This window comes from Caulobacter sp. 602-2 (assembly GCF_011043625.1).
GTDB lineage: Bacteria > Pseudomonadota > Alphaproteobacteria > Caulobacterales > Caulobacteraceae > Caulobacter.
In genome coordinates, this window is the sequence record NZ_JAAKGT010000001.1 from 450,787 (window position 1) to 900,150 (window position 449,364).

Below are 449,364 nucleotides of genomic sequence, written 5' to 3' on the forward strand. Positions count from 1 at the left end.
GAAGCGCGGGGCCGACACGCCCACCACTTGGCGCTTGGCGCCGGCCGGGTTTGTCAGCGGACCCAGCAGATTGAAGATGGTGCGGAAGCCCAGCTGCTGGCGGATCGGCGCCACGTGCTTCATCGCGCCGTGGTGCGACTGGGCGAACAGGAAGCAGATGCCGGCGCTGTCCAGCGCGGCGCGCTGCTGGGCGAGATTGGCGTCGATATTGACCCCAAGGGCCGCCAGCACGTCGGCGGTGCCCGATTTGGAGGTCACCGCGCGGTTGCCGTGCTTGGCCACCTTCAGCCCGCCGCCGGCGGCGACGAAGCCCACGGCGGTCGAGATGTTCAGGGTGTGAAGGCCATCGCCGCCGGTGCCGCAGACGTCGACCACGTCGTACGGATGCTCCAGGTGCACGGCCGCGCGGCGCATGGCGCGGGCGCAGGCGGCGATCTCGCCCACGGTCTCGCCGCGCAGGCGCATGGCGGTGACCGCCGCGGCCACCTGGGCCGGGGTCGGTTCGCCGCGCAGGCAGGCGCTGAAGAAGACTTCGGCGTCGTCTTCGGAAAGGGTCTGGCCGTCGGCCAGCTTGGCCAGCAGCGGCTTGAATGCGTCGGACATGTCTTCAGCCCCGCCCTAGACCCAGATCTGGGCGTCGCGGCGCACGCCGGCCAGGTCGAGGAAGTTGGCCAGGAGCTGGTGGCCGCCCTCGGTGGCGATGGATTCGGGGTGGAACTGCACGCCGTGCACGGGGCGGGTCTTGTGCTGCACGCCCATGATCTCGCCGTCGGCGGTCCAGGCGGTGACTTCCAGCTCGGCCGGCAGGTTCTCGCGGCGCACGGCCAGGCTGTGATAGCGCGTGGCGGTGAACGGGTCGGGCAGGTCCTTGAAGATGCCCTTGTTGGCGTGGCGGATCGGGCTGGTCTTGCCGTGCATGACCTCCTTGGCCCGGATCACCTCGCCGCCGTACGCCTGCCCAATGGCCTGGTGGCCCAGGCACACGCCCAGGATCGCCAGGTCGTCGGGAGCGCCGCGCAGCAGCGGCAGGCAGATGCCGGCCTGGTCGGGGGCCTTGGGGCCCGGCGACAGCAGCACGGCCTGCGGTTTCAGCCCCAGGGCCTCCTGCACCGTCAGGTCGTCGTTGCGATGGACGACCGTCTCGGCCCCCAACTCGTTCAGGTAATGAACGAGGTTGTAGGTGAAGCTGTCGTAGTTATCGATGACCAGGATCATGACGCCGCCTTTCGAGCCTCGCTTCTAGTCCGGTCGGGGGCGGCGCGTCATCCCTTTACGGAAAGAGTTTTTCTGCGAAAGCGACCAGCGGCGAAGCGCCGCGTCGCCGATCCGTTGCCACCGCAGCGGGAAGAGGCGAAATTTCCCGCATGTCCGTCGCTGATTCCGCCATCGACACCGCCGCCATCGCCTACGCCCGTGCGCTGCTGCGCGCGCCGCGCCGGCGCCAGAAGATGCTGCCGGTGCTGCTGGCCGCCGCCTTCGCCGCGGTTGCCGCTGTCAGCTTCGCGACGGTCATGGTGCTGGCCCCGCCGCTGACGACCCAGCACCTGCCCAAGGAGCGCCTGGGCGACTGATCTGCCTCGCCGCCCCAAAATGAGTTCCTAAGGTTGTGAATTCAACTTGAACGACTCTGGCGACACTCTCACCCTCCGGCGTTTTTCAAACGCACGGGGGCATCCATGCGACGACTGCAACTCCTGGGGGGAGCCGCGCTCGCCCTGACCCTGGCCGCGGGGGCGGCCCTGGCGCAGCAGGCGCCGGTTTCCGATCCGCCCATCCTGACCATGGTGGCGCCCGGCGAGACCGCGCCGAGCGCGCCGCTGAAGCTGTTCGGCGCCGTGCCGGCCCCTCCGCCCAAGGGCGACGAAGTGCGGGCCGATCTCGACATCGTCCTGCTGAAGTCGCGGATCTGGAACCCCAACAGCGGCAAGGAACTGGGCAAGGGCAAGTACGAGGGCGCCTACGACACGGTCGAGCTGCGCGCCTACCAGGATCGCCTGCATCCGGCCAAGCCCGACCAGCTCTACGTGGCGCCGGCCCTGGTCTCGCGCCCGGGCCAGACCGTGCGGGTCAAGATCCGCAACCTGCTGCCGCCCGAGGACAAGTGCCCGGGCCACCCGCGGGACATCAACGAGCCGCACTGCTTCAACACCACCAACCTGCACAGTCACGGCCTGTGGGTCAGCCCGGCGGGCATCAGCGACAACGTGCTGCGCCAGTTGCCGCCCAATCGCGACTTCACCTACGAGTACGAATACAACATCCCCGGCGATCATCCGGCCGGCACATTCTGGTACCATCCGCACGTCCACGGCTCGACGGCGATCCAGGTGTCCAGCGGCCTGGCCGGGGCCCTGGTGATCAAGGGCGAGCGCCTGCCGCGCATCGACGACGAAGGCGCGGCCCCGGTGCGCAAGCTGGTGCCGGGCGACGTCGACGTTCTGCTGGCCAAGTCGCCCGACCACATCTTCGTGCTGCAGCAGATCCAGTACGTCTGCCGCGACGGCGAGGGTAAGGTGAAGGCCCGCATGGTCGAGGGAACGGCGCGGAAGAATTGGTACTGCGACGCCGGCGACACCGGCGTGCTCGACAGCTACGACTTCATCGGCGGCTCCAACTGGTCCAATTCGGGCCGGTTCACCACCGTCAACGGCGCCACGGTCGAGGCTCTCGAGCAGAAGGCGGTGGCCGGCGTGCCTGAACGCTGGCGCTTCATCCACGGCGGGGTCTCAGACACCGTGAAGGTCTCGATCCGCAAGCGGATCGGCACGGGGCCGCTGGAGGCCCTGCGCAAGGCCGGCGCCCTGTCGCAGGACGCCCTGATCGCCAAGGAATGCGCGCCCTCCAGCGAGGCCGTCTCGCAGTTCGAGATCGCCGCCGACGGTCTGACCCGGCAGAAGGTGCTGGAGCGCAAGGCCACCTTCCTGCAGCCGGGCTATCGCAGCGACCTGCTGGTCGACTTCAAGGAGCCGGGCGCCTACTGCGTCATCGACGAACTGATCAAGGTGGACCAGTCGGGCGTGGAAGGCAGCGCCGAGCGTCGTCAGCTGCTGTTCCTGGTCGAGGTCGCCCCCGGCGCTAGCACGACCCTGGCGCCGGCTGATGCGGTCAAGCAACTCTTGGTCAGCGCGGCCAAGGGGCTGGAGATCGAGGACGCCGCGCTCAAGCAGTCGATCGTCGAGGGCCTGGATAAGGACCTGTCGCTGGAGGCCTTCTCGCCCCATCGCAGCCTGCTGGCCGACACGATCGACAAGGAGCAGCCGCTGGTGTTCTCGCTGCGGGCGCCGTCGACCACGCCAGGCAACGGTCCAGGTCCCGGCCTCGGCCGCACGGACGCGACCGTCAGGCGGTTCGATCCCAACGACTTCTCGCGCACCCTGGTGCTGGGCGACACCGACCGCTGGACGCTGTCGGTCAAGGAAGGCGATCCCAAGGTCGGCCACCCGTTCCACATCCACGTCAATCCGTTCGAGGTGGAGAAGGTGGTCAGCCGGGCCGGCGTCGACCTGACCAAGGATCCGAACTCGGAGTATTTCGGCCTGACGGGCGTCTTCAAGGACACCCTGTTCGTCGAGCACGACGTGGTGGTGACCACGCGCAGCCACTACGCCCGCTACATCGGCGACTTCGTCCTGCACTGCCACATCCTCAACCACGAGGACAAAGGCATGATGGCGATGGTCCGCATCGCCGACCGCGGCCCCGACGGCAAGCCGATGGCGCTCGGTCACGGCCTGACCGATGTCGCGGGTCCCGAAGGCGCGGCGCGGCCGCACACCGGGCACTGAAACGAAGAAGGGGCGGCCGATGGGCCGCCCCTTCCTTTTCATTCAGCCCTGCCTGCTCAGGCGAAGCGCCAGGCTTCCTCGGCGGCGCGCTTGAGGGCGCGGGACTTGTGCAGGGTCTCGTCGTACTCGGCGTCTGGGTCGCTGTCGGCCACGACGCCGCCGCCGGCCTGGACGTACATCATGCCGTCCTTGACCAGGGCCGTGCGCAGCACGATGCAGGTGTCCACCGAGCCGTCGGCGCCGATATAGCCCACCGCACCGGCGTAGCCGATGCCGCGCTTTTCGACTTCCAGCTCGTCGATGATCTCCATCGCCCGCACCTTGGGCGCGCCCGACAGCGTGCCGGCGGGCAGGGCGGCCATCAGCACGTCGACCGGATCGACGTTCGTGGGCGCGTCGCCCTCGACGTTCGAGACGATGTGCATCACGTGGCTGTAGCGCTCGATCGTGAAGCTGTCGGTGACACGCACGTTGGCGTGCTTGCCCGGCTGGGGCACCTTGTTGGAGCCCGACTGGCCCAGCATGGCCACCCGGCCCACGTCGTTGCGGCCCAGGTCCAGCAGCATCAGGTGCTCGGACCGCTCCTTGGGATCGGCCAGCAGTTCCTTCTCCAGCGCCAGGTCCTCTTCGGGCGTGGCGCCGCGCGGACGAGTGCCGGCGATCGGGCGGATGGTGATCTTGCCGTCACGCAGGCGCACCAGGATCTCGGGGCTGGAGCCCACCAGGTTGAAGCCGTCCATGTCGAGGAAGAACAGGAACGGCGACGGATTGGTCCGGCGCAGCGAGCGATAGAGGGCGAAGGCGTCCAGGCCGAAGGGCGCACGGAAGCGGTGGCTGGGCACCACCTGGAAGATGTCGCCGGCCCGGATGTACTCCTTGGCCTTCTCAACCACCTCCCGATAGTCCTCGCGGCTGACCGGGGTGGTGAACTCCATCGGCCCCTGCGGGCTGCGCGGCGCGTCGTGGGCCAGCGGACGGCGCAGGTCGGCCATCACCGTCTCGATGCGCTCGCGGGCGGCCGCATAGGCGTCCTTGGCCGACACGCCGGGCGTCGGGCGCGCCGTCGTCGTCAGGACGATCTCCTGGGCGATGGCGTCGAACACGGCCACGATCGAGGGCCGCGTCATGATGCCGTCGGGCAGGCCCAGGGCGTCCGGATTGATGTCCGGCAGCTTCTCGACCAGGCGCACGGTGTCGTAGCCGAGCGCGCCGAAGATGCCCGCCGCCATCGGCGGCAGGCCGGCCGGCAGCTCCATCTTCGACTGGGCGATCAGGTCGCGCAGGCTGTCCAGGGCGCCGCCTTCCAGCGGGGCGAACCTGCCGGCGGCGATGTCGTCGCCGCGCGCGATCTCGGCCTTGTCGCCGCGGCAGCGCCAGACGACGTCCGGCTTCATGGCCACGATCGAGTAGCGGCCGCGCCAGGCGCCGCCCTCGACGCTCTCGAACAGGAAGGCGTACGGGCGACCGTGGCCGATCTTCAGATAGGCCGAGACCGGGGTCTCCAGGTCGTCGATCAGGCGCGTCCAGACCAGCTGCGGCAGGCCGGCGTCATAGCCGGCCGCGAAGGCGTCGAAGCCAGGCTCCAGGCTCATTGAGCCGAGGCCTTCTTGGCGGCGCCGCCCTTGGCCGCGCCGTCCTTCTCCGCCTGGGCCAGGGCCGCGGTGTCGACGCCGATGGCCTGGCGAGCCAGGTTCAGGTTCAGCTGCGGCTTCAGCTTGTCGCGGGCGGCCGCGCGGCCGGCCTGACCGATGTCGCGCATGTAGGCCATGCTGGTCTGCGGACGCATGCCCTCGGCGGCGCGGGCGATCTCGTTGGTGTCGCCCGGACGGATGGCGTCGATGCGGCCGACCACGTAGCCGACCTGCGGGGCGCGGGCGGCGAAGACCTGGCCGGGCTTGGCGTCGAACGAGGCGACCAGCAGGTCGCGGCCCAGGGCCTGGTGCTGCTGGGCGTTCTCGCGCGACAGGCCCGCGACCTTGATGACCTTGGCGTTGGCCGAGGCGGCGACGGCTTCCATCGATTCGCCCTTGCGGACGCGGGCGGCCAGTTCATCGGCCTTGGTCTTCAGGCGCTTGACCAGCTCGTTGATCATCCACTGCTGGGTCAGCGGCTGCTTGACCTCGGCCAGCGGGGGCAGGGCGGCCTTGTTCACTTTCTCGACGCGGACGGCGAAGTATTCGCCCTTACCGGCTTCGATCAGGTCGCTCTCGCCGCCGGCCGGCAGCGCGAAGGCGGCCTTCAGCACGTCCGGGGTCAGGCCCGCGGCCGGTTGCCCGCCGAGGTCCGTGCCCTGGGCGGTCAGCGGGGCGGTCGTGACGACCAGGGCGCCGGCTTTGCCGGCGGCGTCGACGACGTTGGCGCCGGCGTCGCGGGCGTCCTGGAAGGTCTGGGTCTGGTCATAGGCCTTGGACTGGGCGGCCTGCACGCGCAGGTCGGCCTCGATCTGCGGGCGGGCGGCTTCCAGCGAAGCGGCCTTGGCGGCGGTGATCTTCAGCACCTTGATGACCGACTGGCCCAGTTCGCCGGCGATCGGCGCGCTGACCTGGCCTTCGCCGAGGCCGAAGGCGGCGTCGGCCACCTTGCGGTCGGGCAGGGCGGTCTTGGGCTTGTCGAGGATCATAACCGGCTGCTTGCCGTAGGCCTTGGCCACGTCGGCGGGGGCCTCGCCCTTGCGCAGGCGCTCGGCGATGGCGGCGGCGGCCTTGGCGTCGGGCGCGACGATCTGCACCAGCGAGCGGGTTTCCGGCTGGGCCAGGGTGTCCTTGCGGAAGTCGAAGGTCTTCTGCACCTCGGCCGGGTCGACGCTGACCGACGGCTCCAGGGCCTTGGCGCTGAAGCGCACGACCGACAGGACGCGGGTCTCGGGCAGGGTCAGGCGGGCGGCGTTCTCGTTCATGAACGCCTGCAGCTGGGCGTCGGTCGGCGCGGCCGGCTGGGCGACGCTGGTCGGGTTGATGGCGAAGGCCGACAGGTCGCGGCTCTCATAGCCGTACACCGCCTGCAGGGCCGAATAGATGCGCGGGGTGCGCAGGCCGTTGGCGACGCTGGCGTAGAACTGCGACTGGGCGATCTCGTCGCGCAGCGAGGCCTCATAGGTGGCCGGGGTCAGGTTATTCTGCGCCAGCAGGGCTTGGTACATCTGCTTGTCGAACTTGCCGGTGACCGGGTCGAACGGGCGGGTGCCGGGCGGCAGTTGGCTCAGTTGCTTGTGCAGCACTTCGCCGACCAGGGCTTCGGATGGGCGCACGCCCATCTTTTTGATCAGCTCGGCCATCGATTCCTGCAGCGCCAGTTCCTGCAGCATGCCGCGGTCGACGCCGCGCTGGACGGCTTCGTCCGGCGTCAGGCTCTGGCCCTGCTGCTGCAGCTGGTTGCGATAGTTGTCGAAGCGCGCCTTGAAGTCGTCGGGCGTGACCGAGCGCGAGCCGACGACGATCACCTTGCTGCTGCTGGGCTGCTTGAAGACGTCGCTGATCCCGAAAACGGCGAAGCTGACGATCAGCAGGCCGAAGAGGACGATCGCGAAGGGCGATTTGGCGAAAGAGCGAAAGCCGGCGAGCATGACGTGTGTGACTACCTTCTTCGATTCCGCCCAATTGCGTGCGCGTGGGCGACCGCCTTGGGGCGACGCATCCGATGCGAGCAAGCGGGTATAGTAGAGGCCAAGGTGCGTGAGCAAGCCGAAGCGGACTTGACTTACCAAGGGAGCGCGTCCCCAAAGCCAACCTCATGACCGTTTCTCTTACGACGCCCCGGCCGTTGATCGCCGGGAACTGGAAGATGTTCGGCCTTGAGGCCTCGCTGGACGAGGCCAGAGCCGTGGCCGCCGCGGTGGCGCAATCCCCGCCCGCGGCGCGTGTCGCCATCTGTCCGCCCGCCACCTTGCTGCACCGCATGTCCGAGGCGCTCTCGGGCGAGTCGGTGATCGTCGGCGGCCAGGACTGCCACGCGGCGCCGCAGGGGGCCTACACCGGCGACATCTCGGCCCCCATGCTGGCCGACGCCGGCGCGACCCTGGTGATTCTCGGCCACTCCGAGCGCCGCGGCAGCTACGACGAGACCTGCGAGGAGGTGTCGGCCAAGGTTCTGGCCGCGCTGGGCGCCGGGCTGGAGCCGGTGATCTGCCTGGGCGAGACGCTGGCCCAGCGCGAAGCCGGCCAGGCCGAGCCCATCGTCACCGGCCAGGCCCGCAACTCCTTGCCCGACGAACTGGCCGGCCAGGCCTTCGCCGTCGCCTATGAGCCCGTCTGGGCCATCGGCACGGGCCTGACCCCCACCATCGCCGACATCGGCGCCATCCACGCGGCCATCCGCGCCGTGCTGGTCGAGCGCTTCGGCGACCATGGCGCGACCGTGCCGATTCTCTACGGCGGCTCGGTGAAGCCCGACAACGCCGCCGAGATCCTGGCCACGCCCGAAGTCGGCGGCGCCCTGGTGGGCGGCGCCTCGCTGAAGGCCAAGGACTTCCTGGCCATCATCGCGGCGGCTTGATCGGGCGGCCAAAAGGCCGGTGGGGAGGTGGCTTCAGCTTTCCGGGCATTCTCCATCACCATCGCTGCGACGGTGCGAGGCCGATAAGCCGTGCGTCCTTCGAGGCTCGGCTTCGCCTCGCACCTCAGGATGAGGGGCCCACTGCACTGAATTCCTCATCCTGAGGCGCCCGCGCAGCGGGCCTCGAAGGACGCAAGGCGCCAACCAAGATCCTCCCCTCTGGGGAGGTGGCCCGAAGGCCTGGAGGGGGAGCGCGCGAGGCGCGTCTCAGAGCTCCAGGTCGAACAGCCTGCCGTCGCGGCGCTCGCCGTCGCGGTCGACCTGGCCCTTGAGATAGGCCGCGCCCTTGAAGCCCAGGCGTTCCAGCAGCTTCTCGGCGCGGGCGTCGCCCACCTGGGTTCGGGCGATGACGTGCTTGAGGTCGCTGGCGGCGGCGTGGGCGAGGAGGGCGGTGACCGCCTCGTGGGCGTAGCCCCGGCCCCAGCTCTCGCGGGCCACGATGAAGCGCAATTCGGCCCGATGGCGGCGCTCGTCGATCTCGACGAACTCGCAGGCCCCGACGAAGTCGCCCGTCGCGGACAGCCGGATGGTCCAGTACAGCGCCGCGCCGGCCTGCATGTCCTCGATCTGGCCGACGACGCAGGCGGCGACCTCGTCAGGATCCTCCAGCGGCGCGCGGTCCCAGTGGGCCATCAGTTCCGGGTCGCTGAGGAACGGATAGATGAGCGGAGCGTCTTCGGCGACCAGGGGCTTGAGCGTCAGGCGTTCGGTCTCGAGAATCATGCGCGCCCTGGAACCTGGAGTTTGCGGAACTGGAGTTGGAGAACTTGAGTTGGCCGGCCGTCGCCCCACCTATGGCGTGCGCGCGCCGGTAGTGGTAGAGGGGCCGCTTCGTTTTTCACAGTCGGTTCGCCGGCTGCCCGGATCGAGAACTGTTTCGTCATGCTCATCGGCATCCTGCTGGCCATCAACATCATCGTCTGTATCGCGCTGATCGGCTTCGTGCTGCTCCAGCGTTCGGAGGGCGGCGCCCTTGGCATGGGCGGCGGCGGCGCCGGCAGTTTCATGACCGCGCGCGGCGCGGGCGACTTCATGACCCGCATGACCTGGATCCTGTTCTCGGTGTTCCTGGTCATCAGCCTGGTCCTCACCGTTCTGACCGGCCGCATTGGCGGCGCCGACTCGGTGGTCGACAAGCTGAAGATCGACAATCTCGACACCAAGACCCTGAACGCGCCCGTCGCGCCCAGCGTCCCGGCTCCGGGCTCGGCCGTTCCGGCTCCCGGCTCGACCGCGCCGAGCGCCGTTCCGGCTCCGCAACTCAGCGTTCCGGCTCCGGCCGCCCCGGCTCCGGCCGCTCCGGCCCAGACCCCCGCCCAGTAAGGGCGGGGGAGCGAAACTTGTTTATGAACGTCGGTCTTTTCGCCGCGATCGCCGAATCGCGGGTAATCTGAGCGCCCATGACGCGGTACATCTTCATCACCGGCGGCGTGGTTTCCTCCCTTGGAAAAGGCCTCGCCTCCGCAGCGCTGGGCGCTCTCCTGCAGGCTCGTGGCTACACGGTTCGCCTGCGTAAGCTCGACCCCTATCTCAACGTCGATCCGGGCACCATGAGCCCGTATCAGCACGGCGAGGTGTTCGTCACCGACGACGGGGCCGAAACCGACCTGGATCTGGGGCACTACGAGCGCTTCACCGGCGTGTCGGCCAAGAAGGCCGACAACATCACGACCGGCCAGATCTACAAGACGATCATCGAGAAGGAACGCCGCGGCGACTATCTGGGCGCGACCGTCCAGGTGATCCCGCACGTCACCAACGAGATCAAGGACTTTGTCCTCTCGCCCGCCATGGACGAGACGGGCCAGAAGCCGGTCGACTTCGTGCTGGTCGAGATCGGCGGCACCGTCGGCGACATCGAGGGCCTGCCGTTCTTCGAGGCCATCCGCCAGCTGCGCCAGGACCTGCCGCGCGGCCAGAGCTGCTACGTGCACCTGACCCTGCTGCCGTTCATCAAGACGGCCGGCGAGATGAAGACCAAGCCGACCCAGCACTCGGTCAAGGAGCTGCGCTCCATCGGCATCCAGCCGGACATCCTGCTCTGCCGTTGCGAGCAGGAGATCCCGGTCGAGGAAAAGCGCAAGATCGCCCAGTTCTGCAACGTGCGCCCGAGCGCCGTGATCCAGGCCCTGGACAGCTCGTCGATCTACGCGGTGCCGATCGACTATCACAAGGAAGGCCTCGACGCCGAAGTGCTCGACGTCTTCGGCCTGCAAGACGCGCCCAAGCCCGACCTGTCGCGCTGGGAAGCCATCGACAACACCGTCCAGCATCCGGACGGCGAGGTCACGATCGCGGTCGTCGGCAAGTACACCGTGCTCAAGGACGCCTATAAGTCCCTGATCGAGGCCCTGCACCACGGCGGCCTGGCCAACAAGGTCAAGGTCAACCTGGATTGGGTCGAGAGCGAGACCTTCGAGGGCGACGAGGGCGCGGCCGCGGCCCGTCTGGAGAACGCCCACGCCATCATGGTGCCCGGCGGCTTCGGCGAGCGCGGCGCCGAAGGCAAGATCCGGGCGGCCCAGTTCGCCCGCGAGCGCAAGGTGCCGTACTTTGGCATCTGCTTCGGCATGCAGATGGCCGTCATCGAGACCCTGCGCAACGTCGCGGGAATCACTGACGCCAGCTCCAGCGAGTTCGGTCCGACCGACCGTCCGGTCGTCGGCCTGATGACCGAATGGATCAAGGGCAACGAGATGGTCTCCCGCAAGGCCGGCGACGACCTGGGCGGCACCATGCGCCTGGGCGCCTACGACGCCGTGCTGCAGCAGGGCTCGAAGGTCGCCGAGATCTATGGCGGGACCGAGATCGTCGAGCGCCACCGTCACCGCTACGAGGTCAACATCGGCTACAGCCACAAGATGGAGGAGGCGGGTCTCAAGCTGACCGGTCGTTCCCCGGACGGCGTGCTGCCCGAGATCGTCGAGCGCGACGACCATCCGTGGTTCATCGGCGTCCAGTTCCACCCGGAACTGAAGAGCCGGCCGTTCGCTCCGCACCCCCTGTTCGCCAGCTTCATCGCGGCGGCCAAGGAGCACGGACGACTGGTCTGAACTGGCGAGTTGCATGTCTGGAGAGATTCAGGCATAAGCGCGCCCTCACGCGGCGGCTAGGGTCGAACCCGAGTCGCCGCTTTCGATTTTCACGCTCAGCGAGCAGAGTCACTCCGATGGCCGTTCCTAAAAGAAAAACTTCGCCTTCTCGCCGGAACATGCGCCGGTCGCACCACGCCCTGGGCGCCAACTCGTTCGTCGAGGACAAGGACTCGGGCGAACTGCGCCGTCCGCACCACGTCGATCTGAAGACCGGCCTGTACAACGGCAAGCAGATCCTGACCCCGAAGGAAGACTAAGGTCTTTCTTCCCGGAGCGGCTTACCGCTCCAGGGATCCTGCCTCGGATTTCGCGTCCGACGATTTCAAAGCGCCGCCCGGCTCGCCTGGGCGGCGCTTTTCGTCGTGTGCGGACCAAAGCGGTGCTACGATGGCGCTCGGGTCGCCATAGGGACGGCCCCAACAAAGCCAGGAGCGCGGTCAGCGCCCATAAGGCGCGATCAGCTTCGGCGGACTGGGAGGTTCGCCATGTTCACGCGTCGCACGCTTGCGTCCGGCCTGGGCGCGTCGCTGGCGCTGGGCGCCGCGCCGTTCTCCGCCCACGCTTTCTCGCCCAGCCAGATCCCGCAGGAAACGCCCGCCGCGCCGCCGCCGGCCGCGCCGCTGCCGCTCTACGTCATCGACGCGGCGATCGACGATTCGGAGCGGATGACCGTCGAGACCATGATCAACGGCCGCGGGCCCTATCGCTTCGTCGTCGATTCGGGCGCCGACCGGTCGGTGGTCTCCGAGACCCTGGCCGCCAGCCTGGCCCTGCCGCGAGGGCGCGACGTCATGGTGCACGGCATCGGCGGCTCGGCAGTGACCCCCACGGCCCACATAGACCAGCTCGCCACCGGCGAGGCCCGCCTGGCCGGGGTGGAGCTTCCCATCCTGCCTCCGGGCCGCGTCGGCGGCGACGGCCTCCTGGGCGTCGACATCCTGCAGGACCGCGCGGTCGTCATGGACTTCAAGAAGAAGCGCCTGGAGGTCCGCCACAGCACGCCGGAATATCGCGGCTTCCGCCGGGCCCAGGAGGTCCAGGTCGTCGCCGACCAGAAGTTCGGCCGCCTGACCATCGTCAACTGCCGGATCAACAACATCCGCACCCTGGCCTTCATCGACTCGGGGGCGGGCTCCTCGATCGGCAACATGGCCCTGTCGCGCGCCATCCAGGCCCGCCAGCGCAAGGACGCCGATCCGGCCGTGGCCGTGCGCCTGCAGGGCGTGGCCGGCGGCGAGACCATCGGCGAGTACCGGATCCTCAAGTCGATGAGCATGGGCGACCTGCGCATGACCAACCTGGCCGTGGTCTTCGCCGACCTGCACATCTTCGATCACTGGAAGATCAGCGACAAACCCGCGATCCTGCTGGGCGTCGACGTGCTTCGGCTGTTCGCCCGGGTCGAGCTGGACTTCGGGGCCGAGCAGCTGCTGTTCCGGCTGGGAGCCCAGCGGCCGACGCTGCAGGCCTGACGCCGCGGAACTTAGAGCTCGTCGAACATTGGTCCCGGTTGCGGCGACGCGGCGGCGCGGCTAAGGGGAAGCGCCTTTTCTTTCGGGAGCTCCCATGACCGAGATCGTCGACATCATCGCCCGCGAAATCCTCGACAGCCGCGGCAATCCGACGGTCGAGGTCGATGTCGTCCTCGAGGACGGCGCCTTTGGTCGCGCCGCGGTGCCGTCGGGCGCCTCGACCGGCGCCCACGAAGCCGTCGAAAAGCGTGACGGCGACAAGTCGCGCTACCTCGGCAAGGGCGTCCGCCAGGCCGTCGACGCCGTCAACACCGAGATCTTCGACGCCCTGTCGGGCGTCGACGCCGAAGACCAGCGCCGCATCGACAGCCTGCTGATCGGCCTGGACGGCACGCCGAACAAGTCGCGCCTGGGCGCCAACGCCATCCTCGGCGTCTCGCTGGCCGTCGCCAAGGCCGCCGCCGAGTCGGCCGGCCTGCCGCTGCACCGCTACATCGGCGGCGTGAACGCCCGCGTCCTGCCGACGCCGATGATGAACATCATCAACGGCGGCGCCCATGCCGACAACCCGATCGACATCCAGGAATTCATGATCCTGCCGACCGGCGCGGCCAGCTTCTCCGAAGCCCTGCGCATGGGCGCCGAGATCTTCCACGGCCTGAAGAAGGCCCTGAAGGACGCCGGCCACAACACCAACGTCGGCGACGAGGGCGGCTTCGCCCCGAACCTGGCCTCGGCCGAGGCCGCGCTCGAGTTCATCGTCAAGGCCGGTGAAGCCGCTGGCTACAAGGCCGGCGACGACTTCCTGCTGGGCCTCGACGTCGCCTCGACCGAGTTCTTCAAGAACGGCAAGTACGAGCTGGAAGGCGAGGGCAAGTCGCTCGACCCGGCCCAGATGGTCGACTACCTGGCCGGCTTGGTCGCCAAGTTCCCGATCGCCTCGATCGAGGACGGCATGGCCGAAGACGACTTCGACGGCTGGAAGCTGCTGACCGACACCCTGGGCAAGAAGGTCCAGCTGGTCGGCGACGACCTGTTCGTCACCAACCCGGCTCGCCTGCAGATGGGCCTCGACAAGGGCCTGGCCAACTCGATCCTCGTGAAGGTCAACCAGATCGGTACGCTGTCGGAAACCATCGACGCCGTCGAACTGGCCCACCGCCACGGCTACACCAGCGTCATGAGCCACCGCTCGGGCGAGACCGAGGACAGCACCATCGCCGACCTCGCCGTCGCCCTGAACTGCGGTCAGATCAAGACCGGCTCGCTGGCCCGTTCGGACCGGCTGGCCAAGTACAACCAGCTGCTGCGCATCGAGCAGCAACTGGAAGACCAGGGCGTCTACGCCGGTCGCGCCGCCCTCAAGGGCCGCTGATCGGTTCGATCCCTCGGATCAAGATCAAGAGCGCGTCGGGTTCGCCCGGCGCGCTTTTTGTTTGGGCTCAGCCGTCCAGCCGGTCGAGCCAGCGCAGGAAGTCGTCGGCCCAGGCCGCTTCCGGCGCGGGCGGTTGCGAACGCAGGGCGAAGCCGTGGCCGCCGGTCGGAAAGATCCGCAGCTCGGCCTGGCCTCCCGCGGCGACGATGGCTTCGGCCGCCTCGCGGCTGTTGCGGACGTCGACCTTCGGGTCGTCCTCGGCGTGGAGCAGGAAGGCCTTGGTCGGCGCGCCGAAGCCGTGAAAGGGCGTCGCGCTCCTGGGCGCTTGCGGGCGATTGAGCCACGCATAGCCCAGGCCGACGAAGTCGGGCAGGGAAGGGCGCGCATCCAGTTCGTCGACGATCGGGTAAAGGGCGCCGCCGCCGCGCGAGGCCAGGGCCGCGGCGATCGTGCCGCCGGCCGAAAAGCCCAGAGCGCCGGTCTTCGCTCCGCCGGCCTTGCTGCGCAGCAGCCGCAAGGCGCGCTGAGCGTCCTGCAGCGGAGCATCGGAGCCCGCCGCCCAGCCGTCGCGCGGCAACCGATAGAGCAGGACGCCCGCCTGGATGTCGTTGGCCGCCAGCCAGCGGGCGATGTCGTAACCCTCCTTGCCGATCACGACCTTGCTGAAGCCGCCGCCGGGCACGACCAGGACGGAAGCCTTGGGGCGCCCGCCCTTCGCCAGCGGATAGAGCGACAGGGTAGGGCGGCGTACGCCCTCGATCGAATAGTCCACCCGCCCGTCGGGCCAGTTATAGGTCACGCGGCGCTCCTCAACGCCGACGCGCTCGCAGCCGGGCGGCCCGCCGGGCCAGAGCTCGAAGGTCTCGGGTGCGGTCTGCGCCCCAGTCGGCGTCGCTCCCGCCAGCACCGCCGCGCCGCCGACGGCCAGCACGCGCCGCCGGTTCCAGTCAGATGTCATAGCCATGTCCCCGTTTGGCGGAAGGCGGCTGCTCAGCCCTTCAACAGCTGCGCCCTGGCCTTCACGTCGGCCAGGGTGATGTCCTTCTTCATGACCATGTAGCCGGTCACGGCGTGCCAGGCGTCTTCGCCGACTCCGCCGGTGTCGCCATCCGTGACCGAGCCGGTGACGCGATCGGTGGTCGGCATCACCGGCTTGCCGGGCAGGGGGATATCGCCCAGCACCAGATCGTTGGCGTCGCTGGTGCGATTGCGCCAGCCGCAGGTCTCGAACCGCACCAGGCGTTCAGGGGCGAAGGCCTGGGTCAGCAGCATCAGCTTCATGGTGCCGGTCGCGGCGACCTCGGCCTGCTGCATCGCCTTGACCTCCAGGCGCGAGACGGCGCGGCCGTAGGTCACCCAGCGGTCTTCGCCCTCCCAGAGCGTGCGGAAGATGGAGGCGTTCATGGGGATCACCAGTCCGCCCCCGAAATCGAGCCGGGGTGGGTCGCCCTTGATCATGTTGGGGCCGCCTCGACGGCCTTTGACGACGCCGTCCTCGCTGCGCTGGCGCGCGGCCGCGGGAAGGGCGAGGGCGGTCCCCGCCAGCGCAAGCATGAGCTCTCGACGAAGCACGTCGTTCATCCCCCTGCATCCCCCCGGGGCGCGTCGACCTGGCGACACTCATGGATGAGCGCCTAGCGGTCAAATCAACCCGTGGGCGTCATTCCGCTGCCCTGACGGTGGCGATTCTGAGACGCGGGCGCCTCAGAAACAGGCTTCACCGGCGCTCGACCAAAAAAGTTCGACCACATTTTTTCTATAAGCGCGGCTGATCCTAGAAAAACAGAGGTTTCCGATGCTCTCGCGGGTGCGAAGGAAATGCCGCGATGCGGTATCTCGATGCCCCTGAAACGGTCTCACTTGAAAGTATTTTCGCGTCGATCGCAGGGGACTTGCAAGCCCTTTGCGGCGTTGGGGATTTAGACCGTGTTAAGCACGTTCTGGCAGCCTATAGCTCCCTGTCCGGGATTCGCCGATGTTCGCTCGACTGCAACCCTACCTGCCGACCGCGGCGCTTCTTCTCCTGATCACGTACTTCGTCTTTCACGCTCTGACGGGCGAGAGAGGCCTGCTTTCCTCGTCTCAACGCAACGCGGACTTGGCCGCCAAGACGATGGAACTTAAGAAGATCCGCGCTGAGAGGATGGACCTGGAGGCCCGGGCTCGTCTATTACGCAGCGGCAGCTTGTCGGCCGATCTTCTGGAGGAACGTGCGCGTTCGCTCCTTGGATACGCCGATCCCAAGGACTACGTGATCCGCACCAAGCGCTGAGCTGGGTCGGTTCTCGCCGGTCCGAAGCTGCCTTGTAGACCACGCTTCGAGTTGCAGCTCGAGGGGCGGTCTAGGCGTCAACACGAGCGCGTTCCTGCGCCAAAAGCCGTTTCGCGGCGGGCAATGGAAGCCTCTGAGATGAAGGCCGTTATGATGATTGGCCAGGGAGAGTTTAATGGCGCGAACGCGCAAGGGTGAAGCCCCGGCGGAGAAGGCTACCGACACCGGTGTCAACGCCTTCGTCGGCAAGGAAGAGCTTCTCAAATTCTATCAGGACATGCTGCTGATCCGCCGCTTCGAGGAGCGTGCTGGCCAGCTTTACGGCATGGGCCTGATCGGCGGGTTCTGCCACCTCTACATCGGTCAGGAAGCCATTGCGGTCGGCATGCAGTCGATCTCGCACAAGGGTGACCAGATCATCACCGGTTACCGTGACCACGGCCACATGCTGGCCGCCGGCATGGACCCGAAGGAAGTCATGGCCGAGCTCACCGGTCGCGCTGGCGGTTCGTCGCGCGGCAAGGGCGGCTCGATGCACATGTTCGACATCGCCACCGGCTTCTACGGCGGCCACGGCATCGTCGGCGCCCAGGTGGCGCTCGGCACCGGCCTGGCGCTGGCCAACCACTACCAGGGCAACGGCAACGTCTCGTACGCCTACTTCGGCGACGGCGCGGCCAACCAGGGCCAGGTCTACGAAAGCTTCAACATGGCCCAGCTGTGGAAGCTGCCGGTCGTGTACGTGATCGAGAACAACCAGTACGCCATGGGCACCAGCGTCGAGCGTTCGGCGTCGGAAACCGCCTTCCACAAGCGCGGCGTCTCGTTCCGGATCCCGGGCGAGGAAGTCGACGGCATGGACGTGGTGGCCGTGCGTGAAGCCGGCGCTCGCGCCAGCGAGCACGCCCGTAGCGGCCAGGGTCCCTACATCCTCGAGATGAAGACCTACCGCTACCGTGGTCACTCGATGTCGGACCCGGCCAAGTACCGCACCAAGGAAGAAGTCGACGAGGTCAAGACGACCCGCGATCCGATCGACCACATCAAGGAACGCCTGGCCGCGGCCGGCGTCACCGAGGACGATCTGAAGACGGTCGACGCCGAAGTGAAGCGTATCGTGGCCGAAGCGGCCGAGTTCGCCCGCACCAGCCCCGAGCCGGATCCCTCCGAACTCTACACCGACGTATACCTGGAGGCCGCCGAGTGACGGACATCCTGATGCCCGCCCTTTCTCCGACCATGGAGGAAGGCACCCTGGCCAAGTGGCTGGTCAAGGAAGGCGACACCATCAAGGCCGGCGACGTGATCGCCGAGATCGAAACCGACAAGGCGACGATGGAAGTCGAAGCCGTCGACGAGGGCGTGGTCGAGGCCATCCTCGTCCCGGCCGGCTCGGAGAACGTCAAGGTCAACACGATCATCGCCAAGCTGGCCGGTGAAGACGGCGCCTCGGCGTCGGCCGCTCCGGCCGCCGCCCCGGTGGTCGCCGAAGCCGCTCCGGCTCCGGTCGCCGCGGCTCCGGCCCCGATCGCCGCCGCCTCGAACTTCGCGGATCCGGAACTGCCGGAAGGCACCCCGACCAAGAAGATCACCGTGCGCGACGCCCTGCGCGACGCCATGGCCGAAGAGATGCGCCGCGACGACCGCGTGTTCCTGATGGGCGAGGAAGTCGCCCAGTACCAGGGCGCCTACAAGGTCAGCCGCGAACTCCTGCAGGAGTTCGGCGACAAGCGCGTCATCGACACCCCGATCACCGAGCACGGCTTCGCCGGCATGGGCGTCGGCGCGGCGATGGCGGGCCTGAAGCCCATCGTCGAGTTCATGACTTGGAACTTCGCCATGCAGGCGATCGACCACATCATCAACTCGGCCGCCAAGACGCTCTACATGTCGGGCGGTCAGATCAAGTCGTCGATCGTGTTCCGCGGTCCGAACGGCGCGGCTTCGCGCGTCGGCGCCCAGCACAGCCAGGACTACGCGGCCTGGTACGGCAACATTCCGGGCCTGAAGGTCATCGCGCCGTACGACGCGGCCGACGCCAAGGGCCTGCTGAAGGCCGCCATCCGCGATCCGAACCCGATCGTCTTCCTCGAACACGAGATGATGTACGGCCACGAGTTCGACATCCCGGACGTCGAGGACTACGTCGTGCCGATCGGCAAGGCCAAGGTTCGCCGTCAGGGCACGGACGTGACCCTGGTCGCCTACAGCCGCATGGTGGGCTTCGCCCTGCAAGCCGCTGAAGCGCTGGCCGCCGAAGGCATCTCGGCCGAGGTCGTCGACCTGCGGACCATCCGTCCGATGGACCACGCGACGATCCTGGAAAGCGTCAAGAAGACCAACCGCCTGGTCACGGTCGAGGAAGGCTGGGGCCCGATGGGCGTCGGTTCCGAGATCGTCGCCCGCATCACGGAGTTCGGCTTCGACTACCTGGACGCCCCGCCGCTGCGGGTCCACCAGGAAGACGTGCCGCTGCCCTATGCGGCCAACCTGGAAGCCCTGTCGCTGCCGTCGGTCGACAAGATCGTCAAGGCGGCCAAGGCGGTCTGCTACCGCTAAGACCGGCGCGGCCCCCGCTCCTGATGGGCGGGGGCCGCATCGTCTTGGCCAACGAATTCATCCCGCCCCAGGGCGGGGTATCGTGGACGCCGGCCAGCTTGGTCGAAGCCGTCCCGAACGCTTGAGGAAAGAGCTCAAATGTCGATCGACATCCTGATGCCCGCCCTGTCGCCCACCATGGAAGAGGGCACCCTCGCCAAGTGGCACGTCAAGGTCGGCGACACCGTCAAGGCCGGCGACGTCATCGCCGAGATCGAGACCGACAAGGCCACGATGGAAGTCGAAGCCGTCGATGAAGGCGTTATCGAAGCCATCCTGGTCGAGGCCGGGACCGAGAACGTCAAGGTCAACGCGCTGATCGCCAAGCTGGCGGGCGAGGGCGAGAGCCCCGCGCCGGCTCCGACCGCTGCGCCCGCCGCCGCCGTGGCCAAGGCCCCGAAGGCCGCCGCTCCGGCTCCCGCTGCTGCTCCGGCCGCGCCGGCCGCTCCGGCTCCGGCCGCCCCCGTCGCCGCCGACGGTTCGCGCGTCTTCGCCTCGCCGCTGGCCCGCCGCCTGGCCGCCGCCGCCAATCTCGACCTGAAGTCCATCAAGGGCTCGGGCCCGCACGGCCGCGTCGTCAAGTCGGACGTCGAAGCCGCCAAGTCGGGCGGCGCGCCGGCCGCCAAGGCCGCGCCGGCTCCCGCCGCTGCTGCTTCGGCCCCGGCCGCCGAGCCGCGGAAGGTGCAATCGCTGGAGCAGATGGGCATCCCCGCCGGCTCCTACGACCTCGTCCCGCTGGACGGCATGCGCAAGACCATCGCGCGCCGCCTGACGGAAAGCTTCCGCGACGTGCCGCACTTCCCGCTGACGATCGACATCGAGCTGGACGGCCTGCTGGCCGCCCGCTCGAAGATCAACAGCCTGCTGGAAGGCCAGGGCGTGAAGGTGTCGGTCAACGACATCGTCATCAAGGCCGCCGCCGTGGCGCTCAAGCGCGTGCCGGAGGCCAACGCCTCCTACACGCCCGAAGGCATCGCCATGCACAAGCATGCCGACATCGCCGTGGCCGTGGCCATCGACGGTGGTTTGATCACTCCGATCATCCGCGCCGCCGAGACCAAGGGTCTGGCCCAGATCTCGGCCGAGATGAAGGACCTGGCCGCCCGCGCCAAGGCCAAGAAGCTGAAGCCCGAGGAATTCCAGGGCGGCACCTTCTCGGTCTCGAACCTCGGTATGTTCGGCATCAAGGCCTTCTCGTCGATCATCAACGAGCCGCAAGGCGCGATCATGAGCGTCGGCGCCGGCGAGCAGCGTCCGGTGGTCAAGAACGGCCAACTGGCCGTGGCCACCGTCATGACCGTCACCCTGACCTGCGATCACCGCGTGGTCGACGGCGCGGTCGGCGCCAAGTTCCTGGCGGCCTTCAAGCCGCTGATCGAGGAACCGCTGACCCTGATCGTCTAAGGGCGGCCTTTCCCTTGAAATCCTCGCCTCGCGGTCAAACGCGGGGCGGGGATTTCGAAAGCGGCCGGGCGAGGCCCCATCCTGGTCTTTTCAGGACGGGGACGGCCCCGGGGAGAACACGCGATGTCGGTCTACGATTTCTCGGCCAAGACGCTTCAAGGCAAGGACGTCAGCCTGGCTGACTATCGCGGCCAGGTGCTGCTGATCGTCAACACCGCCAGCAAGTGCGGCCTGACCCCGCAGTACGAGGGCCTGGAAGCGCTCTACAAGGCGCACAAGGACCGCGGCCTGACGATCCTGGGCTTTCCCTGCAACCAGTTCGGCGCGCAGGAGCCGGGCACGGCGGAAGAGATCGGCGGCTTCTGCTCGCTGACCTACGACGTGACCTTCCCGATGATGGCCAAGATCGACGTCAACGGCCCCTCGGCTCACCCGCTCTACGCCTATCTGAAGAAGCAGCAGAAGGGCGTGCTGGGCACCGAGGGCATCAAGTGGAACTTCACCAAGTTCCTGATCGACCGCGACGGAAACGTCGTCGAGCGTTTCGCCCCGACCACCAAGCCTGAAGACCTCCAGGTCGCCGTCGAGGCGCTGTTATAGATTTCCCAGGCCGGCCCCAAAGACCGGTCGTTCGACGCCGCCGCTCCCCCGCGCGGCGTCCAAGCTAGGGTAAGACAACTATGTCCACGGAATTCGATGTCGTCGTCATCGGCGCCGGTCCGGGCGGCTATGTCGCCGCCATCCGCGCCAGCCAGCTGGGCCTGAAGACGGCGATCGTCGAGCGTGAGAACCTGGGCGGCATCTGCCTGAACTGGGGCTGCATCCCCACCAAGGCGCTGCTGAAGTCCGGCGAGATCTTCGAACAGCTGTCGCACCTCGACAGCTACGGCCTGGCCGTCGAGAAGCCCTCGTTCGATTTCGCCAAGATCATCGAGCGCTCGCGCGGCGTCGCCAAGACCATGTCGGGCGGCATCGCCTTCCTGATGAAGAAGCACAAGATCGAGGTCATCGAGGGCGAGGCCAAGCTCGAGAAGGGCGCTCCCGCTCCGAAGGTCGTGATCGCGCTGAAGGCCGGCGGCAGCCGCACCGTCCAGGCCAAGAACGTCATCCTGGCCAGCGGCGCCCGCGCCCGCAACATCCCCGCCATCGGCGCCGTCTCGGACGGCGACAAGGTCTGGACCTACCGCGACGCCCTGGCGCCGAAGTCGATGCCCAAGTCGCTGGTCGTCATCGGCTCGGGCGCCATCGGCATCGAGTTCGCCAGCTTCTACCGCGCCCTCGGCGCCGAAGTGACCGTCGTCGAAGCCGTCGACCGCATCATGCCGGTCGAGGACGCCGAGGTCTCCAAGGCCGCCCAGAAGGCCTTCGAGAAGCGCGGCATCAAGTTCCGCATCGGCGCCAAGGTCACCAAGATCGACAAGACCGCCACCGGCGTGTCGGTCTCGGTCGAGGTCGGCGGCAAGGCCGAGCAACTGACCGCCGAGAAGTGCATCGTCGCCATCGGCATCGTTCCGAACACGGAAGGCGTGGAATCGGTCGGCCTGACGCTCGACCGCGGTCACGTCGTCACCGACAAGCACTGCAAGACCAACGTGCCCGGCCTCTACGCCATCGGCGACGTCGCCGGCGCGCCCTGGCTCGCCCACAAGGCCAGCCACGAAGGCATCCACGCCGCCGAGCACATCGCCGGCTACAAGACCCCGAACGTCCACTCGCCGATCCCGGGCTGCACCTACGCCAACCCGCAGGTCGCCTCGGTGGGCTACACCGAAGCCGCCGCCAAGGCCGCCGGCATCGAGGTCAAGGCCGGTCGCTTCCCGTTCAAGGTCAACGGCAAGGCCGTGGCCGCGGGCGAGACCGAAGGCTTCGTCAAGACGGTGTTCGACGGCAAGACCGGCGCGCTGATCGGCGCCCACATGATCGGCCACGAAGTGACCGAGATGATCCAGGGCTTCGTCACCGCCATCACGCTGGAAGCGACCGAGGAAGACCTGCACGGCATCGTCTACGCGCACCCGACCATGTCGGAGGCCATGCACGAAGCCTCGCTCGACGCCTACGGCCGCGTCCTGCACATTTAATCCGTCGTCGAACGATTTTCGCGGCGACTGTCGCGAAACTGTCGTTCAACTGTCGCATTAGGAAGGCCCGTTCGGAGCCCCCTCCGGACGGGCCTTTTCATGTCCGGAGCAACGCCGTGCGCCGATCCGTCCTGCCCCTGCTGGCCACCAGCGCCCTTGGCCTCGCGTCGCCCGCCTTCGCTCAGGACGGCGCCATTAGCGCCGATGAGGCCGCCGCCATGCGCGCCCAGATCTCGGCCCTGAAAGCCCAGATCCAACTGATGGAACAGAAGCTGGACGCGGCCACCGGCGCGCCGCAGAGCACGGCGGCTCCGGTTATCGCGACCGCGCCTCAGCCGGCGACGATCGCGGCGCCCGCGCCGTCCAAGGCCCCGCCGCCGACCGAGATCGCCTGGAAGGGCTCGCCCCAGTTCACCGCCAGCGGCGGCCGCAGCTTCAAGGCCAAGGGCCGGATCCAGACCGACGTCGGCTATGTCGGCCGCCCTGACGGCTCGACGGACCGCGGCCTTGGCTACGCCGCCGAGATGCGCCGCATCCGCCTGGGTGGGGAAGGGGGCCTGGGCGCCGGCATCGGCTACAAGCTGGAGCTGGAACTGTCGGACAACAGCGTCGATCTGGTCGACACCTTCGTTACCTACAAGAACGGCGGCCTGCTGCTGTCGATCGGCAACCAGAACCAGTTCCAGTCTCTGGACGAACTGACCGGCGACACCTCCGGCTCGGTCATGGAGCGGGCGGCCTTCACCGACGCCTTCAACTTCGAGCGCCGCCTGGGGATCGCCGCCCAGTACGAGAAGGCCGCGTGGCTGCTGCAGGCGGGCCTTTTCGCCGACGACATCACTGCGCTGTCCAACGACAGCGATGGCGAGACCGGCGGCGACGAGAACAACAGCTACGGCCTCGACGGGCGCCTCGTCTATGCGCCCAAACTGGGCGACGCCCAGCTGCACTTCGGCGGCTCTGCCCACTGGCGCGACCTCAAGCGGGTCGGCGACGCCGGCACGCGCTACCGCCAGCGACCGTTCGTGCACACCAGCAACACCCGCCTGATCGGGACCTCTACCCTCGACGTCAAGGACGAGGCCCACTACGGCCTGGAGGCCGCCTTCGTGCGCGGCCGCCTGCATGGCGCTGCCGAGACCCACTGGCTGCGAAGCGACCTGGCCGCGGGCCCCGATGCGGAGTTCTTCGGCGGCTATGCCGAGCTCGGCTGGTTCCTGACCGACGACACCCGCGGTTACAAGGGCGGCATCTTCGATCGCGCCAAGCCGAGGAAGCCGCTCGGCGGCGGGGGCCTCGGCGCAGTGCAGGTCAACGCCCGCTACGACTATCTCGATCTCAACGACGGCGTGATCGTCGGCGGCCGCCAGGACGCCTGGATCGCCGCGCTGATCTGGCAGCCGGTCGAGTTCCTGCGCTTCAACGTCAACTACGCCTACCTCTCGTACCAGGACGCCACGCCCCTGGCCGGCGGCGATCGGGACTACGGCGTGCACGTGACGGGTGCGCGCATGGAACTGGATTTCTAGGACCCTCTCCCAGAGGGAGAGGGAGGGGCCCAGGCGAAGCCTGGGAGGGTGAGGGGTTACGCCTTCAACCGGCGTGCCGGCACGCCGTCTAGCGTCTAAACCCCTCATCCGACGGCTACGCCGCCACCTTCTCCCTCCGCGAGAAGGAAGCCGCTACGGCCGCTTTCGCACCTGCGCATCCACGCTCCATTCCCCCGGCCCGGCGAACACCAGGTAGAGGAAGACGAAGCAGAACAGGATCGCGGCCTCGCCTTGATTCAATGCAGGCCAGAAGCCCTTACTGGCGTGGGCGAGGAAGTAGGCCACCGCCATCTGGCCCGACAGGATGAAGGCTACCGGCCGGGTGAAGAGGCCCAGCACGAGCAAGGCCCCGCCGACCACTTCGAGCCAGGCCGCGGCCAGTAGCATGGGCGGCAGCGGATCAGGCGCGCCGGGCTGCGGGGCGGGGAAGTGGAACAGCTTCATCAGGCCGTGCTCCATGAAGAGCAGGGCGGCGATGATGCGCAGCAGGCTCAGCACCCGCGGCGTCCACACGTAAAGTCGTTCCAAGCGTTTCTCCCGTTCGCTGTCGTCCCAAGAACCGGTCGCCGCCGCTGACGGCGACCGTAAGCTCTACTGAAACGCGGCGCGCGGGCCCTGGTTCGTCAGGCCGCGGCCTCGGCCATGCGCTGGATGGCGACATAGTCGGTCTTGCCGCTGCCGAGCACGGGCACCTGGGTGACCTTGAGGATCTTGCGCGGCACGGCCAGTTCCGGCGCGCCCACGGACTGTGCGTGAGCCACCAGGGGCGCGGCGTCGGCGCTCTGGCAGTCGGTGACCAGGACGAGGCGTTCGCCCTTCTTCTTGTCGGGCATCGAGATCACGGCGTGGCGGGCGCTGGGCCACACCGCCACGGCCAGGTCCTCGGCCGCGGTCAGCGACACCATCTCGCCGCCGATCTTGGCGAAGCGCTTCACCCGGCCCTTGATGGTGATCCACTGGTCGTCGGTCATGGTGACCACGTCGCCGGTGTCGTGCCAGCCGTCTTCCGGGGCGTCGACGCCGCCGTCCTCGCGCAGGTAGCCGGCCATGATGTTGGGACCGCGCACGAAGAAGCGACCGCCCTCGGCGATGCCCTCGACGGGCTCGATGCGGGTCTCCATGCCGGGCAACAGGCCGCCGACGGTGCCGGGGCGGTTGTCGGTCGGCTTGTTGACCGCGATCACGGGCGAGGCCTCGGTCGCGCCGTAGCCTTCCAGCACGGGCACGTCGCCGAAGCGCTCCTTGATCAGGGCGTGGGTCTCGTCGCGCACCTTCTCGGCACCGCAGACGATGAACTGCAGGCCGCCCAGCTCGTCGGTTTCCGAGGCGCGGGCGTACTGGTTGACGAAGGTGTCGGTGGCCAGCAGCAGCGAGGCCTTGGCGTCCTTGATCAGCGGCGGGATCTGCTTTGTGTGCAGCGGCGAGGGGTACTCGAACGCCTTCATGCCCTGCAGCAGCGGCAGGATGACCCCGCCGGTCAGCCCGAAGCAGTGGAACACCGGCAGCGGATTGAACATCACCCAGTTCGGATCCAGCGGAATGTGCGCGGCGATCTGGGCGGCGTTGGAAACCAGGTTGGCCTGGGACAGCACCACGCCTCGCGGCGCGCCGAAGCTGCCCGAGGTGAACAGCACCACGCCCTTGTCCGACGGCTTAGCCGGGGCGCGGAACTGGCGCGGGAAGGCCCCGGCGGCGGCGGCGAACAGCTTGTCGGCCAGGCCGATCGTCTTCCGCACGTCCTCCAGGTAGACGACCTTGGCCAGGTCGTCGATGGCGTCGACAACGTCGTGCAGCTTGCCCAGTTCGATGAACTTGTGGGCCGTCAGCACGTGCTTGACGTTGGCCAGCTTCACCGCCGCCTTGATGTTCCGCAGGCCCGCCGTGAAGTTCAGCATGGTCGGCACGCGGCCGAAGGCGTGCAGCGCGAAGAACACCACCACGGCGCCCACGCCCGACGGCAGCAGCACGCCGACGTGCTCGCCCGGCTTGGTGATCGCGGCGACCTTGCGGCCCAGCGCGAAGCTCGCCCGGATCAGGTCGGTGTAGCTGAGCGGATTGCGATCCTGATCTTCGAGGATCGGCTTCTTGGCGCCGAACTTGTCCTTGGCGTCGATCAGGGCGTCGAAGAGCGCTTTTTGACCGTCTTCGGCTTTGAAAACTACCGGCATGCCGGCGAAACCTCCCACAAAGGCGCTTGTTCCGCCCTCGTTCGATTGAGACGGGACCCTAGCGATCCTGACGCGGTTTGCAAAGATCGGTCACGTCGCGTGATCGAACCGCGTTCTTCAGATGGTGCGCCGGCCCTTGCGGCTCAAGGCTTGGCGGCCTTCTGGCCGCCTGCCGCCTTGATGGCGGCGGCCACGGCCGCGAGCCAGGGCGCGCGCACCGAATCCCGCTCCAGGTGCAGGGCGTGGCGTCCGCCCAGCAGGCGGGTTTCGCGGCAGTCGGCCATCGCCTTGCAGACGCTGGTCTGGGCCGAGGCGGGGGTGGTCGGATCGGCGTCGCCGGCCAGCAGCACGGTCGGGATCCGGGCGCGGCCCAGGTCGCGAGCCGTCGCATCGAGCACGTCGTAATAGGCCGCGTACTGGCCGAGGCTAGGCGCTCCCATCCGCAGGTCCGGGTTGGCCGTCTGCCAGGCGTGGTTCACGGCGCCGCGTGTCGGGTCGCCCGTCAGGCCCAGCGCACGATCGTCGGGTCCGTCGCGACGCCAGTCCGCAGCTGTCGGCCAGGCCAGGAACGACAGATTCGCGCGCCGCGCCACGCGGGCGATCCTGATCAGCTTGTCCTTGGGCGCGGGAAGTTGGCCCAGGTCGAAGGTCGGCGAGGACAGGACGAGTGCGTCGGCCATCAGGCCCTCCTCGACGGCGCGAAGGGCCACGAGGCCGCCTTGTCCCTGGCCCAGCACCGTCAGCGGCAGGCGCCCGTCCGGCCGGATCACGACCTTGACCATGGCCTTGGCCGCGGTGACGTCCGGCGCATAGCTGACCACATGGCCGCGGTCGCGCTTGCCGGCCAGACGTTCGGAGCCGCCCTGGCCCTGGCGCTCGAGGATCCACACGACCACGCCCTGGGCGTTGAGGTCGCGCGCCGTCTCGAACCAGGTCTCGGCGCCTTCGCCGTAGTCGGTCAGGATCAGGATCTGTCCTGTCGGCGCGCCTCGCGGCGCCGAGACGCCGTAGCGCTGGATCGCGTCCTCGCCGACCTGCACGTAGCCCCAGGCCCACCCCGGCGGCGGCAGGAACCGGCGCTCCAGGCCCGGCGGCGTGCGGGTGTCGGCGAAAGGCGCGCGTCCGCCTTGCTCGCCGCAGGCGAAAAGGGGCAGGGCGAGCAGCAAAACGAGAGCGAAGCGACGCATATACGCCACTCATTTCGCGCCTTTGCGCCGCATGCAAGATCGAGAGCTTGATCCGGAGGCCAAGAAGGCCGATCTAGGCCCACATGGTCACGTTGATCGACACGCTGAAGGCCCGCGGTCCCGAGGATCGCGCCGTCCGCCACCCCGAAAAGCAGAATCGCCCGGACACCCCGGTCCTGCGCAAACCCGAATGGCTGCGCGTCCGCGCCCCGGGCTCGGGCCAGTACAACGAGACCAAGGGCATCGTGCGCGAGCACAAGCTGACCACGGTCTGCGAAGAGGCCGCGTGCCCGAACATCGGCGAGTGCTGGAGTCAGAAGCACGCGACCATGATGATCATGGGCGAGATCTGCACCCGCGCCTGCGCTTTCTGCAACGTCACCACGGGCCTGCCGACCCAGCTTGATCCCGACGAGCCGCGCCGCGTGGCCGAGGCCGTCGCCAAGATGGGCCTCAATCACGTGGTCATCACCTCGGTGGACCGCGACGACCTGATCGACGGCGGCGCCCGTCACTTCGCCGAGGTGGTCACGGCCATCCGGGCGGCGGCGCCCAAGACCACCATCGAGATCCTCACGCCCGACTTCCTGCGCAAGGACCGGGCCGAGAACGTGGTCATCGACGCCCGCCCGGACGTCTTCAACCACAACCTGGAAACCGTGCCGCGGCTCTATCTGAAGATCCGCCCCGGCGCCCGCTACTACAACTCGCTGCGCCTTCTGGAGCGGGTGAAGGAGCGCGATCCTTCCCAGTTCACCAAGTCCGGCCTGATGGTCGGCCTGGGCGAGACCAAGGAAGAGGTCATGCAGGTCATGGACGACATGCGTTCGGCCGGCGTCGACTTCATCACCATCGGCCAGTACCTGCAGCCGACCCGCAAGCACGCGGCCATCGACCGCTTCGTGACGCCTGAAGAGTTCAAGGCGTACGAGGCGATCGCCCGGGCCAAGGGCTTCCTGATGGTGTCGTCCAGCCCGCTGACCCGCTCGTCGCACCACGCCGGCGAAGACTTCGCCAAGCTGCAGGCGGCCCGCCGGGCGCTGGACGCCAAAGCCGGCTGATCCCTTGCACCGTCACGTCGTCACCCGGGTGCTGCCCTATGCGCCCGAGCAACTCTTCACGCTCGTCGGCGACGTCGAGGCCTATCCGTCGTTCGTTCCCTGGATCACGGGGATGCGAACCTGGAACGCCCATGAGAGCGGCGACGTCAGCAGCCTGGACGCCGAAGCCCAGGTCGGCTTCTCGTTCCTGCGCGAGAAGTTCGCCACCCGCGTCCGCCGCGACCGGTCGGACCTGAGCGTGACCGTCAGCCTGCTCTACGGTCCGTTCAAGCGGCTGTCGAACCAGTGGCGGTTCTCGCCCCATCCCGACGGGGCGACCATCGACTTCGTCATCGACTTCGCCTTCAAGTCGAAGCTGCTCGACGCCATGCTGGCGGCCAACATGGATCGGGCGGTCGACAAGCTGATCGCCTGCTTCGAGGCCCGCGCGGCGCAGCTGTACGGGACCAGGACCTAGTCCCGCTTGGCCGCCGTCTCTTCGACGCGGTCGGCGAAATCCCCAAGGTTGGCGAACAGGTTCTCGACCGCGAACATCAGCCCGAAGGTGCGCGCCGCGTCGTCGAAGGCGAGTTCGCGGGTGGCCCCCACGTCGCGCATGCCCTCGATGGCGTCCTGGAAGGCCTTGTGCCCCTCGGCGAAGGCCACGCGGTCGGGCTTCGCGCCGCCCGAAAGGCTTTGCGCCGCCGCCCGCAGATAGGCTGAAGAGGCCGCCAGCATCGTCGCCGACGGCGGAGCCAGGCCCGGGGCGGGCAGGGGCTCGCGCAGCGCCCGGCCGATCATCACGCAGTCGTTGCGCAGTCTCCACAGCGTGCGGGGCAGGGCGTCCGACACCGATCGGTCGGACAGCTTGCTGGCCGTCTCGCGGTCGGCCTCGGTCATGGCTGTCTGCAGCTTGGCCAAGGCCTTGAGCGTGTCGTCGTAGTGAGCGCGGGGGTCCAGTTCGCTGGGCTTGCCTTCCAGCTTGGCGGCGTAGTGCGACAGGAGATCGGCCAGCAGGCCGGCGGCCGCCTGGCTGCTGGAGACCACCGATTCGTGGGCCCGGGCCGGAAAGATCAGCAGCGTGGCGGCCACGCCGACCAGACTGCCCACCGTGATCTCGGCCACCCGCAGGAAGGCCGCCGTCAGCGGATCCATGTGCGTCGTGGTGCCGATCAGCATGATCACGGCCGTCACCGGCGCCACCTTGAACGCGGGCCGCACCGCCGCGAGGAAAGCGAGGGAAGCCGCCGAAGCTGCCAGGATCACGCCGCCCCATTCCGGATGGCGCATGTGCAGCCAGGCCGCGCCCGCGCCGACGGCCGCTCCGACCACCGTGCCCATGAAGCGCTCGATCGAGGCGGTGATGGTCGCGCCCAGGCTCGACTGCACGACGATCACCGCCGTGAACACCGCCCAGTAGCCCTGCGGCAGCCGCAGCAGTGTCGCCAGCGCATAGGCCGCCACGACCGCCGCCGACACCCGCACCGCGTGTCGAAGCTCGCTCTGCCGGCGCGCCGCGGCCGCCAGGGCTGAGCGCGAAAAGCCGGCGCCGACGAACCGCCGCCAGTCGGAGGGCGCGCCGTCGGGCGTCAACCGGCCACCGCCTCGCGCAGCATCTCCAGCGCCGTCTGGATCGCCGCCAGCTGCACGCCTTCGCGGGGAAGGCCCTCGAAATGTTCGTGGCGATGGGTCACCGAGCGATTGGCCCGCGCCACGGCGAAGTGGACCGTGCCCACCGGCTTCATCGGCGTGCCGCCGCCCGGACCGGCGATGCCGGTGATCGCCACCGCCACATGGGCGTTGCTGTTGGCCAGGCCGCCTTCGGCCATCATCCGCGCCACGGGTTCGGAGACCGCCCCGTGGTCGGCGATCAGGTCGCCGGGCACGCCCACCTGTTCGGTCTTGGCGCGGTTGGTGTAGGTGACGAAGCCGCGCTCGAAGACGTCGGACGCCCCCGAGATCGCGCAGATCGACCCGGCCACCAGGCCGCCGGTGCAGCTTTCGACCGTCGCCAGGCGCAGCTTCTTCTCGCGCGCCTCGTCGATGAGCAGCCGGGCGAGGGTTTCGATCTCGATGGGAAACATCGCCTACTTCCAGTTGCGATAGCCGCGATCCTCAAGTGAAGATGCGTCGTTCAGCCGTCGAGGTGATTATGACCGTGAGTCGCGTCCACGCCATGCTGGCGATCGCCGCCATCGCTACTGCCGGCGCCTATGCCGGGACCGCGCTGGTCAATGAGCCGGCGTGCGTCGAGATCGCCGACCGCGATCCGGCCTGGCTTTCCCCGCTTGCAGCGCGCTACGCCACGGACGGTTTCAGGCTTGAGCGCCAGCGCGGCGTCAGCCAGTGCAGCGGTGAAGGCGGCCGGATGTCGTGCCTGCTGACGGACCCAGGCCGTTTCCGGGTGACGACCGGCGGCGAGCGAAAAACCTTCAGCGCGCCGCCGCTGGCAAAGCTGCGCATTTCCTCGGACGGTCGCTCGATCCGCTGCGCGCCGGTCAAGGGCGTCTAGAGCGGCGTCTCCACCGTCGCCACCGCCTGCGCGGCCAAGCCTTCGCCGCGGCCGGTGAAGCCCATCTTCTCCGTCGTGGTCGCCTTCACGCTGACGCGGTCCAGCGGCAGGTCGAGGATCTGCGCCAGGCGGGCGCGCATCGCCTCGCGGTGCGGCTTGATCTTGGGGCGCTCGCAGATCAGCGTCACGTCCACGTTGATCAGGCGTCCGCCGCGCTGGCGAACCAAGTCGACGGCGTGGATCAGGAACTTGTCCGAGGCCGCGCCCTTCCATTGCGGATCGGTCGGCGGGAAGTGGTCGCCGATGTCGCCGTCGCCGATGGCGCCGAGCACGGCGTCGGTCAGGGCGTGCAGGCCCGCGTCGGCGTCCGAATGGCCGATCAGGGTCTCGTCGTGGGCGATTTCCACGCCGCACAGCCAGACCGACTCGCCCGGGCCCCAGCGGTGGGCGTCGAAACCCTGGCCGATGCGGGTGATGCGGGCGCCGCCCGCCAGCCGTTCGGCCATGGCGAAGTCCTCCGGATAGGTCAGTTTGGTCAGCAGCGGGTCGCCGGCGGAAATGGCGACCTTGCCGCCATGGGCCTCGACCACCTGGGCGTCGTCGGTGGGTTCGGCCTGTCCGGCCCAGGCCGCGTAGGCGGCCAGCAGGCGATCGCGGCGGAAGGCCTGCGGGGTCTGGGCGCGCCACAGGCCGTCGCGCGAGGTCGTGCTCGCGCCCGACTCGCCGGCGCGCTTGAGGGTGTCGGCCACGGGCAGGGCGGGGACCACGCCGTCGGCGCCCTTGAGGGCCTCCAGCACGCCCTCGACCACGGCCTTGGTCAGGAAGGGGCGGGCGGCGTCATGCACCAGCACCGGCTCGTCGGCGGGGCGATGGGCCAGGGCGGCCAGGCCGGACTGCACCGACAGGGCCCGCGTGGCGCCGCCGGGGGCGAACCGCCAGCCGTCGAGGCCGGCCAAGGTTTCGCCAAGCATGTCCTGCATGCTCGGGTCGGTCACGATTGCGAGATCAGCTGCGCCGGAGGCCAGCAGGGCCTCGACCGACCAGCGCAGCACGGGTTTGCCCGCCAGATCCCGCCACTGCTTGGCCTGGCCGGGTCCGGCACGGGTACCGCTGCCAGCGGCGACGACGACGGCTGAGAAGGTCATGGCCCGTGTCTAACGTTGTCGTTGAACATGTCCAGCCAACGGAGGGCTTTACTGCGCTGCACAATGTGCCTAAAAACACAGCGGTGGGGATGATCATAAAATGAGCAAGCAGCTCGCAGTCGGCGCCGTCACGGTGCCCGGGCGGGTATGGATTGCGCCGATGACAGGCGTGTCCGACCTCCCGTTCAGAGAAACGGCCACGCGCCTTGGCGCATCATACGTGGCCACCGAAATGGTCGCCTGCGCGGAATTCGCGAAGGGCCGACCCGACGTCGTCCGCCGCGCGGCCGTCGGCGAAGGCCTGCCGCTGATGGTCGTACAGCTGGTCGGTCGCGATCCGGAGTTCATGGCGCAGGGCGCCCGCCTGGCGGCTGAAGCCGGGGCCGAGATCATCGACCTGAACTTCGGCTGCCCTGCGAAGGAAGTCACCGCCGGCGCCGCGTCGGGTTCGGCCCTGATGCGCGAGCCGGATCTGGCCGAGGCCCTGGTCGCCGCCGCCGTCCAGGCCGTCGACGTGCCCGTCACCGTCAAGATGCGCCTGGGCTGGGACGACGCCAGCCGCAATGCGCCCGAGATCGCCGCTCGCGCCCAGGCCGCCGGCGCCCGCGCGATCACGGTGCACGGCCGCACGCGCTGCCAGTTCTACAAGGGCGAGGCCGACTGGGCCGCCGTCGCGCCGGTCAAGCAGGCCGTCTCGGTGCCGGTGCTGGTCAACGGCGACATCGTCGACGCCGACAGCGCTCGCATGGCGCTGGAGCAATCGGGCGCCGATGGCGTGATGATCGGCCGCGGTGTCTACGGCCGCCCGTGGATCGCCCAGGCCATCGAGGCCGCCCTCGACGGCCGCGCGTTCGTCGAGCCGGCCGCCGAGGAGCGCCTGGCGATCGCGATCACCCATTTCCGCCGCAGCCTGTCGTTCTATGGCGAGCGCCAGGGCCTGAAGATGTTCCGCAAGCACCTGGCTTCGTACATCGAGGCCGCGCCCTGGCCGGAAACGCCCGAAGCGCGCCGTCAGGCTCGCGCCGCCCTTTGCCGGATCGAGGATCCGGCCGCCCTGGAAATCGCCCTGGCCGACCTCTGGCTCGCTGGCGGGAGGATCGCTGCATGACCGACCGCGCCCGCGTTCTTTCCGGTACGGCGCTCGACGCCCTGAAGGCCGCCGCCTTCGAGCTCAGCCCCGAACCGGCTCTGGTGGTCGACCGCGAGGGCGGCCTGGTGGCGGTCAACGAAGCCGCCGAAGCCCTGTTCGGGCATGGCCTGTCGCTGCTGGCCCGTGGCCGTTTCCGCGCGGCCCTGCCGCCGGGCTCGGTGCTGGTCTCGCTGATGGATCGCGCCGTGTTCGAAGGCGCGCTGGTTCGCGAGCACGGGGTCGAGGTCAATCTCTTCGGCCAGCCGCCGTTCGAGGCCGACGGCGCCGCCGTGCCCCTGGGCGACGGCTCTGTGCTTCTGACCCTGCACGTCAAGGGCGCGCTGGGCGTCGAGCGCGGCGCCGACCAGGCCGGGCTGCGCTCGGTTGTGGGCCTTGGCCGCATGCTGGCGCACGAGATCAAGAACCCGCTGGCCGGCATCCGCGGCGCGGCGCAGCTGCTCAAGACCGGCGCCAGCGCCGCCGACCAGCCGCTGGCCCAGCTGATCGTCGACGAGACCGATCGCATCCGCCGGCTGGTCGACCGCATGGAGGCCTTCTCCGATCAAGCTCCGACCCCGCGCGAGGCGGTCAACATCCACCAGGTGCTGGACCGCGTGCGCGCGCTGGTGGCCAACGGCGTGGCCGACGGCCTGCGCCTGCGCGACCATTACGACCCCTCGCTGCCGCCCGTCTGGGGCGACGAGGACCATCTGATCCAGATCTTCCTGAACCTGGTGAAGAACGCCTCTGAAGCCGCCCACATGCGCGGCGACGGCCAGGGCGAGCTGACCATCCACACCGCCTGGCGTCCCGGGATCCGGGTGCGCGGCGCCGACGGCAAGTCGGCCTCCAGCGCCCCGATCGAGATCCGGGTGCAGGACAACGGTCCTGGCGTTCCGCAGAGCCTGCGCGAGCACCTGTTCCAACCCTTCGTGACCACCAAGGCCAACGGCACCGGCCTTGGCCTGGCCCTGGTCACCAAGCTCGTGACGGCCCATGGCGGCCTGATCGATTTCGAATCCGAGCCCGGCCGCACCGTGTTCCGCGTGTTGCTGCCTGTGGCGCCTGAGCCTTCCTTGGGAGACGCGTGAGTACATGAACGCCGCAAACAAGAAGATTCTGATTGCCGACGACGACTCGTCCGTCCGTCTGGTGCTCAGTCAGGCCTTCACCCGTCTCGGATACCAGGTCAGGGCCACCGGCAACGCCACGACCCTGCTCAAGTGGGTCAGCGACGGCGAGGGCGATCTGGTCGTCACCGACGTGATGATGCCCGACGAGAACGTATTCGACGTGCTGCCGCGCATCCGCAAGGAGCGCCCCAAGCTGCCGATCATCGTGATGAGCGCGCAGAACACCCTGCTGACGGCGGTCAACGCCGCCGACGCCGGCGCCTTCGAGTACGTCTCCAAGCCCTTCGATCTCGACGATGTCACCGCCGCCGCCCGTCGCGCCCTTTCGCGTCCGGCCGACGCCGAGGCTTCCAAGGCCCAGGCCCGTGCGATGCGTGACGAGCGCCTGCCGCTGATCGGCCGTTCGGCGCCGATGCAGGAGGTCTATCGCACCATCGCCCGCCTGGTGGGCGCCGACCTGACGGTCCTGATCCTGGGCGAAAGCGGCACCGGCAAGGAACTGGTCGCCCGCGCGCTGCACGATCTGGGTCGTCGCCGCGACGGCAAGTTCGTGGTCATCAACCTGGCCGCCGTGCCGCGCGAGCGGGTCGAAGCCGAACTGTTCGGGCGCGGGGAGGGCGACAACGGCCGCCTCGTCGAGGCCGACGGCGGCACCCTGTTCCTGGACGAGATCGGCGACATGCCGCTCGACGCCCAGACCCGCCTGCTGCGGGTGATCGACGGCACCGAGCCGGTGATCAACCCCAAGACCGGTCGTCGTCCGAACGTGCGGATCATCGCCGCCACCAACCGCGACCTGCGCGGCCTGATCCAGCAGGGTCTGTTCCGGGAAGACCTGTTCTTCCGCCTGAACGTCGCCCCCGTGCGCCTGCCGCCGCTGCGCGACCGCGCCGAGGACATTCCGGATCTGGCCCGCACCTTCCTGCTGCGCGCCAACCGCGAAGGCCTGCCGGCCAAGACCATCGACCAGAGCGCGCTCGACCGGATGAAGAGCCACTCCTGGCCGGGCAATGTGCGCGAGCTGGAAAACCTGATCCGGCGGATGTGCGCCCTCTACGCCGAGGAGCTGATCACTGCCCGCATCGTCGATCGCGAGCTGCAGGACCACGCGCCGGCGCCGCGCGCCGACGAGGGGCCGGTCACCCTGGCGGCCCTGGTCGAGCGTCACCTGGCCTCCCACTTCGCCGAGCAGCCCGACGGCGTTCCGGCGGCCGGTCTCTACGACCGTGTGCTGCAGGAGGTGGAGCGTCCGCTGATCCAGCTGACCCTGTCGGCCACCCGTGGCAACCAGGTGCGGGCCGCCGAGATCCTCGGCCTGAACCGCAACACCCTGCGCAAGAAGATCCAGGACCTGGGCGTCGAAATGAGCCGCGGTCGTCGCTAGCCGACCAACGGTCTTCATTGCTGACGCTTTTTCAGCACATCGGTGTTGAGTTTAGGGCACACCCCGCCCTAAACTCGCATCGATGAGTTCGGTCCCGTCAGTTTCGGAATCGGAAGACCGCCCGCGCCGCTTCAGCCGGTCCTGGTGGCGTGAACTCTTGAGGTCACGCTACGTTCTGGGCGGCGGCTACGTGCTGGCGGCCATTCTGACGGCCACGGGCGTCGGCCTGGCTTCGTCGCCGCCGACGACGGGCCCCATCGGACCGGCCAGCACCGCCATTCTCGTGGTGCTGGGCTTCAACCTCGCCCTGATCCTCTGTGTCGCCGCAGTTGTCGGCTGGCGTCTGCTCGACCTGATCGACGCGCGCTCCAGCGACGCCGGCGCTCGCCTTCACCTGCGGTTCGTCGGTCTGTTTTCCGTCGCGGCCGTGGCGCCCGCCGTGATCGTGGCGCTGTTCTTCGGCGTGCTCGTCAACCGGGGCGTCGACGGCTGGTTCAGCAAGCGCGTGACGACCGTGGTCGAGAACTCGGCCACCGTGGCGCGCTCCTACGTGTCCGAACAGACCAGCTACATCAGCCAGCACATGGGGCCGATGGCCGCCACGCTGAACAGCGCGGCTCCGGCCATGGCCGAGTCGCCGGTCGCCTTCGGCCACTTCCTGCGCACCCTGGCCGAGGACAACGGCTTTTCGTCGGCCTACATCCTTGACCGTGACGGGCGGATCCTGGCGCGAGCCGAACTGGCCGACGCGCCGCCCTTCCTGGCGCCCCCGCCGTCGAGCTTCCGCTGGACCGACACCGGCGAGATCACCTCGCAGCGCTTCGTCTCCGAGGATCTGTTCCGCGCGCTCTACAAGCTCAAGGGCTTTCCCGACGGCTATCTCTACATCGCCCGGCCGATCGACAAGGGCATCCTGGCCCATCTGATCGAGTCGGAAGAGTCGCTGATCTCCTATCGCGACGCCGCCGAGAACCGGGCCCGCATCCAGGCGATCTTCGGCCTCAGCTATGTCGAGACGGCGCTGCTGGTGCTGGTTGCGGCCGTCTGGGTCGGCATCGCCGCCGCCAACTCGATCGCGGCCCCGGTCTCGGGACTGGTGCAGGCCGCCGGGCGGGTGTCGGCAGGCGATCTCGACGCCCGCGTCGACGCCGAGGCCGGGCCGGAAGAGATCCGCGCCTTGTCCAACGCTTTCAACATGATGACGGCCGACCTTCAGACCCAGCAGGCCGCGCTCAAGGACGCCAGTCTGGACGCCGAGTCGCGTCGCCAGTTCATCGAGACCGTGCTGTCGGGCGTCAGCGCCGGCGTCATCAGCCTGGACGGCGCCGGCCGGATCTCGGCCCTCAACCGCCGTGCGGGCGAACTTCTGGCCCTGGACGAGGCGGCCGAGGGGCAGGACCTCGTCGAGGCGGCGCCGGAGTTCGGTCAGGTGCTGGAAGAGATCGGCCAGGGACGCCCCAACGCCGAAGTCGAGATCGACGTCGTGCGCGGCGGCGAGACGCTGCGTCTGCGCGTCCGCGCCGCAGGCCACGCGGCCGAGGGCCAGGTGCTGACCTTCGACGACGTCACCCGCCTGATGGCCGCCCAGCGCAACGCCGCCTGGAAGGACGTGGCCCGCCGGATCGCGCACGAGATCAAGAACCCGCTGACGCCGATCCAGCTTTCGGCCGAGCGCATCCGCCGCAAGTATCGCAAGGACATCACCGGCGATCTCGAGACCTTCGACCGCTGCACCGACACGATCATCCGCCAGGTCGGCGACATCGGCCGGATGGTCGACGAGTTCTCGGCCTTCGCGCGGATGCCCGCGCCGCGCTTCGCCCCGGCCGACCTGGCCGAACTGCTGCGCGCCGGGGTCTTCGCCCAGCGCGTGGTCGACGCCGACACCGACGTCGTCATCGACGAGCCCGGCGGCGCGGTGTGGGTCAACTGCGACGCCCGCATGATTGGCCAGGCCCTGACCAACATCCTCAAGAACGCCGGCGAGGCGGTCGGCGCGCGACGTCACGCGACGCCCGATCCGCGCGGCCAGATCGACGCGACCCTGGTCTCCGACGAGGAGGCGCTGTGCATCGTCGTCGAGGATAACGGCGTCGGCCTGCCGGCCAAGGATCGCGACCGGCTGGCCGAACCCTATGTGACCACCCGCGAGAAGGGGACGGGCCTGGGCCTGGCCATCGTCAAGCGGATCATGGAGGACCACGGCGGCGAGCTGGTCCTCACCGACGCGCATGGCCATGCCGGCGCGCGCGTCGTTCTGAAGTTCCCGGTGTCGGCGCGGCTCGCCGCGGCGCCGACGACCCACGGCGTAGAGGAGATGACATGAGCGCCGACGTGCTGGTGGTCGACGACGAGGTCGACATCCGCGATCTGGTGGCCGGCATCCTGGAGGACGAAGGCTACGCCGTGCGTACGGCGGCCGACGCCGACCAGGCCCTGGCGGCGCTGCGCGCCCGCAAGCCCGCCCTGCTGGTCCTCGATATCTGGATGCAGGGCGGCGGCATGGACGGGCTCGAGCTGCTCGACATGGTCAAGACGCTGGACGCCGACCTGCCCGTGATCATGATCTCGGGCCACGGCAACATCGAGACGGCCGTCAGCGCCATCAAGCGCGGCGCCTACGAGTTCCTGGAGAAGCCGTTCAAGTCCGACCGGCTGCTGCTGGTGGTCGAGCGGGCGCTGGAGGCGGCCAATCTCAAGCGCGAGAACCGTCGCCTGCGGGCTCAGAGCTTCGCTTCCGACGGCCTGATGGGCAAGTCGCAGGCCGCCCAGGCCCTGCGCCAGATGATCGCCAAGGTCGCCCCGGCCAACAGCCGCGTGCTGGTCGCCGGTCCGCCTGGCTCGGGCAAGGAGCTTGTCGCCCGCCTGATCCACGGCGCCAGCGCGCGTACGCGCGCCGAGTTCGTGGCGGTCAGCTCGGCGGGCATGGCCCCCGAGCGCCTCGACGTCGAGCTGTTCGGCGAGGAAGGCGAGGGCGGTCGTCCGCGCAAGATCGGCGTGTTTGAGCGCGCCCACGGCGGCACCCTCTATCTCGACGAAGTGGCCGACATGCCGCGCGAGACCCAGAGCCGCATCCTGCGGGTGCTGGTCGAGCAGCGCTTCCGCCGTGTCGGCGGCGACAGCGACGTGCAGGTCGACGTGCGGGTGATCTCGTCCACCTCGCGCGACCTGCGCGAGGAGATCGCCGCCGGGCGCTTCCGCGAGGACCTGTTCCACCGTCTCAACGTCGTGCCGGTGCGTGTTCCCGGCTTGTCTGAGCGTCGCGAGGACATCCCCGAACTGATCAGCTACTTCATCGAGCGGATCAGCGAGGCCACGGGCATGCAGCGCCGTCGCCTGGGCGAGGACGCGCTGGCGACCCTCCAGGTCCAGGCCTGGCCCGGCAACGTCCGCCAACTGCGCAACAACGTCGAGCGGATGCTGATCCTGGCCGCCGGCGAGCCGGGCGACCTGATCACCGCCGAGATGCTGAACGCTTCGGAACAGCCGGCCAGCGGCGGCTCGGGCGCGATCGGCGCCGAGCGGATCATCGCCCTGCCGCTGCGCGAGGCCCGCGAGCTGTTCGAGCGCGAGTATCTCAACGCCCAGATCCTGCGGTTCGGCGGCAACATCTCGCGCACGGCCAACTTCATCGGCATGGAGCGCTCGGCCCTGCACCGCAAGCTGAAGTCCCTGGGCGTGGCCGGCGGCCGCGGCGAGGAAGAAGAGTAAGGACCACGATGTCGCGTTTCGCTTACGTCAACGGCCGCTTCGTGCGTCACGGCCAGGCCGCGGTGCACATCGAGGACCGCGGCTACCAGCTGGCCGACGGGGTCTACGAGGTCTGGGCCGTGTTCGACGGCAAGCTGGCCGACGCCGAGGGCCACTTCGCGCGCCTGTGGCGCAGTCTCGACGAACTGCGCATCGCCCACCCGATGAGCGAGGCGTCCCTGACGATCGTTCTGCGCGAAGCCATCCGCCGCAACCACGTGCGCGAGGGGCTGGTCTATCTGCAGGTCAGTCGCGGCGTGGCCAGGCGCGACCACGCCTTTCCGAACCCGGCCGTGCCGCCGGCGGTCGTCATTACCGCCCGCTCGGTCGATCGCGCGGCCATCGAGGCCAAGGCCGCCAAGGGCTCGGCCGTGATCACCATGCCGGAGAACCGCTGGGGTCGCTGCGACATCAAGACGATCGGCCTTCTGCCCAACGCGCTGGCCAAGCAGGCCGCCCGCGAGCGCGGCGCCATCGAGGCCTGGTTCGTCGACGACCTGGGTCTCGTCACCGAAGGCGCCTCGTCCAACGCCTGGATCGTCGACGCCGACGGCCGCCTGCGCACGCGCGACACCCAGGCGAACATCCTGCGCGGCGTCACCCGCCTGACGCTGCTGGACGTGATCGCCGAAGCCGGCCTGCCGGTCGCCGAGCAGCCGTTCACGGTCGAGGAGGCCAAGGCAGCCAGGGAAGCCTTCATCACCGGCGCGGGCAGCCTCGTGACGCCGATCACCAGCATCGACGGCGTCAAGATCGGGGATGGAACCGTGGGCCCGGTGGCGAGCCGCCTGCGGGCTCTCTATATCGAGCGGGCGCGCGCGGGGGCGATCTAGGATCGCCAGCCGGTCTGCGTGCATTTTCTCGCCGGAAAGTCATATCAAACGGCGAAAAATGCTCTAGCATGAGCTTGTTTGTGTGGAGGGCGTTCTGCCTTCCGATTTCAACGAGAGGGGAATCCCCAATGTCCGCCGACAAGAAACAGAATCTTCAGGACACCTTCCTGAACAGCGTGCGCAAGTCCAAGACGCCGCTCACCATCTTCCTGGTCAACGGCGTCAAGCTGCAGGGCGTGGTCAGCTGGTTCGACAACTTCTGCGTCCTGCTGCGCCGCGACGGCCAGTCGCAACTGGTCTACAAGCACGCCATCTCGACGATCATGCCGGCTCAGCCCGTTCAGCTGTACGAGCCGAGCGCCGATCAAGACGACTAAGTCCAAGGCTCTTTTGTCAAAATCCACTTCTAAGTCCCCCGATGGACTTATCGATCACGCCGACCCGATCCTTCGGGCCTTCGTGATTCATCCGGTGCGGCCTGCTCGCGGGCAGGCCGCTCTGGAGGCGCGCGATCCCAAGGCGCGCCTCGAAGAGGCCGTCGGCCTCGCCGTCGCCCTCGATCTCGACGTCGTCGAAACGGCCATCGCGCCGCTGCGAACCGTCACGCCCGCCACCCTGTTCGGGAGCGGCAAGATCGAGGAGTTCAGGATCGTCTGCGAGGTCGAGAAGATCGACGTCGCCGTGTTCGACGATCAGCTGACCCCGGTCCAGCAACGCAATCTCGAGCGCGGCCTCGGGGTCAAGGTCGTCGACCGCACGGGCCTGATCCTCGAGATCTTCGCCCGCCGCGCCCGCACCCGCGAAGGCAAGCTGCAGGTCGAGCTCGCAAGGCTCGACTACGAGCGCTCGCGCCTCGTCCGCACCTGGACCCACCTGGAGCGCCAGCGTGGCGGCACCGGCAGCACCGGCGGCCCTGGTGAAACCCAGATCGAACTCGACCGGCGCCTGATCGCCGGCACGATCGGCAAGCTCAAGCGCGAGCTGGAGGAAGTGCGGCGCACCCGCACCCTGCACCGCAGCGCCCGCAAGAAGGTCCCGTACCCGACCGTGGCGCTCGTGGGCTACACCAACGCCGGCAAGTCGACGCTGTTCAACCGTCTGACCAACGCCGAGGTCGTGGCCCAGGACATGCTGTTCGCCACGCTCGACCCGACCCTGCGGACGGTGAAGCTGCCCGACGGCCGCCCGGCAATCCTGTCGGACACCGTGGGCTTCATCTCCGACCTGCCGCACGAACTGGTCGAGGCCTTCCGCGCCACCCTTGAGGAGGTGCAGGAGGCCGACGTGGTGCTGCACGTCCGCGACGTGGCCAATCCCGACACCGACGCCCAGGCGCGCGACGTCCAGGCGGTGCTGGCCGAGCTCAAGGTGACCGTCGACGACGGCAAGACCGTCGTCGAGGTCTGGAACAAGATCGACCTGGTCGAGGGCGAGGAACGCGAGATCCTCGAAGGCCGCGCCAAGCGGGCCGACGCCTCGGCGGTCTCGGCCGTCACCGGCGAAGGCTGCGTCGAGTTGCTCAAGCGCGTCGGCGGCCTGATCGACGACACGCCCCCGATGGCCCTGCGCCTTGGTCCCGCCGATGGCGAGGCCCTGGCCTGGATCTATCGGAACGGCCGCGTCGTCGAGCGCGAGGACGCCGAAGACGGCGAGATCCGCCTCGTCGCCCGCATGGATCCGCAAGCCCTGGGCCGCTTCGAGCGGCAGTTCCCGGGCGTCTGGGTCATGCCGATCGGCGAGTGAATCTGAAGGCCGGGGTGACGGAGGCTTGTCCTCCGCCACTCCGGCTCTCGGTCAGCGCAGGCTGAGTTCGGGCAGGGCTCGTCGCGTGTAGATCGCCAGCGTCGCCGCCGACAGCGCCGCGCTGGCCGCCAACGCCCACAGCCCCGCCGCCTGCATCCCGATCGGCGCCAGCAGCAGCCCGACGCCCAGGAAGTTCAGCGCGATCTTCGGGTGCTCGATAAGGGGAAGGTCGAAATCTCTCCCCGGCAGGACCTGCTGTAGTCCGGCGACGACGAAGTTGCGGCCGATGAGGATCAGCGGAACGGCGATCCAGCCGCCCGCGAAGGCTCCGGCCGCCATCAGCGCGCCAAGGCTGGCCAGGGTCAGCAGCCGATCGGCCAGCAGGTCGAACATGGCGCCGAACTTCGAGGTCAGGCCAAAGCGCCGAGCGATCCGGCCGTCGAGGATATCGGTCAGGCCGGCGCCCAGAAACAGCGCCAGGGCCGCCCAGCCGGCTCCCGCCACGACCGCCCAGACGAGGAACGGCAGGATCAGCAGGCGCAGGCCGGTCAGCAGGTTGGGCAGCATGTCCGCGCCTCCTGGCCCGTTCGTCAGGCCGCTGTTTCCGCCGCCTCGGCCGGCCTCTTCTTCGGCGGATCGACGAGAACCGAGGGCTTCACCGGCTGGCCGGTGGCCTGGGCGATCAGTTCGTTGGTGCGGTTCTCGACCGTCGCCTCCAGCAGCTTCATGAACTCCACCTTCTGCAGGCCCTGGGGCAGGGGCGGCAGGAACTCGACGGTGGCGCGGCCGGGGGTCTTCCTGGCTTCCTGTTGCTTCCAGAAACAGCCCAGGTTGGTGGCGACGGGCACCACCGGCAGGCCGAAGTCCTGGCTCATGTGATAGACGCCGGTGCGATAGCGGAAACGCTCGCCCGGGGCGGCCAGATGGCCTTCCGGATAGATCAGGATGCGACGTCCTTCGGCGGCGACCTGGGCGGCGCTCTTGGACAGGGCCGCGCGAGCCTCAGGGCCGCCGCAGCTGTCGACGACGATGGCGCCGAACTTCTTGAGGATGCCGCCCAGCAGCGGGAACTTCTCCAGATGGTCGCCGGTGACGAAGGACAGATTGTCGACATTGGCGAACATCACGAAGCCGTCGCCCCAGCTGTGGTGCTTGGCGGCGATGATGAAGGCGCCCTGGGGCAGGTTTTCCTGGCCCTTCAGGTCGACCTGCACGCCGGCGAACGTGCGCAGGGCCCACAGCATCCGCTTGGAATAGAGCCGCAGGGCGAAGGTCACGGGGCGGCGGCCGGGCAGCAGGGCCGAGAGAGCCGCCGACAGGCCGTAGAAGATCGACAGAACCCAGTAGTAGGCGTTGAACAGCGCGCTGCGCATCGTTCGGTCCTTCGTGTGACGAGGTCTTGGATCAGCGGGCCTTGAGCACGGCCAGGATGGCCGCGGTCATCAGCGGAGCATGGGCCGAAAGCGCGTCGTCGCCCAGCCGGCCATAGGCCTTGTTCTGGGCGGTCTGGGTGATCACGCCGATGGCCATGGCGGCCACGACGCGCGGGTCGCCCGGCGGCAGCTCCATCTTCAGCATCGCGTACTTGATGATGGTCTCGACCAGGGTGACCGGGTCACGGCCGTCGTCCTGATAATAGGGCAGGAAGTGGTGAAGCTGCAGCAGGTGGAACGAGAACAGGGTCCAGTCCTCGTCAGCGGCCGTGCAGTAGGCCTTGACCAGGGCGGCGGCCTTGGCCGCGACGCCGTGGACGGCGCCAGCCTCGCCCTCGATTAGGTCCGAAAGCCGCTTGTGGGCCGCCATGAACAGGCCGATGGCCAGTTCGTCCTTGCTCTTCCAGTGGCGATAGATCGCGCCCTCCGAAACCTCGGCGCGGGCGGCGATCAGCTTGGTCGTGGCGCCGTCGACGCCGTGGGCGGCGAAAACCTCGAGGGCGGCGCGTTCGATGCGGGGCTTGGCGCTCATGCAACCGACGTTACCGGAAATCCTGTCGTTTGCAAGTAAATGCTCACATACCATTCGCCCGATTGACGGTGACGACGGGCGCAGCCATGCACGGCTCATGGTCCAGACGGTTCTGATCTATTCCATGGGCGAGGTGATCGGCGACGGCCTGATCAAGCTGCCCTTCATCGCCGGGCTGCGCGCGGCGTTTCCCCAGGCGCGGATCACCTGGTGCGCCGCCAAGGGGACCACCGTCTATGACGGCCCGCTCAAGCGCGTCGTGGCCGGCTATATCGACGAGATCATCAAGGACGGCGTGACCGGCGCCGGCGCTCTCGACGTGCTGCCCTGGGTCAAGCCGTTCGGCGGCCGCACCTTCGACCTCGTCATCGACACCCAGGAGAACCTTCGGCGCAGCCTGGTCGCCCGGCGCGCGGCCAACGGGATGTTCGTCTCGGCCGCCATGCAGGCCCGTAAGGGAGATTGGCCGCCGGCCGTCGTCGACCGCATGGCCCGCCTGCTGAGTCTGGCCACGAACGGGCAGGGGGGCTTGCGCCCCCTGGCGCTGACCGAGGCCGAGGCGATCTCGGCGGCCGAGGCGTTGCTGCCGAGCGGCCCGGCCTATGTCGGCCTGGCGCCGGGCGCCGGCGGCCAGGAAAAGCGCTGGCCCTTGGAGAACTATCTCGAACTCGCTCGCGCGCAGGCCGCCGCCGGGCGCACGCCCGTGTTCTTCTTCGGGCCGGACGAGGCCGCCGACGCGGCGATTGCCAGGAGCGAAGTTCCCGGCGCGCTGTTTCCCGAGGCCGACCGCACTGACGGCTATGCAAACGTCAAGGGACCGCTTCTCGCCATCGCCCTGGCGGGGCGCCTTCGTGCGGCCGTGGCCAACGACGCCGGTCCCGGCCACATGCTGGCGGCCGGCGGCGCGCCTCTGCTTTCCCTTCAACTGAACCGCCGCAAGGCCGTGAAGTTCAAGCCCGCCGCCCGGCGCCTTGAGATGCTGTGCGCCGAGGACTACGGAGAGGGCATGGCCGCCCTGCCGCCGCAAGCCGTGCAGGACGCGCTCGACGCCTTGATCGCCGGAGATTCCTGATGTCCATCCTCGCTCCCATCTCCGCCGGCGAGCTCGTCGACAAGATCACCATCCTGCGCGTGAAGGCCGAACGGATCGGCGACGCGGCCAAGGAGGCCAATGTCCGCAAGGAGCTGGCTCTGCTGGAAGGCATCGCCGCCGGCGCTCTGACGCCCAGCGCCGAGCTGGACCGACTGACGGTAGAACTCACGCAGATCAACGCCGCCCTTTGGGACATCGAAGACGGCAAGCGCGCCTGCGAGCGTAACCAGACCTTCGGTCCGGAGTTCGTCGCCCTGGCGCGCCGCGTCTACATGGACAACGACAAGCGTGCGGCCGTGAAGCGCCAGATCAACGCCCTGACCGGCTCGGACATCGTTGAGGAAAAGAGTTACAAGCCGTACTGATTTTTGAGTGAAATCAGATTCTTGTCCGGGGAATATGAGGGGAGACGATCAGGCTGACGTCCCGCCCTTCTGGCTTTCGCCGCCTCAGCGCGCCGAAGGCAGGAACGGCGGAACCCGGGCCTGAAGCAGCGCCACCAGCGCTTGGTCCATGTAGTCATACTCGTCGGGGATACCAAGGCATACTACCTTGGCGCGAAGGTGCTGGCGATACCTCTTCGACAGCTTGCTGCGGTGCGTTTTCTCCATGACGAAGATCACGTCGGCCCAGGCGACGTTCTCCGGCGTCACGGGGTTCTCGGCGTCGTTGTTGAGGCCGGCCGAGTCGACCTCGATCCCCGGCCAGCGCGAAAACACCCGCTCGGCGGTCGGGCTGCGAAGCTTGTTCTGGCTGCAGACGAAGAGCACGTTCATCGTCGCAGCCTAGCTTGTGCTCACCGACCCTTGAAGGCCGCGGGGCGCTTCTGCAGAAAAGCGCTGACGCCCTCGATGAAGTCCTCGCTCTTGCCGCAGGCGCGCTGGGCGTGACGTTCGGCGTGCAACTGGCCGATCCAGTCTGCGTCGAGGCTGTCCCATACGAGGCGGCGGATGGCGCCCAGCGAAGCGGGCCCCTCGGCCAGCGTGCGCGCCAGGCCCAGGGCTGTCGGCATCAGGTCGGCGTCGGCCACGCAGCGATTGATCAGGCCCCAGTCCAGCGCCGTGGCGGCCGGGATCTTGTCGCCCAGCAGCATCATCTCCATGGCTCGCGCCTTGCCCACCAGGCGGGGCAGCAGGTAGGTCGAGCCGCCGTCGGGCACCAGGCCGATGCGACGGAAGGCCTGCAGGAAATAGGCGCTGTCGGCGGCCACGACGATGTCGCCGATCAATGCGAGGGAGCAGCCGATGCCGGCGGCTGGGCCGTTGACGGCGGTGACGATCGGCAGCGGAAAATCGCGCAGCAGCGTCATCAGCGGGTTGTAGACGCTCTCCAGCGCCGCGCCGGCGTCCGGCTTGCCGTCGGGATCCATGGGGCGTCCGGCGGTCGCGCCGGCCGAAAGATTGGCGCCCGAACAGAAGCCGCGTCCTTCGCCGGTGAGGATCACCGCCCGGGCCTCGACCTGGCCTGCGGCCACGGCGCCGAACGCCTGGGCCAGCTCACGGGCGACCTCAGGGCTGGCGGCGTTGAGGGTGGCGGGATCGGACAGGGTGATGACGGCCACGCCGTCTTGGGCTTCCAGCCGGATCTTGTCGTAAGTCGCGTTGGCCATGGGGCGTCCTCCGAGCGTCTTCACGCGCCTGGACGCCAGCTAGGCGCGACTGTCCCTGCGGAACGCAAGAGCCGCCGGCGCCAGAAGCGCCGACGGCTCTCTCAAACCCGGTTCTCTGGAGAAGAACGGGTATCCCTTCAGGCCGCGTTGGCCGATTCACTCTGGGTGTCGGCGGCGGTGACGCGGTTGCGGCCGCTGCGCTTGGAGGCGTAGAGCGCCGCATCGGCGCGCTCCATGACCGAATGGCCGGTCTCGCCCTTGCGGCGCTCGGCGAAGCCCGACGACAGGGTGATGGCGCCCAGGTCCTCGTTGGTCGAGCGGCGCTTTAGCATGCGCGAGGAGACCTCGATGCGGATCTCTTCCAGGGTGGCGCCGACGATGGCGGCCGCTTCGCCAGGGAAGATCATCGCGAATTCCTCGCCGCCGTAGCGGGCGGCGAAGCGGGGCAGGGCGGCCACGCGACCGATGACGCTGGCGACGTAGCGGATGACCTGGTCGCCGGTCTGGTGGCCCCAGGTGTCGTTGAAGCCCTTGAAGTGGTCGATGTCGAGCACCGCCAGGCAGATGGCCGAGCCGGCCTCGTCGGCCTCGGCGCAGGCGCGCTCCAGCTCTTCGTCGAAGGCCTTGCGGTTGGCCAGGTTGGTCAGGCCGTCGGTGGTGGCGTCGCGGCGCACCTGCTCCAGGTGCTCGCGCAGGCGATCGACCTCGGCGGTCGATTCGGCCAGGCGGGTTTCGAGCGCCTTGTTCTCCTTGGCGACGCGGCGGGTGGCGTCGGCCAGGCTGGAGACCACGGCCTTGATGCCTTCGACGCCGGTCGGGGCGTCCAGGTCCTTGGAGACGCCCGCCAGGGTCTTGCCGAAGGCGGCGTTGGTCTTCTGGGCGTTCTGGATGGCCTTCGAGACCGACTCCAGCTCCTTGGAGAGCAGGTCGCCGGCGTCGCGGATCTGTTCGTTGAGGCGAGCCTTGGGCAGGTAGGCCGCGGCGAGCTCCTCGCTCAGCATCTCGGTGATGGGTTCGCCCATCGAGATCAGGCGGGTGATTTCGCGCGCCAGGGCGCCGTCGGGATCGGCGACGTAATGGGTCCAGAGTTCGAAGTTCAGCGCGGTCGGCCAGATCTGGTGGCGTTCCATCAGGTCCAGGGCCCGACGGGCGATCTTGTAGGCTTCCGGGCCGCGCAGCGTGGTTTCGACGTCCGACATCATTCATTCCCCCGCCGATCCGGGCTTCTCCCAGACCGATCGCTTACGCGGCGAGCATAGGCACGAGAGTTCAAACGAGCGGTTAAGGCTGCGCGGGGGCGCTTGCGCCCGTCACAACTCCAAAGCATTCTGAACGCTGATAAGATGAGCCGAGAGGCCGTTTTCGGGAGAGACGCCGCATGAACGCCCCCGCCAATCTCGGCCAGGAAGCCGCCAAGGCCGGCCTCGAGATCATCCTTCAGCGACAGAAGGCCGCGCACTTGCGTGACGGCGCGCCGCCCGTCGAGCGGCGGATCGACTGGCTGAACCGCTGCATCGCGCTGCTGGTCGACCACGAGGCCGAGATCGCCCGGGCGGTCGGCGACGACTTCGGCGTGCGATCCAAGGACGCCACGGCGCTGACCGACGTGGCCGGCTCGATCGGGCCGCTCAAGCACGCGCGCGAGCACGTGCGCAAATGGATGAAGACCGAAAAGCGCCGCACGACGCCGGCCCTGCTGGGCCTGTTCGGCGCCAAGGCCGAGGTGCGCTGGCAGCCAAAGGGCGTGGTGGGCGTGATCAGTCCCTGGAACTTCCCGGTCAACCTGACCTTCGCGCCGCTGGCCGGGGTGCTGTCGGCGGGCAACCGCGCCATGATCAAGCCGTCGGAGTACACGCCGGCCACCTCCGAGCTGCTGAAGGCCATGTTCGCCAAGGCCTTCGACGCCGACGAGATCGCCGTCGTCACCGGCGGGCCAGAGATCGGCCAGGCCTTCGCTGGGCTGGCTTTCGACCACCTGCTGTTCACCGGGGCGACCTCGGTGGCCAAGCATGTGATGCGCGCCGCCGCCGAGAACCTGGTGCCCGTCACCCTCGAACTTGGCGGCAAGAGCCCGGTGATCCTGTCGCGCGGCGCCGATCTCGACACCGCCGCGGCGCGGGTGATGGCCGGCAAGACCCTGAACGCGGGCCAGATCTGCCTGGCGCCCGACTACGTCCTGGCCCCCGCCGAGGACGTCGATCGCTTCGTCGAGGCCGCCCGCGCCGCCGTCGCCCGCAGCTTCCCGACGCTGAAGGACAATCCCGACTACACGGCCCTGGTGGCCCAGCGGCACTATGATCGGGTGAAGGACTATGTCGACGACGCCAGGGCCAAGGGCGGCAAGGTGGTCGAGCTGAATCCGGCCGGCGAGGACTTCTCCCAGCAGCAGCATCGCAAGATCCCGCCGACCCTGATCCTCAAGCCCACCGACGACATGGCCGTGATGCAGGACGAGATCTTCGGCCCGCTGCTGCCGGTGAAGGCCTACGACCGCATCGAGGACGCCATCGACTACGTCAACGGCCGCGACCGGCCGCTGGCGCTCTACTGGTTCGGAACCGACGAGGCCGAGCGCGAGCGCGTGCTGGCGGCCACGACCAGCGGCGGTGCGACCGTCAACGACGTGATCTTCCACGTCGCCCAGGAAGACCTGCCGTTCGGCGGCGTCGGCCCGGCCGGCATGGGCGCCTATCACGGCCATGACGGCTTCCGCGAGTTCAGCCACCGCAAGGCCGTCTTCCATCAGCTCAAGAAGGACATCGGCCCCATGCTGGCGCTGAGGCCGCCTTATGGCGAAGGCATCCGCAAGTACCTGGCCGGCCAGATCAAGCGCTAGAAACCGGCCGTGCGCTCGGTGGTCGCCGAACGAGAATCATTGGCCTTAGAGCTGCATGGCTCAGCTCGCCGCCTTCGATATCGTCGCTGAACGTCAGGCTCTGCCCATGGCGGAGATGGGAGCGCTCCGGCACGCCTTCTTCAATGGGGGCGAGGAGGGGTGGTCGCCGCTGGCGGAAGCCGAGGAGCCCGCCGCGCCGCCGCATCTGGTGCGGGACCTGACCGAGAGCTGGCCGTTTCCCGTCGACGCGCCGCCGCCGGCCTCCGAGCCGGCGATCTGCCATGTCCGGCAGGTCGACTGGTTTCCCGCCTATGGCGTGCTGGCCGGCCCCGGCGGGCGCGTCCTGCAGTCGGCCGGGGGCGAGGCGCTGCATCGCTGGCCCGATCTCGCCCCCGTATCCGAACTGATGACGGACGGGCCTAGCCAAGTCCTGGACCGGGGCGTGGTGTTCATGCCCTGGGGCGGCGGCTTCAACTATGGCCACTTCCTGCTCGACGCCATGCCGTCGGTCCTGGCCGCGGTCGAGCAAGGGTTCGCCGCCGGAGCGCCCGTGCTCGCGCCGCGCCTGAAGCCCTGGCAGAAAAGCCTGCTGGCCGCCGCCTTTCCCGAATGCGAGGTGCGCGAGGTTCGGGGCCGCAGGATACGCCTGGAGCAGGCGGCCTACGCCACCAGCATGGACCACTTCCTTCACGCGCCAACGGCGCTTGTCCATCGCGTGGCGCAGCGGGTGGGCGCGGCCGTTCCCGACCGTCCCGGCAAGGGGCGGCGGGTCTATCTGTCGCGTCGCAGTCAGTCGATGCGGGTGATGGTCAACGAGGCCGAACTGGAGGCGGCGCTGCGAAGGCGCGGCTTCCTGATCGCACGTCCCGAGCGGATGGATGCTCTGGCCCAGGTGGCGCTGATGCGCGACGCCGACGTGGTCGTGGGCGCGTCGGGCGCGGCGCTGGCCAACGCCATGTTCCTGAAGCCCGGCGCGCGGGTCATCGAAATCCAGCCGGCCAACTTCACGAGCCGCTGGGTATGGGCGGCCTGTCGTCAGGTCGGGGTCGAGTGGCGCGGCTACGTCTGCCCGTCGCCCGGCGATCCTCGGCAGGCGTCTTGGCTGGCGCGTGCACGCCGCGGCTTCCGCTTCGCCTATCGGCCGCCGCTGGACGATCTTCTGGCCTTCGTCGACGCCGCGCTCTGAGCGCGTCGGCTCAGCGGCCCTCGGTCCAAAGGTCGAGCGGCTGATGCTGCTCGTGGCGGATCACCGCGAAATAGCCGGCCACGGCCAGCACGACCCCGGCGATCAGGCCGCCCAGAAAGCCCGCCGGCGTGGCGAACCACAACGTCAGCACGGTCAGCGCGACGGCGACGCCGACGATCGACCAGCGCACGAAGACGCTGAATGCGTGATAGGTGCGCTCGTGCACCAGCAGGTCTTGATCTGATTGCGAGGGCGTGAAATCGGCCATGGCGGTTCCTCCGAAGTCTTCGGGAAAAACGCGCGGAGCCGCCTGAGCGACGCGACCGTGGGCAAAGAAAAAGCCGGCGGCTCCGTGGGAGCACGCCGGCCAATCTACGCCCTTTCGGGCCGCTCGTCAGTCCTGGTCGATCAATCCTCGACCTTGGCCAGCTTCGGCGGAGCGCGAAGCAGGAAGGCGGGAATGTCGTTGCCGAAGCCGACGACGCGACGGTCGTCGTCGTCCTCGCGGGCGCGAACCGGCTGCACGCCGCGAACCGGCATCGGCGGACGCTCGCGCGAGGGACGGGGAGGCGGAGCCGCTTCCTCGACCGGGCCGGCCTCGGCGGTCTGCACGGCGGCGCGATCACGCGAACGCTCACGGCGCGGCTTGCGCTCGCGCTCGGGACGCTCGGCGCGTTCGACGGGAGCTTCCGGCGCGGCTTCGACGGCGGCGGTTTCGACGACTTCGGCCTCGGGAGCCGCTTCGGCGCGCTCGCGACGGCCGCGGCCGCTGCGCTCGCCGCGTTCGCCACGCTCGCGGCCCGGACGCTCGCCACGACCGCGGCGGCGGTCGCCTTCGCGCGGCACGGTGACGGCGTTGGTGTAGTCGACGTCCAGAACCTCTTCCTCGGGCGTCTGGCCGATCAGCTTGATGACCTTGTCGAAGCCCTTGTCGTCGGCCGGGGTGACCAGCATGTAGGCCTCGCCCGTGCGGCCGGCGCGGCCCGTGCGGCCGATGCGGTGCACGTAGTCGTCGGCATGGTGCGGAACGTCATAGTTGAAGACGTGGCTGACGGCCGGAATGTCGAGGCCGCGGGCGGCCACGTCCGAGGCGACCAGGATCTTCAGCGCGCCCGAGCGGAAGTCGGCCAGGGTCTTCATGCGCTGGCTCTGGTCGAGGTCGCCGTGGATGGCGGCGGCGTCGAAGCCGTGCACCTTCAGCGACTTGGCGACGATGTCGACTTCGGTCTTGCGGTTGCAGAAGACGATGCCGGTTTCCGGCGCGGCCTTTTCGATGACCGTGCGCAGGGCCAGGCGCTTGGCCTTGGGATCCGAGCTCGGAACCTTGATCAGGCGCTGGGTGATGTTGGCGTTGGTGGTGGCCGGCTTGGCCACCTCGATGCGGACCGGATCGCGCAGGAACTGCTTGGTCAGGCGCGTGATTTCCGGCGGCATGGTCGCCGAGAAGAACAGGGTCTGCTTCTTGGGCGGGGTCAGCTTGAAGATGCGCTCGATGTCGGGGATGAAGCCCATGTCGAGCATGCGGTCGGCTTCGTCGACCACCAGGAACTGCACGCCGGTCATCAAGAGCTTGCCGCGCTCGAAGTGGTCGAGCAGGCGGCCCGGCGTGGCGATCAGCACGTCGACGCCGCGGTCGAGCTTCTTTTCCTGGTCGCCGAACGAGACGCCGCCGATCAGCAGCGCCCACGAGAGCTTGGTGCCCTTGGCGTACTTCTCGAAGCTGGAGGCGACCTGGTCGGCCAGCTCGCGGGTCGGCGCGATGACCAGGGCGCGCGGCATGCGGGCCTTGGCGCGGCCCGAGGCCAGCTTGTCGATCAGCGGCAGGGTGAAGGCGGCGGTCTTGCCGGTGCCGGTCTGGGCGATGCCCAGCACGTCCTGCCCGGCGAGGGCGACGGGGATCGCCTGGGCCTGGATCGGGGTGGCGGTCGTATAGCCGGTGTCGGCGACCGCTTGAAGGGTCGTGGGCGAAAGCCCGAGGTCTGAAAATTCGGTCATGTCACGCTGGTCTAGCTCGGAGCCGCCCGTGCTTGGGCGAGCGGGCGGCGCGGATTCGCCAGACCTGCTCCGAAGGTGCGGATAAATAGGCGCAATCGCCGCAAAGTCAATCTTCGCGGGGCCTGCCGGGCTTTGAGATGGGGCGCAGGATCACAAGATCAAGAGCGAGCGCCGCCCCGATCCTTCCCCCGAAGGACCAGACCAGGACACCGGAGCCGTCGGCATCGTCCTGGCGGGGCGGCGCTCGTCTTGGCGCCGCCAAAGGGGAGGAAGACGGCGCTGATGAATTACTACTAGATCGGTATGGATTCGATCGTCCCAGATTTTCTGATGTCGTCGTCAGCTGTCGGGCTTAGTAGGGAGCGTGCTGCTCGGGGACGCGTGCGGGCTGCTTCTCAGCTTTCCTGGCAGGTTGCGTCCGTTCCATCTCGCCGCCGATCCGCTCCGTCGGCGCTGGAGCCGGACGCGACGGCGAGCTCGGCTCGAACTTCAGCATAAGCAGACGGGCCATGCGGATCTCCTCGAAAGCGTGCGGGGCAGGGGTCTCTCAGTTACGCTCGGCGACGGATTTCAGATTGGACAGTCCCGTCTCGAAATCGCGCCCGATCATCCTGTCCATGTTGAACACCAGGCCCATGAGCCGCGAGACATAGGGCGCGGGCCCCGACATCGCCCAGGTCACGCGCGTGGCGTCGCCGACGGGCTCGGCGGTGAAGGCGGCGGTGTTGCTGGCCTTGAACGGCTTGTCGAAATCCAGGGCGATGGCCACCTCGCGGTTCGTCGTCGAGACGACGCGCATGCGGCCGGCTCCGGCCTTCTTGCCGACCCAGGCGTAGGTCGCGCCGACGCCGCGCTCTGCGCCGCCGTAGGTGCGCTGCATGTCGGCGTCGAGCGCCTCGTAGGGCGACCAGGCGCGCCAGGCCTTGAAGTCGGAAATCTGCGCCAGAACCGCCTCTGGCGGAGCGTTGACCAGCACCGAGCGCTCGACCCGGAAGGTCGGCGGGCGCAGGGCCGCGGCGACAAGCAGGCCGGCCACGGCCAGCACCACGACGGCGGCGAGGATCTTCAGCATCGAGAACTCCATGGGCGAGGCCCGTTTCGGGCCGTTCGCGACAAGGACGTTTCGGGGATCAGCCGTCCGACACCGCGGCGCGATTTTTCTCGCCCTCGGCCTGCAGGCGATCGAGGTGCTGGCGGATATGGGCGGCCTCGGCCGCGCCGCCGGCCAGGGCGATGGCCAGCTGGAACGCCTCGCGCGCGTCGGCGTCGCGGCCAAGCTGCAGGTTCAGCGCGCCCCGCAGGCCATGGAAATGAAAGTAGCCGGCCAGGCGCTCCTCCAGCGGCGCGATCATCTCGAGCGCGGCCTGGGGGCCGGCCACCTTCGAGACGGCGACCGCGCGGTTGAGGCTGACGACCGGGGAGGGGGTCATGTGCTCCAGCGCCGCATAGAGATGATCGATCTGCGCCCAGTCGGTGTCCTCGGCGCGTTCGGCCCGGGCGTGCAGCGCGGCGATGGCGGCCTGGACCTGATAGGGGCCCGGCCTGCGATGGCGCATGGCCTTGTCGATCAGCGCCAGGCCTTCGAGGATCATCGACCTTTCCCAGAGGGCGCGGTCCTGGTCTTCCAGCAGCACGATCAGGCCGTCGGCGTCCAGTCGCGCCGGCGTGCGGGCGTGCTGCAGCAGCATCAGCGCCGTCAGGCCCATGACCTCGGGCTCGGCGGGAAAAAGCCCTAGCAGCAGGCGAGAAAGGCGCAGCGCCTCGTGGCAAAGCGGGCGGCGCGCATCGGCTTCGGAGCCGCCGGCCGAATAGCCCTCGTTGAACACCAGATAGACCATCGCCATCACGGTCAGCAGCCGCTCGGCGCGCTCGGTGGGATTGGGCGCCTCGAACGGCGTGTCGCCCTTGGCCACGCGGGCCTTGGCGCGGGTGATCCGCTGTTCCATGGCGCTTTCGCCGACCAGGAAGGCGCGGGCGATCTGGCGCACCGACAGCCCCGAGACGATGCGCAGGGCCAGGGCGATCTGCTGGGTGGCCGGCAGGTCCGGGTGGCAGCAGACGAACAGCAACCGCAGAATGTCGTCGCGATAGTCGGCGCCGTCCAGCCGCTCGGCCAGCGCGGTTTCGGCGTCGTCCAGTCCGGCCGCCAGGTCGGTCAGGACCTCGTCGGACGGCAGGGCGGTCTGGCGACTTCGCCGGCGTCCGGCGTCGACGCCGCTGTTGCGTCCCACCAGGATCAGCCAGGCGGTTGGATCGCGCGGCGGGCCTTTTTCCGGCCAGGACTTCAGCGCCCGCAGGCAGGCGTCCTGATAGGCTTCCTCGGCGGTGTCCAGATCGCGAAAATAGCGCAGCAGGGCCGCCATCGCGCGCGGACGGGCCGAAACCAGCGCGGCGTCGATCCAGTCAGGGTCGTTCACGGGCGCGCTCCGTGAACGCCGTTCGATTTCCAGAAATCGCTGACAGGCCGAATTTCGTAGCAGCCGCCAGGGTTTGCCGCCGCAAGCTCACGCGTCGCGGCCACGGCGTCTTCAAGGTCTGTGCAATCGGCCAGATAGAAGCCCAGCAATTGCTCCTTGGTCTCGGCGAACGGACCGTCGACCAGCAGCGCCGACAGGCTCAGGCGGCCTTGGCCGGCCAGGTCGTCGCGAACCACGCTCAATCGCGCCATCACGGCCTCGTCATGCGCCGGGCTCCATGCGCCGACGACGTCTTCCATGTGATAGCAGAGAATGGCGTACAGCATCGCGCGGCTCCGACGGCCCAAGCGCCGTGAGCCTAGGACGCCGTCGTGAGCCGCAGGCCGACATCGGCCACGAAGAAAATACGCTCTGTGGCGCACAGAGGCCGTCGCCGTTGACCCGGTGGACGTTGTCACGGGTCACAATTAATGTCCCGAAAAGCGCCAGTTGATGTCCGTTTTTCTGTGTAACCACCTTGTCTCATCCAGCCCAATAATTGTGACGGTCAGAGTTTGTGTCCATCACGTTGTGGCTGCGTGTGGACGCCCAAAAACGTCAAAATTTCTGTCCTCCGGCGTGGGACACAGATTTGATGAACTTTGTATCTAGCCAGTCGATCGCAAGCGGCATTTGGTTATCGGCGATCGGAGCCGTCGATTGCCAAAGCTTTCTGCCGCAGATCGTGAGAGCAAATTGCGCACCCGCTTTAGGGTGGCGCTGGCGTTCGCACAGGGCGATTTGAGCAGTTGCGATTATGGCGAAGCTGCCATCGCTCTTGGAATTTCAGCAAAGACTGTGCAGCGCGACATAAAACGGCTGTTGAAGGCGCCCACGTTTGAGGAGTGGCGACCAGAGAAGCGTGGGCCCAGGAAGGGCAAGCGGCGTACCTTGCCGGCAGTCTATGCGGTGATTGAAGAGAAGGTATACGCCGAAGCATCCAAGAAACTAAATGTTGCAAAGCTTGGCCGCGACCTTGATCATATTCTCCATAACCAAGGATTTAACTCAGTCGACATACCGTCTTTATCAACATTGGAACGTATCGTTGAAGATATTGAAGCTGCAGATCACTCACATTTCGCGCTTCGACGACATGGGCGAAAGGGGCGTCGCGAACACAGCCTCCAAGATGGCTCTTTAAAAACAACGCGGCCCTTGGAGGTCGTTTGTATTGATCACACGCCTCTAGATCACCGCACATTCTCGCTAGGCGATGAAGACGTCAGCATCCGGCCTACCGCCACTGCTGTGATTGATGTTCATACATCTGTATGCTTGGCCGCTTTTGTCTCGCTCTTTCCACCAAGTGCGACAACCGTCGCGCTCGCAATGGCGCTGAGCGCGATCCCAAAAACTGAGATTCTGCAGGCCTATGGCCTTCCGGGCGAATGGGAAGCGGGTGGCCTTGCGGAGACGCTTTATGTCGACGGTGCCACAGAACTGAACTCCGAGGCGGTGCAATGGGGGTGCATAGAGCACAACATCGTGCTGCGGCCCGCTTGGCCAGGCCTGCCCGAACGGCGCGGGCTGATGGAGAGATTCTGGGGAACCCTGACCAGTGAAATCCACAACTGGGAAGGCACAACTTTATCAAACACAGAAGAGCTGAAACGACATGGTGGTCAGAAGCCTCCGGCTTGGAACCTTGAGGAGGTGCAACGGAGGTTCCTGATCGCTGCCATGGAATATAATAACGAAAATTATGATGGTCCAAAAATTCCCCCAATCATGCAATGGCGTGAATTGGCGTCACTTGCAGCGGTGAATCGGCGCATCCCTAGAGATCCGGCAAAAGTATTCATCGACTTCTTGCCCTATAAGACCCGCGAAATAACGTTTGAGGGCATAAAGTTTGAGAACTGCTTTTATCGATCGGGAGAGCTAGCGAAACTGCGCTATGAAAACGTCAAGAGCACAACGATCCGATATGATCCGCGTGACGTGAGGCAGATCTGGATAGAGGTTGAGCGTAGCTACGTGGCCATCCCCCGTACCTATCCTAAACAAGCGCCCTCCGAGCTCTTCGCGCTACGTCGTTGGGGTAAGCGACGATCGCAGATCGCCCAGGAAAAAAAGGACTCCGAACTCCTGCGAAAATTGGCGGCAGCCAAGGAACGTAGGTGGAGTGCATATTTCGGTTTGGACACGACGCGCGATGAGGAGCCCATTCCATTTGGAGGTGGCCCACCGGAACGCGATCACGATCCGTCTGCGCCATCAGCGCTGTCGTTCCTGCCGCCGGAAACTCCTCCAATACCCCAGGTGCCTGGCAAACCTCCCAGCGACACGCTGGGACCCGATCTGCCACCGAACTTTTCGATTCCGAGTTTCAAGCCCCGCCTCAAGTAATGGAGGTCGACATGCGCGCGAACATCATCCCGCAGGCCGCGCGCCTTCTCGAGGCTACGAATGCGACGCGCTTCTCGTTCATTGAACGGGACAAGGTCATCGAGACGCCCATCTTCAATCTCATTCAAGCGCGGCTTGGTGAGCTGGTCGCGCACCATCGGGTCATCCGGCCGCCAAATCTTGCGATTGTGGGCGTGTCCGGCATCGGGAAAACCCACGCGATCACTGATTTCGTTGAGCACCGGAAGCCCCGCCGTTCCCCTGACGGACGATTGAAGGTCCCTGTACTGCATGCGCAGTATCCGCCTCTCACGGACAGCCGCTGGCTCGCCAGGGCGCTCGTCAAGAAGCTGGGCTATCAACTGGCGCTGCCGCGCGGCGACATGGCAATATTCGAGCTTTTGGTCGATCTGCTCGAAGAGGCCGACACCCGGCTCATTATCATCGAAGAGCTCAACCAACTCGTCGACTGGCCGCGCGCCCAGGTGCGGGAATTCTACGGCGTAGCTCGCTGGCTATCCAACGAGTCTCAAATTCCAATTGTTCTGTCTGGCACGGACGAGGTGCTCGATCTCATTGATGGCGATGTCCAACTGACCCGCCGATTTGAACGCCTGCAGTTGCCGCCTTGGAAGCTGGACGAGACATTCGCCGGCTTCGTGAGTGCATATCTCCAGACCATACCCCTGCGTAACGAAACGCTGATTGACCGCAGCTTTATCGAGCAAGTTCACGAAGCAGGGCAGGGGATCACCGACACGACGGTGAAGATCCTCCAACGTGCCGCCAAGCGGGCCATTCTCGATGGCACCGAGTTGATCGAGTCGCGTCACATAATCAGCGACGCGACCCTGCCTCCGCCTACGGCTGGGAAGCGCTTGGTGGCGCGGCGCGTCAAGCGTCGGCGCGCCGCTTGAGAGGGGCGTTCGCTTATGCGCCAACGCCGGCACCCGACGAACTGCTAGGGTCCTGGATCCACCGCGCAGCCCTTGGTCATGGCGTTAGCGGAAGCGCTTTTCTGCAATCTGATCCCGGCGATGTCGACTGGTCGATTGACGAAGAACTGCTGCGCTGGCTGTCCCGCGGCTCTGGGATATCGATTTCGACTCTGTTGTCGATGACCATTCCTCAACGGGCGCCCGAGGCAAAGCGCACGGATTTCGCTATGGCTGCAGGACCCGTGTTCCCAGGATGCCATGCCTTTTGCCCGAGATGCGGCGTGCAAGATCGCCTAGTGCACGGCGAAGTCATTCTTGCTCAAGCAAATGCAGGTCGATGGCGAATGTCGTGCGAAATGCACGGTTTGTTGCTGGATGGGGCCGACGACGAAGATGAACTGACGCCCGCATCCAGCCGCAGGTGGAGGAGGCTGTTAAACGGTCGGCTGCCTGCCGGCCGCGAACTTGAGGCGCCTGCCTTTGTTCTCGCTTTTGAGCGAGCTACGCGAGGAGCAGAGCGAGGGCGTTCGCCCAGCGATCTATGGTGCGTGACGACGCCAGGCGCTTTTCTACAGATCGCCCGCCTGGTTTCGAGTTTCGCGCTGCTGCGTCAGAACTACGGCTCGTATGATGGCTCTGCCGCTGGCGCTGTCCTGGGAGGACGTCTGTCATATCGGATCGGCAGCAATTCATTTGATCCGGGCATTATTGATCGGGCGCGTACGCGTTCGCGTGTCAGGGCGCTAATTGCGACGGCCATGCTCATGCTGAGCCCCAGGGGCGCGGCAGTCTTGCGCCTGTCGGAGTGGCCCATGATCAAGGATCAGATTACGTGGCGACGCCCCTCGATCACAGCGTGGCAAGCGGCCTTGACCCCATGGCATTGGGCAACATTGGATATGATCGCGCGTCACGTTTCTGATTGGCCCTCTGAACTGCGCAGGTCTGTGCAGGAGATGACGGCCGAACGGATTATCTCGACGCCATAGCCGCTTGAAGCGGTTGCATGAAGATCGGCGAAGGCTTTCGTAATTTCGCTTGATCAGGAAGGGGCGTGGGATTCAGAGTCCTATCCATGCAACAGCAGGCTAGACGAGCATCGTTCGCTGATGAGGGGCGTATCGCCTTGTCGGTTCGCTTGCCTCGCACTCTCCATCGACGCATGCGGGAAATCGCCCTGCGGCGGGATGTGAGAGTGAACGATCTCTACCAGGAGACGCTGGCGAGCTACATGGATAGCGGTCGCGCCCGTCCGGTGCTTCTTTTCTCGCCTCCCGCTAGCGCCCAACCTGTAACCCTTTGGTTTGCCCCCGACTTCATGGCTAAGTTTCGCGGAGCCATTGAGCAACACGATTGGCTGCCCGGTAGTTTGGTGCTTACGGCGGTTGTCGAACAGTTTGGCGCCGATCAGTTGCTAGAGGCCGGCTAGCCTCAGCGCTATTGCACCTGTGTGGGACGCCTATAGCGTTTGCGCGCGGCCAGCGGCGACTTCCCCAAAGACCGATATAGCGTCGATCGAGCGACACCAAGCGTGCTCGCTACTTCAGCCCCCGTCGTCTCTGGGTCTGCGAGTAGTCGCTTGGCGTGACCGAGTTGCTGAGGAGACAGCTTGGCCGGGCGTCCACCTAGTCGGCCGCGCGCTTTCGCTGCGGTCAGGCCGGCAAGCGTTCTTTCGCGTATGAGGTCGCGCTCCATTTCGGCCATCGCAGCCATGACGTGGAAAAAGAAGCGACCGGCAGACGAGCCGGTGTTGATACCGTCCGTCAGACTCGCGAACTGAATACCGCGCTTCTCAAGCTGCGCCGTGAATTCCACCAACTGGCGGACTGAGCGACCCAGGCGATCCAGTTTCCAGACCATGAGCGTGTCGCCGGCGCGCAGGTGCGACAGCGCTTCAGTCATCCCAACGCGATCGCCTCGGCCACCGCTAGCGTGGTCGCTGAAGATCCGTTCGCAGCCGGCGTTGGTGAGTGCGTCGACCTGGAGATCGAGCCGCTGATCCGCCGTAGAGACGCGTGCGTAGCCTATAAGCATGCTCCATTGTCTCAAATCTCGTGCCGGCCGCCAAATGCCGGCGTTTGATTTCGCGACACTGTTTTAGGACCCCTCACGTTGAGGTGAAGATAGGGGAGGGGGTCTCTTATCGGCTGGGTCCTGATAACCAGCGTTTTTCGGACGCCACGGATAAGCAAAGCTGCGCCCGCGCGCAGATGCCCTTTGGAATGTCCGCTTAACAGGTTGGCCAAGGCGCGGTTCACTTTAAAGAACGCGCTCTTCAATTGCCTGGTAGGTGGTGCGCACCTTGGCAGCGAAGCCGAGCTTGCGCGACAGAGACCCATCGAGGTGGCCGAAGAAGGGGTTGGCCAGCGGTTGGGACGAGGAGGCCATCGGCGCACCGAGCACCTGCATGATCTCGGAGATCGTCATCGGCGCCTCGTCGACTAGGTTGACGACTTGCTTATCCATCACGCCCTTCACTGCCAGCTCGACCGCGGTGTGGATGTCCCGGTGGTGCAGCATGCTGAGCCGGCTGGCAGGGTGCCACCCGAACATCTCCACAAGCTTCGGGATCGACTGGATATGGCCGTCGGCGTCCCCATAGACGAAGCCGAAGCGAAGGATGACCCAGTTCAGGCCACTTTCGCGCAACTCCAGTTCAGCCGCGACCTTGCTGGCCGGATAGGGCATCTGCGGCGAGGTCGCATCGCCCTCACGCGCAGGATGGGGGGTATCCTGATTGTAGACGAGGCCGGTGCTGGCCATAATCAAACGGGCCCCTGGGGCGTACGCCTTGGCGGTGTTGATCAGGTTTCGCGTCCCCTCGACATTGGCCTTCCAGATGTCGTCGGGATTGGGGGTGCGCAGCACGGCGGCCAGGTGGATGATGTCGGAGACGCCGTCCAGCGCTGTCTTGAGCGAAGCAGGATCCAACAGGTCAGCCTCAATGGCGGTCACGCCATCGGGCAGGGACTTGCCGCCCCGAACGATGGCGCGGCACGGCAAGCCCGCCGCGACCATGCGCTTGAGGAGGCGTGAGCCTACGAGGCCGGTGCCGCCAGTGACCAAAATCGTCATTTGGATGGGCCTTCTTCAATATGGTTGTGGAGTCGTTCGGTCGCGGTGCGCAGCACACGCGTGACCGTCTCGAGCGTGGCGTCGTCGACGCCCACGAAGGCGATTTCGAGAATCTGGGCGATGGGATCGGGCAACTCGTCCCACAGTGCGCGACCGGCGGCCGTGAGGGTCAGGACCCGCTGGCGTTGGTCGTCAGGATCGGGCGCCTGATCGATGAAGCCCTTGCGAACCAGCGCCCGGACGACCTCGCTCAGCGTTGGCTTCTCGACCTGAAGCAGGGCGGGAAAGTCGCGCTGGGGCGTGGGCCCGTGGTGGGCGAGCTGAAAGAGGACGTACCACTGCGTGGAGCCGAGGTCGTAAGGCTTCAGGATCCGCTCGATCATGGCGCGTGCGGCCAGATGGTATCGCTTGGCCCAGGCGCCAGCCGATGCGTGGTTCGAGATTTTCATCTGCGCCTCAATCGTTCGGTGCCGAACGATATAAGTTCGGCACCGAACGAAATGCAAGTCCGCGCCTCTAGAAATCGGTAGGGGACCTCACTCCTTTGAAGCGACGGCGCTGAGTTGGTTCGGTCGATCAGACGCGAGCGGCGCCGATCAGCCCATCGAGCCAGGCCTGGTGGGCATTGAGCATCGGGTTGGGCGTGGTGGCGGCCAGGTCGCGGGCCGGTTGGCCGTTCTGGGTCTCTTGGGTCAGGACTCTGACCCGTCCGCCCGGCAGGTCCTCGATCAGCCAGGCGTGATGGACGTCTAAACGCTGCGATGCGTCACCCTCGACCCAGCCTTGCCAGGCGATACGCGCCGGCTGGCCGGCGGCGGGCGGAACGTGCTCGACCACCTTGCCTTCGACCAGGAAGCCGAAGGTGGTGAAGCCAAAGTGCGCGCCGGCGCTTAGCTCGGGGCCGGGAACATCGTGGAACACGATGTCGGCGGCGTTGGCATAGTAGCTCGGCCAAGCCGTGGCGGTGTTCAGATAAGGCCAGATCTCAGCGGCGCTGAGACCGGCGACGATGACCTCGTTGGAGACGAAGTTGTCTGTCGTCCCGGGCAGGTAACCCTCGGGCCAGATGATCGCGTTCATGATGCTCACTTGATGTTGTCCGCTGGCCGGGCGGATGGGGGTGACGTCCCTGGACGGGGTCCTAGATGCAGCGTACGGCCTTATAAGGCCAATCGTGTTTCGAAATTCAGGTCATAAGAATGCGTGATGTCAGGGCCCTTGATCTCAACCTCCTTCGCGCGCTCGACGTCTTGCTCGACGAGCGCAGTGTTACGCGCGCCGCCGATCGACTGGCGCTGACCCAACCGGCGGTCAGCGGCATGCTGGCGCGCTTGCGCGAGAGCTTCGAGGACCCGTTGTTCGTCCGTGGCCGACGCGGCGTCGTGCCGACCCTGCGGGCTTTGGAACTGGCCGAACCCGTCAAGCGCATTCTGGCGGAGGCCGAAGCTCTCCTGCAGCCGGTGCGCTTCGATCCGGCCTCGGCCAGCTTCACCCTGACCCTTGCGGCGACCGACTACGCCCTGGAGGCGATCGTGGCTCCGTTTGTGACCGCGCTGAGGGCGCGTGCGCCAGGCGTGGTGGTTCGGGTCCGGCCGTTGGATGACGATCAGATCCTCGATCAGTTCGAACGCGGCGCCGTCGACCTGGCCTTCATGACGCCCGACAGCACGCCGGGGGAATTGCACGCCCGTCCGCTCTTCGACGAAGCCTATGTTTGCGCCTTGCGGGCCGATCATCCGGACGCAACTTCATCGACCCTGTCCCTCGACCGGTTCTGCGCCTTGGACCATGCGCTGGTGTCTTATTCAGGTGAGCCGTTCCAGGGCGTGACCGATGTCGCCTTGGCTGCGACAGGGCGCCAGCGGCGGGTGGCGCTTTCGGTGACCAGCTTCCTCATCCTGCTGAAGGTGCTGCGGACCACGGACCTGATCGCTGTGGCGCCCAAGCGGCTTTTGGCCGACGCGGAGGGCCTGGTGTTTCGCCAGCCTCCCGTGCCGATCCCTGGCTTCACGAAGGTGGCGGCCTGGCACGAGCGCACCCATCGTGATCAAGGCCATCGCTGGGTTCGCGACCTCCTGTTCGAGGTAAATGCGACGATCCCAAGCCCGCCCTGCGAGGTCTTTGAACCCCGGTAGATCCGAACGCCGAGAGGCAATGTCGGGCAGGCTCCGAAGTCCGCGGCTCCTATGGCCGATGGAGACCGCCGAGATCGGGTGTGGGCTGGCGGGGATCAGCCGCCGAAACCCGCGCTGTTTGGCATGGTCTCGGCGGCCCTTGTAAAGGGGGGCGACTACGACTGACTGTCGAGCTTGAACAGTCCCGTGAACAGCTCGGGCCGATTGTAGTGGCCGGCCGTGTCGTGGGTCATCTTCGGGATGATGACGTCGCTCAGATCGACCTCGGCGTAGATGATCGGATCGTCCTGGCCCGTGCCATCCGCGATCATGCGGCCGACCGGATCGAAGATCATCGCGCCGTGCTTGGCCGCGCGTTGCTCGAGCAGGTACTCCCGGTCTTCGGGGCGGACGGCCACGGCATCGATGTACGCCATGGGAATCCGCAGCACCGAGCTGAGCACGAAGCACTTGAGCCCATAGGCCAGGCCGGCCGAAGCCGTCTTGATGGCGTGCGCCATGGGAATGGGCGGGCCGAAGTAGGAGGGCCAGGAGGCGACGTGGACGAGGGGATAGCTGCGCGCTGCGGCGTAGATGCCGAGCGGATTGGAGTTTTCGCCGCAGATCAGGCTCGAAACCGGGCCGAAGTCCGTCTTGAAGGTGTTGTAGTAGCCCGTGGTGCCAGGCGCCTGGACCTGACGCTCGCCGGTCGTCGGGACATACTTCTGATGCTTGCCGGCGATGACGCCGTCGCGCGTGATGTGGACCTGGGTGTTGAACATCGTGCCTGACGTACCCGGGTTGCGCTCGTTGACCCCGACGACGGCGTTGACGCCGGCCCTGGCGCACGCTTCGGCGACCGCCTGGATGTGATCGCCGGGGATCTCCACCGAGTTGAGGAACAAGCGCTTGTCGAGTTCGCGGGCGATCGCCCCCTCGCTCAGGGTCTCGTACCAGTTGGGATAGGCCGGCAGGAAGTTTTCCGGAAAGGCGATGATGTCGGCGCCCTGGCGGCCGGCGTCTGCGATCAGCTCGCAGGCGCGCGCCGTCGCCGCGTCGAGGTCCAGGAACACGGTCTCGGCCTGCACGGCCGCGACCTTGATACGGCGGAAAGTCTGTCTGCTGGTCATGTCTTCTGTCTTTCGGATCTTGTCGTTGTCTTCGCCCCTACTGCGTCGCGACGGATCTCGGCGAGCAGATCCGCGCTCAACGCGGCCGAGGCCGGATCCGCAAGGCCAAAGGTCAGGCCGATGCGGATCCATGGGTCGGGGGAGGCGGCGGAGAGGGCGCGCGGACGCGCCCGCGCCTTTCGGATCAAATCTCCTCGCCCTTCCAGGCCGCCACGCTCGGATCGTCCGTCCGGGGCTTGCCGGCCTTCCACTCACGCAGGCCGACAATAACACCCAGCAACGCCACGCCGCCGCCGATGTAGTGGAAGCCCTGCAGCTGCTCGCCGAGGAACAGCCAAGCCAGCACGGCGACGACGACCGGGATCAGGTTGATCGTCAGGGCCGTGCGCGCCGCGCCGAGCCGGTTGATCCCGACCATCCACAGCAACGGCGCCAGCAGGGAGGCGGGGATCGCCGCGAAGAGGATCAGCGGGATGTTCTGCGCGGTGACGGGCGAGATCGGTCCGAGGGCCCAGATGGGAACCAGGATGATCGTGGCCGCCAGGATTTGCCAGAAGAGCGATTGCCACAAGGGCAGGGGGATCGACCAGCGCTTGACCAGGACGCCATAGAGGGCGTTGGCCAGCACGGCGATCAGCATGATGCCGTCGCCCAGGTGGAAGCCGCCGTTGACCAGGTTGGCGAAGTTACCGCGCGAGGTGAGATAAAGCAGGCCGCCGATCGAGATGATCCCGCCGACGACCCGCGCCGTGGTCAGCTTTTCCGACGCCAGCACGCTGGCCAGCAGGGTCGAGAACAGCGGCATCAGCGCCAGGATCACGCCCATGTTGACCGCCGTCGTGGTCTGGGCCGCGACGTAGGCCAGGCACTGGTAGATCACCATCCCGAAGAAGCCCAGGATGATCATTTCCTTCCAGTAGGGCTTTACCGCCTGCCGGTTGGCCCAGGCCTTCGGCGCGATGAACGGCGTCAGGACCAAAAGGGCGAGAAGCCAGCGATAGAAGGCGATCGAGCCTGGTGCGATGACGTTCGAGGCAAGCTTTGTGACAACCGCATTGCCAGACCAGATCAGGACCGTGGTCAGCGGGGCGATGATCGCCCAGTTGGCGGCCGACGCGCGGCGGGAGGTGATGGCGACTTTCATTGGACTGCAACCTGTTACAGCCCGCGGTGCGCGACTGCGGGCATGACAAAGAGCGCCGCCAGCCTGATCGTCAGGCGCTGCGGATGGACTCTTTTTGGTCTTCATCCGCTTCTCGCGATATAGTGAGTATCGGACATCTGGTAGCGAGTTTCAGGCCATGCCCGATCAAGGCCGCATCGACGGCGACCGACCCCTGCCGGTCTCGTTTCGAACCGAGCGCTTCCACAGCGGCACGGCCTTCCCGCGCAAGCGCCAGCCCTGGGCCGAACTCAACTACGCCCTCTCAGGGGTCTGCGAGATCGAGGTGGCGGGCACGCGGTATCTCTCGCCGCCGGCCTACGGTATCTGGATCCCGCCGCAGGTTGAACACGAGGCCTGGAACCGGGAGGAGATGACCTACGTCACCGTCTATGTCGACGCAGCGCTCTGCGGAAGCCTGCCGGCGAGCGTGCGCACCATCGCGCTGAGCCCGCTGCTCAAGGCGATCCTGGCCGACTTTGCCGCCCGCGGAGTGACCAGCCCAAAAAGCGCTGAAGATCAGCGGCTGGCGCTGGTCCTGGTCGACCAGATCGGCCTGGCCCCCCGTTACGACACCTACCTGCCGGTGACCGACGATCCGTTGGTCGCGCGCGTTGTCGCCGCGCTCGACGCCAACCCTCAGGATAGACGCTCGCTCGCCGAATGGGCCCGAATGGCCGAAGTCACCGAGCGGACCTTGTCGCGCCGCTGGCGCGAGGCGACGGGCATCACCTTCAACGAGTGGCGGCAACGGCAGAAACTGGTCGTCGGCCTGTCTCTCCTCAAAAGCGGACTGCAGGTGCAGCAGGTCGCAATCCGGCTCGGCTACAACGATGCTTCGGCTTTCATCGCCATGTTCAGGCGCCTCACCGGATACAGTCCCAAATCTATAAGCAATTTTTGAGTGGCTTCGGTGGAGCTTACTAAAGCTGAGTGTCGACCTCTAACCAGCGCGCATAGGCCCTGACATCAATCATCGGGACCGTGGCGATTTCTTGTAGTCGGGCGATCAGTTCAAACAAGAACGCCGTCGCCGGCTTCGCAATCGGCGTAAGGACGCCGCAACCGTCGCCGTCACAGCTGAAGAGCCCATGCGCCGCTACGCAGCCAAGGTCGAGCTTCCCGTCCGTCGGGCCATCTGCTAGCGCTTTCAGCAATGGGGTGCCCAGGCCCGGAGACCAGTCGCTTTCGAAGGTGAGCAGACCGCCGAGAATGTGTTGCAGCGGCTTGGGCGGATAGACGCCGCCGGCATGGGGGATGGGCAGGCTCGTCCGGTGCAGCCGCCGCACGCTGGCGACCTTGTTCTGCGCATAAGTCACCTGGGACGCGTTGATCGCCTGTTTGGCCTCGAAGGCGGCGTAGACGCTTTCGGCCGGGATGATGGTCTGGCCCTGGTACTGGAAGATGAACGGGGAATATTGGCGGTCGAAGACCACGACATCGATCTGTTCGCTGAAGGTGCCCGAACTGTCGACGACATGAGCCGTCGTAGCGCTGTAGCGCTTGGGCAAGTAGGTTTGCAGCAGCTCAAGCCAGACCGCTTCGCTGGCGTCACCCTTGGTTCCGGGGTGACCGAAGGTGCGACGCACCGTGGCCAGCTTCTGCTGGATGTCATCGTGCAGGCCAGACAGCAGATGCGATAGGGACCATTCGCTCATGACGCGTTCCAACTAGGCTGCTGCGGTGTCTTTGAAGGGAGGCGTAGGTGCCATGGCGCGGGCAATCTCCAGCGCGCGGCCGGCCTCAATGGGCTTGCTTGGGTAGGCGTCGAGCACGATCGCCGGAAGGAGTCGCTGGGTAAGGTCGGAGAAGGTGAAGCCGAAATCCCGCATGCCCCGCTGCGGCCCGGTTGCGGCCACCAAGGCCTCAACCTGTGTGGCACCGAGGCCGGAGAGCCGCGTGGTTAGGATGTGACGACGCTGCAGATCGCTCGGACGCCCGAAGCTCAGGATGTCGGCAGCGCGGCGGCGGACGGCGGGGTCGAGGGCGCTGAGCCGGTTAGTGCACATGATGATTGCCGCGGGAAGCTTGGCGTTCGCTAGCCGATCGACACCCCGGATAAAGGCGTTCACCCCGGCGCGGTCCTCATGGTGCATCTGCGCGGACTCCCGCGACTGAGCGAGCGCATCAGCCTCGTCCACTAACAGAATCACCGCTCCACGCGAGCGCCCGGACGCGCCCTTCAGCTTACCCGCTTCCTCGACGGTGAAATCGAAAGCAGCTGACAGAAGTTGCGTCATCTCGCCAACACGGCCCTGGCCACGCGTGGACAGGCTGAGCGGGAACAGGGTGATGTCGATGCCTTCTTGGCGGGCCACCGCATCGCCGATGGTCTCCGCCAGCTCCGTCTTCCCGGAGCCGACGTCGCCGGCCAGGACGACCAGGGGCGGCCGGCGAAGGACGGCGTCCAGGAGTTGGCCGGCGTCCTGATGATAGCGACGCGCCCAGGTCTCCAGTCCCGCCGGGTTGACCAGCAGGCCGAGGATCTTTGTCAACCGGCTCTTCTGGTCGTCGAGCCCGATAAGACGGGCGAGGCGGGCTTGGGGTTCGAAGTCGGGGAAGGATTGGCGACGTTCGAACAGTTCGTCGATGCTGGGCTTGGTGTTCACGAATAGCTCCGAACGCTGGAACGGTTGAGGGCGCGCCCCCCCGACGAATAGGTCCGGTCGTCGATCAGGTAGCCGTTGATGGACGGTTCAGTCGCGTTACTGCGCGAGAAGGGCAGGCAGGCTTCGAACGCGGTCTGCTGCGCCGAAGTCAGAGCGTGGTAGGCGGCGCTGTAAGTCAGGTAGCTATGGAAAGTCGCGCCCTCGATGTTCGCCGACGCCCGCAGTTTCCCAGGGTCGTCGTCACCGGACGACGCCCCCAAGAGATCCTTGGCCGTATAGCGCAACGTCGGCTCGATCCATTGATCGTTGCGCTTGAAGCCGTAGCTGACCGTGCCGAGGTAGCCGGCCTTCAGTAGTTCGACCACTTCGGCTTCGAACTGGCCGATCCGTTCATCGGTGGGCTTACCGTAGAAGCGCTGCATCCGCTTCAGGTCGGTCGCCACCTTCGCCGCCATGTGACGGGCGTGGGTGACGGTGAAGGTGGAGCTTTCGGAGATGCTGTAGCTGCTGGACATGCGTGCCTCAGACTTGGAAGGTCGAGCCGAAGACCTTCTGCCAATAGGCGACGGTCAGGGTCTTATTGGGTGCGGCCAGGGCCGCGTCGATTGCATCCCCGGCGTCCATGGCCGCCTCCACGATCGCGTCGGCGTTGGCCTGGGTGTAGAGGCGGGCGACGTTGTTCTCGGCGTTCACCGGGTCGATGATCTGGACCGTGTCGCTGGAGGCCTTGATTGTCGATAGCGGATAATAGTCGCTAAAGGCGATCCGCTCGCGCAGATCGCTGCGGGCGACGTAGGTGAAGAAGTGCTGGAGCGCTTCTGGATAGTCGGAGAAATCCAGACCGTCGTCGCAGAGCTTGGCTAGGACCATCTCGATCATGAACGACTTGAAGCGGAAACCGTCACGCTCCTGCTTCATCCGACGCGCCCAAAACTTCACCAGCCGGACGACCTGCGAGAAATGCTTCTCCTGCTGCTTCTTGCGCTTACCGGTGAACTGCAGGTGTAGCGGGATGCTGGTCTTCAGAAGGGAGCCGTCATCCTGGCTCACCAGGTTGCCATACCAGTCCGGGTCGCCATCGTAGAGGATCGGCACCACATCCACGTCGAGCCCGCTCCCGCGGAACGACACGGTCACCGAATAGGTCTGGGGCTGAACTTGATCCGGTGAGAAGTTCGGGAAGGCCTTGCGAAGGCGCTCGGCGAGGTAGGTCAGCAGCGCTGCAGTGCTGCGCGGCGCGTCGGCGCCGCTGATGTAGCAGGCGACGTCGATGTCGTTCAGCGTCCGCAGGGCGGTGCCTTTGGCGAGGCTGCCGGAAAGCATCATCTTCTTCAGCGTGAAGTCGGGATGCTCGTCGAGGTAGCCTTCCAGCTTTTCGCGGAGCCGGCGCGCCTGGGCGCGGTACTCGTCGGCCTTATCCTTCGGCAGATTCACGCGCTCGGCGGCGAACCGCGCGATGTCAGCGTGGGAAACATGTTCGCGGCTCATTCGCCCCCTCCAATCCCCCGGCCAGGACTTGCACCTGCGGCAGAATGCGTGGATCGTAGAACACGACCCATCTCGAAACTATGTGGGTATCGTGTTTATACCCGTCAAGAGACGATAGGGGTGTTTTTATGGGCGAAAGTGCGGATCGGCGAAGCTGGACGCTCAACCGGCGGCTGGAGTTCGTGGAGTGGAAGCTGTTCTGGGAAGGACGGCTTAATCGCAATGACCTTGAAGAGATGTTCAACATCTCCACACCGCAGGCTTCGGTGGACCTGCGCCACTATCGCGACGTGGCCGGGGAGAACATCGAGTACAACGCGACGGAAAAATCCTACCTACCGACCAAAGACATGCGGCCTCGCTTCCTTCGCGTCTCGGCCAATCGCATCCTCCTTCAGCTCAGGGCTTTCCTGACGGGCGCGCTCCAGCGTGAAGACCTTTGGTATCGGGACCTCCCCGCCGTCGACATGGCACCTGACATCGTGCGCCACGTCGATGCCGACTTGTTGCGCGCGATCCTAATCGCCATTCGGTCGCGGCAAGCGGTAGATGTTCGCTATCAGTCGCTCACTAGCTCTAGGTGGCGGGCTATCGCCCCGCATGCCCTGGCCTTCGATGGCTACCGCTGGCACCTGCGTGCTTGGTGCTGTGAGCGATCGGACTTCCGCGACTTCGTCCTGACCAGGATCGACGAGCTTGGGGTCATGAGGCCTGTCGACTATGACCCTGAAGATGATGTCGAGTGGACGACGAAGGTCACGCTCAAACTTTGTCCCCACGCCGGACTGAGCGAAGAGCAGAAGCAGGCGATCCAGCGCGACTACAGCATGGTCGACGGCTGTCGCGACATCGAGGTGCGTCTATCGATGGCCTACTACTTCATCATGCGGATGAATCTCGACCTGAAGGATCTGCCGCCCGCGCGAGCGCAGATTGCGCTTCAAAACCTTGAGGAGGTCCAGGCCGCAATTCAGGAGGCCAAAATCGCCTCTAAGGAGCGTGTCGAGGCGCGCCTTTCCCGCGCATAGGAGGGGCTTTCAGGCGGCACGGATCGAAGGTCTGACGGTCTCTTTGGCATCAGGTCCATCCATCTTGATGCGCGGATGTCTGCTCTCCGTAAAGGTTCCATCGGCACCCTAGACTTATCGCGGGCGTTGGGAAGGTCTGCCGCTTGCCGGTCAAATGCTGAGGAGAGGCGATCTTCAAACCTGTCGGCATTGGAGCGCCCCGCTGTTCAGCAAAGGCGCTAAACTGGCACGAGGTGCTGGTTGGCGGAGCAAACGATGAGCTGCTTCGCGCCACGGGTCATCGCGACGTAAAGGTGACGATTATCCATTACCGCCGGGTTTAGGATCACCGCCACATCGGCTTCCAGACCCTTGAGCAGCAGCGTGCTCCCGACCGTCCGCCTGGCCAGAGGTCGGCCGATCAGCCGTGCTCGTTCCCGGACCGCCACGGCCGCCTCGGCCGGCGTCGCGCTTTGGGCGCCGCGACACGCGTTCAGCACCTCGTAAGCGCCACGAAGGATCGCCGGACGGTGGGCGCGGACACCGCCTTGGGCATTGATCGTCTCCAACAGTTCAATGGCGCCAGCGTAGCTCGGGGCCTCGCAGAACCTGAGCGCAACGGCCTCCGCTTCGGTGGGAGGGTTGCGGGCACGACCGGCTCGTAAGGTCTCGATGCGCTGGCACATCGCCGTGGCCCCCACATTGACCATCACGCCGCCCGCGAAATTGATAACGTGGTCAACCAGAGTGGCCGACGTGAGGTCGAACCGTTCGCCGAAGACGACGAGGTCGCGCATGTCCACGTTCTCGACGACAACGCCACCGGGGATTTGACCGGCGAACTCGCGCTGGCCCGTGGGGTTGGTGGAATCCGCCATGATTAGCACCCGACCGTCCGCACCGGGCGCCTGGCGCGATCCGGCTCCGACCCGAATACGGTGATCGTTCACGCCGTCCAGGCGGACCCATTGTACGTTGGCGGGGGCCGCCGCTAGGTCGATGGACCCGTTGCCAATCAGCACATGGCGCATGTCGAGCAGCCAGCGACCGAAGGCCTCTTCGCCGGCATTGATCCAGCGCCAGGGCGTATTCAGCGCACCGGCATCAGGGAACTCCGCCTTGACCTGACGCTCCCAATCCGCCGTGGGTCCGGCGAACGTGAAGATCGCCTGGAGCGGATCGCCAAGGACGCAGGTCCGAAGCGCTGTGCTCGCGTGAACCACGATCTCATGCTGGGGGACAGAGCAGTCCTGGTATTCATCGACGATGAGACGGTCATAGCTGGCCGCCAGGATGTCGTTAATGTGGCGGCCAGCCAGCAGGCCGCGTGCGGCGGCGCGGATCGCCGGGTAGTGATTGCGCGGGTTCGTGACACTCAGGATGTCGGGGTCGTGGCCGCAGCGTTGCGGAAACCAGGTCAGCAGCCGCATCGCCCACCCGTCGATCGTCGCCAGCCGATAGGCCGAAGCCGGCACGCGCGAGCGTTCCAGCCTCCCGCGCAGGGCCGCCACCCCGGCGTTGGTGTGGGTCAGAACGAGGATCGGCTTCGCCCCTGTGTGGCGCGACAGGGCGTCAGCGATCAGATGCGTCTTCCCGCAACCGGCCGGTGCCGTGACCGTCCCGCGTTCCACCGCCAGAAGGTCGATCTCAGTCTCCACGAACCATCCACGCTTCCAGCGCCGCCATGGTCCCGCGAAGGGTCTCATCAGCGTTCGCAAGGTGAGGGAGTAGGATGTCGCGGGTTACGCTCTCCATCTTGGTCACCGACTTGAACCACGACCCGCGCTTGGACCGAGCGGCCGCGCCGAGAGTGATGCGCAGCTCCGTCGAGAGCCCGAAGACGCAGGCGGCATAAGTGTGCTGGCCGTTGGATGCTGACTGGATGTGTTCGCCAACAAGATCGGCATCCAGAAACTCGACCGCGCGACCGAGGAGGTTCTGAACACCCTGATCGCCTAGACCACGGAACAGCTCGTCTTCGAGCGCACATCCGGCTCGCCATTTGAAGAGCGCCCCGCCACTGGCGATGAAAGCGTCTTCATCTGCCGCTTCAGGCTGGGCATCGTCATCGCGCAGGACGGCGACCCGATAGCCGAGGCTGCGGAAGGCATTAGCCCGCCCGTAGATTTTACTGACCCCCTGGGCGTCCACCCAAGCGACACCGGCGGCCGTCAACGATTGCTCACCTTGTGCCGCTCGGTGAAGGTCCATGCCTCTTAGCAGGCCGACTTCGCTGGCGCCTTCACAGACAACAATGGTCGGGGCGAGAAAGGCTTCCGGATAGAGCCGGATCGTCCCCTGCGTCGCGTCGCCCGTGCCGACCACGGTGACCTCATGTCGGCCTGCGGTCTTGCGGACCACAAAAAGCTGATCGCCACGCAGCTCGCGAATGGCCACGGGGGAGTGGGTGGTGATGAACGCCTGGATCGGCGGTGCCGCCTCTTTGGCGCCTATGGAGCCCAGCAGGCGGAGAATCCGATGCGGCTCAAGCCCGTGTTCCAGCTCGTCGATCAGGATCAAGGTCGCTTGGTCGGCCGCCTTGCGCTGGAGTCCTGCCAGCAGCAGGCGTGTCGAGCCGATCCCAAGGGCTCGCAGCGGAACGCCGTCGGATCCGTGGAGCGCGATGGTCCCGCCGCTGAATGACACCGAGTGAGTGTCCAGCATCGCCTTCAGGCCGTCACCAATCGGAATGCCTAGCTCCGTGGCGGTCTTCTCGACGATCCGCAACGTTTCGCCGAGTTGGGTTTCGGCCAAGTCGCCGAATGTGGCCCGCGCCGTCCGCGCCGCGTCCGCCAGAGCCGCCGACATCTCGGGCCGCTCGTCAGAGATCCGATTCAGCACGGACCCGCGTCGCCACGCCAGATTGTTATCCGCCAATGCACCGATGCGCGTTGGCGCAATCCGGGTGCGGTCACCCCAGGTCAGGAAGCGCGCCTGGCCGACGGCTTCGGCCCGGTCGGAGGCTAATGTCCAGATCGGATCTAGATCGCCGCCTATAGTGAGACGGATGCTCAGGACAGTTTCCGAACCGGCCTCGGGCTCATCGGCGATCGTGCTCGTCGCTGCGTTGAAGCTGCGGAGGTAGTTGCCGTAGGTCTCCAGGCTCTTCAGCGCATCGTCGAGTTCCCCGATGGTGACGGTGATGACGATGGGGTGTGCGACGTCGAGCAGGTAGAAGTCGGCGTCGGTCATCTGGACCGTTCGGCGTGCGCCCAGGCAGTAGTCGATGGCGTCGAGGATCGACGATTTCCCCGAATCGCCCGGCCCAATCAGGCAGTTAATTCCCGGCGAGGGTGCCCAAGCGAGTTGCTGGATGCACCGGAAGTTCTGAATCTGAACGTGCCGTATCCGCGCCATACTTCGCCGTGCAGCTCCTCAATCGTGTCTGTGGTCACTACCTCTGCGATTGCGGTGTTTGGCAAGTCTCGATCTGGCGTCGTAGGCGCGACGTAGCATGAGGCGGTGTCTTCACCGAAGAGCGCCACGGCGCGTATCATCAGCGCGCTAGCGTTCAAGATCCTAGATCCATGGGTGTGGGGCCAGGGGTGCTCGATCTTCGGCTTTGCGATGTCGATGGCCTGATGGAGGGCGACCTAGCGGCCGATTTCCAGGAGAAAGGCATCCAGAAGGCCCTCCATCGTGGCGCTAGGCGCGGTGCCGTTGTCCTTGTCCTCCAGCATCTTACAGAGCGTATCCACATTCAGATCCAAGACAAGCTTGCCGACATCACGCAACGCCCCATGGGTAGCCGCTCGCGCATCGAGTGAAAGACCTTGAGGGGAAATGATAATCGCCGTTCCCCTCAACGCCCTGGGATAGAGATACTTCTCTGTGATGTGGATCAGGTTTGGTTTGACCGCGTCGGTGTAGTTCTTGAACTCGAACAGGATGTACCGGCTGGAGAAATCTTCGATCAACGTACGGCTGAAGACATCATCTCCGGTGATTTTACACATGGCGTCGAAGCGGTTGGCGTCGCCGCCAACGGCCTGTTGCTCCTCCCACTGATCTAGCAGGCCCTGGAAGATGTAGCTCAAACCTTCCTGGCAAATCTGCTCGAACAGTCGCCAAGCGACACCCTCGCGCTCGGAGCTGAGTTTGATAAAACCGCTGCCTGACGGAAGTTCCCGCAGCTCCGCCGCCAACTCGTGGCCCTTGCGCGACGGCGGCGGACCGGATGGCCCAACGGGAGCGTCTGCGCTTCGCAAGCTGACCAAGGTCTGTAGGGTATCGGGAGCGTCAGCCCGCCGGGACGCCGATGCGCCGTCATCAACTGGACGATCGAAGTCCCTCAAGGCCGAGTTCAGTTCGCGCCCGATCTCCGTCAGACCAGCCTCCAACTCCACGTCGCTTTTGGCCGCATCCAGCATCTCGTCGAACGGAAACAGCACGACCCCGCCGGGAAGGGCGTCGTCGCTGAACGTGTGGCTTCGGTTAAGGTTAGTCGCAAGGACGGCATGGTCAGCGCCGACCGCGGCTTGAGCCGCGAGCAGGCGCTGACAGGCGTTGGAGAGATCGAGGGGATTGGGCGTGCGCGATCGGTAGAGTTTGACGTCTATGACCGACTTCGCGCCTGCCGGGGACGTTACCAGCAGATCGATCTCGTAGGGACGTCCGTCATCCCGAAGCGAAATCCTCTTGTCGGCCTCGACTTTGAAATCGTGTAGCCAGAACAATGCCTCCACCAACCGCTGGAAGCGATAGTACGGCTCGTTGGTCCTACGGTCCGACGACAACGGCATGCTAAGCCCCAAGGCCACTCACGAACTTCTAGGTTGAGTACCGTTCGAGCGCGGTCACGGTCAAGCTGTGCCAATCGGGAGGATTGCGGATTGCGTGGAGCCGTGACTAGGCTGTTCGAGGATGGCGAAAGCTTCGACGCCAAAGTACTTGGCGAAGTCGTCGCTCAGAGCCTCCAGTCCGTCGGTCCTCCGCGCCGTCAGCGCAGGGTCATAGCCTCGCTTCGCCAAGGCGCGCGCGAAGACCTCGCCGATATGCGTTTGCGCTTAACTAGGCTGAAAGCGATCCTTACACTTCAGTCAGCGTCACGACGCTGGCCGAAGATGCGTGAAATCGCCCGGCGGCTGGCGCGGTTTCGAAGACTTTCGAGTTTACTGAGTTAATGGCCGGCAGGCTCGCCGCCGCGTGCGCGAACGTCACGTATCTAGAGCGGAGCCAAGGTCAGCTATTTGTACACGTCTGGCCGACGTAAAGTGGCTCAGGTCGGAATGCTAAAGGTGAGGGGAAGGGTGATTTCGCCGCCCTCCACGGTTGAGCCGTCTAGGGTCCGCAGGCGCATTTGGAACAACGGCGTCAGCTTGAGCGCCGCGGCGCCGAAGCCGTAGCCGTCCGGCGATTCCGAGACGATCGAGCAGTTGGTGAGGCGGCCGCTGCTGTCGACCGTGCAGCGAAGCGTCGCGCGTCCGCCGAGCCCGACGCGTTGGGCTAGATCTGGATAGACGCGGGCGAAGTCCTCGCCGCTCGGTTTGCTGATCCAGTCCGGTCGCGTGATCACGTGCGCGCGGTTCGACGGCATGGCCAGATCCACCCCGAGCGCCTGGAGGGTGGCCAGGTCCATGGCGCCGGTGGCGCTTAGGCCCTGCGCGCCCTGGAATGCCAAGAGGGCCGACTGGGTCTTGGCGTTAAAGGTGCCGGTGGCGGCGCCGACCTTGTAGCCACGAATGGTCAGGGCGATCTGGACCTTGCGGACCATGTCCGTGATCTCGTCCGCTGTCAGTCGTTGGCGCGGCGGAGGCGATGTTTCCGGCGCGCCGACAAAGCCCATGGAAGGCGTGATCGGGGCAGGAACTGGTGTCGATGGCGTGACGCTGGGCGTCGCGACGGCGGGACGCGCGCTCACGCTTGCCTTGGGTTTCTTCTTCTTAGCCGAGGTGGCCTTCGGCGCCGCCGTGGCAGCCGGCGGCGAATAGAGCGGCGCGGGCGTCACGCCCGCGCCTGAGCTCGAGTAGTGGGAGCTGTGGCTGCTGTGACCGCGGCTGCCGCTGTAGTGCGAGCTGTGGCTACGGTGACTGCTGTGGCTTGAATGCGAGCGGTGGCCGGCGAACAGCAGCAGGCGCTGGCGTTCGGCCGGATCGCGGAACACCAGCAGATCCTTATGAACCTGAGGGGGATCAGCGCTCGCGCCCTCTTCCATCGGCGCGGGCGTGGCCAGCACCGGCTCGCCGATCAGAGCGAAGGGACTTGCCGCGCCGAGCAGTAGCGCCAGGTGATCACGCCATTTCATCGGCGAAGTCCTCATAGGTCAGGGGCGCGAGCGCGCGGCTGCGCCATTCGGAGCCGGCTGAGGCGAAGAAGCCCGCGCAGTGATCCTTGACCACGCAGGGCTCGCACTCGTCGGGATAGCGGTTCTTCCATTCGGAGATCGATTGGCGGGCGAACGGCCAGATGGCGCGGGGCAGGGCGCAGAGCGGCAGGTTGTAGACCGAGACGGTCATGCCGCGATTGGCCAGATGGTACGCAGCGGCCTGCAGCGGGGCGGCGTAGTCGACGGGATCGATCCACAGCCGCTCGCGATTGCCCTTGGCTAGGCCCATGGGCTCAAGCCCCATTAGCGCCACGTGTTCAACGAAGGGCAGGCGGCGGTAGATGAACTCGGCGAGCTTGGGCAGGCGCGGGATGGTCAGGCGATGCAGGACCACTCGGATCTCGACCCGAGCTCCGTGGCGGGCCAGCTCATGTAGGCCGTCGAGCGTCTCGTCGAAGGCGCCAGGCGCGCCGACCACCTCGTCATGAAGGTGGGGGACATCTGCATAGAGCGGCACGGCCCAGGTCGTGCGCTCGCCGCCTGCGGCGATCCAGTCGGCGGCGGCCGCGCCGTCCTGGAAGTTTCGGCCGTTGGTCAGGACGTGGAGCTGGGTGTTTGGCAGCTTCTCGCCGCACCGGCGCAGTAGCGCAGAAAGACCATCGCTCAGGAGGGTCGGCTCTCCACCGGTGACGCCGAGCTGTTGGGCGTCGGGATCGACCAGGTCGATGGTCTCCAGCAGCTCGCGCACCCGCCAGCTGTCGTCCTCGTCGCGCGGCGGCTGCGAGCACATCAGGCACAGGCTGTTGCAGCGTTCGGTGGCGAACAGGCTGTTGGTCTTGGCTCCACGGCGCCACAGCACCGAGACCATTGAGCCGTTCTGGCGTAGTCGCACCACATCGCCAGGTTCCGCGACGCGCTCATGGCGCAGATCAGAGAGGACGATCTCGTCGGCCTCGCCGCCGACCCATGCCGCGCCCGTCCAGCGAGCGCGGCTGGCGCGGGGCAGGGGGCTTTTGTCCCACTCCTGCGCCGACAGGAGCTTGAGGATCCGAACGCCCTCGACCCCGCTCGAGCGACCATGAGTGTGAAGCGCTAGGCCCAGGGTCATTGCGGCACGTAGCCTGCGTCGATGACCTCGTCACGGCCGCGGCCAAAGGCCCAGGCGGTGAAGGTGCGCATGTCCTGCGCGTCGCTGCGGGCGATATGGCCAAAGAGGATCTGGAACAGGCCCATGTGCTTGGTGCAGAAATCGCTGGTCGCCCGATCGCCGACCGGATCGCCGTGGGCGGCAGCGTGATAGACGGGGTCGGCGCCGCAGAACGGCACGAAAGCGCAATCGCCGCAGCCGGGCAGGTCCTCGGCGACGGCGCCGGTCGCCAGCCAGCGCATCGCTGGCGAGGCCATCAGATCCTCGAAGCGGTCGTGGACCGACCCTAGCGCGAACCGACCATCTCCAGTTTGCGCGGCCATTCGCGCCTCGTCCGCCGGATAGACCTGGCCATCGTAGTTGTAGACCAGCACCCCAAGCCCGGCGCCGGCCGGTGAGCGCAGGTCGACATAGCCCGAGCCGAACGGCGTGAAGATGTGGCGCAGCAGGATCGCCGCGTAGGTCTCCACCATCGGCTCGCCGGCCCTGTTCAGGGCCAGCAGATAGTCGAGCGCCTGGGCGTAGAACCTGACGAACGCTTCCATTGGATAGCCAATGGCTCGGCGGGTCTTGAGCGCAAAGCCGTAGGGGCTGATCGGCCGCAGGAAGATCGAACCGAAGCCGAGCTCCCGATAGGTGTCGATCACCGCTCTGGGATCATCAAGGGCTGCGCGGGTCAGGGTGGGCATGGCCACGACACCGTCGTGACCGACGATCGCACGAGCGCGCGCCAGACTCTCTACCGTACGCGTGAAGCTGTCGCGGGTCGGGTTGGGTCGCTGGCGGTCATGCAGCAGGGCCGGCCCGTCGATCGAGGTCGAGATGTGAATCTGGTGGTCGCGGCAGAATTCCAGAGCCGCCTCATCGAGGTGGTGGAGCGTCGAGACTAGGGAAAAGCGGATGCCGCGGCTTTGGTCGGCATTGCGTCGCTCGACCTCCAAGACGATGCATTCGACGAGGTCGAAGCGCAGGGCCGGCTCGCCGCCCTGGAATTCGACCGTGAGCGCCTGGGCCGGCGCTTCGAACACACGGTCGATCGCCGCGAGCGCGTCTTCCCACGACATGTCGAAGCCTGTTGCGCCCTCAGCGGCGCGCGAGACCTGACAATAGCCACAAGCATGGTCGCAGCGCAGGGTGACCACGAAGATATGCAGGGCTGGGCCATCAAGCAGGAAGGCTTGGCGCGTGCGCTCGGCGGCCGCCTCAAGCGCCTGGCCACCGCGGCCGGGCCGCTCGATGAAGCCGAGCGCGAGAAGATCATCATACCGGGGGTGGCTGCCCGGCATGGCGCCATCACGCCAGAGCAGATGATCGTCCTGGTTCAGGATCGCATATTCGCCGCGACGGTTGGTGACCAGATGCGACGCCGCCGGCGCCGTTAGTGCGATGGATCGAAGCACGCTCTCCCCCGAAAGCTTCGATCAACCTAACCGGGATGGGCCGTTGTAGGGAAGCTCAAACGTTGCGTCGATAAATTGGCTATCGGTTTCAGAGGCTTGGTGGCCGTATGCGCTGCGGGTGGAAGGTTTCAGATCCAAGATCAGCGTGTTTTCGCGCGCTGGGTGTTGGCGCATCTTCGCCTCGGGCCTTGTCTTGAAGACCCTCGCTGTAGCGGTTGTATTTTGATGGCGTACGCAGGTCCTTGCGGCCTAAGGAGACTTTGTCGGGAGAGTCTCATGCTGAAGTCCATCGTCGCCCTGGCCATGATCGCCGCCCTTGGTGGGTGCGCGACAAGCCAGGCGCGCGCGCCTGCGCCGCTGCGCATCGCCACTTGGAACATGGAGCACCTGTCGGAGGACGGTGCCAAAGGGTGTCGGCCGCGTACTGACGCCGACTATGTGCTGATGCGCGCCTATGCCGAGCGCCTGGACGCCGACGTCGTCGCTTTCCAGGAAGTGGAGTCGGTGAAGGCGGCCAAGCGAGTCTTCGATCCGGCCAAGTACGACGTTATCGTCGAAGCTCGGCCGGCCGGCGCGTCGTTCGACTGCCGAGGCATGGAGGGGCGCACCTCCACGCGCCAGGCCGTCGGTTTCGCCATCCGCAAGGGCGTCGACTACGACCGCGCCGTCGACCTGACCGAGCTGCAATTGGGCGATCCCAATCTGCGCTCAGGCGTCGACATTACCGTCCGTGCACGCGGCCATGCACCGCTTCGGCTCCTGGCCGTGCACCTAAAGTCGGGCTGCGCGTCCGGTCAGAGCGGGCAGGCCTGCCAGACGCTGAGCCGCCAGGTTCCGGTGCTGGAAGCGTGGATCGACCAGGCAGCGCGCGAGGGCGTTCGCTTCGCCGTGCTGGGCGACTTCAATCGCCGCCTGGCACGGGCCGGCGACACTATCTGGGCCGACCTCGACGACGGCGATCCGGCGAATGCCGACCTCTCCCTGGCGGAGGGCCAGACTACTCCCAAGTGTGACCCGCGCTACGGCGAGTTCATCGATCACGTGGTGCTCGACGCCCGCAGCGCCCGCGACCTCGTCGGGTTCGAGGAGTTGACCTACGGCGGCGGAGAGACCCGCCCTTCCGATCATTGCCCTATCGTCGCCCTGGTCCGGTGACGATCTCGCCCGAAGCGCTTGAAGCCATGGCGCGCACGCTCGAAGAGAGCGGACGCTACAGGGTCCTGCGGCGGCTAGATGGTCCGCGGCACATCGGCGGCAGCGCGACAGGGATCGTGCGCCAGGGAATCGTTCTGGATCTGGAGACCACCGGCCTTGATCCCCGCAACGACGAGATCATCGAGTTTGGCCTAGTGCCGTTCACCTACGACGCGGGTGGACGCATCCTCTCGGTCGGCGAGCCGTTCTCGCGCCTACGCCAGCCCGCGGGGCCAATCTCGCCTGAGATCACCAGGCTGACAGGACTCACCGACGCCATGGTGGCCGGGCAGGTCGTCGATCCGGCCGAGGTCGCCGCCTTCATCGCCTCCGCCGCCTTGATCGTCGCCCACAATGCCGCCTTCGACCGGCGCTTCGCCGAAGCCTTCTGTCCGGATTTCGCCTTCAAGCCCTGGGCCTGTTCCTACGCTCAGATCGACTGGCGGACGGCGGGCTTCGAAAGCGGCAAGCTGGCCTTTCTTGCCGCCGGCTATGGCTTCTACCATGAAGGCCATCGCGCATCGCACGACTGCCTGGCCACGCTTGAGATCCTCTCGGCGCCCTTGCCGGGGACGGGCGGCACGGGCTTTCAGACCCTGCTCGCCACGGCCCGCAAGACCAGCGTGCGGATCTGGGCCGACCAGGCGCCCTTTGAGCTTAAGGATGTGCTGAAGGCTCGCGGCTATCGCTGGAACGGCGAGGCGGGGCCCGCGCCACGCGCTTGGTATATCGATGTCGACGAGGCCGATCGCGACGCGGAGATCGCGTTCCTGAGCAGCGATATCTATCGGGGAGCTGTCGATCCGCTGACCCGGCGCATCACCGCATTCGAGCGCTTCTCCGAGCGCGCCTAGGCCCGTTGCCAGGAGGCTGTTGACAACTAAGGCGTTCGAGAGCCCCTCCTTTAGAGTCTAACGGGAAGGATTCCGACGGATGTCAAATTCGGTCGAATTTGCCAGGATGCTGGAACAAGCTCGCCTGGACTGTCGGGAGGGTCGCTGCCTTAGCGGAGTGGAGGCTACGGAGTTCTTGGATCAGATGATAGAGCGCATGGAACGACACTATGAGCAGGTCAGGTTGAACGGCGAAAAGACGCTTCGAAACGAATAAACGCCTGCTCCCGGCGATAATAGACGGAGGAGGGGGCTTTGCTCTGCTATTTCCCAATCCTCCCGCTATTGATGGTATCCCCAAAGCCCGCAGCTACAGGTCTAGCCTGCTCACGAATTTGCAGTGGTTCGCGCCGGTTCGATTGATGCGACCTCGTATGGGTGGGGGCCTCTTGTGGCGCGAATGCGCGATTATATCGCCGGTCGCAACGCCAGCGTTGTATGTCGACTCAATAAAGCCGGCCCTTAAGGATTGGGGGCTGAAATACTCGAAATCACCGCTCTCCAATCCTGCTGCTTGGCAGCGCTTCTTGACGATCTGCCAAACGCCGCCCGCACTCAGTGGGTGCGCTTGCACATGACCCCCGCGCACCACTTTTCGGAATAGTGGACCCTCAGTAATCACCGCCGCCTTTAGCCAGTTTTCGAGCGCTCGGACAGGGCAGGTGGCGGGGTGGCGGCCGACGTCGATGCGGTTGGTGGCTACCTGATGGCTAGCTGGTACGCCCTTGATGAGGATCGTCAGCCCACCGTCAGTCTTGCTAATATCCGCCACCTGGAGAGTGGCCAAATCCGAACGCCTAAGGGCCCCAGCGAAGCCGATTAGAAGCAGGGCTTTGTCGCGCTTTCCCGCTAACGTTTCTTCGCAGGTCTCGACGAGAAGCCTCATGCGTTCAACGGTTACTGCGCCGGCAGAACGTGCGCTCCGTTTGCGATCATTGCCAGATTTGGCGAGGTTGAACGCGATGGCCGGATGACTGGTGTCGATCATTGACCCTGCCAGGCGTGTAGCTTGGGCTATCGCTGCGATCCAACGACGGAGCGTGGCGGTGGCGTGGCTTCCGCTGTGACCGGCGATGTAGGCGCCAATAATCTCGGGTTCGGCCGGAAGCGCCACCAAGCCGCGATGCGCGCACCAGAGGCTATAGCGTTCGACGTCGGCCGCGTAGGCGCTCACGGTCGCTGCGGCCTGGGCCGTGGTTCGATAGTGATGCGATTGAGCTAGAGCCCGCGCAGTCTCCGGGAGACGTTTTGGATCGCCCATTCTCGCTCGCTCCAGTTGAGGCTGGCGCGAGTGTACGACCGGGGCTGCGCCTTGGCGCGGGATAAGGCCTCGGACAGATACTTTGACGCGTCGAGGACAATAACTCTGCCGATTTTCGGGACAGCAACCAACGGGGTCATTAATTCTGACCCGTGACAGACGTTGCCGCGCGTCAGACAGGTCGAGATATTATTGCTGATAATATTCCTTAGGCGATAAACATTGAGGCGCGGCTCGCTGTTTGTATCGTCAGGAAGATATTCCTATTGCCGCGCCCTCACTGCTCCCGGAACGTCCTGAACAGCCGCTGCTGCAACGGCTCAAGCAGGTACTGCAACGCGGTGCGCTTGCGCAGCGGCGCGACCACCTCGACCGGCAGCCCCGGCTTCAGCGCCGGCGGCTCGCGGCCCGGCTGCTTCAGCGCGGCCAGTTCCTCCGGCGGCACGGCGACCTCGGCGCGGAAATAGCGCGCGCCCGTCTTCTCGTCGGTGAAGCCGTCGGCCGAGAGCTTGGTCACCGTGCCCTGCAGCAGCGGCAGATGGCGGTCATGGAACGCCGTGAACTTGACGTCGGCGTTCTGGCCCACGTGCACATCATCGGCGTCGTTGGGAGAAACGCGGGCCTCGATGACCAGCGGCGCGCGCTGCGGCACGATCTCCATCAGCGTGTCGCCGGGCGCGGCGACCCCGCCGACGGTGAACACCTTCAGACCCACCACCTGGCCCGAGGCCGGCGCCCTGACCATGCCGCGCGAGAGCTGGTCGCGCGCGGCGGCCAGCTTGGGCTTGAGGTCGTTGAGCTCGATCTCGGACTGGCGCAGGTCGGCGATCACCTCGTCCATGTGCTCGCGGTCGCCCTGCAGGGCCTGCATGCGGGTCTCGCCGATGCCTTCGCGGGCGCTGGCGGCCTGGGCGCGGTAGGCGCCGTCGGTTCCAACCAGATCGGCCGCGGCGCGTTCCAGCGCCCTCACCCGGGTCAGCGGCGCATAGCCCTGGGCGGCCAGCTTGCGCATGCCCTCCAGTTCCTCGCCGATCAGCCGCTGCTGCTCGCGATTGGCGGCCAGCTGGCGGTTGTAGCCGTTGATCTGCTCGGCCAGCTGGCTGGCGCGTTCGCCCAGCACGCCGCGTCGCGAGGCCAGCGCCGCGCGCTGGGCGGCCAGTTGCCGGCGCTCCAGGCCCATGGCCTCGTCGGCCAGGACCTGGTCTTCGGGCGCCAGCCCGGCGAAGGCGACCGGGGTGACCGGCGCGGCCAGGCCGTCGCGCTCGGCGATCAGCCGGGCCCGGCGGGCCTCGACGGCGAAGACCCGGGCGGCCAGCGCCCGCTCCTGCGCCCTCACCTCCTGGACGTTGAGCTCCAGCAGAACCTGGCCCTGGCTGACCTTGTCGCCCTCTTGCACGCGCAGGGCCGAGATCACCCCGCCTTCCCGATGCTGGACGGCCTGGCGGCTGCCGGAAACCACCACCACGCCTTGCGCATAGGCCCCGGCGTCCAGGGGAGCGAAGGCGGCCCAGCCCAGGAACCCGACGAAGAACGCGCCGGCCGCGGCCAGGCCGACGCGCAGTTCCCAATGCGGGGCGTCGGCCGGATCTTCGGCCTTGTAGGCCTCGACCGTGACCAGAGCCCCTGGTTTGTAGACAGCTAGCGAACCGGTCATGGCGTTCACCCCGAAACCCGAAGATCAGGCGGCGCATTGGCCGGCCGCGGCAGTCCGGCCACCCGCGCTTCCAGCGCCTGCAGCACCTCGCGGCGGGGGCCGTAGAGGTCCATGGCGCCGTCACGCAGCACCAGCAGCTTGTCGGCCACGCCCAGGATGTTGAGGCGATGGGCGATGACCACCAGCGCCGCCCCCCTCGCCTTCTGGGCCGCGATCGCGTGCTCCAGCGCCGTCTCGCCCTCGAAGTCGAGGTTGGAGTTGGGCTCGTCGAGCACGAACACCTGGGGAGAGCCGTAGAGCGCGCGAGCCAGGGCCAGGCGCTGGGCCTGGCCGGCCGACACCCCTGCCCCGCCCGGTCCGAGCGGCGTGTCGTAGGCCTGGGGCAGCCGCAGGATCATCTCGTGCGCGCCGGCCGCGGTCGCCGCCGCCACCGCGCGCTCGTCGATTTCGCGCGGGTCGCTTTCGGTGATGCTGGCGAAGCGGGCGATGTTCTCCTTCACCGTGCCGGCGAACAGGCCGCAGTTCTGCGGCAGGTAGCCGATGTGGGCCGCCAGGCGCTCGGACTGCCAGTCGGCCAGGTCCGCGCCGTCTATGCGCACGCAGCCGAGGTCGGGCGTCAGGGCCCCGACCAGCACCCTGGCCAGGGTGGTCTTGCCCGCGCCGCTGGGCCCCACGACGCCGATGATCTCGCCCGGATTGAGGTCGAAGGACACGCCGCGCAGGATCATGCCCGCGCCGTCCGGCGTACGGACGCCTGCCTGTTCGGCCCGCAGTCGGCCCTTGGGTTCGGGCAGGCGCGTGCGGACCGGCGCGGCGGGAGAGCGCTCGAAGAGGTCGACCAGGGTGCGCAGGCCGTCGCGGGCCTGGATCACGCTCTTCCAGGCGCCGACGATCTGCTCGACGGGCGCCAGGCTGCGGCTGAGCAGGATCGAGGCGGCGATCACGCCGCCGGCCGAGATCTCGTGCCGCACGGCCAGCCATGCGCCGGTCCCCAGCGCCAGCGACTGCAGGGTCAGGCGCAGGAAGCGGATCAGGCCCGTATAGATCCCGCCCGTGAACTGGGCGTCGGCCTGCAGGCCCACGGCGGCGCGGCGGTCGAGCAGCTGGCGCACGATGAGCGGCTCGCGCATGCCCAGCGCCTTAACCAGGCCGCCCTGGCTGGCGATCGCCTCCTGCGTGGCGTAGGCCTGGGCCGAGGCTTCGTTGAGGGCCTCCAGCTTGGCGCGGGTGGCCTGTTCGTTGAGGATAGCCAGGATCAGCAGCGCGCCCGCGCCGATCACCGAAATCATGCCCAACAAGGGATGCAGCACGAAGCAGAGCGCCAGGTAGATCGGCGTCCAGGGCGCGTCGAGCATCGCCGTGGCGGCGGGGCCGGCGACGACGTTGCGGAAGGAATCGAACTCCCGCATGGCCTGGCGCAGGCGCGGCCCGGCGTCGGGACCGAGCCCGCCGGTCAGCCGGGTCAGCACCTCGGGCGCCAGCAGGCGGTCCAGGCGCAGGCCCAACCGCACCAGGATGCGCTGACGCAGGCTGTCCAGCATGGCCAGGGTGGCCAGGGCGAAGACGACCGCCACCGTCAGAAACGCAAGCGACAGGAGCCCGCCGGTGGGCAGGACCCTGTCGTAGATCTGCAGCATGTAGAGGGTCGGCGCCAGGTAGAGGATGTTGACCAGGGCGCTGAAGCCGGCGGCGATTAGCAGATGCCGCCGGCAGGTTCCCAGAGCGCTGGCCAGCGGCTCGGGGAGCGGTCGCCGCCCCGAGCCTCTCGCCCTGCCCTCGCCGCCCCGCCCGCTCATGCGAGGGTGTCCTCGGCGTGGTAGCGGGTCAGCATGGTGACGAACAGCTTGTCGTCGCCGTCGCCGGCGAAGGTGAAGCCGCTGATCGTGCCATTGTTGTTGTAGTCGTCGAGCGCGGTGTGGAGGGCCGCGCCGGAGCCTTGCCAGGCCGCGCTGTTCTGTTTGACGGCCGGTCCGTTGAAGTCGGCGATGCCGTCATGATTGGCGTCGGCGTACTGCTGCAGCCAGTCGATGGCCTGGTTCATCTTGGCGGCGGGGCTGTTCGGATCGAGCGGATCGCCCGAGGCGTTGCCGGCCTCGAAGTTCAGCCAGGCGGCGATGACGTCGCGGCCCAGAACGTAGCGGGCGTCCTGCGAAGGCTTCTGCGAGGCGTCCAGCACCTTCAGCGCCAGGGCCAGCGACATCTGCAGGGTGTCTTCGCCGGCGTCGGTGATCCCGTTGCCGTTGTCGTCGCCCAGCAGGATGTAGCGCTCTTCCTTGTTGCTGTTGCCCGGGTCGGGACCGTCGACGATGCCGTTGTTGTAGGCCAGCAGTTCGCCGTCGGGGAAATCGGGACCGGACTTGGTCTCGTTGCCCACCGTGCCGTCCCAGAAGGTCAGCCCATTGGGCGACAGCCAGAAGCCGGGGGTGCGCACGCCCACCGTGTCGATCAGACCGTAGTAATAGGCCAGGTCGTGGTCGCTGGTCGTGCCGCCGGAGTAAGTCCCCGACGCGGTGGCGTCGTTGACGTGCTGGCCCGAGGTCCAGGGCGCGGTGATCTGGAACTCGGTGCTGGCGCCGACCGCCAGGTTGCCGAGATCACGCGCCGTGCCCGCCGCCGCGCCGTTCAGGTCGAACACCGAGTCCGTCACCGCGGTGTTGGTCAGGGTGACGTTGCCGGTGTTTGTGACCACGAACTTGAAGGCGATGCTGGCGCTGGAGGTGGCGATCGGCCCCATGGGGTCGTCCGCGTCGCTCCAGGTCGCGCCGCCGTCGATCGAGACGTACTTCTCGATGTCGATGCTCGCGCGCTGCTGCACCGGCACATTGGCGTCGTCGGTGTCGGGGCCGGTCTGGTTGGAGTCTGCGGTGGCCGTGTTCTCCAACTGACCGTCGCCGCCGCCGTTGGAGTCCAGCTCGGCCTGGGTCACCGTGTGCTTGGCGGTGTAGCCCCAGGTTTCACCGACCTCCAGGAAGGCGTCGTTGTCGCCGACCACATCCACGCCGCGCATGATCGAGCCGGCGTCGGCATAGGGGTCGGTCACCGTCACGCCGTCCAGCGTCGTGTTGCCGGTGTTGGCGACGGTGATGACGTAGCTGATCTGCTCGCCGGCCGCGTCGGCCGTGCCCCCGGGGACGCTGGCGTCCTTGGTGATGTTGAGGCTGGGCCGGCGGTCGACGGGCACGCTGGCGTCGTCGGTGTCGGGGCCGGTCTGGTTGGAGTCGGCCGTGGCGACGTTCTCCAGGGCGCCGTCGCCGCCGCCGTTGGAGTCGATCTCGGCCTGTGTGACCGTGTGCTTGGCGGTGTAGCCCCAGGTTTCGCCGACCTCCAGGAAGGCGTCGTTGTCGCCGACCACATCCGCGCCGCGCATGATCGAGCCAGCGTCGGCGTAGGGGTCGGTGACGGTGACGCCGTCCAGCGTGGTGTTGCCCGTGTTGGCCACGGTGATCACGTAGCTGATCTGCTCGCCGGCCGCGTCGGCCGTGCCTCCGGGGACGGTGGCGTCCTTGGTGATGTTCAGGCTGGGCCGGCGGTCGACAGGCACGCTGGCGTCGTCGGTGTCCGGCCCCGTCTGGTTGGAGTCGGCCGTGGCGACATTTTCCAGGGCGCCGTCTCCGCCGCCGTTGGAGTCGATCTCGGCCTGGGTGACCGTGTGCTTGGCCGTGTAGCCCCAGGTTTCGCCGACCTCCAGGAAGGCGTCGTTGTCGCCGACGATATCCGCGCCGCGCATGATCGAGCCGGCGTCGGCGTAGGGATCGGTCACCGTCACGCCGTCCAGCGTGGTGTTGCCGGTGTTGGCGACAGTGATCGTGTAGCTGATCTGCTCGCCCGCCGTGTCGGCCGTGCCGCCAGGGACGGTGGCGTCCTTGGTGATGTTCAGGCTGGGCCGGCGATCGACGGGCACGCTGGCGTCGTCGGTGTCCGGGCCGGTCTGGTTGGAGTCGGCGGTGGCCGTGTTCTCCAGCTGACCGTCGCCGCCGCCATTGGAGTCGAGTTCCGCCTGGGTAACGGTGTGCGTGGCCGTGTAGCCCCAGGTTTCACCGACCTCCAGCAGGGCGTCATTGTCGCCGACCACATCGGCGCCGCGCATGATCGAACCGGCGTCGGCGTAGGGGTCAGTCACGGTGACGCCGTCCAGCGTGGTGTTGCCGGTGTTGGCGACGGTGATCACGTAGCTGATCTGCTCGCCGGCCGCGTCGGCCGTGCCTCCAGGGACGGTGGCGTCCTTGGTGATGTTGAGGCTGGGCCGGCGGTCGACGGGCACGCTGGCGTCGTCGGTGTCGGGGCCGGTCTGGTTGGAGTCGGCCGTGGCGACGTTCTCCAGGGCGCCGTCGCCGCCGCCGTTGGAGTCGATCTCGGCCTGGGTCACCGTGTGCTTGGCGGTGTAGCCCCAGGTTTCGCCGACCTCCAGCAGGGCGTCATTGTCGCCGACCACATCGGCGCCGCGCATGATCGAGCCAGCGTCGGCATAGGGGTCGGTGACGGTGACGCCGTCCAGCGTGGTGTTGCCCGTGTTGGCCACGGTGATCACGTAGCTGATCTGCTCGCCCGCGGTATCCGCCGTGCCGCCTGGGACAGTGGCGTCCTTGGTGATGTTCAGGCTGGGCCTGGGGGCGACCGGGACGCTGGCGTCGTCGGTGTCAGGGCCGGTCTGGTTGGAGTCGGCCGTGGCGACATTTTCCAAGGCGCCGTCTCCGCCGCCGTTGGAGTCGATCTCGGCCTGGGTGACCGTGTGCTTGGCCGTATAGCCCCAGGTTTCGCCGACCTCCAGGAAGGCGTCGTTGTCGCCGACGATATCCGCGCCGCGTATGATCGAGCCGGCGTCGGCATAGGGGTCGGTCACCGTCACGCCATCCAGCGTGGTGTTGCCGGTGTTGGCGACGGTGATCGTGTAGCTGATCTGCTCGCCCGCCGTGTCGGCCGTGCCGCCAGGGACGGTGGCGTCCTTGGTGATGTTCAGGCTGGGCCGGCGATCGACGGGCACGCTGGCGTCGTCGGTGTCCGGGCCGGTCTGGTTGGAGTCGGCCGTGGCGACATTTTCCAAGGCGCCGTCTCCGCCGCCGTTGGAGTCGATCTCGGCCTGGGTGACCGTGTGCTTGGCCGTATAGCCCCAGGTTTCGCCGACCTCCAGGAAGGCGTCGTTGTCGCCGACGATATCCGCGCCGCGTATGATCGAGCCGGCGTCGGCATAGGGGTCGGTCACCGTCACGCCATCCAGCGTGGTGTTGCCGGTGTTGGCGACGGTGATCGTGTAGCTGATCTGCTCGCCCGCTGTGTCGGCCGTGCCGCCAGGGACGGTGGCGTCCTTGGTGATGTTGAGGCTGGGCCGGCGATCAACGGGCACGCTGGCGTCGTCGGTGTCCGGGCCGGTCTGATTGGAGTCAGCCGTGGCGACGTTCTCCAGGGCGCCGTCGCCGCCGCCGTTGGAGTCGATCTCGGCCTGCGTGACCGTGTGCTTGGCGGTGTAGCTCCAGACCTCGCCCACTTCGAGCAGGGCGTCGTTGTCGCCCACCGTGTCGGCGCCGCGCATGATAGAGCCGGCGTCGGCATAGGGGTCGGTGACGGTGACGCCGTCCAGCATCACGTTGCCGGTGTTGGCCACGCTGATCGTGTAGCTGATCTGTTCGCCGGCCGTGTCAGCCGTGCCGCCCGGGACGCTGGCGTCCTTGGTGATGTTCAGCGCCGGATTGCGGGTCAGCGTCACGCTTTCGGGGTCGCTGTCGGAGACCGAAATGCCGCTGGCCGACGAGCCCGTGGCCGTGCCGGTGTTGGTGTAGCCGCCGGCCTCGATCTCGGCCTGGCTGAACACGTGCAGCAGACTGCCGGTCGCCGAGGCGCCGACCGCGAGGTCGTCGGCTTGCCCGTCGCCGTCCTGGTCGGTCAGGCCCGTCAGGGCGATCGGAATGTCGTCGGCGGTGTTTCCGGGCGTGCCGTTGTCATCCATCAGGGTGACGTTCAGCAGCTTGATCGTGCCGGTGTTGGTGACCGTGAAGTTGAACACCTGGGTGTCGCCGGCGTCATCGCCGTTGCCGTCGCCGTCGGTGCGCGTCCCGGCCGTCTTGACCACGTCGACCTGGGGCGGGATCGGCTGGTTGCCGATCTGCACATTGTAGGTCGTGGCCGCGCTGAGGGTGACGGTCTCGAAGGCGCCCGTGGTCTGGGTCCAGCCCTCCTGCAGCACCTCGTCGACCTGCACCGTGCCCAGCGACAGCGGCAGGCCGCCGATCTGGAACGTGCCGTCGGCCTTGGTCACCGTCGAGCGTTCGCCCGCGTCGAGCACGCCGTTCTTGTTCTCGTCGACGAAGATCGTCCAGCCGCCGAGGCCCGCCTCGCCGGCGTCCTGCACCCCGTCGCCGTCGGCGTCGAGGAACTTGATCCCGCTGATGACGGCGGCCTGCTCGGTGTTGAATTCCTCGAAGCCGTCATCGGCGGCGTAGTCCGTGCCGGGGCGGCCGAACTCGGCGTAGAGCGTGATGTAGGCCGAGCTCAGGTCAGCGCCGCCGAACAGCGAGACCGGCACATAGAAGATGTAGTCGTCATTGCCGCTGCCCGACGAGTGCGCGTCCATCAGCAGCGTCTTGTCGCCGCTCGCGTCGAGATCGAAGATCTTGGTGAAGTCGGCGTCCAGTTCCTGGGTGCCGGCGACATAGTCCGCGCCCGTGGCCGGAGCCGACGAGTAGTAGATCTTCAGCGCATTCAGCGCGGTGAACGGATTGGCGTTGGTCTCGTTCAGGTCCAGCCGGAATTCCAGGTACTGCACCCCGTCGATCACCCGGATCGGGATCTGGTTGAAGGTCAGGCTGCTGGTCTTGCTCTGGTCGGTGTTGAGCACATCGGTGGCGTCGGTGTTGAAGCCGTTCTCGTTGCCGTCGTTGTCGCGGATGCCCAGGAACGGGGCGTAGATGCCCGTGCCTGAACCGATCGCGTCGCCGCGCGTGATGACCACGCCGTCGATCGTCGTCGTACTGCCAGGTGAGGTGAGGTCTATGTCGGCCATGACTAGCTCCCGAGCGCTCCGCGCGCAGGCCCTCCGGGCTCGTCCGCGCGATCCAAACGAAGGCCTCGATCACAACGTCGACGGGGGAGACGGATGCCGGGTCCGAGGTCGGCGCCGGAGGCGCACGCAAACGCCTGAAGCTCGTGGCCGTGTCGGGGGATGCGATGACCGCCTTCCCCGCCGCTGGCTCAAAGAAGCTCCTGGAGTGCGCAACGCCTACGCGAAGCGAAACAGCGGCTAGCGATCTGCCTAGTTCAGTTTCGCGTCAATAACTTGAGCTTAGCAATGACAAGTCGTCATGCTGAATGCATTATGCCGTATGCCTCAGTGGTCGCCGCAATTTCACATGACGAAATCAATCATTCGCATGCAATAGACTTTCGCTTGAGTAGCGTGGCGTGAAAACTCGCCAGACCTAGAAGCGCCCGCGCAGGGTGACCCGGGCCACCCGTCCCAGGCTGTCCTGGTCATCGCGCCCGTAACCCGGCGCGGGGCGGCCGTCGCCCAGCCTGGCGCGGGGCCGCGCGTCCAGAAGGTTCTCTATTTCAAGGCCCAGGCGCAGGCCCGATATGCGCATGGGAGGCGCTCCGCCCTCCCCGGCCTGGGCCGGCGCGGCGGGCTTGGCGGCGAACATGTAGCCCAGCTTGAGATCGATCCTGGTGAGGTCGGAGACCACAAGGTCGTTCGGCCCGTCGGCGCCCGTGTCGCGGCGGGTGCGATAGGCCTGCCGCCACCGGGCGCTGGCGTTCAGCGTCCATTTGTCGCGGCGCGCGTCCAGCGTGGCCGACAGCGTATTGCGCGCCGAGCCGCCGCCGTCGCCGGCCAGATGGTCCATCACGGGGTAACCCGCGCGGATGACCGTGACGCTCTTTAGCTGCAGCGTGTGGTTCAGCGAGACCCTCAGGCTTGACGTGCTAAGCCCCGGCGGACCCTTGCCGTCGAAGGGCACGATGAAGTTCAGCCCCGAGGCCAGGGTGTCCGACCGCGACGAGAGCAGGTTGATCGCACGCTGGTCGACGCTGATCAGGCGACCGTCGGGGTCGCGCTGGAACCGCTCGGGAAAGGCCGCCTCGACCGCCGGGGTCAGGGCCGGCAGGCCGCTGATGCCGTCCCGGGAGTCGGAGGTGCGGTAGCTGAAATTGCCCGACAGCCGCCACGGCGTCACCGGCCCCACCGAGAGACCCAGCGAGAACCGCTCGTTGGTCTGGCCCTTCAGGTCGGGATTGCCGCCCAGCAGCGGCAGGATCTCCACCGACTGGCCGGTGGCGAAGTCGAACACCACGATCGGCGTTCCGTAGAAGGGCGCGTCGAACAGCTGCTGGTCGGACGGGGCGTCGTAGGAGCGCGCCCACGAGCCGTTCAGCCGCAGGATCTTGTGCGGAGACCACATCAGCGCGCCGTTGACCCCGCCGCCGCCCCCTGAACCTGACTGGCGCCGCAGGTTGCCGCTGAGGTTCAGGGCGGCGCCGCCCAGATTGATCCGTCCGGCGCTCTCGCCGGGCTGAGGCGCGCGCAGGAGCGGGATCGACAGCCCGCCCCGGATGTCGGCGGTCTCGGCGCTGCGCTCGGTCTTTTCGCCCTCGATGGTGTTGGTCGAGCTGGTTTTCGAAACACGGCCGCTGACGTCCATCGTCAGCCGGCCCGCCGGCAGGGTCAGCAGCGGCCGGTCGGCCGACAGGTTCAGTCCGACCGAGCGGTTGTTCGACTTGCGGTCGGTCAGGCCCTCCTGGCTGCCGCTCGAGAGCTGGCCGTCGATGGCGGCCCTGACCGACCATCTGGCGATGTCGCCGTTGCCGCCCGCGTTGAGGGTCAGGCCCTGCTGGCGCCCCTGGATGCCGGCGAGCGCGTCGCCCCGGCGAGAGACCGTCTCGTCCCGCTGGGCCCGCGCGGTGGCGCTGAACGAGCCCTGCCATTCGCCGAGACGGCGATTGACCGACATATTGCCGGTCACGGACGTGTTCTTCGGCTTCAGGACGACGCCGAGGGACTGGGGGTTGTCGCGCAGGTAGTCGGGCCGCTCGTCGGCCCGCAGCGAGGTGTCGTGCGTCAGGCGCACGCCGAGCTGGCTCATGTTCTCGTCGGCGATGGCCGAGCGGCGCACGTCGCCCATAAAGGAAGAGCGACCGCCGCTGGTGGGCCGCGCCTCGGCCAGCTGGGCGTCGCGGCTCTGGAAGCTGCGCTTGAGAACGATGTTGACGACCCGCCGGCCCGGGTCGGCGCCGTACAGCCCCGCCGCCTGCTCGGGCAGCAGTTCCACGCGGGTCATGGCGTCGGGCGGAAACGACAGGTAGTCGCCGGCGTTCTGCACCCGCCGGCCGTTGATGATCACCACGGGCGGCTCGGTTATGCCGTAGGCCGAACTGATCCGGTCCAGCGCCTCGCCGATGTCGTAGGCGCCCAGGGCTTCGATCTCGCCCGGCCCCAGTTCGGTCTCGGGCGGGGTCTTGGCCGCCCCGCGACGGGCCACGACCTCGACGCCTGAAAGCCGCACCGCCGCGTCATCGGCCTCCTCCGCCTCGGCCCGCGCCGCAGCGCTCGCCTGCGGCGGCGCCGGGACGTCGCCTGGGGCGACAGCGGACATGAGAAGCAGCCAGTACATCGGGGGCATCCAGCCGCATCACAGCCGCGAGTTGCAAGGCCTCTTATGCACTTTCTTGTAAATAAAAGCGGGGCCTTAATGTGGCCTCACGTGATCCGGCGCTTCTCCAGCTTGCGCGCCAGGGTCCGGCGATGCATGCCCAGCCGCCTGGCGGTCTCGGAAATGTTGAAGTCGGTCTCGACCAGGGTCTGGTGGATCCGCTCCCATTCCAGGTTCTTGATCGAGGTCGCGCGCTCGCCGATGGCCGCGCCGGCGTCGCCCTCGCGCTTCTCGAAGGCGGCCTCGATGTCGTCGGTGTTCGAGGGCTTGGCCAGGTAGTGGCAGGCGCCCAGCTTGATGGCCTCCACCGCCGTGGCGATGCTGGCGAAGCCGGTCAGCACCACGATCAGCATCTCCGGATCGCGGGCGATCAGGGCCTGCACGCAGGACAGGCCCGACTCGCCGGCCAGTTTCAGGTCGACCACGGCATAGCGCGGCGCGAAGGTCTCAAGCGCCACCAGGGCCTCGTCCAGCCCATGCACGTGCACGACCTGGTAGCCTCGGCGCTCGAACGACTTCTTCAGCGTGGCGGCGAACTTCTCGTCGTCCTCGACGATGATCAGCTTGCGTTCAGCGGGCATGACGCCTCCCGATCTGCAGCGACGCCAGGGGCAGGCTGAGCACCACACGCGCGCCGCCCTCGGGCCGGTTGGCCGCCAGGACCTCTCCGCCCAGCTTGCGCAGCACGTTGACCACCAGGAAGAGGCCCAGGCCGCCCCCTGCCCTGCCCTTGGTCGAATTGTAGGGCGTGCCAAGGTTCTCCAGCGTCTCGGCGGTGAAGCCGGGGCCCTGGTCCTCGACCGAGACGACGATCCAGCCGTCGGCGACGTGCGCGCTCATCCGCACCGCGTGGGGCGAGGCGTCGCGGGCGTTGTCGAGCACGTTGTGGATCACCTGCTTGAGCGTCGATTCCGCGACGATCGGGGTGACCCCCGACAGGTCCGGCGCATAGGTCAGCACCTCGCCGTCGCGGGTGGTCCGCCACTCGTCGACCACCTCGTCGAGGAAGGCGCGCAGGGTGCTGGCGCGCACCTCGCCGCTGCGGGCCTCGCCGGCCGACAGCAGCACCCCGGTGACGATGTCCTTGCAGCGCTTGACCTCGCCGCGCATGTCCTCGAGCTCCTGGGCCAGCTCCGGATGCTTGGCGAACACCTTCATGCGCCGCCAGTCGCCCAGGATGACGTCCAGCGTCGCCAGCGGCGTGCCCAGTTCGTGCGCGGCGCCCGAGGCCAAGAGGCCCATGCGGACGATGTGGGTCTCCTCGGCCGCCCGCTGGCGCAGCTCGGCCAGGTGGGCGTCGTGGCGGCGCAGGTTGCTGTTGATGCGCGAGACGAAGGTGACCAGCAGCACCGCGTCCAGGACGACGCCCATCATCATGCCCATGATGAACAGGCCGAAGAACGCCTGGTCGCTGAGGCCGCTGGCGATCACCGGCCGGTTGGCGGCCACCAGCAGCAGGAAGCAGAAGCTGGTCAGGAACACGATCGCCCAAGTCGCCCACACCTCCAGCAGCACCACGCCCAGGATCACGTGCAGCAGGTAGAGCGTCGTGAACGGGTTGGTCGCCCCGCCGCTGAAATAGAGCTGGGCGGTCAGCGCCAGGGAGTCGAGCGCCAGGGCCAGGAAGAGGTCGTAGGGGCCGATCGGCTTGGCGCTCTTCAGGCGCAGCAGGCTGAACAGGTTCAGCGCCACCAGCACCAGCAGCACCAGCATCATCGCCGCCAGCGGCAGGTGGAATCCCAGGCTGAAGTGCACCGCCAGGATGGTGACCACCTGGCCGACCACGGCGATCCAACGCAGGTGGATCAGCTGCAGCATGTTCTGGCGGGCGATGGCGTCGGCGGGGCCCGCCGCGTTGTCCGCGGCCCGCGCTCCCGAAAGCCAGCCCGACATGCCGGCGATCAGGATGCGGGCGGTAGGCGTCATGGGGTCTCTTTAACCCGGTTCCGGCGCGCGTCGAACAGAACATAGGCCGCCGCCCCGCCGGTCAGCAGCGCCAGGCCGAACCAGGTGAGCATGTAGACGAGGTGGCTGTTGGGGAACTTCACCACCGTCAGGCCGCCGATCGGCCAGCCGCCCGGATTGGGCGCAGCGTCTGCGTCGACGAAATAGGGCGCGAGGTTCGAAAGCCCCCTCGCCTGCCCGATGGCGGCGACGTCGCGGGAGTACCAGCGGTTCTCGGTCGGGGCGTTCTTGCGCAGGAAGCCGCCGTGCGGCTCGGTCAGGCGCAGCAGCCCGACGACGCTGACGGGACCATCGACCTGGGCGGCCAGGCGCGCGCCCGGCGCGCGGCGTTCGGCCGTGACGAAGCCGCGATTGACGAGAACGTCGAAGCCCTGGTCGGTGGAAAGCGGGGTCAGGACCCAGAAACCGGGGCCCTCGTTGGTCACGGCCTGGACCAGCGTCTCGCGGTCGTGACGGAAGCGCCCCGTCAGGCGCAGGCGGCGATAGCCGTCGCTGGCCTGGGTGACGCCCGCCCAGCGGTCGGGGCCGGGCGGCGGGGAAGGCTCTGAATGGATGCGCTGCTCGACCCGAGCGATCAGGTCGAGCTTCCAGGCCCTGCGCTGGACCTGCCAGCCGCCGAGCGCCAGGAAGATCGCCGTGAAGGCCAGGCAGAGCCCGACCAGGGCGATCGTCCGGGCGGCTCGGCCGCCGGACTTCGTCACGGAACTTCCCGCATGTCGTGCGGCATCGGGGCCATCATGTGGGTGTCGAGGTTGTGCATCACCCACAGCGAACCCGAGAGCGTGATCACCACCACGACCAGGGTGAACACCAGGGCCAGCATGGTCCAGCCGCCTTCCGAACGCGAGTTCATGTGAAGGAAGTAGATCATGTGGACCAGCACCTGGATCACCGCCAGGCCCATGACCACCAGGGCGGTCATCTGGTTGTTGGGCAGCACGTCGCCCATGACCAGCCAGAACGGGATGGCGGTGAGGATCACCGCCAGCACGAAGCCGATCACATAGTCCTTCAGCGTGCCGTGGGCGCCGCCTTCATCGTGCCCGTGCCCGTGGTCGTCATGCGCGTGGTGCGCGTCGTGGCTGGCCGCGCTCATTTCAGGACTCCGAGCAGGTAGACGAACGAGAAGACGCCGATCCAGATGACGTCGAGGAAGTGCCAGAACATCGACAGGCACATCAGGCGACGCTTCATCTCGCCACCGAGGCCGCGCTTGGCGACCTGGACCATGAGCGTAACGAGCCAGATGCAGCCGAAGGTCACGTGCAGGCCGTGGGTGCCGACCAGCACGAAGAACGACGACAGGAACGCGCTGCGTTGCGGACCGGCGCCCTCATGGATGAGGTGGTTGAACTCGTACAGTTCCAGCGACAGGAACCCCAGGCCCAGCAGGCCGGTGACGGCCAGCCAGATCAGGGTCGGCTTCACCTTCTTGGCCTGGGCCGAGATCATGGCGAAGCCGTAGGTGATCGACGAGAACAGCAGCAGCGCGGTGTTGACCGCCACGATGGGCAGATCGAACAGATCCGCCCCCGAGGGGCCGGCCGCGTAGTTGCGGCCGAGCACGGCGTAGCAGGCGAAGAGGACCGCGAAGATCAGGCAGTCGCTCATCAGGTAGATCCAGAACCCCAGCAGGGTCCCGTTCTCCGGATGGTGGTCCTCGGTGAGGTAGAAGCGGTCCTTGTCCGCTTCGGTCAGGGCTTGGGCGTGGGCCATGGTTACGCGAGGCTCCGCAGGGCTTCGGTGCGGGCGTCCTCGACACGGACGACCTCCTCGGCCGGAATGTAGTAGTCACGCTTGAAGTTGAAGGTGTGGATGATCGCCGAGGCCACGAGAGCCACGAACGAGATCACCGCCAGCCACCAGATCTGCCAGATCATCGCGAAGCCGACGACCACCGAGATCCCGGCCAGGACGACGCCCGCGCCGGTGTTCTTCGGCATGTGGATCGGGATGAACCCGGTCGTCGGACGCACGTAGCCGCGCTGCTTCATGTCGTGCCAGGCGTCGATCTCGTGGATCACCGGCGTGAACGCGAAGTTGTAGGCCGGCGGCGGCGACGAGGTCGACCATTCCAGCGTACGGCCACCCCAGGGGTCGCCCGTCTTGTCGGCCAGTTGCTCGCGCTTCATGAAGCCGACGACCATCTGCATCACGAACGAGATGATGCCGAACAGGATCAGCACGGCGCCGAAGGCCGAGATCACGAACCAGATCTGCAGGCTGTGGTCTTCGAAGTGGCTGACGCGGCGCGTCACGCCCATCAGGCCCAGCACGTAGAGCGGCATGAAGGCGAAGAAGAAGCCGATCTGCCAGAACCAGAACGACAGCTTGCCCCAGAACGGGTCCAGCTTGAAGCCGAAGGCTTTCGGGAACCAGTACACGATGCCGGCGAACATGCCGAACACCACGCCGCCGATGATCACGTTGTGGAAGTGGGCGATCAGGAACAGCGAGTTGTGCAGGACGAAGTCGGCGGGCGGAACGGCCAGCAGGACGCCGGTCATGCCGCCGATGACGAAGGTGACCATGAAGCCGACGGTCCACATCATCGGCACTTCGAAGCGGATGCGGCCGCGGTACATCGTGAACAGCCAGTTGAAGATCTTCGCCCCCGTGGGGATCGAGATGATCATCGTCGTGATCCCGAAGAACGAGTTCACGCTGGCGCCCGAGCCCATGGTGAAGAAGTGGTGCAGCCACACGATGTACGACAGGATCGTGATGACGACCGTGGCGTAGACCATCGAGCTGTAGCCGAACAGGCGCTTGCTGCAGAAGGTCGAGACGACTTCCGAGAACACGCCGAAGGCCGGCAGGACCAGGATGTAGACCTCGGGGTGACCCCAGATCCAGATGAGGTTCACGTACATCATCGGGTTGCCGCCGAAGTCGTTCGTGAAGAAGTTGGTGCCGAGGTAGCGGTCAGACGACAGCAGGGCCAGGACGGCGGTCAGGATCGGGAAGCTGGCGACGATCAGGACGTTGCTGCACAGCGAGGTCCAGGTGAACACCGGCATCTTCATCAGGCTCATGCCCGGGGCGCGCATCTTCACGATCGTGACGATCAGGTTGATGCCCGACAGGGTGGTGCCCACGCCCGCGATCTGCAGTGACCAGATGTAGTAGTCGACCCCTACGTCTGGACTGTACGCCAATCCGGACAGCGGCGGATAAGCCAGCCAGCCGGTGCGGGCGAACTCGCCGACGAACAGCGACAGCATCACCGTGATCGCGCCGCCGACCGTCATCCAGAAGCTGAAGTTGTTCAGGAACGGGAAGGCCACGTCGCGGGCGCCGATCTGCAGCGGCACGACGAGGTTCATCAGGCCGGTGATCAGCGGCATCGCCACGAAGAAGATCATGATCACGCCGTGGGCGGTGAAGACCTGGTCGTAGTGGTGCGGCGGCAGGTAGCCGGCCGCGTCGCCGAAGGCGATGGCCTGCTGGGCGCGCATCATCAGGGCGTCGGCGAAGCCGCGCAGCAGCATGATGATGGCCAGGATGATGTACATCACCCCGATCTTCTTGTGGTCGACGCTGGTCAGCCACTCACGCCACAGGTAGCCCCAGACCTTGAAGTAGGTCAGGGCGGCCAGGACGGTGATCCCACCCAGGGCGACGACACCGAAGGTGCCGATCAGGATGGGTTCGTGAAGAGGAATGGCGTCCCATGTGAGACGGCCGAAGATCGTTTTTACGAGGTCCGGGGACATGAATGATCTCTAGGCTTGATCAGCGCGCTTCGGCGGGCGCGGACTTGGGGGCGCAGAGCGCGGCGATGAACGAGCGGATGCCGCCCTCCCCGCGCCGGGTCCGCTTGTCGTATTCGAGCGTGGTGACGTTGTAGACGCCGGCCATGCCCAGGCCGCCCGACTTGTCGATGGCCATCATGTCGTGCTGGCACATCTTGCCCGGCTCGACGCAGCGGTTGACCGCCTTGTCGAACAGGCCGGCCTCGACCGAGGCGAAGCGCTGGGGCGGAACCTTCTCGCTGGGCTTTTCGAGCACCAGGTAGCGGGTTCCATCGAGACGGTCGTTGCTCTTGCGGACCTCGGCGGCCCACTTGTCGAAGTCCGCACGGTTCATGCCGTGGAACTTGAAGCGCATGTGCGAGAAGCCTTCGCCGCTGTAGTTGGCCGAGAAGCCGTCATAGACGCCCGGCTTGTTGATCACGGCGTGCAGCTTCGTGCGCATGCCCGGCATGGCGTAGATCTGGCCGGCCAGGGCGGGCACGTAGAACGAGTTCATCACCGACGAGGCGGTCAGGTCGAAGTCGATCGGGGTGTCGACCGGCGCGGCCAGTTCGTTGACCGTGGCGATGCCCAGTTCCGGGTAGATGAACATCCACTTCCAGTCGAGCGCGACGACCTGCACCTTCAGCGGCTTGACGCCTTCGGCGGTGCGGCCCGGCGCCAGGCGGTCGAGCGGGCGATAGGGGTCTAGCAGGTGGGTGCTGGTCCAGGTCACGGCGCCCAGGATCATGATGATCACCAGCGGGGCGGCCCAGATCACGATCTCGAGCTTGGTCGAGTGGTGCCAGTCGGGATCGTACTTGGCCGTCTTGTTCGACTGCCGGTACTTCCAGGCGAAGAACAGGGTGAGGAAGATCACCGGCACGATGATGATCAGCATCAACACGGTGGACAGGATGATCAGGTCGCGCTGCTGCGCGGCGATATCACCCGACGGATTCATCACCACCCAGTCGCAGCCGCTCAGCAGGAGCAGCACGGGCAACAGGGCGAGCTTCTTCAAGGAACTCGGTGTCATGAGGGACCTGGACTACGGACGTTGGCGGCGCCGTTAAGCCAGTCCGCCAGTGCGTGACATTGGACCATTTGTCCTAGGGGCAGCCTTATCACACGAAGCCGTGTTCTCCGAGCGGAGCCGAAGAGGCCTCAAGACGTTTGCCAGAAAGGGCAAGTTGGTCTCATGCTCGGACTCAAGACCGTCGAAAAGGCGGCTTGAAAAGAGTTTGGGACGAAAACAACAGGAACAAGGCGCGTAGCTGCATGAACCAGGATTTCGCAATTCCGACGTCATCGGGCCTAGAGCGCGACGCACGGCGATTGCATGCCGATCACAAGGGGGTGCGCCCCGGCGAGATCGCCATCGGCGTGATCATCGGCCGGACCTCGGAATTCTTCGACTTTTTCGTCTACGCCATCGCCTCGGTGCTGGTGTTCCCGCAGCTCTTCTTCCCCTTCGTCGACCGGTTGACGGGGGTGCTGTGCTCCTTCGCCATCTTTTCGCTGGCCTTCGTGGCGCGGCCCATCGGCTCGGCGATCTTCGGGGCGATCGACCGCAACTACGGTCGCGGCGTGAAGTTGACCATCGCCCTCTTCCTGCTGGGCGGCTCGACCGCCGCCATCAGCTTCCTGCCGGGCTACGCCACCGCCGGCGCGGCGGCGATCTGGGCCCTGGCGGCCTTCCGCATCGGCCAGGGCCTGGCGCTGGCCGGCGCCTGGGACGGCATGGCCTCGCTGCTGGCGCTGAACGCGCCCGAGAAGAAGCGCGGCTGGTACGCGATGATCCCGCAGCTGGGAGCGCCCTTCGGCTTCATGCTGGCCAGCGGGCTGTTCGCCTATTTCGTCGCCAGCTTGAGCTCGGGGGACTTCCTCGACTGGGGCTGGCGCTATCCGTTCTTCGCGGCCTTCGCCATCAACGTGGTGGCCCTGTTCGCCCGCCTGCGCATCGTCGCCACGGAAGAGTTCGGCAAGCTGTTCGAGAAGGGCCAGCTCAGCCCCGTGCCGATCACCAGCCTGCTGAAGGCCCAGGGCGGCAACGTGCTGATCGGCGCCTTCGCGCCGCTGGCCACCTTCGCCATGTTCCACCTGGTCACCGTCTTCCCGCTGTCCTGGGTCAGCCTGCATGACGACGGCGGCGAGGCGCTGAACTTCCTGCGCATCGAGCTGGCCGGCGCCCTGGTCGGGGTGGTCGGGATCATGGCCTCCGGCTGGATTGCCGACCGCATCAGCCGCCAGAACCAGCTGGCCCTGTCGGCCGTGCTGATCGGCGTGTTCAGCCTGGCCGCACCGTGGCTGCTCGACGCCGGCAGCGTGGGCCAGACGGTCTATGTCGTGGCGGGCTTCGCGATCCTGGGCCTGTCGTTCGGCCAGGCCTCGGGCGCGGTCAGCTCGGGCTTCCTGCGCCACTACCGCTACACCGGCTCGGCCGTGGTCTCCGACCTGTCCTGGCTGGTCGGCGCGGGCTTCGCGCCGCTGGCCGCCCTGGCGCTGGCCAGCTACTGGGGCCTGCCCGCCATCGGCCTCTACCTGGCCTCGGGCGCGGTGGCCACGCTGGTCGCGCTGAGCCTCGACCGCCGTCGCCGCATTCGCGCCAAGGCCAAGGCCGGCGCCTGATCGAAGGGTTCTGCCCGCGTCGCCCTCAGGCGACGCGGGTCCAGACCTGGGTCTTGCAGAGGAAGTTGCCGAGCACGCAGCCCTTGGCCCGCAGCTTGCCGGCGTCCAGCACCAGCACACGGCCTGAGAACGTCATGTTGACGTCCGGCGCGAAGACCTTGCCGCGCCACTCGCCCTTTTCGCTGGGCGTGAAGTCTCTCAAAAGCTGACGTCCTAGAAGCTCGCCGCCCGAGCCCTTGCGCGCGTCCGTCCGCGCCTCGTCGTTGGCCCACACCACATAGCCGCAGACCTCCGGCCCGCAGGGCTTGATCTCGACGTGGACGCTGCCCTTGGGATTGCGCCAGACGCCGTAGATGCCGTCCGTGGCGGGCGGCGGCTGCACCTGGGCCGAGGCGGCCAGAACCGACAGCGCCAGGCCCGCTACGCCCAATCCGGCCCTCGTCGCCCAGGTTCGGCTCTTCGCCCGCGCCATGACGTGTCCCCCTTCGAAAGGGCTCGCTGCCCTCTTCGCCCGCGGACGGTCTGTCGGACGCGCCTCCGCGTCAAGCGCTCAGCCACCGGCCGGGCCGGGGCGATCGCGAGGCAAGCCGAAAAAAGAAACGCCGGGAGCCCGTGGGGAGGCTCCCGGCGAGACGAGGGGGGAAAGGATCAGGATCCCATTCCGCCGTCGACGCCTTACGGCGTGACGGTGAGGTTCGGGCTGCTGACCAGGGTGCCGGTGATGTAGCAGGTGCTCGGCGAGCCCGGGATGCTGTGGTTGGAGAAGCTCACGCTGCTCGGCTGGACCGTCGGGGTGGTGGTGGGGTTGGTCCAGGTGGTGGCGACCACGCCCGAGCAGTTGCCCAGGATCGAGTTGGCGCCGATGCCCGAGATCGAGATCCCGGTGCCGCCGGTCAGGGTGACGGCCCAGGGGAAGCTGCTGGGCGAAACCAGCCAGCCGCACTGCCAGTCGCCCGGAGCGAACGAGCCGCTCGTGATCGAGGCGCCGGTGCCGCCGAGGTTGGTCGTGCCGCTCAGCGAGACCGCGCAGTTGACGGTGGTCGACTGGCTGAGCTGCAGCGTGCCGCTCAGGGTGAAGCCGGTGTTGGCCGGCGAGATGGTCTGGGCCTGGGCCGAGCCCACGCCGGCGAAACCAGCGGCGGCCAGGACGGCGGCGGCGAGAACAGAAGCGCTCTTCAACATGACGTCTCCTCCTACGATTATTTTGTGCAACCCCTCATTGGAGGTCGAGCTACATGCAACTATCAATCGTGTAAGGAGTCAAACCAAAAATACATAAAATTCAATGCGTTATGGTGAAAAGACGACAACGCGCGCCGCGCTCCGGAGGAGGCGGCGAAAAGGTCGCCGCCCCGGTTTTCCGAGGCGGCGAGTCACCGAGATCGCGCTAGAAGCGCTTGGAGACGCTGACCGCGACGAGGCGCGGATCGAGCGTGAAGACGTTGGTGGTCAGGCCCGTGTCGTCGCTGTTGGTGAAGGCGTCGGTGATCGGCGTCTTGTCGAACAGGTTCTTGACGTAGGCCTGGATGACGAGGCCGTCGGCGGGACGCTCGAGCGTGGCCGAGATGTTGACGTTGTCCCACGACTTCAGGCGGTCGTAGGTGGTGTTGTAGACCCGGGCGTAGCTTTCGCCCTGGTAGTAGTAGTCGCCGCGCAGGGTCAGGGCCCAGTCGTCGCGGTGGAAGGTGTACTGGGCGCCGATGTTGGCGGTCCAGTTGGGGGCGTTGGGCAGTTCGTTGCCGCTCAGGTCGGCCTCGAAGCCGCGGCCGCCGTTCGGCGCTTCCGTCAGCGGGTCGTAGGTGAAGCCGTACAGCCTCCAGAACGGCGCGATCGAGCTGAAGTTCGGGTTGAACGTGCCGGTCCGCAGCGAGCCGCCGCACAGCGCCTGCAGGGCGATCGCGGTCTGCTCGGCCGGGAACGGCCGCGACAGGATCGTCTGCACGTGCCGGGTCGGCGCGATGCAGTTCGACGGAACCTGCAGCCAGGGACGCAGCACGGTCCACTCGCTGTTGCCCTGGGTGCGGTTCATCACGTCGATGGACCCCTCCCCGTCGTCGATCTTGGTGTTCAGGTAGCCGAGGTTGGCGTCGACGCGGAAATTGCGGTTCGGTCGGAACACCGCCTCGAGCTCGACGCCCCAGGTGCGGGAGTCGAAGTTCTCGTTCAGCGAGATCCGGTCGACGATCTGCGAGACCTGGTAGTCCTTGTAGTCGTAGTAGAAGGCCGTCGCGTTCAGCCGCAGCTTGCCGCCGGCCAGGGTGTTCTTGGCGCCGATCTCGAAGGCGTTGACGTACTCGGGATCGAAGGTCTCGGGCAGCGGCTGGTACTGGATGACGGTCGGGTTGATGTCGACCCGCGGCGGGTTGGCGCCGCCGCCCTTGTAGCCGCGCGAGAACGAGGCGTAGACCATGGTCTCGTCGGTGAAGCTGACGGTCGGCTTCCAGTCGACCACCAGGCGGCCGGTGAGCGCGTCCCATTGCTGGTCGATGTCCGGCAGGGCCGGATAGCCGCGGCTGACATAGCCGCCCGACAGCGGACCCGGATTGCCGCGGTCGCCGCCCAGCAGCAGCTGGCTCGGATAGGGCGTGCTGACCTTGCGGTCGTCGGTGTAGCGCAGGCCCGCGGTCACGCGCCATTGCGGCGTCAGGTCGTAATAGGCCTCGCCGAACACGCCCCACGAACGGGTGTGGATCTGGTTCTTGCTGCGGAAGTAGTTGTGGCCGTCGCCCTCGAGCTGGTTCAGCGGCGAGTAGTCGACGTACACGCATTCCTTGGTCGTCTGCGGCGTGCAGCGCTCGGTCGGGCGCAGGATGTTGGGCGCCTGCCCGGGGATGTAGTTGTAGTAGTACTCGGCCAGGAACGTGAACACGTTGTTGAAGACGAAATAGTCGTCGTTCGACTTGAAGTCGATGTAGTTGGCGCCGAGGCTGAAGTTGAAGCGGCCGTCATAGCTCGACTGCAGGCGCAGTTCCTGTGTCCACTGACGGTTGTCGGACCGCGACAAGTCGGCCGAGACCATCCGGTTGGAACGGCCAAGCTGCGGATCGGTGTAGTATCCGCCCGGCGTTGGTGTGGTCGCGTTGATGTACGGCTGGTTCAGCAGGTTGAACAGGCCGTCCGAGTTGCTGAAGATCGGGTTCGAGACGAAGCGGTTGTAGTCCTGGGACGAGTAGTAGTCGTCCTTGGCGTAGGCCGTCTGCGAGATGAGCTTCAGGTTGTCGTTCAGGTCGAATTCCATGTTGAACTGCAAGACGTCGTTCTTCACCCGGAAGATCGGGTCATAGCTGGTGGCGATCTCGCGCAGGTCGCGCGACTGGGTCAGGCCGGCATAGGGGTCGGTGCCCAGCGGGATGGCCGAGACGTTCTGGCCCGCCGCGTTGCGGCCGTACGAGAACGAGGCCAGGAAGATGTGGGCGAAGGCGCCGCCGTTGGGCACGCCATAGGCCGCGTCGTCATAGAGCGACCCGGGCAGGCAGCCCTGGCTGAGGCGGTTGCGAAGGATCGAGTTGGTCACGGCCACCGTGCCGATCTGGGTGGGGCCAGGATCGGTGGTGCACAACTGCTTGCCGGTGCGCGAGCGCTGGTCGTCTTCCTCGAAGTGCTCCCAGATGAAGTTGGTGCGGAAGCGGCTGGTCGGCTCCCACGCGGCCGACAGGCGCGTGGACCACAGGTCGCGGTTGTTGACCTTGGTGTCGTTGAAGCTGTTGTAGTCGAAGCCGTCGCGCTGGGTGGCCGAACCGGCCAGGCGCAGGGCGAAGGTCTCGCCCACCGGCACGTTGATCACGCCCTGCATCCGGCGGCTGTCGTAGTTGCCGACCTCGCCCTTGATGAAGCCCTCGAATTCCCGGCCCGGCAGGTTCGGGATCATGTTGACCACGCCGCCCGTGGCGTTGCGGCCGTACAGCGTGCCCTGGGGCCCGCGCAGCACTTCCACGCGCTGCACGTCCAGGTACTCCTGTTCGAACAGGCGGTTGCGGATCAGCGGCGTGGAGTTGAAGCTGACGGCCACGGCGGGGTCGCTGCTGGCCGAAATCGCCTTGGTCCCGACCCCGCGGATCGAGAAGTTGTACATGCTGAAGTTGGCCTTCGAGAACGACACGTTGGGCACGGCCCGCATCAGTTCTGAACCACCCTCGATCTTCAGTTCGTTCAGGCTTTCGGAAGACAGGGCCGAAACCGCGATCGGCACGTCCTGGATCGATTCCGAACGCTTCTGGGCCGTGACGATGATGTCTTCGACTTGCGTCACTTCCTGCGCGAAGGCCTGGCCCGCCCCGGCGGCGAGCGCGAAAATCGACGCGGTGACAGCCAGACGCGCGCGTGCGCGGGCTGATGAAGCCATGCCCTATCCTCCCCTACCTCGGCCCAGCTCTCCGTCCAGGCCGATGAACGTTTCCCCCGCCCCAAATCAATCTCCGACGGCATTGGCGGATCCGCCGACGGTTGGGTTGTACGATCTACCTATTCACTAGCATGTCAATACATTACTTACACCGATGTTCAGTTCCCTGACGTAAGCTCCGTACGGCTACCTAGGGCCCCTGCCTGACGTGGAATTAATATTTACATCGCTGTAAAAACGGACAATGTCTGCGCCGCACGGGAGGGCAAGGAATGGACGCTGACGTCATCGTCGTCGGGGGCGGGCTGGCCGGGCTGGTGGCCGCCAACGAACTGGTCCAGGCGGGCAAGCGCGTGGCGCTGGTCGACCAGGAAAACGCCGCCAACCTGGGCGGCCAGGCCTTCTGGTCGTTCGGCGGCCTGTTCCTGGTGAACTCGCCCGAGCAGCGGCGCCTGGGCATCCGCGACAGCCTCGACCTGGCCTGGCGCGACTGGCTGGGCAGCGCCGACTGGGACCGGCTGGACGGCGCCCTGCCGCAGGACGAATGGGCCATCCGCTGGGGCCGCGCCTATGTCGAGTTCGCCGCCGGCGACAAGCGCGACTGGCTGCGCCGACATGGGATCACGCTGACGCCGATGGTCGGCTGGGCCGAGCGCGGCGCAGGCCAGGCCCTGGGTCACGGCAATTCGGTTCCGCGCTTCCACGTCGCCTGGGGCACCGGCACCGGGGTCTCCGAACCGTTCGCCGATCGCGCCCGCCAGGCCGCCGGCCGGGGCGTGCTGAGCTTCCATCATCGCCATCGCGTGGACGCCCTGGTCGTGGAAGGCGGTCGGGTGACCGGCGTCTCGGGCAGCGTGCTGGCGGCCGACGACGCGCCGCGCGGGGCGCCGTCCAATCGCCAGGTCGTCGGCGACTTCACCCTCAAGGCCGGCGCGGTCGTCCTGGCCACCGGCGGCATCGGCGGCAACCACGACCTGGTCCGCCGCTATTGGCCCGAACGCCTGGGCGCGCCGCCGAAAAGCATGATCACCGGCGTGCCCGAGTATGTCGACGGCCGGATGCTCGACATCGCCGCCGACGCCGGCGCCCGGCTCGTGAACCGCGACCGCATGTGGCACTATGTCGAGGGCGTGCAGAACTGGGCCCCGATCTGGCCCAGGCATGCGATCCGCATCCTGCCGGGACCTTCGTCGATGTGGTTCGACGCCCTGGGACGGCGGCTGCCCTTCCCCGCCCTGCCCGGCTACGACACCATCGCCACGCTGCGCCATCTGCGCACCACGCCCGACCTGGCCGAACACGACCACTCCTGGTTCATCGTCAGCCAGAAGATCCTGGAGAAGGAGTTCGCCCTCTCCGGTTCCGAGCAGAACGGCGACATCACCAACCGCCGCCGGCTGTCGCTGCTGAAGTCGCGCCTGGGCAAGGGCGCGCCGCCCGAGGTCGACGCCTTCAAGCGCAACGGCGTGGACTTCGTGGTCTCGGCGAACCTGGAGGAGCTGGTCGGCAGGATGAACGCTCTGACGGCGGCGCCGCTGCTCGACCCGGCCCTGATCCGCCGGCAGATCGAGGACCGCGACGCCCAGATGGGCAATCCCTTCGCCAAGGACCTGCAGGTCATGGGCATCCACAACAGCCGCCGCTCTCTGGGCGACCGGCTGGCCCGCACGGCCGCGCCGCACCGGATTCTCGATCCCGCCGCCGGACCGCTGATCGGGGTCAAGCTGCACGTCCTGACGCGCAAGTCGCTGGGCGGCCTGCAGACCGACCTTTCGGGCCGCGTGCTGACGCCTGACGGCCAGGTGCTTGAGGGGCTGTATGCGGCCGGCGAGGCCGCGGGCTTCGGCGGCGGCGGGCTGCACGGCTACAACGCCCTGGAAGGCACGTTCCTCGGCGGCTGCATCTTCACGGGCCTGGCCGCCGGCCGCGCCCTGGCCGGAGCGGTCTGAACCATGGGCGCCGACGCTCTGGCCTCGCCGTTGACCACGGTCGCCCTGCCCGCGGCCCTGGGCCTGATCATGTTCGGCCTGGGCCTCAGCCTGACGCCGGCCGACTTCGCCCGCGTCGGCAGGCGGCCGCGCGCCGCCGTCGTCGCCCTGTCGTGCCAGCTGTTGCTGCTGCCGGTGCTGGGCTTTGGCCTTGCCCTGCTGTTTGGCCTGCCGCCCGAGACGGCCGTCGGCCTGATGCTGCTGGCCGCCTCGCCGGGCGGCACGGCGGCCAATCTCTACAGTCACCTGTTCCGCGGCGACGTCGCTCTGAACATCAGCCTCACCGCGATCAACTCGGTTTTGGCCGTCGTCACCCTGCCGATCGTCGTCAAGCTGTCGGTCGCCTTTTTCCAGCCCGGCGAACTGAGCGTCGGCCTGCGCTTTTCCAAGACGGTCGAGGTCTTCCTGGTGGTGCTGGGGCCGGTGGCGCTGGGCATGCTGGTCCGCCGCCTGCGTCCGGCTTTCGCCGACGCCATGGACCGGCCGGTGCGCGTGGTGTCGGTGGCGTTCCTGACCCTGCTGATCGGCGCGGCCGTCGCCGCCAACATCGCCACCCTGAAGGACGAGGTCGTCGGCCTGGCCGGGGTGACCATCGCCTTCTGCATCCTCAGCCTCACGGTCGGCTTCGTCGTCCCGCGGGTGCTGAAGGTGGCTCGCGACCAGGCCATCGCCAGCGCCTTCGAGGTGGGCCTGCACAACGCCGCCCTGGCCATCGTCGTCGCCCAATCGGTGCTGCAGCGACCGGAAATGAGCCTGCCGGCCGCCGTCTATGGCGTCCTGATGTTCCCGCTGGCGGCGGTGTTCGGATTGGTGCTTACGCGCACGGCGCCGCGCGAGGCGGCGCGGGCGATCACCTGAGCTCGCGCCGCAGCACCTTGCCCACCGGCGTCTTGGGCAGCGGCTCGGCCCGGAACTCGACGATGCGGGGCACCTTGTAGGCCGTCAGGCGCTCGCGGCAGTGGGCGACCAGGGCTTCGGAGGTCAGGTCGGCCGAGCGGCGCACGACCACGATCTTGATGCGCTCGCCCTGCACCGGGTCGGGCACGCCGACGGCGGCGACCTCCTCGACCAGCGGATGGGCGGCGACCACGTCCTCGATCTCGCTGGGATAGACGTTGAAGCCCGAGACCAGGATCATCTCCTTCAGCCGGTCCAGCAGCTTCACGCGGCCGTCGGCCTGCATCACCCCGATGTCGCCGGTGGCCAGCCAGCCGTCGGCCGACAGCACCTTGGCCGTCTCGTCGGGATGGCCCCAATAACCCTTCATCACCTGCGGGCCGCGCACGCAAAGCTCGCCCGGCTCGTCGATCCCGCACCAGGACCCGTCGTCTCGGCGCATGCGCACCTCGGTCGACGGCACCGGCAGGCCCACCGTGCCGTCGAAGCCCATGGTCTGCGGATGGTCGATGTCGACATAGCCGATGCAGACCACCGGCGAGCACTCGGTCAGGCCATAGCCCTCGATCACCGGGGCGCCGGTGACGTCCTGCCACTCCTCGGCGACGCTTCGCTGGGTGGCCATGCCGCCGGCGATCGTCAGGCGCAGGTCCGAGAAGTTGCGGCTGCGGAAAGCCTCGTTGTTCAGCAGGCTGGTGAAGAGCGTATTCAGCCCCGTCAGCCCGGTGAAGCGCTCGTTGCGCAGCACCCACTCCACCCTTTTTGCGTCGCGCGGGTTGGCGATCAGGATGTTGCGCCCGCCCACGCCGACAAACATCAGGAGGTTCGCGGTCAGCGAGAACACATGGTAGAGCGGCAGCATCGTCACGTTGCCGACGGCCTGGTCCTGCGGGATCTGGGTCATGATCCAGGCCCGGCCCTGCAGCACGTTGGCGATGATGTTGCGGTGGGTCAGCATGGCCCCCTTGGCCACGCCGGTCGTGCCGCCCGTGTACTGCAGGAAGGCCAGGTCTCCGGACCGGATCTCCACCGGCGCCAGCTTCAGCCGCCGCGCCTTGCGCATCATCGCCGGCCAGCGCAGCGCGCCGGGCAGCCGCCACTTTGGAACCAGCTTCTCGACGTGGCGCATCATGGCGTTGACCGCCGCGCCCTTGGCCGGACCCATCATGTCGCCCATGGCTGTGACCACCACGTGGCGGATCGCCGTGCCCTCGATGGCCTGCTCCAGCGTGCGGGCGAACATCTCCATGGCCACGATGGCCACCGCGCCGCTGTCCTCCAGCTGGTGGCGCAGCTCGCGCGGCGTGTAGAGCGGGTTGACGTTGACCACCACGGCGCCGGCCATCAGCGTGCCGAACAGCGCCACCGGGTATTGCAGGCAGTTGGGCATCATCAGCGCCACCCGCTCGCCCTGGCGCACGCCGACCGCCTGCAGCCAGGCCGCGAAGGCCTTGGCCTCGGCGAGCGCGCGGCCGTAGCTGACGCCCGTGCCCAGGCTGACGAAGCCGGTCCGATCGGCGTAGCGGCTGGCGTCGGCCTCGAACAGCTCGCCGACCGAACGCCACAGCGCCAGCTCGTCGTCGATCGTGGCCGGCACGTCGGCGCGGTAGCTGCGGGTCCAGAAGCGTTCGGCCCATAGGCGGTCGGCGTCGGCGGCGAGGGTCTGGGCGTTCGTCATTTCTCGAGCACCGCCACCACGCCCTGGCCGCCCGCGGCGCAGATCGAGATCAGCCCCCGGCCGCTTCCCTTGCGATCCAGCATGGTCGCCAGATGCGCCAGGATCCGCCCGCCGGTGGCCGCGAACGGATGGCCCGCCGCCAGCGAACTGCCGTGGACGTTCAGCTTCTCGCGGTCGATGGCGCCGGGCGCGCGGTCCAGCCCCAGTCGCGTGCGGGCGTAGGTCTCGTCCTCCCAGGCCTTCAGAGTGCACAGCACCTGGGCGGCGAAGGCCTCGTGGATCTCGTAGTAGTCGAAGTCCTGCAGGGAGAGGTCCAGCTTTGCCAGCATGCGCGGCACGGCGTAGGCCGGGGCCATCAAGAGGCCCTCGTCGCCCTTGACGAAGTCCACCGCCGCCGTCTCGCCCGCCCGCAGGTAGGCCAGCACCGGCAGCCCCCGCGCCTTGGCCCACTCTTCGCTGGCCAGCAGCACCGTCGAGGCGCCGTCGGTCAGGGGCGTGGAGTTGGCCGCCGTCAGCGTGCCGTGCTCGCGGTCGAACACCGGCTTCATCGTGGCGATCTTGGCCGGGTCGATGTCGGGCCGCAGGTTGTTGTCGCGCTTCAGCCCTCGGAACGGAACCACCAGGCTGTCGAACAGCCCGTCGGCATAGGCCTTCGCCATCCGCTGGTGGCTGCGCACGGCCAGGGCGTCCTGCTCGGCGCGCGGAATGCTCCAGTGCTTGGCCATCACCTCGCAGCTCTCGCCCATCGACAGACCCGTGCGGGGCTCGGCGTTGCGCGGCGGCTCGGGCTTGAACGGCGCGGTAAGGCCAGCCCCCAGCAGCGCCTTGACCTTGCCGCCGTTGGTCTTCTCGCGATTGGCCGCCAGCAGCGCCTTGCGGAAGCCCTCGTTCAGCGCGATCGGCGCGTCCGAGGTGGTGTCGACCCCGCCGGCCACGCCGACGTCGATCTGGCCCAGCGCGATCTTGTTGGCCACCAGGATCGCCGCCTCCAGCCCCGTGCCGCAGGCCTGGACGACGTCGTAGGTCGGGGTGTCGTGGCCGATCGTCGTGGAGAGCAGCGCCTCGCGGGTCAAGGCGATGTCGCGCGAGTGCTTGAGCACCGCGCCCGCCGCCACCTCGCCCAGCCTCAGGCCGTGCAGGTTGAAACGGTCGGCCAGGCCTTGCAGGGCCGCGGTCAGCATCTCCTGGTTGGAGGCCTGCGCATAGGCGGTGTTGGAGCGCGCGAACGGTATGCGGCTGCCGCCGAGGATGGCGACGCGCCGCGGCGCGGGCAGGGTCAGCATGAAAGGTCCTGTGTCTTGAGGCTCAGGCGGCCGCGCAGATGGGTGCGCGCGCCCTGGGCGTCCTTGATTTCGAAGAAGCGCTCCGGCCCCTCGGGACCGGCCAGCAGTTGGACCTGCCCAGGCAGGAGCACCGGCGCGCGGAAGGCGACCTCGACCTCGCCGGCCTCGACGGTGCGGCCCGCTGTCAGCGCCGCCACGGCCCGGGCCTTGACCCACATGCCGTGGGCGATGGCCCGCTTGAAACCGAACAGCCGGGCCCCAAGGGCCGAGGTGTGGATCGGGTTGGCGTCGCCTGACACGCGTGCATAGGCCCGGCCCAGATCCGCCGGCAGCGACCATGTCCCGACGCGCGTGTCGGCCGGTCCGCCGTCGACGACGGGAGCGGGATCGCCCTGCCCCGGCGCGCCCAGCCGCAGGTAGACGCTGGAGCCCTCCCACACGACCTGGCCGTCGCGCCGCGCCGTGGTCTCCAGCGAGAAGGCCTGGCCCTTGTCGTGCGCCAGCAGGCGCCCCGTTCGCACGCTGATGGCCAGGCGGTCCCCCGCCTTCAGCGGCGCATGCTGCCGGATGCGGTTGGAGAGGTGCACCAGCCCCATCACCGGATAGGGAAAGTCCGCCGCCAGCATCAGCCGCATCTGCAGCGGAAAGGCCAGGATGTGCGGAAAGGTCGGCGGAACCCCGGCGCGGGGATTAAAGCCGCAGAGCTCGGCATAGGCGGCGATCGCCTCGCCCCGCAGCCACACCCCGCCGGCCTCAAGCGTCGCGTCCGGAAACGCCCCGCCCCGGCGCAGCAGTCCCCGCAGGGCCCCGCCCGCCAGGGCCAGGGTCGAGACCGGTTCGGCCATGTCGGTCATGGTCAGGCCCCGAGCAGGCTCTGTCCGCAGACGCGGATCACCTGGCCGTTGACGCCGCCGCTGGCGGGATGGGCCAGCCAGGCGATGGTCTCGGCCACGTCGACCGGGCTGCCGCCCTGCCCCATGCTGTTCATCCGTCGCCCGGCCTCGCGGATGGCGAAGGGGATGGCGGCGGTCATCCGGGTCTCGATGAAGCCGGGCGCCACGGCGTTGATCGTCACCCCCTCGCCCAGGCCGTCGCGGGCCAGGCGGCGCACGGCGCCGATCCAGCCGGCCTTGGACAGCGCGTAGTTGGTCTGGCCCATGTTGCCGGCCACGCCGCTGAGCGAGGAGACGGCGACGATGCGCCCGTTGCGGCGGATCGCCTGGGCCTCCAGCAGCGCCCGGGTCAGGGCCAGCGGCGCGCCGAGATTGACCGCCATGACGCTGTCCCACTCGCGTTGGTCCATCCGCGCCAGCGTCCGGTCGCGGGTGATGCCGGCGTTGTGCACCACCACGTCGAAACCGCCCGCCGCCCGCGCCGCCGTCACCAGGGCGGACCCCGCCTCGGCCGCGGTGATGTCCAGGCCCAGCGGCCGCACGCCCAGCTCGCCGGCTAGCGCATCGAGGTCCTCGCGCGCGGCCGGCACGTCCAGCGCCGTGACCTGCGCCCCCTCGCCGGCGAACAGCCGCACGATCGCCTCGCCGATGCCGCGCGAGGCGCCGGTGACCAGCACATGGCGGCCGGCATGGCCCAGGCGCGCGTCCTCGGCGACGCCGGGCGCGGCGACCCGCACCACCTGCCCAGAGACATAGGCCGAGCGCGGCGACAGCAGGAAGTCCAGCGTGCTGGCCGCGGCCTGCTCGTCGCCGGGCGCCACATAGAGCAGCTGCACCCCGATCCCGCGCCGCGCCTCCTTGGCCAGCGAGCGGACAAAGCCCTCAAGGCCCCGCTGTAGGGCCTCGGCCTCGGCGCTGGCCGCCTGATCCGGGGGCGTGCCGACGACCACGATCCGGCCGTGCTCGGCCACCGAGCGCACCGCCTGGTGGAAGAAGGCGTACAGCGCTCTCGCCGAAGCCACGTCCACGCAGTCGCTGGCGTCGAACACCAGGCCGCCATAGCGCTCGTCGGCCGACCAGCGCCGGCGCAGCGGCGCGCCCGACGCCAGCGCCACGCGTTCCAGCACCGGTCCCATCCGGCCGCTTCCGGCCGACTCCAGCAGCAGCGGATGCAGGGCGACGGCTCCGGCCTCGGCGCGCCGTTGCAGCGGCGCGGGCTTGGGCAGGCCAAGGGCGCCGACCATCCAGCCGCCAAGGCCGCTGTTGGCGAACTCCAGGTAGCGGTCGGTCATTGGGCCACCTTCTCGCGCTTGGCGGCGCGCTTGCCGCCCCGGCGCGCCAGGCCCTCGGCCAGGCCGAAGTCCTGCGGGAAGTCGTCGACCTGGATGGCCATGTCGGCCAGCACCGCGAAGCGGGCGAAGAGGTCGCGCTCGGCGCTCGAGATCAGGCCCTTGGCCTGCAGCTCGCCGGCCCAGGCGTCCAGCAGGGTCAGGTTCTGCGGCGCGCGGGCGATGCGGCCCGCCGCGATTTCTGGCTTGAGGCGACGCTCGACGGCTTCCACCTGCGGATGGAGGTCGAAGGCGACGGCCGTGGCGGCGATCGGGTCGACCTCGATGCGCGGGGTCCACGAGCCGGCCAGCAGGCGGTCGCGCGCCGGACCGTGGCGCTGGATCAGCCCCGCCACCTCGGCGGCGACGCGGTCGTCCGGTCCCGCGCGACCTGCGCCGGCGCCGACCAGGCCCAGCACGAAGGCGGCGATGCGGCTGGGGTGATTGGCCAGCAGCGCCCGCCAGGCCTCGCTCGTGCGGGCCAGGGCGTCCTGCGCGGCCCAGTGGACCAGCGGCAGGTCCTCGGCCGGGCGCCCCTCGTCCTCGAAGCGCTTCAGGGCGCTCGACAGGATCAGGAGCTGCGAGAGCATGTCGCCCAGGCGTCCTGTCAGGGCGCCCTTGCGCTTCAGCGCGCCGCCGACCGTCGCCATCGACAGGTCCGAGGCCAGGGCCAGCAGGGTCGAATAGCGGGTGGCGGCCCGGTAGTAGCGGCCCAGCTGCGGGGCGGCGCCCGCCGGCTTGCCGATCAGCAGGCCGCCTGTCAGGGCGAAGGCGCTCGAGCGGGCCAGGTTGCGCAGCAGGAAGCCGACATAGCCGAACAGGGCCGCGTCAAAGTCCTTCAGGTTCTGGCTTTGCGCCGTCCGCATCAGCGTCAGCACGTAGGGATGGCAGCGGATCGCGCCCTGGCCGTAGATGATCAGGGTGCGGGTCATGATGTTGGCGCCCTCGACCGTGATGGCGATCGGGATCTGCTGATAGGCGCGGGCCAGGAAGTTGCCCGGTCCCATGCAGACGCCCTTGCCGCCGACCACGTCCATGGCGTCGTTGACGACGATGCGGGCGCGTTCGGTCACGTGATACTTGGCGATCGCCGACACCACCGAGGGCTTCTCGCCCTGGTCCAGGGCCGCGGCCGCCAGGCGGCGCAAGGCGTCGGAGGCGTAGAGGTGGCCGGCCATGCGGGCCAGCGGCTCCTGCACGCCCTCGAAGGCGCCGATCGGCATGTTGAACTGCCGGCGGATCGCGACATAGGCGCCGACCATGCCGACCGCCAGCTTGGACATGCCCACGTTGGACGACGGCAGCGAGATCGCGCGGCCGGCCGCCAGGCACTCCATCAGCATCCGCCAGCCGTTGCCCACCTGGGCCTGGCCGCCGATCACCATCTCCATCGGCACGAAGACGTCGTCGCCGGTGATCGGGCCGTTCTGGAACACCGCGTTCAGCGGCCAGTGGCGGCGGCCGATGTTCACGCCCGGATGGTCGCGCGGCAGCAGCACGCAGGTGATGCCCGGCTCGGCGCCCTGGCCCAGCAGGCCGTCGGGATCGACGGCGCGGAAGGCCAGGCCGATCACCGTCGCGATCGGCGCCAGGGTGATGTAGCGTTTGCGCCAGCTGACCCGGAAGCCCAGCGTCTCGCGTCCGTTCCACAGCCCCCGGCAGACCACGCCGGTGTCGGTGATCGAGGCCGCGTCAGAGCCGGCATAGGGGTTGGTCAGGGCGAAGCACGGAATCTCGTCGCCGCGCGCCAGCCGCGGCAGGTAGTGGTCCTTCTGGGCGTCGGTGCCGTAGTGCAGCAGCAGTTCGGCCGGGCCCAGCGAGTTGGGCACCATCACCGACACGGCGGCGGCCGAGCAGCGGGTCGACAGCTTCTGCACCACCTGGCTGTGGGCGTAGGCCGAGAAGCCCAGGCCGCCGTAGCGCTTGGGGATGATCATGCCCAGGAAGCCCTTGTCGCGGGCGTACTCCCAGGCGGCCGGCGGCAGGTCCTGCCACACCGAGGTGCTCTCCCAGTCGTTCGACAGGTCGCACAGGTGCTCGGCCTCGATGTCGAGGAAGCGCTGCTCCTCGGCCGACAGCGCCGGCGCGGGCGTGGCCAGCAGGCGCTTCCAGTCGGGCTTGCCGGCGAACAGCTCGGCGTCCCACCAGACGTTGCCGGCCTCGACCGCGGCCTGCTCGGTGGGGCTCATGCGCGGCATGATCCTGGCGAAGGCGCCCATGGCCGGCCCCGACAGCAGCGCGGCGCGCAGCGGGCGGAACGTGGTCAGCACCGCGATCGGCGCGGCGATGGCGGCCAGCACCAGCGTGGCGGTCGAGCCGATCACCCCGGCCGCGAAGCCGGCGCCTATCCATAACGCCGTCGCGACGGCCCACAGAGCGGCCCTGGCCTGAACGAAGGTCAGAACGAAGGCGATGAGCGCGGCGGCGCCAATCCAGATCAGCATGGTCGCAATCCCCCGACCGGCGGGGCGGCCCCCGTCGGCTGTGTCAAAAGTCGGATACTCGGAATGCTGGGCGCCCTGGCGGCGGCCCAGTTACTCAAACTGAGCGGTGCTCAGCGCACGCGCTTCCAGGTCTGGGTGCGGCACAGCAGGGGCGCGATGCACCCCCTGACCGCCAGGGTGTCGTCGTCCACCAGGGTCAGCGTGCCGGTCGACGCGCCCTGCCCCGTCTCGGGGTCGTAGAGCGGACCGCCGGACCACGACTTGGGTCCGCCGGAGAAATTGGCCAGGACCGTCAGGTCCTTGAGCTTGCGGGTGCGCAGCTCGGCGTTGCGGTTGCGCACGTCGCGCTGGTCCGGGTCGGCGCGCAGCGGCTTGGCGTCTTTCAGGCGGCCGCAGAAGTTGTCTCCGCAGCGCTCGATCGCGACCACGCCGTTCTCGGCCGAGGTGCGCCATCGCCCGGTCAGCCCCGCCTCCTGCGCCAGGGCCGGCGCGGCGATCGCCGAAACCGCCAGGGCCAGGGTCGCCAGCAGCCGGCTCATGCCTGGCTCCCGGCATAGGCGTTGCGCATCCCGGCCGGCACCCGCTCGTACAGCGTGGGGCGCGGGATGCGCAGACGGGCGCGCGCCGCTTCCAGGGGCTCGGCCATCAGCGCCACATAGTCCTCGCCGGGCAGCCAGGCGGCCCTGCGGCCGTTGCGCCAGGCCTGCAGAACGGCCCGTCCGCAGGGATGGCCGGTTCGCGCCCGCATGAACTGCACCGCCGCCCCGGCGGCGATCAGGCCGAACCCCGTGCTGCGGGTCTGGGGCAGCGAGAAGGCGACCACGCAGGCCTCGCCCAGCGCGTCGGTCTGGTAGCCGGTCAGCACGTGCCAGATGTCGTGCACGTCGCGGATGCGCCGGGCGTACCAGGCCCGCGGATGGGCCGCCTCGATCTCGGTGTCGGCGACCTTGGCGCTTTCCTCGGCCAGGCCGTAGGCCGACAGGTTGCGGCTGTCGATGAAGGTCCGGTAGGCCGCACCCACCGTCCCTTCGGCAAAGCCCGCCAGCCATTGCCGGTCCTGCAGGCGGTCCGACAGTTCGACCTGCTCGTAGGCCTGGATGCCGCCCTGCGGCGTATCCATCAGGCGCTGGTAGCCCCACTCGATCGAGCGCCCCGCCAGAGCGTTCATGATCTCGAAGACCTGGCGGGTGTCCTCCTTGTCGGCCACCAGCTTGCCGAACGCCCGCATTGCGCGGACCGGCTGGATGCGGCGAGGCGCCGCATGGGAAGGCTGGCGATTCTGGCCGTGAACTGGGCGCAGTACGGGCGCTATGGGCGCAGCTTGCACTTGCGGTTCCCCTTGTTGAAGCCTAAGGAAAAAGCCTTATCTACATGAATGTCATTTACATCGATGTCAATTGAGAAAAGCGCAACCCGCCGTCGACGCCGCGTGCCCGAAGAAGCGCGCCGCGAAGCGATCGCCTCCGCGCGCGCCCTGCTGCTGAAGGGCGGACCCGATGCCGTGACATTGTCGGCGGTCGCCGCCGAGATCGGCGTGACCCACGCCAACCTGATCCACCACTTCGGATCGGCGGCCGGCCTGCAGTCGGCGCTGATGGGCTCGATGGTCTCCGACCTGACCCAGGCCCTGGACGAGGCCATCGCCCGGCTGAAGACCGACGAGGGCGCGCCGCTGGAGCTGGTCAACGCCGTTTTCGACGCGTTTGACACCGGTGGCGCGGGTCGGCTGGCCGCTTGGATCACGCTCTCGGGCGATCTCTCGCACCTCGAACCCGTGCGCGCGGCCGTCCAGAACCTGGTCGAGGCCATCGCCGAGAAGATGGGCGCCCAGGACGCCCAGGCCCGCGAGGGCGTCGGCGCGGCCGTGCTGTTCATCGCGCTCAGCGCCTTCGGCGAGGCCCTGATCGGTCCGCCGCTGCGCGATATGCTGAACCTGCCGGACGGCGCGGGCCGCCGCGTGGTCGCCAGCCTGCTGCCCCGCTTCCTCATCCCCAAGGCGCCTTCGACCGGCGCCGCGGCTACGTAAGGCGGCCTCGGCTCTTGCGAACGGTTCGCGCAGCGGCGACACTAAGATCGGTTTCGGCAAGCAAGGGGGCTCGGTGAGCTCGGCCTGGGGCGAATGGACGAGGCGATGGATGACGGCTCTGGCCGGCATGCTCGTCGTCGTGTTCGTCGTCCAGGCGCCGATGACCAGCCTCGATCGCGCCCTGCACGGCCCGCCCAGCGCGGCCGCCGCGCTCGAGGAGGATCACGACCACGTCCACCAGGGCCGCCTGACGTCCATCGACGTGCATTTCGACGCCGCGATCATCGCGGCCGATGGCCTTGGCGATGATCCGATCGCGCCGCACCACCACCATCACCACCACGACACCCCTTCGGTGTTCGGCGCCCTGGAAGACCTGCCCCATCCGGCCGCCCGCCATGTCGACGACCGCCGCTGGGCGCTCGCCGAGCAGCGGCTGACCGGCATCGGCGGCCCGCAGCAGGAACGCCCGCCCAAGCAGGCCCTCGCACACGTCGCCTGAAGCCGCGCGGCCGCCGCGCCGCGCTCTTTCGACCTGTTTCGAGGACCTTTCATGCATTCCGTTATCCAAGGCCGCCGCGCGCGGTCCTGGCTGCTCGCCACGGCGCTCGCCATGGCGACGCCCCTGGCCGCGCAGGCCAGCCCCCTGACCTTGGCCGAGGCGCTGGGACGCACGGCCGCCGCCGATCCGGCCCGCCCTGCCCTCGCCGCCCGGCTGTCCGCCGCCGAAGCCGGCGTGCGCCAGGCCGGCGTCCGTCCCAATCCCGTCGTCGGCGTCGATGTCGAGGACCTGGCCGGCTCGGGACCCTACTCCCTGGTCGATCGCGCCCAGGCCACCGTCTACTACGAGCAGACCCGCGAGCGCGGCGGCAAGCGCGCCGCCCGCGTGGCCCTGGCCCGGGGCGACATCGCCCTGGCCCGGCTGCGAGACGACGTCCGCGTGCTCGACCTGCTGCACGAGGTCGATCTGGCCTGGGTCGAGGCGGTGTTCGGAGAGGCCGAGGCCGCCCTGGCCGCCGACCGCCTGGCGCTGGCCGAGCGCGCCCGGGGCGAGGTCTCGCGCCGGGTGAAGGCCGCGCGCGATCCGCTGTTCGCCGGCGCCCGCGCCGACGCCCAGGTCGCCGAGGCCCGCATGGCCCTGGCCCAGGCCCGCACCCGCGCCGCCGACGCCCGCCGCGCCCTGGCCGCCTACTGGGGCGGCGGTGAGATCGAGATCGACGCTGCGGCGCTGGAGGACCTGTCGGTCGCCGGACGCGTCGCCGGCCCGGCCTCGCCGGTGGATCTGGCTCTGCTCGACGCCCAGCGCGACCTAGCCGGCGCCCGCGTCCGCGTGGAAGAGAGCAAGGCCGTCCAGGATCCGACCTGGCGCGCCGGCCTGCGCTATCTCAACGGCGACGGGGCCGTGGCCGCCGTGGTCGGCGGCTCGATCCCGCTCGGTCGCCACGACACCAACCGCGGCGCCATCGACCAGGCCCGGGCCGAGCGTCTGGCCGCCGATCTGGACGTGGCCGGCGCGCGCAGCGTGCTGGAGCGCCGCATCGCCGTCGCCCAGGCCGCCCTCGCCCAGAAGGCCGCCGAGGCCCGCCGCATCCAGGGCGAGGTCGTGCCCGCCAACGCCCGCACGGTCGACCTCGTCCGCGACGGGTTCAACCGGGGCGGCTTCTCCTATCTCGACGTGCTGGAGGCCCAGAAGGCCCTGATCGAGGCCAGGAGCCGGCGCCTGACCGTGCTGAAGGCCTTCCAGGTCGACCGCGCCCAACTCGACCGCCTGACCGGCGCCCATGCGCGCCTGATCCCCGCCGCCACCGCTTCGGAGCCCGCCCGATGACCCGCCGCTTCATGCGCGTTTCCGCGCCCCTGGCCCTGGCGATCGCCGGCGCCCTGACCCTCGCCGCCTGCGGAAACACCCCGGCCAAGACCGAAAACCACGCCGCCGAGGAGGCCGAGCAGCGCGGCCCCCACGGCGGCCGGATGCTCCGCGACGGCGACGTCTCGATCGAGATCACGATCTTCGAGGACGGAGTCGAGCCGGAGTTCCGGGTCTACGCCTACCGCAAGGACCGCCCGCTGGCGCCCGAGGGCGTCCAGCTGGCCGTCACCCTCACCCGCCTCGACGGCGAGGTGAACCGCTTTGCCTTCAAGCCCGAGGGCGACTACCTGCGCGGCCAGGGCATGGTGACCGAGCCGCACTCGTTCGACGTCGCCGTGGCCGCTACGATCGCCGGCAAGACCAGCAACTGGCGCTACGACTCATACGAGGGCCGCACGACCATTTCCGCCGAAGCCGCCAAGGCCGGGGGCGTCCGCACCGAGATCGCGGGCCCGGCCCCGATCGCGCAGCTGGTCGACATGGCCGGCCGGGTCGAGATCACGCCGGAGGGCAAGGGCGAGGTCCGCGCCTGGTATCCGGGGCGGATCATGAGCCTGTCCGGCCAACTGGGCCAAACCGTCCGCAAGGGCCAGGTCCTGGCCCGCGTGGAATCCAGCGAAAGCCTGCAGACCTACGCGATCCCCGCCCCGATCGGCGGCGTGATCATCGAGAAGAACCTCAATGTCGGCGACGTGGCCATGGAGCGGCCGATCTTCGTGATCGCCGACCCCACCAAGCTGCACGCCGAGTTCTTCGTCTATCCGCGCGACGCCGAGAAGGTGCGCGTCGGCCAGCCGGTCGAGGTGCGCAGCCTGTCGGGCGACACGCGACTGACCGCGGAGGTCGAGACGGTGCTGCCGACCGCCGATCTCGTCAGCCAGACCCTGCTGGCGCACGTGCACCTGCCCGGTGGCGCCGACAGCGCGTTTCGGCCCGGCATGGGCGTGGAGGGCTCGTTCCAGGTCGGCGCCCAGGCCGCGCCGCTGGCCGTGCGCACCAAGGCCATCCAGCGCTTCCGCGACTTCCAGGTCGTCTTCGTCAAGGTGAAGGACACCTACGAGGTCAGGATGCTGCAGATCGGCCGCCAGACGCCTGAGTGGACCGAGGTGCTCTCGGGCCTCAAGCCCGGCGCCGAATACGTCGTCGACGGCGCCTTCCTGATCCGCGCGGACATCGAGAAGTCCGGCGCGAGCCACGATCACTGAGGGAGGCGAAGATCATGCTCGAACGTATCGTCGCCGCCGCGATCCGGCTGCGCTGGGTCGTGCTGGCGCTCGTCGCCGTCGCGATCGCCGTCGGGGTCTGGAGCTTCCAGCGCCTGCCCATCGACGCCACGCCCGACATCACCAACGTCCAGGTGCAGATCAACACCGAGGCCCCCGGCTTCTCGCCGCTGGAGGCCGAGCAAAGGGTCACCTTCCCGGTCGAGACTGCCATCGCCGGCCTTCCGGGCCTGCAGTACACCCGCTCGATCTCGCGCTACGGCCTTTCCCAGGTCACCGTCGTCTTCAAGGACGGGACCGACATCTACTTCGCCCGCCAGCTGGTGGGCGAGCGGCTGCAGAGCGCGCGCGGCCAGCTGCCGCCGGGCCTGACGCCGGAACTGGGGCCCATCTCCACGGGCCTGGGCGAGATCTTCATGTACACCGTGGAGGCCAAGCCCGGCGCCCGCCGCCCCGACGGCAAGGCCTGGGGCCCCGAAGACCTGCGCACCCTGCAGGACTGGGTGATCCGTCCCCAGCTGCGCAACACCCCGGGGGTGACCGAGGTCAACACCATCGGCGGCTTCGAGCGGCAGTATCACGTCACGCCCCTGCCTGAACGTCTGTCGGCCTACGGCCTGACCATGGGCGACGTGGTCGCGGCGCTTGAACGCAACAACGCCAATGTCGGGGCCGGATACCTGGAACGCTACGGCGAGCAGGTGCTGGTGCGCGTGCCCGGCCAGGCCACGGGGATCGCCGATCTGTCGGCCGTCATCGTCGCCAGCCGCAACGGCGCCCCGATCCGCGTGGCAGATGTCGCCGACGTGGGGCTGGGCCAGGAACTGCGCACCGGCGCCGCCACCGAGAACGGCCAGGAGGTGGTGCTGGGCACGGTCTTCATGCTGGTCGGCGAGAACAGCCGCACCGTGGCCCGCGCCGCCGCCGCCCGCCTGGAGGAGGCCGCCAAGGCCCTGCCGCCGGGCGTCACGGCCAAGCCGATCTACGACCGCACCGACCTCGTCGACCGCGCCATCGCCACGGTCGAAAAGAACCTGCTCGAAGGCGCCCTGCTGGTCATCGTCGTGCTGTTCCTGCTGCTGGGCAACATCCGCGCGGCCCTGATCACGGCGGCGGTCATCCCGCTGTCGATGCTGCTGACCATCACCGGCATGGTGCAGGCCGGCGTCTCGGGCAACCTGATGAGCCTGGGCGCGCTGGACTTCGGCCTGATCGTCGACGGCGCTGTGATCATCGTCGAGAACTGCCTGCGACGCCTGGGCGAGGCCCAGCATCGTCAGGGCCGGCTGCTGACCCGCGACGAGCGTTTCTCCCTCGTCGCCTCGGCCGCCGGCGAGGTGATCCGGCCCTCGCTGTTCGGGATCCTGATCATCACCCTGGTCTATGTGCCGATCTTCGCGCTGACCGGTGTGGAGGGGAAGATGTTCCACCCGATGGCCGTCACCGTGGTCATCGCCCTGACGGCGGCCCTGGTGCTGTCGCTGACCTTCGTCCCGGCCGCCGTGGCCATGTTCGTCACCGGCAAGGTCGAGGAGAAGGAAAGCCGCATCATGGCCGGCGCCCGCCGCCTCTACGAGCCGGCCCTGGAGACGGCCCTGCGCCTGCGGGTCCCCTTCGTGGCCGGGGCTGCGGTGCTGGTGGTCGTGGCGGCCCTGGCCGCCTCGCGCATGGGCGCGGAGTTCGCGCCCAGCCTCGACGAGGGCGACATCGCCATGCACGCCATGCGCATTCCAGGCACCAGCCTTTCCCAGGCCGTGGCCATGCAGGCGGCGCTGGAGAAGCGGATCGCCCGCTTCCCCGAAGTCGAGCGGGTCGTGGCCAAGATCGGCACCGCCGAGGTCGCCACCGACCCGATGCCGCCCTCGGTGGCCGACACCTTCATCCTGCTGAAGGACCGCAAGGACTGGCCTGATCCCAGAAAGCCCCGCGCCAAGCTGGTGGCCGAGCTGGAAGCGGCCGTCGCCGAGGTGCCCGGCAGCAACTACGAGTTCACCCAGCCGATCCAGATGCGGTTCAACGAACTGCTGTCGGGCGTGCGCGCCGACGTGGCCATCAAGGTCCACGGCGACGATCTCGAGCAATTGCTGGCGGTCGGCGAGAAGATCGGCGCGGTCGTCGAGGGCGTCTCCGGCGCCCAGGACGTCGGGGTCGAGCAGGTCACCGGCCTGCCCGTCCTGCAGATCACCCCCGACCGCGCGGCCCTGGCTCGCCTCGGCCTCAATGTCGACGACGTGCAGTCGGTGGTGGCCACCGCCATCGGCGGCACGGTCACAGGCCAGGTGTTCGAGGGCGACCGGCGGTTCGACGTGGTCGTGCGCTTGCCCGAAAGCGAGCGCGGCAAGGTCGACGACGTCGGCCGGCTGCGCATTCCGCTGCCGGGGTCCATAGACCAGCCGCGCGGCTTCGTGCCCCTGCAGGACGTCGCGCGGATCGAGACCGTGATCGGCCCCAACCAGATCAGCCGCGAGGACGGCAAGCGCCGCGTCGTGGTCACCGCCAACGTGCGCGGCCGCGACCTCGGCTCGTTCGTCGACGAGGTGCGCGAGAAGGTCGGAACCGAGGTCGAGGTTCCGCCCGGCTACTGGATCACCTATGGCGGCACGTTCGAGCAGCTGATCTCGGCGGCCAGGCGGCTGCAGCTGGTGGTTCCGGCCGCCCTGCTGCTGATCTTTGGCCTGCTCTACGCCCTGTTCCGCTCGGGCAAGGACGCCGCCATCGTCTTCTCCGGCGTGCCTCTGGCGCTGACCGGAGGCGTCGCGGCCCTGCTGCTGCGCGGCCTGCCGATGTCGATCTCGGCCGGGGTGGGCTTCATCGCCCTGTCGGGCGTGGCGGTGCTGAACGGCGTGGTGATGCTGAGCTTCATCCGCTCGCTGCGGCAGGACGGCATGGACCTCGACCCGGCGATCCGTGAGGGCGCTCTGGCGCGCCTTCGCCCAGTCCTGATGACCGCCTTGGTGGCCAGCCTCGGCTTCGTGCCGATGGCCTTCAACGTCGGGGCCGGCGCCGAGGTCCAGCGTCCGCTGGCCACCGTGGTCATCGGCGGCATCGTCTCGTCCACCCTGCTGACCCTGTTGGTGCTGCCGGCGCTCTACCGGCTGGCCCACCAGGTCCGACTGCGGCCTTAAGCCGCTGTTCAGGCGCGATTAATCCTGAAAAGCCGATCGTGGTGTCGTACCCGCGCCGGATCCCGGTTCGTCTCGCAAGACACGAGCCGGGGTCCGGGGCCTTCAGCTTTCGGAACCCGCGCCATGCTTCGCCGCAAACCCAAGAAGACGCCCTTTCCCGTGGCGGACGGCGACACCGTCGAGCTCGTCCTCCGCTGCGGCCACCGCGCCCGCGCCTCGGTGCTGTGCTCGCAAGGCGGCCTGATCGAACTGGCCTACCGCAAGGCCGACGATCGCTGCGGCCACGCCTATGTCGACGCCGCCACCCTGCAGCCCGGCGAGAACGCCCGCTGGGCCTTCACCGCGCGGCCGCCGGCCTAGTCGCCGGCGTCGCAATTTCAATCTGTCATCCCGGCTGTAGCGAAGCGGAACGCCGGGATCTCCCACCGTTCCGAAGCTGCCGACGTGGAAGATCCCGGCTCTACGGATCGCTGACGCGCTCCTTCGGCCGGGATGACACGCATCAATTGATCAGCGTCGTCCGACCGCCGCCTTCGAGGCCCAGACGATCACCGCCGTCGACAGCAGCACCCCGCTCAGCAGCGCGCCGACCGCCAGTATGCCCGCCGGCGTGACGCGGACCTCCGCGCGATAGCGCAGAGGTCCGGCTTCGAACTCGGCGATGGCGGTTTCGGGCCCGTGGTCGGTGACAAGGTCGTAGGGCATGGCGGTCCGGCGGCTCTCGGCGGCAAGGCCTTGCGACCTTAACGCGATCGACCGCCGGCGTCGCGCCCTTCCCTTTAGAACCGCCAGCTTAGCGCCGCGCCCCAGGTCCTTGTCCGGCCAGGGAAGCGCACGACCGTGTTGGCGTTGCTGCTGACTGCGGTCCAATAGTACTCGTCGGTCAGGTTGCGCCCCCACAGCGACAGCTCCCAGCCCTTGTCGGGCGAAGAGATCCCGACGCTGGCGTTGAGCAGGCCGTAGCTGTCGATCACGAACAGCGGATTGCCCTCCAGGTCGGCGCTCGACTTGCTCTGCCAGCGGCCGTTCAGCGCCGCCTGCAGCTTCAGGCCGCTCTGCAGGTCGTGGTCGAACAGGGCCGTCAGGCCGCCCTGGAACTTCGGGCTGTATAAAAAGGGCCGTCCGTCGAAGTCCTGGGGCTGACCGGCGCCGTTGATGCCGGTGTAGCCCTGGACCTCGGTGTGCAGCCAGGTCGCCGAGGCGAGGAAGGTGAGAGACTTGGTCGCGCGCCAGGTGACGTCGCCGTCCAGCCCGCGGGCCATGCCTTCGGGCACGTTGGCCAGCCGCGACAGCGCCGTATAGATCGGATCGGCGAACGACACGCTGAGCTGCTTGTCGGTGTAGTCGTAGTAGAACAGGCCCAGATTGGCCTGCACGCGCCGTTCGAACAGCGCCGCCTTCACGCCCACCTCGTAGGCGGTCAGCAGTTCCTGGCGCGCCGGGGCGTTCTGGGTCGAGATGTTGGCCGCGTTGATCGGCGTCGCCCCGGCCTTGGCCCCGCGCGAGATCGAGCCGTAGATCAGCACGTCGTCGCTGGCCCGCCAGTCCAGCGCCACGCGCCAGGCGAAGTTGTCCTCGTCCAGGGTCGAGCGCACGAAGCCGAAGGCGGCCGTGGCCGGATCGAAGGTGTTGCACGCGCCCTGCGTGATCGGCGCCACCAGGCCGTAGACGCTGAAGAACAGCGCCCGGTTCACGACATTGACGTTGGGCAGCATGTTGCCGTTGAAGTCGCGCGAGCAGCCCACGTAGTCCTGCTTGTCCTGGCTGTAGCGCAGGCCGACGGTCAGCTTCAGACTCTCGGTCAAGGCCCTGTCGGCGTTGGCGAAAAGGCTCCAGGTGTCGGTCTCGATATTGCCCACGTCCTCATAGGTGCGGAACGCCTGGCTCATCTGCAGCGCCGTGTATCCGCCACTGTTGAACGGCGTGGCCAAGAGGGTCGAGCCGTAGAACCGGATCAGGCCGACATTGGCGTTCTGGCCCAGGATCGTGCGGTTCATGTCGAGGATCTCGTCGTGAGCGATATAGCCCCCGACCAGCCACGAGCCCTTTTCGGTGCGCCCCTCCAGCCGCAGCTCCTCGGCCGTGGACTCGATGTCCCCGTGCGCCTTCTGCACCAGGATCTCGTAGGGCGCGCCGCTCCAGTCGAACACCGCGTCGCGACGCAGCTTGTTGTAGCTGGTCAGCGAGATCAGGCTGACGTCGTCGGAAAGATGCCAGGCCAGCCGCAGCTTGGCCGCATCGAAGCGGTCGTCCTCCTCGGCAGGATCGCGGATGCCTAGGCCCGTCCCGACGTCGGCGCCGCGCACCGACAGCGGCGCCCAATCGGCCTGGCTGCCCTTCGTCGGCTTGTTGGCCGCGATGTAGCTGGTGAGGCCCGCGACGTTGAACGGGCTGGCCGCCGTCGCCGGCGTGAAGCCGATGGCCTGGGCCGCCACCGTGTCGGAGGTGTTGCGCCAGCCGGCGTAGGAGAAGTCGATGTCGACCTTGTCGCTGGGCTGGGCCGCCAGCGACAGGCGCCAGCCCTGCCGGTGGATCTCGCCCTGGCGTTCGCCCCGGCTGTTGCTGACCTGCCAGCCCTCGCCGCTGTGCTCGGCGCGGAAGGCCAGGCGCGCCTGCACCTTGTCGCCCAGCGGACCGCTGAAATAGCCCTCGATGTTGCGGGTCTCGTAGTTGCCGGCCTCGGCCGTCAGCCCGGCCTCGAACGCCTCGGTCGGCTTGTTGGTCACGAAGTCGACCAGGCCCGCCGTGGTGTTGCGGCCATAGAGCGTGCCTTGCGGCCCTTTCAGCACCTCGACCCGTTCCAGGTCGAACATCGGGCCGGTGTTCATGAACGGATAGGCGTAGGCGACCTCGTCGACATAGGTGCCCACGGTCGAGGTGGCCGACAGGTTGATGGTGTTGAAGCCGATCCCGCGCAGCGTATAGGTCGGCACGCCCTGATAGCTCTGGCTGACCGTGAAGCTGGGCGCGACCGTCGACAGGTCCTTGGGGTCGGTGACCCGCAGCTGCTGCAGGGCCTGGCCGCTGAAGGCCTGGATCGGCATGCCGATGTCGTTGGCCGCTTCCTCGCGCCGCTGGGCCGTGACCACGACCGTCTCGATGGCCAGGCTGTCCTTCTCCTCCTGCGCGGGCTTGGCGACCTGGGCCCAGGCGGGCGCCGCCATCGACAGCGCCAGGGCCGACGCTCCGAGCGTCAACGCGACACGCAACGGTCCTTGCATGCGAAACCTCCCTCCGGCCGCGCCTTCATTGGACGCTGGCTCTATCGGAGCGTGCGGGTGTCGCCGGGCTCTAACAAGCTATCGGAACTGATAGGGTGAGCATCCGGGGCCATACGTCCTTCGAGGCTCGGCTTCGCCTTGCACCTCAGGATGAGGGCCTCCTTGCACCGATTTCCTCATCCTGAGGCGCCCGCGCAGCGGGCCTCGAAGGACGCACCGCGCTTCACAGCCCAAGCACCAGCCTGGCGATGATGTCGCGCTGGATCTCGTTGGAGCCGCCATAGATCGAGGCGGCGCGATTGTTGAGATAGCGGGCCATGGTGGTGCGGCCGTGCTCGGGACCGATCAGCGCCGCGTTGGAGCCCGCCTCCCGCGCCGCCGGCTGGTGCACGGCCGCCCAGGCGCCAAGGTGGGCCACGGCCAGCTCGTCCTGCCGCTGCAGCGCCTCGGAGCCCTGCGCCTTGAGGATCGACGAGGCCGGGCCGGGGTTGGCGCCGCCGGCCAGGGCGCTCAGCACCCGCCGCTCGGTGACGTCGATGGCCAGGGCGGCGATCTGCGCTTCGGCCAGCTGGCGCCGCTGGTCGGGATCGTCGGCCGCGCCCGCCTCGCGCAGCCGGCAAAGCCCCGCCTCCAGCCCCGCCGCGTAGCCCCCGCCGCGCTCGAACTCCAGCAGGTGCTTGGCCACCGTCCAGCCCTGGTTCTCCTCACCCAGCCGGTCGACCTTGGGCGTGCGGACCTCGTCGAAGAACACCTGGTTGACCTCGTGCTCGCCGGCCAGGGTGAGGATCGGGTCGACCCGGATCCCCGGCCGGTCCATCTCGACCAGCAGGAAGGTGATCCCGGCCTGCGGCTTGCCCTCGGTGCTGGTGCGCACCAGGCAGAACATGTGCGTGGCCCAGTGGGCATGGGTGGTCCAGATCTTCGAGCCGCTCAGCACGTAGTCGTCGCCGTCGGAAGCGGCCTTCATCCGCAGCGAGGCCAGGTCCGAGCCCGCCCCGGGCTCGGAATAGCCCTGGCACCAGTAGTCCTCGCCCGACAGGATCCTGGGCAGGTAGCGGGCCTTCTGCTCGGGGCTGCCGAACCGCATGATCGCCGGGGCCACCATCCTCAGGCCCATCGGCGCCAGGCCCGGCGCGCCGGCCCGCGCGCATTCGGCCTGGAAGACGTGGCGCTGGATCTCGCTCCAGCCCGGCCCGCCGTGCTCCACCGGCCAGCTGGGCGCGACCCAGCCCCTGGCGTGCAGGATTCTCTGCCAGGCCAGGCTATGATCCTTGTCGCAGAAGACGCTGGTCATCCGCCTTCCCGCCTCCCACAGGTCCGGCGTCAGTTCGGCGTCCAGGAACGCGCGCACCTCGTCGCGAAAGGCCAGGTCTTCGGGCGACAGCTCCAGGTCCACGCGCGCGCTCCATGCCAACGTCGGGGAAACTTGCGAAAGCCTGGGCCCGGTGCGCAAGCTATCGGAACCGATAGGGAAAGAGCGCCCGCATGACGGCGACGACGGGGGAGGATCACGAGCGCCTGGCGCGGGTCATGGACCTGGCGCTGGCCGTGCGCGACCTCGGCGCCGAGATCGGCCTGCCCTATGTCGCCGCCAGCGCCGACATCTCCAGTCCCGAACCGATGCTCGGCTCCGACGGCCTGCCGCTGGCCGAGACCACCTTCCAGTGGCTGGACGCGGGCCTGCGCTACTGGCGCGACCGGGCCTTCGCCCTGCGTGCGCCGTTCATCCTGGCCGCCCGCTACGCCGCCGAGCCGTTCTTCTATCACCAGGGCCGCTTCTGCAGCTGGCGGCCGCTGGCCAAGCTGGAGGCCATCCCGGTGGCCGAGGCGGCCCAGGACTTCGGCGTCGCCGCCGCCATCATCGCCCCGACCTACCTGACCGGCGGGGTGATCGGCGCCGTGGTCTGGGCCTCCGACAGCCCCCTGCCCGACCTGCCCGTCCTCTACGCCGCCCGCGCCGACCAGATGCACGGCGCGGCCCTGCGCCTGGTGTCGGCCTATCGCGACGGACTGGCCGACGACGCGCCGCTGGTGCGCTTGACCAAGCGCGAGATCCAGTGCCTCAAATGGGCGGCGGCCGGAAAGACCGACGCCGACATCGGCCAGATCATCGGCATCTCCGGTCCCACGGTCCGTTTTCACGTCCAGAACGCCGCCCTGAAGCTGCGGGTGGCGGGCCGGGCCCAGGCGATCCACCGGGCCACGGGCCTGGGCTATCTCGGATCCGCCGCATTCTGAGGCGCCGGCGCCCTCGATAGCGCGCGGCAATGCTTTGTCACAAACACGATGCAGAGCCGCAAGGCGGCCTCGCCACCCTAACACCTGTCAGAAGCGCCCGCCGAACGAGGGATCGGCCCGCGCTTCACAGGAGAAGACCATGAGCAAGACCCGCAATCGCCTGCTGGCCCTGACCGCCCTGGGCGGTCTGGCCATCGGCGGCGCGGCCGTCGCCGAGACCGTGAAGCTGCCCGCAAGGCAGGTCGCCCTCGGCGCCGATCACTTCCAGGCCAAGACGCAGGTCATCGACGATCAGCTCGACGTCGAGACCGTCGTCAGCACGCAGGCCGGTTTCCAGACCGGCAAGGGCCTGTTCCGCAACCCGTCGAACGACAACTACCTGCGCGCGGTCGTCGACAAGCGTACCGGCGCGACCCGCTACGAGGTCCGCCAGACCCTGATGTACCAGGGCTCGATGCGCGAGTACGACACGGTGGCCTACGAGACCTCGGCCTGGCCGGTCCAGACTCAGGCGATCAAGATCCGCGACAACGCCGGCCGCTGCTTCCTGTTCGAGGCGCCGGAGCTGTGCACGGAAGAAGTCGCCTTCCCGATCGGCGAAGACGAGCTGCGCAAGGTCGCCGCCAAGCCGCAGGCCTGGGGCTTCAAGTTCAAGTCGCCCAAGGGCTACGAGCATCGCACCGCCATCACCCAGGCCGAGATCGTCGGCCTGCTGAAGAGCGTCGAGGCCTATCGCGCCACCCTTCCCGCGGTCCAGGCGCAAGCCGACACCGCCACCGGCGGCTGAGCCGTCGCGTCCCCGTATCCGGAGTAGTTTCCTGTCATGAAGTTCGCTGCTGTTCTCGGCGTGGCCGCTGGCCTCGTCGCTTTCCCCGCCATGGCCGGTCCGGCCGGCCACGGCCTGACCTTCACCGAAGAGGTCGCCAAGAAGAACCTTCACAAGCGCACGGTGAAGATCGCCGCCTCGGCCGCCTGCGCCGCCCCGGCCGCCGTCGAGCTGGCCAAGCGTGACGACGTCGCCACGGCCAAGGCCAAGGAAGGCGTGGTCCGCGTCGTGTTCCACTCGGCCGACGCCGCCGCCACCCAGGAAGGCGCCGTCCGCGCCGCCGTCTCCGACATCTGCCGCGCGGCCTAAGGGCCAGCAAGCACGGCATACAAGACGGCCGTCCCGACGGCCGGCCCTCGCGCGAGTCCTCTTCCCCCGAAGTGCGCGCGAGGGCGCACCTTTTTCAGAGAACGATGCAATCTGGCCTGGTATTGGCTTGAAGTCGGTGGAAAACAGCCGCTTTCTACCTTGCTCGCGGCCTCATCGTTCCTAGATAGCCCAGGCATATGGATAGCTCAGGTAACGGACTGAACGCTCTGCAGCGGGAGCTGGCCACGGCCCCCGTGGCCCCGACCGTGCTCATCGTCGAGGACGATCCGGCGCTGCGCACCCTGCTGATGCGCCTGCTGCGCGAGGAAGGCTTCCAGCCGCTGAGCGCCGCCCACGGCGGCGAGATGGCGCGCGTGCTCGAGACCAACACCGTCGACATCATCCTGCTCGACGTGATGATGCCGGGCAGCAACGGCTTCCAGCTGTGCCGCAGCCTGCGCAAGGAAAGCGACGTGCCGATCGTCATGCTCAGCGCGCGCGACGACGAGAGCGACCGCCTGATCGGCCTGGAGCTCGGCGCCGACGACTATATCGGCAAGCCCTTCAGCAAGAAGGAGCTGATCGCCCGCATCCGCGCCATCCTGCGCCGCACGCAAGGCGGCGCCCAGGCCAGCCAGCCCCGCGGCGCCCAGCAGATGGTGTTCGCCGGCTGGCAGCTGGATCCGGGCCGCCGCGAACTGCTCTCGCCCGACGGCGCCTTCGTTGATCTGTCGGGCGCCGAGTTCGACCTGCTCCTGGCCTTCCTGTCCTCGCCCCAGCGGGTGATCGGCCGCGAGCGCCTGCTGGAGATGTCGCGCGCCCGCATCTCCGACGCTTCGGACCGCAGCATCGACGTGCTGGTCAGCCGCCTGCGCCGCAAGCTGGCCGTCAGCGGCCAGGCCGAGTCCCTGCTGCGCACCGTGCGCGGCATCGGCTACATCTTCACCGCGCAGGTCGAGCGGCGATGAAGCCTCTGCGGCTGTGGCCGCAGCGTCTGGTCGGCCAGGTCACCCTGGTCCTGATGCTGGCCGTGGCTCTGGAATTCATCGGCAGCTCGATCCTGTTCGAGAACAGCCGCATCTACCCCAACCGCAACAACCAGGTTCAGCGCGCCGCCGAACAGCTGGTGACCGCCGAAGCCATCCTGGAGACCCGTCCCGAGCACGAGCGCATCGCGCGCGCCGCGGGTCTGTCCAGCCGCTCCAGCCAGTTGGAATGGACGCCCCTGCCCCATCTGGTCGACCGCGAGCGCTCGGCCGAACGCAAGCTCAAGGACCAGTTCCGCGCCGCCGAGCCCAGCCTGGCCCGGCGCGACCTGCGGATGAACGCCGAGATCGACCGCACCCTGCCGCGCGACACCCACCTGAAGGTGGCGCTGAAGATGCGCGACGGCACCTGGCTGACCATGAAGACCAAGATCCGGGCCGCCCCCTGGGCGGTGCTGCTCAGCAGCGTCGGCTCGGCCTTCATCCTGGGCCTGGGCGTCATCACCGCGGCGGCCCTGGTGCTGCGCAACCTCAGCCGTCCCCTGCGGGCGCTGGCCGAGGCCGCCGACAAGGTCGGCCAGGGCGCGCGCGTGCGGGTGGCCGAGACCGGGGCCGGCGACCTCAAGCTCGTGGCCCAGGCCTTCAACGCCATGCAGGACCGCATCGCCGGCCTGCTGCAGGCCCGCACCGAGGCGCTTGCCGCCGTCGGTCACGACCTGCGCACGCCGCTGGCCCGCCTGCGCCTGCGCGCCGGCTTCGTCACCGACGACCATGCCCGCGACGCGCTGGAGGCCGACGTCGACGAGATGACCGGCATGCTCGACTCGCTGCTGGCCTATCTGGGCGGCCAGGAAGACCCCGAGCCGCCGCGCCGCACCGACATCGCCGCCATCGCAATGACCCTGGTGGACGACGCCACCGACTCCGAGCGCATCGCCACCTATGACGGCCCCGAGCACCTGCCCGTGCGCGCCCGCCCGCTGTCGCTCAAGCGCGCCATCAGCAACATCGTCGAGAACGCCCTGCACTACGGCGGCGAGGCGGCCCTGACGCTCAGCCGCGAAGGCCGGATGGTCGTGCTGGCGGTCGAGGACAAGGGTCCCGGCATCCCCGAGGCCGAACTGGCCCACGTGCTCGAACCCTTCCACCGCCTCGACAGCGCCCGCGCCCGCAACACCGGCGGCCTGGGCCTTGGCCTGACCATCGTCCAGCAGATCCTCAAGCGCGAGGACGGCGAACTCATCCTCCGCAACCGCCCCCAAGGCGGCCTGCGGGCTGAAATCCGGCTGCCGGCGCTTTAGAAGATCCTCCCCCTGAAGGGGGAGGTGGCCCGGAGGGCCGGAGGGGGAAGTGTCCGATGAGGTCGGTGCATTCCCAACGTCAGCAATCCCTTCCCCCTCAGTCGCTTCGCGACAGCTCCCCCTTCAGGGGGAGCGTCCAAAGGCCACCACGAGAAAGCCCCGTCTCGGAAACCCTTTGTCACAAAACCCGCTGCGTCGCAGCAAAGACGCCACCCCAACTTCCATGGTGCGTGGCGGTTCAGGCCGCGCGCGCCGCGGCGTCCGTTACCCCTTTCCCCGGACGCCGCGGCCATCGCATGGAGGTTCCTCTTGGAACAGTTTCTCGAACGCGCCGCCCTTTTCCGCGGCCAAGTCTTCCCGGCTCAAAGCGCGCTGTACGAGCGCCTGGCCAGCCACGGCCAGAGCCCCTCGGCCCTGATGATCTCGTGCGCCGACTCGCGCGTCGTGCCCGAGCTCATCACCCAAGCCAATCCCGGCGACCTGTTCGTCTGCCGCAACGCCGGCAACATCGTCCCGCCGTTCAGCCAGGCCAACGGCGGCGTCTCGTCGGCCGTTGAATACGCCGTCATGGCGCTGGGCGTTCGCGACATCGTCGTCTGCGGCCACTCCGACTGCGGCGCCATGAAGGCGTTCTCGAACCCGGCCGCTCTCGAAAAGATGCCGAACGTGGCCGCCTGGCTGCGCCACGCCCACGCCGCCCACAGCGTCGTCTGCAACGCCTATCACGGCCTGGACGAGCACGGCACGACCCGCGCCCTGTCGCTGGAAAACGTGGTGGTCCAGATCAATCATCTGCGTACCCACCCGTCGGTGGCTTCGGCGATCGCCCAGGGCAAGCTGACCCTGCACGGCTGGTTCTTCGAGATCGAGACCGGCCAGATCCAGGCCTACAACGGCGACACCGGCCAGTTCGAACTGGTCCGTGAAGGCTCGCCCCTGCCCGTCGCGCAGCGTCCGGCCAAGCGCATGGTCGCCGCCGACCATCTGGGCATCGCGGCAGAATGAGCAACTCCGCCGTTTCCTCCCCGAACGGCGCGAAGCAAGGGTTCGGCGCGATCTTCTCGCGTGACCTGACCGCCTCGATCGTCGTCTTCCTCGTGGCGATGCCCCTCTGCATGGGCATCGCCGTCGCCTCGGGCGTTCCGGCCGAGCGCGGCCTGATCACCGGCATCATCGGCGGCATCGTCGTCGGCGCCCTTGCCGGTTCGCCCCTGCAGGTCAGCGGCCCCGCCGCCGGCCTGGCGGTCATCGTGTTCGAGATCGTGGCCAAGCACGGCCTGTCGACCCTCGGGCCGATCCTCGTGCTGGCCGGCCTCGTCCAGCTGGCCGCCGGCGCCCTGCGCATGGGCCAGTGGTTCCGCGCCATCTCGCCGGCCGTCGTGCACGGCATGCTCGCCGGTATCGGCGTGCTGATCGTGGCGGGCCAGTTCCACGTGCTGTTCGGCGACAAGCCGCGCGCCAACGGCCTGGAGAACCTCCTGGCCATCCCCGGCGCGATCACCAGCCTGTCGATCTCGACCTTCGGCGGCGCCGAAGCGGCCCTGCTGGTCGGCGTGGTCACCATCGGTTCGATCCTGCTGTGGGAGAAGATCCGTCCGGCCAAGCTGAAGCTGGTTCCCGGCGCCCTGCTGGGCGTGCTGGCCGGCACCTTCGTGGCCATGGGCTTTGGTCTCGACGTGCAGAAGATCGCCGTTCCGGAATCGATCGCCGGCGCGATCGCGATCCCGGGCGCGGCCGACTTCGCCAAGCTCGCCGATCCGATGATCATCCTCACCGCCGTGGCGGTGGCGTTCATCGCCTCGGCCGAGACCCTGCTGTCGGCGGCCGCCGTCGACCGCATGCACGATGGTCCGCGCACCAAGTACAACAAGGAGCTGGGCGCCCAGGGCGTCGGCAACCTGCTGTGCGGCCTCGTCGGCGCCCTGCCGATGACCGGCGTGATCGTGCGCAGCTCGGCCAACGTCCAGGCCGGCGCCGTCACCCGCGCCTCGGCCATCCTGCACGGCGTCTGGATCCTGGCCTTCGTCGCCCTGCTGCCCTTCGTCCTGCGTCAGGTCCCCAGCGCCGCCCTCGCTGGCGTGCTGGTGGTCACCGGCTGGAAGCTGGTCAGCCTGGACCACGTCCGCCACCTGTTCGCCCGCTACGGCCTGCTGCCGGCGCTGATCTGGGCCGCGACCTTCGTCATGGTCGTCGCCACCGACCTGCTGACCGGCGTGCTGGTGGGCCTGGCCCTGACCGTCGTCGAACTGCTGCCGAACCTGAAGCGCATGCGCCTCAAGATCGCCCAGCAGAACCTCGGCGAGAAGGAACAGGAAATCCGCCTCGAGGGCGCGGCGACCTTCGTGCAGCTGCCGAAGATCACCAAGGCCCTGGACGCGGCTCCCGACGGCGGCGTCGTCCGCCTCGACACCCGCGCCCTGACCGTGCTCGACCACACCACCACCGAGGTGCTGAGCGAGTGGGTCAAGAGCAAGGAGCGCACCGGCTCCAAGGTCGAACTGCCCAACGCCTGCGTGTTCGGCGAACGGCTGCGGGCTGCCGGCGCCCACTGACCTCACCCAGTCGCCCCGGGGCCGAGTCCGCTCGGTCCCGGGGTTCTTTTTTGCCTGAAGATCCCCAGAGACCCGAGATGAACAAGGCCCAGGAACGCGCCGCCGACATGGCGGCCCAGGTGCTTTGCGCCTATCTGCAGAACAACATCGTCTCGGCCGACGAACTGCCCGACCTCGCCGCCCGCACCTATGCGGCGCTGGAAGCCGTGTTCTCCATGCCGACCGGCGATCCGGTCGAACGGCCCAGCCCCGACGAGATCGCCGCCAGCGTCACCCAGGACGCCATCGTCAGCTTCGAGAACGGCCGCCGCTATCGCTCGCTGAAGCGCCACCTCAACAGCCTCGGCCTCACCGAGGAGGAATATCGCTCCAAGTGGGGCCTGCCGGACGACTACCCCACGGTCGCCGCCAGCTTCTCGGACCTGCGGTCCAACGTGGCCCGGGCCAACCGCTTCGGAACGCGTCGCTAGAAAAGCAGAAGGCCCGCCGGTTTCGGCGGGCCTTCTTCATGTTCACCAGGCGCCGGTGTTGGGCATCGAGACCCACGGCTCGGCCGGTTCCAGATGGCCGTTCTGCAGCAGCTCCACCGAGATGCCGTCCGGCGAACGCACGAACGCCATGTGGCCGTCGCGCGGCGGGCGGTTGATGGTCACGCCCAGGTCGGCCAGACGCTGGCAGGCGGCGTAGATGTCGTCGACCTGATAGGCCAGGTGGCCGAAGTTGCGGCCGCCCTGATAGTCTTCCGGGTCCCAGTTGTAGGTCAGCTCGACCAGGGGCGCCTTGCGCTCCTTGGCGTTGTCGGCGTCGCCCGGCGCGGCCAGGAACACCAGCGTGAACCGGCCCTTCTCGTTCTCCATGCGGTACATCTCCTGCAGGCCCAGGCCCTCGCAGTAGAAGCGCAGCGAAGCATCGATGTCCTTCACGCGGACCATGGTGTGCAGATAGCGCAAGGCGGCCTCCAGATGTTGCGAAGCGCCGATATAGCCGATCGTCTATTGCGCCGCGACCTTGCCGCGCGTCTGACGCCGCCAGAGCGCCGCGTACTCGCCGTCGGCCGCCAGCAGCGCCGCGTGCGGGCCGCGCTCGACCACCTTGCCCCGGCGCAGCACCAGGATCTCGTCGGCGTCGGCGATGGTCGACAGCCGGTGGGCCACGACCAGGGTCGTGCGCCCTTCCCTGGCCTTGCGCAGGGTCGCCTGGATCGCCGCCTCGGTGCGGCTGTCCAGCGCGCTGGTGGCCTCGTCCAGGATCAGCACGCGCGGATCGGCCAGCAGGGCGCGGGCAATGCCCACGCGCTGGCGCTCGCCGCCGGACAGCTTCAATCCCCGCTCGCCGACCTTGGTGGCCATGCCTTCCGGCAGGCCGCCGATGAAGTCGCCGAGTTCGGCGGCGCGGGCCGCGCCCCAGACCTCGTCCTCCGTCGCGTCAGGACGGCCAAACGCTATGTTGGCCGCGATCGTGTCGTTGAACAGCGCCACGTCCTGCGGCACCAGCGCCACCGCCCGCCGCAGCGAGGCCTGGGTCAGGTCGCGCAGGTCATGGCCGTCCAGCGTCACCCGGCCGGCCTGCGGATCGATCATCCGCAAGGCCAGGCGCACCAGCGTCGTCTTGCCGGCGCCCGACGGGCCGACGATGGCCACCGTCTGGCCGGGCGCGGCGGCGAAGCTGACCTCGGCCAGGCCGTCGGAGCGCGCGCCGTGGCGGAACGAGACGCTCTCGAAAGCCACGGCTCCGCCTCGGCGATCCCCCGCCGGCGGCAGGTCGACGGCGTCCGGCGCGTCGGCGACGTCCGCGCCCTGCCGGCGCAGGTCCATCATCGCCTCCATGTCGATGAACGACTGGCGGATCTCGCGATAGGCGAAGCCCAGGAAGTTCAACGGCTGGTACAGGTTCACCAGGATCAGCACGACGGCGGTGATGTCGCCCGGTCCGATCCGGCCATGGGCGGCTTCCGAGCCAGCCAGCACGGCCATGACCGCCAGGCCCAGGCTCATGATCGCCGACTGCACGACGTTGAGCAGCGACAGCGAATTGGTCGCCTTGATCTGCGCTTCGCCGTAGGTCGTCAGCGCCCGCTCGTAGGCGCCGACGGCCCGGGCCTCGGCCCCGAAGGTCTTGACGGTCTCGTAGTTCAGAAGGGCGTCCACGGCCCGCCCGGCGGCTTCGGCGTCGGCCTCGTTCAGCTCGCGCCGATGGGCGATGCGCCAGTTGGAGATCGAGAAGGTCAGGACGCCGTAGATCACCACGGTGACGATCGCGGTGGCCGCGAAGCGCCAATCGTAGGCGCGCGCCAGGACGACGGCCGCCAAGGCCAGCTCCACCAGGGTCGGAACGATGTTGAAGACCAGGCCCCGGATCAGGAAGTCCATGGCCCGCGCGCCGCGATCGATGGTGCGCGACAGGGCGCCGGTCCGCTTGGTCTGGTGGAAGTCGATCGACATCGACAGGGCGTGGGCGAAGGTCTCTGTCGCCGCCCGGTTCTGGGCGGCCTGGGCCACCGGGGTGAAGACCGCATCGCGCGCCTGCGGCGCCGCGGCCGAGATGAACCGCACGCCGGCCCAACCCACCGCCAGCGCGGCGAAAGACAGGGTCACCTGGGTCGCCGCCCCCTGCCCGGCCGTCAGCCGGTTGACCGCCGCGCCCAGCAGCAGCGGCGCGGCCACGCCCAGGGCCTTGCCGGCGAAGGTCAGGGCCAGGGCGGCCACCAGCCGCCAGGTCAGGCCCGGCGCCCGTGACCGCAGGACCAGCCGCAGCAGTTCGGCCAGGGCGGCCCAGCCGGACACCGGCTTGGCCGTATCGGGGGCTGTGCGGGCGCTGTCTCGGCCGGCGGAGGCGTAGCCCCTCACCGCGTCGCTCCGGGCGCGTAGAGCACGGTGGTCTGGACGCCGCCGCCGGGGGTCATCCAGTCGGCGCGCCAGGCCCCGTCCAGGCGTTCGGCGTGAAGGGGGCCGGCGGTCAGGGCGGCGGGCGGCGAGACGGCGATGCGCACCAGATCCTCGCCGCCTTCGCCCGCGACCTGCACCGCGTGCTCGCCGTGGCCAAGCGGGCGGGTCAGCGAGAAGCTGAAGCGCCCCTGCGCGTCGACCTTGGCCTCGGCCTGGGTGACCCGGTCCACGCGGACGCCGAAGCCGGCGCCCGGCCGTCCGACGCCCGAGATCACCGCGCCGCCGTCCTGGTCGTAGTCGATGGCCAGGATACGCAGGGAATCGGAGGGGCCCGACAGCGGCTCGGATCCGCCGCCGGCCTTCAGCAACGCCACCATGCCCTCCGGCGTGACCAGGACATAGCCTTCGGCCTGTACGGTCCGCCCCTCGCGGGTCATCGAAAGGCCGAACAGCCGGGGCTCCGGAGCGCCGGCCAGCACCGCTCGCCACAGGCCCGCGGCATCGGCCTCGACGCTGGTGGCCTCTCCTGTCGGCGAGCCAAGACGCACCGAGGCCCCGGCGGTCGCCGATCCGGACAGCGCCACCCCGCCGCCCTGGATCGCCGCGGTGACCACCTTGGGCGGGGCCAGGTAGGCCGCTTCGGGGTCGCGGGTCGGCTGGGCGGCCGGCGCGGCGCGGCCCCAGTCGCGCCGTCCCTCCTCGCCGCACGCCGCGAGGGCGACGACGAGAACCAGGGCCAGCGGCCACGGCTTGAAAGCGGCCTTGCGAATCCCGATCATGCGCCTTCCAAATCCTGGGCCGGCCAAGCTGGCCTGAACCCGAAACGCCATGGCGCGCCCTTCCCGACGGGAGCCGCGCCTTTTCTTTTGTTGGAGTGGACGACGATGCCCGACCTGTCTAGCCGCCTGGGGTCGGTCTGTGTCTACTGCGGCTCTTCGAACACGGCCGACCCGGCCTATCTGGAGGCCGCCCACCAGATCGGCGGCGACTTCGCCCGCGCGGGCCTCAAGCTCGTCTACGGCGGTGGCGGCGTGGGCCTGATGGGCGCGGCGGCCCGCGGCGCGCACGAGGCCGGCGGCGCCGTGCTCGGGATCATCCCGGAGTTCCTTCGCGGCCGCGAGAAGCCGTTCGACGACGTCGAGACGGTGATCGTCACCTCGATGCATGAGCGCAAGATGCTGATGTTCGAGCGCTCGGACGCCTTCGTCGTGCTTCCGGGCGGCATCGGCACCCTGGAAGAGATCATCGAACTGCTGTCGTGGCGTCGCCTCGACCTGCATCGCAAGCCGATCGTCTTCCACAATCCCGACGGCTTCTGGGACCCGCTTTTCACGCTGCTCAAGCACACCATCGATCGCGGCCTGACCCCGCCCGCCCTGACCACGGCGTGGGTATCGGTGGAAGCGGCCGAGGATGTCACTCCGGCCTTGCTGGCATGGGGATTGGACGTTGATCGAGATCGCGAGATCGACGTTCGGCGATTGACTTAGTTTTCAATAACAACGAACAATGTGATCAGCGTCCACTTACAAATAGGACGCGGGGATAGGAGATGTCCATGCGTATGCTTGTGCTCGGCGTTCTCGCCGCAGCTTCCTTCGCGGGCGCGGCCCAGGCCGCGTCTTCGGAAGGCGCCATGCTCGTTCTGAAGGCGCCGCCGGCCAAGGCCGAACTGATCCAGGACGGGGCCATGTGGCGCTGCACCGGAACGGTCTGCAAGGCCCCGGCCGTGAAGGCCATGCCGGCCGTTCGCAGCTGCCGCAAGATCGTGGCGGAACTGGGCGCCGTTTCGGCCTTCACCTGGCGCGGCGAGGCGCTCGACGCCGCCGGGGTCGAAGAGTGCAACACGGCCGCCAAGCCGTAAGCCTCCTCGCAATCGTGGAATTCGACGCCATCCCGGCTCCTCCGGGATGGCGTTTTCTTTGGACGCTACTTCTTGTCCGAAGCCTTGGGCGGCTGCGACTGTTGCGGCGGCTTGGCGCCGCCGGGGCGAGGCCCGACCAGCAACCCGCCCATCAGGGCGAACGAAAGCATGGCGTGGCTCATCTTCGTTACGTTCATGGCGGCGTCTCCTTGACCAGCCAGGAGCGCCCGCAAGCGCTCCACGTGTTACGGGACCGGCTCCGCGACCGATCCAGCCAGAAAGAGACGCGCGCGGCTTACAGGGACTCGCACCCTCCTAGTCGTCAGCGCGTCAGGCAAAGCATGCGCCCAAGCGCAGGCATGACAAGGGAAATATTCCGAACCCGGATGATATCAGCGTACGGACGATTGACTTGGTCGCTCCTGAAAAGCCGGCCGCCGATACTTTCCGCCCACATACGACCTAGTGCAAAGTCGCGCCGTCCCGAGGCGGAAGGTCCATGGTCGCGACCGCGTCGCCCGAACCGGGCTTGCCGGCTGAGGCGATGATGTTTGCGGCCGCCCGCAGCATCACCGGCTCGATGCGCTCGGCTTCGCAGCCCACCAGTTCCGCGGCCAGTTCCGGCAGGTCGGCGCACAGGCGCAGCTGGCCGGCGATCCTTTGCAGGGCATAGCTTTCCTCGAGGCCCGGATCGTTGGCCACCACGCCCACCAGCAGCGAAAGCGCGGTCTCCAGCTTGTCGGCCCGGGCCTTGGCCTCGCGCGCCTGGTCGAGCAGCAGGCGCGCGCTGGAATCCATCGCCTCCAGCGTGTCGGCCAGTTTTTCCGGGGACAGGCCCATCAGCATTTCGGGGCGGAGCATCGCGTTCACCGTGCAGTCCATCGAGTGTTCTGCTGCGTTGAACGGTCGCACCCCGTCGGGCTGGGCGGTGAAAATGAGGCCGGAACGAGAAAGGCCGCCCGCGTCGGCGTGACGCGGGCGGCCCCGGCTCGAAATCTTGGGCGTTCAGTGGGCGGCTTACGCCGCCGCGCCGAACGACAGGCCCTCGTAGCGGCGCAGGTGGTGGTCCACCGAACCGAACAGGCCCTCGATGATCGTGCCCCGCTTGAAGTAGTGGCCGATGGCCAGCTCGTCGGTCATGCCCATGCCGCCGTGGATCTGGATGGCGTTCTGGCCGACGAACTTGAGCGCGCGGCCGATGCGCACCTTGGCGGCCGACACCGCCTTGGCGCGTTCGGCGTCGCTTTCATCGAGCTTGATGGTGGCCATGTAGGTCATCGACACCGACTGCTCCAGCTCGATGAACATGTCGACCATGCGGTGCTGCAGCACCTGGAAATCCGCGATCGCGCGGCCGAACTGCTTGCGTTGCTTGGCGTAGTCCAGCGTCCCTTCGTGCAGCTTGCGCAGCACGCCCACGCCTTCGGCCAGACTGGCGGCGGTGGCCTCGTCGATCACCTTCTCGACCAGCGGCAGGCCGCCGCCTTCCTGGCCGATCAGGGCGTCGGCCGGGATCGAGACGTTCTCGAAATAGACCTCCGAGGCGCGCCCGCCGTCGACCGTCGGATAGTCGCGAGTGACCACGCCCGGCAGGCTCTTGTCGATCAGGAACACCGACACGCCCGAAGCCTCGCGCTGGGAGCCGCCGGTGCGGGCGGTGACCACCAGGTGGCTGGCGAACGGCGCGCCGACCACCACGGCCTTGTGGCCGTTGAGGATCCAGCCCGAACCGTCCTTCTTGGCGGTCGTCTTCAGGTCGCTCCAGGTGTAGCGCCCCTGGGGTTCGGCATAGGCGAAGGCGATGGTGGTGGTTCCGGCCACGACGCCCTCAATCACCGAGGCGGCGTTCGCATAGCCCGAGTGCTTCATGAAGCCGCCGCCGATGACGACCGTGCCCAGATAGGGCTCGATCACCAGCGCTTTGCCGAACTCTTCCATGATGATCATGTTGTCGATCGCGCCGCCGCCCAGGCCGCCCAGCTCCTCGCTGAACGATGCGCCCAGAATGCCGAGCTCCTCGGCGAAGGCCTGCCAGTAGTCGGCGCGCCAGCCGGCGTCCGAGGCGACGATCTTGCGGCGGGTCTCGAAGTCGTACTTGTCCTGCAGGAAGCTCGCGACCGTGTCGCGGACCATCGACTGCTCTTCGGTGAAGTTGAAGTCCATCCCTGAAGTCCCTTGTTCTCAAGGCTCCGAGGCCGCGTTCGCCAGGCCTGCCAGGAGCGTGTCTGATTGATCGTGCGAAGCGCCCTCCCCGTTTCCAGGGAGGGGCGGGAGAGAGCCTAGTTCAGAGCCCCAGCACCATCTTGGCGATGATGTTGCGCTGGATCTCGTTGGAGCCGCCGTAGATCGAGGTCTTGCGGACGTTGAAATAGGTCGGCGCGGCGCGGTGGGCGAAGTCGGGACCGATGGGATGGGCGTTGTCGCCGTCCTTGGGGAAGCCGCGGAAGTAAGGCGCGCCATAGTGGCCCGCCGCTTCCAAGGCCAGTTCGGTGATCCGCTGCTGGATCTCGGTGCCCTTGATCTTCAGGACGCTGGATTCGGGACCGGGGCCCTTGCCGGCCGCTTCACCGGCCAGGGTGCGCAGTTCGGTGTATTCCAGCGCGGCCAGGTCGATCTCCAGCTCGGCGATCTTGCGCTTGAACATCGGGTCGCGGATCAGGGCGTCGCCATCGTCCGACAGCTCGGTCGAGGCGATCTGGCGGATACGCTCGATGCCGCGCTTGGAACGCGCGACGCCAGCGATGCCCGAGCGTTCGTGGGCCAGCAGGAACTTGGCGCAGGTCCAGCCCTTGTTCTCGTCGAAGATGCGGTTCTCGACCGGCACCTTGACGTTCTCGAGCCAGACCTCGTTGACCTCGTGCTCGCCGCCCAGGGTAATGATCGGCCGCACGGTCACGCCGGGCGACTTCATGTCGATCAGCAGGAACGAGATGCCTTCCTGGATCTTGGCGTTCGGATCGGTGCGAACCAGGCAGAAGATCCAGTCGCCATGCTGGGCCAGCGTGGTCCAGGTCTTCTGGCCGTTGACCAGGTAGTATTCCTTGCCGTCGTCGCCGGTGAAGCGTTCGGCCTTGGTCTTCAGGCTGGCCAGGTCCGAGCCGGCGCCCGGCTCGCTATAGCCCTGCGACCACCAGATCTCGCCCGACAGGGTCGGCGGCAGAAAGCGTTCCTTCTGCTCGGGCGTGCCGAAGGTGTAGATCACCGGCCCGACCATGTTGATGCCGAACGGCAGGATCGGCACGCAGTCGGCGCGGGCGGTCTCTTCCGACCAGATGTAGCGCTGCACCGAGGTCCAGCCCGGGCCGCCGTACTTCTGCGGCCAGGCCGGCGCGACCCATCCCTTGTCGGCCAGGGTGCGATGCCAGGAGAGGAAGTCCTCCTTGGACATCTCCTCGCCCTCTTCCTGGCGCTCGCGCAGGCCTTCTGGATAGTTCTGCGCGATGAAGGCGCGAACCTCGTCGCGGAAGGCCAGGTCTTCGGGCGAAAAATCGAGGTTCATAGCGCGCTCCCGAACAGGCCGGCTGAGCCGGCGTCTTGTTGTTTCGGGAGGATGATAGGGGTCGAACGAGCGTTTGGAAAGATGACGCGAAGGTCAACGTAAACGTCGTTCACCCATCACGGTCAGCGAACCTCGCAGGCCAGCCGCACAAGGGCCAGGGCCGACACGCCGCCCACGCCTTCTTCGTCCTCGATATCCAGCGAGACCAGGGGCGTCTTGCCCAGCGCCGCCAGCAGGCGGCCATGGCCGGCTCCGCCGACGTGGGCGGCGACGGCGTGGGCGATCAGGTCGGGATCGATCGCGTGCAGCACGGCGGCGGCGGCGGTCGCGGCGTAACCGTCGAGCAGCACCGGGATCTTCTGCACCCGGGCGGCCAGGATGGCTCCGGCCACGGCGGCGGTCTCGCGGCCGCCCAGTTGGCGCAGAACTTCCAGCGGATCGGAAAGATCGCCCTCGCCGCGCGCACGCTCCACGGCGGCGGCGACATCGGCGACGGCCTCGCCGACGGCCCAGTCCGAAGCCTCGCCGCCCAGCAGCGCCAGCGCGATGGCGGCCGCGTCGCGGTGGGCCTCGGCGGCGATGACGCCGGGGATCAGCAGGTCGGGCTGCTTGGCCAGGGCCTCCATGCCGAAGGCCATGGTGGCGGCGCATTCCTTTTCGCTCATCGAGGCCTTCTGGCGCGCATCCGGCGTCGGGCGATCGATGGCCAGGTCGAAGGCTTCCAGGCCCGCGCCCTGCGAGCCGGCCATGCGGCTGACCGAGGCGCCGCCGGCGGCGATGGTCTCGAGACGGTCACGGGCATAGCCGCGCGGACCAACGCCCTGCCTGGCCCCCGCGTAGAGAGCGACCACGGGGCGGTTGACCGAGGGCGGCGTGCGGCCGGTCCAGGCCGTGAGCCAGGCCGAGATCTCGGCGAGCCGGCCGCCATCGGCCGGCGGTACGAAAACGCCCGGCGCCGGAAGATCGGCGGCCAGGCGGCGGATGTCGGCGAAGGGCGAAGCGGCGGCGGAAGCGGTCATGGCCGCCGACTTAAGCCAGTCCGCGCCCGATGCAAGCGCATAGGACGCGGAACGTGCTCGAAGAGACGGCTCGTAGGCCGCCTCCCCGTATGGATCAGCTGGCGGTCAGGCCCTTGCAGGTCACGTCGCGCTCTTCGATCAGGGCGGCCTTGGCCGTCTCGTCGGCCTTCGAAGCCGCGCGCTTGGCGTCGTTGCGGGCCGCGTCGGCGCGGTCGGAGGTGTAGGTGTGGCGACCGGCGCGCTGGTCCTTGATCACCTGCTTCAGCGCCGCCGGATCGGCCTCGCCCAGGGTCTTGGCCTCGGTCAGGCCCAGGCAGCGGTTGGCCTGGATGAACTGGGCGTCGGTCAGGCGCTCGGCGGCGAGAGCGGGAGCGGCGACGGCGGCGAGCGAGGCGGCGGCGAACAGGACGGTGGCGATACGCATGGTGGTTCCCTCTTGATTGAAAAGTCTGGACACAGAGCCGCATCGCGTCTGGCGACTTGCGCCGGACGCCGCGGATGGCGAAATTCGGTCATGACTTCAGAAAACCGCCCGCCTCGCCCAATCGTCACGCCTTGCGTCAAGGTGTGCGCCGTGGATGGTGCGTCCGGCTTCTGCCTCGGTTGCCGGCGGACCCTGCAGGAGATCGCCGGCTGGTCGCGCTACAGCGACGAAGAGCGCGCGGCGATCATGGCCGCCCTGCCCCTTCGCCCCGATCCGATGGAAAGCCTGATGGCCGCCCAGCCGGGTGCGCGCGGTTGATTGAACTTCAGGTTCTCAAAAGCATTCCCTGGCTTTGCATCTAAGTTCTCCCCGAAGCGTCCATTCGACGAAGAGGAAGATGCCGCCCTCAGCTGCAGCTTTGAAGTTAAATCCAGTCCATGAACTTTATTACACATTGGCCAGCCAATGTTACGGCGAGTTAATTGGAAAGATGGTCAGGGCATTGTTAACCAAGTAAATTCGTCGCCAGATTCACCGCTTGCAAACGCCTTGCCGCCTAAGGTGCGAGGCAAGGGTCGTAGAAACGACCACAAAGCCTGCAAGGCGGGGTGTCTTCGATGTTCAAGTTCACGGCGATCGCGATTGTCGGTGCGCTGTCTGCGGTGGGCGCGGCAAAGGCCGTGACCTCGCTGGACAGCACGCTCCGCCAATCCCCGCACACCGTCCCCGCCACCGCGGCGGCCGCCACGCTCGGCGACGCGGGCGGCGCCGGCGCCGCGCAACTGACCAAGGGTCCCGACGGTCATTTCTGGGCCGAGGCCAAGGTCGACGGCCGCGCCGTTCGCTTTCTCGTCGACACCGGCGCCACCGCCGTATCGCTCAGCAAGGCCGACGCCCAGCGCCTGGGCATCGACGTCAGCAAGCTGAACTACGAATACGACGTCGTCACCGCCGACGGCCGCACGCGCGCGGCCTCGGTAAAGCTGGGCAGCGTGGCGATCGCCGGCGCCAAGGTGGCCAATGTCGACGCCCTGGTCATCGAAAGCGGCCTGGAGACCTCGCTGCTGGGCATGAGCTATCTGGGCCGCCTGTCGCGGTTCGAGGCCACCCCGCGGTCGCTGATCCTCCACCCCTGAGGCCGACCGGGCGCATGATCGCCCGGAATTCTTGCACGATCCTGCAAGAGCGCTTCCGCCCGCATGGGCGCCGGCGCGAGTTTGCGCTAACCTAGGTTCATGCTCATCAACTCAGCGCCAGCTCAGGCTGGCTGCCCTCGCCATCCCGCTCTGGCCGAGGCGATTGAACGATCCGTCACGACCGACGGCGTTCACCCGACCGCGATCGGCGGAATGTGGCTGGCCCGCATGTCGCAGCCGAGCCCGCCGGTCCATGGCATCCACGAGGCCGCCGTCTGCATCATCGCCCAGGGTCGCAAGCAGGTGATGCTGGGCGAGGAAGTCTACATCTACGACCACGCCCGCTTCCTCGTCGTATCGGTCGACGTGCCCGTCGTTGGCCAAGTCATCGAGGCCAGCGCCGACGCGCCCTATCTCTGCGTCCGCCTCGACATCGACCCGCGACGGCTGAACGAGCTGATCCTCGAGATCGACCCGGGCCCCGTCCGCAACGCGCCCGCGCCCAGCCTCGCGCTCGGCGCCACCACGCCCGAACTGTTCGACGCCATGGTGCGTTTGGTGCGGCTGCTGGAGACGCCGGCCGACATTCCGGTGCTGGCGCCGCTGATCCAGCGCGAGATCCTCTATCGCCTGCTGCGCACCGACCAGGGGCCGCGCCTGCGCGAGATCGCCGCCTGTGAAAGCCGCCTGGGGCAGGTCTCGCGGGCCATTCACTGGCTGAAGGCCAACTATCAGCGCCCGTTCCGCATGGAGACGCTGGCGGCCGAGGCGCGGATGAGCCCCTCGGCGCTGCACCAGCACTTTAAGGCGATCACGGCGATGAGCCCGCTGCAGTACCAGAAGCAGCTGCGGCTGCAGGAGGCGCGGCGGCTGATCCTGGCCCAGGGCCTGGACGCCGCCACGGCCGGCCACAATGTCGGCTACGACAGCCCCTCGCAGTTCAGCCGCGAGTACAGCCGCCTGTTCGGTGCGCCGCCGCTGCGTGACGCCACGCGGCTGCGCACCCGCCCCGAGCTCGTCAGGACTGCGTGACCGCGTCGCCTTCCTGGGAAGCGGCGGGCGCGACTCCCGCGGCGGCGTCGTAGGCGGCCTCGTCGAGAATGCCTTCCTGCTTGGCCACCAGGGTCGGCACCAGGGCCTGGCCGGCGACGTTCACCGCGGTGCGGCCCATGTCGAGGATCGGGTCGATGGCCAGCAGCAGGCCCGCACCCTCCAGCGGCAGGCCCAGGGTCGACAGCGTCAGGGTCAGCATGACCGTGGCGCCGGTCAGGCCGGCGGTGGCCGCCGAGCCCAGCACCGAGACCGCGACGATCAGGGCGTAGTCCGTAAGCTCCAGCGGCAGGTGATAGAACTGGGCGATGAAGATCGCCGACAGGGCCGGATAGATCGCCGCGCAGCCGTCCATCTTGGTCGTCGCGCCCAGCGGCACGGCGAAGGCGGCATAGGCCCGCGGCACGCCCAGGCCGCCCTCCGTGACCGTCTCGGTCACCGGCAGGGTGCCGATCGACGAGCGCGACACGAAGGCCAGCTGGATGGCCGGCCAGGCGCTGGCGAAGAACTTCAGCGGATTGAGGCCGTGCGCGGTCAGCAGGATCGGGTAGACCACGAACAGCACGAGCGCGAGGCCCAGATAGATCGCGCCGGTGAAAGCGCCCAACTGGCCCAGCGTGGTCCAGCCGTACTGCGCCACGGCGTTGCCCAGCAGGCCGACCGTGCCGATCGGCGTCAGGCGGATCACCCAGCTCAGCACCTTGCGCACGACCGCCAGAGCCGAGGCGTTGAAGGCCAGGAAGCCCTCGCCGGCCGGACCGACGCGCAGGGCGGCGATGCCGGCCGCCAGCGCGATGACCAGGATCTGCAGCACGTTGAACGACAGCGAGGTGCTGGCGCCGGCCTCGCCGACCTTGGTCGAAGCGTTCAGGCCCAGGATGTTGGACGGCACCAGGCTGGTCAGGAAGTCGAGCCAGGAGCCATTGGTGCGCGGCGCGGCGGCGGTGGCCACGTCGAGGGCCGCATGAGCGCCCGGCTGCAGGGTGACGCCCAGGGTGATGCCGATGGCCACGGCGATCAGAGCGGTGATCCCGAACCACAGCAGCGTCTTCCAGACCAGCCGCGCGGCGTTCTGCAGCTCGCGCAGGTTGGCGATGCTGGCCACGATGGCGGTGAAGACCAGCGGCGGCACCAGCACGCGCAGCAGCTGGATGAAGATCGAGCCGACCTGGTGCAGCGCCTCGGCCAGGGCGTGCCCCGCCTGACCCTCGTCGACGCCGAGCCGACGGGCCAGCAAGCCCAGCGCCAGGCCGACGACCATGCCGACGAGGACCTGCACGCCGAAACCGCTGATGAAGCGGCTGGAAGGGGCTGTCGCCTGGGCCATGGGTCGTTCCTGCTCACATTCGGCGGTGATCAGCCGCCGTTCAACTCAAGAAGCACGCAAAGCCCGGCGACGACACGCACCACCGAGCTTCGAAACTGGAAATTCCTGCTCGCGCATATGAGCGCGGCGGTCGAACCAGTTTTTGTGCGATCCGGCGCCAGTCAAACTTAAAGCTCCACTGCTCCGGTGGGAATTGAGGGCGGCGGCGTGTCACATGGTAAACACGCGTCCGGCTCCCTAGGGTGGCCTCGCCCCTCCCCGTCTCGACTTTCCGGAGCCGCCATGAGCCTCTCCTTCTTGTTCGGCGCGATCATCGGATCCGGCCTGTTCATCCTGCTCGGCCGCGGCCCGGTCGAAAAGCTGCTGGCGGTGATCCAGGAGCGCGTCGGCAAGCGCTGAGAAGTTCCAAGCGACGCCGGCTGATATTCGCCGCCGATACACGCGATCGTGTCGGAACGAAGTCTTGGGAAGCGCCTTTCTTCTGCATCAGACGCGCCAAGGCGCGCCAGGAAATGTTCAGGAGGCGCTCATGTCCATTCTCGCCTGGATCGTTCTGGGTCTCGTGGCCGGCTTCATCGCCAGCAAGCTCGTTAGCCGCAGCGGCGGCAGCCTGCTCGTCGATCTGGTGCTCGGCATCGTCGGCGCTCTGGTCGGCGGTTTCGTGTTCAACCAGTTCGGCGCCTCGGGCGTATCGGGCTTCAACCTCTACAGCCTGCTGGTGGCCACCGTCGGCGCGGTGATCGTGCTGGCCATCTATCACCTGCTGGCGGGCCGTCGCGCCTTGTAGCCAAGGCGACGCACCGAACGAAAAGACGCCTTCGGCCCCGCGGCCGGAGGCGTTTTCTTTTGCACCGACTAGCGCGATGTCCACCGGTGTCATACTCCTGGCGAAAACAGGTCGGGAGGACCACCCTTGGCTCACTACAGTCTGTTCGGGCGACTGGCCCTGGCCGCCACCGCGCTGACCGCCCTGATCGGCGCGGCCCCGCTGCGCCTGACGGTGGCGACGGACGGCAAGGCCGACCACAAGACGCTGCAGGCCGCCATCGACGCCCTGCCCGACACGGGCGGCGAGATCGCCATCACGCCGGGGACCTATCGCGAGAAGCTGTCCATCGTCCGCGGCGGCGTGCGCCTGGTCGGCAAGGGCAAGCGGCCCCAGGACGTGGTGCTCGTCTACGGCGACGCCTCGGCCACCGTCGGCGGCACGCTGAAATCCTCATCTGTGACGGTGTCGGGCGATGATTTCCTGGCCCGCAACCTGACCATCCAGAACGACTATCATCTCCACAACGACAAGCCCTCGCAGGCCGTCGCCCTGGCCCTGATGGGCGACCGGGCCCAGCTCTACAAGGTGCGCCTGCTGGGCGCGCAGGACACGCTCTACGCCGCCAGCCGCAAGGGCAAGCCGCCCAGCCGGCAGTACTTCCGCGATTGCTACGTCGAGGGCCACGTCGACTTCATCTTCGGCGACAGCAAGGCCGTGTTCGACCGCTGCACCATCCACGGCATCGCCAACGGCACGGTGATGATCACCGCCCAGAGCAAGAGCAGCCCCGAGCAGGACAGCGGCTACGTCTTCGACCGCTGCACGATCACCGCCGACCCGAAGGTTGGCGAGCTCTGGTTCGGACGCGCCTGGCGTCCCTACGCCACCGTGGTCTTCCTGCGGACCAGGATCGACGCCGACCTGCAGCCCAAGGGCTGGCGGGAATGGACGCCGGGCAAGACCGACACCTTCAAGACGGCCTACTACGCCGAGTACGCCTCGACCGGCCGCGGAGCGAACCCCGCCGCGCGCGAGCCGACCGCCCATGCCCTGGACGCAAAAACGGCGGAGCGCTGGGCGCCCCGCCGCTTTCTCTCGGGACCGGACGGTTGGACGCCCGGCCGGTTCTAGAAAGGCCTCACTCGGCCGGAGCCGTGGCCAGTTCGTCCTGGGTGAACAGCGCCGGCGCCGGCTTGCGGGCCGACCAGCCGAAGGCGGCGATGACCAGGTAGCAGACCGCCGGCAGCAGGAAGGCCAGGCCGAGCCCGAAGTGGTCGCCCAGCCAACCGGTGGCCGGCGGGATCAGGGCGCCGCCGACGATGGCCATGCACAGCAGGCCCGAGGCCTGGGGCGTACGGTGACCCATGCCCTCGATGCCCAGGGTGAAGATGGTCGGGAACATGATCGAGTTGAAGAAGCCGATGGCGATCAGGGCGTAGCCGGCCTGCGGGCCCACGCTGAAGGCCGAGACCAGGATCAGCACGATCGCGGCCAGCGAGGCGATGGTCAGCACCTTGCCGGGCGAGACCTTGGCCAGGATGAAGCTGCCGAAGAAACGGCCGATGGTGGCGCCGCCCCAGTACCAGGCGACCATGCTGCCGGCCTTGGCCAGCGTCAGACCCATGGTGTTGGACTGGGTCAGGTAGGTGGTCATGTAGGTGCCGATCGCCACCTCGGCGCCGACATAGACGAAGATGCACAGCACGGCGAAGGCCAGGCGCGGATACTTCAGCATGCCCAGCATCTCGCCGACGCCGACGGCCTTTTCGGCTCGCGGGGCGGCGGGGTTCTTGCGCAGCAGCCAGAACAGCACGGCCAGAGCCAGCAGCACGGCGGCGATGATCAGGTAGGGCGTCTGCACGGCCTGGGCCTGGGTGTGGCGCACGACGGCCAGCTGGGCGGCGGTCAGGGTGGCCGGATCCGGGGCCTTCTCGATGTGGCTGAGGATCAGCGTCGCGCCGACGAAGGGCGCCAGGAAGGTGCCGACCGAATTGAGGAACTGGGCGAAGGTCAGGCGGGCCGAGGCGGTCTCGCTCTTGCCCAGGATGGCGACCAGCGGATTGGCGGCCACCTGCAGGATGGTGATGCCCGAGGCCAGAACGAACAGCGCGGCCAGGAAGCCCTCGTAGACGCCGGCGTTGGCGGCAGGAGCGAACATCAGGCAGCCAATCATCATGATCAGCAGGCCGACCACGACGGTGCGCAGATAGCCGACCTTGGCCAGCAGGAAGCTCGCCGGCAGCGAAACGACGGCATAGCCGATGAAGAAGGCGAACTGGGTCAGGCCGGTCTCGAAGTTGCTCAGCGAGAACAGCGACTTCAGCGCCGGAGCCACGAGGTCGACCAGACAGGTCGAGAAGCCCCAGGCGAAGAAAAGAAGAATCACGAAGGGCAGCAGCGCCTGCCCTTTTCCACTCGCAACGCCGCTCGCCGGCGACGTGCCGCCCATGCCTGCCATCTCTGTTTCACTCCCCTGTCCGTCTTTCGCGGGACGGCGTAGTCACCCCGAACGTGACAACGTTGTCAACCTCCAGACCGCTTCGCTCCCCATTGAGACCGGTATCAAGCGGAACCGCGAACCGGTCCCGCCGTTCAGTTTTCGGCTGGGAGAACGGGCATGTCGTCGATCGTCGTGGTGATTGCTTGCGGGGTCGTGGCCATGGTCGCCGCCATCGCCCTGGCCGATGCGTTCGTCCACCTGGCCTGCTGGAGCGCCCGGGGCCTGAAGCGTCGGGATTAGGCTCACGCGTGTCGGACCCCCTAAGAGGGAGAGGATCTAAGCGCCAAGATGCTCCCCCTCTGGGGGAGCTGTCGCGGAGCGACTGAGGGGGGCAGCGCAGGCGCGCGTTCCCAGGCTGGCCCGTCCACAAATCCGTCCGATCCCCGGAAGAGGGGATCCGGAGCACCTAGGCGGCGATGCGGCTGGGGGCGATCACGCGGTTCAGGACCGAGGCGGCGGCCGACAGGCCGGTGCGGATCGACTGGTCCTCGGCGCTGTCGCCATGGACGCCGGCGCGGCCGGCCAGATGCAAGCCAGCGAAGTGCAGGCGCAGGTCCAGGCCGATCATCTTCAGGTGCTCGTCGCAGGCCTCGTCGTGGATCGGGTGGACCTTGCGCTGGCGCACCACCTGGGCGTCGCGGACCGGGCCGGCGGCGATCAGGCCAAGGCGGCGGGCCTCGACCTGCGCCTGGGCGACGAGGGCCTCGTCGTCAGCGGTCCAGAGGGCGTCGCCCTCGAAGCAGTAGTAGTCGAGGGCCAGGGCCTCGCCTTCCAGCGCGCGAGCCCGCGCGGCCTTGATCGACGCACCGTGGATCTCGGCCAGGGCCGGCGCGCGGCGGCGGCCGGGTGCGGCCGCGAAGGCGACCGTCACCTGGTCGCGGTACATCAGCTCGCAGGCGTGGAAGAGGCTGATCGGGGTCGGGGTCAGCGCGCCCATCAGTTCGCGCAACGGCATGGTCGAGATCACCTGGTCGGCGGTGAAGACCTCTTCACGGCCGTCGGGCGTGATCGCCGACACTGTCCAGACGCCGCTGGCTCGGTCGCGGCGCAGGCCGCTGACCTGGCGCTCGAGACGGATCTCGCCGCCCGCCTGGCCGATGGCCTCGGCGCAGGCCTTCCAGAGCTGGCCGGTGCCCAGACGCGGCCGCACCCCGGCCTCGGAGCGGAAGCTCGGGCAGGCCGGCTGGGCGGGCGTTTCCTCGGGGCGCAGCGCCCAAAGCTTTTCGGCATAGGCGCTGAGGCGACGCGCCACGCGGCGGCCGAACCGGCGGGTCAGCCACTCGCCCAGGGTCTTGGAATTGGCGATCGGACGAAGCTTGGCGCTGATCAGGGCGCCCAGCGCCGCGCCCCGCTGGCTGCGGGCGCCGCCCTCGCCTTCCAGGCGCAGGGCGCTGGGGGCGATGTCGAGCTCGTCGGGCAGCAGCGCCGTCCAGAAGGCGCGAATGGCCGGATCGGCCGATGACAGGCGGCGGCCCGAGACGTCCAGCCGGAAGCCGTCGAAGGACAGCGTGCGCGCCGCGCCGCCGACGCAGCCCTGCGCCTCCAGCACCGTGACCGTGCGGCCGGCGCGGGCCAGGGCATGAGCCGCCGAAAGCCCGGCGGGCCCAGCCCCGATCACCAGCGTCTCGACGTGTTCGCCCATGTTCCGCTCCCCGAATTCAGGCATCGAGGATCGGCCGACAAGGTTAAGAACGTGGTTCAGAATTGGCGCTCCCAAGGCCAAAGCGGGGCCTTGGGACGCTATGTCGCGGGGCCTGTTCCGACTAGGCCAGCTGGTCGCCGACCGGCAGGCTGCGGATGCGCTTGCCGGTGGCCGCGAAGATGGCGTTGCAGAGCGCCGCCGGGGCCGGCGGCAGCACCGGCTCGCCCAGCCCCGTCGGGCGATTGTCGCTGAGCAGGTAGTGCACCTCGATCGGCGGGGCCTGGCTCATCCGCAACAGCGGGAAGTCGCCGAAATTGCTCTCGACCGCCGCGCCGTTCTCGAAGGTGATCTTCTGGTGCAGCGTGCTGCCGATGGCGTCGAGGATCGAGCCCTGCACCTGGTGGTCGGCGCCGGTGGGGTTGATGATCTGGCGGCCGACGTCGGCGGCGACCCAGGCCTTCTCGACCTTGACCTGACCCTTGGCGACCGACACCTCCATGACCACGGCCACATAGCCCAGGTGGCTGAAGTGGCAGGCGACGCCAAGGCCCCGGCCCTTGGGCAGCTTGCGGCCCCAGCCGGACTTCTCGGCGACCAGATCGAGCACCCCGCGCATGCGGCCGGTGTGGAAGCTGTCGTTCTGGCCCTCCGGACCGATCAGGCGCGGCTCGCCCAAAAGCTTGCGGCGGAACTCGACCGGGTCGGTCTTGGCCGCCAGGGCCACCTCGTCGGTGAACGACTGGATGACGAAGCCGAAGGCGTTGTTGCCCGGCGCCCGCAGCGGCCCGGTGGGAATGCCCAGCGGCATCACCGAAACCTCGTGCAGGTAGTTGGGCACGGCGCCGGCCGGGAACTGGGTGGAGTTCATGCCGCCCGAACGCACGAAGGTCTCGCCCTCGCCGAAGCTGACGAAATGGTCGCGCCAGGCGACGAGGTCGCCCTTGGCGTCGAGGCCGGCAGTGAAGTTGTGCCAGCCCCCTGGGCGGTAGAAGTCGTGCTGGATGTCGTCCTCACGCGTCCAGATCAGCTGGACCGGCGCGTCGACCTTGCTGGCGATGAAGGCGGCCTCGACCATGTAGTCGTTGATCAGCCGCCGGCCGAACCCGCCACCGCAGCGAACCAGGTGGATGGTCACGTTCTCGGGCGGCACGTTCAGGGTCTTGGCGACCAGGGCGCGGCCGGGTTCGGGGTTCTGGGTCGGGGCCCAGATCTCGACCTTGCCGTCCTTGACCCGGGCCGTGCAGTTCTGCGGCTCCAGCGGCGCGTGGGCGATGAAGGGATAGTCGTAGGCGGCGCTGACGACCTTGGCCGCGCCTTTCAGGGCGGCGGCGACGTCGCCGTCGGCGCGGGCCGCCCGCTGGGCGCCGGTCTTGGCGAATTCGGCGGCCTTGGCGGCCAGCGAGGCAGTGCTCTGGGTGCTTGTCGGGTGATCGGCCCAGGCGACATCCAGGGCGTTGCGGCCCCTGCGGGCCGCCCACCAGCTGTCGGCGACCACGGCGACGCCGGGCAGCAGGCCGTCCAGCGCCGTCCCGCCGTCGACCACGAAGGCGTCGCGCACGCCCTTGACGGCCTTGGCCGCGGCGAGGTCGGCCGAGGCGACCTTGGCCGCGTAGGTCGGGGCCTTGACGAAGGTGGCGTAGACCATCCCCGGCAGACGCACGTCGATCCCGAACAGCGGCTTGCCGGTGACGATGGCGTCGGTGTCGGTCTGGACGTGGCTCTTGCCGATGATGCGGAAGGCCTTGGGATCCTTCAGCGCCAGGGTCTTGGGATCGGGCGGGGCGATGGCGGCGGCGGCCTGGGCGAGGTCGCCATAGGCCAGCTTGCGGCCGCTGGCGACGTGGACGACCCGGCCGGGCTCGGTGGTCAGTTCGGCAGCCGGGACGTTCAGCTTGGCCGCGGCGGCCTGGATCAGCATCCAGCGGCCGGCGGCCCCGACCCGGCGCATGCCGTCCCACTCCAGGGTGGTGGCCATCGAGCCGCCGGCGACCTGGCGGCCATAGACCTTGGTGTCGGCCAGGGCCTGCTCGACGATCACGTCCTCCCAGGCCACGTCCAGCTCTTCGGCGATGATCATCGGCAGGGCCGTGCGCATCCCCTGCCCGACCTCCGGGATCTTCGAAGCGATGGTCGCCTTGCCGTCGGGCGAGACCTTCAGATAGGCGCTGAGCGTGGCCGGTCCGGCGGCCTGGGCCTCGCCCTCGATGTCGAACGACAGCAGGAGACCCCCGCCGACGGCGGTCGACGAGGCCAGGAACAGGCGGCGCGAGAGGACGGGAGCGTTCATGGCCTCAGGCCTCCGCCTGGCCGGAGGCCGACTTGATGGCCTTGCGGATCCGCGGATAGGTCGCGCAGCGGCAGAGGTTTCCGTCCATCGCCTCGTCGATCTGGCTGTCCGTCGGCTTGGGCGTCGCCGTCAGCAGCGCAGTCGCCGACATGATCTGGCCGGCCTGGCAGTAGCCGCACTGGGGCACGTCGAGGCTTTTCCAGGCCTGCTGCACCTTGGCGCCGACCGGATTGGCCGCGACGCCCTCGATGGTGGTCACGGCCTTGCTCCCGACCCGCGAGACCGGCGTCACGCAGGCGCGCACCGGCGCGCCGTCCAGGTGCACCGTGCAAGCGCCGCATTGGGCGACGCCGCAGCCGTACTTGGTTCCCACCAGGTTCAGCAGGTCGCGCAGCACCCACAGCAAGGGCGTGCTGGGCTCGGTGTCGACCGTGTGGGGCGATCCGTTGACCGTCAGGGTGTAGGCCATGCGCGCGACTCCGGGAGGTGGAGCGTCATCTTGCCGCAAGCTGCGCAACCTGCCGAGCGCCATGCGCCTCAGCCCCGGCCAGAGCAGCGATTTGTCACAAAAGTTTCACACGGGGCTTGAAAGCCCGGCGCTTCCGTGGTTCCGGTCCGCCCAATGCGCGGATGCTCCCGGTACGGACGTCCGCGTTTTTCGTTCCGCCGCTTCGAACAGAGGATGAAGCGACATGCTGGGTTTGTTCCGGGCGATCATGCCCAAGGAAGACCGGTTCTTCGACCTTTTCTCCCAGCACGCCGCGACGCTGGTCGCCGGCTCCAAGGCGCTCAGCGACCTGATGAGCGGCGCCGACAGCATCGAGGCCGCCACCGCTCGGGTGAACCAGCACGAGGAAGAGGCCGACGAGGTCACCCGCCAGGTGATGCAGGCCGTCCGCCGCAGCTTCATCACGCCCTTCGACCGTAGCGACATCCAGGACCTGACGACGTCGCTGGACGACGCCATCGACCAGATGCGCAAGACCGCCAAGGTAGTCAGCCTGTTCGAGGTCACGACCTTCGAGCCGCAGATGAAGGCGATGGCGCAGATCATCGTCCAGGCCGCCGACCTGACCGCCGAGGCCGTGTCGCTGCTGCCCAAGATGCGCCACAACGCCCATCGCCTCAGCGACCTGGCCGTCAAGATCACCCAGATCGAGGAACAGGCCGACCAGATGTACGACATCGGTCGCAAGGAGCTGTTCCTGGCCCACCGCGACAAGGATCCGATGGCCTTCATCGTGGGCATCGACATCTACAGCCACCTGGAAAAGGTCGTCGACCGCTTCGAGGACGTGGCCAACCGCATCAGCGGCATCGTGGTCGAGCAGGTCTAAAGAGCCCGCGCCGTGGACCCCACGCTCCTCATCCTGGTGTTCCTGGTGGTCGTCGCCCTGGCGTTCGACTTCCTGAACGGGCTGCACGACGCGGCCAACTCGATCGCCACCATCGTCTCCACCCGCGTGCTTTCGGCCAAGTGGGCGGTGATCTGGGCGGCGTTCTTCAACTTCATCGCCTTCCTGTTCGTGGGACTGGGCGTGGCCAAGACGGTCGGCTCGGGCATCATCGATCCGCACATCATCAGCGACCGCCTGATCTTCGCGGCGCTGATGGGCGCGATCAGCTGGAACCTGATCACCTGGTGGGCGGCGATCCCCTCCTCCAGCTCGCACGCCCTGATCGGCGCGCTGGTCGGCGCCTCCGTCGCCAAGGTCGGCGGCCTGGGCGCGGTGCAGTGGGCGGGCCTGGGCAAGACCGCCGCCGGCATCATCGTCTCGCCCACCATCGGCTTCGCCCTGGCGCTGCTGCTGGTGCTGATCGTGTCGTGGACCTTCCTGAAGAGCTCGCCGTTCTGGGCCGACAAGGTGTTCCGCAAGCTGCAGTTCGTCTCGGCGGCCTTCTACTCGCTGGGCCACGGCGGCAACGACGCCCAGAAGACCATGGGCATCATCGCCGCCCTGCTGTTCGCGCACGGCGCCACGCACCAGCCGGGCCACATCCCGTTCTGGGTGGTGATCACCTGTCAGGCGGCCATGGGTCTTGGCACGCTGTTCGGCGGCTGGCGGATCGTGCACACCATGGGCAGCAAGATTACCCGCCTGACGCCGATGCAGGGCTTCTGCGCGGAGACCGGCGGCGCCATCACCTTGTTCCTTGCGACGCATCTGGGCGTTCCGGTATCGACGACTCACACGATTACCGGCGCTATTGTCGGCGTGGGCGCATCGCGGCGCGTTTCGGCCGTGCGCTGGGGTATCGCAAAGAGCATCGTGACGGCCTGGATCGTCACGCTCCCGGCGGCCGGGCTGATGGCCGTGGCGTTCTACTATCTCGGGTTCTGGATGCAGTGACGGACGGGACGGTCAAGCAGACCGGCGGGGCCAAGGGCGGCGGCAAGCGTCGCCAGGTCGCCGCCCTGCCCTGGCGCGCGCAAGGCGCCGGCCTCGAGGTCCTGCTCGTCTCCTCGCGCGAGACCCGCCGCTGGGTGATCCCCAAGGGCTGGCCGATGAAGGGCAAGCTCGACCACCAGGCCGCCGCCCAGGAAGCCTATGAGGAAGCCGGCCTCGACGGCGTGATCGTCGAGACCCCCTTCGGCGATTACGAGTATCTCAAGCGTCTCAAGAGCGGCGCGGGGCGCCTGGTCAAGGTCGACGTCTTCCCGATGAAGGTCACCGGCGAGCATGCGACCTGGCCCGAGAAGGGCCAGCGCACCCTGCGCTGGATGACGCCGGTCGAGGCCGCGCTGGCGGTGCAGGAACCAGAACTGCGCAGCCTGATCGCCCGTTTCGCGCGCGTTGATCTGCCGCTCGACGAGCGCCCGCCGCTCGATCCGGCGCCGACGCCGGTGCGGGTGGCGCTGCAACGCCTGCGCCGACGGGTCACCGTCCTGTGGGGCCGCGCCCGCCGCCGAGGCTGATCCGCGGCTCGACAATCGCTTCGGTAGAGCATAATGTTCTCATTATGTTCATGCGAGGCGAGCCCATGCAGCTGTCCCTCTGTCTGGCCCGATCGCCGCTGGAAGATGCGCGCGACGTCCTGCTGGCCGCCTTCGGCCCGCAGCGACCCAAGGCGCGGATGGACCCCGTCTCCCAGCTGGTGAAGTCGTCGATCAGCCACCGCACGCTCGACGCGGTGTCCTGGGCCGCGTTCCTTCGGCTGCAGGGCGCGTTCCGGACCTGGGAAGAGCTCGCCGCCGCCGGGCCCGAGCAGGTGCTGGCGCTGATCGCCGACGTCACCCATGCGCAGGACAAGGCCCGCCGCCTGCCGATCGCCCTGCGCATGATCCAGGACCGCATCGGCTGGCTGTCGCTGAGCCACCTGCGCAACCTCACCGTCGAGCAGGCCCGGCACGAACTGCGCGCCCTGCCTGGCGTCGGCCAGAAGGTCGCCGCCAGTGTCCTCAACTTCAGCACCCTGGCCATGCGCGACCTGGTGGTCGACAGCCACGTGCACCGCACGGCCCAGCGCCTGGGCCTGGTCGGCCCCGGCGACCCCACCCACAGCTATCACGCCCTGATGGCCCTGGCGCCCGACGCCTGGAGCGCCGACGACCTGTTCGAGCTTCACTGCCTGATGAAGCACGGCCTGGGACAGCTGGTCTGCACCCACGACGCGCCGCAATGCGGCGCCTGCCCGATGAAGGCGCAATGCCGCCGCGTGGGCGTGGAGGGCGCGACGGTGCTGGCCTGGCGGCCGCGAGGCTGAGGCGGTAAGCACGACCCATGAGCAAGCCCGCCGCGCCCACGTTTCCCGACGCCGCCATGATGGCCGCGCCAGAGGCCTTGGCGCGGTTCCTGGAGACGGCGGACGCCTCGCTGCTGGACGGCGTGTTCTCCGGCGGCGACGTGACGATCCTCGAGAACTTCGCGCCGTACATCTTCCTGGGCCAGCAAGGCCTGGCGCAATGGCGGGCGATCATGAGCCGCCATGTCGGCGCGATCGACGGGCTGAAGCACGCATTCGAAGCGCCGCAGGACTTCGGTCTAGACGGCGACACCGTCCACTTCACCCTGCCCACCCGCTGGAGCGGCGTACGCGGCGGCAAGCCGTTCAAGGAGCTGGGCGGCTGGACCTTCGTGCAGGTGCGCGAGGCCGACGGCTGGCGGATCCGCTCCTACGGCTGGGCCGTCGTCAGCTTCGACTGGCTGGACTGACGGGATCAAGCCCTACCCCGCCAGTTCGGTGAAGGTCCGCGTGCCGATCGGATAGCGGCGCCAGTCGCCATAGTCGAAGTGCCACCACTCTTCCGGATAGACCTCGAAGCCCTGGGCGACCATGGCCTCGCGCAGCACCCTGCGCAGGGCCCGCTGCCTGGCCGTTCCGCCGGCGAAGTCGGCATAGGAGCGCGTCGACATCTCGTCGTAGCGGCTGGGCATCAGGACGACCTCGCCGGTTTTCAGGTCGTGCAGGGTCAGGTCGACGGCGCATCCGCGATTATGGCGCGAGCCCTTGGCCGGATCGGCCACGAAGACGCGGCTGGCCGGCGGCGTGGCCTCCCAGAACATCCAGGTCACGAACCACGGCCGATAGGCGTCGTGGATGGTCAAGCCCCAGCCCTGGGCCGCCAAGGCCTTGGCTGCACGGCCCACGGCCTCGGCGGCGGGGCGCTGCAGCCAGGCGGCCGAGCGCTCGTAGAGCTTCAGCCCCATGAAGTTGTCGCGGCCGGCATAGCGGATGTCGAAAGCGATCGTCGGATCGATCGCGGCCAGGTCGACGAGGTCGGACGGCAGGAAATCGCCCGTCTCGACCGGCGGCGTCGCGGCCAGGGCTCGCTCGCGCAAGGCCTTGGGATCGGCGCGAACGGCGCGGCGGATGCCGGCCTGCACCTCGACGCCGAAGTCGCGGCGCGGCAAGACCGCGCCGTTCAGCCGCACGCCGCGCGCCGTCGCCAGCAGCTCCCCGCCGCCCGCGACGCCATAACGGCCCGGAGCGGTCGGCGACAGCCGCCGGATCGGACCGCCATGGGCGAAGACGGCCAAGGCGCCGTCGTCGGTCTCGAAGATCGTGACGGGCGCCTCGGGCGCACCGTACTGGGCGACCAGCGCCAAGTCGGCAGCCGCCAGGGCCGCGCCAGGCGCAAGGCTCGAGGCCAGGACGCCGGCGGCGACGGTTCTACGGGTCTGCCGCATCGCCGCCGCCCCCCCTTTTTCCTACTTCATCGTCGGGATGACGAAGGCGCTGTCCTCGACATCGCCTTCCGGCCAGCGGGCCGTGACCGTCTTGACCTTGGTGTAGAACTTCACGCCCTCGACGCCGTGCTGGTTGGTGTCGCCGAAGGCGCTGCGCTTCCAGCCGCCGAAGGTGTGATAGGCCACCGGCACCGGGATCGGCACGTTGATGCCGACCATGCCCACGTTGACGCGGGCGGCGAACTCGCGGGCGGCGCGGCCGTTGCGGGTGAAGATCGCCACGCCGTTGCCGTACTGGTGCTCGGACGGCAGGGCGATCGCCTCCTCGAAGCTTTCGGCGCGCACCATCTGCAGCACCGGGCCGAAGATCTCTTCCTGATAGGTCTTCATGCCCTTCTTGACGCCGTCGAACAGCGACGGGCCGATGAAGAAGCCCTTCTCGAAGCCCTGCAGGGAAAAGTCGCGGCCGTCGACCACCAGTTCGGCGCCTTCGTCGACGCCGATCTGGATGTAGTCGGCGATCTTGGCGCGGTGTTGGGCGCTGACCACGGGGCCGTAATGGGCGGCCGTGTCGGTGGAGATGCCGACCTTGAGGGTGTCGATCTCGGCGACCAGGCGCTCGCGCAGTTCGTCGGCGGTCTTCTTGCCGACCGGCACCACGACCGGCAGGGCCATGCAGCGCTCGCCCGCCGAGCCGAAAGCCGCGCCCGACAGGTCCTTGACCACCTGGTCGAGGTCGGCGTCGGGCAAAACAAGGCCGTGGTTCTTGGCGCCGCCCATGGCCTGGACGCGCTTACCGTGCGCCGTGCCGGTCTGGTAGACGTAGTGGGCGATGTCGGAGCTGCCGACAAAGCTGACGGCGCGGATCAGCGGGTGGGTCAGGATGGCGTCGACGGCGCTCTTGTCGCCGTGGATCACGTTGAGCACGCCTTCGGGCGCGCCGGCCTCCATCATCAGCTCGGCCAGCTTCAGCGGAACCGTCGGATCCTTCTCCGAGGGCTTGAGGATGAAGCTGTTGCCGACCGCGATGGCGATGCCGAACATCCACATCGGGATCATGGCCGGGAAGTTGAACGGGGTGATGCCCGCGCAGACGCCCAGGGGCTGGCGCATCGAATAGACGTCGATGCCGGGGCCCGCGCCCTCGGTGTACTCACCCTTCAGGATGTGCGGAATTCCGCAGGCGAATTCAATGACTTCCAGGCCGCGCTGAATGTCGCCCTTGCTGTCGGCGATGACCTTGCCGTGCTCGGACGACAGGATCTCGGCCAGGCTGTTCATGTCGCGCTCGATCAGGCGCTTGAACTCGAACATCACCCGGGCGCGGCGCTGCGGGTTGGTCGCCGCCCAGCCGACCTGGGCCTTGGCCGCGGCCTGGACGGCGGCGTCGATCTCGCCGTCGGTGGCGAACTGGACGCGGGCCTGCACCTCGCCGGTGTTGGGATTGAAGACGTCGCCGAAGCGCCCCGAGGCGCCATCGAAGGCTTGGCCGTTCACGAAATGGGCGATGTCTCGCATGATGCGCTCCCTAACGCTGTTTTTCGGCGTCATTAGCATCCGAAAAACGGCGCGTATCGTGGAAAATCTATCCCCGGCTTCTCAGCCGCCTACTCCGCGTCGACATGCACCCGGCGGAACCGGCCCTGCAGGTAGACCAGCGGCTCGTGGTCGGGGTCGTAACGCAGCTTGACCACCCGCCCGACATAGACCCGGTGATCGCCGGCGTCGAAGACGTGGTGGGTCTCGCATTCGAAATTGGCCATGCAGCCGGGCAGGATCGGCACGCCCGTGCGCCAGGTCTCGGTCTCGACGCCGGCGAAGCGGTCGGTGTCCTTCTGCACGAACTGACGGGCCAGGGCCTGGTGATCGGCGTGCAGCACGTTGACGGCGAAGCGGCCAGCCGCGTCCAGCGCCGGCAGGCTCGACGACTTCAGGTCGACGCAGACCAAGGCCAGCGGCGGGTCCAACGACACCGACGTGAAGGAATTGGCGGTCAGGCCGACGCGGCGGCCGTCCTGCCCCAGCGTCGTGACGACGGTGACCCCCGTGGTGAAGCACCCGAAAGCGTTGCGCAGGGCGCGGGCGTCATGCGCGCCGCCCTCCCCCAGTTCGATCGTGACTGCCTGACTCATCTTGCCCTAGCAGTGCGACAAAGCCGGGCGACGGGCAAGGCGGGATGCCGCGCGACGGGGCTGGAGGAGCGAGGACTGGAGCCGCAATGAAGTTTTTGCTTACTTAGTGATCAGTGGCGGCAGGGCGCTACGCGGTCTTCGGGCCGCCGAGATCGATGGCTAGAGACGCGCCCGCGACGCCGCCGGCCCCATAGGCCTCCGGCGCCACCATGCGGGCTGGCCGGAGCACGGCCCTCAGTTTCAGATCGAGCTTGTCGAGTTCTGCATCAACGACGGCCGACTTGAGAACGACGAGATCACGTCCGGCGTCGCTGTTTACCCGGTCGCGCCCGGCCTTCATCGCGGTCAGCTTGTCCGCGATGGACGTGACCATGCCCAGAGTGAACGAGGCGTTGGCCACATGTCGATCCTTGTGCCGAAATCGCTGATAGTCGGCAGAGGTCTTGTAGCGGCCAAGCTCGAACCGAACAGCGCCGTCGATCAGTTCGGTCAGGTAGTGCGCGACTTCAATATCCGCAGGGAGCCCAAAGAATACGTACCGAGGCTCTCCGGTCGGGCCCTTCTCGCGCCAAACTCGGCAATCACAAAAACTGGCGATGGCGACGATGCAATCGCCCAACGGTATCCGCTTATTGTGGTGCGTTTCGTACTCGCGCCGCTCGCACAGCGTATCGCGGAGTTCAACGTCGGTGAGGGAAAGGTCGTATCGATCGAGCAGTTCGGCGACCTTCGCGGCGGCCGACATGGCTTCGGCTTCCGTGCAGCCATTGTCCGTGGTCTTGGCTCGGAGCCCTGCGATGCGCGCCCTGAGCTTTTCAAGGTCTGCCAGATGTTCGTTCACGGCTGCGCCCCGAAAGTGTCTCAGCGCCAACCCGCCAAGTTCGCCTGCCCCGCCTTCTAGGCGAAGCCTGAGGCTGATCCCAGCACATCGAAGGGCCCAGGATCGAGCACCCTCTTGTATCAGAGGCCAGCTTCCGCTCATTCGGAGCATCGAATGAGCGGAAGGCCTTTCCCGACTAGACCTGAGCCACGCCGCCGTCGATGGCGAAATCCGAACCGGCCATGAAGGCGGAGTCGTCCGAGGCCAGGAAGAGCACGGCCTTGGCGATCTCCTCGGGTGCGCCGACGCGGCCGATCGGGGTCTGGCTGGCCATGTAGTCGAGCAGACCTTGCTGCTGGGCGGGATCCGAGCCGGCAAGCTCGACCAGGCCGGGCGTCCTGATCGGGCCAGGGCTGACCACGTTGACCCGGATGCCGCGATCCTTGAGGTCGAGGGTCCAGCTGCGGGCCAGGTTGCGCACGGCGGCCTTCGAGGCGCTGTAGACGCTGAAGGCGGCGGTGCCGGTGGTGGCCGTGGTCGAGCCCGAGAGGATCACGCTGGCCCCGTCACGCAGCAGCGGCAGCGCCTTCTGCACGGTGAAGATCACGCCCTTCACGTTGCGGCCGAAGATATCCTCGTAGTGTTCCTCGGTGATCGCGCCCAGGGGCAGCATGTCGCCGCCGCCGGCGTTGGCGAACAGGGCGTCGATCTGGGCGTGGCGCTGCTGCACCGCGTCGTAGAGGCGGTCGATATCGGCCAGCTTGGACATGTCGGCCTGGACGCCGACCGTCGCGCCGCCGATCGACTTGACCGCCGCGTCCAGCTCGGCCTGGCGGCGGCCGGTGATGAACACATTGGCTCCCTCGGCCGCGAACGCGCGGGCGGTGGCCAGGCCGATGCCGCTGGTGCCGCCGGTGACCACCACCACCTTGTTTTCGAACTTGCCGCTCATCTGAAGTCTCCTTGGCTTGTGCGGCGAACCGTTCGCCGTTGGTAAGGAGATGCATCTGGAACGATCTGGCCGGTAGTCAGGCAATGTGGCATTCAGTGTCTCGATAATGAGACGATGATATGCCCGACCTGAACGACTACCTGCTCTTTGCCGAAGTGGTGGCCCATGGCGGCTTCGCGCCGGCCGGCCGCGCCCTGCGCCAGCCGAAGTCGACCCTGAGCCGCCGGATCGCCCAGCTGGAAGCCCGCCTCGGCGTGCGGCTGATCGAGCGCACGACGCGCCGGTTTCGGGTCACCGAGGTCGGTCAGGCCTTCTACGAACGCTGCAGAATCGTGGCCCTCGATGTCGAGCAGGCCAACGCCGTCGCCGCCGAGGCCAAGAGCGAGCCGCAAGGCCTGATCCGCTTCAGCTGTCCCACCGGCCTGGTCGAGACCCTGTCAGCGAGCTTGCCGCGGTTTCTGGCGCGGTTTCCCAAGGTGCGGCTGCAGGTGATCGCGGTCGACAGGCCGGTGGATCTCATCGAGGAGCGGATCGACGTCGCCCTGCGGGTGCGCACCGTGCTGACGACCGACGCGGCGCTGACCATGCGCACGCTGGGCCGTTCGCGCCGAATTCTGGTAGCAGGGCCTCAACTCGCCGCCCGTTGCGTCGACCTGGAGATCGACCAACTGGCCGGCCTGCCCACCCTCAGCCCCACCGACCAGTCAGGCGAGCTCACCTGGGACCTGCTGGGGCCGAACGATGCGACCTGCGCGATCCGTCACGAGCCCCGCTTGGCCTGCGGTGACTTCCTGGCGCTGCGCGACGCCGCGGCTGCGAACATCGGCGTCGCTTTCCTGCCGGATCATATCTGCAAGGCCGATCTCATGACCGGCCGTCTGGTTCAGGTCTTTCCGGAGTGGCGATCGGAGGACGGGATCGTCCACATCGTCTTCACCACCCGGCGCGGCCTTCCACCAGCCGTGCGGGCGTTCATCGATCATCTGGCCGCGGTGTTCAGCCAGGATCGGCCGACCCAGTAGGCCGCGCGCCTCTAAGCGCCTTCCACCAGCACCCCAGGCCGCCCAGCGTCCAGGCCGAACGTCACCGGCAGGTGGCGCACGTGCGGGGTCTGCAGGTTCAGGGCCTTGGCGCCGCGGGCGACGGCCAGCTTGCCCAGGGCCGTCGGGCCGAAACCGGCCTGAACCTTGGGATTGGCGCCCAGCCGGCGACGCAGCACGCCGTTGGCGTAGATGACGTTGGCGCGCATCAGGGCCGGCGGCGTCATGAACTCGATCGAGATCGAGACATTCAGCATCGGGCCGTTTTCGATGCGGTGCGGGGCGTTCTGCTTCCAGGTGACCATCGAACCGGGCGTCAGCTCGACGGCCTGGGCGCCGGCGTCCCAGGCGGGGTCGAAGGCGAACTGTTCGGCGGTCTCGCGCAGCACGATCTTCTCCAGCGCCAGGTCGCCCACATAGGGGTCGGCCACCGGATAGACCCACACCTTCTTGACGCCACGGATCTGCCACAGCGACACCAGCGGCACGTCGAGATGATAGAAGACCTGGGCGTTGGCGCTGCTGATCAGCATGCCCAGATCGCGCTTGAAGGTCTTCAGGCCCGGAACCTTGCCTTCCTTCTCGGCGAAGATCTCGTCGCACAGGGCGGCGTACTCAGGCACGTGGTCGTTGGTGTGGCGCAGGTTCAGCCAGATGCGGCCGGCCTTGGCGGCCTCCAGCAGCTGATCGCCCGACAGATTGCCCGCCGAGCCCTTGCGCCAGGTGGTCCAGGCCTTGGGGTCCTCGCCCATGGTGAAGACGCCCAGGAGCTCGCGCGGATAGCGGTCGAGCAGCCGCGCCAGGCCCTCGTCGTCGAACATCGGCCGCTCGTGCAGGCCGTGCTTGAAGACCAGGTTTTCCTTGCCGAAGGCCTTGGCCTTCTCGGGGGTCCAGTCGTGGATGATGGTCATGCCGCCAGCCTCACGCCGTGTGTCCGTAGAAATGGATCTTGAAGGGACCCCACCACAGGGTCTTGCCCAGGCCGCGGGCGGCGCGGTCCAGCCATTCGGCCCGATCGCCCGCGCGCGTCAGCCACTTGAAGCCGGCCACGGCGCCGAACAGCGCCGCCTGGACGACGCCGACGGCCATCCAGCGGGCCACGCCCACGCGGTCGGGGGGCACGGCGGCGGCGCAGTGAGCCGAGGGACCCTGGCCGTAGGCGAAGGCGCGGCGGATCGTGTAGTCCAGCGTCAGGCGGTCGGGCACGGGGTCTTCCCACACCCAGGCCTCGGGCTCCCAGGCGAAGACCGCGCCGGCGGCCCGCATGTGGCCGAACAGCATGTCGTCCTCGCCGCCGATATGATTGCGTTCGGCCGCGAAGGGCGCGACCGGATCGGGCAGGCTCGAGCGCTTCAGCAGGCTGTCGCCGCAGCCGTAGTAGTGGTCGATGACGCCGGCCTGCTCGGGGCCGATGCGCGAGAAGAACCGCTCCAGATAGTCGCGATGCTCGGTGACGGCCTGCGGCGCGCGGGCCCGGACAGGACCGAACACGACGTCGGCGGCGTAACGCTCCTGCGCGGCCAGCAGAGCGGCCAGCCAGCCGGCGGGGGCCTCCTCGTCGTCGTCCAGGAAGGCGACGAACGCGCCCGAGGCCCTGGCCATGCCGGCGTTGCGGGCGTTGGCGACGCCGGCGCGCGGCTCGTGCACGTAGTGGACGGGGAACGGCGCCTCGGCCGCCAGGGTCTGGGCCACGCCCTGGGCGGACGGCGCCTGGTCGTTGTCGACGATCACGAGTTCCAGCTCGGAATGATCCACGCCGGCCTGGGCCAGGACCGAGCGGGCCGCGACGGCCAGGCCGCCGAGCCGACGCTGGGTCGGGATCATGATCGTCACGCGGGCCATCAGACCTCCATCGTCGCGTTTCGGCGCTTGCCCTGGGCGGCGACGGCGTCGACCAGCCCCTTCACCCGGCCGCCCATGGTCAGCTCGGTGCTGGCGATGATGTCCATCCGCCGGCGCAGGCGCGCGACGGGTCCAGCGCCGTTGGCGCCGGCCAGGGCCCAGACGCCCTCGACCGAACCGGCCACCCGGCCGGCCATGCTGGCGGCGGTGGCCGCGCCGTCGGCGATCAGGGTCTGGGTCAGGCCGTAGGAATGCTTGTAGTGGTCCGAGCCCGGCCCCAGGTCGTAACGGGTCAGGCCCAGCTGCGGCATGGCGGCTATGGCGCGCAGGAAGAAGATCTGGCCCGGCGACCAGGCCCCGAAGGCCGGATTGGTCGAGGCGATCCACGGGTGGTAGATCTCGCCCTGGCGCACGCCGAAGTGGCCCGCCACCAGCTGACCGCCGGCATAGAGGTTGATCATCAGGCCGCGGAACTCGCCGTCGCGCTGCTCGAACAGCATCTGGAACAGGTCGCGCGTCCATTGCGGGCGCAGGAAGTCGTGGACGCCGGTGCGCTCGATCTGCTCGCGCTTCCAGGCGATCAGCTGGTCGAAGGCCTCCTGGCTGTCGTCGCCGGCCCGCAGCTCGACCTGCCCCATCTCGCGCTCGAGCTTGTTGTCGAGACGGCGGTAGTTCTTGATCTTCTTGGGGCTGCCGGCGCGCACCGCCTCCAGATAGGCCGCAGCGTCGCCCTGCGTGTCGATGACATAGGCCGGGATGGTCGGCTCGACCTGGAAGGCTCCGGCGGGATCGACCAGGCCCGTATAGCGCATGACCGCCAGGTCTGCGGCGCGCAGCACCTGGGCCGCGTCGATCGTCTCGCCCGGCTTGGCGACCAGGCCGTGATAGTCCGACAGCGGCGCGCCGATAGGGCGGGCCACGCCGCCCGGACGGCGATGATGGGCCAGGAAGCCGATCGTCTCGCCGCCGCGGCGAATCACGGCGACCCGAGCGTCCTCGCGCACCCGGCCGACGGCCTGGGCGAAGTCCGGACCGAGCAGAGGGCCGGCCAGGACTGGATCCGCCATCGCGAACGCTCGCCAGAGGGCGACGTCCGCGGGGGTCAGATCAGCGGGGTGCAGGGTCTCGATGTCCAACATGTCCACCTCTGTCCTAAACCGGCTCGGTTAGGGAATGATGGAAATGTCACTGCAATCCAGGGGCCACGCTCAGGCGCGGAATGTCGCACCCAGGATGCGCTCCAGCCAGGCCTGGTCGACCTCGTCGAAGGCGGCCGGACGGTCGGAATCGACGTCGAACACGGCCAGCAGGCGGCCCTCAGCGTCGAACACCGGCACCACGACCTCGCTGGCCGAGCGGCTGTCGCAGGCGATGTGGCCCGGGAAGGCGTGCACATCTGGCACAAGCTGGGTCTGGCCGGTGGCGGCGGCCGCGCCGCAGACGCCGCGGCCGAACGGGATGCGCAGGCAGCCCAGGGTGCCCTGGTAGGGCCCCACGACCAGCTCGCGCTCCTTGGCGGGATCCACGACGTAGAAGCCGGTCCAGAAATAGTGGTCGAAGCTGTTGGCCAGCATCGAGGCCACGGTCGCCATGCGGGCGGTCAGGTTGCCCTCGCCGTCCAGGACGGAGGCGATCTCCTCGGCGACCTCGGCATAGCGGGCGGCCTTGTCGGCGGAGAGGGTCTTGTCGTTGAAAGCTTCAGCCATGGGCGCGGATATAGCGCGCCCATGGCGTAATGCGAGGGCCTAGAATTCTTCCCAGTCGCCGGGGCGCGACTGCGGGGCGATCTTCAGGGCGTTGGCGCCTTGCACGTAGCGCTCGCGGAACGCTTCGCGACGGGGCGCGGCCGGCTGGCGCGGCGCTTGGCGGGGATGCAGGTCGCGAACCTCGGCGCCCACCTGGAAGCGGCCGATCAGGCGCTCCAGCTCGCCCGCCTCGCTGGACAGGGCGTGGGCGGCGGCGGTCGACTGCTCGACCATGGCCGCGTTCTGCTGGGTCACCTGGTCCATCTGGTTGACGGCGGTGTTGACCTCGGCGAGGCCGACCGACTGTTCCTTGGCCGAGGCGGCGATCTCGCCCACCAGGGCGTTGATCTCGGAGACCTGCTCCATGATCTGCTGCAGGGTCTCGCCGGTCTCGCCGACCAGGCGCACGCCCTTGCCCACCTCGTCGGTGGAGGCGCGGATCAGGCCCTTGATCTCCTTGGCGGCGTCGGCGCTGCGTTGGGCCAGGGCCCGCACTTCCTGGGCGACGACCGCAAAGCCCCTGCCCGCCTCGCCGGCCCGCGCCGCTTCGACCCCGGCGTTCAGGGCCAAAAGGTTGGTCTGGAAGGCGATCTCGTCGATGACGCCGATGATCTGGGTGATCGACTGCGACGACTTCTCGATGCCGCCCATGGCCTGGACGGCTTCGGTGACGACCTTGCCGCTCTTCTCGGCGTTGGCCTTGGCGCTTTCGGTCAGCTGACGGGCGCGCTCGGCGCCCTCCGAGCTCTTCTTGACCGTGGCGGTGATCTGGTCGAGCGCCGCGGCGGTCTGCTCCAGGCCGGCGGCCTGGCGCTCGGTGCGCTGGGCCAGGTCGTCGGAGGCGTGGCTGATCTCGGCGCAGCCGGCGCGGATGCTCTGGGCGGCCGACAGGATGCCGGCCATGGTCTGCTGCAGGCTGTCGACGGCGGCGTTGAAGTCGCGCGGCATCTTGCGGGCTTCGCCCGAGAAGCCGTCCTCGCGCATGCGCCAGATCAGATCACCGTCGGCCAGCTTCTCCATGCCCTGGCCAAGCGTAGCGACGGCGGCGGCCTGGGCCTTGGCGAAGGCCTCGGCCTCTTCGGCGTGGCGCTGGCGCTCGATCTCGGCGGCGGCGCGTTCGGCCTCCTGCTCGGCGCGGCGGCGCTGGCCGTCGGCCAGGTCGTGGCGGAAGCCGTCGAGGGCCCTGGCGATGGCGCCGATCTCGTCGCCGCCGGTCACGCCGGGCACGGGCTGGTCGTAGCGGCCGGCGCTCAGCGCGTCGACCGACTGGGTCAGGCCCGACAGCGGACGGCGCACCAGGCTGGCGCTGGCCAGGAACAGGGCCAAGAGCACCGCGCCGGTGATCACCATGCCGCCGATGAACAGGATCATGGCCAGGCGGTCGGCCGGACCGGTGATGGCCGAGCGCGGCACGTCCATGACCAGCGCCCAGGTGGTGTTGAGTTCGGGCATGGCGATGGGGCGGATCATCCGCTCCATCTCCTCGTCGCCGACCTTGACGCCTTCGAAGATCGCCGGCTCGCCGCCGCTCAGCACGGCCTTGACCTTGTCGGCGCCCGCGTCGGCGTAAGCGGTCGTGCGCAGGTCGGCGTTGGGGTGGGCCACCCACTTGCCGCTCGAGGACAGCAGCATCACGCGGCCGCCGCCCAGGGGCTGCATCTTCTCCAGGCGCTGCGAGACGCCGTCCAGCGACAGGTCGACGCCCTCGGCGCCCAGGAACTGGCCGTTCACCAGCACCGGATAGACGACCGAGGTCATCAGCTGGGTCTTGCCGGCGACGGTGTAGGGATAGGGCTCGAGGATCGCGGCCTTACGCGTGTCGCGCGGCACCGTGTAGTAGGGCTGGCTGTATTCGTTGCCTTCGCTCAGCGGCTCGAAGATCACCTTGCCGTCGTTGTGCACCCAGTACGGGGTGAAGTTGCCCTGGGCCGTCGAGCCCATGGCGGTCTGGCCGGCGAACTCGGCGTCCTTGCCGTCCAGAGCGTCGGGCGCGGCCATGAACCAGGCGCCCATGACGATCGGCGTGGCGTCGGCCTGCGGGCGCAGCATCTCGATATAGGCGCGGCGATCGCGCACGCCGGCCGTATGGGCCGCGGCGATCGAGCCGGCGGTGGCGCGTGAGGTGGCTTCGACCTTGCCGATCTCGGTGCGGATCTGCTCGATGGCGTCGTCGGCCACGGCGTCGGCATAGCGATGCGTCAAGCCCGCGACGATGCTGGAGGTGTGCATCGACACCGCCACGGCGGCGGCGATCAGCAGAAGGCCGATGGCCAGACCCGCCACCGTCACCAGCTTCCACGCGATGGTCAGCCGACCGAACGCCTTCATCGAGAATCTCCGCAACCCGAGCCGTTAACCTCGTTGTGGCTGGCGATTCCTAAGCAGCTGTTAACCGTAGTTAAGCTGCGACAATCTGGCGCCCTTATCCTCCCCCTGAAGGGGGAGGTGGCCCGGAGGGCCGGAGGGGGAAGTCACTACTGACGTCAGTTCAGGCGTCGACACAGCGGTCACTCCCCCCTCAGTCGCTCCGCGACAGCTCCCCCTTCAGGGGGAGCATCTTCCGCCCTACCCCTTCGCCAGCTTCACCAGCTGGACCAGGATCTTCTCGGCCGCATCCAGCCGCTGGGCGGGGGTGTCCCATTCGCCCTTCACGACCACCTTCTGGTCGGGCCGGGCCTTCCAGATCAGGCTGTTCTTGCCGATGAACTGCATCAGCGGCAGCGGGTTGGCGAACTCGTCGTTGCGGAAGCTCAGCACCGCGCCCTTGGGGCCGACGTCGATCTTGGCGACATTGGCCTCGCGGCACATGCCCTTGATGCCGACGACCTTGAGCAAGCTGTCGGTCTCGGGCGGCAGCGGGCCGAAGCGGTCGATCATCTCGGCGGCCAGGGCCTCGCGGTCGGCGGCCTTTTCGGCTTCAGACAGGCGGCGGTAGAGCGACAGGCGCACGTTCAGGTCGGGCACGTAGTCGTCGGGGATCATCACGGCCGCGCCGGTGTTGATCTGCGGCGACCAGGCGCGGTCTTCCAGCAGCGCTTCGGCGCCCTGGCGTTCGCGCAGGGCCGCCACGGCGTCTTCCAGCATCTGCTGGTAGAGCTCGACGCCGATCTCCTTGATGTGGCCGCTTTGCTCGTCGCCGAGCAGGTTGCCGCCGCCGCGGATGTCGAGATCGTGGCTGGCCAGCTGGAAGCCGGCGCCCAGGCTGTCGAGCGACTGGAGCACCTTCAGGCGCTTTTCGGCCGACTGGGTGATCTGCTTTTCGGCCGGCGTCGTCAGATAGGCGTAGGCCCGGGCCTTGGAGCGGCCGACCCGTCCGCGGATCTGATACAGCTGCGCCAGGCCGAACATGTCGGCGCGGTGCACCACCAGGGTGTTGGCCGAGGGGATGTCGAGCCCACTTTCCACGATAGTGGTCGCTAGGAGCACGTCGTACTGGCCCTCGTAGAAGGCGGTCATCACCTCCTCGAGCTGGGTGGCGCTCATCTGGCCGTGGCCGACCACATACTTCACCTCGGGCACCTGGGTGCGGAGGAACTTCTCGATGTCCTCCAGGTCCTTCAGGCGAGGCACGACGTAATAGGCCTGGCCGCCGCGATACTTCTCGCGCAGCAGGGCCTCGCGCACGGTGACGGCGTCGAAGGGCGTGATGTAGGTGCGCACCGCCAGGCGATCGACCGGCGGGGTGGCGATGATCGACATCTCCCGGATGCCCGACAGCGCCATCTGCAGGGTGCGCGGAATGGGCGTCGCGGTCAGGGTCAGCATGTGCACGTCGGCGCGAAGCTCTTTCAGCTTCTCCTTGTGCTTGACCCCGAAGTGCTGCTCCTCGTCGACGATCACGAGGCCCAGGTCCTTGAACGCGACCTGCTTGGACAGCACCGCGTGGGTGCCGACCACGATCTCCAGCTGGCCGTTGGCCAGGCCCTCGCGGGTGTCGGCGGCTTCCTTGCCGGTGACCAGGCGCGACAGGCGGGTGACCTTCACCGGCCAACCCTGGAAGCGTTCCTTGAAGGTCTTGTAGTGCTGGCGGGCCAGCAGCGTGGTCGGGCAGACCACGGCGACCTGCTTGCCGCTCATGGCCACCACGAAGGCCGCGCGCAGGGCCACTTCCGTCTTGCCGAAGCCGACGTCGCCGCAGATCAGGCGGTCCATCGGCTTGCCGGACGACAGGTCTTCCAGCACGTCGTGGATGGCGTTGAGCTGGTCGTCCGTCTCCTCGTAGGGGAAGCGGGCGCAGAACTCGTCGAACACGCCCGACGGGGGATCGGTCTCTTCCACCGACTTCAGCGAGCGGGCGGCGGCGATCTGGATCAGGCCCTCGGCCATGACCCGCAGGCGCTCCTTCGCTTTCGCCTTGCGGCCCTGCCAGGCCGCGCCGCCCAGCTTGTCGAGCTGAACGTTCTCGCCGTCGGCGCCGTAGCGGGTGAGCAGGTCGATGTTCTCGACCGGCAGGTAGAGCTTGGCCTCGCCGCCGTACATCAGGTCGAGGCAGTCGTGCGGCGCGCCCTGCACGTCCAGGGTCTTGAGGCCCTCGTAGCGGCCGATGCCGTGGTCGATGTGAACGACCAGATCGCCGGGCGTCAGGGCCGAGGCTTCCGCCAGGAAGTTGGCCGCGCGGCGCTTCTTGCGCGGGCGCGCCAGGCGGTCGCCCAGGATGTCGGTCTCGGAGATGACGGCCAGGCTGTCGGTCTCGAAACCAGCGTCCAGCGGCAGCACGACGCGCTGGGGAACCTTCGGGTCGTTGGCCTTGGCCGCTTGCCAGTAGCCGGCGAACGGCACCTTCTTCAGGCCATGGTCCGACAGCATCGTGCCCAGGCGCTCGGACGAGCCTTCCGACCATGAGGCGAAGAGGACGCGCTTACCCTCCCCGGCCAGCTTCTTGGCGTGGTCGGCGGTGGCCTCGAACAGGTTGACGCTGTCCTGGGCGCGCTCGGCGGCGAAGGTGCGGCCCTGTTTCGCGCCGAGGTCGACGACGTCCAGGCCCTGGGGCTGGAACGGCGTGAACTGGCGGTGCGGACGGTCGGAAACGGCCTCGTCCCATTCCTGGGCGGTCAGGTAGAGCGCCTTGGGCTCCAGCGGGCGGTAGGCCGACTTGCGGTCGGCGGCGGCGCGGGCGTCGTAGGCGTCGGCGATCATCGACAGCCGCTCGTCGCGGGCCTCGGCGGCCTGGTGGTCGACACCGATCAGCGAGCCGGCCGGCAGATAGTCGAAGATCGTCGCCATCCGCTCGTAAAACAGCGGCAGCCAGTGCTCCATGCCGGCGCGGCGGCCGCCGTCGCTGACCGCGGCGTACAGCGCATCATCGCCCGGCGCGCCGAACAGGCGCACGTACGAACCGCGGAAGCGCGATACGGCGTCGGCGTCCAGCAGCGCCTCGCTGACTGGCAACAGCTCGATCGAGGTCAGCTGCCTGGTCGAGCGCTGGGTTTCCGGATCGAAGGCGCGGATGCTCTCCAGGGTGTCGCCGAACAGGTCCAGGCGCACCGGCTCTTCCGATGCCGGCGGATAGACGTCGATGACGCCGCCGCGGATGGCGAACTCGCCACGCTCGGAGACGGTGGAGGCGCGGACATAGCCGTTGACCGCGAAATAGCGCTCCAGGTCCTTGATATCGACGCTCTGGCCGACCTTGGCGCTGTAGCTGGCGCGCAGCAGCACCTCCTTGGTCGGCACGCGCTGCAGCAGCGCCGGAGCCGCGACCACCAGCATGGCCGGCTTGGCCTGGCCAAGGCCGTTGGCCAGCCGGTGCAGGGTGCACATGCGCGTGGCGGCCACCCCGGCCGACGGGCCGATGCGATCATAGGGCAGGCAGTCCCACGACGGCAGCAGAACCGCCTCGATCTCGGGCGCGAAGAACTTCAGGGCGTCGATGAAGGCGCTGGCCCGGGCGGTGTCGCGGGCCACGAAGGCGGTCAGCCCGCCGCGCGCGCGCGCGACGTCGGCCATCACCAGCGCGTCGAAGCCCTCCGGCGCCCCGGCCAGGGTCAGGCCGCCGGCGGCCTTGGCGATCTGTTTGGCGTCGTAGGCCATGCTGCTCTTCAACTGTTGGCGGGCAACAACCCGCCGGAATGCAAAGGGTTCAGGCGCTGATCGACGTGTGTCAGGCGCCGTCGCCGGGCGGCCGCGAGGCGTGGGCCTCGAAGCGGAACTTGCGGATCATCGCCATGATCTCGGTCTCGAACGCCTCGGGCGTCGGCTCCTGGCCGACGATCCAGGCGTAGATCTCGCGATCGGACTGTTCGAGCAGGGTTTCCAGCACGTCGAGCTGGTCGGGGGTCAGGCTCGGGCCATGCGTTTCCGCGAACGGCCCCAGAATGAGGTCCGCTTCACGAAAGCCGCGGTGCCAGGCCCGAAACTTCAGCCGCCGGAGGCGGGCGTCGTGATCGATGGTCATGCGGCCGCCGATATAGAGCGCGCCGAGGCCTCGCGCCAGCGTCGCGGCGTCGATTGACCGAACCTGCTGACGCCTTTAGGCGCGAGGGCATGGCTTCCTTGATGATCCAGGGCTGCGGCTCCGACGTCGGCAAATCGACCCTGGTGGCGGGGCTGTGCCGGCTGTTCGCCAATCGCGGCCTTACGGTGCGGCCGTTCAAGCCGCAGAACATGTCCAACAACGCCGCCGTCACGGCCGATGGCGGCGAGATCGGCCGGGCCCAGGCGCTGCAAGCCGTGGCGTGCCGGGTTCCCGCCAGCGTCCACATGAACCCGGTGCTGCTGAAACCCCAGAGCGACGTCGGCGCCCAGGTGGTCGTGCAGGGCCGCGTCGTCGGAAACTACAAGGCCCGGGCGTTCCAAGGTCTCAAGCCCGACCTGCTGGCCACCACGCTCGACAGCTATGCCCGCCTCACCGCCGAGGCCGACCTCGTGCTGGTCGAGGGCGCCGGCAGCCCGGCAGAGACCAACCTTCGCGCCGGCGACATCGCCAACATGGGCTTCGCCCACGCCGCCGACCTGCCGGTGGCCCTGGTCGGCGACATCGACCGGGGCCACGTGATCGCCGCACTGGCCGGCGCCCACCTGGTGCTGGACGAGGCCGACCGGGCGCGGATCAAGGGCTTCATCATCAACAAGTTCCGCGGCGACCCGGCGCTGTTCGACGACGGGCGGGCGGAGATCTTCCGGCGGACCGGCTGGCCGGATCTCGGCATGGTCCCGTGGCTGCCGCCGGTGCGGTTCCTGCCCGCCGAGGACGCCGTGGTGCTGGAGCGCCCAGCCGGGCCGTTGGACGGTCGCCGCACCAAGGTGGTCGTGCCGATGCTGTCGCGGATCGCCAATTTCGATGACTTCGATCCCTTGCGGAACGATCCGGCGATCGATCTTCAGTTCCTGCCGCCGGGCGCGGTGCTGCCGGGCGACGCCGATCTGGTGATCCTGCCCGGGACCAAGGCGACGCTGGCGGACCTGGCCTTCCTGCGCGCCCAGGGCTGGGACGTCGACATCCTGGCCCACGCCCGGCGCGGCGGGCGGGTGCTGGGCGTCTGCGGCGGCTACCAGATGCTGGGGCGCAGCGTCAGCGATCCGGACGGCGTCGAAGGACCGCCCGGTTCGGCGCCGGGCCTTGGCCTGCTGGACGTCGAGACCGTGCTGGCCGGCGACAAGACCGTGCGGCCGGTGACGGGGCGTCTCGCCGACGGCGCGGCCTTCGAGGGCTACGAGATCCATGTGGGCCGCACCAGCGGCGCGGGAACCGCCCGGCCGCTGCTGACCATCGACGGCCACGGGCCGGACGGCGCGGTCTGCGCCGACGGCAGGATCGCCGGCGCCTATGTCCATGGCCTGTTCGACAAGGCCTCAGCGCGCGCCGCCCTCCTCGCCCCGCTCGGCGTCACGGCCGACGGCCAGGACCAGTCGGCGCGGGTCGATGCGGCGCTGGACGAGATCGCGCTGATCCTGGAGCGCAGCCTCGACATCGACGCCATCGCCCGGATCGCCGGACTGCCCTGATCCGGTTTTCCTGGCCCCGGCCGCCGCCGGCGGCCAAAATCGCCGCCGACGAATCCGAGTTGGGGGCCCTCATGCCGGCACGCGCCGTATCCGCCTTGCGCGACTTCCTGCGCAGCGAATCCGCCGGCGGCGTGCTGCTGATGATCGCGGCGGCCGCGGCGCTGGTCGTGGCCAACTCGCCGCTGGCGGCCGGCTACTTCCACGCCCTGCACGCCTATCTGGGCCCGCTGTCGATCGAGCACTGGGTCAATGACGGCCTGATGGCGGTGTTCTTCCTGCTGGTGGGTCTGGAGATCAAGCGCGAGGTCGTGGCCGGCGAGTTGTCGACCTGGCCGCGTCGCGCCCTGCCCGGCTTCGCGGCCCTGGGCGGCATGATCGCTCCGGCGCTGGTCTATCTGGTCATCGCCCGCGACGCGCCCGACGTGAGGGCCGGCTGGGCCATCCCGGCCGCCACCGACATCGCCTTCGCGCTGGGGGTGCTGTCGCTGCTGGGCCCGCGCGTGCCCGGCGCGCTGAAGATCTTCCTGGCGGCCCTGGCGATCATCGACGACCTGGGCGCGATCCTGATCATCGCCTTCTTCTACACCGACCACCTCACGCTATGGGCGCTGGGCGCGGCCGCCGGCGTGCTGGCCCTTCTGGTGGCGCTGAACCGCCTGAAGGTCGCCGTCCTCTGGCCCTATCTGCTGCTGGGCGCGGTGCTGTGGTTCCTGTTCCTGAAGTCGGGCGTGCACGCCACCCTGGCCGGGGTGCTGCTGGCCATGACCATCCCGCTGAGCGGCTCGCGCGGCGAGCACTCCCCGCTGCACCGGCTGGAGCACGGCCTCAATCCCTGGGTGGCCTATCTGATCGTGCCGGTGTTCGGCTTCGCCAACGCCGGCGTGGCGCTGGGCGGCATGGACGCCTCGGCCCTCACCGCGCCGGCGACGCTGGGCGCGGCGCTGGGTCTTTTCATCGGCAAGCAGGTCGGGGTCATGGCCTTCAGCCTCGGCGCCATCCGCCTGGGCCTGGCGCGCCGCCCCACCGGCGTGACCTGGGGCCAGCTCTACGGCGTCGCCGTCCTGTGCGGGGTCGGCTTCACCATGAGCCTGTTCATCAACAACCTGGCCTTCCAGGACGCCCTGCTGCGCGAGGAGACCAAGATCGGCGTGCTGGCAGGATCGGTGGCCTCGGCCCTGCTGGCCTGGCTGGTCTTCTGCCTGCCGCGCGACAAGGCTGGCGCGCCGGCCCAAGCGGGTTCAAACTAGAACGGTCAGTTCAACGAGGAGCGTCGGCCATGCTGCGTTTCGTCCTCATCGCCGCCGCGGCGGCCAGCCTCGCCCCAGCCGCGGCCCTGGCCGGCGCGCCATCGGTCGCCCAGGTCGAGGTGACCATCGGTCCCGACCTCGCCGCCAAGGCCGACAAGCTGGGCGAGCGCGAGCTCGACTACCTGGCCCGCGACCTGCAGCGCACGGTCGAACGGCGCCTGCAGCGCGCCGGCGGCCTCACCCCGTCGGGCGGGCGACTGCGTCTGGTGATCGATGACGCCACGCCCAACCGCCCCACGCCGATGCAACTGGGACGCAAGCCTGGCCTGTCGATGGAAAGCTTCGGCGTCGGCGGCGCCGAGATCTCGGGCCAGTACGTCGCCGCCGACGGCGCCAGCACGCCGATCCGCTATCGCTGGTACGAGAACGACATCTGGCAGGCCCAGTACGTCGGCACCTGGACCGACGCCGGCACGGCCTTCGACCTTCTGGCCCGCCGCATCGAGGACGGCCGGTTCGTGAAGGACTGAACGGCGCTCGCTTGCCAGATCCCTCGACGCAGCGTCTGATCGCCGTTCAGTAAAGAGGGGCGCGGACGCCGCGCCCCGGGGGAGGAAGCATGACCGCTGCGCCACGACGATCCAACGCCGTGCTGGCCGCCTACGCCTCGCCGACCCTGCCGCTGGCGGGCCTGGGCCTGCCGCTCGTCGTGTACCTGCCCGAATACTATGTCAGCGAGCTTGGCCTTTCGCTGTCGGTGGTCGGCATGGCCTTCCTGCTGGTGCGCCTGGCCGACATCATCCTGGATCCGATCCTGGGCGGCCTGATGGACCGCACCCGCAGCAAGTGGGGCCGTTTCCGTCCCTGGCTGGCGACCAGCGTGCCACTGCTGATGGCCGCCTCCTACGCGCTGTTCATGGCCAGGCCCGGCATCGGCCCGGTGTTCCTCTGGACATGGCTGATCGTCGTCTACATCGGCTTCTCGATGGCGGTGCTGGCCCAGACGGCCTGGGGCGCGGTGCTGTCGCCCGACTACCAGCAGCGCTCGCGCATCTACGGCTTCTGGAGCGCCGGCAACGTGGTCGGCATGATCCTGGTGCTGCTGCTGCCGCCGCTGGTGGCCTTCGCCTTCAAGGGCGACCATGCCGCGGGCGTGCAGGCCATGGGCTGGTTCATCATCGTGCTGATGCCGCTGACCGCCCTGCTGGCTGGCGTCGTCGTGGGCGAGCCGGCCGCGCCGACCCAGCGTCACGAGGCGGGCCTGAAACAGTACCTGGGCCTGCTCAAGCGCCCCACCGTGCAGAAGCTGCTGGCGGCCGACCTTCTGATGGGCCTGGCGCCCGGCATCGGCGGCGCGCTGTTCTTCTTCTTCTTCGAGCGCATCAAGGGCATCCCCAAGGACCAGGCCGGCATCCTGCTGCTGGTCTATTTCGTCGCCGCCCTGGCCGGTGCGCCGCTGTGGCCCTGGATCGCCAAGACCATGGGCAAGCACACCTCGCTGGCGATCGCCAGCATCATGTACGCCGTGTTCCAGGTCGCCGCCGTGATCACTCCCAACGGCGTCAACGTCTTCGGGATCGCGGTGCTGGTTCTGGCCGGCCTGCCCTACTCGGCAGCCCCGCTGCTGGTGCGCTCGATGATGGCCGACATCGGCGACGAGGAGCGGCTGAACACCGGCGTCGACCGCACCGGCCTGCTCTACGCCATCGTCAACGGCACGGTGAAGCTGGGCTTCGCCCTGGCCATCGGCGTCTTCCTGGTGCTGGAGAAGCTGGGCTTCGACCCTAAGATCCCGAGCGCGCAAGGCGACACCGCCCTGATCGTGCTCTACACCGCCGTGCCGGCGGCGCTGGGCGTGCTGGTCTCGGTCATCATCGTGCGCTATCCGCTGGACGCCAAGCGCCACGCCGAGATCCGCGCCCAACTGGACGCGCGCGACGCGGCGGAAGCCAACGCCCAGACGAGCCCGCATGACCGCCTCTCCGACCCCAGCCCCGCGCCCTCTGCAGCTCAGTGAGGAGCACCCGCTCTTCACCCTCGTGGAGATCATGGCCCGCCTGCGCGACCCGCGGGACGGCTGCCCGTGGGACATCGAGCAGACCTTCGCCACCATCGCCCCCTACACGATCGAGGAGGCCTACGAGGTCGCCGACGCCATCGAGCGGGGCGACCTGTCGGACCTGAAGGAGGAACTGGGCGACCTGTTGCTGCAGGTGGTGTTCCATTCGCGGATGGCTCAGGAACAGGGGGCGTTCAGCCTGGAGGACGTCGCCCAGGCGATTTCCGACAAGATGATCCGCCGCCACCCTCACGTCTTCGGCGACCATGCCTATGACGACCTGGCCGACCAGAAGGCCGGCTGGGAGGAACTGAAGGCCCAGGAACGCAAGGCCAAGAAGAAGGGCGGCGTGCTGGACGACGTGCCCGCCGGCCTGCCGGCCCTGACCCGCGCCGTGAAACTGACCAAGCGCGCCGCGCGCGTCGGCTTCGACTGGCCCTCGACAGACGAGGTCCTGGCCAAGCTGGCCGAGGAAGTGGCCGAACTGCAGGTCGAGATCGACGCGGGCGACCAGGCCAAGGCGCGCGAGGAACTGGGCGACATCCTGTTCGTCTGCGCCAACCTGGCCCGCAAGCTCGACGTCGAGCCCGAGGACGCCCTGCGCGCCACCAACGCCAAGTTCGCTCGCCGCTTCGCCTTCATCGAGGCCGAACTGGCCAAGGACGGGCGCACGCCCGACCAGTCGGACCTGGCCGAGATGGACGCCCTGTGGGACGCGGCCAAGGCGGCTGAAAGGAAGTAGTCAGCAGGCGACGGCTGGAGCGCGAGCTGGCGTGCTCCAGATCCTAGGGCCCTTACTCAATTGAAGGGCCCAAGAGACTTGTCATCCCGGCCGCAGGAGCGCGTCAGCGATCCGTAGAGCCGGGATCTCCCACGTCTGCAGTTTCGAAACGGTGGGAGATCCCGGCGCTCCGCTGCGCTACGGCCGGGATGACAAGATCATAAGTGGCTGAAAATGCTCGACCGTGGGTCAGATCAACCGAGATCCGGGCCCTAGTCCTCCAGCGCCTCGGGCGCGGGCTGGATGGTGACGCTCTCGCCACACCCGCAAGCATCGGTCTCGTTCGGGTTATGGAACACGAACTTCGACGACAGCTTGGTGATCTCGTAATCGATCTCAGTGCCGATCAGGAACAGCACGGCCTTCGGCTCGATCAGGATGGTGACGCCCTTGTCCTCGACGACCTCGTCGATGGGGCCCTTCTCCTTGGCGTATTCGAAGACGTACTCCTGGCCCGCGCAGCCGCCGTTCTTCACCCCCACGCGCAGGCCCGCATAGGCCTGGTCGGGATCCTCGACCGCCTTGCGGTCCATGATCTCCTTCACGCGCGCGGCCGCGGCGTCGGTCAGGGTGACGACCTTGGGACGGGGGCGGCGCGGACGGGGGCTGACGGCGGCTTCCATGGCGTGCCTCAGAACATGTTCAGCTGCAGCTTGGCCTCGTCGCTCATGCGCGAGGGATCCCACGGCGGATCGAAGGTCAGGTCGACGTTGCACGACCGGATGCCGTCGATCTCCATCACCGCATCCTTGACCCAGCCGGGCATGTCGCCGGCCACCGGGCAGCCCGGCGCGGTCAGGGTCATGTCGATGGCCACGTCCTTGTCGTCGCTGACGTCGACCTTGTAGATCAGGCCGAGCTCATAGATGTCGACCGGGATTTCCGGGTCGAACACCGTCTTCAGCTTCTCGATCAGCTGGTCGGTCAGGCGGTTCAGCTCGTCCTGGGACAGGGCCGTCGCGGCGGGGGCTTGGTCGGTCATCGGCTCAACTGAAGAAGCTACGGGCCTTGTCCAGCGCGTCCACGAACGCGTCGGCCTCGGCAGGCGTATTATATAGGGCGAAGGAAGCGCGAGCGCTCGACGTCACCCCGAACCTTTTCATCAACGGCTCGGCGCAATGGGTGCCGGCGCGCACGGCCACGCCGTAGCGGTCCAGCACCTGGGCCACGTCATGGGCGTGGGCGCCCTCGACGACGAAGCTCATCACCGCGCCCTTGCCGGGCGCCGTGCCCAGGATCCGCACACCGTTGACGCCTTCGAGGCGGGCCGCGACCCGCTCGTACAGCGCATGCTCGTGGGCCAGGGCCGCGTCGCGGTCGATGGTGTTCAGCCACTCGATGGCCGCACCCAGGCCAACGGCTTCCAGGATCGCCGGCGTGCCGGCCTCGAAGCGGTGCGGCGGGTCGGCGTAGGTGATCTTGTCGAGGCTGACCGAGCCGATCATCTCGCCGCCGCCCTGGTAAGGCGGCAGGGCGGCCAGGCGCTCGGCCTTGCCGTACAGCACGCCGATGCCCGTGGGGCCGTAGAGCTTGTGGCCGCTGAAGACGTAGAAATCGACGTCCAGGGCCTTCACATCCACCTTGGTGTGGACGATCCCCTGGCAACCGTCGAGCAGCACCGGCGCGCCGGCGTCATGGGCCAGGCGCACGATCGTGGCCACGTCGTTGACCGTGCCCAGCACGTTCGACATGTGGGTGACGGCGACCATCCTGGTCTTTTCCGACAGCAGGCCCTGGAAGGCCTCCATGTCGAGGCGGCCGTCGTCGAGCACCGGAATGAACTTCAGGACGACGCCGTAGCGCTCGCGCAGGAAGTGCCAGGGCACGATGTTGGCGTGGTGCTCCATCTCCGACAGCACGATCTCGTCGCCGGCCTTCAGGCTGCGCCCGAAGGTGTCGGCCACCAGGTTCACCGCCTCGGTGGCGCTCTTGGTGTAGACGATCTCGCCCACGTCGGCGTTGATGAAGCGCGCGATGGTTTCACGAGCCTTTTCATAGGCTTCGGTCGTTTCGTTGGCGAGCGTGTGCAGGCCGCGGTGGACGTTGGCGTACGAGGTGCGGGCCAGGCCCGTCATGGCGTCCAGCACCACGTCGGGCTTCTGGGCGCTGGCGGCGCTGTCCAGATAGATCAGCGGCTTGCCGTGCACCGTGCGCGACAGGATCGGGAACTGGGCGCGGATCGCCTCGAGATCGAAGGTCGCGCTCATTCTTCACGCCCCAGCTGCTTGGCCACCCAGGCGGCGGCGATCTCGCGGGCGCCGTCATGCTCGATGCGCTCGACCACCTCGCCGACGAAGGCCTCCGTCAGCATCGCCCGGGCTTCCAGCTCGGGAATGCCGCGCTGGCGGGCGTAGAACACCGCTTCCTCGTCCAGGGCGCCGATCGTGTTGCCGTGGGCGCACGAGACGTCGTCGGCGAAGATCAGCAGTTCCGGCTTGGCGTCGATCTCGGCCTTGTCCGACAGGATCAGGGCGTGGTGGCCCATGCGCGCGTCGGTCTGGTCGGCGCCTTCGGCGACGATGATCCGGCCCTGGAACACGCCGCGGGCCTGGTCGGCGACCATGCCCTTGGTCAGCTGGCTGGTGACGCCGTCGACGCCGCCGTGGGTGACCACGGTGGTCTGGTCGGCGTGGCGCTGGCCGTTCAGCAGATAGATCCCGTCCAGGCGCACCTGGGCGTGGGCGCCGGGATGGGCCACATGCGTCTCGATCCGCTGGCGGCGCGCGCCGCCGGTCAGGACGGTCTGGTTGAAGGTCGCGCCGGCGGCGATCTTGACGATCGCCGTGGTCACGGCCACCGCCTCCGCCGCGTCGTCGGCCAGGACGATACGCTCCAGCTTGGCGCCCTCTTCGAGGAAGATCTCGATCAGGGTGTTGGCCAGATAACGATCGCCACGGCCCTCATGGCTTTCGAACAGCACGGCCGACACGCCGGCCTTCACCACGACGCCGAGACGAGCATGGTGGGACGTGCCGTCGGTGGCCGACACGAAGCGAACACTCGCCGCATCATCGCCGTTGAACTGGATGATCGAGGCCCGCGGCTCAATCGCATTATCGGCGGCGATCGCCGCCATCGGCAGGCTCGCGCGATCGTAGGGATTGTCCGGCGCGCCGTGTTCGAAGAACTCGACGGTCTCGGTGTCTTCGCCCGGCCACCAGTTCTGGCGTCCGTTGGCGATGATCAGCTCGGCGCCCGCCTGGCCTTCGAACGGGCCGCTGGACTTGATCACGTCGAAGAACACCGGCGAGACCGGCGGCACGGTCCGGATCAGGCCGCGCAGATCGGTCCAGCGCCAGTCTTCGTGACGGCGCGACGGCAGGTCGCTGCCTTCGAGAGCGGTCGAAAGGCTCACGCGGCGGCCCCGACGTACTTGTCGTAGCCCTCGGCTTCCAGCTGCAGGGCCAGTTCCGGGCCGCCCGAGGCGACGATCCGGCCGGCGGCCAGCACGTGCACGCGGTCGGGTTTGATGTAGTCGAGCAGGCGCTGGTAGTGGGTGATCACCAGCATGCCGCGCTCAGGGCTGCGCAGAGCGTTGACGCCTTCCGAGACGATCTTCAGGGCGTCGATGTCGAGGCCCGAGTCCGTTTCGTCGAGGATCAGGAACTTCGGCGACAGCATCGCCATCTGGAAGATTTCCATCCGCTTCTTCTCGCCGCCCGAGAAGCCGACGTTCAGGCCGCGCTTGAGCATCTCGAAGTCGATCTTCAGCGAGGCGGCCTTTTCCTTGGCCAGCTTCAGGAAGGCAGGCGCAGCGATCTCGTCCTCGCCGCGGGCGCGGCGCTGGGCGTTGACGGCGGTGCGGATGAAGGTCAGGGCCGGCACGCCCGGGATTTCCAGCGGATACTGGAACGACAGGAACACGCCCTTGGCGGCCCGCTCGTTGGGCTCCAGCTCCAGCAGGTCCTCGCCGTTCAGGCTGGCCGAACCTTCGGTCACTTCATAGCCGCCGCGACCGCTCAGCACGTAGGAGAGCGTCGACTTGCCGGCGCCGTTCGGGCCCATGATGGCGTGCACCTCGCCGGCCGGCACCTCGAGCGTGACGCCCTTCAGGATCGGCTTGTCTTCGACGCGGGCGTGGAGATTGTTGATCGAAAGCATTTAACCGACGGATCCTTCGAGAGAAATCGCCACGAGCTTCTGGGCCTCGACGGCGAACTCCATGGGCAGTTGTTGCAGCACGTCGCGGACGAAGCCGTTGACCAGCAGGGCCACGGCCTCTTCTTGGCTAAGCCCGCGCTGCTGGCAGTAGAACAGCTGGTCGTCCGACAGGCGGGTGGTGGTGGCCTCGTGCTCGAACACCGACTGGCCGTTGCGGGCCTCGATGTAGGGCACGGTGTGGGCCGCGCAGGTCTTGCCGATCAGCAGGCTGTCGCACTGGGTGAAGTTGCGCGCGCCCTTGGCCTTGGGGTGAGCCGAAACCAGACCGCGATAGGTGCTGGTCGACTTGCCGGCGCTGATGCCCTTGGCGACGATCCGCGACTTGGTATTGGCGCCCAGGTGGATCATCTTGGTGCCGGTGTCGGCCTGCTGATGACCGTTGGTCACGGCGATCGAGTAGAACTCGCCCGACGAGCCCTCGCCGCGCAGCACGCAGGACGGATACTTCCAGGTGATGGCCGAACCGGTCTCGACCTGGGTCCACGACACCTTCGAACGATCGCCGCGGCAGTCGGCGCGCTTGGTGACGAAGTTGTAGATGCCGCCCTTCCCCGTCTCCGGATCTCCCGGGTACCAGTTCTGGACGGTCGAGTACTTGATTTCGGCGTCGTCCAGCAGGACGAGCTCGACCACGGCCGCGTGCAGCTGGTTCTCGTCGCGCATCGGGGCCGTGCAGCCCTCCAGATACGAGACGTAGGCGCCCTTGTCGGCGATGATCAGGGTGCGCTCGAACTGGCCGCTGTCCTTGGCGTTGATCCGGAAATAGGTCGACAGCTCCATCGGGCAGCGCACGCCCGGCGGCACGTAGACGAACGAGCCGTCGGAGAACACCGCGCTGTTGAGGCAGGCGAAATAGTTGTCCGAGGTCGGCACGACGCTGCCCAGGTACTGCTTGACCAGTTCCGGGTGCTCGCGGATCGCCTCGCTCATCGAGCAGAAGATGACGCCGGCCTGGGCCAGCTCCTTCTTGAAGGTCGTGACGACCGACACGCTATCGAACACCGCGTCGACCGCGTAGCGGGGCGCGCCTTCGACGCCGGCCAGCACGGCCTGCTCCTTCAGCGGGATGCCCAGCTTCTCGTAGACGGCCAGCAGCTCGGGATCGACCTCGTCCAGGCTTTTCGGCCCTTCCTTGGTCTTCGGCGCGGCGTAGTAGTAGGTGTCCTGGTAGTCGATCTTGGGATAGCTGACCTTGGCCCAGTCCGGCTCTTCAAGCTCGAGCCAGCGGCGGTAGGCCTCAAGACGCCATTCCAGCATCCACTCCGGCTCGTCCTTCTTGGCCGAGATGAAGCGCACGATGTCCTCGGAGAGCCCCTTGGGGGCGAACTCCTGGTCGATGTCGGTCGTAAAGCCGTGCTCGTACTTTTCGAGCGCTGCGACGGTGTCGATCGTTTCCTTGACCGCGGCCATCAAGCCACCTCCCGGCGTCGTGCGCCGATACGCTTCCAGGCGGCGAGCCAGGCGTCGCCGCACACAATCCAATCCTGTTCCGTGCTCGCCCAGCCGCCGCTGACGCGCAGCGCGAAGGGGGCGAGTTCGGGGCGATGCATGGCTTCCACCACGCGGCTGGCCTTGACCTTGCCCGACGAGCAGGCGCTGCCGGCGCTGACCATGACGCCGGCGAGATCCAGGTTCATGACCTGGACCTGCGAGGCGAAGCCGTCGGCGGCGAGACACAGGGTCTGAGGCAGGCGCCCAAGGCCGCCCTCTGGGCCCTCCCCGAGCACCACGCCGCCAGCGTCCTTGACCCGCTGGGCCAAGGCGTCGCGCCAAATGCCCTGATCGGCCGCCAGGGGCAAGTCCCGCAGGGCAGCTGACGCCGCCGCGCCGAAGCCCGAAATCCCGGCGACGTTCTCGGTGCCCGCACGGCGGCCACGTTCCTGGCCGCCGCCGTGCTGCCGGCGCACCACATTGGCTCGCGTGCCGGCGACCAGCGCGCCGACGCCCTGCGGGCCGCCGATCTTGTGGGCCGACAGCGCCAGGGTGTCGGCGCCGAGAGCGGAGAAGTCGATGGCGATCTTGCCGGCCGCCTGCACGGCGTCGACATGCAGCAGGCCGTCGGCCGCGCGGACGATCGCGCTGGCTTCGGCGACCGGCTGGATGACGCCCGTCTCGTTGTTGGCCAGCATCAGGCAGACCAGCGTCCGCCCCTCGCCCGCCAGCAGGTCGGCCAGCTTGGAAAGGTCGGCCACGCCGTGCGCATCGACCGGCAGCACCGCGACGGAGGCGCCGCTGGCGGCGGCCGTCTCGACCACGGCGTCGTGCTCGATGGCGCTGACCACCAGGCGCTTTACGCCGGAAGCAACCGCGCTTTCGATGGCCAGGGCGTTGGCCTCGGTGCCGCCGCTGACGAAGGTGACCGAGCCGGCCACCACGCCGACCAGTTCGCCCACCTGCTTGCGGGCGGTCTCGACCACGTCGCGGGCGGCGCGGCCAAAAGCGTGCACCGAGCTTGGATTGCCGGCCAGGTCGAAGGCGCGCAGCACCGCCTCACGCGCCTCGGGGCGGATCGGGGCGGTGGCGTTGTAGTCCAGATAGATGGCGGGCTTGCTGGTCACGCCGCGACCTTCGCCTCCGGCCGCAGGCGCCCTTCCAGCACGTCGGCGATGGTCACCGAGGCCAGGTACGAATGGATCTGCCGGCCCATTTCCTCCCAGAGGTCGTGGGTCAGGCACTTGGCGCCGCCGGCCATGCAGCCCTTGTGGCCGCTCTTGCCGACGCCGCAGCGGGTGGCGCGCAGGGGCTCGTCCACGGCCATGACGATGTCGGAGATCCGCGTGGCGCGGGCGTCGGCCGCCAGGCGATAGCCGCCGCCGGGCCCGCGGGCGCTGACCACCAGGCCCTTGCGGCGCAGGCGGGCGAAAAGCTGTTCGAGATACGACAGCGAGATCTGCTGGCGAGCCGCGATCTCGGCCAGGGCCACCGCGCGGCCCTCCGCCTCGTCCTGCTTGCGGGCGAGGTCGGTCATGGCCATCACGGCGTAACGTCCCTTCGTGCTCAGGCGCATCCCGCGCTCTCCCTTGCAGATTCCCCGCGCAACCGCATTTGCGTATGCTACAAGCCGCGACTTCGCGCCGCGCCCGGCAAGGGCGCTTCGCGCGATGCGGATTTAGGAAGACCAAGCGCGGCGGTCAAGTATTCCATGCGCCCTTCGCGGCGAATGGCGTGGCCCCCGACGCCCCAACTCGTGACGGGGATCTGAATGCCTGACGTTATTTTGACTGGCGCCGCGGGCCGTATCGAAGGCCGCTATTCGCCGGGCAAGACCGACAATGCGCCGATCGCGCTGATCCTGCACCCGCACCCCAAGGCCGGCGGCCACATGAATCACCCGGTGTCGGTGCAGCTGTACCACCTGTTCATGAAGCGCGGTTTTGCGACCCTGCGCTTCAACTTCCGCGGCGTCGGCCGCAGCCAGGGCGAGTTCGACAGCGGCATCGGCGAACTGGCCGACGCGGCCACCGCGCTCGACTGGCTGCAGGCCAACAACCCCGCCGCCGCCCAGACCTGGGTCGCCGGCTACAGCTTCGGCGCCTATATCGGCATGCAGCTGCTGATGCGCCGTCCGGAAACGGACGGCTTCATCTCGGTGTCGCCGCCGACCAACATGTACGACTTCAGCTTCCTGGCCCCCTGCCCGGCCTCGGGCCTGATCCTGACCGGCGGCGCCGACACCGTCGTGCCGCCCGTCGAGGTCGAGCGCGTGGTCTCCAAGCTGCGCACCCAGAAGGGCATCGTCATCGACTACGAAGTCATCGACAAGGCCACCCACTTCTGGGCCGAGCACCTGCCGTTCGTCGAACAGACCGTCGGCGGCTACATCGACAAGCGCCTGGAAGCCAACCCGATCCCGTAGGGGTCGCCGGTTTCAGGTTTCGAAGAGCCCGCTCTCGGCGACGAGGGCGGGCTTTTTTGTTTGGTCGCCCTGCGTCCTTCGAGGCCCGCTACGCGGGCGCCTCAGGATGAGGAAATCGGTGCAGGGCGCTCCTCATCCTGAGGTGCGAGCCAGAGGCGAGCCTCGAAGGACGCAACTGCGAGACAGCCCCGCCGCAAAGTTCTAAGACCGGAGGTATCGCTATCAGCGGAGATCGTCGGTTCATGCACTATGACATCGTGATCGTTGGCGGCGGCGCGGGCGGACTGGAGCTCGCCGCGCAGCTGGGCCGGAAGCTGGGTCGCCGCCAGGGCAAGGAGCGGATCCTGCTGATCGACCGCTCCGGCTTCCACATCTGGAAGCCCACCCTGCACGAGGTCGCCGCCGGCACGCTCGACGTCCACCAGGAGGGCCTGTCCTACCCGATCCTGGGCCGCGCCAACCACTTCAGCTTCCACCTGGGCGAACTGTCGGCCCTGGATCCGGCCGCCAAGCGCCTGACGCTGAAGGCCATCACCACCAAGGACGGCGCGGTGCTGGTCCCCGAACGCTCGATCACCTTCACCTGGGGCGTGATCGCCATCGGCAGCGGCTCCAACCTGTTCGGCACGCCCGGGGCCGAGACCGCTCACCTGCTGGAGCGCACCGAGGACGCCGAGGCCTTCCACACCCGCCTGCTGGCCGCCTTCATGAAGGCCTCGTTCGCGCCCCAGCGCACCATGGGCGTGGCCATCGTCGGCGGCGGCGCCACCGGCGTCGAACTGTCGGCCGAACTGCTGGAAGCCCATCGCGCCCTGCTGCAGAGCCTGGGCGCCGAACAGCGCTTCCGCCTCGACATCACCATCGTCGAGGCCGCCCCGCGCATCCTGGGCGGCCTGCCTGACAAGACCTCGGCCCAGGCCACGGTCGCGCTGGAGCGCAAGGGCGTGCACGTGCGCACCGGCGCCAAGGTCATCGCCGTCCATCCCGACCGGCTGGAGACCAGCGTCGGCGATATCCCCGCCGACCTGATCGTCTGGGCCGCCGGCGTGAAAGCGGCCGACAGCAATGTCGAGCTGGGCCTGGAGACCAACCGCCTCAACCAGTTCGTGGTCAACGACCGGCTGGAAACCTCCGCGCCCGGCGTCTGGGCCATGGGCGACTGCGCCGCCTGCCCGTGGAAGAACGGCAAGTTCGTTCCCGCCCGCGCCCAGGCCGCTCACCAGCAGGCCAGCTATCTCGCCAAGGCCCTGCTGGCCCGCCTGCGTCAGGCGCGGCTGGAAGAGCCCTATGTCTACAAGGACTTCGGCTCGCTGGTGTCGCTGGGCGAGAACAAGGGCGTCGGCGCGCTGATGGGCGGCCTGGGCGGGCCCAACTTCTTCATCGAGGGCCTGGTGGCCAAGTGGTTCTACGTCTCGCTGCACCTTGCCCACCACAAGGCCATCCTCGGCGTCAGCAAGACCGCCACCCTGGCGCTGGCGCGACTGCTGCAGCAGCGCGTGGCGGGGCGGCTGAAGCTGCACTAGTTCCCCTCTCCTAGAGGGAGGGGCCCACGCGAAGCGTGGGAGGGTGAGGGGTTACGCCGTGGGCCGGCGTGCCGGCACGCCGTCTTCAGTCCCTAACCCCTCATCCGGCGGTCTCCGCCCGCCACCTTCTCCCTCCAGGGAGAAGGATCACGGATTGACGATCCGCCCGCCCGTCATCGGCGCCTTCACCCCCGTCGTCCCCGGAAAGCTGATCGGCAGCCCCCGCGCCGTGCGCGCCGCCAGATACGCAAACGCCTCGGCCTCGATGGCGTCGCCGCGCCAGCCGTAGTCCTCCGCCGCCTTGACCGGCACGGGAACCCGCTGCGCCAGCGCCGCCATGATCTGCGGATTGTGTCGCCCGCCGCCGCAGACGATCAAGGCGCTGGGCGGGGCGTCGTTCTTGTCGAAGGCCTTGAGCACGGCGGCGGCGGTGAAAGCCACCAGGGTCGCGGCCGCGTCCTGCGCCGACAGGCGCGCCACCGCGTCCAGCGAGAAGTCGTAGCGGTCCAGCGACTTGGGCGCGGGCGCCGCGAAATAGGCGCTGGCCAGCAGGCCGTTCAGCGCCGCCTCGTCCACACTGCCCGCCGCCGCCAGCCTGCCGCCCTCGTCGAAGCGGCCAAGCCCGCGCTCCTGCAGCATCAGGTCGATCATGCCGTTGCCGGGGCCCGTGTCGAAGGCCAGCAGGGTTCCGTCCGCGCCGATCAGGGTGATGTTGGCCACCCCGCCGATGTTCAGCGCCGCCACCGGCGCGGCCAGGCCCGAGGCGCGGGCGCGGGCCTCGTGATAGATCGGCGCCAGCGGCGCGCCCTCCCCGCCGGCCGCGACGTCGGCGGTGCGGAAGTCGAAGGCCACAGGCCGCCCGGTCAACTTGGCCAGATGCTCGGCGTCGAGCAGTTGCACCGTACGCCCCACGCGCTCGGCGTTGGGGCGCTCGTGCAGCACCGTCTGGCCGTGCACGCCCAACAGGTCGAACTCGCTCCACGACAGGCCGTGCTCGGCCAGGAAGCTCTCGGCGGCGGCAAAGTGCTCTTCGGCCACCTCATGGCGGGCGTAGGCGAAGATCGCGGGCTCGGGCTCGCCGCGCTTCCAGGCCAGGGCCTGGCGCGTGGTTTCGAGCAGAAGCGCGCGGGTCTCTTCGCGCAGCTTGCGCTCGCCGCTGGGGCCAAAGCCCTGGATCGTCTCGCCGTCGGTGTCGAGCACCGCCATGTCGACGGCGTCGAGCGAAGTACCGGTCATGAATCCGAGAATGCGCATGGTTGCGTTGACTGCCACGCCCCGCCTCGGGTAGCTAGGCCCCATGACCGCCAAGGCCCTCCAGACCCGCGCCTATTACCGCCCGCTGATCTAGCGGGCGAACGACCGGTCATGTCGACGCACCGCCACCTGGCCGGCGATGCGTCCTTCTCCCTTCAAGACGACGTCTCCGGCGCCCAGCCTTCAAGGAGACTATCGATGAAACCCTCGCCACAGACCGCCCCGCCCGTGCTAGACGCGCGGACCAGCGATACAGAGAGTCGAGCCATGTCCGCGCCGCAGAGCTTCAAGTCCGAATTCCTCAAGACCCTGCAGGCGCGCGGCTACATCCACCAGATCACCCACCCGGACGAGCTGGACGCGGCCGCCGCCGGCGGCGTGGTGACCGCCTACATCGGCTTCGACGCCACCGCGCCGTCGCTGCACGTCGGCAGCTTGATCCAGATCATGATGCTGCGCCGCCTGCAGCAGGCCGGCCACAAGCCGATCGTCCTGATGGGCGGCGGCACCACCAAGGTCGGCGATCCGACCGGCAAGGACGAAAGCCGCAAGCTGCTCTCCGACGCCGACATCCAGGCCAACATCGCCGGCATCAAGCAGGTGTTCGCCAAGTTCCTGACCTTCGGCGACGGGCCCACCGACGCCATCATGGTCGACAACGACGAGTGGCTTTCGAAGTTCGGCTACGTGCAGTTCCTGCGCGACTACGGCGTGCACTTCACGGTCAACCGCATGCTGGCCTTCGACTCGGTGAAGCTGCGGCTCGAACGCGAGCAGCCGATGACCTTCCTCGAGTTCAACTACATGCTGATGCAGGCCACCGACTTCCTGGAACTGAACCGGAAGTACGGCTGCGTGCTGCAGATGGGCGGCTCGGACCAGTGGGGCAACATCCTCAACGGCGTCGAACTGACGCGCCGCGTCGACCAGAAGGCCGCCTTCGGCCTGACGACGCCGCTGTTGGCGACGGCCTCGGGCGCCAAGATGGGCAAGACCATGTCCGGCGCCGTCTGGCTCAACGCCGAGCAGCTGTCGCCGTACGACTACTGGCAGTTCTGGCGCAACACCGAGGACGCCGACGTGGGCCGCTTCCTGAAGCTGTTCACCGACCTGCCGCTGGACAAGATCGCCGAGCTGGAAGCCCTGCCGGGCGCCCAGATCAACGAGGCCAAGAAGGTGCTGGCCGACGAGGCCACCCGCATGGCCCACGGCGAGGAGGCCGCCAAGGCCGCCCGCGACGCCGCCGAAAAGGCCTTCGAGCAGGGCGCGCTGTCGGCCGACCTGCCGACGGTCGAAGTCGCCGCCTCGGTCCTGGCCGAGGGCGTGGCCCTGGCCGTGCTGGCGACCGACATCGGCCTCACCGCCTCGCGCGGCGAGGCTCGACGCCTGGCCCAGGGCGGCGGCCTGCGCCTCAACGACGCCCAGGAAAAGGACGGCGACCGCCTGGTGACCAACGCCGACCTGATCGACGGCGTGGTCAAGCTGAGCCAGGGCAAGAAGAAGATCGTGCTGGTCAAGCCGGTCTAAGCTGATGCTTCATCCCGGGTCGCCCGAGCCGACCCGGGATGCTTGCGTGATGGTTTTGGAGAGAGTGCGATGCTGAGCCCCGGCGACAAGGCCCCCGAGTTCGACCTGCCCACCGATACCGGCCGCGTCAGCCTGGCCGGCCTGAAGGGCAAGAACGTCGTGCTCTACTTCTACCCGAAGGACGACACGACCGGCTGCACTTCCGAGGCCCTGCAGTTCTCGGCCGAGGTCGAGGAGTTCGCCAAGGCCGGCGCGGTGGTGATCGGCGTGTCCAAGGACAGCGCCGCCAGCCACGGCAAGTTCCGCAAGAAGCACGACCTGACGGTCGAGCTCGGTTCCGACACCCTGGGCGAAACCGTCGAGGCCTACGGTTCGTGGGTCGAAAAGAGCATGTACGGCCGCAAGTACATGGGAATCGACCGCTCGACCTTCCTGATCGACGGCGAAGGCGTGGTGCGCGAGATCTGGCGCAAGGTGAAGGTGCCCAACCACGTCAAGGCGGTGCTCAAGGCGACCCAGGCCTTGAAGGGCTAGCAATGAGATTTCGCTGGGCTACCATCGGGGTCCAGCCGGAGTCGCCCGTGCGCACCAAGGTCTTGACCGTCGAAGTGCCCGCCCCGCTGGCCGATCAGATCGGCCGGCTGGCCGTTCGCCAGGATCGATCGCAGGACGCGGTCGTTCGTGAGGCGCTGACCGCCTGGGCCGATCGCGAGGAACGCCTGCGCACGCTGACCCTTGAGGGCATGGCCGACGTCGACGCCGACCGCTTGGTCGAGCAGGCGGCGATGGAGGCTTGGGCCGAAGGCCTCGACAGCGATAGCCCGCGGCGCTGATGCGTCTGGTCTGGACCGGCAAGGCCGCGTCGGACCTCGCCCGCCTTCACGCCTTCCTGGCGGACGTGAACCCACGCGCCGCCGCCCGCACGGCCAGGGAACTGGTGGCCGCTCCCAAGCGCCTCCTCGACGCGCCCAGGCTCGGCGAGCGGCTGGAAGAGTTCTCCCCGCGCGAAGTGCGACGCCTGGTGATCGGCGGCTATGAGCTCCGCTACGAACTGACCACGACGACGATCTTCGTGCTGCGGCTCTGGCACACGCTGGAAGACCGGTAGCGGCGCTCACTGTGGCGCCGGCGCCGCAAAGCCGCGCTTTTCGGCCACTTCTCCCGTGTCGCGTGTAGCCAGCCCGTTCATGTCGGGTTAATCGACGCAGGTTCATGGTCGAAACTTGGCCATCCGCGCCTTCGCAGGTGCGAAGAGTCTTGCGCATTTCCGCTTTCTCGTTGCATATCCCCCAGACCTTGAAAACTGGGGGGTTTCCTGGGCATGGCGATCGCGCATTTTCAACGCCTGCGTAAGACCCTCGAAGGTCTGTTTCCGGAACGTCATCTGTATGTCCGCTCGGGCGGCGAGATGCGCGGCTACGTGCTGTCGACCAACAAGCAGCTGGCCTGCGCGGCCGGCGTCGGCGCCGCGGCGCTGTGGATGGGCGTCTGCACCGCCGCCATGCTGGTCAACGCCCTGGCCGTCAGCAACACCGACCAGGTCGTCCTCAAGCAGAAGGCCTATTACGAGCGCATCAACGCCGATCGCCAGGCCCGCCTGAACAGCGCCGTGGCCCAGCTGTCGGCCACCAGCGGCTCGCTCGACGAACTGGCCACCTCGGTCGAGAAGCGCCACGCCGCGCTGGCGCTGCTGGTCAGCGACTTCAAGGGCGCGCCCGGCGCCGCCCAGGCCCTGGCCGTCAACAAGCCGGCCCTTGCCTCGGCCTCGCCCGTCGAGCGGATCCAGGCCACGCGCATGGATCAGGAACGCCTGATCGACGCCGCCGAGGGCTATTCCAAGAGCCGCGCCGAGCGCCTGCGCCAAGCCATGCGCATGGCCGGCCTCGACGCCGGCAGCTTCACCGGCCGCGGCGGCTCGCTAGGCGGCCCGCTGATCGAGGCCAAGGACCCCCGCGCCCTGGCCGCCGTGCTGGACGTCGACGAGGAGTTCGCCGCCCGCATCCACCGCGCCGCCAGCGACATGTCTGACATGCGCGCCCTGGGGGCCGCGGCCCAGCGCCTGCCGTTCAACCGCCCGACCGCCAACCCGGCTCTGTCGAGCAGCTACGGCGTCCGCTTCGACCCGTTCACGCACCGCCCGGCCTTCCATTCGGGCCTGGACTTCCCCGGCGCCTTCTACACGCCGATCATGGCCACCGCGCCCGGCGTGATCTCGTTCACCGGCGTGCGCTCGGGCTACGGCAACACCGTCGAGATCGACCACGGCGGCGGCTTCAAGACCCGCTACGCGCACCTGCAGGGCATCGCTGTCCGCGTCGGCCAGCGCGTCGTCATCGGCCAGCGCGTCGGCGCCATGGGCTCCACCGGCCGCTCCACCGGCCCGCACCTCCACTACGAGGTCTGGGTCAATGGTCGCGCCCAGAACCCCAACCGCTTCCTCAAGGCAGGCGAGTATGTTCAGCAAGCCGGCTAAGGGGTCCAAGACCCCGGTCCAGATCGAGCCCCTTCCCGCCCTGGCGCCCGCGCCGGTCGAGACCCGCAAGGCCCCGCCCCGCGTGGCCTCGCTGATCTCGTCGGACATCACCATCGAGGGCGGCGTCAACGGCGACGGCGAACTGCAGATCGACGGCGTGGTGCGCGGCGACGTCCGCGTCGGCCGCCTGACCGTCGGCGAGACCGGCCATGTCGAGGGCGGCGTCTACGCCGAGGCCGTCGAGATCCGCGGCCGCGTGGTCGGCGCCATCACCGCCAAGCAGGTGCGCCTCTACGGCACCGCCTATGTCGACGGCGACATCACCCACGAGCAGCTGGCCATGGAAACCGGCGCCTTCTTCCAGGGTCGCAGCCTGAAGTTCCAGCGCCCGGCCCCGCCCCAGGCCGCCCCTGTGGCGCCGGCGCCGGCCGCTCCGGCGGCCGACCTGACCCTGACGGCGCGCCCGGTCGGCTAGGGCTCGCCTTGCCATCTTCGCCCGAGCTCGGTTGGCGCGCCTCGCTGAGAGCGCGAGATCGCCGACGTACGCGCCGTTCCATATTCACGATCCTGGCTTGGATAGGCGCGTTGCTCGCGGCCTGTGCGGTTTCCGTGGGTCTGGCCGGGTGGGCCTGGGTCCTGCTTTTCGACGCTGCGCCACCTTGGGACCTACTCGGCGGCGCATTGGCGCTCCTCGAAACGCCGCTCTTCGTATGTTTGGCAAACCGCCGCGTCGCGCCTCTCCCACCGGTCCCCGGCGAGACCGCCGAGGAAATGGCCGCTAACGCCTTCTTTCGCGAGCGCACCTAGACCCCAAACGAAAAACGCCCCGGATCACTCCGGGGCGTTTATCGTTTCAGCAAGGCCCAAGAGCCTCAGCCCTCGGCGTCCCGCGTCGCGCCGACCCGCTGGGCCAGCGAGGCGCCCATGAAGGCGTCCAGGTCGCCGTCCAGCACGCCGGCCGTGTCGGAGGTCTCGACGTTGGTCCGCAGGTCCTTGACCATCTGGTACGGCTGCAGGACGTACGAGCGGATCTGGTGACCCCAGCCGATATCGGTCTTCTGGTCGTGCAGCGCCTGCTGGGCGGCTTCACGCTTCTGAAGTTCGGCCTCGTACATCCGGGCGCGCAGCATCTTCCAGGCCTCGTCGCGGTTCTGGTGCTGCGAACGTCCGGCCTGGCAGGCCACCACGATCCCGGTCGGGATGTGCGTCAGGCGCACGGCCGAGTCGGTCTTGTTGATGTGCTGCCCGCCGGCCCCGGAGGCCCGGTAAGTGTCGGTGCGCACGTCCGACGGGTTGATCTCGATCTCGATGGTGTCGTCGATGACCGGATAGACCCAGGCCGAGGCGAACGAGGTGTGGCGACGGGCGCTGCTGTCGTACGGGCTGATGCGCACCAGGCGGTGCACGCCGGCCTCGGTCTTCAGCCAGCCATAGGCGTTGGCGCCCTTGACCAGCAGCGTGGCCGACTTGATGCCGGCCTGGTCGCCGTCGGTCTCTTCGATCAGCTCGGTGGTCATGCCGTGGGCGTTGGCCCAGCGGGTGTACATCCGCAGCAGGATGCCGGCCCAGTCGCACGACTCGGTGCCGCCGGCGCCCGAGTTGATTTCGATATAGGCGTCGTTGCCATCGGCCTCGCCCGACAGCAGGGCCTCAAGTTCGGCGCGCGCGGCGCGTTCCTTGATGGCCTTCAGCTGCGCACGGGCGTCGTTCAGGGAATCCTCGTCGGACTCCATGTCGGCCAGTTCGGCATATTCCAGCGCGTCCTTGACGTCGCGCTCGATGCTCTGCACCGCCTCGACCTTGGCGGCCAGGTTGGCGCGCTCGCGCGACACGGCCTGGGCCTCGGACGGACGGTCCCACAGCGTCGGGTCTTCGACCCGAGCGTTCAGTTCATCGAGTTTTCTAAGGGCGACATCCCAGTCAAAGACGCCTCCTGAGCAGTCCAACGGACTGCTCGATGTCGGCCGCGGCGGCCTCGACATCCGGTCTCATCACGTAGCTCCGTGACACAAAGTGAAGGGCGCGGGACATAGCCCGCGCCCGGAGTCGGCGCAACTGCGCCGGCTCCACCTAAAGCAAGAGTGAGTCGGCGCAACTGCGCCGGCTCCACCTAAAGCAAGAATGGGTCGGCGCAACCGCGCCGGCTCCACCTAGGACAAGAATGGTTCAGCGCAACCGCGCCGGGGTCAATAAAGCCCGCTGATGTCGGGCTGCTTAGGCTGTGGCCTGGGCTGCGGCTCCGACGGCGAAGGCTGGCCGGTCGGCACGCCGTTGGGCCAGGCGTCGCCGTACGAGATCGGTCCGCCGGTCGGCGTCGGCGCGGCGACCTTGGGCTCGGTGCCCGGACGGAAGGCCTCGCGGATACCGCGCACCATGGCGAACTTGGCCGTCTTCGGCGGCTTGAAGTCGGTCTTGGGCTTGTCCTTCAGCGCCACCTTCATGAAGTCGATGAACACCGGCACGGCGTCCTGCGAGCCGGTTTCACCAGCCCCCAGCGAGCGGTTGTCGTCGAAGCCGACGAACACGCCGACGATCAGGTCGGGCGAATAGCCAATGAACCAGGCGCTGCGGTACTCGTTGGTGGTGCCGGTCTTGCCGGCCAGCGGATAGCCCAGCTGGCTGACCGAGGCGGCCGTGCCGCGCTGGACCACGCCCTGCAACATCGAGGTGATCTGATAGGCCGTGACCGGGTCCATGACCTGCTCGCCCGGCGCGGTGATGCGCGGGCTCTCGTCGCCGTTGAAGCCGTTGTCGCACCGCGAACAGTCACGCTTGTCGGCGCGGAAGATCACCTTGCCCTCGCGGTCCTGCACCAGCTCGATCAGGTGCGGCTCGATGCGACGGCCGCCGTTGGCGAACGGCGCGTAGGCCGCCGTGATCTTGAACGGCGTGGTCTCGCCGGCCCCGAGCGCCATGGCCAGCACGGGCGCCATGTCGCGCGTCACGCCGGTCTTCTTGGACATCTCGATGATCTTCTTCATGCCCACGCCCTGGGCCAAGCGCACGGTCATGGCGTTGACCGACCGCTCCAGGCCCTTGCGCAGCGGCAGGGCGCCGTAGAACTTCTTCTCGTAGTTCTCGGGGCTCCAATCCTGGCCGTTGGCGCCCTTGAAGGTGATGGCGCTGTCCAGGATCACGCTGGCCGGCGTGTAGCCGTTCTCCAGCGCGGTGGCGTAGACGAACGGCTTGAACGACGAGCCGGGCTGGCGCATCGCCTGGGTCGCCCGGTTGAAGTTCGACAGCGAGAACGAATAGCCGCCCACCAGGGCCACCACGCGGCCGGTATAGGGCTCGATGGCCACCAGGGCGCCATTGACGGCCGGGATCTGCTTGAGGCGGTAGGAAGAGGTTCCGGCCACCTGCTCGACGAACACCAGGTCGCCGACCTTCAGGCCCTTGCCAGCCTTGGCCCAGGCGACGTCTTCGCCGGTGAGGCTCCCCTGCCCTTCGTCCTTGACCAGACGCACGCCGCCGCCGGCCGAGGTGATCACCGCCGCGCGCCAGCCGCGCCGCTCCGAAGGCGGACGCTTGGCCTGGGCGGCCTTCTCCCAGCCCTCGTCCAGGCTCTCGACATGGCCCCAGGCCCCGCGCCAGCCGTGGCGGCGGTCGTACTTCTCCAGCCCGTCCATCAGCGAGGCCCGCGCCGCGGTCTGCAGCGTCGGGTCCAGCGTGGTGCGCATGTAGTAGCCGCCCTCGCTGATCCGCTCGCCCAGGGTGGCCATGCCGCGCTGGCGCACTTCCTCGACGAAGTAGTCGGCGTCGGCATAGGCCGCGCGCTTGGGCGCCGGCTGCACGACCAGGTCCTCGGCCTTGGCCTTCTCGGCCTCGGCGCGGCTGACCCAGCCCAGGTCGGCCATCTGGTCGAGGATCCAGTTGCGGCGGGCGATCGCCTTGGCCTTGTTGCGGATCGGGTGGTAGTTGTCCGGCCCCTTGGGCAGCGCCGCCAGGTAGGCCGCTTCCGACAGCGAAAGCTCGGGCAGCGACTTGCCGAAATAGTTGTAGGCGGCCGAGCCGACGCCGAACGAGCGGTAGCCCAGCCAGATTTCGTTGAGGTACAGCTCGAGGATCTGCTGCTTGTCGAGCGACTGCTCCAGGCGCCGGGCCAGGATCGCTTCCTTGAACTTGCGGCCGACGGTGGCGTCGCTGGTCAGCAGGACGTTCTTGGCCACCTGCTGGGTGATGGTCGAGCCGCCTTCCAGGCGCCGACCGCGCATGGCGTTGCCGACGTTCTTGAGCATCGCGCGCGAGAAGCCGCCCACGTCGACGCCGCCGTGCTTGAAGAAGTTGCGGTCCTCGGCGGCCATGAAGGCTTGAGCCAGCTGCGGCGGGATCTGATCGTAGGGCACGAAGATCCGGCGTTCCTTGGAGTATTCGCCGATCAGGGTGCCGTCCCAGGCATAGACGCGCGTCGCCGTCGGCGGACGATAGTCCTGCAACTCGCCGGCGTCGGGCATGTCGTGGAACAGCCACGCGGCATAGATGGCGATGGCGAAACCCGCCACCGCGATCGTCGACAGCACCGCGACGCCGGCTATGGCGATCCATCTTTCGGCGGGCTTCAAGTCCACACGGCCTCCGTCGAGCGACGCGACGGCCGCGCGCTCAAATCATCCAGAGGATGGCTGTAACCCGCATCGGGCGAGGCGCCAACGCCCCTGCCCTCCCAACGGACGTCATCCCGGCCGAAGCGAAGCGCAGAGCCGGGACCCAGGGGCGGCCGCGTTGAGCTGGCTACCGCCAGACAGAAGGACTGGATGCAGCGCCCAGCCCCCTAGGTCCCGGATAGCCTCTACGAGGCTTCCGGGATGACGAGGATTGTTAGCTGTTACTGCCGGAGAAAACGGCCGCGCCTCAGCGCGCGCTGATCCGGGTCTGGGTCGCGAAGTAGCTCTCGATCGAGCTGGCGACGGCGTTCATCAGCCGCTCGCGGCCGTGCGGGCTCTTCAGCAGCTTCTCGTCCTCGACATTGGTCATGAAGCCCATCTCGAGCAGCACCGCCGGGACGTCCGGCGCCAGAAGCACGATGAAGCCGGCGTCGCGATGGCTGCGGCGCAGCAGCACGGTCTCGTCGCCGACCTTTTCCAGCAGGGTCTCGGCGAACGCGGCCGAACGGTTCTTGGTGGCGCGCTGCGACAGGTCCAGCAGGATCTGGCCGACCGCGCGGTCGCGGCCCGGCAGGCTGGCCTTCATCAGCCAGTCGTCCTTTTCCAGCACCCGGGCGGCGCGCTCGGCGCCCTTTTCCGACAGGGTGTAGACGCTGGCGCCGCGAGTGCCGACGTCGGGCCCCGAGTCGGCGTGCAGCGAGATGAACAGGTCCGCGTCGGAGCGGCGGGCGATCTGCACGCGCGATTCCAGCGGGATGAAGGTGTCGGTGTCGCGGGTCAGCACGACGTTGAAGCGGCCGGACTTCTCCAGCTTGGCCTTCAGCGCCTTGGCCGCGGCCAGGGTGACGTCCTTCTCGTTGGTGTTGGCCCCGGCCGAGCCGGGATCCTTGCCGCCGTGGCCGGCGTCGATGACGATCGTCTTCTTCAGCTTCAGCGTGGCGGGCTTGGCCGGGGTCGAGACGGTGGTCGGACGCATGACGGCGGCGCCGGCCGAGGCCGGATCGGCGGCGGCCAGGTCGATCACGTAGCGAAAAGCGGTCGCGCCGTCGGCGGGCGGCAGCAGGAAGCGGCGCTTGACCACGGCCTTGGACGAAAGATCCAGCGACAGGCGCGCGCCGCCGGCCGCCTCGTCGATGACCCAGCGGTCGACCAGGCCATGGCCTGCGCCCTGCAGGTCGCCGGAAACCGTCACGTTGGGCAGGCCCACGACGACTCGGCTGGCCGCGGTGCCGTCGCCGATCAGCTTGCCGACCGCGGCGCGGTCGAGGTCGATCACGACTCGGGTCTCGGCGCGGTCGCCGCCGAAGCGGACCTTCTGGACGCCGGCGGCGGGCGCGGGACCCTGCACGGTCGCGACGGCCACGCCGGCGAGCGCCAGCGCGCCGACGATCACGGCCGCCTTCGCCCAACCCGTTCGCGCTGCTCCGATGACGACCTTACGCATTACCGCCCAGCCAATGGCGTTACCTGAAAAACCAATGACGGATATCGCCCGGGGCGGGTAGAGAAACCGTTAAGGAAACCGTCGACTTCATCAATTTCGCCGGTTGCTCCACGGCGCTTTTCATTTGTCTTCCGATGTTGCTAAAGTGGCGCCGTGCGCAGAGCGACGTCGTCAGACATGGCGCTTTGCGTGAGTGGTTCCCAAATGACGGACGCGTCCATAGCGCCCTCAAGCCGGAACCGCCGGACTTTTGAGTTTGCGGGCGATGGTCGGCGCGGGGCGGATGTCTCGACGGCCTGAGCCCAAAAGGGCCCGCGTCGGGCCCTGGCCGTTCCCGGCGACGACGCGTCATCCGATCCGCGCCATTCGGCGCGTCAAAGGAAACAAACGAAACCCCATGGGCTGCGCCGCACCCGATCGCCTCTGGCAACCGCCCTTCGAACTTCGCTCCGGCGAAGTCGCGGTCTGCGATGCGCGCGCCCTCCTTTCATATCGGCGCCCGGGCCTCGCGCCCGCCGCGCGCCGTGGAGATTCCCTGTATGTCGAAGAAGATGTTGATCGACGCCGCCCACGCCGAAGAGACGCGTGTGGTGGTCGTGGACGGTTCGCGGGTTGAAGAATTCGATTTCGAGAGCCAGACCCGCAAACAACTTCGTGGAAATATCTATCTCGCCAAGGTGACCCGCGTTGAACCCAGCCTCCAGGCTGCGTTCATCGAATACGGCGGCAACCGCCACGGTTTCCTCGCCTTCAACGAGATCCACCCGGACTACTACCAGATCCCGGTCGCCGACCGCGAAGCGCTGATGCGCGATGATTCGCACGACGACGAGGACGACACCCCGATCTCGCGCCGCGCCACCGGCGGCGATGACGAGGACGACGCCAACGATCACGCCATCGACGACGAGGAAGACGACGTCGAGGAAGAACTGGCGCGCCGCAAGCGCCGCCTGATGCGCAAGTACAAGATCCAGGAAGTGATCCGCCGCCGGCAGATCATGCTGGTTCAGGTCGTCAAGGAAGAGCGCGGCAACAAGGGCGCGGCTCTGACCACCTACCTGTCGCTGGCCGGCCGCTACGGCGTCCTGATGCCCAACACCGCCCGCGGCGGCGGCATCAGCCGCAAGATCACGGCCGTGACCGACCGCAAGCGCCTCAAGAGCGTGGTGCAGAGCCTGGACGTGCCGCAAGGCATGGGCCTGATCGTCCGCACGGCCGGCGCCAAGCGCACCAAGGCCGAGGTCAAGCGCGACTACGAATACCTGCTGCGTCTGTGGGAGAACATCCGCGACAACACGCTGCACTCGGTCGCGCCGGCGCTGATCTACGAGGAGGAAGACCTCGTAAAGCGCGCCATCCGCGACATGTACGACAAGGACCTGGACGGCATCTGGGTCGAGGGCGAGGCCGGCTACCGCGAAGCGCGTGACTTCATGCGCATGCTGATGCCCAGCCAGGCCAAGAAGGTCTTCCCGTACCGCGAAGCCACGCCGCTGTTCGTCAAGAACCGCATCGAGGACCACCTGGCGCAGATCTACTCGCCGGTCGTTCCGCTGCGTTCGGGCGGCTACCTGGTGATCAACCAGACCGAGGCTCTCGTCGCCATCGACGTCAACTCGGGCAAGGCCACGCGCGAGCGCAACATCGAGGCCACGGCCCTCAAGACCAACATCGAGGCGGCTGAAGAAGCCGCCCGCCAGCTGCGCCTGCGCGACCTGGCCGGCCTGATCGTCATCGACTTCATCGACATGGATGAAGCCAAGAACAACCGCACGGTCGAGAAGGTCCTCAAGGACGCCCTCAAGGACGACCGCGCCCGCATCCAGATGGGCAAGATCTCGGGCTTCGGCCTGATGGAGATCAGCCGCCAGCGTCGCCGCACCGGCGTCCTGGAAGGCACCACCCACGTCTGCGAACACTGCGAAGGCACCGGCCGCGTCCGCTCGGTGGAATCGAGCGCCCTGGCCGCCCTGCGCGGCGTCGAGGTCGAGGCCCTGAAGGGCAGCGGCGCCGTGACCCTGAAGGTCAGCCGCGCCGTCGGCATCTACATCCTCAACGAAAAGCGCGCCTACCTGCAGCGCCTGCAGCTGAATCACGGCGTGTTCGTCACCGTGCTGGTCGACGACGGCCTGCGTCAGGCCGAGCACGAGATCGAGCGCACCGAGCTGGGCGATCGCATCGCGCCGCCGGCCATCGCCTACGAGCCCGATCCGGTGTTCGACGACGTCTTCGACGAAGAGGACGAAGACGAGGAAGAAGAAATCATCGCCGACGAAGGCGACGAGGACGAAGACGAGGACGAAGCGCCCCGCAAGTCCCGCTCGGACGACGACCGCAACGGTCGCCGCAACAAGCGCCGCCGTCGTGGCCGCCGTGACGAGGAGGCCTCCGACGAGGTCGCCGAGGACGGCGAAGGCGCCGAGTTCGACGCTGAAGGCGACGCCGACGGCGACGACGAGGATTCGCGCCGCCGCCGCCGCCGCCGTGGCCGTCGCGGCGGTCGCCGCGGGGGTCGCGAGGACGGCGATCGCGCCGCCGACGTCTATGTCTGGAACCGCCCGCGCGTTCCGTTCGGCGACAACCCCTATGTCTGGCACGACCCGGAAGCCCTCGAAGCCCGTGGCGGCGAAGGCCGTCGCGACCGCGGCGAGCGTCCGGAACGCGCCGAGCGCCAGGAACGCCCCGAGGCCGCCGAACGTCCGGAACGCGCCGAGCGTCCCGAGCGCTCGGAGCGCCGCGAACGCCGTCGCGGCGGTCGTGACCGCCAGCCGGCCGCCGAGACCCCGATCGCCCCGGTCGTGGTCGAGGACGTCGCCCCGCTGGTGCTCGAGCCGCCGGTGATCGAAGGCCCGCCGGCCGACGTCTGGGTCGAGCTGCCGACGCCGGAAGAGGCCGCTCCGGCCAAGAAGCCGCGCCGCTCGCGCAGCCGTGGCCGCAAGGCCGCCGCCGAGACCGAGGTCGAGACGACCGAGGCCGTCGAAACGGTGGAAGCTGTGGAAACGGTCGAAGCCGTAGCCGAACAGCCGGCCCAGCCGGTCGTCGACGCCGTCGTCGACGCCACGCCGATCGTCGCCGCCGATGTCGAGATCGCCCCTGAGCCGGCTCCCGAGCCGGTGGCCGAAACCGCTCCGGCGGCCGTCGAGCCCGAACCCGCGCCGGTCGCCGCCGAGCCCGACCCGAACGAGGTCGGCGCTCCGCCCGCCCAGCCCAAGCGCGGCTGGTGGCGTCGCGGCTGATCCGACCGCAAAGGACCGCGGCGGCGCCATGGCGTCGCCGCGGTTCGCGCCTATATCCCCTCCTAGACAAGCCACGCCCTAGCGATTTCCAGCCGTGCCCCGGGCACGCTAGACTGCCGGACGGCGCGGGGGCGCGACCAGGAGACCATCGATGACGTCCCGCAAGAGGACCGTCGGCAAGACGTTCGGCGCCGGCCTTTCCGCCCTCGCCCTGCTGGCCTCCGCAGCCGCCCCGATCGCGGCCAGCGCCCAGGGCCTGTCGCTGATCCGCGACACCGAGATCGAAGAGATCCTGCACCGCGATTCCGATCCCATCTACGCGGCGGCGGGCCTGGACCCCAAGACGGTCCGCATCCTGCTGGTCGGCGACAAGGAACTGAACGCCTTCGCCACCCAGGGCCTGATGATGGGCCTCAACACCGGCCTGATCCTGCAGACCGAGACCCCCAACCAGCTCAAGGGCGTCATCGCCCACGAGACCGGCCACCTCGCCGGCGCCCACCCGCTGCGCTCCGACGAGATGATGAAGGCCGGCCTCAAGCCGATGATCCTGACGATGGGCTTAGGGGTCCTGGCAGCCCTGGCCGGGGCTCCCGACGCGGGCGCGGTGCTGATGGGCAACGCCAGCTATTTCGGCACCCTGGGCGCGCTAGGCTACAGCCGCGAGCAAGAGTCCCGCGCCGACCAGGCCGGCGCCAACTTCCTGGAGGCCACCGGCCAGTCGGGCCGCGGCCTCGTCGAGTTCTTCGATAACTTCCGCTACCAGGAGGTCTTCGACCAGTCGCGGCGCTTCGCCTATTTCCGCAGCCACCCGCTGTCGTCCGACCGCATCGAGGCGCTGCGGGCCAAGGTCGAGCGCCTGCCGCACTACGACGCCGTCGACACCCCCGACGAGCTGGCCGAGCACGAGATCATGAAGGCCAAGCTGGAGGGGTTCATCAATCCCCAGACGGCCCTGATCAAGTACAAGGAAACCGATCGCAGCTTCCCGGCCCGCTACGCCCGCTCGATCGCCTACTACCAGATGAAGGAGCCCGACCGGGCCCTGAAGATCCTCGACGACCTGATCGCCGAGAACGACAAGAACCCCTACCTGTGGGAGCTCAAGGGCCAGATCCTGTTCGAGTTCAACCGCGTGGCCCAGGCCGAGGAGCCCCAGCGCCGTTCGGTGGCGCTCAAGCCCGACGCGGCCCTGCTGCGCATCAACCTCGGCCAGACCCTGATCGGCCTCGATGATCCCAAGAAGATCGAGGAAGGCGTCGCCGAGCTGAAGCGCGCCCTGATCAACGAGGGCGACAACGCCGTCGCCTGGCGCCTGATGGCCCAGGCCTACGACAAGCAGGGCAAGGACGGCGAGGCCCGACTGGCCACCGCCGAGCAGTACTTCAACCTGGGCGCCGTGCAGGAAGCCCGGGTGTTCGCCATGCGCGCCCGCGAGCTCCTGAAGAAGGACACGCCCGACTGGCGGCGCGCCACCGACATCGTGCTGGCCTCCCGCCCCAGCGACCAGGACCTCAAGGCCCTGGCCAAGGAAGGCCTGACGGCGTCCAATCCCTGATCGCCGATTCCCCAAAGACCGAGATCCGAATGCCTCTTCGCCGCTCCCTCGCCCTGGCCGCCGCCGCCCTCGTCCTGACGACCGGCATGGCCGCCTGCAGCCAGCCCAAGAGCGACGAGGAATTCGGCAAGAAGGTCCGGGCCTATCTGCTGGAGAACCCCGAGGTCCTGCTGGAGGTCAGCGCCAAGCTGCAGGAAAAGCAGATGGCCCAGGCCGCCTCGAAGTCGCAGGGCGCGATCGCCAAGCACCGCCAGGCCATCGAGCGTGATCCGCGCGACTTCGTGGCCAATCCGAACGGCACGATCACCGTCACCGAGTTCTTTGACTACAAGTGCGGCTACTGCAAGCTGGCCGCCCCGCAGGTGGTCGAGATCATCGAGAAGAACCCCGACGTCCGCTTCGTCTTCAAGGAGTTCGTGATCTTCGGGCGCGATTCCGAACTGGCCGCCCGCATGGCCATCGGCGCCCAGGCCCAGGGCAAGACCCTGCCCGTCTACAAGGGCATGATGGCCGAGAAGAGCCTCGACGAGGCGGCCATCGCCCGCATCGCCAAGGCCGCCGGCGTCGACGTCGAGAAGGCCCGCGCGGACGGCGCTTCGGCCGCGGTCACTCAACAGCTGCAGGACGTCCAGGGCCTGGCCCAGGCGCTGCACATCGAAGGCACGCCGGCCTTCATCGTCGGCGACAAGATGATCCCGGGCGCCGACATGAAGGCTCTTAGCCTGGCCATCGAGGAAGCCCGCATCGCCGCCAAGAAGAAGGGCTGACGCTCCGGCCGATCGGGCGGCAAGGATCGCCCGGCGGTTGAAACGTCGCGGCAAGCTTTGCCGCTACGGGCCTTGGCTTCCGCGACACGCTGTCGCAACCTTTTGAAATCTTTGGAAACGCCGTGCCAGCCCCCGCTTGCACGGCGTTTGCTTTGCACCTCCCGCCAGTCAGCGGCGGGAGTTCTCATGCTTGTCTCCGGTTCCAATCCCTGGGCGACGATGTCGGCCAACGCGGCCAGCCGCGTCGACAGCGTCACCTCGGCCTTCACGCCCGCCACCAGCGGGATCGGCGGCGCCTCGGCCCGCCAGGAACTCTACGACTACGCCGCCAAGTCTCCGGCCGAGAAGATGCGCGCGGCGATCCTCGGCAAGCTGGGCCTGACCGAGGAAGACGTCGCGGCGATGGATTCCAAGGAGCGCGAAAAGCTGGAAGCCAAGATCAAGCAGATGATCAAGGACGAGGTCACCCAGCAGGCCGAGGAAAAGAAGGGCGTGCTGGTCGACTTCAAGGCCTGACACCAAGATCCTCCCCCTCTGGGGGAGGTGTCCGCGAAGCGGACGGAGGGGGGCCGTTTTCAGCTGTTGCTGAGGGCGGCCGATTTCCCAGCCACTCCCCTCTCCGTCGCCTGCGGCGACACCTCTCCCACGGGGAGAGGGCCTTTGGTCGCTAGATCAGCCCCGCCAGCGGCGAGCTCGGATCCGCATACAAACGCTTCTGCATCCGGCCGGCCAGATACGCCTCGCGACCGGCGATCACGGCGTGCTTCATGGCCTTGGCCATGCGGATCGGGTCCTTGGCCTCGGCGATGGCGGTGTTCATCAGGATCGCGTCGCAGCCCAGCTCCATGCCGATCGCCGCGTCCGAGGCGGTGCCGACGCCGGCGTCGACCAGCACCGGGACCTTGGCGTTCTCGACGATGATCCGCAGGTTGACGCGGTTCTGGATGCCCAGGCCCGAGCCGATCGGCGCGCCCAGCGGCATGATCGCCACCGCGCCGGCCTCTTCCAGCTTCTTGGCGTAAACGGGGTCGTCCGAGCAGTAGACCATCACCTGGAAACCGTCGGCGACCAGCAGCTTCAGCGAGCGCAGGGTCTCTTCCATGTCCGGGAACAGGGTCTTGGGGTCCGACAGGACCTCCAGCTTGACCAGGTCCCAGCCGCCGGCCTCGCGGGCCAGGCGAAGGGTGCGCACGGCGTCCTCGCCGGTGAAGCAACCCGCCGTGTTGGGCAGATACGTGAACTCGGTCGGCTTGATGTAGTCGACCAGCAGCGGCTGGCTCGGGTCGGTCAGGTTCACGCGGCGCACGGCCACGGTGACGATCTCGGCCCCGGCCGCGCGAGCGGCGGCGGCGTTGGTCGCATAGTCCTTGTACTTGCCCGTGCCCACGATCAGGCGCGAGCGGAAGGTGCGACCGGCGACGGTCCAGGTTTCGTCGGCGGAAGCGGCCGGCGCGGCGGATTCGGGGGAGACGTGCGCGTTCATGCGGCCGGTTTACGCCTGGGCAGCCTGGGTTTCAAATCCGTAGAGGCGCGGATCGAGAACCTCCCCCCAAGATCCTCCCCCTCTGGGGGAGGTGGCCCGGAGGGCCGGAGGGGGCAGCGCCGGCGCCAGCCCCCCCCCCCCAGAGGGGGAGCATCTTGAGCGCGAAGGGGATAGAGCCTCGTCCATCCCCGGCGTTCGTCGAAAAGAGTTCCACGAACTCAATCGCTTGCAACTTTCTCGCGGTGCTGGATCAGACGGGCTCAGAACGCCCGCATAATCATCTGGTCCCGTCGCAGGGAGAGGGCGCAAGGATCCGGCCCGAAGCGTGCGACGTGGATGCGATCGAGCGGGGCTGAAGGAGCGGCGTGAGCCGGGCCTGAAGGCTTAAATGAGGATGGGGGACGTAAACCCATCCATCGGGAGCTTGCCTGACTAGGCTTCCGCCCGTCCAAGGGTCCGCGCCGCCATGCACGCCTGGCCGCCAAGAAACGGGGCGCACTGCATGGGGAAGGGGCAAAAGGCGGAAGAGGCCTGCGCGCCCCGGCCTGAGGACAAACGATCGCGCGGGGCGTTCCAGCTTCGTCGAAACGGTACTTGAAACAAACACATCCGGGCGAAGCCCGGACGCCCCGCGCCCTCTCCATCAACTTCCGTGGTTTCCACGAGAGGCCGAGAAGCCGCGCGTGAAGACCCCCTCAGTCGGCTTTGCCGACAGCTCCCCCAGAGGGGGAGCATCTTGCTGACTAGATCCTCCCCCTCTGGGGGAGGTGGTCCGGAGGACCGGAGGGGGTCACCCGCCGCCGATGAACGTCACGATCTCGATCCGATCCCCCTCGGCCAGCGCCGTGTCGGCGTACAGCGAGCGCGGCGCGATCTCGAGGTTGCGTTCGACCGCCACCTTGCGCGCGTCCAGGCCCAGGGCGGCCACCAGGTCCGCGATGCTGGCGACGCCGTCGAATTGGCGGTCTTCGCCGTTCAGTAGAAGTCTCATCTCACCTCCGAAGCGAGCCCTGCTTGTGACGCGGCGGAACCGGCTATACAAGACCTCCGGAATCGACGGCGGAGCCGAATGGTCAAACCGATCCATGTGCTGAGCGGGCCCAATCTCAACCTGTTGGGAACGCGGGAGCCCGAGATCTACGGCAAGGACACCCTGGATGACGTGCGCGTGCGCTGTGAGGCGCGGGCCGCGGCCAGGGGGCTTTCCGTCGTGTTCCGGCAGAGCAATCACGAAGGCGTGCTGATCGACTGGGTGCAGGAAGCCCGCACCGAGGCCAGCGCGCTCGTGATCAATCCGGCGGGTTATGGACATACCTCCATCGCCCTCCTCGACGCCTTGAAGACCTTGAATATCCCGGTCATCGAGTGTCACCTGTCGAACCCTGCGGCGCGGGAGGAGTTCCGCCGCCACACCTTCGTTTCGCTCGCGGCGACCGGCCTGGTCTCCGGCTTCGGCGCTGCGAGCTATGAACTGGCCATCGAGGCCGCCGCCGGACTGATCAGCGTCGACTGACGTCCGCGCCCCGGCCCCAACTGATAAGGTAAGCTTCAATGTCTAATCCGAAGGCCCCCGCCGAGACGGCCGAAACCCCGTCGATCGACGCCCGCCTGGTCCGCAAGCTGGCCGACATCCTGAAGGACACCGGCCTGACCGAGATCGAGGTCGAGCATATCGGCCTGAAGATCCGCGTCGCCCGTGAAGTGACCGTCGCCCCGGCCGCCTACGTCCAGGCCGCCCCGGCCGCCATCGCCGCCCCGGTCGCCGCTCCGGCCCCGGTCGCCGCGCCCGCCGCCGAAGCCGCCGCTGCTCCGGCCCCGGCCGCCGTTCGCGGCGACGCCGTGAAGTCGCCGATGGTCGGCACCGCCTACCTCTCGCCGCAGCCCGGCGCCGACGCCTTCATCAAGGTGGGCGACACCGTCTCGGCCGGCCAGACCCTGCTGATCGTCGAAGCCATGAAGACCATGAACCCGATCGCCGCGCCGAAGGCCGGCAAGGTCGTCGAGATCCTGGTCGCCGACGCCCAGCCCGTCGAGTTCGGCGAGCCGCTCGTCGTCATCGAGTAAGCGCGCCATGTTCGACAAGATCCTCATCGCGAACCGGGGCGAGATCGCGCTCCGGGTTCACCGCGCCTGCAAGGAAATGGGCATCGCCACGGTGGCGGTCCATTCCGAGGCCGACCGCAACTCGATGTGGGTGCGCCTGGCCGACGAGAGCGTGTGCATCGGCCCCGCCCCGGCGGCCAAGAGCTACCTCAACATCCCGTCGATCATCGCCGCGGCCGAGATCACGGGCGCCCAGGGCATCCACCCGGGCTACGGCTTCCTGTCGGAGAACGCCCGCTTCGCCGAGATCGTCGGTGCGCACGGCTTCACCTTCATCGGTCCCAAGCCCGAGCACATCCGGATGATGGGCGACAAGATCACCGCCAAGCAGGCCGTGAAGGACGCCGGCATTCCGGTCGTTCCGGGCTCTGACGGCGGCGTGTCGACCGAGGAAGAGGCCTTCGCGGCCGCCGACCAGATCGGCTTCCCGGTGCTGATCAAGGCCGCCGCCGGCGGCGGCGGTCGCGGCATGAAGGTCGCCCAGACCCGTGAGGACCTGGCCGAAGCGGTTGCGACCGCCCGCGCCGAAGCCCGCGCCGCCTTCGGCGACGACACGGTCTACATGGAGCGCTACCTCCAGAAGCCGCGCCACATCGAGCTGCAGGTCATCGCCGACAGCCACGGCAACGTGGTCCACCTGGGCGAACGCGACTGCTCGCTGCAGCGCCGCCACCAGAAGGTGCTGGAAGAAGCCCCCTCGCCCGCCCTTTCGGCCGAAGGTCGCGCCAAGATCGGCAAGATCGTCGTCGATGCGGTCAAGGCCATCGGCTATCTCGGCGTCGGCACCATCGAGTTCCTGTGGGAGAACGACGAGTTCTTCTTCATCGAGATGAACACCCGCCTGCAGGTGGAGCACCCGGTCACCGAAGCCATCACCGGCATCGACCTGGTGCGCGAGCAGATCCGCATCGCCGCGGGCCTGCCGCTGTCGTTCACCCAGGAAGACGTCGTGTTCGAAGGCCACGCCATCGAATGCCGCATCAACGCCGAGAACGCTCGCACCTTCACGCCCTCGCCGGGCACGGTGACGGACTTCCACGCGCCGGGCGGCCTGGGCGTGCGCCTGGATTCGGCGATCTACACCGGCTATGCGATCCCGCCCTACTACGACAGCCTGATCGGCAAGCTGATCGTGCACGGCCGCGACCGCGCCGAATGCATCGCGCGCCTCAAGCGCTGCCTTGGCGAAATGGTCGTCGGCGGCGTCGAGACCACGATCCCGCTGTTCCAGGACCTCCTGGTTCAGCCCGATATCCTGGCCGGCGATTACGACATCCACTGGCTGGAACGCTGGATCAAGTCGCAGGGCTAAGGCCTTATCTTGGTCGGCCCCGGATCCTTCCGGGGCCGATCGAGACGATCGGAACCCACTGACTCGCATGGACGACGCCTTCGGCCTCGACGATCTCGTCGCCTGCTACGAACGCGGCGTCTTCCCCATGGCCGATGCGCGCCATGACGAACGCCTCTTCCTCATCGATCCGCAATGGCGCGGCGTGCTTCCGCTGGATGCGATGCACATCCCAAGGCGCCTGGCGCGCACCGTGCGCGGCGAGCCCTTCGAGGTGCGTGTCGACACCGCCTTCGACGCCGTGGTCGAGGCCTGCGCCTCGTCCCGCCCGGGTCGTCTCGAGACCTGGATCAACGCCCCGATCCAGAAGATGTACGGCATGCTCTACGCCGCCGGCCGCGCTCACAGCGTCGAGTGCTGGCAAGGCGGCGAACTGGTGGGCGGCCTCTACGGGGTCTCGCTGGGCGCGGCCTTCTTCGGCGAGAGCATGTTCTCGACCGCCCGCGACGCCAGCAAGGTGGCGCTGGTGCATCTGGTCGGGCGACTGAACGTCGGCGGCTACAGGCTGCTCGACACCCAGTTCATCACCGATCACCTGGCGCAGTTCGGCACGGTCGAGATCTCGCGCGCCGACTACAAGCGCCGGCTGGCCAAGGCCCTGACGGCCGAAGCCGACTTCTACTTGCTGGGGCCGGCCGCGACCGGGGCCGACGTCTTGCAGGCGATCAGCCAGGCGTCATAGACCGGGTGCTCCAGCGGGTTCAGGCCCGGCGAGCTGGCGTACATCCATCCCTTGAACACCTGCCGGCCGGCCGGCGCGGCGCGTCCCGGCAGGGCCTTGGGCTGGGTGTCGATGGTCAGATAGGCGATCTGGTCGGGCGCCAGTTCGTCCGCCGCCGTGACCTCGCAGGCGCGGGCGGTGAAGACCAGCGTCTTGTAGCGGATCGGCTGGCCCACCGGGACCTCGAACCGCATCGTCTCGGTGGTGACCTTGTCCAGCGCCTGGATGATGGCCACGCCATAGCGACCGCGCTTGGCGGGCTCGGCCGGCTTGGCGGGCGCGGTGGCGACCGGCTTGGCGGGAACCGGATCGGCCGCCGGCGGCGGGGCCGGCTCGGGCGGCGGGGCGGCGTTGGACGGCGCCGGCTGCTGAACAGGCTTGGGCGTCGGAGCGACCAGCGCCGGCTGGGCCGAAGGCGGCGTCGCGGCGGCCGGAGCCTGCTGCACGGGCCGCGCCTGCTGCGGAGCGGCCTGCAGCGCCCAGGCGGCGCCGACGGCGAACGGAACCGCGGCGACCAGGATCGCCGCGCCCTGCAGGCTGCGCCGCTTGAGGCTCATCTTATTCCGGCGACCAGGACTGGTAGTCGCTGGTGGCGACGGCACGCTCGCCGCCGCGGCCGATGGCGCCCTTCGGACGCCAGGCATGGACCGTGCCGGTCAGGTTCGGCAGGTGGTCCTTTTCCCACGCGCGACGCTTCAGCGGCGCCTGGGTCGGCAGCTCGTCGAAGGTGTAGTGCAGCCAGCCGCTCCAGTCCGGCGGAACCTTCGAGGCTTCGGCGTAACCGTTGTAGATCACCCAGCGACGCTTGCGGTCGTCGTAGCTGTCCTTGTTGTCGCGCGCTTCGAAGTAGCGGTTGCCGAACTCGTCTTGACCAACGAACACGCCCCGGCGGGAGATGTGGAAACGCTGACCGATGGTCACCCCGTTCCACCACGTGAAGATCGCTTTCAGCACTGCGCGGCACCCAATCTAGCAAAGGCCTTCGCGACCGAAAGAGCGCGGCGCGAAGCGGGCGGACTATAGGTCGCCGAGCCCTCATCGTCCAGCCAAGGCGTCGCCGATGGCTCCTTCAAGATGTTGTGGACAGCATTGCATGCAGGCCCAACATCTATTGATGGTTACCGACCCACGGTTTAGGGTTGACACCATGACGAAGCACCCGCCGCGGAATCGGCCCATGCGCTTTGAACGACTCTTCGCCGGCCGCGCGCCGGAAATCGACCTGCGCGAGATCGAACGGCCCGACCGTATCGTCGAGACCCTGGCTCCGCTGGGCTGGCCCGACGCCCGCGTCGAGGCCTGGCTGGACTGGGCCGACACGGCCGCGCCTGGCGTCGCCGATCCGGAATCCGTCCTCGACGGCGCCCTTGAGCGCTACGCCGGGCGCCTGGCCCAGGCGGGTCGCGCTGCAGGCCTTTTCACGTCGGAACAGGACGCGCGATCCTTCGCCGCCGATCTCGTCGACGGCATGATCGCGGGCCTCGCCGCGCCCGCCGCTCCTGCGCCCGCCCTGCCCGCGCCGCTGCACGTTTCCGCCATCGAATTCCGCGCCGCCGCGGCCGAACACGTGGGCCGAGCCCGCGCCGATCGCCTGGCCCGCGAGGCCGCCGCCCGCCTGGAAGCCGCCCTGACGGCCGTGTCCGACGCCGTCCTGCGCTGCGAAGGCGACGCCCGGGCCTGCTCGGATCCCGCCCGCAACGTCGCCCTGGCCAGGGCCGTCCAGAAGGCCCGCGCGGCCGGGGCCAGCGACGCCAGCATCGCCGACGCCGTGGCCAGCGCCGGAGCGCCCGGCTTCTCCACCTTCACGGCCGACGTCGCGACGATCCCGCCTCTCCTCGCCGTGGCCGAACCGGCCGACGTGGCGGCCGGCGACGAGTTCGCCGCCCTCGCCGCCCGCGCCAGCTGGGAGACCGGAGGCGTCACCCTGGCCCTGTCGCCCGTCGACGCCGACCATCTGGCGGCCGGCGCCCAGGCGCGCGCGGCCGTCAACGCCGCCGCCTTCCTCGGCGACGACGGCTTCGACCTGGCCGGCTTCCGGCACGCCGTGCGCCTGTGGGCCGTGGCCCTGGAGCTCGATCGCCCGCAGTCGGGGGCCGCGGCCCTGACCCTGGCCGGCGTCGGCGACTGGCTGCTGGCCCAGAACCTTTCGCCTGCGACCGGCGCTGGGCGAGACGCCGCCGCAGCCCTTTGGGCGCTGGCCGCCGGCGAAGCGCTGACCGCCTCGTCGCACCTGGCCCAAGCGCTCGGAGCCGCCGAAGCCTTCTCCAGCGAGGCCGATCGCATCCTGGCCGGCATCGCCCAGCGCGCCGAGGCCGCAACCGCCCTGAACACGCCGCTCGCCGCCGACGCGGCTGAGGCCCTGCGGACAGCCCTCGCCGGGGCCCAAAGCCACGGCCTGCGTAGCGCCGCCCTCGTCGCGCCGTTCGAGGACACCGAAACCGCCCTGCGCCTCGGCGCGCCCCCCGGCCTCGACAGCGGCTGGCGACTGGTCCTGCCTTCGGAGACCAGCGACGGCGTCGCCGTGCCCCAGCTTTCCGCCAGCGCCCAGGCCGCCCTGCGCGCGGCGGGCGTCGATCTGGACGCCGTGCGCGTTCATGCCCTGGGCGCTGGTTCGCTGGAGGACGCCCCTGGCGTCGATCATCGCGCCCTGGCCGCCGTCGGCTTCACCAGCCACGAGATCGGCCTGGCCGAGGCCGCGCTGCGCACCGTCGGCGACCTGCGCGCCGCCTTCTCCCCGGCGGTCGTCGGGTCCGACTTCATCGGCGACGTGCTGGGCGCCTCGCGCGACGCGCTGGCCGATCCGGCCTTCGACACCCTGGCCTTCGCCGGCTTCGCGCCCGAAGCCGTCCTCGAGGCGCAGCGCCACGCCGTCGGGAGCGGCCGGCTGTTCGACAGCCCCGCGCTGGAAAGCCCGACCCAGGACCTGCTGCGCGCCTTCGAGGCGCCGGGCCAGGCCGATCGCATCGCCTTCACCGCGGCCGTGGAAGCCTTCGCCTGCGCGCCCTGGCCGCTGGCGCTGGTCGCCCCGTTCGACGCCCGCCCGGCCGACCTGCTGCGACTGCAGGCCTCGGCCGCTCGTGCGGGCGTGCGCGCCCTGAAGCTGTCGCGCGCGCCTGCGCCCGCCGATTTCACCCTCGACCTGCCCGAAGCCCCGGCCGAGGCGCCGCGCACCAGGCCGCCCGAACCGATCGTCACCGAACGCGTCGTCGAGAAGGTGGTCGAGCGCCAGCGCGAGCGGCGCAAGCTGCCCGATCGCCGTAAGGGCTACATCCAGAAGGCGGCCGTCGGCGGCCACAAGGTCTATCTGCACACCGGCGAGTACGAAGACGGCGAGGTCGGCGAGATCTTCATCGACATGCACAAGGAAGGCGCCGCCTTTCGGTCGTTGATGAACAACTTCGCCATCGCGATCTCGATCGGCCTGCAGTACGGCGTGCCGCTGGACGAGTTCGTCGACGCCTATGTCTTCACCAAGTTCGAGCCGGCCGGTCCGGTGACGGGCAACGACTCGATCAAGTCGGCGACGTCGATCCTCGACTACATCTTCCGCGAACTCGGGGTCTCGTACCTGGGCCGCGACGACCTGGCCAACGGCGATCCGCAGGAATTCAACGCCGACGGCCTGGGCCGCGGCAAGTCGGCGGACGTCGAGGACGAGGCCGAGGAGCCGACGCCCCTGCCGGCCTCGAAGTTCATCTCCAAGGGCTTCTCGCGCGGCGCCACGCCCGACAACCTGGTGTTCGCCGCCTTCGGCCGGCGCAAGGACGACGCGGCCAAGGCCAACGCGCCCGCCGACCAGGCCGACATCTGCCCGGCCTGCGGCGACGTCGCGCTGAGCCGCAAGGGCGGCCTGGTGGTCTGCGAGAGCTGCAACGGCCAGGCCGAACGGCCCTCGCCGCGCGGCTGAGCCTCTCCGGCGCGGGACTTGCTGTGACGACGGCAAGTCCCGTATCCCGCCCTTTCCACCGTCAAGGACGCGTGCCGAAATGAAACCGCTGGCCCTTCTCGCCGCCGCCGTGCTGTCGACTCTGGCTCTGGCCGGTCCCGCCCTGGCGCAGAACGCCGGCCAGATCGCCAGCGTCCGCCGCGGCGCCGACTGCCCCCGCTGCAACCTCTTCCAGGCCGACCTGTCGGGCCTGACCCTGCGGGCCAAGAACCTTTCCGGCGCCCGCCTGCGGCAGTCGGACCTGTCGCTGGCGGTGATGGGCCGCACGCGGTTCACCGGCGGCGACCTGCGCGACGTCAACGCCTATGGCGGCGTGTTCGGCGGCGCCAGCTTCGCCAGGGCCGACCTGACCAACGCCACCTTCGTCGGCGCCTATCTCGAGGGCGCGAGCTTTGCGCAGGCCAACCTGTCGGGCGTCAACTTCTCGGGCGCCGAACTGGACCGCGCGACCGGCCTGACCCAGGCCCAGCTGAACCGCGCCTGCGGCGATCCGTCGACGACCCTGCCGCGCGGCCTGTCGATCCCGCGCTGCCGCTGATCCGAAGGCTCAGCGCACCGGCAGCATCAGGTGCGCGTAGGGCGTATCGGGGAACATGACGTAGGGCTTGGACGTGTCCGGACGCGCGCCGCCCGGATAGCCGGCCAGCATGCCCGGCGCGCCGACGACCATGACGTGCGGGCCCGTGGTGACCCAGTCATGGCCGTCCATCGGCTTTTGCGCATAGGGATCCATGTTGCCGGGATCCGAGCCGCCCATCAGCATGTAGATGAAGCCCGGCTTGCCTTCCGGCGGGGGCTTGCGAGCGAACATGGCCATCGCCCATTCCATGGCGTTGGCGTCGGCGCACATCGGGTCGACGCCCGGCGTCGTCGGAATGTCGGGCATGCAGGTGTAGCCGTTGGTCCCGTCGCGCAGGTGGCGCATCGAGCCGTCGGCAGCGAAGGTCATGATCGCCGCATCCTTGGCCAGCGCCGGCGGCGCGGCCGACATGGCGCTGTCGATGGCCTTCTGGTCCGCCATGGTCGGCGGGGAAGCGGCATGGACGCCCGTCGCGGCCGACAGGCAGAGGCAAAGGGCAAGCGCGGTCCTGAACATCGGGAACCCTCCCAGGGCGCACCCCCGACAGCGGCACCATAGCACGAAAAAGCCCTCCGAGCCGAACGGCCGGAGGGCTTTGTCTTTCAGGCGCTTGCCGCCGGATCCTTAGACCTTGATAGGCGGAGCCGTGCGGATGTGCAGTTCCTTGAGCTGCTTGTCGAGGACGTTGGCCGGCGCGTTCATCAGCAGGTCCTGGCCCTGCTGGTTCAGCGGGAAGGCGATGACCTCGCGGATGGCGACCTGCTCGGCCAGCAGCATGACGATGCGGTCGATGCCGGGGGCCAGACCACCGTGCGGCGGGGCGCCGAAGCGGAAGGCGTTCAGCATGCCGCCGAACTGCTCCTCGACCACTTCGGGGCCGTAGCCGGCGATCTCGAAGGCCTTCAGCATGATCTCGGGCTTGTGGTTCCGGATCGCGCCCGAGCACAGCTCGTAGCCGTTGCAGACGATGTCGTACTGGAAGGCGCGGATGGTCAGGGGATCCTGGCCTTCCAGGGCCTCCAGGCCGCCCTGCGGCATCGAGAACGGGTTGTGCGAGAAGTCGACGCGCTTCTCGTCCTCGTTCCACTCGAACATCGGGAAGTCGACGATCCAGCAGAACTTGAACTGCTCTTCGGCGACCAGCTTCAGCTCGGTACCGACGCGGGTGCGGGCCAGGCCAGCGAACTTGGCGAACACGGCCGGATCGCCGGCCACGAAGAAGGCCGCGTCGCCGGCGCCCAGGCCCAGGCTCTCCATCAGGGCCTGGGTCGGCTCACCCAGGTTCTTGGCGATCGGGCCGCCCCAGCCGCCCTGGTCTTCCGACCAGAACACGTAGCCGAGACCCGGCTGGCCTTCGCCCTGGGCCCAGCTGTTCATGCGGTCGCAGAAGGCGCGCGAGCCGCCGGTCGGGGCCGGGATGGCCCAGATGGCGTTCTTGGCGTCGGCGCCGAGGATCTTGGCGAACAGGCCAAAGCCGCCGTCGCGGAAGTGCTCGGAGACGTCGGCCATCTTGATCGGGTTGCGCAGGTCGGGCTTGTCGCTGCCGTACCAGGCCATCGACTGGGCGTAGGTCAGGCGCTCGAAGCCCTTGTGCTCGAGCGTCGCGCCAAAATCGTTGGTGAAGGTGTGGGTCTCGCTGATCGGCGAGACGGGCTTGCCCGAGCCGAACTCTTCGAAGATGCCGTGCATCACCGGCTCGATAGCGGCGAACACGTCTTCTTGCGTCACGAAGCTCATCTCGACGTCGAGCTGGTAGAACTCCAGCGAACGGTCGGCACGCAGGTCTTCGTCACGGAAGCACGGAGCGATCTGGAAGTAGCGGTCGAAGCCCGAGACCATCAGCAGCTGCTTGAACTGCTGGGGCGCCTGCGGCAGGGCGTAGAACTTCTCCGGGTGCAGACGCGAGGGCACCAGGAAGTCGCGCGCGCCTTCCGGCGACGACGCCGTCAGGATCGGCGTCTGGAACTCGTTGAAGCCCTGCGCGAACATGCGGTTGCGGATCGACTGGATCACGCGCGAACGCAGCACGATGTTCTTGTGCAGGGTCTCGCGGCGCAGGTCGAGATAGCGGTGCTTGAGGCGGATCTCTTCCGGATAGTCCGGCTCGCCGAAGACCGGCAGCGGCAGCTCGTCGGCGGTCGACAGCACCTCGACGTCGGTGACGCGGATCTCGATCTCGCCGGTCGGCAGGTTGGCGTTCACCACGGCGGCGTCACGGGCGATGACCACGCCGTCGACGCGGATCACGCTCTCGGCGCGCAGGCGCTCGACGATGGCGAAGCCCGGGGTTTCCGGGTGCAAGACGAGCTGGGTCAGGCCGTAGTGGTCGCGCAGGTCGATGAAGACCAGGCCGCCATGGTCGCGCTTGCGGTGGATCCAGCCCGACAGACGCACATTGGCGTTGGTGTCGCTGGCCCGAAGAGCGCCGCAGTTATGGGTGCGATAGGCGTGCATCGTGGTCATGAAAGGCTTCGGAACGCGTTGATTTGTAAGGCGCGGAAAGGCGCATGCGGGGGCGTTTATGTCAAGGATTCTGAGCCGGCCGGCAGGATTGGACCGCCTGGCGGTTCGGAGGAGGTTGCCTTGGAGACGCTCCTCCTGGAGGGGGAGTTGAGTGCGGGGGGAGGACTGTTGGCTTCGGGGCCGTGCTGCCCCTCCGGTGCTGCCCCCCCCCTCCGGCCCCTGGGCCACCTCCCCCCAGAGGAGGAGGATCTGGATCGCAAACAAAAACGGCGGGTCCGTGGGGACCCGCCGTTCTGTTTTCAGCGAAGCGTCGCCGGCTTTAGGCCGAGGCGGCGCCGCCCTTCTTTTCCGCGTAGATCAGCAGCGGCTGGGCCCGGCCTTCCACGACCTCGGCGTTGACCACCACTTCCTCGACGCCCTCGTAGTTGGGCAGTTCGAACATGGTCTCCAGCAGGATGCCTTCCATGATCGAGCGCAGGCCGCGGGCGCCGGTCTTGCGGGCGATGGCCTTCTTGGCGACCTGGTGCAGGGCGTCCTCGGTGAAGGTCAGGCCGATGTTCTCCATCTCGAACAGGCGCTGGTACTGCTTGACGAAGGCGTTCTTCGGCTCGGTCAGGATCTTCACCAGGGCGGCCTCGTCGAGGTCTTCCAGGGTGGCGATCACCGGCAGACGGCCGATGAATTCCGGGATCAGGCCGAAGCGCTGCAGGTCGTCGGGCTCGACGCCGCGCAGGATCTCGCCGGTGCGACGGTCTTCCGGATCGGCGACCTTGGCGCCGAAGCCGATCGACTTGGCCGCGCCGCGGGCCGAGATGATGCGCTCGAGGCCCGCGAAGGCGCCGCCGCAGATGAACAGGATGTTCGTCGTGTCGACCTGCAGGAACTCCTGCTGCGGATGCTTGCGCCCGCCTTGCGGCGGCACGGAGGCGACGGTGCCTTCCATGATCTTCAGCAGAGCCTGCTGCACGCCTTCGCCCGACACGTCGCGGGTGATCGACGGGTTGTCGGACTTGCGGCTGATCTTGTCGATTTCGTCGATGTAGACGATGCCGCGCTGGGCGCGCTCGACGTTGTAGTCGGCGGCTTGCAGCAGCTTGAGCACGATGTTCTCGACGTCTTCGCCCACGTAACCGGCTTCGGTCAGGGTGGTGGCGTCGGCCATCGTGAACGGCACGTCGATGATTCGGGCCAGCGTCTGGGCCAGCAGGGTCTTACCCGTACCGGTCGGACCGACCAGCAGGATGTTCGACTTGGCCAGTTCCACGTCGTTGTTCTTCGAGGCGTGGTTCAGGCGCTTGTAGTGGTTGTGCACCGCGACCGCGAGCACCTTCTTGGCGTGACCTTGACCGATCACGTAGTCGTCCAGGACTTCGCAGATCTCGCGCGGCGTCGGAACGCCGTCCTTGGACTTCACGAAGGCGATCTTGTGCTCTTCACGGATGATATCCATGCAAAGCTCGACGCATTCATCGCAGATGAACACGGTGGGTCCGGCGATGAGCTTGCGCACTTCATGTTGGCTCTTTCCGCAGAAAGAACAGTACAGGGTGCTCTTGGCGTCGCCGCTGGCGGCTTTCGTCATGGTCGCTTCTCACGCTAGGGCGGATACGGCGAAAGCCGCTACCGCCGACTCCCAACGCGTATCCCGCCACCGAAGCAACAGGATACCCAACGGGAGTTGTCTAATCCTTGACATTCCCCGATCCGAACGCGCGGCACAAGCCTTGGAGCCCGTTTCCGGCGCCAAGTTCGTGGATGTTTCGGTTCTGACCATGGGATTCCATCCCTAGATGGGACGACTGTAGGCCAAAGCAAGCGATCGGTGGGCTGCGGAACATCGCCGCAGGCTCTAATCTTTCTGTAAGCGACCGGAATCGTGCTGCAAGCGGCGCCGCAAGAAGGAGTTCGCCCGGTGGGCGGAGACGAGATGGCCGAGATTCACGAAGCGTCGGAAGACGCTCACGCCCCGACGCACACCGAAGCGAGCCCACCCCTGGTGGCCTTCGACTTCGACGGCACCCTGACCGTGCGCGACAGCTTCACCGCCTTCCTGAAGTGGCGCGTCAGCAGCGGCCGCTGGACGATGGGCATGATCCGCCTGGCGCCGGCCGCCCTCTCCTACCTGTTCCACCGCGATCGCGGCCGCATCAAGGCCGCGGCCATCCGCGAGTTTCTCAAGGGCGTGCCCCAGGAGCGCCTCGAGGCCCAGGCTCGCACCTTCGCCGAGACCCACGCCCAGAGCCTGTTCCGCCCCGACGCCCTGGCGGTGTGGCGCCGCTGGCGGGCCCAGGGCGCCAAGATGGTGATCGTCACCGCCTCGCCCGACACGGTGGTGGCCCCGTTCGCCCGCGGCATCGGCGCCGACCTGCTGATCGGCACCAAGCTGGCCTACGACCTGAACGGCAAGGTGACCGGCGGCCTTTCGGGCCCCAACTGCCGCGGCCCCGAAAAGGTGGTGCGCCTGCGCGAGACCTTCGGCGATCGCGTGAAGCTGGCCGCGGCCTATGGCGACACCTCGGGCGACACCGAGATGCTGGCCATCGCCCAGGAGCGCGGCTACCGGATCTTCAAGGGCAAGCCGGGCTGACGGCCCCTCCCCTCCGGAGAGGATCCCGATCCCTATTCCACGCTCGCGCCGGCCACGGCCTGGCCCGGCGCCTGGGTGCTCACCGACAGGCTGCCGATCGCCGAATAGGCCTGGTCGAAGACCGCACGCTGGTCGGCGTCGAGGGTCTTGTAGAAACGCGCCATCGCCTTGACCCGGCGCTGCTCGACGATCAGCTGCTCGCGCTGCAGGGCCAGGCCCGCGCGGGCTTGGGCCAGGGGCGTCTCGTCCTCGGGCGCGGCCACGGCCAGGACGACGCCGGCCGGGCGGGCGCTGGAGGCCAGGATGAAGTCGCGCCAGCGCTCCTGCTGAGCCGGCGTCAGGGCCAGGTTCTGGCGCAGAGTGGCTAGGCCCGCCGTCACGCCGTCCTGCAGCAGCCGGTCGGAGACGATCTGCTGCACCTGTTCGGGGCTGACCCCGACCCGAAGGGTGGCGATCCCGTGGCGCGGGACCGGATCGGCCAGGCCCTGGGCGTTGGCGGCCGCGCCGGCCAGGGACAGGAAGGCCGCGAGGGCCGAGAACAGCGAAAGGCGGCGACGCGGGGTCATGGCCGGGCTCCGGAGCGTGAGGATCGTCATGGGATCCGTTGTCCCCGCCCCGCCCGGCCGATCTGGGGCCGGTTTGTTTCGCCTTTCCCCGCCGCCAGGCCCAACTCGGCCATAAAGGGCGCAGTGTTTTGCGGCTGGGCCGCGAACGCTACAGGAAGCGCTGGAACAGGTTGGCCGGCTTGAGCTTCACCTTGCCGGCCGAGGCCTTGCAGATGTAGCTGCCGCCAGGCGTCTTGCCGAACTTCTTCCAGCCGGCCTTGTGATAGACGCGCTTGTTCTGGGCCCAGACCACCTCGTCGCCCTTGCACCCGGCCTGGGCGCGCTGGACCGTCGAGAATTCGGTGATCAGGGCGTCGCCCGTCTCGGCGCCGTTGGGGCACCACATGGCGCACTGGGCCTGCGCCGAAGCCGAGACCAGAAGCGCACCCGCCAACGCCGCCGACGCCAAGCCAGCCGACAGCACCCTTGCCTGATTTCGCATGAAGCCCCCCCCTCCCCGAGACCACGATCCTAGGTCGAGCGGAAGCGCCATGCAACGCGCACGAAAAAGGCCGCCGGTCAGCTGACCGGCGGCCCGTTCCGTTTTGGCGACGAGGCCGACTTAGGCGCCGGCTTCCGAGGCTTCGCGGCTCTCGTTGATGTGGTCGATCAGACCCCAGGCCTTGGCTTCCTCGGCGCTCATGAAGTTGTCGCGGTCCAGGTCGCGCTCGACTTCGTCATAGGTGCGGCCGCAGTGCTTGACGTAGATCTCGTTCAGGCGACGCTTGGTCTTCGAGATGTCCTCGGCGTGACGCATGATGTCCGAGGCCTGGCCGCGGAAGCCGCCCGACGGCTGGTGGACCATGATGCGGGCGTTCGGCAGCGCGATGCGCTGGCCGGCGGCGCCGGCGCAGAGCAGCAGGCTGCCCATCGAGGCGGCCATGCCCATGCACACCGTCGTCACCGGGCTCTTGATGTATTGCATGGTGTCGTAGATCGCCAGGCCCGAGGTCACCACGCCGCCCGGCGAGTTGATGTACATGGCGATTTCCTTCTTGGGGTTCTCGGACTCCAGGAAGAGCAGCTGGGCGCAGATCAGCGAAGCCATGCCATCCTCGACCGGACCGGTCAGGAAGATGATCCGCTCCTTGAGCAGGCGCGAGAAGATGTCGAAGGCGCGCTCACCGCGGCTGGTCTGCTCGACCACCATCGGCACCAGGTTCATCGCCGTCTCGACCGGATCGTACATCATGTGGGGTTCGCCCTTCTCGAAATGTCTTTGCGGGCGCGAATCACCGCCGCGCCGCCGCTCCTGACGCATATCGCGTGGCGCTTAACAGGTTGCAAGGCGCCCGCCCCAAACGAAAATGCGCAAAAGAAAAGGCGCGGACCTTGCGATCCGCGCCTCTCGTTCGTTTCCCGAAGGAACGACGGCTTAGCCGCCGTAGCCTTCCGGCAGGTCGTCTTCTTCAAGGAGCTCTTCCTTGGAGACTTCCTTTTCCTCGACCTTGGCCTTGGCGAAGATCAGGTCGACGACCTTGTCTTCGTAGATCGGGGCGCGCAGCGAGGCCTGCAGGTCGGCGCGCTGGCGGTACATGTCGAACACCTGCTGGGCCTGGGCGCCGTACTGGCGGGCTTCGCGGACGATCGCTTCGTTCAGTTCCTGGTCGGTGACGACGACGTCGTTCTTGCGGCCGATCTCGGCGAGCACCAGACCCAGGCGCACGCGGCGCTCGGCGATCTTCTTGTACTCGTCCTGCAGCTGCTCTTCGGTCTTGTCGGCGTCTTCCGGCGGCAGGCCGCCTTGCGACTTGTCAGCCTGGACCTGTTGCCAGATGCCGGCGAACTCGGCGTCGACCATGCGCGGCGGCAGGGCGAAGTCGTGCTTGCTGTCCAGCACGTCCAGCAGGGCGCGCTTGAGCTTGAAGCGCGAGCTGTTGGCGTAGCGGCCTTCCAGGTTCGACTTCAGCAGGTCTTTCAGGGCGGCCAGGTCGGCCAGGCCCAGGCGCTTGGCCAGTTCGTCGTCGGCTTCGGCGTCGACCGGAGCGCGGACTTCCTTCACGGTGGTGGCGAACTCGGCGTCCTTACCGGCCAGCTCGGCGGCCTGGTAGTCTTCCGGGAACTTCACCTTCACGGTGACGACGTCTTCCGGCTTGGCGCCGACCAGTTGCTCTTCGAAGCCCGGGATGAACTGGCCCGAACCGAGCACCAGCTCGGCGTCGTTGGCCGTGCCGCCGGCGAAGGCGACGCCGTCGATGGTGCCGACGAAGTCGATCAGCAGCTGGTCGCCGTCCTTGGCCTTCAGGCTCTTGCCCTTGCGCGGCTCGTAGGTGCGGGCCTGCTTGGCCAGCTCGGCCAGGGCCTCGTCGACTTCCGAGTCGGCGATCTTGTAGACCGGCTTGACCAGCTCGATCGAGGCCGGGTCGATCGGATCGAATTCCGGCATGATCTCGACGGCCAGTTCGAAGGCCAGGTCTTCGCCGCCGGCGATGACCTTGTCCATGTCGGACGTCGGCTTCAGGTCGGGCTGGCCGGCCGGACGCAGCTTGTTGTCGTCCAGGATCTTCTGGGTGGTCTCGTTGAGCGCCTGCTCGATGACTTCGCCCATCAGGCCCTTGCCGTACAGGCGGCGCACGTGCGCGGCCGGCACCTTGCCCGGACGGAAGCCCTTGACGTTCATCTGGGGCGCGACTTCGGCGATACGAGCCTCGAGACGCGTAGCCAGCTCACTCGCGGGCACCGTAACGCCGTAAACCCGGCTGAGGCCTTCGCCCGACTTTTCAACGATCTGCATCGACATTCTTAGCTTCTCGGATCCGGGCGCCCGCGCCCGTCGTCCGCCCCAGGGGTCAAAAAATCATAGCCGCCCACGTCACCGGGGGCGGCGAAAGAGCGCCCTTATGTCACGACACTTCGCGTCGATCAAAGGGTATGGCGTCGCCGCGCGCAAAACGCTGCGCGCGGCGACATGGTGCGGATGAGAGGACTCGAACCTCCACGCCTCTCGGCGCTGGAACCTAAATCCAGTGCGTCTACCAGTTCCGCCACATCCGCGTGGGGGCGAGCCTTAGCCGTCGTCGCAAGAGATTTGAAGTCTCCGCGAAGAATTTTCACAACTTGCGGAACTGCATTCGAACGACGTCGTTTTCTCCGTGTCCCGTCGAGCGTAACGCCACGAGACATTGACCGGCCCGGGCCTTGCCCCCCCGACTGACGCCCGGGCCGGTTTTCCCTCTCCTTACGGATCAGGTCAGGCGCGCCATTCGGTCACGCTTGAACTTTCGTGGATTCGCACGCAACCATTCCCCATCAGCGACGGTTAACTGCGCCATGGCGTAGGAGAACAGCGTATGCGGACGATCGAGGTCAACCAGACCGAGGCCGGGTGGGAAGTCACCTGCGACCATCAGGTGGTGTTCACCGATTCCCTGGAGCAGCGATCGTTCCAGGCCGCGCTCGACTACGGCAGCCGGCTGTTCGACGAGGGCGTTCGCGCCGAGATCGTCCTCCACCGCCTGGAAGCCTGATCCCCTCTCCCCTCGCCTGTCCGCTGCGCGAGCGCGACGTCGCGTCCCCTTGCGGTCGCACGACCGGGCCTTTAAAGCCAAGCCTGCATCAAGAGTTGGGCTCGCCCAACGCCAACCTGCTTCCCGAGCAAGGTGGCGCCCCGTCGGGGGGATGCGGCCGCGACGGCAACGAAACGGGTGACCCCTAGAGCCGTCACGAGTCTTGGTTTTTCGACGGACGGACGCTGCCCATGCCCATCAAGATTCCCGACAACCTGCCGGCCCGCGCCTCGCTGGAAGCCGAGGGCCTGTCGCTGATGGCCGACACCGACGCCGCCCGCCAGGACATCCGCCCCCTTCGCATCGGCCTGCTGAACCTGATGCCCGACAAGCCCAGCACCGAGCGCCAGTTCGCGCGCCTGCTGGGCGCCAGCCCGCTGCAGATCGAGCTGTCGCTGATCCAGCTGTCCAGCCACTCGCCCAAGACCACCTCGGCCGAGCACATGCTGGCCTTCTACCGCACCTGGGAAGAGGTGCGGCGCGAGCGCTTCGACGGCCTGATCGTCACCGGCGCGCCGGTCGAGACCCTGCCGTTCGAGGAGGTCGGCTACTGGGACGAGTTGACCAGCATCTTCGACTGGGCGCAAACCCACGTGCACGCTGGCCTGGCCGTCTGCTGGGGCGCGCAGGCCGGGGTGAGGCACTTCCACGGCGTGCCCAAGCACGTGCTGTCGGCCAAGCGCTCGGGCGTGTTCCCGCACGCCAACCTGGCGCCGGCCTCGCCCTACCTGCGGGGCCTGGCCGACGAGATCGACATTCCGGTGTCGCGCTGGACCGAGGTGCGGCCCGAGGACCTGCCCGCCGACGGCTCGCTGCGGGTGCTGCTCGATTCGGAGGAATCGGGCCTGTGCCTGCTGGAGGACGCCCGCCGCCGCTGGCTCTACATGTTCAACCATCCGGAATACGAGACCGGCACCCTGGCGGCCGAGTACGCCCGCGACCGCCTGATCGATCCCACCACGCCGCCGCCGGCCCACTATTTCCCGGCGAACGACCCGGCCCGCGCGCCGCGCAACCGCTGGCGCAGCCACGCCCACCTGCTGTTCGGCAACTGGCTGAACGAGGTCTACCAGACCACGCCGTTCGAACTGGAAGCGATCGGGGCGTAGTCGGTCCGCCTCTTCCTATGGGAGAGGCTTTCCGGACGAATCCCACAGCCGCTTGAGCACCATCGGCGCCAGGCCCGGCAGGTCCTCGGCGATCAGGCCCGGGCCGTGCGCGGCCGCGCATTCGGCGTGGATCCAGGCCCCGGCGCAGGCGGCGTCGAAGCTTTCCATGCCCTGGGCGGCGAGGCCCGCGATGAAGCCCGCCAGCACGTCGCCCGAGCCGGCCGTGGCCAGCCAGGGCGAGCCATTGAGATTGACGGCGGTGCGGCCGTCAGGCGCGGCGATCACCGTATCGGGCCCCTTCAGCAGCACGATCGCGCCGGCCAGCCGCGCGGCCTCCCGGGCGGCGGCGATGCGCTCGGGCGAGCGCTTCAGCAGGCCGGGGAAAAGGCGCTCGAACTCGCCCGCATGCGGGGTCATCACGTCGTCGCGGTCCAGACGGGCGAAAAGCTCGTCGGGCGCGTGGGCGAAGCTGGTCAGGGCGTCGGCGTCGACCACCAGCGCCGCGCCGGTGCCGGCCAGGGCGGTGAGGTTGCGCATGGTCGCCTCGCCCACCCCGGCGGCCGGGCCGATCACGGCGGCGGCGGCGCGATCGGCCAGGACGGCGAGATCGGCGTCGGTCTCGAACGGCGCCAGCATGACGGCCTCGAGATGGGCGGCGTTGACCGCCAGCGCGCCCGGCGGCGACAGCAGGGTCACCACGCCCGCCCCGATCCGCAGTCCCGCTCGCGCCGACAGGCGGGCCGCACCCGTGTTCCAGGCCTCGCCGCTGACCACCACCAGCCGCCCTCGGGCGTGCTTGTGCGCCGTCTCGGAGGGCCAGGGAAAACGCGCGCGCCAGAGGCTGGGGTCGTTCTGCACGAGGTCGCCTGCGCCGGTCTCGGAAAGGCCGATGTCGACCACCTCGACCTCGCCGCAGGCCGCGCGCCCCCGGGCCAGCACGTGCGCGGGCTTGCGGCGATGGAAGGTCATGGTGAGCGCCGCGGCGAAGGCCTCGCCGCCCAGCGGCTCGCCGGTGTCGCCGTGGACGCCGCTGGGGGTGTCGATGGCGACGATGCGGGACGACAACCCTCGCGCGGCGTGCGCCAGTTCTTCGGCCGGCCCTTCCAGCGGCCGCGACAGCCCCGCGCCGAACAGGGCGTCGACATAGAGTTCGCCCGGCGAGACGGCCGGGTTCAGGGGATGGACCTCGCCGCGCCAGCGTTCGGCCGCCCAGCGGCAGGAGGCCGAGGCCGGCGGTGCCAGGGCTTCGACCCGCACCGGCCAGCCGCGCCGCTTCAGATGGCGGGCGATGACGTAGCCGTCGCCGCCATTGTCGCCGGGCCCGCACCAGATCACCACGGGGCGGCGCGACCAGCGCGCGCGGATCGCCTCGGCCGCGCCCTTGCCGGCCCGCTCCATCAGGGTGGTCGCCGGCGCGCCCGCCGCCACCGCCGCCGCATCGGCCGACCTCATTTCGCTGACGGTCATGACCTGGCGGGGGCCGGAGGGCGACATGTACGGCTCCATCAAAGAACGCCGGTGGAGGCTTCCTCGCCTTTCTCGACCAGCCGCAGGCGGTTGTCGACGACTTCGAAGACCGTGACGCTGACATGGTCCGGCCGGAAGGCCATCACCGCCGCTGTTCCCTCGGCCGCCGCGACCGCGGCGTTGAGCGCGACGAAGTGGCTGAAGACGGCGCATCCCTCGTATCGCGCCAGCGCGCCGGCGACCTGCGCCGTCCAGGCCAAATAGTCGCGGTCTCCCTTGATATCGGCCCAGTCGCCGGCGAAGGCCTGCCTCAGCCACGCCGGGCGCTCCTGCGGCGTCAGCGCGATGGGGGTCGGAATCTCGCCGACGGCCGGCTCGATCTCGACCGGCACGCCCAGGATCGCGGCCAGCGGCGCGGCGGTCTCGCGGCAACGCCGCAGCGGCGAGGAGATCACCCGCCGGGGACGCTCTTCTTCCGGCAGGGCCGCCAGCACGGCGGCGACCGCCCTCGCCTGCTCCTGGCCGGCGGCGTCCAGGCCAGGATCCTCGTCATCGCCGCCCCAGGTCGAGGCCGGCTTGCCGTGTCGGATGACATGAACCCTGCCCATCAGGCGGCGTCCGGCGTGAACAGGTTGCGGACCCCGTCGGGGTCGGGGCCGACCACGCCCGTCCGCCCGACGCCTTCGCGGCCTTCGAGATCGGCAAGGGTCGCCGCATCGTCCGGCGTGTTGGCCACGAACCGCGCGCCGTCCGGCGTGCGGCCGATGACGACGCCCATCCGCGGCCCCTGCCGGGCGTGGACGACGGTGTAGGTCTCGATGACGGCGCGACCTTGCGGCGCCTCGGCGATCGGCGGATGCGGCAGGGCGTCGATCTCTTTCTGGATCACGGCCGGATCCTCGCGCCGCCACTCCCCTTCGACCGGACGCGTGGAGTAGACGCCGACCGACTGCTTGGTCAGGAACCAGCCGTTGGCGGTCGACAGGCCCCAGGCGCCCGGCCGCGCGCGCAGCCGCTCCATCAAGCGCGCCACGGCATGGAGGCTGTAGTTGTTTCCCGGTCCGCCGAAGTAAGGCAGGCCGCCGGTGACGGTGAGGCCGCGCGGATCGTCGAGGGCCAGGCCCAGTTCCTCGGCCGCCACCTGCACCGCCGACGGGAAGCAGGAATAGAGGTCGATCACGTCGAGATCGGCCAGGTCGATCCCGGCCATGTCCAGCGCCCGCTTGCCGGTGAGGCGGATGGCTGGGCTGGAGTGGAAATCCTGGCGCTGCAGCGGGTACCAGAGGTCGGCGGCGTCGGCGCAGCCGTGCAGGAACACCCAGCGGTCCTGCGGCACGCCCAGTTCACGCGCCATGCCGACGCTGGCCACCAGCACCGCGGCCGACTGGTCCACCTCCATGATGGCGTTGAGGTACTTGGGATAAGGATAGCCGACCATGCGGTTGCGCTCGGTCACCGTGACCAGCTCCTCAGGGGAACGCTCGACCGGGAACCAGGCCTCGGGATCGGCGGCGGCGACCTTCGTGAACGGCGAGAACAGCGCGCCTAGCCTGGCCTGATGGTCGGCGAGGCCGCGGCCGTCGCGGGCCCGCAGCGCGTTCTCGAACAAGGGATAGGTGTTGACCGGATAGCCCAGGCCGTGGGCGGCCTCCTGCCGGGTGACGCCCGGGCGCGGATCGCCGATGCGCATCGGCGCGCTGTCTATGTCGTCGGCCCAGCCCTCGAAGCCTAGGCCGTTCTTCATGCGCTTCATCAGCGAGCCGAGGAATTCGGCGCCCGTGACCAGACCCAGCCGCGACTCGCCGCGGGCTATGCGCTCGGCCAGGACGTTGATCGCCTGCTGGGGGCTGTTGCCGCCGGTCTCGGTGTAGACAGACCAGGCCGGATGCGCCCCGATCGCCCGCGCCAGGCTGGCCGGCGGATCCGACAGGCGGGGAAGCGGCAGTTTCGAAAGACCGCCCGGGGCGTCGATGCTGAACGCTACGACCGCCAGAGCGTCCAATTGCGCAAGAACCGTCCCCTGCAGCCCGGCGTCGGCGACAGCGCGTTTCGCCGCAATCTTCAGCAATTCCAGCGGCGAAGGCGAACTTTCAGCAGGACCGCGAAATGTGAACTGGCCCGCGCCGATCAAAACCGGCGTCTCGTCGCGCATGTTCACCCCCGTTCAAACGATCGTTTTCGTGATCCTAGGCGGCTATCGGGGCGCGACAAGGCCGTTTCCGGCCACAATTCCGAAATGCATATTTTTCGATCAAACGAAGCTCAAGATTCACTCATATGCCTGAATGCACGTCCGAACCGCGACAATCGCTGGAACCCCGGCTTGTAGCGCTCCGGGCGGCGTGATCCTTGCCGCTCAAAGTCAGAGGCCATGCGCCGTCGGGCGCGGAAGAGACCGATGAAAAAGATCGAAGCCGTCATCAAGCCGTTCAAGCTGGATGAGGTCAAAGAGGCGCTCCAGGACATGGGCGTCCAAGGGATGACCGTTCTGGAAGCCAAGGGCTACGGGCGCCAAAAGGGCCACACCGAGCTCTATCGCGGCGCCGAGTACGTCGTGGACTTCCTGCCCAAGATCAAGGTCGAGGTCGTCGTCGAGGACGGCCAGCTCGACGCCGCCCTCGAGGCGATCACCAACGCCGCCCGCACGGGCCGCATCGGCGACGGCAAGATCTTCGTCTCGGAGATCACCGAAGTCGTCCGCATCCGGACCGGTGAAACCGGTCCGTCCGCCGTCTGAACCACGGCCGCCTCCTCTCAGACTTTCTCGCTCAAAGGGGATATCAATGAGCACCGCCAAGGAAATCCTGGACCTGATCAAGGAAAAGGACGTGAAGTACGTCGACGTCCGCTTCACGGACGTTCGCGGCAAGCTGCAGCACGTCACCTTCGACATCGACCTGGTCGACGACGAGTTCCTGAACGACGGCACCATGTTCGACGGCTCGTCGATCGCCGGCTGGAAGGCCATCAACGAGTCGGACATGAAGCTGCGTCCGGACCTGACCTCGGCCATCATCGACCCGTTCTACCAGCAGACCACCCTGGCGCTGTTCTGCGACGTCGTGAACCCGGACGACGGCACCCCCTACAACCGTGACCCGCGCTCGATCGCCAAGGCCGCGCTGAACTACGTCAAGTCGGCCGGCGTGGGCGACACCGTCTACTTCGGCCCGGAAGCCGAGTTCTTCATCTTCGACGACGTGCGCTGGTCGACCGCCCCGCACGACACCGGCTACTCGTACGACTCCACCGAACTGCCGGTGAACTCGGGCAAGGCCTATCCGGAAGGCAACATGGGCCACCGCCCGGGCCCCAAGGGCGGCTACTTCCCGGTGAACCCGGTCGACTCGGCCCAGGACCTGCGCGGCGAAATGCTGGCCGTCATGGGCGAGCTCGGCATGAAGCCGGAAAAGCACCACCACGAAGTGGCGCCGGCCCAGCACGAACTCGGCCTGAAGTTCGACACCATGGTCACCATGGCCGACCGCATGCAGCTGTATAAGTACGTGATCCACAACGTGGCCCACGCCTACGGCAAGACCGCCACCTTCATGGCCAAGCCGATGTTCGGCGACAACGGCTCGGGCATGCACGTGCACCAGTCGATCTGGCAGGACGGCAAGCCGCTGTTCGCCGGCGACAAGTACGCCGGTCTGAGCCAGGAATGCCTGTGGTACATCGGCGGCATCATCAAGCACGCCAAGGCCATCAACGCCTTCTCGAACTCGACCACCAACAGCTACAAGCGCCTGGTGCCGGGCTACGAAGCCCCGGTGAAGCTGGCCTACAGCTCGCGCAACCGCTCGGCCTCGATCCGCATCCCGCACGTCGACTCGCCGAAGGCCAAGCGCATCGAAGCCCGCTTCCCGGACCCGATGGGCAACCCCTACCTGACCTTCGTCGCCCTTCTGATGGCCGGCCTGGACGGCATCATCAACAAGATCGATCCGGGCGCGGCCGCCGACAAGAACCTCTACGACCTGCCGCCCCGCGAGCAGAAGAAGATCCCGGAAGTCTGCGGCTCGCTGCGTGAAGCCCTGGAAAACCTCGACAAGGACCGCGCCTTCCTGAAGGCCGGCGGCGTCATGGACGACGACTTCATCGACAGCTACATCGAGCTGAAGATGGAAGAAGTGATGCGTCTGCAACTGCACCCGCACCCGGTCGAATTCGAGATGTACTACAAGTGCTAAGCCGAAAGGCCTGAGGCACTTTGGGATCGGCCCGGGGCGCAAGCTCCGGGCCTTTTCTTTTGGAGAACAGCCAGATGATCCGCACCAGCTGCCACTGCGGGGCCGTGGGCTTTGCGATCGAGACCGCGCCGACCGAGGTGACGCAGTGCAACTGCTCGATCTGCCGACGCTACGGGGTGCTGTGGGCCTATTATTCGCTGGGCGCCGTGCGCCTGGTCGAGGGCTGAGCGACCGACACCTACGAGTGGGACGACCGCTCGATCGCCTTCCACCGCTGCCGGGCCTGCGGCTGCGTCACCCACTGGAGCTCCAACGACCCGGGACGCGACAAGATCGGGATCAACGCGCGGCTGATGGAGCCGCAGGTGCTGGCCGCGGCGCGGGTGCGGCGGCTGGATGGCGCGGTCAGCGAGCAGTACGTGGACTGAGGAGCGCCCGGCTCCCCAGTCCTGTCGTTCAGATCAGGCTTGGCCCAGATCAGGCCTCGACTTGGGCGATCCCGTCGCGGAACTCGTCGGCGGGTACGAACGCGGCGCCCTCCTCGTCCAGCACCCAGGCGCCCTTGAAGGCGGCGTGGGCAGGGTCGAGATCCTCGTCGAGCAGGTCGCCCTCGTAGAGGCCGACATTGGTGTAGTCGAAGTCCAGCGACAGCTGGCTGGCGAGATCAAGCATCTCGTCGGCCATGCGGCGGGCGTAACCCAGGGCTTCGCTCTCGTTGGAGAACTCGTCCGTCAGGGTGTTCACCTCCGCTGAATCGCTGCCTTGGGTCGCGCTGGTGGTGACGATGGTGAAGGCCGGCATGGGTCATCTCTCGAAGGTGTTGAACCCCTCTCCTAATCCCATTCGCCAGGAAGAGCGGCCATATTTTGAAAGTCCATCCGTCGAGGGCGGCCGCTAGCGAAGGCCGGGTCCAGCCTCAAGCGCCCCCGCGGGCGTCCTTTCTGGCGGTGCGATAGGTCTTCTGGGCCTTGCCCAGGCGACGGCGCTCGGCGTCCTTGAAGGCCCGGGCCGCCTTGTCCTCGACCGCGGCCAGCTCCTGGGCGAGCTTGCGGAAATGCTCCCAGCGCTTGGGGTCGAGCTCGCCGCTCTGGATGGCGCCCTGCACCGCGCAGCCGGGCTCGCCGGTGTGGCTGCAGTCGCCGAACTTGCAGGTCTCGGCCAGCCGCTCGATGTCGTCGAACACCTGGTTCACGCCCTCGTCGGCTTCGACCAGCCCCACCTCGCGCACGCCGGGCGTGTCGATGATCAGGCCGCCGCCGGGCAGCAGCGCCAGCTCCCGGTGGCTGGTGGTGTGGCGGCCGCGGTCATCGGCCTCGCGGATGTCCTGGGTGGCCATGCGCTGCTCGCCCAGGAGCGTATTGACCAGGGTGGACTTGCCCACCCCGGACGAGCCGAGCAGGACGCAGGTCTCGCCGGGCGCCAGGTGGGCCAGCAGGGCGTCCAGGCCCTGCCTCTCGCGCGCCGACACGATGACGACCGGGCAGCCGGCGGCCAGGGCCTCGACCTCGGCGGCGAGCGACGCCGCCTCGGCGCAGATGTCCGACTTGGTCAGCACGACCACGGGGCGCGCGCCGCTCTGCCAGGCGGCGGCCAGGTAGCGTTCGATGCGGCGCGGATTGAGGTCGCCGTTCATCGAGGTGACGATGAAGGCCAGATCGACATTGGCGGCGACCACCTGCGGGGTCTGCACGCTGTCGGCGGCCCGGCGGACCAGGGCGGTGCGGCGCGGCAGGACGGCCTGGATGGTCGCGGTGCGTTCGGCCTGATTCACCGACAGCGCCACCCAGTCGCCGACCGCCGGATGGCCGGCCTCCTTGGCCTCATGGCGCAGTCGGCCGGAAAGCTTGGCGCGCACCTCGCCCTCGGGCGTGATCGCCAGATAGCCGTTCCGCTGCTGGACGACGACGCGGCCAACCGCATGACCTGCGCGCTCATGAGGCTTGAAAGCCTCGGCCAGCAGATCAGACCATCCGTATTGCTCGATCAAGTTTGGCTTCCATGCGCGGACCTAGGCATCATCGCCCCGCCTAGCAGCAAAACGACACGCGCCGGAAGGCCGATCGCGACAGGCAGGAGAATACGACTGTTCCCGCCGGAGACCTACAGCCCCACCCCGCCCACCGGCGTCGTCTCGAACCGATGGCCGAAGCCGGCGATGATCGGGCGAGCCTTGGCGATGGCCGCCTGCACCGAAGGCAGTTTCAGCGAGGCGGCGTGGCTTTCCTTGTCGGTCCAGACCTCGGTGATCCAGATCGCGTCGGCGTCGGTGGGGTCGAGCGCCAGGATGTAGGAGAGACAGCCGGGCATGGCGCCCGTGCCCTCCTTCAGGATCGCCACGAGGTCGTCGCGCTTGCCCGGGGCGGCCTTCATCTGGCCGATCAGTCCGTACATGGTCTTGTCTCCAGCAGCAGCGAGCGACGGGGCCAGAGCCGCCGCCGCGCCGCCGATCATGGCCTGCCTGCGGTCCATTTGCGTCAGGAGGCCTTGCACTCGCCCTCGTGGGCGACGCTGACGCCCTGGCCGGCCGCGCTGCAGGCGTTGCCGTAGGTCTTGCCGTCGCAGCCGCAGACGGGGCGGTAGTCCATGGTGCAGACCTGCGGACGCTTGCGGCAGATCCCCGAGGCGTCGGCGACGGTCTTGCAGGCCCCGACCGGCATGACGCAGGACAGGCCCTCGCCGCACTGGAAGCCGGCGATGCCGCCGCACATGCCGCCTTCGGCGACCGGGGCGCGCGACATGGGGGGCGGAGCCCCCGTGGAGGGGCCGGCGGGCTGGCCCGCGCAGGCGCTGATCAGGAGAGCGGCCGCCAGGCCGAGCCAGGGACGCAGGCGCATCGTGTTCCTCCCAAGCGGATTCGACCGCAGGTCGCGATCCTCGCACGAAGCACGCGCGACAGACAAACGCCACGATCCGGGAAAAATGGGGCGCCGCGCTGCTTGATCAGGGGTCTGAATTGGTCTGTCCTCGCGGCCTCTTCGAGAGTCGGGGAAAATTGATGACACGATGGGGTACGACGGCCGCGGCCGTCAGTCTGCTCGCGCTGGGGCTTTCGGCCTGCGCCACGACCGGAACGACGGCCAAGCCTGAGACGTCGGCCAAGCCGGCCGAAAAGGCCGAGGCCAAGCCGCTGCCCAAGGGGCTGGACGGGCAGGCCTCGTCGGGCTTCCCGTCGACCTATGTCGCCCTGCCCTCGCGCCCGACGGCCTTCGTCGGCGCGACGGTGCTGACGGCGGCCGGCCAGCAGATCGAGAACGGCGTGGTCGTCGTGCGGGACGGCAAGATCATCGCCGTCGGCGGCCCCGAGACCGCCATCCCGGCCGGCGTCACGACCATCGACGCCAAGGGCAAGTGGATCACGCCCGGCATCATCGACTCCCACAGCCACCTGGGCGTCTATCCCTCGCCCGGCGTTTCGGCCAAGTCGGACGGCAACGAAGCCACCGATCCCAACACCGCCCAGGTCTGGGCCGAACACTCGGTGTGGCCGCAGGATCCGGGCTTCAACCGCGCCCGCGCCGGCGGGGTGACCACCCTGCAGATCCTCCCCGGCAGCGCCAACCTGTTCGGCGGCCGCTCGGTGACGCTGAAGAACGTGCCCTCGACCACCATGCAGGGCATGAAGTTCCCCGGCGCGCCCTACGGCCTGAAGATGGCCTGCGGCGAGAACCCCAAGCGCGTCTACGGCGGCAAGGGTCGCACGCCCTCGACGGCGATGGGCAACGTCTTCGGCTATCGCAAGGCCTGGATCGACGCGGCCGACTACGCCCGCAAGTGGGACGACTACCGCGCCAAGAAGGAAAAGGGCGAGAAGGCCGACGCCCCCAAGCGCGACCTGCAGTTGGAAACCCTGGCCGGCGTGCTCAAGGGCGAGATCCTGGTCCAGAACCACTGCTACCGCGGCGACGAGATGGCCGTGATGATCGATGTGGCCAAGGAGTTCGGCTACAAGATCACCATGTTCCACCACGCGGTGGAGAGCTACAAGGTCGCCCCGTTGCTGGCCAAGGAAGGCATCTGCTCGGCCACCTGGGCCTCGTGGACCGGCTTCAAGATGGAAAGCCTGGACGGCGTAGATTCCAACGCCGCCATGGTCTGGAAGGCCGGCGCCTGCGTCGTCATCCACTCCGACGACCCGATCATGACCCAGCGCCTCAACCAGGAGGCCGCCATCGCCATGACCGCGGGCAACAAGATCGGCTACGGCATCACCCGCGCCGAGGCCATCAAGTGGATCACGGCCAATCCGGCGAAAGCCATGGGCATCGCCGACAAGACCGGCAGCCTGGAAGTGGGCAAGGCCGGCGACATCGTGGTCTGGAACCGCGACCCGTTCAGCGTCTACGCCCAGGCCGAGCAGGTCTATATCGACGGCGCCCTGACCTACGACCGCAACGACAAGCGCTATCAGCCCAAGTCCGACTTCGAGCTCGGCCAGCCCGGCCAGGGAGCGTTCAACTGATGATCCGGTCCATCCTCTTCGCCGGCGCCGCCCTGTGCGCCGTCACGGCCGGCTCGGCCAGCGCCCAGACCTTCGCCATCGTCAACGCCCGCATCGAGCCGGTGTCGAGCGCGGCGATCCCGTCGGGAACCATCCTGGTGCAGAACGGCAAGATCGCCGCCGTCGGCGCCAATGTCGCCGTGCCGGCCGGCGTGACCACCATCGACGCCAAGGGCGGGGTCGTGACCCCGGGCCTGGTCGCCCCGTCGTCGAACATCAGCGCCTCTGAGATCGGCGGCGTGCGCGAGACGCGTGACGACGGCACCGGCAGCTCGCTGTCGGCCGGCTTCGATATCGCCTACAGCGTCAATCCCGCCTCGCCGATGATCGGCCTGGCCCGCGACGGCGGCGTCACCAGCTCGGCCGTCACCCCGGTGCTGTCGGGCGTCGGCGGCGGATCCCACGAGCACGCCGACGACGGCGTGGTCGAGGAGATGACCGCCGGCAAGGACGGCGGCGGCGATCCCCCGCTGTTCGGCGGCCAGGCGGCGTTCGTGCGCCTCAAGGCCGGCGAAGCCGACATCGTCTCCAAGTCGAAGACCGCCGTGACCCTGTCGCTGGGCGAAGCCGGGGCCCGCGCGGCCGGCGGCTCGCGCGGCGCGGCGATCGTGCTGGTCAAGTCGGCCCTGCAGGACGCCCGCGCGTTCGCCAGGAACCGCGCCGCCTTCGAACAGGGCGCCACGCGCGACTACGGCCTCTCGCGCCTCGATCTTGAGGCCCTGGTCCCGGTCGTGCAGGGCAAGACCCCGCTGCTGATCCGCGCCCACCGCGCCTCCGACATCCGCCTGGCCCTCAAGCTGGCGGCCGAGGAGAAGATCAAGATCGTGCTGGAAGGCGCCGAGGAAGGCTGGCTGGTGGCCGGCGAGATCGCCAAGGCCGGCGTGCCGGTGATCGTCGACACCCAGGCCGACCTGCCCGACAGCTTCGAGACCCTGGGCTCGCGCCTCGACAATGCCGCCCGCCTGAACGCGGCCGGCGTCACCGTGGCGATCAACGGCGCGCGGGACTTCAACAACCTTCGCCAGGAGCGCCTGAACGCGGGCCTGGCCGTCGCCAACGGCCTGCCCTATCCGGCGGCCCTGGCGGCGATCACCCTGACGCCGGCGAAGATCTGGGGCATGGCCGACCAGATCGGCTCGCTCGACGTCGGCAAGACCGCCGACCTGGTGCTTTGGACCGGCGATCCGCTGGAAACCACGACCTGGGCCGATAAGGTCTTCGTCGGCGGCGTCGAGCAGCCGGCCGACAGCCGCCAGAGCCAGCTGCGCGACCGCTACGCGGCAGGCGACAACGGCCTGCCTCCGGCCTACCGCTAGGACGACCAGACGGCCCGCTTCCCACCGGAGGCGGGCCGTCGCTTTTCGAGGGAACAGATGCAAGCCGCCACCATCGTCATCCGCCCCTACCGGGCCGACGATGCGCCCAGCATGGCCCGGCTCTACTATGACGCCGTCCGCGCGCTGGGCCCGCGCGGCTACTCGCCGGCCCAGGTGGCCGCCTGGGCGCCGCGGCCGCTCGACCCGATCGACGTCCTGAACCGCGCCGCCGACGGCCGCACGACCCTGGTCGCGGCCGATGCGGACGACCAGGCCGTCGCCTATGTCGACCTCGAGGCCGACGGCCACATCGACCACCTCTATTGCCATCCCAACTTCGCCGGCTGGGGCGTTGCCTCGCGCCTTCTGGAGGCGGTGATCGAGCGGGCTGTCGAGACCGGGATCACGGCCCTCTACGTCGAAGCCAGCGAACTGGCCCGGCCGGTGTTCGAGCGCCATGGCTTCACCGTGACCAGGCGGCGCGACTTCGAGGTTCGGGGCGTTCCGATCCACAACTACGCCATGCGGCGCGAACTGGCCTGAACCGTGCCGGTTTTTGTTCACCTGACCCGCCACGACAACGTCGCCGCCATTCGGCGCGGCGGCATAGCGCCCGGAAAGCTGACCAGGCAGGTCTACGCCATGCCGGTGACCCGCAACTTCCAGATCTCGCACCAATGGCTGCGCGAACTGCGTGGCGGGGCGGGCGGCACGATGGTCGCCGTCTATTTCCGGGTCCCCGACGACGAAGCCGTCGAGATCGGCCACTATGGCAGCCCCCGGCAGCGGATGACGGCCGCCCAGGCCGTGGCGATCATGCTGGCGGCGGAAACCGTCGATCCGACCGCGGCCCGCGCGGCCGACGACCGGTCGAGGGCCGTGAGGGCCGGCAAGCGCCTGCCCAGCTCTCCCGAGGGCTTCGAAGTGCTGCTCTCGCGCCGCATCCAGCCCTCGGAAATCCTGCGGGTGAAGGTTCCGCCGCAAGTCGTGGGCTGGCGCCGCCGCCCCGGGTCCAATGGCGCGCCGCCTTGCTTCTGCATCTGCTGCGAGCGCGGCCGACCAGGCGTCGGCAAGCTGCTGCGTACGGTCGAGGAGGCCGAGGCCAAGGGGCGCCCCGTCAAGGCGACGGTCTTCGGCCGCGACGAGCGCTCTTTCGCGCGGGTGGAACGCCTGAAAGCCGAGCGGACAAAGGACTGAGCGCCTCGCCCTTTCTAGACCAAGGTCTAGCCGCCCCCTCCCCATGCCTTCGCGCGGCAAACCCATGGATGGATACCGCCGCGACGTCTCCGCGCCGACAGTCATCGCGTCGCCCGGCGGGCTCATTCAGAGCCTCGGGCAAGCTTTCCACGACTGGAGACGGCAATGTCGGACATCATCATCACGGACAAGCAACTGTCGGCCTCGGCCTATACGGCGGTCATCAACGCGCCGATCGAGACGATCGACATCGCCGAGTGGCTGTTCAGCCTGCCCGAGGCCGAATACCAGCGCTGCTGCGCGCCCGACCACATCTCGGCCGGGGCCACCTTCACCGACGACGGCCGGCGCATGTCGATCAATGTCGAGATGATCGGCCAGACCCTGATGGTGCAGCACTACGTGGCCGAGATCGCCACCCCGACCCTGTGCAAGATGGTGTCGACCTCTGACGCCTTCACCCCGAACGGCCGTACGCGCGTGCAGGTGATCTGGACCCTCAGCGCCAAGAAGATCGACGAGGCGACCTGCGAGTACACCAACAGCGTGGTCGCCCACCCGACGCGGGCCTTCCTCGACTTCATCGACAAGCACGGCATGCCGTTCGCGGACGCCGCCGACGCCCGCCAGCGGGACGGCGGCGACCACAACAGCCGCGAGACGCCGCTGTTCGCCGCCAGCATCGAGCGCCGCGCCCTGGCCCGCATCGCGGCCAAGGCCGCTTGAGGCGGACATTCAAACCCGGTGCGTGATCCTCGTCCTTCGACAAGCTCAGGATGAGGATCATTGACAGGCTCGGGAAGTAGAGAAGCCTCATCCTGAGCCTGTCGAAGGACGCGGGAAACCGCGGCGCCTATGGCCAGACGTTGTTGGACGTCACGCTGTCGCCGCCCGTCGGGACCTGGCAGTCGTTGAAGCTGATGGCCACCGACTGGCCCCAGTTGGCGGAATCCGCCTGCACCTGGAAGTGAAGGTGCGGTCCGGAGGTGCGCCCGGTATTGCCCGAGGTGGCGATCGGCTGGCCGCGCTGGACGACGTCCCCGACATTCACCAGCACGCCGTTCTGCTGGATGTGGAAGTACCAGCTGGTGAAGCCGCCCGGATGGCGGATGCGCACGGCGTTGCCCCAGTTCTGCAGGCTGCCGCCCGGGAACGGCGTGTTGCTGGGCGTGGTCGGGGCGTTGGGGTTGTAGGTCGTGCTCTGGCTTTCCTGCAGCCACTCGACCGTGCCGCCGCGCACCGCGCGGATCTGGGTTCCGACCGGCATCGAGAAGTCGAAGGCGAAGGCCTGGCTGCCGTTGTGCGACCCGCCGGCGTTGTTGTTGCCCTGGCCGACATTGCGGGTGTCGCCCGCCTTCCAGGGATAGCGGTAGGCGCCGACGGCGTCGGCCTGCTGCTCGATGAACTCCATGCGCAGGCCGCGGCTGAAATAGGCCGCGTCCTCGGTCTTGAAGTCGACCGTGCAGCGGCGGTGGCTCCACCACTGGGTTCCCGCGCCGGGCCGCCAGACGGCGGCGTAGGCGTCGCCGTCGACCGACAGCGCCGCCAGCCGCAGGCCCTGGTTGAAATAGGTCTGGTCCTGCGCCTCGGCCTGGGCGCCGGTCATTCCCGAACGCCACCATTGGGCCCCGGACCCCGGCCGCCAGACGGCGGTGTAGCGCCCGCCGTCGACCTCCAGCAGCGTGATGCGCAGGCCGTTGTCGAAGTGCGTCTGGTCCTGGGCCTTCATCTGGTCGACCGTCATGCCGGTGCGCCACCACTGGGCGCCCGTGCCCGGCCGCCAGACCGCGGTGAACCGGCCGCCGTCCAGCTCCAGGGCGGCAAGGCGAAGGCCCTGGTTGAAGTAGGTGGTGTCCTGGGCCTTCAGCTCGTCCAGCGTCATTCCCGAACGCCACCACTGGGTTCCCGTCCCCGGCCGCCAGACCGCCGCGAACCGTCCGTCCCTGACCGACAGCGAATGGATGCGCAGGCCGTTGTCGAAGTGGGTTTTGTCCTGGGCCTTGAACTGGTCGAGGCTCATGCCCGAGCGCCACCACTGGGCTCCGCTGCCGGGCCGCCAGGCGGCCGCATAGCCGGTGTCGGCCAACGCCAGACCGGGCGCGGCCATGGCAACCAGGCCGGCGCAGATCGCCGGCGCGAGGATCGCACGCATCACATCCTCCCTTTCGGACGGCCTCGCGGGCGCGTCTGTCGAAATCCGGAAAAACGCTGGAAACATGCGCCGATCGTCAGCCAGCCGCCGAGCGTAGCGCCGCTGGAGCCTAGCCTTGTCGACCTCGCCCCGGAAGGGCGAACGGCCCCGCGCGGCGGATCCGCCGGCGGGGCCTGTCGGAGGACCGCCTGTCGCGGTCAGGTCGCCCAGGTGATCTTCACGATCGAGGGCCGGTCGCTGTTGTAGGAAACCGTGTGCTGCTCGCGACGGCTGGCGGTGATGGCCAGCTTGTAGGTGTCGCCGGTCTGGTCGGTGAAGGCCAGGTTGATGCTGCCCGAGAACATGCCCGACGGGCCCTGGGCGTCGACCTGCACCTGGTAGCTGTAGATGCCGGCGTTGGGCACCAGCTGGATGCCGTAGACCTTGCCTTCGCTGTTGCCGATGATGCACGAGCTGAGGTCGGTGCTGCCGTTGATCGCGACGGACGAGCCGACCGGCAGCAGGCCGTTGGCCGTTCCGCTGGTGTCGCCGCAGTCGGTGGTGGTGAACACGGCCGTCGTCGCCTGCACGGTCGTCGTCGTCATGACGCTTCTCCCTCTTCCGATGGACCGGCCGCCGCTCGGGCCGGTGGAGAGGAGCATCCGCTCAACCCCGAGCGATATCAACGAAAATACACGTGTAGATTGTCACATTCGTGCATACACACTGAAGCTGCAACCCGATCCACAAGCAGCGCTTTCCTTGGGGGCGAGCTCGGGTCATACGGGGCGAGACACCCGAATCGCCGCAAAATCATCCGATGTCTTCCAAAGACCCCAACTCGCTGTTCTCGCTGTTCGACGACGACGCCCTGGCGCCGCCGAGCGCCCCGCCCCTGCCCGCCCGCGAACCGCATCCCGAGCCCAAGCCGCAGCCGCCGCCTCCCCCGCCGCCAGGCAAGGTCGAAGCCGCGCCCGCCCCGTCGTCGGGCGGCTACGACGCCAGCTCGATCGAGGTTCTGGAAGGCCTTGAGCCCGTGCGCATGCGTCCGGGCATGTACATCGGCGGCACCGACGAGCGGGCCCTGCACCACCTGTTCGCCGAAGTGCTCGACAACTCGATGGACGAAGCCGTCGCCGGCTTCGCCAAGTCGATCGAGGTCAAGCTCGACGCCGACGGCTACCTGTCGGTCAAGGACGACGGCCGCGGCATGCCCGTGGACCCTCACCCCAAGCATCCGGGCAAGAGCGCGCTGGAAGTGATCATGACCGTCCTGCACGCGGGCGGTAAGTTCAGCGGCAAGGCCTACGAGACCTCGGGCGGCCTGCACGGCGTGGGCGCCAGCGTCGTCAACGCCCTGTCGGAACTGGTCGAGGTGACGGTCTGGCGCGACGGCTTCGAGCACCGCCAGAGCTTCGCCCGCGGCAAGCCGCTGGGCCCGGTCGAGAAGATCCAGCCCAGCCGCAAGCGCGGCACCATGGTGCGCTTCAAGCCCGACGACCAGATCTTCGGCGAAGGCTGCGCCTTCAAGCCGGCGCGCCTGTACCGCATGGCCCGCTCGAAGGCCTATCTGTTCCGCGGCGTGCAGATCAAATGGTCCTGCGCCCAGGAGCGCATCCACGACCAGACGCCCGCCGAGGCGGTGTTCCACTTCCCCAACGGCCTGGCCGACTTCCTGGCCGAGCGCACCAAGGGCCTGGAGACCGTCACCCCGACCAGCTTCGCCGGCCGCATCGAGCGCGAGGGCGAGGCCGGCGCGGTCGAATGGGCCGTCACCTGGACCCCGCGAGGCTTCGGCGAGCATGACGGCTTCATGCAGTCGTACTGCAACACCGTGCCGACCCCGGAAGGCGGCACGCACGAAAGCGGCTTCCGCGCCGCCCTGACCCGCGGCCTGAAGGCCTATGCCGACCTCAAGGGCGAGAAGCGCGGCACGATCATCACCGCCGACGACGTGGTGGCCCAGGCCGGCGCGCTGATCTCGGTGTTCATCAAGAACCCCGAGTTCCAGGGCCAGACCAAGGAAAAGCTGTCGACGACCGAGGCTCAGCGCTTCGTCGAGAACGCCCTGCGCGACCCGTTCGACCACTGGCTGACCGGCAGCCCCAAGGCCGCCCAGGCGCTGCTGGAGTTCGTCATCGAGCGCGCCGAAGAGCGCCTCAAGCGCCGCAAGGACAAGGAAGTCAGCCGCGCCAGCGCGACCCGCAAGCTGCGCCTGCCGGGCAAGCTGGCCGACTGCGCCGGCGGCGCGGTCGACGGCGCGGAACTGTTTATCGTCGAAGGCGACTCGGCCGGCGGATCGGCCAAGCAGGCCCGCAACCGCAAGAACCAGGCGATCCTGCCCCTGCGCGGCAAGATCCTGAACGTGGCCTCGGCCTCGGGCGAGAAGTTCACGGCCAACAAGGAACTGTCGGACCTGATGCTGGCCCTGGGGGCCCAGGGCGGCAACAAGTACCGTGAAGAGGATCTGCGCTACGAGCGGATCATCATCATGACCGACGCCGACGTCGACGGCGCCCACATCGCCTCGCTGCTGATCACCTTCTTCTACCGGACCATGCCGGACCTGATCCGCGCGGGCCGCCTCTATCTGGCCCTGCCGCCGCTCTATCGCCTGAGCCACGGCGGCAAGACCGAGTACGCGCGCGACGACGCCCACAAGGACGAGCTCCTGGCCACGATGTTCAAGGGCAAGAAGCCCGAGATCGGCCGCTTCAAGGGCCTGGGCGAGATGATGGCCTCGCAACTGAAGGAAACCACCATGGACCCGGCGGTCCGCACCCTGGCGCGCGTGACCCTGCCGCGCCACGAGGAGAGCGTCGAGGATCTGGTCGAGACCCTGATGGGCCGCAAGCCCGAACTGCGCTTCAAGTTCATCCAGGACAACGCGGCCTTCGCGGCGGACGACCTGGATCTGTGATCACAGGAACCTCCCCCTATGGGGGAGGTGATCGCGAAGCGATCGGTGGGGGGCGTGGCTGCGAGACAAGCCCGTTCGGCGGAAGCTGAAAACCTCCCCCCACCGGCCTTCGGCCGCCTCCCCCACAGGGGGAGGTTCCCCCTCAGTCGCTTTGCGACAGCTCCCCCAGAGGGGGAGCATCTTGATCTGCTGACTTGCTAGATCCTCCCATTCTGGGGGAGGAGGGCCGGAGGGGGTCGGCGTCAGCCGATCAACGCCCGCGCGGCCGCGCGCGCGGCCTCGGTGACTTCGGCGCCCGACAGCATGCGCGCGATCTCTTCCTCGCGCTCGGCCGGCGACAGGGGTTCGACCCTTGTGCGGGTCGAGGTGTCGTCGCCGGACTTGGCGATGCGCCAGTGGGCGTCGCCGCGCGCGGCGACCTGGGCCGAGTGGGTCACGACCAGCACCTGGGCGTTGGACGCCAGGCGTTTCAGGCGCAGGCCGACGGCGTCGGCCACGGCCCCGCCGACGCCCTGGTCGACCTCGTCGAAGATCATCAGCGGCTGGGGACCGCCGCCCTTCCCCGCCAGCGCCGCCTTCAGCGCCAGGGCGAAGCGGGCCAGTTCGCCGCCCGAAGCGATGGCCTCCATCGGACCGAACGGCGCGCCGGGATTGGTCGAGATCTCGAAGGCGATCCGGTCGAGCCCGGACGGGCCGGCCTTGTCTTCGTCCAGCGGCTCCAGCGCGACGCGGAAGCGGGCCTTTTCCAGCTTCAGCGGGCCAAGCTCGGCCTCGACGGCCTTGGCCAGGCGGTCACCGGCGGCGCGGCGCTCGGCCGACAGGGCCTGGGCGGCATACAGATAGGCCTCGCGGGCCTCGGCGGCGTCGGCCTCCGCGGCGACCAGGGCCTCGGCCGAGGTCTCGACGGCTTGAAGGCGCGCGGCGAAATCGGCGCGGACGGCCGGCAGGTCCTCGACCAGCACGTTCAGCTTGCGGGCCATGCCGCGCAGGGCGAACAGGCGCTCCTCGGCCTTTTCCAGGCGATCGGGCTCGAACTCGAAGCTTTCGGCGGCCATGTCGATGGCGGCGCTGGCCTCCTGGGCCTCGACGAGGGCGCGATCGACGGCCTCGCAGGCGGCGGCCAGGCGGGTCATGGCCGGACCGTCGGCGGGCGCGCCGGCGTTGGCGGCGCGGTCGCGGGCGCGTTCCAGCGCGCGGAAGGCCTGGGCCAGCTTGCCCGACAGGTTGTCGCCGCCCAGGGCGTCCTGGGCCGAGGCGATGTCGGCCAGGGCCTTCTCGGCCGAGCCGAGCAGCGCCCGTTCCTCGGCCAGGGCCGCCTCCTCGCCCTCGCGCGGGTCGAGCCGGTCGAGCTCGGACAGGCGCAGGGTCAGTTCCTCGGTCTCGGCCGCGGCGCGATCGGACAGCGCCTTCAGCTCGGCCGCCTTCTCGCGGGCGGCGCGCCAGCCGCTCCAGCCCTGAGCGACAGCGCCGACGCTGACCTGGCCGTAGGCGTCCAGCAGCGTGCGGTGGGTGCGCGGATCAAGCAGGCCGACCGTCTCGTGCTGGCCATGCACCTCGAGCAGCAGGCCGCCCAGGTCCTTGAGCACGCCGACGCTGGTGGCCTGGTCGTTGACGAAGGCCCGGCTGCGGCCGTCGGGCGACAGCTGGCGACGCAGGACGAGGTCCTCGTCACGGGCGTAGTCCAGGCCCTTGTCGTCGAGATAGGCGAAGGCCGGATGGTCGGGCGCCAGGGCGAAGATGGCCGTGGCGCTGGCGTGGCCGGCGGCCCCGCGACGCACCAAGCCCGCATCAGCGCGGGCGCCGGTGGCTAGGCCCAGGGCGTCGAGAATGATCGACTTGCCCGCCCCGGTCTCGCCGGTGAGCGCGGTCAGGCCCGGCCCGATGGCCAGGTCGAGGCTCTCGATGAGCACCACGTCGCGGATGGAGAGACCGATCAGCATGGCCGGAAGGATCACCGGGAATCGGGCTTTTTCAAAGGGGAAGCCGCAGCCGATTGAGAACAAAAGAAAAACGGGCCGTTTTGCAACGGCCCGTCTTTGCTTGGATCTCCGGGACCTACATCCCCAGGACGCCCATCAGGCCGCCCTTTTTCTTCTTCTCGCCGGGAGGCGCCAGCGCGCCGCCCTTGTCCTTGTTGAAGGTGCGATCGAGCAGGTTGCGCTTGTTGCCCGCCTTCAGCGGCTCGACGGCCGGCTTCAGACCCGCGTCGTTCAGCAGCTTGTAGGCGTCGGCGTACCAGCGATCGCCCGGGAAGTTGTAGCCCAGCACCGCGCCGTTGCGCTTGGCTTCCTCGGTCAGGCCCAGCGTCAGATAGGCCTCGACCAGGCGATACAGCGCCTCGGGCGTGTGCGAAGTGGTCTGGTGGCGGTCGACGACGGTCTTGAAGCGGCCGATGGCCGACAGGGTCTTGCCGTCGCGCAGGTACCAGCGACCGATGGCCAGCTCCTTGCCGGCCAGCTGGTCGTTGACCATGTCGATCTTCAGGCGGGCGTCCTGGGCGTATTCGCTGTTGGGATAGCGCTGGACGACGTCGCGCAGCGCGGCGAGCGCCTGTTCGGTGGCGGCCTGGTCGCGATACACGTCGACGATCTGCTCGAAGTAGCAAATGGCCTTCAGGTAATAGGCGTACGAGGCCGACGGGTTGCCCGGATAGAGCGAGATGAACCGGTCGGCGTCGCCGATGGCGTCGGCGTACTGGTTGCCCTGGTAGTGGGCGTAGCCGGTCATCAGGATCGAGCGGCGCGACCATTCCGAATACGGGTGCTGGCGCTCGACTTCGCGGAAGTAGTCGACGGCCTCGTTCCAGTTGCCGCGGTCCAGACGATTGGCGCCGGTGGAATACAGCAGCTCGACCGGACGCTCTTCATAGACAAGCGTCGGCTTCTTGGGCTTGCCCGCGCAGGCGGTCACCGACAGAGCGGCGAGCACGGCCACGATGGAAACGGCCGAACGTCCCGAGATTTTGCGAAGCACGGACTCTCTCACCCTCGAAGCAACCTTGCGCGCCCCCGCGCCGAACCAAGGCTTCTACACCACGTCGATGCGGGCGCAAACGAAAGCCGAGCGGCGGGAGCGATCCCCCGTTTTGATCAGACCGCTTCGGCCAGCTCCGGCGCATAGGCGCGCCAGCGCCAAGCGCGCGGTTGCTCCATCAACGCACGAACAGCGGCGTTATTGAGGCCGTGTCCGGCGAGAATTCCTTCGAACCTGCCAAGGATCGGAGCGCCAACGACATAAAGGTCGCCGACGGCGTCCAGGGCCTTGTGGCGCACGAACTCGTCCGAGCGGCGCAGGCCCTCGGGATTGAGCACGCGGTCGCCGTCGATGACCACGGCGTTCTCCATCGAGCCGCCGCGGGCCAGGCCGATATCACGCAGGGCCTCGACCTCGCGCAGGAAGCCGAAGGTGCGGCAGTTCGACAGCTCCTTGCGGAAGCTGGCTTCGTCGATGACCAGGTCGACTCGCTGGCGGCCGATGGCCTTGCTGGCGAAGGCGATCTCGAAGGCCACCTCGAAGGATTCGGCCGGAGTCAGGGTCGCGCGCTTGTCGCCCTCGATCACCTCGATCGGCGACAGGATCTCGATGTAGCGGCGCGCGGCTTCCTGGCGACGGCGGCCGGCGCGGTCGAGGATCTGCACGAAGGGCTCGGACGAGCCGTCCATGATCGGCACTTCGGGACCGTCCAGCTCGACGACGCAGTTGTCGACCGACAGGGCGGCCAGGGCCGCCATCAGGTGCTCGATGGTCGAGACGCGCACGTCGGCGGCGTTGGCGATGACGGTGCCCAGCTGGGTCTGCACCACGGCGTCGCCGCGAACCGGCACGCGGTTGTCGCGGTCATGGACGTCGGTGCGCACGAAGACGATCCCGCTGTCGGGAGCGGCGGGGCGCACGGCGACGCGCACGTGCGCGCCCGTGTGCAGGCCGATCCCTGCGAAGATCACCGGTCCAGCGACCGTGTGCTGATGATAAGGCGAAACCGACACGAGAAACCTTTGTAAACTTGGGAGCGGCTCTGCGGCCGCCTATTCGTCCCCACTTACCGTCTACGAGCTTCGCCGCGACGCAGCAACGCAAGTCCTGTTTCGGATTGTTACCTTCATAAGTCGTTGTCGGATATGGCATTTTCGTCACGCGAAAGGCCAATTTCCGCCACCTTCGCTAACGGCGCCGCAGCATGGAGCAAAGCTTGCCCTTCGGGCTGGCCTACCCGGCAAGGCCCCGCTAGGCTCGCGCCGCTTTTTGGCAACCTTGCCGCCTGGACCACGACTTCCATGACCAAGACCTTGCGCCTCGCCGCCTCCGCCCTCGCCCTGTCGCTGGCCGCCTTCGCGGTCGTTCCGGCGACCGCCCACGCACAGGGGCGCGGCTTCACCGCCAAGGACATGGTCACGCTGGACCGCGTCAGCGAGCCGAAGGTGTCGCCGGACGGCCGCCAGGTGATCTACCTGGTGCGGACGATGGATCTTCCGGCCAACAAGGCCTCGTTCTCGCTGTGGGTCGCCGACCTCAAGGCCAAGATCGCCCCGCGCCGCCTGGCGGTGTCGGACGGCGGCGTCTCCAGCGCCCGCTGGTCGGCCGACGGCAAGAGCATCTATTTCCTGTCGGGCCGCGCCGGCTCCGACCAGGTGTTCCGCACGGATGCTTCGGGCGAGACCGCCGTCCAGGTGACCAAGGCTCCGTTCGACGTCGGCGCCTTCAAGGTGTCGGCCGACGGCAAGACGGTGGTGATCAGCCAGGCCGTCTTCCCCGACTGCCCCACCCTCGCCTGCACCCAGGAGCGCCTGGACCAGAAGAAGGCCCAGAAGACGACCGGCGTCGTCTACGACAAGCTGTTCATCCGCCACTGGGACACCTGGAACGACGGCACGAAGAATCACCTCTACGCCTACGGACTGGATGCTTCCGGCGTCGCGACGGGCGAGCCTGCGGCCCTGATGGCCGGCTTCGACGGCGACTCGCCGACCAAGCCGTTCGGCGGCGACGAGGACTTCACCATCAGCCCCGACGGCAAGACCGTGGTGTTCTCGGCGAAGATCGCCGGCCGCGACGAGCCCTGGCAGACCAATTACGACCTGTGGTCGGTTCCGGTCGACGGCTCGGCCAAGCCGGCCAACTTGACCGAGGAGAACAAGGCCTGGGACGCCCAGCCGACCTTCTCGCCGGACGGCAAGACCCAGGCGTGGCTGGCCATGAAGCGCCCGGGCTTCGAGGCCGACCGCTTCGGCGTCATGCTGCGCGAGAACGGCAAGGTGCGTGAAGTAGCCCCGACCTGGGACCACTCGGCCCAGTCGATCACCTTCAGCGCCGACGGCAAGACGATCTACACGACCGCCGAGGACGTGGGTCAGACCAAGCTGTTCGCCATCGACGTCAAGACCGGCAAGGTCGCCGCCCTGACCGGCGAAGGCCACGTGGGCGCGTTCAGCGCCGCCGGCGGCTCGACCGTGATCGCCCAGGACAACCTGAAGGCCCCGGCCCAGCTCTACGCCCTGGCCCCGAAGGGCGCGCCGATCCAGCTGACCGGCCTGAACGCCGACAAGCTGCAGGGCGTGGCCATGGGCGAGGCCGAGCAGTTCAGCTTCAAGGGCTGGAACGACGAAACCGTGCACGGCTATCTCGTCAAGCCGGCCAACTTCGATCCCTCGAAGAAGTATCCGGTGGCCTTCCTGATCCACGGCGGCCCGCAAGGCTCGTTCGGCAACCTCTTCCACTACCGCTGGAACGCCCAGACCTACGCCGGCGCCGGTTACGCCGTGGTGATGATCGATTTCCACGGCTCGACCGGCTACGGCCAGGCGTTCACCGACGCCATCAGCCAGCACTGGGGCGATCGCCCGCTGGAAGACCTGCAGAAGGGCTGGGCGTTCGCGACCCAGAAGTACGGCTTCCTCGACCAGGACCGCGCCTGCGCCCTGGGCGGCTCGTACGGCGGCTTCATGATCAACTGGATCGCCAGCCAGTGGAAGGAGCCGTGGAAGTGCCTGGTGAACCACGACGGCATCTTCGACAGTCGCTTCATGGGCTACTCGACCGAAGAGCTGTGGTTCAGCGAGTGGGAGAACGGCGGAACGCCCTGGCAGCCGAACACCACCTACTCGAAGTTCAACCCCGCCGACCACGTGGGCGAATGGAGCGTGCCGACCCTGGTGGTGCAGGGCCAGAACGACTTCCGCGTGCCGCTCGAGGAAGGCATCGCCACCTTCACCGCCCTGCAGCGCAAGGGCGTGCCGAGCAAGTTCCTGTACTTCCCCAACGAAAACCACTGGGTGCTGAAGGCCCAGAACTCGGTCCAGTGGCACGACGAGGTGCTGGGCTGGCTGAACCAGTGGACGGCGAAATAGGCCTTCCAGGCCGGCTTCCTCCCTCGCCTGGCGGGGGAGGAACGCCAGATCAGATGCGGCCCGTCGCGACCGACCAGGTCAGGCGGGCCTTTTTTTCGAGCTCGCCCATCTCGCGGCCCTTGGCCTGGCGCGCCGCCAGGGCTGCGGGGGCCACGGCCGGGAAAGCCGCGATCGGCAGGGCCTTAAGCTCCGAGCCAGCGATCTTGCGCTGCTCAGCGACGCGAGCCTCGACGTCGGCGGCGGTCCAGGCGAGCGGCAAGCGCGAGCGGCCGGCCAGCTTCAGCCGCCACAGGCCTGCGAGACCATAGGCGCGCGCGGCGGCGCGGACGGCGGCGGGTTCGGCCGAGGCGTCCAGGCGACGCGCCGTCAGCCCCGCCAGGGCGCCGGCGGTGGCGTCCAGATAGGACAGCACCGCGGCCTCGTCGGCGAACGGCGCCTCCTCCAGGTCGGCCAGGCGGGCCTCGGCCATCGCCGCCAGGGCCGTGGGATCGACGCCGCAGGCGGCCAGGGCCTCGACGGCCGGGTGCTTGCGCGGCGCCTTGCCGGCGGCCAGCTCCTCCATCGCCTCGCGCCACCAGGTCAGGCGGATCTCGCCCATAAGCGCGCTGGTCACCCCGCCGGCCACCCGGGCCAGCTCGTAGTTGAAGGCGACGAGCGCCACCACATCGGTCCGCGCGGCGATGTCGGAGACGAAGCGGCTGGCCAGCCAGCGATCGTTGTCCATGCGGCGGACCAGATCGTCGAGGCCGGAATCGTAGGGGTTCTCGGGGGCGGCGGACATGGCGCGGCTTATGCCCCCGCCTCGCCCGAAGAGAAAGGCCCGCCTTGCCGCCGGACCAGCGGCCTAAAGAAAAAGGCCCGCCGGATGGGCGGGCCTTCGTCGCGATCCGGCGGGCGGATCAGTTGAACAGCGTCTGGTACATCGTCATCGTCACCAGCATCGGAATGCTGAGCAGCATGTTGATGCGCGAGAACAGCATGGCGGTCGTGGCCGCCTTGGCCTTGGTCGCGTCGTCGGCCGGCACGAGGCCCAGAGCGCGCTTCTGGTTCGGCCAGATCAGGCCCCAGACGTTGAAGAACATCACGGTGGCCAGCCACATGCCCATGCCGATGAAGGTGAAGCCCATGTCGACGCCGCGCTGGTAGCCCTGCCAGGCGCCGAGCGTGATGGCCTCCATCAGGTAGCCGCGGCTGAAGGCCACGATCATGCCCATGATCCAGGTCGCCAGGGCCGACCAGCGGAACCAGAACAGCGCCTCGGGGGCGATGTACTTGCTGACCGCCGGCTTCAGCTCGGCCGGGATCGTCGGCATCACCCGCATCTGCACGAAGTTGAAGTAGTAGAGCAGCCCGATCCACAGGATGCCGAACAGTACGTGCAGCCAGCGGAACACCGCCTGCCAGTAGGCGCCGTGGAAGCCGTTGGGGCTGTGCCCGAAGCCGAACACCATCACCAGGGCCAGCACGAAGCTGACGATGATGGTGCTGCGGAAGTTGGTGAGAATCCCAGTCAATTCAGCCCCCTGAGCCGTGTCTTGCCGCGCAGGATAGTGAGAGTCGGGCAAATGATCCTCCCCCTGAAGGGGGAGGTGTCGGCGAAGCCGACGGAGGGGGGATGTATCTGATGAGGTCGAAGCGGCCGTCGAGGGTAGCAAACTCTGCCCCCTCCGGCCCTTCGGGCCACCTCCCCCTTCAGGGGGAGGATCGTGAGATCAGACCGCGATCAGCGCCGCGGCCAGGCGCCGGCCTTCGCTGGCCAGCACGTTGTAGGTGCGGGCGGCGGCTTCGGTGCTCATGAACTCCAGCCCAAGGCCCGCGGCCTTCAGCGCGTCGCGCACGGGGCGCGGCGGCAGGGCGTTGGCCAGGCCCATGCCCAGCAGCACGAACTCGACCGCGCCGCCGGCGGCGAAGACCGGGGCGAAGGCCTCCGGCGTCAGCTCGGCCAGGCCGGCGACGGCCCAGTCCTGCGGCTGGTCGTCGATGACCAGCAGCGAACCGGGCCGCCAGACGCCGGAGACCCGGAAGCCGCCGCCGCCCCAGGCGTCGATCGACGGGGGCTGGCGGGGATTAAGCCCCTGGCTCACGGCTGGCTGGCCGCGCCGAGCTTGACCGGCTTGGCTTCCTCGTCGCCGCGCTTGACGCCCCAGACCAGGATCAGGGGCAGAGCGATGTAGATCGACGAGTAGGTGCCGATGGCGATGCCGAACACCATGGTGAAGACCAGCGGGAACAGCACCGGGCCGCCGAAGATCATCGTGCCGCCCAGCGCCAGCAGCGCGGTCGAGCCGGTGATGATCGTCCGCGACAGACGCTCGTTCTCCGACAGGTCGATGATGTCGCGCAGCGGCGTGGTCTTGTACTTGCGCAGGTTTTCCTTGAGGCGGTCGAAGGTGATGACCTTTTCGTTCATCGAATAGCCGATGACCGTCAGCAGGGCCGCAACCGAGGTCATCGAGAACTCGATCTGCATCACCGACAGGATGCCCAGGGTCAGGATGATGTCGTGGAACACGGCCACGACGGCGCCGACGGCGAACTGCCACTGGAAGCGGAACCAGATGTAGCCGAGCATCAGCAGCAGGGCGATGCCCAGCGCCTTGAAGCCGCCCATCAAAAGCTCGCCCGAGACCTTGGCGCCGATGACGGTCGGCGCCGGCATGGTCATGCCGGGGAACTTGGCGATGATCTCGCTCTTGATCCGGTTGGCCTCGACGTTGGCGTTGGCGCCTTCGGTCGGCAGGAAGCGGATCATCGCCGAGTTGGGCGAGCCGAAGCCCTGCACCTGCACGTCATGCGCGCCGGTGGCCTTGGCGACCTTGCGCAGGTCGTCCAGATCGATGGCCGTGGGCATGCGGGCCTCCAGGGCGACGCCGCCCTTGAAGTCGATGCCCAGGTTCAGGCCCTGGGTGAAGAACGAAGCGCCCGAACCGATGATCAGGATGAGCGAGAAGACCGCCGCGACGGGAGCCCAGCGCACGAAGCGGTAGTGGGTCGAGCGCGGGATCAGGCGAATGAGGGGCCAAGCAGCCATGAGCTTTGATCCTTACGCGATCGGCAGCTTCTTCGGCTTGGTGGCCTTGAACCACCAGCCGATGAGCACTTGAGTGATGATGATGGCGGTGAACAGCGAGGTGAACACGCCGATCGCCAGGGTCCAGGCGAAGCCCTTCACGGGGCCCGAGCCGAAGCTGAACATGATGCCGGCCGAGATCAGGCTGGTGATGTTGGCGTCGAGAATCGACACCAGGGCCAGCTTGTAGCCGGTATCGGCCGCCGACATGGGCGACCTGCCGGCCGCCGCTTCGTCGCGCATCCGCTCGTAGATCAGCACGTTGGCGTCGACGGCGACGGCCAGGGTGAGGATCAGGCCGGCGATGCCGGGGAAGGTCAGGGTCGCCTGGCTGAACGACATGATGCCGACGATCAGCAGCACGTTGGCCACCAGGGCCATGGCCGCGAACACGCCGAACAGGCCGTAGGCCAGGATGATGAACACGAACATCGCCGCCGCGCCGATGGCCAGCGAGATGGCGCCGGCCTTGACCGCGTCCGCGCCCAGTTCGGCGCCGACGGTGCGTTGCTCTTCAATGTTCAGTTGGGCCGGCAGCGCGCCCGAACGCAGCAGCAGCGACAGTTCGCTGGCGCTTTCGACGGTGAAGTTGCCGGTGATCTGGCCCGAACCGCCGAGGATCGGCGTCTGGATGGTCGGGGCCGAGATGACCTTGTTGTCGAGGACGATGGCGAAGCGCTTGCCGATGTTGCGAGCCGTGGCGTCGCCGAACTTCTTGGCGCCCGAACCGTTGAAGCGGAACGAGACGACCGGACGGCCGCTCTGGCCGTCGAAGGCCTGCTGAGCGTCGACCAGTTCCTCGCCCGAGACGACGGCGCGCTTCTTGAGGGCGTAGAACGGCTGATAGGAATCGCCGGGTACCAGCACCGTGCCAGGCGGCATGCGGCCCGAAGCCATTTCTTCCTGGGTGACCGTCTCGTCGACCATCTGGAAGGTCAGCTTGGCGGTCTTGCCGATGACGGCCTTCAGGCGCTCGGGATCGCTTTCGCCGGCGGCCTGGATGACGATGCGGTCCGCGCCCTGGCGGGTGATCGTCGGTTCCTTGGTGCCCAGGCTGTCGATACGGCGACGGATGGTCTCGATCGACTGGTCGACGGCCTTGGAGGCGTCGGCGCGGGCGGCTTCGGCCGACAGGGTCAGCTCGATGCGCTGGTCGGCACGCGTGGCGACGTTGACGTCGGTGCCCACGCCGGTGGCCAGCGGGTTGCCCAGCTTGCGCAGTTCGGCGACGGCGGCGTTGACCTTGGCGGCGTCATCGATGCGAACGCCGACCACGCCGTTGGTCTGGGCCAGGCCGTTGAAGTCGATTCCCGCGGTGCGCAGGGTGTTGCGCGCGTCTTCGACCAGGTTGTCGAGGCGCTCCTTGCGCAGTTGGGCGGTGTCGACCTCGTACAGGAGGTACGACCCGCCCTGGAGGTCGAGACCCAGGTTCAGCTTCTGCTTGGGAACCCATCCCGGCAGAGCGTCTAGCGTCTTCTGCGGCAGAAGATTCGGCAGGGTGAAGACGATGCCGAAGATCACCGACAGGGTGACGAGGACAATCTTCCAGCGGGATAGGCTCAGCATGGACTACGAGGCTCTCGACGACGCCAGGGGCGCCAGGGCGGGCTTGATACGAACTAGACTTAAGCTCAGTTCTTGGGGTCGTTGGCCGGGGCCGGTTCGCCCTTGGCCGAGACTTCGGTGATCATGGCCTTGCGGACCTTCACCGTGACGCCCTGAGCGATCTCGACGCCGACTTCCTTGTCTTCCACGCGCACGACCTTGCCGATCACGCCGCTGGACAGAACGACATTGTCGCCGCGCTTGATGTTGTTCAGGGTCGCGAGGTGTTCCTTTTGGCGCTTCTGCTGAGGACGGATCAGCATGAAGTAGAACAGCACGACCATGAGGATGATCGGCGCGATGCCGATGAGCTGCTGCTCCAGGCCACCAGAGGGGTTCATAACGTCTCCACGAATTTCTGCGGGCGGAGCGCCTGAAATAGGGTCCCCGCCAAGTCGGCGGAAGCTATGCGTTCACCTCCTCTTTTGCAATGAGGGCGCGAGAGCGTTAGGAGCGTGGCCATGACCGAAGCCGCCCTGCCCTTGCTCGCCCGCATCGCCGACGCCCTGGATCGCCTGGCGCCGCCCGCTCCCGTCGCGCCCAGCTTCGAAGATGCGCGCCTCTTCCGGCACGAGCCGGTCTCGGGCGCCTTCCTGCCCGCGCCCGACTACGCGATGGACATCGAACTGCTGGTCGGCATCGAGCGCCAGAAGGACCGCTTCCTGCAGAACCTGCGCCGGTTCGCCACCGGCCTGCCCTGCAACCACGTGCTGCTGTGGGGCGTGCGCGGCACCGGCAAGAGCTCGCTGACCAAGTCGGCCTTCATGGCCCTGGCGGCCGAGTATCCCGATCTGAAGCTGGTCGAGGTCGACCGCGACGAGGTCGCCGCCCTGCCCCCGCTGTTCGACGCCCTGCGGGTGCGCGCCGAGCGCTTCGTGGTGCTGTGCGACGACCTTTCGTTCGAGGACGGCGCGGCGGCCGCCAAGGCCCTGAAGTCGGCGCTGGAAGGCGGCGTGGCCGGCCCGCCGGAGAACGTGCTGTTCGTGGCCACCTCCAATCGCCGCCACCTGATGCCGCGCGACCACGCCGAAAGCCAGGGCGCCATCGCCTCGGCCGAGAACGCCGAAGAGGAGATGAGCGTCTCCGACCGCTTCGGCCTGTGGATCGGCTTCCCGCCCATGGATCAGCCGACTTACCTGGCGGCCATCAACACCTATGCCGAGCGCTTCGGGCTGCAGGTCGAGAACCTGGAGCGCCGGGCCCTGCAATGGTCGCAGCTGCGCGGGGCCCGCTCGGGCCGCGTGGCGTGGCAATTTGTCCGCGACCTCGCCGGCGAACTGGGCGTACGCTTGCCCGGATAACACTATCCGGGGGGAAACGTGGCCGACGGCAAGCCGTGGTTCAGGGTCAAGCGTCATGGCTATGGCGCGGGGCCGCCATGCAGTTGGGAAGGCTGGGCCGTCGTCGCCCTCTATATCGGCCTGCTGCTGTCCTCGGCCGTCCTCTACGGCAAGGCCCACCCACGTCTGGTCGGCGTGTTCGTCGTGATCATGACCCTGGTCGTCATGCTAGTCGCCCGTTGGAAGAGCGACGCCCCCTGGCAGTGGCGTGACGGCGAGGAAGACTAGGCCGGATCGCCCGTCGTCGCCGGAGGCGTCTTCTTCTCGGTCAGGGCCACCAGGGCGACGCCGACCATGGTCGCGCCGCCGCCGATCACCAGTTGCGGCGACAGGGCGTCGCCCATGAACAGCACGCCGATCGTGCACGAGACCAGCGGCGTCAGCAGGAAATAGGGCGTCACGCGACCCGGCTCGCGCCGCTGCACCAACCAGAACAGCAGGGCGCTGGCCCCGATCGTCGAGACGACGCCGGCGAACACGACGCAGGCCCAGGCCAGGGGCGGCGCGCTCGAGACCTTGGCCACGACGTCGTCCTCGAAGGCGAAGGACATGGCGATCAGCACCGGCGCGGCGACGAAGGCGGTCAGGCCCTGCACCTTCAGCGGCTTGACGCCCGGGGTCTTGCGCACCAGCACCGTGGCCACCGCCCAGATCGCCGCGGCCACGACGCCCAGCACGATGGCCGGCAGCTCGGCCGCGCCGTGCGGATCAAGGCTCATCCACGCCACGCCCGCGAAGGCGACGGCCAGGCCGATGACAGCGGGGACCCGCATCGTCTCGCCCAGCATGCGCCAGGCGAACAGGGCCGTGAACGGGATCCACAGCTGGGTGGCCACCACCAGCGGGCTCAGCGACCTGGCCATGCCGAAGGCGATGTAGATCAAGGCGAAGTGGATCGGCCCCGACAGCAGCACGATGACCAGCAGCCGTTTCCAGTCGGGGAACGGCGGTCGCACGAACGGGAACAGGAAGGCCAGGGCCAAGGCGAAGCGCAGGCCGCCCACCATCATCGGCGGCAGGGCGGCGGTGGCGAACTTGGCCGCGGCGTTGTTCAGCCCCCAGGTCAGGATGATCGCCAGGATGGCGAGACGCTCGATCGTCGTCAGGGGGCCGGTGGACGCGGACATGGGCCCGCTTGGATCAGACCCCGCCGCTTCCTTCAACCCCGCCGGCCCCGATGACCTCGCGAATAGCCGACAGAAGGATGTCGAGGTCCGCGTCGGGCGTCGTGAAGGCCGGCGTCAGGTAGACCACCTTGCCCATCGGCCGGATCCACGCGCCCTTGGCCGCGAAGGCCTGGCAGAGGGCGCCGACGGCCACCGGCGAGGCGAACTCGACGACGCCGATGGCGCCCAGCACCCGCACGTCGACGACGCCGGGCGCCGATCGGCACGGCTCCAGCCCGTTCTTCAGGGCCGCCGAGACCCGGGCCACGTCGGCCTTCCAGGTTCCGGCCTCGAACAGATCCAGCGACGCGTTGGCGGCGGCGCAGGCCAGGGCGTTGCCCATATAGGTGGGCCCATGCATCAGGGCCGCGCCGGCGTCGTCGGACCAGAAGGCCTCGAACACCGTCTTCGAGGCCACGGCGGCCGACAGCGGCAGCGTGCCGCCGGTCAGGGCCTTGGACAGGGTGACGATGTCGGGCTCGACCCCGGCGGCCTGCATGGCGAAAAGCTCGCCGGTGCGGCCAAAGCCGGTGAAGATCTCGTCGAAGATCAGTAGAACGCCGTGCTTGTCGGACAGTCGCCGCAGGCGGCGCAGGACCTCGGGATCGTGGAACAGCATGCCGCCCGCGCCCTGCACCAGAGGCTCGGTCAGCATGGCGGCGATCTCCGCGCCGCGTTCGGCGAGCAAGGCGTCGAGCGCGGCCTCGCCCGCGTCGTCCAGCGGCAGGTCGGCGATCACCTGGGCGGGCATGACGCCCGAGAACAGGCTGTGCATCCCCTCCTCCGGGTCGCAGACCGTCATCGTCGCCAGGGTGTCGCCGTGATAGCCGCCGCGGAACGACAGGAACCGCGTACGGCCCGCCTCACCGCGATTGATGTGGAACTGCAGCGCCATCTTCATGGCGATCTCGACCGAGACCGAGCCGGACTCGGCGAAGAACACGTGATCCAGCTCGCCCGGCAGGATCGCCGCCAAGCGCGCGGCCAGCCGATAGGCCGGCGCATGGGCCAGGCCTCCGAACATCACGTGAGGCATGGCTTCCAGTTGCTCGCGGACCGCGGCGGCGATGTGGGGGTGGTTGTAGCCGTGCACCGCCGTCCACCAGCTGGCGATGCCGTCGACCAGTTCGCGGCCGTCCTCCAGCACGATCCGCGAACCGTGGGTGCGCACGATCGGAAGCGGCGCCGGGGCCGTCTTCATCTGGCAGTAGGGCCGCCACACGTGCTTGGCGCCCTGGGCGAGCCAGTCGGGAGTGGTCATGGCGATCCTTTCGTTGCGCCGGAGGGGCGCCCCGCCTAGACGGGCTCGGCCCCGAGGGCAAACAGGAATCGGAATGCACAGTCTGGACGCCTTCGCGAGCGGCAAGCTCGCGGCCCTGGAGGCCATGAGCCTGCGCCGCCGCCTAAAGCCCACCCGCCGCCTGCCCGGCGCGGTCGTCGAGCGCGACGGCAAGCGCCTGCTGTCCTTCTCGTGCAACGACTATCTGGGCCTGTCGCAACACCCGACCGTCATCGCCGCCGCCCGAGAGGCCGTCGCGGCCCATGGCGCCGGCTCGGGCGCATCACGCCTGGTCACCGGCGACAATCCACTGATCTCGGAGCTCGAGGCGCGCCTGGCCCGCCTGAAGGGAACCGAGGCCTGCGTGGTGTTCGGTTCCGGATACCTGGCCAACACCGGCGTGATCCCCACCTTCGCCGGCAAGCAGGACGTGGTGTTCGTCGACGAGCTGGCCCACGCCTGCATCTGGGCCGGCGCTCAGCTCTCCGGCGCCAAGGTCGTCAGCTTCCCCCACAACGACAGCGACGCCCTGGCCGAGCTGCTGGCGCAGCATCGCGCGAGCTTCCGCCACGCCCTCGTCGCCACCGACGGGGTGTTCTCTATGGACGGCGACGTCGCGCCCCTGGACTGGCTGTCGGCCGTCTGCGAGGCCAACGACACCTGGCTGCTGGTCGACGACGCGCACGGCGTGGGCGTGCTGGGCGAGGGCAAGGGAACCGCCGCCCTGTTCCCCGAAGCGGTGATCCCGCTGCAGATGGGCACGCTGTCCAAGGCGCTTGGCTCGTACGGCGGCTATCTGTGCGCCTCGCAGGCTGTGGTCGACTTCCTGAAGACCCGGGCGCGCACCGTCGTCTACACCACCGGCCTGCCGCCGGCCTCGGCCGCGGCGGCCATCGCCGCGCTGGACCTGATCGAGGCGGACCCCGCCTTCGCCGCGCAGCCGCTGCGCAAGGCGCGTCTGTTCACCCAGGCCGCGGGCCTGCCGCGCGCCGAGAGCCCGATCGTGCCGGTGGTGATCGGCGAGGCCGACGCGGCCCTGGGCGCCTCGACCGCCCTGGAGGCCGAGGGCTTCCTGGTGGTGGCCATCCGGCCGCCGACCGTTCCGGCCGGCACCGCCCGCCTGCGCCTGGCCTTCAGCGCCGAGCACTCGGACGAGGAGGTCCTGCGCCTGGCCGCCCTGGTCCGCCCCTACGTCGAGGCCGGCCAGTGAGCGCCCTGTTCGTCGCCGGAACCGGCACCGACATCGGCAAGACCCACGTCGCCTGCGCCCTGATCCGGGCCCTCAAGAACAGAGACTTCGCCGTCGACGCCTTCAAGCCGGTGGTCAGCGGCTTCGACCCGGCCGATCCTGCTTCCAGCGATCCGGCGCGACTGGCCGCCGCCCTGGGCGACCCGGCCGCCCTGCCCCGCATCTCGCCGCGCCGCTATCTCGCGCCGCTGGCCCCCAACCTCGCCGCGCGCCTTGAGGGCGACGTCCTGCGGATCGAGGACCTGGCCGCCGACTGCCGCGCGGCTCTCGCCGGCGGTCATGACCTGATGCTGGTGGAAGGCGCGGGCGGGGTCATGTCGCCCCTGACCGACGAGGCCACCAATCTCGACCTGATCGCCGCGCTCGACCTGCCGGTGCTGCTGATCGCCGGCTCGTACCTCGGCACCATCAGCCACGTGCTGACGGCCCTGGTCGCCCTGCGGGCCCGCGGCGTGACCGTGGCCGCCATCGTGATGAGCGAGAGCCTGGACGCGCCCGACCTCGTCCAGACCGCCGACGCCCTGGCCGCCTTCGAGCGCGAGACGCCGATCTTCCTTGCACCGCGCGACGAAGCCTGGGACGCAAGCGAACTGGCCGACCATCTGGCGAAGGGGCTCTGACGCATGCGCGTGGCGATGATCGGCCTGGGCGACATCGCCCGCAAAGCCTACCTGCCGGTGCTGGGAACCCGCGCCGACGTGCAGCTGGCCTTCGTCACCCGCAGCACCGCCACGCTCGACGAACTGGGCGCGGCCTGGCGCGTGGACCGCCTGCACACCGATCTCGACGAAGCGCTGGCCCAGGGCCTCGACGTGGCCTTCGTGCACGCCGCCACCGAGGTCCATCCGGCTATCGTCCGCCGGCTGATCGAAGCCGGCGTGCCCACGCTGGTCGACAAGCCGATCGCCGACACGCTGGACGAGGCTGAGGCCGTCGTGGACCTGGCCGAAACGCGCGGCGTGTCGCTGGCTGTCGGCTTCAACCGCCGTCACGCGCCCGCCCAGGTCGAGGCGGCGGCGCTGAAGGCGCCCTTCGTGCTGATGCAGAAGAACCGCACGGGCCATGCCGACGGCGTGCGCCGCACGGTCTTCGACGACTTCATCCACGTGATCGACAGCCTGCGCTTCCTGGCGCCCGGCGCGACCGAGGCCAGGATCAGCGGCCGCCGTGACGGCGACCTGCTGGAGCACGTGATGCTGCACCTGACCGGCCCTGGCCTCGACGCCGTCGGGATCATGAACCGGACCAGCGGCGCCAACGAGGAGGTGCTGGAGGTGATGGGCGGCGGGATCAAGCGCCGGGTGGTCAACCTGTCCGACGTCACCGATTTCGCCGGCGGCGAGCATCTGGTCCGTCGCGGCGACTGGACCAGCGTCGGCCGCCAGCGCGGCTTCGAGGCGATGATCGACGCCTTCCTTTCCGCCGTGCGCGAGGACCGGCGACTGTCGACCCTCGACGCCCTGGAGACCCATCGCCTGTGCGAACAGGTGGTGGCCGAGCTCACGCCCTGAGCGCCATCGCCGTCTCGGCCCGCGCCCGCGGCGTCGCCGCGATCCAGGCCGACAGGCGCCCCGCGTAGCGCATGGCCAGATCGGCGATCTCGCCGTCCGACAGCTTGTTGGCGCTGTAGGCCAGGAACGGCTCGGTCCACGGCAGGCCGCAGCGGTTGGCCGTGGCGCGAAGAGGCTTGAGCAGGTCTTCCAGCGGATAGAGGTTCATGCCGCCCGGCCCGTAGGCCTGCGGCGTGTTCCCGGCCGTGGCGGCCACCAGCAGCGGCGCGCCCTCCAGCCTGCGCCCCTCAGCGTCGTACGCCAGGTAGAACATCCGCGTCAGGATCAGGTCCTGCCAGGCCTTGAGCAGGGCCGGCGTGGCGTACCACTGGACGGGAAACTGCAGCACGATGCGGTCGGCGCTCAGCAGGCGGGCGACCTCGCGGTCGGCGTCGATCCGGCCGTCGGGATAAAGGCCATGGAGATCGGCGATCTCGACGCCCGGCAGGCGCGCGGCGGCGCCCAGCATGGCGGCGTTGGCGCGCGAGCGGGCCAGGTCGGGATGGAAGGCGAGGATCAGGGTCTTGGTCATCGGAAAAGCTCCTTGGCCGGTTGGCGAGAAGCAGGATCGGCCGACGACCAAGATCATTCCAATGGATAGACCATATGATATAAAATCGATCTCATGAATTTACGTGGGATCGACCTCAACCTTCTCGTCGTGCTCGACGCCCTGCTGGACGAGGCGCACGTGACGCGGGCGGCCACGCGCCTGGCCCTGTCGCAGCCGGCGACCTCCAGCGCCCTGGACCGCTGCCGCCACCTGTTCGGCGATCCGCTGCTGGAGCGCGCCGGCGGGGCCATGAAGCTGACGCCCAAGGCCGAGGCCCTGCGCGGCCCGCTGCGGGCCCTGCTGGCCGACGTCGAAGCCGTGATCAGCCCGCCGGTACAGGATCTCGCCACCCTGCGCCGCGCCGTGCGCCTGGTCATGGCCGACCATCCGGCCGCCATGCTGGCTCCCGCCCTGCTGGCGGACCTGGCCGTCAGCGCGCCCGGGATCGACCTCGTCATCCAGCCCTGGCACGGCGCGACGGCGGCCCTGGATAGCCTGGCGCGGGGCGACAGCGATCTTGCGGTGTCGGTGTTCCCCGCCGTCGACAGCGCCTTCCGCCGCGAGCAACTGCTGTTCGAGACCTATGTCGTGGCCATGCGCGCGGGCCATCCGGCCGCCGAAGGCTTCGACCTGGAGCGCTGGCTGGCCTGGCCGCACGTGCTGGTCTCGGGACGCGGCGAGACCCGCGGCGCGCTCGACCAGGCCCTGGCCGCCCACGGCCGCGAGCGGCGCGTGGGCGTGGTGGTTCCAAGCTTCGGCATGGCGCCGCCGCTGCTGCTGGCCACCGATCTGGTGGCCATGCTGCCCCGCCGCTGCCTGCCGGCGCAGGGACGCGAGGCCTTCGCGGTGTTCGAGCCGCCGATCGCCGTCGAGGGTTTTCCGCTGCACATGGCCTGGCACGCCCGCCGCGACGACGACCTGGCCGTGCGCCACGTCGCCGCCCTGGTGCGGGCTCACCTGGCCGAGGCGGCCTAGAAGTCGGCCGACAGCGTCACCTGGAAGGTCCGGTGCGAGCCCGGCCGGAAGCTGGCGGCCGTGCTCACCGTGGTGCTGATCGTGCCCAGGTAGTCCTCGTCGAAGATGTTGTCGACGTTGATGCGGGCCTTGACCTGCTTCAACGGGCCCACGCCGAAGCCGTCGCCCAGGTCCACATAGGCGTTCCAGACCGTGTAGCCGTCGGTCTGCTCGGTGTTGGTGAAGTTGGTGTAGCGGTCGCTGAGGTGGCGGGCCGAGATGTTGACCAGCGCCCAGTCGGTCGGCTCCCAGGTCACCCCGCCCTGGAACAGCCATGTCGGGAAGTCGGGCAGCGTGTTGCCGGCGATGACGTTGGTCCCGAAGTTGTTCTCGAACTCGGCCCGATTGTACGACAGGTTGGCGTTGAAATAGACCTTGCCGCCCAGCAGTTGCGGCTTCCACTGGCCGCTGAACTCGGCCCCGTGGGCCTCAACGCCGCCGACGTTCTGGAAGAAGGTCTCGGTGGTCGTGCTGCCCGGCACCACCGAGGCGTAGGACTGCAGGCGGTTCTCGAAGGCGGTGTAGTAGGCCACGACCGAGGCGTTGAAGGTCGGCCGGTTGGCGCGATAGCCGATCTCGAGGTTCTGCGAGGTCTCGGCGTCGGGCCCGGGCACGGTCGGGCTGGCGGCCGAGAAGATGTCGTCGGCGCCGCGCGGCAGGGCCAGGTTCTCAGAGTACGACGCGAACACCTGGTCGCGGCTATTGATCGAATAGACCAGGCCCACCTGCGGCAGGAAGCTGTCCTTCCAGTTGTCGGTGATCCGGGGCTGACGCCGGGCGATGTAGTCGGCCGGATTGCGATAGCCGGCGATCTCGTAGTCGATGTCGGTGGCCTTGAAGCCCAGCTCGACCTTCAGCTTGTCGTCGAGCAGGCCGACCGTGTCCTTGAGGAAGAACTGGGTCGTCTCGCGGGTCGAGGTGTAGTTGCGCTGCAGGTGCACCGGCTCGTTCAGCAGCGGCGTGCCGTCCGGATCGCCGTTCTGGGTGTTATAGCGCGCCTGGGTGCGGTGGTAGTCGTCCTTCTCCAGCCAGACGCCGGCCTGCAGGGTATGGATCCCCGCCCGCCAGGTTCCGCCGACGGTGATCCCCTTGCGCGTGCCGTCGACGCCCGACAGGCCGTACTGCAGGCCCTTGGGCGCGGTCAGGCCGGGCACGAACGCGCTCTCGGCGTTGTAGCTGCCCAGCGAGACCGAATAGGCCTCGGGCGAGACGCCGTAGCCGCCCTTGTCTTCGTAGTAGGCGGTCGAGCGGATCTCGAAGGCTTCGCCGATCGGCTTGTTCAGCGACAGGCCGTAGAGGTGGTCCTGCCGGGCGTTGACCGCGAACTTGTAGTACTGGTTGTAGGCCGCGTTTGAGTACGCCACGCCCGGGGCCGTCACCGGCAGGTTGGGCACATAGCCGAGATAGGCGAAGTCCCTGCCCTTGCGCCCGAAGAGGTCGCCCGCCGTTCCGGCATACTGGGCCTTGGTGATAGACGGGGAGTCGTAGTCGAAATAGTCGTTGTGCACGGTCTGGAACGTCAGGTTCCCGCCGCTCTCGAAGGCGTAGTCGATCTTGCCCTCGTAGTGCTCGCGCTTGATGAAGCCGGGACCGCGCCACAGGTCGCCCTTGATCCACGATCCAGCGACATAGCCCGACAGCCGGCCGATCTTGCCGCTCTCCAGGCGCAGGAAGCTGCGGCGCAGGTTGTCCTCGCCCAGGGTCTGGCTGATCGAGCCGCCGGCCTCGGTGTCGGGCGTCTTGCTGAAATAGTCGACGACCGGCCCCAGCGAGGCGTAGCTGGGCAGCGACACATCGCCGGCCCCGGCAGAGGCCTGCACCCGCGCCAGGTTCTCGTTGTCGACATAGCGATAGATCGGGCTGCCGCCGAACTGGTCGCTGCGGCCCATCGGGATCCCGTCGAGCAGGAAGCCGATCTGCTGGAAGTTGAAGGCCCGCACCGACACCGAGTTGCCGAACTCGTACATGCCCAGCGCGTCGTTGGCCTGGACGTTGAAGCCCGGCAGGCTCTCCAGCATCTTCAGGCCCGTCACGCCGGCCGGCGCCGAAAGCAGCGCCTCGCGCGTGATCGAGACGGTGGCGGTGGCCTGGTCGGTGCCGATGGCCACACTGGCCTCCGACACCCGCTTGCCGGTGACCACCACGGCGTCGACCTCGTCGGCCCGCCCCTTGGGATCTTCCTCGGCGAAGGCCGGCGCGCCGGCCCCCATGACGCTGGCCGCCAGCAAGGCGGCCTTCAGACGACGAAACGCACGCTGGTTCGACTTGGCTTGGATCACGGCTATCCCCTGCTTTCTGACCCCCACGGCGAGACTGGCTCCCGACCGCAGGTCAAAAAACAGAAATCGCCGTTACAGGAGCCCACTTTTCTTCGTGGTTCCGTCAGCGACAAACGAGATCATTTAATATGCACCAGCACCGTTACTCGACAGGACGGAGAAACACCGTTCCCGCCCGCCCCGCATACTGATGTCGAGGCAGCTCGATACGGATCTGGATTTGACGCCGAACGGCGCCGGGCGACACCCCGCCTGACGACACCCCATGGCGCCGCGCCCTTCTCGTCAAACCCGCAACCTTCCCGATCGCGCCTGCGGCCTCCGGCGCCGCGCTCTCCGGCGCCGAACGCGCAAAGAAAAGGCGGCCGCCCCTTCCGGAACCGGCCGCCTCTTCGTTTTCATCCGATGACGGATGCTTAGAACGGGATTTCGTCGTCCAGGTCGGCCGAGAAGCTCTCGCGCGGGCCGCTGGGCTGGCTGCGCGGAGCGCCGCCGCCGAAGTTGCCGCCGCCCTGACCGCCGCCGTAGCCGCCGCCACCGCCCTGGCCGTAGCCGTCGTCATAACCGCCGCCGCCCGACGAGGCGCCGGCGCCGTCGCCGCGGCCGCCCAGCATGGTCAACTCGCCGCGGAACTTCTGCAGCACGATCTCGGTCGAGTACTTTTCCTGGCCCTGCTGGTCGGTCCACTTGCGGGTCTGGATGGCGCCCTCGATATAGACGGTCGAGCCCTTGCGCAGGTAGCTCTCGGCGACCTTGACCAGGTTGTCGTTGAAGATCACCACCCGGTGCCACTCGGTCTTTTCCTTGCGCTCGCCGCTGGAGCGGTCGCGCCAGGTCTCGGACGTGGCGATGCGCAGGTTGGCGACGCGGTCGCCCGAGTTGAGGGTGCGGATTTCCGGGTCGGCCCCGAGGTTGCCGACGAGGATGACCTTGTTGACGCTGCCAGCCATTGGCGATGCCCTGTTCTCTCGCCCGGCGACCCAACGCGCCGGAATCTCGAAGCCAGGACGTTAACGACTCGGCAAACAGAAAAGCAAGATTTGTTCTACAAACGTTCCTGTGAACGGAGGCGGTTATCCACCGCCCTCTCCTGCTCAATTCAAGCGATCAGCGCGCCGGCAGCGCGCCCGGAACCGCCAGGCGGCCGTCGCCCGTGCGGACCAGCGACATGAACCGGGCGCCTTCATAGCTGTCGCCCAGATAGATGCCTTCCTTCTCCACGAAGATGAACTTGCCCTGGTAGGAGCCGGTCAGTCGCTCGCGGCGCAGGCCCATGCGCATGAAGCGGATGCGCATGCCTTCCAGGGTGGCCGCGCAGGTCTCCATGTTGGGCACGTTGCGCTCGACCGGGTTGAACTGCAGCGTGCCGTCCTTCTTCTCGATCACGTGGTTGCAGATGCCCTGGTCGAACGGAGCCTTGGTCTGCTTCACGCAGCCGGAAAGGGCGATGGCGCCGACGCCGAGCGCCAGGACGGCGGCGATGGAGGAAACACGCATCAGAGAACTCCTTCGGCTCAGCCGACGCTGGGAATGGCGCAGTTGGCGGCCTGTTCGACCACCAGATGGAACGAGCGGTTGTCGGACGAAGCCTCGATGCGGCCCGGCAGCAGGCGCAGCGTCTCGTCGCCCCAACGGCCGTAGGTGGCGCCGCCCGGACGCTCGCACTTGCCGGCGAACAACTGCTGGATGCAGGCGTTCTGGGTGATCTCGCCCGGCAGCTTGTTCCATTGGCCGCCGGAATAGCGCTGGCAGACGGCCAGGGGCGCGCTGCTGGCCGCGGTCGGCCCTGTGGGCGCGGGCGTCGGGGCGGTCGCGACCGGCGCGCTGACGGCCGGCGGCGGCAGCGGGGTCAGGACCGTGCCGGCCTGGTCGGCCGCGGCAAGGGCCCCGGTCTCGTCGACGCCGACGTCGAGGGCGCCGGTGGCCACGCCGTTCTTCTTGGCGCATTCGGCCAGGGTGGTCTCGCCGACGAACTGGCCGCCGACGAAGCAGCGCAGCGGACGGGCCGGATCGTTCAGCTTGGTGTCGTCCGGACGGCCGGTCTCGACGATCAGGCCGGCGCGCGAGGCCGGCGGCTCTTCGGCCGGCTTGCGGTCCTTGCCGCCCATCAGCGCGAAGGCCACGCCCAGGCCAGCGATCACAGCCAGGGCCGCTCCGCCGCCCAGCAGCACGCGTCGGTCTTTGAGAAGTTCCATGCCCCCTGGCTACGACGCGTCGATGACGGTTTCAAGCGTCGCCGCGCCGTGGAGCGCTTACAATTGTCAACCGCCGGTCAGACGATCGAGCGCGGCCTGGTAGTTGGCGATCTGGTTGGTCAGGTAGGCAGGCGCCGTGCCGGTGGTGGCGCTGTTGGTCGAGGACGTGTCGACCTTCACCCCGTTGGCGATGTCGGCCATCTCGCGATAGGCGTTGCGGATCGCCGCCGTGGCCGACTTCAGGAGGTCGGCGGTCGTGGCCCGCGACTCGGCGTCGGCCAGGCTCATGTCGAGATTGAGCTTGAGGCCGTAAACCGGCCCCTTGCCGTCGGCCGAGACGGTGCGGCCGCTCTCGGTCTTGGTGTTTCGCACCACGCCCGCGGCCAGGCCCAGCGCGTCCAGCACGTCGCTGTCGCCCTTGCCCGGCAGGATCTCGACGGTCGAGGTCTTGAAGGCCGGCGTGATGCTGAGCTTGCGCATGTTGCCGTCGCTGCTGATCGACACCTTGGCCGCGCTGCCCGAGGCGCGACGGATCTTGTCGGCCAGGGTCTCGAGCGTGTCGCTGGCGCTGATGGTGATGGTGGTCAGCGGACCGCGCTCGCGCGTGCGGATCTGGAAGGTGTCGCCCGGACGGGCCGAGGTGGCCGAGACAATCTTGTCCGACTGGGTGAAGTTCATCGCCCCGCGCGGCAGGCCGAAGACGTCCAGCGCGCTGGAGCCGGAGGCGTCGACGGCGATCGAGGTCGGGGTCGCGTAGCCGTCCTTGCCGGTCAGGCGCTGCTCCCAGGACGCCGCGCCGGTGTCCATGTCGATCTGGGCGACATAGCCGTCCTTGGTGCCGACGGTGGGCAGGCCCGCCAGGTCCTTGCCGGCCGCCCCGACCAGCCAGACCTGGCCGTTCGAGACGGCCATGCCGGTGACGGTGTCGTCGCCCGTGCCGCCGTAATAGGCCATCGTGTCGTCGGCGGTGTCGGTCAGGTCGAGCGAGATCCGGGCGACGAAGCCGTCCGAACCGCCCGAAGCGGCCGAGGCGACGTTGCCCACCGACAGCTCGCCGTTGGTGGTGTAGCCGCCGATGTAGAGCTGGCCGTCGTCGATGGCGATGCCCGCGATGTCGCCGCCCTTCAGGGTGCCCAGGTCGCGCACCGCGCCCACGGTCATGGTGGCGGCCTTGGTGTAGGTGACGGCCTTGGTCTCGTAGATCCCGGCCGAGTTCAGCGAGGTGCGGTTCTCGGTGACCACGGTCGTGCCCACGTCGAAGCTGCGCAGCTTGGCCTGGCTGCCTTCCTTGCTGGCCACGATCACCTTGCCGCCGTCGACGACCATGCCCGACACGGTGTCGTTCTCGGCGCTGCCGAAATGGGTGGTGAACAGCGCCTTGGGCGTGCCGGCGATATCGGTCGCGAAACCGGTCAGGTAGTTGTCGTAGCCGCCCTGCGAGGCCGAACCGGTCGCGCCCGGCAGGTCCGACTTGGTGCGGCCGGCCACGTAGACGACGCCGTCCTGGCCGAAGGCGACGGCGGTGGCCTCGTCCTCCAGCAGGCCGCCGCGACGGACGGTCCAGGCCTCGTCGCCATTGGCGTCGTACAGCGACACGAAGCTGTCGGTGACCGTGCCGTTGCTGTCGGAGTTGATCGGGCCGGTCGTGGCGCCGTTCAGCGTGCCGGCCACCGAACCGGCGATGGCGACCTTGCCGTCGTCGGAGACCGCGATCGAGTAGCCGGTGGCGGTGTCGGCCGCGCCCAGGCTGCGGGCGTACAGAAGCTTGCCGGCCGAGTCGTACTTCAGCAGGGCGACGTCCTGGTCGCCCTTGATGGTCTGGCTCTCGACGCTCTTTTCGACGTCGGCCAGCACGTAGATCGAGCCGTCGGGGCCGGTGACGGTCTTGTGGACCTTGGCGACCGTGCCTTCCAGCGTGTCGGAGAACACCTTGGCCCCGGCCACGCCGGCGCTGGAGCCCGTGCCGTACTTGGTCAGGGTGTTCTCGATGACCGCATCGTCGGTCTTGGTGTCCTTGTCGGGGTCGGGATTGCCGGCCTCGGTGGTGATGTAGACCGCCGGCTTGGGGGCCGGGGCGGTGAAGCTCAGCTTCTCGATGGAATCGCCGCGGATGCGCAGGGCGAAGTCGTCGCCGGTGGCCGGCAGCTTCACGGTCTGGCCGTTGACGGTCGTCGTGCGCTCCACGCCGGGCGTGCGCTCGACGGCGAAGGTGGTGTTGTAGCCGGCGGCCTGGAGCTTGCTGTTGAAGAAGCTGACCACGTTGGACATCGTCCGCGGCGTCGAGCCCATCTCGGCCAGGTCCATGGTCAGGTTCTGCGTCTCGCCGAACTTGGTGACCGACATCGTGAACTTCTGGTCGCCCTTGAACGCGGGGACCTCGTCATCGAACTGGCCGCTGTAGAGCGTGTTGGTGACGTAGCCGTAGACGTTCTTGGGCACGCCGACCTTGGACTTGTCCTGCGTCATGGCCGCGCCGGTGGTCAGGCGCATGCCCTCGGTATTGGCGCTCTGGACGTAGTTGGTGAGCTCGGTCAGCCCCTTGGTCAGCGCCGTCTGCAGGCGCTTGATCTCGCTGTCGGAAACGTTCTTCTCGCTGGCGCGGTTGGCGATCGCCGTCAGGGTGTTCAGCGCCTGATAGGCCGAGAACAGCTTCTTGTAGTCGCCCTTGATGCCCGGCGCGGCGGCCTCGGCGGCGCCTTCGTCGACGAACTTGCGGCCGTTCAGCGCCGCCTTCACCAGGTCGCTGGGCTCGGTGGTCACCGTGGTCCACGGCGCGGCCGGGATTCCCTGCTTGGCCGTGGAGGTGGAGCTGGTCGTGCCCGACGACAGCGCGGACGCGGCCGTGCCCACACCAAGCTTGGCCTGGTAGTAGCTCAGCAGCGAACTGGTGTCGAAAGTGATCACGACGGCTTCCACAAAGGGCGCACTACGCCACGCGTGGCAATGATCGGATACGAACGCTGACGTTTCGTTAAGACGTGTGAATAGTCTCGATCACGCCGCGATCAGGTGCGCGTCGCTCAACGACCGGCGGGCCTCTTCGCGCAGTTCGGCCCATTCCTCGGCCAGGATGCCCAGCAGCACGACGTCGCGCGGCTCGCCGTTTTTGAGCACATGGCCGCGCAGATAGCCCTCGCGACGGAAGCCCGAGGCCGACTGGGCCTTAAGCGCCGCGTCGTTGTCGGCCATCACCTCGGCGAACACCTTGTGCAGGCCAAGCTCGCCGAAGGCGCGGTCGAGACCCAGAACCTGCGCCGCCCGCCCTACCCCGCGCCGACGCGCGTCGGCGGCGCCGACGAACCAGTTCCAGCCCGCGCGGCGGTGATGCGACTGAAGGCCCGTCAGGGTCAGCAGGCCGGCCGGAGCGCCGGCGCGCACGATCATCCAGCCGCGCATGTCGGGATCGTTGCGCAGGCTTTCGAACCACTCGGCGTGCGCCTCGTGGCTGGGGAACGCCGCGTCGGACATCCAGCGGTCGACCTCGGGCTCGGCGCGCCACTGGAACAGCACCGCCTCGTCCTCGTCCTTCAAGTCCCGCAGTTCGATCATGCCAAGCGAATCCCCTTGCGCTGCAGGAAGCACAGTAACCACGCAAGAAACGCCGGCCTAGCGAAAGACCGGCGTTTCGTATGACAATTACGTAGCGGCAGGCGCTTGCGTCAGCCGTTGCCGAACAGCGACAGGATGATCTGCGGGGCGCCGTTGGCGATCGACAGCGCCTGGGCGCCCAGCTGCTGCTTCACCTGCAGGGCCTGCAGGCGCGCGCTTTCCTTGGCCATGTCGGCGTCGACCAGGTTGCCGACACCGGTCTCCAGCACGTCCGACAGCTTCGAGACGAAGGTGTTGTGAGCGTCGATCTGCTTGGCTTGCGAACCGATCGAGCCGACCGCCTGGTTGACCGTGGCGATCGTGGTGTCCAGGCGGGCCAGCACCGCGGTGGCCTGGGTCAGGGTGGCGATGCTGTCGCCGGCCAGCAGGCTGTTCTTGGGGCTGCCCAGCGACAGGGTCTGCAGGTTCAGCGAGATCACCGTCTGGGCGTCGGCGTCGGCCAGGAAGGTGATGGCGTTGGTCTGGCTGCCGTCGAGGATGTTGGCCCCGTCGAAGGTGGCGCTGTCGACCACCTGGGTGAGGTTGCTGAGCAGCCCCTGGAAGTCGGCGTTGAGGGCGGTGCGGGCCTGGGTCGACAGCGAGCTGTCCTTGGCGGCGACCACCTTCTCACGCATCAGGTTGAGCAGGTCGGAGACCGACTCCCCGGCCGTCAGGGCGACGTCGGCGATCGAGGTGGCGCGGTCCAGGCTCATCTTGACCGAGGCCAGGGCGGAGCGGTCGGCCTGCTGGTCCTGGGCGATCGACCAGACGGCGGCGTTGTCCTTGGCGCTGGAGATCGCAAGACCGGTGTTGATGCGGGTCTGGACGCCCTGCATCTCGTCGTTGGTCTTGTTCAGGTTCTGCAGGGCGATCAGCGCAGGCTGATTGGTGTTCACGCTCAGCGTCATCACGATCTCCGAACGGCGTTCTCGCCGATTTACGAGGAGCTCGGTGCGCGATTCGACGCCCGAGCGGATCGGCCGTGAACTTGCCGCCCGGGGAGTAAGAATATGGTTAACGCGCGTAAACCATGATGCGCCTGCGACGTCGCGCCGCAAGCGTGCATCCGAACCGTGGCGCGCGAAGGCCTGCTAGGTCAGGCCGTCGTAGATGGCGCCGGGGCCGTAGGAGGCCGATTCCTTGAACCGCAGCACGTCCTCGCGGGGATACTGCTTGAGGGTTTCACCCGTCCGCCGATCCACCGTCTTGTAGACGTATACGCCGCTGTCGGTGTCCTGCTCGATCACGAGACGCAGGTCGCCAGGCTGGGGGCCGTCATCGACGACCTTCTGCTCGGCGGGCTTGCGGGCCTCGGCCTTGCCGGTTCCGGAAACGACTTCGCCGTCCGAGGCCTTGCCCGGGACGGTCATGGGAATGATCTGGTTTTGCGCGGGCGGCTCTTGAACCTGAGCCGGCAGCGCGGCCTTGTTTTCCATCTCTCCTGCCACCGCCGTTCAGCGGCGCCTTCTTTGCTCCCCTCCCCGGCCGAAGGCCGAGAGAAAGGCGGGGGCGACCCGAAAGGATCGCCCCCTGCTCGTCCCTTATCGGAACAGGCTCAGAACCGTGCCGGTCGACTGGTTGGCGATCGACAGCGCCTGGATGCCCAGCTGCTGCTTGGTTTGCAGGGCTTGGAGCTTGGCGCTTTCCTTGGCCAGGTCGGCGTCGACCAGGTTGCCCACGCCGGCGTCGAGGCTGTCTTGCAGCTTGCCGACGAAGTTCAGGTGGGTGTCCAGGCCGGTCGAGCTGGTGCCCAGCGAAGCCAGCTTGTTGGTCGTCGTCTGCAGAGCCGTGTCGATGGTGGTGATCATCGTCTTGGCCGCAGCGGCGGTCGTGAAGGTGGTCGTGGTGCTCAGGCCGATGCCGGTCAGCGACAGGGTCTTGGCGTTCACGGTGATGGCCGTGCCGTCCGAGTTGGCCAGGAAGCTGAGCTTCGTGGTCTTACCGTCGATGATGCTGGCGCCGTTGAACTTGGCGTTGGTCACAGCCTTGGTGATCTGGTCGCGCAGCGAGGTGAAGTCCGCTTGCAGCGCCTTGAACGAAGCCGTGTTCAGCGAGGTGTCGGAAGCGGCCAGGGCCTTTTCCTTCATCTTGCCGAGCAGGTCGGTCACCGTGTCGCCGGCCGCCAGCGCGACGTCGATCGTGGACTGACCGCGTTGCAGCGAGTCCTTCACGGCGTTGAGCGAGGAAGCGGTGGCCGACTGGTTCTTGGCGGTGGCCCAGATCGCGCCGTTGTCCTTGGACGAGCCGATCTTCTTGCCGGTGTTGATGCGTTGTTGCGTAACGCTGAGCTCGCTGTTGGTCGAGTTCAGGTTTTGCAGGGCGATCATCGCGCCCGAGTTCGTGTTGATGCTGTTCAGCGCCATAACGAATATGTTCCTATTTCAGGTTGTCCGACGTCATTTTGACTGCCGGGAGCGTTTTGCTCGCTGAACTAGGAAGCAACTACCGGGCCAATCCTGCCCACTCGCCGAAAAATTCTAAGTCATTGAAATTACGACGTTATAGGTTCGTTTAGAACGTTCGATCCCGGCAATTTCTGCCGAGGCGGGCACGCTGTCGGCAAATATTGCCGGGCAGGTTTCGGCAGATGCGACCGAATTGCCCACCCGCAAACCGACCGTCGATCGCCGAAAATCAGCCCTCGGAACAAAAGAAAACGCCGGGCGATCTTTCGATCGCCCGGCGCTTGGTCGCCAGGTTCGGCGCTTCTTCGATCAGCCGCGGAAGAGCGACATGATCGATTGGGGCGCCTGGTTGGCGATGGACAGTGCCTGCACGCCCAGTTGCTGCTTGGTTTGCAGCGACTGCAGCTTGGCGCTTTCCTTGGCCATGTCCGCATCGACCAGGTTGCCGACACCGGCGTCGAGGCTGTCCTGCAGCTTGCCCATGAAGGTCAAGTGCATGTCCAGGCCCACCGAGTTGGTGCCGAGCGAGGCCAGCTTGTTGGTCGCGGTCTGCAGAGCCGTATCGATCGTGGCGATCATCGTCTTCGCAGAAGCGGCCGTCGTGAAGGTCGTCGTCGTCGTCAGACCGATGCCCGTGAGGGACAGGGTCCGCGAGGTGACGGTGAACGCCGCGCCGGTTTCGTTCGCCAGGAACGCGAGCTTGGTGGTCGAACCGTCCACCACGCTGGCGCCGTTGAACTTGGCGTTGGTCACGGCCTTGGTGATCTGGTCGCGCAGCGACGTGAAGTCGGCCTGCAGCGCCTTGAAGGAAGCGGTGTTGAGCGAGGTGTCGGAAGCGGCCAGGGCCTTTTCCTTCATCTTGCCGAGCAGGTCGGTGACCGTGTCGCCGGCCGCCAACGCAACGTCGATGGTCGACTGACCGCGCTGGAGCGAGTCCTTCACGGCATTCAACGAGCTCGAGGTCGCGCTCTGCATCTCCGCCATCGACCAGATCGCGCCGTTATCCTTGGCGTTCGAGATCTTCTTGCCGGTGTTGATGCGTTGCTGGGTGGTGGTCAGCTCCGAGTTGGTGGCGTTCAGGTTTTGCAGCGCGATCATCGCGCCGGCATTGGTGTTGATGGAGTTGGCGATCATAGGAACCTACCGTTTTGGTGGAGAGCCCCGGCGTTTTGCCGGTCGGGCGTTTTGCCCGCGGGAACCATCGCAAGCGGCGGGCCAGTTCAGGCCAAATCGCAATCCACTGAAATAAAACGGAAATTTCGAAACGTAGGCCGGAAACGAAACCGCCCGACGAATGCAACATTCGCCGGGCGGCAGGTTTTTCCGAAGAGGGGCGGCAATCGGCGCCGAGCTGGACCTTAGGGGATCAGGCCGCTTCGGCGCGGGCGGCCAGGCCCTGCATGATCATGCGGTTGATCTCGATCAGCGGCTCGAAGTCCTCTTCCTTGCGCATGACCAGGCTCGAGTGACGACCGACCCAGATGCTCAGCGAGATGATGCTCGCGCGCAGTTCCTTGGTCATGGTGTTCTCGGGCAGGGCGCAATCGGTCGCCAGCGCCGACCAGACGCGACGATTCCAGTCCAGCGCATGGATGCGCGTCTGGATGTCGTTCACGTCGGCCTGCGAAGCTTCCATGAGGGCGCGAGTCACCTGTCCGAACAGGCGATACTCGACCTCGCGCGGATTCTCAGTCCTGGTCGCCGCCTGCTGGTAGGCCCGAAGAGACATTCCCCAACCTCTCGTCTTCGTAATCGATCAACTTACGGCTCAGCATGAGCGCCTTGTAGTACTCGCGGGCCATGACGTGCTTGGAGATCGCGATGCAATCGGCCAGGACGCCAGGGTTACGCACCACGCCCATGAACTCGGTCAGGCGCGTGGCGAACTCGTCGTAGTATTTCTCCGCGCCGCTCTCTTCCAGGTACATCATCATGACCGGGAAGTAGATGTGACGCGATGGCGTGGTCACCTGGTCGGGCTGCATGATGTCCTTTTCACGCAGCACCGAGGCCTTGTTCTGCAGGACCAGCACCCCGCGACGATCGCCGTTCTGGACGACCGCCCCGTTGAGCACGAATTTCTCGCCGGGCTTCAGCGACAGCTTCAAAGGCACTTCTAGCCGTTCCTTTCCATCGCTGCGCCCGTCCGCCTCGATGGCGGTTCGCCGGTATGGCGTTCGACCGGAACCTAGAGGGCAGCGGGTTAACGCCCTATTGCCGGCCACGCGACCGTAAGTCGCAGCTTAGGACACAATTAAGCATACTCGCCCAGAGGATGAAGCCACCCAATCGCCAAGGTGTACGCATGTCCCGCAATCTCGGCTCCGGAATCTCGGCCGCCGCCCTCGCAACCGCCCAGGAGGCGGCCGGTCAAGGGGTCCTTCCGGGCCTGCGCGCGTCGCAACTGGGCGATTCCGCCTCGGCCGATTCGATCGCCCGCCTCAATCGCGAGGCCACCACGGTCCAGGATCCGGCCACCATCAAGCTGCTGAACAAGGCGATCATCGCCGTGCAGCGCGGCGAGTACGCCCTGGCCGAGAAGACCGCTCTGAAGGCGCTCAAGAAGAACGAGCGCGCTGGTCCGGCCTGGCACGTCCTGGCCGTGGCCCGCGAGAAGCTGGGCGACTTCGCCTCGTCGATGCACTGCTACGACGCGGCGCTGAAGCTGCTGCCCGACGAGGCCGCCGTGGCCGGCGACCTGGGCCGCCTGGCCTTCCGCATGGAAATGCCGGACATCGCCGCCAAGCTGTTCATGCACTTCCTGAACGCCAACCCCGCCAGCCTGGAAGCGACCAACAACCTGGCCTGCGCCCTGCGCGACCTGAACCAGGAATCGGCGGCGATCGACATTCTCAAGCCCGCCATCCAGGCCAATCCCACCCAGCCGGTGCTGTGGAACACCCTTGGCACGGTGATGTGCAGCCTCGGCGAGGGCCGCACGGCCGTCACCTTCTTCGACGAGGCGCTGCGCCTGGCCCCCCTGTTCGGCAAGGGCCTGCACAACCGCGCCTTCGCCCGCCTCGACCTGGGCGACGTCGAAGGCGCGCTGGCCGACTGCGACGCCGGCATCCTGGTCGCCGATTCTTCCGAAGACCTGGCGGCCATGAGCTTCGCCCGCTCGACCATCCTGCTGGCGCTCGGTCGCGTGACCGAGGGCTGGGCCGCCTACAGCGCGCGCCTGTCGACCGAACTGGGCGGGGTCCCCAACTACCAGTTCCCGGTCAAGACCTGGAAGCCGGGCGAGGAGCTGGCCGGCAAGCGCCTGCTGGTCGTGGCCGAACAGGGCCTGGGCGACGAGGTGATGTTCGCCAACACCCTGCCCGACGTGGTCGAGGCCCTGGGCCCTGACGGCGAGCTGTCGATCCTGGTCGAGCGCCGCCTGGTGCCGCTGTTCGAGCGCAGCTACCCGCAGGCCAAGGTCGCCGTGCACCGCACCGTCTCCTATCAGGGGCACATCTATCGCGACGCCCCGTTCATCGAGGACTGGTCCAAGATCGACAACTGGGTCCCGATGGGCTCGCTGCTGGAGACCCTGCGTCCGTCGGTCGAGGCCTTCCCCAAGCGCGAACGTTTCCTCACCCCCGATCCCGAGCGCGTCGCCCACTGGAAGAAGGTGCTGGGGGACGCCCCGCCCGGACCCAAGGTCGGCCTCCTCTGGAAGAGCCTGAAGCTGAACGCCGAGCGCGCCCGCCTGTTCTCGCCGTTCGAGCTGTGGGAGCCGGTGCTGAAGACCCCGGGCGTCTCGTTCATCAACCTGCAGTACGGCGACTGCGACGAGGAGATCGCCTATGCCCGCGACCAGCTGGGCGTCGAGATCTGGACCCCGCCGGGCATCGACCTGAAGCAGGATCTCGACGACGTGGCCGCCCTCTCCTGCGCGCTGGACCTGGTGATCGGCTTCTCCAACGCCACCATCAACCTGGCCGGCGCCTGCGGCGCGCCGATCTGGATGCTGACCGGCGCGGCCTCTTGGACGCGCCTGGGTTCCGACCATTCGCCCTGGTATCCGCAGTGCCGCTGCTTCATCGCCCCGGACTACGACGACTGGCGTCCGATCATGGCCGATGTCGCCGGCGCCCTGGCCGACTTCGCGAAGTAATCGGACAGGAACATCGGGCGCGGGGGCGGGTTTGATTCCCTGAACGGGCGGCGATCGTCGCCCCATCAGGGAGCCCGCCATGCCGCCGGAAGCCGACTACGACCCGCAGGATGTCGCCGAGGTCCTGGACGAGACCAACCTGACCGAGGACGGCCAGGACATCGCCAACTTCGACGATATCGACGACGTCTACGACGCCACCCAGGCCGAGGACGACGCCGCCGAGGACGAAGACGACGACTACGACATCATCGACGATTCCGAGCTCGACGATGTCGACGACGAGCTGGAGGGCGGCCGCGACGACGAAGGCCTGGACGTCGAACGCGAGCCCCTGGACCCGGTCGGCGGCGGCCTGTCCGACGAGGACCTGGTCTCGACCGACGACGAGGAGCCGTCCGACTACGAGTCGACCCGGCTGGCCGACGACGACATCGAGGCGCTCGGCTACGAGCGCCGCCGCTAGGCCTGATCCGTCAAAGCCGCGCCAGATCCGTTCTAGCCGCCCCTCGTCTGCGTCCATAGTTGCGCAGTACGCCCCCTCGCGTCAGGCTGCCAGGCGGCCCGACAAGGAGATCACGCATGTCCGACCCGAAGCCCGAAACGCCCCCCGAAACCGACGCCGACCAGCCGGAATATCTGGAAGACCAGTTGGAAGAAGGCCTGGAAGAAAGCTTCCCGGCCAGCGATCCGCCGTCCGTCGCGCGCCGCCATCGCCAGCCGCCGCAGAACCCGTCTTGATCGCGCGGCGCGGCTCTGTAGGTTAGCCCTGAAGATTTGAACACTTGTTCGAGGCGCGCTCCATCCGGGGCCGCCGTCAGGGACACCGCATGAGCTCGCGCTTCGAAGGCACCGCCGACTACGTCGCCACCGAGGATCTGAAGGTCGCCGTCAACGCGGCCGTGGCCCTGGAACGTCCCCTGCTGATCAAGGGCGAGCCGGGCACCGGCAAGACGGTGCTGGCCTACGAGGTCGCCAAGGCGATGAACGCGCCGCTGCTGACCTGGCACATCAAGTCGACGACCAAGGCCCAGCAGGGTCTCTACGAATACGACGCCGTCACCCGCCTGCGTGACAGCCAGCTGGGCGACGAACGCGTCAAGGACGTGAAGAACTACATCAAGAAGGGCAAGCTCTGGGAGGCGTTCGAGTCGCCCGTCCGGCCCGTGCTGCTGATCGACGAGATCGACAAGGCCGACATCGAGTTCCCCAACGACCTCCTGCAGGAGCTCGATCGGATGGAATTCTTCGTCTACGAGACCGGCGAGACCATCAAGGCCAAGGTGCGGCCGGTGATGATCATCACCTCCAACAACGAGAAGGAACTGCCGGACGCCTTCCTGCGCCGCTGCTTCTTCCACTACATCCGCTTCCCGGAAGAGCAGACGATGCAGGCCATCGTCGACGTCCACTTCCCGGGCATCAAGCAGAAGCTGGTCGCCGAGGCGCTGCGCATCTTCTACGACATGCGCAAGGTTCCCGGCCTGAAGAAGAAGCCGTCGACCTCGGAGCTTCTCGACTGGCTCAAGCTGCTGCTGGTCGAGGACATCGACGAGACCGTGCTGCGCGAGAAGGATCCGACCAAGCTGATCCCGCCGCTGCACGGCGCCCTGCTGAAGAACGAGCAGGACGTCCACCTGTTCGAGCGCCTGGCCTTCCTGGCCCGCCGCGAAGGCAGCGCCCGCCCGGGCCAGTAGGCCCGGCGTCCGGCTCGTCGGGGGGATTGAGCCTGGACGCGCGCTCTCCCGTCGGCCAAAGCTTGGCCTCTGTCGGGAGGCCTGCATGAAGTCCCTGGTCTGGACCGTTCTTGGTCTCAGCGTGCTGGCGTCGCCGGCCCTGGCGAGAGAGGCGTGCGAGGCGCGCCCCGCGGCCGCGCGCGTCGCCCTGCCCTCGACCAGCATGTCGCGCGACATGATCACCCTGACCTCGGCGGGGCCGACGCTCTCGGAAAAGGGCCTTCAGTACAAGGCGCTGCTGAAGGCTCAGGCCAAGTGCGATCTGGAGGGCCTGGACGCCGGCGGCATGTCCTACGCCGTCTTCGAAACCGGTGAAGAATCGCCCGTCGTGGTCGTGCGCAGCGCCGCCCCCGACACGCCGATCTTCTTCGTCGCGTCCTTCATGGACCTGACCGCCCTGGTGATGCCCGCTCTCGACGGCAAGGGCGACGCGATCCCGCCCGCCACGCACCTGCTGGGCGTGGCCACCAAGACCGGCGGGACGGTCCTGCGCCTCTACGCCGGCCAGCCGGACGCGGCGATGGTGCGCGAAGACACGCAGGCGGCCCTTCAGGGACGCCTGCCTCCGCTGGCCAGCCGCAGCGGTCGCGGAAAGAACCTCAGCATCAACATCCAGCCCGACGCCTACAAGGATCAGTGATCTTCGCCGCGCCGGGCGCCGTTACCGCGATTTCATTGGACGCCGATCGCCGAGCCGCACACCTTCGCGCCGAACGTGAAGGATATTCCTCGATGCGCCTGATCCTTGTCCTGGCCGCCGGCGCCGCCGCCCTCGCCGCCTGCTCGCCGCCGGCCTCGGTGAAGACCGAGCGGCACGAGCGCGTGACCTACAAGCGCCAGCCGCTGCGCGCCATCGAACGCCTGGACTGCCCCGAGCACCAGGGCAAGCTGACCCGCGTCAGCATCGCCCCCGACGGCAAGTCGTGCGGCTATGCGGGCGACCAGGCCGAGGTCACGCTGCGCCTGGTGGCGCTCACGGGCGACGACGCCGAGGCCGCCCTCGCCCCGATCGAGACCGACCTGAAGGCGCTGATGCCCCACCTCAAGGCCCCGACCGCCCCCGGCGCGCCGAAGGGCAAGGAGACGGCCCATATCAAGCTGCCCGGCGTCAGCATCGACGCCCGCGACCAGGGCGCCGACATCCGCATCGGCGACATGACCATCAACGCCGACGACGGCGAGGCCCAGGTGCGCATCACCAAGAACGTCACCAGCAAGGACGGCGAGCGCACCACCTCGATCGAAGAGCGCAAGGATGGGGGCCGCGAGAGCCGCACGGTGCGGGTCAGCAGCTCCGACGACAAGGACGGCGAGGTCGACATCCGGGCCGACGATCACGGCGCGGTCGTGCGCCACCGCCAGAAGGAAGGCGACGGCGTGCGCGCCACGCTGGTGCTCGCCAGCGACAAGGCCCCGACCGGCTATCACCTGGCCGGCTACGAGGCGCGCGGTCCCAAGGGCGGCCCCTTGGCCGTGGCCATCGTCAAGGCCAAGGACCGCAATTCCGAGGACGGCGACCTGTTCAAGGACATGAAAGCCCTGATCCGCCGCAACGTGGGTGGGTGAAGCGCCAAAGAACCTCCCCCTGTGGGGGAGGCGGCCGAAGGCCGGTGGGGGGAAGTTTTCAGCTTTCCAGGCGTTGGCCGATCTCGCGATCACGCCCCCCCACCGATCGCTTCGCGATCACCTCCCCCACAGGGGGAGGTTCTCAGTTGGCTCCCCTCAGATCGGCGTGACTTCCATCACTTTGTAGGTCAGCGGGCGACCGTCCTCGTCGGTGACGGTGACGTATTCGCCGATGGCGAAGCGGTGCTGGCCCAGGCGGTGGACCGGCTCGTCGTCGATCTGGTCGTCTTCGTCATAGTCGAAGAACCAGCGCTCGCCGCGGCGGGCCAGGCGGCCGTCGGCGGGATCCTCGTCGGGGGCGAAACGGCGCACCGCGCAGTCCTTCTTCGCCTTGGCGTACTCGGCCTCGTCCAGATGACCGTCGTCCGTCAGCGGCGCGGTCAGGGCGTAGCCGCGATGATCGTCGCCGCCGGCGAATTCGGTGCCCGGATTGCGGGCCAGACGCATGACGATGCGCGATAGGGACATGGACTGCCTCCTTCTTCTTGGTTGAACGGTTCAGTGCGACAGGAAGAGCGACGGGCCGTCGGCGTTCAGCAGGCTGCGCGTCGTGCCGCCGAAGATGAACTCCTGCAGGCGCGGGTGACCGAAGGCGCCGGCGACCAGGAAATCGGCGCCTTCGGCCTTCGCCGCCTCCAGCAGCAGCTTGGCCGCGTCGTGCGAGCCTTCCAGCACCCGCACCTGGGCGGAGACGCCCCGGGCGGCCAGGAAATCGACCATCCGGGCCAGTTCGAAGCTGCGCGACGAGGCCGCCGGCGCGCCGGCCACCACCACCCGCGAAGCCTTCTGCAGCAGAGGCAGGGCCGTGCGCAGGGCCCGGCTGGCCTCCTTGCCGCCGTCCCAGGCGACCAGCGCCGTACCGCCGACCTTCAAGCCCTCGCGCGCCACGACCACGGGCCGCTGCTCGTCGGCGATCATCTGCTGGAAGGCCTCCGCCAACGGGCCCTTGCCGCGCGCGGCGGCGCTGTCGAACACGATGACGTCCGACAGGCGGCACTCCATGGCCAGGCCCGCCCACACCGGCGATTCCAGCGTCGTCACGCGCGATTTCGGATAGCCCACGGCCGCGACCATCGCCTCGACGGCGTGCGCGCCCTCGACGGCGGCTTCCTTCAGGCTCTCCAGCGCCGTGACCTGCACGCCGCCCATGAAGCCCTCGCCCATCCACGGCATCAGGTCGGCGACGTCCGCCGGGGCGTGGACGGCGGCCAGTTCGGCGTCGAAGGCGCCCGCCAGTTCGGCCGCCGCGCGCAGCACGCCTTCGTCAGGCCTGGCTCCCGCCAGCGGCGCCATGATCCTTGCCCAGCTCATGATCGGTCCTCCATTTCCTTGACGCGTGACGGTCGTCGAAACCGGTATCCACTTTCGACTGTCACGCTCCTCGGTACGCATTTCCAACAAACGCATTTCCACAGGCGTCGGGCCGGGCCATCATTGATCTTCATCAAGCGATGCGGCACTCAAACCACCTTCACCGTAAGGAACGATCTCGTGGCCAAAGGGCTGCATAAGGGCCCTCCGAGGGCATGGCAGCGGATGCTGTCGGGACGCAGGCTGGACCTGCTGGACCCCTCGCCCATGGACATCGAGATCGAGGACATCGCCCACGGTCTGGCCCGCGTGGCCCGCTGGAACGGCCAGACGATCGGCGAGCACGGCTTCTCGGTGGCCCAGCACAGCCTGGTGGTCGAGGAGATCGCGGCCCACATCAAGCCCGACCTCGAGCCCCGCTGGCGGCTGGCGGCGCTGCTGCACGACGCCTCCGAATACGTGATCGGCGACATGATCAGCCCGTTCAAGGCGGCGCTGGGCGTGTCGTACAAGGACTTCGAGGCGCGGCTGGAAGACGCCATCCACATCCGCTTCGGCCTGCCGGTGAAGACCCCGGCCCCGGTCAAGAAGCTGATCAAGCAGGCCGACCGCGCCTGCGCCTTCTTCGAGGCCACCCAGTTGGCGGGCTTCGAGCACGGCGAATCCCTGTCGATCTTCGGCGCCCCGCCGGCCGGATACGACCTGAAGATCACGCCCCTGCCCCCGTTCGAGGCTCAAGCCCGCTACGTCCAGCGCTTCCACGTGCTGTCGAAGGCGGCCGGCTACGAGTCGGCCCCGGGCGAAGCGTTCGAGACCGAATGACGGCTCCGTCGGCAGCCTCTTCCGGGATCGTCATCGGCCTGTCGGCCGTGGTCGTCGCCGTGCGCGACGGCGAGGTGGTGGTGCTGACCGTGCGTCCGCACGACGCCGTCACCGACATCGCCTCGCCCCTGCCCGGTCTGCCCTTCGGTCCGTTCGACCCCGAGGGCCACCGCACGTTCGAGCTGGCGCTGCGCGCCTTCGTGACCGAGCAGACGCGGTTCCAGCTGGGTTATGTCGAACAGCTCTACACCTTCGGCGACAAGGGCCGCGACGCGCCGCGAGCCGAGGTCGGGGCCGGCGCGGCGCGCGTCGTGTCGATCGGCTATCTGGGCCTGACCCCCAAGGCCACCGACACGCAAGCCCCCGACACCGCCTGGGCGCCCTGGACCCGGTTCTTTCCCTGGGAGGACTGGCGCGCCGGTCGCCCGGCGCTGCTGGACGAGGCCATCGCGCCGGCACTGCGCCGCTGGGCCGGCGACGACGCCGACCGCCTGTCGCGCGCGCGCCTGGCCTTCGCCCTCGACGGCGCGCCCTGGAACGAGGAACGGGTGCTGGAGCGCTACGAGCTGCTCTACGAGGCGGGCCTGGCGCCCGAGGCCGCCCGCGACCGCGCCCGCGCCGACGGCCACGACCCGGCCGAACCCGTCGCCCTGTCGGCCGCGCTGGGCGAGCCGATGATCTCCGACCACCGGCGGATCCTGGCCACGGGCCTTTCGCGCCTGCGCGGCAAGATCAAGTATCGCCCCGTCGCCTTCGAGCTGATGCCGGCCGAGTTCACCCTCTCGGCCCTGCAGCGCACGGTCGAGGCCATCGCCGGCGTGCCGCTGCACAAGCAGAACTTCCGCCGCGTGGTCGAGCGCGAGGACCTGGTCGAGGGCCTGGGCCGCCTCGACAGCGAAACCGGCGGCCGCCCGGCCGAACTGTTCCGCTTCCGCCGCGAGATCCTAGGCGCCAGGCAGGCCGGCGGGCTGTCGCTGCCGTTGCTGCGGGACTGAGAGTCCTCCCCACGTCCCGTCATTCCCGCCCTTGTGGCGGGAAACCCTGGCTCCGCCCGCACATGAAGTGCAAGCGGATCGCTGGCGATCCGCCCCATATCCGCACCTGCGGCTGACAGAGGGGTTCCCGCCACAAGGGCGGGAATGACGGGAAAAGAGGAGCGACAGTTGACCCCGCCCGCAACCTGCGGCCGACTGGCGCCATGAAACTCGACAAGCCCGTCGTCATCGGCGCGATCGCCGCCGTCGTCCTGCTCGGCGTGGGCGGCGGCCTCATGGCCTACGTGCTGCGCGACACCCAGGCCGAAGCGACCCAGGACAGCGCCGACGATCAGCTGGCGATCGCCGGCGCCAAGATCGCCGTGCAGAACCGCTTTCCTGAGGCGACGGCCGTCAATTTCGGCAAGGTCTTCACCCACCAGGACGGCGAGGTCGTCTCGGTCTGCGGCGACGTCGACGTGCAGCAGCCGCAGGACAGCTTCGACGGCCCCGAACGCTTCGTCTGGTCGGACGGCGCGCTGGTGGTCGAGGAGGCCGACGGCACGGATGTGGTCAACGCCAAGTGGGCGGATGTTTGCCAATGACCCCTCTCCCCTTGCGGGAGAGGGTGGCCCTGCGGAGCGGGGTCGGGTGAGGGGTCGCACCAACAAAAACGCCGCGACAGCCGATCAGCTGTCGCGGCGTTTCATGTCTGAGGGACCCCTCATCCGTCGGCTGTCGCCGACACCTTCTCCCGCAAGGGGGAGAAGGACGATGGATCAGCCCGCCACCAGCCCGAAGTCCGCCACCTGGCCCATCGCCGCACGGACGGCGGCGAGGGTCTTGAGGCGGTTGTCGCGGTGCTCGGGGTCGTTGACGAAGACGCCGTCGAGATAGGCGTCCACCGGGCCGCGCAGTTCAGCCAGCTGGGCCATGGCGCCGGTGAAGTCTTCCTTGGCCAGGGCGTCCTTCAGCGGACGATCCAGCAGGCGCAGGGCCTGGTAGAGACCCACTTCCGCGGCGCTGTCGGCGGCCGGCTCCTCGGCCTGGCCTTCCGGCAGCGGGCCCTTCTTCTCCTCGGCCTTGAGGATGTTGGAGGCGCGCTTGTAGCCGGCCAGCAGGTTCTTGCCGTCGTCGGTCTTCAGGAAACCGTCCAGGGCCTCGACCCGAGCGACGATGCGCACGAGATCGTCGTCGCCCAGGGCGAACACGGCGTCCACCAGATCGTGGCGCTTGCCTTGATCCTTCAGCGTCACCTTGAGGCGGTCGGCGAAGAAGGCCAGCAGGTCAGCACTTTGATCTGTGCGGCCGATGCCACCGACCTGCGGTGCATAGAATTCGTCCGCTTGCTTGATAATGCTACGCAGCGAGAGACGCGCTTTGGCTTCAAGTACCTGACGGATGACGCCCAAAGCGGAACGGCGCAGCGCGAGAGGGTCGCGAGATCCTGTAGGTTTCTCATTGTGATTGAAGAACCCGACCAGCGTATCGAGCTTGTCGGCCAGGGCCACGGCCACGCTGACCGGCGCGGTCGGAACCGCGTCGGACGGGCCTTGCGGCTTGTAGTGGTCCTGGATGGCGGCGGCGATCTCGCCGTCGACGCCGGCCTCGCGGGCGTAGTAGCCGCCCATCAGGCCTTGCAGTTCGGGGAACTCGCCGACCATGCCCGAGGCCAGGTCAGCCTTGGCCAGGCGCGCGGCTTCCTTGGCCTTGGCCACATCGGCGCCGACCAGCGGCGCGATCTCGCCGGCCAGGGCGACGATGCGCTCGACGCGCTGGGCCATGGTGCCGAGCTTGGCGTGGAAGGTCACGCCGTCCAGCTTGCCCAGCCAGGCGTCGAAGTTGCCGGCCTTGCGGTCTTCGTCCCAGAAGAAGCGGGCGTCAGCCAGACGCGCCGACAGCACCTTGGCGTTGCCGGCGGCGATCACCTTGCCGCCGTCCTTGGCCTCGATGTTGGCCACGGTGATGAAGTGCGGCGCCAGGCCGGCTTCACCCGGCTTGCGCACGGCGAAGTACTTCTGATGGGTGCGCATCGAGGTGCGGATCACCTCGGGCGGCAGATCAAGGAACGACGGGTCCATGTCGCCCAGCACCGGCGTCGGCCATTCGGCCAGGCCCGCGACCTCCTCGAGCAGGCCGATATCCTCGACCAGCTCCAGGTGACGGGCGAAGCACAGGGTCTTGCAGCCCTCGAGGATGCGCGCCTTGCGCTCCTCGACGTCGAGCACGACGTAGTGCGCCTCCAGGCCCGCGACGTACTCGTCGAAGTCCTTGGCCGTGAAAGGCTTGGCCGCGCCCATGAAGCGGTGGCCCTCGGTGACGTCGCCGCTGGCGATGCCGTCGATCGAGAACGGCACGACCTCGCGATCAAGCACGCAGAGGATGCGCTTGAGCGGACGCACCCAGCGCAGCTTGCCCGTGCCCCAGGTCATCGACTTGGGCCAGGGGAAGCCGCGGACGATGGCTTCCACCATCTCGGCGACGATTTCGGCGGTCGGGCGGCCCTTCTTCTCGACGAAGGCCATCCACACGCCGTTCTGCTCGACCAGCTGGTCCTGGGTCAGGCCGGCCTTGCGCAGGAAGCCGTCCATGGCCTGCTGCGGAGCGCCGACGCGGGGACCCTTGAGCTCTTCCTTGCGGTCGGCCTGGGCCAGCGGCAGGCCTTCGGCCACCAGGGTCAGGCGACGCGGGCCGGCGAAGGTCTTCAGCGCCTCGGGCAGGAAGCCGGCGGCGGCCAGATGGTCGCGCGCCATGCGTTCCAGGTCCTTGGCGGCCTGGCCCTGCATGCGGGCGGGAATCTCTTCGGAGAACAGTTCGAGAAGCAGTTGGGGCATCGGAGTTACGCGGCTTCCTGCAGCTCGACCCACTTCTGGGCGCACATCTTACAGAGGTCGCGGATGCGGCCGATGTAGGAGGCGCGCTCGGCGACGGCGATCGCGCCGCGGGCGTTCATCAGGTTGAAGAGGTGGCTGGCCTTGAGGACCATGTCGTAGGCGGGCAGGACGAGGGTCTCGTTCTTGTAGGAGCGGGCCAGCATCAGCGGCACCTGCTCTTCCATCTGCTCGAACTGCTGCTTGAGCACGGCCACGTCGTAGCCGTGGAAGTTGGCTTCCGACTGCTGGCGCTCGTTGGCCAGGAAGACGTCGCCATAGGTCAGCGCGCCCAGCGGCGAGTCGGGATCGTTGAACGGCAGGTCGTAGACGTTGTCGACGCCGAACACGTACATGGCCAGACGTTCCAGGCCGTAGGTCAGCTCGCCCGCGACCGGGTTCACGTCCAGGCCGCCGACCTGCTGGAAGTAGGTGTACTGCGACACTTCCATGCCGTCGCACCAGACTTCCCAGCCCAGGCCCCAGGCGCCGACGGTGGGGTTTTCCCAGTCGTCTTCGACGAAGCGGATGTCATGGGTGCGCAGATCCAGGCCGATGGCCTCCAGCGAGCCCAGGTACAGGTCCTGCATGTCGGCCGGGTTCGGCTTCAGGATCACCTGGTACTGGTAATAGTGCTGCAGGCGGTTGGGGTTCTCGCCATAGCGGCCGTCGCCCGGACGGCGCGAGGGCTGGACGTAGGCCGCGTTCCACGGCTTGGGGCCGAGCGCGCGCAGCACGGTGGCCGGGTGCAGCGTCCCCGCCCCCACTTCGACGTCGTGCGGCTGCAGGATCACGCAGCCCTTTTCGCTCCAGTAGTTGTGGAGCGTCAGGATGAGGCTTTGAAACGATTTGGGGGCGGCGGGCATGACGTCCGAACAGGGGCCTGAAAAAGTCGGCGGACCATAGGGCCCGCCGACTGTCGCTTCAAGCGAAGTGGACGTCGTTTATTGACCGCGGCGGTCGAAAACGGCCGTCGCCGCGACGCTTAGTTGCCCTTGGCGCTCGAACGCTTGCCGGCGTTCGACATCGGCGCGCCGTAGGCCTTGCGGTTCTCGGGCGTGTCGGCGACCGGCGGGTTGGAGACGACATTGGCGTCGCCGGCCTTCAGCGTGGCCTGCTGGTCCGGGCCCATCGACGAAGCCGGCAGCGTGGCCGAGGTCGGCGCGGCCGTGCCGGTGTCGGCCGCCGGAGCGGTCGTGGCGGCGGTCGGATCGGCCGGCGCAGTCGAGGTCGTCGGGTTCATGGCCTGGTCGGCGGGAGCATCGGTCGCCGAGGGCGTGGTCGCCTGGTCGGGAGCCGGTGCGGCGGCCGGCGCGGCCTGGGCGGCGACGTCGGCGCCGGCGTCGGTGGCGGCCATGGCGTCGCTGTTGGTCGTGGCCGAGGCCATGCTGGTCGCCGCGTCATCGGTGGCGGCCGCGGCGGCCTGGATCGGCACGTCCTTGGGGATCAGCACCTTGTCGACCACGTGCAGCACGCCGTTGGTGGCCATCACGTCGGCCTGAACGATGTTGGCGCCGTCGACCATGGGGCTGGCGCCGCTGCCGTCGAGCGTCACCGACGAGCCTTCGACGGTCTTAACCTCGCCCTTGGCGCCGCTGATCTTGGTCGAGTCCACCTTGGTGTTGATCACGTGATAGGTCAGCACCTTCTGCAGCTGGGCCGCATTGGCCGGCTGCATCAGGCGATCCAGCTCGCCGGCCGGCAGGGCCGCGAAGGCCGCGTCGGTGGGCGCGAACACCGTCAGGTTCGGATTGCTTTTCAGCACGCTGGTCAGATTGGTGGCGTCCAGGGCCTTGAGGAAGGTCGTGAACTGGCCCGAGGCCTGGGCCGTGGCGATGAGGTCGCCGTTCGGGGTCACCTTGGCGGCCGGGGTCGCGGGCGCCGTGGTCGCGGCAGGCGGCGCGGCCGCCGGCGGCTGGGCCGGCGCCGCCGGGTCGGCGGTCTGGGCGATGGCGACGCCCGACAGCAGCGCCATGGCCGCCGCGGCGGAGAGGAAGCGCGTCACATACATGGCCTGGTCCTTTCGCTTGAAACTCAGGCCGGCTTTACGCTCCAGATTGCGACTCCGTTGCAGCCGATCACGGGCTCGTGATCCAGACTTCGCCGTTACTTGAAAAAGAACACCAGCGCCGCGCCCGCGAAGATCAGTACGAAGCCCAGCATCGTGGTCCAGCGAATGGCCTCGCCGAGGTAGAAATACGAGAACAACGTGAAGACGATCAGGGTGATCGCTTCTTGGCCGGTCTTAAGCTGAGCCGTGGAATAGACGCCGTGCCCGATACGGTTGGCGGGGACCGCCAGCATGTACTCGGGAAGCGCGATCAGCCAACTGCTGAGGATGGCCACGGGCAGCGCCAGCGGCTTGCCCTTCAGATGGCCGTACCAGGCGTAGGTCATGAACACGTTCGAGCAGATCAGCAGCCCCCACGGGGCGATCTTGGCCCACAGGGGCGTCATCTGAGAATCCTTCGGAACGGCGGAAGAGCGGTCATTGTAGACGTTGCGCGACGCCGGGCGCCACGGCGCCGCTGGACGACGGATTTGCCGTAGAAGCGCGCAAACTGAGCGACCAATGATACTTTTTCAGGCGCCTTGCCTCTTTCGTTTCCAATTGCCTACCGCGCGCCCCCGCTCAAGGAACCGTGGCCGATAGCGTGCGAGCGCCGGGGAAACGACGCGGCCGCATCCGGCGGCGTCGCGGTGATCGAGTGAGCAAATCCGCTCTAGCCATCAACAAAGGGGGGTCCGCCCAAGGCGGACCGGAGCAAGCCGGATGAAACTGATCATAGCGGTCGTCAAACCCTTCAAGCTGGACGAGGTCCGCGAGGCGCTGGTCGCCGCCGGCGTCGAAGGCCTGACGGTGTCGGAAGTGAAGGGTTACGGCCGCCAGAAGGGCCAGACCGAGATTTATCGCGGCGCGGAGTACCAAGTGAACTTCGTGCCCAAGGTGAAGCTGGAAGCCGTGGTGGACGATGCGTCCGCGGCCAAGGCGGTCGAAGCGGTCAAGGCCGCCGCGGCCACGGGCAAGATCGGCGACGGCAAGATCTTCGTCCTCAATGTCGAAGAAGCCGTTCGCATCCGGACGGGCGAAACCGGCCCGGCCGCTCTGTAACGATCGTCGGGGAAAGGGGATACCAACGATGAAATTGACCTTTAAGCCGCTGGCCGGGCTGATGCTCGCCGCGACGCTCGCGGGGGCGCCGCTCGGCGCTACCGCCTTCGCCCAGGAGGCCGCTCCGGCCGCCGCCGCCGCGCCCGCCGAGGCCGCGCCGGCGCCCGCCGCAGCCGCTCCCGCCGCTGCTCCGGCCCCGGCCGCCGCTCCGACCATCGTCGACAAGCAGGACAAGGGCGACAACGCCTGGATGCTGACCTCGGCGCTGCTCGTGCTCCTGATGATCCTGCCGGGCCTGGCCCTGTTCTACGGCGGCCTGGTCCGCTCCAAGAACATGCTGTCGGTCATGATGCAGGTCTCGACCGTCGCCCTGATCGGCTTCGTCGCCTGGTTCCTGTGGGGCTACAGCTTCGCCTTCACCGACGGCGGCGCCTGGGACAGCTATGTCGGGGGCCTTGGTCGTCTGTTCCTGAAGGACGTGACGCCCGCCACCACCGTGGCCACCTTCTCGACCGGCATCGTGATCCCGGAACTGACCTTCATCGCCTTCCAGTCGACCTTCGCCGCCATCACCGCGGCCCTGGTGGTCGGCTCGCTGGTCGAGCGCATGAAGTTCTCGGCCATCGTCGCCTTCGCCGTGCTGTGGCCGCTGCTCTCGTACTACCCGATGGCCCACATGGTCTGGTGGTGGCCGGGCCCGAACGCCATCGCCCTCGATCCTGAAGGCGTGGTCAAGGCCGGCAAGATCTGGAGCTTCGGCGCCCTCGACTTCGCCGGCGGCACCGTGGTCCACATCAACGCCGGTATCGCCGCCCTGGTCGGCGCCCTGATCCTCGGCAAGCGCCAAGGCTACGGCAAGGAGCCGATGCCCCCGCACTCGCTGACCCTGACCCTGGTGGGCGCTGGCCTGCTGTGGGTGGGCTGGTTCGGCTTCAACGCCGGCTCGAACCTCGAGTCGAACGCCTACGCCTCGCTGGCCATGGTCAACACCTTCGCCGCCACCGCCGCCGCTGGTCTGTCGTGGATCATCGTCGAGTGGATCACGCGCAAGAAGCCGTCGGCCCTGGGCCTGGCTTCGGGCATCGTGGCCGGCCTGGTGGCCATCACCCCGGCCGCCGGCTTCGCCGGCCCGATGGGCGCGATCATCCTGGGCCTCGTCGTCTCGCCGATCTGCATCATCTTCTGCTCGGCCGTGAAGAACGCCCTGAAGTACGACGACAGCCTGGACGCCTTCGGCATCCACGGCATCGGCGGCATCGTCGGCGCCATCGGCACCGGCCTGGTCGTCAACCCCGCCTGGGGCGGCGCCGGCGTCGTCGACTACATGTCCTGCGCCAAGGACGGCGACATCTCGACCTGCGACACGGCCGCCTACGACCTGGTCACCCAGGTGGTCGCCCAACTGAAGGGCGTCGGCCTGACCGTCGTGTGGTCGGCCATCGCCTCGGCCATCGTCTTCTTCGTCATCAAGCTGGTGATCGGCCTGCGCGCCTCGCCGGACGCCGAAGAAGAAGGCCTGGACATCTCCGAACACGGGGAACGCGCCTACCACAGCTGAGCCTTCGGGCTCCGCTGAAGGCGGTCCAAAAGAAGGGCGCGGAAGCTTCGGCCTCCGCGCCCTTTTTCTTTGCCGGGTCCGTGAGTGATCCTCGTCCTTCGACAGGCTCAGGATGAGGATCAATTCAACGCCGCGCCTGACCTGGAAACCTCTTCCTGAGCTTGTCGAAGGATGAGGTTTTCACTCCCCGCTACGGAACCCGCCTGGCCGAGATGATCTTCAGCGGCGGGTCGATGATCTGGCCCTTCATCACCGGATTGATCGCCTTGCCCGGCGTGGGCAGGGCCAGGATCTTCTGGGCCACGTCCATGCCCTCCACGACCGTGCCGAAGGCTGCGAAGCCCTGGTTGTCGCCCGAGGCGGCGGGATCGGCGTCCAGGCCCGGCGCGTCGCCGATCAGGATGAAGAAGTCCGAGGTGGCCGTGCCCGGCGCGTTGCGGGCGATCGAGACCGTGCCGGAGACGTGCTTGAGCCCGGTCTTGGTGGTCGGCTCGTGGGCGATGGGCGGCAGCACGCGCTTGGGGTCGCCCTGCACCCCGCCCTGGATCAGGCCGTACTCCGGCGCGCCCGGCGCCCGCGAGGCCCGGAAGAAGGTCGCCCCGTCATAGCGCTTCTGGTCGACATAGCGCAGGAAGTTGGCCGTGGTGATCGGCGCTTGCTTGGTGTGCAGCTCGATGACGATCCTGCCCAGCGGCGTCTCGACGGCGACGCGGGTCGGCGGCTTGGCGGCGGGCTGCGGCGGCGCGACGGGCTGAGCCGCGGGGGCCGCTTCCTGGGCGTGCGCCGAAGTGGCGGCGGCCGCAGCCGCGGCGGCGAGGAACAGGCGACGGTCCATATGAGGGCTCCTAAAACTCGAATGATCTTGGCCCGAAAACCTGGCGCTGCGACAAGCCTGGTTTTCCAGTCGGCCGCTTACCTGCGTCCTTCGAGGCTCGGCTTCGCCTCGCACCTCAGGATGAGGACGCTCTTGCACTGACTTCCTCATCCTGAGGCGCCCGCGCAGCGGGCCTCGAAGGACGCAGGGTCGTTAAAACGGACCGCCCAACCGGCACCGCTTCACCCACCAGTCGGGCCGCATCGTCTCGACGCGCTCGGCCAGGCCCTCGGCCTCGATGTCGCTCGCACAGAGCGCGAAGCACGTCGCGCCCGAGCCCGACATCCGCGCCAGCAGCGTCTCGGGCTCGCCGGCCAGCAGGGCCAGAACCTCGCCGATGCGCGGTTCCAGAGCCACGGCCGGCGCCTCCAGGTCATTGCGGGTGACCGCCGACAGCCACGCGCAGACCTCCTCGACGCTCTCGAAGGCGTCGGGCGTGGGCGGCGGCGCCTCGCCGCGCGGATCGACGGCGGCGTCGTAGGCGCGATAGACCGCGCCGGTCGGCGACGGGACCAGCGGATTGACCAGCACCGCGTGCAGGTCGGGCAGCACGGGCGCCGGCGACAGCCGCTCTCCCCTGCCCTGCGCCAGCACCGGCGCGCCCCACAGGCACGGCACGCCGTCGGCGCCCAGCGCGCCCGCCACGGCCTCCAGTTCGACGTCCGACAGGTCGTAGCCCAGCGCCTCGCGCAGCAGGCGCAGGGCCGCGCCGGCGTCGCTGGAGCCGCCGCCCAGGCCGGCCGCGATCGGCAGCGCCTTGTCGAGCAGCAGCCGCACCGGCGGCGCCGGCCCGCCGACGGCCGCGTGCAGGCCCTTGGCCGCGCGCACGACCAGGTTGCCATCGTCGACGGGAATGTCGCGACCGAAGCGGCCGGTGGCCTCGAAGCTCGGCGCGTCGGCCGGCTGGATCGAGACGGTGTCGCCGACATCGGCGAACACCATCAGGCTCGACAGCGGATGATAGCCCTCGGCGTCCGGACCGCCGACGTGCAGGAACAGGTTGACCTTGGCCGGGGCGAAGGCGGAACGGCGCATCGACGAAATCCGAGAAGCTTGGGCTTGCGCCGTAAGACCTACAGCGCGTTGGCGCCGTTGGCCACGGCCGGAGCCTTGGCCGGCCCCTTCGAGCCCAGGCCGTCCTTCAGCTTGGCCTCGGCCGCCGCCTTCTGCTCGTCGGTGGGTTCCAGGCTCAGCACCCGCCGCCACTGGAACTGGGCCTCGGTCTTGCGGCCCAGGCGCCAGTAGACGTCGCCCAGGTGGTCGTTGATGTCCGGATCGCCCGGCTCGATCTCGATCGCCTGCTCCAGCAGCTCGACCGCGGCCTTGTCGTCGCCAAGGCGGTGATAGGCCCAGCCCAGCGAGTCGAGCATGGCGCCCGACTGCGGATTGGCCTTCACGGCCCTCTGCACCATCGAAAGCGCTTCGGGCAGGCGCTCGTTGCGGTCGATCCACGAATAGCCGAGGTAGTTCAGCAGTTCGGGCTCGTTGGGATTGAGCTCCAGGGCCTTTTCCAGGTCGCGCTCGGCGTCTGGCCAGCGGCCGGCGCGCTCCAGCGACACGCCGCGCATGTAGAGCAGGCGCCAGTCGGGCTGGTCCTTCTCGGCTTCGACCAGCGGGTCGATCACGGCCACGGCCTCGGCCCAGCGGTCGTTGGCCCGCAGCAGGTCGGCATAGACCAGCTGGGCCGAGCGGCCGGCGTCGGGCGCCTTGGCGGCGGCTTCGGCCACAGCGATGGCCTTGTCCTTGTCTCCCGCGTTCTGCAGCGTCCAGGCGATCTTGCCCTGGGCCGAGGCGTAGCGGGCCGAGCCGGTCGGGATCTTGGCGTAGGCCGCTCGGGCGCCGTCGACGTCGCCGCCCTGGTCGAGCAGGTCGCCGACCATCAGCAGGGCGTCCTCGCGCTTGGGATCCAGGTGCAGGGCCAGGCGCAGATAGGCCAGGGCGAACTGGCTCTGGCGCTCGCTGGTGAACACCGCGGCGCAGGCGACAAGGGCGTTGGCCGCGCCCTGGCGGCCGGTGACCAGCGCCGGCGGCGTCTTGCGGGCCACGGCGCGAGCGCGCGCGTCCAGCAGCGCGATGTCGTTGGGGGCCTGGGCCAGGATGGAATCGTAGAGCGCCACGGCCTCGTCGCGGCGCTTGCGGCGTTCGAGGAACGCGCCGTAGTCGATGGCGAACATCGGCCGGACGGTCGCCACCTCCATCAGCGCCTTGTAGTCGGCCTCGGCCTCGGCGTGCTTGCCGGCCCGCTCCAGGATCTCGGCGCGGCCGAGCTGGCCGAAATACTGCACCAGACGATCGTTGCGCAGTTCGGGCAGGGTCTGCGCGGCCGTCGCATCGCCGGCGGCCTGGGCCACCCACGGCGTCAGCAGGGCCACGGCCGGGCGGTGGGGGAAGCCCAGGGCCGGATCGGCCAGCAGGCCTTGCGCGTCCTTGGCCTTGCCGCGCGCCAGGGCGTCGACGGCCATGGTCAGCATGCCCAGACGCCGCACGCCTTCGGTTCCGCCCTCGCCTCGCGGCGCAAGCTCGGCCGCGCGCGACACCTCGCCGGCCAGCAGAGAGGCGGTGAAGGCCCGCTCGCCCAGCAGGCCCGGGTCCTCGCCCAGATTGCGGGCGGCCTGGAAATAGGCGGCGGCCTGGTCGCTGCGGCCGTCCTCCAGCGCCGCCTGGCCGGCCAGGAACTGGCCATAGGCCGAGCGGCCGTTCCAGGCCGCGCTGCTCCACCCCTCCTGCGACCCGCGCAGCGCAGGCTCGGACGTGGCGCAGGCGGCCAGCACGGCGGTGGACGCCAGGGACAGGAGGACTCGAAGACGCATCATCCCGCCACCCTCTTAGGTTTCAGGGTTTCGGGCAAGTTCAGATCCTCCCCCTGAAGGGGGAGGTGTCGGCGAAGCCGACGAAGGGGGACGTAACTGCTCAAGACGCAGCCGTCAGAAAGGCCGAAGGGACTTCCCCCTCCGGCCCTTCGGGCCACCTACCCCTTCAGGGGGAGGATAGGCTCATCACATGTTCGGATAGTTCGGGCCGCCGCCGCCTTCGGGCGTCGTCCAGACGATGTTCTGCGACGGATCCTTGATGTCGCAGGTTTTGCAGTGGACGCAGTTCTGGGCGTTGATCTGGAACTTCGGGTTGGCGCCCTGCTCGTCGTACAGCACCTCGTAGACGCCGGCCGGGCAGTAGAGCCGCGCCGGTTCGCCGTACTTGGGCAGGTTGACGTCGATCGGAACGCTCGGGTCCTTCAGCTTCAGGTGCGCCGGCTGGTCTTCCTCGTGGTTAGTGGCCGACAGGAACACGCTCGACAGCTTGTCGAAGCTGATCACGCCGTCGGGCTTGGGGTAGACGATCGGCTTGTAGTCCTTGGCCAGGCCCGTCGAGGCCGCGTCGGTCTTTTCGTGCTTCATCGTGCCGAAGAACGAGAAGCCTCCGAACAGGTGCGTGCACCACATGTCGAACATGCCGGCCGCGCCGCCCAGCGCCGTGCCCAGCTTGCCCAGCAGGGGCTTGGCGTTGCGAACGACCTTGAGCTCCTTGGCGACCCACGACTTCTCGAAGGCGGCTTCGTACTCGACCAGGGCGTCGCCCTCGCGGCCGGCGGCGATGGCCTTGAAGGCCTCCTCGGCGGCCAGCATGCCGGTCTTCATGGCGTTGTGGCTGCCCTTGATGCGCGGCACGTTCACGAAGCCGGCCGAGCAGCCGATCAGCACGCCGCCCGGGAACGACAGCTTCGGAATCGACTGGTAGCCGCCCTCGGTGATGGCCCGCGCGCCGTAGGCGATGCGCTTGCCGCCTTCCAGGTGGGGGCGCACCGAGGGGTGCTGCTTGAAGCGCTGGAACTCGTCGAACGGCGACAGCCAGGGGTTCTTGTAGTTCAGGTGCACCACGTAGCCGATGGACACGTAGTTGTCCCCGAAGTGGTACATGAAGCTGCCGCCGCCCGTCTGATTGTCCAGCGGCCAGCCAGTGCTGTGCTGGGCAAGGCCCGGCTGATGCTTGTCGGCCGGAATCTGCCACAGCTCCTTGATGCCGATGCCGTACTTCTGCGGCGACTTGCCGGCGTCCAGCTCGAACTTGGCGATCAGTTGCTTGGCCAGCGAGCCGCGCACGCCCTCGGCGATGAACACGTACTTGCCGTGCAGCTCCATGCCGGGCTGGTAGTCGGGCTTTTCATGGCCGTCCTTGGCGATGCCGACGACGCCGACGACGACGCCCTTCAGCGAGCCGTCCTCGCGCCACACCATGTCGGAGGCGGCGAAGCCCGGATAGATCTCGACGCCCAGCTCCTCGGCCTGGGCGGCCAGCCAGCGGGTGACGTTGCCCAGCGAGGCGATGTAGCAGCCGTGGTTGTGCATGAACGGCGGCATGGCGAACATGGGCAAGCTGGCTTCGCCCTGCGGGCCCAGCAGCAGGAACTTGTCCTTGGTGACCGGGGTCTCGAGCGGCGCGCCCTTTTCCTTCCAGTCGGGGATCAGCTCGTTCAGCGCCTTGGGATCGATGACCGCGCCCGACAGGATGTGCGCGCCGACCTCCGAGCCCTTTTCCACCAGGGCCACGCTGACTTCGGTTCCGGCCTTCTCGGCCATCTGCTTGAGACGGATGGCCGCCGACAGACCCGCCGGGCCGCCCCCGACGATGACGACGTCGTATTCCATCGACTCGCGTTCGAGGACTTCGCTCATGGCTTCTCCCGCCCCAGGCCCTGCGCGGAGCCTGCCTTCTTCCTGTTTGAGTCGGACTTTATCCGAACGTGACGCCACGGCGGTCAAGGAAAACTGGATAGTTTTTGTTGCACCGCAGCGCGGACATATCGGTGACGCAGCCCATTATACTCGCTAGAGAAACTTCATGAGCCTCGCCGTCGATCCGCGCGCCGTCGAAAGCCTGCTGGCCTTCTGGGCCGATGCGGGCGTCGAGGCCTGCTACGCCGACGAGCCGATCGACCGCCTGGCCGAGGGCGCGGCCCTGCTGCGGGCCCGCAGCCAGCCGCAGCCGGTGGTGGTCGCCGCTCCCCCGCCCCGCCCCGGCGCCTTCGGCGGGATCGACATCGGCGCGGCCGCCGCCCACGCCCGGGAACTGGCCGCCGCCTGCAACGACCTCGAAAGCCTGGCCGCCGCCATCGCCGCCTTCGACGGCTGCCCGCTGAAGACGCAGGGCGCCAAGCAGGCCGTGTTCTCACGCGGCCCGGGCGATGCGCCGGTCATGGTCATCGGCGAAGGCCCCGGCGCGGATGAGGACGCCCGCGGCGAGCCCTTCGTCGGCCGCGCCGGCCAGCTTCTGGACCGCATGCTCAAGGCCGCCGGCCTGCAGGAGCGGGCCTTCATCACCAACACCGTCTTCTGGCGTCCGCCGGGCAACCGCACGCCCACGCCCCAGGAGCAGGCCGTCTGCGCGCCGTTCGTCGAGCGAGCGATCGCGCTGGTTAAACCCAAGCTGATCCTTCTGGTCGGCGGCGCCTCCGCAAAGAGCATGTTGAAGCGCGAAGAAGGCATTCTTTCGCTTCGCGGCCGCTGGTTCGAATGGCGCTCCGAGGACGGCGCGATCGAGGTTCCGGCCTTGCCCAGCCTGCATCCGGCGTTCCTGCTGCGCCAGCCGGCGGCCAAGAAGAAGGCCTGGCAGGACCTCTTGATGCTGGCCGAAAGGCTTGATCGACCCGAACGGCCCCATTAAACAAGCCGCTGACCAGTCGGAACGGGGACGCGCGCCGCCTTTTCAAAGGCTTGCGCGGATACGATTTGCAGCTTTTCGCTCGCCCTCTGGCCGTTGTCTCGGCCCTCGCGCTTTGCCTTAACCTCGCCGCGCCCGCGGCAAGGGCCGCGGGGCTGGAACCGCTGTCGGACAGCGACCTGCGCTTCTACCAGGCCGCCTTCGGCGCCGCCGAGCGCGGCGACTTCGACGCCGCCGAGGCCGCCTTCGCCAACACCCGCAACCGCAGCCTGATCGGCAAGCTGTCACTGGTGCGGCTGATGCACCCGACGGCCTACACCGCCAGCTATGACGACCTGACCGGCTGGCTGAAGCTCTACGGCGACGAGGCCGGCGCCGACCGCGTCTACGCCCTGGCCATGAAGCGCAAGCCGGCCCGCACGTCCGCGCCCAAGGCTCCCGAACTGTTCGTCGACGTCGCCCAGGGCGGCCGCGCCGCGGGCCCCGCCGACAAGGGCCGCGCCGCCCGCGAAGCCTACTATTCCGGCGACGTGAAGGGCGCGCTGAAGCTGGCCAAGGCCTCCGGCGAGCGCTGGATCGCGGGCCTGGCCTCGTTCCGCCTGGAATCCTACGCCGACGCCCGCGCCTACTTCGAGCAGGTCGCCCACGACCAGAGCCAGGACGACTGGCTACGCGCCGCCGGCGCCTTCTGGGCCGCCCGTTCGGCCGGCATGGCCGGCGACAACGACGGCGTGCGCGTGCTGCTGAACCAGGCCGCCCAGGCGCCGCAGACCTTCTACGGCATGATCGCCGCCCGCCAGCTGTCGATGGCCGGCCTGGCCGTCGCCAACGATCCGGACGATCCGATCGCCGCCCTGATCACCCGTGTGTCCTACAGCGGCCCCGATCCCGCCTCGCTGAACAAGCTGCTGGCCGGCGACATCCGCGCCCGCCGCGCCGCCTCGCTGGCGCAGCTGGGCCGCTGGAACGAGGCCGGCGCCGAGCTGCGGGCGGGCCTGTCCCTGGCCGCCGACGACAAGGCCCGCGCCGACTGGAGCGCCCTGACCCTGGCGCTCAACGCCCGCGCCCCGTTCAACGCCGGCCGTCCGGTCAAGAAGATCGGCGGCGAGGACTATCCCCTGCCCGAGCTCGAGCCCAAGGGCGGGTTCACGATCAACAAGGCGCTGGTCTACGCCCTGGTGCGCCAGGAAAGCCGCTTCGACCCGATGGCCGTCTCCGGCGCCGGCGCCGTGGGCCTGATGCAGCTGATGCCCGTCGCGGCCGCCCGCGCCGCCGGCGACGACAAGCTGCTGGCCGACAACACCCCGCTGTTCGACCCGGCCTTCAACCTGCGTGTCGGCCAGGACTACTTCACCTGGCTGATGGACCGCGGGCTGCAGAGCCCTGATCTGCTGCGCGCCGTGGCCGCCTACAACGGCGGCCCTGGCACCCTCTTGAAGGTGCAGCAGCAGCTGGGCGCCGACTGCGACAGCCTGCTGCTGATCGAGAGCCTGCCGGCGCTCGAGACCCGCAACTACGTCGAAAAGGTCATGGCCTCGTACTGGACCTACCGCCGCCTGCTGGGCGCGGAGACCCGCACGCTGGACGCCGTGGCCAGCGGCGCGAAGGTGATCGACTTCAGGCTGGATATGTAAAAGCTCCCTTCTCCCCTTGCGGGAGAAGGTGTCAGCGAAGCTGACGGATGAGGGGTCGAAAGGCCTCTCCGCATAGTTCTGAGAGACCCCTCACCCGACCTCGCTCCGCGAGGCCACCCTCTCCCGCAAGGGGGAGAGGGAATCTCACCCCGCCTCGCCCGTCAGCTCCCGCCGCGCCTTCTCCAGCTCTTCGGCGTAGCGCCGCGTGGCGTAGGCTTCCGACAGCACGCCCAGTACGTTGCGCTTGTCGTCGATCACCGCCAGTTCGTCGGTCTCGCTGCGATCGAAGGCGCGCATGACGTCCTTGATCGACTGTTCGGGCTTCAGCGCCGCCTCGGCGTTGATGGCCAGACCCGCGACCGGCTTCTCTCCATCGCCGCCCTCGGCATAGGCCTTCGCCGTCGGGATCACCCCGGCATAGAGCCCCGCCGCGTCGAGCATGATCACCCGCTTGGTCGAGCCCAGCGGGAAGCGGCGGCGAAACTCGGCCAGGGTCGTCTCGGCCGGCACGGTCTGCACGTCCTTGCGCATCATCCGGCCGGCGCTCAGCGGCCGCATCCACGACACGTCGTGGGCGCTGCGGATGGTCTCGCCGCGCAGGTGCAGCCGCCAGGTCGAGAACGAATAGCCGAAGGTCTCGCGCACCATGGCGCTGGCGATCATCGAGGCCACCAGGGCCGCGGCCGCCACCGTGAAGTCGCCCGTGGCCTCCAGAACCAGGAACGACATGGTGAAGGGCCCGCCGACCACGGCCACGCCCAGCGCGGCCATGCCGACCAGCGCCGCCACCGTCGGATCCAGGGTCGGCGACCAGGGGATCAGCAGCGAGATCGCCGAGAACACCTGGCCCAGCAGCGCGCCCAGGAACAGCGAGGCGAAGAACAGGCCGCCCCGGAAACCGAAGCTCAGCGAGATCACCGAGGCCAGGGCCTTCATGGCCAGCAGCATCAAAAGCAGCTTCAGCGGCAGCTCGGCGGTCAGGTTCAGGTGCAGCGCCCCATGGCCGGCCGACAGGGTCTGGGGCGTGATCAGCGCCAGCGCCGCCAGCCCCACGCCGCCGATCGCCGGCCGCAGCCAGCGCGGGATCGGCGAGCGGGTCACCAGCCGCTCGGCGTTGGCCACCAGGCGCATCAGGGCGATGCCCAGCGCCGCGCAGGCCAGGCCCACCAGGGCGTAGAGGCCGTAGTCGGTCCACGACTGCACCGCCTGGGTGTCGGTCTTCAGCAGGTACGGGATCGCGCCCAGCTTGCCGGCCACCAGCACGGCGGCCAGGGCGGCGGCGGCCACGGGGGCGAGGTTGGCGACCGTGTAGGCCCCGATGACGATCTCGAAGGCGTAGAAGGCGCCCGTCAACGGCGCGCCGAAGGCCGCGGCGATGGCCGCGCCGGCGCCGGCGCCCACCAGAGTGCGCATGTCGGCCCGGCGCAGGTTCAGCCGTTGGCCGGCGAACGAGGCGGCGGCCGCCCCGGCCTGGGCGTAGGCCGCCTCCAGCCCGACCGAGGCCCCCACCCCGTTCGACAGCATGGTCTGGCCGCAGATGAAGGCGCTGTCCTTCATCGACAGCCGCCCGCCGTGCAGGGCGTTGGCCTCGACGGGGTCGACGGCCGGGCGCGGGCGATACTTCATCCAGGCCCAGGTGATCCCGCCCAGCAGCAGCCCGCCGGCCGGAATGGCCAGCAGCCGCCAGGGCGCGACGCGGGTCTGGGCGCTGAGCCGCTCGTTGATGTCGATCTCGAACAGCAGCATCTGCAGGCCGTGCGCCACCTGGGCCTGCACGACCGCGAAGGTTCCGGCTGCCACGCCGATCAGGGTCGCCACCGCGATCAGCCAAAGCTCGCTGGAGCGGATCCGGCGCCGCAGCCAGCCGACCCACTTCACGGATGCGGCGGCGGAGGCGTGGGCGAGCGACATGGCTTTCGATAACGCGGGTTACAGGGACGCCGCAACGTCCCTTCTCCCCTTGCGGGAGAAGGTGTCGGCAATAGCCGACGGATGAGGGGTCGAAAGACCTCTCCGCAAGCTTCTGAGTGACCCCTCACCCGACCTCCTCCGGAGGCCACCCTCTCCCGCAAGGAGAGAGGGATTAGAGAGAAACCCGCCGCGCCTTCAGCCGCCCCGCCAGCGCCTTCTCCGGCGTGCTCCCGGCAAAAGCCGCGCCCGCCGCATAGTCCAGCCGGCGCACGAGCAGCCCCACCGGCGCCGCCGTCAGTCGCGCCAGAAGGCCGCCCGCCGGAACCAGCAGCGCCGCCGCACCGGCCCCGCCGGCCAGATGCGCCTCGACCGGGCCACGCCAGGCCTCCGGCAGGCCGCGCGCCGGATCCAGCGCCAGGATCCAGTCGCCCCGCGCCACCGACGCGCCCGCCGCCAGCAAGGCGCCCCGCTCGCCCGAAGCCGCCACGAACCGCGCGCCGCTGTCCTCGATCAGCGCCTCCAGGCCCGGCTCGGAAGCGCCCGCGATCACCACCTCCTTGACCAGGCCGTCGACGGCCGCCGGCACCAGCTGGGCCAGGAGCTGGGCGAGCGCATGCACGGGCGCGACGGCGGGAAGGATCACCGAGATCATGAGTTGGCCTTTGAAGCCTCGCCGGACCGATCGTCAAGCATCGTTCTTGTTATGTTCTGCATGCAAGCGTAGGATGCCCACATGCAGACCCGCCGCTCGTTCACCGACACCGCCTACAAGCAAGGGACCGCCGCCCTGCGCGGACGCGGCGCGCGCAGCAACGAGACCGGCCGCTACGAGAGCCTAACCTCCCAGCCCTTCGACGACGGCTGGACCGAAGACGACAACGCCGCCCGCGTGCTGACCACCAGCGTGCTGGCCATGAAGTCCAAGACCGTCATCGCCCGCAACAAGAGCCCCGACGTCGGCTTCGACCGCTCGATCAATCCCTATCGCGGCTGCGAGCACGGTTGCATCTACTGCTACGCCCGCCCGGCCCACGCCTATCTCGGCCTCTCGCCCGGGCTCGATTTCGAGAGCAAGCTGTTCTTCAAGCCCGAGGCCGGCAAGCTGCTCGACCGCGAGCTTTCCAAGCCGACCTACAAGGTCGGCAGCGTGCACATCGGCGGCGACACCGATCCCTACCAGCCGCAGGAGCGCTCCCTGCGCGTCACGCGTGGGGTGCTGGAGACGCTCAGCCGTTTTCGCCACCCGTTCTCGATCATCACCAAGTCGGCCCTGATCACCCGCGATCTCGACATCCTGGGCGAGATGGGCCGCGCGGGCCTGGCCAGAGCCGCGGTGTCGATCACCACGCTGGACCGCAAGCTGGCCCGCAGCATGGAGCCAAGGGCGGCCACGCCCGAACGCCGGCTGGACGCGGTGCGGCAGCTTGCCGAAGCGGGCGTTCCGACCATCGTCATGTTCGCCCCGGCCATCCCGTCGCTGAACGACCACGAAATGGAGGCGGTGCTGGAGCGGGCCAAGGAGGCCGGGGCGGTGGCGGCCGGCTACGTCGCCATCCGCCTGCCGATGGAGATCCACGGCCTGTTCGAGCAATGGCTGGCCTCGGACCATCCCGATCGCGCCAAGCGGGTGATGTCGCTGGTGCGCCAGATGCGCGGCGGCGCGGCCTATGACAGCGAGTTCGGCAAGCGCATGACCGGCGAGGGCCCGGTGGCCGAGGTGCTGAACCAGCGCTTCCACGCGGCGCTCCGGCGCTTCGAACTCGACAGCCCCCTGCCCCGCCTCGACACCTCCCAGTTCCGCGTCCCGCCCAAGGCGGGGGATCAGTTGAGTTTGTTCTAGCTTCTCACCGACCGTCATCCCGGAAAGCGCGCAGCGCTTATCCGGGACCCAGGAGCCGCCGTACTGCGCCGGCCGTCGCTTTGGCGGTTCGTGCAAGCGCTGCGCCCAGTCCCCTGGGTCCCGGCTCTCCGCTTCGCTTCGGCCGGGATGACGGGCTTGGAGAGGCGGAAGGATGTTCGAAGGCATCCACGCTTGCGCCTGTCACAGGAAGGTCCATCAATGCCGCCCATGACGAGCGAACAGCGTTATTCCGGTGGATGCCTTTGCGGCGCGGTGCGCTGGAGCGCGACGGGCCGCCCCCTGTATCAGGGCTATTGCTGCTGCGCCGACTGCCGCAGGGCGTCCGGCTCGGGCTTCGTTCCGTTCATGGGTTTTCCCGCCTCGGCGGTGGCGATCACCGGCGAGACGCTGAAGGTGCGCTCGCCGGCCTTCCGCGGCGGAGAGGCCCTGCGCAACGCCTGCCCCGTCTGCGGCGGTCTCGTCTTCGGCGGCGAGGTCGGGGTCGACGACAGCCACACGATCTATGCCGGCTCGCTGGACGACGCCTCGCTGTTCGCGCCGACCATGGCCCTGTTCCTGCGCGACAAGCCGGCCTGGGTGGTGCTGCCGGAAGGCCTGGAGGCCTTCGAGACCATGCCGGGCTAGAAATCACGCGCCGCCTGTCGGGACGGGCCGGCGCCGTTCGTCCTTGCGTCGAAAGCGGCCCGAGCCGGGCCGGAAATAAAGGGAGAGAGCGATGTCCGACACCAACGGGCGGTTTGGCTGGTACGAACTGATGACCACCGACGTGGACGCCGCGTCCGCCTTCTACGCCAAGGTCGTGGGCTGGACCCCGACGGATTCCGGCATGCCCGGCCCGACCAGGTACATGATCCTCAACGTCGGCGCGGCCGGGGTCGGCGGCGTCTTCACGCCCGAGGGCGGCTGCCCCGAAGGCGCCCGTCCCGGCTGGATCGGCTACATCTTCGTCGACGACGTCGACGCCTATGTCGGCAAGGTGGTCGAGGCCGGCGGTTCGGTGTTCATGCCCGCCGACGACATCCCCGGCGTCGGGCGGTTCTCGGTCGTCGCCGACCCGTACGGCGCGGTCTTCACCCTGTTCAAGCCGTTTCCCCAGGACGAGATCCCGCCGCAACCGGCCGACGGCGCGCCCGGCACGTTCGGCTGGCGCGAGCTGATGGCCGGCGACCTGGAGGGCGCGTTTTCCTTCTATTCCAAGCTGTTCGGCTGGGTGAAGACCCAAGCCATCGACATGGGGCCGATGGGAACCTACCAGCTGTTCGCCTACGAGGCCGGCGGCCCCGACATCGGCGGCATGATGACCCGGCTACCCGACATGCCGGTGTCGTTCTGGAACTATTACGCCCAGGTCGACAGCGCCTCGGCCGCCCGCGACCGCGCCGTGGCCGCCGGCGCCACGACTATGATGGATGTCCACCAGGTGCCCGGCGGCAGCTGGATCTACATGGCGACCGACCCGCAGGGGGCGGGTTTCGCGGTGGTGAGCACCGCGCAGTAGCACGGTCCGGGCGGCCCCCTCAGTCGCTCCGCGACAGCTCCCCCAAAGGGGGAGCATCGTTGGCGGATAGATCCTCCCCCTCTGGGGGAGGTGGCCCGGAGGGCCGGAGGGGGTCAGCGCGGCGCCTTCTCCAGCAGCAGCGCCTTGGTCAGGAAGGCCTTGTCGCGCCCGATCACCCGCAGCCCCGCCGTCTGGAACAGCGCCTCCAGGTCGGTCTGCGCGTAGCTGCCGTAGAACGGCTCGTGGAAATAGGCCGGAAAGGCCTCCAACATCCGGGCCAGCTGCGGCTCGTCGCTGGGCTGCACGGAATCGGCGAAGGCCAGCACGCCGCCGGGCCTCAGCACCCGAGCGATCTCGGCGGCGACGATCGGGCGCACGCGCGGCGGCAGTTCGTGGAACAGGTAGACGCAGGTCGCCGCGTCCAGGCTGTCGTCGGCCAGCGGCAGGCGTTCGGCGTTGGCCTGCACCACGCCCCGCCCCGATCGCGATCGGGCCTCGTTCAGATAGGCCGGCGACAGGTCGACGCCCGCCAGGGCCGCGCGTGGAAAGGCCTGCGCCAGATCGCGCAGGAACGCGCCCGAGCCGCAGGCCACGTCCACCGCCCGCAGGTCGCGCTGATCGCGCCCCCGCCAGTGCCGGGCCAGGAGCGAGAGGGCGCGCCGGCGCATCGCTCCGGCCGCGCCGGAGAACAGCGCCTCGACCTGGGCGTCGTAGCGGCGGGCGCTGGCGGCGGTGAACCAGCCGCCCGACTGATAGTGGAAGTTCTGCCGGTAATAGGCTGGATAGCCCTGACTTTTCGGATCGTCGCGCACCTCGACGCCATCGCCCCGGCGGCGGCGCAGATCGACCTCGCGGGCGTCGGCCAGGAAGTCCCAGGCCTTGAGGATCGAGGCGGCCGGATGGATGGGCGCGTCCTCCATCGGCGGATAAAGGCCGGCGGCGACGTCGGCGGCGTCCTTCTCGAAAGCCGCCAGATAGGCCCGGCGCAGGCGCCGCTGCGAGACCGGCGGCGCGTCGGACGCAAAGCGCGGCGCGGCCTTGCCCTCGGTCGGGCGGGTGATGAACTTGGCCAGCCCTCCGGCGGCCGTCCACCAGGCCGCCTTGGCGGCGGCCTTGCCCCGCTGGGCGGCGGCGTCGAGGGCGAAGGCCCCGCGCCGCTGCGCCCCTACCCCATCGTCCCGACCACTGGCTTGGCCCATCCTCGCCTCATCGCGAAAAGACCCCGACCAGCTCAATATGCGGCGACCAGAGGAACTGGTCCACCGGCAGCACCTTCTCCAGCTTGAAGCCGGCGTCGATCAGCAGGCCTGCGTCACGGGCGAAGGTCGTCGGATTGCACGACACGCCGACCACCCGCGAGACCTTGGACTTGGCGATCTCGACCGTCTGCTCCAGCGCGCCCGCGCGCGGCGGGTCGAAGACCACGGCGTCCATCTTGTCGAGCTCGGTCGACAGCACCGGCCGGCGGGTCAGGTCGCGGGCCTCGGCGACGATCGCCTTCAGGCCGGGCGCCGAGCCGACGGCCGCCTTCAGGGCCGCGATGGCCGGCTCGGCGAAATCGGCGGCGTAGACCGAGGCCTCCTGCGCCAGGCGGAAGGTGAAGGTGCCGACGCCGCTGAAGAGGTCGGCCACCCTGGCCGCCCCCGCCACGTGCGCCAGGGTGAAGTCGGCCATAGCCTGCTCGGCGGCGGGCACGGCCTGCAGGAACGAGCCGGCCGGCAACGGCACGATCGCCGGGCCCAGCTTCACCAGCGGCTGGCGGGCCATGTACAGCGTCTCGCCGGCCAGGGTGACGCGGGCGAAGTCGAACTCGCCGGCGGTCATGGCCGCCTGCACGCGGGCGTCGGCCGACAGCCCGCCGCTCTTGCGCTCAACGCCGGTGACGTCGATGTCCAGGCCCGTGCCGGTAAGGGTCACGTGCAGCGTCGGGGCCGATTTCGGGTGCTCCAGGAACGGCTGCGCCAGGCGCGCCAGGCCCGGCAGGGCCGCGACGATCCTGGGGTGGGCGACCGGGCATTCCTCGATCTTCACCAGGTTCCACGAGCGGCGCTCCTTGAAGCCCAGGCGCACGCCGCCCTTGCCGCCGCGGGCGTGCAGGGCCACCCGGCGGCGCGAGGCCGGCGGCGAGGCGAAGGTCGGCAGGATCTCGACCTCGATGCGCTCGCGCTTCAGCTGAAGGCGCACCTGCTCGCGCTTCCAGTCCAGATAGGGCGCGATGTCCCAGTGCTGCAGGGCGCAGCCGCCGCAGTGGCCGAAGTGCTTGCAGGCCGGATCGACGCGCTCGGGGCTGGCCTCGAGAATCTCGGCCAGTTCGCCGCGCGGGCCCTCCATGCGGGCGGTGATCCGCTCGCCCGGCAGGGTCAGGGGCACGAAGGCCGGACCGGCGGCGACGCCGTCGCCCTGGCCGCCGACGGCGTCGATTTTCAGTTCACGCATTCGATAGTCGCCTTCGGGAACCTTCACCGGTTCCGATCCGTTCAAGCCTCGCCGCAGGCGTGGCCCCAATTTCGCCTCTTCCGCGCCAAGTTCGACGCCGAAGAAGCCAGTTCGAGCGCGTCCATACCTCATTCGCCGCCCTCATGCGTGAACGAACTGGTGCGTGAACGAAGATGAACGGTCCGGTCAACGACCGTTCAGGTACGGCTTGGCATGGTGCGGACAACGGACGGTCCCCCGATCGTCACGCCCGCTTTCAGGGAGAGTTTCTCGATGATGATCCGGACCGCCATCAGCGCCCTCGTCGCCGGCGCGGCCCTCGTCGGCGCCGCGGCTCCGACCGTCGCCTCGGCCCAGGCCTATGGCTCGGGCGCCTATCAGGGCGGAGCCTACGACCGTAACGGCTACTACTACGACCCCTGCCGCCGCAGCACGACCAACCGCACCACCGGCGGCGGCCTGGCCGGCGCCGGCATCGGCGCGGCCATCGGCAGCAGCGTCGCGGGTCGCGGCGCCAAGACCGAAGGCGCTGTGCTGGGCGGCCTGCTCGGCGCCGTCGTCGGCGGCAATATCGGCCGCAGCTCGGCCGCCTGCGCGCCCGGCGCGGTTCCCCCGCCGCCGCCTCCCCCGCCCCGCGCCTACAACGACTACGACCGCGGCTACGACAACGGCGGGTATGACGACGCCTACTACGATCGCCGCGGCGGCGCCGGCTACACCTACGAGTCGGAGCGCTCCTACCGCGTGACCGAAGGCCGCGCCGACGCCAACGGCTGCACCCTGGCCGAAAGCCCGATCTACCTGCCCGACGGCCGCACCCAGAAGCGCTTCGTCCGCGTCTGCCCCGACGCCTCGGGCCGCTACCAGGTCGTCGACTAAGTTTCTCTAGGCGGATTTCCTCTCCGGAACTCCACATGACTTCAGGTCGCCGGCTCCCCGAGCCGGCGACCTTTTTGTTTGGGCGTGGCGATCGAAACTAGGCTCCGATCGAGCGAACCAAGGTCTCGACCCAATCGATGAAGGCGCGCACCTGGGGCGGCACGTGCCGCCGGTGGGGGTAGAGAACCGAGACTGGCTTGAGCGGCGGCGCCAGGTTCGGCAACACCTCGACCAGGCGCCCAGCCTCCATGAAACCGCTGACCCCCACCCAGGGCGGCTGGATGATCCCCAGGCCCAGCAGTCCGCATTCGACATAGGCGTCGCCGCTGTTCACCGTCACAGTCGAGCGCAAGGTGAAACTCCGACGCCCGTCATCGGTCTCGAATTCGAAAGGTATCGCTCTGCGGGTTCGGCCGGAATGGAAATTCACCGCCCGATGCGTGGCTAGGTCGTCCAGCGACATCGGCACGCCCTGGCGTTCGAGATAGCTCGGCGCCGCGCAGGTCACCATCCGCAACCTGCCGATCGACCGGCCGACCAGGCTGCTGGCCGGGAACTCGCCCAGCCTGACTACGCAATCGACGCCCTCTGACACCAGATCCATGTCGAGGTCGCCCACACCGAGCACCAGTTCCACCTCGGGATGGCGCGCCGTGAACTCGCCTAGGCGCGGGATGATCAGGGGCCTGGCCAGCGCCGTGGGGATGTCGACCCGCAGCCGCCCGCGCAGAACGCTATCCGGCGGTGCGAACATCGCCTTGGCTTCGGCCACGTCGGCCAGCAGCGTCACGGCGCGATCGATGAAGGCCTCTCCCTCGCCGGTTAGCCTGGTCCGTCGCGTCGTCCGCTGCAGCAGGCGCACGCCCAGTTCGGTCTCCAGGCCAGCGACGGCGTTCGTCACGCCGGGGCGCGACATGCCCAGGGCCGTGGCCGCCCGGGCGAAGCTGCCTGCCTCGGCCACCGCGACGAAGATCCTGAGCTTCTGGGCGAAATCCAATGCGTTTCCCCGTCCAACCGCCACCAACCGGGCGAACAATCGATCCATTGTTATCAATTTCAATAACAGTGAGATAGGCACGGGCGTGCTTCCGGACCGCCTGTCGCCGCCTTAGCTGCTGCATCGTCCGCCCGGCCCTCTTTCCGGGTTTATCGAAACAGGAGCCCAGCATGGCCCGCATCGTTCGCATCCACGACTACGGCGACGCCGACGTCCTGCGGATCGAAGACCTGCCCCAGCCGCCGCCGGCTGCCGACGAGGTGCAGTTCGCCGTCCGCAGCATCGGTCTGAACCGCGCCGAGGTGATGTTCCGCAATCACGCCTACCTGCAGGAAGCACAGTTCCCCAGCCGCCTGGGCTACGAGGCTGCTGGCGTCGTCACGCAGGTCGGAGCCGACGTGACCGACTTCATGCCCGGCGATGCGGTCAGCCTGATCCCGCCGCACGACATCGCCCGCTGGGGAACCTATGGCGAGGTCGCCAATGCGCCGGCCCGCTATCTCGTGCGCCATCCGGAGACGATCTCGTTCGAGGAGGCCGCCGCCAGCTGGATGCAGTACGTCACCGCCTGGGGCGCGCTGATCGAGCAGGCCGCCCTGTCGGCGGGCGATTACGTGATCGTCACCGCCGCCTCCAGCAGCGTCGGCCTCGCGGCCTTCCAGATCGCTCGCATGGTCGGCGCCACCGTGATCGCCACCACCCGCACCGGCGCCAAGCGCGACGCCCTGCTGGCGGCCGGCGCCCACCATGTCGTCGCCACCGAAGAAGAGGATCTCGTCGCCCGCGTCGCCGAGGTCACCGACGGCCGCGGCGCACGCGTGGTCTTCGATCCGGTCGGCGGGCCGTCGTTCGAGCCGCTGACCGCCAGTATGGCGCCCGGCGGCGTGCTGCTGCTGTACGGCGCCCTCAGCCCCGCTCCGACGCCCTTCCCGCTGTTTACGGTGCTGGGCAAGTCACTGACCCTGCGGGGCTATCTCTATAACGAGATCGTCTCCAGCGATGACAAGCTGGCCCGCGCCAAGGCCTTCATTCTCGAAGGGCTGGCAACCGGCGCGCTGAAGCCGGTGATCGCTCGCACCTTCCCCCTGGACCAGATCCAGGACGCCCATCGCTACCTCGAATCCAACGAGCAGATCGGCAAGGTCGTCGTGAACGTCTGAGCGCGTGGTCGGAGGGACAAGCCCGTCTCTCCGACCATCCCCTCACCCCTTCAACCACGCCGCCGCCTCTTCCACGTCCACCACGTCGGCGTACTTCAGCTGCAGGTCGGTCAGGTTGGCGTAGTGGTAGCTCTCGTGCTTGTCGGCCACGCATTGCTCGGGAACGATGGTGCGATAGCCGCGCGAGAGGCTTTCGACCGCGCTGGCGCGCACGCAGCCGCTGGTCGAGCCGCCGGTGAGGATCACCGTGTCGACCTTGTGCCAGACCAGATAGCTCTGCAGCGGGCTCTCGAAGAACGCGCTGGGCATGCGCTTGTCGAAGACGAGATCCACGGCCTGGTCGATCTCGACGCGCGGGTCGAAGGCGTGGCGTTCGCTGTTCTGCTTGATGTTCTGCAGGCTGTCGGGGGTGTCGGTGCGCGTGCCCCAGACGCCGGCGTCGCCGCCGTCGGGCTTGTACATCACCCGCGTCCAGATCACCGGCATGCCGCGCGCCCGGGCCAGGGCCGAGAGGCGGTTCACGTGGGCGATCTGGTCGGGATCGGTGACGTAGGCGCTCTTGGGAAACAGGTCGGGCCGGGTGTAGGCCTGCTGGAAGTCGATATTGACCACCGCCGCCTTGCTCCCGAAGCCGAAGCGGGCGCGGGCCGGATTGGCCTTCACCGCTTCATAGAGCTGGCGGGCGGTCTTGTCCTCGCGGACCATGGTGGGTTCGAAGCGCAGGGTCATGGCGGGGCTCCTTCAGGCGGGGGTCCAGAGGCCGAGCAGCGCGGCGAGGATCAGCAGAATCCAGAGGCTGACGACCACGGGCCGGGTCTTCTCCAGCACCGCGGCGATGGTCGCATCGCCCTCGGGCGTTGGGCCGGTGGTCATCATGGCGACGACCGGCGGGCCCAGCGGGGCCAGAAGCTTGCGGATGAACAGGCCGCAGCCGATGGCGATCGCCAGGATCAGCATCTTCAGGGCCAGGAACAGCGGCGCGGTCGTCAGGCCCACGAGGCTGGCGGCGCCGAAGCCGGCCAGCGCGACCAGCACGCCCCAGCGGATGGCGATGTCGATGCGGCGCACCCCGGCCTTGGGCGGGCTGTGATGAATGTGGATGGCCCAGGCCATGGTCAGCCAGAACAGGCACAGCGCCCAGACCGCGGCCACGCCCTCGGGCGGGACGTCCCACCAGACCTTCAGCTTGGCCAGGGTCAGGCCCGTGGGCAGGGCCAGGATCAGGCAGGTGCGCGGAGCCATGTCGATGTCGGCCAGCACCTTCAGCGCCAAGCCCCGCTCCTTGACCGTGCGGGTCGGGTCGGCGGCGTAGCGCGAGGTGTAGAAGGCCCCCAGGTCCCCGCCCAGCCAGTAGACGAAGACCAGCACGTGCAGCAGCGTGATCAGGGCGAGAAGCATCGTGGAATCCGGCGGTTGTCAGGCCGTCTTGATGCCGCCTGGAAAGGCGCCCCGGCGCGCCGTCGCCGGTTTTCTCGCCTCGCGGATAGGAACCCCGGGGTGCGACGCCGCGGACAGGTGCGAATCCGATGAAGCGTGCTACAGCACGCACCGAGGGGCTTTTCCGTATCGTAGGTTCGTATGCGTTCTTACCGTCGCCCAGGCCTGGCGTTCGCCGGACTGTTGCTGCTCGCCCCCTTCTCACTTTGCATGCCGCAAGTGGCCGCCGCCCAGAGCCAGGAGCAGGCGGTCCTCGACGAGATCAACTACGTCCGCGCCAATCCCCGGGCCTATGCCGACGAACTGCGTCGCGCCGAGCCGCTGTATGGCGAGGACCCCGACGCCCTCGATGAAGCGATCGCCGAGCTGCAGCGCCAGCGCCCCCTGCCGCCGCTGACCGCCGACGGCCGCATCGACGCCGCCGCCCGCGACCACGCCAGCGCGCAAGCCTCCCGCGGCTCGGTCGGCCACGGCGCGAGCGGCGGCCTGGGCCAGCGGCTGCGCAAGTATGGCGTCTTCGCCGGCATGTCGGCCGAGAACATCTCCTACGGCTACGAACACCCTCGCGACGTGGTGCGCCAGCTGGTGGTCGACAGCCGCGTGCCGGGCCGATGCCATCGCCGCAACATCCTGTCGACCGGCTACAGCAGCGCCGGCGTCGCCTGCGGCGGCCACCGCTCGTACGGCGCCATGTGCGTCATCGACTTCGCCGGCGCCATGCCCGAAGGCGTCGCGCGGGCGGCGCGGTAGGGGGGGGGTCCCTCCCAGACCTCCAAGCTCGTCATCCCGGAAAGCCCGAAGGGCTTATCCGGGACCCAGGAGACCGGGCTCGGCGGCGATATCTGGCGCTTCAGCGCATTGCCAGCGCTATGCGGCGGCCCCTGGGTCCCGGGTCTCCGCTTCGCTCCGCCCGGGATGACGAGCTTTGTTGGAGGGGGATTCTAGATCACCCCCGCCGCCTTCAGCGCCGCGACCTCCGCCTGGCTCTTGCCCAACCCTGCCAGCACCGCCGCCGTGTCCGCCCCCAGGGCCGGCGGCGGGCGCTCCACGACCACCGGCGTGCGCGAGGCCCGGATCGGGGAGGCGACGGTGCGGATCGGCGCGGCCAGATCCTCGCGCGCCTGCTCCACCACCAACTGGCGATGCACCGCCTGCGGTTCCTCGAACACCTGGTCGATGCCGTTGATCGGCCCGCAGGGCACGCCGGCGGCCTCCAGCAGGGCGATCCAATCGCGCGTCGTACGCGTGACCAGAACCGGGGCCATGGCCGCCGCCAGCTGCGCCCGCGCGGCCACCCGCTGGGCGTTGGTCGCGAAACGCGGATCCTCGGCGAGCTGCGGCGCATCGGCCGCCTTGGCGAAGGCCCGGAACTGGCCGTCGTTGCCGACCGCCAGCACCATGGCTCCGTCGGCCGTGGCGAACACCTGGTAGGGCGCGAGGTTGGGGTGGGCGTTGCCCAGGCGCCCGGGCGCCTGGCCCGTGGCGAAGTAGTTGCTGGCCTGGTTGGCCAGCACGGCGGCCTGCACGTCGAACAGGGCGATGTCCATGTGCTGGCCATCCCCGGTCGCGCGGGCGTGCAGCAGGCCGCAGAGAATGGCGTTGGCCGCATAGAGGCCGGTGAACAGGTCGACGACCGCGACGCCCACCTTCATCGGCTCGGCGCCGTCGGTCCCGTCCGGCTGGCCGGTGATCGACATCAGCCCGCCCATGGCCTGGATCATGTAGTCGTAGCCGGCCCGCGCCGCGTAGGGCCCGGTCTGTCCAAAGCCGGTGATCGAGCAGTAGACGAGGCGCGGATTGATCGCCGCCAGGCTGTCGTAGTCCAAGCCGTACTTGGCCAGCCCCCCGACCTTGAAGTTCTCGACCACCACGTCGGCCTCGGCGGCCATCTGGCGGATCAGTTCGGCGCCGCGCGGGTCGGCCATGTCGATGGTCACCGAGCGCTTGTTGCGGTTCGCGCAGGTGAAGTAGGCGGCGTCGCCCCGGCTTCCGTCCGTCGTCTCGAAGAACGGGGGCCCCCAGGCGCGGGTGTCGTCGCCGACGCCCGGCCGCTCGACCTTCACCACCTCGGCGCCCATGTCGGCCAGGGCCTGGGTCGCCCAGGGACCAGCCAGCACGCGGGAAAGATCGAGCACCTTGACCCCCGAGAGGGCGGTGCCGGGCCTGACGTCTGATCGCAAGGCGACTGCTCCGGATATTCCTGTTGCGGGCGCCGTTCAGCGCACCAGGCTGCCTCGCCTACCGATGTGATCGCGGCGGGGCAAACGGCGATGGCGAAACTATCCGAAAACCAGGCTGGCGAGTTCCGCCGCGGCTGGCCCTTGCTGCTCAGCGTGGTTCTGGGCGTGGGCCTGGGGCTTTCGCCCCTGCCCTTCTACAGCATCGGCATGCTGGCCCCGCAGTTGGCCAAGGAGTTCGGCTGGAGCTTCGCCTCGATCATGCTGGGCCTGCCGGTCGCCACCGTCGCGGTGATGATCGTCGGCCCGATCATCGGCTGGGTGGGCGACAGGATCGGCGTGCGCCCCGTGGCCATCGCCTCGCTGGTGCTGTTCGCCTTCGCCTTCATGGGCTTTGCGCTGACGAGCGGCTCGCTGCCGCTGTTCTACCTGAACTGGGCGCTGATGGGCGCAGTCGGCGCCGGCACCCTGCCCACCACCTGGACCCGGGCCATCAACAACGGCTTCGAGGCCAACAAGGGCCTGGCTTTGGGGATCGCCCTGATGGGAACCGGCGTCTTCGGCTTCCTCATCAAGCCGTTCCTGATGTGGATGATCGAGGCCCACGGCTGGCGCGCGGCCTATCTGGTCACCGGCGCGCTGCCCCTGGTCATCGCCCTGCCCGTCGCGCTGCTGGCCTTCAAGGACCCCGGCGCCCGGCGCGTCCACACGGAGACCGCGCCGCTGCCCGGCCTGACGCTGCCGCAAGCGCTGCGCGATACGAAATTCTGGCTGATCGCCGGCGGCTTTCTGCTGTTCTCTTTCGCCATCGCCGGCCCTCTGCCCAACCTGGAGAACCTGCTGAAGCTGAAAGGCTTCACCAAGGCCGAGATCGTCAGCCTGGCCCCCGTCGTGGGCCTGTCGGTAATCGTCGGGCGCGTGGCCGGCGGCTGGCTGGTCGACCGCTTCTGGGCGCCGGGCGTGGCGCTGGTGCTGCTGTGCCTGCCGGCGCTGGGCTGCCTGATCCTGCACGGCCAGGACCCGGGCTTCGCCGGCGCCCTGCTGGCCATCGCCCTGGTCGGCATGGCCGCGGGCATGGAGTTCGACCTGCTGGCCTTCCTGATCGCCCGCTATTTCGGGGCGCGATCCTATTCGACGCTCTATGGCTGCCTCTACTGCGCTTACGCGGCGGGCTCTGGCCTGGGCCCCGTGGCCTTCGGGGCCGATTTCGACGCCACCGGCGGCTACCAGCTCTCGCTGATCATGGCCACGGGCCTGCTGGTGCTGGGCGGTATCGTCCTGCTGCCGCTGGGCCGCTACCGCTTCGCCGCCGAGCACGCCGTCGAGGAGCAGCGCATCGAAGCCGCCGCCGGCGAGCGCGCGGCCGTTCCCGGCGCCTGACCCCTGGATTCCTGACAGGCGGATTTTCGCATCGTCACCTCTCCGCCAGGCGCCGGACGAGCGCAAGCTCGCGTCAATTCAGTAGGAGTGCGCCCATGACCGGTCGCGTCAACGAGGGGCCGATCCAGGCCTATGACGGCCCGCCCGACTATCGCAAGGTCGGCCGCCACGGGGTGTTCCCCGACATGTCGCACGACGAGATCGAGCGGCTGAACGTCCTGGCCCAGCTGAACCGCCACCTGTCGACCCGCGTCATCCCCGGCGTGAAGCAGGCCTGGGAGACCCGCGCCCTGCCGGCCTTCGAGAAGGCCAACGGTCGCCCGCCCGAGGATCGCCACGAGGTCCGCAAGGCGCTGCTGAAGGATCCTGCCTTCCAGACCTGGTCGGCCCTGCGCCGCCTGACCATGGAGCAGCGCCAGCAGGCCGGCCGCTGGACCACCCTGCGCCAGGCCGAGGAACTGGCCGCCAAGGCCGCCGCCCTGAACGCCGGCCACGACCGGCTGCAGTTGGATCCGGCCCTGCCGATCCCGCGCTACGTCTCGGCCGTCGACCACCACTGCATGCCCGGCAGCTATCACGTCGAGCGCTTCGAGGGCGACGTCTCGGGCGGCGCCAACTACGACCACGGCGGCTTCGCCACCACCGGCGGCCTGCTGGGCCGCTTCTCCGACGGCGGCGGCCAGGCCGTGGTGCGCTGGGTCCAGCGCCGCCTGCCCGACTTCAAGCCGCGCCGCATCCTCGACATCGGCGCCACCGTGGGCCACAGCGCCCTGCCGATCGCCCAGGCCTTCCCCGACGCCGAGGTGGTGGCCATCGACGTCGGCGGGCCGATGCTGCGCTACGCCGCCGCCCGCGCCGCCTCGCTGGGGGTCGAAAACATCCGCTTCGTCCAGGCCGACGGCGCCGACCTGTCGCGCTTCGAGGCCGGCAGCTTCGACTGGGTGCAGACCACCATGTTCCTGCACGAACTGTCGCTGGCCTCCATGAAGGCCATCTTCGCCGAGAGCCGCCGCGTCCTGGCCCCGGGCGGCGTGGTGCTGCACGTCGAGCAGCCGCAGTACGCCCCGACCATGCCGCTGTTCGAGCAGGCGATGCGCGACTGGGACGCCTTCTACAACAACGAGCCCTTCTGGAGCACGCTGCACGAGATCGACCTGGACGCCCGCATGGTCGAGGCCGGCTTCGCCGCCGAAGAGCTGATCCATGACGGCGTCACCGCCGTGGTCGACCGCGAAGTCTTCCCCGACGCCGCCGACGACGACAGCGAAGACTACGGGCGAAAAGCCGCCTGGCGCGTGATCGGAGCCCGGAAAACGCAATGAGCATCGCAGACGCCCTGGCCGACGCCGGCGCCAAGCCCGCCGGCAAGCGCCCCTATTTCTTCGCCGACCGCGAGGTCGAGCGCGTGCTGGCCATCACCATGGCCGTCGTGCAGGAACTGGCCGTCACCCGCGCCCGGCTCGACACGCTGGAGCGGGTGATCGAGGCCCGCGGCGGCCTGGACCGCGCCGAGATCGAACGCTTCGAACCCTCCGCCGAAGCCGCCGCCGAGCGCGGCCTGTGGCTGCAGGAATATCTCTCCCGCGTGCTGCGCATCGTCCAGCAGGAGGCCGAAGCCGCCACCGCCACGGGCGACGTCGCCTCCGAGGACGTCGCCGTCGAACTGCGCGACTGAAGCCCGCACGATTTCAAGGACATACCGATGAACCTTCTCAGGGCCGCCACCCTGGTGACGCCGGACCTCGCCCAGGCCTCGCAGCGCTACGCCCAGTGGCTGGACTACGCGGTGGTCGAGCAGGGCGAGGTCCCCGCCGACCTCGCCGCCAGCTGGGGCTCCCCGGCCAGCGCCGGCCGCCCCTACGCCGTGCTGCAGCCGGCCAGCGGCGCCGACGTCTTCCTGCGCTTCGTCGAGGGCGACCCGGTTCCGGAATATCGCCCCCTGCGCACCTACGGCTGGGCGGCGATCGAGATCTGCTGCCAGGACGTCATGGCCGTGAACGCCCGCATGCAGGACGCGCCGTTCGAGATCATCGGCCCGCCCAAGCGGATCGACGGCCTGCCCACCATCCACCCGATGCAGGTGAAGGGCCCCGACGGCGAGATCGTCTACCTCACCGAGATCGTCTCGCCCGGCAACGGTCTGCCCTATCCCGGCAGCCTGATCGACAAGCTGTTCATCCTGGTTCTGGCGAGCGACGACATGGAGGCCAGCGGCGCCTGGTTCGGCCAGACCCTGGGCCTGGACGTCGGCGCGCCGATGACCATCGTCTACAACATGATCAACGACGCCTTCGAACTGCCCAAGGACAGCCGCCATGCCCTGGCGACGGCGACTTATGAGAAGGACGTCTTCCTCGAGTTCGACCAGTATCCCGAGGCGGCCACCGTGCGCCCGGGCCATCCCGGCGCCCTGCCGCCGGGCGTCGCCATCTGCACGCTCAAGCACCCCGACTTCGACAGCGTCCAGGGCGACTGGATCGCGCCCCCCACAGTGCGCAACGGCCCCGTCTACGGCGGCAAGCGCGCCGGCGTCCTGCGCGCCCCCGGCGGGGCCCTGGTCGAGGTGGTGGAAGCCTAAGAAACCCCTCTCTCATGGAGAGAGGGAGGGCCCCGCGCCGTAAGGCGTGGGAGGGTGAGAGGTTTCACCGCCAGCAGGCAAATCCCTCACCTCTCCGCCTACGGCAACGGCAGGAACCACCAGACCCAAAACAAGAAAGGCGCGGCCGAACCGACCGCGCCTTTTTCTGTGAGTTTGTTACCTCTCACCCTCCCACCGCCTTCGGCGGCGGGCTCCTCCCTCTCTCAATGAGAGAGGGAGACAACGGCTACAGCTTCACCACGACCTTGCCGAACGCGCCCTGATCGGCCCGCGTATAGGCGCCTTCGATGGCGTCGAGCCCGAACACCGCGTCGACCTGCGGGACGATGCCCTTGGCGGTCACGAAGTCCGACAGCGCCTGGTGATCGGCGCGCGAGCCGACCGAGATCGCCGTGGCCCGCTGGGCCATCATCACCATGGCCGAGGCGTCCAGCGTTCCGCCGAAGCCGTCCAGGGCGCCGATCACGGCCACATGCCCGCCCACGCCCAGGCTGGCCTGCGACCTGGCCAGCGTGCCTGCGCCGCCGAGCTCCAGGGCATGCTGCACGCCGCCGCCCGAAGCCTCCTTCACCACGGCCTCCCAGTCCGGCGTCGTGTGGTAGTTGACGGTCAGATCCGCGCCCAGAGCCGCGGCGCGGGCCAGCTTGGCGTCGTCGCCGCCGACCACGGCCACCTTGGCCCCGAAGGCCTTGGCGATCTGCAGCCCCCACAGCGACACCCCGCCGGTGCCCAGGGTCACCACCCAGTCGCCGGCCTGGATGCCGCCGTGCGTGACCAGCGAGGCCCAGGCCGTGACGCCCGAGCAGGTCAGGGTCGCGCCCTGCACGAAGTCGAGACCGTCGGGCAGCTTCACCACGCCGCCGGCCGACAGCACCACGTGCTCGGCCAGCACGCCCGGTCCGCCCGCGCCCAGAGACGAGATCACCGCCGGGAAGCTGACGCGGCCGCCGGCCCAGTTCTGGAAGAAGGTCGAGGCCACGCGGTCGCCGAAGGCCAGCCCCTCGACGCCCTCGCCCACCGCCACCACCTCGCCGGCGGCGTCCGACAGCGGCGTGAAGCCGTCGGCCTCGCCCACCGGATACCAGCCCTTGCGGATCATCACGTCGCGGCGGTTCAGCGCCACGGCGCGCACGCGCACCAGCACCTCGCCCGGACCCGGCGTGGGGATCGGCACGATGGACTCGGCCAACTCGAAGCCCTGGCCGGCGCGGACGAGGGAGAAACGGCGATTGGTCATGGGCGGGGTCCACTGAAGGGGGCTGTTCGGAGGCGTGGTTTCGACGCCGGCCGCGAAGGCCAGCAAGGTTTCGGCGAAGATCTCGGGTTCCAGTTCGGGCGCGGCCACGCCGGTCTTGCCCTGGGTGGTCACCACCACGCCCGGGCGGGCCTTGCGGATGCGGCCGACGAAGCCGGCCAGCGGGTCGTCCGCGGCCTGCAGCACCGTCACCGGGCAGGTCACGCCCGAAAAGACGCTGGCGAAGTCCTGGTCGAAGATCGCGCCGAAGGCCTGGTTGCGGCCGTCCGGCGCGCCGATGGCGCCCAGGAATTCGGTCTGCACCAGCTGGGCGTCGAACCGGGGCAGCAGCCCCTTCATCACGCCCCAGGACTGGATCAGATAGGCGCCGTGCGCGTCGATCGGCGCGGACTGGCCGACCTGGGCGCGGAACATCTCGCGCTCTTCGGCGCTGGCGAACAGCACGCCGTTCAGCAGCAGCGAACGCACGCGATCAGGCGCGGCCACGGCGATCTCGGCGCCGATGTGGGTGCCGGTATGGTGGCCGGCCAGGTGGAAGCGATCGACGCCCAGGGCGTCCAGCGCCGCCAGCAGCCAGGCGCCGTAATCCACGGTTGAGGGCATGCCTTGCGGCTTGAACGACTGGCCAAAGCCGGGCGTGTCCAGAGCGATCGCCGCGCGGCGGCCGGCGAGAAGCGCCAGTACGCCGTCAAAACAGGCCGAACTGACCGGCGTGCGGTGCAGAAGGACGATCGGATCGCCGGGGCCGTCCACCCGGCGCAGGTGCACCTGGCCGGCGGGCGTATCGGCGTAAGCCTTCACAATCGGGGCTTGGCGAATGAGCGTCACGAACGCGGCTCCAGCGGAATCTTCGAGCCTCGGTCCTAGCGCCACCCCCGCGCGCGCTCCCGGCGGCCGGGGCCGTTATCCGCACAGCGGCGAAGATCGCCGCCGCCCCGCCCTCACCCTTCCGACCGGTTCAAGTCGCCCCAGCAACGAACGAGAGAGCACGCCATGACCACGGTCCTGATCACCGGCGCCAATCGCGGCATCGGCCTTGAACACGTCCGCCAGTACGCCGCCTCGGGCGCGCAGGTCATCGCGACCTGCCGCGATCCGGCCTCGGCCGCCGAACTCGCGGCCATCGCAGACGCCCATCCGGGCAAGGTGCGCATCGAGGCGCTGTCGGTGAACGACGCAGGCTCCGTCGCCGCCTTCGCCCAGCGCCTCGAAGGCGTGGCGATCGACGTGCTGATCAACAACGCCGGCACCTACGGACCCATTCCGCTGCCCGAGGGCATGGCCCACCAGACGCTCGCCGGCATGGACTACGACATCTGGGCCGACATCCTGGCCACCAACGTCGTCTCGCCGTTCCGCATCACCGCGGCGCTGATCGACAACATCAAGGCCGGCGAGACGAAGACCATCGTCATGATGTCCAGCGGCTTGGCCTCGATCGGAACCAACGTCTACGGCGGCTCGCACGCCTATCGCTCGTCCAAGGCGGCGCTGAACATGCTGGCCAAGGGCCTGGCGGTGGAGCTGAAGGCCGACGGCGTCACGGTCATCGCCATGGCCCCGGGCTGGACCCGCACCGCCCTGGGCGGCCCCGACGCGCCCTACTCGGTCGAGGAAAGCGTCGAAGGCCAGCAGAAGGTCATCGCCGGGCTGAGCCTCGCGGATACGGGCAAGTTCCTCGACCTGGCCGGCGCCGAGGTGGCCTGGTGAAGCAGAGGCTCACTCTCCCTGTCATCCCCGCCGTAGCGTAGCGAAGCGCCGGGATCTCCCACGACGGCCGCACCTGGAGTGCGGGAGATCCCGGCTCTGCGGACCGCTGCCGCGGTCCTCCGGCCGGGATGACAAGGAGTTAGAGCTATCTCAAGTTCAGCGCCGCATAGACCTTCTCGACCACCTGCTGCGGCGAGAACGGCTTGAGCAGGTAGGTGGTGGCCCCCGCCCCCATGGCGCTGGCGATGCGGTCCAGGCGCCCGTCGCCGGTCAGCATGACCACCGGGGTCTCGCGATGCTCCTGCCCGCCGCGCAGCAGCTTGAGCAGCTCCATGCCGTCCATGTCGGGCATGCGGATGTCGATCAGCCAGATCGCCGGCCGGTCGATCGACGCGGCGTGCAGCGCGCTGCGGGCGGATTCGAAGGCCTGGACCAGATAGCCGGACTTGGCCAAGGCGCCTTCCAGGAAGGCCAGGAGCACCGGGTCGTCGTCGACCACGAACACACGCCCCTTGATCCAGCTGCGCTCCATCCAGGCCCGCCTCGCGTTAACCTTGCGAACGACTGTCTCACAAGGCTTTGGCAAGGAAAACGGCGCGGAGGTTGCAGGCGCGGCAGATACGCCTGGCGACGGCCGGCGGCTCGGCTAGAGTGGGCGCATGGTCAAGCTTTCCCGCTCCGTGTTCTCCCTCGTCGCCGCCGCGCTGTTGCTGGGCGCCTGCGCCAGCCTGCCCGCGCGGGACGACTACAGCTGGAGCCATACGCCGGCCGAGAACGGCGTCGACGCCAAGCTCTATTACGGCGAGCCCGAAAGCGACGTCGTCTGGCTGGGCTTCACCTGCGCGCCCAAGGGCCGGGCGGAGCTGCTGGTGTTTGTCGACGAAGACCCGGCCGCCTGGCCCAAGACCCTGGCCCTGCGCAGCGGCGGCGCCGCCTTGCCGATCAAGGCCGAACCCGACCCCAGCGCCGAGATCGCCATCCTGAGGGCCCCGATCGACCCCGCCGCGCCCGCGATCGCCGCCTTCGCCCGCACCGGCCGGCTGCAATGGGTGTGGAACGGCGACGCCAGCCCCGTGGGCGCCGAAGCCCCCGACGAGCGCCGGCAGATCGCCGCCTTCTGGCGCGGTTGCGCCAGCCGGCCCTAGCCGGCCGCCATCCCGCGCTTCACCCCCGGCCGTTCGCCGATGAAGGCCTCGTACCGCGCGAGGTTCGGATACGGGTCGAGCCCCCCCGCCAGCCGCTTGGCCGAGCTGGCCACCATCGGGAAGAACAGGGCGTCCAGGATCGTGAACCGCTCGCCCAGCATGTAGACGCGGTCCGCCAGGCGGGCCTCGAACGCGGCCAGCTGCTCGTGGCAGTCGGCCAGCGAGCGCTCGATCGCCCACGGCGTCTTCTCCGGGGCCATGACGGTGGCCACGAACTGGTTGGTGAAGGCCCCGGCCAGCTGCGACGACACCGCCGAGGCCCACATCAGGAACTCGGCCCGCTCGCCCGGCCCTCTGGGCAGCAGGTCGCTGGCGGCCTTCTCGGCCAGATACCAGACGATCGCCAGGGTCTCCGATAGCACGATGGGCGCGCCGCCCGGCCCGTCGGGATCGACGATGGCCGGGGCCTTGCCGAACGGGCTCAGCGCGGCCTTGTAGGCAGGCTTCTTGTGCTCGCCGGCATAGAGGTCGACCGGGGCCAGCGCATAGGCCAGCCCCGTCTCCTCCAGCACGATCCGCACCTTCTGGCCGTTGGCGGTCGGAACGGTGTGAAACTGGATCATCGCGCCCGCCTCACGCCGTCGCCGCTTCGAGCTCGAGGCTCTTGTACATCGACTGCAGCAGCAGGTACTCGCGGCGCTGCTCAGGGTCGGCCAGGATCTGGCGCATCTTGGCCTCGCGCTCGGCATAGGCCTCGGCGGTGCCCGCCTCCATCGCCGCCTTGTTGGCGATGGTCTGGGTCTGGATGAACTTGTGCATCACCGCCCGACGCTGACGGTCGTAGAGCGGCAGCAGCGCCTGCGCATCGCCGTTCTCCTGCAGGATCTCGGCCAGCTTCTCCGTCAGGTTCCACACGTCGTGGATGCCCGAGTTCATGCCGAACCCGCCCAGCGGGTTGTTCAGGTGGGCCGCGTCGCCCGCCAGCAGCACCCGGCCCACATGGTAGGTCTTGGCCACCCGCTGGTGCACCTTGTAGAGCGTGCGGTGCGCGGTCTTGATCGACGCGCCCTCGCCCAGCAGGCCGCCGAACACGGCTTCCTTCTTGGCGTCCGACAGCAGGGCCTCGTCGCTCTCGTCGCCATTGGCCGGCACCAGGATCCGCCACAGCGACGGCACCCGCAGCAGCACGCACCACTCCTTGGGATCGGCCACGTAGTTGACGTGCGCCAGCCCCGGGAAATGGTCCTCCAGCGGCCAGTCGGTCGACAGGGTCAGGAACTTCTCCGGATAGGTGAAGCCCTCGAACTCGACGTCCAGCCACTTGCGGACGATCGAGTTGGCCCCGTCCGCCCCGATCAGGTAGTCGCAACGCACCTGCTCGATGCCGAACGGCGCCTCGATGAAGGCGGTGACGCCCTGGTCGTCCTGGGTGAAGTGGGCCAGCCGGTGCGAGAACCGCACCTCGCCCTTGGGATGCTGCGCCAGCTTGGCGGTCAGAAGGCGCGCCAGCTTGAACTGCTCGCACTGCAGCCGGTACGGGTGCTCTGAGATGTCGCCCAGCTCGCCCATGTCGAAGGCCATCACCTCGCCCGTCACGCGGTTGCGATAGTGATAGACCGGCGCGCGCAGGCCCTGAGCCTCCAGCTCGTCCAGCACGCCCAGCGTCTTCATCATGTCGAGCGTCGGCGGATGCATGGTCGAGGCGCGCAGGTCCTCGGGGCAGCGGGGCGCGGCCTCCAGAAGCAGCACCTCGACACCCAGTTGGGCCAGCCGATAGGCCGCGACCGAGCCTACGGGCCCAGCGCCGGCGACGACGACTTGGAATCGTTCCACGGAACCTCGCTAGTTTTGGATCGGCGTTGCGGGCGCGGTTTCCCCCTCGCGCCCCGGCTCACGCGTCTTGATCAGTCGACGACGATCATGCGGACCACGACGTCGCCTGCGTTCTTCCGCAGGAGCTTGGCGGCCTGGTACTCGTCCGAGTGCAGGTAGGCCTTGGCGGCGGCGGCGTCGGGATAGCGGGTGACGATCACGCGCTCGCCTTCCGGCACCTCGCCCTCAAGCACCTCGGTCACCGGACCGCGGACATAGGTTTCGCCGCCGAAGCGCTCGGCCAGGCCCGAAATGGCCTTCACGTATTCCATGAAGCGCGGCGGGTCGGTGATGACGGTGGTGGCGATGATGAAGGCGGGCATGGTCTCGTCCCCCGAAGGAATTTCCGTTGTGGTTCAACGACGACCCTAGCGACGCCCGCCCTTCCCGCTCTGGCGGCGCCTTTTCCTATCCGCCGGGCGGATATCGGCTCCTGGGGTGCGGCGCGGCCGCTTCGGCTTTGCCATTCCTCGACCATCGAAACGTCGAGGAAGCGTCATGCCGGATTCATTGGGACACCGCCTGAAGTACGCGGTGATCGCGCCGTCGACCAACACCAGCGTGCAGCCGGAATACGACGACATGCGCCCGCGGGGCGTGACCAACCACTTCCAGCGCATCGCCATTCCGGACACCAAGGTCACCGACGACGAGTCGTTCATGGTGATGCTGCAGAACATCCGCGACGCGACCATGGACAGCGTCGACGTCGCCATGACCATGGACCCGGCCTGCGTGGTCATGGGCATGTCGGCTGAAACCTTCTGGGACGGCGCCGACGGCGCCGAGCGCCTGACCCAGCGTATGCTGGAGCGTACCAACGGCGTGCCGGTCGTCATGGGCTCCACCGCCGTCGACGCGGCGCTGAAGGCCCACGGCGGCATCAAGAAGATCGGGGTGATCACCCCCTACATGCCGGTTGGCGACAACCAGGTGCGCAAGTTCTTCGAGGACCTGGGCTACGAGGTCACGCAGGTGAAGGGCCTGAAGTCGCCCTCGCCGATGCTGATCGCCCACGAGACGCCGCAGACGCTCAAGCGCGCGGCCGAAGAGGTCTCCGAAGGCGCCGACGCCGTCGTCCAGTGCGGCACGAACCTGGCCTTCGCCAAGGTCGCGGCCATGGCCGAGTTCTGGCTGGAAAAGCCGGTCGTGGCCATCAACACCGCCACCTACTGGCATGCTCTCCGGAGCATGGGGATCCAGGACAAGATCGACGGCTTCGGCTCGCTGCTGCTCGAGCACTAGGGGTTATCAGTATGGAATACGATTACGTTCCGCTTCCGCACCGCAAGCCGCTGATCTGGCCGAACGGCGCGCGCGTGGCCCTGGTCATGACCTTCAACCTGGAGACCTGGGACCTCACCAAGCCGACCAAGGAGAAGTACTACGCCGGCGGTCCGGCCGTGCTGCCCGACGTACTGGCCGGCGACACCCCCGACTTCCCCAACTACACCTGGCGCGAATACGGCCAGCGGGTGGGCATCTGGCGGCTGTTCGACCTGTTCGACGAGCAGGGCGTCAAGGCCAGCTGCACCACCAACGCGGTGACCTTCGAGCGTCGCAAGGCCATGACCGACGCCTGCCTGGAGCGCGGCTGGGAGCTTCTGGCCCACAACTGGGAACAGGGCGAACTGCTGACCGACTTCGCCCATGAACCGGCCAAGGAGCGCGACATCGTCCTGCGCTCGCTGGAGCAGTACGAGAAGTTCGTGGGCAAGAAGGCCAAGGGCTGGCTGTCGTCGTCCCTGCGCGGCACGCTGCAGACCGCCGACATCCTGGCCGAGCACGGCTGCACCTTCTATTGCGACCTGCTCAACGACGACCAGCCTTACCTGCTGCGCACGCCGAACGGCCCGATCGTCTCGACGCCCTATTCGAACGAGATCAACGACTTCACCCTGCTTACCCGTCGCGGCCACACCACCGACGAGTATCGCGACGTGATGATCGAGGAGCTGAACGTCCTCTACAAGGAGGGCGCGACCTCGGGCCGGATCATGAACGTGGGCATCCACCCGCACGTCTCGGGCCGGGCCTATCGGATCCGGGCGCTGCGCGAGTTCATCCAGCACGCCAAGAGCCTGCCGGGCGTGTGGTTCGCCACCCGCGAAGAGATCGCCGACTGGTATCTGCAGAACCACGAGAGCCACATCCCGACGGGCGCGGCCTCCAAGGCGGCCGAGTGACCAGCGCCGCCACGCGCCTGCGTCAGCGGCTGGCGGCCGGCCCCGACGGCCGCCGCCGGCTGCTGGCCGCGCCGGGCTGCTACGACGGTTTCTCGGCGCTGCTGCTCGAACAGGCCGGCTTCGAGGCCGCGTTCCTGTCGGGCGCGGCCCTGTCGCTGGCGCGGCTGGGCCGTCCCGACGTCGGCCTGGTCGGGGTCGGCGAACTGGCTGACGCGGTGCGGGCGATCTGCGACCGCGTCGACATCCCGCTGATCGTCGACATAGACACGGGCTTCGGCAACGCGCTGAACACCCAGCGGACGGTCAAGGTGCTCGAACGCGCCGGCGCCGCCGCCGTGCAGTTGGAAGACCAGACCTTTCCCAAGCGCTGCGGCCACATGCGCGGCAAGGGCGTGATCCCGCTGCCCGAGATGGTCGGCAAGGTCCGCGCCGCTCTGGACGCCCGCAACGAGACCCTGCTGGTGGCCCGCACCGACGCCCTGGGCGTCGAGGGCCCGCAAGCCGCCATGGATCGCGCCGAAGCCTATCTGGAGGCCGGCGCCGACATCGTCTTCGTCGAGGGGCCTCGCACCCTAGAGGAGACTAGGGCCGTCGCCGACCGCTTCGCCGCCCGCGTTCCCCTGGTCCACAACCTGGTCGAGGGCGGGATCACCGCCGTGCGCACGGGCGCGGAACTGCAGGACCTTGGCTTCGCCATCGCCCTGCACCCGATGCTGCTGCTGCACGGCCTGGCCCGCCACGCGCCCGACTGGCTGGCCAAGCTGGCCGCCGACGGAACCACCGACGGCCTCGACATTTTCGACCTTCCCCGCCTCAACGCCGTCGCCGGGCTCGACGCCCTGCTGGCCGACGCGGCGACCTATGCCTGAGTACGGAGACTACCCATGCGTCCCCAGCACCTGATCGTCGCCGGCGCCGGCATCGGCGGCCTGACCGCGGCCATCGCGCTCGCCCGGGCCGGCCACACCGTCGAGGTTCTGGAGCAGGCCCCGGCGCTAGGCGAAATCGGCGCCGGCGTCACGCTCGCGCCCAACGCCATGCGCGTCTATCACCACCTGGGCTTGGCGCAGGCCATCACCACGGCCGGGGTCGAGCCCCAGCGCCAGCGGGTGCAGCACTGGGCCGACGGCCGCGACCTGGTGGCCTTCGAGCGCGGCCAGAAGGTGCGCGATCTCTACGGCGCGCCCTACGTCTACATCCACCGCGCCGACCTGCACGCCATCCTGGTCGAGGCCCTGGAGGCCACCGGCCGCGCCACCGTGCGCCTGTCGTCCCCGTGCGTCGCCGCCGAGCCGACCGAAGACGGCGCTATCGCCGTCCTGGCTGATGGGACTGAAATCAAGGGCGACGCGGTGATCGGCGCCGATGGCGTGAAATCGGGCGTCCGCAAGGGCTTCGACCCGGGCGAGCCGCACTTCACCGGCCACGTCGTCTGGCGCGCCATCGTGCCGGTCGAGGGCGCCCTGCTCGAAGACATGGCCCACTTCCCCGGCATCCACATCGGCCCCGGCCGCATGGCCGTGCGCTATCCGCTGCGCAATTCCACCCTGCTGAACCTCGTCTTCTTCGCCCGCCAGGAGGGCTGGGCCGAAGAAGGCTGGACGATCCGCGCGGACCTCGCCGACCTGCGCAAGACCTTCGAGGGCTGGAGCAGCGACGTCCAGGCCCTGCTCGACGCGGTGGATCCGTCGGCCCTCTACAAGTGGGCCGTCTTCGCCCGCCAGCCGCTGAAGACCTGGGTGCGTGGCGGCCGCGTGGCCCTGCTGGGCGACGCCGCCCACGCCATGACCCCGTTCCTCGGCCAAGGCGCCGCCGCCGCCATCGAGGACGCCCTCGTCCTGGCCCGCGCCTTCGAGGCCGCGTCGGACGTCCCCGAGGCCCTGGCCCGCTATGAGACCGCCCGCAAGGAGCGCTGCGGCTTCATCCAGGTCGAATCCAACCTCAACGCCGACCGCCTGGAAGGCGACGAAGCCCACCTCTACGGCATGACCGAGATCAAGAACGAAGAGACCCTGGGGCTGTTCGCTTATGACGCGGGGACGGTGGAGGTCTGACACCTGATCCCTCTCTCCGAGAGAGAGGGAGGGGCCCGCCGCCGCAGGCGGTGGGAGGGTGAGAGGTTTCACCCTCTCCGAACCGGGCGCCGCCCATCCTCTCATACTCCCGTCATTCCCGCCCTTGTGGCGGGAACCCCTGGTTCCGCCCGCACGTGAGACGCTAGCGGCGTGCTGAGCACGTCGCCCCTCCCGCCCTTGCGGCTGAAAGAGGGTTTCCCGCCACAAGGGCGGGAATGACGGGGGGGAAGTCGAACACTCCCCTTCCCCTGCGTCCGCCCACGCCCTGCCCGCCGACAGCCCTCGCCTGCCTACCGCCCGGGCTGTCCGCCTAGCGGAGCATCCGCTGAACGCAATATTTTGACTGATCGGTCCCCTTCAGATTAGCCTCAGTTCGCGCCGCCCTTCCGGGCCGGCTGTTTGGAGGCCGCCATGTCCGCCGAGATGCTCAACACCTTCCAGCAGGTCGACCACCCGATCCTGCCCAAGCCGACCCACGACGAGGGCTCGCGCCAGGAATTCACCAAGAGCTTCAAGCAGTTCATCCAGCAGGGTCTGCTGCCGGGCCTGGGTCCCGTGTTCGGCGTCCGCGCCGCCAAGGCCTTCGAGCGCGAGCATGGCCGCGCCCCCGCCGACCGCCGCGACATTCGCTCGGCCATGGTCAAGGACCTCTATTTCCAGCACTACGCGGCCGCCAACCGCATCGCCCAGGAGCTGCTCTGGGAATCGACCAACGTCACGATCGACCGTGAGCTGCCCGAGCTGATCGAGAAGGCCCGCGGCCTTTCGGCTTCGGCCAAGGGCAAGCTCGACGTGCCGGAAACCTTCGACACCCCGCGCTACGTCACCTCGATCGACATCCACTGCATGCCCGGCGGCTATGCCGGCGAAGTGGCCCCGAACGACATCTCGACCGGCGCCCTCTACGACCGCGGCGTCTATCTCTACGCCATGGGTTATATGGGCCCGTTCAACGACGACATGGGCCGCTCGGTCTGCAACTACGTCAATCGCCGCCTCGACGGCTTCAAGCCCAAGCGGATCCTCGACCTGGGCTGCACGGTGGGCCACTCGACCCTGCCCTACAAGGAGCTGTTCCCCGAGGCCGAAGTCTGGGGCGTCGACGTCGCCGCCCCGCAGGTGCGCTATGCGCACGCCCGCGCCGCGGGCCTCGGCCTCGAAGTCAACTTCGCCCAGATGAACGCCGAGGAGACCCGCTTCGAGGACGGCTCCTTCGATCTCATCGTCAGCCACATCCTGCTGCACGAGACGTCGGGCAAGGCCATGCCGCGCATCTTCAAGGAGTGCCACCGCCTGCTGGCGCCCGGCGGCTACATGATCCACGCCGACCTGCCGCCGTTCGACAACATGGACCCGTTCACCCAGTTCATCCTCGACAACGAGACCTGGTACAACAACGAGCCGTTCTGGGGCGCCATGCGCGAGACCGACCAGGTCGCCCTGGCCAAGGACGCCGGCTTCCCGCCCGAAACCATCAAGTTCGACACCGCGCCGATGGCGATCATGGAGTTCGTCGCCCAGCAGGCCGCCGGCTACAGCCAGGACGCCAGCGCGGCGGTCTCCGACCGCGAGTTCGCCGCCGGCGAATACGCTCCCGGCGGCGGCTGGGAAGTCCTGATCGCCCGCAAGGCCTGAGCAGAGTTCAAGGAAACAGTACGATGAACGCCCACGCTCCGCAGGCCGAGCGCCCGCACGTCATCCGCGACGCCAAGGGCAAGCGCCCGCAGTTCTACGAGGCCCCGGGCCTCGACCAGGCCATGTCGATGATCATGGTCCTGGCCAACGAACTGGCCGTGCTGCACGACCGGCTCGACAGCGCCGAACGCGTCCACGCCGCCAAGGGCCTGGACCTGGCCGCCGAGATCGAGGCCCTGCAGCTGGACCAGGCCGCCCTGGAGGCCCGCGAGGCCTGGCGCCAGGACTTCCTGGGCCGCCTGTTCTACCTGGCCCGCAAGGACGCCTCGGAAGCCGCCGCGGCCGACACGGCCGAGCGCTTCCGCGCCACCATCGAAGACATCGCCCAAACCTGAGTAGAGCCTATGCCCGTCAAGACGCGTACCGCCCCGGCTGACGCCGGCCTCCTTGCACGCCTGGAGGCGATCGTCGGCGCCGGCGGCGTCCTGACGGGCGAGGCCGCCCTGCCCTTCGCCACCGACGTCTATCGCACGCTGGAAACGCCCCTGGCCGTGGTCCGTCCGGCCGATGTCGAGCAGCTTCAAGCGGTCGTGCGCGAAGCGGCTGCGGCCGGCGTCGCCATCGTCCCGCGCGGCGGCGGCGCCTCCTATACCGACGGCTACCTGGCCGTTCGCACCGACACGGTGCTGATCGACACCGGGGCGCTTTCCCGCATCGTCGAGATCAACCAGACCGACGCCTATGTCACGGTCGAGGCCGGGGTCACCTGGGCTCAGCTGAAGGACGCGCTCGACCCACTGGGCCTTCGCACCCCGTTCTTCGGCCCGTTCTCGGGCCTGGCCGCCACGATCGGCGGGTCGATGTCGCAGCACGCCATCAGCCACGGATCGGGCCTCTACGGCAGCTCGGCGGAGTCGGCCGTTTCGGTCGACGTCGTGATCGCCGACGGCTCGTTGCTGCGCACCGGCTCGGCCGCGCGCGGCGCCTCGCCGTTCGCCCGCTGGTACGGCCCCGATCTGTGCGGCCTGTTCCTGGGCGACTGCGGCGCGCTGGGGATCAAGGCGCGCATCACCCTGCCGCTGATCGCCAGGAAGCCGGCCTTCCAATGCGCGTCCTTCGCCTTCGCCGACCTGTCAAGCCTGGCCCGCGCCATGCGCGCGGCGTCGATCGAGGCGCTCGACGACGAGCACTTCGCCATCGACGCGCCCCTGGCCCAGGGCCAGATCGCCCGCCAGGACAGCGCCGCCGTCGTGCAGATGGCCCTGACCGTGCTGAAGAGCTCGCCGTCGCTGGTCGCGGGCCTCAAGCAGCTCAGCAAGATGGCCCTGGCCGGCGACCGCGCCCTGCGCAAGGCCGACTACATGGTCCACTACATCCTCGAAGGGGTGGACGACCGCGAGGCCAAGGCGCGGCTGGACCGCCTGCGCACCCTGATGACGGCCGAGGGGATCGAGATCCCCAACACCATGCCGACCATCGTGCGCGGCATGCCGTTCGCGCCGCTCTACAACGTGCTCGGCCCCAAGGGCGAGCGCTGGGCCCCGCTCAACGGCATCCTGCCCCACAGCCAGGTCGCCGCCTTCCACGACGCGCTCGAGGCCCTCTACGCCAGCCACGCGCAGGAGATGACCGCCCGCGGCGTCTGGCGCGGCGGCATGTTCGAAGTGCTGCGCCCGTCGGGCTTCCTCTACGAGGTGGCCCTCTACTGGCCAGGCGAACAGACCGCCTACCACGCCGGCGTCCTGCCGGCCGAGCACCTGGCCAGCCTGCCGCAATACGCCGAGGATCCCGAAACCACGGCCTTCGTGGGCAAGCTCAAGGCCCAGATCATCGACCTCTACGCCCGGCATGGCGCCGTGCATTTCCAGCTGGGCAAGCTCTATCCCTACGCGGATGTGCTGGAGGCCCCGGCGCTGGACCTGGTGAAGGCCGTCAAGGCCGCGGTCGATCCGAAGGGTTTGATGAACCCTGGGGCGCTGGGGCTGTAAGGCCCTCTCATACTCCCACCCCAATTCCACCTCTCCCCATGGGAGAGGTTTCAAGAAGGGCCGCCCTCGCCCAAGCCCATAAAAAAGGCGCGGTCCTTTCGAACCGCGCCAGGCTACACACTGCGCAGTTGCAGCGGGGACTTCGTCAGCTCCGCGCCTCGGGAGCCGCGCGCAGGGCGCGCATCAGGTTCTGAACGATGGCGTCGCGCTTGGCGTTCAGTTGGGCCTGCAGTTCCGGGCTCGGCTGGAAGGCGTCGACTTCCGCATTGGCCAGCACGCCGTGGCTTTCCAGCACCGCTTCCAGCACGTGGACGCGGTCGGTCAGCACCCAGATCTCGCGGGTCAGCGACAGGATCGCCTCGCCCAGGTCGTCGATCTGGTCGACAGTCAGCATCCGGCGGTTCACCGGCTCGGAGATCGGGCGCTCGAAGGTCTTCTGGTTCATCGCGTTCATGTCGCTCGCTCGTTGTCGGAAGGATCAGGCGGGCTTGTGAGCGCGCAGCACGTAGTAGGAATGGGTCGGAGCCTGGGTCGCGCCCTCGACGTCGACGAAGCCGATGTCCTTGCAGGTCTGGATCAGGTCCATGCTGGCCGAGGCGCGCCAGTAGGGCTCCCCGCCCCACTTGGCCAGGTAGTCGTAGCGCCACGAGGCCATCTTATCGATCTCGGCGTAGCGCGGCACGTCGGCCATGATGATGTCGCCGCCCGGCTTCAGCATCCGGAACGCCTCTTCCAGCACCGCCTTGATGATCCGCGGCGGCGCCTCGTGGAACAGGATGAAGGTGGTGACCAGGTCGAAGCTCTCGTCGGCGAAACCGGAGTTCTCGCCGCCCTTGACCATCAGCTTCCAGTTCCAGCCCTTCTCGTTGGCCACGCGGCGGGCCTGTTCGAGCATGCGGGCCGACCAGTCGATCCCGGTGATCTGGGCCTCGGGGAAGGTCTCCTGCAGGGCCTGGGTGAAGTGGCCCGAGCCGCAGCCGATATCGAGGATTTCCTTGTAGTCGCGGCGCGGGGCCTGCTGAGCGGCCGCCCGGCGCTGGCCGAAGATGTCGCCGCCGTAGCCGCGGGCGACCAGCTGCTTGTGCACCAGCTCGCCGTGGACATAGCCGGTGTGGTCGATGTGGTCCCAGCCGCCGGTGGTGCGGTGGAACCAGACCTTGCTCCAGTAGCTGGGCGGGGTCTCGCCGTCGCCGTAGTCCAGGCTGGCCGGACCTTCGTCGAGGGCCTTGAGGTACGGCTCGATGACCGCGCGACGCTCCTCGAAGGCTTCGTCGCAGTGGGCGCCGTGGGTGCGCGAGGCCCATTCGCCGAACAGCTCGCGGATCTTGAAGATCTTGGAGTCGGCCAGGGTCTCGACGACCAGGGCGTGACGTTCATCCATGTCGTCGGGCATGGTCTGGGCCGTGACGCCCTTCATGGCCAGTTCCGCCTCGGAGGCGAAGTGCAGGCCGAAGGTCGCCTTCGATATGCCCGCCTGGAAATCGAGCGAAGCGCGCCCGCGTTGGGCCAGGGCCGGAGCGTCCATGAGGCACCTCTAAAACCTTGTTTCGATGAAGGACTTTAACCCCGGCCCGAGCCCCCGAAAGGCGCCTCGGACCCGCTATCCGCACAACGGTCAGCGGGTGGTGAAGCTCTCATCGCTCGACCGGGCGGCGATGCGGGCGGCCGCTTCGGCGTCGCCGGCGGCATGGGCCAGCACCAGATCCGCCGACGCCGCGAGCGCTTGCGCCAGACCCTCGGCCTGCGCGGGCCCCGGCAGTTCGGGCCGACAGATCAGCCCGCCGAAATAGTGGTCGACGCCGGGCAGCACCAGCGCGTGGCGGTTCCCCGGCGCCGGCGCCTCGTAGGCGATCAACCGCATCCGCCAGTCGTCGACGAAGCCTGGCAGCACGTCGGCGTCGCCGGTCTGCACCAAGAGCGGCGCGGACGTGCTCGCAAAGCCCTCCGCCCCGATCAGCGGCGGCGTGGCGGGCGGCGGCGACAGGGCGACCACGGCCTTCACCCGCGGATCCAGGGTCGGGGCGCCGGGCGGCGCCAGCACGCCCGCCCCTCCGGCCGCCAGGGCCAGCAGCGCGCCGAACGAATGGCCGGCGGCGGCGAGGGGCAAACCTCCCTGCCCTTCCAGCCAGTCCAGGGTCGCGGCCTGGTCCTCCAGTCGCGTGCGCCAGACCGCGCCCTGGTCGTAGGCCTCCCGGAACGGGTGGTCGGTGCTGTCCACATGCATCGGCGCGGCGACCAGCAGGCCCGCCGCCGCCCAGCCCTCCAGCAGGGCCGCGTACTTGCCCGGCGCCGAAAAGGCCCCGTGCGAGAAGGAAACGGCGGCCAGCGGCGCGCCCTTGGGCCGCGCCACGGCCAACCCGATGGAGCGATCGCCGACGGCGATCTCGACGATGTCCAGGCTCATCAGACGACCGCGCAGACCGTCTTCCATTCCAGGTAGCCGTCCAGCGCCACCTGGCCGCTGTCGCGTCCCCAGCCCGAGGCCTTCACCCCGCCGATCGGCAGGCTGTTGTCGTACATCGAGTGGCAGTTGATCCAGACGGTGCCGGCCTTGATGCGGCGCGACAGGCGGTGGGCGTGCGACAGGCTCTCGGTCCAGATGCTGGCGGCCAGGCCGTACTCGCTGTCGTTGGCGGCGGCGACCACCTCGTCGATCTCGTCATAGGCCTGCACGACCACCACGGGACCGAACACCTCCTCGCGGACGATGGCCATGTCGGGGGTCACCCGCGCCACCACGGCCGGCGTCACGAACGTCCCTTCGTCGCCGCCCTGCACGCCGCCGGTCAGCACCTCGGCGCCCGCCGCCGCCGCGCCGGCCACGAAGCCGGCCACACGGTCGGCCTGCTTGCGCGAGACCAGCGGGCCCATGTGGGTGGCCGGATCCAGGCCGTGGCCCAGCTGCAGCCCCCTGGCCTGGGCCGCCACGCCCTCGACCACCCGGTCGTAGATCGAGCGGTGGGCGTAGAGCCGCGATCCGGCCACGCAAACCTGGCCGGCGTTGAAGAAGATGGCGTTGGCCGCGCCGGGGATGGCCAGATCGAGGTCGGCGTCCGGCAGGATCACCACCGGCGACTTGCCGCCCAGCTCCAGGCTGACCTTCTTGAGGTTGCCCTTGGCCGCGTCGAGGATCGCCCGCCCCGTCGGGGTCGAGCCGGTGAAGGCCACCTTGTCGACGTCCGGGTGCGCGGCCAGGGCCGCGCCCGCCTCGCCGCCCAGGCCGGTGATCAGGTTCAGCACGCCCGCCGGGAAGCCGGCCTGCTGCACCAGCTCGGCCAGGCGTACGGCGGTCAGCGAGGTGTCTTCGGCGGGCTTCAGCACCACAGTGCAACCGGCGGCCAGGGCCGGCGCCAGCTTCATGGCGGTCAGCACCAGCGGCGAGTTCCACGGCACGATGGCGGCGACCACGCCCACCGGCTCGCGCAGGGTCCAGCTGGCCACCTGCTTGCTGGCCGGCTGGTAGTTGATCGAGCTGTCGATCGTGCGCCCCTCGATGGCCGTCGCCAGGCCCGCATAGTAGCGGAACTGGTTCACCGCCCCGGGGATCTCGGCCCAGCGGCCGACATACAGCGGCTTGCCCTGGTCGAGGGTCTCCAGTTCGGCCAGCTCGTCGATATTGGCCTCGATCAGGTCGGCAAGGGTCCACAGCAGGCGCGAGCGCTGCATCGGCGTCAGCGACGGCCACTCGCCGCCGTCGAAGGCCTTGCGCGCGGCGGCCACGGCCGCATCCACGTCGGCGGCCCCGCCCTTGGCGATGTCGGCCAGCACGACGCCGGTGGCCGGGTCCTTGGTCGGGAAGGTGTCGCCCCCGGCCGCGTCCACCCAGGCGCCACCGATGAACAGCTGCTTGCGACGCTTGGCGAGGAAGGCCTTGGCGCCCTCCGTCTGAGGTTCGACCGAACGGACGACGAAGGTCATGGCGCACTCCCCGGGACGCTGGAATTCCAGCCTCGACGCTAGCCCCCGCATCCTCGATTCACAGGGGTCGCGGACGGCCTATCCGCTGTGCGGGCGCCTTTGCGCGCAAGCGTTTGCGAACCGCGCTAGAGCCTAGGTTCACGGCTCGTAACGGATGCTTTTCAGGGGCTTGGGATGACGACGATGAACGGACGCGGCGTGGACGAGATCCACGGCTACGCCCCCCTGCGCCCGGTGCCCGGCGCGGCCGCACCCGACGCCTCGCCGGTGGTCCCCGGCGGCGTCTCCCAAGCCGCCCTCGACGCCGCCCAGGCCTTTTCCGACGCCCATGACGGCCTGGCTTTGCTGGTCTTCGCGGGCGGCGCTCTGCGGCACGAGGCCTATGCCCCGCACCTGACCGCCGACAGCCTGTTCGAGACCTTCTCGATGCACAAGTCGGCGCTTGGCCTGCTCTACGGCGCGGCGATCCGCGACGGCGCCATCGCCTCGATCGACGATCCGGTCGGCCTCTACCTCGCCGAATGGCGCGACGATCCGCGCGGCGCGATCCCGCTGCGCCACCTCTTGGGCATGAGCTCGGGCCTGACCGTGCACAGCCTCGACAAGGGCGACCCGGTCGCGCTGGCCCTGATGCTGGGCGACCGCATCAGCGAAACGGCCCTCGCCGTCCAGGCCGAGCGCCCGTCCGGCGAGGTCTTCGACTACTACAACGTCGCCGCCCAGGCGGCGGGGCTGGCCCTGTCGCGCGCCGTCGCGGCCAAGGGCCTGGGCGACGCGGCGAGCTACCTCTCCAAGGCGCTGTGGACGCCGATGGGCGGCGCCGACGCTCAGCTGTGGGTCGAGCGCGAGGACGGCGAGCCGCGCTTCTTCGCCGGCCTGCAGGCCCGGGCCCGCGATTGGCTGCAGCTGGGCCGCCTGGTCGCCGGCGCCGGAGCGATCGACGGCCGCCAGGTGCTGCCGGCCGACTGGATTTCGACGATCACCGCGCAGAACCCGCTCAATCCCGCCTACGGCCTGCTGGTCTGGCGCGCCGCGCCCGCCCCGGACGGCAAGCGCGCCTACGGCCCCTCTACCGCCTACGCCGCCCCCCAGGGCGCGGCGTTCCTGGCCGACGACCTCGTCTATTTCGACGGCTTCGGGGGTCAGCGCGTCTACGTCTCGCCCTCCCGCGACCTGGTCATCGTCCGCATCGGCCGCCCGCGCCTCGACTTCGACGACGCCGTGCTGCCCAACCTGATCGTCGAAGGGCTGAGCTGAGATCCTCTCCCTTTGGGGGAGGCAGCCCGAAGGGCCGGAGGGGGCCAGCGCCGGCGCCAAGTGGTCCCCCTCAGTCGCTCCGCGACAGCTCCCCCAGAGGGGGAGCATCTGACGGTCGGACGGGGATAGAGCCTCGTCCATCCCCGGCGATTGTCGAAAACTCCTGAACCAATCCAATTACTTCCGATTTTCTCACGGTGTTGGATCAGACGCGCTCGAACCCGCTGCATAATCATTGGGTCCCGTCGCAGGGAGAGGGCGCAAGGATCCGGCCCGAAGCGTGCGACGTGGATGCGATCGAGCGGGGCTGAAGGCGCGGCGTGAGCCGGGCCTGAAGGCTTGAATGAGGATGGGGGACGTAAACCCATCCATCGGGAGCTTGCCTAAATAGGCTCCCGCCCGTCCAAGGGTCCGCGCCGCCATGCACGCCTGGCCGTCAAGAAACGGGGCGCCCTGCATGGGGAAGGGGTAAAAGGCGGAAGAGGCCTGCGCGCCCCGGCCTGAGGGATAACGATCGCGCGGGGCGTTCAGCTTCGTCGAAACGGTACTTGAAACTCACACATCCGGGCGAAGCCCGGACGCCCCGCGCCCTCTCCATCAACTTCCGTGGTTTCCACGAGAGGCCGAGAAGCCGCGCGTCCTTCGAGGCTCGGCTTCGCCTCGCGCCTCAGGATGAGGACGTCGGGTGCGCTGATCTCCTCATCCTGAGGCGCCCGCGCAGCGGGCCTCGAAGGACGCAAGGCGCCAGCCAAGATCCTCCCCCTCTGGGGGAGGTGGCCCGGAGGGCCGGAGGGGGCCGGCCGTCAGGCCGGGATCAGCCCCAGGTTCACGCTCACCGCCTTGGTCTTCAGGTACGAGTCGATCCCCTCGCGCCCGAACTCACGGCCCCAGCCCGACTGGCGGTTGCCGCCGAAGGGGGTCTCGGGGCTCAGGGCGGCGTGGATGTTGACGCCCACCTGGCCGCTGTCGATGGCGCGGGCCATGCGGTGGGCGCGCGACAGGTCCTTGGTCCAGACCGAGCCCGACAGGCCGTAGGTCGTCGCGTTGATCGCCTTGAGGAGCGCCTCGTCATCGTCGCCGAAGCTCTGCACGCCCAGCACCGGCCCGAACACCTCCTCGCGCGCCAGGCGCATGTCCGGCGTCACGTCGGCATAGATGGTCGGAGCCACGTAATGGCCGTGGCCGGTCGGAACGCCGCCGGCATAGGCCAGGCGCGCGCCCTCGGCGGCCGCGGCCTCGACATGCTCCAGCACCCTGCCCTTCTGCCGGGCCGAGACCAGCGGACCGACCATCGTGGTCGGATCCAGGCCCGGCCCGACCTTCAGGTAGGCCGCCGTCTGGGCCAGCCCCTCCAGCACCGGCTCCAGCACCTTCTCGTGCACGAACAGGCGCGTGCCGGCCATGCAGTTCTGGCCCGACAGGAAGAAGCAGGCCATGGCCGCCGAAGGGATGGCGTCGGCCAGATCCGCGTCGGGGAAGATCACGAACGGCGACTTGCCGCCCAGCTCCAGGGTCACCCGCTTGAGGTCGTGGCTGACGGCGCGGACGATCTCCTTGCCCACGGCGGTCGAGCCGGTGAAGGTGATCTTGTCGACGCCCGGATGGGAGACCAGCGCCGCGCCGATCTCGTGGCCCAGCCCGTGGATCAGGTTGAACACCCCGGGCGGACCGCCGGCCTCCAGCCACAGCCGCGCCACCAGGATCGAGGTCAGCGGCGTCAGTTCGGCGCTCTTGAGCACCAGGGTGCAGCCCGAGGCCAGGGCCGGCGCCAGCTTCAGGATGATCATCGAGATCGGCACGTTCCACGGCACGATCGCCCCGACCACGCCCACCGGCTCGCGCACGGTGTAGACCAGCAGGTCCAGCGCCTCGCGGCCGTTGGCCCGGGCCGGGATGGTCGAGCCCTCCAGCTTGGTGGCCAGGCCCGCGTAGTAGCGCACGTAGTCGGCGCAGAAGCCCTTGATGGTGGCGCCCGACAGCGCGATCGGCATGCCGTTCTCAAGCACCTCGACCTCGGCCAGCTTGTCGGCGTCACGCTCCAGGAGGTCGGCGAAGCGCAGCATGATACGCGCACGGTCGGCGCCCGAGGTGCGGCTCCAGCCCTTGAACGCCTTGCGGGCGGCGGCGACGGCCAGGTCCAGGTCCTCGGCCGAGGTCGCGCGCACCGTGGCGATCACCTGCTCGGTCGCCGGGTTCTCGACCTCGATCAGGGTCTGCCCGCGGCCCTCGACGAAGGCCTCGCCGATCAGCTGGCCGTGGGCTTCGGCCAGGAAGGCCACAGCCTCTCGCGAGGGGCCGAAGATCGCTGCGTCGCTGGCGTCCGCCATGGGAAACTCCGTCGAAGGAAACTGAAAGCTGTTGTGAAGCCCGGGCCACCCGGCCGCCGCCTTCCCGCGCGCCCTCCCCGCCTGTCGATCAGCCCGCGCGAAGCGATGGCGCGCCGCGCGCGGGCCGTCGGATGCTCGACTGGGGACATTGGGGCCAGTCGGCCCGGGGGATGTGAAGCGTGAGCGAAGTTCGGGACGAATTCCGCAGGGGCTGGCGCGTGGTGCTCGCGGCCGGGGTCGGGGTCGGCTGCGGCATCAGCCTGCAGCAATATGTCGGCTCGCTGTTCGTGAAGGCCCTGCAGGCCGATCTGGGCTGGACCCGCGGCCAGATCGCCCAGGCCCAGGGCGCGGCCCTGGCGGCCCTGTTCGTGGCCCCCGTGCTGGGCTGGCTGATCGACAAGGTCGGGGTTCGCCCCGTGGCGATGGTCTCCATCGGCCTGCTGGCGGCGGTCTATGCGATGCTGGCGGCCATGCCGCCGTCGCTGGGGGCCTTCTACGGCCTCTTCGCCCTGCTGGTGATCCTGGGCAGCGGCACCGGACCGATCGGCTACACCCGGGCGGTCAACACCTGGTTCGAGAAGGGTCGCGGCCTGTCGCTGGGCCTGACCCTGACGGGTGTGTCGCTGGTCGCCGCGCTCAGCGCTCCGCTGCTGAACTTCGTCATCACCCATCACGGCTGGCGCGGCGGCTATGCGACGCTGGCGGGCCTGTCGCTGCTGGTCGCCTTGCCCACCGTGTTCCTGGCCCTGTGGGAGCGCCCCCGCTGGCTGGCCAGGAAGGGCGCGGCCGAGGGCGAGATCGCCGCCGCCCGGCAGGTTTCCCAGGTCGGCCTGACCGCCGGCCAGGCCTTGAAGACCGGCCGCTTCTGGATCCTGGCCCTGGCCATCCTGCTGGCCACGGCGGGCCTGACCGGCGTGATCAGCCAGTTGCAGCCGATCCTCACCGACCAGGGGCTGGACGCCCAGGCCGCCGGCTGGCTGGTGGCCCTGCTGGCCGTCTCGGTGGCCCTGGGCCGCATCGTCGTCGGCTGGGCGGTCGACCGCTTCTGGGCCCCGATCCCCGCCGCCATCGCCCTGGTGCTGCCGGCGCTGGGCGTGGGCCTGCTGGCGATCGGCCACGGCCAGTGGCCGCTGGCGGTGCTCGCGGTGCTGCTGATCGGCGCGGCGCAGGGCGGCGAGGTCGACGTCGCCGCCTTCTTCGTCGCCCGCTATTTCGGCATGCGCTCGTACGGCGCGGTCTACGCCCTGATCGGCGTGGCGATCTCGCTGGGCGTCCCGATCGGCGCGATCGGCATCGGCGCGCTCTACGACCACGACGGCGGCTACGGCCGCGCCCTGGCGATCGCGGCCGCCGGCTTTATCGCCAGCGGCGCGCTGATCCTCCTGATGGGACGCTATCCGCAATGGGAGACGCCCAAGCAAAAGCCCTGACCGCACCGCCCTCAGGCGGCGCGGGACAGAGGTTCGGACAGGTCGCGGCTGATGGCCGCCGCGGCGATCTTCAGCTTGTCGCCGTACTGCTTCACGGCGTCGGGCATCTTCATCGACGAGGAGAAGAACACCAGCACCAACGCCCCGCAGACGCCCTCGCTGTTGAAGATCGGCGCGCCGATCGACGAGGTCTTGCCGGGCGTCGCCGTGTAGGGGTTGCGCCCCTTGGTCGCCACGCCCGCCTCGATGATGTCGGAGAACATGCCGCCGGACTCCGCGTACTGCAGGGTCAGCGGATCCACCTGGCCCTCGCCGCGGCGATAGGCCTCCAGCACCGCCGCCTGCTCGTCGGGCGAGGCGAAGGCGAGATACGCCTTGCCCGCCGCGCTCTCCAGGATCGGCAGGGTGTAGCCCGGATAGTAGTTGTTCAGCGTCAGCGACGTCATCGTGTGGGTCGAGTCGCGGATCATCATCTGCTGGCCCACCCGGGTGGCGATCGACACGGGCCAGGTCACCTTGGCCGTCAGGTCGACGATGTGCGGCCGGGCGCAGGCCACCAGGCGATCGCTCTCCTGGAACCCGTGCGAAAGCGACTGCACCAGCATCGTCGGTCGATAGCGCTTCCGCGCCGGCTCCCGCTCGATCAGCTTCTCGTGCAGCAGCGTCTGCACGATGCGGCAGGCCGTCGGATAGGGAACGCCCGAGGTCTGGGCGATCTCCATCATCGACAGCGAACCACGCCGGTTGATCGCCTGCAGCACCGAGATGCAGCGGCTGATGGCCCTGATCGGCACACCTTTTTCCATCGAAACGCCTCCTCCAGATTCACGCGAACTCCAGACCGCGGCGGCGGGGGTCTGGCGGAAACCACGTCCCGACTATCCGTTCGCCGGATAGCGCAACGAAGCCCCGCAACGGTCGGAGTCGTCTTTTGTGCGTCGCCTGCTCTTTCGCAGGGCGGATATTTGACCACGCGGTCAACGAAGTGGCAATTCGTGGATTTACGGTCAGGCTCACATAACGTCGGAGCCCGAAATGAGCGCTGAAACTTCCGCAACGTCAGCCGACGAGTCCTTGTATCTTCAGCGCTTTCAGGCTGCCGCCAATGCGCCGCAGGAGACCTACGACACGCTCGAACCCGTGCCCGGCGCCGCCGGCCGCACGCTGATTCCCGCCGCCTCGCCGGCCACGATCGACGCCGCCGCCCTCGACGCCGCCGAGGCCTACGCCCAACAAAGCAACGCCAAGGCCTTCATGGTCTGGCGCGACGGCGTGCTGGAGCGCGAGACCTACTTCGCCGGCGCGACCCGTCCCTCGCTGCTGGCGTCGAAATCGCTGGCCAAGCCGCTGACCGCCGTCGCCATCGGCCGGGCTCTCGACCTGGGCGTCATCAAGTCGCTGGACCAGTCGCTGGCCGACTTCATCACCGAGTGGAAGGGCACGCCCAAGGCCGACATCCTGGTGCGCCACACGCTGGACATGCGCACCGGCTTCCTGCCGCAGGGCTTCAGCACCGATCCGGCCGACGTGCTGAACCGGGCCTATCTGCACCCGCGCCACGACGACATCCTGATCAACGACTACCCGCTCGTGAACCCGCCGGGCAGCCGCTACGACTACGCCAACGCCACCTCCGAACTGGTGGCCCTGGTGATCGAGCGCGCCACCGGCCGCCGCTACGCCGAGTTCATCTCCGAAGAGGTGCTGAAGCCCATCGACGCGCCCGGGGGACAGATCTGGGTCGACCGTCCGGGCGGCCTGGCGCATTCGGGCTGCTGCATCCTGCTGCCGGCAGAAAGCTGGCTGCGCCTGGCCATCCTGCTGATCGACGACGGCGTGCACGATGGAAAGCGCCTGCTGCCCGAGGGCTATGTCGGAGAGATGCGCACCCCGACCGAGCAGAACCCGCACTACGGTCTGGGCGTCTATATCGGGGCTCCGTACGTCGAGCGCCGCGGCTGGGCCGCGCCCGACACGCCCTGGCCCAAGATCCTGCACAGCCAGCCCTACGCCGCCGACGATCTCTATCTCTTCTGCGGCAACTCCAACCAGGTGGTCTACATCGTGCCGTCCCAGCGCCTGATCGTTCTTCGGGTGGGCGACGCCCCGCCCAAGACGCCCGAATGGGACAACAGCGTCCTGCCCAACCTGGTCCTGCGGGGGCTCTAGCGGCGGCGCACGAGGGCGACCCGGGCGATCAGCTTGCGCACGTCGCCCTCCTCCACCCCGTCGCGGCGCATCAGAAGGCGCACGATGGGCTCGGAGAGCAGTTCGTCGAGTGAAGGCGGCGGGTCGTCCAGACCCCGGTCGTCGCGCATGGGGCGCTCCTTTTCGGGCGGGGCGTCCCTCTCGCATTATTGAGATTGAATCGCAACTACTATCCAGGAGCGACGAACGCGACGTGGCCGGCAGGCCTGTCGGCTGCTATCAGCCAGGCATCCGACCCAGAGGCCGCCATGACCGATTTCCCCGTCACCATCTTCCACAATCCCAAGTGCGGCACCTCGCGCAACACGCTGGCGATCATCGAGGCGGCCGGCTACGCGCCGACCGTGGTCGAGTACCTGAAGGCCGGCTGGACGCTGGAACAGCTGAAGGACCTGGCCGCCCGCACGGGCCTGGGCGCCCGCGGCCTGCTGCGCGTCAAGGGCACGCCGGCCGAGGAGCTGGGCCTGACCGGTCCGGCCGCCGCGGAGGATGCGATCCTGGCGGCGATGGTCGAGCATCCGATCCTGGTCGAGCGCCCGATCGTCGTCACGCCCAAGGGCGCCGTGCTCGCCAGGCCGAAGGAAAAGGTGCTGGAAATCCTCGACCGTCACCCTCCGGCGGACGCATCCTGATCCGTGGTCGGACGTTTACCCGCCGCCTGTCGCAAATCTGTCGTCGAACTGTGACAAATAGCCGACCTCGCCGCCGCTAATCTGCGGTCGACGAGGTCGGAGACCATTCCCCCCGAAAGGTCCGCCCGGCACGTCCAAGATTCCAATGGCCCCAAGCCGACCCATCAGGATGTCGTCCATGAAAGCCTTCCTCGGAGCCGCCGCCGCGCTCGGCCTGCTGGCCCTGGCTCCCAGCGCCCACGCCGCCCGCGACTACGTCTGGGCCGCCGGCTCGTCGACCGTCTTCCCGTTCAGCACCCGCGTCGCCGAGAACTTCGCCAAGAAGACCGGCAAGAAGTCGCCCAAGGTCGAGAGCCTCGGCACCGGCGGCGGGATCAAGATGTTCTGCGGCGGCATGGGCGAGGGCTTCCCCGACATCGCCAACGCCTCGCGTCCGATGAAGAAGTCCGAGTACGAGGCCTGCAAGGCCAAGGGCGTCAAGGACATCATCGAGATCAAGATCGGCTTCGACGGCATCGTCATCGCGATGGACAAGAAGTCGCCCGACTACAACTTCAAGCTCGAACACCTCTATCTGGGCTTGGCCCAGAACGCCCTGCGCGGCGGCCAGTTCGTGAGCAACCCCTACAAGACCTGGAAGGACGTCGGCGCCGGCCTGCCGGCCAACCGCATCCTGGTCTACGGTCCCCCGCCCACCTCGGGCACCCGTGACGCCTGGGTCGAGCTGGCCATCGAAGGCGGCGCCAAGAAGTTCCCGACCGCCAAGGCGCTGCACGACAGCGACGAAAAGGGCTTCAAGGCCAAGGTCGACCCGATGCGCAAGGACGGCGCCTGGATCGACGCCGGCGAGAACGACAACGCCATCGTCGGCACCCTGACCAAGACCCCCGGCGCGCTGGGCGTGTTCGGCTTCTCGTTCCTCGAAGAGAACGCCAACGTCATCAAGGGCGCCAGCGTCAACGGCGTGAAGCCCACCCCGCAGACGATCGCCAACGGCACCTACCCCGTGTCGCGCTCGCTCTTCATCTACGTGAAGAAGGGCCAGGTCGGCGTGACGCCGGGTCTGAAGGAATTCCTCAGCGAGTTCGTCTCCGACGCCGCCACCGGCCGCGGCGGCTACCTGCAGGGCCGCGGCCTGATCCCGCTGCCGCCCGCGCAGCACGAAGCCGCCAAGGCCACGGCCAGCAAGCTGACCCTGATGGCTCCGCCCAAGGGCTGATCGGCAGGTCGAACCTTCCAGAAGCGCCCCGTCCGGACCTCCGGACGGGGCGTTTTTCTTTGCGCTCCCCTGCGGCCAAAGCGCCGCAGTCGGCGCTAATCGTCGGCCGCCCCTTGCGTTTCTTGGCGGTTTGGCGTCTTAACGCGCCCTTGCAAATGTCCTCGCTGGCTCAAACGCCTCGTTTTGGCGGCCGGAGAGGTTTATTTTCATGACAAGTGACCAATCAGACGGGTCCGGGACAACGGGGTCGTAATTTGGTCGTGGCGCAGGCCGCGGGCGTTTTTTGTGTGCGCGCCGCCTGCAGGATCGAACTGGACCAAGATGCCCTTCCCCGCCTCCCACCCCGCTCTTGAGCGGGCCCTCGCTGCTCAGGGTTACGCCGAGCCCACCCCCGTTCAGGCCGCCGTGCTGGACGCCGAAGCCGAAGGCCGCGACCTGCTGGTCAGCGCCCAGACCGGCTCGGGCAAGACCGTCGCCTTCGGCCTGGCCGCCGCCACCACCCTGCTGGGCGAAGCCGAGACCTTCGACCGCGCCGCCCTGCCCCAGGCGCTGGTCATCGCCCCGACTCGCGAACTGGCCATGCAGGTGAACCGCGAGCTGACCTGGCTCTACGCCCAAGCCAAGGCCGTGGTCGTCAACTGCGTCGGCGGCATGGACGCCCGTCGCGAGCAGCGCGCGCTGAACTACGGCGCCCACATCGTCGTCGGCACCCCGGGCCGCCTGCGCGATCACATCGAACGCGGCCACCTGGACCTGTCGGAACTTAAGGTCGCCGTCCTCGACGAGGCCGACGAGATGCTCGACATGGGCTTCCGCGAGGACCTCGAGTTCATCCTCGACGCCGCCTCGGCCGAACGCCGCACCCTGCTGTTCTCGGCGACCCTGGCTCGCGACATCATCGCCCTGGCCAAGAACTACCAGAACGACGCCTATCGGATCGACACGATCGACCGCAACGAGCCGCACCGCGACATCGAATATCGCGCCGTGCGCGTGGCGCCGAACGAGACCGAGCACGCGGTCGTCAACCTGCTGCGCTACTTCGAAAGCCCCGGCGCGATGGTGTTCGCCAACACCCGCGAAAGCGTCCGTTCGCTGCACGCCAAGCTGCGCGAGCGCGGCTTCGACGTCGTCGGCCTTTCGGGCGAGCTGTCGCAACGCGAACGCGCCGACGCCCTGCAGGCCCTGCGCGACGGCCACGCCCGCGTCTGCGTGGCCACCGACGTCGCCGCCCGCGGCCTCGACCTGCCCGACCTCGGCCTGGTGATCCACGCCGAACTGCCGATCAACAAGGCCACCCTGCTGCACCGTTCGGGCCGCACCGGCCGCGCCGGCAAGAAGGGCGTTTCCGCCCTCGTCGTGCCCTACACCCGTCGTCGCAAGGCCGAGCAGCTGCTGTTCGCCGCCGGCGTCGAGGGCGTCTGGGGCGGCGCGCCGAGCGCCGACGAGATCCGCGCCAAGGACACCGAGCGCCTTCTCGACGACCCGATCTTCGCCGAGACCTCCAACGAGGAAGATCTGGCCCTGGCCGAGGCCATGCTGGCCAAGCGCACGCCGACCGAGATCGCCGCGGCCCTGATCCGCACCCGCCGCGCCAAGCTGCCGGCGCCGGAAGAAATCTACGACGATCCGCGCCACGGCGCCGATCCGGGCCCGCGTTCGCGCGAACCGCGTGAGCCCCGCGACTTCGGCGACCGTCCCGAGCGCGAGCCGCGCACGAGCATGGAAGGCTCGGAGTGGTTCCGCATCAGCGTCGGCCGTCGCGGCAACGCTGATCCCAAGTGGCTGATCCCGCTGATCTGCCGCCAGGGCCACATCACCAAGAAGGACATCGGTTCGATCCGGATCTTCGACTACGACAGCAAGTTCGAGATCTCGGCCGAAGCCGCCGTGAAGTTCGGCGCGGCGGTGCAGACCACCGTGCGCGAGGACGTCCAGATCACCCCGACCACGGCGCCGGCCCCGCGCGGCCCGCGTCGCGAGTTCGACGGCGACGCCCCGCGTCCGCCGCGTGGTCCCCGTCCGCCCCGCGAGGATGGTGAAGATCGTCCGCGCCGCGAGTTCAAGCCGCGTCCGCCCCGCGACGAAGCCTCACGTCCGTACGACCCGCAAGGGTCTGACGAGCGTCCGAAGCGCGCCTTCAAGCCGCGCCACGACGGCGCCGAGGGCGGCCCGCCCAAGCGGGACTTCAAGTCGCGCGACGAGGCTCCGCGCCCGTACAAGAGCCGCGACAACGCCGACGGTCCGCGCGAATACAAGCCCCGCGCTCCGAAGGCGTTCGGCGACGCGCCGGCCAAGCCGTTCAAGGGCAAGCCCACCTTCGGCGACAAGCCGGCCTTCAAGGGCCCCAAGCCCTTCAAGGCCAAGGGCGAGTTCGGCGGCAAGCCGTTCAAGAAGAAGTAAAAGCGTGGGCCGCCTCTCCTTCGAGAGGCGGCCCAACGTCTTTATGGGGGCGAGCGCTGAGACGCGGAAGTTTCAGCGCAGGCGGAGGGCCTCTAGACCGCTTGCCCCGCGCACCAGCCCGACGCCCAGGCCCACTGGAAATTGTAGCCGCCCAGCCAGCCGGTGACGTCGACGACCTCGCCGATGAAATAGAGGCCCGGCGCGGCCTTGGCCTCCATCGAGCGTGAATCCAGGCCGTCGGTGTCGACGCCGCCCAGCGTCACCTCGGCCGTGCGATAGCCTTCCGAGCCCACGGGCTTGAAGGTCCAGCTGTTCACCACGCCGGCGACCCGGGCCAGCACCTTGTCGGAGCAGTCGGCGATGTTGCCGCCGATCCCCTCGTCCTCGACGATCTTCTGGGCCAGACGCTTGGGCACGATCTCGCCGAGCACGGTGTGCAGCGCCCGACGCCCGTTGGCCGAACGCTCGGCCTTCAGGGTGGCGAAGACGTCGACGCCCGGCGCCATGTCGACGGTGATCTCGCCGCCCTCGCGCCAGTAGGACGAGATCTGCAGGATCGAGGGCCCCGAAAGCCCCCGATGCGTGAACAGCATGCCTTCCCGGAACCTGGTCTTGCCGCTGGCGACCACGGCGTCGACCGAGACGCCCGACAACGGCGACAGGCGCTCCAGCGTGCGGGCCTCGAAGGTCAGCGGCACCAGGGCCGGGCGCGGCTCGATGATGGCCAGGCCAAACTGGCGGGCGATGTCGTAGCCGACGCCCGTCGCGCCCATCTTCGGGATCGACTTGCCGCCGGTCGCCACCACGAGCGAGGCGCAGGCGACGCGGCCGCTGGACAGTTCGACGACGAAGCCTTCGCCCTGCCGGTCGACGCCCTGGATCGCGGTCTCCAGGCGCAGCACGACGCCGGCCTCATCCATTTCCGACAGCAGCATGGCGATGATCTCCTTGGAGGAGCCGTCGCAGAACAGCTGGCCCAGTGTCTTCTCGTGGAAGGCGATGCCGTGCTTCCTGACCAGTTCGATGAAGTTGGCCGGGCGATAGCGGCGCAGGGCCGAGACGCAGAACTTCGGGTTGGCCGACAGGAAGTTGGCCGGCGCGGCGCCGACATTGGTGAAGTTGCAGCGACCGCCGCCGCTGATGCGGATCTTCTCGCCGGCCGCCTTGGCGTGATCGACGATCAGCACCCTGCGCCCGCGCTTGCCGGCCTCGATGGCGCACATCATGCCGGCCGCGCCCGCTCCGAGCACCACGACGTCGAACTGTTCCAAGACCCGGCCCTTTCGATTGAGCGCGCCAAGGACGGGTGCGCGGGGGAAAAGTCAATGCGAACCGAACGTTGACGCCTCAATCCGCCGGAGCGATCCTTGATCCATGGCCGACGGCGCTGACATCCACCTTGATCCCGAACGCGCCGAGCGCCTGCGCGCCGCCGCGGAGGCGGCCGGCGTGACCCCCGAGGCCTTCGCCCTCCACGCCATCGACCAGGCGATCGACGACGATTGGGCGACCTCCATCGAAGCACTGGAGGATTACGAGCGCACCGGCGTCTCGTACTCCGTCGATGAGGTGATGGCCGAACTTCGTGCGAACGTGAAGGCCAAGCAGGCCGGGCGGAAATGACACGGACGGTCCGGCTGGCCAATCGGGCGCGTCGAGACCTTCTCAGACTTGACGATTTTCTGGCGGCGAAAAGTCCCGGCGCGGCTGAGCGGGCCATGGACGCCTTGCACGTTACGCTCCTCTCTCTTGGGGACCATGCGGAACGCGGCCGCATCGGACCGCATCCAGACTTTCGACAAATCAACGTGCGCTTCGGAGATTCCGGCTACGTGATTGAATATCGCATCACCGCGTCTGCCGTGATCGTCACCCACATCAAGCACGCCCGCGAGCGCTGAGCCCTACCCCGCCATCCGATAGCCCCGCGCCTCACTCGCGGTCGACACCCGGAAGCGGCTCGTCATTTCCGCCAGGCCGACGATCTCGCTCTTGAGGGCGTGGGCGACGGCGTTGGCTTCCTCGACCATGGCCGCGTTCTGCTGCACGCCCTGGTCCATCTGGTTGACGGCGGCGTTGACCTCGTTGAGGCCCGTGGCCTGTTCGCCGGCCGAGGCGGCCAGCTCGCGCACCAGGGCGTCGATCTCGCCCACCTTGAAGACGATGCCCTCCAGCGCCTCGCCGGTCTGGCCGACCAGCTTGACGCCCTCGTCGACCTGGCGGGCCGAGGTCGAGATCAGGGTCTTGATCTCCTTGGCGGCGTCGGCCGAGCGTTGGGCCAGGGCGCGGACCTCCTGGGCGACGACCGCGAAACCACGTCCAGCCTCGCCCGCCCGCGCGGCCTCGACACCGGCGTTCAGGGCCAGCAGGTTGGTCTGGAAGGCGATCTCGTCGATGACGCCGATGATCTGGCCGATCTGGCGCGAGGAGCTTTCGATGCCGGTCATGGCCTCGACCGCGCCGCGCACCACCTGGCCCGAGCGCTCGGCGTCGCCGCGGGCCGAGCCGACCACGCGGGCCGCTTCGCCGGCCCCCTGCGAGGCGCGGCGGACGGTGGCGGTGATCTCGTCCAGGGCCGCAGCGGTCTCTTCCAGGCCAGCGGCCTGCTGCTCGCTGCGGCGGGCGGTCTGGTCGGCGGCCGCGGCGATCTCGTCGGAGCCCCGGCCGATGCCGTCGACGGCCGCCAGGATCTGGCCCATGGCCTCGTCGAGATCGCCCATGGCGGCGTTGAAGTCGTCGCGCAGCTGGCGATAGCCGTCCGGGAAAGCCTCGGTGACCCGCACCGTCAGGTCGCCGCGCGACAGGCGCGACAGGCCCTGGGCGATGGCCTGCATGACGAAGGCCTGCTCGCGCGCGGCGACCTCGCGGGCGGCTTCGCTGCGGCCGCGCTCCTCGTCGCCGGCGGCCCGGGAACGGGCCTGCTCGGCCTGGGCGTCGCGCAGGGCCACGGCGTTGTCCTTGAACACCTGGACGGCCCTGGCCATCAGGCCCACCTCGTCGCGGCGACCGGCGCCGGCCACCGCGGCCTCGAGCCTTCCCTCCGCCAGGTCGCTCATGGCCCGCGACAGCCCCGCCACCGGCCGCGAGATCTTCACCGCGCCGATCCACAGCGCGAAGGCCACGCCCCCCAGGGCCGCAGCGACGCCGAACAGCAGGGTCAGCAGCACGCCGCGCTCGGCCTTGGTCCGGGCGGCCGTGACCATGGCGTCGGTTTCCTCGTGATAGCCGTCGCCCCAGGCCTTCACGTCCTTGGCCAGGCCGTCGATGGCCGGATCCATGACGGCCAGATGCGACATGGCACCGGTGTCATCATTGGCCAAACCTTTGTCGGCCGCGCCGCGCGCCTCGGCGTAGAGGGCGTCGATACGCGCCCGGAAGCCCTCGGCCTTCTCGGTGATCGCGGGGTCGAAGCCCGTCATCTTGTCGAGGCTGTCCTTGCCCTCGGCATAGACCTTGTCGAGCTCCTTGGAGGCCGCCGCGGCCTGCGCCGAGGCGCCGTCGTAGGTCACCGTGCGGTGGGCGGCATGGCCCATCATGGCCAGGCGACGGCTGAAGCGGGCCGACTGCACCTCGGCGGGGGCGCGGTGCTCGACCAGGCGGCTGGTGGCCGCATCCAGGCTCTTCTGCTGCCAGACGCCCAGGCCGGTGCAGCCGAGCACCGCCGCGCCCAGCACGACGGCCGGCAAGGCGACCTTCGACGCGATCTTGAGATCGTCGAGCTTCATGTGCGTTTCCCCCCGGATGTTTGTCTGGTCCGCCCCGGATTCGCGGTAGTCGAACGCAGTTTTTCGGCTGCGACGTAAAAACCCGGTTAAGTCGCTTGACCCCCGCGCTCACGGCTGTAGGACGCACGGCCCCTCCCCGGCCCGAGCTTTTCCCATGACGTCCGCCGTCCAGCCGACGATCGGCATCGATTTTGGCACCACCAACACCGTCGTCGCGATCGCCGACGGAACCGGTCCCGCGCGCCTGGTGCGCTTTCCCGTCGGCGAGAAGGACGTCTTCGCGTTCCGATCGGCCCTGAGCTTCCATTCGCTGGCCGGACCGGACGGCGCTCCCAGCGAGCGCATCATCGAGGCCGGTCCCTGGGCCATCGAGGCCTATGTCGAGGATCCGCTGGAGACGCGCTTCGTCCAGTCGTTCAAGACCTTCGCGGCCAGCGCGGCCTTCACCGAGACCCGCATCCTCGACAAGCGCTACCTGTTCGAGGACCTCTTGGCCGCCTTCTTGTTCAAGCTGCGCGACCATGCCGGCGGCCAGATGAGCGACCTGCCGCCGCGGGTGATCGTCGGCCGGCCCGTGACCTTCGCCGGCGGCAATCCCGACGAGGCCCTGGCCCTGCGCCGCTATGAGGCCGCGTTCGAGCGGCTCGGCTTCTCCGACATCCGCTACGCCCACGAACCGGTCGGCGCGGCGTTCTTCTTCGCCCGCCAGCTGAAGGACGACGCCACGGTGCTGGTGGCCGACTTCGGCGGCGGCACCAGCGACTTCTCGATCGTGCGGTTCGAGCGCCACGGGGGCCAGTTGCGCTCGGTGCCCCTGGCCCGTTCCGGCGTCGGCGTGGCCGGCGACGCCTTCGACTACCGGATCATCGACAACGTCGTCTCGCCGGAGCTGGGCAAGGGCAGCCTGTACAAGGCCATGTCCAGCCGCCTGCCGATCCCGCAGCGCTACTACACCGCCTTCGCCCGCTGGGACCAGCTGGCCCTGCTGCGGGCGTCCAAGGACATGCGCGACATCCGCGCCCTGGAGCGCACCGCGGTCGAGCCGGAGAAGATCGCCCGGCTGATCGAGGTGCTCGACGACAACCACGGCTACGCCCTCTACCGCTCGGTCTCAGGCCTTAAGGAGGCGCTGTCGAGCCAGGAGAGCGCGCGGTTCTCGTTCAAGGCCGGCTCGGTGGAGATCGAGCGCGAGGTGGCCCGCGAGGAGTTCGAGGGCTGGATCGCCCCGGAACTGAAGGCCATCGAGACGGCCGTGGACCAGGCCCTGGAGCGTTCGGGCCTGGCCGCGCAGGGCGTCGACCGCGTGTTCCTGACCGGCGGCTCGTCGTTCGTGCCGGCCGTGCGGGACATCTTCCTGCGCCGCTTCGGGGCCGAACGGATCGAGAGCGGCGGCGAGTTCGAGTCGATCGCCTCGGGCCTGGCCCTGATCGGGCATGAGACGGATCTCGACCTGTGGAGCGAACGCGCGCCGGGGTGAGGCCCTCCGGCCCTTCGTCCAAGATGCTCCCCCTGAAGGGGGAACTGTCGCGGAGCGACTGAGGGGGAAGGGACTTCCCACGTCGGGGCCCGACTCAGGCTCATCAGGAACTTCCCCCTCCGGCCCTCCGGGCTGCCTCCCCCAGAGGGGGAGGATCTGTTGGCGTGTGGCTCAGCGTTGCGCCTGCACCGTCTTCACGGGCGGCGCGGTTTCCCAGCCGCCGCCGAGGGCGAGGAACAGGCCGACCTGGTCGGCGGCGACGGCGGCGTCCGAGGCGGCCAGGGAGGCTTCCGCGCCGGCCAGGGTGCGCTGGGCGTCCAGGCCCTGAAGGTAGGGCGCGCGGCCGGCCTTGTAGAGGGCGGCGGCCTGGCGTTCGGCCTTCACGGCCTCGTCGCGGGCGGCGCGCAGGGCGGCGTTGCGGTCGAGTTCGTGGGCGTAGGCGGTCAGGCTGGTCTCGGTCTCGCGCAGGGCGTTGAGCACCACGCCGTCGAACCGCGCCAGCGCCCCGTCGGCCCCGGCCTCGGCGCCGCGGATGCGGGCGCGCTCGCCCTCGCCCGGCAGGGTCCAGGAGATCAGGCCCGACAGGCTCCAGCGGTTGGCGGCCGGCTGGCCGATGTCGGCGAGCAGGCCCGTCGAGCCCGCGCCCATGCCGAAGCTGATGTTCGGATAGAGCGCGCCGCGGGCCACGCCGATGCGGGCGGTGGCGCCGGCCAGAGCGCGCTCGGCCTGGCGCACGTCGGGACGGCGCGCAAGCAGGGCCGCGCCGTCGCCCACCGGCAGGGGCTGGGACAGCTTCGGCGGCGAGGCGCAGGCCTCGACGGCCTTGGGGAACTCCGCGGGCGGTTTGCCGGTGAGCACGGCCAGCTTGTAGAGCGCGGCCTTGCGATGGGCCTCGAAGCTGGGGATCGCCGCGCGCTGCAGGTCGACCTGGGCGCGGGCGCGGGTGGCGTCCAGCGCCGTGCCGCGGCCGGCGGCGATCAGGCGATTGGTGACCTCCAGGCCCTTCTGCTGGAGCTCCAGGCTGTGCTCGGCGACATGGATTTCGTGCCCCGCCGAGCAGGCCTCGACATAGGCCCGGGCGACATCGGCGGCGACGCTGACCCGGGCCAGGTCGAGGGCGGCCTGGCTGGCGTCGGCGTCGGCGTGGGCGGCCTCGGCGGCGCGCTTGAGGCGGCCCACCAGGTCGACCTGGTAGGAGACCTTCACGCCGGCGTCGGCCAGGTTCTCGACCGGCAGGGGCTGGGTCATCAGGTACTGCTCGCCGGACTCGCGGGCGCGCATCGCGGCCCCCGAGGCGCCGACCGAGAAGCCGCCGGCGTCGTCGGCCTCGCCGGCCACGGCGCGGGCGCGGGCTAGGTTGGCGGCGGCGACCCGCAGGTCGGTGTTGGCGCTCAGGGCTTCCTGGACCAGACCGTTGAGGGTCTCGTCGTCATAGAGCTTCCACCAGCCGTCGGGGACCGGATCCTGGCTGACGGCGGCGCTGGAGGCGCCCATGAATGGGGCTTGGGCGGCGGGCTCGTTGATCTTGGCGACGTCGGGACGCTTGTAGTCAGGACCGACGGTGGTGCAGGCGGCGAGCGCCAGCAGCGAGGCCGCGGCCGCCAGGGTGCGGATCGTGCTCACGAGACAGCCCCCTTGCCGGCGACCTTCCCAGCCCCCTGCCCCAGCACGGCCACGGTGGCCGTGCGGCCGGCGATCAGGCGCAGGTCCTTGGGCGTCTCGTCCAGGGCGACGCGGACGGGCACGCGCTGGGCCAGGCGCACCCAGCTGAAGGTGGGGTTGACGTTGGGCAGCAGGCTGGCCCCGGCGGCGCGGTCACGGTCCTCGATGCCGGCGGCGATCGACTGGATATGGCCGTGCAGCGGCCTGTCCTCGCCCATCACCGTGACGCTGACCTTCTGGCCGACGTGCAGGCCCTTGAGCTTGGTCTCCTCGAAATAACCCTCGACCCGGTAGGAGCGGCTGTCGATCAGGGCCAGAACCGGCTTGCCGGCGGTGACGTAGTCGCCGGTGCGCAGGGTGAGGTCCGACAGGAAGCCGTCGGTGGGCGCGACCACCAGGGTGCGCGACAGGTTCAGCGCCGCCAGATCGCGAGCGGCGAGCGCCTGGGCCAGGGCGGCCTGGCCCTGCTCGACCTTGGCCAGGCTCTGCTCGGTGATCTCGCCGGCCACCAGGTCGCCCAGCACGCGGTTGCGGGCCAGTTCGCGACGGGCCTGGGCCAGCTGGGCCTTCTGGGACGCGACGACGGCGTCGGCCTGCCGCAGCGCCAGGGCGTAGCGGTCGCGGTCGACATAGAACAACGGCTGGCCGGCCTTGACCGTCTGGTCGTTGACCACCTGGACGGCGGTCACCAGGCCCGAGACGTCGGGGGCGACCTGGACGATGTCGGCGCGGACGCGGCCGTCACGGGTCCAGGGATCGACCTGGTAGTGGTCCCAGAGGCGCTTGCCCCCGACCACGGCGACGGCGACGACGGCCAGGGTGACCGCGACGCGGCCGGCTTGCGGGAGGAGAGTTTTCAGCTGGGGCATGTTTTTCTTAGGTGCGGAAAGGCCAGGGCGTCGCGACCGCGGCGGCCCAGAGGATGACGAAGAGCGCGGTGTCGAAGAGCGCCGGGTGCCAGACGAAGCGGTAGGCGCCGACCCAGGACAGCACGCGTCGGAGCACGAAGGCGGCGACGAGGGCCACGACGGCCGAGACGAGGACGGACGACAGGAAGACGCCGTCGATGTTGTATTCGCCGGTCATGCGGCGGGCTCCGGATTGAAGGCGGGGGCGTCGGGGAAGAGATTGCGGCGTAGGCCTACGAGGCCGGTGACGCCGCCGGGTACGAACGGGGCTTCGCCCAGGCGGCTCAGCGCCAGGTCGACCCTCTTCAGCAGATCGGCGTGCGGCGGGGCGCGACGACCGGCCGACAGGGCCGCGTAGTGGTCGCCCACCCCGTCGAGGACGGCGTCGAGGCTGGCGCGGGCCGGGCCCGACAGGTCGCCGCGGGCGGTCTGGACGGTGACGAGGTTCATGCCCACCCGCAGGTCGCGCAGCACGTCGACGCCGACCAGATCGTGGCGCGGACCGACCGCGGCCAGCTTGGGGGTCAGAAGGCCCAGGCGGTCGACCAGGGCGGCGGCGAAGGCGGCCGGCTCGGGCGCGCGGCTGGACCGGGCCAGGCGGGCCAGGTTCTTCCAGGTGCGCGACAGCAGGCGCCGGGCGCCGGCGTCGATGCTCATCGAGCGCATGGCGGCGGTGACGAAGATCGCAGCCCCCAGGCCGACGAACTGGCCAAGATTGACGTTCAGGAAGCTGGCGAAGTCGGCGCTGAAGGTCTCCTGCAGGGCCAGCGCGTTGCAGAACCCCATCAGCGTGGCCAGCGCCGCGCCCATGGTCTTGGGGTTGGGAATGAACAGGCCGATGAACAGCAGAGGCGGCGCCAGGGTCAGGACCAGCAGCGGATAGCCGTCGATAGCCGGCAGCACGGCGAACATGTAAAGCGCCGACAGCGGCAACGAGACCAGGGTGAAGACCCCGAAGCTGCGGATGGCCGGCACGGGGTCGTCCATGGCCGCGAAGAAGCAGCAGAACACCGCCGCCATGACCGGCGCCGAAGCGCCGTCGCCCCAGCCCGAAACGATCCAGAGGGCGCAGGACAGCAGCACGGCGATGGCCGCCGCCGCCCCGGACAGCAACGCCAGCGGCAGGTCGCTGTGCATGCGCCGGCGGGCGGCGCTGGCCGTGGCGGCCGCCAGGTTGGGCGACAGCGGGGCGTCGGGGTTCTCCAGCCGGCTCATCAGGGCATGGCCCTCGCCCAGGGCCTGGACGGTCTCGGCCAGCCGCGCCAGCAGGCTCTCGACCAGCAGGGCGTTCCAGTCGCCGCCGCGCCGCTCGGCCGCCTCGGCCTTGAGGCGATCGATCAGGTCAAGGCCCGCGCCGCGGCCGGCCCCGGCCTTGATCCAGGCGACGACGGCGTCCAGCGCCCGGCGGGCGGCGGGATCAGCGACGTCCTTCAGCGCCTGCATGCGGTCGGACAGGCCCGACAGCAGCGGGATCAGGATCAGCAGGCGCTCGTGCAGCGCCCGCACGACGCCGGTGGTCTCGCGCAGGCGGGTGGTGTCGAACGGCAGGTGGGTGGCCAGCATCTGGATCTCGCTGGCGGCGGCGGCCAGGTGGCGGCGATCGCGGGCGAAAGCCTCTTCGTCGGCGCCCTTCAGCACGTCCAGCGCCCAGCGGTCGGCCTCGCCCAGCCAGGCGCCCAGGCGAGCGCGCAGGATGGTCCCGACGGGACGCGGGAAGACGAGACTGTGGACCAGGGTGGCGCAGACGATGCCCAGGCCGATCTCGACCACGCGCCAGACGGCCAGGTCGAAGATCGCGCCAGGCTGGCTGACGGCCGGAAAGCCGATGATGGCGGCGGTGTAGCCAGCCAGCATCAGAACATAGCTGCGCGGCGTGCGGTCGAGCAGCGAGATGGTCAGGCAGGCGCCGACCCACAAAGCCAGGGCCAGGCACAGCAGCACGGGCGCGTTGACCAGGTTGGGCACCAGGGCGACGGCGGCCGCGCCGCCCAGCATGGTGCCGAGCACGCGGTACAGCGCCTTGGAGCGCACGGCCCCGGCCAGCGGCTGGCTGACGATGTAGGCCGTGGTCATGGCCCAGTACGGACGCGGCAGGCCGACGGCGAAACCGATCCACAGGGCGAGCATGGCGGCGACGAAGCTGTTCAGCGAGAACAGCAGCGTCCACCGGTCGAACTTGGGCATGAGAGCCTTACGCCCCCTGCCCGTTGGCCGCTTCCAGGGCCGCCTCGAAGGCGGCGAAGGTGCGCAGGGTGGCGGCCAGATCCTCGTCGCTGACGCCCACCAGCAGACGCGAGCGGACGGACTGGACGGTGTCTTCGGCGATCACGGCCAGGGCCGCGCCGTCGCTGGTCAGGTGCAGGGTCTTGGCGCGGCCGTCGGCGGGGTCGTCGCGACGCTCCACCAGGCCGGCGGCGCACAGCTGGTCGAGCACGCGGACCAGCGACGGGCCTTCGACGCCCAGCTCCTCGGCCAGAACGCCTTGTCGCATGCCGCCGCCGGCGCGGGCGATGTGTAGCACCGGCAGGGCGCGAGCGTCGGAAAGGCCATGCTCGGCCAGGGCGCGATTGACCTCGCGGCGGTAGATGCGCGCCAAGCGCAGCACCGCGCCCGTGAAGGTGCGTTCGCTGGGAATGCGGGACGTCATGTAACGATGCTCAAAGAACGATAGGTAGCTTGCTATCTATTTAGATAGCTTCCTATCGATATCGATGCAAGCCGGCGCGAAAAGAAAAACGGCCCCGCTCGTGGGAGCGGGGCCGTTCATGGTGTCGCAGCTCAGAGGTAGGAGGAACTTCCCCCTCCGGCCCTCTGGGCCACCTCCCCCTTCAGGGGGAGGGTCGTTACTTGCCTGCCAGCGCCGCCTGAGCGGCCGCGAGGCGGGCGATCGGCACGCGGTAGGGCGAGCAGGACACGTAGTCGAGACCGACCTTCTCGCAGAAGGCGATCGAGGCGGGGTCGCCGCCGTGTTCGCCGCAGATGCCCAGCTTGACGTCGGGACGAGCCGCCCTGCCCCGCTCGGCGGCGATGCGGATCAGGTCGCCCACGCCGTCCTGGTCGAGGCTGACGAAGGGGTCCTTCTCGAAGATGCCCTTGTCGATATAGGCGCCCAGGAACTTGCCGGCGTCGTCGCGGCTGATGCCGAACGTCGTCTGGGTCAGGTCGTTGGTGCCGAAGCTGAAGAACTCGGCGTTGGCGGCCAGGTCGCCGGCCCGCAGGGCGGCGCGGGGCAGCTCCACCATCGTGCCGACGGTGTACTTCAGATCGACGCCCTGCTCGGCCAGCACCGCCTTGGCGACGCGGTCGGTCAGGTCGCGCAGGTACTTCATCTCTTCGCCCTTGGCGACGAGCGGGTGCATGATTTCCGGCACCGGAGCGGCCTTGCCCGACTTGGCGATCTCGCACGCCGCCTCGAGGATGGCCCGGACCTGCATCTCGTAGATCTCGGGATAGGAGACGCCCAGGCGGCAGCCGCGGTGGCCGAGCATGGGGTTGGTCTCGTGCAGCTCCTTGGCGCGACGCAGCAGCTTGCCGGCGTCGAGACCGGTGGCCTCGGCGACGGCCCGCACGTCTTCTTCCGTGTGCGGAAGGAACTCGTGCAGCGGCGGGTCGAGCAGGCGGATGGTGACCGGCAGGCCTTCCATGATCGTGAAGAGCTCGACGAAGTCGGCCTTCTGGAAGGGGGCGATCTTGGCCAGCGCCGTGCGGCGGCCAGCCTCGTCGTCGGCCAGGATCATCTCGCGCACCGCGGCGATGCGGGTGTCGTCGAAGAACATGTGCTCGGTGCGGCACAAGCCGATGCCCTCGGCGCCGAACTGGCGGGCGGTCTTGGCGTCGAGCGGGGTCTCGGCGTTGGCGCGCACCTTCAGGCGACGGACCTGATCGGCCCAGCCCATCAGGGTGGCGAAATCGCCGGTCAGCTCGGGCTCGATCATCTTGGGCGCGCCGGCCAGGATTTCGCCGGTGGAGCCGTCGATGGTGATGATCTCGCCGGCCTTGAACTCGCGACCCTTGGCCCGGAACAGACCTTCCTTGGCGAAGATCGACACGTCGCCGGCGCCGGAGACGCAAGGACGGCCCATGCCGCGCGCCACGACGGCGGCGTGGCTGGTCATGCCGCCGCGGGCGGTGATGATGCCGCGGGCGGCGTGCATGCCGTGGATGTCTTCCGGCGAGGTCTCTTCACGCACCAGGATCACGGCTTCGCCGTTGGCGGCGGCCTTCTCGGCCTCGTCGCTGTCGAAGACGATCTTGCCGGTGGCCGCGCCGGGCGAAGCCGGCAGGCCGACGGTGACGACGTCGCGGTGCGCGGCCGGATCGATGGTCGGGTGCAGCAGTTGGTCCAGCGAGGCCGGCTCGACGCGGCTGACGCCCTCTTCCTTGCTGATCACGCCCTCGGCGGCCATGTCGACGGCGATCTTCAACGCGGCCTTGGCGGTGCGCTTGCCGTTGCGAGTCTGCAGCATGTAGAGCGTGCCCTGCTCCACCGTGAACTCGATGTCCTGCATGTCGCGGTAGTGGCGCTCCAGCGTCTCGACCACGGTCTTGAACTGGCCGAACACCTCCGGCATCGCCTCTTCCATCGAGGGGGCCGTGTCGCCCATCTCCTCGCGGGCGGCCTTGGTCAGCGACTGCGGCGTGCGGATGCCGGCGACGACGTCCTCGCCCTGGGCGTTGATCAGGAACTCGCCATAGAGGCGGTTGTCGCCGTTCGACGGGTTGCGCGTGAAGGCCACGCCGGTGGCCGAGGTGTCGCCCATGTTGCCGAACACCATCGACTGGATGTTGACGGCGGTGCCCCAGCTTTCGGGGATGTCGTGCATGCGGCGATAGAACTTGGCGCGGTCGTTCATCCAGCTGGCGAACACGGCGCCGACGGCGCCCCACAGCTGCTCCTGGGCGTCCTGCGGGAACGGCTTGCCCAGCTCGTTGAGGACGGCGGCCTTGTAGTCCTTGATCACGCCGGCCCAGTCGTCGGCGGTGAGGCCGGTGTCGACGTGGACGTCGAGGCGATCCTTATGGTCGTCGAGGATTTCCTCGAACATGTGGTGCTCCAGGTCGAGCACGACGTTCGAGTACATCTGGATGAAGCGGCGGTAGCTGTCGTAGGCGAAGCGGCGGTCGCCCGACAGCTTGGCCAGGCCCTCGACGGTCTCGTCGTTGAGGCCCAGGTTCAGGACGGTGTCCATCATGCCCGGCATCGAGGCGCGAGCGCCCGAGCGCACCGACACCAGCAGCGGATTGGCCACATCGCCGAAACGCTTGCCGGTGATGGCCTCGATCTTGGCGAGCCCGGCGGCGACCTGACCGGCCAGCTCGGCCGGATACTGCTTGCCGTTGGCGTAGTAGTGGACGCAGGCCTCGGTGGTGATCGTAAAGCCGGGCGGAACCGGCAGACCCAGCGACGACATCTCGGCGAGATTGGCGCCCTTGCCTCCGAGGAGGTTCTTCATCGAGGCGTCGCCGTCAGCGCCGCCTCCCCCGAACGAATAGACCCAAAGGGACTTCGTCAGCGTCTCTACCGGCATTTTGAGTTCACCCTGCGATAAAGTGAAAAAAGGCCGCGCCCTCTATCGGGGTCGTCTCGCCCTGGAACAGCCCTGCGAACTTGAATCTCGCAGTGCAATATCCGTGGCCTCCCTAGCATTTTGGCCAAGAACGCGTCCACATGTGCGTTGCGTTCCCGCAGATTTGCCAAGAATTCAGCAAATCATTGCTATGACAACGTTGTCTTGATCGCAGTTTGACAGCACACGCCACTTCAAAGGCACGAAACGTCGCCATACGGAGAATAGCTACGCTTGCGCGGGACTGGTCGGCGACCACCGCGAGCAGCCCGAAACGACAATGATCGCACAGCGAGCGCGCGGCCGCTCAGCGCTTCTTGCCGAGCTCGGCGGCGATGTCCTTGGTCATCCGGCCCACCTTGCGGTGGGCGGTCGTGATCTGCTCGCGCGTCACGCCCCAGCGCTTCATCCAGTATTCGACGGCCTGGCGCTCGGAGAGATCGAGGCGGTCCTTGTCGATGAAGCCGCGCTTGTCCTTGAGACCGGCCATCAGCTGTTCCACGGCTTGGTGGAGCCGGCCGCCTTGCGGGCCGCCTGCTCGCGTTGAAAGCGACCGCCGCGCGGCGGCTTGGGCTTGGCGGCCAGCGCCGCCTGCTTGATGCGCAGGGCCCGCTGGATCGGAGTTTCGCCGGGCGGGCCGTCGTCGGTGGGATCGCTCATGGGAGAGAGGTTAGCACGTAGCCCGTGCGTCCTTCGAGGCCCGCTTGCGCGGGCGCCTCAGGATGAGGAATTCAGTGCAATGGCGTCCTCATCCTGAGGTGCGAGGCGCAAGCCGAGCCTCGAAGGACGCACTGCCCCTCACCCCTCGATGATGTGCGGCACGAACCGGGCCAGGTTCTTGGTGACCTGGCTGTCGTCCTCGCGGATGCCCATGCCGACGGGCTCGGCCCCGACGATCCAGGCGCCGACCACCGGATGCTTGCCGTCGAAGCTGGGCGGCGGGTGGAAGGCCTGGACGATCGCGCCTTCAGCGCCATAGCCCTGGTCGAGCACCGGCTCGGCGCCCTCGCCGACGATCTCGACATTGGCGCCCTCGCGCGAGAACAGCGGCTTGCGCACGTAGTTCGCGCCCAGCGCAGAAGCGGCCGGATCGCCTACGAAATAGGCCTCCAGCAGGTTGGGATGGCCCTTGTGGCGTTCCCACAGCAGCGGAAGGATCGCCTTGTTGGACAGGATCGCCTTCCACGGCGGCTCCAGCCAGCGGACCTTGGCCGTGGTCAGGTTGGCCGCGTAGGGCTCGCGCAGCATGTCTTCCCACGGATAGAGCTTGAACGCCGCCTGCAGCAGGTAGCCGTCGGTGTCGACGAACTGGCCCTCTTCGTTGAGGCCGATGGCGTTCATGGCCACGAACTTGGGGTCCAGGCCCGCCTGGGCGGCCAGATCCTCCAGGAACCGCACCGTCTGGCGATCCTCGACAGCCTCGTCGTCGCTGGCGAAGTGCACGAAGCCGCCATTGGGGAACAGCACCTTGAAGCGGTCGCGCATCGCTTCGAACAGGCTGTTGAACTGGTCGGTCCCGGCCGGTAGGGCGCCCTGCCCCAACAGGTCTTCCAGCCACAGCCACTGGAAGGTGGCGGCCTCGAACAGGCTGGTGGGGGTGTCGGCGTTGTATTCGTAGAGCTTGGGCGGGCCAGAGCCGTCATAGCCGAAATCGAATCGGCCGTAGAGCGAGGGCTCCTTGGCGCGCCAGGAGGCGGCGACGAAATCCCAGTGCTCGCGCGGGATCGCCAGCTTTTCGAGGATCTCCTCGCTGGCGACCGCCTCGTCGACGAGATCAAGGCACAGGTCATGAAGCTCGGCCGCGGCCGGCTCCAGGTGCTCCTCGATCTCGCGCAGGGTGAAGGCGTACGCCGTCCCCTCGTCCCAATAGGCCTGTCCGCCGGTGTGATGGTAGACGAAGCCGACGGCCTCGGCCTTCTCGCGCCAGTCGGCGCGAGGGGTCAGGGTAAGACGACGCACGCTGAGCTCTTATTCGGACTTCGAACCGTCGGCGGCCTTGTCCTCGATCTGCAGCGGGGCGGGCTGCGGCGCGAGGCGGGCCAGGATGTCGTCGGCAGACGACTGGCCCGGCAGGATGCCGGCCACGCGCAGCTTCTCGTCGAGATCGGCGCCGGTGCGGCGGTCTTCCAGTTCGCCGGCGGCCTTGATCTTTTCGCCGCGGATCATCTGGCGCTCCTTGATCCGCGCCAGGCTGTCGGCGGCCGAGCCCAGCGAGGCGCCGGCGCCGGCGCCGCGGGCGGTGACGGCGGCCTGGGCCTTCTGGACCGACTCATTGACCTTCACGACCTCGACCTCGCGCTTGAGCGTGTCGATGCGGCGGTCGGTGGCGGCGATGGCCTGGTGCAGCTGGTCCTCGGCCTCGCGCATGCCGCCGATCTGCGGCTCCTTCAGCGAGATCTCGCTCTCGATGTCGGCGATGCGCTGGGCGACCTGGCGGGCGAGATCCATGTCGCCCTTGGTGACGGCGGCGCGGGCGGAGTTCTCGTACTTGGCCACCTGCTCGCGCAGGCTCTTGACGTCGTTCTCCTGGATGCGGCGACGGGCCACCAGGGTGGCGAGGTTGTCGCGCGCCTTGGCCTGGGCCGTGTCGGCGTCGCGGATTTCCTGGTCGAGGATGCGGATGGCGTTGGCGTCGACGACGGCGGACGTGGCTTCGTGGGCGCCGGCGCGACCCAGGGTGAACAGCTTGCGCCAGATGGACATCGGAAGGCTCCGGGAAATTCTAGGTTTGGGTCAGGCGGCGGACGAGAACGAGGTGCGCAGGTCGGAAGCCACTTCGATGGCGTTCTCGGCCAGGGTGCGCAACTCGATCAGGATGTCCTCGATCGAGGTGGTGGTCGAGAGTTCGCCGAACAGTTCGTAGTAGTCGCGGCCGCCGACGGCGCAGATGCCGAAGTTCGACAGCGGCACCAGCTTCTGGGCCTTGAGCAGGAACTCGTTGAAGGCGTGACGGTCTTCCTGTTCGTCGACCGGCCACAGCAGGGCCGAGGCGGCGACCTGCTGGTCGCTGACGCTGATGTAGATCTCCAGATCGCCATGCCAGTGCATGGTCGCCAGCAGGATTTCGTCGGCGCCGTCCAGGACGCTGACGGTGATCTCGTCGGCGCCGCGTCCGGGCGCTTCGTCCAGGGCCGCCTTCAGCGAGCGGACAGTCCAGGGCGTCTGACTCATCGGGTCGTGATCCTCTTCAGCGGGCCATCTTGGCCGTGTTCATACAAGATGGGAACCCGAACGCCAGCCGTCGAGAGCGAGCGGCGCCCCTTTTACAGCGCAGGCTGGCGCCGTACATGAGGGGCCAGTGTTGCAGGGACCCGCCATGTTCAGTCGCTTATTCGGCCGCAAGGAACCCGCCCCGGAGTCGGCGCTGCCGGCCATCCGCAACGTGACCCTGGGCCGGACGGTCTGGCTGGACCCGCTGGCCTGGAAGCGGTTCGGAAGCGACACCAAGTTCCCGCTCGACCGCGACACGCTGGAAATCACCGCCCAGGGCCTGGTGGACCTGAAGGACGGCGGCTTCGTGCACCGGTTCTACACCGACGACCACGTGATGTTTCAGGCCGTGTCGGACGATCGCGCCGGCCAGCGCCTGACCGACGTCACCATCTTCGTGCCCTGGGACAGCGCCTATCCGGGCGGCCGCGCCGACCGCGACGCCTGGGGCAAGCGCCTGCGCGCCCGCAGCTTCGCCGCCGCCGGCCTGCCGGAGTACTATCGCTTCTGGTTCGGCGACGAGGCCGAGAGCCAGGAGCCGGTGACCTTCTGGGAAGAGCTGCACGACGACCGCGACGGCGTGCCCGACCGCAAGATCTTCCAGACCTGCATGCTGTTCGCCCGCGACCTGCCCGGCGAGGGCCGCGAACTGCTGCTGGCCATCGAGATGGAGACCGAGGACCGCGAGGTCTCGTTCGAAACCATGATCGGCGTGCCGCTCGAAGTGGGCGAATTCCGCGCCTAAGCCTACCTGACAGGGGGAAAGACCATGTTCGACGTCAATGCCTTCGGCGAAAGCGCCCTGGCCTTCCTGGTGGCCTTCGTCGCCGCCGGCGTGTTCACCGTCGCGTTCAAGATCGTCTACCAGGCGGTGACGCCCTATGACGAAGCCAAGCTGATCCGCGAGGGCAACGTCGCCGCGGCCGTCGCCCTGGGCGGCGCCGTGGTCGGCTACGTGCTGCCGCTGGCCTCGGCACTCAGCCACACCGTCAGCCTGATGGAGTTCGCCGCCTGGGCCCTGCTGGCCGGCGTGATCCAGATCGCCGCCTTCACCCTGGTGCGCTTCACCGTGCTCAAGGACCTGATCGACCGCATCGAGAAGGCCGAACTGGCCGCCGGCGTGTACCTGGCCTCGATCTCGCTGGCCGTCGGCCTGCTAAACGCCGCCTGCATGACCTCGTGAGGCCGGACATGAACGCGCTTTCTCCCCTGCCCGCACCAGTCTCGGCTTCGACGCGGCGCCGCAAGCGCTCCAGCGCCGTGGCGCTGACCAGCCTGATGGCCGGCTCGGCCTTCACCCTGGTCGCGTGCGACGATCCCGGCTCGGCCACGCAATGGGGCGATCCGCCCGCCGCCGTCTCGGGCCAGAAGGTCGACGCCTCCAGCTTCGCCAGCCTGGACGAGTGCAAGGCCTCGGGCGACTTCACCGCCGACCAGTGCCAGACGGCCTATGACGAGGCCCAGAAGGCCAGCGCCGAGAACGCCCCAAAGTTCTCCGACCAGAAGAGCTGCGAGGAGCGCTACGGCGTCGACCAGTGCGTGCCGCGCAGCCAGGCCAATGGCGGCGGCAGCTTCTTCACCCCACTGCTGACCGGCTTCATCATCGGCCAGGCCCTGGAAGGCATGAACAACCGCGGCTATCGCGGCGCGCCGATGTATCGCGACCGCGACGGCACCTACTACAGCGGCTCGGGCTACCCGATCTCGCGCGACTACCTCTCGGGCCGCAGCCGGGTGCGCCAGGACAGCTTCGACGCGCCCTCGCGCTACGAGGCCCCGGCCCGGGTGCAGAGCCGCAGCAGCGTCATCTCGCGCGGCGGCTTCGGCGGCGGATCGCGCGGCTTCGGCGGCTGATTGGAACTGATGACCGGTCGTCTCGCGTTGGATCCTCAAGGACCACGCGAGGCGACCGCATGACCGACAAGACCATCACCGGCGTTCCCCACCCGCGTTGGTGGCAACGCCATCCCACCCTGGCGTTCTGCGCCGCCTGGGCCGTGGGCCTGGGATTTTTCGCGACCCTCGTCGCTCTCGGGCTTCAGGCCGCGGCCTGAACCGTCCCGCGCTGCAGCGTACGCACGGCGGTCAGCAGCCGCGCCGGCGTGATCGGCTTTTCCAGCCACATGTCGGGCTCGACCTGCAGCACCCGCGGATCGCTGGCCGACACCATCAGCACCGGCACGTCGCGATCCTCGACCGCGCGCATCAGTTCGGCCCCCGTCATCCGCGGCATCGAGTTGTCGGTGATCAGGAGATCGGGGGCGAAGGCGTCGAACGCGTCCAGCGCCTCGCGGCCGTCACGGCTCCACAGGACCTCGAATCCAGCGTCCTGCAGCAGCATCTCGTAGACGCCGCCGAGGAGAATGTCGTCTTCCGCAATGAGGATCCGTCGCATGGCCAGCCCCAGCCCTGTCGAATGTGTGAACAGGTCTTAACCATGCCGCGACACCCGGTGTCAGCGTGCGCAATCGTCGCATTTCCCGAAGTTGAGCAACCAGAGACCGAGTCGCGCGACTCACTTCATCCGAAGGCTTAGTCCGGCCGCGACCAGATGGACGGCGTCGGCGGCCCGGGCCAGGGCCTGGTGCAGGCGGCCGGCCTCGTCGCGGAACCTGCGGGCCAAGGCGTTGTCGGGCACGACGCCCCAGCCGACCTCGTTTGAGACCAGCCAAAGCTCGCCGTCGAAGTCGGCGACCGCCGCGACAAGTTCGGCGCCGGCGGACGAAACGTCGCACTCGGCCAGCATCAGGTTGGTCAGCCAGAGGGTGAGGCAATCGACGACCGCCACAGCGCCCGGCGGCAGACCGCGCAGGGCTCCGGCAAGGTCGATGGGCGCTTCCAGCGTGGTCCAGGCGTCTCTACGGTCTCGCTGATGGCGGGCGATGCGCTCCTCCATCTCGGCGTCGAAGGCCTGGGCGGTGACGACCATCACCGGCGTGACGCCGCGCGAGCGGGCCGCGATCTCGGCCGCGCCCTGGGCGAAGGCGCTCTTGCCGGAACGGGCCCCGCCCAGGACCAGGGTGACTGACAACGCTTAGGCCTCCAGATTGACGGTGTGCGGCGCACCATATAGTGCAGCCAGCGCGACAGGTTCCTCCCAAAGAGGATGAAAAGGGAACTCGGGTGTGAAACCCGGGCTGCCCCCGCAACTGTAAGCGGCGAGTTCGCGCGTCACATGCCACTGGGACTGTTCTTCGGAAGAGGCCTGGGAAGGCGACGCGCAGCAACGATGACCCGCGAGCCAGGAGACCTGCCTGTCGCGGTCGTTTTTCGTCCGGCCGGGGTGCGCCGTACGATCGGGTTCTTCCCCGCATGACGACGCTGGTCCGGGCGTGTTCCTCGTGGAGCACGCTCCTTCTTGTCGCGCACGGAGGAACGACATGCGCCTTGTTTCCCTGCTGGCCCTGGCGGCCGCAGTTCCCGCCCTCGCCCTGCCCGCCTACGCCATGGCCGATGACGCCGCCGCGGTCGACCAGGTGGTCGTCACCGCCGGCCGCGAACCGGAAAAGCTGTCGGAAGTTTCGACCAGCATGACGGTGATCGACGCCGAGACCCTGAAGAAGTCGCAGGCCGTGGTGGTCTCCGACCTGCTGTCACGCACCGCGGGCGTGACCGTCACCCGCAACGGCGGCGTCGGCGGCTCGACCCAGCTGCGCATCCGCGGCGCCGAGACCGACCAGACGGTGGTTCTGATCGACGGCGTCAAGCTGAACGATCCGTCCTCGACCGGCGGCGGCTACAACTTCGCCACCCTGCTGGCCGGCAACATCAACCGCATCGAAGTGCTGCGCGGTTCGCAGTCGACCCTGTGGGGCAGCCAGGCCATCGGCGGCGTGGTCAACATGATCACCGCCGTGCCGACCGGCCCGCTGGGCGCCACGGTCTCGGCCGAAGCCGGCTCGCGCGACACCGCCTACGGCAACGCCGCCGTCAGCACCGGCGGCGACTGGGGCGGCTTCCGCCTGGCCGGCGCCTACTACACCACCGACGGCGTCTCGGCCTTCGGCAAGTCGTATGGCGGCAAGGAGAAGGACGGCTACCGCAACGCCGCGATCAGCAGCCGCCTGGACCTGAACGTCACCGACTGGGCCGCCGTTGACCTGCGCGCCTCGTACGCCGCGACCAAGAACGAGTTCGACGGCTTCCCCGCGCCGCTGTTCGCCTTCGCCGACAGCCCCGAGTACGGCAAGACCAAGGAACTGGTCTCCTACGCCGGCGTGCGCCTGAGCGCCTTCGACGGCGCGCTGAAGAACCGCCTCGGCTATGGCTACACCCAGACCGACCGCGACAACTTCGATCCCAGCTCGTCGGTCCCCAAGACCTTCGACGCCCGCGGCACCAACAACCGCTTCGAGTACCAGGGCACCTGGACGATCAACGAGGCCTTGCGCGCCACCTTCGGGGCCGAGACCGAGCGTTCGTGGTTCCGCACCGCCTCGCCGTCGACCTTCGATCCGGCGCCCAAGCCCGACCGTCACGCGGCCAGCACCGACAGCCTTTACCTGCAGCTGCAGGCCAAGCCGCTGGCGGGCCTGGTGCTGACCGGCGGCGTTCGCCAGGAAGACCACTCGGCCTTCGGCGACGCGACCGTCTACCAGGCCGGCGCCACCTACTCGCCCAATGACGGGGTGACGGTGTTCCGCGCCAACTACGGCGAAGGCTTCAAGGCCCCGTCGCTGTACCAGCTGTACAGCATCTACGGCGACGACGGCCTGAAGCCCGAAGAGTCCGAGAGCGTCGACCTGGGCGTCGAGCACAGCGTGCTGAACGGCCGGGTGCGCGCGGGCGTGACCTGGTTCCACCGCGACATCACCAACCAGATCGACTTCGTCTCGAACAACAACCCGCCGAACTATGGCGGCTACGCCAACTTCGCCAAGACCGAGACCAGCGGCGTCGAGCTGGAAGCGACGATCGAGGTGACCTCGGCCCTGCAGGTGACCGCCAACTACACCAACATGGACGCCATCAACCGCTCGGCGACCAACAACGGCAAGCGCCTGCCGCGCCGCCCGAGCGAGACGGCCAACCTGAACGCCGACTATGACTGGTCGAACGGCCTGACCACGGGCGTTTCGGTGCAGTACGTGGGCGAGAGCTATGACAACGCCACCAACGCCCGCCGGCTGAAGAGCTACGCCCTGTTCGACCTGCGCGCGGCCTATCCGGTCAATGAGCAGTTCGAGGTGTTCGGCCGCGTCGAGAACCTCTTCGACAAGGAATACCAGACGATCTACCGCTACGGCTCGGTGGGTCGCGGCTTCTTCGCCGGCGTGCGGGCGAAGTTCTGATGAGCGGCTCGCCGGCGTCCCTTTCCGGACACGGCGGCCGCCTGGCGGCGGCGCGGGCGCGTTTCCCGGACGCGCCCGCGCCGTGGCTCGATCTGTCGACGGGGATCAATCCCCGTCCCTATCCGGTTCCGCCCCAGGCCTTCGAGAACTGGGGCCGCCTGCCCGATCCGGCCGACCTTCTGAAGCTCGAAGCCGTCGCCGCGCAAGCTTTCGGCGTCGAGGATCCGGGCCGGGTCGTGGCCATCCCCGGCAGCGAGACGGCCATCCGGCTGCTGCCCAAGATCCTGCCTCGCGGCCGCGTCAGCCTGCCGCTGCCCACCTATTCCAGCCACGCCCACGCCTGGCGGCGAGTGGGGTCGGAGGTCGTGGCCGATCCGGCCGAAGCCGACGTCTGCGTGGTCGTGAACCCCAACAATCCCGACGGCCGCAGCCTGGCGCCCGAGGCGGTGCTGGCGCTGGGCCAGCGCGGCGCGATCGTCGACGAGGCCTTCGTCGAGTGCGAGCCGGCGCTGTCGGTCGCAAGGTTCGCCGGCGCGCCAGGCCACGAGCGGCTGGTCGTACTGCGCTCGTTCGGCAAGTTCTACGGCCTGGCCGGCCTGCGGCTGGGCTTCGTCATCGCCCGCCAGGCCCTGGCGCGCCGCCTGCGCGACACGCTCGGCGAATGGCCGCTCTCGGCCCCTGCCCTGGCCGCAGGCCTGGCGGCCTATCCCGACGCCGCCTGGGCCGACGCCGCGCGCGCCAGCCTGGCCGACGACGCCGCCCGCCTGGAAGCCCTGCTGGCGGGCGCCGGGTTCGAGATCGTCGGCGGAACCAGCCTGTTCCGCCTGGCGCGCGCGACCGACGCCGCGGCCCGCTTCGAGACCCTGGCCCGGTCGGGGATCCTCACCCGCCCCTTCGACCACGACGCCGGCCTGCTACGCTTCGGCCTGCCCGGATTCGACGCTGACTGGGCGCGCCTGGCCGCCGCCCTGGAGACTTCGCGATGACCGACGAGAACACCCAGCACGCCGAGGCCATGCGCGCGCTGAAGGCCGAGCGCGAAGAGCTGATGAAGAGCAAGACGCTCGAGAAGGGCCTGCTGCTGGTCCACACGGGCGACGGCAAGGGCAAGTCCTCGGCCGGCTTCGGCATGGTCGCCCGCTCGCTGGGCTGGGGCATGCAGGTGGGCGTGGTGCAGTTCATCAAGGGCAAGTGGAAGACCGGCGAGCGCCTGTTCTTCAGCCGCTTTCCCGACCAGGTGCGCTATCGCGTGATGGGCGAAGGCTTCACCTGGGACACCCAGGACCGCGAGCGCGACATCGCCGCCGCCAGGGCCGCCTGGGAAGAGTCCAAGGCGATGATCGCCGACCCGGCGCTGGATTTCGTGCTGCTGGACGAGATCAACATCGCCCTGCGCTACGACTATCTCGACATCGACGAGGTCGTCGCGGTGCTGAAGGCCCGCCCCAACGACAAGCACGTCTGCCTGACCGGCCGCAACGCCAAGCCCCAGCTGCTCGAGATCGCCGACCTGGTCACCGAGATGTCCCTGGTCAAGCATCCCTTCGAGCAGGGCTTCAAGGCCCAGCGCGGGGTCGAGTTTTGAGCGGCCTGAACCGCCGCACGGCCCTGGCCGCGGGCCTGGCGGTCGGGCTCGGCGCGGGCGCGGGCTCGGCCTGGGCAGCGACGCGCAAGCCGCGCCTCGTCTCGCTCAATCCATGCCTCGACGGCGTGCTGGTCGAGGTGGCCGACCGCGACCAGATCGCGGCGCTGAGCCACTACGCCCGCGACCCGCAGCAATCGAGCATAGCCGAGCGCGCCAAGAGCTATCCAATCACCTACGAGAGCGCCGAAGAGGTGATCGCGCTGCGGCCCGACGTGGTGCTGAGCGCGGCCCATTCCTCGCCGGCCACCCGGGCGGCGCTGAAGCGACTGGGCGTGCGGGCCGAGCTCTTCAAGGTGCCCAACAGCTGGGCCGAGAACCAGGCCGACATCCGCCGCATCGCGCAGGCCGCCGGCCATCCGGACCGCGGCGAGGCCCTGATCGCCCGCATCGACCGGGCGCTGGCCGCCTCGGCCCCGCCGCCGGGCTCGCGCCCGCTGGAGGCATTGGTGTTCCAGCCCAACGGCTTCGCGGCCGGCGAAGGCACGCTGGTCGACGAGATGATGAAGCGCGCCGGCTTCACCAATGTCGCCAGCCGCTATGGCCTGAAGAAGTGGGGCAACGTCTCGCTCGAAAGGCTCCTGGCCGATCCGCCGCAGGTGCTGCTGGCCGGCCAGGCGCGACCCGATGCGCCGACCTGGGCCGAGCGGATGCTCAGCCACCCCGCCCTCGCCAAGGTGAGCCACCGCATGACCCGAGCCACCTTCCCCGAACGGCTGCTCTATTGCGGCGGCCCGACCCTGATCGACACCGCCGCCACCCTGGCGGCCGCTCGCCGCCAAGTGCTGAAAGCCCGCGCATGAGCCATTCCCGCCGTTCCTGGCTGCTGATCGGCGGCCTGCTCGTGGCCATAGCCGTCCTTTTCGGCCTGTCGCTGATGAGCGGCCGGGTCTGGGCGCCGTGGAGCGCCTGGATCGACCGCGCCGATCCGCGCTGGGCGATCATTTTCGAACTGCGCCTGCCGCGCACCGTGCTGGCCGTGGCCATCGGCGCGGCGCTGGGCATGTCGGGCGCGGCCATGCAGGGCTACACCCGCAATCCGCTGGCCGATCCTGGCGTGCTGGGCGTGTCGTCCATGGCCGCCCTGGGCGCGGTGATGAGCCTCTATCTGGGCCTGGCCTTCACCGCGACCTGGCTGCTGCCGGCCTGCGCCATCCTGGGCGCGGGCTTCGGCGTCGTCCTGATGCTGGCCCTGGCCGGGACCACAGGCGGCACGGTGACCTTCCTGCTGGCCGGCGTGATCCTCAACACCGTGGCCAGCGCCGGCGTGGCCCTGGCCCTGTCGCTGGCCCCGAACCCATGGGCGGCGCAGGAGATCATCAGCTGGCTGCTGGGTTCGCTGGCCGACCGCAGCGTCGACGAGGTGCGGCTGGCCGTGCCGCTGATCATCGTGGGCCTGGCCATCCTGCTGACCCTGCGCAAGTCGATGGACGCCCTGACCCTGGGCGAGACCGGCGCTACGGCCCTAGGCGTCAACCTGTCGGCCGTGCGGGTGATCCTGGCCGTCGGCGTGGGGATCGCCTCAGGCGCCAGCGTGGCCGTGACGGGCCTGATCGGCTTTGTCGGCCTGATCGCCCCGCACCTGGTTCGCCCTCTCGTCGGGCACCGCCCGGGCGCCCTGCTCATTCCCTCGGCCCTGGCCGGCTCGGCCCTGGTGCTGGCGGCCGACATCGTGGTGCGCCTCACGCCCTCGGCCGCCGAGATGCGACTGGGCGTGGCCACCGCCGCCGTCGGCGGGCCGTTCTTCCTGGCCCTCCTGATCTCCATGCGCCGGAGGCTCGCATGAACGCCCCCCTTCTCTCCGGCTCCACGCTTTCCGCCGAGAACCTGACCGTCTCGCTGGGCGGCCGCGCCGTGCTGCATGGCGTATCCGCCGAGTTCAGGGCCGGCGAGGTCACGGCTGTCGTCGGTCCCAACGGCGCGGGCAAGTCGACCCTGCTGGCGTGCCTGGCCGGCCTGCGCAAGCCGGACGCCGGAAGCGTCAGCCTGGCCGGCGCGCCGCTGGGCGCCCTGTCGCACCGCGATCGCGCCCGCAAGATCGGCTTCCTGCCGCAGACGCCGGAAGTGGCCTGGGCCGTCGATGTCGAGACCCTGGTGGGCCTTGGCCGTACGCCCCACAGCGGCATGCGCGGGCTGTCGGAAGCCGATCGCGCGGCCGTGGCCCGGGCGCTCGAGCGCACCGACCTGCAGGACCTGGCCCGCCGCGAGGTCAAGAGCCTGTCGGGCGGCGAGCGCGGCCGGGCCCTGTTCGCTCGGGTGCTCGCCGGCGAGCCGAGCTGGCTGCTGGCCGACGAGCCGCTGGCCGGGCTTGATCCCGGCCACCAGCTGGACGCCGTGGACCTGATGCGCGGCTTCGCCGCCCAGGCCGGCCAGGGCGTGGTCATGACCCTGCACGACCTGGCCATCGCCGCGCGGTTGGCCGACCGGGTGCTGGTGCTGGTCGACGGCCGACTGATCGCCGACGGTCCGCCGCGCGAGGCCTTGACGCCCGACGTGCTGGCCCGCGCCTATGGAGTCACGGCAAGAGTGGTCGAGGGCCAGTCCGGGCCCCTGATCGAACTTGTGGGACGCCATGGCTGAACCCCTGCTGCTCGCGCCTCCGCTGGCCCTGCTGATCGAGGCTCTGGTCGGCTATCCGCAAGGGCTGCACAAGGCCCTGCCGCATCCGGTGACCTGGATCGGCAAGGCGATCGAGGCGATGGAGCGGCGGTGGAACCGGCCTGAAAGTTCCGAGATCCGCCGCAAGGAGCTGGGCGTCATCACCGTGGCGATCCTGATCGGCGCCGCGATCCTGATCGGCAGCCTCCTGGAGGCGGCGTTCGACAGCGGCCTGCTGGCCACCCTGGCCGTGGCGCTGCTGGCGACGCTGGGGCTCGCGCAGCGCAGCCTGCATCAGCACGTGATGGCCGTCCTGGATCCGCTGGAGGCCGGCGACCTGCCCGCCGCGCGCCAGGCGGTGAGCCTGATCGTCGGGCGCGACGTCGACGACCTGGATCTGCACGGCGTAACCGCCGCGGCGCTGGAGAGCCTGGCCGAAAGCTTCAACGACGGCGTCGTGGCCCCGGCCTCGTGGCTGACCCTGTTCGGCCTGCCGGGCCTGTTTGCCTACAAGGCGGTGAACACCGCAGACAGCCAGATCGGCCACATGGAGCCGCGCTGGCGGTCGTTCGGCTGGGCGGCGGCCAAGACCGACGACGTGATGAACTGGGTTCCCGCGCGACTGGCCGCCGGCCTGATCTGCGTGGCGGCCGGCTGGAAGGGCTGGGCGACCATGCGGCGCGACGCCAGGAAGCACGCCTCGCCCAACGCCGGCTGGCCCGAGGCGGCCATGGCCGGCGCGCTGGGCGTCAAGCTGGGCGGCCCGGCCCGCTACGACGGCGAGACCACCCAGCGCCCGAGCTTCGGCGACGGCCGGGCGCCAGACCTGACCGACCTGCGCAGAGGCTTGCGGATCTATCGCCGGGCCTGCGCCCTCTTGTGGCTGCTGGTGACGCTGCTGTGCCTGGGCGGCTGGAGACTGACCCAATGACCTTCGTTCCGCCCCCCATCGCCGCCGTCGACCGGGCGCTGGAGGCCAGACTGCGCGCGAAACTGGACGGCAAGGCCAAGCCGCCGGGGTCCCTTGGCCGCATCGAGGACCTGGCCGTGCGCCTGGGCCTGATCGCGGACGGCCTGGCGCCCCGCGCCGACCGCACGACCCTGCTGGTGTTCGCCGGCGACCACGGCCTGACGCAGGAAGGCGTCTCCAGCTATCCGTCGAGCGTGACGGTGGCGATGGTCGGCCTGTTCCTGTCGGGCCGGTCCAGCGTCAACGCCTTCGCCAAGGCGACGGGCGTGTCGGTCAAGGTGGTCGACGCCGGCGTCGCCGCCGACCTGCCGAGCCACCCCGACCTGATCGACGCCAAGGTGCGCCTGGGCGCCCGCAACGCCGCCCGCGAGCCGGCCTTGACCCGACAGGAGACCCACCTGGCCCTGACGCGGGGGATCGAGATCGCCGGCCAGGCCCTCGACACCGCCGACGTGCTGGCCATCGGCGAGATGGGCATCGGCAACAGCTCGGCCGCCGCCCTCGTCATGCATCGCCTGGCGCCGGCGCGGCTGGAAGCATGCGTGGGCCAGGGCACAGGCCACGACGCCGAGGGCCTGGCCCGCAAGGCCGCCGCCATCGCCCGCGCCGCCGCCCGCAGCGACGCCGAGGATCCTTTCTCGGTGCTGGCCGAGTTCGGCGGCTGCGAGATCGCCATGATGGCCGGCGCGGTGCTGGGCGCGGCCGCGCGGCGACGCCCGGTGCTGGTCGACGGCTTCATCGCCACCGCCGCCGCGCTGGCGGCAGTGCGCCTGGCGCCCGAGGCGCTGGACTACTGCGTCTTCGCCCACGGTTCGGCCGAGAAGGGCCACGGCGCGATGCTGGCCGCTCTGGGCGTCGAGCCCCTGCTGGACCTTGGCCTGCGGCTAGGCGAAGGCACCGGCGCGGTGCTGGCCGCCCCGCTGCTGGCGGCGGCCGCGAACCTGCTCACCGAGGTGGCCGACCTGGCCGACGTGCTGGGATGATCGGCCGGCAGGTCCAGTTGCTGCTCTGCGCGGTGCAGTTCCTGACGCGCCTGCCGACCCCGCCGCTGCGCGGGTTCGAACCCGACTGGATCACCCGCTCGGCGCGCTACTTCCCGCTGGTCGGGCTGCTGGTCGGCGGGATCAGCGCCCTGGCGCTGCTGGCGGCCAGCGCCGGCTGGAGCGGCTGGCTGCCGGCGATCCTGGCCCTGGGCGTCGGCTTCCTGGTCACCGGCGGCTTTCACGAGGACGGCTTGGCCGACAGCGCCGACGGCCTGGGCGGCGGCCAGACCCGCGAACGCCGCCTGGAGATCATGAAGGACAGCCGGGTCGGCACCTACGGCGTGCTGGCGCTGGTGACGATCCTGGGCGCCAAGGCCGCGGCCCTGGCCAGCCTGACGCCGCTGAACGCGGCCCTGGCTCTTGTGACCGCCCACGGGGTCGGCCGCGTCGCCGCCGTGGCGGCCATGGCCGCCCTGCCCCATGTGAGCGACCGCGACCACGCCAAGTACAAGCCCGCGCCCGACGGCGTGAAGCCGGCCGAGGTGCTGATCGCCGCGATCCTGGGCCTGTGGCCGCTGCTGCTGGCGCCGGCACTGGGCGCGCTGGCGGCGATCGCCTTCGCCGCTCTCCTGGCCACGGCCATGGCCCTGCTGGCCCGCCGCCTGATCGGCGGCTATGTCGGCGACGTGCTGGGCGCGATCGAACAGGTCGCCGAGTTGGGCGTCCTGCTGGGCCTGGCGGCGTTTCTGGCATGAGGCTGGCGGTCTGCCCGCTGAGCCGGCTGGACGCGCATCTGGCCGCGCACCAGCCCTCGCACGTGGTGAGCCTGCTGTCGCCAAGCGCGCAGCCCCCCGAGATCGGCGCGGTGGAGCGGCTGCATCTGGCCTTTCACGACGTCGCCGAGCCGCGCGAAGGCCTGGTTACCCCCAGCGCGGCCATGATCGCCGAACTTCTCGCCTTCGCCGACGGCTGGGACGGCGCCCGGCCGCTGCTGCTGCACTGCTACGCCGGGGTCAGCCGCTCGACGGCGGCGGCGTTCATCCTGGCCTGCCGCCTGGCGCCGGACCGCGATGAGGCCGACCTGGCGCAGGCGCTGCGCAGCCTGTCGCCCTCGGCCACGCCCAACCCGCTGATGGTCGCCCTGGCCGACGCCGCGCTGGAACGCCAGGGGCGCATGATCGCCGCGATCCGTTCCATCGGTCGGGGCGCCGAGGCCTTCGAAGGCGAGGCCTTCACTTGGGATCCCGCTCAGTAGGTGACCGTGGCGATCACCTGGTCTCCGTAGGTGGCGGGCGACGGCGTGGTCTGGGCCGGGACGCGGCCGTACAGGGTCAGCGGCTGGGTTGCGCCCGTGCCGCTGCCGCCGACCGTCAGGCCCGCGCCGGTCCCCCAGGGCGATCCCCGGGCCTCGTCCTTGTAGATGCCGTAGGTGACATACTGGCTGGCGGCCTTCATTCGCCGGGCCGTGGCCGAGGTTCCCTGCTGGCCGTTGTCGAGGCCGATGGCGTAGGGGGTGTCCTTGGTGCAGGTCACCGACATGCCGGTCTGGGCGTCCTTGTTGGCGCTCAGCACGCCGACATTGCCGAAGTTGAGATTGCCGGTCGTGATCGTGCAGTCGGCGATCAGCGTGGCGCTGAAGGTGAAGGTGGCCGGGGTCAGGGTCGAGCCGACGGTGACCCCCGCGCACGACAGAAGGTTCAGCCCCCAGAAGAAGGTCTGGCCCGTGAAGCTGGTGGAATAGGTGCCCGGCAAGGTGGTCGTACTGGTCGACAGCCGCAGATAGACGGTCTGGTTGACGTTGATCGAACTGCCCGTGCCGGGATTGGCGGTGATCGTCGGCACCGTGCCGAACACCAGCAGCACCGACGAGCCCCAGGGCTGGGTGCGGCCGCTGTCCTGATAGATCTGGAACGGCACGGTGGCGCCGCCCGGTCCGGCCATATAGCGCTGGCCCGCGCCGTTGCTGCCGCCGGATCCCGCGTCGAGGTTGGGGCACAGAGAGACCGGCAGCAGCGGGGTCAGTCCCGTACAACTGAAGTTGAGGTTGGCGGTGGCGTCGACATTGCCGGCCGTCAGCGGGCTGAGGGTCGAGCCGAGATTGACGCTGGAGATCGAGGCGCTGCAGCTGGCCGCGGCCCGGGCTTGCGACGGCGCGCCGAACCAGGCCAGGGCCAGCACCAGCAGGCCGGCCAGCGTCGCCAGGCGCAGAGGCCAGCGCCTAGCGGCAGACGGCGTCGACGACATGCCGGCCTCCCTCGCTGGCGGCAGCCCCCAGGACCAGCCGCGCCACGCATTCGTTCCCGTCCTCGACGACCACGCGCAGGTCGCCGTCCGCGATCACGCCGGTCAGGAAGGTCTGGCCATCGTAGCCGACGATGGCGCGCTCGGCGACGCCGGGGCGGATCACCTCGGCGCCCGGCGGCACGAATCCGCCGTCGGGGCGATAGAGGGTCAGCAGCACCGCAGGCGGGCTCCTGCCCACGCCGAAGCGGACGATGGCCCCGCCCCCCGCCGTCGGCGTGACGGTGCGCTCGGTCTGGGCCGCCTCCAGCTCCAGCGGCAGGTCCTGGCTGTCGATCGACAGCCGGTTGATCTCGAAGGCCTCCAGATTGCGCACCAGCAGCCGGCCGTTGCGGTCGCTACGGCCGACCTTCTGGTTCTGATAGAGCACCGGCACGTCGGGAGCGCCGACCTCGACCAGGGCGAAGGCGCCTTCCAGGCGGTTGGTCGCCGCACTCACCCCGCCCAGCCAGGCCAGAGCGCCCTCGACCTGAACCTGACCCCGGGCCGCGCCGTCGGCGTACTGCACCGCGCCCGAGACGCGGGCGTTGCGGCCTCGATAGGCGGCCTGCACCTCGCCCGCCTGCCGGGCGCCCTGCTCGATCCTGGCGCGCCAGCCGTAGCTGCCGTCGGCCTGGGTCTCGGCGCGGCTGGCCTCGACGAAGCCGAAGGTGTCGCCGCCCTGGGCCTGGACGCCGGCGGTGGCCGAGCCGGTCGAGCCCAGGGGGATTGAGATCCCGAAGAAGGCGCCGGTGTCGCGACGCTCGCCGCGGCTGACATAGCCTGTGACGTAGGCCGTCACCCGGTCGGCCAGGGTGTGGCGCAGCGATCCGCTCCACACCTGGCGACGCGGCCCGGTGGCCGGCGTCTGGGCGCTGTAGGAGGCGCTGGCGACGGGCGCCTCTCCGCCGCGCATCAGCAGAGCCAGGCGCAGCGGACTGGAGACCGTGACCTGGTCGATGGCGCGCGGCGGCTCGTCGCCGGCCATCTGCCAGTTGCGATAGAACGACGGACGCGAGGTCACCGAGGCCAGGTCGCGATAGCCCGCCGAGGCCCGCATGCTCATCCCCGAGACGTAGAGACCGGCGAACCGGCTGTCGAAGATCACCGCGGCCAGCGCGCCGGCGCGGTCGTCGACATGGCTGGCGGCCGCCGAGGCCGAAACCACGCCCAGCCCGCCGACCTGCGCCGTGACCCCGCCGCCGCCCTGCACCAGGCCCGCGCCGGCCTCGACGTGGCCCTCGACCGTCAGGGCGTCGAACACGCCGTAGCGCAGGCTGGCCGAGCCGATCGGCGAGCCGGCGTAATCGGCCGACTCCACGCCGAAGCCGCGACGGGCGAACCCCGCCTCCGCCGAGAAGTCGGCCAGTCCCTTGCGCAGCAGCAACGGCGTGGCGAAGAACGGCGCGTCCACCGCCACCTGGCGGCCGGCGGCGTCGGCGAGCACCAGCCGCACGTTGCTGTAGCCCTGGGCCGACGGCAGGCCATCGATCCGAATGGGCCCGGCCCCCACCGGCCTGCTGAGGATGCGGTTGTCGTTGACGTACAGCTCCAGCGTCGACGGCGCGGCCGCGGTGGCCGCCAGCCGCGGCGAGGGCATGGTGACAATGTCGGGCCGGGTGGCGAAATCGCGGCGGATCTGGAAGCCGGCCATGCGGATCGGCCGGGTCCAGGCGAAGCCGCCATTGATGTAGTCGCCGCCGCGCAGGCCCAGCATCCGCTTGGGATCGTACCAGGACCAGGTGGTGTCGAGACGCACGATGCGGGTCTCTTCGCCAACGTGGCTGGCCGAGACCCCGCTGGCCAAGGCGCCGAAACGGCCGAAGACGCGGCCGTCGAGCGCCAGCCCCATGGCGTCGACGCCCAGTGCGTCGTCGGCGTCGACCTGACCGGCGTCGGCCGAGAAGATGTAGTTGAGCACCGCGCCCAGGTCCTGGCGCGGCGCGCCGGCCGCTTCGCGGCGGACGGCCAGGTTGAAGCGCTGGATCGCCAGCCGGTCGAGATCGGCCGTGACCATCAGGCGCTGGCCGGGATCGTCATAGACCGCCGTCAGGCCCGGAACGCCGGTCAGGTCGACCAGGCCGACGGCCGGGGCGGCCAGACCGACGGCGCGCATCTCGTCGGCCTGCATCCGCAGGCGTCCGTCGCCCTCGCGCTCGACGGCCGCGACCAGGCCGGTGTTGCGGCCGTTGATCCAGACTTCGAGCTGCAGGTCCTCGCGCATGGTCGCGACGGTCTTGAGATCGGGGAGCGGCAGGTCCTGGGCCAGGGCGCTGGCCCCGCAGACGGCGAAGACGGCGCTCAGAAGGGCCGCCTCAGTCGCTCTTGAGCGGCGCATCGATCGGCCCGGTGTCGGTATCGGCGATCAGCCGAGTCCCGGCGGCGGGCTGGAAGGCCCCCGCGGGCCAGGAGACTTCCGCTCCAGGCAGAACATAGCCCACCAGGCCCTTGCGTTCGGCAAGGACCGCTCCGGAGGCGTCGCCGATCTTCAGATTGGCCAGACGCAGGCGGCGGGCGCCGGTGTTGCGGCCGACCAGGGCCGCGCCGCCGTCCTCGGACGGCTGCAGCCGCCACTCGATCCGGGGCCGCTCGCGGCCGGAGCCGAAGAACAGCGGAATGGAGTGGCGCATCAGGAGGGTGACCTGCCGGCCGGACTCGCTGAGCGGCGGCGGCAGTTCGTCGACGATGAGACGGTAGGATTCCTCGGCCTCGGGCGGGCGGCCGTCGAGGCGCACGACGCGCACCGTGCGGCTGGCGCCGGGATCGACCTTGGCGATCGGCGGGCTGGCCACCACCCCGGTCGCCGGGGTCAGCACGTCGCGCCCCCCGGACTGCGTCCAGCGGAACACGCGGATCTGGACGTTCAGCGGGGCGACGTCGTCGTTCTGCAGCGTCAGGGTCGTCGCGTTCTGGCCGGCCGGCAGGTCCAGGCTCACGGGGCTGACGCGCAGCGACGCGGCGGTCGCTTGCGCGCCGCCGAGCGCGGCCAGGGCCAGACCGGCCAGGAGGACGACCGGGCGCATCTCAGTAGGTGATCGTCACCGCGACCAGGTCGCTATAGGCGCCCTGGGCCGGCGTGGTCTGGGCCGAGACACGGCCATAGGCGGTATAGGACTGCACGGCGCCGTTGCCGGTGCCGGCCTGGGTGTCGACGTTCTGGGTGACGCCCCACACCTGCGTGCGGCTCGCGTCTCGATAGAGCGCGTAGCCGACCGTGTCGTTGGCGGCGCTGGTCATCTTGCGCGCGCCGACGGTCGCCCCGGTGCCCGCCCCGGCGCTCAGGGCGACCGTGTAGGGCGTGGAATTGGTGCACTGGACGCCGATGGTGCTGGTGGTGTCGATATTGGCGTCGATGACCCCGTGCGAGCCGAAGTCAACATTCGAGGCCGACTGCACCTTGCATTCGCCTTGAATGGTCAAGTTGACCTGAAAAGAACTCGACGCCGTCGCAGCAGTCGCCGAACCAGATATCGCCATGAACGCCATCGTTCCAATGACGAAAACTGAAGTCGCTATTTTCCTCATGTCCGGCCGCCCCTTCTGGAAATTCGAACAGGATCTCACTCGCGTAAGACTTGCGGCGCTCGCTGTTGCCGAGTGATTAACGAGCATTAGGGGTAGCTGCGACAGCCGGTCGCGGAAGTTGCGCTCTCCCAGGTGGAGAGTTGACGAATCCACTTCCCCCGGAAGTGGAGAAACGTCAATTTTCGGGACGTGCTTTGGTTGAGCACAAAGGGAAACGCTGATTTTTGAACGTCGTTATGTCGCGAGCGACTGACATGCATGAAAGTAGCAGGCCGCCGGCCGCCGCAGGGACGTTATGTCGCAGCCGCCGCCGGGCCAGGAAGACGCCTGAGGGCGGCCCTGAAGGCGGCAATGGCGCGCCTCAGCGCCGGGTTTCGACAAAACCGGCCGCCATCCTCCAAGCTGGAGCCGGTGGCGTCGGGCAATCTGTCGACGTTCGATCAGCGCTCCACCGCATCGCACGATCGAATGGCGCGGCCCTCCTCCCCCGCCCTCGAGGCCGCCCGGCCGTCGTCTCGCCGCCACCCCGACCAGGCGAGACGGCGGCCGCAGGGCCGCGATGGAACACAGCGAGGCTTCGCGGCTTCCCTTCCCTACAGAGGAGGCCGCCATGCCCCACGTCCGATCCATCCCAGCCCCCCTGCCCGCCGCCGCCGACGACAAGTCCATCGACCTGCAGGAACCCCGCTCGGTCCGCTACTGGACCGAGACCCTGGGCGTCAGCGAGGAGCAGCTCCACACCGCCTGCGAACACGCCGGCGCGTCGGTCGAGGAAGTGCGCAGGTATCTGGGCAGCAACAGCTGAGGGGGCTGGTAGGCCTGGAGGGACTCGAACCCCCAACCAGACCGTTATGAGCGGTCGGCTCTAACCATTGAGCTACAGGCCCCCATGCCGCGCGGGACGAGAGTCGGCGCGGGCGAGGACCGGTCGATTAGCATGGGCTGCACGCGGCTTAAAGGTGCGGTTCAGGTTGAGTTTGCGACAGGGAAACCAATCGCGGGTCGACGCACTGTCGTGTCCCCGTGCGCAGGAGAACAAGAACATGATCCGCAACCGCTCGACCGTTCCGGCCCTGGTCGCCGCCGGCGCCGCCATCCTGGCCCTGTCGGCCGTCCCCGCGGCCGCCCAGAACAACGACGCGGCCTTCCGCGCCACGACCTTCAACCTGTCGGCCGCCGGCGAGACCGCGATCGCGCCGGACATGGCCACCATCACCCTGGGCGTGCAGAGCGAAGGCGCCAGCGCGGCGGCGGCCCTGTCGGCCAACGGCGCGGCGATGAACAAGGTGATCGCGGCGCTGAAGAAGGCCGGCGTCGCCGAGCGCGACATCCAGACCTCGAACCTGAACGTCAATCCGCAGTACGCCTACGAGCAGAACCAGCCGCCGCGCCTGACCGGCTACCAGGCCAGCAACCAGGTGACGATCCTGGCGCGCGACCTGTCCAAGCTGGGCCAGACCGTGGACGCGGCCGCCTCGGCCGGCGCCAACACCGTCGGCGGCATCAGCTTTGGCCTGCAGAACCCGCAGAAGGCCGAGGACGAGGCGCGCATCAAGGCCGTGGCGGCCCTGAAGGCCAAGTCCGACCTCTACGCCCGGGCCACGGGCTACAAGGTGGTGCGCCTGGTCAGCCTGAATGAGGCCGGCGGCTACACGCCCTCGCCCCAGCCCGCGCCAATGTTCGCCATGGCCAAGCGCGAGATGGCCGATTCGACGGCGATCTCGGGCGGTGAACTGAAGGTGCGGGTCGAGGTCAGCGCCACCTACGAGGCGCAGCAGTAACGACCAGGATCAGTCCTGAAACCGGAAACCTCGCTCCCAGACCGGGAGCGAGGTTTTCCTTTGTCAGAAGCCGGCGCGGACGAAGGCGCGTTCGACGCGGTCCTGGATCTCGATGCCCGGCAGGGCGCGATCGCCCTCCATGACCGCGACATAGCGCAGGCCCGAGGCCTGGCGACCCTCGCCGGCGGGCACCGGCCCCATGGCCCAGCCCACGCGGTTGGTCGGGCTGCTGTCGCAGCTGATGAATTTCGCCTCGCCGGCCAGGTTGGCCTTGAGCACGTCCTGGGCCGTCGAGGTCTTGCCTTCGCAAGTGGGCAGGTTGCGGGCGCAGGAGATGTAGCCCCCGCCCGTCCACAGCACCTTGCCGTCGGCTTGCGCGATCAGCACGCAGGTCGAGGGCGAGCCGATGGCCCGGCCGACGGCCTGGGTCAGGGCGTCCTCGTCGACGCCCTTGGGCAGCTTGGGGCCGCCGCAACCGGCCAGCGCCAGGGCGCCGACCAGGACGAAAGCCGGGACGGCGCCGGACCGCATCAGGCGGCCTTCTTGATGACGTTGCCTTCGTCGAGCAGCACGACGGTCGGGGCGTAGTTGCGGGCCTCTTCGGCCGGCATCTGGCAGTAGGTGACGACGATGACGGTGTCGTTCTTCTGCACCAGGCGGGCGGCGGCGCCGTTGACGCCGATCACCTTGGAACCGCGCGGGGCCTCGATGGCGTAGGTGGTGAAGCGCGCGCCGGTGGTGATGTTGAGCACGTCGACCTGCTCGTTGGGCAGGATGCCCGAAGCGTCGAGCAGATCACGGTCGATGGCGATCGAACCTTCGTAGTCGAGGTCGGCCTGGGTCACCGTGGCGCGGTGCAGCTTGGCCTTCATCATGGTCAGAAGCATGGCGACGCCCCTTCTTATCTCGTTGAAACACTGGGATTTCGCGAGGTCGCCACACACATGACCCGCGTTCAGTCACGGCCATATAGACAGGATGGGCCCCAGGTTCAATCGCAGCGCAGCAAGGCGCGGTGGATCGTCGCGCGGGATCAGCCGGCCCTGGCCTTCAGGAAGGCCGTCATCTGGGCCAGCACCGGCGCCTTGCGGCGGAACGGCCGCGACAGCGCCAGCAGGGGCGCGGCGTGGTCCAGGCCCGGATAGACCTGCTCCTCGACGATCGCGCCGGCTTCACGCAAGGCCTTGGCCAGCTTGCGGGTGTTGCGCGGGCGAACGGTTTGATCGCCCCCTCCCGTCGCCAGGAACGCGGCCGGAGCGCCGGCGCGGACGAAGCTGATCGGCTGGGTGGCCGGAAGATCGTGCGCATGGCCGAAGGTGCGGGTGGTGATGGGGCCGTCGAGCGGCAGGAAGGCGTAGGGTCCCGACAGGCCGGCGAAGGCCCGTACCCTCTCGCCCTCGACCCCGGCGGCCGCCAGATAGGCGCGATCCAGCGCCAGCATCGCGGCGATGTAGGCGCCGGCCGAGTGTCCGGCCAGCGACATCCGCCCCGGATCCCCGCCCAGGCGCGGCGCATGCTCGACCGCCCAGCGGACAGCGAGCGCAGCATCCTCGAGGAAAACCGGATAGCGGACCTCGGGATGGAGGCGGTAGTCCGGTACGACGACCAGGAACCCCCGGGCCGCCAGGGCGCGCGCGGCCCAGCCGTAGTCGCCCCGCCGGCCTGAGTTCCACGCCCCGCCGTAGAAGAACACCAGCACCGGCCAGCCGCCCGCGCCGTCGGCGGGCGCATAGACGTCGAGCCGTTGACGGGGGTGCTCGCCATAGGAAACCCCGCGCACCGGGCGGCGCGCGGGGTCCTTGGGCGTCAGGGCGGCGAAGATCGCCAGCGGCGACCAGGCCTCGGCCAGGCTCAGAGCTTGAACCCGCCGGCCAGGATCTTGGCGTGGGCCGCCTTGGTGATCTTCACATAGCCCTTGCCGGGCTCGCGGAAGTACAGCGGGTCCTTGATGACGGCCGGGTCGAAGCCCTCCTTCACCAGGTCGATCTTGCGGTACTTGAAGGTGCCGGTCGTCTCGATCTCGGGCTGCAGGCGCACGAACACGGGACGGGCGTAGGCCGGCATCTCGCGGTCGACATATTCGGCCAGGTTCTCGATCTCGAACTCGGGACCGACGACCAGCGAGGCCATGCCGGCCTTGCCGTCGAGGTCGCCCACCGGCACGCCGTAGACGTTGATCTCCTTGACGCCCGGGAAGCCCGCCAGGCGCTCGGACACCTCGCTGGTGGCGACGTTCTCGCCCTTCCAGCGGAAGGTGTCGCCGATGCGGTCGACGAAGTAGATGTAGCCGTCGCTGTCCTGGCGCATCAGGTCGCCGGTGCGGAACCAGGCGTCGCCCTTGTCGAAGACGTCGTGCAGCACCTTCTTCTCGGTGGCGGCCTTGTCGGCGTAGCCGGTGAAGTTGGAGCGGGCGTCGCTGGCGATGTGGCCGATGCACTCGCCGATCTCGCCGGGCTTGACCTCGACGCAGCAACCGTTGGGGCCGCGCACGGGGGTCTCGGTCTCGACGTCGAACTTGACGATGCGGATGTTGAACTTCTTCTTCAGGTAGCCCGGCACCCGGCCGATGGCCCCGCGGCGGCCGTCGAAGTTGAACAGCGACACGTTGCCTTCGGTGGCGCCGTAGAACTCCAGCACCCCGCCGACCTTGAAGCGGTCGAGCATGTCGTCCCAGACGTCGGGACGCAGACCGTTGCCGAAGATCAGGCGCAGCTTGTGAGCGCGCTCGAACTCGTTCTCGGGCTGGTTGGCCAGATAGCGGCACAGTTCGCCGATATAGACGAACATGGTGCAGTTCTCGGTGACCACGTCGCTCCAGAAGTGGGTGGCCGAGAACTTCTTGCGCAGCACGATGCTGCCGCCGTTCAGCAGGCCCGCTCCCATGGCGCAGAGGCCGCCGGTGGCGTGGTAAAGCGGCAGGGTCACGTAGATGCGGTCGGTGGAGCGCGAGTCCGTCGAGCCGGCGAAGCCGCGCATGTAGAGCTGGGCGCGCATGTGGGTGATGCGCGCGGCCTTTGGCAGACCCGTGGTGCCGCTGGTGAAGATGTAGAGGGCCGTGTCCTTGGCCACCAGGCCGTCGCGAGCCGTCAGGCGGTCGGGACGCAGCTGGCTGCAGCTTTTCAGCGCGTTGACCAGGTCGCGCTGGTCGCCGTGCACGGGACCCAGAACCCATTGCTGGATGTGGCGGCCAAGCTGCTCCTTGACGTCCTCGAAGCAGGGCGAGGTCTCCGGGTCGACGATGCAGTGCAGCGCCTGGGAGATGTTGAGGCAATGCGCCAGGGCGGCGCCCGTCAGTTGGTTATTTATCAGAGCCGTGGCGACGCCGACCTTCGAAAGGCCGTACCAGATGGCCAGGTACTCGATGCGGTTGGGCATGAAGAGCGCCACGGTCTGACCGCGGGTGATCCCCTGCCCCTTGGCCCAATGCGCATAGCGGTTCGCGATCGCGTCCAGCTCCGCATAGGTGATCGTCTTGCCCTCGAACGTGATGGCGGGATTGTTCCGCCACGTGTCGACCGCCGCTTCCAGATCGTCGCAGATCAGGTTGTCGCTGTCGGGCGCAATGGACTTCACACGCTTGAGGGTGCGGGTCAGCCCCTTCAGGAACCGCCACTCGCGCTTCAACTTGGCCTGCAGACGCATAAATTCACTCCCTTCAAACAACCATTGGAGAGCGCCGGGCTAGCGGTCAAGTCGTTGGAAGGTCTTGAGTGTGCATCTGCGAAAAGCAACCTCGCAATTGCGACAAATCTTTTCGCATGCCGTAGGGGCACTATTGAAAGGGCCGCGTGGAACTGATCCACGCGGCCCCTTTGGTCTCGGATTCGAGGTTGACCTTAAGGTCAGCCTGAATTTCAGCCGTTGGCGACCTTGCGCTGGTTGTCGCGCGCGGCCTTCAGCTTCTCGGCGACCAGGAACGCCAGCTCCAGGGCCTGCTCGCCGTTCAGGCGCGGGTCGCAGTGGGTGTGGTAGCGATCGGCGAGATCGGTCTCCGACACCGCGCGGGCGCCGCCCAGGCACTCGGTGACGTTCTGGCCGGTCATTTCCAGGTGCACGCCGCCCGGATGGACGCCTTCCGAATGGGCCACTTCCACGAAGGTCTTCACTTCGGAGAGAATGCGGTCGAACGGACGGGTCTTGTAGCCGGTCGAGGCCTTCAGCGTGTTGCCGTGCATCGGGTCGGTGGCCCAGACTACCGAGCGGCCGTCGGCCTTGGTGGCCTTCATCAGGCGCGGCAGACGATCGGCGATCTTGTCCGAACCGAAGCGGCCGTACAGCGTCAGGCGGCCCGGCTCGTTGTTGGGGTTCAGGACGTCGATCAGGCGCAGGAGGTCGTCGCCCTCCATGGTCGGACCGCACTTCAGGCCGATCGGGTTCTTCACGCCGCGCATGAACTCGATGTGGGCGCCGTCCAGCTGGCGGGTGCGCTCGCCGATCCACAGCAGGTGGGCGCTGGTGTCGTACCAGTCGCCAGAGGTGCTATCGACGCGGGTCATGGCTTCCTCGAAGCCCAGCAGCAGCGCCTCGTGGCTGGTGAAGAACTCCACGCGCTTGAGGTCTGGCTGGGTGTCGGGGGTGACGCCGACGGCCGACATGAAGGTCAGGGCCTCGGAGATCTTCTCCGACAGTTCGCGGTAGCGCGCGCCCTGCGGGCTGTCGCCGACGAAGCCCAGGGTCCAGCGGTGGATGTTGTAGAGGTCGGCATAACCGCCGCTGGCGAAGGCGCGCAGCAGGTTCAGCGTCGCGGCCGACTGGCCGTAGGCCTTGAGCAGGCGGTCCGGGTCGGGCACGCGCTCTTCGGGGTTGAAGTCCATGCCGTTGATGATGTCGCCGCGATAGGACGGCAGCGTCGTCTCGCCGATCGTCTCGATCGGTTCCGAGCGCGGCTTGGCGAACTGGCCGGCGATCCGCCCGACCTTCACCACCGGCTTGCCGCCGGCGAAGGTCAGCACGACCGCCATCTGCAGGATCAGGCGGAACGTGTCGCGGATGTTGTCAGCGTGGAACTCCTTGAAGCTCTCGGCGCAGTCGCCGCCCTGCAGCAGGAAGGCCCGGCCTTCCGCGACATCGCCCAGCAGCGACTTCAGGCGCCGCGCCTCGCCGGCGAAGACCAGCGGCGGCATCTGGCGGAGGGTCTGTTCAACACGCTCGACGGCGGCCGCGTCCGGGTAATCGGTCGGCACGTGCTTGGCGGGTTTGGCTCTCCAGGTCGCGGGGGTCCACCGGGCGGTCATGATGATCTCGAAGTTCTAAAGGGTAGCGCTCATAGCGCACCCTAGGGGTAAAAGCAAAAATCGTGCGACGAACCGGCTGTAGCCTAGCTGACCGGGGAAATTTCGACCCACTCGTCGCTGTATCCGCCGCTCGAACGACGCACGGCGATGCAGGCGATGACGGCCAGGGCGCCGACGGCGATCCACCACTCCTGCCAGACGCCGAAGCTCAGCGCGCCGACGACCAGATAGCTGGTCAGCGCCGCGCCGCTCATGGCCGCTGCGCCCCGATCGGTCTCGGCCGCGCGAGTGACCCCATGGGCCAGCCAGCAGAAGAAGGCCCCGACCAGCGCCGCCCCCACCGCGCCCAGTTCGAGCCACAGCTGAAGCTGGGCGTTGTGGGTGTGCAGCGGAATGGCGTCGCCGAAGGTGCGGCTGGCGTCCAGGCCCCAGCCGCGGAACGGGTGGTCCTGGATGTGGTCGGCGGCGAAGGCCCAGATGTTCAGGCGCGCGTCCCACGACGGGGGCACGAAGTCATGCAGCCAGCCCCAGAAGCCGGTCTGGATGGCCCACAGCACGGCGATCGGCGCGACGACGAACGGAACGGCCACGATCAGGGTCAGCACGCGCCCGCCGATCTTGCCGGTCGCCTTGATCAGGAACCAGACGGCAGCGCCCGCCGCCAGGGCGACAAGGCAGGAGTCGGCGCTCGACAGCACCGAGGTGGTGATGACGCCGGCCAGCAGCAGCACGACGCCCGCCTGCTTGCCCCGACGCGCCAGCGCCGCGGCCGCCGGCCAGAACAGCACCGCCATCACGTAGCAGCCGATGGAGATCTTGACCTTGGCCAGGTCCGGCCGGATCGGATCGCCGGTCAGCACGCGCAGCTTCTGGAAGATCGACGCGCCGCTCAGGGCGTCGACCCCGACGACCACGGCCAGGGCCAGCACGCCAAAGCCCATGACGGTGGCCGTCCGATCGGCCGCCTGGCCCGAAAGGCGCAAGGCCGCCGCCACGGCGGCCCCATAGAGCGCCAGCTGAAGGAACAGCTTCACCGCGGTGATCTTCTCGATGTCGCCGTAATCCTTGAGTGATCCGGGCGGCGGCGCCGCCGGGCTCCAGGTCATGCTGACGGCGGCCCACACCGCCAGAAGCAGCAGCATCAGGGCCGGCGCCGCCGGCGCGCGAGGCTTGCCCATGATCGGCAGCACCAGCAGGCCCGCGAGCGCCATCAGCGGCGCGAAGCCCAGTTGCGCGGCGTAGCCGAGCAACGGGGTGAGCGCGAAGATGAAGATCATCACGCCCCCGAGCCAGGGCGTGCCCTTCTCGGGAATCGCCGCGGCCTGGCTCATACGCCGCCCACCTCGGCCGGAACGTACTTCTCGCGCATAGTGACGAGTTCCTCGGCCAGGGTCGGGTGCACCGCGCAGGTCGAATCCCACTGCGGCTTGGTCACGCCCATCTTCACGGCGATGGCGGCCATCTGGATGATCTCGGGGGCGTCGGGACCGACGACATGGACGCCGACGACCTGCTCGTTGTCCTGGCGGACGACCAGCTTCATCAGGCAGCGCTCCTGGCCGCCGTAGAAGGTGAGCTTCATCGGCCGGAAGACGGCGCGATAGATGTCGACCTTGCCGAAGGCGTGGCGGGCTTCAGCCTCGCTCATGCCCACCGCGCCGATCGGCGGCTGCGAGAACACGGCCGAAGCGACCAGGTCGTGATCGAAGGAGGTCGGATTGCCGTAGAATTCGGTCTGGGCGAAGGCCGCGCCCTCGCGGATCGCCACCGGCGTCAGGTTGATGCGGTCGGTGACGTCGCCGACGGCCCAGATGCTGTCGACATTGGTCTTGGAGTGGGCGTCGACGGCGATCGCGCCCTTGTCGTTCAGCTTCACCCCGGCGTTCTCAAGCCCCAGCCCTTCGACATAGGGGTCACGGCCGGTAGCGAACAGGACGACGTCGCTCTCGAAGGTGAGGTTGTTGTTGAAGGTGCTGACAAGGCCGCCTTCGGTCTTTTCGATCGACTTGTGCGAGCAGCCCAGCACCACCTTGACGCCGCGCTTCTCCATCTCGTCGGCGAGATGCGAGCGCACGTCGTCGTCGAAGCCGCGCAAGATGTTCGAGCCGCGGTAGCAGAGCGTGGTCTCGACGCCGAGACCGGCATAGATGCCGGCGAACTCGACGGCGATGTAGCCGCCGCCGACCACCAGCACGCGCTTGGGCAGGGTGGGCAGGTGGAAGGCCTCGTCCGAGGTGATCCCGTGCTCGGCGCCCTCGAACTCCGGACGCACCGGGCGGCCGCCGGTGGCTACCAGGATCCGCTTGGCGGTGTAGCGGCCGGCGTCGCCTTCCGAGCCCTCCTTGGGCAGCACTTCGACGGTGTGGGCGTCGACGATCCGCGCCTTGCCGTGCAGCAGGTGGGCGCCGGCCTTGCGCAGGTTGGTGACGTAGATGCCCGACAGGCGCGCGATCTCGACGTCCTTGTCGTGCAGGAAAGTCTTCCAGTCGAACGAGGCCTCGCCGATCGTCCAGCCGTAGCCCTTGGCGGTCTTCAGCTGGCTGGAGACCTCGCTGGCGTAGACCATGAACTTCTTGGGCACGCAGCCGCGCACCACGCAGGTGCCGCCGACCCGGTACTCCTCGGCCACGGCGACCTTGGCGCCCGACAGGGCCGCCAGGCGCGCGGCGCGCACGCCGCCCGAGCCGGCGCCGATGACGAAGAGGTCGAAGTCGTACTCAGCCATCATCGGCTCCGGATCAAAGCGAACTTGAAGTAGCGGGATATGGGATCAAGGCAGAAGCTTGACCACCCCATCGTCGGTTCCCACGAGGGCCTCGTCGGCCAGGTCGAGGAACAGGCCGTGATCGACCACGCCGGTGACGGCCTTCAGCGCCGCGGCCAGGGCCGCCGGCTCGGCGATCGCGCCCGAGGCCATGTCGTAGATCACGTTGCCGCCGTCGGTGACGACGATGCCCCGGTCGGCCATGCGCAGGCGCGGCGGCGGCAGGTCGAACTCGGCGGCGATGTCGGCCAGGCGGCGTCCGGTATGGGGGTGGCCGAAGCGCACCACCTCGATCGGCAGCGGGAACTTGCCCAGCACCTTCACGTGCTTGGCGGCGTCGGCGATGACGACGCAACGCTTGGAGGCCTCCCAGACCAGCTTCTCGCGCAGCAGGGCCGCACCGCCGCCCTTGATCAGGGAAAGGCCCGGGCCGATCTCGTCGGCGCCGTCGACGGTCAGATCGATCGACATGACGTCGTCCAGGGTCGCCAGCGGAATGCCGAGCTCGCGGGCGAGGCTGGCGGTGGCTTCCGAGGTGGGCACGCCGCGGACGTCGAGCTTGCGGGCCGCCAGCGCCTTGACGAACCAGGCGGCGGTCGAGCCGGTGCCCAGGCCCACGACCATGCCCGGCTCCACCAGCAGGGCGGCGGCTTCGCCCGAAGCCTTCTTCTGCGCGTCGGCGCTCATGCCTTCTTGTCCTTCTTGGCCTGCTTGAGGGCGCGGAACTTGGCCGCCCACCCGGTCTTGTTGGATTGCGGGGCGCGGCTCAGCGCCAGGTCCCCGGCCGGCACGTCGGCGGTGATCACCGAGCCCGAGCCGGTCATCGCCCCGTCGCCGATCCGCACGGGCGCGACCAGGGCCGAGTTCGAGCCGATGAAGGCGCCCGCGCCGACATGGGTCTCGAACTTCTCGAAGCCGTCGTAGTTGCAGAAGATCGTGCCGGCGCCGATGTTGGCCTTCGGTCCGACCGTGCCGTCGCCCAGATAGGTCAGGTGGTTGGCCTTGGCGCCCGCGCCGACCTTGACCTTCTTGACCTCGACGAAGTTGCCGATGTGGGCCTCAGCACCGATCTCGGCCCCCGGACGCAGGCGGGCGTAGGGGCCGATCAGGGCCCCCTCCCCGACGCTGGCGCCTTCCAGGTGGCTGAAGGCCTTGATCACCGCGCCCGAGGCGACGCTGACGCCCGCGCCGAACACCACGAACGGCTCGACGGTCACGCCCGCGGCGATCGTCGTGTCCCACGACAGGTGCACGGTCTCGGGCGCGGGCATGGTCACGCCCTCGGTCATCAGGGCGGCGCGGCGGCCGGCCTGCCAGACGGCCTCGGCCGCGGCCAGTTCGGCCTGGGAGTTGACGCCCTGCACCGCGGCCTCCGGCGCGAAGGTGGCGCGGGTGGCCAGCTTACGGTCATGGGCGATGCCGACGATCTCGGTCAGGTAGTACTCGCCCTTGGCGTTGTCGTTGCCGACGGCGGCCAGCAGGTCGAACAGCTGGGCGCGATCGGCGGCCAGGACCCCGGAATTGCAGTGCTTGAGCGCCAGGACGGCCGGCTCGGCGTCCTTGGCCTCGACGATGCGCAGCAGCACATGGCCGGGCGCCAGCACCAGGCGGCCATAGGCGCCCGGATCGGCGGCCTCGAAGCCCAGCACGGCGACATCGGCGCTGGCGGCGCGCAGATCGAACAGCGGGGCGATCACCGGCGCGGTCAGCAGCGGGCAGTCGGCATAGGTGACGACCACGTCGCCGTCGAAGTCGGCCAGGGCGTCCTTGGCGGCCAGCACGGCGTGGCCGGTGCCCAGCGGCGGATCCTGCACGACGGTCGCATCGGGGCCCAGGCGCTTGCGCGCGTGCTCGCCGACCTGCGGGCTGTGGGCGCCGACCACCACGACGATACGCGAGCAGCCCAGCGCCTGGGCCGCATCGATGGCGTGGTCGAGCATGGCGCGGCCGCCGACCCTGTGCAGCACCTTGGGCGTCGGCGACTTCATGCGCGTGCCCTGGCCGGCGGCCAGAATCACGGCGGCGCGGGGGCGACCCGTGTGATGATTGGGGGCGATCTGCGTCATGCTCGGCGCGACTCCGAAGCGAACCAAAGTTGCATTAGCCGCGCCTTTAGCCGAAAGGCCAGAGCATGTCTCTTCCGCACGCCCTCAAAGACACGACGATCGCCTTCGACCTCGACGGCACCCTGGTCGACACCGCGCCGGACCTCGTGGGCGCGCTGAACACCATCCTCGCCGAGGAGGGCCTGCCCGCCCTGCCCTTCGACGACGTGCGCAAGATGGTCGGGCGCGGCGCCAAGGCCCTGCTGGAGCGAGGCTTCGCCGCCGCCGGGGCGCCGCTGGACGCCGAACGCGCCCCAAGGCTGGTCGAGCGCTTCATCGCCATCTATCTGGGCCGCATCGCCCACGAGAGCGCGCCGTTCGAGGGCGTGGTCGAGACGCTGGAAACCCTGAAGGCTGCCGGCGCGCGCCTCGTCGTCTGCACCAACAAGCTGACCCACCTGTCGGTGGCCCTGCTGGACGCCGTGGACCTCACCCGATTCTTCGACGCCGTGGTCGGCGCCGACGACGCCCCCGCTCCCAAGCCGGATCCGCGCCACGTGCTGGCGGCCATCGCCGCGGTCGACGGCGACCCGGCTCGCGCCGTCATGGTGGGCGACAGCATCAACGACGTGCTCAGCGCCAAGGCCGCCAAGGTGCCCGCCCTGCTGGTCTCGTTCGGCTACACCGAGGCTCCGGTGGAGACGTTGGGCGGAGATCTGTTGATAGATCGCTTTTCCGAGGTGCCTAAGGCCGCAATCTCGCTTTTGGCCTCTTGCGGCGCGGAAAAGAGCGGTCTATAGCCCCCTTCCTCTCGCGGCGGGGACTTCTTCGGAAGGCCTAGCCCACACGGCGGATGCGTAGCTCAGCGGGAGAGCACCTCGTTCACACCGAGGGGGTCACAGGTTCAATCCCTGTCGCATCCACCACTTCCTTCCCAAGCATAATCTGGATCGACGCCACGGGCGCACAGGTCCCGTCAGCGCGCGCGAACGCCTGTCGCGCTCCACGCCTCGAAGCGTCAGCGATGTTCATGGATGACGAGCCCGGTGGAGCGGAGAACCGCTCCACCGGTCACGGCCGACTCGATCGCCGGCCGACGGAGTTCCTCAGGCTGCGGCGACGGGTCCGCCGAAGGTGACGCGCTTGCGCTCGCCGGTCTGGGGGTCGGTTCGGTGCAGGTTGACCTGGCGGTTGGCGAACGGGCCGTTCATCAGGTCCAGCAGCATGATCTCGGTCAGCTTGTTCTCGGCCGTGGCGAACGGCGAGATCATCTCGACCAGCCAGAGCCGATCGCCGGAGGTCCAGTCGGCGGCCTCCAGGGGCTCGCCGGCCTCAAGCTTGGCCTCGCCGGCCGCCGACAGGTTGGCCCAGATCGCCACGCCCAGGGGCAGGCTCTCCAGGCCCTCGCGGGTGAGGCCGAGCTTGGCGAACTCGGCCGGGTCGGCGTCGCTCAGCCCCGGGGTGGGACCGAAGCGGAAGATGCGGAACTGCTCGCTGACGACGGCCGGCATGAACGACCACTCCAGCGCCTTGATCTTCAGTTCACGGTGCAGCGGCGACTGGCTGAGCAGCCAGACGATCTGACCGAGGGCCTCGGCCACGGTGCGGGGCGCACCGTGGCTCTGATCGGAAGAAATGGAAGCTGAAATGGTCATCAGGACGCTCGAACATCAGGCAGCGCCGTAAGCAGCGCCAGGGATTGGGCGTGGCCGGCGCGCAGGGCGTCCGGACCGAATGCGCCCTCGTCGACGGTGAAGCCGGCCATGGCCTGCACCATCTTCAGACGGTTCTTCTGGGCCAGCGACAGGCCGCCGTCCAGCGCCGAGGGAGCCTGCGCCCCGATCAGGGAGTCGTAGTCGGCGGTCGACAGGCCCGCCCCCGACAGATCGCCCGCCTGCAGCAGCGCCGACAGGTCGGCGCTGCTCGGACGGCCCGGCGCCAGGGCGGCCAGCAGCGCAGGATCGGCCCCCGCGCCGGCGGTCGCCGGCTCGTCGACCTGCGGCTGCGCGACGTTCTCGCCCGATGCCGCCCGCGACTGCTGGGCGGCGGCCGGGGAAGACGACGAGCGGTCGATCTCGTCGAGCGGCTTTTCCTCCTGGGCCGCCTTCGACGCGGCGGAGGCGTCGACGGCGGTCTCGAGGACCTGCTCGGCGGAGACCTGCTGGTTGGAGGCCCCCTTAGCGGTGACCGAGGTCTCGGCGCCGTTCCACGCGGCCAGCTCTTCCTCGACGAGCGCTTCACGCCAGGCGTGAGGCGAAGCCAGGGCGTCGCCGAAGAGCGCGCTGGAAGGAAGAACCGGCGTCAGCAGGGCGTCGGGTTCGGAGGACTCGACGGCGGCCTCCGCGCCCAGCGGCCTGACGGCCGGCTCGGCGCTGAGGTCGTAGGACAGCATGACGTCGCCCACGGCCAGGTACGAGCCGTCCTCCAGCAGGGCGTTGGCATGCGCCAGGACGAGGTTGTCCTGGGCGCCCGCCTGGCTGGCGCCGGTCCTGGCGCCCGTCAGGTCGAGCCCGACGATCCCGACCTGGCTCAGCCGCCGCAGTTCGTCGGCCTGGCTGACGCCGTCCTGGTTGGCGTCGCGCCAGACCAGGAAGTCGCCAAAGCGCGCGTCGGCGGCGTCCAGCACGCCGTTGCCGTCGGTGTCATAGGCCGCCAGCCCCTCCAGGTCGCTGGTCGCGCCGGCCAGATCCTGGACGAACGAGATCTCCGACCCCGATCCGATGACGCCGTCGCCGTTGCGGTCGAGGGCCAGGAACGCATCGTCCTTGCCGACCCAGCCGGTGCGAACCGCCTGGCCATCGCCCAGCACGTCGAAACGAACCGTCGAGGTCGAGCGCGAGACGAGCTCCACGCCGTCGCCGTCCAGATCGATGACGACGGGCGGCAGCAGGCCGGAGCTGGCCTCCTGGCCTTCAGCCGGCGCCGAAGCGGGCGGCTCGCCGTCAGCCGGCGGCTCGGTGCTGACCAGCGTCAGCTCGACCTGCGGCGCGACGGCCAGCATCACGTCGCCGGCGGTCCCCCACGTGCCGTCGGCCCGCTGGAAGCTGGTCGTGCCGTGGATGTAGCTGTCGTCGTCGGACGCAGCGCTGTTGACCGTCTCCAGAGTGAGATTGATGGCCGTGACGCCCGCCTGGGTGAGCGTCATCAGCTCGCCCTCGTCGCTGACCGCGTCGCCGTCGAGATCGCGCCAGACGAGGAACTCGCCGAAGCGCTCGTCGCCGGCGTCGAGGAAGCCGTTGCCGTTGCTGTCGTAGGCGCGCAGGCCTTCCAGGTCGGAGATGGCTTCGAGCGCGTCGTTCACGAACGAGATCTCGGTGACGTCGCCGATCCGGCCGTCGCCGTTGCGGTCGAGGGCCAGGAAGCCGTCGCCCGACGAGATCCAGCCCATGGCGGCGTCGTCGCCCTGGCCGGTCTGGTCGAAGACGACCGTGCTGCTCAGCCTGCCAGGCAGGTTGACGCCGTCGCCGTCGAGGTCGAGCACCACCGGCGCGATGCGGGTCACCTCACCCCAACCGGCCTGGTAGTTGTAGTAGCCATACTCACCACGCTCATCGACGACATATAGGGATATCAGCCCCTCGAAGGTCCAAACATCCGGCTCGTACGGATCGATGCGCTGGTGGAGAAGCTTGATCTTCAAAGGATCGCTGCTCGTACCGACCGTCCCCGCCGAGAGCGTTTGGCCAAACCACGAAATGCCGTTCATCAGCGTGAAGGTCAGAGAACCGCCACCGCTCGAGGACACCCCCTGGAAGGTGACGAACTCGTAGTAGGAACCCTTCGTGCGATTACCGACGGTCTGGCTGGTGTGGTAGGTCGTGACCACCGGCGCTTCGTTGGCGTTGGCGACATTGATCGTCAGCAACGCGCTCCGCGGCTCGCCCGCCCCATCCTGATCGGCCACCGTGACGGTGAGATTGTAGGGACCGGGGTGGGCCTCGTAGTTGATCGCGCCGTGGACGACCACCTGCCCGGCCTCGTTGATCGCGAAGTTCTCGGCGCCATAGCCCGACAGGGTGACCTTGAGCTTTCCGTTGAGACCAACGTCAGGGTCGCCGAGAGAAACGGTTCCAACCGGCGTGCCGGGAGCCGAGTTCTCGACAACGGTCATGGTCGCTTCATTGACGAACGGCGCGTCGTTGATGTCGACCACGTTGACGGTGAACGTCTTTTCGTACTGCAGGCCGCCGGCGTCGGTGGCGCGCACCGTGATCGGCCGGCTCGCACCATCGTTGTAGCTGATCGGCGCCGACCCGACCCTCAGTTCGCCATTGGCGCCCAGGGTGAAGCGCCCGCCGACATCGCCGACCAATTCGTACTTGACGATGTTGCCTTCGGGATCGGTTCCGCCGAACGAGGCCAGCAGCGTGCCTTCCGCGGTTCGTTCGGCGACGCTGAGCCCGCCGCCCCCGATGACCCAGATGTCGGTCGGCGCCTCGTTGACGTTGGCGACGTTGACGGTGACCTGTTCCTGGCGTGTAGCCCCCGAAGGATCGCTTGCCTCGATGGTCAGGGTGTAGGACGTCACCGCCTCGTAGTTCAGAGGCCCGTTGAGGATCAGGTTCGGTCCACTGAAGGCGAACGGACCGCCGCCGACCACGCGGTAGGTCAGATTGTCGCCATCCGGGTCGCTGTGATCGAAGGGCGTCACGACCGCGCCGACGCTCGCATTCTCCGCGATCGTCAGTCCGCCCGTCGGCCAGAAGTCGGTCGGCGTCTCGTTGACGTCCTCGAAGCGATACCAGAGCCAGCTGGCGTCGTTGGACTGCAGCGAACCGTCCGTCGATCGGACGACGATGGCCACCGCCGCCTCCAGGCGGCCGTCGCCATCGCTGTCGCTGATGACGAGTTGATCGTTGGCCTGGCCCTTCAAGGTCTCGAAGTCGACGTTGATCCCGGCCCTCAGGCGCAGCTGATTGCCGCTGACATAGAACCAGTCGAACCGATCGAACACCTCGACATAGCCCGGCGTCGTGCCGTCGGGATCCGAAGCCGAAAGCGTCGCCACCAGCGTATCGCTGCTGACCCCCTCCCCGCTCATGCTGGCGACCTGATGCACCGAAGGCGCGGTCGGAGCCTCGTTGACGTTGGTCACGCCGACCGTGAACACCTCGTCGTAATAGGCGCCGTAGCTGTCGGTGACGCGGATCGTCAGGTTGTAGGACGCCGCCGCCTCGTAGTTCAGCCCGCCGTTCACTATGAGGTTCGCCCCACTGAACGCGAACGGACTGGCGCCGCTGACGATGCTGTAGGTCGCGCCGTCCGTCGTGTCGGGATCGGTGCGGGAGAACACGCCCACCACCGTGCCGACGCCGGCGTTCTCGGCCACCGACAGGCTGCCGCCGACGGTGATGTCGGTCGGCGCGTCATTGACGTCCTCGAAACGATACCAGATCTGAGCCGCCGCATTCGACTGCAATGCACCGTCCGTCGAGCGCACGCTGATCGCCAGCGCCGCCTCGTAACGGCCGTCGCCATCGCTGTCGCTGATCGTGAGCTGGCTGTCGGCCAGACCCTTCAAAGCTTCAAAGTCGACGTTGACGCCAGCCTTCAGGCGCAGCTGGTTGCCGGAGATGTAGAACCAGTCGAACCGGTCGAAGACGTCGACATAGCCCGGCGTCGTGCCGTCCGGGTCGGTGGCCGAGAACGTCGCGATCAGGGTGTCGGTCGAGACGCCCTCATTCTGCATGCTCGCGACCTGACTGACCTCCGGGTTTGTCGGACGTTCGTTGACATTGGTGACGTTGACCGTGAAGTCCTTGACGTAGGTCATGCCCGAGGCGTCGGAGACCTCGACCCAGATCCTCACCGTAGAACCGGACTCGTAGTTGACGCCGGTGCGGTCGTTGACCCGCAGCACGCCGTCGCTCGTGCCGATGACGAAGCGGCCATTGCCCCCCACGCCCCAGCCGTCGCCACGGTCGATCAGTCGATAGGTCAGCGCATCGCCATCCGGGTCGACGCCGAGAAGCGTCGCCACCGACTGGTTGGCCGCCAGCGGCGCTTCGGCCGTGTGCTCGGCGATGGTGAGCGCGCCGCTGCTGACCGAAACGCCCGTGGGCCGCGCGTTGATGGGCACTTCCAGCGTACGCGTGACGCTTGTGGCCGAACCGTTGGACGTCTCCTTGGAGATCGCCGTCACGGTCAGCGCCGCGGCGCCGACCAGATCGGCCGCCCAGTTGGCCGGACCGACCAGGGCCAGGCCCGCCAGCTGCGCGGGGCTCAGCGACCAGACGCCGCCGCCCAGGTTGGTTCCCTTGTTGAGGCCCAGGCTGGCCGGGATGTTGGAGATGCGGATCTCCAGCGTCTCGGAACCGTCGAGGTCGGTCAGGCCCGCCTGAATGTCGAGCGCCAGCGAGCCCGCGTCGAGGGTGTTGCCCAGCGGGCGCGCCTGGCCGATCGAGGGCGCGTCGGCGACGGCGTTGACCATCACCTGGAACACCCGCTCGCTCTTCACGCCGCCCGGATCCTCGGCGATCAGCTTCACCGCCGCCAGGCCCGACGCATTGGGCTTGGCCACGATGGTGATCGTGCGGTTGCCCTGGTTGTCGGGCGCGCTGATCGTCGGGGTTCCGATGATGCGCGTGTCTTCGGTGTTGGCGTTGTTGGGGTCGACCGCCTTGGCGGTGAGCGTCACCCCCTGCGGCGGGGCCAGATCGTCGGTGACGACGATGCTGATGATGACCGAACCGTCCTCGGCGATGCTCTGGTTGGCGATCGTGCTGATCGTCGGCGCACTGTTGCCGTCCCAGTAGCCGATCCAGCGCGCGTTGAAGATCGCGTCCTGGCGCAGGGCGTCATAGGCCGCCTGCGTCGTCGGCTTGGCGTGGCCGCTCATCAGGTCGACCAGGCCTTCGGCGTTGATCTGCTTGGCGTAGTGCTCGCCGCTGATGATGAAGTCGATCTTGTAGTTGGCGCGCTCGCTGGCCGTGGCCACGAGGTACCAGTCCTTGATCGTCGTCACGACCGTGGTTCCGATCACCGACACGACCAGGTCGTTGCCGCTGCGCTGGAACCACAGACGCTCGCGGTTGATGTCCTTGTAGCCAAGGACGTCGATGTCGTCGCCGTTGGGGTCGTAGTTGTAGATCGTGTCGGCGCCGGAGTTGATGTCCAGCAGGTAGGTGTCGCTGTCGTCGCCGCCGATCAGGGTGTCGTTGCCCGCGCCGCCGTCGAGGACGTCGTTGCCCGCTTCGGCCGACAGGTAGTCGTCGCCGTCGCCGCCATAGAGGCGATCGTCGCCCGTGCCGCCGTACAGCGTGTCGTTGCCGGCTCCCCCTTCGAGCACGTCGTTGCCGGCGCGCCCCGTAAGGGTGTCATTGCCGCCACCACCGGTCAGCACGTTGGCGTTGGCGTCGCCGCCGATGTTGTCGTCGAAGCCTGAGCCGATGACGTGCTGGACGTTCAGGAAGTGGTCGCCATAGCCGACGGCGACGTTCGCGTCTGAGGCCAGGCGGTTGCTGAGATCAAGGCTGAAGCCGGCGGTGAAGGTCGAGTACGAAACCGTGTTGGAGCCGGCGCCGCCATCGAAGGTGTCGATGGTCGCGCCGCCGTCCTGGTGGACGACGTAGATGTCGTCGCCGCCCTCGCCCCAGGACGCATCCTGACCGGCCCCGTCGATGATGACGTCGTTGCCCTCCCCGGCCCGGACGAAGCCGTTGACGGGCTTGCTCCAGATGTCGCCGGTCCAGTCGGTGATACGGTCGTCGCCGTCGCCGGCCTCGAGCACGTCGTCACCGTCGCCGCCCCAGAGCTGGTCGCGACCGGCTCCGCCGTAGAGCTTGTCGACACCTACGCCGCCGTCCAGCAGGTCGTCGCCGTCTTCGCCGCGCAGGGTGTCGTCGCCGAGTTCGCCGTAAAGCTTGTCGGCGCCCACCCCACCACGGATGTCGTCGGCGCCGTCGCCGCCGTACAGGTCGTCGTTGCCCGCCAGCCCCTGCAGCACGTCGGCGCCGCCAAGGCCGTAGATGATGTCGCGACCGGACTGACCGTTCAGCGTCTCACCCGCGACGGTGCCGATCAGCACGTCATCGCGATCGAGAACGTTGATGGTGACATACTTGCCAAGGCCGTAGCCGCCGGCGGCGCCAGCCTTGTCAAACACCTGAACGAAGACCTGGACCGTAGCGGCCGTCTCATAGTCGAGAGACGCCATCGCGCCGGCCTTAAGCCACAACTCGTTGCCGTTGCGGATTTCGAAGCGGGAGTCCGTGGTCTTGTAGACCAGATCGCCGAACGTGCTGCCGTAGGGCATATCGACATCGGTTCCGACAAGAACCCCGACCTTGACCGCTTCCTGGATCTCGGCGCCGACGCGGTCTCGCTCGACGATGCCCGCGAGGCTGAGGTTCAGCACCACGTCGGTGGGCGGATCGTTGAAGTCCTCGACCCGCAGCGTGACCGTCGTGGGCGCCGACGTCAGGCTTCCGTCGCTGGCGGCGACGGAGATGTCCAACGTGGCTTCCAGCGCGCCGTCGCCATCACTGTCGGCCACGGCCCAACCGGCCGCGACCAGGGACTCGAACTTGAGGGTCAGTCCCGGCTTCAGAATGATCATGTTGCCGGAGATGGCGAAGCGGTTGGCCGCCTCGCCCACGCTGGCCATCACAAGGGTCGGCGTCGTTCCGTCCGGATCGCTGAGCGTGAACGTCGCGATGGTCGAACCGGCCGCCAGGATACCCGTCGGCGTGAGCTGGTTGAGCGTCGGCGACAACACGGGCGCGTTCGGCGCCTCGTTGACGTTGTCGATGGTCACCGTGAAGGTCTTGACCATCGACAGCCCGGTCGCGTCGGTGACGCGCACCTTGATGTCGCGCGTCTTCACCGCCTCATAGTCGAGAACGGCCGAGGTCGAGGTCTTCAGCACGCCGTTCGACGTCATTTCGAAGTACGGCGTGGCCTCATCGAGCGTATAGGTCAGCACGCCGCCGTCGGGATCGGTGGCCGCGAACTGACCGACTGTCGCCCCCAGAGCGTTTTCGACGACACGCAGCGGGGCAAGCGACTGCAGGCCCACCGGCGCCTCGGCGACGTCGTGCACGTCGATGTGCAACGTCAGCACCGAGCTCAGACCGTCGGGATCCGTGGCCAGGATCTTGACGTCGTAGCCCGCGCCGTCGGCGGACTCGTAGTCAAAGCCGCGCGTAATCACCAGTTCACCGCTGCTGAACAGCACGAAGCGACCACCCGCGTCGTCGATGAGCGACAGCGTTACTTGCTGGATGTCGGGATCCGCCCCGCTCAGCACCGCCGCAGTGACCCCGCCAAATTGATTTTCTGCGATGCCCGACGAATGAACGACGACGTAGGGCGCTTCCTTGACGTTCTCGACCTCGATCGTCCAGGGAACATCGATGCTTGCACCCTGATTGTCGGTGACCCGAACGACGATCTGGTGCTGCCACTGCGCTTCCCGGTCGAGCACCACGCCCTCGCGGACGCTGAGCACGCCGCTCGGCGACAGCTCGAACCGGCCGCCGGCGCTGTCGAGCAGGCTGTAGACCAGCTCCGAGGCGGCATTGTCGGGATCGGCGGCGCTGAACGCCCCGACCGTTCGATCGGTCAACGCCCCCTCGGCCACCGTCGCCTTGGACAGGAACATCTGCCTGGGCGCGTCGTTGACCGGATTGACGGTCACCGAAACGGTCTGCTGAACCGTGAAGCCATCGGCGTCGGTCACTGCGATGACGAAAGAATCCTGGCCGTTGGCGTCGGCGTTCGGAACGTAGGTCCAGGAGCCGTTCGTCGCGAGCGTCACGCTGCCGAACGCCGGACCGGTCGCCAGCGAATAGCCGGTGATGTTGTTGTTGGGGTCGAGGGCTCCGACGCTTCCGGAAATGGTGTTGTCTTCGTTGATCGTCGCCGTGAAGGGGCTGACGACGGGCGCAGCCTTTCCGCCCAGGTGCCAGTAGGACGCGATCAGGTCCTTCACCGACTGGGGCATGGCCTCCGGCACGGTGGCGGACGCCGTCTGCATGGCGTTGAAGTACGGCGTGTAGCCGGAGATGTAGAGCGTGCGGTCATCCAGCGCGATCGATTTGACCTTGGAGCTGGATCGGCCGATTTCGCCGCCCAGCACGGTGATCTGCGTGTCCGTGCCCAGGATGCTGATGATCAGGTCGGAACCCGAGCGGCTGAACCAGACCTGATCGGCCGTCACCCCCGTCAGCACGATCTGCGCGCTGACGCCGGTGCGACCTTCAACCGTATCCGCGCCCGAGTTGGCGTCGAAGACGTAGACGTTGTCGCCCGAGCCGCCGTCGAGCACATCGCTGCCCGCGCCGCCGACCAGCGTGTCGTTGCCGGCGCCGCCGGTGAGCGAGTCGTCGCCGTCGCCGCCGACCAGTTCGTCGTCGCCGTCATCGCCGTACATCTCGTCGTCGCCGGCCCCGCCGGAAAGGCGGTCCTTGCCCGCCCCGCCCCAGAGCTCGTCGACGCCGTCGTCGCCGGTCAGCTGATCGTCGCCGTCGCCGCCCTTCAGGGTGTCGTCGCCCGCGCCGCCGGCCAGGATGTCGTTGCCCGCCCCGCCTTCCAGCAGGTCGATGCCGGCCTCGCCCGACAGGGCGTCATCGCCGGCCCCGCCCAGCAGGACGTCGTTGCCCTCGCCGCCGACCAGGACGTCGTCGCCGTCGCGGCCGTCCAGCGTGTCGTTGCCGCCGAGACCGAACAGCCGGTTGCCGCGCGCATCGCCCTGCAGGGTGTCGCCGAAGCCGTCCGAGCCGACCACGTGCTCGATCGTGCTGACGCCATTGGCCATGACGATGATGTCGCCCTGGGCATGACCGCCAGAGGCCGCGCCGGTCGCCAGGTCGATCGCCACCGCCGCGTCGCTGAGGACGTAGCGGATGGTGTCGCCCCAGCCCGAGCCGGCCGTGGCCGCCTGGCCGTCGGTCTGGCTGTCGGTACCGCCGTCGAGCGTGTCGGCCCCCAGCCCGCCTTCGAGGACGTCGTCGCCCTCGTCGCCATAGAGCTTGTCGCTGTTGGCGCCGCCCGCGATCACGTCGTTGCCGGCCAGGCCGTGCAGCACGTCGGCCGTGCCCTGGCCGATGACGAAGTCGTCGTCGGCCGTCGCCGTCTCCCCGACCAGCCGGACCTTGGTCAGGTCGGCCGACTGGCCGTCGGCCAGCAGCAGGGTCTCCACCGCGCCGCCGGCGGCGGCGTAGGTGTTGATGGTGACGTAGTTGTTGCTGTCGACCGCGACCTTCAGGCCCGCGCTGCCGCGCGTGATGGTCAGGTTCGAGAAGCTGATCCCCACGCCCATGGCCAGGGTGTCGGAGCCGCCGTCGCCGGCGTCGATCCGCTCGTTGACGACCTGCGCCCCGTTGCCCGACCGCGAGGCCGTGCCCTTCCACTGCTGGTTGCTGTAGGGCCAGGCCGTGCCGGCCGGCGCGGCCGCCTGCGGCGCGGTGTAGAGGAAGTCGACCCCGGCGCGGCTCTCATAGACCACGGCGCTGTCGGACACCCGGCGCACCACCAGCTGATACTGGTAGAAGTCGCCGGTGACGCCCGTGGCCGGACCGTACTGCAGCAGGGTCCACTCGGCGACGAAGGCGCTGTCCAGCACCCCGGCCGTGTTGACCACCTCCTCGACGACCAACACGCCCTCGTAGACCACCTCGGCGCCGTCGCCGAGATTGAACTCGTAGGTGTCGTCGCCGGCGCCGCCCCACATCCGGTCCGAACCCTTGCCGGCGATCAGGCGATCATCGCCCGCCGAGCCGGCCAGGCGGTCGGCGTTGACCGTGCCTTCCAGGCCCTCGATGTCGGTGTAGACGTCGCCCTTGGCCGCGCTGCTGTTGGCCCAGCTGGCGTCGAGATAGGCCCGCACCGCGTTGACCGCCGAGGCGTAGGAGGCCACGTCGACCCCCGCCCCGCCGAACAGGTAGTCCGCGCCGTCGCCGCCTTCGAGCACGTCGTCGCCGGCCCCGCCGTAGAGGAAGTCGCCGCCGAGGCCGCCCTTGAGCACGTCGAAGCCGTCACCGCCGGTGATCAGGTCGTTGCCCGCCCCGCCGTCGATGACGTCGTCGCCGCCGCCGCCCGTGATCCAGTCGCCGGCCGCCGTGCCCGTCAGGGTGTCGGCAAGATCGGTGCCGCCGCCCACCACGGTGTAGGAGATCATGTTGCTGACGCCGGTGGCGGCGAAGCTGAACTTCTCGATCGGGCGCTGCTCGACGCCCGTGGCCGACCACCAGCCCTTGATCGTCACGCTGTCGGCCGCGCCGGTGAAGCCGACGCTGGAATCGACCGACGAGACGACGATCCGCAGGTCCGAGCCCACCTGCTGCAGCAGCAGGTCCTGGACGTCGACGCCGATGGCGAACTCCAAGGTGTCGACGCCGCTGTTGGCGGCCTCGACGCCGTTCAGGGCGCCCAGATGGCGGCGCAGGGTCTTGGTCGTGTCGTCGTAGTCGTAGTTGTAGCCGTCCACCCACTGGGTGCTGTCGAAATAGACGTCGCCGTTCTTGGTCACCGTGCCGTCGGCGTTGAGGACGTAGCCGTTGACGTAGGCGCCGTTCTGCCAGACGACCTCCCAGTTGTTGACCAGCTCGTCCGACACCGTGTCTCGGCCGTCGCCGCGGGCATAGCGGATGACGTCGTCGCCGGCCCCGGTGATGACGATGTCGTCGCCCTTGCCGCCGGCCAGGATGTCGGAGCCGGAACCGCCGTAGAGGCGGTCGGCGCCGCCGTCGCCCAGCACCGTGTCGTTGCCCGCGCCGCCGATGACGACGTCGTCGCCGCCACCGCCGGCCACCAGGTCGTTGTCGGCGTCGCCGGACACCAGGTCGTTGCCCAGACCGCCGAAACCGAAGTCGTCGCCGGCCAGGCCGAACATCTTGTCGGCCCCGTCGGTGCCGACGATCCAGTCGGCGCCGGCCGTGCCGATGATCACCGAATTGCCGGCCACCCCGACGATGTAGGAGGTGATGTCGGCGATGCGCACCTCGTCGCCGTTGGCGAAGCGCAGCCACTCCACCTTGCGGGTGCTTTCGAACCAATCCTTGATGGTCAGCACGTCGCCGGTCGGAACGATCTGGCCGGCGTCGTTCTTGACCACCAGCTCGATGATCAGGTCCATGCCCGTCACGCCGTCCTCGCTGGAGCGGCGCATGATCAGATTGTCCATGCCCACGCCCAGGCCGAAGACGATCGCGTCCTCGCCGCCCTTGACCGAGCCGTCGACCTCGTAGTCGCCGCCGCCGGCCCAGTTGCGGGCCAAGAGGCCGGCGTTCATCTGGCTGATGCGGCTGTAGATCGAGTCCGCTGTCGCCCCGGCCACGCCGGCCGGATCGGACTCGTCGAAGATCACGTCCCGGCCGTCGCCGAAGCCGAACACGTACTGGTCCGAGCCCGCGCCGCCGAGGATGGCGGCCGCGCCTTCGGCGCCCTGGTCGTCGCCGGCCCCGCCCTCGAGAATGTCGCCGCCGGCACCGCCGACCAGCAGGTCGACGCCCTCGCCGCCCTTCAGCCAGTCCGAGCCCTTGCCGCCGTAGAGACGGTCGTTGCCCGCCCCGCCGTCCAGCAGGTCGCCGTTGCCGCCATTGACCGCGACCGCGGCCTCCTGGTCGAACGCCCCGCCGGCCAGCAGCGTCGCCTGCGACACCACCCCGGCCGACACCACGTCGCCCGCGAACAGCACGTCGTCGCCGTCCTCGCCGAACAGCCAGTCGTCCAGCTTGCCGCCGACCAGGACGTCGTCGCCTTCACCGCCGAGGACGTCGTTGCCGAGATCACCGGCCTGGACATAGTCGTCGCCCGCGCCGGCATTGATGACGGCGGCGACGGGGATGAGGTTGCCGCTAGTATCGAGCTGCACTGCATCCAAAGTGACGCCAGGAGCGAACAAGACTTTGTCGCCCGTGATCATGATCACATCCGCAGCGGAAGATCCGTCTATCTTGGACTTACTGCCTTCGTCGATCTGATCGCCAAGCGTGGCGATAACCTCTCCAAGTTCGTCTACGAACTCGTACCGACGCATTCCATCTTGAAGGACATGATTGAGGATACCTGTGAAGACCGAGTTGCCGTCGATCATCCCGTCGGCGACCTCGTCCAAGAAGACCGTCCACCCCCCGATCCAGTCCGTGAAGCTGCGCTTGTCGAGACCAAGTTCCTGCACGCGCGCGAACGTAAGGGCCCAACCAGCCGCGAAGGCGCTCCCAGGCTCTGCAGCTATGAGCGCGTTAATCGTCGCAGGTTCAAGCAGATACTTCGCGTAGTCTGCTGCAATCGAAAAATCACCGACCAAAGACTGCACATCGAAGTCGGTATAATCTGACATTCTAAGCTGAGCAGCCAGGGTGCGTTTTAGGTAAATGTCGCCCCCCGCCAAACGCGTCACCATATCTGTCAGACCATCGTAGAGGCCGGCAGATATGATTTCCCCCATATCTTTCGATCGGTACTGACCGCCAGGATTGCGATTCCAATAGACATATTGGTTGTTACGCATTCCGAACTGCGGCTTTAGACCGCTTTCACCGAGAAGCGTCCCTCCAGTCGTCTGCAGAACGCCATTAAGGCCATCGGCAACGCTGCCCGCAAGCGCTGCAGCGGCGTCGCGGGACCCGCCGCGCTTGGCGTGAATGTCGTAAACTTTATAGCTTTCGCTACCATCGTCCCAAGAGACAGTCGCATAAGACTTCGAGGCGCCGAACATAGAACCGATCAGTCCGCCCGTTATCTTGTCGATAGCGACGATCAGCACTGCGGCAGCAAACGTATAGATGTTGAAGCCCATCGTCTTCAGGAACATCGCGGCCCGAATGGCGCCGATCCCCTGACCAATGGACGCACCGATCTGACCGTAGGCGCTCGACGGCTTCCAGACGGCGTCAGCAAGCTTCCCACCCGCATAGCTGGCGAGGATGTTGCCAACCTTTATCGAGCCAAGGCCGGCAAAAAGCCCGGTTCCAGTTTGCGCGAAGGTGGGGAGATTGGTGATGATCTGCCCGATGGCTTGCCCACCTATCGAGGTGGCCAAATCGCCAACGACAGTCCCCTCCAATCCAAGCGCGTCGATCAACTCGGCCGCCAAGTAGGAAGAAACCGCGCCGAGTCCAGCACCCGCCAGATTGTTGAGCAATTCTTGCGGCAAGTCAGAGAGGATATTAAACGCTCCTCCCGTCTTAAGCGGCATTAAGATACCACCGGCATCTATGCCCTCCAACACATTCTCGCCTATGGTGCTGAAAACGCCATCAACCAAAACTCTGGCCAACGGATCACTGGTCTGAATAAGTTGAGAAAATACGGAACCCAGCTGCCGGCCTATATCCCCCATTTCCGCGTTATTCTTGAGATCCTCGAAGTCCGTTTGGATCAAGGCCATGCCTCTGAGGGCATCCTCCAACTGGTCGACTTGATTCTGCTCTTTAAAATTCAGACGGCGGAATTTGGCCACATCCTGCGCAGCCAACCCCTTGCCATTGTTGACTATTTCTCCGCCGTCAAAATTCGGCAACGGATCGGAATATTCATAAATGGGTCGATCGGAAAATCCACTCGTATCCCAACCGACGAACGTCTTGCTTGCGTCACTAATCTTTCTAACTTTGTCGGCGATCCGCCAGAAAACCAGGGCCGGAAGCACAAATCCGCCGCCAGCAGCCCTCATAGAATCCGCGAAATTCTCCAAAACCTTCATGTCGCCATCACGGATCATATTCACCATTGTCAATGCAGTGGTGTCCACGAACCTTTGAAGCCGTTCAGGATTGGAGAATATATAATTTCCAATTGTCCCAGAACCACCTCCACTTGGATAGGTTACAACCTGGTGCCAATAGTAAAATGACCCACCCCAACCAGCAAAATCGACAACTCCACCGCCGGTAATGGCGCCATAAACATCGTATTCAATAATATCTCTGAACGACGGAACCTCGCCGCGATCGATAACGCTGTTAATAAACTCAATAGCGATATCATTTGAGGTTTTCTGCAGAAGCTGATTTGACACGGGTCGCCCCGCCATCGCCAAGCCAATTGCAGTATGCGATCGAATGAATATGCTAGCTAGACTGCTACCCTTATTTATGCCAATAGCCTGCTGAAGCCAGAATTTACGACTCGAGTCGAGCTGGCCGCCAACTTCGTCATATATTTTTTGATATGCGGAATTCCATTTCGCAGGATTTGTCGACTTGTAATTTATAAGCCACGACTTCAGCTCTGGGCTAATCCGAATTGCAGCTTCATTAGACATGACTCTTCACCCTTCCCCACAACCCGCATTGAATTTCAGAAGACGACGACCAGATTTCAATATATCCGGGATCTTTTCAGAGGCCGCCCCGGGAACGACCAGATACAATCCCTCACTCGCGCTTCGATCGATTACCCAAATTCGACAAATCGAACTTTCTCGATCCGAGCGACCAAATACCTCTGCGCCATAGCAGGCACCAAATATGTTACCGTCATCATTTCGTATGAAATGACCGTCAGATAGAATACCGCCCCTCCGAATATATTCTCGACCAGTCAATTTTGATCTGGAAGCCACAACCTCACAGGGAGTATTCCGCATAACATCACGAGATACACCTACACACGGCATTATGCGCGCAAAGACTATGCCAGAACTTCCCGTATATCCCCCCTCAAAATCAGACGTTCTTGCTTCAAAATGAGGCCCATCACGAACAAGATCGGGGTACTTTTCAATCGGAACATAGACCCAAGGAGATATCGATCGACTACTTCCGAGGCATCTGGCCTCAACCCTGCCCCTCAAAGCAGAAGGCGAAAAATCGCACCCGGAAAGCACGAAAGAACACGTCAGAGCGATCGTAATCGCTGAAGTACGCGCCCACCCCAACACTCGCCCCTTACTTCCCGTGCTGGGAGAGGCCCTCATCGCTCCCGCCCCCCTTCGAGCACCCGGCGCGCCAGGGGCGACAGCAGGTAACTGATGATCCGCCGGCGGCCGGTCTTGATTTCGGCGGTGGCGGCCATGCCGGGGGTGACGGCGATGCGGCGGCCGTCGACGGAGATCCAGGGGTCCTTGAGGCGGACAATGGCCGCGTAGACTAGGCCCTGTTTCTCGTCCTTTATGGCGTCGCGGCTGACGTGTTCGACCACGCCGTGGATCACGCCGTAGCGGGTGAAGGGGAAGGCCTCGAGCTTGACCTCGACGGGCTGGCCCTCGCGGACGAAGCCGGCGTCGCGGTTGAGCAGCTGGACCTCGACGATCAGTTCGCCGCCGCGCGGCACCAGCACCATCAGCGGGTCGGCCGGCTTGACCACACCGCCCAGGGTGTGGACCTGCAGCTGCTGGATCACCCCGTCCTGCGGGGCCTTGAGCACGGTCAGGCGGGCCTTCTCGCTGGCCTTGGAGAGCTCCTCACCGCGCAGGCGGCGGTTGGCCTCGGCCTCGGTGAGGGCGTCGAGCACCTCGCGCGAGAAGCCGCCGCGGGCCTTGGCCAGCTGTTCGCGGGCCGAGGCGAGCGCGGCCGCGGCCTTGTAGCGCTCGGCGTGGCGGATCGCGAGATCCTGGCGCATGCCGACCAGCTGCTGCTCCATCTCCGAGACCCGCATGCGCGGGGCGTAGCCCTGGCGGGCCAGCGACTTGAAGCCGTCGAGGCGATCGGTCAGCAGCGGGATCTGGGCGCGCAGCTTCTCGATCTCGTTGTCGATCATCCGCAGCTCGCCCTCGCGCTGGCCAAGGTCGGCCTGCAGGCCCGAGACGATGGCCGACTGCTCGGCCTTCTTGGCGGCGACGAAGGCGCGCTGGGTGGCGACCGTCTCGCCGTCGGCCCCGCCAGGCGCAATGAAGCCGGTCCCGCCGCCGCCGGCGTAGCGCACCAGGGCCTTGGCGCGCTCGGCGTCGATCTCGGCGCTGAGCAGGCTCTGGCGGGCCTGGGCGACGTCGGCGCTGGTGGTGGTGGGGTCGAGCTCGATCAGCGGCTGGCCGGCGCGCACGCTCTGACCCTCGACCACGTGCAGGGCCCGCACCACGCCGTAGTCGGCCGGCTGGATGACCTTGACCTGGCCGCGCGGCACGGTCTTGCCCTGGGCAGCGGCGACGACGTCGACCTTGCCCAGGATCGACCAGGCCAGGGCCAGCGCCAGAAAGACCATGATGAACCAGAGGATCGCCCGCCCCATCGGGTTGGGCGGGGTCTCCAGCACCTCGAGCGCGGCCGGCAGGAAGGCGGTCTCGTCGCGCGGGGTCTTTTCCCGCTCGGCCTTGCGGGCGTCGCGCAGGCTGTCCTGCAGCACGTCCCAGTGACGGGTCAGGGTCGCGATCACGCCGCGCCTCCCTCGGTCACGCCCATCTGCTTGCGATAGAGCTGGGCGTAGCGGCCGCCCTGGCGCAGCAGTTCATGGTGGTCGCCGATCTCGGTGATGCGGCCGCGCTCGACGGTGACGATGCGGTCGGCCTGACGAACGGCCGACAGGCGGTGGGCGATGATGATCACCGTGCGTCCGTGGGCCATGCCCTTGAGGTTGGCCTGGACGATCTCCTCGCTCTCGGCGTCGAGGGCCGAGGTCGCCTCGTCGAAGATCAGGATCTTGGGCCGCGCGGCCAGGGCCCGGGCGATCGCCAGGCGCTGGCGCTGGCCGCCCGACAGGTTGGCCCCGCGCTCGTGGATGACCGTGTCGTAGGCGTCGGGCAGTTCGAGCACGAACTCGTGGGCGCCGGCCATCTTGGCGGCGGCCACCACCGTCTCCATCGGCATGGCCGGATCGGCCAGGGCGATGTTCTCGCGCACCGTGCGATTGAAGAGGATGTTTTCCTGCAGCACCACGCCCACCTGGCGGCGCAGCCAGGCCGGATCGACCACGGCCAGGTCGACGCCGTCGACCAGCACGCGGCCACGCTCGGGCGTGTGGAGGCGCTGGATCAGCTTGGTCAGGGTCGACTTGCCCGAGCCCGAGGGCCCGACCACGCCGATCACCTCGCCCGGCGCGATCTCCAGGTCGAGGTCGGTCAGCACCTGCGGGCCGTCGGCCTTGTAGCGGAACGACACCTTTTCCAGCGCGATGCGGCCCTCGATGGCCGGCAGGCGCGAGCGCGAGGTCGAGGCCACCGGTTCGGTCGGGGAATTGAGGATGTCGCCCAGCCGCTCGACCGAAAGGCGCGCCTGCTGGAAGTCCTGGGCCAATTGGGCCAGGCGCAGCACCGGGCCCGAGACCTGGCCGGCCAGCATGTTGAAGGCCACCAGTTCGCCGACGGTGAGGTTGTCGCCCACCACCAGCCGGGCGCCGAAGAACAGCAAGGCCACGCCGGCCAGCTTGTTGATCAGCTGGATCGCCTGGGAGCCCCAATTGGACAGCATGCGCGCATCGAAGCTCGACTTGATGTAGCCGGCCAGCTGCCGCTCCCAGCGGGCCTGCATCTGCGGCTCGACCGCCAGGGCCTTCAGCGTCTCGACGCCGGTCACCGCCTCGACCAGGAACGACTGGTTCTCGGCCCCGCGGGCGAACTTCTCGTCGAGCTTGCGACGCAGGGCCGGCCCGACCAGCAGCACCACCGCCGCGTAGAGCGGCAGGGTGATCAGCACGATCAGCAGCAGCCAGGGGCTGTAGAGCCACATCACGGCCAGGAAGATCGAGGCGAACAGCAGGTCGAGAACGGCCGTCAGGGCCGACGAGGTCAGGAACTCGCGGATGTTCTCAAGCTCGCGCACGCGCGCCACGGAGTCGCCGACCCGCCGGCTCTGGAAATAGGCCATCGGAAGATGGGTCAGGTGCGAGAAGAGCTTGGAGCCGAGCTCGGCGTCCACCCGGCTGGTCGTGTGCGAGAACAGGTAGGTGCGCAAGCCGCCCATGGCGACGTCGAAGACCGAGACCACCAGCAGGCCGACGGCCAGCACTTCCAGCGTGGTCAGGCTCTTGTGGACCAGGACCTTGTCGATCACCACCTGGAAGAACATCGGGGTGATCAGGCCCAATACCTGCAGGAACAGCGAGGCCAGCAGCACGTCGCGCAGCAGGTTGCGGTACTTGACCAGGGCCGGGATGAACCAGCTGACGTCGAACCGCCGCGCCCCGCCCGCGACATGCTCGCGCGTGGTCATCAGCAGGAACTGGCCGCTCAGGATCGCGCCGGCCTCGACCGCGTCCAGAGCCATCGGCCGACCGGCGTCCACGTCGTAGACCAGCAGCCGGCCGCCCTGGGCCTGCAGCAGGACCATGCACGTTCCGTCCTTGCGCAGCGCCAGGGCCGGCGACGGCAACCGCTCGATCCGATCGATACGGGACGAGGCCAGCTTGGCGCGGATCTCCAGCCGCTTGGCCAGTCGCAGCAGATCGCCCGGCGACAGGTCTGCGGCCGGCACGCCCAGGCTGTGGGAGAGCTGCTCGGGATCCAGGCTGATGTTCAGGAAGGCGGCCACCGCCACGAAGGCGGTGAGCAACGGGGTCGCAGGCGCGTTCGAAACGTCGAACGCCGCATCGCCATCAAGCGGCACGACGGCTCTCCATGCAGGAGAACCGGATCTGACGAACGCCCCACATACTCAACCCCACCAAGTTGGAAGCATCGTTGCACAACTGTAATTGATGACAACCAACGGCTGTGTTTAGCTTCGCCTTATCCACACCTTTTGCTACAGTTTGCCCGCGCCCTCCCCGAAAAGTCGTACAGCGGATTCCGCCGGATGACTGCGGCCAGGGACCGACATGGACGCGGGCGGTTGGCCGTCGCGCTCCAGGCAGGGTATCCCGGCGAAATCGAAGCAGAGCACGAAGGGGCCCATCGGCCGCCATGCAGGTTAGCGAGATCTTCTGGACACTGGCCGCGGTCGTCCTGGGACCGTTCGTGGGCAGTTTCATCGGCCTGCTGACCCTGCGCCTGCCGGCGGAACGGCCGTGGGCGGCGAGCCGCTCGGCCTGCGACGGTTGCGGTCGGAAACTCGGCCCGCTCGACCTGATCCCGCTGATCAGCTTTCTGGCGCTGCGTGGCAGGTGTGGCCGCTGCGGCGCGCCAATCCCGCGCCGATACCTGTTGCTGGAGGTGGCGTGCCTGCTGATCGGCGCCTGGAGCGCGGCGGCCTTCGACGGTCCGGTGGCGCTGGCGACGGCTCTTTTCGGATGGTGGCTGCTGCTGCTGGCTGTGATCGACGGCGAGCACTTCTGGCTGCCTGACCGGTTGACCCTGCCGCTGGGGGCCGCCGGCTTTGCGGTCTCGATCCTGGTGCTGCGCGAACCGGTCTGGGCGCCCTTGCTAGGCGCGGCGGTCGGCTTTGCGTCGCTGTGGCTGCTGGCCTGGGCCTACAAGCGCCTTCGTGGGCGGGAAGGCCTTGGCGGCGGCGATCCTCGCCTGCTGGGCGCCATCGGCGCCTGGACGGGCTGGAGCGCCCTGCCCTCGGTCGTCGTCTGGGCGGGGCTGGCCGGGATCAGCGTCGCCCTGGCGCAGCTGGCCCTGCGCCGCCAGGTGACGCTGGACCAGCGCCTGCCGTTCGGCGTGTTCCTGGCCATCGGCGCCTGGCTGACCTGGCTGCTAGGGCCGCTTCACGGCTTTCTCGGCTGACAGGACAAGTCGCGCGGTGACGATGCGCCGGACGCCTGCGGCGTCCTTGACGAAGCCCCGATCGAGCGCGGCCTGCACCAGTAGGGGATCGGCCGTGACCGCCGCGATCTCGGCCTGGAGCCGCCCCGCGCCGTCCGCACGCAAGGTGATCACGGCGCCCGCGCCGCCGGTCGGCGTCAGCCGCGCCACCCAGTCTCCGCCCACGCAGGCCGGCGCACCCGAGAATGTCGCTCCCGCCAGCAAGGGATCCTGGGCGGCGCGGAAGCGGATCTGGCCTGCGGCGCGCCGGCAGCGGCCGTCCCGGAACAGCGCGGTCACGCCCGTGGCCTCGATACGCCCGGGCAACTGATCGGCGCCCAGCGAGATCGGACCGTTCAGACCCTGCACGCCCTTGTCGCGCCCGGCGCGCAGGATGAAGGCGCGACCGGCGACCTTGTCCTTGGCGTGCACGCGGAGATCGCCCGCGAGCAAGGCCCAGGGCGAAAGTCCGATCTGGAAGCTTCCCAACCTGCGCCCCTGGGCGGTGGCAAGCGCGACACGGCCGCGCCAGACCGTGCCGGACGCCTCGGAAACCCGCAGCGCCGCGCCCTCGGCCAGCTGGCCCGTCAACACGGTCGCCGGGGTCAGGGCCGCGACCGCAGCGACGCTCAGCCCCGCCAGCACCGCGATCATCGTCCGCGTCTTCATGGCGTCGTCCTGGCGAAGGTGATTTCGGCCTCGACCAGGCCGTTGTCGAGGCGCGAGGCGGTGAAGCCGTCGACGCGGAGGCTGCTCTGGCGCTCCAGCGACGCGACCCACGGCAACAGGGCGCGCCCTTCGATGGCGGTGATCCAGATCGTGAAGGCGCCCTCGCCTTCCTGGCGCTTGCGCGCGATCGGCACGCCAAGGCCTGCGGCGCTGGTTTCCACGATCGTTGCCACCGGACGGATGTCGGGCCTGGGCGGCGCGGCTTTGACCGAAGCGAGCTTCAGCGCGGCGGCCTGCTCGCGGGCCGCCTGCAGGCGTTCGCGGGTCTCCCCGCTCGCCCGCTTCAGGGGCGTGACCACGCCATAGAAGCCGCCGACGCCCAGGAGCGCCGCGGCCATGACTGCCAGCATGACCCGCTCGCGCGGCGTGCGGCCGTCCCACATCTGGCGCGCGGTTTCCAGGATCTGGCTCATGGCTTGCTCCGGACGATCAGGTCGCTGGTGACGCGCTGGCCTTCGGTGACCGTTCCCTGCTCGACGACGTCGAGCCCCCCGCCCTTCAGCGCCTCGCGCAGCTGGTCCATGTCTGAATAGTTGGCATAGGAGACCGACGAGCGGATCGCGCCGTCCTGGCCATGGACCAGGGTGTCGAGGCGCATGCCCGGCACAGCCCGCACCGCAGCGAGATAGCTGGCGGCGAGATCGCCGAACCCCTGCCGCCCGCGCGCCTGCAGCCGGCCGACGGCGTATCGCGCCGGATCGCCGTAGCGCGCAGCTTCCGGAACCATGCGCACGGCCAGGGCGGCGTTGCGACGTTCGAGCTCGCGGGCTTCCAGCCCGTCCTTGCCGATCTGCGCCAACGGCAGGAGCAGCGGCGAGACCAAGACCAGGACGGCCAGAACGGCCAGGCGCTTCCAGCGGAGGGCCTCCCCCTGGGCGCGCGGCGCGAACTGGCCCTGCAGCAGATCGACCGGCGGGCGCGCCGCGCTCGCCAGCAGCCAGCCGTCGAGCTCGGAAGCCGGGATGTAGCGGTGCGGCCGGTCGCCAACCACCGCCGACGCCAGTTCGGGCTCGACGCCGAACGCCAGACCCTCGGCTCGCACGCCCAGCCGCTCGCCGAACGAGGCCAGGACGGTGCGGCCTTCGGCGTCGTTCGGCAGCAGCAGGTAGTCGGGCACGGCGCCGGTGACGACGACGCCTCGCGCCTGCGCCGCCTCCAGGCCCGAGCGCAACTCTTCGCGGTCGATCCAGACCACCAGCGCCCGTCCTTCGGCGTCGCGCTCGCCCACGGCCAGGTGCAGGCGTTCGGCGCCGGACGCGACGGCGTCGCCGATCCGGAAGACCGCCGCGGCCCGCGCCTGGGCGGGGCTGCCGGCCGGAAGGTCGAGCCAGCGGGTCACGGCCTTGGCGCCCGGCAGGACGAGCACGGCCGAGCCGCCGCCCTGCCCGCTAGGCAGCAGCTTGCGGCGCACCGGCCCGTGGGCGCCGGCCTCGACGATCTCGGCGGCCTCGTCGGGCCTTTCGGGGAGAAGCAGCAGACGGGTCATTCTTCCAGGGTCCAGCGCCGGGCGACGAGACGGACGCGGTTCGTCGGGCCGGCTTCGAAAAGCGAGGTCATGAAGGTTTCGCCGCCGGCCAGGCCGACACGGCTTTCCAGCGAGAAGTAGCGGGTGCGAAAGCGCGCCTGGTCGCGGACGCCGTCGGCCAGCGCCGCGCCGGCCAGGGCGTGCTGGCCCCAGAAGGCCTCAGGGTCCGACCAGCCGCCCGTCGGACGCGCGGCGAGCGCCTGGCGGGCGTTCTCGGGCGAGACGGACCCCAAGGTGATCGCCGACAGCAGCACGGCCCGCTCCTGGGGCAAGGTGTTGACGTTGATCGGCGACAGGTCGGTGGTCGGCAACGCGCAGACATGGGGGCGCAGCAGGGCGTAGACCTTGGCGTCGAAGCCGCGCACGGCTCGCAGTTCGCTGACCTCGGCCAGCGGCGCGCCGGCCGTGCGATACGGAGCCTCGGCCGAGGCGTAGCCGTCGTCCTCCAAGCCCGCCGGCCCCACGTCGTTGCTGTCGATCCATTGCGTCAGGCCTTCGGCGAGGCCTGGGCCGTCGGGCGCGCCCAGCAGGGTCATCAGGCTGGCGAACTGGCGCACGCCCAGCTCGCGGTGGCGGAAGGGCTCGCCCTGGTCGGCCTCGACCACGCTGTTGAGGTTGAAGCATCCGGTGGCGTCGACGAGACGGGCCTGGATCACGCCGCCCTCGATCGGGAATTCCACGGACCGTCCGTTCCAGTCGCCTTCCAGCGACGTCTTGCCGGGGTCGCGCGCCAGAAGCTGATCGATCCGCGAGCGGGCCATCTGCTCGCCGCCGAGGGCGTACCAGCGCGCCTGGCCGCCGACCTGGGCGTTGAACGAGCGGCGCAGGCCAAAGCGGATGTCTTCCAGCACCCCGACGGCGATGATGCCGATGACGGCGACCATCAGCAGCACCGTCAGCAGGGCCGCGCCTTCCTCGTGAGCGCGCTTCATCGCCCCTCTCCCGAGGTCAGGAACAGCTGGTCGACCCGGCCAAGGTCGGCCAGCGTCATGTCGAGACGGACCGCGGTCGGGATGTCGGTCTGCGGATTGCCCTTCCAGGTCGGCGTCCACGCTCCATTGAACAGGAAGGCGGGCCGGACGCCGTCGACATCGCGCAGCAGCACCTGCGGCGGACCCAGGCGCGCGCCGTCCAGCGCCGGGCGCGCGCGGCGCTCCAGGCGACCCTCGACCAGAGTGTACTCGACATATTGGAGCGAGGCGCGGGGGTCGGCGTCGGGGTTCTCCCAGCCGCGCCTCACGAACGCCAGCAGCGGGCCGCCGCCGCCCCAGGGATCACCGCCGGCGAAGGCGGTCAGGGCCGGACGGCCGTCCTCGCCGCGCGTGCGGCGGGCTGCGGCCTGCGAGAGGTCGGCCTTGAGGATGGCCCGGGCGCGCTGCAGCTCGGCATGACGATCGACCGTCGCGCGCACCGCGCCCTGGTTGGAGAGGGTCGAGCCCATCACGGCCACGCCCGCCGCGCTGATCAGGGCGAAGATCAGCACCGCCACCAGCATCTCGACCAGGGTGAAGCCCTTCATCGCGCGCCCCGAAACAGCGAGGCCCGGGCCAGCGGCGCCCGCGCGCGAGGCGCTGCGACGACAATGTCGACGCGAACGATGGCGGGATCGGCGGTGCGGCTGACCTGGCGCGTCCAGGCCCAGGGCCTGCCGCCGGCCGTCTCGATCCCGGCGCTGCGTCCGATGGCGAGCGGCGTTGCGCTGGCCATGGCTTCCACAGCGCGGTTGTCCAGCACCACCTCGGCCAGAACGCGGTCGGAAAGCCGACCGCCGGCGCGCGTGTTCTCGCCGGCGAGGTTCAGCAGGGCCAGCACCGCCAGGCTGAAGATCGCCAGGGCGACCAGCAGCTCAATCAGCGTGAAGCCGGCTTCAGAAGGGGCGCGGGGCATCGAGCGAGACGTTCCCTGCCAGGTCGACGACGACGGTGCGGCGCGCCTGTCCGCGCGCGAAGGTGAACTCGGTGGGGTTGGCCAGCCCTGTGGGATCGAAGACCACGGTCGCATCGGGCGCCGCCGTGAACTGCGTGCCGTCCTCGAACGGCCGAGCCCGGAACGGCGCCTCGTCCAGGGGCCGCCAGTCGCGGCCCGCGCGGCGCTCGAACCGGTAGACGCCGCCAGCCGCCACCACGCGGACCTGCCCGCCGCGGAACACGGCCTCGTCGCGCGCGCGCAGCAGGGCCGCGGCGAAGCGTTCGGCCTCCTGCGGCAGGCTGAGGCGGCCGTCCGGCAGCGCCAGCACCACCGCGCCGGCCAGCAGCCCCATGATCACCAGGACGATCATGAGTTCGACGAGGGTGAAGCCCTCTCGCCGCTGGCGTCCGGGCGGGCGCTGGATGTCAGCCCCAGTTGCCAATGTCGGCGTCCTTGCCCTCGCCGCCCTCGCGGCCGTCGGCGCCGAACGAGAAGACGTCGATCGCCCCATGCCGGCCCGGCGAGCGGTACTGATAGTCGGCGCCCCAGGGGTCCTTCGGCAGGCGGCGCACATAGCCGCCCTCGCGGTAGCGGTCGGGCTGGGCCAGGCTGGCCGGCGGCGTCACCAGAGCCTGCAGGCCGTCTTCGGTGCGCGGGAAGGCGAAGGTGTCGAGGCGATAGCCCTCAAGCGCCTGCTCCAGCACGGCCACGTCGGCGCGGGCCTTTTCCTTCATGGCCTTGTCCTGGCTGGGCAGGACGTTGATCGCCACGACGGTGGCCAGAAGGCCCAGGATGACGATGACGACCATCATCTCCACCAGGGTGAAGCCGGCTTCGCGGGCGCGGCGGCGGGTTTTGTCAAGGGCGCGCATGGTCTTGGCCTCCTAGTTTATGGCCAGGGTGTTGATCTGCAGGATGGGCAGCAGGATCGAGAGGACGATGGTCGCCACCACCCCGCCGAGCACGACGATGATCGCCGGCTCCAGCAGGCTCAGGAGGGTGGCGGTGAAGGTCTCGAACTCGCGCTCGAGATACTCGGCGGCGCGGGTCAGCATGGCGTCGACGCGGCCGCTGCTCTCGCCGCTGGCGGTCATGTAGACGAGCACCGGCGGGAAGACGCCGGTGCGGCGCATGGCGGTCGACAGCGAACCGCCCTCGCGGATGCCGGCGATCATGGCGTCCATGCCGCCGCGCAGGGCGGCGTTGCGCACGGTGCCGGCCGTGAGGATCAGGCCCTCCAGCATCGGCAGGCCGCTGGCGATCATGGTCGCCAGCGTGCGCGCCAATCGCGCGGCGTGGACGTTGCGGATCAGCTGGCCGATGAACGGCAGGCTCAGAAAGAAGCTGTCGGCGCGCAGCTTGAAGGCCGGGTTGCGCAGCGCCCGCCAGTAGGCGACGGCCAGGCCGGCGACGATCAGGGCGACCAGCCAGCCGAAGTTCTGCAGAAAGCCCGACAGGCCGATGACGATGCGGGTCAGCAGCGGCAGGGTCTGGCCCATGCTGTCGAACTGCTCGACGACCTTTGGGATGACGAAGACCATCAGCACGGTGACGACCAGGCAGGCCACCAGGGCCAGCACGGCCGGATAGACCAGGGCCGCGGTGATCTTGGCGGCGACCTTCTGCTGCTGGTCCAGGAGATCGGCCAGCCGCTCCAGGATGGTCGGCAGCGCGCCCGAGGCCTCGCCGGCGGCGACCATGGCCCGATAGAGCGGCGGAAAGGCCCCGGTCGGCCGGGCCAGGGCGTCCGACAGGCGATAGCCCTCCAGCACCGCGGCGTGCACCTGCTCGACCACCCGCTTGAGCTTGGGCCGATCGGCCTGTAGCGCGATGGTGCGCAGGGCCTCCTCCAGGGTCGAGACGGCGACCAGCGTGGCAAGCTGGCGGGTGAACAGCGACCGGTCGCGCCCGCCCAGTCGATCGCCGAACATCCCCTGCCCGCCCTTGGGCGCGACGGGCGCATGGGCCTGCACCTTCAGCGGCGCCAGGCGGCGGCGTTCCAGCTGGCCGCGGGCGTCGTCTTCGTCTCGGGCCTTGATCCGCCCCGAGCGCGTCGCGCCGGCGAGGTCGAGGGCGACATAGTCAAAGCTCGCCATCGCGCGCCCCCGCCCCGGTGATGCGCAGCGCCTCCTCGACCGTGGTCAGCCCCTCGAGCACGTAGCGCCGGGCCTCGTCCCTCAGCCCGACCTCGACCCCGACTTCGGCGATCTGGTCCTCGGAAGCGTTCTGTCCGATCAGGCGGCGCACCGCATCGTCGACGCGCAGGGCTTCATAGACGCCGATGCGCCCCTGGAAGCCGGTGTGGCCGCATTCGGCGCAGCCGACCGGACGCCTCAAGGGCGTTCCGACGGGAACGTCGACCAGCCCGGCGGCGGCTGTGTCGGCGGGCTCCTCGACCGAGCAGACGCGACAGAGCCTGCGCACCAGGCGCTGGGCGATGATCAGCCGCATGGTCGAGGCCAACAGGAACGGCTCCACGCCCATGTCGCGCAGGCGGACCACGGCGCCGGCGGCGTCGTTGGTGTGCACGGTCGACAGCACCAGATGCCCGGTCAGGCTGGCCTGGACGGCGATCTGGGCGGTCTCGGCGTCGCGGATTTCGCCGACCATGACGACGTCCGGGTCCTGGCGCAGGATGGCGCGCAGGCCCGCGGCGAAGGTCATCCCGACCTTGGTGTTGACCTGGGTCTGGCCGACGCCGTGGACGGCGTACTCCACCGGATCCTCGATGGTCAGGATGTTGCGGCTCTTGTCGTTCAGGAGGCCAAGGCCGGCGTACAGCGTCGTGGTCTTGCCCGAACCGGTGGGACCCGTGACCAGCACGATGCCGTTGGGTTCGCGCAGGGCCTGCTCCAGGGCGGCCAGCATGCGCGGCGACATGCCGAGATCCGACAGGCCCAGGCCCGCCTGCTCCTTGTCGAGGATCCGCATCACCACCCGCTCGCCCATGCGGGCCGGCAGTGTCGAGACGCGGACGTCCAGGCTCTTGCCTCCCAGCGCCAACGAGATGCGGCCATCCTGCGGGATGCGCTTCTCGGCGATGTCGAGCTTGGCCATTACCTTGACGCGCGAGACCAGCATGGCGGCGATGCGCGGCGACAGGCTGAGGATCTCGCGCAGCACGCCGTCGACCCGCAGGCGCACGACCAGGGCCTGCTCGTAGGGCTCGACGTGGATGTCGGACGCGCCCGAGCGCACGGCCTCGGCGATCAGGCCGTTGATCAGGCGGATCACCGGGGCGTCGTCCTGCGGGTCGAGCAGGTCGGCGGCCGTGGGCATGTCCTCCAGCAGGTGGCCCAGTGAGCCGTCGAGGTCGTCGCCGGAAGCCGAGGCGAGCCCCGCGCCCGCATAGACCTCGGAGAACTTGCGATCGAAGGCCGCAGTGGCCAGCGGCTGGAGCTTCAGCGGCACGCCCAGCGCGCGCCGCGCCTCGATCAGGGCCAGAGGGTCGAAGCCCTCGCGCAGGCCGATGGTCGCCTCGCCGTCCAGCGACAGCAGGACCAGGCCGTGGCGCTTGGCGAAGGCGTAGTCGAACGCCGTCATTGCGGCTGCGCCGGGGCCGGCGGCGGCGGCAGGGCCGCGGGAGACGTGCGCTGGAAGTCGCGGAGCACAGCGTCCAGCGAGCTGTCGCCTTCCGGCGTGGTCAGGGCGCTCTCGCGGCGCATGCGGTCGAGGCGCGGGGTGGTGACGGCGCGGGCGTCGTCCACCGTCCTGATGATCCGGGGACGGATAAAGACCATCAGGTTGGTCTTGCCGCGCTCGCGGGCGCTGCTGCGGAACAGGCCGCCGATCCCCGGCAGGTTGCCAAGGCCAGGCACCTTCTGCACCGACGAGGTCTCGGTCTGGTCCAGCAGGCCGCCCAACACGACAATGTCGCCGTCGTCCACGAGGGCCGTCGTCTCGATCTCGCGCTTGTTGATGATCAGCTCGCTGGAGCCGACGCTGACCGGGCCGGCGACCGCCGAGACTTCCTGGCGCAGGAACAGGGTGATCCCGCCGCCAGCGTTGATCTGCGGCTTGACCTCCAGCTGCACGCCGACGTTCTGGCGCTGGATGGTGCGGAACGGGTTGGAATTGGCGTCGCCCAGCACCTCGCCGGTGGTGATCGGCACTTCCTGGCCCACCAGGATGCGGGCCTCCTCGTTGTCGAGCGTCATGATCGACGGCGTCGACAGGAGGTTGGAGCCGCTGTCCTTCTTGACCGCATTGATGATCGCGCCGAACAGCACGTCGCCGCTGCGGCCAGCGACGCCGCCGGTAACGCCCGAGGCGTTGAGCAGCGAGTTGATCGCGGCCTGGCGCATCGAGGTCACGGCCTCGGAGTCGCCGTCCTTGGGATCGCCTGCCGCGATCGCACCGGCCAGCGGCAGCAGGCTGGGCGAGGCGTTGGTGTAGTTGGTGGCCATGAACGGGATGGTTCCGTTCGTGCCGCCGAGCAGCAGCTGCACCCCCAGCTGCTTGGCGGCGTCGTCGGAAACCTCGACCACGATGGCCTCGACCAGCACCTGCTCGCGGCGCACGTCCAGCTGGCGGATCACCTCCGAAAGGGTGCGTTGCAGTTCGGGCGGCGCGTTGATGATCAGGGCGTTGGCCCCGGGGTAACGGGCGACGCTGGCGCGGGCGCTTCCAGGGGTCGCCGTCGGGGCGGAGACAGCCGTGGGGGTCGCATTGACAGATCCCGCCGCGCCGCCGGCCGAGCGGCCCTCGCCGGTCGCAGCGCTCGACGGCGCCTGGCCGACCAGTTGCTGCAGCACCGGCAACATCTGCTCGGCGTTGGCGTGGCGCAGGAAGACGACCCGCACGTCGTCGCTCGACTCCGCCCGGCGGTCGAGGTCGGCGATCAGCGGCAGCAGCTTCTGGACCGCGTCGGGGTCGCCGCGCAGCAGCACCGAGTTGCTGCTCTCGACCGCGACGACCGTGACCGCGCCCCTGCCCGCCTTGCCGTCGGCGCCGGGCCCGGCGATCAGGTCGTTCACGACCTGGGCGATCTCGCGCGCCGAGCTGTTGGTCAGGGTCACGGTATGGACGGCGGCGCGGTCCTGGTCGACCTGGGCCAGCAAGGCCCGGATGCGGCGGACGTTGTCGGCGTAGTCGGCCACGACCACCGCACCGCCCCGCGCGTTGGCCACGACCTGCCCCTGGGGACCGACCAGGGGCTTGAGCATGTCGGCCGCCGTCGCCGCATCCAGCGTGCGCAGGCGGAAGACCTCGGTGGAGAACTGGCCGCCGGCCGCGCCGGGCTGGCGGGCGGCGTTCTCGGACGGCTCGATGCGGTAGACGCCGCCGCCCGCCGGGGTGGCCACGAGGTTGTTGGCCCGCAGCGTGGCCAGGAAAAGTTCGAACAGTTCACGGCGGTCCAGCGGACCGTTGCTGGTGACCGACACCGTGCCCTTCACCCGCGGATCGATGACGAAGGTGGTGTTGGTGGTCTTGGCCACGTCCTGAATGAAGGCGCGTATGTCGGCGTCCTGGACGTTCAGCACCTGGGTCTGGGCGAGCGCGGGCGCGGCCGACGGCAGGGCCAGCGCGATCGCGGCGGCCGCGGCGAGGATGCGCAGCGTGGGAGCCTTGGTCATGGACGTTCCGGAAACGAGAGGGTCATGCGGGCGCCGGCCCGCGAGAGTTCGACATGGTCGGCGGCGACGGACGCGAGGGTGACGCCGTCGGCGATGCTCTCGCCCACGGCGTAGGACTTCTGGACCCCGTCGGGGCCGGCGATGATCGCCGAGCCGCCGCCGTCGGTCTGGCGCACGCCGAACAGTCGGAAACCCTCGACGCCGGCCGCGCCGCCGACGCGCGAAGACGCCCCGGCCGAACCGAAGGCGTCGAAGGTGGCGAGGATGCCGGGATCGGCCGCTTTCTGGATCGGCGCGGCCTTGAGCGCCAACGGCGGGGGCGGCGCAGCGAAGATCCAGACCAGCCGCGCGATCTGCAGCGCCAGGACGAGCAGCACCACGAGTTCGAGCGCGACGAACGCTCGTCCTGCGTGGGTCCTGAATGTTTCGGTCAGCTTGGCGAGCATGGGGATCGGCTTGGTCGTTCAACGGCGACGAGCGCTCCCCGCCCGCCAGGGCGAGGAGCGCCGTCGATCGGTCGCGGTCGGTCCTGGCGAGACCTAGAACCGCGTGGAGAGCGAGACCGAGAAGGTCTGGCCCAGGTCGTAGGTGTTGGCGTCCACCCGGCCGCCGCCCAGCACCTGGTATTCCTCGAAGTCCTCGCCGAGCAGGTTGCGGGCCTTGAAGGTGAACTCCAGCTCGCGATCCCGGACGTCGAAGGCCTTGCGGTAGGTGAAGTCGACCGTCACGCCGGGCTCCTGCACCAGGTCGGGCTGGTCGGGGCGACCGCGAGCCGAGATCCGCTTGCTGACGTAGGTTGCCAGGATCGTCGCCTGGGAGCGGTTCTCCTCGTCCTCCCAGCCGAACTGGATGTTGGCCAGGTGCTTGGAAAGGCCCTGCAGCTGGCTGCCGTCCTTGACGTAGTCGAGCGCCCGGCGCGGCGCGCCGGCCCCGGCCAGCGGGTAGACGACGTCGTCCTCGCCCACCTTCACCTGCGAGTCCGAGAAGGTATAGTTGGCGCCGACCAGCCAGCGCTTGCCGCCGAAGAAGGCCCCTTCGAACGGGCTGTCGAACAGCTTCTTGAAGTCCAGTTCGAAGCCATAGAGCGAGGCCTTCGGCGCGTTGACGTAGGTCTGGACGATCGTCGAGCCCTGCTCGCTGACCACCGACTCCACCGGACGATCCAGATCCTTGTAGAACAGGCCGCCCGACAGGTACTGGTTGGCGGCGAAGTACCACTCGACGCGGGCGTCGAGGTTCAGGAGCTCGGTGTCCGTCAGGTACGGATTGCCGATGAACAGGCGGTCGCTGTCCGGATCGAAGTACTGCTGCGGCGCCAGCTCGCGGAACTGGGGACGGGCGATGGTCTTCGAGGCGCCCAGCCGCAGCTGCATGTCCTCGGCGAAGTTGTAGGTCAGGGTCGCGGCCGGCAGGACGTAGGTCTCCTCCAGCGCGGTCGGCGTGGCGGCCGGGCCGCCGAACAGGTCGACGACCTGCACGGTCTGCTCAGCGTCCTCGACCCGCAGGCCGAAGGAGGTACGCAGGCGCGGCAGGAACTCCGCGTCGACCTGGAGGTAGCCGGCGTGGACCTTGAGGCCCGCCTCATAGGCGGCCGCGCCGTCGCCGCCGGTGATCTCGGTGAAGGTCAGGTAGCCCTGGGCCAGGTTGTAGTCCGACAGCAGGAAGTCGACCCGCTCGCGCTGGATGGCCAGCGGAATGGCGCCGCCCTGGTAGCGGAAATCGCGGCGTTCGGCGTCGCGCTCGTTGTCCAGATAGGCGTAGCCGCCGCTGAACTTGGCGTCGCGACCGCTGCTGAGCGGCAGGGTGTAGGCCAGGTCGAAGCCGGCGCTGGCCATGGTGTCGTCGAGCGTGCTGAAACTCGTCGAGTTCTGCTCCTGCGAGGCGGAGTGGTAGTAGACCCCGTTCTCCAGGCGGTAGCGGATGAACTTCTCGTACGGCGCGTCGCGCTCGGACTTGGCGTAGGAGCCGCGCCAGTCGAAATTCCACGCGCCGAACTCGTGCTTGCCCGACAGCTGGGTGTCGTAGAGGTCGCGCTCGAACCACTCGGTGTAGGAGTCGAGCACTTCCTGGCCGGCGGCGTAGTCCTCGCCGGCGCGCTGGCGGGCCGACTTGGTGGTGTTGTGGACGTAGAGGTTCGTCCAGCGCACCTGGTGGTCGCCCCACTCCAGGCCCAGGCCCAGCAGGCCGTTGACCGTGACGTTGTTGCTGGTGTTGCGGAAGTCGTAGCTGGTGCGGGGCTCCAGCACGCCGTTCTGCTCGAGACCCTGCTGCTGCACGCCTTCGCGCGAGCGCCAGCTGTTCTCGAAGCCGGCGATGGCGACCACGCCCAGGCGCGCGCCCGAGGCCAGCTCGAACGAGCGGCCGGCGCTGACGTCGGCCGAGAAGTTGGCCGGGATCTGGTTCTTGACCTGGATGAGGTTCAGCGGCGCGTTGACCAGGCTCGAGCCGATGCGCACCAGCTCGGCGTTGGTGAAGTTGGCCGGGTTGATCCGCTTCTTGGTGGCCAGCGCGTTGCGCAGGTCGCGCGGCATCTTCCGCGTGCCGTCGTCATAGCCGAGGAAGTCGGTGTCCGAACCGTAGTAGGTCAGGCCCTTGTTCAGCGTGGTCTCGGTGTTGCCGCCCGTGCCGAGCTCGACCTCGAAGAACGGCTCGTCGGGAACCGCCACGGTCTGCAGGTCGATGACGCCGCCGCCGAACTCGCCCGGATAGTTGGGCGAGAAGCTCTTTTGCACCGTGGCGCCGGCCAGGATGCTGGACGGGAAGAGGTCGAGCGGCACGACGCGCTGCAGCGGCTCGGGGCTGGGCAGAGGCGAGCCGTTCAGCAGGGCCGACGAGTAGCGCTCGCCAAGGCCGCGCACATAGACGAAACGACCGGAGACCAGGCTGAGGCCGCTGACCCGGGTCAGGGCCTCGGCGGCGGTGCCGTCGCCGGCGCGCTTGAGGTCTTCCTGGGTCAGGAAGCTGGCGACCTCGGAGGTCGTGCGCATCGGCTCGGGAATGTTGCGGCCAAGGACGAGGACTTCCTCGACCGCGTTGGGGATGTCCTCGGGCTCCAGCGCCGCGTACTGGCGCGGCGCGGGGGTTTCAGCTGCGCCCGGCTGCGGCTGGGCGGCGGAAGGCGTCTGCGCCATGGCGATCTGCGGCGCGACCAGCGCCGACGTCGCGAGCAGGAGGCCGCTCAGGGGCCGGAACAGCATGTTCATCACGGAAACCTTGGTGTTTGTCGGGCGTCGGGAAGCGGGGGCGGCGCACGGCCGCCCCCAACCGGATCAGCAGGTCGAGCCGCTGGTCAGGCCGCAGGTCCAGCCCTGCCACCAGGTGTCGTTGCCGTCCTTGACCGCCCCGATGTAGCCGGGGTTCACCAGGAAGCTGCTGAGGCTGGTGATGTTGGCGTAGGGCGTGCGGGCCGCTTCGTTGGCGCCGTTGATGAACGTGCCCGTCAGCGTCGAGGTGTGGCTCGACGTGTTGTTGGAGCCGGCGTTGAACATCGCCGCGACCGCCGTGGCGTCGACATTGGTGTCGTTGGTGAACGGCGTGGCGCAGGCCAGGGCCACCGAGTGGAAGGCGACCTGGGTGGTGGCGTCGTCGATGTCGACGCAGCCGGCGGTGCTGGCGGTCATCTGCACGACCGAATTGACCCAGACGTTGTTGGTCGAGGTGTTGGCCACCAGCAGGTCGTTGCCCGAGCCGCCGCGACCGATGACGGTCCAGTTGGCGAACTTGGGGTTCGAGCGCGGGGCGGTGCCGGCGCTGCTGGTCTCGAAGGCGCGGTTACCGCCGTTGGCGCGCTGGACGATGATGCCGAACTGCAGGGCGCCGTTGTAGCCCGTGTCGGTGTCGATGCTGTCGTCGTCGTTGCCGGTCAGGACCAGGTACTTGCCGTTGACGTTGCCGCCGAAGAACTCGATGCCGTCGTCGCTGCTGTTGTGGACCTGGATGTGGTCGAAGGTGGTGCCCGAGCCGACGCCGGCCAGGGTGATGCCGTTCAGCTCGTTGTTGGCGACGATGACGAAGCCCGAGTGCTGGACGCGCAGGTAGCGCATGACGCCGCTGTTATCCTGCAGGCCGCTGCCGCCGTAGAAGGCGTTGGTGCCTTCGACCTGGGCCTCGCAGCCGGCCGTGCCCGGCGTGGCGCCGGCGCCCGAGCAGTTGCTGATCGGCGCGCGGCCGAGGATCACCAGACCGCCCCACTGGCCGATCGAGTCGACGCCCGTCTGGCCTTCGATGCTCTGCTTGCTGGTGAAGACGATCGGGTTGGTGGCCGTGCCTTCGGCGAAGATCTGCGAGCCGCGGTTGACGACGATGTAGTCGAGACCGGCCGAGCCGAAGACCTTCACGCCGGCTTCGACGGTCAGCACGCCCTTGGTGCGGCCGGCGATCGGCGCGTTCGGGTCGCCGCCCTGGTCCTGGCCGACGTCGACGCGGCCGCTGACCGAATAGACGGTGCCGGCGCGCAGCGGCACCACGAGGGCGCCGGTGATCAGCTGCGGCAGCTGGCAGTTGCGCAGCGTGCCGTTGGCGACGGTGCCGACATTGGCGAAGCCGGTCGGGCAGTCGGCGGCCGGCGTGCCCGGAGGCGGCGTGGTCGGATTGGTCGGGTTTGTGCCGCCGCCGTTGCCGAAGCCGCCCTCGCCCGGCGAGGCGACGCCGTCGGCGCCGCCGCAGCCCGCAAGCGCCAGGGAGGCGCTCAGCGCAAGCGCGATCAAGCTAACGTTTCCAACGCGGTTCATGACGGTTCTCCATTGGCGCAGCCGCAAACAGGGCGGCGAAGACCCCCGGTCCCCACCAATGGAAAAGCCTCGCCCTTCCCGCCCTGGATCGGCGGGCTACAGAGCCGCGAAGACAGTTAGCCCAAAGTTTTGTGACACATTTTCTGAGCAATAATTTGATACAAAGCCGTAATGATCAAATTCGAAAAAGTGGTCGTATGTCTAAAATAGAGCGATACATGCGCTCTTCTTCGGACATCTGCGCGAAGCGGAAATTATCGCGACGCCTGACCTTGAAGCGGCAGACCGATGACGCATTTCGGCTTCCAGTTGCCAGACGAACTCGCCGAACAATTCGACGCCTACGCCGCGGCGCGCGGCGGGCGTTCGGCGGCGCTGCGCGCCCTCGTCTCGCAATGCCTTTCTGACGGACCCAGCCCGCCGCACCGCCCCGCGCCCGAGCCCGTCAGCCAGGCCCAGACGAGTTCGGTGGCCGTGCTGCTGACCCGGGACGACCGGATCCGGCTGGACGAGGAATGCCAGGTCACCGGCATGACCCGCGGCCAATGGCTGGCGGCCTGCGCCCGCAACCGGCTGCACGGCACCCGCCACTTCGGCCAGGTGGATCGCGACCGCATCGCGCGGATCGCCCGCGAGATGCGCGAGATGAAATCGAGCCTGCATCGCTACGCCAGCGCCATGCAGCGGGCCCCGCGCGACCTGGCGGTCGTCGAGAAGCACAGTGGCCTGATCAGCCACCTGTCCATGCAGGTGGAGCGCGGCCTGCGCGCCATCGAAGGCGCCTTCCGGGGCAACGACCATTACTGGGGCGGCAAGCCCGTCGAGGCCCGCCTCGCGGAGGATCGGCGCGGAGCCCCCGCCGCATCGGCGGCGGAGGCGTCGCTCTAGGCTATTCGGCCGCCGCAAGAGCGCCCGCGTAACGGTTGACCGGGACGTCGAGACCCAGGCTCTCGCGGAAGGTCGCCCCCTCGTAGCCAGTGCGGAACAGTCCCCTGCCCTGCAGGATCGGCACGACCAGTTCGACGAACGCCTCCAGCTGGCCCGGCAGGCTCTCGAACAGCACGAAGCCGTCGGCGGCGCGCCCCTCGAACCAGGCCTGCAGGCTGTCGGCCACCGCTTCGGGCGCGCCGACGAAATGCCCGCGCGGGGTTGCGAAGCGCAGGGCCGTCTCGCGCAGGGTCAGGTTTTCGGCCTTCACGGCGGCGACGATGCGATTGACCGCGCTCTGGTTCGAATTGGCGCCGAACGCGGCCGCCTCCAGCGGGAACGGACCGTCCGGATCGTGCCGGCTGAAGTCGTACTCGTTGAACGGCCGGGCCAGCATCGACAGCGCGTTGTCGAGCGAGACGAGCTCGGTCAGCTCCTTGTAGAGCGCCTCGGCCTCCTGCGCGGTCCTGCCGACCACCGGACGGGCGGCGGGCAGCACGTGCAGTTGTTCGGGATCGCGGCCGTAGCCGGCGGCGCGGGCCTTGATGTCCTTGTAGTAGGCCTGGGCCGCGTCGACGTCCTCGTGCGAGACGAAGATGGCGTCGGCGCGGCTGGCGGCGAAGGCCTTGCCGTCTTCCGACGCGCCGGCCTGGAAGATCACCGGCTGGCCCTGAGGCGAGCGGCTGATGTTCAGCGGCTCCTTCACCTGGAAGAACTCGCCCTTGTGGTCCAGCGTATGAAGTTTGGCCGGATCGAAGAACTGGCCGCCGGCCTTGTCGAAGGTCAGGGCGTCGTCCTCCCAGCTGTCCCAGAGGCCCTGGACGACGTCGAGATATTCGCCGGCCAGCCGGTAGCGGACGTCGTGGGCGTAGTGCTTGTCGCGGCTGTAGTTGGCGGCGCTGCCTTCCAGCCAGGAGGTGACGACGTTCCAGCCGGCGCGGCCCCCGCTGATATGGTCGAGCGACGAGAACTGACGGGCGACGTTGAACGGCTCGCTGTAGCTGACCGTCAGGGTGCCCACGAGGCCGATGTTGCTGGTCGCGCCGGCCAGGGCCGACAGGATGGTCAGCGGCTCGAAGCGGTTGAGGTAGTGGGGGCTCGACTTCTCGGTGATGTAGACGCTGTCGGCGACGAACAGGAAGTCGAACTTGCCGGCCTCGGCGACCTGGGCCTGGCGCTTGTAGAACGCAAAATCGGTGCTGGCGCCGGGATGGGCGTCGCGATGGCGCCAGTCGCCCCAGCCGGGGCCGACCCCGTGCAGGATGAAGCCGAGCTTGAGTTGACGGGGCTTGGACATCGGGGCCGTTCCGTTGGCTGAAAGTGACGGGAACTGCTTACGAAGCCCCTCCCCCGCGATCCAACGAGATGGTCTCAAGCCCCTGATCAGGCTTGGAAATATGGAACATCGCCCTTGATCGTCACCCGCTCGACCACGCGCTCCACCGGCCAGTAGTCGAGCACGGCGTAGTGCTGGGTGGCGCGGTTGTCCCAGAAGACGATGGCGTTCGGGCTCCAGCGGAAACGGACTTGGTACTCGGGCGCCTTCACGCGGTCGAGCAGCTCGGCCAACAGACCCGCGGCCTCGTCGTCGGGCAGGCCCAGGATCCGCGTCGTGAAGACCTTGTTGACGAAGAGGTGCGGCTGGCCGGTCTCGGGATGGGTGCGCACCACCGGATGGGCCTGGGGCGGATAGGCCGCGCGCAGCTCCTGGCGCTTGGCCTCGTCGATGCGGTAGCCGTAGCTCTGCAGGATGTCGTGTTCGGCCTGGAGGCCCGCCAGCTTGTCTTTCAGCGGCTGCGGCAGGTCGGCATAGATGGCGGCGGTGTCGGCGAACAGGGTGTCGCCGCCCGACGGCGGCAGGGTGCGGGCGCGCAGGACCCCGCCCATCGACGGCGCGGGGCGGAAGGTGACGTCGGTGTGCCACTTGTTGGCCGCCCGCACGATCGGGACGATGGCCTCGCGCAGCTTCATGCCGTCGGCAGCCTCGATGTGCAGGATCTCCGGAAAGCCCGGCACGTGGGCGGTGACGGGATGGCCTTCCAGGTCGCCGAAGTAGCGGCCGAAGCGGACGTGGTCCTCGTGGCTGATGTCCTGATCGCGGAAGAACACCACCTTGTGGCGCAGCAGGGCCGCGCGGACAGCCGCGACGATCTCGGGCTCCAGGGGCTTGGTCAGGTCGAGCCCCGAGATCTCGGCGCCTAGCACCGGCCCTGCGGGCGTGACCGTCAGGCCGGCGTAGTCGCGCGCGTCGCCCGCTGAGATCGGGGTCAAGGCGTTCATGGCGTCCTCCCAAGGACATCGCCGCTTTCGAGAACGACGTTATCCTACTGTAGGCATGGGAATTGGATGGGCTCAAGTGCGGTGGGATCAGGACGCTCCCCCTGAAGGGGGAGCTGTCGGCGAAGCCGACTGAGGGGGACGTGATCGTGAAGGCGGCGGCTGCGTCGAAGTCACCAGGAACTTCCCCCTCCGGCCCTTCCGGGCCACCTCCCCCTTCAGGGGGAGGGTCTTGATCGGCGAACCTCCCCCACGGGGGGAGGATCATTACCGTCACACCGCAGCCGGCGCAGGGGTCAGGGCGCGGACGGCGGCGATGATGGGGTCGGCTTCGGTGCGGACCAGCCAGTCGGGACTGACGTCGGCGAAGCGGACAACGCCCTGGCGGTCGATCACCACCACGGCCGGCTGCGGCAGGTCCCACGTGCCCGTGCCGGTGACGTCGCCGATGAAGCCGCCCTTGGCGCGCTGGGCGTCCTGGCTGGCCTGGTCGGCGGTGTAGAGCACCCCGAACCGGCGCCCGAGCGCGTTGCCGAGGTCGGCGGCGACCTTGTAGCTGAGCCCATGCCGCGCACGGATCTCGCCCAGGCGCTCGGGAACCTGCGGGCTGACGGCGACCAGGGTCGCGCCGATCGCCTTCAGGGCCGGGGCCAGGCGCTCCTCGTAATAGGGCAAGGCGATGTTGCAGGCGGGACAGCCGGCGAAGCGGAAGAAGACCAGCACCGCCGGCCCCTTGGCGGTAAGGCCTTCCAGGGTCAGGTCGCCGCCCTCGACGTCCTTCAGCACGAACGGCTCGGCCTTGTCGCCGACCTTGACCCATTCGTCGGGATCGGCCGCCTCGACCAGGCGGGCGCGCTGGTCGATGTTGATCTTCAGCGCCGCCGGGTCCCAGGTGCGGACACGTTCGGCATGCAGCGCGGCCAGGCGCTCGCGCAGGGTCTGATGGCTCATGAAGTCCTCCCGTCCTCGGTTCGAGCGGTGTCGGCGGCGTCGATCGCCATCAGGCGGGCGCGCTCGAAGATCGCCCCCATGCGCCAGTGCTGGTTGGTGTGGGTAGCCGCGTGCTCGTCCCAGCCGCTGTCGCGCCGGAAACCGCCGACGTCGCCGGTGGCGAGGGCCTGCTGCGCGGTGACGCCGGCGACACGGTCGGTCTCCGGCCAGACGAACAAGGCGTCTTCCGGGCAGTAGAGCTCGCAGAGGTAACAGGTCTGGCAGTCGGCCTGGCGGGCGATCACCGCCTTGCCGCCAGGCCCGCGCGCCAGCACGTCGCTGGGACAGACGTCCACACAGGCGCCGCAGCCGCCGCAGCGGTCGTCGATCACGACCTCGATCATGCGACGGCCTCCAGGCTGGCGTTCTCAAGGCTGATCGCCTCGAAGCGGGTGACGACGCGGTCCAGGCCATGCGAGCGCTGGCGCGAGGCCAGCCTCGGGTCGAGCCCGGATGCGTCCTCGCGGCGGTGCATGCCCCGGCTCTCGCGGCGCTGCAGGGCGCTGGCCTTGCTCCAGCGGGCGGCGGCGACCAGGGCGGCGGCCTCGCGGGCCCTGAGCAGCCCCCTGCCCCAGCCGCCGGCGTGGGCGGCGATCTCGCGCCAGGCGTCGTCGAGCCTTTCGCCCGAGGCCTCGAGGCCGGCGCCGGTGCGGAAGATGTTGCGGTCGTAGGCGCCCATCTCGTGGCGGACGACCTGGACCGCGGCGAGAAGGTCGACGCCGGCCGAGCGGCTGGTCGGCCGCAGCCCGGCCTGGCCGATGTGGCGCAGGCGCTCGCCGGCCTTGGCGGCACGGCCGCGGGCGAAAGCGGCCGCACCCTGCCCGGCCCACTGGCCCGACGACAGCGCCCAGGACGAGTTCACCGCCCCGCCGCCCGAGATCGCGCCGGTGACCAGCTCGCGGCTGGCCGCGTCGCCGGCCGCGAACAGGCCCGGCGCGGCGGTCTGGCAAAGCGTATCGGTCACCCGCAGCCCGCCTATGCCGCGCACCGTGCCCTCCGAGACCAGCGTGACCTCGAACCGCTCGGCATAGGCGTCGACGCCCATGCGGGCGAAGGGCCGGACGAAGTTGGGCTGGACCTGCGGCATCACCTCGCGGATGTCCTGCGGGATGCGGTCGAGCCGGCAGTAGAGCCGCCCCTTCAGTAGGGCGCGGGCCAGATGCGGGCTGACGTCGGGCCCGGCCGGGATGTCGAGCTCGTCATCGGCCTCGTCGAACCAGCGGGCGAAGGCGAAGCTCATCGAGCGGGCCATGTTCGTGCCGGCCTGCATGGGCGTGTAGTAGTTGGTGAACTCCATGCCCGACAGATCGGCTCCGGCCTCGGCGCCCATCAGCAGGCCGTCGCCGGTGTTGGTCGCCGCTCCCAGCAGGCGCGAGGCGAAGGCGCAGCCGCCGGTGGCCAGCACCACCGCTCCGGCCCGGATCGTCCAGGGCCGTTCGCCGCGCAGCGCCACCCCCGCCGCGCCGGTGACGACGCCGTCGGCGTCGGTCAGCAGCTCCAGCGCCGGATGGTGGTCGAGAATGGTCGCGCCGGCCTCCAGGGCGAAGGCGCGCATGGCCCGCATGTATTCGGGACCGCGCAGGCCGCGATATTGGACGCGCCCCTGCTCGTCGGTCGAGAAGGCGTAGTGGCGGGCCAGCTGCGGCAGGCTGGTCCAGGTGAGGTCGAGGATCCGCGCCATCCAGTCGGGATCGCCCAGACCCAGAGAGCGCTTCTGGCGATCGGCGACGGCCGCCTCGCGATGCTCGGGCGCAACCCACCAGTGGCCCGGACCGGCTGTGGCGGTGACCCCGCTGGTTCCGCAATATCCCTTGTCGGCCAGGATCACCCGCGCGCCTTCCCGCGCCGCGGCGATGGCGGCCCAGGTTCCGGCCAGCCCGCCGCCGATGACGAGGACGTCTGTGTCCCAATGGGGCGTATCGAAGTCGGCGCTCATCCGGCGATCGCCGCGTTGAACGAGGCGTCGAAGGCGCCGGCCGGATCGAGGTCGGACTTGATCGCCCCGGCCGCGCGGAAATGGTCGAGCACCGAGCGCGCCTCGGCCACCGAGGTCTCGTCGATGGGCACGGGCACGGCCTTGTAGTTGCCGACGGTCCAGCGGGCGATGTCGAGCGACAGGCCCGTCTCCTTGGACAGCACGGCGGCGAAGGCGTCGGGGTTCTGGGCGGCCCAGCGGCGGGCCTTGGCCAGGCGGCGCAGGAAGTCGTCGATCTGGGGTCGCTTGGTCAGGATCGCCTTGACGCTGGCGGCCTCGTAGCCGTTGCCGCTGAGCACGCCCTCGCCGTCGGCCAGCACCCGGGCGCTGTCGTGCAGCCGGGCCAGCGCCACGTACGAGCCCCAGGTCACCCAGGCGTCGATGGAGCCGGCCGTGAACGCGGCCTTGGCGTCGCCGGGGCTGAGGAACACGACCTCGACATCGGTCGGCGACAGGCCCGCCTTCTCGATCACCCGCAGCAGCAGGTAGTGGCCGATCGAGCCGCGCCCCGTGGCGATCTTCTTGCCCCGCAGGCCGGCCGCGTCGCGGATCGGCGAGTCCCTGGGCACCAGGATCGCAGTGGAGCGACCGCCGCTGCGGCCGGCCTGCACGGCCTTGATCTTCGCGCCGCCGGCATAGGCGAACAGGAACGGCGCGTCGCCGGCCTCGCCCAGGTCGACCGCCCCCGCGCCCAGCGCCTCGAGCAGGGGTTGGGCGGCGGGGAACTCGCTCCATTCGATCCGGTAGGGAACGCCTTCCAGCGCGCCCGAAGCGATCAGCACCGCCTTGGTGCCGCCGCGCTGGCTGCCGACCTTGAGCGGAGCCTGGGCCTCGCCCTTGCCGCAGGCGGCCAAGCCTCCACTAAGCCCCGCGAGCGCGCCGAAACCGATGATGAGCTGGCGTCGATCCATGCCGCCCTCCCCTTAAAAGCGTTGGGTCAGGCGGGCGTAGTAGTAGCCGCCGGTGATGCCGAAGGGCGAGAACAGGCCGTACTGCAGCGTGCCCTGGTCGGCGTTCACGATGCCGATCTTGTCGGGATACTGGTCGAAGAGGTTATTGGCCCCGATCGCGATGTTGGTGCTGGGACGGACGTCCCAGGCGATGTCGAGATCGACCACCCACTTGGGGCTGTAGGTGCGGTCCAGGCTCACCGACGTGCCGGCCTCGGTGTATTCGCCGTAGCGTGTGGTCCGCAGGCTAGCGCTGAGCGTCTGACGGCTCCAGACCGCGCCCAGAACCACCTTCTCGCGCGGCGTGCCGACGGTCAGGTCGGAGATCTTCTGGCGGTCGAACAGGACGAGGTTCGGATTGACCGCCTTGAGGATGGCCGGGGTCTGCGCGACGTCGCGGACCTTGGTCTTGTTGAAGGCGTAGGCGGCGTTGAGGTTGAGGCGGCCGGCAAAACCCAGGTCGAAGCCGTACTCGGCCACGAAGTCGACGCCCGTCGTCCGGGTCGAGACGGCGTTGGTGTAGTAGGTCGCCGTCAGCCCCTGCGGGAAGCGCGCCAGGAGGCCGACCAGGGCCGGCTGCGATTGCAGCTGGGTCACCGACAGGTCGAGGTTGCTGGTGTCGACGATGCGGTCGTCGATGTCGATCTGGTAGGCGTCCAGCGTCAGGCGCAGCCTGGCCAGCGGCTCGGCGGTGATCCCGAAGCTGTAGTTGGTCGAGGTCTCGGGCTTCAGCGGGCTGGCGCCCAGGGCCTTGGCCTCGGCGGTGTCGGTGCGCAGCACCTTGGTCGGGAAGGTCAGGTACTCGCCCGGCGTGCAGGGAGCGCCGCGGAAGGTGTTGTTGGGCGCGGCCGGGCACAGGCTGCCGGAGATGGTCGAGGTGGCGAACACCGTCTGGCCCAGCGAGGGGGCGCGGAAGCCGTTGCTGACCGTGGCGCGCAGGGCGTAGCCGGGCAGGAACTCCCAGCGGGTGGTCAACTTGCCGCTGGTCGTCTCGCCCACGTCGCCGGTGTAGCGCTCATGGCGGACGGCGGCGCCGACGTACCAATTCTCCGTAAGATCGGTCCCGACATCGAGATAGGCCGCATAGGAATGGCGGGTGGCCGAGCCGGCGTCCTCGGGCGCGGTGCCGGCATAGGACGACAGGCCCGGATTGGGCCGCAGGCCCGCGAACGGCTGGCCGGCCGGGATCACGTAGTCGCCGACGATGTAGGAGGCCTCATCGCCGGCCTCGATCAGGAAGCGCTCGTAGCGGTGCTCCAGCCCCCACGACACCTGCAGCGGCCGGGGCAGCACGCCCTCGAACGAGCGGGTGACGTCGAGGTTGTTGGTCCATTGCTGGAACTGGTGGGTCGACAGGTGGAAGTAGGTCGGGCTGTCGGGGCCCAGCGTGGCGTTCAGCGTGTTCTGGCCGTCCAGTTGGGCGTGGTCCTGGGCGAAGGTGGTCGAGGCGTCCCAGGCCCAGCCGGCCTTCTCGCCGCGCGCACCCAGGCTGGTCTGCCAGTCGAGCTCGAAGATCCGGCGCAGAGCGTTGAAGCCGTTGGGATAGACCTCGGGCAGCGAGTTGCGGTTCAGCGGACGGCCCGCCGTCACGCCGGTCACCGGCGCCAGGTTGGGCAGGAAGCTGCCGGTGACCTTCTTGGACGAGCGGTGGCTGACCGTGCCGCTGGAATAGAGGACGAGGTCGCGCCAGGGCAGCTCGGCGTTGTAGGCCGTGGCGATGATGTCTTCCTCACCCGGACCGTAGCTGGCGCCCCAGAAGTAGCGGTCGGCGGTGGCGTCGCGCGGGTCGGGCGTCACGGTGGTTGCGCCGCCGACGGTCGTGACGGTCGGCTGGTAAAGGTACTGGGCGCGGGAGGACACGGCGCGCGAGGCGGCCTCGTTGTTCTTCCAGTTGATGGCCACCTGCAGGAAGCCGCCCTCGTCGCCCAGCGCGCGGCCGAAATTCAGGCTGGCGGCGCGGGTGTCGCCGTCGCCCAGATAGTTCTGGCCGCCGGTGTAGGAGAACGCCCCGCCTCCCGTGTCCTTCTTGAGGATGATATTGACGACGCCGGCGATGGCGTCCGAGCCGTACTGGGCCGAGGCGCCGTCGCGCAGCACCTCGATGCGCTCGATCGCGCTGGCCGGGATCAGGTCCAGATCGACCGGCACGCCGCCGCGCCCCACCCGGGCCAGGTTGTTGATCAGCGAGGTGGTGTGGCGGCGCTTGCCGTTGACCAGGAACAGGGCCTGGTCGCCGTTGAGGCCGCGCAGCGTGATGGCCCGCACCGTCCACGAGGTGCCGCCGCCGTTGACGCCCGGCAGGTTGAAGGACGGGATCAGGGTATTGAGCACCTCTTTCAGGCCCGTCTTGCCGGTGGCGGTCAGTTGCTCGGACGAGATGACGTCGATCGGCGCGGGGCTGTCGGCCACCGTGCGGCGCACGCCGCGCACGCCGGTGACGACGACGCCGTCCAGGGCGTCGGCCGCCGCGTCGGGCGCCTCGACGCTCGGGATCGGCTCGGCGGCCAGGGCCGCGCCCGAGGCGCAGGCCAGCAGCAGGCCCGCGAAGGCCGAGCGTTTCAGGGTCTTGGACGAGGAAACAAAGGTCAAAAGTCTATCCCCCGCGCGGGGCGCGTCGGCCCCGCGTCGTTCTTGGTCTTGAGAAATCGGAAGGTCGGCGGCGCGGCTTCGGCGGGCCGCGCCGTCCAGGCGTCAGGCGGACTTGCGGTCGCGGTAGGGCACGTCGTCGGAACCGATCAGCACCCGCTCCATCACCCGCGGGAAGTCGCCGTAGTCGCGCACCGCGTAGTGCAGGCCCGCGCGGTTGTCCCACAGGGCCACCGAGTTGGGCCGCCAGCGGAAGCGGGCGTGATGCTCGGGCCGCTTCACCTCGTCATAGAGGCGGGCCAGCAGCGCCCTGCTCTCGTCGGGCGCCAGGTCCACGAAGCGGGGCTTGAGGCTGTAGTTGATCCAGAAGATCTCCTGGCCGGTCTCCGGATGGGTGCGGATCGCCGGATGCGCCGTCAGCGGATAGCGCTCGCCCGAGCGGTTCAGCGCGTCCTGGTAGTCGTGAATGACATAGAGCTCGTCGACGGCGGCCTTGAGGTCGTCGGGCAGGCCCTTCCAGATGGCGTGGCCGTCGGCCCAGATGGTGTCGCCGCCGACCTCGGGAATGTGCACGGCCTTCAGCACCGCGCCGAACGACGGGTTCACGCGCCAGCTGGTGTCGGTGTGCCAGTGGTTCTCGCGGATGTCGTACTTCTTGAAGGCCTCGGCAGAGATCGGCTGCACGGCGCGGTGGGTTTCGACGCCGCCGGTCGGGTGGGCGTAGACCTCGCCGAAGTTGGCGGCGAAGGCCAGCTGCTGGTCGCGGGTGATGTCCTGGTCGCGGAAGAACAGGACCTTGCGGTCGAGCAGCAGCGCCTTCAGGGCGTCGCGCTGCTCGCGGCTCAGGGTCTGGCGCAGGTCGATCCCGGCGACTTCGGCGCCGATGGTCGGGCTGACGGGGGTGACGGTCAGGCCCAGGTCCTGACGGACCTGGTCGAGGACGGCGCTCATGGGAACCTCCTTGCAGCCGACGCGAGCCGGTCGGCGGAGGCGAACATGGCCAGCACGCCCAAACGGTGCGAACGAGTATTTCTCAGAAAGAATTCAGAGATTTATATATCGCGAGCAGCAATATTCGGCATTGGCGGCGCGCATATTTCAGCAGCGCCAATGAGCAGGATCAGCCATCCTCGACAGACGGCTTGCGCGCCGCCCGACGATCGCCGAAGAAACTCCTATCGATTTTATAGAGTTTCCAGACCATGGCCCTGCCTCCAACGCCCGTGATCGCCGTGGTCGGCGCCGGCTTCAGCGGCGTGATGACCGCCCTGAACCTGCTGCGGGACGGCGCGGCGGTGCGCGTGATCCTGCTGGAGCGCAACGCGCCGGTCGGCCTGGGCGCGGCCTACGCCACCCACAATCCGAGCCACCGCCTGAACGTGCGGGCGGGCAACATGAGCGCCTGGCCCGACCGACCGGGCGACTTCGTTGACTGGATGCAGGGCCTCGGTCTGGATGTCGGTGCGGGCGACTTCGCCACGCGAGGCGACTACGGGCGCTACCTGCAGGCCCTGCTCGCGCAGATCGTCGAGGGCCCTCAAGGCGCGGGCCGCCTCGTGATCGCGCCGGACGCCGTGGTCGGGCTGGAGCCCGGCGGCGACGGCTGGCGGCTGACCACCGCCATGGGCCGCCCGATCCTGGCCGACGCCGTCGTGCTGGCGCTGGGCAATCCCCCGCCCTGCCGTCCGCATGGCGTGACGGAGGCGTTGGCCGCCTCGCCGGCCTACGTGGCCGATCCCTGGCGATGGGATCCGGCCCGCCTGCCGCCCGGTCCGGTTCTGCTGCTGGGAACGGGCCTGACGATGGTGGACTTGGCGTTGAGCCTCGAGGACATGGCGCCAGGGCGCTCGATCATCGCCCTGTCGCGACGCGGCCTCACGCCGCGCGAGCACGAAGGCGAACCACCGGCCAGGCCGCCCTCCCCGCCGGCGTCGGACATTCCGCCCCTCGTCGCCCTGGCCTGGCTGCGCCGAACGGCCGCCGAGCACGGCTGGCGCACCGCCGTCGACGCCTTGCGCCCGGCCACCCAGGACCTCTGGCGCGGCTGGAGCGTGGCGCACAAGCAGGCCTTCCTGCGCCATGCGCGCCCCTTCTGGGACGTGCACCGTCACCGCCTGTCGCCCGAGGTGGCCGCGCGGGTCGCGGGCCTGCGCCGCACGGGCCGGCTGAAAGTCGCGGCGGGCAAGATCGTACGCCTGGCCGAAGCCGAGGACGGCCGCGTCGAGGGCGCCTGGCGGCCGCGCGGCGAGACCGCCTCGCAGCCGTTCTCGGTGTCGGCGGTGGTCAACGCCACGGGCCCGACCGGCGACGTGACCCGATCGACCGATCCGCTGCTGCTGGACCTGATCCGGCGGGGCCTGGCCCGGCCCGATCCCCTGCGCCTGGGCCTGGACGTCGACGCCGACAACCGTCTGCTCGACGTGTCGGGCTCGGCGAGCCGCACGTTGCTCGCGGTCGGCCCCGTCACGCGCGGCGCCCGGTGGGAGATCAACGCCGTGCCCGACATCCGCGGTCAGGCCGCGCAGGTGGCGGCGGCGGCCCTGGCGGCGGTGCGACGCGGCTAGGCTGGCTCGACCTTCACTCGCAGGACCGCCCCCAAACCGCCCTTCCCCGCGAAGGCGGGGACCCAAGCGGGGCCTGCGGGTCGCTCACGGACGCGCCTTGTCCTGAAATACAGCTTGGATCCCCGCCTTCGCGGGGATGCTCGGAGAAAGGGTCAGAACTGCTGAATGTCGATCTGACCTAGAGCTCCAGCGCCGCCGTGTGGATCAGCTCCGACAGCTTGCCGATCGACGGATGCGGCGCGGGGCCGGTGCGGCGCACATAGGCCACCTTGGGCAAGCTGGGCAGGGCCGCCTCGGCGATCGGCTGGGCGTCGGGACGGAACAGGCTGGTGCGGCAGGTCACGGCCAGGCCCGACTGCACGGCCGCCCGCAGGGCCGACAGGCTGGGCGTCTCAAGCGCCACGCGGTAGGGCCGCCCCTCCCGCTCCAGAGCCGCCAGCGCCGCGTCGCGGAACCGGCACGGCGCCTCCAGGATCGCCAGCGGCAGGACGTCCAGTTGGGCCAGATCCGCATCGCCGTGCCAAACCATCGGCACGGTGCGGGCGGCGGCTGGGTCGTCATAGGCCCCCATGCACAGGATCACGTCGAGGCGGTCGCTGCGCAGCAGGTCCAGCAGCTCCGGCGAGCCGGCCACCCGCACCTGCAGCTGAGTGTCGGGGTTGAGCTGGGCGAAGCGGGCCAGCACGCCCGACAGCAGCGTCTCGGCGAAGTCCTGCACCAGCCCCACCCTGGCCGGGCCGGCCAGGGCGTCGCCCGTCAGCGCCACCACCGCCCGATCGTTGAGGGCGAGGATGTCGCGAGCATGGCCCAGCAAGGTCTGGCCGGCCGGCGTCAGCGACAAGCGCCGCCCCTCGCGGTGGAACAGCGGCGTCAGCACCGTCTCCTCCAGGCGCTTCATCTGCAGGCTGAGCGCCGACTGGGTGACGAAGACCCGCTCGGTGGCGCGCAGCATCGAACCGCTGTCGACGATGGCCACGAAGCTGCGGAGCAATTCGGTCGGAAGGTTGGTCGGCATCTGGCGTCCCGTCTATCCCGTTGAGGAACTCTAATAAGACCCCTGAGGATAAGTCTATTGATCGAGTAGGAATTCAGCGTCCATCTCTGTGGAGCAACGGCGCCCCCGCCGCAACGGTCACAGCGATGGAAGCGACCCGATGTCTTTGGCGACCGCCGATAGAATTTCTTCAGCCAAGCCATGGCGATGGCCGCGCCTCTCCCGCGCCCGCTGGCTGTCCCCGGTGCTGCTTCTGGCCTTGTGGGAGCTGGGATCGCGGTTCGGAGTGATCCCCGAGCGGGTGCTGGCCGCGCCTTCGACGGTGGCCGAAACCTTCTGGGCGCTGACCATCTCGGGCGAGCTTCCCGCCAACCTGCTCGTTTCCCTGGCCCGCGCCGCCGCCGGCCTGTCGATCGCGCTGGTGGTGGCCGTCACCCTGGGCCTGGCGGCTGGCCTGTCGCGCCTGGGCGAGACGGCGATCGACCCGCTGATGCAGATCAAGCGGACCATTCCGTCCCTGGCCCTGACGCCGCTGTTCATCGTCTGGTTCGGCATCGGCGAGGCGCCCAAGATCGTGCTGATCGCGGTGGCCACCACCTTCCCGATCTACCTGAACCTCTTCGCCGGCGTGCGCGGCATCGACGTGCGCCTGGTCGAGGCCGCCCGCAGCTTCGGCCTGTCGGGCTGGGGCCTGGTGCGCGAGGTGATCCTGCCCGGCGCCCTGCCCTCGTTCTTCGTGGGCCTGCGCTACGCCCTGGGCGTGTCTGTGCTGGTGCTGGTGGTGGCCGAACAGATCAACGCCCAGGCGGGCCTTGGCCACCTGATCAACAACGCCCGCGACTTCATGCGGACCGACATCATCGTCGTCTGCCTGCTCGTCTACGCCCTGCTCGGCCTCGGCGCCGACGCCCTCGTCCGCACGCTGGAGCGCCGCGCTCTGGCCTGGCGGCCCAGCCTCGTGGAGCAATGACCATGGTTCAGCCGCGCATCCGCCGCCGCGCCTTCGACGCCGTATCGCCGGCTCCGGCCACCGCGCCGGTCGCCCCCGCCGTCAAACTGACCGGCTTCGTCCGCCAGTTCGGCGCCAACCGGGTGATCGATGGCCTCGACCTGTCGATCGCCCCAGGCGAGTTCGTCGCCCTGCTGGGCGCCAGCGGGTCGGGCAAGACCACTCTGCTGCGCACCCTGGCCGGCCTCGACCCCGTCGGCGACCAGGACGTGACGACGCCCAACACGCGCGCCGTGGTGTTCCAGGACGCCCGCCTGCTGCCGTGGAAGAAGGTCTGGCGCAACGTCGCGCTGGGCCTGAAGGACAAAGGCGTCCGGGCCAGGGCCGAGGCGGCGCTGCAGGAGGTGGGCCTTGGCCACCGCCTGGACGCCTGGCCCTCCACGCTGTCCGGCGGCGAGGCCCAGCGCACCGCCCTGGCCCGGGCGCTCGTCCGCGAGCCGGGCCTGTTGCTGCTCGACGAGCCGTTCGCCGCGCTGGACGCCCTGACCCGGCTGAAGATGCACGACCTCGTCCTGAACCTCTGGAATGAGCACAAGCCAGCCGTGCTGCTGGTCACCCACGATGTCGACGAGGCCATCTCGCTGGCCGACCGGGTGCTGGTGCTGAACAAGGGCCGGATCGCCGCCGAGGAGCACATCGCGCTGGAGCGCCCGCGTGCGCCCGACGCGCGCTTCCAGGCCATCCGCCGCCGGCTGCTGGGCCACCTGGGCGTCGAGGCCCCCGCGCCGCACGAAGGAGCCCTGGTCGCCTTCCCCACCGGCGAGGCCGTGCAGTGAGCAGCATCGCCGCCCGCAAGCTGGAGCCCGCGCCGCACCTGCCCGACCTCGACGCGGTGCTGCCGCGCCTGACGCAGGCCTTCGCCGCCACCGCCGGTCGTCACGATCGCGAGGCCAGCTTTCCCTTCGCCAATTTCCAGGCCCTGCATGAGGCCGGCCTGCTGGCCCTGACCGCGCCGGCGCGCCTGGGCGGGCTGGAAAGCGACCTGCCGACCGCGCTGAAGGTGGTCTCGGCCGTCGCCCGAGGCGAACCGGCCACCGCGCTCGTCCTGGTCATGCAGTACCTGTTCCACGCCTCTGTCGAGGGACGTTCGGGCTGGCCCGAGCACCTCAAGCAGCGGGTCATCGGCGACGCCATCACGCATGGCGCGCTGATCAACGCCCTGCGGGTGGAGCCCGATCTCGGCACGCCCGCCCGCGGCGGCCTGCCGGCCACCATCGCCCGCCGCACGCCGGAAGGCTGGCGGATCAGCGGCCGCAAGATCTACTCCACCGGCTCGTCGGCCCTGACCTGGTTCGTGGTCTGGGCACGCAGCGACGACGCCGAACCGCTGGTCGGCGGCTGGCTGGTGCGCGCCGACGCGCCCGGGGTGGTCATCGAGGAGACCTGGGATCACCTGGGCCTGCGCGCCAGCGCCAGCCACGACGTGATCTTCGAGGACGTGCTGGTCCCGCTGGACCACGCCCTGGATCCGCAGCCCCTGGGCGCCCCGCCGCCTTATCCGGCCAGCTTCGGGACCTGGTCGTCGGTGCTGACGGCGGCGATCTATGACGCGGTCGCACGTTCGGCCCGCGACTGGCTGGCCGACTTCCTGATCAGCCGCAAGCCGGCCAACCTGGGCGCCAGCCTCTCGACCCTGCCCCGCTTCCAGGAGGCGCTGGGCGAGATCGACGGCCTTCTGCTGTCCAACCGCGTGCTGCTGGACAGCGCAGCAAAGGGCGAGACGGCGGCCGGCGAGAGCGGCCTGGTCAAGCACCTGG

General features: G+C 68.7%; 410 protein-coding genes, 3 tRNA genes and 2 riboswitches (2 of these 415 cut by a window edge). Of the genes, 179 read left to right on the forward strand and 234 right to left on the reverse strand.

Annotated features, from left to right (window positions below):
• Together trpD and G5B46_RS02015 are read right to left on the reverse strand one after the other, a co-directional pair.
• Positions 1–603 carry the 5' portion of an anthranilate phosphoribosyltransferase gene (gene trpD / locus G5B46_RS02010; protein WP_165255606.1) on the reverse strand. Its footprint begins 426 nt before the window's first position, so only the first 603 of its 1,029 coding nucleotides appear in the window; its start codon is at positions 601–603; its stop codon lies beyond the left edge, outside the window.
• Positions 604–618: 15 nt separating this feature from the next.
• Positions 619–1,215 carry an aminodeoxychorismate/anthranilate synthase component II gene (locus G5B46_RS02015; RefSeq protein ID WP_101715437.1) on the reverse strand — a complete coding sequence of 199 codons (597 nt, stop codon included), beginning with the start codon at positions 1,213–1,215 and terminating at the stop codon, positions 619–621.
• 149 nt (positions 1,216–1,364) lie between these two features.
• Here G5B46_RS02015 and G5B46_RS02020 point away from each other — a divergent pair, with 149 nt between their 5' ends.
• Positions 1,365–1,571: a hypothetical protein gene (locus G5B46_RS02020; protein ID WP_165255608.1), complete on the forward strand. Its 207-nt coding sequence runs from the start codon at positions 1,365–1,367 to the stop codon at positions 1,569–1,571.
• Between the two features lie 105 nt (positions 1,572–1,676).
• Positions 1,677–3,785, forward strand: a complete 2,109-nt coding sequence (locus G5B46_RS02025) for a multicopper oxidase family protein (protein WP_165255610.1) — start codon at positions 1,677–1,679, stop codon at positions 3,783–3,785.
• A gap of 56 nt (positions 3,786–3,841) precedes the next feature.
• On the opposite strand, the gene trpE is transcribed toward G5B46_RS02025, so the two are convergent.
• Both trpE and G5B46_RS02035 read right to left on the reverse strand, forming a co-directional pair.
• Positions 3,842–5,377, reverse strand: a complete 1,536-nt coding sequence (gene trpE / locus G5B46_RS02030; RefSeq protein WP_165255611.1) for an anthranilate synthase component I — start codon at positions 5,375–5,377, stop codon at positions 3,842–3,844.
• A complete protein-coding gene (locus G5B46_RS02035) occupies positions 5,374–7,347 on the reverse strand; it encodes a peptidylprolyl isomerase (RefSeq protein WP_165255613.1) in 1,974 nt (657 codons plus the stop codon). Before G5B46_RS02035 ends, trpE begins: the two co-directional genes overlap by 4 nt.
• Before the next feature lie 167 nt (positions 7,348–7,514).
• Here G5B46_RS02035 and tpiA point away from each other — a divergent pair, with 167 nt between their 5' ends.
• Positions 7,515–8,276, forward strand: a complete 762-nt coding sequence (gene tpiA / locus G5B46_RS02040; protein WP_165255614.1) for a triose-phosphate isomerase — start codon at positions 7,515–7,517, stop codon at positions 8,274–8,276.
• Between the two features lie 267 nt (positions 8,277–8,543).
• Here tpiA and G5B46_RS02045 read toward each other — a convergent pair whose 3' ends face one another.
• Positions 8,544–9,059: a GNAT family N-acetyltransferase gene (locus tag G5B46_RS02045; protein ID WP_165255616.1), complete on the reverse strand. Its 516-nt coding sequence runs from the start codon at positions 9,057–9,059 to the stop codon at positions 8,544–8,546.
• 159 nt (positions 9,060–9,218) lie between these two features.
• Here G5B46_RS02045 and secG point away from each other — a divergent pair, with 159 nt between their 5' ends.
• The 5 genes from secG to eno all read left to right on the forward strand — a co-directional run bounded on the left by secG (position 9,219) and on the right by eno (position 14,278).
• A complete protein-coding gene (gene secG / locus G5B46_RS02050) occupies positions 9,219–9,659 on the forward strand; it encodes a preprotein translocase subunit SecG (protein ID WP_165255617.1) in 441 nt (146 codons plus the stop codon).
• A gap of 77 nt (positions 9,660–9,736) precedes the next feature.
• Complete coding sequence (locus tag G5B46_RS02055; RefSeq protein WP_165255619.1) at positions 9,737–11,389, forward strand: CTP synthase; 1,653 nt, start codon at positions 9,737–9,739, stop codon at positions 11,387–11,389.
• Between the two features lie 116 nt (positions 11,390–11,505).
• Entirely contained in the window at positions 11,506–11,688 is a 183-nt protein-coding gene (rpmF, locus tag G5B46_RS02060) for a 50S ribosomal protein L32 (RefSeq protein ID WP_007671126.1), read from the forward strand.
• A 228-nt stretch (positions 11,689–11,916) separates the two neighbouring features.
• Positions 11,917–12,903 (forward strand): retroviral-like aspartic protease family protein, encoded by a 987-nt coding sequence (locus G5B46_RS02065; protein WP_165255621.1) that lies wholly within the window; start codon positions 11,917–11,919, stop codon positions 12,901–12,903.
• A 94-nt stretch (positions 12,904–12,997) separates the two neighbouring features.
• A complete protein-coding gene (gene eno / locus G5B46_RS02070; RefSeq protein ID WP_165255623.1) occupies positions 12,998–14,278 on the forward strand; it encodes a phosphopyruvate hydratase in 1,281 nt (426 codons plus the stop codon).
• A 67-nt stretch (positions 14,279–14,345) separates the two neighbouring features.
• Here the strand turns inward: eno and G5B46_RS02075 are convergent, their stop codons facing one another.
• Together G5B46_RS02075 and G5B46_RS02080 are read right to left on the reverse strand one after the other, a co-directional pair.
• Positions 14,346–15,242, reverse strand: coding sequence for an alpha/beta hydrolase (locus tag G5B46_RS02075; RefSeq protein ID WP_165255625.1), 897 nt, complete (start codon positions 15,240–15,242; stop codon positions 14,346–14,348).
• 26 nt (positions 15,243–15,268) lie between these two features.
• Positions 15,269–15,682, reverse strand: coding sequence for a hypothetical protein (locus G5B46_RS02080; RefSeq protein WP_165255626.1), 414 nt, complete (start codon positions 15,680–15,682; stop codon positions 15,269–15,271).
• A 571-nt stretch (positions 15,683–16,253) separates the two neighbouring features.
• On the opposite strand from G5B46_RS02080, the gene G5B46_RS02085 reads away from it, so the two are divergent.
• The 7 genes from G5B46_RS02085 (at position 16,254) to G5B46_RS02115 (ending at position 24,162) form a co-directional block, all read left to right on the forward strand.
• The gene (locus G5B46_RS02085) at positions 16,254–16,550 is read left to right on the forward strand and encodes a septum formation initiator family protein (RefSeq protein ID WP_058348879.1); all 297 of its coding nucleotides are present in this window, start codon (positions 16,254–16,256) and stop codon (positions 16,548–16,550) included.
• A gap of 175 nt (positions 16,551–16,725) precedes the next feature.
• Positions 16,726–17,757: a pyruvate dehydrogenase (acetyl-transferring) E1 component subunit alpha gene (gene pdhA / locus G5B46_RS02090; protein ID WP_165255628.1), complete on the forward strand. Its 1,032-nt coding sequence runs from the start codon at positions 16,726–16,728 to the stop codon at positions 17,755–17,757.
• A complete protein-coding gene (locus G5B46_RS02095; RefSeq protein ID WP_116491360.1) occupies positions 17,754–19,109 on the forward strand; it encodes a pyruvate dehydrogenase complex E1 component subunit beta in 1,356 nt (451 codons plus the stop codon). The genes pdhA and G5B46_RS02095 overlap by 4 nt, the downstream gene beginning before the upstream one ends.
• Before the next feature lie 138 nt (positions 19,110–19,247).
• The gene (locus G5B46_RS02100) at positions 19,248–20,552 is read left to right on the forward strand and encodes a pyruvate dehydrogenase complex dihydrolipoamide acetyltransferase (protein ID WP_165255630.1); all 1,305 of its coding nucleotides are present in this window, start codon (positions 19,248–19,250) and stop codon (positions 20,550–20,552) included.
• 123 nt (positions 20,553–20,675) lie between these two features.
• Positions 20,676–21,152 carry a glutathione peroxidase gene (locus G5B46_RS02105; protein WP_165255632.1) on the forward strand — a complete coding sequence of 159 codons (477 nt, stop codon included), beginning with the start codon at positions 20,676–20,678 and terminating at the stop codon, positions 21,150–21,152.
• Between the two features lie 80 nt (positions 21,153–21,232).
• On the forward strand, positions 21,233–22,633 hold the full coding sequence (gene lpdA, locus G5B46_RS02110; RefSeq protein ID WP_165255634.1) for a dihydrolipoyl dehydrogenase: 1,401 nt from the start codon (positions 21,233–21,235) through the stop codon (positions 22,631–22,633).
• A 116-nt stretch (positions 22,634–22,749) separates the two neighbouring features.
• A complete protein-coding gene (locus G5B46_RS02115) occupies positions 22,750–24,162 on the forward strand; it encodes a porin (RefSeq protein WP_165255636.1) in 1,413 nt (470 codons plus the stop codon).
• A gap of 153 nt (positions 24,163–24,315) precedes the next feature.
• Here G5B46_RS02115 and G5B46_RS02120 read toward each other — a convergent pair whose 3' ends face one another.
• The 3 genes from G5B46_RS02120 to G5B46_RS02130 form a co-directional block, all read right to left on the reverse strand.
• Positions 24,316–24,711, reverse strand: coding sequence for a DoxX family protein (locus G5B46_RS02120; RefSeq protein WP_165255638.1), 396 nt, complete (start codon positions 24,709–24,711; stop codon positions 24,316–24,318).
• 95 nt (positions 24,712–24,806) lie between these two features.
• Positions 24,807–26,351 carry an AMP-binding protein gene (locus tag G5B46_RS02125; protein WP_165255639.1) on the reverse strand — a complete coding sequence of 515 codons (1,545 nt, stop codon included), beginning with the start codon at positions 26,349–26,351 and terminating at the stop codon, positions 24,807–24,809.
• Positions 26,352–26,494: 143 nt separating this feature from the next.
• Positions 26,495–27,538 (reverse strand): alpha/beta hydrolase, encoded by a 1,044-nt coding sequence (locus G5B46_RS02130; protein WP_165255641.1) that lies wholly within the window; start codon positions 27,536–27,538, stop codon positions 26,495–26,497.
• 83 nt (positions 27,539–27,621) lie between these two features.
• Between G5B46_RS02130 and lipA the strand changes: the two genes are divergently transcribed.
• Entirely contained in the window at positions 27,622–28,599 is a 978-nt protein-coding gene (lipA, locus tag G5B46_RS02135; protein WP_101717885.1) for a lipoyl synthase, read from the forward strand.
• Between the two features lie 4 nt (positions 28,600–28,603).
• Positions 28,604–29,056: an SRPBCC family protein gene (locus G5B46_RS02140; protein WP_165255643.1), complete on the forward strand. Its 453-nt coding sequence runs from the start codon at positions 28,604–28,606 to the stop codon at positions 29,054–29,056.
• Here G5B46_RS02140 and G5B46_RS02145 read toward each other — a convergent pair.
• A complete protein-coding gene (locus G5B46_RS02145; protein WP_165255645.1) occupies positions 29,053–30,171 on the reverse strand; it encodes an FUSC family protein in 1,119 nt (372 codons plus the stop codon). The genes G5B46_RS02140 and G5B46_RS02145 overlap by 4 nt on opposite strands.
• Complete coding sequence (locus G5B46_RS02150) at positions 30,168–30,662, reverse strand: CinA family protein (RefSeq protein ID WP_165255647.1); 495 nt, start codon at positions 30,660–30,662, stop codon at positions 30,168–30,170. Before G5B46_RS02150 ends, G5B46_RS02145 begins: the two co-directional genes overlap by 4 nt.
• Positions 30,663–30,703: 41 nt before the next feature.
• Between G5B46_RS02150 and G5B46_RS02155 the strand changes: the two genes are divergently transcribed.
• Entirely contained in the window at positions 30,704–31,090 is a 387-nt protein-coding gene (locus G5B46_RS02155; RefSeq protein WP_165255648.1) for a hypothetical protein, read from the forward strand.
• Here the strand turns inward: G5B46_RS02155 and G5B46_RS02160 are convergent.
• Positions 31,087–32,235, reverse strand: a complete 1,149-nt coding sequence (locus tag G5B46_RS02160; protein WP_165255650.1) for a bifunctional 2-C-methyl-D-erythritol 4-phosphate cytidylyltransferase/2-C-methyl-D-erythritol 2,4-cyclodiphosphate synthase — start codon at positions 32,233–32,235, stop codon at positions 31,087–31,089. The genes G5B46_RS02155 and G5B46_RS02160 overlap by 4 nt on opposite strands.
• Before the next feature lie 100 nt (positions 32,236–32,335).
• Here G5B46_RS02160 and dusB point away from each other — a divergent pair, with 100 nt between their 5' ends.
• The 8 genes from dusB to hflX all read left to right on the forward strand — a co-directional run bounded on the left by dusB (position 32,336) and on the right by hflX (position 42,207).
• Positions 32,336–33,343, forward strand: a complete 1,008-nt coding sequence (dusB, locus tag G5B46_RS02165; RefSeq protein ID WP_165255652.1) for a tRNA dihydrouridine synthase DusB — start codon at positions 32,336–32,338, stop codon at positions 33,341–33,343.
• Positions 33,340–34,455 (forward strand): nitrogen regulation protein NR(II), encoded by a 1,116-nt coding sequence (locus G5B46_RS02170; protein ID WP_165255653.1) that lies wholly within the window; start codon positions 33,340–33,342, stop codon positions 34,453–34,455. The genes dusB and G5B46_RS02170 overlap by 4 nt, the downstream gene beginning before the upstream one ends.
• Positions 34,456–34,459: 4 nt before the next feature.
• A complete protein-coding gene (locus tag G5B46_RS02175; protein ID WP_058348895.1) occupies positions 34,460–35,881 on the forward strand; it encodes a sigma 54-interacting transcriptional regulator in 1,422 nt (473 codons plus the stop codon).
• Between the two features lie 82 nt (positions 35,882–35,963).
• Complete coding sequence (locus G5B46_RS02180; RefSeq protein WP_165255655.1) at positions 35,964–38,207, forward strand: PAS domain-containing sensor histidine kinase; 2,244 nt, start codon at positions 35,964–35,966, stop codon at positions 38,205–38,207.
• On the forward strand, positions 38,204–39,592 hold the full coding sequence (locus tag G5B46_RS02185) for a sigma-54 dependent transcriptional regulator (RefSeq protein WP_165255657.1): 1,389 nt from the start codon (positions 38,204–38,206) through the stop codon (positions 39,590–39,592). Before G5B46_RS02180 ends, G5B46_RS02185 begins: the two co-directional genes overlap by 4 nt.
• A gap of 8 nt (positions 39,593–39,600) precedes the next feature.
• Positions 39,601–40,464: a D-amino-acid transaminase gene (locus tag G5B46_RS02190; RefSeq protein WP_165255658.1), complete on the forward strand. Its 864-nt coding sequence runs from the start codon at positions 39,601–39,603 to the stop codon at positions 40,462–40,464.
• A 128-nt stretch (positions 40,465–40,592) separates the two neighbouring features.
• Positions 40,593–40,841, forward strand: a complete 249-nt coding sequence (hfq, locus tag G5B46_RS02195) for an RNA chaperone Hfq (protein WP_058348899.1) — start codon at positions 40,593–40,595, stop codon at positions 40,839–40,841.
• Between the two features lie 13 nt (positions 40,842–40,854).
• Positions 40,855–42,207, forward strand: a complete 1,353-nt coding sequence (gene hflX / locus G5B46_RS02200) for a GTPase HflX (protein WP_165255660.1) — start codon at positions 40,855–40,857, stop codon at positions 42,205–42,207.
• Positions 42,208–42,258: 51 nt separating this feature from the next.
• On the opposite strand, the gene G5B46_RS02205 is transcribed toward hflX, so the two are convergent.
• Genes G5B46_RS02205 through G5B46_RS02215 form a run of 3 tightly spaced genes read right to left on the reverse strand, consistent with a single transcriptional unit; the run spans position 42,259 to position 44,172 of the window.
• A complete protein-coding gene (locus G5B46_RS02205) occupies positions 42,259–42,774 on the reverse strand; it encodes a CDP-alcohol phosphatidyltransferase family protein (protein ID WP_165255661.1) in 516 nt (171 codons plus the stop codon).
• 23 nt (positions 42,775–42,797) lie between these two features.
• Complete coding sequence (locus G5B46_RS02210) at positions 42,798–43,580, reverse strand: lysophospholipid acyltransferase family protein (protein WP_165255663.1); 783 nt, start codon at positions 43,578–43,580, stop codon at positions 42,798–42,800.
• A gap of 31 nt (positions 43,581–43,611) precedes the next feature.
• Entirely contained in the window at positions 43,612–44,172 is a 561-nt protein-coding gene (locus G5B46_RS02215; protein WP_165255664.1) for a TetR/AcrR family transcriptional regulator, read from the reverse strand.
• 97 nt (positions 44,173–44,269) lie between these two features.
• Between G5B46_RS02215 and G5B46_RS02220 the strand changes: the two genes are divergently transcribed.
• Both G5B46_RS02220 and G5B46_RS02225 read left to right on the forward strand, forming a co-directional pair.
• Positions 44,270–45,244, forward strand: a complete 975-nt coding sequence (locus G5B46_RS02220) for a glycosyltransferase family 9 protein (RefSeq protein ID WP_165255666.1) — start codon at positions 44,270–44,272, stop codon at positions 45,242–45,244.
• Entirely contained in the window at positions 45,244–45,630 is a 387-nt protein-coding gene (locus G5B46_RS02225; protein WP_165255668.1) for a DUF6165 family protein, read from the forward strand. The genes G5B46_RS02220 and G5B46_RS02225 overlap by 1 nt, the downstream gene beginning before the upstream one ends.
• Positions 45,631–45,714: 84 nt before the next feature.
• On the opposite strand, the gene G5B46_RS02230 is transcribed toward G5B46_RS02225, so the two are convergent.
• The 3 genes from G5B46_RS02230 to G5B46_RS02240 all read right to left on the reverse strand — a co-directional run bounded on the left by G5B46_RS02230 (position 45,715) and on the right by G5B46_RS02240 (position 48,073).
• The gene (locus G5B46_RS02230; RefSeq protein ID WP_165255670.1) at positions 45,715–46,041 is read right to left on the reverse strand and encodes a low molecular weight protein tyrosine phosphatase family protein; all 327 of its coding nucleotides are present in this window, start codon (positions 46,039–46,041) and stop codon (positions 45,715–45,717) included.
• Between the two features lie 20 nt (positions 46,042–46,061).
• Entirely contained in the window at positions 46,062–46,874 is an 813-nt protein-coding gene (locus G5B46_RS02235) for an enoyl-CoA hydratase/isomerase (protein ID WP_165255671.1), read from the reverse strand.
• Between the two features lie 137 nt (positions 46,875–47,011).
• On the reverse strand, positions 47,012–48,073 hold the full coding sequence (locus tag G5B46_RS02240) for a GGDEF domain-containing protein (protein ID WP_165255679.1): 1,062 nt from the start codon (positions 48,071–48,073) through the stop codon (positions 47,012–47,014).
• A 179-nt stretch (positions 48,074–48,252) separates the two neighbouring features.
• Between G5B46_RS02240 and G5B46_RS02245 the strand changes: the two genes are divergently transcribed.
• The gene (locus G5B46_RS02245) at positions 48,253–49,710 is read left to right on the forward strand and encodes a coniferyl aldehyde dehydrogenase (protein WP_165255680.1); all 1,458 of its coding nucleotides are present in this window, start codon (positions 48,253–48,255) and stop codon (positions 49,708–49,710) included.
• A gap of 55 nt (positions 49,711–49,765) precedes the next feature.
• Complete coding sequence (locus G5B46_RS02250; protein WP_165255682.1) at positions 49,766–50,896, forward strand: glycosyltransferase 61 family protein; 1,131 nt, start codon at positions 49,766–49,768, stop codon at positions 50,894–50,896.
• 10 nt (positions 50,897–50,906) lie between these two features.
• Here the strand turns inward: G5B46_RS02250 and G5B46_RS02255 are convergent, their stop codons facing one another.
• The 5 genes from G5B46_RS02255 to G5B46_RS02275 all read right to left on the reverse strand — a co-directional run bounded on the left by G5B46_RS02255 (position 50,907) and on the right by G5B46_RS02275 (position 55,634).
• The gene (locus G5B46_RS02255) at positions 50,907–51,164 is read right to left on the reverse strand and encodes an aa3-type cytochrome c oxidase subunit IV (RefSeq protein WP_165255683.1); all 258 of its coding nucleotides are present in this window, start codon (positions 51,162–51,164) and stop codon (positions 50,907–50,909) included.
• A 140-nt stretch (positions 51,165–51,304) separates the two neighbouring features.
• Positions 51,305–52,891: a DEAD/DEAH box helicase gene (locus G5B46_RS02260; RefSeq protein ID WP_165255684.1), complete on the reverse strand. Its 1,587-nt coding sequence runs from the start codon at positions 52,889–52,891 to the stop codon at positions 51,305–51,307.
• 547 nt (positions 52,892–53,438) lie between these two features.
• Positions 53,439–53,963, reverse strand: a complete 525-nt coding sequence (locus G5B46_RS02265) for an SRPBCC family protein (protein ID WP_165255685.1) — start codon at positions 53,961–53,963, stop codon at positions 53,439–53,441.
• Positions 53,964–54,021: 58 nt separating this feature from the next.
• A complete protein-coding gene (locus G5B46_RS02270) occupies positions 54,022–55,308 on the reverse strand; it encodes an RNA polymerase sigma factor (protein WP_165255687.1) in 1,287 nt (428 codons plus the stop codon).
• Positions 55,305–55,634, reverse strand: coding sequence for a YciI family protein (locus G5B46_RS02275; protein WP_165255689.1), 330 nt, complete (start codon positions 55,632–55,634; stop codon positions 55,305–55,307). The genes G5B46_RS02270 and G5B46_RS02275 overlap by 4 nt, the downstream gene beginning before the upstream one ends.
• Positions 55,635–56,007: 373 nt before the next feature.
• Between G5B46_RS02275 and G5B46_RS02280 the strand changes: the two genes are divergently transcribed.
• The 3 genes from G5B46_RS02280 (at position 56,008) to G5B46_RS02295 (ending at position 60,066) form a co-directional block, all read left to right on the forward strand.
• Entirely contained in the window at positions 56,008–57,699 is a 1,692-nt protein-coding gene (locus G5B46_RS02280; RefSeq protein WP_165255690.1) for a Mu transposase C-terminal domain-containing protein, read from the forward strand.
• Positions 57,700–57,710: 11 nt separating this feature from the next.
• Positions 57,711–58,616 (forward strand): TniB family NTP-binding protein, encoded by a 906-nt coding sequence (locus tag G5B46_RS02285; RefSeq protein WP_165255692.1) that lies wholly within the window; start codon positions 57,711–57,713, stop codon positions 58,614–58,616.
• Between the two features lie 1,216 nt (positions 58,617–59,832).
• Positions 59,833–60,066 carry a hypothetical protein gene (locus G5B46_RS02295; RefSeq protein WP_165255696.1) on the forward strand — a complete coding sequence of 78 codons (234 nt, stop codon included), beginning with the start codon at positions 59,833–59,835 and terminating at the stop codon, positions 60,064–60,066.
• A gap of 8 nt (positions 60,067–60,074) precedes the next feature.
• Here the strand turns inward: G5B46_RS02295 and G5B46_RS02300 are convergent, their stop codons facing one another.
• The 4 genes from G5B46_RS02300 to G5B46_RS02315 form a co-directional block, all read right to left on the reverse strand.
• A complete protein-coding gene (locus G5B46_RS02300; protein ID WP_165255698.1) occupies positions 60,075–60,671 on the reverse strand; it encodes a recombinase family protein in 597 nt (198 codons plus the stop codon).
• Between the two features lie 225 nt (positions 60,672–60,896).
• On the reverse strand, positions 60,897–61,712 hold the full coding sequence (locus G5B46_RS02305; RefSeq protein WP_165255700.1) for an NAD(P)-dependent oxidoreductase: 816 nt from the start codon (positions 61,710–61,712) through the stop codon (positions 60,897–60,899).
• Positions 61,709–62,161 (reverse strand): MarR family transcriptional regulator, encoded by a 453-nt coding sequence (locus G5B46_RS02310; protein ID WP_165255702.1) that lies wholly within the window; start codon positions 62,159–62,161, stop codon positions 61,709–61,711. The genes G5B46_RS02305 and G5B46_RS02310 overlap by 4 nt, the downstream gene beginning before the upstream one ends.
• Before the next feature lie 127 nt (positions 62,162–62,288).
• Complete coding sequence (locus G5B46_RS02315; RefSeq protein WP_205691428.1) at positions 62,289–62,792, reverse strand: SRPBCC domain-containing protein; 504 nt, start codon at positions 62,790–62,792, stop codon at positions 62,289–62,291.
• 119 nt (positions 62,793–62,911) lie between these two features.
• On the opposite strand from G5B46_RS02315, the gene G5B46_RS02320 reads away from it, so the two are divergent.
• Complete coding sequence (locus tag G5B46_RS02320; protein ID WP_165255705.1) at positions 62,912–63,847, forward strand: LysR family transcriptional regulator; 936 nt, start codon at positions 62,912–62,914, stop codon at positions 63,845–63,847.
• A gap of 155 nt (positions 63,848–64,002) precedes the next feature.
• On the opposite strand, the gene G5B46_RS02325 is transcribed toward G5B46_RS02320, so the two are convergent.
• Together G5B46_RS02325 and G5B46_RS02330 are read right to left on the reverse strand one after the other, a co-directional pair.
• Positions 64,003–64,956, reverse strand: a complete 954-nt coding sequence (locus G5B46_RS02325) for a nitrilase-related carbon-nitrogen hydrolase (protein WP_165255707.1) — start codon at positions 64,954–64,956, stop codon at positions 64,003–64,005.
• A gap of 184 nt (positions 64,957–65,140) precedes the next feature.
• On the reverse strand, positions 65,141–66,100 hold the full coding sequence (locus G5B46_RS02330) for a DMT family transporter (protein ID WP_165255708.1): 960 nt from the start codon (positions 66,098–66,100) through the stop codon (positions 65,141–65,143).
• 157 nt (positions 66,101–66,257) lie between these two features.
• Between G5B46_RS02330 and G5B46_RS02335 the strand changes: the two genes are divergently transcribed.
• Complete coding sequence (locus G5B46_RS02335) at positions 66,258–67,022, forward strand: helix-turn-helix transcriptional regulator (RefSeq protein ID WP_165255710.1); 765 nt, start codon at positions 66,258–66,260, stop codon at positions 67,020–67,022.
• A gap of 19 nt (positions 67,023–67,041) precedes the next feature.
• Here G5B46_RS02335 and G5B46_RS02340 read toward each other — a convergent pair whose 3' ends face one another.
• Genes G5B46_RS02340 through G5B46_RS02355 form a run of 4 tightly spaced genes read right to left on the reverse strand, consistent with a single transcriptional unit; the run spans position 67,042 to position 70,215 of the window.
• The gene (locus tag G5B46_RS02340) at positions 67,042–67,776 is read right to left on the reverse strand and encodes a DUF6602 domain-containing protein (RefSeq protein ID WP_165255712.1); all 735 of its coding nucleotides are present in this window, start codon (positions 67,774–67,776) and stop codon (positions 67,042–67,044) included.
• A gap of 12 nt (positions 67,777–67,788) precedes the next feature.
• Complete coding sequence (locus tag G5B46_RS02345; RefSeq protein WP_165255713.1) at positions 67,789–68,727, reverse strand: AAA family ATPase; 939 nt, start codon at positions 68,725–68,727, stop codon at positions 67,789–67,791.
• Positions 68,724–69,242 carry a hypothetical protein gene (locus tag G5B46_RS02350; RefSeq protein WP_165255715.1) on the reverse strand — a complete coding sequence of 173 codons (519 nt, stop codon included), beginning with the start codon at positions 69,240–69,242 and terminating at the stop codon, positions 68,724–68,726. The genes G5B46_RS02345 and G5B46_RS02350 overlap by 4 nt, the downstream gene beginning before the upstream one ends.
• Before the next feature lie 7 nt (positions 69,243–69,249).
• Entirely contained in the window at positions 69,250–70,215 is a 966-nt protein-coding gene (locus tag G5B46_RS02355) for a CBASS oligonucleotide cyclase (protein WP_165255717.1), read from the reverse strand.
• 128 nt (positions 70,216–70,343) lie between these two features.
• Here G5B46_RS02355 and G5B46_RS02360 point away from each other — a divergent pair, with 128 nt between their 5' ends.
• Positions 70,344–71,243 (forward strand): WYL domain-containing protein, encoded by a 900-nt coding sequence (locus G5B46_RS02360; protein WP_205691429.1) that lies wholly within the window; start codon positions 70,344–70,346, stop codon positions 71,241–71,243.
• A 218-nt stretch (positions 71,244–71,461) separates the two neighbouring features.
• Here G5B46_RS02360 and G5B46_RS02365 read toward each other — a convergent pair whose 3' ends face one another.
• The 6 genes from G5B46_RS02365 to hxsB form a co-directional block, all read right to left on the reverse strand.
• Entirely contained in the window at positions 71,462–72,880 is a 1,419-nt protein-coding gene (locus G5B46_RS02365; protein ID WP_205691430.1) for a UvrD-helicase domain-containing protein, read from the reverse strand.
• Positions 72,870–74,579, reverse strand: a complete 1,710-nt coding sequence (locus tag G5B46_RS02370; RefSeq protein ID WP_165255720.1) for an ATP-binding protein — start codon at positions 74,577–74,579, stop codon at positions 72,870–72,872. The genes G5B46_RS02365 and G5B46_RS02370 overlap by 11 nt, the downstream gene beginning before the upstream one ends.
• 236 nt (positions 74,580–74,815) lie before the next feature.
• Complete coding sequence (locus G5B46_RS02375; protein ID WP_165255722.1) at positions 74,816–75,964, reverse strand: restriction endonuclease; 1,149 nt, start codon at positions 75,962–75,964, stop codon at positions 74,816–74,818.
• Between the two features lie 476 nt (positions 75,965–76,440).
• Positions 76,441–77,466: a TonB family protein gene (locus G5B46_RS02380; RefSeq protein ID WP_165255724.1), complete on the reverse strand. Its 1,026-nt coding sequence runs from the start codon at positions 77,464–77,466 to the stop codon at positions 76,441–76,443.
• Positions 77,453–78,595 (reverse strand): His-Xaa-Ser system radical SAM maturase HxsC, encoded by a 1,143-nt coding sequence (gene hxsC, locus G5B46_RS02385; RefSeq protein WP_165255726.1) that lies wholly within the window; start codon positions 78,593–78,595, stop codon positions 77,453–77,455. Before hxsC ends, G5B46_RS02380 begins: the two co-directional genes overlap by 14 nt.
• The gene (gene hxsB, locus G5B46_RS02390; RefSeq protein WP_165255727.1) at positions 78,592–80,034 is read right to left on the reverse strand and encodes a His-Xaa-Ser system radical SAM maturase HxsB; all 1,443 of its coding nucleotides are present in this window, start codon (positions 80,032–80,034) and stop codon (positions 78,592–78,594) included. Before hxsB ends, hxsC begins: the two co-directional genes overlap by 4 nt.
• 276 nt (positions 80,035–80,310) lie before the next feature.
• On the opposite strand from hxsB, the gene G5B46_RS02395 reads away from it, so the two are divergent.
• Together G5B46_RS02395 and G5B46_RS02400 are read left to right on the forward strand one after the other, a co-directional pair.
• A complete protein-coding gene (locus tag G5B46_RS02395) occupies positions 80,311–81,189 on the forward strand; it encodes an endonuclease/exonuclease/phosphatase family protein (RefSeq protein WP_165255729.1) in 879 nt (292 codons plus the stop codon).
• Positions 81,186–82,082: a 3'-5' exonuclease gene (locus tag G5B46_RS02400; protein WP_165255731.1), complete on the forward strand. Its 897-nt coding sequence runs from the start codon at positions 81,186–81,188 to the stop codon at positions 82,080–82,082. The genes G5B46_RS02395 and G5B46_RS02400 overlap by 4 nt, the downstream gene beginning before the upstream one ends.
• Before the next feature lie 349 nt (positions 82,083–82,431).
• Here the strand turns inward: G5B46_RS02400 and G5B46_RS02405 are convergent, their stop codons facing one another.
• The 12 genes from G5B46_RS02405 to cyoA form a co-directional block, all read right to left on the reverse strand.
• Complete coding sequence (locus G5B46_RS02405) at positions 82,432–83,295, reverse strand: tyrosine-type recombinase/integrase (RefSeq protein WP_165255732.1); 864 nt, start codon at positions 83,293–83,295, stop codon at positions 82,432–82,434.
• A 364-nt stretch (positions 83,296–83,659) separates the two neighbouring features.
• Positions 83,660–85,036, reverse strand: a complete 1,377-nt coding sequence (locus G5B46_RS02410; protein ID WP_165255734.1) for an HlyD family type I secretion periplasmic adaptor subunit — start codon at positions 85,034–85,036, stop codon at positions 83,660–83,662.
• A gap of 5 nt (positions 85,037–85,041) precedes the next feature.
• Positions 85,042–86,832: a type I secretion system permease/ATPase gene (locus tag G5B46_RS02415; RefSeq protein WP_165255735.1), complete on the reverse strand. Its 1,791-nt coding sequence runs from the start codon at positions 86,830–86,832 to the stop codon at positions 85,042–85,044.
• A complete protein-coding gene (locus tag G5B46_RS02420) occupies positions 86,829–92,030 on the reverse strand; it encodes a DUF11 domain-containing protein (protein WP_165255737.1) in 5,202 nt (1,733 codons plus the stop codon). Before G5B46_RS02420 ends, G5B46_RS02415 begins: the two co-directional genes overlap by 4 nt.
• Before the next feature lie 415 nt (positions 92,031–92,445).
• A complete protein-coding gene (locus G5B46_RS02425; protein WP_165255739.1) occupies positions 92,446–94,611 on the reverse strand; it encodes a TonB-dependent receptor in 2,166 nt (721 codons plus the stop codon).
• Between the two features lie 104 nt (positions 94,612–94,715).
• Positions 94,716–95,249, reverse strand: coding sequence for a response regulator transcription factor (locus G5B46_RS02430; protein WP_165255740.1), 534 nt, complete (start codon positions 95,247–95,249; stop codon positions 94,716–94,718).
• Positions 95,239–96,594 (reverse strand): ATP-binding protein, encoded by a 1,356-nt coding sequence (locus G5B46_RS02435; RefSeq protein ID WP_165255742.1) that lies wholly within the window; start codon positions 96,592–96,594, stop codon positions 95,239–95,241. Before G5B46_RS02435 ends, G5B46_RS02430 begins: the two co-directional genes overlap by 11 nt.
• Positions 96,591–97,334 carry an SURF1 family protein gene (locus G5B46_RS02440; protein WP_346764856.1) on the reverse strand — a complete coding sequence of 248 codons (744 nt, stop codon included), beginning with the start codon at positions 97,332–97,334 and terminating at the stop codon, positions 96,591–96,593. Before G5B46_RS02440 ends, G5B46_RS02435 begins: the two co-directional genes overlap by 4 nt.
• Positions 97,331–97,729, reverse strand: a complete 399-nt coding sequence (gene cyoD, locus G5B46_RS02445; protein ID WP_165255744.1) for a cytochrome o ubiquinol oxidase subunit IV — start codon at positions 97,727–97,729, stop codon at positions 97,331–97,333. Before cyoD ends, G5B46_RS02440 begins: the two co-directional genes overlap by 4 nt.
• A complete protein-coding gene (gene cyoC, locus G5B46_RS02450) occupies positions 97,726–98,349 on the reverse strand; it encodes a cytochrome o ubiquinol oxidase subunit III (protein WP_165255745.1) in 624 nt (207 codons plus the stop codon). Before cyoC ends, cyoD begins: the two co-directional genes overlap by 4 nt.
• A 2-nt stretch (positions 98,350–98,351) precedes the next feature.
• A complete protein-coding gene (gene cyoB, locus G5B46_RS02455; RefSeq protein WP_165255747.1) occupies positions 98,352–100,349 on the reverse strand; it encodes a cytochrome o ubiquinol oxidase subunit I in 1,998 nt (665 codons plus the stop codon).
• Positions 100,350–100,368: 19 nt separating this feature from the next.
• Positions 100,369–101,406 carry a ubiquinol oxidase subunit II gene (gene cyoA / locus G5B46_RS02460; RefSeq protein ID WP_165255749.1) on the reverse strand — a complete coding sequence of 346 codons (1,038 nt, stop codon included), beginning with the start codon at positions 101,404–101,406 and terminating at the stop codon, positions 100,369–100,371.
• A gap of 242 nt (positions 101,407–101,648) precedes the next feature.
• On the opposite strand from cyoA, the gene G5B46_RS02465 reads away from it, so the two are divergent.
• Positions 101,649–102,998: an MFS transporter gene (locus tag G5B46_RS02465; protein WP_165255751.1), complete on the forward strand. Its 1,350-nt coding sequence runs from the start codon at positions 101,649–101,651 to the stop codon at positions 102,996–102,998.
• A gap of 25 nt (positions 102,999–103,023) precedes the next feature.
• Here G5B46_RS02465 and G5B46_RS02470 read toward each other — a convergent pair whose 3' ends face one another.
• The 3 genes from G5B46_RS02470 to G5B46_RS02480 all read right to left on the reverse strand — a co-directional run bounded on the left by G5B46_RS02470 (position 103,024) and on the right by G5B46_RS02480 (position 107,340).
• Positions 103,024–103,470, reverse strand: a complete 447-nt coding sequence (locus G5B46_RS02470) for a DUF2147 domain-containing protein (RefSeq protein ID WP_165255753.1) — start codon at positions 103,468–103,470, stop codon at positions 103,024–103,026.
• Between the two features lie 203 nt (positions 103,471–103,673).
• Positions 103,674–104,180 carry a protein activator of alkane oxidation PraB gene (locus G5B46_RS02475; RefSeq protein WP_165255754.1) on the reverse strand — a complete coding sequence of 169 codons (507 nt, stop codon included), beginning with the start codon at positions 104,178–104,180 and terminating at the stop codon, positions 103,674–103,676.
• Positions 104,181–104,385: 205 nt separating this feature from the next.
• The gene (locus G5B46_RS02480) at positions 104,386–107,340 is read right to left on the reverse strand and encodes a TonB-dependent receptor (protein WP_165255756.1); all 2,955 of its coding nucleotides are present in this window, start codon (positions 107,338–107,340) and stop codon (positions 104,386–104,388) included.
• A 272-nt stretch (positions 107,341–107,612) separates the two neighbouring features.
• Between G5B46_RS02480 and G5B46_RS02485 the strand changes: the two genes are divergently transcribed.
• A complete protein-coding gene (locus G5B46_RS02485) occupies positions 107,613–109,289 on the forward strand; it encodes an FAD-binding dehydrogenase (protein WP_165255758.1) in 1,677 nt (558 codons plus the stop codon).
• A 3-nt stretch (positions 109,290–109,292) separates the two neighbouring features.
• On the forward strand, positions 109,293–110,186 hold the full coding sequence (locus tag G5B46_RS02490; protein WP_240903288.1) for a bile acid:sodium symporter family protein: 894 nt from the start codon (positions 109,293–109,295) through the stop codon (positions 110,184–110,186).
• On the opposite strand, the gene G5B46_RS02495 is transcribed toward G5B46_RS02490, so the two are convergent.
• The 7 genes from G5B46_RS02495 to G5B46_RS02525 form a co-directional block, all read right to left on the reverse strand.
• Positions 110,179–111,903, reverse strand: a complete 1,725-nt coding sequence (locus tag G5B46_RS02495) for an AMP-binding protein (protein WP_165255760.1) — start codon at positions 111,901–111,903, stop codon at positions 110,179–110,181. The genes G5B46_RS02490 and G5B46_RS02495 overlap by 8 nt on opposite strands.
• A complete protein-coding gene (locus tag G5B46_RS02500; RefSeq protein ID WP_165255761.1) occupies positions 111,900–113,186 on the reverse strand; it encodes an acetyl-CoA C-acetyltransferase in 1,287 nt (428 codons plus the stop codon). The genes G5B46_RS02495 and G5B46_RS02500 overlap by 4 nt, the downstream gene beginning before the upstream one ends.
• A complete protein-coding gene (locus tag G5B46_RS02505; protein WP_205691432.1) occupies positions 113,180–114,040 on the reverse strand; it encodes a MaoC/PaaZ C-terminal domain-containing protein in 861 nt (286 codons plus the stop codon). The genes G5B46_RS02500 and G5B46_RS02505 overlap by 7 nt, the downstream gene beginning before the upstream one ends.
• Positions 114,041–114,042: 2 nt before the next feature.
• Complete coding sequence (locus tag G5B46_RS02510) at positions 114,043–115,371, reverse strand: 3-oxoacyl-ACP reductase (protein WP_165255763.1); 1,329 nt, start codon at positions 115,369–115,371, stop codon at positions 114,043–114,045.
• A complete protein-coding gene (locus G5B46_RS02515; protein ID WP_165255764.1) occupies positions 115,368–117,851 on the reverse strand; it encodes an acyl-CoA dehydrogenase in 2,484 nt (827 codons plus the stop codon). Before G5B46_RS02515 ends, G5B46_RS02510 begins: the two co-directional genes overlap by 4 nt.
• 110 nt (positions 117,852–117,961) lie before the next feature.
• Positions 117,962–118,390 carry a DUF2147 domain-containing protein gene (locus G5B46_RS02520; protein ID WP_165255766.1) on the reverse strand — a complete coding sequence of 143 codons (429 nt, stop codon included), beginning with the start codon at positions 118,388–118,390 and terminating at the stop codon, positions 117,962–117,964.
• Positions 118,387–119,079: a Coq4 family protein gene (locus tag G5B46_RS02525; RefSeq protein WP_165255767.1), complete on the reverse strand. Its 693-nt coding sequence runs from the start codon at positions 119,077–119,079 to the stop codon at positions 118,387–118,389. The genes G5B46_RS02520 and G5B46_RS02525 overlap by 4 nt, the downstream gene beginning before the upstream one ends.
• A gap of 162 nt (positions 119,080–119,241) precedes the next feature.
• Here G5B46_RS02525 and G5B46_RS02530 point away from each other — a divergent pair, with 162 nt between their 5' ends.
• The 6 genes from G5B46_RS02530 to G5B46_RS02555 all read left to right on the forward strand — a co-directional run bounded on the left by G5B46_RS02530 (position 119,242) and on the right by G5B46_RS02555 (position 126,455).
• On the forward strand, positions 119,242–119,877 hold the full coding sequence (locus G5B46_RS02530) for a TetR/AcrR family transcriptional regulator (protein WP_165255769.1): 636 nt from the start codon (positions 119,242–119,244) through the stop codon (positions 119,875–119,877).
• A 109-nt stretch (positions 119,878–119,986) separates the two neighbouring features.
• Positions 119,987–120,379 (forward strand): hypothetical protein, encoded by a 393-nt coding sequence (locus tag G5B46_RS02535; protein WP_165255770.1) that lies wholly within the window; start codon positions 119,987–119,989, stop codon positions 120,377–120,379.
• Between the two features lie 51 nt (positions 120,380–120,430).
• A complete protein-coding gene (locus tag G5B46_RS02540) occupies positions 120,431–121,705 on the forward strand; it encodes a TolC family protein (RefSeq protein ID WP_165255772.1) in 1,275 nt (424 codons plus the stop codon).
• Positions 121,702–122,952 carry an HlyD family efflux transporter periplasmic adaptor subunit gene (locus G5B46_RS02545; protein ID WP_165255774.1) on the forward strand — a complete coding sequence of 417 codons (1,251 nt, stop codon included), beginning with the start codon at positions 121,702–121,704 and terminating at the stop codon, positions 122,950–122,952. The genes G5B46_RS02540 and G5B46_RS02545 overlap by 4 nt, the downstream gene beginning before the upstream one ends.
• A gap of 14 nt (positions 122,953–122,966) precedes the next feature.
• Positions 122,967–126,095, forward strand: a complete 3,129-nt coding sequence (locus G5B46_RS02550) for a CusA/CzcA family heavy metal efflux RND transporter (protein WP_165255776.1) — start codon at positions 122,967–122,969, stop codon at positions 126,093–126,095.
• 123 nt (positions 126,096–126,218) lie between these two features.
• Positions 126,219–126,455, forward strand: coding sequence for a hypothetical protein (locus G5B46_RS02555; protein ID WP_165255778.1), 237 nt, complete (start codon positions 126,219–126,221; stop codon positions 126,453–126,455).
• A gap of 150 nt (positions 126,456–126,605) precedes the next feature.
• Here G5B46_RS02555 and G5B46_RS02560 read toward each other — a convergent pair whose 3' ends face one another.
• From G5B46_RS02560 to G5B46_RS02570, 3 genes are all read right to left on the reverse strand, one after another.
• Positions 126,606–126,800: a hypothetical protein gene (locus tag G5B46_RS02560; RefSeq protein ID WP_165255780.1), complete on the reverse strand. Its 195-nt coding sequence runs from the start codon at positions 126,798–126,800 to the stop codon at positions 126,606–126,608.
• Positions 126,801–126,874: 74 nt separating this feature from the next.
• On the reverse strand, positions 126,875–129,316 hold the full coding sequence (locus tag G5B46_RS02565; RefSeq protein WP_165255781.1) for a TonB-dependent receptor: 2,442 nt from the start codon (positions 129,314–129,316) through the stop codon (positions 126,875–126,877).
• Between the two features lie 223 nt (positions 129,317–129,539).
• Positions 129,540–130,712 carry an acyl-CoA dehydrogenase family protein gene (locus tag G5B46_RS02570; RefSeq protein ID WP_165255783.1) on the reverse strand — a complete coding sequence of 391 codons (1,173 nt, stop codon included), beginning with the start codon at positions 130,710–130,712 and terminating at the stop codon, positions 129,540–129,542.
• Positions 130,713–130,801: 89 nt separating this feature from the next.
• On the opposite strand from G5B46_RS02570, the gene G5B46_RS02575 reads away from it, so the two are divergent.
• The 8 genes from G5B46_RS02575 to G5B46_RS02610 all read left to right on the forward strand — a co-directional run bounded on the left by G5B46_RS02575 (position 130,802) and on the right by G5B46_RS02610 (position 137,998).
• Complete coding sequence (locus G5B46_RS02575; protein ID WP_165255785.1) at positions 130,802–131,554, forward strand: LuxR family transcriptional regulator; 753 nt, start codon at positions 130,802–130,804, stop codon at positions 131,552–131,554.
• Positions 131,555–131,693: 139 nt separating this feature from the next.
• Positions 131,694–132,341 carry a hypothetical protein gene (locus G5B46_RS02580; protein WP_165255787.1) on the forward strand — a complete coding sequence of 216 codons (648 nt, stop codon included), beginning with the start codon at positions 131,694–131,696 and terminating at the stop codon, positions 132,339–132,341.
• A 36-nt stretch (positions 132,342–132,377) separates the two neighbouring features.
• Positions 132,378–132,689, forward strand: a complete 312-nt coding sequence (locus tag G5B46_RS02585; protein WP_165255789.1) for a hypothetical protein — start codon at positions 132,378–132,380, stop codon at positions 132,687–132,689.
• A 197-nt stretch (positions 132,690–132,886) separates the two neighbouring features.
• Positions 132,887–133,657 (forward strand): response regulator transcription factor, encoded by a 771-nt coding sequence (locus tag G5B46_RS02590; RefSeq protein ID WP_101717305.1) that lies wholly within the window; start codon positions 132,887–132,889, stop codon positions 133,655–133,657.
• The gene (locus G5B46_RS02595; RefSeq protein WP_165255790.1) at positions 133,654–134,976 is read left to right on the forward strand and encodes an ATP-binding protein; all 1,323 of its coding nucleotides are present in this window, start codon (positions 133,654–133,656) and stop codon (positions 134,974–134,976) included. The genes G5B46_RS02590 and G5B46_RS02595 overlap by 4 nt, the downstream gene beginning before the upstream one ends.
• A 309-nt stretch (positions 134,977–135,285) precedes the next feature.
• A complete protein-coding gene (locus G5B46_RS02600) occupies positions 135,286–135,981 on the forward strand; it encodes a carbonic anhydrase (protein ID WP_165255792.1) in 696 nt (231 codons plus the stop codon).
• On the forward strand, positions 135,978–137,528 hold the full coding sequence (locus G5B46_RS02605; protein ID WP_165255794.1) for a SulP family inorganic anion transporter: 1,551 nt from the start codon (positions 135,978–135,980) through the stop codon (positions 137,526–137,528). The genes G5B46_RS02600 and G5B46_RS02605 overlap by 4 nt, the downstream gene beginning before the upstream one ends.
• A gap of 77 nt (positions 137,529–137,605) precedes the next feature.
• Positions 137,606–137,998 carry a MucR family transcriptional regulator gene (locus G5B46_RS02610; RefSeq protein ID WP_205691434.1) on the forward strand — a complete coding sequence of 131 codons (393 nt, stop codon included), beginning with the start codon at positions 137,606–137,608 and terminating at the stop codon, positions 137,996–137,998.
• 42 nt (positions 137,999–138,040) lie between these two features.
• Here G5B46_RS02610 and G5B46_RS02615 read toward each other — a convergent pair whose 3' ends face one another.
• Genes G5B46_RS02615 through G5B46_RS02625 form a run of 3 tightly spaced genes read right to left on the reverse strand, consistent with a single transcriptional unit; the run spans position 138,041 to position 141,192 of the window.
• Positions 138,041–138,478 carry a VOC family protein gene (locus tag G5B46_RS02615; protein WP_165255795.1) on the reverse strand — a complete coding sequence of 146 codons (438 nt, stop codon included), beginning with the start codon at positions 138,476–138,478 and terminating at the stop codon, positions 138,041–138,043.
• Positions 138,479–138,520: 42 nt separating this feature from the next.
• A complete protein-coding gene (locus G5B46_RS02620; protein ID WP_165256488.1) occupies positions 138,521–140,446 on the reverse strand; it encodes an ABC transporter ATP-binding protein/permease in 1,926 nt (641 codons plus the stop codon).
• The gene (locus G5B46_RS02625; RefSeq protein ID WP_165255797.1) at positions 140,371–141,192 is read right to left on the reverse strand and encodes a hypothetical protein; all 822 of its coding nucleotides are present in this window, start codon (positions 141,190–141,192) and stop codon (positions 140,371–140,373) included. Before G5B46_RS02625 ends, G5B46_RS02620 begins: the two co-directional genes overlap by 76 nt.
• Positions 141,193–141,297: 105 nt before the next feature.
• Between G5B46_RS02625 and G5B46_RS02630 the strand changes: the two genes are divergently transcribed.
• Both G5B46_RS02630 and G5B46_RS02635 read left to right on the forward strand, forming a co-directional pair.
• On the forward strand, positions 141,298–141,903 hold the full coding sequence (locus G5B46_RS02630; RefSeq protein WP_165255799.1) for a TIGR00730 family Rossman fold protein: 606 nt from the start codon (positions 141,298–141,300) through the stop codon (positions 141,901–141,903).
• A 68-nt stretch (positions 141,904–141,971) separates the two neighbouring features.
• Positions 141,972–142,277, forward strand: coding sequence for a hypothetical protein (locus G5B46_RS02635; RefSeq protein WP_165255801.1), 306 nt, complete (start codon positions 141,972–141,974; stop codon positions 142,275–142,277).
• A gap of 65 nt (positions 142,278–142,342) precedes the next feature.
• On the opposite strand, the gene G5B46_RS24250 is transcribed toward G5B46_RS02635, so the two are convergent.
• The 6 genes from G5B46_RS24250 to G5B46_RS02660 form a co-directional block, all read right to left on the reverse strand.
• Entirely contained in the window at positions 142,343–142,474 is a 132-nt protein-coding gene (locus G5B46_RS24250; RefSeq protein WP_240903289.1) for a hypothetical protein, read from the reverse strand.
• Positions 142,475–142,739: 265 nt separating this feature from the next.
• A complete protein-coding gene (locus G5B46_RS02640) occupies positions 142,740–143,138 on the reverse strand; it encodes a hypothetical protein (RefSeq protein WP_240903331.1) in 399 nt (132 codons plus the stop codon).
• A gap of 156 nt (positions 143,139–143,294) precedes the next feature.
• A complete protein-coding gene (locus G5B46_RS02645; RefSeq protein WP_165255803.1) occupies positions 143,295–144,440 on the reverse strand; it encodes an acyl-CoA dehydrogenase family protein in 1,146 nt (381 codons plus the stop codon).
• A 121-nt stretch (positions 144,441–144,561) separates the two neighbouring features.
• Positions 144,562–145,776 (reverse strand): acyl-CoA dehydrogenase family protein, encoded by a 1,215-nt coding sequence (locus G5B46_RS02650; protein WP_165255804.1) that lies wholly within the window; start codon positions 145,774–145,776, stop codon positions 144,562–144,564.
• A gap of 122 nt (positions 145,777–145,898) precedes the next feature.
• Complete coding sequence (locus G5B46_RS02655) at positions 145,899–146,795, reverse strand: nicotinate-nucleotide--dimethylbenzimidazole phosphoribosyltransferase (RefSeq protein ID WP_165255806.1); 897 nt, start codon at positions 146,793–146,795, stop codon at positions 145,899–145,901.
• Between the two features lie 94 nt (positions 146,796–146,889).
• Positions 146,890–147,219, reverse strand: a complete 330-nt coding sequence (locus tag G5B46_RS02660; RefSeq protein WP_165255808.1) for a hypothetical protein — start codon at positions 147,217–147,219, stop codon at positions 146,890–146,892.
• Between the two features lie 90 nt (positions 147,220–147,309).
• Between G5B46_RS02660 and G5B46_RS02665 the strand changes: the two genes are divergently transcribed.
• The 3 genes from G5B46_RS02665 (at position 147,310) to G5B46_RS02675 (ending at position 149,387) form a co-directional block, all read left to right on the forward strand.
• A complete protein-coding gene (locus tag G5B46_RS02665) occupies positions 147,310–147,537 on the forward strand; it encodes a DUF1289 domain-containing protein (protein WP_165255810.1) in 228 nt (75 codons plus the stop codon).
• A gap of 290 nt (positions 147,538–147,827) precedes the next feature.
• Positions 147,828–148,355, forward strand: coding sequence for a TIGR02281 family clan AA aspartic protease (locus G5B46_RS02670; protein WP_165255812.1), 528 nt, complete (start codon positions 147,828–147,830; stop codon positions 148,353–148,355).
• A gap of 99 nt (positions 148,356–148,454) precedes the next feature.
• Entirely contained in the window at positions 148,455–149,387 is a 933-nt protein-coding gene (locus G5B46_RS02675) for an AraC family transcriptional regulator (RefSeq protein WP_165255813.1), read from the forward strand.
• Here the strand turns inward: G5B46_RS02675 and G5B46_RS02680 are convergent.
• The gene (locus G5B46_RS02680; protein ID WP_165255815.1) at positions 149,374–150,732 is read right to left on the reverse strand and encodes a dicarboxylate/amino acid:cation symporter; all 1,359 of its coding nucleotides are present in this window, start codon (positions 150,730–150,732) and stop codon (positions 149,374–149,376) included. The genes G5B46_RS02675 and G5B46_RS02680 overlap by 14 nt on opposite strands.
• Positions 150,733–151,261: 529 nt before the next feature.
• Here G5B46_RS02680 and G5B46_RS02685 point away from each other — a divergent pair.
• Together G5B46_RS02685 and G5B46_RS02690 are read left to right on the forward strand one after the other, a co-directional pair.
• Positions 151,262–151,519 carry a GlsB/YeaQ/YmgE family stress response membrane protein gene (locus G5B46_RS02685; protein WP_101713103.1) on the forward strand — a complete coding sequence of 86 codons (258 nt, stop codon included), beginning with the start codon at positions 151,262–151,264 and terminating at the stop codon, positions 151,517–151,519.
• 126 nt (positions 151,520–151,645) lie between these two features.
• Positions 151,646–152,632: a pectinesterase family protein gene (locus G5B46_RS02690; protein WP_240903291.1), complete on the forward strand. Its 987-nt coding sequence runs from the start codon at positions 151,646–151,648 to the stop codon at positions 152,630–152,632.
• Positions 152,633–152,639: 7 nt separating this feature from the next.
• Here G5B46_RS02690 and G5B46_RS02695 read toward each other — a convergent pair whose 3' ends face one another.
• Positions 152,640–153,887 carry a sugar MFS transporter gene (locus tag G5B46_RS02695; RefSeq protein ID WP_346764857.1) on the reverse strand — a complete coding sequence of 416 codons (1,248 nt, stop codon included), beginning with the start codon at positions 153,885–153,887 and terminating at the stop codon, positions 152,640–152,642.
• A 231-nt stretch (positions 153,888–154,118) separates the two neighbouring features.
• On the opposite strand from G5B46_RS02695, the gene G5B46_RS24650 reads away from it, so the two are divergent.
• Positions 154,119–154,241 carry a hypothetical protein gene (locus G5B46_RS24650; protein WP_276611486.1) on the forward strand — a complete coding sequence of 41 codons (123 nt, stop codon included), beginning with the start codon at positions 154,119–154,121 and terminating at the stop codon, positions 154,239–154,241.
• A 166-nt stretch (positions 154,242–154,407) separates the two neighbouring features.
• On the opposite strand, the gene G5B46_RS02700 is transcribed toward G5B46_RS24650, so the two are convergent.
• From G5B46_RS02700 to G5B46_RS02710, 3 genes are all read right to left on the reverse strand, one after another.
• Positions 154,408–155,643 carry an FAD-dependent oxidoreductase gene (locus tag G5B46_RS02700; protein WP_165255818.1) on the reverse strand — a complete coding sequence of 412 codons (1,236 nt, stop codon included), beginning with the start codon at positions 155,641–155,643 and terminating at the stop codon, positions 154,408–154,410.
• 121 nt (positions 155,644–155,764) lie between these two features.
• Positions 155,765–157,930, reverse strand: a complete 2,166-nt coding sequence (locus tag G5B46_RS02705; protein WP_165255820.1) for a xanthine dehydrogenase family protein molybdopterin-binding subunit — start codon at positions 157,928–157,930, stop codon at positions 155,765–155,767.
• 4 nt (positions 157,931–157,934) lie between these two features.
• Positions 157,935–158,399: a (2Fe-2S)-binding protein gene (locus G5B46_RS02710; protein WP_165255821.1), complete on the reverse strand. Its 465-nt coding sequence runs from the start codon at positions 158,397–158,399 to the stop codon at positions 157,935–157,937.
• A 223-nt stretch (positions 158,400–158,622) separates the two neighbouring features.
• Between G5B46_RS02710 and G5B46_RS02715 the strand changes: the two genes are divergently transcribed.
• From G5B46_RS02715 to G5B46_RS02735, 5 genes are all read left to right on the forward strand, one after another.
• Positions 158,623–159,267 (forward strand): DUF47 domain-containing protein, encoded by a 645-nt coding sequence (locus tag G5B46_RS02715; RefSeq protein WP_165255823.1) that lies wholly within the window; start codon positions 158,623–158,625, stop codon positions 159,265–159,267.
• Between the two features lie 12 nt (positions 159,268–159,279).
• A complete protein-coding gene (locus G5B46_RS02720; protein ID WP_165255825.1) occupies positions 159,280–160,281 on the forward strand; it encodes an inorganic phosphate transporter in 1,002 nt (333 codons plus the stop codon).
• Complete coding sequence (locus G5B46_RS02725) at positions 160,278–160,847, forward strand: NUDIX hydrolase (RefSeq protein ID WP_165255827.1); 570 nt, start codon at positions 160,278–160,280, stop codon at positions 160,845–160,847. Before G5B46_RS02720 ends, G5B46_RS02725 begins: the two co-directional genes overlap by 4 nt.
• 65 nt (positions 160,848–160,912) lie before the next feature.
• On the forward strand, positions 160,913–161,635 hold the full coding sequence (locus G5B46_RS02730; protein WP_165255829.1) for an endonuclease III: 723 nt from the start codon (positions 160,913–160,915) through the stop codon (positions 161,633–161,635).
• Between the two features lie 17 nt (positions 161,636–161,652).
• Positions 161,653–162,084: a hypothetical protein gene (locus tag G5B46_RS02735; protein ID WP_165255831.1), complete on the forward strand. Its 432-nt coding sequence runs from the start codon at positions 161,653–161,655 to the stop codon at positions 162,082–162,084.
• Positions 162,085–162,096: 12 nt separating this feature from the next.
• On the opposite strand, the gene G5B46_RS02740 is transcribed toward G5B46_RS02735, so the two are convergent.
• The 5 genes from G5B46_RS02740 to G5B46_RS02760 all read right to left on the reverse strand — a co-directional run bounded on the left by G5B46_RS02740 (position 162,097) and on the right by G5B46_RS02760 (position 166,963).
• A complete protein-coding gene (locus G5B46_RS02740) occupies positions 162,097–163,059 on the reverse strand; it encodes a M15 family metallopeptidase (RefSeq protein ID WP_165255833.1) in 963 nt (320 codons plus the stop codon).
• A gap of 21 nt (positions 163,060–163,080) precedes the next feature.
• On the reverse strand, positions 163,081–164,577 hold the full coding sequence (locus tag G5B46_RS02745) for a CoA-acylating methylmalonate-semialdehyde dehydrogenase (protein ID WP_165255835.1): 1,497 nt from the start codon (positions 164,575–164,577) through the stop codon (positions 163,081–163,083).
• Between the two features lie 89 nt (positions 164,578–164,666).
• Positions 164,667–165,191: a flavin reductase family protein gene (locus tag G5B46_RS02750; RefSeq protein WP_101717335.1), complete on the reverse strand. Its 525-nt coding sequence runs from the start codon at positions 165,189–165,191 to the stop codon at positions 164,667–164,669.
• Between the two features lie 127 nt (positions 165,192–165,318).
• Positions 165,319–166,032 (reverse strand): DUF2786 domain-containing protein, encoded by a 714-nt coding sequence (locus tag G5B46_RS02755; protein ID WP_165255837.1) that lies wholly within the window; start codon positions 166,030–166,032, stop codon positions 165,319–165,321.
• A 175-nt stretch (positions 166,033–166,207) separates the two neighbouring features.
• Positions 166,208–166,963, reverse strand: coding sequence for an SDR family oxidoreductase (locus G5B46_RS02760; RefSeq protein WP_165255839.1), 756 nt, complete (start codon positions 166,961–166,963; stop codon positions 166,208–166,210).
• Between the two features lie 119 nt (positions 166,964–167,082).
• Here G5B46_RS02760 and G5B46_RS02765 point away from each other — a divergent pair, with 119 nt between their 5' ends.
• Complete coding sequence (locus tag G5B46_RS02765; RefSeq protein WP_165255841.1) at positions 167,083–167,985, forward strand: LysR family transcriptional regulator; 903 nt, start codon at positions 167,083–167,085, stop codon at positions 167,983–167,985.
• 11 nt (positions 167,986–167,996) lie between these two features.
• Here the strand turns inward: G5B46_RS02765 and G5B46_RS02770 are convergent, their stop codons facing one another.
• The 7 genes from G5B46_RS02770 to G5B46_RS02800 all read right to left on the reverse strand — a co-directional run bounded on the left by G5B46_RS02770 (position 167,997) and on the right by G5B46_RS02800 (position 177,984).
• Positions 167,997–168,914, reverse strand: a complete 918-nt coding sequence (locus tag G5B46_RS02770; protein ID WP_165255843.1) for a hypothetical protein — start codon at positions 168,912–168,914, stop codon at positions 167,997–167,999.
• 10 nt (positions 168,915–168,924) lie between these two features.
• Positions 168,925–169,845, reverse strand: a complete 921-nt coding sequence (locus G5B46_RS02775) for a glycosyltransferase family 2 protein (RefSeq protein ID WP_165255845.1) — start codon at positions 169,843–169,845, stop codon at positions 168,925–168,927.
• Complete coding sequence (locus G5B46_RS02780; protein ID WP_165255847.1) at positions 169,845–170,984, reverse strand: GNAT family N-acetyltransferase; 1,140 nt, start codon at positions 170,982–170,984, stop codon at positions 169,845–169,847. The genes G5B46_RS02775 and G5B46_RS02780 overlap by 1 nt, the downstream gene beginning before the upstream one ends.
• A 69-nt stretch (positions 170,985–171,053) precedes the next feature.
• Positions 171,054–171,551, reverse strand: a complete 498-nt coding sequence (locus G5B46_RS02785) for a GAF domain-containing protein (RefSeq protein ID WP_165255849.1) — start codon at positions 171,549–171,551, stop codon at positions 171,054–171,056.
• A gap of 39 nt (positions 171,552–171,590) precedes the next feature.
• Positions 171,591–173,918 (reverse strand): methyl-accepting chemotaxis protein, encoded by a 2,328-nt coding sequence (locus G5B46_RS02790; RefSeq protein ID WP_165255851.1) that lies wholly within the window; start codon positions 173,916–173,918, stop codon positions 171,591–171,593.
• Between the two features lie 237 nt (positions 173,919–174,155).
• A complete protein-coding gene (mfd, locus tag G5B46_RS02795; RefSeq protein WP_165255852.1) occupies positions 174,156–177,620 on the reverse strand; it encodes a transcription-repair coupling factor in 3,465 nt (1,154 codons plus the stop codon).
• 70 nt (positions 177,621–177,690) lie between these two features.
• Positions 177,691–177,984 (reverse strand): succinate dehydrogenase assembly factor 2, encoded by a 294-nt coding sequence (locus G5B46_RS02800; RefSeq protein WP_165255854.1) that lies wholly within the window; start codon positions 177,982–177,984, stop codon positions 177,691–177,693.
• 89 nt (positions 177,985–178,073) lie between these two features.
• Between G5B46_RS02800 and G5B46_RS02805 the strand changes: the two genes are divergently transcribed.
• The 5 genes from G5B46_RS02805 (at position 178,074) to mazG (ending at position 183,582) form a co-directional block, all read left to right on the forward strand.
• Positions 178,074–179,534, forward strand: coding sequence for a cobyric acid synthase (locus G5B46_RS02805; protein WP_165255856.1), 1,461 nt, complete (start codon positions 178,074–178,076; stop codon positions 179,532–179,534).
• 71 nt (positions 179,535–179,605) lie between these two features.
• The gene (gene nhaA / locus G5B46_RS02810; protein ID WP_165255858.1) at positions 179,606–180,781 is read left to right on the forward strand and encodes a Na+/H+ antiporter NhaA; all 1,176 of its coding nucleotides are present in this window, start codon (positions 179,606–179,608) and stop codon (positions 180,779–180,781) included.
• A 29-nt stretch (positions 180,782–180,810) separates the two neighbouring features.
• The gene (locus G5B46_RS02815) at positions 180,811–181,311 is read left to right on the forward strand and encodes a hypothetical protein (RefSeq protein ID WP_165255859.1); all 501 of its coding nucleotides are present in this window, start codon (positions 180,811–180,813) and stop codon (positions 181,309–181,311) included.
• Positions 181,312–181,400: 89 nt separating this feature from the next.
• Complete coding sequence (locus tag G5B46_RS02820) at positions 181,401–182,798, forward strand: MFS transporter (protein WP_165255861.1); 1,398 nt, start codon at positions 181,401–181,403, stop codon at positions 182,796–182,798.
• A complete protein-coding gene (gene mazG / locus G5B46_RS02825) occupies positions 182,752–183,582 on the forward strand; it encodes a nucleoside triphosphate pyrophosphohydrolase (protein ID WP_165255862.1) in 831 nt (276 codons plus the stop codon). The genes G5B46_RS02820 and mazG overlap by 47 nt, the downstream gene beginning before the upstream one ends.
• 251 nt (positions 183,583–183,833) lie before the next feature.
• On the opposite strand, the gene G5B46_RS02830 is transcribed toward mazG, so the two are convergent.
• From G5B46_RS02830 to G5B46_RS02870, 8 genes are read right to left on the reverse strand one after another with little or no spacing between them, the layout of a single operon-like run.
• Complete coding sequence (locus tag G5B46_RS02830) at positions 183,834–184,244, reverse strand: iron-sulfur cluster assembly accessory protein (protein ID WP_165255864.1); 411 nt, start codon at positions 184,242–184,244, stop codon at positions 183,834–183,836.
• 8 nt (positions 184,245–184,252) lie between these two features.
• Positions 184,253–184,603 carry an SUF system Fe-S cluster assembly protein gene (locus G5B46_RS02835; RefSeq protein WP_165255866.1) on the reverse strand — a complete coding sequence of 117 codons (351 nt, stop codon included), beginning with the start codon at positions 184,601–184,603 and terminating at the stop codon, positions 184,253–184,255.
• Between the two features lie 4 nt (positions 184,604–184,607).
• Complete coding sequence (locus G5B46_RS02840; RefSeq protein WP_165255867.1) at positions 184,608–185,828, reverse strand: cysteine desulfurase; 1,221 nt, start codon at positions 185,826–185,828, stop codon at positions 184,608–184,610.
• Entirely contained in the window at positions 185,825–186,976 is a 1,152-nt protein-coding gene (gene sufD, locus G5B46_RS02845) for a Fe-S cluster assembly protein SufD (RefSeq protein WP_346764858.1), read from the reverse strand. The genes G5B46_RS02840 and sufD overlap by 4 nt, the downstream gene beginning before the upstream one ends.
• Positions 186,973–187,722, reverse strand: coding sequence for a Fe-S cluster assembly ATPase SufC (gene sufC / locus G5B46_RS02855; protein ID WP_101711973.1), 750 nt, complete (start codon positions 187,720–187,722; stop codon positions 186,973–186,975). Before sufC ends, sufD begins: the two co-directional genes overlap by 4 nt.
• Entirely contained in the window at positions 187,723–189,192 is a 1,470-nt protein-coding gene (sufB, locus tag G5B46_RS02860; RefSeq protein ID WP_116563600.1) for a Fe-S cluster assembly protein SufB, read from the reverse strand.
• Positions 189,192–190,340: a cysteine desulfurase family protein gene (locus G5B46_RS02865; RefSeq protein WP_165255869.1), complete on the reverse strand. Its 1,149-nt coding sequence runs from the start codon at positions 190,338–190,340 to the stop codon at positions 189,192–189,194. Before G5B46_RS02865 ends, sufB begins: the two co-directional genes overlap by 1 nt.
• Positions 190,337–190,789 carry an Rrf2 family transcriptional regulator gene (locus G5B46_RS02870; RefSeq protein WP_165255870.1) on the reverse strand — a complete coding sequence of 151 codons (453 nt, stop codon included), beginning with the start codon at positions 190,787–190,789 and terminating at the stop codon, positions 190,337–190,339. The genes G5B46_RS02865 and G5B46_RS02870 overlap by 4 nt, the downstream gene beginning before the upstream one ends.
• Before the next feature lie 195 nt (positions 190,790–190,984).
• On the opposite strand from G5B46_RS02870, the gene G5B46_RS02875 reads away from it, so the two are divergent.
• Together G5B46_RS02875 and G5B46_RS02880 are read left to right on the forward strand one after the other, a co-directional pair.
• Positions 190,985–191,638: an alpha/beta hydrolase gene (locus tag G5B46_RS02875; RefSeq protein WP_101717897.1), complete on the forward strand. Its 654-nt coding sequence runs from the start codon at positions 190,985–190,987 to the stop codon at positions 191,636–191,638.
• Between the two features lie 242 nt (positions 191,639–191,880).
• Positions 191,881–193,161, forward strand: coding sequence for an FAD-dependent oxidoreductase (locus G5B46_RS02880; protein ID WP_165255872.1), 1,281 nt, complete (start codon positions 191,881–191,883; stop codon positions 193,159–193,161).
• A gap of 147 nt (positions 193,162–193,308) precedes the next feature.
• Here G5B46_RS02880 and G5B46_RS02885 read toward each other — a convergent pair whose 3' ends face one another.
• Positions 193,309–194,415, reverse strand: a complete 1,107-nt coding sequence (locus tag G5B46_RS02885; protein ID WP_165256496.1) for an anhydro-N-acetylmuramic acid kinase — start codon at positions 194,413–194,415, stop codon at positions 193,309–193,311.
• A 198-nt stretch (positions 194,416–194,613) separates the two neighbouring features.
• Here G5B46_RS02885 and tyrS point away from each other — a divergent pair, with 198 nt between their 5' ends.
• The 6 genes from tyrS (at position 194,614) to G5B46_RS02915 (ending at position 198,890) form a co-directional block, all read left to right on the forward strand.
• Entirely contained in the window at positions 194,614–195,942 is a 1,329-nt protein-coding gene (gene tyrS, locus G5B46_RS02890) for a tyrosine--tRNA ligase (protein WP_205691436.1), read from the forward strand.
• Between the two features lie 69 nt (positions 195,943–196,011).
• Positions 196,012–196,476: a peroxiredoxin gene (locus G5B46_RS02895; RefSeq protein WP_165255875.1), complete on the forward strand. Its 465-nt coding sequence runs from the start codon at positions 196,012–196,014 to the stop codon at positions 196,474–196,476.
• Between the two features lie 47 nt (positions 196,477–196,523).
• Complete coding sequence (locus G5B46_RS02900) at positions 196,524–196,775, forward strand: ribbon-helix-helix protein, CopG family (protein WP_165255876.1); 252 nt, start codon at positions 196,524–196,526, stop codon at positions 196,773–196,775.
• Positions 196,775–197,050, forward strand: coding sequence for a type II toxin-antitoxin system RelE/ParE family toxin (locus G5B46_RS02905; RefSeq protein ID WP_165255878.1), 276 nt, complete (start codon positions 196,775–196,777; stop codon positions 197,048–197,050). The genes G5B46_RS02900 and G5B46_RS02905 overlap by 1 nt, the downstream gene beginning before the upstream one ends.
• 213 nt (positions 197,051–197,263) lie before the next feature.
• Positions 197,264–198,415, forward strand: coding sequence for a peptidoglycan DD-metalloendopeptidase family protein (locus G5B46_RS02910; RefSeq protein ID WP_165255880.1), 1,152 nt, complete (start codon positions 197,264–197,266; stop codon positions 198,413–198,415).
• The gene (locus tag G5B46_RS02915; protein ID WP_165255882.1) at positions 198,396–198,890 is read left to right on the forward strand and encodes a polymer-forming cytoskeletal protein; all 495 of its coding nucleotides are present in this window, start codon (positions 198,396–198,398) and stop codon (positions 198,888–198,890) included. Before G5B46_RS02910 ends, G5B46_RS02915 begins: the two co-directional genes overlap by 20 nt.
• Positions 198,891–199,287: 397 nt before the next feature.
• Here G5B46_RS02915 and prfB read toward each other — a convergent pair.
• The 3 genes from prfB to G5B46_RS02930 form a co-directional block, all read right to left on the reverse strand.
• Positions 199,288–200,407, reverse strand: a protein-coding gene (gene prfB / locus G5B46_RS02920; protein WP_165255884.1) for a peptide chain release factor 2 whose coding sequence is annotated in 2 segments (ribosomal slippage) — positions 199,288–200,337 and positions 200,339–200,407 — 1,119 coding nt in all. Because the reading frame shifts where the segments join, the coding sequence is not laid out codon by codon here.
• Positions 200,408–200,601: 194 nt separating this feature from the next.
• On the reverse strand, positions 200,602–202,983 hold the full coding sequence (locus tag G5B46_RS02925; protein ID WP_165255886.1) for a penicillin-binding protein 1A: 2,382 nt from the start codon (positions 202,981–202,983) through the stop codon (positions 200,602–200,604).
• Positions 202,984–203,266: 283 nt separating this feature from the next.
• Complete coding sequence (locus G5B46_RS02930; protein ID WP_165255887.1) at positions 203,267–204,463, reverse strand: N-acetylmuramoyl-L-alanine amidase; 1,197 nt, start codon at positions 204,461–204,463, stop codon at positions 203,267–203,269.
• Positions 204,464–205,002: 539 nt separating this feature from the next.
• Here G5B46_RS02930 and G5B46_RS02935 point away from each other — a divergent pair.
• The 4 genes from G5B46_RS02935 to G5B46_RS02950 all read left to right on the forward strand — a co-directional run bounded on the left by G5B46_RS02935 (position 205,003) and on the right by G5B46_RS02950 (position 210,543).
• Complete coding sequence (locus G5B46_RS02935) at positions 205,003–207,702, forward strand: ribonuclease E/G (protein WP_165255889.1); 2,700 nt, start codon at positions 205,003–205,005, stop codon at positions 207,700–207,702.
• A 151-nt stretch (positions 207,703–207,853) separates the two neighbouring features.
• The gene (locus G5B46_RS02940; protein WP_165255891.1) at positions 207,854–209,260 is read left to right on the forward strand and encodes a M48 family metalloprotease; all 1,407 of its coding nucleotides are present in this window, start codon (positions 207,854–207,856) and stop codon (positions 209,258–209,260) included.
• Between the two features lie 29 nt (positions 209,261–209,289).
• Positions 209,290–210,027, forward strand: a complete 738-nt coding sequence (locus G5B46_RS02945; protein WP_165255892.1) for a DsbA family protein — start codon at positions 209,290–209,292, stop codon at positions 210,025–210,027.
• Positions 210,028–210,213: 186 nt separating this feature from the next.
• Positions 210,214–210,543 carry a hypothetical protein gene (locus G5B46_RS02950; RefSeq protein ID WP_165255894.1) on the forward strand — a complete coding sequence of 110 codons (330 nt, stop codon included), beginning with the start codon at positions 210,214–210,216 and terminating at the stop codon, positions 210,541–210,543.
• Positions 210,544–210,694: 151 nt separating this feature from the next.
• Here G5B46_RS02950 and G5B46_RS02955 read toward each other — a convergent pair whose 3' ends face one another.
• Complete coding sequence (locus tag G5B46_RS02955) at positions 210,695–211,510, reverse strand: thiazole synthase (protein WP_165255896.1); 816 nt, start codon at positions 211,508–211,510, stop codon at positions 210,695–210,697.
• Between the two features lie 790 nt (positions 211,511–212,300).
• The gene (thiS, locus tag G5B46_RS02960) at positions 212,301–212,501 is read right to left on the reverse strand and encodes a sulfur carrier protein ThiS (protein ID WP_165255898.1); all 201 of its coding nucleotides are present in this window, start codon (positions 212,499–212,501) and stop codon (positions 212,301–212,303) included.
• A gap of 78 nt (positions 212,502–212,579) precedes the next feature.
• Here thiS and G5B46_RS02965 point away from each other — a divergent pair, with 78 nt between their 5' ends.
• The 4 genes from G5B46_RS02965 (at position 212,580) to aat (ending at position 215,646) form a co-directional block, all read left to right on the forward strand.
• Positions 212,580–213,023, forward strand: a complete 444-nt coding sequence (locus tag G5B46_RS02965) for a type II 3-dehydroquinate dehydratase (protein ID WP_058346515.1) — start codon at positions 212,580–212,582, stop codon at positions 213,021–213,023.
• 38 nt (positions 213,024–213,061) lie between these two features.
• Positions 213,062–213,574, forward strand: a complete 513-nt coding sequence (gene accB, locus G5B46_RS02970; RefSeq protein ID WP_165255900.1) for an acetyl-CoA carboxylase biotin carboxyl carrier protein — start codon at positions 213,062–213,064, stop codon at positions 213,572–213,574.
• A gap of 7 nt (positions 213,575–213,581) precedes the next feature.
• A complete protein-coding gene (accC, locus tag G5B46_RS02975; protein WP_101715890.1) occupies positions 213,582–214,925 on the forward strand; it encodes an acetyl-CoA carboxylase biotin carboxylase subunit in 1,344 nt (447 codons plus the stop codon).
• Between the two features lie 67 nt (positions 214,926–214,992).
• The gene (aat, locus tag G5B46_RS02980) at positions 214,993–215,646 is read left to right on the forward strand and encodes a leucyl/phenylalanyl-tRNA--protein transferase (protein WP_240903293.1); all 654 of its coding nucleotides are present in this window, start codon (positions 214,993–214,995) and stop codon (positions 215,644–215,646) included.
• Here aat and G5B46_RS02985 read toward each other — a convergent pair.
• Together G5B46_RS02985 and G5B46_RS02990 are read right to left on the reverse strand one after the other, a co-directional pair.
• Complete coding sequence (locus G5B46_RS02985; RefSeq protein WP_165255902.1) at positions 215,583–216,242, reverse strand: DUF2155 domain-containing protein; 660 nt, start codon at positions 216,240–216,242, stop codon at positions 215,583–215,585. The genes aat and G5B46_RS02985 overlap by 64 nt on opposite strands.
• A gap of 1 nt (position 216,243) precedes the next feature.
• On the reverse strand, positions 216,244–216,639 hold the full coding sequence (locus tag G5B46_RS02990) for an NADH:ubiquinone oxidoreductase subunit NDUFA12 (protein WP_165255904.1): 396 nt from the start codon (positions 216,637–216,639) through the stop codon (positions 216,244–216,246).
• Positions 216,640–216,862: 223 nt separating this feature from the next.
• Between G5B46_RS02990 and G5B46_RS02995 the strand changes: the two genes are divergently transcribed.
• Together G5B46_RS02995 and G5B46_RS03000 are read left to right on the forward strand one after the other, a co-directional pair.
• Positions 216,863–219,592, forward strand: coding sequence for a ribonucleotide reductase (locus G5B46_RS02995; protein WP_165255905.1), 2,730 nt, complete (start codon positions 216,863–216,865; stop codon positions 219,590–219,592).
• 79 nt (positions 219,593–219,671) lie between these two features.
• Positions 219,672–220,169 carry a pentapeptide repeat-containing protein gene (locus tag G5B46_RS03000; RefSeq protein WP_165255906.1) on the forward strand — a complete coding sequence of 166 codons (498 nt, stop codon included), beginning with the start codon at positions 219,672–219,674 and terminating at the stop codon, positions 220,167–220,169.
• Positions 220,170–220,178: 9 nt separating this feature from the next.
• On the opposite strand, the gene G5B46_RS03005 is transcribed toward G5B46_RS03000, so the two are convergent.
• The 3 genes from G5B46_RS03005 to clpX all read right to left on the reverse strand — a co-directional run bounded on the left by G5B46_RS03005 (position 220,179) and on the right by clpX (position 224,256).
• The gene (locus tag G5B46_RS03005) at positions 220,179–220,727 is read right to left on the reverse strand and encodes a hypothetical protein (protein ID WP_165255907.1); all 549 of its coding nucleotides are present in this window, start codon (positions 220,725–220,727) and stop codon (positions 220,179–220,181) included.
• A gap of 108 nt (positions 220,728–220,835) precedes the next feature.
• Positions 220,836–222,674, reverse strand: coding sequence for an aspartate--tRNA ligase (gene aspS, locus G5B46_RS03010; protein ID WP_165255908.1), 1,839 nt, complete (start codon positions 222,672–222,674; stop codon positions 220,836–220,838).
• 319 nt (positions 222,675–222,993) lie between these two features.
• Positions 222,994–224,256 carry an ATP-dependent protease ATP-binding subunit ClpX gene (clpX, locus tag G5B46_RS03015; RefSeq protein ID WP_165255910.1) on the reverse strand — a complete coding sequence of 421 codons (1,263 nt, stop codon included), beginning with the start codon at positions 224,254–224,256 and terminating at the stop codon, positions 222,994–222,996.
• Positions 224,257–224,601: 345 nt separating this feature from the next.
• On the opposite strand from clpX, the gene G5B46_RS03020 reads away from it, so the two are divergent.
• Entirely contained in the window at positions 224,602–225,261 is a 660-nt protein-coding gene (locus G5B46_RS03020; RefSeq protein ID WP_165255912.1) for an HAD-IB family hydrolase, read from the forward strand.
• Between the two features lie 32 nt (positions 225,262–225,293).
• Here the strand turns inward: G5B46_RS03020 and G5B46_RS03025 are convergent, their stop codons facing one another.
• From G5B46_RS03025 to G5B46_RS03045, 5 genes are all read right to left on the reverse strand, one after another.
• Entirely contained in the window at positions 225,294–225,827 is a 534-nt protein-coding gene (locus G5B46_RS03025) for a Spy/CpxP family protein refolding chaperone (protein WP_165255914.1), read from the reverse strand.
• A gap of 148 nt (positions 225,828–225,975) precedes the next feature.
• The gene (locus G5B46_RS03030; RefSeq protein WP_165255916.1) at positions 225,976–226,308 is read right to left on the reverse strand and encodes a hypothetical protein; all 333 of its coding nucleotides are present in this window, start codon (positions 226,306–226,308) and stop codon (positions 225,976–225,978) included.
• A 120-nt stretch (positions 226,309–226,428) separates the two neighbouring features.
• On the reverse strand, positions 226,429–227,058 hold the full coding sequence (locus G5B46_RS03035) for an ATP-dependent Clp protease proteolytic subunit (RefSeq protein ID WP_165255918.1): 630 nt from the start codon (positions 227,056–227,058) through the stop codon (positions 226,429–226,431).
• 183 nt (positions 227,059–227,241) lie between these two features.
• Positions 227,242–228,600: a trigger factor gene (gene tig, locus G5B46_RS03040; protein WP_276611501.1), complete on the reverse strand. Its 1,359-nt coding sequence runs from the start codon at positions 228,598–228,600 to the stop codon at positions 227,242–227,244.
• Positions 228,601–228,775: 175 nt separating this feature from the next.
• Positions 228,776–228,860 (reverse strand) — tRNA-Leu (locus G5B46_RS03045).
• Between the two features lie 296 nt (positions 228,861–229,156).
• On the opposite strand from G5B46_RS03045, the gene G5B46_RS03050 reads away from it, so the two are divergent.
• Positions 229,157–229,333: a hypothetical protein gene (locus tag G5B46_RS03050; RefSeq protein ID WP_165255923.1), complete on the forward strand. Its 177-nt coding sequence runs from the start codon at positions 229,157–229,159 to the stop codon at positions 229,331–229,333.
• A gap of 80 nt (positions 229,334–229,413) precedes the next feature.
• Positions 229,414–229,516, forward strand: a riboswitch (SAM-I-IV-variant riboswitch).
• A gap of 47 nt (positions 229,517–229,563) precedes the next feature.
• Positions 229,564–230,481 carry a homoserine O-succinyltransferase gene (gene metA, locus G5B46_RS03055; protein WP_165255926.1) on the forward strand — a complete coding sequence of 306 codons (918 nt, stop codon included), beginning with the start codon at positions 229,564–229,566 and terminating at the stop codon, positions 230,479–230,481.
• A 15-nt stretch (positions 230,482–230,496) separates the two neighbouring features.
• On the opposite strand, the gene G5B46_RS03060 is transcribed toward metA, so the two are convergent.
• Genes G5B46_RS03060 through G5B46_RS03070 form a run of 3 tightly spaced genes read right to left on the reverse strand, consistent with a single transcriptional unit; the run spans position 230,497 to position 234,100 of the window.
• Positions 230,497–231,975 (reverse strand): NAD(P)H-hydrate dehydratase, encoded by a 1,479-nt coding sequence (locus G5B46_RS03060; RefSeq protein ID WP_165255929.1) that lies wholly within the window; start codon positions 231,973–231,975, stop codon positions 230,497–230,499.
• A gap of 11 nt (positions 231,976–231,986) precedes the next feature.
• Positions 231,987–232,556, reverse strand: a complete 570-nt coding sequence (locus tag G5B46_RS03065) for a histidine phosphatase family protein (protein ID WP_165255932.1) — start codon at positions 232,554–232,556, stop codon at positions 231,987–231,989.
• On the reverse strand, positions 232,556–234,100 hold the full coding sequence (locus tag G5B46_RS03070) for an acetyl-CoA acetyltransferase (RefSeq protein ID WP_165255934.1): 1,545 nt from the start codon (positions 234,098–234,100) through the stop codon (positions 232,556–232,558). Before G5B46_RS03070 ends, G5B46_RS03065 begins: the two co-directional genes overlap by 1 nt.
• Before the next feature lie 246 nt (positions 234,101–234,346).
• Between G5B46_RS03070 and G5B46_RS03075 the strand changes: the two genes are divergently transcribed.
• From G5B46_RS03075 to G5B46_RS03085, 3 genes are all read left to right on the forward strand, one after another.
• Positions 234,347–234,685, forward strand: a complete 339-nt coding sequence (locus G5B46_RS03075) for a P-II family nitrogen regulator (RefSeq protein WP_116491509.1) — start codon at positions 234,347–234,349, stop codon at positions 234,683–234,685.
• 46 nt (positions 234,686–234,731) lie between these two features.
• Positions 234,732–236,141: a type I glutamate--ammonia ligase gene (glnA, locus tag G5B46_RS03080; RefSeq protein WP_165255937.1), complete on the forward strand. Its 1,410-nt coding sequence runs from the start codon at positions 234,732–234,734 to the stop codon at positions 236,139–236,141.
• A gap of 74 nt (positions 236,142–236,215) precedes the next feature.
• A complete protein-coding gene (locus G5B46_RS03085) occupies positions 236,216–236,368 on the forward strand; it encodes a hypothetical protein (protein WP_165255939.1) in 153 nt (50 codons plus the stop codon).
• A gap of 250 nt (positions 236,369–236,618) precedes the next feature.
• Here G5B46_RS03085 and G5B46_RS03090 read toward each other — a convergent pair whose 3' ends face one another.
• From G5B46_RS03090 to G5B46_RS03105, 4 genes are all read right to left on the reverse strand, one after another.
• The gene (locus G5B46_RS03090) at positions 236,619–236,942 is read right to left on the reverse strand and encodes a hypothetical protein (protein WP_165255942.1); all 324 of its coding nucleotides are present in this window, start codon (positions 236,940–236,942) and stop codon (positions 236,619–236,621) included.
• Positions 236,943–237,057: 115 nt separating this feature from the next.
• Complete coding sequence (rsgA, locus tag G5B46_RS03095; protein WP_165255944.1) at positions 237,058–238,128, reverse strand: ribosome small subunit-dependent GTPase A; 1,071 nt, start codon at positions 238,126–238,128, stop codon at positions 237,058–237,060.
• Positions 238,129–238,241: 113 nt separating this feature from the next.
• Positions 238,242–238,610 (reverse strand): putative quinol monooxygenase, encoded by a 369-nt coding sequence (locus G5B46_RS03100; RefSeq protein WP_240903294.1) that lies wholly within the window; start codon positions 238,608–238,610, stop codon positions 238,242–238,244.
• A gap of 5 nt (positions 238,611–238,615) precedes the next feature.
• On the reverse strand, positions 238,616–238,975 hold the full coding sequence (locus G5B46_RS03105; RefSeq protein ID WP_165255947.1) for a Kazal-type serine protease inhibitor family protein: 360 nt from the start codon (positions 238,973–238,975) through the stop codon (positions 238,616–238,618).
• A gap of 161 nt (positions 238,976–239,136) precedes the next feature.
• On the opposite strand from G5B46_RS03105, the gene G5B46_RS03110 reads away from it, so the two are divergent.
• The 5 genes from G5B46_RS03110 (at position 239,137) to G5B46_RS03130 (ending at position 243,878) form a co-directional block, all read left to right on the forward strand.
• Positions 239,137–240,600 carry an amidohydrolase gene (locus G5B46_RS03110; protein WP_165255950.1) on the forward strand — a complete coding sequence of 488 codons (1,464 nt, stop codon included), beginning with the start codon at positions 239,137–239,139 and terminating at the stop codon, positions 240,598–240,600.
• Positions 240,600–241,955 carry an amidohydrolase family protein gene (locus G5B46_RS03115; RefSeq protein ID WP_165255954.1) on the forward strand — a complete coding sequence of 452 codons (1,356 nt, stop codon included), beginning with the start codon at positions 240,600–240,602 and terminating at the stop codon, positions 241,953–241,955. The genes G5B46_RS03110 and G5B46_RS03115 overlap by 1 nt, the downstream gene beginning before the upstream one ends.
• A gap of 57 nt (positions 241,956–242,012) precedes the next feature.
• Positions 242,013–242,498 (forward strand): GNAT family N-acetyltransferase, encoded by a 486-nt coding sequence (locus G5B46_RS03120; protein WP_165255956.1) that lies wholly within the window; start codon positions 242,013–242,015, stop codon positions 242,496–242,498.
• Between the two features lie 3 nt (positions 242,499–242,501).
• Positions 242,502–243,152, forward strand: coding sequence for a hypothetical protein (locus G5B46_RS03125; protein WP_165255959.1), 651 nt, complete (start codon positions 242,502–242,504; stop codon positions 243,150–243,152).
• Positions 243,153–243,317: 165 nt separating this feature from the next.
• Positions 243,318–243,878, forward strand: coding sequence for a hypothetical protein (locus G5B46_RS03130; RefSeq protein WP_165255962.1), 561 nt, complete (start codon positions 243,318–243,320; stop codon positions 243,876–243,878).
• Positions 243,879–244,005: 127 nt separating this feature from the next.
• Here G5B46_RS03130 and G5B46_RS03135 read toward each other — a convergent pair whose 3' ends face one another.
• On the reverse strand, positions 244,006–245,304 hold the full coding sequence (locus tag G5B46_RS03135) for a M23 family metallopeptidase (protein WP_165255964.1): 1,299 nt from the start codon (positions 245,302–245,304) through the stop codon (positions 244,006–244,008).
• 197 nt (positions 245,305–245,501) lie between these two features.
• Positions 245,502–245,888, reverse strand: a complete 387-nt coding sequence (locus G5B46_RS03140; protein ID WP_165255967.1) for a hypothetical protein — start codon at positions 245,886–245,888, stop codon at positions 245,502–245,504.
• Between the two features lie 215 nt (positions 245,889–246,103).
• On the opposite strand from G5B46_RS03140, the gene parE reads away from it, so the two are divergent.
• The gene (gene parE, locus G5B46_RS03145; RefSeq protein WP_165255969.1) at positions 246,104–248,203 is read left to right on the forward strand and encodes a DNA topoisomerase IV subunit B; all 2,100 of its coding nucleotides are present in this window, start codon (positions 246,104–246,106) and stop codon (positions 248,201–248,203) included.
• A 242-nt stretch (positions 248,204–248,445) separates the two neighbouring features.
• Here parE and recN read toward each other — a convergent pair whose 3' ends face one another.
• The 3 genes from recN to lpxC all read right to left on the reverse strand — a co-directional run bounded on the left by recN (position 248,446) and on the right by lpxC (position 252,189).
• Positions 248,446–250,143, reverse strand: a complete 1,698-nt coding sequence (recN, locus tag G5B46_RS03150; RefSeq protein WP_165256502.1) for a DNA repair protein RecN — start codon at positions 250,141–250,143, stop codon at positions 248,446–248,448.
• A gap of 115 nt (positions 250,144–250,258) precedes the next feature.
• Positions 250,259–251,188 (reverse strand): outer membrane protein assembly factor BamD, encoded by a 930-nt coding sequence (locus G5B46_RS03155; RefSeq protein ID WP_165255971.1) that lies wholly within the window; start codon positions 251,186–251,188, stop codon positions 250,259–250,261.
• A 104-nt stretch (positions 251,189–251,292) separates the two neighbouring features.
• The gene (gene lpxC, locus G5B46_RS03160; RefSeq protein WP_165255972.1) at positions 251,293–252,189 is read right to left on the reverse strand and encodes a UDP-3-O-acyl-N-acetylglucosamine deacetylase; all 897 of its coding nucleotides are present in this window, start codon (positions 252,187–252,189) and stop codon (positions 251,293–251,295) included.
• A gap of 288 nt (positions 252,190–252,477) precedes the next feature.
• Here lpxC and G5B46_RS03165 point away from each other — a divergent pair, with 288 nt between their 5' ends.
• On the forward strand, positions 252,478–254,547 hold the full coding sequence (locus G5B46_RS03165) for a S9 family peptidase (RefSeq protein WP_165255974.1): 2,070 nt from the start codon (positions 252,478–252,480) through the stop codon (positions 254,545–254,547).
• Positions 254,548–254,596: 49 nt separating this feature from the next.
• On the opposite strand, the gene G5B46_RS03170 is transcribed toward G5B46_RS03165, so the two are convergent.
• From G5B46_RS03170 to yajC, 6 genes are all read right to left on the reverse strand, one after another.
• Positions 254,597–255,328: a squalene/phytoene synthase family protein gene (locus G5B46_RS03170; RefSeq protein WP_165255976.1), complete on the reverse strand. Its 732-nt coding sequence runs from the start codon at positions 255,326–255,328 to the stop codon at positions 254,597–254,599.
• A 118-nt stretch (positions 255,329–255,446) separates the two neighbouring features.
• On the reverse strand, positions 255,447–256,061 hold the full coding sequence (locus tag G5B46_RS03175) for a urate hydroxylase PuuD (RefSeq protein WP_165255978.1): 615 nt from the start codon (positions 256,059–256,061) through the stop codon (positions 255,447–255,449).
• A gap of 198 nt (positions 256,062–256,259) precedes the next feature.
• Positions 256,260–256,631, reverse strand: a complete 372-nt coding sequence (locus G5B46_RS03180) for an MTH938/NDUFAF3 family protein (protein WP_165255981.1) — start codon at positions 256,629–256,631, stop codon at positions 256,260–256,262.
• The gene (gene secF, locus G5B46_RS03185; protein WP_165255983.1) at positions 256,628–257,578 is read right to left on the reverse strand and encodes a protein translocase subunit SecF; all 951 of its coding nucleotides are present in this window, start codon (positions 257,576–257,578) and stop codon (positions 256,628–256,630) included. The genes G5B46_RS03180 and secF overlap by 4 nt, the downstream gene beginning before the upstream one ends.
• Before the next feature lie 12 nt (positions 257,579–257,590).
• Positions 257,591–259,183: a protein translocase subunit SecD gene (secD, locus tag G5B46_RS03190; RefSeq protein ID WP_165255984.1), complete on the reverse strand. Its 1,593-nt coding sequence runs from the start codon at positions 259,181–259,183 to the stop codon at positions 257,591–257,593.
• Positions 259,184–259,248: 65 nt separating this feature from the next.
• Entirely contained in the window at positions 259,249–259,563 is a 315-nt protein-coding gene (gene yajC, locus G5B46_RS03195) for a preprotein translocase subunit YajC (protein WP_165255986.1), read from the reverse strand.
• Positions 259,564–259,683: 120 nt separating this feature from the next.
• Here yajC and G5B46_RS03200 point away from each other — a divergent pair, with 120 nt between their 5' ends.
• Both G5B46_RS03200 and G5B46_RS03205 read left to right on the forward strand, forming a co-directional pair.
• Complete coding sequence (locus G5B46_RS03200) at positions 259,684–260,523, forward strand: ATP-binding protein (RefSeq protein WP_165255988.1); 840 nt, start codon at positions 259,684–259,686, stop codon at positions 260,521–260,523.
• Positions 260,524–260,541: 18 nt separating this feature from the next.
• Complete coding sequence (locus tag G5B46_RS03205; protein WP_165255990.1) at positions 260,542–260,790, forward strand: hypothetical protein; 249 nt, start codon at positions 260,542–260,544, stop codon at positions 260,788–260,790.
• Here G5B46_RS03205 and G5B46_RS03210 read toward each other — a convergent pair.
• Both G5B46_RS03210 and G5B46_RS03215 read right to left on the reverse strand, forming a co-directional pair.
• Positions 260,787–261,689 (reverse strand): DMT family transporter, encoded by a 903-nt coding sequence (locus G5B46_RS03210; protein WP_165255991.1) that lies wholly within the window; start codon positions 261,687–261,689, stop codon positions 260,787–260,789. The genes G5B46_RS03205 and G5B46_RS03210 overlap by 4 nt on opposite strands.
• 13 nt (positions 261,690–261,702) lie before the next feature.
• Positions 261,703–262,989, reverse strand: coding sequence for an adenosylmethionine--8-amino-7-oxononanoate transaminase (locus G5B46_RS03215; protein WP_165255993.1), 1,287 nt, complete (start codon positions 262,987–262,989; stop codon positions 261,703–261,705).
• Positions 262,990–263,062: 73 nt separating this feature from the next.
• Between G5B46_RS03215 and bioF the strand changes: the two genes are divergently transcribed.
• The 3 genes from bioF to G5B46_RS03230 are packed head-to-tail and all read left to right on the forward strand — an operon-like array spanning position 263,063 to position 265,767.
• Positions 263,063–264,217 (forward strand): 8-amino-7-oxononanoate synthase, encoded by a 1,155-nt coding sequence (bioF, locus tag G5B46_RS03220; protein WP_165255995.1) that lies wholly within the window; start codon positions 263,063–263,065, stop codon positions 264,215–264,217.
• Positions 264,214–264,876: a dethiobiotin synthase gene (bioD, locus tag G5B46_RS03225; RefSeq protein WP_165255997.1), complete on the forward strand. Its 663-nt coding sequence runs from the start codon at positions 264,214–264,216 to the stop codon at positions 264,874–264,876. Before bioF ends, bioD begins: the two co-directional genes overlap by 4 nt.
• A gap of 3 nt (positions 264,877–264,879) precedes the next feature.
• The gene (locus tag G5B46_RS03230; protein WP_165255998.1) at positions 264,880–265,767 is read left to right on the forward strand and encodes a Gfo/Idh/MocA family oxidoreductase; all 888 of its coding nucleotides are present in this window, start codon (positions 264,880–264,882) and stop codon (positions 265,765–265,767) included.
• Here G5B46_RS03230 and G5B46_RS03235 read toward each other — a convergent pair.
• Entirely contained in the window at positions 265,757–266,338 is a 582-nt protein-coding gene (locus G5B46_RS03235) for an NAD(P)H-dependent oxidoreductase (RefSeq protein ID WP_165256000.1), read from the reverse strand. The two genes, G5B46_RS03230 and G5B46_RS03235, sit on opposite strands and share 11 nt — an antisense overlap.
• Before the next feature lie 93 nt (positions 266,339–266,431).
• On the opposite strand from G5B46_RS03235, the gene G5B46_RS03240 reads away from it, so the two are divergent.
• Positions 266,432–267,334: a LysR family transcriptional regulator gene (locus G5B46_RS03240; protein ID WP_165256002.1), complete on the forward strand. Its 903-nt coding sequence runs from the start codon at positions 266,432–266,434 to the stop codon at positions 267,332–267,334.
• Here the strand turns inward: G5B46_RS03240 and G5B46_RS03245 are convergent.
• The 12 genes from G5B46_RS03245 to flbT all read right to left on the reverse strand — a co-directional run bounded on the left by G5B46_RS03245 (position 267,331) and on the right by flbT (position 279,954).
• Complete coding sequence (locus tag G5B46_RS03245) at positions 267,331–269,652, reverse strand: TonB-dependent receptor (RefSeq protein ID WP_346764859.1); 2,322 nt, start codon at positions 269,650–269,652, stop codon at positions 267,331–267,333. The genes G5B46_RS03240 and G5B46_RS03245 overlap by 4 nt on opposite strands.
• A 416-nt stretch (positions 269,653–270,068) precedes the next feature.
• A complete protein-coding gene (ssb, locus tag G5B46_RS03250; protein WP_101715735.1) occupies positions 270,069–270,602 on the reverse strand; it encodes a single-stranded DNA-binding protein in 534 nt (177 codons plus the stop codon).
• A gap of 157 nt (positions 270,603–270,759) precedes the next feature.
• Positions 270,760–271,149: a hypothetical protein gene (locus tag G5B46_RS03255; RefSeq protein WP_165256004.1), complete on the reverse strand. Its 390-nt coding sequence runs from the start codon at positions 271,147–271,149 to the stop codon at positions 270,760–270,762.
• Between the two features lie 17 nt (positions 271,150–271,166).
• On the reverse strand, positions 271,167–271,847 hold the full coding sequence (locus G5B46_RS03260) for a hypothetical protein (protein ID WP_165256006.1): 681 nt from the start codon (positions 271,845–271,847) through the stop codon (positions 271,167–271,169).
• Positions 271,848–271,913: 66 nt separating this feature from the next.
• Positions 271,914–274,751, reverse strand: a complete 2,838-nt coding sequence (locus tag G5B46_RS03265; protein ID WP_165256007.1) for a hypothetical protein — start codon at positions 274,749–274,751, stop codon at positions 271,914–271,916.
• A gap of 90 nt (positions 274,752–274,841) precedes the next feature.
• The gene (pseH, locus tag G5B46_RS03270) at positions 274,842–275,396 is read right to left on the reverse strand and encodes a UDP-4-amino-4,6-dideoxy-N-acetyl-beta-L-altrosamine N-acetyltransferase (protein WP_165256009.1); all 555 of its coding nucleotides are present in this window, start codon (positions 275,394–275,396) and stop codon (positions 274,842–274,844) included.
• Between the two features lie 110 nt (positions 275,397–275,506).
• The gene (locus G5B46_RS03275) at positions 275,507–276,343 is read right to left on the reverse strand and encodes a flagellin (RefSeq protein ID WP_165256011.1); all 837 of its coding nucleotides are present in this window, start codon (positions 276,341–276,343) and stop codon (positions 275,507–275,509) included.
• A gap of 183 nt (positions 276,344–276,526) precedes the next feature.
• Positions 276,527–276,871 carry a flagellar protein FlaG gene (locus G5B46_RS03280; protein ID WP_165256012.1) on the reverse strand — a complete coding sequence of 115 codons (345 nt, stop codon included), beginning with the start codon at positions 276,869–276,871 and terminating at the stop codon, positions 276,527–276,529.
• Positions 276,872–276,976: 105 nt separating this feature from the next.
• Positions 276,977–277,798, reverse strand: coding sequence for a flagellin (locus tag G5B46_RS03285; protein WP_116491545.1), 822 nt, complete (start codon positions 277,796–277,798; stop codon positions 276,977–276,979).
• Positions 277,799–278,149: 351 nt separating this feature from the next.
• Positions 278,150–278,974, reverse strand: a complete 825-nt coding sequence (locus tag G5B46_RS03290; RefSeq protein ID WP_109099650.1) for a flagellin — start codon at positions 278,972–278,974, stop codon at positions 278,150–278,152.
• 232 nt (positions 278,975–279,206) lie between these two features.
• Positions 279,207–279,569: a flagellar biosynthesis regulator FlaF gene (gene flaF, locus G5B46_RS03295; protein ID WP_165256014.1), complete on the reverse strand. Its 363-nt coding sequence runs from the start codon at positions 279,567–279,569 to the stop codon at positions 279,207–279,209.
• Positions 279,529–279,954 (reverse strand): flagellar biosynthesis repressor FlbT, encoded by a 426-nt coding sequence (flbT, locus tag G5B46_RS03300; protein WP_101715744.1) that lies wholly within the window; start codon positions 279,952–279,954, stop codon positions 279,529–279,531. Before flbT ends, flaF begins: the two co-directional genes overlap by 41 nt.
• Before the next feature lie 191 nt (positions 279,955–280,145).
• Between flbT and G5B46_RS03305 the strand changes: the two genes are divergently transcribed.
• From G5B46_RS03305 to G5B46_RS03330, 6 genes are all read left to right on the forward strand, one after another.
• A complete protein-coding gene (locus G5B46_RS03305) occupies positions 280,146–281,939 on the forward strand; it encodes a flagellar protein FlbA (protein WP_165256016.1) in 1,794 nt (597 codons plus the stop codon).
• Positions 281,940–282,018: 79 nt separating this feature from the next.
• On the forward strand, positions 282,019–282,405 hold the full coding sequence (locus G5B46_RS03310) for a primosomal protein (RefSeq protein ID WP_165256017.1): 387 nt from the start codon (positions 282,019–282,021) through the stop codon (positions 282,403–282,405).
• A 116-nt stretch (positions 282,406–282,521) separates the two neighbouring features.
• The gene (locus G5B46_RS03315; RefSeq protein WP_165256019.1) at positions 282,522–282,680 is read left to right on the forward strand and encodes a hypothetical protein; all 159 of its coding nucleotides are present in this window, start codon (positions 282,522–282,524) and stop codon (positions 282,678–282,680) included.
• 89 nt (positions 282,681–282,769) lie between these two features.
• Positions 282,770–283,636 (forward strand): MoxR family ATPase, encoded by an 867-nt coding sequence (locus G5B46_RS03320; RefSeq protein ID WP_165256020.1) that lies wholly within the window; start codon positions 282,770–282,772, stop codon positions 283,634–283,636.
• Between the two features lie 85 nt (positions 283,637–283,721).
• Positions 283,722–284,315, forward strand: a complete 594-nt coding sequence (locus G5B46_RS03325) for a hypothetical protein (RefSeq protein WP_165256022.1) — start codon at positions 283,722–283,724, stop codon at positions 284,313–284,315.
• Positions 284,316–284,407: 92 nt separating this feature from the next.
• Complete coding sequence (locus tag G5B46_RS03330; RefSeq protein WP_165256024.1) at positions 284,408–285,241, forward strand: hypothetical protein; 834 nt, start codon at positions 284,408–284,410, stop codon at positions 285,239–285,241.
• 156 nt (positions 285,242–285,397) lie between these two features.
• Here the strand turns inward: G5B46_RS03330 and G5B46_RS03335 are convergent, their stop codons facing one another.
• Positions 285,398–285,769, reverse strand: coding sequence for a hypothetical protein (locus G5B46_RS03335; RefSeq protein WP_165256026.1), 372 nt, complete (start codon positions 285,767–285,769; stop codon positions 285,398–285,400).
• A 30-nt stretch (positions 285,770–285,799) separates the two neighbouring features.
• Positions 285,800–286,612, reverse strand: a complete 813-nt coding sequence (locus G5B46_RS03340) for a universal stress protein (protein ID WP_165256028.1) — start codon at positions 286,610–286,612, stop codon at positions 285,800–285,802.
• Positions 286,613–286,792: 180 nt separating this feature from the next.
• Between G5B46_RS03340 and G5B46_RS03345 the strand changes: the two genes are divergently transcribed.
• From G5B46_RS03345 to G5B46_RS03355, 3 genes are all read left to right on the forward strand, one after another.
• Positions 286,793–287,434 (forward strand): HD family hydrolase, encoded by a 642-nt coding sequence (locus G5B46_RS03345; RefSeq protein ID WP_165256030.1) that lies wholly within the window; start codon positions 286,793–286,795, stop codon positions 287,432–287,434.
• Entirely contained in the window at positions 287,431–288,429 is a 999-nt protein-coding gene (locus tag G5B46_RS03350; protein ID WP_165256032.1) for an NAD regulator, read from the forward strand. Before G5B46_RS03345 ends, G5B46_RS03350 begins: the two co-directional genes overlap by 4 nt.
• Positions 288,430–288,632: 203 nt before the next feature.
• Positions 288,633–289,013, forward strand: a complete 381-nt coding sequence (locus G5B46_RS03355) for a hypothetical protein (protein ID WP_165256034.1) — start codon at positions 288,633–288,635, stop codon at positions 289,011–289,013.
• 174 nt (positions 289,014–289,187) lie between these two features.
• On the opposite strand, the gene glyS is transcribed toward G5B46_RS03355, so the two are convergent.
• The 4 genes from glyS to G5B46_RS03375 all read right to left on the reverse strand — a co-directional run bounded on the left by glyS (position 289,188) and on the right by G5B46_RS03375 (position 293,735).
• Positions 289,188–291,242, reverse strand: coding sequence for a glycine--tRNA ligase subunit beta (gene glyS / locus G5B46_RS03360; RefSeq protein ID WP_165256036.1), 2,055 nt, complete (start codon positions 291,240–291,242; stop codon positions 289,188–289,190).
• Positions 291,243–291,247: 5 nt separating this feature from the next.
• The gene (locus G5B46_RS03365) at positions 291,248–292,144 is read right to left on the reverse strand and encodes a glycine--tRNA ligase subunit alpha (RefSeq protein ID WP_165256038.1); all 897 of its coding nucleotides are present in this window, start codon (positions 292,142–292,144) and stop codon (positions 291,248–291,250) included.
• Between the two features lie 119 nt (positions 292,145–292,263).
• The gene (locus G5B46_RS03370; protein ID WP_165256040.1) at positions 292,264–293,289 is read right to left on the reverse strand and encodes a fasciclin domain-containing protein; all 1,026 of its coding nucleotides are present in this window, start codon (positions 293,287–293,289) and stop codon (positions 292,264–292,266) included.
• A 95-nt stretch (positions 293,290–293,384) separates the two neighbouring features.
• Positions 293,385–293,735: a DMT family protein gene (locus G5B46_RS03375; protein WP_101718941.1), complete on the reverse strand. Its 351-nt coding sequence runs from the start codon at positions 293,733–293,735 to the stop codon at positions 293,385–293,387.
• Between the two features lie 316 nt (positions 293,736–294,051).
• On the opposite strand from G5B46_RS03375, the gene G5B46_RS03380 reads away from it, so the two are divergent.
• Both G5B46_RS03380 and G5B46_RS03385 read left to right on the forward strand, forming a co-directional pair.
• Positions 294,052–294,390, forward strand: a complete 339-nt coding sequence (locus G5B46_RS03380; RefSeq protein WP_035046383.1) for a P-II family nitrogen regulator — start codon at positions 294,052–294,054, stop codon at positions 294,388–294,390.
• A 28-nt stretch (positions 294,391–294,418) separates the two neighbouring features.
• The gene (locus G5B46_RS03385; RefSeq protein WP_165256042.1) at positions 294,419–295,948 is read left to right on the forward strand and encodes an ammonium transporter; all 1,530 of its coding nucleotides are present in this window, start codon (positions 294,419–294,421) and stop codon (positions 295,946–295,948) included.
• 190 nt (positions 295,949–296,138) lie between these two features.
• Here G5B46_RS03385 and G5B46_RS03390 read toward each other — a convergent pair whose 3' ends face one another.
• The 4 genes from G5B46_RS03390 to G5B46_RS03405 form a co-directional block, all read right to left on the reverse strand.
• Positions 296,139–296,783 carry a peptidylprolyl isomerase gene (locus tag G5B46_RS03390; protein ID WP_165256044.1) on the reverse strand — a complete coding sequence of 215 codons (645 nt, stop codon included), beginning with the start codon at positions 296,781–296,783 and terminating at the stop codon, positions 296,139–296,141.
• Positions 296,784–296,975: 192 nt separating this feature from the next.
• Entirely contained in the window at positions 296,976–297,857 is an 882-nt protein-coding gene (locus tag G5B46_RS03395; RefSeq protein WP_165256046.1) for a 4-(cytidine 5'-diphospho)-2-C-methyl-D-erythritol kinase, read from the reverse strand.
• A 38-nt stretch (positions 297,858–297,895) separates the two neighbouring features.
• Positions 297,896–299,632, reverse strand: a complete 1,737-nt coding sequence (locus G5B46_RS03400) for a tetratricopeptide repeat protein (RefSeq protein ID WP_346764860.1) — start codon at positions 299,630–299,632, stop codon at positions 297,896–297,898.
• Between the two features lie 186 nt (positions 299,633–299,818).
• Complete coding sequence (locus tag G5B46_RS03405; RefSeq protein ID WP_165256050.1) at positions 299,819–301,492, reverse strand: electron transfer flavoprotein-ubiquinone oxidoreductase; 1,674 nt, start codon at positions 301,490–301,492, stop codon at positions 299,819–299,821.
• Positions 301,493–301,658: 166 nt separating this feature from the next.
• Between G5B46_RS03405 and G5B46_RS03410 the strand changes: the two genes are divergently transcribed.
• Both G5B46_RS03410 and G5B46_RS03415 read left to right on the forward strand, forming a co-directional pair.
• The gene (locus tag G5B46_RS03410) at positions 301,659–302,480 is read left to right on the forward strand and encodes a uracil-DNA glycosylase (RefSeq protein WP_165256052.1); all 822 of its coding nucleotides are present in this window, start codon (positions 301,659–301,661) and stop codon (positions 302,478–302,480) included.
• Between the two features lie 65 nt (positions 302,481–302,545).
• Complete coding sequence (locus tag G5B46_RS03415; protein WP_165256054.1) at positions 302,546–304,111, forward strand: lytic transglycosylase domain-containing protein; 1,566 nt, start codon at positions 302,546–302,548, stop codon at positions 304,109–304,111.
• Between the two features lie 144 nt (positions 304,112–304,255).
• On the opposite strand, the gene G5B46_RS03420 is transcribed toward G5B46_RS03415, so the two are convergent.
• Entirely contained in the window at positions 304,256–306,022 is a 1,767-nt protein-coding gene (locus tag G5B46_RS03420; RefSeq protein ID WP_165256056.1) for a chloride channel protein, read from the reverse strand.
• 172 nt (positions 306,023–306,194) lie between these two features.
• Positions 306,195–306,674 (reverse strand): cell wall biosynthesis glycosyltransferase, encoded by a 480-nt coding sequence (locus G5B46_RS03425; RefSeq protein ID WP_165256058.1) that lies wholly within the window; start codon positions 306,672–306,674, stop codon positions 306,195–306,197.
• 81 nt (positions 306,675–306,755) lie between these two features.
• Between G5B46_RS03425 and G5B46_RS03430 the strand changes: the two genes are divergently transcribed.
• The 3 genes from G5B46_RS03430 to G5B46_RS03440 all read left to right on the forward strand — a co-directional run bounded on the left by G5B46_RS03430 (position 306,756) and on the right by G5B46_RS03440 (position 309,381).
• A complete protein-coding gene (locus G5B46_RS03430) occupies positions 306,756–307,862 on the forward strand; it encodes a PA0069 family radical SAM protein (RefSeq protein WP_165256060.1) in 1,107 nt (368 codons plus the stop codon).
• Between the two features lie 228 nt (positions 307,863–308,090).
• Positions 308,091–308,507, forward strand: a complete 417-nt coding sequence (locus tag G5B46_RS03435) for a GFA family protein (RefSeq protein WP_165256062.1) — start codon at positions 308,091–308,093, stop codon at positions 308,505–308,507.
• 91 nt (positions 308,508–308,598) lie between these two features.
• Positions 308,599–309,381, forward strand: a complete 783-nt coding sequence (locus G5B46_RS03440; RefSeq protein WP_165256064.1) for a VOC family protein — start codon at positions 308,599–308,601, stop codon at positions 309,379–309,381.
• 113 nt (positions 309,382–309,494) lie between these two features.
• Here the strand turns inward: G5B46_RS03440 and G5B46_RS03445 are convergent, their stop codons facing one another.
• Both G5B46_RS03445 and G5B46_RS03450 read right to left on the reverse strand, forming a co-directional pair.
• A complete protein-coding gene (locus G5B46_RS03445) occupies positions 309,495–310,580 on the reverse strand; it encodes a class I SAM-dependent methyltransferase (RefSeq protein WP_165256066.1) in 1,086 nt (361 codons plus the stop codon).
• A 7-nt stretch (positions 310,581–310,587) separates the two neighbouring features.
• Positions 310,588–311,817: a class I SAM-dependent RNA methyltransferase gene (locus G5B46_RS03450; protein ID WP_165256068.1), complete on the reverse strand. Its 1,230-nt coding sequence runs from the start codon at positions 311,815–311,817 to the stop codon at positions 310,588–310,590.
• A 276-nt stretch (positions 311,818–312,093) separates the two neighbouring features.
• Between G5B46_RS03450 and G5B46_RS03455 the strand changes: the two genes are divergently transcribed.
• Complete coding sequence (locus G5B46_RS03455; RefSeq protein ID WP_240903336.1) at positions 312,094–312,696, forward strand: hypothetical protein; 603 nt, start codon at positions 312,094–312,096, stop codon at positions 312,694–312,696.
• Between the two features lie 97 nt (positions 312,697–312,793).
• On the opposite strand, the gene G5B46_RS03460 is transcribed toward G5B46_RS03455, so the two are convergent.
• A complete protein-coding gene (locus G5B46_RS03460; protein WP_165256072.1) occupies positions 312,794–313,693 on the reverse strand; it encodes a LysR family transcriptional regulator in 900 nt (299 codons plus the stop codon).
• Positions 313,694–313,863: 170 nt separating this feature from the next.
• On the opposite strand from G5B46_RS03460, the gene G5B46_RS03465 reads away from it, so the two are divergent.
• Positions 313,864–314,853, forward strand: coding sequence for a zinc-dependent alcohol dehydrogenase family protein (locus tag G5B46_RS03465; RefSeq protein WP_165256074.1), 990 nt, complete (start codon positions 313,864–313,866; stop codon positions 314,851–314,853).
• 42 nt (positions 314,854–314,895) lie between these two features.
• On the opposite strand, the gene G5B46_RS03470 is transcribed toward G5B46_RS03465, so the two are convergent.
• Both G5B46_RS03470 and G5B46_RS03475 read right to left on the reverse strand, forming a co-directional pair.
• A complete protein-coding gene (locus tag G5B46_RS03470) occupies positions 314,896–315,582 on the reverse strand; it encodes an isochorismatase family protein (protein WP_205691438.1) in 687 nt (228 codons plus the stop codon).
• Between the two features lie 12 nt (positions 315,583–315,594).
• On the reverse strand, positions 315,595–316,251 hold the full coding sequence (locus G5B46_RS03475) for a hypothetical protein (protein WP_165256076.1): 657 nt from the start codon (positions 316,249–316,251) through the stop codon (positions 315,595–315,597).
• 249 nt (positions 316,252–316,500) lie between these two features.
• Here G5B46_RS03475 and G5B46_RS03480 point away from each other — a divergent pair, with 249 nt between their 5' ends.
• Positions 316,501–317,040: a CAP domain-containing protein gene (locus G5B46_RS03480; protein WP_165256078.1), complete on the forward strand. Its 540-nt coding sequence runs from the start codon at positions 316,501–316,503 to the stop codon at positions 317,038–317,040.
• Between the two features lie 191 nt (positions 317,041–317,231).
• Here the strand turns inward: G5B46_RS03480 and G5B46_RS03485 are convergent, their stop codons facing one another.
• Entirely contained in the window at positions 317,232–318,470 is a 1,239-nt protein-coding gene (locus G5B46_RS03485; protein ID WP_165256080.1) for a CaiB/BaiF CoA-transferase family protein, read from the reverse strand.
• A 90-nt stretch (positions 318,471–318,560) separates the two neighbouring features.
• On the opposite strand from G5B46_RS03485, the gene G5B46_RS03490 reads away from it, so the two are divergent.
• From G5B46_RS03490 to G5B46_RS03505, 4 genes are all read left to right on the forward strand, one after another.
• The gene (locus G5B46_RS03490; RefSeq protein ID WP_165256082.1) at positions 318,561–319,847 is read left to right on the forward strand and encodes an MFS transporter; all 1,287 of its coding nucleotides are present in this window, start codon (positions 318,561–318,563) and stop codon (positions 319,845–319,847) included.
• 95 nt (positions 319,848–319,942) lie between these two features.
• On the forward strand, positions 319,943–321,169 hold the full coding sequence (locus G5B46_RS03495) for a class I SAM-dependent methyltransferase (RefSeq protein WP_165256084.1): 1,227 nt from the start codon (positions 319,943–319,945) through the stop codon (positions 321,167–321,169).
• A complete protein-coding gene (locus tag G5B46_RS03500) occupies positions 321,166–321,522 on the forward strand; it encodes a hypothetical protein (RefSeq protein WP_116569233.1) in 357 nt (118 codons plus the stop codon). The genes G5B46_RS03495 and G5B46_RS03500 overlap by 4 nt, the downstream gene beginning before the upstream one ends.
• A gap of 27 nt (positions 321,523–321,549) precedes the next feature.
• Positions 321,550–322,425, forward strand: a complete 876-nt coding sequence (locus G5B46_RS03505) for a VOC family protein (RefSeq protein ID WP_165256086.1) — start codon at positions 321,550–321,552, stop codon at positions 322,423–322,425.
• A 247-nt stretch (positions 322,426–322,672) separates the two neighbouring features.
• Here the strand turns inward: G5B46_RS03505 and G5B46_RS03510 are convergent, their stop codons facing one another.
• On the reverse strand, positions 322,673–324,529 hold the full coding sequence (locus tag G5B46_RS03510) for an alpha/beta fold hydrolase (RefSeq protein ID WP_165256088.1): 1,857 nt from the start codon (positions 324,527–324,529) through the stop codon (positions 322,673–322,675).
• A gap of 165 nt (positions 324,530–324,694) precedes the next feature.
• Between G5B46_RS03510 and G5B46_RS03515 the strand changes: the two genes are divergently transcribed.
• Positions 324,695–325,411: an SDR family oxidoreductase gene (locus tag G5B46_RS03515; protein ID WP_165256090.1), complete on the forward strand. Its 717-nt coding sequence runs from the start codon at positions 324,695–324,697 to the stop codon at positions 325,409–325,411.
• A gap of 145 nt (positions 325,412–325,556) precedes the next feature.
• On the opposite strand, the gene G5B46_RS03520 is transcribed toward G5B46_RS03515, so the two are convergent.
• Positions 325,557–325,943 (reverse strand): response regulator, encoded by a 387-nt coding sequence (locus G5B46_RS03520; RefSeq protein ID WP_165256092.1) that lies wholly within the window; start codon positions 325,941–325,943, stop codon positions 325,557–325,559.
• A gap of 127 nt (positions 325,944–326,070) precedes the next feature.
• Here G5B46_RS03520 and G5B46_RS03525 point away from each other — a divergent pair, with 127 nt between their 5' ends.
• A complete protein-coding gene (locus tag G5B46_RS03525; protein ID WP_165256094.1) occupies positions 326,071–326,556 on the forward strand; it encodes a hypothetical protein in 486 nt (161 codons plus the stop codon).
• Here G5B46_RS03525 and G5B46_RS03530 read toward each other — a convergent pair.
• From G5B46_RS03530 to G5B46_RS03540, 3 genes are all read right to left on the reverse strand, one after another.
• Positions 326,553–327,179: a glutathione S-transferase family protein gene (locus G5B46_RS03530; protein WP_165256096.1), complete on the reverse strand. Its 627-nt coding sequence runs from the start codon at positions 327,177–327,179 to the stop codon at positions 326,553–326,555. The two genes, G5B46_RS03525 and G5B46_RS03530, sit on opposite strands and share 4 nt — an antisense overlap.
• A gap of 10 nt (positions 327,180–327,189) precedes the next feature.
• Positions 327,190–328,389 (reverse strand): FAD-dependent monooxygenase, encoded by a 1,200-nt coding sequence (locus tag G5B46_RS03535; protein ID WP_165256098.1) that lies wholly within the window; start codon positions 328,387–328,389, stop codon positions 327,190–327,192.
• A gap of 71 nt (positions 328,390–328,460) precedes the next feature.
• The gene (locus tag G5B46_RS03540) at positions 328,461–328,751 is read right to left on the reverse strand and encodes a DUF1330 domain-containing protein (protein ID WP_058350252.1); all 291 of its coding nucleotides are present in this window, start codon (positions 328,749–328,751) and stop codon (positions 328,461–328,463) included.
• A gap of 175 nt (positions 328,752–328,926) precedes the next feature.
• Between G5B46_RS03540 and G5B46_RS03545 the strand changes: the two genes are divergently transcribed.
• The 7 genes from G5B46_RS03545 (at position 328,927) to G5B46_RS03575 (ending at position 336,312) form a co-directional block, all read left to right on the forward strand.
• Positions 328,927–329,673: an arylmalonate decarboxylase gene (locus tag G5B46_RS03545; protein ID WP_165256100.1), complete on the forward strand. Its 747-nt coding sequence runs from the start codon at positions 328,927–328,929 to the stop codon at positions 329,671–329,673.
• An 11-nt stretch (positions 329,674–329,684) separates the two neighbouring features.
• Entirely contained in the window at positions 329,685–330,614 is a 930-nt protein-coding gene (locus tag G5B46_RS03550) for a polysaccharide deacetylase (RefSeq protein ID WP_165256102.1), read from the forward strand.
• Positions 330,611–331,483: an isocitrate lyase/PEP mutase family protein gene (locus tag G5B46_RS03555; RefSeq protein WP_346764861.1), complete on the forward strand. Its 873-nt coding sequence runs from the start codon at positions 330,611–330,613 to the stop codon at positions 331,481–331,483. Before G5B46_RS03550 ends, G5B46_RS03555 begins: the two co-directional genes overlap by 4 nt.
• A gap of 15 nt (positions 331,484–331,498) precedes the next feature.
• Positions 331,499–332,668, forward strand: coding sequence for an FAD-dependent monooxygenase (locus G5B46_RS03560; RefSeq protein ID WP_165256104.1), 1,170 nt, complete (start codon positions 331,499–331,501; stop codon positions 332,666–332,668).
• A gap of 432 nt (positions 332,669–333,100) precedes the next feature.
• A complete protein-coding gene (locus tag G5B46_RS03565) occupies positions 333,101–334,324 on the forward strand; it encodes a class I SAM-dependent methyltransferase (RefSeq protein WP_205691439.1) in 1,224 nt (407 codons plus the stop codon).
• Positions 334,325–334,347: 23 nt separating this feature from the next.
• Positions 334,348–334,719 carry a hypothetical protein gene (locus G5B46_RS03570; protein WP_165256106.1) on the forward strand — a complete coding sequence of 124 codons (372 nt, stop codon included), beginning with the start codon at positions 334,348–334,350 and terminating at the stop codon, positions 334,717–334,719.
• 9 nt (positions 334,720–334,728) lie between these two features.
• Complete coding sequence (locus G5B46_RS03575; protein WP_165256108.1) at positions 334,729–336,312, forward strand: FAD-binding oxidoreductase; 1,584 nt, start codon at positions 334,729–334,731, stop codon at positions 336,310–336,312.
• 145 nt (positions 336,313–336,457) lie between these two features.
• Here G5B46_RS03575 and G5B46_RS03580 read toward each other — a convergent pair whose 3' ends face one another.
• The 4 genes from G5B46_RS03580 to G5B46_RS03595 form a co-directional block, all read right to left on the reverse strand.
• On the reverse strand, positions 336,458–336,766 hold the full coding sequence (locus G5B46_RS03580; RefSeq protein ID WP_165256110.1) for a hypothetical protein: 309 nt from the start codon (positions 336,764–336,766) through the stop codon (positions 336,458–336,460).
• Between the two features lie 24 nt (positions 336,767–336,790).
• Positions 336,791–337,837 (reverse strand): class I SAM-dependent methyltransferase, encoded by a 1,047-nt coding sequence (locus G5B46_RS03585; protein WP_165256112.1) that lies wholly within the window; start codon positions 337,835–337,837, stop codon positions 336,791–336,793.
• Positions 337,838–337,927: 90 nt separating this feature from the next.
• Positions 337,928–338,716, reverse strand: coding sequence for an alpha/beta hydrolase (locus tag G5B46_RS03590; protein ID WP_165256114.1), 789 nt, complete (start codon positions 338,714–338,716; stop codon positions 337,928–337,930).
• Positions 338,716–340,230 (reverse strand): aldehyde dehydrogenase family protein, encoded by a 1,515-nt coding sequence (locus G5B46_RS03595; protein WP_165256116.1) that lies wholly within the window; start codon positions 340,228–340,230, stop codon positions 338,716–338,718. Before G5B46_RS03595 ends, G5B46_RS03590 begins: the two co-directional genes overlap by 1 nt.
• Before the next feature lie 174 nt (positions 340,231–340,404).
• Here G5B46_RS03595 and G5B46_RS03600 point away from each other — a divergent pair, with 174 nt between their 5' ends.
• Positions 340,405–341,487: a serine hydrolase gene (locus G5B46_RS03600; RefSeq protein ID WP_165256118.1), complete on the forward strand. Its 1,083-nt coding sequence runs from the start codon at positions 340,405–340,407 to the stop codon at positions 341,485–341,487.
• A gap of 803 nt (positions 341,488–342,290) precedes the next feature.
• Here the strand turns inward: G5B46_RS03600 and G5B46_RS03605 are convergent.
• Entirely contained in the window at positions 342,291–343,814 is a 1,524-nt protein-coding gene (locus G5B46_RS03605; RefSeq protein ID WP_165256120.1) for an aldehyde dehydrogenase family protein, read from the reverse strand.
• 179 nt (positions 343,815–343,993) lie between these two features.
• On the opposite strand from G5B46_RS03605, the gene G5B46_RS03610 reads away from it, so the two are divergent.
• On the forward strand, positions 343,994–345,244 hold the full coding sequence (locus tag G5B46_RS03610; RefSeq protein ID WP_165256122.1) for an MFS transporter: 1,251 nt from the start codon (positions 343,994–343,996) through the stop codon (positions 345,242–345,244).
• 11 nt (positions 345,245–345,255) lie between these two features.
• On the opposite strand, the gene G5B46_RS03615 is transcribed toward G5B46_RS03610, so the two are convergent.
• Positions 345,256–346,050, reverse strand: coding sequence for a helix-turn-helix domain-containing protein (locus tag G5B46_RS03615; RefSeq protein WP_165256124.1), 795 nt, complete (start codon positions 346,048–346,050; stop codon positions 345,256–345,258).
• Positions 346,051–346,318: 268 nt separating this feature from the next.
• Here G5B46_RS03615 and G5B46_RS03620 point away from each other — a divergent pair, with 268 nt between their 5' ends.
• Positions 346,319–347,413 carry a serine hydrolase gene (locus tag G5B46_RS03620; protein ID WP_165256126.1) on the forward strand — a complete coding sequence of 365 codons (1,095 nt, stop codon included), beginning with the start codon at positions 346,319–346,321 and terminating at the stop codon, positions 347,411–347,413.
• On the opposite strand, the gene G5B46_RS03625 is transcribed toward G5B46_RS03620, so the two are convergent.
• On the reverse strand, positions 347,410–347,562 hold the full coding sequence (locus G5B46_RS03625) for a hypothetical protein (RefSeq protein WP_165256128.1): 153 nt from the start codon (positions 347,560–347,562) through the stop codon (positions 347,410–347,412). The two genes, G5B46_RS03620 and G5B46_RS03625, sit on opposite strands and share 4 nt — an antisense overlap.
• Before the next feature lie 138 nt (positions 347,563–347,700).
• Between G5B46_RS03625 and arsC the strand changes: the two genes are divergently transcribed.
• From arsC to G5B46_RS03640, 3 genes are all read left to right on the forward strand, one after another.
• Positions 347,701–348,084 (forward strand): arsenate reductase (glutaredoxin), encoded by a 384-nt coding sequence (arsC, locus tag G5B46_RS03630; protein WP_165256130.1) that lies wholly within the window; start codon positions 347,701–347,703, stop codon positions 348,082–348,084.
• A gap of 178 nt (positions 348,085–348,262) precedes the next feature.
• Positions 348,263–349,303: a substrate-binding domain-containing protein gene (locus tag G5B46_RS03635; RefSeq protein WP_165256132.1), complete on the forward strand. Its 1,041-nt coding sequence runs from the start codon at positions 348,263–348,265 to the stop codon at positions 349,301–349,303.
• Positions 349,304–349,624: 321 nt separating this feature from the next.
• Complete coding sequence (locus G5B46_RS03640; protein WP_165256134.1) at positions 349,625–351,706, forward strand: DEAD/DEAH box helicase; 2,082 nt, start codon at positions 349,625–349,627, stop codon at positions 351,704–351,706.
• A 92-nt stretch (positions 351,707–351,798) separates the two neighbouring features.
• On the opposite strand, the gene G5B46_RS03645 is transcribed toward G5B46_RS03640, so the two are convergent.
• Positions 351,799–352,977, reverse strand: coding sequence for an NAD(P)/FAD-dependent oxidoreductase (locus G5B46_RS03645; protein WP_165256136.1), 1,179 nt, complete (start codon positions 352,975–352,977; stop codon positions 351,799–351,801).
• A gap of 103 nt (positions 352,978–353,080) precedes the next feature.
• Here G5B46_RS03645 and G5B46_RS03650 point away from each other — a divergent pair, with 103 nt between their 5' ends.
• The gene (locus G5B46_RS03650) at positions 353,081–353,329 is read left to right on the forward strand and encodes a hypothetical protein (protein ID WP_165256138.1); all 249 of its coding nucleotides are present in this window, start codon (positions 353,081–353,083) and stop codon (positions 353,327–353,329) included.
• Entirely contained in the window at positions 353,326–353,607 is a 282-nt protein-coding gene (locus G5B46_RS03655; protein WP_165256140.1) for a type II toxin-antitoxin system RelE/ParE family toxin, read from the forward strand. Before G5B46_RS03650 ends, G5B46_RS03655 begins: the two co-directional genes overlap by 4 nt.
• Before the next feature lie 3 nt (positions 353,608–353,610).
• Here G5B46_RS03655 and G5B46_RS03660 read toward each other — a convergent pair whose 3' ends face one another.
• Positions 353,611–355,431, reverse strand: coding sequence for a methyl-accepting chemotaxis protein (locus G5B46_RS03660; protein ID WP_165256142.1), 1,821 nt, complete (start codon positions 355,429–355,431; stop codon positions 353,611–353,613).
• Between the two features lie 154 nt (positions 355,432–355,585).
• Here G5B46_RS03660 and G5B46_RS03665 point away from each other — a divergent pair, with 154 nt between their 5' ends.
• On the forward strand, positions 355,586–356,908 hold the full coding sequence (locus tag G5B46_RS03665) for an Hsp70 family protein (RefSeq protein WP_165256144.1): 1,323 nt from the start codon (positions 355,586–355,588) through the stop codon (positions 356,906–356,908).
• 171 nt (positions 356,909–357,079) lie between these two features.
• Here G5B46_RS03665 and G5B46_RS03670 read toward each other — a convergent pair whose 3' ends face one another.
• The 11 genes from G5B46_RS03670 to G5B46_RS03720 all read right to left on the reverse strand — a co-directional run bounded on the left by G5B46_RS03670 (position 357,080) and on the right by G5B46_RS03720 (position 368,216).
• Positions 357,080–358,531, reverse strand: coding sequence for an efflux transporter outer membrane subunit (locus tag G5B46_RS03670; protein WP_165256146.1), 1,452 nt, complete (start codon positions 358,529–358,531; stop codon positions 357,080–357,082).
• Positions 358,528–359,439, reverse strand: a complete 912-nt coding sequence (locus G5B46_RS03675; protein WP_165256148.1) for an efflux RND transporter periplasmic adaptor subunit — start codon at positions 359,437–359,439, stop codon at positions 358,528–358,530. Before G5B46_RS03675 ends, G5B46_RS03670 begins: the two co-directional genes overlap by 4 nt.
• 7 nt (positions 359,440–359,446) lie before the next feature.
• Positions 359,447–359,656 carry a DUF1656 domain-containing protein gene (locus tag G5B46_RS03680; RefSeq protein WP_165256150.1) on the reverse strand — a complete coding sequence of 70 codons (210 nt, stop codon included), beginning with the start codon at positions 359,654–359,656 and terminating at the stop codon, positions 359,447–359,449.
• Entirely contained in the window at positions 359,653–361,662 is a 2,010-nt protein-coding gene (locus G5B46_RS03685; RefSeq protein ID WP_165256152.1) for an FUSC family protein, read from the reverse strand. The genes G5B46_RS03680 and G5B46_RS03685 overlap by 4 nt, the downstream gene beginning before the upstream one ends.
• A gap of 7 nt (positions 361,663–361,669) precedes the next feature.
• Positions 361,670–362,125: a MarR family transcriptional regulator gene (locus tag G5B46_RS03690; protein ID WP_165256154.1), complete on the reverse strand. Its 456-nt coding sequence runs from the start codon at positions 362,123–362,125 to the stop codon at positions 361,670–361,672.
• A gap of 196 nt (positions 362,126–362,321) precedes the next feature.
• The gene (gene ppdK, locus G5B46_RS03695) at positions 362,322–365,006 is read right to left on the reverse strand and encodes a pyruvate, phosphate dikinase (protein WP_165256156.1); all 2,685 of its coding nucleotides are present in this window, start codon (positions 365,004–365,006) and stop codon (positions 362,322–362,324) included.
• Between the two features lie 346 nt (positions 365,007–365,352).
• Positions 365,353–365,535: a DUF3606 domain-containing protein gene (locus G5B46_RS03700; RefSeq protein ID WP_101716176.1), complete on the reverse strand. Its 183-nt coding sequence runs from the start codon at positions 365,533–365,535 to the stop codon at positions 365,353–365,355.
• On the reverse strand, positions 365,535–365,705 hold the full coding sequence (locus G5B46_RS03705) for a hypothetical protein (RefSeq protein WP_165256158.1): 171 nt from the start codon (positions 365,703–365,705) through the stop codon (positions 365,535–365,537). The genes G5B46_RS03700 and G5B46_RS03705 overlap by 1 nt, the downstream gene beginning before the upstream one ends.
• A 138-nt stretch (positions 365,706–365,843) precedes the next feature.
• Positions 365,844–367,004, reverse strand: coding sequence for a glutathionylspermidine synthase family protein (locus G5B46_RS03710; RefSeq protein ID WP_165256160.1), 1,161 nt, complete (start codon positions 367,002–367,004; stop codon positions 365,844–365,846).
• A 9-nt stretch (positions 367,005–367,013) separates the two neighbouring features.
• Positions 367,014–367,748, reverse strand: coding sequence for a PspA/IM30 family protein (locus tag G5B46_RS03715; protein ID WP_165256162.1), 735 nt, complete (start codon positions 367,746–367,748; stop codon positions 367,014–367,016).
• Between the two features lie 30 nt (positions 367,749–367,778).
• On the reverse strand, positions 367,779–368,216 hold the full coding sequence (locus G5B46_RS03720; protein WP_165256164.1) for a YjfI family protein: 438 nt from the start codon (positions 368,214–368,216) through the stop codon (positions 367,779–367,781).
• Positions 368,217–368,361: 145 nt separating this feature from the next.
• Between G5B46_RS03720 and G5B46_RS03725 the strand changes: the two genes are divergently transcribed.
• Genes G5B46_RS03725 through G5B46_RS03740 form a run of 4 tightly spaced genes read left to right on the forward strand, consistent with a single transcriptional unit; the run spans position 368,362 to position 370,309 of the window.
• Positions 368,362–369,000, forward strand: a complete 639-nt coding sequence (locus tag G5B46_RS03725) for a DUF2491 family protein (RefSeq protein ID WP_165256166.1) — start codon at positions 368,362–368,364, stop codon at positions 368,998–369,000.
• 24 nt (positions 369,001–369,024) lie between these two features.
• On the forward strand, positions 369,025–369,438 hold the full coding sequence (locus G5B46_RS03730; protein WP_165256168.1) for a DUF350 domain-containing protein: 414 nt from the start codon (positions 369,025–369,027) through the stop codon (positions 369,436–369,438).
• An 8-nt stretch (positions 369,439–369,446) separates the two neighbouring features.
• Positions 369,447–370,109: a DUF1190 domain-containing protein gene (locus G5B46_RS03735; RefSeq protein ID WP_165256170.1), complete on the forward strand. Its 663-nt coding sequence runs from the start codon at positions 369,447–369,449 to the stop codon at positions 370,107–370,109.
• A 59-nt stretch (positions 370,110–370,168) separates the two neighbouring features.
• Positions 370,169–370,309 carry a hypothetical protein gene (locus G5B46_RS03740; RefSeq protein WP_165256172.1) on the forward strand — a complete coding sequence of 47 codons (141 nt, stop codon included), beginning with the start codon at positions 370,169–370,171 and terminating at the stop codon, positions 370,307–370,309.
• On the opposite strand, the gene G5B46_RS03745 is transcribed toward G5B46_RS03740, so the two are convergent.
• Positions 370,294–370,650 carry a response regulator gene (locus tag G5B46_RS03745; protein WP_165256174.1) on the reverse strand — a complete coding sequence of 119 codons (357 nt, stop codon included), beginning with the start codon at positions 370,648–370,650 and terminating at the stop codon, positions 370,294–370,296. The two genes, G5B46_RS03740 and G5B46_RS03745, sit on opposite strands and share 16 nt — an antisense overlap.
• A gap of 120 nt (positions 370,651–370,770) precedes the next feature.
• A complete protein-coding gene (gene cobU / locus G5B46_RS03750; RefSeq protein ID WP_165256176.1) occupies positions 370,771–371,286 on the reverse strand; it encodes a bifunctional adenosylcobinamide kinase/adenosylcobinamide-phosphate guanylyltransferase in 516 nt (171 codons plus the stop codon).
• 40 nt (positions 371,287–371,326) lie between these two features.
• Positions 371,327–371,528: riboswitch (cobalamin riboswitch) on the forward strand.
• Positions 371,529–371,635: 107 nt separating this feature from the next.
• Between cobU and G5B46_RS03755 the strand changes: the two genes are divergently transcribed.
• Genes G5B46_RS03755 through G5B46_RS03800 form a run of 10 tightly spaced genes read left to right on the forward strand, consistent with a single transcriptional unit; the run spans position 371,636 to position 380,994 of the window.
• The gene (locus G5B46_RS03755; protein ID WP_165256178.1) at positions 371,636–373,546 is read left to right on the forward strand and encodes a TonB-dependent receptor; all 1,911 of its coding nucleotides are present in this window, start codon (positions 371,636–371,638) and stop codon (positions 373,544–373,546) included.
• A complete protein-coding gene (gene cobD / locus G5B46_RS03760; RefSeq protein ID WP_165256180.1) occupies positions 373,546–374,532 on the forward strand; it encodes a threonine-phosphate decarboxylase CobD in 987 nt (328 codons plus the stop codon). The genes G5B46_RS03755 and cobD overlap by 1 nt, the downstream gene beginning before the upstream one ends.
• Positions 374,529–375,131 (forward strand): cob(I)yrinic acid a,c-diamide adenosyltransferase, encoded by a 603-nt coding sequence (gene cobO / locus G5B46_RS03765; RefSeq protein WP_165256182.1) that lies wholly within the window; start codon positions 374,529–374,531, stop codon positions 375,129–375,131. The genes cobD and cobO overlap by 4 nt, the downstream gene beginning before the upstream one ends.
• On the forward strand, positions 375,128–375,991 hold the full coding sequence (locus G5B46_RS03770; RefSeq protein ID WP_165256184.1) for an ABC transporter substrate-binding protein: 864 nt from the start codon (positions 375,128–375,130) through the stop codon (positions 375,989–375,991). Before cobO ends, G5B46_RS03770 begins: the two co-directional genes overlap by 4 nt.
• Positions 375,988–376,974, forward strand: a complete 987-nt coding sequence (locus G5B46_RS03775; protein WP_165256186.1) for an iron ABC transporter permease — start codon at positions 375,988–375,990, stop codon at positions 376,972–376,974. Before G5B46_RS03770 ends, G5B46_RS03775 begins: the two co-directional genes overlap by 4 nt.
• Positions 376,971–377,768, forward strand: a complete 798-nt coding sequence (locus G5B46_RS03780; protein WP_165256188.1) for an ABC transporter ATP-binding protein — start codon at positions 376,971–376,973, stop codon at positions 377,766–377,768. Before G5B46_RS03775 ends, G5B46_RS03780 begins: the two co-directional genes overlap by 4 nt.
• The gene (gene cbiB, locus G5B46_RS03785) at positions 377,761–378,717 is read left to right on the forward strand and encodes an adenosylcobinamide-phosphate synthase CbiB (RefSeq protein WP_165256190.1); all 957 of its coding nucleotides are present in this window, start codon (positions 377,761–377,763) and stop codon (positions 378,715–378,717) included. Before G5B46_RS03780 ends, cbiB begins: the two co-directional genes overlap by 8 nt.
• A complete protein-coding gene (cobT, locus tag G5B46_RS03790) occupies positions 378,714–379,739 on the forward strand; it encodes a nicotinate-nucleotide--dimethylbenzimidazole phosphoribosyltransferase (protein ID WP_205691440.1) in 1,026 nt (341 codons plus the stop codon). The genes cbiB and cobT overlap by 4 nt, the downstream gene beginning before the upstream one ends.
• On the forward strand, positions 379,736–380,494 hold the full coding sequence (gene cobS / locus G5B46_RS03795) for an adenosylcobinamide-GDP ribazoletransferase (protein ID WP_205691441.1): 759 nt from the start codon (positions 379,736–379,738) through the stop codon (positions 380,492–380,494). Before cobT ends, cobS begins: the two co-directional genes overlap by 4 nt.
• Entirely contained in the window at positions 380,491–380,994 is a 504-nt protein-coding gene (locus tag G5B46_RS03800) for a hypothetical protein (protein WP_165256192.1), read from the forward strand. Before cobS ends, G5B46_RS03800 begins: the two co-directional genes overlap by 4 nt.
• Here G5B46_RS03800 and G5B46_RS03805 read toward each other — a convergent pair.
• The 4 genes from G5B46_RS03805 to G5B46_RS03820 are packed head-to-tail and all read right to left on the reverse strand — an operon-like array spanning position 380,988 to position 385,544.
• Positions 380,988–381,983 (reverse strand): spore coat U domain-containing protein, encoded by a 996-nt coding sequence (locus tag G5B46_RS03805; protein WP_165256194.1) that lies wholly within the window; start codon positions 381,981–381,983, stop codon positions 380,988–380,990. The genes G5B46_RS03800 and G5B46_RS03805 overlap by 7 nt on opposite strands.
• On the reverse strand, positions 381,958–384,357 hold the full coding sequence (locus G5B46_RS03810) for a fimbria/pilus outer membrane usher protein (RefSeq protein WP_165256196.1): 2,400 nt from the start codon (positions 384,355–384,357) through the stop codon (positions 381,958–381,960). Before G5B46_RS03810 ends, G5B46_RS03805 begins: the two co-directional genes overlap by 26 nt.
• The gene (locus G5B46_RS03815; protein WP_165256198.1) at positions 384,335–385,042 is read right to left on the reverse strand and encodes a molecular chaperone; all 708 of its coding nucleotides are present in this window, start codon (positions 385,040–385,042) and stop codon (positions 384,335–384,337) included. The genes G5B46_RS03810 and G5B46_RS03815 overlap by 23 nt, the downstream gene beginning before the upstream one ends.
• Position 385,043: 1 nt before the next feature.
• Positions 385,044–385,544 (reverse strand): spore coat U domain-containing protein, encoded by a 501-nt coding sequence (locus tag G5B46_RS03820; RefSeq protein ID WP_165256200.1) that lies wholly within the window; start codon positions 385,542–385,544, stop codon positions 385,044–385,046.
• Here G5B46_RS03820 and G5B46_RS24655 point away from each other — a divergent pair.
• Positions 385,495–385,620: a hypothetical protein gene (locus tag G5B46_RS24655; protein WP_276611488.1), complete on the forward strand. Its 126-nt coding sequence runs from the start codon at positions 385,495–385,497 to the stop codon at positions 385,618–385,620. The genes G5B46_RS03820 and G5B46_RS24655 overlap by 50 nt on opposite strands.
• Positions 385,621–386,154: 534 nt before the next feature.
• The gene (locus tag G5B46_RS03825) at positions 386,155–386,349 is read left to right on the forward strand and encodes a DUF3606 domain-containing protein (protein WP_165256202.1); all 195 of its coding nucleotides are present in this window, start codon (positions 386,155–386,157) and stop codon (positions 386,347–386,349) included.
• 6 nt (positions 386,350–386,355) lie between these two features.
• On the opposite strand, the gene G5B46_RS03830 is transcribed toward G5B46_RS03825, so the two are convergent.
• Positions 386,356–386,431, reverse strand: a tRNA-Ile gene (locus G5B46_RS03830).
• 156 nt (positions 386,432–386,587) lie between these two features.
• On the opposite strand from G5B46_RS03830, the gene G5B46_RS03835 reads away from it, so the two are divergent.
• Positions 386,588–387,325, forward strand: coding sequence for an SIMPL domain-containing protein (locus G5B46_RS03835; RefSeq protein WP_165256204.1), 738 nt, complete (start codon positions 386,588–386,590; stop codon positions 387,323–387,325).
• Positions 387,326–387,388: 63 nt separating this feature from the next.
• Here the strand turns inward: G5B46_RS03835 and G5B46_RS03840 are convergent, their stop codons facing one another.
• From G5B46_RS03840 to glmU, 9 genes are all read right to left on the reverse strand, one after another.
• A complete protein-coding gene (locus tag G5B46_RS03840) occupies positions 387,389–387,856 on the reverse strand; it encodes a hypothetical protein (RefSeq protein WP_165256206.1) in 468 nt (155 codons plus the stop codon).
• On the reverse strand, positions 387,856–388,212 hold the full coding sequence (gene panD, locus G5B46_RS03845) for an aspartate 1-decarboxylase (RefSeq protein WP_165256208.1): 357 nt from the start codon (positions 388,210–388,212) through the stop codon (positions 387,856–387,858). The genes G5B46_RS03840 and panD overlap by 1 nt, the downstream gene beginning before the upstream one ends.
• A gap of 146 nt (positions 388,213–388,358) precedes the next feature.
• A complete protein-coding gene (locus G5B46_RS03850; protein ID WP_346764862.1) occupies positions 388,359–389,105 on the reverse strand; it encodes an alpha/beta hydrolase in 747 nt (248 codons plus the stop codon).
• A 71-nt stretch (positions 389,106–389,176) separates the two neighbouring features.
• Positions 389,177–390,967 carry a long-chain-acyl-CoA synthetase gene (locus tag G5B46_RS03855; protein ID WP_165256210.1) on the reverse strand — a complete coding sequence of 597 codons (1,791 nt, stop codon included), beginning with the start codon at positions 390,965–390,967 and terminating at the stop codon, positions 389,177–389,179.
• A gap of 212 nt (positions 390,968–391,179) precedes the next feature.
• Entirely contained in the window at positions 391,180–392,559 is a 1,380-nt protein-coding gene (locus G5B46_RS03860) for a 3-deoxy-7-phosphoheptulonate synthase class II (protein ID WP_165256212.1), read from the reverse strand.
• 83 nt (positions 392,560–392,642) lie between these two features.
• Entirely contained in the window at positions 392,643–393,890 is a 1,248-nt protein-coding gene (locus G5B46_RS03865; RefSeq protein ID WP_165256214.1) for an O-antigen ligase family protein, read from the reverse strand.
• Positions 393,887–395,284, reverse strand: a complete 1,398-nt coding sequence (gene gor, locus G5B46_RS03870) for a glutathione-disulfide reductase (RefSeq protein ID WP_165256216.1) — start codon at positions 395,282–395,284, stop codon at positions 393,887–393,889. The genes G5B46_RS03865 and gor overlap by 4 nt, the downstream gene beginning before the upstream one ends.
• A 45-nt stretch (positions 395,285–395,329) precedes the next feature.
• Positions 395,330–396,010 carry a ribose-5-phosphate isomerase RpiA gene (gene rpiA / locus G5B46_RS03875; RefSeq protein WP_165256218.1) on the reverse strand — a complete coding sequence of 227 codons (681 nt, stop codon included), beginning with the start codon at positions 396,008–396,010 and terminating at the stop codon, positions 395,330–395,332.
• Entirely contained in the window at positions 396,007–397,389 is a 1,383-nt protein-coding gene (gene glmU, locus G5B46_RS03880; RefSeq protein WP_165256220.1) for a bifunctional UDP-N-acetylglucosamine diphosphorylase/glucosamine-1-phosphate N-acetyltransferase GlmU, read from the reverse strand. The genes rpiA and glmU overlap by 4 nt, the downstream gene beginning before the upstream one ends.
• A gap of 65 nt (positions 397,390–397,454) precedes the next feature.
• On the opposite strand from glmU, the gene gph reads away from it, so the two are divergent.
• A complete protein-coding gene (gene gph, locus G5B46_RS03885) occupies positions 397,455–398,168 on the forward strand; it encodes a phosphoglycolate phosphatase (RefSeq protein WP_165256222.1) in 714 nt (237 codons plus the stop codon).
• Between the two features lie 51 nt (positions 398,169–398,219).
• Positions 398,220–398,294 (forward strand) — tRNA-Val (locus G5B46_RS03890).
• A gap of 180 nt (positions 398,295–398,474) precedes the next feature.
• Here G5B46_RS03890 and G5B46_RS03895 read toward each other — a convergent pair.
• Both G5B46_RS03895 and G5B46_RS24255 read right to left on the reverse strand, forming a co-directional pair.
• A complete protein-coding gene (locus G5B46_RS03895; protein ID WP_165256224.1) occupies positions 398,475–399,023 on the reverse strand; it encodes a toxin-activating lysine-acyltransferase in 549 nt (182 codons plus the stop codon).
• A complete protein-coding gene (locus G5B46_RS24255; protein ID WP_346764863.1) occupies positions 399,023–411,181 on the reverse strand; it encodes a cadherin domain-containing protein in 12,159 nt (4,052 codons plus the stop codon). Before G5B46_RS24255 ends, G5B46_RS03895 begins: the two co-directional genes overlap by 1 nt.
• A 768-nt stretch (positions 411,182–411,949) precedes the next feature.
• On the opposite strand from G5B46_RS24255, the gene G5B46_RS24260 reads away from it, so the two are divergent.
• Together G5B46_RS24260 and G5B46_RS24265 are read left to right on the forward strand one after the other, a co-directional pair.
• Entirely contained in the window at positions 411,950–412,510 is a 561-nt protein-coding gene (locus G5B46_RS24260) for a hypothetical protein (protein WP_165256226.1), read from the forward strand.
• 99 nt (positions 412,511–412,609) lie between these two features.
• Positions 412,610–413,164, forward strand: a complete 555-nt coding sequence (locus G5B46_RS24265; RefSeq protein ID WP_165256228.1) for a hypothetical protein — start codon at positions 412,610–412,612, stop codon at positions 413,162–413,164.
• Positions 413,165–414,225: 1,061 nt separating this feature from the next.
• Here G5B46_RS24265 and G5B46_RS03955 read toward each other — a convergent pair.
• Together G5B46_RS03955 and G5B46_RS03960 are read right to left on the reverse strand one after the other, a co-directional pair.
• Positions 414,226–415,623, reverse strand: coding sequence for an HlyD family type I secretion periplasmic adaptor subunit (locus tag G5B46_RS03955; RefSeq protein WP_165256230.1), 1,398 nt, complete (start codon positions 415,621–415,623; stop codon positions 414,226–414,228).
• A complete protein-coding gene (locus tag G5B46_RS03960) occupies positions 415,620–417,788 on the reverse strand; it encodes a type I secretion system permease/ATPase (protein WP_346764864.1) in 2,169 nt (722 codons plus the stop codon). The genes G5B46_RS03955 and G5B46_RS03960 overlap by 4 nt, the downstream gene beginning before the upstream one ends.
• A 296-nt stretch (positions 417,789–418,084) precedes the next feature.
• On the opposite strand from G5B46_RS03960, the gene G5B46_RS03965 reads away from it, so the two are divergent.
• Complete coding sequence (locus G5B46_RS03965) at positions 418,085–418,849, forward strand: A24 family peptidase (protein ID WP_165256232.1); 765 nt, start codon at positions 418,085–418,087, stop codon at positions 418,847–418,849.
• Here G5B46_RS03965 and gspN read toward each other — a convergent pair.
• The 14 genes from gspN to G5B46_RS04035 form a co-directional block, all read right to left on the reverse strand.
• Positions 418,820–419,536 carry a type II secretion system protein N gene (gspN, locus tag G5B46_RS03970; RefSeq protein ID WP_165256234.1) on the reverse strand — a complete coding sequence of 239 codons (717 nt, stop codon included), beginning with the start codon at positions 419,534–419,536 and terminating at the stop codon, positions 418,820–418,822. The genes G5B46_RS03965 and gspN overlap by 30 nt on opposite strands.
• Complete coding sequence (locus G5B46_RS03975; RefSeq protein ID WP_165256236.1) at positions 419,533–420,009, reverse strand: type II secretion system protein M; 477 nt, start codon at positions 420,007–420,009, stop codon at positions 419,533–419,535. The genes gspN and G5B46_RS03975 overlap by 4 nt, the downstream gene beginning before the upstream one ends.
• Complete coding sequence (gspL, locus tag G5B46_RS03980; protein ID WP_165256238.1) at positions 420,006–421,082, reverse strand: type II secretion system protein GspL; 1,077 nt, start codon at positions 421,080–421,082, stop codon at positions 420,006–420,008. Before gspL ends, G5B46_RS03975 begins: the two co-directional genes overlap by 4 nt.
• On the reverse strand, positions 421,079–422,053 hold the full coding sequence (gene gspK, locus G5B46_RS03985; RefSeq protein WP_165256240.1) for a type II secretion system minor pseudopilin GspK: 975 nt from the start codon (positions 422,051–422,053) through the stop codon (positions 421,079–421,081). Before gspK ends, gspL begins: the two co-directional genes overlap by 4 nt.
• Positions 422,050–422,640, reverse strand: coding sequence for a type II secretion system minor pseudopilin GspJ (gene gspJ, locus G5B46_RS03990; RefSeq protein ID WP_165256242.1), 591 nt, complete (start codon positions 422,638–422,640; stop codon positions 422,050–422,052). Before gspJ ends, gspK begins: the two co-directional genes overlap by 4 nt.
• Complete coding sequence (gene gspI / locus G5B46_RS03995; protein ID WP_165256244.1) at positions 422,637–423,008, reverse strand: type II secretion system minor pseudopilin GspI; 372 nt, start codon at positions 423,006–423,008, stop codon at positions 422,637–422,639. The genes gspJ and gspI overlap by 4 nt, the downstream gene beginning before the upstream one ends.
• Positions 422,989–423,471 carry a GspH/FimT family pseudopilin gene (locus tag G5B46_RS04000; protein ID WP_240903297.1) on the reverse strand — a complete coding sequence of 161 codons (483 nt, stop codon included), beginning with the start codon at positions 423,469–423,471 and terminating at the stop codon, positions 422,989–422,991. The genes gspI and G5B46_RS04000 overlap by 20 nt, the downstream gene beginning before the upstream one ends.
• On the reverse strand, positions 423,455–423,901 hold the full coding sequence (gene gspG / locus G5B46_RS04005; protein WP_165256248.1) for a type II secretion system major pseudopilin GspG: 447 nt from the start codon (positions 423,899–423,901) through the stop codon (positions 423,455–423,457). The genes G5B46_RS04000 and gspG overlap by 17 nt, the downstream gene beginning before the upstream one ends.
• Before the next feature lie 12 nt (positions 423,902–423,913).
• Positions 423,914–425,125: a type II secretion system inner membrane protein GspF gene (gene gspF, locus G5B46_RS04010; RefSeq protein ID WP_165256250.1), complete on the reverse strand. Its 1,212-nt coding sequence runs from the start codon at positions 425,123–425,125 to the stop codon at positions 423,914–423,916.
• A complete protein-coding gene (gspE, locus tag G5B46_RS04015; RefSeq protein ID WP_165256252.1) occupies positions 425,112–426,572 on the reverse strand; it encodes a type II secretion system ATPase GspE in 1,461 nt (486 codons plus the stop codon). Before gspE ends, gspF begins: the two co-directional genes overlap by 14 nt.
• Positions 426,569–428,605 carry a type II secretion system secretin GspD gene (gene gspD, locus G5B46_RS04020; RefSeq protein ID WP_165256254.1) on the reverse strand — a complete coding sequence of 679 codons (2,037 nt, stop codon included), beginning with the start codon at positions 428,603–428,605 and terminating at the stop codon, positions 426,569–426,571. The genes gspE and gspD overlap by 4 nt, the downstream gene beginning before the upstream one ends.
• Positions 428,602–429,051 carry a type II secretion system protein N gene (locus G5B46_RS04025; protein WP_165256256.1) on the reverse strand — a complete coding sequence of 150 codons (450 nt, stop codon included), beginning with the start codon at positions 429,049–429,051 and terminating at the stop codon, positions 428,602–428,604. Before G5B46_RS04025 ends, gspD begins: the two co-directional genes overlap by 4 nt.
• 93 nt (positions 429,052–429,144) lie before the next feature.
• Positions 429,145–431,808 carry a TonB-dependent receptor gene (locus G5B46_RS04030; RefSeq protein WP_205691442.1) on the reverse strand — a complete coding sequence of 888 codons (2,664 nt, stop codon included), beginning with the start codon at positions 431,806–431,808 and terminating at the stop codon, positions 429,145–429,147.
• Positions 431,809–431,874: 66 nt separating this feature from the next.
• Positions 431,875–433,311: a hypothetical protein gene (locus G5B46_RS04035; protein WP_240903298.1), complete on the reverse strand. Its 1,437-nt coding sequence runs from the start codon at positions 433,309–433,311 to the stop codon at positions 431,875–431,877.
• Between the two features lie 312 nt (positions 433,312–433,623).
• Between G5B46_RS04035 and G5B46_RS04040 the strand changes: the two genes are divergently transcribed.
• Complete coding sequence (locus tag G5B46_RS04040) at positions 433,624–434,223, forward strand: hypothetical protein (protein WP_165256260.1); 600 nt, start codon at positions 433,624–433,626, stop codon at positions 434,221–434,223.
• A gap of 1 nt (position 434,224) precedes the next feature.
• Here G5B46_RS04040 and G5B46_RS04045 read toward each other — a convergent pair whose 3' ends face one another.
• From G5B46_RS04045 to G5B46_RS04080, 8 genes are all read right to left on the reverse strand, one after another.
• A complete protein-coding gene (locus G5B46_RS04045; protein WP_165256262.1) occupies positions 434,225–435,559 on the reverse strand; it encodes an LLM class flavin-dependent oxidoreductase in 1,335 nt (444 codons plus the stop codon).
• Positions 435,560–435,645: 86 nt separating this feature from the next.
• Positions 435,646–436,542 carry a TauD/TfdA family dioxygenase gene (locus G5B46_RS04050; RefSeq protein WP_165256264.1) on the reverse strand — a complete coding sequence of 299 codons (897 nt, stop codon included), beginning with the start codon at positions 436,540–436,542 and terminating at the stop codon, positions 435,646–435,648.
• A gap of 270 nt (positions 436,543–436,812) precedes the next feature.
• On the reverse strand, positions 436,813–437,490 hold the full coding sequence (locus tag G5B46_RS04055) for a peroxiredoxin-like family protein (RefSeq protein ID WP_165256266.1): 678 nt from the start codon (positions 437,488–437,490) through the stop codon (positions 436,813–436,815).
• Positions 437,487–437,873 (reverse strand): 4Fe-4S binding protein, encoded by a 387-nt coding sequence (locus G5B46_RS04060; RefSeq protein ID WP_165256268.1) that lies wholly within the window; start codon positions 437,871–437,873, stop codon positions 437,487–437,489. Before G5B46_RS04060 ends, G5B46_RS04055 begins: the two co-directional genes overlap by 4 nt.
• Positions 437,870–439,465 (reverse strand): FAD-binding protein, encoded by a 1,596-nt coding sequence (locus G5B46_RS04065; RefSeq protein ID WP_165256270.1) that lies wholly within the window; start codon positions 439,463–439,465, stop codon positions 437,870–437,872. The genes G5B46_RS04060 and G5B46_RS04065 overlap by 4 nt, the downstream gene beginning before the upstream one ends.
• On the reverse strand, positions 439,462–440,415 hold the full coding sequence (locus tag G5B46_RS04070; protein ID WP_165256272.1) for an ABC transporter substrate-binding protein: 954 nt from the start codon (positions 440,413–440,415) through the stop codon (positions 439,462–439,464). Before G5B46_RS04070 ends, G5B46_RS04065 begins: the two co-directional genes overlap by 4 nt.
• 12 nt (positions 440,416–440,427) lie before the next feature.
• A complete protein-coding gene (locus G5B46_RS04075) occupies positions 440,428–443,043 on the reverse strand; it encodes a TonB-dependent receptor (protein ID WP_165256274.1) in 2,616 nt (871 codons plus the stop codon).
• A 102-nt stretch (positions 443,044–443,145) separates the two neighbouring features.
• A complete protein-coding gene (locus G5B46_RS04080; RefSeq protein WP_165256276.1) occupies positions 443,146–443,991 on the reverse strand; it encodes a TauD/TfdA family dioxygenase in 846 nt (281 codons plus the stop codon).
• Between the two features lie 251 nt (positions 443,992–444,242).
• On the opposite strand from G5B46_RS04080, the gene G5B46_RS04085 reads away from it, so the two are divergent.
• Complete coding sequence (locus G5B46_RS04085) at positions 444,243–445,604, forward strand: FAD/NAD(P)-binding protein (protein ID WP_165256278.1); 1,362 nt, start codon at positions 444,243–444,245, stop codon at positions 445,602–445,604.
• Positions 445,605–445,782: 178 nt separating this feature from the next.
• Here G5B46_RS04085 and G5B46_RS04090 read toward each other — a convergent pair whose 3' ends face one another.
• Positions 445,783–446,619, reverse strand: coding sequence for a LysR substrate-binding domain-containing protein (locus tag G5B46_RS04090; RefSeq protein WP_165256280.1), 837 nt, complete (start codon positions 446,617–446,619; stop codon positions 445,783–445,785).
• 223 nt (positions 446,620–446,842) lie between these two features.
• On the opposite strand from G5B46_RS04090, the gene G5B46_RS04095 reads away from it, so the two are divergent.
• The 3 genes in view from G5B46_RS04095 to G5B46_RS04105 are tightly spaced (at most 2 nt apart) and all read left to right on the forward strand, a layout consistent with a single transcriptional unit that may run on beyond the window.
• Positions 446,843–447,568, forward strand: coding sequence for an ABC transporter permease (locus tag G5B46_RS04095; RefSeq protein WP_346764866.1), 726 nt, complete (start codon positions 446,843–446,845; stop codon positions 447,566–447,568).
• A 2-nt stretch (positions 447,569–447,570) separates the two neighbouring features.
• The gene (locus G5B46_RS04100; protein WP_165256284.1) at positions 447,571–448,383 is read left to right on the forward strand and encodes an ABC transporter ATP-binding protein; all 813 of its coding nucleotides are present in this window, start codon (positions 447,571–447,573) and stop codon (positions 448,381–448,383) included.
• Positions 448,380–449,364 carry the 5' portion of an acyl-CoA dehydrogenase family protein gene (locus G5B46_RS04105; protein ID WP_346764867.1) on the forward strand. 191 nt of this gene lie beyond the right edge of the window, so 985 of the gene's 1,176 nt are visible here — the first part of the coding sequence; the start codon lies at positions 448,380–448,382; its stop codon lies off the right edge, out of view. The genes G5B46_RS04100 and G5B46_RS04105 overlap by 4 nt, the downstream gene beginning before the upstream one ends.

Excerpts from the sequence above, each read along its gene's own strand:
- G5B46_RS02520 (WP_165255766.1), bottom strand. The coding sequence starts at position 118,390 with ATGAGCCGGCTGCTGGCGACCCTGGCCCTGGCGGTTTCGGCGATCGCC.
- gspD (WP_165256254.1), bottom strand. The coding sequence starts at position 428,605 with ATGACCAAGGCTCCCACGCTGCGCATCCTCGCCGCGGCCGCCGCGATC.
- mazG (WP_165255862.1), top strand. The coding sequence starts at position 182,752 with ATGACCGCCTCTCCGACCCCAGCCCCGCGCCCTCTGCAGCTCAGTGAG.
- G5B46_RS03390 (WP_165256044.1), bottom strand. The coding sequence starts at position 296,783 with ATGGACCGTCGCCTGTTCCTCGCCGCCGCGGCTGCGGCCGCCGCCACT.
- G5B46_RS02055 (WP_165255619.1), top strand. The coding sequence starts at position 9,737 with ATGACGCGGTACATCTTCATCACCGGCGGCGTGGTTTCCTCCCTTGGA.
- G5B46_RS02325 (WP_165255707.1), bottom strand. The coding sequence starts at position 64,956 with ATGACCAGCAGACAGACTTTCCGCCGTATCAAGGTCGCGGCCGTGCAG.
- G5B46_RS03210 (WP_165255991.1), bottom strand. The coding sequence starts at position 261,689 with ATGTCCGCGTCCACCGGCCCCCTGACGACGATCGAGCGTCTCGCCATC.
- G5B46_RS24650 (WP_276611486.1), top strand. The coding sequence starts at position 154,119 with ATGTCGTCGATCGTCGTGGTGATTGCTTGCGGGGTCGTGGCCATGGTC.
- G5B46_RS04080 (WP_165256276.1), bottom strand. The coding sequence starts at position 443,991 with ATGAGCGCCGTCCTCGACCAGGTCCGTCAGGACCTGGGCCTGACCGTC.
- cbiB (WP_165256190.1), top strand. The coding sequence starts at position 377,761 with ATGGCTGAACCCCTGCTGCTCGCGCCTCCGCTGGCCCTGCTGATCGAG.
- glyS (WP_165256036.1), bottom strand. The coding sequence starts at position 291,242 with ATGCCCCAACTGCTTCTCGAACTGTTCTCCGAAGAGATTCCCGCCCGC.
- G5B46_RS03120 (WP_165255956.1), top strand. The coding sequence starts at position 242,013 with ATGCAAGCCGCCACCATCGTCATCCGCCCCTACCGGGCCGACGATGCG.
- G5B46_RS03810 (WP_165256196.1), bottom strand. The coding sequence starts at position 384,357 with ATGCGCCGCTCAAGAGCGACTGAGGCGGCCCTTCTGAGCGCCGTCTTC.
- G5B46_RS03285 (WP_116491545.1), bottom strand. The coding sequence starts at position 277,798 with ATGGCGCTGAACAGCATCAACACGAACTCGGGCGCGATGATCGCCCTG.
- G5B46_RS02550 (WP_165255776.1), top strand. The coding sequence starts at position 122,967 with ATGCTCGAACGTATCGTCGCCGCCGCGATCCGGCTGCGCTGGGTCGTG.
- G5B46_RS03435 (WP_165256062.1), top strand. The coding sequence starts at position 308,091 with ATGACGAGCGAACAGCGTTATTCCGGTGGATGCCTTTGCGGCGCGGTG.
- G5B46_RS02490 (WP_240903288.1), top strand. The coding sequence starts at position 109,293 with ATGGGCGCCGACGCTCTGGCCTCGCCGTTGACCACGGTCGCCCTGCCC.
- G5B46_RS02420 (WP_165255737.1), bottom strand. The coding sequence starts at position 92,030 with ATGGCCGACATAGACCTCACCTCACCTGGCAGTACGACGACGATCGAC.
- flaF (WP_165256014.1), bottom strand. The coding sequence starts at position 279,569 with ATGTCTCTTCGGGCCTACCAGCAGGCGGCGACCAGGACTGAGAATCCG.
- G5B46_RS03840 (WP_165256206.1), bottom strand. The coding sequence starts at position 387,856 with ATGCGGTCCGGCGCCGTCCCGGCTTTCGTCCTGGTCGGCGCCCTGGCG.
- G5B46_RS02370 (WP_165255720.1), bottom strand. The coding sequence starts at position 74,579 with ATGGCGCGGATACGGCACGTTCAGATTCAGAACTTCCGGTGCATCCAG.
- G5B46_RS02750 (WP_101717335.1), bottom strand. The coding sequence starts at position 165,191 with ATGAGTCAGGCAGTCACGATCGAACTGGGGGAGGGCGGCGCGCATGAC.
- G5B46_RS02605 (WP_165255794.1), top strand. The coding sequence starts at position 135,978 with ATGAGCAACTCCGCCGTTTCCTCCCCGAACGGCGCGAAGCAAGGGTTC.
- G5B46_RS03625 (WP_165256128.1), bottom strand. The coding sequence starts at position 347,562 with ATGCGCGACGACCGGGGTCTGGACGACCCGCCGCCTTCACTCGACGAA.
- G5B46_RS03405 (WP_165256050.1), bottom strand. The coding sequence starts at position 301,492 with ATGAGCGAAGTCCTCGAACGCGAGTCGATGGAATACGACGTCGTCATC.
- G5B46_RS02760 (WP_165255839.1), bottom strand. The coding sequence starts at position 166,963 with ATGAGCGGCAAGTTCGAAAACAAGGTGGTGGTGGTCACCGGCGGCACC.
- G5B46_RS02330 (WP_165255708.1), bottom strand. The coding sequence starts at position 66,100 with ATGAAAGTCGCCATCACCTCCCGCCGCGCGTCGGCCGCCAACTGGGCG.
- G5B46_RS02515 (WP_165255764.1), bottom strand. The coding sequence starts at position 117,851 with ATGCTGATCTGGATTGGCGCCGCCGCGCTCATCGCCTTCGTTCTGACC.
- G5B46_RS02220 (WP_165255666.1), top strand. The coding sequence starts at position 44,270 with ATGGTCCAGACGGTTCTGATCTATTCCATGGGCGAGGTGATCGGCGAC.
- G5B46_RS02765 (WP_165255841.1), top strand. The coding sequence starts at position 167,083 with ATGCCCGACCTGAACGACTACCTGCTCTTTGCCGAAGTGGTGGCCCAT.
- eno (WP_165255623.1), top strand. The coding sequence starts at position 12,998 with ATGACCGAGATCGTCGACATCATCGCCCGCGAAATCCTCGACAGCCGC.
- G5B46_RS02545 (WP_165255774.1), top strand. The coding sequence starts at position 121,702 with ATGACCCGCCGCTTCATGCGCGTTTCCGCGCCCCTGGCCCTGGCGATC.
- G5B46_RS03705 (WP_165256158.1), bottom strand. The coding sequence starts at position 365,705 with ATGAGCGATCCCACCGACGACGGCCCGCCCGGCGAAACTCCGATCCAG.
- G5B46_RS03775 (WP_165256186.1), top strand. The coding sequence starts at position 375,988 with ATGAGCCATTCCCGCCGTTCCTGGCTGCTGATCGGCGGCCTGCTCGTG.
- gspJ (WP_165256242.1), bottom strand. The coding sequence starts at position 422,640 with ATGAAGGGCTTCACCCTGGTCGAGATGCTGGTGGCGGTGCTGATCTTC.
- G5B46_RS03025 (WP_165255914.1), bottom strand. The coding sequence starts at position 225,827 with ATGACCCCGCGTCGCCGCCTTTCGCTGTTCTCGGCCCTCGCGGCCTTC.
- G5B46_RS02905 (WP_165255878.1), top strand. The coding sequence starts at position 196,775 with ATGCGTCTGGTCTGGACCGGCAAGGCCGCGTCGGACCTCGCCCGCCTT.
- G5B46_RS02650 (WP_165255804.1), bottom strand. The coding sequence starts at position 145,776 with ATGAACCTCGATTTTTCGCCCGAAGACCTGGCCTTCCGCGACGAGGTT.
- gspG (WP_165256248.1), bottom strand. The coding sequence starts at position 423,901 with ATGCGCGCCCTTGACAAAACCCGCCGCCGCGCCCGCGAAGCCGGCTTC.
- G5B46_RS02215 (WP_165255664.1), bottom strand. The coding sequence starts at position 44,172 with ATGAGCGCCAAGCCCCGCATCGAACGCGCCGCCCTCGAGGTTTTCGCC.
- G5B46_RS03500 (WP_116569233.1), top strand. The coding sequence starts at position 321,166 with ATGAGCATCGCAGACGCCCTGGCCGACGCCGGCGCCAAGCCCGCCGGC.
- G5B46_RS03110 (WP_165255950.1), top strand. The coding sequence starts at position 239,137 with ATGACACGATGGGGTACGACGGCCGCGGCCGTCAGTCTGCTCGCGCTG.
- G5B46_RS02895 (WP_165255875.1), top strand. The coding sequence starts at position 196,012 with ATGCTGAGCCCCGGCGACAAGGCCCCCGAGTTCGACCTGCCCACCGAT.
- G5B46_RS02930 (WP_165255887.1), bottom strand. The coding sequence starts at position 204,463 with ATGCGTAAGGTCGTCATCGGAGCAGCGCGAACGGGTTGGGCGAAGGCG.
- G5B46_RS02985 (WP_165255902.1), bottom strand. The coding sequence starts at position 216,242 with ATGAGCCTCAAGCGGCGCAGCCTGCAGGGCGCGGCGATCCTGGTCGCC.
- G5B46_RS03635 (WP_165256132.1), top strand. The coding sequence starts at position 348,263 with ATGAAAGCCTTCCTCGGAGCCGCCGCCGCGCTCGGCCTGCTGGCCCTG.
- G5B46_RS02415 (WP_165255735.1), bottom strand. The coding sequence starts at position 86,832 with ATGAGCGGGCGGGGCGGCGAGGGCAGGGCGAGAGGCTCGGGGCGGCGA.
- G5B46_RS03730 (WP_165256168.1), top strand. The coding sequence starts at position 369,025 with ATGTTCGACGTCAATGCCTTCGGCGAAAGCGCCCTGGCCTTCCTGGTG.
- secG (WP_165255617.1), top strand. The coding sequence starts at position 9,219 with ATGCTCATCGGCATCCTGCTGGCCATCAACATCATCGTCTGTATCGCG.
- G5B46_RS02265 (WP_165255685.1), bottom strand. The coding sequence starts at position 53,963 with ATGCTGAAGATCCTCGCCGCCGTCGTGGTGCTGGCCGTGGCCGGCCTG.
- G5B46_RS02800 (WP_165255854.1), bottom strand. The coding sequence starts at position 177,984 with ATGACCATCGATCACGACGCCCGCCTCCGGCGGCTGAAGTTTCGGGCC.
- G5B46_RS03050 (WP_165255923.1), top strand. The coding sequence starts at position 229,157 with ATGCGGACGATCGAGGTCAACCAGACCGAGGCCGGGTGGGAAGTCACC.
- G5B46_RS02660 (WP_165255808.1), bottom strand. The coding sequence starts at position 147,219 with ATGCGTATCGCCACCGTCCTGTTCGCCGCCGCCTCGCTCGCCGCCGTC.
- G5B46_RS03395 (WP_165256046.1), bottom strand. The coding sequence starts at position 297,857 with ATGCGCCGTTCCGCCTTCGCCCCGGCCAAGGTCAACCTGTTCCTGCAC.
- G5B46_RS03215 (WP_165255993.1), bottom strand. The coding sequence starts at position 262,989 with ATGACCACTCCCGACTGGCTCGCCCAGGGCGCCAAGCACGTGTGGCGG.
- G5B46_RS03580 (WP_165256110.1), bottom strand. The coding sequence starts at position 336,766 with ATGAACGCGATGAACCAGAAGACCTTCGAGCGCCCGATCTCCGAGCCG.
- G5B46_RS04025 (WP_165256256.1), bottom strand. The coding sequence starts at position 429,051 with ATGCTCGCCAAGCTGACCGAAACATTCAGGACCCACGCAGGACGAGCG.
- G5B46_RS02160 (WP_165255650.1), bottom strand. The coding sequence starts at position 32,235 with ATGACCTTCTCAGCCGTCGTCGTCGCCGCTGGCAGCGGTACCCGTGCC.
- gspE (WP_165256252.1), bottom strand. The coding sequence starts at position 426,572 with ATGACGGCGTTCGACTACGCCTTCGCCAAGCGCCACGGCCTGGTCCTG.
- G5B46_RS02575 (WP_165255785.1), top strand. The coding sequence starts at position 130,802 with ATGACGGCGACGACGGGGGAGGATCACGAGCGCCTGGCGCGGGTCATG.
- G5B46_RS02230 (WP_165255670.1), bottom strand. The coding sequence starts at position 46,041 with ATGAACGTGCTCTTCGTCTGCAGCCAGAACAAGCTTCGCAGCCCGACC.
- G5B46_RS03005 (WP_165255907.1), bottom strand. The coding sequence starts at position 220,727 with ATGTTCAGGACCGCGCTTGCCCTTTGCCTCTGCCTGTCGGCCGCGACG.
- gspF (WP_165256250.1), bottom strand. The coding sequence starts at position 425,125 with ATGGCGAGCTTTGACTATGTCGCCCTCGACCTCGCCGGCGCGACGCGC.
- G5B46_RS03965 (WP_165256232.1), top strand. The coding sequence starts at position 418,085 with ATGCAGGTTAGCGAGATCTTCTGGACACTGGCCGCGGTCGTCCTGGGA.
- G5B46_RS03605 (WP_165256120.1), bottom strand. The coding sequence starts at position 343,814 with ATGGCGGACGCCAGCGACGCAGCGATCTTCGGCCCCTCGCGAGAGGCT.
- G5B46_RS02770 (WP_165255843.1), bottom strand. The coding sequence starts at position 168,914 with ATGACCATCATCCACGACTGGACCCCCGAGAAGGCCAAGGCCTTCGGC.
- hxsC (WP_165255726.1), bottom strand. The coding sequence starts at position 78,595 with ATGACCCTGGGCCTAGCGCTTCACACTCATGGTCGCTCGAGCGGGGTC.
- G5B46_RS02935 (WP_165255889.1), top strand. The coding sequence starts at position 205,003 with ATGTCGAAGAAGATGTTGATCGACGCCGCCCACGCCGAAGAGACGCGT.
- G5B46_RS03430 (WP_165256060.1), top strand. The coding sequence starts at position 306,756 with ATGCAGACCCGCCGCTCGTTCACCGACACCGCCTACAAGCAAGGGACC.
- G5B46_RS03690 (WP_165256154.1), bottom strand. The coding sequence starts at position 362,125 with ATGACGTCCCGCATTCCCAGCGAACGCACCTTCACGGGCGCGGTGCTG.
- G5B46_RS02320 (WP_165255705.1), top strand. The coding sequence starts at position 62,912 with ATGCGTGATGTCAGGGCCCTTGATCTCAACCTCCTTCGCGCGCTCGAC.
- G5B46_RS02205 (WP_165255661.1), bottom strand. The coding sequence starts at position 42,774 with ATGCTGCCCAACCTGCTGACCGGCCTGCGCCTGCTGATCCTGCCGTTC.
- G5B46_RS03035 (WP_165255918.1), bottom strand. The coding sequence starts at position 227,058 with ATGATGTACGATCCGGTCGAGACGGCGATGAACCTGGTGCCGATGGTG.
- G5B46_RS02080 (WP_165255626.1), bottom strand. The coding sequence starts at position 15,682 with ATGAACGCCTCCATCTTCCGCACGCTCTGGGAGGGCGAAGACCGCTGG.
- G5B46_RS03310 (WP_165256017.1), top strand. The coding sequence starts at position 282,019 with ATGCCGCCGGAAGCCGACTACGACCCGCAGGATGTCGCCGAGGTCCTG.
- G5B46_RS02275 (WP_165255689.1), bottom strand. The coding sequence starts at position 55,634 with ATGCTGTACGCCATTCTCTGCTATCACATGGAAGACGTCGTCGGCGCA.
- G5B46_RS03565 (WP_205691439.1), top strand. The coding sequence starts at position 333,101 with ATGTCCGCCGAGATGCTCAACACCTTCCAGCAGGTCGACCACCCGATC.
- mfd (WP_165255852.1), bottom strand. The coding sequence starts at position 177,620 with ATGGCCTACGACGCCAAACAGATCGCCAAGGCCGCCGGCGGCCTGACC.
- cobT (WP_205691440.1), top strand. The coding sequence starts at position 378,714 with ATGACCTTCGTTCCGCCCCCCATCGCCGCCGTCGACCGGGCGCTGGAG.
- G5B46_RS03675 (WP_165256148.1), bottom strand. The coding sequence starts at position 359,439 with ATGCCCCAGCTGAAAACTCTCCTCCCGCAAGCCGGCCGCGTCGCGGTC.
- G5B46_RS04040 (WP_165256260.1), top strand. The coding sequence starts at position 433,624 with ATGACGCATTTCGGCTTCCAGTTGCCAGACGAACTCGCCGAACAATTC.
- G5B46_RS02430 (WP_165255740.1), bottom strand. The coding sequence starts at position 95,249 with ATGCCCGCTGAACGCAAGCTGATCATCGTCGAGGACGACGAGAAGTTC.
- G5B46_RS02465 (WP_165255751.1), top strand. The coding sequence starts at position 101,649 with ATGAACCAGGATTTCGCAATTCCGACGTCATCGGGCCTAGAGCGCGAC.
- G5B46_RS02310 (WP_165255702.1), bottom strand. The coding sequence starts at position 62,161 with ATGAAAATCTCGAACCACGCATCGGCTGGCGCCTGGGCCAAGCGATAC.
- G5B46_RS03600 (WP_165256118.1), top strand. The coding sequence starts at position 340,405 with ATGACGACGATGAACGGACGCGGCGTGGACGAGATCCACGGCTACGCC.
- G5B46_RS02505 (WP_205691432.1), bottom strand. The coding sequence starts at position 114,040 with ATGACCGACATGGCCGAACCGGTCTCGACCCTGGCCCTGGCGGGCGGG.
- G5B46_RS02700 (WP_165255818.1), bottom strand. The coding sequence starts at position 155,643 with ATGGGCGAACACGTCGAGACGCTGGTGATCGGGGCTGGGCCCGCCGGG.
- G5B46_RS02350 (WP_165255715.1), bottom strand. The coding sequence starts at position 69,242 with ATGTCCAGCAGCTACAGCATCTCCGAAAGCTCCACCTTCACCGTCACC.
- G5B46_RS03115 (WP_165255954.1), top strand. The coding sequence starts at position 240,600 with ATGATCCGGTCCATCCTCTTCGCCGGCGCCGCCCTGTGCGCCGTCACG.
- G5B46_RS02300 (WP_165255698.1), bottom strand. The coding sequence starts at position 60,671 with ATGCTTATAGGCTACGCACGCGTCTCTACGGCGGATCAGCGGCTCGAT.
- G5B46_RS03480 (WP_165256078.1), top strand. The coding sequence starts at position 316,501 with ATGCCGCAAGTGGCCGCCGCCCAGAGCCAGGAGCAGGCGGTCCTCGAC.
- G5B46_RS02150 (WP_165255647.1), bottom strand. The coding sequence starts at position 30,662 with ATGTTTCCCATCGAGATCGAAACCCTCGCCCGGCTGCTCATCGACGAG.
- G5B46_RS02840 (WP_165255867.1), bottom strand. The coding sequence starts at position 185,828 with ATGAGCGCGACCTTCGATCTCGAGGCGATCCGCGCCCAGTTCCCGATC.
- thiS (WP_165255898.1), bottom strand. The coding sequence starts at position 212,501 with ATGAGACTTCTACTGAACGGCGAAGACCGCCAATTCGACGGCGTCGCC.
- G5B46_RS02020 (WP_165255608.1), top strand. The coding sequence starts at position 1,365 with ATGTCCGTCGCTGATTCCGCCATCGACACCGCCGCCATCGCCTACGCC.
- G5B46_RS02740 (WP_165255833.1), bottom strand. The coding sequence starts at position 163,059 with ATGCGGCAGACCCGTAGAACCGTCGCCGCCGGCGTCCTGGCCTCGAGC.
- G5B46_RS03745 (WP_165256174.1), bottom strand. The coding sequence starts at position 370,650 with ATGCGACGGATCCTCATTGCGGAAGACGACATTCTCCTCGGCGGCGTC.
- G5B46_RS02595 (WP_165255790.1), top strand. The coding sequence starts at position 133,654 with ATGAAGCCTCTGCGGCTGTGGCCGCAGCGTCTGGTCGGCCAGGTCACC.
- G5B46_RS02240 (WP_165255679.1), bottom strand. The coding sequence starts at position 48,073 with ATGTCGGACGTCGAAACCACGCTGCGCGGCCCGGAAGCCTACAAGATC.
- G5B46_RS02580 (WP_165255787.1), top strand. The coding sequence starts at position 131,694 with ATGAGCAAGACCCGCAATCGCCTGCTGGCCCTGACCGCCCTGGGCGGT.
- G5B46_RS02590 (WP_101717305.1), top strand. The coding sequence starts at position 132,887 with ATGGATAGCTCAGGTAACGGACTGAACGCTCTGCAGCGGGAGCTGGCC.
- G5B46_RS03030 (WP_165255916.1), bottom strand. The coding sequence starts at position 226,308 with ATGCGAAATCAGGCAAGGGTGCTGTCGGCTGGCTTGGCGTCGGCGGCG.
- secF (WP_165255983.1), bottom strand. The coding sequence starts at position 257,578 with ATGGCTGCTTGGCCCCTCATTCGCCTGATCCCGCGCTCGACCCACTAC.
- G5B46_RS03865 (WP_165256214.1), bottom strand. The coding sequence starts at position 393,890 with ATGAGCCAGGCCGCGGCGATTCCCGAGAAGGGCACGCCCTGGCTCGGG.
- G5B46_RS02785 (WP_165255849.1), bottom strand. The coding sequence starts at position 171,551 with ATGGCTGAAGCTTTCAACGACAAGACCCTCTCCGCCGACAAGGCCGCC.
- G5B46_RS03800 (WP_165256192.1), top strand. The coding sequence starts at position 380,491 with ATGAGGCTGGCGGTCTGCCCGCTGAGCCGGCTGGACGCGCATCTGGCC.
- gspN (WP_165256234.1), bottom strand. The coding sequence starts at position 419,536 with ATGAAGACGCGGACGATGATCGCGGTGCTGGCGGGGCTGAGCGTCGCT.
- G5B46_RS03615 (WP_165256124.1), bottom strand. The coding sequence starts at position 346,050 with ATGGAAAAAGGTGTGCCGATCAGGGCCATCAGCCGCTGCATCTCGGTG.
- G5B46_RS02470 (WP_165255753.1), bottom strand. The coding sequence starts at position 103,470 with ATGGCGCGGGCGAAGAGCCGAACCTGGGCGACGAGGGCCGGATTGGGC.
- G5B46_RS03525 (WP_165256094.1), top strand. The coding sequence starts at position 326,071 with ATGGTCAAGCTTTCCCGCTCCGTGTTCTCCCTCGTCGCCGCCGCGCTG.
- G5B46_RS02170 (WP_165255653.1), top strand. The coding sequence starts at position 33,340 with ATGACCGACCGCGCCCGCGTTCTTTCCGGTACGGCGCTCGACGCCCTG.
- G5B46_RS03700 (WP_101716176.1), bottom strand. The coding sequence starts at position 365,535 with ATGGCCGGTCTCAAGGACAAGCGCGGCTTCATCGACAAGGACCGCCTC.
- G5B46_RS02235 (WP_165255671.1), bottom strand. The coding sequence starts at position 46,874 with ATGGCCAACGCGACTTACGACAAGATCCGGCTGGAAGCCCAAGACGGC.
- aspS (WP_165255908.1), bottom strand. The coding sequence starts at position 222,674 with ATGACCACGATGCACGCCTATCGCACCCATAACTGCGGCGCTCTTCGG.
- G5B46_RS02655 (WP_165255806.1), bottom strand. The coding sequence starts at position 146,795 with ATGACCGCTTCCGCCGCCGCTTCGCCCTTCGCCGACATCCGCCGCCTG.
- G5B46_RS04030 (WP_205691442.1), bottom strand. The coding sequence starts at position 431,808 with ATGAACATGCTGTTCCGGCCCCTGAGCGGCCTCCTGCTCGCGACGTCG.
- G5B46_RS03305 (WP_165256016.1), top strand. The coding sequence starts at position 280,146 with ATGTCCCGCAATCTCGGCTCCGGAATCTCGGCCGCCGCCCTCGCAACC.
- G5B46_RS02250 (WP_165255682.1), top strand. The coding sequence starts at position 49,766 with ATGGCTCAGCTCGCCGCCTTCGATATCGTCGCTGAACGTCAGGCTCTG.
- G5B46_RS02495 (WP_165255760.1), bottom strand. The coding sequence starts at position 111,903 with ATGACGAACGCCCAGACCCTCGCCGCCGACGCCGACCGCCTATGGGCC.
- G5B46_RS03530 (WP_165256096.1), bottom strand. The coding sequence starts at position 327,179 with ATGATCCAGTTTCACACCGTTCCGACCGCCAACGGCCAGAAGGTGCGG.
- G5B46_RS02380 (WP_165255724.1), bottom strand. The coding sequence starts at position 77,466 with ATGAAATGGCGTGATCACCTGGCGCTACTGCTCGGCGCGGCAAGTCCC.
- G5B46_RS02870 (WP_165255870.1), bottom strand. The coding sequence starts at position 190,789 with ATGCGCCTGAGCACGAAGGGACGTTACGCCGTGATGGCCATGACCGAC.
- G5B46_RS02015 (WP_101715437.1), bottom strand. The coding sequence starts at position 1,215 with ATGATCCTGGTCATCGATAACTACGACAGCTTCACCTACAACCTCGTT.
- G5B46_RS02180 (WP_165255655.1), top strand. The coding sequence starts at position 35,964 with ATGAGTTCGGTCCCGTCAGTTTCGGAATCGGAAGACCGCCCGCGCCGC.
- G5B46_RS24655 (WP_276611488.1), top strand. The coding sequence starts at position 385,495 with ATGAACGCCATCGTTCCAATGACGAAAACTGAAGTCGCTATTTTCCTC.
- accB (WP_165255900.1), top strand. The coding sequence starts at position 213,062 with ATGTCTAATCCGAAGGCCCCCGCCGAGACGGCCGAAACCCCGTCGATC.
- G5B46_RS03100 (WP_240903294.1), bottom strand. The coding sequence starts at position 238,610 with ATGGACCGCAGGCAGGCCATGATCGGCGGCGCGGCGGCGGCTCTGGCC.
- G5B46_RS02645 (WP_165255803.1), bottom strand. The coding sequence starts at position 144,440 with ATGGACTTCAACTTCACCGAAGAGCAGTCGATGGTCCGCGACACGGTC.
- G5B46_RS03280 (WP_165256012.1), bottom strand. The coding sequence starts at position 276,871 with ATGGAAAACAAGGCCGCGCTGCCGGCTCAGGTTCAAGAGCCGCCCGCG.
- G5B46_RS04060 (WP_165256268.1), bottom strand. The coding sequence starts at position 437,873 with ATGATCGAGGTCGTGATCGACGACCGCTGCGGCGGCTGCGGCGCCTGT.
- G5B46_RS02305 (WP_165255700.1), bottom strand. The coding sequence starts at position 61,712 with ATGACGATTTTGGTCACTGGCGGCACCGGCCTCGTAGGCTCACGCCTC.
- G5B46_RS03585 (WP_165256112.1), bottom strand. The coding sequence starts at position 337,837 with ATGGACGCTCCGGCCCTGGCCCAACGCGGGCGCGCTTCGCTCGATTTC.
- yajC (WP_165255986.1), bottom strand. The coding sequence starts at position 259,563 with ATGAACCCCTCTGGTGGCCTGGAGCAGCAGCTCATCGGCATCGCGCCG.
- G5B46_RS02100 (WP_165255630.1), top strand. The coding sequence starts at position 19,248 with ATGTCGATCGACATCCTGATGCCCGCCCTGTCGCCCACCATGGAAGAG.
- G5B46_RS03820 (WP_165256200.1), bottom strand. The coding sequence starts at position 385,544 with ATGAGGAAAATAGCGACTTCAGTTTTCGTCATTGGAACGATGGCGTTC.
- G5B46_RS02075 (WP_165255625.1), bottom strand. The coding sequence starts at position 15,242 with ATGGCTATGACATCTGACTGGAACCGGCGGCGCGTGCTGGCCGTCGGC.
- G5B46_RS03320 (WP_165256020.1), top strand. The coding sequence starts at position 282,770 with ATGAGCTCGCGCTTCGAAGGCACCGCCGACTACGTCGCCACCGAGGAT.
- G5B46_RS02715 (WP_165255823.1), top strand. The coding sequence starts at position 158,623 with ATGCTGGGTTTGTTCCGGGCGATCATGCCCAAGGAAGACCGGTTCTTC.
- G5B46_RS03235 (WP_165256000.1), bottom strand. The coding sequence starts at position 266,338 with ATGACCAAGACCCTGATCCTCGCCTTCCATCCCGACCTGGCCCGCTCG.
- G5B46_RS02225 (WP_165255668.1), top strand. The coding sequence starts at position 45,244 with ATGTCCATCCTCGCTCCCATCTCCGCCGGCGAGCTCGTCGACAAGATC.
- G5B46_RS02875 (WP_101717897.1), top strand. The coding sequence starts at position 190,985 with ATGCCTGACGTTATTTTGACTGGCGCCGCGGGCCGTATCGAAGGCCGC.
- G5B46_RS02035 (WP_165255613.1), bottom strand. The coding sequence starts at position 7,347 with ATGCTCGCCGGCTTTCGCTCTTTCGCCAAATCGCCCTTCGCGATCGTC.
- G5B46_RS02805 (WP_165255856.1), top strand. The coding sequence starts at position 178,074 with ATGGCTTCCTTGATGATCCAGGGCTGCGGCTCCGACGTCGGCAAATCG.
- cyoD (WP_165255744.1), bottom strand. The coding sequence starts at position 97,729 with ATGAGCGCGGCCAGCCACGACGCGCACCACGCGCATGACGACCACGGG.
- G5B46_RS02995 (WP_165255905.1), top strand. The coding sequence starts at position 216,863 with ATGCGCTTTGAACGACTCTTCGCCGGCCGCGCGCCGGAAATCGACCTG.
- G5B46_RS03075 (WP_116491509.1), top strand. The coding sequence starts at position 234,347 with ATGAAAAAGATCGAAGCCGTCATCAAGCCGTTCAAGCTGGATGAGGTC.
- G5B46_RS03350 (WP_165256032.1), top strand. The coding sequence starts at position 287,431 with ATGACGGCTCCGTCGGCAGCCTCTTCCGGGATCGTCATCGGCCTGTCG.
- ppdK (WP_165256156.1), bottom strand. The coding sequence starts at position 365,006 with ATGCCGGTAGAGACGCTGACGAAGTCCCTTTGGGTCTATTCGTTCGGG.
- G5B46_RS02815 (WP_165255859.1), top strand. The coding sequence starts at position 180,811 with ATGCTGCGTTTCGTCCTCATCGCCGCCGCGGCGGCCAGCCTCGCCCCA.
- G5B46_RS03425 (WP_165256058.1), bottom strand. The coding sequence starts at position 306,674 with ATGATCTCGGTGATCCTTCCCGCCGTCGCGCCCGTGCATGCGCTCGCC.
- G5B46_RS03650 (WP_165256138.1), top strand. The coding sequence starts at position 353,081 with ATGGCCGACGGCGCTGACATCCACCTTGATCCCGAACGCGCCGAGCGC.
- G5B46_RS02555 (WP_165255778.1), top strand. The coding sequence starts at position 126,219 with ATGCTTCGCCGCAAACCCAAGAAGACGCCCTTTCCCGTGGCGGACGGC.
- G5B46_RS03440 (WP_165256064.1), top strand. The coding sequence starts at position 308,599 with ATGTCCGACACCAACGGGCGGTTTGGCTGGTACGAACTGATGACCACC.
- G5B46_RS03505 (WP_165256086.1), top strand. The coding sequence starts at position 321,550 with ATGAACCTTCTCAGGGCCGCCACCCTGGTGACGCCGGACCTCGCCCAG.
- G5B46_RS03680 (WP_165256150.1), bottom strand. The coding sequence starts at position 359,656 with ATGACCGGCGAATACAACATCGACGGCGTCTTCCTGTCGTCCGTCCTC.
- G5B46_RS03200 (WP_165255988.1), top strand. The coding sequence starts at position 259,684 with ATGACCGAAGCCGCCCTGCCCTTGCTCGCCCGCATCGCCGACGCCCTG.
- G5B46_RS03410 (WP_165256052.1), top strand. The coding sequence starts at position 301,659 with ATGAGCCTCGCCGTCGATCCGCGCGCCGTCGAAAGCCTGCTGGCCTTC.
- G5B46_RS03135 (WP_165255964.1), bottom strand. The coding sequence starts at position 245,304 with ATGCGTGCGATCCTCGCGCCGGCGATCTGCGCCGGCCTGGTTGCCATG.
- G5B46_RS03070 (WP_165255934.1), bottom strand. The coding sequence starts at position 234,100 with ATGCGCGACGAGACGCCGGTTTTGATCGGCGCGGGCCAGTTCACATTT.
- G5B46_RS03065 (WP_165255932.1), bottom strand. The coding sequence starts at position 232,556 with ATGGGCAGGGTTCATGTCATCCGACACGGCAAGCCGGCCTCGACCTGG.
- G5B46_RS02685 (WP_101713103.1), top strand. The coding sequence starts at position 151,262 with ATGTCCATTCTCGCCTGGATCGTTCTGGGTCTCGTGGCCGGCTTCATC.
- G5B46_RS04085 (WP_165256278.1), top strand. The coding sequence starts at position 444,243 with ATGGCCCTGCCTCCAACGCCCGTGATCGCCGTGGTCGGCGCCGGCTTC.
- G5B46_RS03855 (WP_165256210.1), bottom strand. The coding sequence starts at position 390,967 with ATGCGTCTGCAGGCCAAGTTGAAGCGCGAGTGGCGGTTCCTGAAGGGG.
- tig (WP_276611501.1), bottom strand. The coding sequence starts at position 228,600 with ATGCAGATCGTTGAAAAGTCGGGCGAAGGCCTCAGCCGGGTTTACGGC.
- G5B46_RS03255 (WP_165256004.1), bottom strand. The coding sequence starts at position 271,149 with ATGCGTGTTTCCTCCATCGCCGCCGTCCTGGCGCTCGGCGTCGGCGCC.
- G5B46_RS03420 (WP_165256056.1), bottom strand. The coding sequence starts at position 306,022 with ATGTCGCTCGCCCACGCCTCCGCCGCCGCATCCGTGAAGTGGGTCGGC.
- G5B46_RS04090 (WP_165256280.1), bottom strand. The coding sequence starts at position 446,619 with ATGCCGACCAACCTTCCGACCGAATTGCTCCGCAGCTTCGTGGCCATC.
- G5B46_RS03315 (WP_165256019.1), top strand. The coding sequence starts at position 282,522 with ATGTCCGACCCGAAGCCCGAAACGCCCCCCGAAACCGACGCCGACCAG.
- G5B46_RS02540 (WP_165255772.1), top strand. The coding sequence starts at position 120,431 with ATGCATTCCGTTATCCAAGGCCGCCGCGCGCGGTCCTGGCTGCTCGCC.
- G5B46_RS03490 (WP_165256082.1), top strand. The coding sequence starts at position 318,561 with ATGGCGAAACTATCCGAAAACCAGGCTGGCGAGTTCCGCCGCGGCTGG.
- cobD (WP_165256180.1), top strand. The coding sequence starts at position 373,546 with ATGAGCGGCTCGCCGGCGTCCCTTTCCGGACACGGCGGCCGCCTGGCG.
- G5B46_RS03170 (WP_165255976.1), bottom strand. The coding sequence starts at position 255,328 with ATGTCCGCCGCCCCCGAGAACCCCTACGATTCCGGCCTCGACGATCTG.
- G5B46_RS02885 (WP_165256496.1), bottom strand. The coding sequence starts at position 194,415 with ATGCGCATTCTCGGATTCATGACCGGTACTTCGCTCGACGCCGTCGAC.
- ssb (WP_101715735.1), bottom strand. The coding sequence starts at position 270,602 with ATGGCTGGCAGCGTCAACAAGGTCATCCTCGTCGGCAACCTCGGGGCC.
- G5B46_RS03085 (WP_165255939.1), top strand. The coding sequence starts at position 236,216 with ATGATCCGCACCAGCTGCCACTGCGGGGCCGTGGGCTTTGCGATCGAG.
- aat (WP_240903293.1), top strand. The coding sequence starts at position 214,993 with ATGGACGACGCCTTCGGCCTCGACGATCTCGTCGCCTGCTACGAACGC.
- G5B46_RS02480 (WP_165255756.1), bottom strand. The coding sequence starts at position 107,340 with ATGGCTTCATCAGCCCGCGCACGCGCGCGTCTGGCTGTCACCGCGTCG.
- accC (WP_101715890.1), top strand. The coding sequence starts at position 213,582 with ATGTTCGACAAGATCCTCATCGCGAACCGGGGCGAGATCGCGCTCCGG.
- G5B46_RS03375 (WP_101718941.1), bottom strand. The coding sequence starts at position 293,735 with ATGACGCCCCTGTGGGCCAAGATCGCCCCGTGGGGGCTGCTGATCTGC.
- G5B46_RS02125 (WP_165255639.1), bottom strand. The coding sequence starts at position 26,351 with ATGCCGGTAGTTTTCAAAGCCGAAGACGGTCAAAAAGCGCTCTTCGAC.
- G5B46_RS03105 (WP_165255947.1), bottom strand. The coding sequence starts at position 238,975 with ATGCGCCTGCGTCCCTGGCTCGGCCTGGCGGCCGCTCTCCTGATCAGC.
- G5B46_RS02410 (WP_165255734.1), bottom strand. The coding sequence starts at position 85,036 with ATGACCGGTTCGCTAGCTGTCTACAAACCAGGGGCTCTGGTCACGGTC.
- G5B46_RS02775 (WP_165255845.1), bottom strand. The coding sequence starts at position 169,845 with ATGGCCCGCGTGACGATCATGATCCCGACCCAGCGTCGGCTCGGCGGC.
- G5B46_RS03165 (WP_165255974.1), top strand. The coding sequence starts at position 252,478 with ATGACCAAGACCTTGCGCCTCGCCGCCTCCGCCCTCGCCCTGTCGCTG.
- gor (WP_165256216.1), bottom strand. The coding sequence starts at position 395,284 with ATGGCTGAGTACGACTTCGACCTCTTCGTCATCGGCGCCGGCTCGGGC.
- G5B46_RS03895 (WP_165256224.1), bottom strand. The coding sequence starts at position 399,023 with ATGACCATTTCAGCTTCCATTTCTTCCGATCAGAGCCACGGTGCGCCC.
- G5B46_RS02730 (WP_165255829.1), top strand. The coding sequence starts at position 160,913 with ATGCAGCTGTCCCTCTGTCTGGCCCGATCGCCGCTGGAAGATGCGCGC.
- G5B46_RS02610 (WP_205691434.1), top strand. The coding sequence starts at position 137,606 with ATGAACAAGGCCCAGGAACGCGCCGCCGACATGGCGGCCCAGGTGCTT.
- G5B46_RS03060 (WP_165255929.1), bottom strand. The coding sequence starts at position 231,975 with ATGTCGCCCTCCGGCCCCCGCCAGGTCATGACCGTCAGCGAAATGAGG.
- G5B46_RS03330 (WP_165256024.1), top strand. The coding sequence starts at position 284,408 with ATGCGCCTGATCCTTGTCCTGGCCGCCGGCGCCGCCGCCCTCGCCGCC.
- G5B46_RS03470 (WP_205691438.1), bottom strand. The coding sequence starts at position 315,582 with ATGACCCTGCGCTTCGAACCCACCATGGTCCGCGAGGACAAGACCGCC.
- G5B46_RS02425 (WP_165255739.1), bottom strand. The coding sequence starts at position 94,611 with ATGTCCGCTGTCGCCCCAGGCGACGTCCCGGCGCCGCCGCAGGCGAGC.
- G5B46_RS03815 (WP_165256198.1), bottom strand. The coding sequence starts at position 385,042 with ATGCGCCCGGTCGTCCTCCTGGCCGGTCTGGCCCTGGCCGCGCTCGGC.
- G5B46_RS04050 (WP_165256264.1), bottom strand. The coding sequence starts at position 436,542 with ATGAACGCCTTGACCCCGATCTCAGCGGGCGACGCGCGCGACTACGCC.
- G5B46_RS04070 (WP_165256272.1), bottom strand. The coding sequence starts at position 440,415 with ATGGATCGACGCCAGCTCATCATCGGTTTCGGCGCGCTCGCGGGGCTT.
- G5B46_RS03465 (WP_165256074.1), top strand. The coding sequence starts at position 313,864 with ATGGCCCGCATCGTTCGCATCCACGACTACGGCGACGCCGACGTCCTG.
- G5B46_RS03735 (WP_165256170.1), top strand. The coding sequence starts at position 369,447 with ATGAACGCGCTTTCTCCCCTGCCCGCACCAGTCTCGGCTTCGACGCGG.
- glmU (WP_165256220.1), bottom strand. The coding sequence starts at position 397,389 with ATGACGCAGATCGCCCCCAATCATCACACGGGTCGCCCCCGCGCCGCC.
- G5B46_RS02255 (WP_165255683.1), bottom strand. The coding sequence starts at position 51,164 with ATGGCCGATTTCACGCCCTCGCAATCAGATCAAGACCTGCTGGTGCAC.
- G5B46_RS03370 (WP_165256040.1), bottom strand. The coding sequence starts at position 293,289 with ATGTATGTGACGCGCTTCCTCTCCGCCGCGGCGGCCATGGCGCTGCTG.
- recN (WP_165256502.1), bottom strand. The coding sequence starts at position 250,143 with ATGCTGATCGGTCTCTCCATCCGCGACGTGGTGCTCATCGAGAGCCTC.
- G5B46_RS03835 (WP_165256204.1), top strand. The coding sequence starts at position 386,588 with ATGATCCGCAACCGCTCGACCGTTCCGGCCCTGGTCGCCGCCGGCGCC.
- G5B46_RS02560 (WP_165255780.1), bottom strand. The coding sequence starts at position 126,800 with ATGCCCTACGACCTTGTCACCGACCACGGGCCCGAAACCGCCATCGCC.
- G5B46_RS03860 (WP_165256212.1), bottom strand. The coding sequence starts at position 392,559 with ATGACCGCCCGGTGGACCCCCGCGACCTGGAGAGCCAAACCCGCCAAG.
- G5B46_RS03665 (WP_165256144.1), top strand. The coding sequence starts at position 355,586 with ATGACGTCCGCCGTCCAGCCGACGATCGGCATCGATTTTGGCACCACC.
- cobO (WP_165256182.1), top strand. The coding sequence starts at position 374,529 with ATGACCGACGAGAACACCCAGCACGCCGAGGCCATGCGCGCGCTGAAG.
- G5B46_RS02940 (WP_165255891.1), top strand. The coding sequence starts at position 207,854 with ATGACGTCCCGCAAGAGGACCGTCGGCAAGACGTTCGGCGCCGGCCTT.
- panD (WP_165256208.1), bottom strand. The coding sequence starts at position 388,212 with ATGCTTCTGACCATGATGAAGGCCAAGCTGCACCGCGCCACGGTGACC.
- G5B46_RS02155 (WP_165255648.1), top strand. The coding sequence starts at position 30,704 with ATGCGTCGTTCAGCCGTCGAGGTGATTATGACCGTGAGTCGCGTCCAC.
- tpiA (WP_165255614.1), top strand. The coding sequence starts at position 7,515 with ATGACCGTTTCTCTTACGACGCCCCGGCCGTTGATCGCCGGGAACTGG.
- rpiA (WP_165256218.1), bottom strand. The coding sequence starts at position 396,010 with ATGAGCGCCGACGCGCAGAAGAAGGCTTCGGGCGAAGCCGCCGCCCTG.
- G5B46_RS02185 (WP_165255657.1), top strand. The coding sequence starts at position 38,204 with ATGAGCGCCGACGTGCTGGTGGTCGACGACGAGGTCGACATCCGCGAT.
- G5B46_RS02175 (WP_058348895.1), top strand. The coding sequence starts at position 34,460 with ATGAACGCCGCAAACAAGAAGATTCTGATTGCCGACGACGACTCGTCC.
- G5B46_RS03380 (WP_035046383.1), top strand. The coding sequence starts at position 294,052 with ATGAAACTGATCATAGCGGTCGTCAAACCCTTCAAGCTGGACGAGGTC.
- G5B46_RS02360 (WP_205691429.1), top strand. The coding sequence starts at position 70,344 with ATGGGCGAAAGTGCGGATCGGCGAAGCTGGACGCTCAACCGGCGGCTG.
- G5B46_RS03240 (WP_165256002.1), top strand. The coding sequence starts at position 266,432 with ATGAATTTACGTGGGATCGACCTCAACCTTCTCGTCGTGCTCGACGCC.
- G5B46_RS03515 (WP_165256090.1), top strand. The coding sequence starts at position 324,695 with ATGACCACGGTCCTGATCACCGGCGCCAATCGCGGCATCGGCCTTGAA.
- G5B46_RS03755 (WP_165256178.1), top strand. The coding sequence starts at position 371,636 with ATGCGCCTTGTTTCCCTGCTGGCCCTGGCGGCCGCAGTTCCCGCCCTC.
- G5B46_RS03975 (WP_165256236.1), bottom strand. The coding sequence starts at position 420,009 with ATGAGCCAGATCCTGGAAACCGCGCGCCAGATGTGGGACGGCCGCACG.
- G5B46_RS03825 (WP_165256202.1), top strand. The coding sequence starts at position 386,155 with ATGCCCCACGTCCGATCCATCCCAGCCCCCCTGCCCGCCGCCGCCGAC.
- G5B46_RS02915 (WP_165255882.1), top strand. The coding sequence starts at position 198,396 with ATGTTCAGCAAGCCGGCTAAGGGGTCCAAGACCCCGGTCCAGATCGAG.
- nhaA (WP_165255858.1), top strand. The coding sequence starts at position 179,606 with ATGCCGGCACGCGCCGTATCCGCCTTGCGCGACTTCCTGCGCAGCGAA.
- G5B46_RS02375 (WP_165255722.1), bottom strand. The coding sequence starts at position 75,964 with ATGCCGTTGTCGTCGGACCGTAGGACCAACGAGCCGTACTATCGCTTC.
- metA (WP_165255926.1), top strand. The coding sequence starts at position 229,564 with ATGCCCATCAAGATTCCCGACAACCTGCCGGCCCGCGCCTCGCTGGAA.
- G5B46_RS03740 (WP_165256172.1), top strand. The coding sequence starts at position 370,169 with ATGACCGACAAGACCATCACCGGCGTTCCCCACCCGCGTTGGTGGCAA.
- G5B46_RS03340 (WP_165256028.1), bottom strand. The coding sequence starts at position 286,612 with ATGAGCTGGGCAAGGATCATGGCGCCGCTGGCGGGAGCCAGGCCTGAC.
- G5B46_RS02640 (WP_240903331.1), bottom strand. The coding sequence starts at position 143,138 with ATGCTCCGCCCCGAAATGCTGATGGGCCTGTCCCCGGAAAAACTGGCC.
- arsC (WP_165256130.1), top strand. The coding sequence starts at position 347,701 with ATGACCGATTTCCCCGTCACCATCTTCCACAATCCCAAGTGCGGCACC.
- pdhA (WP_165255628.1), top strand. The coding sequence starts at position 16,726 with ATGGCGCGAACGCGCAAGGGTGAAGCCCCGGCGGAGAAGGCTACCGAC.
- G5B46_RS02630 (WP_165255799.1), top strand. The coding sequence starts at position 141,298 with ATGCCCGACCTGTCTAGCCGCCTGGGGTCGGTCTGTGTCTACTGCGGC.
- G5B46_RS02085 (WP_058348879.1), top strand. The coding sequence starts at position 16,254 with ATGTTCGCTCGACTGCAACCCTACCTGCCGACCGCGGCGCTTCTTCTC.
- G5B46_RS02340 (WP_165255712.1), bottom strand. The coding sequence starts at position 67,776 with ATGAGCGAATGGTCCCTATCGCATCTGCTGTCTGGCCTGCACGATGAC.
- G5B46_RS02245 (WP_165255680.1), top strand. The coding sequence starts at position 48,253 with ATGAACGCCCCCGCCAATCTCGGCCAGGAAGCCGCCAAGGCCGGCCTC.
- gspL (WP_165256238.1), bottom strand. The coding sequence starts at position 421,082 with ATGACCCGTCTGCTGCTTCTCCCCGAAAGGCCCGACGAGGCCGCCGAG.
- G5B46_RS02680 (WP_165255815.1), bottom strand. The coding sequence starts at position 150,732 with ATGGCCCAGGCGACAGCCCCTTCCAGCCGCTTCATCAGCGGTTTCGGC.
- G5B46_RS03660 (WP_165256142.1), bottom strand. The coding sequence starts at position 355,431 with ATGAAGCTCGACGATCTCAAGATCGCGTCGAAGGTCGCCTTGCCGGCC.
- G5B46_RS02530 (WP_165255769.1), top strand. The coding sequence starts at position 119,242 with ATGTCAATTGAGAAAAGCGCAACCCGCCGTCGACGCCGCGTGCCCGAA.
- G5B46_RS02130 (WP_165255641.1), bottom strand. The coding sequence starts at position 27,538 with ATGCGTCGCTTCGCTCTCGTTTTGCTGCTCGCCCTGCCCCTTTTCGCC.
- G5B46_RS02835 (WP_165255866.1), bottom strand. The coding sequence starts at position 184,603 with ATGACCGACCAAGCCCCCGCCGCGACGGCCCTGTCCCAGGACGAGCTG.
- G5B46_RS02315 (WP_205691428.1), bottom strand. The coding sequence starts at position 62,792 with ATGAACGCGATCATCTGGCCCGAGGGTTACCTGCCCGGGACGACAGAC.
- G5B46_RS02780 (WP_165255847.1), bottom strand. The coding sequence starts at position 170,984 with ATGTTGGACATCGAGACCCTGCACCCCGCTGATCTGACCCCCGCGGAC.
- G5B46_RS02065 (WP_165255621.1), top strand. The coding sequence starts at position 11,917 with ATGTTCACGCGTCGCACGCTTGCGTCCGGCCTGGGCGCGTCGCTGGCG.
- G5B46_RS02705 (WP_165255820.1), bottom strand. The coding sequence starts at position 157,930 with ATGAACGCTCCCGTCCTCTCGCGCCGCCTGTTCCTGGCCTCGTCGACC.
- G5B46_RS03805 (WP_165256194.1), bottom strand. The coding sequence starts at position 381,983 with ATGTCGTCGACGCCGTCTGCCGCTAGGCGCTGGCCTCTGCGCCTGGCG.
- G5B46_RS02500 (WP_165255761.1), bottom strand. The coding sequence starts at position 113,186 with ATGCTGACCCTGCCCGCGCCGCGGCGCGTCGCCATCCTCGGCGGCAGC.
- G5B46_RS03130 (WP_165255962.1), top strand. The coding sequence starts at position 243,318 with ATGTCGGACATCATCATCACGGACAAGCAACTGTCGGCCTCGGCCTAT.
- G5B46_RS02675 (WP_165255813.1), top strand. The coding sequence starts at position 148,455 with ATGCTCATCAACTCAGCGCCAGCTCAGGCTGGCTGCCCTCGCCATCCC.
- dusB (WP_165255652.1), top strand. The coding sequence starts at position 32,336 with ATGAGCAAGCAGCTCGCAGTCGGCGCCGTCACGGTGCCCGGGCGGGTA.
- G5B46_RS03450 (WP_165256068.1), bottom strand. The coding sequence starts at position 311,817 with ATGCGTGAACTGAAAATCGACGCCGTCGGCGGCCAGGGCGACGGCGTC.
- gph (WP_165256222.1), top strand. The coding sequence starts at position 397,455 with ATGTCTCTTCCGCACGCCCTCAAAGACACGACGATCGCCTTCGACCTC.
- G5B46_RS03590 (WP_165256114.1), bottom strand. The coding sequence starts at position 338,716 with ATGAGCCTGGACATCGTCGAGATCGCCGTCGGCGATCGCTCCATCGGG.
- G5B46_RS02395 (WP_165255729.1), top strand. The coding sequence starts at position 80,311 with ATGCTGAAGTCCATCGTCGCCCTGGCCATGATCGCCGCCCTTGGTGGG.
- G5B46_RS02435 (WP_165255742.1), bottom strand. The coding sequence starts at position 96,594 with ATGACGCCTACCGCCCGCATCCTGATCGCCGGCATGTCGGGCTGGCTT.
- G5B46_RS03020 (WP_165255912.1), top strand. The coding sequence starts at position 224,602 with ATGGCCGAGATTCACGAAGCGTCGGAAGACGCTCACGCCCCGACGCAC.
- gspK (WP_165256240.1), bottom strand. The coding sequence starts at position 422,053 with ATGAAGCGCGCTCACGAGGAAGGCGCGGCCCTGCTGACGGTGCTGCTG.
- G5B46_RS03725 (WP_165256166.1), top strand. The coding sequence starts at position 368,362 with ATGTTCAGTCGCTTATTCGGCCGCAAGGAACCCGCCCCGGAGTCGGCG.
- G5B46_RS02910 (WP_165255880.1), top strand. The coding sequence starts at position 197,264 with ATGGCGATCGCGCATTTTCAACGCCTGCGTAAGACCCTCGAAGGTCTG.
- G5B46_RS03090 (WP_165255942.1), bottom strand. The coding sequence starts at position 236,942 with ATGCCGGCCTTCACCATCGTCACCACCAGCGCGACCCAAGGCAGCGAT.
- G5B46_RS03560 (WP_165256104.1), top strand. The coding sequence starts at position 331,499 with ATGCGTCCCCAGCACCTGATCGTCGCCGGCGCCGGCATCGGCGGCCTG.
- sufB (WP_116563600.1), bottom strand. The coding sequence starts at position 189,192 with ATGGCCGCGGTCAAGGAAACGATCGACACCGTCGCAGCGCTCGAAAAG.
- G5B46_RS03780 (WP_165256188.1), top strand. The coding sequence starts at position 376,971 with ATGAACGCCCCCCTTCTCTCCGGCTCCACGCTTTCCGCCGAGAACCTG.
- G5B46_RS02665 (WP_165255810.1), top strand. The coding sequence starts at position 147,310 with ATGACTTCAGAAAACCGCCCGCCTCGCCCAATCGTCACGCCTTGCGTC.
- G5B46_RS03720 (WP_165256164.1), bottom strand. The coding sequence starts at position 368,216 with ATGAGTCAGACGCCCTGGACTGTCCGCTCGCTGAAGGCGGCCCTGGAC.
- G5B46_RS04065 (WP_165256270.1), bottom strand. The coding sequence starts at position 439,465 with ATGAGCGCCGACTTCGATACGCCCCATTGGGACACAGACGTCCTCGTC.
- G5B46_RS03550 (WP_165256102.1), top strand. The coding sequence starts at position 329,685 with ATGGAATACGATTACGTTCCGCTTCCGCACCGCAAGCCGCTGATCTGG.
- G5B46_RS03275 (WP_165256011.1), bottom strand. The coding sequence starts at position 276,343 with ATGACGCTGAGCGTGAACACCAATCAGCCTGCGCTGATCGCCCTGCAG.
- G5B46_RS02260 (WP_165255684.1), bottom strand. The coding sequence starts at position 52,891 with ATGACCGAATTTTCAGACCTCGGGCTTTCGCCCACGACCCTTCAAGCG.
- G5B46_RS03655 (WP_165256140.1), top strand. The coding sequence starts at position 353,326 with ATGACACGGACGGTCCGGCTGGCCAATCGGGCGCGTCGAGACCTTCTC.
- G5B46_RS02355 (WP_165255717.1), bottom strand. The coding sequence starts at position 70,215 with ATGAGCCGCGAACATGTTTCCCACGCTGACATCGCGCGGTTCGCCGCC.
- G5B46_RS04045 (WP_165256262.1), bottom strand. The coding sequence starts at position 435,559 with ATGTCCAAGCCCCGTCAACTCAAGCTCGGCTTCATCCTGCACGGGGTC.
- G5B46_RS02945 (WP_165255892.1), top strand. The coding sequence starts at position 209,290 with ATGCCTCTTCGCCGCTCCCTCGCCCTGGCCGCCGCCGCCCTCGTCCTG.
- G5B46_RS02880 (WP_165255872.1), top strand. The coding sequence starts at position 191,881 with ATGCACTATGACATCGTGATCGTTGGCGGCGGCGCGGGCGGACTGGAG.
- G5B46_RS24250 (WP_240903289.1), bottom strand. The coding sequence starts at position 142,474 with ATGAACGTAACGAAGATGAGCCACGCCATGCTTTCGTTCGCCCTGATG.
- trpE (WP_165255611.1), bottom strand. The coding sequence starts at position 5,377 with ATGAGCCTGGAGCCTGGCTTCGACGCCTTCGCGGCCGGCTATGACGCC.
- G5B46_RS03335 (WP_165256026.1), bottom strand. The coding sequence starts at position 285,769 with ATGTCCCTATCGCGCATCGTCATGCGTCTGGCCCGCAATCCGGGCACC.
- G5B46_RS02190 (WP_165255658.1), top strand. The coding sequence starts at position 39,601 with ATGTCGCGTTTCGCTTACGTCAACGGCCGCTTCGTGCGTCACGGCCAG.
- G5B46_RS03495 (WP_165256084.1), top strand. The coding sequence starts at position 319,943 with ATGACCGGTCGCGTCAACGAGGGGCCGATCCAGGCCTATGACGGCCCG.
- G5B46_RS02525 (WP_165255767.1), bottom strand. The coding sequence starts at position 119,079 with ATGCGGGCGTTCGGCAAGCTGGTGGCCGACAAGGAGGACACCCGCCAG.
- pseH (WP_165256009.1), bottom strand. The coding sequence starts at position 275,396 with ATGATCGAACTGCGGGACTTGAAGGACGAGGACGAGGCGGTGCTGTTC.
- G5B46_RS03290 (WP_109099650.1), bottom strand. The coding sequence starts at position 278,974 with ATGATCGCCAACTCCATCAACACCAATGCCGGCGCGATGATCGCGCTG.
- G5B46_RS02585 (WP_165255789.1), top strand. The coding sequence starts at position 132,378 with ATGAAGTTCGCTGCTGTTCTCGGCGTGGCCGCTGGCCTCGTCGCTTTC.
- G5B46_RS04055 (WP_165256266.1), bottom strand. The coding sequence starts at position 437,490 with ATGAGCCATCAGACCCTGCGCGAGCGCCTGGCCGCGCTGCATGCCGAA.
- cyoB (WP_165255747.1), bottom strand. The coding sequence starts at position 100,349 with ATGTCCCCGGACCTCGTAAAAACGATCTTCGGCCGTCTCACATGGGAC.
- G5B46_RS03260 (WP_165256006.1), bottom strand. The coding sequence starts at position 271,847 with ATGGAACTTCTCAAAGACCGACGCGTGCTGCTGGGCGGCGGAGCGGCC.
- G5B46_RS03520 (WP_165256092.1), bottom strand. The coding sequence starts at position 325,943 with ATGGAGCGCAGCTGGATCAAGGGGCGTGTGTTCGTGGTCGACGACGAC.
- G5B46_RS02105 (WP_165255632.1), top strand. The coding sequence starts at position 20,676 with ATGTCGGTCTACGATTTCTCGGCCAAGACGCTTCAAGGCAAGGACGTC.
- G5B46_RS03640 (WP_165256134.1), top strand. The coding sequence starts at position 349,625 with ATGCCCTTCCCCGCCTCCCACCCCGCTCTTGAGCGGGCCCTCGCTGCT.
- cobS (WP_205691441.1), top strand. The coding sequence starts at position 379,736 with ATGATCGGCCGGCAGGTCCAGTTGCTGCTCTGCGCGGTGCAGTTCCTG.
- G5B46_RS02745 (WP_165255835.1), bottom strand. The coding sequence starts at position 164,577 with ATGCGAGACATCGCCCATTTCGTGAACGGCCAAGCCTTCGATGGCGCC.
- G5B46_RS03455 (WP_240903336.1), top strand. The coding sequence starts at position 312,094 with ATGATCCGGACCGCCATCAGCGCCCTCGTCGCCGGCGCGGCCCTCGTC.
- G5B46_RS02820 (WP_165255861.1), top strand. The coding sequence starts at position 181,401 with ATGACCGCTGCGCCACGACGATCCAACGCCGTGCTGGCCGCCTACGCC.
- secD (WP_165255984.1), bottom strand. The coding sequence starts at position 259,183 with ATGCTGAGCCTATCCCGCTGGAAGATTGTCCTCGTCACCCTGTCGGTG.
- G5B46_RS02535 (WP_165255770.1), top strand. The coding sequence starts at position 119,987 with ATGACGGCTCTGGCCGGCATGCTCGTCGTCGTGTTCGTCGTCCAGGCG.
- G5B46_RS03575 (WP_165256108.1), top strand. The coding sequence starts at position 334,729 with ATGCCCGTCAAGACGCGTACCGCCCCGGCTGACGCCGGCCTCCTTGCA.
- tyrS (WP_205691436.1), top strand. The coding sequence starts at position 194,614 with ATGAAACCCTCGCCACAGACCGCCCCGCCCGTGCTAGACGCGCGGACC.
- G5B46_RS03355 (WP_165256034.1), top strand. The coding sequence starts at position 288,633 with ATGAAACTCGACAAGCCCGTCGTCATCGGCGCGATCGCCGCCGTCGTC.
- lipA (WP_101717885.1), top strand. The coding sequence starts at position 27,622 with ATGGTCACGTTGATCGACACGCTGAAGGCCCGCGGTCCCGAGGATCGC.
- G5B46_RS02565 (WP_165255781.1), bottom strand. The coding sequence starts at position 129,316 with ATGCAAGGACCGTTGCGTGTCGCGTTGACGCTCGGAGCGTCGGCCCTG.
- G5B46_RS02285 (WP_165255692.1), top strand. The coding sequence starts at position 57,711 with ATGCGCGCGAACATCATCCCGCAGGCCGCGCGCCTTCTCGAGGCTACG.
- G5B46_RS03400 (WP_346764860.1), bottom strand. The coding sequence starts at position 299,632 with ATGCGTCTTCGAGTCCTCCTGTCCCTGGCGTCCACCGCCGTGCTGGCC.
- glnA (WP_165255937.1), top strand. The coding sequence starts at position 234,732 with ATGAGCACCGCCAAGGAAATCCTGGACCTGATCAAGGAAAAGGACGTG.
- lpdA (WP_165255634.1), top strand. The coding sequence starts at position 21,233 with ATGTCCACGGAATTCGATGTCGTCGTCATCGGCGCCGGTCCGGGCGGC.
- G5B46_RS02210 (WP_165255663.1), bottom strand. The coding sequence starts at position 43,580 with ATGCGCAGCGCGCTGTTCAACGCCTACTACTGGGTTCTGTCGATCTTC.
- G5B46_RS02635 (WP_165255801.1), top strand. The coding sequence starts at position 141,972 with ATGCGTATGCTTGTGCTCGGCGTTCTCGCCGCAGCTTCCTTCGCGGGC.
- G5B46_RS02955 (WP_165255896.1), bottom strand. The coding sequence starts at position 211,510 with ATGAACGCGCACGTCTCCCCCGAATCCGCCGCGCCGGCCGCTTCCGCC.
- rpmF (WP_007671126.1), top strand. The coding sequence starts at position 11,506 with ATGGCCGTTCCTAAAAGAAAAACTTCGCCTTCTCGCCGGAACATGCGC.
- G5B46_RS02790 (WP_165255851.1), bottom strand. The coding sequence starts at position 173,918 with ATGAAGGCGTTCGGTCGGCTGACCATCGCGTGGAAGCTGGTGACGGTG.
- G5B46_RS02025 (WP_165255610.1), top strand. The coding sequence starts at position 1,677 with ATGCGACGACTGCAACTCCTGGGGGGAGCCGCGCTCGCCCTGACCCTG.
- parE (WP_165255969.1), top strand. The coding sequence starts at position 246,104 with ATGTCTTCCAAAGACCCCAACTCGCTGTTCTCGCTGTTCGACGACGAC.
- G5B46_RS02710 (WP_165255821.1), bottom strand. The coding sequence starts at position 158,399 with ATGGCCTACACCCTGACGGTCAACGGATCGCCCCACACGGTCGACACC.
- gspI (WP_165256244.1), bottom strand. The coding sequence starts at position 423,008 with ATGCCCCGCGCCCCTTCTGAAGCCGGCTTCACGCTGATTGAGCTGCTG.
- sufC (WP_101711973.1), bottom strand. The coding sequence starts at position 187,722 with ATGCTTTCGATCAACAATCTCCACGCCCGCGTCGAAGACAAGCCGATC.
- G5B46_RS02830 (WP_165255864.1), bottom strand. The coding sequence starts at position 184,244 with ATGGAAGCCGCCGTCAGCCCCCGTCCGCGCCGCCCCCGTCCCAAGGTC.
- G5B46_RS02485 (WP_165255758.1), top strand. The coding sequence starts at position 107,613 with ATGGACGCTGACGTCATCGTCGTCGGGGGCGGGCTGGCCGGGCTGGTG.
- G5B46_RS03685 (WP_165256152.1), bottom strand. The coding sequence starts at position 361,662 with ATGCCCAAGTTCGACCGGTGGACGCTGCTGTTCTCGCTGAACAGCTTC.
- G5B46_RS03000 (WP_165255906.1), top strand. The coding sequence starts at position 219,672 with ATGAAACCGCTGGCCCTTCTCGCCGCCGCCGTGCTGTCGACTCTGGCT.
- G5B46_RS03595 (WP_165256116.1), bottom strand. The coding sequence starts at position 340,230 with ATGACCTTCGTCGTCCGTTCGGTCGAACCTCAGACGGAGGGCGCCAAG.
- G5B46_RS03140 (WP_165255967.1), bottom strand. The coding sequence starts at position 245,888 with ATGACGACGACGACCGTGCAGGCGACGACGGCCGTGTTCACCACCACC.
- G5B46_RS04100 (WP_165256284.1), top strand. The coding sequence starts at position 447,571 with ATGGTTCAGCCGCGCATCCGCCGCCGCGCCTTCGACGCCGTATCGCCG.
- bioF (WP_165255995.1), top strand. The coding sequence starts at position 263,063 with ATGCACAGTCTGGACGCCTTCGCGAGCGGCAAGCTCGCGGCCCTGGAG.
- G5B46_RS03540 (WP_058350252.1), bottom strand. The coding sequence starts at position 328,751 with ATGCCCGCCTTCATCATCGCCACCACCGTCATCACCGACCCGCCGCGC.
- G5B46_RS03475 (WP_165256076.1), bottom strand. The coding sequence starts at position 316,251 with ATGCTTCTCGCCCTGATCACGCTGCTGCACGTGCTGGTCTTCGTCTAC.
- G5B46_RS02950 (WP_165255894.1), top strand. The coding sequence starts at position 210,214 with ATGCTTGTCTCCGGTTCCAATCCCTGGGCGACGATGTCGGCCAACGCG.
- G5B46_RS03715 (WP_165256162.1), bottom strand. The coding sequence starts at position 367,748 with ATGTCCATCTGGCGCAAGCTGTTCACCCTGGGTCGCGCCGGCGCCCAC.
- G5B46_RS03570 (WP_165256106.1), top strand. The coding sequence starts at position 334,348 with ATGAACGCCCACGCTCCGCAGGCCGAGCGCCCGCACGTCATCCGCGAC.
- G5B46_RS03545 (WP_165256100.1), top strand. The coding sequence starts at position 328,927 with ATGCCGGATTCATTGGGACACCGCCTGAAGTACGCGGTGATCGCGCCG.
- clpX (WP_165255910.1), bottom strand. The coding sequence starts at position 224,256 with ATGACGAAAGCCGCCAGCGGCGACGCCAAGAGCACCCTGTACTGTTCT.
- G5B46_RS03385 (WP_165256042.1), top strand. The coding sequence starts at position 294,419 with ATGAAATTGACCTTTAAGCCGCTGGCCGGGCTGATGCTCGCCGCGACG.
- G5B46_RS02965 (WP_058346515.1), top strand. The coding sequence starts at position 212,580 with ATGGTCAAACCGATCCATGTGCTGAGCGGGCCCAATCTCAACCTGTTG.
- G5B46_RS03230 (WP_165255998.1), top strand. The coding sequence starts at position 264,880 with ATGCGCGTGGCGATGATCGGCCTGGGCGACATCGCCCGCAAAGCCTAC.
- G5B46_RS02045 (WP_165255616.1), bottom strand. The coding sequence starts at position 9,059 with ATGATTCTCGAGACCGAACGCCTGACGCTCAAGCCCCTGGTCGCCGAA.
- G5B46_RS03445 (WP_165256066.1), bottom strand. The coding sequence starts at position 310,580 with ATGGGCCAAGCCAGTGGTCGGGACGATGGGGTAGGGGCGCAGCGGCGC.
- cyoC (WP_165255745.1), bottom strand. The coding sequence starts at position 98,349 with ATGGCCCACGCCCAAGCCCTGACCGAAGCGGACAAGGACCGCTTCTAC.
- G5B46_RS03325 (WP_165256022.1), top strand. The coding sequence starts at position 283,722 with ATGAAGTCCCTGGTCTGGACCGTTCTTGGTCTCAGCGTGCTGGCGTCG.
- G5B46_RS02625 (WP_165255797.1), bottom strand. The coding sequence starts at position 141,192 with ATGATCGGGATTCGCAAGGCCGCTTTCAAGCCGTGGCCGCTGGCCCTG.
- G5B46_RS02475 (WP_165255754.1), bottom strand. The coding sequence starts at position 104,180 with ATGTTGAAGAGCGCTTCTGTTCTCGCCGCCGCCGTCCTGGCCGCCGCT.
- hfq (WP_058348899.1), top strand. The coding sequence starts at position 40,593 with ATGTCCGCCGACAAGAAACAGAATCTTCAGGACACCTTCCTGAACAGC.
- G5B46_RS02735 (WP_165255831.1), top strand. The coding sequence starts at position 161,653 with ATGAGCAAGCCCGCCGCGCCCACGTTTCCCGACGCCGCCATGATGGCC.
- G5B46_RS03365 (WP_165256038.1), bottom strand. The coding sequence starts at position 292,144 with ATGCCCGCCGCCCCCAAATCGTTTCAAAGCCTCATCCTGACGCTCCAC.
- cyoA (WP_165255749.1), bottom strand. The coding sequence starts at position 101,406 with ATGACACCGAGTTCCTTGAAGAAGCTCGCCCTGTTGCCCGTGCTGCTC.
- G5B46_RS02335 (WP_165255710.1), top strand. The coding sequence starts at position 66,258 with ATGCCCGATCAAGGCCGCATCGACGGCGACCGACCCCTGCCGGTCTCG.
- G5B46_RS02510 (WP_165255763.1), bottom strand. The coding sequence starts at position 115,371 with ATGACCGACCGCTACCTGGAGTTCGCCAACAGCGGCCTTGGCGGCTGG.